A 446,405-nucleotide genomic window follows, 5' to 3' on the forward strand; every position below is an offset into this window, starting at 1 on the left:
ACGTGGCGCCACAGGAAATCGCGCTGATCCCGCGCGGGCTGGTCTACCGTGTCGAGGTGCTGGAAGGTCCGGCGCGCGGGTTTGTCTGCGAAAACTACGGCCAGAAGTTCGAACTGCCGGGCCGGGGCCCGATCGGGGCGAACTGCATGGCAAACCGCCGTGATTTCAAAACGCCCGTTGCGGCCTTCGAAGACCGCGAAGTACCGTCGACCATGACCATCAAATGGTGCGGCCAGTTCCACCGCTGCGAGATCCCGCATTCGCCGCTGGACGTGGTGGCGTGGCACGGCAATTACGCGCCCTGCAAATACGATCTGCGCAACTACTGTCCGGTCGGCTCGATCCTCTTCGACCATCCGGATCCGTCGATCTATACCGTGCTGACCGCGCCGTCGGGCATGGAAGGGACCGCAAACATCGATTTCGTGCTGTTTCGCGATCGCTGGAACGTGGCCGAGGATACCTTCCGCCCGCCATGGTACCACAAGAACGTCATGTCCGAACTCATGGGCAACATCCACGGCCAGTATGACGCCAAGCCGCAGGGCTTTGTTCCGGGTGGCATGAGCCTGCACAACTGCATGCTGCCGCACGGTCCCGACCGCGAGGCCTTCGAGGGCGCGTCGAATGCGGATCTCAAGCCGCAGAAGCTGGAAAATACCATGTCGTTCATGTTCGAGACACGTTTCCCGCAGCACCTGACGGAATTCGCGGCCAAAGAGGCGCCGTTGCAGGACGACTATGTCGATTGCTGGGACGGGCTGGAAAAGAAATTCGACGGCACCCCGGGGGTAAAATGACCGATCTGAAGAAGAGCTGGGTCGCCAGCGCAAACGCCGCCGACACCGATTTCCCGCTCAACAACCTGCCTTACGGTGTGTTTTCGACCGATGCGCTGTCGCCCCGCTGCGGCGTGGCCATCGGCGACAGCATCCTTGATGTGGCGCGCGCCGAAGAGGCGGGGCTGACCGGAACAGATGGGCTGTTGCAGGATGCGAAATGGAACCCGCTGATGGCCGCGGGCCCAGACGTGTGGTCTGCCTTCCGTGCGCGTCTGGCAGCCTTGCTCGCCGAGGGGGCGGAGGATCGTGACGCGGTCGAACCGCTGCTCGTGCCCATGTCCGCCGCCACGCTGCATCTGCCGATCGAAGTCGCCGAATACACCGATTTCTACGCTGGCAAACAGCACGCGCAGAACGTGGGCACGATGTTTCGCGGCCCCGAAAACGCGTTGCCGCCGAACTGGCTCCACATCCCGATCGGCTACAACGGGCGCGCCTCGACGGTGGTTGTGTCGGGCACGGACATCCGGCGCCCCATGGGCCAGACCAAAGCCAAGGACGCAACCGCGCCCAGCTTCGGGCCCTGTCAGCGGCTCGACATCGAGCTGGAGATGGGCGCAATCGTAGGCTCACCCTCTGCGATGGGCGAACCGGTCACTGTGGCCCAGGCGCGCGAGATGATCTTTGGCTATGTGCTGCTCAACGACTGGTCAGCGCGGGATCTGCAGGCGTGGGAATACCAGCCGCTGGGCCCGTTCCAGGCCAAGGCCTTCGCGACCTCTATCAGCCCGTGGATCGTCACCGCCGAGGCGCTCGAACCCTTCGAGGCCGCGACCCCGGACCGCGAGGTGCCACTGCTGCCCTACCTCGTCGAGGAACGCCCCGGCCTTTACGATATCGATCTTTCGGTCGAGATGAATGGCCATACCATCGGCCACACCAACATGCGCGAGCTCTACTATTCCGCCTCGCAGCAACTGGCGCATCACGCGTCCTCGGGCTGTGCCATGCGGACCGGTGACCTGCTTGGTTCGGGCACGATATCGGGGCCGAAACCGGAGAACTACGGCTCGCTGCTCGAGATGACATGGGGCGGGCAGAACCCGATCCAGATCGACGGCGAGAGCCGCAGTTTCATCGAGGACGGCGATACACTGACCCTCAAGGGCCATGCGCAGGGCAATGGCTACCGGGTGGGCTTTGGCGCCTGCACCGGCACGATCCTGCCCGCACCAGACTTTTACAAGGAGACAACATGAGCAAGGCATTCGCATCCGCAGGCGACATGACGGACAAGGAAATCAGCTTCACGGAAGTGGGCGAGGGGCTTTGGGCCTTCACCGCCGAGGGCGATCCCAACTCGGGCGTTATCATCGGCGACGACAGCGTGATGATCGTCGAGGCGCAGGCGACCCCGCGACTGGCTGAAAAGGTGATCGAAAAGGTCCGCTCCGTCACCGACAAGCCGATCAGCCATCTGGTGCTGACCCACTATCACGCCGTGCGTGTGCTGGGTGCCTCGGCCTACGGTGCGCGCGAGGTCATCATGTCCGATACCGCCCGCGCCATGGTCGCCGAGCGCGGCAAGGAAGATTGGGACAGCGAATTCGACCGTTTCCCGCGCCTGTTTCAGGGGCATGAAAGCATCCCCGGCCTGACTTGGCCGACCACGACATTCAACGACACCATGACCGTCTATCTCGGCAACCGCCGCGTCGATCTGATGAAGCTCGGTCGTGCGCATACCGCGGGCGACATTGTCGTGCATGTGCCGGACCAGAACGTGATGTTCACCGGTGACATCGTCGAATATCATTCTGCCTGCTACTGTGGCGACGGCCACTACCGTGACTGGCCCGCGACCCTCGACCGGATCCGCGCCTTCGACCTCGACGCGATTGCGCCGGGCCGTGGCGACGCGCTGGTGGGCCGCGACATGGTCAATGCCGCACTCGACAACACCGCCGACTTCGTCGGCTCGACCTTCGACGCTGTGCGCCGCGTGGCGGCCAAGGGCGGCACCTTGCAAGAGGCGATGGCCCACGTCCGCGAGGTTTGCGATCCGAAGTTCGGTGACTACGCGATCTACGAGCATTGCCTGCCGTTCAACGTGGCCCGTGCCTTCGACGAAGCACAGGGCATCGACACGCCGCGTGTCTGGACTGCCGAACGCGACAAAGAAATGTGGGCCGCCCTGCAGAAGTGATGCGGGCCTCTTGCCCCGCCCACTGGCGGGCGGGGCAGTCCGGTGACGATTTGGAGACAGATGATGTTGGATGACCGCTATTCCCTGGCGCACAAACTCTATCCTTACGAACGCAACGCCGATCAGGACGGCAGTGTCGAGGCGCACCACCCCGTCGTGATCATTGGCGGGGGGCCTGTCGGCATGGCCGCCGCACTGGACCTCGGGCTTCAGGGCATCGCGACGCTGGTGCTGGACGACCACGAAGGCGTGGGCGAAGGCAGCCGTGCGATCTGTTTCGCCAAGCGCACGCTCGAGATCTGCGACCGTCTGGGCTGTGGTGATCCGATGGTCGACAGGGGCGTGGTCTGGAACCTTGGCAAGGTGTTTCACGGCGACGACAAGGTTTTCGATTTCAACCTGCTGGCCGAAGGGGGCCACCGTCGCCCGGCCTTCATCAACCTCCAACAGCCCTATTTCGAGAAAGACCTCGTCGAGCGTATCCGCGCCGCCCAGGCCGACGGTGCCCCGATCGAGATCCGCGGCAAGAACCGGGTCGACCGGCTGGATGCAAGCGACGAAGGCGCACGGCTGGAAGTAACGACCCCCGACGGCGCCTATGCCATCACCGCCGATTGGGTGCTGGCCTGCGACGGCGCCGGATCGCCCACGCGCAAGGCGATGGGCATCGATTTCGAGGGCAAGGTCTTCAAGGACAGCTTCCTCATCGCCGACGTGCGCATGACCGCCGATTTCCCGACCGAACGCTGGTTCTGGTTCGACCCGCCCTTCCGCGACGCCGGTGACAGCGCGCTGTTGCACAAGCAGCCAGATGACGTCTGGCGCATCGATTTCCAGATCGGCTGGGACGTCGACCGCGAGGCCGAGTTGAAAGAGGACCGCATCCGCGCCCGCATCGACGCGATGCTCGGCGAAGGGGTCGAATACGAACTGGTCTGGACCTCGATCTATACCTTCCAGTGCCGCCGGATGGCCTCGTTCCGCCACGGCCGCATCCTCTTTGTGGGCGACAGCGCACATCAGGTGTCGCCCTTCGGCGCACGCGGCTGCAACGGCGGCGTGCAGGACAGCGATAACCTTGCGTGGAAACTGGCGGCGGTGATGAAGGGCGAGGCGCCCGAGACGCTGATCGACAGCTACGACGTCGAACGCGGCGCGGCGGCGGACGAGAACATCCGCAACTCGACCCGCTCCACCGATTTCATCACGCCGAAGTCCGACCAGAGCCGCCTGTTCCGCGATGCGGTTCTGCAACTGGCGCGAAACCACGATTTCGCCCGCCCCTTCGTCAATTCCGGGCGTCTGTCGCACCCCTGCATCTATGACGGATCGGCGCTGAATTCGTCCGACGCGCTGCCCGGCGGACCGGCTGGCGCAAGGCCGGGTGCGCCCGCACCGGATGCACCACTGGGCAAAGCCTTCTTGCTGGACCAGCTGGGCAATGATTTCGCGGTTTTGGCCATTGGCTGCGACGCCCCTGCGGTCGAAGGCCTTCGCACTGTCGAGGTGGCCAACCCCGATCCCGATCTTGCGGCCCGCTACCTTGGCGATGCGGACGCCGCCCTCTACCTGATCCGCCCCGATCAACATGTCGCCGCCCGCTGGGCCGATGCCACGGCTGACCAGATCGTTGCCGCCCGCGACCGCGCGCTTGGAAAGGATGTCGCATGACCGCCCTTGTCACAACACGCAACACCCCACAGCCGGACGATGCCTATGACCTGCTGCTCAGCGCCCATGAAGGGCTGAGCAAGGAGGAAAGCGACGCGCTGAATGCCCGCCTGATCCTGACGCTGATCAACCATATCGGCGATCTCGACGTCCTGCGCGAAGCGCTGGAGGTCGCGAAAGGGTGACCGAGGTGGTGCTCTATGACTACTGGCGCTCGACGGCGAGCTACAGGGTCCGGATCGCGCTGGAGCTTGCACGGATCGAGTGCAAGACCGTTTCAATCGACTTGCTGGCCGGGGCGCAGCGCGATGCGGCGCATCTGGCACGCAACCCCCAAGGCTATGTGCCGGTGCTGGAGATCGACGGGCTGCGGCTGACGCAGTCCCTTGCGATCATCGAATATCTGGACGAGACGCAAGGGCTCTTGCTTCTGCCCGATGATCCCGCCGCGCGGGCGCGGGTGCGGGCACTGTCGCAGGTGATTGCCGCCGATACGCACCCGATCTGCAATCCGGCGGTCGTGGGGCACGTGCTGACGCAGTTCCAGCCAGAAGATGCTGAGGCGGCGCGCATCGACTGGATGCGCCATTTCATCCGGCGCGGTCTTGTGGCGTTCGAGGCGTTGCTGGATGATCCGGCGACCGGCACGTTCTGCCACGGCGAAACACCGTCGCTGGCGGATCTTTGTCTGGTGCCGCAAATCTATAACGCGCGGCGCTGGGGCCCCAAGTTCGACGATCTGGCCCGCGTCACACGGATTTCCGCAGCGGCCGAAGCGCTGCCGGCGTTTCAGCGGGCCGCCCCCGAGGCGGTGAGGCCCGCTGACTGACCATGCCAAGGCCGCAGCTTAGGCCTTGATATGCCCCTCGGCGCGCCATTCATCGAAAATTTCCAGCGCGCGGGCGGCAAAGGCCTCGTCGTTGATATGGCAATCCATCGCGTGCAGGTCGACATTGGCGGGGCAGGTGGCTTCGAACTCTTCGCAGAAGGCAGCGAGCCCGCCGGCATCGTGCAGCGGCCCGCCGGGTCTGTCCCATTCACCGCAGCCCCCGCGCGGCAGAATGAAGGCGGTCTTGCCGGTCGCTTCGGACAGCTGCGCGGAATGGGCCCGCGCGACCTTGCGGCGGCCATCGTCGTCGAGCACGTAGGAGGTGATGAGCCGGTTGTGCGCGTGGCTGGGCAGCCCTTCAAAGCGCGGATCGGCGGGCTGCCAGCCGATGACATCCACCAGGTCATAGCATCCGGGCGCCACGATCTGCGGCACGCCTGCCTTGCCCGCGCCGGTCAGGCGCGACGCACCGGCGCTGACCATCGAGCCGAAAGTATGGTTGCCCAGTTCCTGCGTGCAGAAATCGAACACGCAGGCGAATGCACCCTCCTCGGCGAGGTTCTCGAATGCGCGTCCGCCCATGCCTGTGGCGTGGAACACCGCGACTTCGAAACCGCGTTCTTCCAGCGCCGGCTTCAGCGCCACCATGTAGCGCAGGGCGGTTTTCCCGAGGCTGGTCATGCCGATCAGCGGTTTCTCCTCGGTCGGTGGCATGGCGGCGCGCGCGGCACCCAGAACGGCACCTGCCGCCTGCGCCAGCGAGGCCCGGCAGACCGAGTTCAGCCCGTAAAGGCCACCCGCCCAGAGGATCATCTGCACATCCGCAGGCAGCCGTTCGGGCGGCAGCAAAGGCGAGAAGGCGATCGTGGAGACCACGTATTTCGGCACCCCCAGCGGCACCGCCGCCAGCAGGTCGAGCGCAAGGTCCGTGCCCATGGAGCCGCCCAGCACGATGGCGCCGTCAACGCGGCCCTGTGCGCAAAGCTCGCGGGCCATCGCGGCGGCGCCGCGCCCCATGATCTGCATGGCCTTGTTCTCGTCGCCGCTGTCGATTGCCTCCTGGATGCTGCTGCCCCCGGCCTCGGCGACCTGATGCTTGGAGATATCGACAGGGCCGGGCGGGTCGCCCAGCACGCTCACGTCCATGGTCAGCGCGCGCCCCCCTGTTGCTGAATGCAGGAGACCAGAAAGCCCAGCTCGTCTGATTTCGTGTCGTAGGTTCCGGCGACCAGTATCGTCTTCTCGGTCATGTCGTTCTCCTTAGAGTTTGATCCAGGCGGTCTTGAGGTCGACGTATTTGTCGAAGGCGTGCAGGGATTTGTCGTGGCCGTTGCCCGACTGTTTGACGCCGCCCAGCGGCACGGTGATGTCAGGGCCGCCGTAGGTGTTGACGTGGACGACACCGGCCTGCACCGCGCGGATCATCCGGTGGGCGCGGCCCAGATTGCTAGTCCAGACACCTGCAGCCAGCCCGTAGTCGGTCGCATTGGCAAGGTGGATCGCCTCGGCCTCGTCCTCGAAGGTGGTGACGGCGAGGACGGGGCCAAAGACCTCGTCGCGGAACAGGCGGTGGTCCGGCGCGACATCGGTGACAACCGTGGGGGCCATGTAATAGCCGCCGGTCTCTTCTAGAATGCGTTGCCCGCCGAGCGCCACGCGCGCGCCCTGGTCCACCGCGTCATCGACAAACCCCAGAACCTGATCGAGCTGCGCCTGCGAATTGATCGCCCCGGCCTGTGTGGTCAGGTCGAGCGGATCGCCCACGCGCATCTTCGCCGCAGCCTCCGACAGCGCGGCGACAAATTCGTCCGCCACGCCGCGTTGCACCAGCAGGCGCGATCCCGCGACGCAGACCTGTCCTGAGTTGCGGAAGATGCCCGCGGCCGAAACCTTCGCGGCCTCGGCGATATCACCGACGTCGTCAAAGACGATGTTCGGCGACTTGCCGCCGAGTTCGAGGTAGACCCGTTTGAGGTTGGATTTCGGCGACGCCTCCAGCAGCCGCCGGCCCGTTGCGCCCGACCCGGTAAAGACCAGCGCATCGACATCCATCGACATCGACAGCGCTTGGCCGCTGACGGCACCGCGCCCGGTCACGACGTTGAGCACGCCCGCAGGCAGACCGGCCTCAAGCGCGAGTTCGCAGATCCGCAGCAGCGACAGGGAGGCCGTTTCGGCAGGTTTCAGCACCACCGAATTGCCCGCGGCAAGGGCCGGGGCCAGCTTCCACGTGCCGATCATCAGCGGGAAGTTCCACGGCACGATGGCGCCGATCACCCCCACCGGTTCGCGGTGGATCAGGCCAAGCGCGCCGTCATCCGTTGGGGCGATTTCACCGTAGATCTTGTCGATGGCCTCGGCGTACCAGCGGATCGTGTTCGCCGCCGATCCGACCTCGGCCTTGGCGGCCATCGCGATTTCGGTGCCGTTGTCACGCACCCCCAGCACGGCCAGTTCCAGCGCATTGGCTTCGATCAGTTCGGCCCAGCGAAGCAGGACCTTCTTGCGCGCGGCGGGTGCCTGTCCGGCCCAGCGGCGGTCGGCGAAGGCCGCGCGCGCGGCGGCCACGGCATCTTCCACATCGGCGGCGTCGGCATCGGCGAGGGTGGTCAGAACGCTGCCATCGATGGGGGTCAGCCTGTCGATCGTTGCGCCATCCCGCGCCTCGCGCCAAGCGCCGTCGATCAGCAGGCGGCCCGGCGGTACGGGCGCATCACGCAATGTGTCTATCTGGGATTGGTCAAACATCTGGGTCACCTCTCAAGTGGGTACAGGGCAGTCAGGGGTCGGCGCGGTTTAGCGGGGTGGGTGGCCTTTTCTGAATGGTTCGTATAATGAACCGATGGTTTAAAATATATTGACTTGGCGGAATGCTCCTGTCAACAATGCATGCAGCCCCGGATGAAAAACGTCCGGCTGGCGCGCATGTGCGAAAGGTCTCACCGTGGGAACAACTGCAAAAGCACTCGGACTGTTGGATCAGTTCTCGATCGAGCGCCCGGAGATCGGGCTGAGCGATTTCCACCGCATCGTCGGTCGCGACAAGGCGACTGTGCACCGCTACCTGACGGAGCTGGAGCAGGTCGGTTTCGTAGAGCAGAACCCGGTGACACGCGCCTACCGCCTCGGACCGGCGGTGCTGCGCCTCGCCACGATCCGCGAGACCTGCTTTCCGCTGCAAAGCGCCGTCGCACCCGTGATTCAAGCTGCGGCAGGGGAGCTGGGCGAGTTGATCCATTTCTCCCTGCTTCAGCACGACAACCTTGCGCCGATTGCCCATTCCGACCCGCTGCGCCACGGCACGGCGGTTGTCTTTGATCCCGGTGCAGTGCTGCCGTTGCACGGCACCGCCTCGGGCATCGCCATGCTGGCCTTCGGCCCCGACGATCTGTGGCAGGCGGTGGAGCAGGGGCCGCTGGAGGATTTCACCGGGCAGACGCCAACCGACCGCGACACGTTGCACGGGCTGGCGGACACCGCGCGCGACAAGGGCTTTGCCCTTGCCAATCGCACCTTCGACCCCGATGTCGTCTCTGTCGCGATGCCGGTCTTCGGCGCCAACGGCTCGGCCAGCGGCGCCGTCGCGGTGGCGCTGCCGGCAGGTCGGCTCAGCGATGATCTGCTGGACCGCGCGGTGGCGACGCTGCGCCGGATCGCGCCCGTGCTCAGCCAGTCGCTGGGCGGGCGCATGCCTGCCGGAATGGGGGTGCAGGATGCCTGACGCACTCGTTCTCGATTTCGGCGGGGTGATTTCCCGCACGCTCTTTGAAACCCATGATCTGAGCGAGCGTGCCCTCGGCCTGCCGCCCGGCACGCTGGACTGGCAGGGGCCCTTTGCCCCCGAGAACGACGCCCTGTGGCGCCGGATGCAGAACGACGAGATTTCCGAGCGCGACTACTGGCGCCAGCGCACCAGCGAAGTGGCAGCACTTGTCGGTGCGGATTGGACCGAGATGTCCGATTTCGTGCGCGCCGCGCGCGGTGCCGCGCCCAGCGAGGTGATCCGCCCCGAGGCGCTCGCCGCGATCAAGGCGGCGCAGGACAACGGCATCCGGCTGGCGATCCTTTCCAACGAGCTCGATCTTTTCTATGGCGCGGATTTCCGCGAAAAGCTGCCGTTCCTGTCCCATTTCGACGTGATCGTCGACGCCACCTATTCCGGCATCCTGAAACCCGACGCGCGCGCCTACGCGCAGGTCACCGACGCCCTGGGCGTGCCTGCCAGTGCATGCGTGTTCGTCGACGACCAGATCCGCAACATTCGCGGGGCTGAGGATGCAGGCCTCATTCCCGTCCATTTTGACGTGCGCCAGCCCGGCGCCAGTTTTGCCCGGGCGCTCGACGCCCTTGGGATCACAAGGAGAGCATCATGAAAGACAGCAACTTCCTCAAGGAAAACAACGGTAAGCATTTCTGGCAGCCGATGACGCATCCGGCCGACAGCATGGCCAACCCGCCCGCGATGATTACCGAGGCGCATGGCGTGCGGATCCGCGACGTGAACGGCTACGAGACGGTGGATGCCGTGGGCGGGCTCTGGAACGTCAACCTCGGTTTCTCTTGCCAGCCGGTGAAAGACGCGATCACCGCGCAGCTGGACCGGCTGCCGTTCTATTCGACCTTTCGGGGCACCACCAACGACGCCGCGGTCGAACTGTCGTGGATGCTGCGCGAATTCTTCGAGCCCGATGGCATGTCGCGCTGTTTCTACACCTCCGGCGGGTCGGATTCCGTCGAGGTCGCGCTGCGACTGGCGCGCCAGTACCACAAGCTGCGCGGCGAGGCGGGGCGCACCAAGTTCCTGAGCCTCAAGAAGGGCTACCACGGCACCCACACGCTGGGCGCGTCGGTCAACGGCAATCCGAACTTCCGCACCCAGTACGAGCCGCTGATGCCGGGCTGCTTCCACATTCCGGCCCCCTATACCTACCGCAACCCCTTCAACGAATCCGACCCCGAGAAGCTGGCGCAGCTTTGCCTCGCCGCGCTGGAGGACGAGATCAAGTTCCAGGGTGCCGAAACCATCGCCGCTTTCATCATGGAGCCGATCCTCGGCGCCGGTGGTGTGATCCCGCCGCACAAGTCGTTCATGCCCGGCGTGCGCGCGCTGTGCGACAAATACGGCCTGTTGCTGATCGCCGACGAGGTCGTCTGCGCCTTCGGTCGTACCGGCAGCTGGTCCGGCTCGCGCCATTGGGGCGTCCAGCCCGACATGATGTGCCTCGCCAAGGCGATCACCAACGGCTATTTCCCCTTCGGCGCGGTCATGATCGGCGATCGGTTGGTCGAGGTGTTCGAGGGCGACAAGACGGGGCAGGGCTCCATCGCGTCAGGCTATACCTATTCGGGTCACCCTGTCGGTGCCTCCGCAGCGATTGCCTGTCTGAAAGAAACCCAGCGCCTGTCGGTCAAGGACAACGCCGCCGCCCGCGGCAAGCAGATGCACGAGGGTCTGCTGGCGCTGAAAGACCGCCACGAGGTCATCGGTGACGTGCGCGGTGGCGAGGGGCTGATGTGCGCGGTCGAACTTGTCTCTGACCGCGAAAAGAAAACGCCGCTCGACAAGAAGACCACGGCGACGATGTCGCAGGCGACCTACGAGGATGGGGTGATGATCCGTGTCTCCGGCAACAACATCATCCTGTCGCCGTCACTGATCATCGAAGAGCAGGACATCGCCAAGATCCTGTCCGCGCTCGACACTGGCTTCGCGGCCATCGGCTGACACGCGGACCGATCCGAGACGATAGCGACTGCACCTGCAAATGATGCAATGTGCCGGTCGCTGTCGTCTCCATCACGGCGGATCCCTCCAACGGTGGATCGTCCCTGACCAAGGGGGCCAAAGATTCCACGCGTGGCAGGATAGTTCGCATTCAATCGAAATCGGCACGGGCAGGTTCGTCCGTGACAGCAGAAAACGCCGTCACGACGCTGGCTGCAGCTGCCCCAAGGGGTTCGCCCCTCTTTACGCCCGCGCTACTGCGAACGTGTTGCTGGCCGATGCCGCCCGCGACCGGCCGATTGCAGGCCAGATTTCACATGCGGTGGTCCGGGGCAGGGCCGAGGCTCATCCCTCGTGCCGGACGACCGGATCGATCACGCGCAACGGTCCGCCAACGGATACCTCGACAAGGGCGGCGGCCGCGAGCAGCGCAGCTTCGCCGCGCGGTCTGCCGATCAATTGCAGGCCGACCGGCAGGCCGCCGCTGGTGAGACCCACGGGTATCGACATCGCCGGCAGACCCGCAACCGTGGCGGGGAAGGCGTGGGCGAGCCAATCCATGTAGAAATCGAATTTCTGTCCGCCGGCCTCTGATACCCATTCGACCTCGACGGGTTTGGGCATGTTGCCGACCACCGGGCAGGCCAGAACGTCGTGATGCTCAAGCAGCTGGCGCAGTTCGTGGTAGATTTTGGTCCGGGCTTTCTGGGCGTCGACGATATCGTCCATGGTGAGCGCCATGCCGCGCCTGACATTGTCTTCCAGCGTGGGTTTGAAACCCGCACGGATCGCGGGATCGATGTCGCGCATCAGGCTGGCCCAGAGAATGCCGCGCAGCGTGTAGTAGGTGCGCTTCATCTGCGGCATCTCGATAGGCGGGGTTTCGACCGCGTGACCGTCGCGCGCCAGCAGCGCCATGACACCCTCGAGATGTTCCTCCATGTCCGTGTCAACGGGACACTGGCCGCCAAGGTCCGCGGACCATGCGATCCGCAAGCGGCCTTCGGCCCGGTCCACCGCCGCCTGATAGGGCCCGGAGGTATCCGCGGGGAAAGAGATCGGATGCACGGGGTCGAAGCCCGCCATCGCGTCCAGAAACAGCGCGCAGTCACGCACATTGCGCGCCATCGGCCCTTGCAGGCCCTCGATGATGAAACCCGCATCGTCGGGGCCGCCGCCCACAAGGCCGGGGCTGGTGCGCAGCCCGACAACGCCGCAATAGGCGGCGGGGGTGCGCAGGCTGCCGCCGTGGTCTGACCCGTGGCTGAGCCATGCCTGCCCCGCGATCAGCTGCGCTGCTGCCCCACCGGAGGATCCGGCCGGGTTCAGCCGCGTGTCCCACGGGTTGCGCGTGGTGCCGAGCACGGCATTAAAGGTGTTCGCACCGGCGCCGAACTCGGGCGTATTGGTCTTGCCGATGACGAGGCCACCGCGGGCCTCGATGCGGCGCACAAGAGGGTCGCTTGCGTCGGGGATGTAATCGGCCAGCCCGGGTGTTCCGTAGGTGCAGCGCACGCCCGCGACCGGCGTCAGGTCCTTGATGCCGAGGGGCAGGCCGTGCAGCTCACGCGGGTCGTCTTCCTCCGGTGTCGTCATCGTCTTCGCGGCGTCGCGGGCGCGGTCGAAACAGGCCGTCGGCATGGCGTTGATCGCCGGGTCGGTCTGGGCGTGGCGCTCGGCTGCGGCGTCGATCAGATCGGCAGGCGCGATCTCGCGGCGCTTGAGCAGCTGCACGATGTCGCTGGCGCTGCGGGCGCAGAGTTCGGGGCCGGTATAGGAAGGGTAGCTCATCGGTCTCTCCGGTTGCCGGCGCGCACCGACGCCCGCAGAAAATCGCTAGGGGTGCGGGCCCGGCCAATGGCCGGACCCGTCGCGGTATCAGCCGAAATAGGGCTGGCGTTCCGCCGTGAAGGCAGCGTCGTAGCGCGCCTTGTAGCCCGAGCATTGCTCGGCGTAGGCGTAATAGGCCTCGGTCAGGCGCCCGTGGAAGTCGCTGGTCGCGGCGACATCGTCCATCACCTCTTTCGAGGCCGCGCGCAGGGCGTCCCAGATGTCGGCCGGCAGTTCAGCGATGGTCAGGCTGTCGTCCGCCTTGAAGCGTTCGAACGCCTGCAGGTTGGCGTGCAGCGTGTCGGCGGAGGAGCGGTTCGCCTCGGCTTCGGAGGCGGCCTCGACAATCGTGCGCTGTGCGTCCGACAGGGCTTCCCACGCGGCCAGGTTCACGCCGAATTCGATGCCGCCGTAGACGTCGACAAAGGTAGGCGTGTACATGTATTTCGCCACGTTCTGGAACCCGAAGGCAAGGTCGTTCGCGGGGCCGACCCACTCGGCACCGTCAAGCGTACCCGACTGCAACGCCGAGAAGATGTCCGAGGGCGGGATCGACACGGCGTTCATGCCCAGCTTCGACAGTACCTGCCCGCCAAGGCCGGCGGCGCGGAAGTTCAGCCCCTGAAGGTCGCTGAGGCCTTTGATCTCGTTCTTGAACCAGCCGAAGGTCTGCATCCCCGAGCCGCCGCCGATAAAGATCTGGAGCCCGCGCGGGTTGGTGAACTCGTTGAGCAGCTCCTGACCGCCGCCGTAGTACATCCACGCGTGCATCTCGTCGAAGGTGAGGCCGAAGGGCACGCCGGTAAAGAACGCATGCGCGATGTCGCGCCCCGAGAACCAAGAACCGGAACCGTGATAGGCCTGTGCGGTCCCGCTCTCGACGGCTTCCTGCGTGCCGAACGGCGGCACCAGTTCACCAACACCGTAGAGGGTGACCTTGATCTCGCCGTCGGTCATCTGCGTGATGCGATCCGCCCAGCGTTGCGCCGAGACACCGGGGCCGGGCAGGCCCTTGGGCACGGATGTGACCAGCTTCCAGTCGTGTTGTGCCTGCGCGCGGGCAATCATCGGGGTGCCAATCGCCAAGGACGAAATGGCGGCGCCTTTCAGGATCTGTCTTCTCTTGAGCATTTTAGTAACCTCCTTGTTATCAGTTAGTTATAGATTAGTCTGGGCAACCACGTTGCGAGGCCTGGCACCATCGCGACCATCGCAAGGGCAGCCAGTTGCAGGCAGACGAACGGGATGATTCCGCGGTAGATGTCTGCGGTGCTGATCTCCACCGGCGCGACCCGGCGGAAATAGAAGAGGGCATAGCCGAAGGGGGGCGTCAGAAAGCTCATCTGCAGGTTCATGCTGATCAGGATCGCGAACCACACAGGGTCGACCCCCAGTTCCATCAGCGGCGGACCGGCGATGGGGATGACGATGAAGATGATTTCGACGTATTCGATGATGAAGCCGAGCAGGAAGATCACGACCATGGTAAAGACGATCGCCGTGGTCACTCCGCCGGGCAGATTCTGGAGGAAATCGCGCACCAGCTCTTCGCCGTGAAAGCCACGGAACACCAGCGACAGCATCGTTGCGCCCAGCACGATCAGCACCAGCATCGCCACCAGCGACGCGGTTTCGCGTGCCACCGGCATGACGCGTTCGGCCCGGTGTTCCTGCCAGAGCGCCAGCAGGGTGCCCGAAGACATCACCACAAGCCCGAAGGTGCCGATGATGGCGAGCAAGACGCTTGCCTGCGCGCCGCCCGCGAATTTCACGGCCACCAGCAAAAGCGCGCCCGGCAGCACTGCAAACATCAGCAGTTTGCGCCAGCGCGGCATGTCCTTGTTCTCGAGCGCGGCCATCACCAGCGCTCCGGCTGCACCCAATGCGGCACTTTCGGTGGCGGTCGCCACGCCCATCAGGATCGATCCCAGCACGATCAGGATCAGCACCAGCGGCATCAGCAGCGCTTGCGCCACGAACCCGCGGGTGAGTTTCTGCCGGTCGCCGCTGGAGTCCAGCATCTTGACCGGCGGGCATTTCGCAGGGTTCAGCTTGGCGATCACGAGGATGTAGAGAAGGTAGAAGACCACCAGCATCAGTCCCGGCAGCAGGGCACCGGCAAAGAGATCGCCCACCGTCACCGGTGTCGGGGCCCAGTCGCCCACGGCGCGGCGCCCGGCCTGATAGGCCGCCGAAATCTGGTCGGTCAGCAGGATCAACAGGATCGAGGGCGGGATGATCTGCCCCAGCGACCCCGAGGCGCAGATCACGCCCGCGATCAGGCTCTTGGAATAGCCGGCCTGCAGCATTGCGGGCACGGCAATCATCCCGAGCATGAAGATCGTCGCCCCGATCACCCCGGTCGAGGCCGCCAGCAGCGCGCCGACCAGCACGATCGCGATGGCCATGCCACCGTTGCGATCCCCGAAGAGCGCGCCCGCGGTCCAGATCATGCGGCGCGCGATGTCCGATTTCTCGAGGAACCCGCCCATAAGAACGAACAGCGGTACGGACAGGAAAATCGGGTTTGTCAGCAGCCCGAAAGCCTTGGACGGAAAGGCCGCGAGGATGCCGAGGTCAAACGCGCCGACGAGCGAGCCGATCATGGCCAGCACCGCAGGCACCCCAATCAGGATGAAAGCGACAGGCACGCCCGACAGGATCCCCAGCAGCAGGCAGACACCGAGTGCGATCAGAAACTGCTCATGCATCGTGACTGTCCTCGTAGACGCGCGGCCGCAGACCGATCCAGAGGGCCGCAATCGCAAGCCCGGCAAAGATCGCCGACAGAAGCGTTTTCAGCAGGAAATACCCCGGAAGACCGCCGACATTGGGCGATGCCTCGTAGAGCGACCATGAATTCATCGTCAAAGGCCACGAGGTCCACGCGGCCCATAGCATCGCGGGCAGGAACAGCCCCAGCAACGCAATGCGATCAAACAGGGTTTGAAGCCGCCGGGACATGAACGCCCTGAGAACGTCGACCCGCACACCGGTGTTGTAGACGACGACCCCGATCAGCGGCAGCGATACGATCACGAAGTTCAGGTACGTCAGCAGGTCGGTCGCCCAGGGCCAGCCGAGCGCAAAGACATAGCGCAGGGCCACAACGAGGATTTGCGACAGCAACAGCAGCAGGACGGCAATACCGGCTATGGTGGTAAGCGCGTCGAGCAGGCGGCTTCCGGGGGTATGATCGGGTTCGGCCACGGTCAGTACCCCAAGGCCACGCCGTCTTTGCGCGGGTCCGATCCGCCGAACAGCAGTCCGGAGGCATGGTCGATGCGGATCGCCTGCGCGCCGCCGATGCCGACAGGCACGCGCGCCACATCGTGGCCCATCTCCGCAAGCTGCGCTGCGGCGGCGTCACTCACCCGGCTCTCGATTTCGAGCTTGCCGGAGGAGATGTCGTGGAAGCTGCGCACGCCGTCGATGGCGCCCTGCGGGTCCATGCCGTAATCCACGAGGTTGGAGACGAAATGCGCGTGACCGGCGGCCTGGTAGGGGCCGCCCATGACGCCGAAGGGCATCACGTAGCTGCCTTTCTGCGCAAGAAAGCCCGGGATCAACGTGTGCAGCGGACGGCGTCCGGGGCGCAGTTCGTTCGGGTGGCCTTCTTCCAGCGAGAAACCGCAGCCACGGTTTTGCAGGCTGATCCCGAATTTTTCGGAGGCAAGGCCCGAGCCGAAGGGCCAGAAGGTCGAGTAGATCAGCGAAATCGCCATCCGGTCCTTGTCGACCACGGTGATATAGACCGTGTCGCGGTGCAGCGCCTCGGCGGGCTGCGCCTTGGGGGCGCCTGCCTTGCGGCGGTCGATCTGCGCGGCAAGACGGTCTGCCAGATCATCCGACAGCAGGGCATCGTAATCGGGCGCGGCGGCCTCGGAATCGCCAAGGAAACGGTTGCGCACCTCGTAGGACAGGCGCGTCGCCTCTGCCTCGATATGGATCCGCTCCGCGCTGTCCGGCGCAAGGCTGGCGATGTCGAAACGCTCGAGGATCGCGGCGATCAGCAGGGCGGTCACACCCTGTGCGTTCGGCGGAAGCTCGATCAGGTCGTGCCCGCGATAGGCGCGGCGGACCGGTTCAACCGCAGTCGCGGCGGTGCGGGCGAAATCCTCTGCCGTGTGCAGCCCGCCCTGGGCGCGCAGGGTGGCGACGATATCTTCCATGATCTCGCCCTTGTAGAAGGCGTCGGCACCCTCTGCCGCGATCAGCCGAAGCGCATCGGCCTGCGGCTTGGAGGCAAAGCGCGTTCCGGCGGCGTAGGGCTTGCCACCGTCGAGGAAATGCTTGCGGCCCGGTCCGATCAGCCGCTCTCCGAAGGCCGCCCAGTCCAGCGCGGTCCGGTGGTGTACGGGAACGCCGCTTTCGGCATAGCGGATCGCGGGGGCGAGCACATCGGCAAGCGCCATCTTTCCGCGTGTCGACACCAGTGTCTCGAAGGCGTTGACCGCCCCCGGCACTGTCACCGCATGGGCGGAATCGAGCGGTATGCGCGCGTGGCCGTCGGCGCGCAGCACGCTGGCGTCAAGTGCGGCGGGCGCGCGGCCCGATCCGTTCAGCGCGGTGAAGGCATCGGTCCCGGGCTCGTGGATAATGGCGAAGACATCACCGCCGAGACCGGTCATCGCCGGTTCGCAGAACCCCAGCACCACGGCACCCGCCACGGCCGCGTCCACCGCGTTGCCGCCGGCACGCAGCACATCCAGCGCGGTGAGCGCCGCAAAGGGGTGCGATGTCGCGCACATGCCGTTCTCGGCGTAGGCTGTGGACCGTCCGGGCCCTTGATAGTCATGCATTTCAGTCTTCCTTGTCTGCGAACAGGGGGGCGCCGCCGCGCTCTTCTGCGACGGGCAGAAGCTTTTGCAACGTCAGGTAATTCTGGCCGACGTGTTCGATCATCAGGCTGCGTGCCGCCGTCGCGTCCCCGTCGAGGATCGCCTCGGCGATGCGGCTGTGCTGCTCGTGGGGGATGCGCAGATCGATGATCTCGCTGTCGAAAATAAAGCCGATGGCGCTGTAGGGGCTGACCTTCATCCGCGTCTCGCGCGCGATGGAGGTGATCATCCAGTTGCGCGCGGCACCGTGGATGATGTCGTGGAATTCGTTGTCGATCTCCTGCGCCTCGGGCCCGTTTCCTTCATCGCAGGCCTGCTTGGAAATCTTCATCAGCGCCTTGAGCCGAAGCCGTCCGGCCTCGTTCAGCCGCTGTGCTGCGTAAGAGGCGCACAGCCCCTCGATGTCGCCCATGGCCTCGAAGGCTTCGCTCAGCTCGGCCTCGCTCATCCGGCGGACGATGGCAGAGCGGCGTGGCCGCAGCTGCACAAGGCCGGAGCTGGAAAGCTGCTGGATCGCTTCACGGATCGGCGTGCGCGACACCTGGAAGCGCTCGGCGAGCGCCTGTTCCTCCAGCCGGTCTCCCGGCTTCATCTCTCCGCAAAGGATGAGCTCGGAAATTCTGTTGCGAATGGATTTCTGCATCGGGACACCTTCTCAGTTACCCGATCCGAGCATGAGATCGCACACCAGTCAACATTTTTGTATACAAAAAATGATAATTGTACGCGCAGAGCATGTTTGATGCGCAATATCTGCCCGCAGGCGGGGGTGTCATGCTCTTTCGCGGGGAAGCGGAGGGTGATCCGCAGCGGATCAGTGACGGCAGCCGCGGCAGCGCCGCGACGGTCGGTCAGCCCTGCGCGAAGGCGATCGTTGGCACATCGACAACAGTGGCGCCGCCATCGACGGTCAGCACCGCGCCCGAGATCATCGCGGCCTGATCCGAGCACAGGAATGCCGCCGCCTCGGCCACGTCCTCGGGGCGGGCGGGCTTGCCAAGGGGGACGTCGCGGGTCACCAGATCATAGGCCTCCTCGATCGAGGCGAGCCCCTTGCGCGCCATCAGTTCGGCCATTTCGCTGTCGGCCATTTCGGTCCGGACCCATCCTGGACAGATCGTATTGCAGCGCACGCCACGGGGGCCGTAATCGCGGGTGATGGATTTCGCCAGCCCGATCAGCGCGTGTTTCATCGTGACGTATCCGCAGGCCTCGGGCCCTGCGGCAAGACCGGCGATGGAGGACATCATCAGGACGTTGCCCCGGCGCGCGACAAGGTCGGGCAGGGCGGCACGCGCTGTGACCATGGCGGTGTTGAGGTTGGCCTGAACCGACTTCTGCAAGTCGTCGTCGGAGTTTTCGGTCAACGTCCCGAATCCGAAACCCCCGGCGTTGCAGACCAGAACGTCCAAGGGGCCGAAGCTGTCGTGGATCTTGTCCATCGCGGTGGCGACCTCGGCGGAGGATGCCGCATCCGCCTGCACGACCAGCCCGCCGATGGCTGTCGCGACGGCCTCCAACGGCGCGGGGCGTCGGCCCATCAGCGCCACGCGGGCGCCTTCCTCGGCAAATTGCCGGGCCATGGCAGCGCCGATGCCCGTGCCTGCCCCGGTGATCAGAACCGTCTTGCCGGAATATCGTGCCATGTCGTGCCTCGCTTGCGGTGGGTGGCGTCAGCCCTGCTGGGTGTCGTGCCTGTCGTGATCGTGAGAGCTTTCGGGTGATGTGTTGCGCCTTTCGCGGATCACGCCCCAGATGTGGAACCCGATGAGCAGCACGATCGCCAGCGCCAGCCCTGCCGCAATCGGACGGTCGACGAAATCAAGCGGCGTCTGCACCCGTGCCATGGCCGAGCGTAGCTTGACCTCCATGATCCCGCCCAGAACCATCCCGAGGATGATCGGCACCACCGGCAGGTTCTGACGCTTCAGCACCAGCCCCAGCAGGCCGAAGCCAGCGGCGATCAGGCAGTCCGACACCGAATTGCGCAGGGAATAGACGCCCACGAAGGACAAGGTCAGGATCGCCATGCCCAGAAACCGCGTGGGGATCCGGATCGCCCGCATCAGCAGGTTGGACGAAAACCCGACGAAGACCACGACGATCACGTTCAGCAGCAGCATGGCAGCGAAGAGCGCGTAAATGAAATCGAGCGAATCGCGAAAGAGCGCGGGGCCGGGGACGACATTGTGGACGTAGAACACCGACAACATCATCGCCGTCAGCGCCTCTCCGGGGATGCCGAGCGCCAAAAGTGGGATCATCGCCGCCGCCGGAACCGCGTTATTGGCCGATTCCGAGGCGACCAGTCCTTCCTCGCTGCCCTTGCCGAAGGCTTCGGGCGTGCGCGAGGTCTTCTGCGCGTAGGTATAGCTGAGAAACTGCGCGGTGAATTCGCCCACACCGGGGATCATGCCCATGATCACGCCGGTGCCGGCCCCCGCCGAGGCGATGCGCTTGTGCCGGAAGACGCGCAGCATGGCCGCGAACATGTTGCCCTCGATGCGCTGGCCGTCGGGCGCATGGTCGGGTTGCGACAGCAGCAGGAACGCTTGGCTGAGCGCGAAAAGCCCGAGCACCACGACAATCAGATCGAAGCCCGAGCTGAGAAAATCCAGACCGAAGGTGAAGCGCTGGGTATAGCGCACGGGCTCCAGCCCGACGGTGCCGATGAAGATGCCGAAGGCCGCGAGTGCGCCGGCGGCAAAGGTCTGCCCGCGATGCGCAAGCACGACCAGCACGATACCCAGAAGTGCCGCAAGAAAGATTTCGCGCGAGCCGAAGAGGGGCGCGATCTTGGCCAGAAGCGGCGACAGCAGGATCAGCGCAAGGATCGACAATGCGCCGCTGACGAAGGACGCGCCATACGCCAGCCCGAGCGCGCGCAGCGCTTCGCCCCGCTGGGTCATCGGGTAGCCGTCGTAGGTGGTCAGCGCGTTCACCGCCGTGCCCGGCGTGTTGATCAAGATCGCCGGTAGCGACCCGCCGTACATCGACGATCCGTAGATGCCCAGCAGCATGGTCAGCCCGACGATGGGCTCGAAGGAGAATGTGGCAGGCAACAGGATCGCGATCGCGACGGCGGGGCCGACGCCGGGGATGGCGCCGATGATGACCCCGCCGATCGATCCGATCAGCAGTGCGACCAGTACCTCCCATGTGGACAGGATCGCGAGGCCGGACAGAAAGGTTTCCATGCAGCGCTCCTCAGAGGTAGGTCATGACGAAGGTGCGCAGCGGCCCCGTGGGCAAAAGCTCGTAAAGCGCGCCGGAGGGGATCCGGACCTGAAGCCCGGACTTGAACACCACCACGACACCGACAGCCAGCGCGAGTGCCGCGAGCGACCAGCGCATCCCGCGGTAGCCCAGCCGGTAGGTCAGCAGCAGCGTGAAGGCGATGGTCGAGGGAAGATAGCCCAACCACGGCACCAGCAACACGTAGACCATGAACCAGACGACGTATTCCACCGCCTTGAGGCATTCGCCAACCTCCGCCCAGCGGCCGGGAATCCGTTCCGATACCAGCGCGCCGATCAGGTGCAGGGCGGAAAATAGCACCATCGCGGCCACCGCGACGGTGGGCCAGAATGCGGGCTGCGCGAAAAGCTGCACCCGCGCGACCCATGTGGTCTGGCCCGGCAGGTTGACCGCAAGGAACAGCGCAAAGGCGAGCGACAGCGCCGCCACCAGCAAATCGCCGGGCCGCCGGTAGCGTTTGAAGAGATCCTGAAGGGTCTGGGTGCGCACCATGGGCATCTTCCTGCGGGGCAGGCGGGGCCTTGCGACCAATGCGGCCAGAGGCCCCGCCTGCCGGGAGCTTACTGTTCGAGGATCGCGGTGATCCGTCCGAGCGTCGCGGCATCGTCCTCGATCCGCTCCGCGGCTGCCTCGGCGCCGGTCCAGTACAGCAGCGCGCCGGTATCGGCCGCGATCTGCGCCACCCGGTCAGAGCTCATCACACGCTCCGCAACTTCGGCAATCTTGGCGCGCACGTCATCGGGCGTGTCCTTGTGTACGAAAAGGCCGTTCCAGAGGCTTGCGCCCAGCTCGGGGACCAGCTCGCCGACGGTGGGCACGTCCGGGGTCAGCGGGATGCGCCGTTCGCCGATCGTTGCCAGCACGTTGACGTCATCGATGCACGGCAGGATCGATTGCAGGTTGGTGTTGATCACATCCGCGTCGCCGGAGGCGAGCGTGTTGCAGTCCAGCGCATCGAAAGGCGTATCGGCGGCATAGGCCATGCCCTGCACGTTCGCCATTGCCAGCGTGACCTGCGTGGGCACGAGAAACGATCCGAAATGGCCCAGCACGACCGGGTTGTCCTGCGCGTATTCCACCAGCCCCGCGATGTCGGAATAGGGCTGGGATTTCGATGTCGCGATCACGAAGGGATAGGTCAGGAAGATCCCGACAGGCTCGAACGGGTTCGGGTCAAGCGCGGGGATGCCGACCATCGGGCCGACCAGCGGCACATCGATCACGAAAGAGCCGATGGTATAGCCATCCGCCGGTGCGCTCGCCACTTCGGCAGCACCGGGGAAGGGGCCGCCGCCGCCGCCGGGCTTGTTCACCACCGCGGCGGGCACCCCGTAGGTGGCCTGGAATTCGTCTGCGATCAGACGGGTGACGATATCTTCGAGATCGCCGGGCGGGAAGGGAACGACAAAGCTGACAGGCTTTTCGGGGTATTCGGCCAGTGCGGCGACCGGGCTCAGGGCGGTGGCAAGGGCGGCTACGGCCAGTGTTCTGATCTTGGGGGCCATTGGTGAGTCCTCTGTTGGTGTTTTTTGCTTGAGTGTCATTATTTGACACCTTAGTATCAAAAAATAATGCATCGTGACCGCTGCCCTGTCAACAATGGGTTTGCGCGGCGCGGTGCGTATCGGCAAACGAGGGGGCGAATATGGGCACAATCACGAAGGCGCTCGACCTTCTTTCGCATTTCAACTCCGAGCGGGGCGAAATCGGGCTGGCGAGTTTCGTGCGCCTCAGCGGCGGCGACAAGGCCACGGTCCGCCGCCATCTGGTCGAGTTGGAAAAGAACGGCTTTATCGACAAGAACCCGCAGACACGCGGCTACCACCTCGGTCCTGCGGTGCTGCGCCTCGCGTCGGTGCGCGAGAAGCATTTCCCGGTCCGCACCGCGGTGATGCCGGTCGTTGATGCCATGGCCGCCGATCTGGAGGAACTGGTGCACGCGTCCTTGCTGCAGGGCCATGTGATGTCGCCGGTCTATCACGCGGATACGCTGCGCCACGGGCTGCGCGTGATCTTTGACGAGGCCGAGATGCTGCCGCTGCATGCCACGTCGTCGGGGCTGGCCATGATGGCTTTCGGACCTGAAAGCGTTCTCGACCGCGCAATCGCGGGGGGCTTGTCCTCCTACGCGCCCAACACGGTGATCGCGCAGTCCGACATCCTGCATCTCATCAGCCGCTTCCGGACGCGCGGCTACAGCTTTTCGGACGGTTATTTCACCAAGGATGTCATTTCCTTCGGGATGCCCTTCTTCGGCCCCGGTGGCGATGCCATCGGCACGCTTGCGGTTCCGTTCCCGCGCTCGCGCTATACCGCCGATCTTGCCGCCCGCGTGCTGGTCGCCCTGCGCGACGGATGCCGCCGCATCACCCAGTCCTGCGGCGGAACCGTCCCCGAGGCGCTGGACGCGATGTGGGACAGGTTGCCGGACACAGTCACAGAAATCGATATCGAAGGACCCGTTTCATGAACCGAACTACCGAAGAACTGCTGGCCGACCGGGCACGGCTGCTGGGCCCGAACGTATCGACGTTCTATGACGAACCGGTTCATTTCGTGAAAGGCGAGGGCGTCTGGCTGTGGGACGCGGAGGGGCGCAAGTACCTCGACTGCTATAACAACGTGCCGCACGTCGGCCACTGCAATCCCCGCGTGGTCGAAGCGATCCACCGCCAGGCCGCGACGCTGAACACCCACACGCGGTACCTGCACGACGGCATCCTCGACTACGTCGAACGGTTGACCGCGACGATGGATGCATCGCTCAGCACCGCCGTGCTGACCTGCACGGGATCCGAAGCCAACGATATCGCGCTGCGCATGGCCGAGGGCATGACCGGCAAACGCGGGATCATCGCCACCGACGCGACCTACCACGGCAACACGGCGCTGGTCAGCCAGCTCAGCCGGTCGAACGTGCCGGCGGTGGGCTTCGACCTCGACCAATACTTCCGGTTCGTCGCGGCCCCCGACAGCTATCGCGCCCCCGACCGGGACGGCACGCTCTTTGCCGCGGCAGTCGCCGAGCAGATCGAAGCGCACGAGGCGTCGGGCACAGGCTTTGCCGCGCTGGTCGTCTGCCCCTATTTCGTGAACGAAGGCTTCCCCGACCTTCCCGACGGGTTCCTGAAACCCGCCGCCGAGGTCGTGCGCCGCGCGGGCGGGCTGCTGATCTGCGACGAGGTCCAGTCAGGCTTCGGGCGCACCGGCTCCCACCTCTGGGCGCACGAGAAGATGGGCGTGGTCCCCGACATCGTGACGCTGGGCAAACCGATGGCCAACGGCCACCCGGTAGGCGGCCTCGTGACCCGGCCCGAGATTCTGGCCACCTTCCGCAAGGGCTACCGGTATTTCAACACCTTCGGCGGCAACCCCGTGTCCTGCGCCGCCGCGCTGGCCGTGCTGGACGAGATCGCGGACAAGGATCTTGTCGGCAATGCGCAGACCGTCGGCACCCATGCCCGCAAGCGGCTGGAACAGCTGCAGGCGAAATACGAGGTGATCGGCAATATCCGCGGATCGGGCCTGATCTTCGGCGCCGAAATGGTGACCGACCGCGACACGAAAGAGCCCGCCAGCGCCTTTACCGACCGGGTCATCAACGCCATGCGCCACCGGGGCATCATCCATTCCAAGCTCGGGCGCCACAAGAACACGCTGAAGATCCGCCCGCCGATGCCGTTCTCCATCGAGAACGCCGACCTTCTCTTTGACACGCTGGACGAGGTTTTGGCCGAAACCCCGGTCGAAGCGTGACGGAGGCCGTTCAGAAGGCGTTGGCCCTCTGGGGCTTGGAGGGTGCCTCGGTCCATCTGGTGGCGGCGCGGGAAAACCGGGTCTACCGGGTCAGCACGGACAGCCGGACTGTCGCGCTGCGTCTGCACCGCAGGGATCATCGCACGGACGCGGAACTGTGGTCCGAGCTTGCGTGGATGCACGCCGTGTCCGAGGGCGGATTGCGGGTGCCGACGCCGGTCCGCGCGACCGGTGGTGAATTGCTGCATGTGGTCGACGGGATCCAGATCGATGTGTTGAGCTGGCTGTCAGGAACACCGGTGGGCAAGACAGGCACGCCGCTGCCCGAGGGCGACCAGCCGGGCCTGTTCCGCGCGATCGGCAGGGATATGGCGCGCCTGCACGACATTTCGGATCGCTGGATGCCGCCCGACGGGTTCGTCCGGTGCAGATGGGATCGGGAGGGGCTACTGGGGCAGGACCCGCTCTGGGGGCGGTTCTGGGAAAACCCGTCGCTGTCCGGTGAAGACCTCGATCTGTTCAAGGCGGTGCGGGAACGTGCCGACCGCATGTTGGGGCAGGCGGAAGATGACCTCGATTTCGGTCTTATCCATGCCGATCTCGTGCGGGAAAACGTGCTTGTGGATGATGGGCTGCTCTACCTGATCGATTTCGACGATGGCGGCTTCGGCTTTCGGCTGTTCGATCTTGCCACCACACTTCTCAAGAACCGGTCAGAGCCGGACTATCCCGCGTTGCGCGACGCGCTGATCTGCGGATACCGCGAGGTCCGCGCCATCGACACCGGATTGCTCGATTTGTTCGTGCTGCTCAGATCGCTCACCTATGTCGGCTGGGTGATACCGCGCATGTCCGAGGAGGGATCGAAGGAGCGCAATGAACGCTTCGTAAGGGACGCGCGCGATCTGGCGCGGCGCTTTCTTGAGTGAAACTAGGCCCTGTGTGCGAGGGCAGGGGCGGGCTTCGCTTGTCTTCCGATCATGGTAATCGGCGTATCGGGACTCCCCTTGCGGAAAGCGTCTGCTGTGGATGTGTGACGTGCTTGCCCGAGGTTGCGTGAGGCCGCGACCCTATCCCAGCCGCCAAGAATTCCGAGATGAAAGTTGTTCGAGTGTCGGGCCGCCTCGGGCGTCAGCCTGGCTGGAAAGCCATGCCGATCGCGCCCGAATTCAGCAATTCTCTGGTCTGGCGCACGGTCTGGCAGGCGCGTGCCGGTGGACCATTCAGCGGGAAGCTATCGGCGCATGGAAACAGGGCCCGCAGCGCTTTCCTGTCGCGCCTCGGCAAGCCTTTTACCACCATCGGCCCCAGCAGCAGGCTCTCTGTCCAGGCGCCGTTGACCCGCACGATCTGGTGGCTGGCCAGAGCGAAATGATGCCAGACCATCTTCTTGCACCCCTTCATCTGTCGGACCCCGCGCATCCCGAGAAGAGCCTTGGCCGGCACCAGAACTTCGGTGCCCTGATTTCCTTCACCCCGCGCCAGCAGCAGGCGGTGCTGGGGGGAAACGATAAGGTCAGCGCTGGCACCGAAATGGCCCGCGCTGATCGCAATGGGTCTGTCCGAGAAATCTTCGTGCGTGAAAAACTGTTCGCGCCGGTTGGTCCAGACCACCGGCTGCATGCCGTGATCACGGGTCAGCACCCGCTCGCCCGGCACCAGAGCCTCGACAGGCCGCGCGCCGCCTGGACAATCGACCATCATTCCCGGAGCGAAACAGGGGATGGTGCCTTCGTTCGGCGTGGACTGGGTATAATAGCTTGCCCCGCCATCGTCGGATTGTATCGATTGGCCGCTTGCCGACGAGACACCGGCGTATGTCGGTGTCTGGCCCACGAGGGGGCCATTCGTCGCCGCGACCGGCGGATCGTAGAACGAGAGATATTGAAGCGCCGTGCCAGTCTCGTCCACGATGCCGATCGAGGCGTTTACCGATACCGTATTCGTGAAGAGATACACGTCCTTGCCGGCGATTGTCGTCGTCGGTGCAGGAAAGGGCGCGGCATAGAGAAAGTCGCCCAGCTGGTTGTAATACGCAAGGGTCCAGCTGCTGACATCGGTGCCGGCGGCGACGGCCACCTCGATGAAATCGGTGGGTGGCGAGCCGGCATAGCTGGCTTCGGAAATATAGGCCGTGGGCACCGTATGCGACTCCCGGTTTCCTGCCCTCCCGCGCAGGGGGGCTGATTCCCGACACCATCGCAAATAGGTCTTCACATGGCGTTTATGCCGCGTGGCCCTGCGGCCCCGTGCTTTCGCGGGCCTCCCAGGAAGCGGCTGAAAGGGCGCGTGCGTGACCTGCGGGGCCGGTGGCCATCAATTCCGCTCAGCGGCAATCGGGGATGCGGTGGGCTCTACAAGGGCCGGAGATCCCCAGCCGCGTTCGGAAATTGCGTAACGCCTGACAGGCGGTCAGGGGTTTGCCTATTAATCAGGCAGCACGATTTCAGCGGAGGGCTTTCCTCGCGATTGGCGTTGGAAACCGTGAGTGTTGGCTTCACTAACTTGCAAATGACTTCCCAGCTTTCAATCGTTGTCGTCGAACAGGATGCTGACCGCGCCTATGAGATTGTCGCTGCCCTGAAAAATATCGGGATGGTCACGATCAACGTCGTGTCGGAGCGTTCCGGACTGGCCGCCAAGATCAAGGATTTCAATCCCGACGTCGTGCTGATCGACGTCAGTGATCCGTCGCGTGATATGTTGGAGGAGTTGACCATCGCCTCTGACCCGATGAGCCGCCCGGTCGCGATGTTCGTTGATAACGACAGCCGGGGCCTCGCGAAGGCCGCCATCGAAGCGGGCGTGTCGGCCTATGTTGTCGACGGGCTGAGCCCCAAGAGGTTGCAACCCGTGCTGGATGCCGCGATTGCCCGTTTCAACATGTTCGGCAGGTTGCGCAAGGAACTGGAGCAATCCAAACGCGCCCTCGAAGAGCGCAAGGTGATTGATCGCGCCAAGGGCCTGTTGATGAAAGCGCGCAGCATTGACGAAGAGGCCGCCTACAGCCTGCTGCGCCGCAAGGCCATGGATGAGGGGCGCAAGGTGGCGGAGGTCGCGCAGGCGCTGGTGACGGCGGCGGACCTGCTGTCATGACGCGCCTTGCGATTGGGTATGTCCCGCTGCTGGATGCGGCCCCGCTGATCATTGCACAGGAAATGGGGTTCGCCGAGGAGGAAGGCCTCGCGCTGTCGCTGCATCCCGCGCCGTCGTGGTCATCCGTGCGCGACATGCTCAGCTTCGGGACGGTTGATGCCGCGCATATGTTGTCGCCGGTGCCGATTGCCTCGGCGGTCGGGCTGGGCGGCAGTACGGTGCCTTTGTCCGTGGTGTCGGTCCTGTCGATCAACGGCACCGTGGTTGGCGTGTCCAACGCATTCGCCGACAAGATGCGCGCGGCGGGCCATGATTTCGGGTTCAACGATGCGACCGCCGCAGGCAACGCTCTGATCGCGGCAGCGCAGGGAAGGCTTCGCATCGGTGTGCCGTTTCCGTTTTCGATGCACTCGGAGCTTCTGATCTATTGGCTTTCGGCCCTCGGTCTGCCCGCGCCGCAGAATGTGGATATCCGCACTGTTCCGCCGTCCTCCATGGCGGACGCCCTGCGCAGCGGCGAAATCGATGCCTTTTGCGTGGGCGAACCCTGGGGCTCTCTGACCGTCGAGGAGGGCGTGGGCACGCTGCTGCTGCCGGGCAGCGCGATCTGGTCCTGTTCACCCGAAAAGGTGCTGGCGATGCGCACCGGCTGGGCCGAGGAGAACCCGATCATCAGTGGCAAGCTGATCCGGGCGCTGGTCAGGGCAGGACGCTGGATGGTCGAGCCCTCGTCGCACACGGTCACGTCCGAGGTGCTGGCGCGGCCCCAGTTCCTGAACCTGCCGGGCGAATTGCTGGACCGTGGCCTCACCGGGCGTTTGATGATTTCCGCGCAGGGGGATCAACGCAGCGTGCCGTCGTTTATCGAGTTCCACGATGGCGCTGCCACCTTCCCATGGCGGTCGCAGGCGGAATGGATCGGGCTGCAACTGGCGCGGCGCACGGGCCTCGACCGCGCGCAGGCCGTTCGCTTGGCGAGGCCGGTGTTTCGGTCCGATATCTACCGCAATGCGCTGGCCGAATCGGGCATGGATGTCCCCGGAGCTTCCAGCCGTGTCGAAGGAGCCTTGTCCGTTCCGACACCGGTTGCTTCGGCTCTGGGGCGGCTCACACTTCAGCCAAACCAGTTTTTCGATCGCCGTATTTTTGATCCCGATCTGCCGGACTGATTATTTTCGCGGCAGAAATCCCGGCGACTTTCTGCATTGCAGAATAAATTTCCCCCTCCCGCGACAAGATCCTTGCCTGCAACCTCAGAGTGAGTCTTCCTAGGGTTCAAGACAAACAACGACGTTTGTTGTGGAACACCCCCAAAGACTGGGACCCGTGAGCAAAGCCGCTCGAACCTGTGCATTCGCACGGGATCGAAGCGGCTTTTTTGTTTTTCCGGGTCACGCCCGGACACTCTGAGAGGATGACCAAATGCACAAACTTCTTCTGTCACTTGCGGCGACAACCGCGCTGTGGGCCCCCGCCTGGGCGCAGAACCTTGAAACCGACGAACTGACCTTCGGCTTTATCAAGCTCACCGACATGGCCCCGCTGGCCGTGGCCTATGAGCAGGGGTATTTCCTCGACGAAGGCTTGTTTGTAACGCTCGAAGCGCAGGCAAACTGGAAAGTGCTGCTGGACGGTGTGATCGACGGCACGCTGGAGGGCGCGCATATGTTGGCCGGTCAGCCGATTGCCGCGACCATCGGTTACGGCACGCAGGCGAACATCGTCACGCCGTTTTCGATGGACCTGAACGGCAACGGCATCACCGTATCCAACGAAGTCTGGGACATGATGCGCCCGCATATTTCCAGCCGCGAAGACGGCCTGCCAGAGCATCCGATCAGCGCCGCCGCCCTCAAGCCCGTGATCGCGGATTTCGCATCCCGCGGCGAACCCTTCAACATGGGCATGGTGTTCCCGGTTTCGACACACAACTATGAGCTGCGCTACTGGCTGGCCTCGGGTGGCATTCACCCCGGTTTCTACAGCCCCGAAAACACCTCCGGCCAAATCGCGGCCGAAGCGTTCCTCTCCGTGACCCCGCCACCGCAAATGCCCGCCACGCTCGAGGCCGGGACCATCCACGGCTACTGCGTCGGAGAGCCATGGAACCAGCAGGCGGTGTTCATGGGGATCGGTGTGCCAGTGATCACGGATTACGAGATCTGGAAGAACAACCCCGAGAAAGTCTTTGGCATGACCGAAGAGTTCGTCGAGGCAAACCCGAACACCACCAAGGCGGTCGTGCGCGCCCTGATCCGTGCCGCCATGTGGCTGGACGAGAATGACAACGCCAACCGTCTTGAGGCCGTCGATATCCTGAGCCGCCCGGAATATGTGGGTGCGGACGCCGAAGTGATCGCCGCCTCGATGACCGGCACCTTCGAGTACGAAAAGGGGGATGTCCGCGAAGTCCCCGATTTCAACGTCTTCTTCCGCTACAACGCCACCTATCCCTACTACTCGGACGCGGTCTGGTACCTGACGCAGATGCGCCGCTGGGGCCAGATCGCAGAGCCGCAGACCGATGCGTGGTTCGATGAGGTCGCCAAGAGCGTCTACCGCCCCGACATCTATCTGGCCGCAGCGCGCAGCCTTGTGGACGAAGGGCTCGCGAACGAGGCCGACTTTCCCTGGGATACGGACGGCTACCGCCCTGCGACCCCCGAAGGCGATATCATCGACGGCGTTGTCTACGATGGCCGCACCCCCAACGCCTACATCGACAGCCTGACCATCGGTCTCAAGAGCGGCCAGACGGTCGTGGGTGACCAGGTCGTCAACTAAGCGCGTGCGGCCGCGCATCCGTTGCGCGGCCCCGCCACCCTCATGCCATGCCCAGACTGGAGCCAGACAGACATGACCACCATTGATCCCCATTTCGAAGACGCCCAGGCCAAGGAGGCCCGCAAGGCGCGGCTGTTCTCGCGCATCAATACGGCCGACAAATGGTTCAGCGTGATTGGCCTGGCCTGGGTCACGCCGATCCTGCGCGCTGCCGCAGGTGACAATCCCAAGGCGCAGGTCAAGGAAATCTGGCGGCTGTTCTGCGTGCCGCTGCTGTCGATCCTCGTATTCCTGATGCTCTGGGCGACCCTTGCGCCAAAGGTGCAAACCTCGCTCGGTGCGATCCCCGGGCCGGGTGCCGTCTGGACCGAAGCGGTCAACCTGCACGAAGACGCCGTGCGCAAGGCCGAGCGTGAGGCCGTGTTCATGGAGCGTGTCGCGGAACGCAACGAACGCCTGATCGCAGCGGGCCGCGCCGATGAAGTCAAGGAAATCGGTTTTACCGGCGCGCCCTCCTATTACGACCAGATCGGGACCTCGATCTTTACCGTGTTCTTCGGCTTCCTTATCGCCTCGGCGGTCGCGATCCCGCTGGGCATTCTGGCGGGCCTGTCGCCCATCGCAAACGCGGCTTTGAACCCGCTGATCCAGATTTTCAAACCGGTGTCGCCGCTGGCGTGGCTGCCCATCGTCACCATGGTCGTCTCGGCGGTTTATGTGACCAATGACGGTCTGTTCGCCAAATCCTTTCTGGTCTCTGCCATCACCGTGACGCTGTGTTCGCTCTGGCCGACCTTGATCAACACGGCGCTGGGCGTGGCCAGCATCGACAAGGACCTCGTCAGCGTCAGCCGCGTGCTCAAGATGAACACCTACACCAAGATCACCAAGCTGGTGCTGCCATCGGCCCTGCCGCTGATCTTCACCGGTCTGCGCCTGTCGCTGGGTGTGGGCTGGATGGTGCTGATCGCGGCGGAAATGCTGGCGCAGAACCCCGGCCTTGGCAAATTCGTCTGGGATGAATTCCAGAACGGCTCGTCGCAATCGCTGGCCAAGATCATCGTCGCGGTGCTGACCATCGGGATCATCGGCTTCATGCTCGACCGGGTGATGTACGCGCTGCAATCCCTCTTCACCTTCTCGAACAACCGGTGAGCGGTATGAGCATTCTGACATTCGAAAACGTCTGCAAAGGCTATGGCCAGGGCACCGACCGCACCGAGATCCTGCGCGAAATCTCGATGGAGGTAACGCAGGGGGAATTCGTCGCGATCCTCGGGTTCTCGGGCACCGGCAAAACCACGCTGATCAACATGATCGCCGGGCTTGATGTGCCCGATACCGGATCGGTCACCTTCAAGGGTGCGCCCATCGACGGGCCGGGGCCGGAACGCGGGCTGGTGTTTCAAAGCTATTCGCTGATGCCGTGGCTGACCGTGAAGGGCAATGTCCTGCTGGCCGTGGATGCCGCCTTTCCCAAGATGTCCACTGCGGAGAAATCCGCCAAGGCGGACCATTACATCCAGATGGTCGGGCTGTCCCACGCCGCTACGCGCCGCCCGGCGGAACTGTCCGGTGGCATGCGCCAGCGCGTGTCGGTGGCTCGCGCCCTCGCACTCGACCCCGAAGTCTTGCTGCTGGACGAGCCGCTTTCGGCGCTCGACGCGCTCACCCGCGCCAATCTGGCCGATGAGATCCTCGATATCTGGGAACAGGACAAGAAGACCTGCCTTTTGATCACCAACGACGTGGACGAGGCGATCCTGATGGCCGACCGTGTCATCGTCCTGAACCCGGACGGCACCTTGGCCGAACCGTTCAAGATCAACATTCCGCGCCCGCGCGACCGGATGGCGATGAACACCCACGACGGGTTCAAGGCCCTGCGCGCGACGATCACCAAGTACCTGATGGATGTCGGGATCGAGGCGCGTGTCGAAGGCACCCGCAACCTGCCCAACGTCACGCCGATCCACTCGTTGCCAGCCGTGGTGAAACAGGCGCAGGCCAGCCCGATCGAAGAGCGCTTTCTGACCTTCTCGCAACTGCACAAGGTCTATCCCACCCCCAAGGGGCCGCTGACCGTTGTCGAAGACTTCGATCTGAAGGTCAACAAGGGCGAGTTCATCTCGCTGATCGGGCATTCGGGCTGCGGCAAATCCACGGTGCTGACCATGGCCGCGGGTCTGAACCCGATCTCGAAAGGGGCGATCCGTCTGGATGGCTGGAACGTCGAAGGGGCCGATCCGGAACGCGCCGTCGTGTTCCAATCGCCCAACCTCTTCCCGTGGCTGACCGCGAAAGAGAATGTCGCGATCGGTGTGGACAAGGTCTATCCCCGCGCCAGTCAGGCCGAGCGGCAGGATGTCGTTGAATACTACCTCGAACGGGTAGGGCTGGCCGACAGCATGGATCAGCAGGCCGACAGCATGTCCAACGGCATGAAGCAGCGGGTCGGGATCGCGCGGGCCTTTGCGCTGTCGCCCAAACTGCTGCTGCTCGATGAACCCTTCGGCATGCTCGACAGCCTCACGCGGTGGGAGCTGCAAGAGGTGCTGATGGAAGTCTGGTCGCGCACCAAGGTCACCGCCATCTGCGTGACCCATGACGTGGATGAGGCGATCCTTCTGGCCGACCGCGTGGTGATGATGACCAACGGACCGCAGGCCACGATTGGCCGCATCGTGGACGTGGACCTGCCGCGCCCGCGCACCCGCAAGGCGCTGTTGGAGCATCCCGATTACTACCGCTACCGCCAGCAGGTTCTGGATTTCCTTGAGGAATATGAACACGGGGCCAAGCCCAAACCGAAACCTGCCGCCGAAGCCGTGGCTGCGGAATGATCTGTGATGCCGAAACCCGCACAGGCTGCGCGGATGAGCAAGGAAGAACCTGAGATGAATGTTCTCACAAAATCGGCGGTCGAACCCTTCATTCAGGTCGCAGAGGTCTGGGTGCCCGAGGGTGACACGCTGATCTATGCCGCAGGTGACTACAACGGGCTGGACAGTTTTGAGGCCGCATCGCGCCAGACCAGTTTCGCCAGGGGAGAGGGCCTGCCGGGCAAGGCCTGGGCCGAGGCGCGGCCTGTGGTGCTCAAAGCTTTTGACGGATCGTATTTCCAGCGGACCGAAGCCGCGAAAGAAGCGGGGCTGACCGCCGCCGTCGCCATTCCCGTTTTCGATGGCGCAACGCTGTTGGCGGTCCTCGTCGTGCTGTGCGGGGATGATGCGGTCCGCACCGGCGCGATCGAGGTCTGGACCGACGATGCCGATGGGATGCTCACGCTGGATGACGGCTATTACGGCGCGGCGGACGAGTTCGAATTCGTGTCCCGGCACACGCATTTCCCGCGCGGGCAGGGCCTGCCCGGTGGCGTCTGGGCCTCTGATACGCCGATTTTGATGCGCGACCTCGGGGCGGGCTACAAGTTCATCCGCGCCTCCGCTGCGGGCAAGGCAGGTCTGACAACGGGCATTGGTTTTCCGGTGCCCGTGCCCGGAAGCAAACCTTACGTGCTGACGCTGCTGTCGGCCTTGGGCACACCCATCGCCCGCCGGTTCGAGATCTGGGATGCCCGCCCGGCCCGCGTGGGCAAATCAGGCAATGCCGTTCTGATCGACGGGATCTGCGAACGGGCGGGCGCCCTGTGGAAAGACGACGGTGACGGGCTGAACACGCAGGCCCCGACCGCCAGCCCCTGGAAAGGCGTGATCGGTCAGGTGCTGGGCTCCGGCCTGCCGGTCGTTGCACGCAAGTCCGCCGGGCTGCCGGAAGGCTACAGCGCCTTTGTCGGTCTGCCCCTTCATCGCGGTGGCGGACTGTCCCACATCGTCGCCTGGTACATCTGAGAGGATCGACACAATGACAAAACAGAAACTCGTGGTGATCGGGGCAGGGATGGCGTCCGGCCGGATGCTCGAAAACCTCACCGAAGGCGCGCCCGATGCCTGGGACGTGACCCTGTTCAACGCCGAACCGCGCGGCAACTACAACCGCATCATGCTGTCGCCCGTCCTGTCGGGCGAGAAATCATACGCCGAGATCGTCACCCACGATGCCGCCTGGTACGAAGACAAGGGCGTGACCTGCCGCTTTGGCGAACGGGTCATCGCGATTGACCGCGCGGCGAAAACAGTGACGGGTGAACAGGGCACAGTCGCCTACGACAAGCTGGTGATCGCCAGCGGATCGAACCCTTTCATGATCCCTCTGCCCGGCCACGATCTGGACGGCGTCATCGCCTACCGCGATCTGGAAGACACCAACCGCATGATCGACATCGCGGGCAACCCGGAGGCCAAGGTTGTCGTCATCGGCGGCGGATTGTTGGGGCTGGAGGCCGCGGCGGGTCTGCGGCTGCGCGGGGTGGATGTAACGGTCGTGCATATCGCTGGCCACCTGATGGAGCGGCAGCTGGACGAGGCGGCGGGGTATCTTCTGCGCCGCGCCCTGGTCGACAAGGGCATCACCATCAAATGCGGTGCGAATTCCAAGGAAATCCTGGGTGAAAACGGCAAGGTAAAGGCGCTCTTGCTGGATGATGGCACCGAACTGCCCTGCGATCTTCTGGTCATGGCCGTGGGCATCCGCCCCAATACGGCTTTGGCCAAGGAGAGCGGGCTGGCCGTCGGGCGCGGCATTCATGTGGACGACCAGATGGTGACTTCGGACGCGGATATTCTTGCCGTTGGCGAGTGTGTTGAACATGACGGAGCGATCTTTGGGCTTGTTGCGCCGCTTTACGATCAGGCAACGGTCGCGGCGAAAACCCTGATGGGCCAAGGGGCGTCCTTCGTGCAAAAGGAGCTGTCGACCAAGCTCAAGGTCACAGGCTGCGATCTGTTCAGCGCGGGCGATTTTGTCGATGGCGAAGGGCGCGAGGACATCGTGTTTCGCGATCCCGCACGCGGTGTCTACAAGCGGCTGGTCATCGAAAGCAACCGGGTCATCGGGGCCGTGTTCTATGGCGATACCACCGACAGCAGCTGGTTCTTCGGCCTGATCCGCGACAAGACCGATATCTCGGAGATGCGCGAGACGCTGATCTTCGGGCCGAACATGCAGGGGGCCTCCGTGGACCCCATGCAAGCCGTTGCAGCCTTGCCGGCTGACACAGAGATCTGTGGTTGCAACGGCGTGTGCAAAGGCCGGATCGTGGAGGCCATCGAAGCTGGCGCCACAACACTTGCCGAAGTGCGGGCGCAGACCAAGGCCAGCGGATCCTGCGGGACCTGCACCGGGCTGGTGGAGCAGGTCATGGCGGTCACGCTTGGCGATGCGTTCCAGATGCCTGCCGCCGCTTCGATTTGCGGCTGCACCGATCTGACCCACGAAGACGTGCGCCGGCTGATCAAAAGCCAGGAGCTGAAATCACAAGACGCGGTCTGGCAGCAGTTGAGTTGGAAAACACCCAATGGCTGCCACGTCTGCCGCCCGGCGATCAACTACTACCTGCTGGCCGATTGGCCGCTGGAGTATCGCGACGACCCGCAAAGCCGGTTTGTGAATGAACGCAACCACGCCAACATCCAGAAGGACGGCACCTATTCCGTCGTGCCGCGCATGTGGGGCGGGATCACCACCGCCAATGAACTGCGGGCGATTGCGGATGCCGCCGACAAATACAACGTGCCCACGGTCAAGGTGACAGGCGGCCAGCGGATCGACCTTTTGGGCGTGCGCAAGGAAGACCTGCCCGCGATCTGGTACGATCTGAACCAGGCGGGCATGGTGTCCGGTCACGCCTATTCCAAGGGCCTGCGCACCGTCAAAACCTGCGTCGGCAAGGACCACTGCCGGTTCGGGACCCAAGATAGCACGGGGCTTGGCATCAAGCTGGAAAAACTGCTGTGGGGGTCATGGACGCCGCATAAGGTCAAGCTCGGCGTGTCGGGCTGTCCGCGCAACTGCGCGGAGGCCACCTGCAAGGACGTCGGCATCGTATGCGTCGACTCGGGCTATGAGGTGTCGGTTGCCGGTGCTGCGGGCATGGACGTGCGCGAAACCGAATTGCTGGGCAAGGTCGCGACGGAAGCCGAGGCGATCGAACTGACCACCGCCTTTATCCAGCTTTACCGCGAGAATGCCAAATATCTGGACCGTGGCTACAAGTGGGTCGCGAAAGTCGGCCTTGATTGGGTCAAGGAGCAGGTCGTCGATGATCTGGAAAACCGCGCCGCTCTGATCGCGCGTTTCGAGCTGTCACAATCCATCTACCGCAAGGATCCATGGGCCGAACATGCCGTTCAGGCGGACAAATACCAGCCCCTTGCCGATCTGACACTGGAGGCCGCAGAATGAGCTGGATCGACGTAGGACATATCGACGATATTCCGTTGCGCGGAGCGCGCCTGGTCAAGACCGTGCAGGGCTGTGTGGCGTTGTTCCGGACCGGGCCGGAGGAGGTTTTTGCCGCCTCAGACACCTGTCCGCACAAGGGCGGGCCGCTCAGCGAAGGGATCATCCACGGCAAGCAGGTCACATGCCCGCTGCACAACTGGGTCTTTTCGCTGGAAACCGGCGACGCGCAGGGCGCGGATCAGGGGCACATCCAGACCTACCCATTGCGGCTGGAGGCCGGGCGGCTGATGCTCGATGGTGCGGCGCTGGCCAAAAGAAGTGCCGCCTGATGGACGGGTCCGGCGTGCCAGAAACCCGCTCGACCTGCCCCTATTGCGGGGTCGGCTGCGGTGTCTTGCTGCGGGCGACGAAAGACGGCGGGCTGGACGTGCGGGGCGATCCGGATCATCCGGCAAACTTCGGGCGGCTGTGCTCCAAGGGGCTGGCCCTGGGCGAGACCGTGGGGCTGGACGGGCGGCTGACGGCCCCGTTGGTGAATGGCGCTGAGGCAGAGTGGGACGATGCGCTGCAATTGGTGGCGGACCGGTTTTCCCGGACCATCGCCGAACACGGGCCTGACAGCGTGGCGCTTTATGTCTCGGGTCAGATGCTGACCGAGGATTATTACATCGCCAACAAGCTGGCCAAAGGGTTTATGGGCACGGCGAATATCGACACGAATTCAAGGCTTTGCATGGCCTCCACCGTGGCGGGGCACAAACGGGCCTTCGGCACCGACACGGTGCCGGGCACCTACGAAGACCTTGAACTGGCCGATCTGATCGTGCTGACCGGATCGAACCTCGCGTGGTGTCATCCGGTCCTTTATCAACGGATCTTGGCGGCCAAAGCCAAGCGTCCGCAGATGAAGATCGTCGTGATTGACCCCCGCCGCACGGCAAGCTGTGACGGGGCCGACCTGCATCTGGCCCTCCAGCCCGGCAGCGACGTGGCGCTGTTCAACCATTTGCTGACACAGATCGAGGCGCAGGGTGCCTTGGATGCCGACTATGTCGCGGCGCATGTTGACGGGTTCCCCGAAGCCATCCGCGCCGCGCGCGCCAGCGATGTGTCACAGACGGGGCTGTCTGACGCCGATCTTGCGGCCTTCGTCTCGCTGTGGCTCTCCACCGAAAAGGTCGTGACCGTCTTCAGCCAAGGGGTGAACCAGTCCACCTCCGGCAGTGACAAGGTCAACGCGATCCTCAACTGCCACCTTGCGACCGGACGGATCGGCAAGCCCGGCGCGGGCCCGTTTTCGGTGACCGGGCAGCCCAATGCGATGGGCGGGCGCGAAGTGGGCGGTTTGGCCAATATGCTGGCCTGCCACCTTGATCTGGAAAACCCGGCCCACCGCCATGCGGTCCGCCTGTTCTGGGACGCGCCGCAGATGCCGGAGGCCGCGGGCCTCAAGGCGGTCGAGATGTTCCGCGCCGTCGCGCGCGGCGATATCAAGGCGCTGTGGATCATCCACACCAACCCCGCCGTGTCGATGCCTGACGTGAATGCCGTCGCGGCGGCGATAGCGGGATGCGATTTTACCGTGGTGTCGGACATCACCGGCCAGACCGATACCGCGCGGCTGGCCGACGTGCTGCTGCCCGCGACGGCCTGGGCCGAAAAGGACGGAACCGTAACCAATTCGGATCGCACGATCAGCCGCCAACGTGCCGTTCTGCCGCCGCCCGCACAGGCGCGGCCCGACTGGGCGATCCTTGCCGAAGTGGGCCGTCGCATGGGGTGGCACAAGGCCTTTGACTATGACGGCCCCGCGCAGATTTTCCGCGAACATGCGGCTTTGTCCGGCATCGCGGGTGGTTTTGGGCGCGATTTCGATATCTCGGGCATGGCGGAACTGTCGGACGCGGATTACGCGCGCCTTGCCCCTTTTCGTTGGCCGTTCGCGGCCAGAAAGGGCGGGCGTTTTTTCGCGGATGGCGGGTTCTTCACCCCCAACGGCAAGGCGCGGATGCTGCCGCTGCACCCCCGCGCGATGGCGGCCCCCGTCACGCCCGACTTTCCCTATCGCCTGAACACAGGCCGGACACGCGACCAGTGGCACACGATGACGCGCACGGGAAAATCCGTCCGGCTTGCGGCGCATCTCTCGGAGCCGTTTCTTGAAATTCACCCCAGCGACGCCAGCGCGATTGGCATCGATCCGGCGGGGCTGGTGCGCGTGCATAACGCGACCGGCAGCGCCATTCTGCGGGCCCTGATCACGGATCGCGTGAAGCCCGGTCAGCTCTTTGCGCCGATCCACTGGACCGGCGAAACCGCGCCAAGCGGGCGGATCGATATGCTGGTGCCGGGTGCTTTCGATCCGGTCTCGGGACAGCCCGAAAGCAAGGCCGCCGCCGTGGCGGTGGAGGCGTTCAGGGCGCAATGGTACGGCTTTGCGGTGTCGCGGGGGCCGATCCTGGCGGACAGCGCCTATTGGGCGAAAACACCGACAGCCAAGGGCTGGCGGTGCGAGTTGGCCGGGCTGGACAGGCCCGCCGATTGGGAACAGGCCGCGCGGCGGATGTTCGGGCAGACCGGCGGCACCCTGCAAACGCTCGAAGACAAACAAGGCGGCAGCTTTCGTGCAGTTCTGACCGGGGAAAACGGCCTTGAGGCGGCATTGTTCGTGTCCGCCAAGCCTGTGGCCGTCATGCGCGACTACCTTGCCGGGCTGCCCGACGCCGCGATCACGGGCCGCGCGCCCGTGGATCAGCCTGACCCCGGGCCGATCCTGTGCTCATGCTTTGGCGTCGGCGTGAATACGATCCTGGCCGCGATAGAGGAGCGGCAGTTGGCAACGGTCGACGCGATCGGCGCGGCACTACAGGCGGGCACGAACTGCGGCTCTTGCAGGCCGGAACTGGCGGTGCTTCTGCGCGCCAGCCAAACGCAGGAGGCCGCGGAATGACCCTTGCCCCCTTCGTGCAGATCCTCGGGCGTGGGCCGGGGCGGTCGCGGTCGCTGACGATGGATGAAGCGTCAGAGGCGATGCAGGTGATCCTGTCAGGGCAGGCGGCCCCTGAAGCGGTGGGCGCGATGCTGATGCTGCTGCGGATGAAGGGCGAAACCGCCGCGGAACTGGCGGGCTTCGTCAGCGCAGCGCGGGCCGAAATCGGTTGGGCCGCAGTCACACCGGCGCTTGATTGGCCAAGCTATGCCGCCGGTCGGACACGCGGCCTGCCGTGGTTTCTGCTGAGCGCGAAGCTGGTGGCAAGGGCGGGCTATCCCGTTGTCCTGCACGGCTGGAATTCGCATCAGGGCAGCAATGCCGATGTCCGCCGGGGCTGTGCCGAATTGGGCATCGCGATGACGTCTGACGCGAAGAGGACGCAGGCAGCCCTTTCAGCGGATGGGATCGCCTATGTCCCGCTGGAGGCGCTGTCACCCCGGCTGTTCGACCTTCTCCGCCTGCGTGAGGTTCTGGGGCTAAGATCCTGTATCAACACCGTTTTGCGCCTGCTCAATCCGTTCGATGCATCAAGCTCGGTGCAGGGTGTCTTCCACCCCTCCTACCGCGAAGTGCAGGCCGATGCCTGTGCCTTGCTGGGCCAGACAAACCTGAGCGTGATCAAGGGCGGCGGTGGCGAATTCGAGCGGCACCCGAGCAAGAACCTGCAGGCCTTTGGTCTGCGCGCAGGGCGCGCTTGGCAAGAGGGTTTTGGCGCGACGCATCAGGAGGTCCGTCGCCTGGCCGACACAGATGAAGACCTCTCTGACCTTGCCGCGATGTGGGCCGGCCGGATCGACACTGATTTCGCGCGCGCTGTGATCCTTGGGACCACCTCGCTTGCCCTGCATACCCTTGGGGCAGATGCGCCCGACCATTTGGCTGAAACGCTTTGGGCCACCCGTCACCGGGCGCGGGCCGCATGAAGGACAGCGTATGAAAAGTTTCCCGATGTTCATCAAAACGACCGGCCGCCGCGTTGTCATCGCGGGCGGGGGCGAACAGGCGGCGCAAAAGGCGCGGCTGATGCTCAAGACCGATGCGCAGATCGTGCTTCTGGCGGAGACGCTGGATGATGAGTTGCAGGGTCTCGTGTCCGAGGGGCGCGCGGCGCATGTGACCGGACCGATCAGCGCCGACAGCTTGGCGGGGGCCGCGATGGTGTTCATCGGCAGCGGTTGCCCCGGCATCGACGCGAGCCTGCACGCCATTGCCAAGGCCGCTCGCGTGCCGGTGAATGTGGTCGATCAGCCGGACCTGTGCGATATCACCACCCCGTCCCTGGTGGATCGCGACCCGGTCGTGGTGGCGATCGGCACCGAAGGTACGGCCCCCGTACTGGCCCGCACCATCAAGACACAGGTCGAACAGATGCTGGACCCGAGCCTTGGCGCCTTTGCGGCCCTCGCAGGGCGCATGCGCGGTGCCGTCGCGCAGCATGTGCCACGCGCGGCGCGGCGGGCGTTCTGGGGCTGGGCGTTCAAAGGCGCCCCGTGGGAGGCGCACAAGCGCGGCGCGCAGCGCGGTGCGGCGAAGATGCTCAAGGAGGCGATCCGGGCAGGGGGCGCGCCGTCAGGCAAGACGCAGGGTGCCATCGCATTGGTGGGCGCGGGGCCCGGTGCCCGCGACCTGCTGACCCTCCGCGCGGTCGAGCGCCTGCAGGAGGCCGATATCATCTTCTACGACCGGCTGGTCGATGCCGATGTGCTGGAACTGGCACGAAGGGATGCAGAGCGGGTCTTTGTCGGCAAGGTCGTGGGCGCCAGCACATGGCCGCAAGACCGCATCTGCGAGGTCATCGTCGCGGCAGCCAAACAGGGCAAGCGCGTGGTGCGCCTGAAGTCGGGCGACCCGATGCTGTTCGGGCGCGCGGCGGAAGAGCTAGAAGCGGCAAACGGTGCGGGCATTCCCATCGAAGTCGTCCCCGGCGTGACCGCAGCCAGCGCCGCGTCCGCCATGCTCCAGCGGCCCCTGACGGTGCGGGGGCAGACGGACAAGGTGGTCTTTTGCACCGGGCAGACCCGCCCGGGTGACGCGCTGCCGGAGTGGCGCAGCCATGCGCAGGCCGGAACGACGCTGGTGTTCTACATGGCCATGGGGCGCGCGGGCGAGATTTCGCGGAATTTACAGGACGGGGGGATTTCGCCAGCCACACCAGTCACCGTCGCTGCAAACGTCTCCAAACCCACGCAAACCATGGTTGAGACGAACCTAGGCGATCTGGCCCGCGATATTGCGGCGGCGCAGATCAGGGGCTGTGGGCTGCTTCTGATCAGCCTTCCGAAAGACCGGCATGCTGCAAAGGCTGCTGCGTCTGTCCTGCCAGTACTTGATGCGGTCAGCGCGTGAGGTAGGCGAACAAGCGTGCTGTCTCATCGTCTGCGAAGGACCGTCAGGTCCATAACGAGGCGGTCGGAAAGGTGCTTGAGCCACTCTTCCTCTTCACCCGATGATGTATGGAGGGTGGCAATGATTTCAGTCGCTTGGCCGCAGCCCTGTGCAGCGTGTCTTCCTGTGTCGATCGCGTGATTTCGCAAAGCCTCCACGCATTGCGGTGTGCCGGACGATATCGGATTCCTCAAAGGGATGTGCCACTTGTCCCCGTAGATGTCGTAGTAGCGATAAGGGGAGAGCTGCGTGTAAACCTTGTCCTCGCCAATCCGGTCGAGCACCTTTGTCGGGACGGACACGCCCATCCCAGCTCGCATCCTGCACGATGAATTCTAAGCCTCGGAAGAAGGTTACACCGTCACAGCCGGGCGCTTCGGCGGTCAAAAGTCTCTCGACAGTATCGTCCAGCTCTTGCCCGCGAACCTCAAAGTAGACCTCGATGCGGCTGATTTCTTTCGGCAGATTGAGTTTGCCCTACACCACTCGCGGACGGGTGAACGGTGCTGCGAGTTCGACCGCACTACGCGTCGTAAGATCATGATTGTGAACGAGGGTGCAGCTGTCACTCTTACCGATTTCAGGAATAAACAATTGAACCTCCGTGCCTGAGACCATTTACGGCCCGCAGTTTCGTTTGCAACGGGCTCGCGGCTCCACGCGAGGATGGGCACCTAGGGCCGATGGCCTGTCGCTTTTCACACGGTGAGGCCTTGGCCCGCGACGCGGCGGTTTCCCTGCCTCGCTTATATTGGCTATAGGAGGGGCGATGAGGTCGCCAAAGCCCCGGTGGCGGGAAACGGACGTGCTTGCAGGCGCCAGCCCCTGATTGACCCGGCTTCGGGCCGTCTCGCGCGCGTGAGCCACCCGTTCGCCTGATCCGGCCCCGGTGCGCACCGGAAGGATGCTCGGGGATGGTGGCCATTTTTGTCTGCGGCTCATATGTGCAATGAGTGGTCGCAGAGGGGCAAATTCGGGGATATCAGCGCGTATTCCAGCGGTGCAAAGCCCGAAGCCAACAGTTTGAAGATACAAAAGATGCAACTGAACCAACACGCCAGATTGTCCGTCGCGCCGATGATGGACTGGACCGACCGCCATTGCCGGTATCTGCACCGGCTCATGAGCGGGCATGCCTTGCTCTACACCGAGATGGTCACCGCGCCCGCGCTGGTGCGCGGCGGCGCGCTGCATCTGCTTGACCATGACCCCTCGGAGCATCCCGTGGCCCTGCAACTCGGCGGTTCGGACCCTGCCGAACTGGCCGAGGCCGCGCGTCTGGGGGCGGCCGCCGGGTATGACGAGATCAACCTCAACGTCGGCTGCCCGTCCGACCGCGTGCAATCGGGCGCCTTCGGGGCGGTTCTGATGAAGGATCCGGCACTTGTCGCGCGCTGTGTCACCGCGATGCGCCGCGCGGTCGAGGTGGATGTGACCGTCAAATGCCGCATCGGCGTGGACGACCAGACGCCCGAAGACGTGCTGCCCGAATTCCTCTCGCGGATGGTCGGCGCGGGGGTCGAGCGGATGACGATCCACGCGCGCAAGGCATGGCTCGACGGGCTGAGCCCGAAGGAAAACCGCGATATTCCGCCGCTCGACTACCCACTCGTGCAGCGGATGAAGGAACTGTTTCCCAACCTGCATCTCTCGATCAATGGCGGCATCACATCGCTCGATCAGGTCGAGGCGCTGCTGGACAGCGGTCTGGACGGCGTGATGGTCGGGCGCGCCGCCTATCACCAGCCCGCCGATATCCTGTGCACGGCGGACCGCCGGATCTTCGGCGCAGGGCCGGAGGCCGACACCACGCCCGAAGCCACGGTCGAACGGATGCTGCCCTATATCGAAGCGCATCTGTCGCAGGGCGGCAAACTGGGGCAGGTCACGCGCCACATGCTGGGCCTTTTCGCGGGGCGTCCGGGTGCGCGGGCGTGGCGGCGGGTCCTGTCCGAAGGCGCCCACCGCGACGGTGCGGGCACCGATCTGGTCCGCGAAGCTTTGGCAGCGGTAACATCGCTGAGCGCTATGGCGGATCCAATGCAGGCCGTGTAGGAACGCGGCCAACATTGTCCACGCAGGAGACCCGCGATGCCCGAAACCGTTTTGTTGATCCAGATGGGGGCGCTTCTCCTGCTGATCGGAGCCTTTGCGGGCGTTCTGGCAGGGCTGCTGGGCGTGGGGGGCGGTATCGTGCTGGTGCCCGCGTTCTTCTATGCCTTCCAGACCATGGGATACGACAGCCCCGAGTTGATGCAGATCTGCCTCGCCACGTCGCTGGCGACGATTATCGTGACCTCCCTGCGGTCGGTCCATTCGCACAACAAGAAGGGTGCTGTCGATTGGCAGATCCTGCGCGGCTGGGCCCCGGGAATCGTGATCGGTGCGGTGATCGGGATGCTGGTGGTGGCCGGTCTGCGCTCGACCGTGTTGCAGGCGATCTTCGGGGGGCTGGCGCTGGTTGTCGGGCTTTACATGGGGTTCGGACGCAGTCACTGGCGGCTGGGTCAGGAAATGCCGCGCGGCGTGGCCCGCGCAGCGCTGTCGCCGGGTGTCGGGTTCCTCTCGGTGCTGATGGGCATCGGCGGTGGCAGCTTCGGCGTCCCGCTGATGAGCCTCTACAACACCCCGATCCACCGTGCCGTGGCAACGGCCGCAGGCTTCGGCGTGCTGATCGCCGTACCGTCGGTGATCGGTTTCCTGCTGGTCGAGATCGATCCCGCAAACAGACCGCCCTTCACCATCGGTGCGGTCAACCTCGTGGCCTTCGTACTTGTCATCGCCATGACGCTGGTGACCGCGCCGCTGGGCGCGCGGCTTGCCCATGCGATGGACCCCACGCCGCTCAAGCGCGTGTTCGCGGTCTTCCTGATTCTCGTGGCGCTGAACATGCTGCGCAAGGCCGTGATGGGATGACACCCGAGGCGGGATTTCGCGTCTACGGATACGACCCCGCCTGTGACCGCTGGGCCAGGGCCGCCCATGATGTCGCCGTCGGCATCGCGGCGGACCCGCGCTGGCGCGGACCCGACAACCTGCGCCACGGAGGCACGTGGTTCGTGGGCGTGGATGCGCTGCCCAACGATGCGCAGGGCGCAGTCGCGGGCGTCCCGCTCGCCGGGCCGTGGCAGGCGGATGTGCCAGCGCTGCCCCTGCACCGCGCACAGCTTTCCATCGTCTATCCCGGCTACCCGCGCCGCGATCCGTCCGAAACGGAGGCCGCGCACCGCTTCCGCCGCAACCGTGCGGCGGCCCATGTGGACGGCTTGCTGCCGGTGGGGCCGGAAAAGCGCCGCTTCGCGCTGGAATACCACGCCTATATCCTCGCGCTGCCGCTGACGCAGGTGGCTGCCGCGCCGACGGTCGTCTGGCCGGGCAGCCACCGGATCATGCAGGAGGCGTTGCGCCAGCGAATCGGGCAGGGGCCGGTCGCCAGCTGCGACCTGACAGAGGCCTATCAGGCCGCCCGCCGCACGGTTCTTGCCGCAGCCGATCCCGTGCCGCTGAAGCTTGAACGCGGGCAGAGCGCGCTGTTGCATCCGTTTTTGTTGCACGGCACGGCCCCTTGGGATCCGTCTTGCGCGGATCCTGCGGGTCACGGGCGGATCACGGCCTTCTTTCGCCCCGAATGCGCAGGTGGCGCAAACGCCTGGCTGGCGCTGCCGTAAATTCGGGCAGTCGGCTCACCGTTTCACGGTGACGCACAATAAACTTCACGCTGCCATATTGTTGCCCGATCGCGAAGGCATCACTCTCCCATCACGTCCCCGGCAAAGAGGGGCATTGCGAAGTGAAGGGTCAGGCTATGCTACAGATCATGACAGGACCGATGGGATGCCTTGCGTATCTCGATGCCCGTTCAATGGCGGGGGCCGCCTATCCCGCGCTGAATGTGCCGTCTTGTGATTTCGCCAGCGGCGAGGGCGTTGTCGCCGCGAATGATATCGCCGCCCCCGGCGTGGTGTCGCTGCCGCGCCATACCCGCAAGGGTGCCGCGCGTGCCATGTTCGGCGAACCGGTCAAACGCGAAAGCTGAGCGCGCGTCGCGCCCTAATCCGTCGCGCGCCCCCGGGCCAGCCGCGCCGCACGGCCCCCGCGCCGCTTCGAGAACGCCTCCGCCCGTCCGGGCAATTCCGCCATCACCGCGCGCCGCGCATCCGGCGTCATCCGCGACCATGCACCGATCTCGTCGATCGACCGCAGGCAGCCGGTACACAGGCGCGCTTCGGGATGCACCACGCAGATCTTGATGCAGGGGCTTTCGATCTCGTCACGTTTCCAGACAGTATCGCTCATGTGATGTTCCGTTGCGGATTGGTGTGCTTCGGGGCGTTTCGCGTTTGTTGCAGAGGATCAGACCCCGCGCAAGACGCGCAACCGGTCCAGCACACCTTGCAGGATATAGCTTGCGGCAACGTGGTCGATGACCTCGGCGCGACGCCTGCGCGACGTATCCGCCTCCAGCAACGCCCGTTCGGCTGCCACGGTGGACAGGCGTTCGTCCCAGAACCCGATGGGCAGGTCGGGGTGCAGGCGCTCGAAATTGCGCGCAAAGGCGCGTGTGGACTGGCAGCGCGGCCCTTCGCTGCCGTCCATGTTCAGCGGCAGCCCCAGAACCACGCCGGCGATCTTTCGGTCGTCGAAAATCTCGGCCAGCCGCGCCGCGTCCTGACCGAACTTGCGCCGCCGCACGGTCTCGAGCGGGGTGGCAACCGACAACATGCCGTCGCTGACCGCAACGCCGATTGTCTTTTCCCCCAGATCGAGGCCCGCAACCGCGCGGAAAGGGGGCAGGGCGGCGGCGAAATCGGTGATATCGGCGAGGATCATTCGACGACACCCGCGCGCTGGCCCGCAGCGTTGATGACGTCCAGCGCGGCTTGCTCGCCCGCGAAAACCTCGACCGCATTGGCGTGGATCGCGATGGCCTCGCTCTGGCGGCCCAGAACGCCCAGCGACGTGATCAGCCGGGCCCAGTCCTCCGCGCTGCCGCCCTCGGTGGCCAGTCGGTCCGACAGGCCCTGCACCATGGCACCGATCATCTCCATCCGCTCGGCGGGCGACATGTCCTGCGCGGCCTCCATATCTTCGGTCGAGGGGCCGGGGGCGGCGGAGCCTACGGCGGGCACGGTATAGCGCACCCCCGCCACCTGCGCGAGCTCTTCGATCTGCGCGAGAATCGGCGGGACCCACGGCGCCCCCTCGGGCCCCTCGCGCAGCAGGCGATCCCAGATGCGGAAGGCCTGATCGGGGCGGCCCGTTTGCAGCAGCATCAGCCCGTAGTAATAGCGCGCAACGCCGTTGCGCGGATCCTGCGACAGCGCCGCGCGCAGGCTCAGTTCCGCCTGCGGAGACACGTAACCGCCCGCCGCCATCACCTGCAATTCGCCCAGATCGGCAAGCTCGCCTGCGGTTACATCCTCTGCGCGGATCTCGACAACGCGGCGCTGCGCCTCCTTGGCCGCGCTGAAATTACCGATCCGCCGTTCCTGCTGGGCCAGCAGGATGTGCCCCTGCAAATCGTTCGGGCGCTTGGCCACCGTCTCGCGCAGCTGCGTCAGCAGGCGGCGGTAATCATCGCCAAGGTCGGCGGGCGGCAAGAAGGGCGGCAAGGATGCCTCGGCGACCTGCTGGTCGGGACGGGTGCTGCGCACTTCCTCGGCAAAGGCGATCCGGTCCTGAAGCGCCATGTCGCCGTAGCCGGGCGCGCCCAGCCACAGGTAGGTGCCCACGCTGCCCGCCAGTCCCAGACCGATCAGCCCCAGCGCGACCGAGGCCGGCGCGCGCGTCGAACGGGTCTGCGCGGCGTGGGCCGCGCGGTCCGCCGCAATCAGACGCCGCGCGATTTCGGCGTGGACCCGGTCGGCATCGGCGGCGTCGATCACGCCGCGTGCGACATCGCGGTCCACCTCGGCAAGCTGTGCGCGGTAAACGGCTGCATCCGACGAGGCGCGTGCGGAGGGTGTGCGCGCGGCGCCACGGATCACCGCCTGTGCCAGAACACCCCCGACGATCAGCGTCATCGCCACGACTATTGCCCAGAAAATCGCCATGTCCACTCCCGAAAAATTTCTTTTGTACCTAATACGCGCGGCCCCCCGGCAAAAGGCCCATTCACCCCTGCCGCGACGAATGGCCCACAGGCCCAGCGCGCGCCTTGCCAGCCATGTCGCAAAATTGATAAGTCATGTCGCGGCGGGCAGCCCGTTTTTTGCCCAACACCCCATGAAGGGGCCTTGAAGGGGCCACGCGTCCCGAATCCGTTTTCCAGCCATCCCCGGGGACTTCAGATGAAGAAATATTCCGCCTTTGCCGTTGCCCGCGAAGCGATGCGCCACCACACCGGCTGGACACGGGCGTGGCGCGATGCGGCGCCCAAGAAACGCTACGATGCCATCATCATCGGCGCGGGCGGCCACGGTCTGGCGACCGCCTACTATCTGGGCAAGAATTTCGGCATCACCAATGTCGCGATCCTTGAAAAGGGCTGGCTCGGCGGCGGCAACACGGGCCGGAACACCACGATCATCCGTTCGAACTATCTGCAGGATCCCTCCGCCGCGATCTACGAGAAATCCCGTAGCCTCTACGAGACGATGAGCCAGGATCTGAACTACAACGTCATGTTCAGCCCGCGCGGCGTGATCATGCTGGCGCAGACCGAACACGAGGTGCGCGGCTACAAGCGCACCGCCCACGCCAACGCCCTGCAGGGTGTGAAGACCGAATTCATCTCGCCCCGGCGGGTCAAGGAACTGGTGCCGATCATCAACCTCGACGGGCCGCGCTATCCGGTGCTGGGCGGTCTGTGGCAGGCCCGCGGCGGCACGGCACGCCACGACGCCGTCGCATGGGGCTACGCGCGGGCCTGCTCAGACATGGGCATGGACGTGATCCAGAAATGCGAAGTGACCGGCATCCGGCAGGAGGGTGGCAAGGTCACCGGCGTCAGCACCACGCGCGGCGACATCGGCTGCGACAAGCTCGGCATCGTGGTCGCAGGCCACTCGGGCCATCTGGCCGATATGGCGGGCTTCCGTCTGCCGATCGAATCCGTCGCCCTTCAGGCGCTGGTCTCCGAGCCGATCAAACCCTGCATGGACGTGGTCGTCATGGCCAACACGGTCCACGGCTACATGAGCCAGTCCGACAAGGGCGAGATGGTCATCGGCGGCGGCACCGACGGCTACAACAACTATACCCAGCGCGGGTCATTCCACCATATCGAGGAAACCGTGCGCGCCCTGATCGAAACCTTCCCGATGGTGTCGCGCCTCAAGATGCTGCGCCAGTGGGGGGGCATCGTGGATGTCACCGGCGACCGCTCCCCGATCCTGTCGAAAACACCTGTGGACGGCATCTTCATCAACTGCGGCTGGGGCACGGGCGGCTTCAAGGCGATCCCCGGCTCCGGCTGGGCCATGGCCGAGCTGATGGCCAAGGGCCGCTCCCCGCTCACCGACGCCTTCGGCCTCAACCGCTTCACCGAAGGCCGCTTCATCGACGAATCCGTGGCGGCGGGGGTGGCGCACTGATGGCGGATCTTCGCGCAGCCATCGGCGACAGGGCGCCGATGCCGCTGGGGCCGGGGCAGGGCACGCGGAACCGTGCCCTGCGCCCGTTGGTTTCTGTTGCAACACACCTTTGCAACGGAGCAAACCAATGGCACAGCCAGACAACACCAACAAAACCGACTCCACGACCGAACGCTACGTTCACACCGAAACCACCCGCGAGAAATCGGGCGGCGGCATGGCCGTCATTGTCGCAGCAATCATTCTCGTGCTCGCGGCCCTGTCGTATTTCGTCTTCCTCGGTGACGACGCTACCCCGACCAGCGGCGACGCAGGCGGCGGCGACGTCAACATCTCCGTTGAAGGATCCGGCGCGGCAGCCGAAGGCGGCGATGCGCCCGCAGCCGACGCTCCTGCCTCGGACGACAGCGCACCGGCCGCTGACAGCGACACCACGGCACCCGCTGCCTCCGAATAAAACGCGCCCCGAGCACGCGCCCTCAGGGCAGCAGGCTGGCGTCGGTCCCGACGCCGGCCTTTCTGCGTTCGCCTTCCCGCTGCCGCGCGTGCAGCGTTCTTCCAGACCCACCCCCAGCGGAGCGTTGACATGCTGATCGTATCCTGCCCCTGTTGCGGCATCACCGCCGAGGAAACCGAATTCCACGCCCACGGCGAGGCGCATATCACCCGCCACAGCGTCGGCGCGTCGGACGATCTGGTCGAGGAATATCTTTTCATGCGCGCCAACCCAAAGGGGGTGCATTTCGAACGCTGGCGCCACCAGTACGGTTGCGGAAAATGGTTCCACATGGCCCGCGACACCACCACGCTCGAGGTCTTCGGCACCTACAGCGCCCGGACGACCGAACCGCCGCAGGACATCCTCGACCGGATCGAGGCCCGCCGCCCCGGATGGAGCGCCAAGGCCTGATGCGCTTCTCCATTTTGCCAATAAACTCAATCCCGTCCCCCCGTCACGCACCGGAGCCCCGCACATGAGCACCCGTCTCGCCACAGGTGGCCGCCTGATCGACAAGAGCAGGCCGGTCAAGTTCCGCTTCAACGGCAAACACATGTCCGGATACGCGGGCGACACGCTCGCCTCGGCGCTGCTGGCCAATGACCAGATGCTGGTGGGCCGGTCGTTCAAATACCACCGCCCCCGCGGCATCGTGGCCGCCGGCCCCGAAGAGCCGAACGCGCTGATGAACCTCGGACGCGAAGGCCGCTTCGAACCCAACGCCCGCGCCACGACCACCGAACTCTTCGACGGGCTGCGCGCCGAAAGCCAGAACCACTGGCCCAGCCTCGAATTCGACGTGGGTGCGATCAACAAGCATCTCAGCCGCTTCCTGCCCGCGGGCTTCTATTACAAGATGTTCATCCATCCGCGGCCCTTCTGGAAATACATCTACGAACCGATCATCCGCCACTCGGCGGGTCTGGGCCGTGCGCCCAAGGCGCGCGACGAGGACACCTACGAGCATTTCTACGCCTTCTGCGACGTGATGGTGGTGGGCGGCGGTGTGGCCGGGCTCGAAGCGGCCCGCGCGGCGGCGCTGACCGGCGCGCGGGTGATGCTGGTCGAACAGACCGCCCATTGGGGCGGCCGTGCACCCGTCGACGGTGGAGAGATCGACGGAAAGCCGGTGCAGGAGTGGATCGACGCGACCCTCGCGCAGCTTGCCGCACTCGACAACGTGACCCTGCGCACCCGCACCATGGCCTCCGGGGTCTACGATCACGGCTATGTGCTGGGCTACGAGCGGCTGACCGACCATGCGCCCGACACCGACGGGCCGCGCCACCGGCTCTGGCGCATCCGCGCCGGCCATGTGATCACGGCGACAGGGGCGATCGAACGCCCGCTCAGCTTTGCGGGCAACGACATCCCCGGGGTGATGCTGGCCGCTGCGGTGCGCGACTACGTGGTGAACTTCGGCGTGTCCGTCGGCGACCGCACCGTGGTGGTGACCAACAACGACGACGCCTACCTCACCGCCATCGCGCTGAAACACGCGGGCCTCGACGTGCCTGCCGTGCTCGACGCGCGCGTTCTGGCCGAGGACAGCCCCTTGATGACCCAGGCAAGGGCGCTGGGGATCCGCGTTCTGATGGGCCACGGGATTTCCTCGGTCAAGGGAACGAAACGGGTCACCGGCGTGGCCGTCTGCAGCCAGGCGGGCGAGGGCGGCGTTCTCGAGGAGATCGCCTGCGATGCGGTGGCGATGTCGGGCGGCTGGTCGCCGGTGGTCCACCTGTGGTCCCATTGCGGCGGCAAGCTCACATGGGACGTCGATCATGCGTGCTTCAGCCCGCATCCCGACCACGCGCCCACCGGTGCCGACGGCATGCAGTTCGTCACCACCGCCGGCTGTGCCTCCGGTCTGTTCCAGCTGACCGATGTGCTCAACGATGCCTTTGCCGCCGCCGACGGCGTGGTGCGGTCCATGGGGATGAAACTGCCCCGCGACGCCAAACCACCCAAGTCCGATGTCACCGGCGAGGCGCTGATGGCACCGGTCTGGCTGATGCCGCAGGGCGCCAGTGCCAAGCTGCGCGAGAAAGCGTGGCTCGACTACCAGAACGACGTGAAAGTCTCGGACGTGCGGCTGGCCGCGCAGGAAGGCTTCGTCTCCGTCGAACACGCCAAGCGCTACACCACGCTGGGCATGGCGACAGATCAGGGAAAACTCAGCAACATCAACGGGCTCGCGGTGCTTGCTGGTGCACTGGATGAAGACATCCCCGCCGTGGGCACCACCACCTTCCGGCCGCCCTATCACCCCATCAGCATGGGCGCGATCGGCGGCGAGGCGCGTGACGAGGTGTTCCAGCCCCTGCGCCGCACGCCGATGCACGACTGGCACGATGCCAACGGGGCAGAGTGGGAACCGGTTGGCCACTGGCGCCGCCCCTACGCCTACAGGCGCGGTGGCGAATCCACCCATGACGCCGTGATGCGCGAGACCAAGAACGTGCGCGACAACCTCGGCCTGCTCGACGCTTCCACGCTGGGCAAGCTGATCGTCAAAGGGCCTGACGCGGGCAAGTTCCTCGACATGCTCTACACCAACATGATGAGCACGCTGAAGCCGGGCAAATGCCGCTACGGGCTGATGTGCAACGACAACGGCTTCCTGATCGACGATGGCGTGGTCGCGCGGATCGACGACGACACATGGCTGTGCCACACCACCACCGGCGGCGCGGACCGCATCCACGCCCATATGGAGGAATGGCTCCAGACCGAATGGTGGGACTGGAAGGTCTATGTGGCCAATGTGACCGAGCAATACGCGCAGGTCGCCGTGGTCGGGCCGAACGCGCGTACCGCGCTGGAGCGGCTGGGCGGCATGGATGTCTCCGCCGAGGCTCTGGGCTTCATGGAGTGGGCCGATGGCACGCTGGGCGGCTTCAAGGTCCGGGTCTACCGGATTTCCTTCTCGGGCGAACTCAGCTTCGAGATCGCGGTCGATGCGGGGCAGGGACAGGCGTTCTGGGATGCGCTGATGACGGTCGGCAACGATCTGGGTGTCATGCCCTACGGCACCGAGGCGCTGCATATCCTGCGCGCCGAGAAGGGGTTCATCATGATCGGCGACGAGACCGACGGCACCGTGATCCCGCAGGATCTGGGCCTCGACTGGGCGCTGTCGAAAAAGAAAGACGACTACCTCGGCAAGCGCGCCCAGCAGCGCAGCCACATGGCCGATCCGGACCGCTGGAAGCTGGTGGGGCTGGAGACGACCGACGGCTCGACCCTGCCGGACGGCGCCTATGCCGTGGGCGAGGGCACGAACGAAAACGGCCAGCGCACCATGATCGGGCGGGTGACCTCCAGCTACCATTCGCCGAACCTCGAAAAGGGGATTGCGATGGGGCTGGTGCTGCACGGCCCCGACCGCATGGGCGAGGTGCTGGAATTCCCCGGCACCGACGGCAAGACCTACAAGGCGCGGATCGTCGATCCGGTATTCTACGACAAGGAAGGCGCAAAGCAGAATGTCTGATCCGGTTGCCCCCATGAACAACGCCCGCTTCGATACTGGAATCGCTACGGTTTCCGAAGTTATCCCCACGGGGATGATCACCCTGCGTGGCGATATTTCCGCGCGCAAGATCCAGAAGATCGCCACCCATGCCGCCGGCGTCGCCATGCCCGGCACCCGCCAGATCACCACCGACGGCGATGCCGCGCTGGCGTGGATGTCACCGGACGAGCTCTTGGTGATGTGCCCCTACGCCGAAGCCGGCCAGCGCGTTGCGGACATGCAAAAGGCGCTGGGGGGCGAACATGCATTGGTCGTCAACGTGTCTGACGCGCGGGCGATCTTTGACGTCTCGGGCCCCCGTGCGCGCGAAGTCATCGCGAAACTCGCGCCTGTCGATCTTGCCCCTGCGCAATTCGGCCCCGGTGAGATCCGCCGCACGCGTCTTGCGCAGGTGCCGGCGGCCTTCTGGATGGTCTCGCAGGACAGCTTCCGCGTGGTTTGCTTCCGGTCCGTCGCGCAATATGTGTTCAACCTGCTGAAGACAGCGGCACAGACCGGATCCGAGGTCGACGCGTTCTGAACCGGCATCAAGGGGCCGCGGTCGGCACGCGCATCTGCGAAGTTTGCGCCGCGACCCCTTGACGCGGCCCTCATCCGCGCTCCATCTGAGGCAGAACAGCAATACAAAGAAGGAGACCCAGCAATGGCTTTCGAACTTCCCGATCTTCCCTATGCACACGACGCCCTTGCCCCCAAAGGCATGAGCGCCGAAACTCTGGAATACCACCACGACAAGCACCACAACGCCTATGTCACCAATGGCAACAAGGCCGTCGCGGGCACCGAGTGGGAGGGCAAATCCCTCGAAGAGATCATCAAGGGCACATACGATCCGAACGCCGTTGCCCAGAGCGGCATCTTCAACAACATCAGCCAGCTGTGGAATCACAACCAGTTCTGGGAAATGATGTGCCCCGACGTATGCCCGATGCCCAGCGAGCTTGAAAAAGCGCTGAACGAAAACTTCGGGTCGGTCGACAAGTTCAAGGACGCCTTCAAGGCGGCCGGTGGCGGCCAGTTCGGTTCGGGCTGGGCATGGCTGGTCAAGGACACCGACGGCAGCCTCAAGGTTACCAGCACCGAAAACGGTGTGAACCCCGTCTGCTTCGGCCAGACCGCGCTGCTGGGCTGTGACGTGTGGGAGCATTCCTACTACATCGACTTCCGCAACGCGCGTCCCGACTATCTGACCAACTTCCTCGACAATCTTGTGAACTGGGAGAACGTCGCCTCGCGCATGTAAGCGCGGCGAAAGCCCCGAAACAGTCGAAGAAAGCGCCCCGCAGGACAACCCTGCGGGGCGTTTGCGTTGGAACCCCTACCGGCGGCGATGCGTTTGTTCCCTAAGAAAAGCAATTCGAAAGGAAGAGCACATGGCCGAGCGTCACAGATCGAAAGACGGCAGTCGCGACAGCGACAAGTTCGTCGATGAAGATGCCGACATCTCCCAACAGGGCCGCGCCGGGGGCGATATCCAGCGCGATGTCGCAACTCAGGACGAAGAAAAGCGCGGTGTCGAAAAGCCCCACGGCACCACCCGCGTCACCGGTGAAGACAAACGCAACCACGGAGAAGACGGATGAGCACGCTGACCAAAGACACATGGGTTCTGGTCGCCGACGGCGAAAAGGCCCTTTTCCTCGTAAACCAGACAGATGCGGAAAACCCGTTCCTCAACGTCGTGAAGACCGAAGAGCAGGACAATCCGCCCACCCGCGAACAGGCGGCCAACCGTCCGGGGCGTTTCAATGACGGCCCCAGCACGCACCGCTCTGCCGTGGACGATACGGACTGGCACCAGCTGGCCAAGGACCGCTTCGCCGCCGATCTGGCGGATATCCTTTACAAGAAAGCGCATGCAGGCGAATTCAAGCGGATCATCCTCGTCGCCGACCCCGGCACATTGGGCGAGCTGCGCGACGAGCTGCATCAGGAAGTCACCGACAAGGTCGTGGGCGAAATTCCCAAGACCCTGACCAATCACCCGGTGGAGGAAATCGAAAAGATCGTCCACGCCGAGCTTGAAGCAGCCTGAAGGCCGCCGGAAGGTTCAGCCAAGACGCCCGGTTTCGACCGGGCGTTTTGCGTTTCTAGTCCAGAGTGTCGCGCAACAACGCCATCGCCCCGTCGGCGTCGGGCACCCAGTGGATGAAATCCAGCAGGCTCGCATCCGCAAACCCGCGTGTCACGACATGTTCGAGCAAGGTCTTCAGAGGATCCCAGTAGCCTTCGGAATTGACCACGACAATGGGTTTTGCGTGCAGGCGCAGCTGCCGCCATGTCAGAACCTCGAACACCTCGTCGAGCGAACCCGCACCGCCGGGCAGCACCACGACAGCATCGCAGTTCATGAACATCACCTTTTTGCGCTCGTGCATGGTTTCCGTCACGATATAGCGGGTCAGATCGGTCTTGCCGACTTCCCAATCCACCAGATGCTGGGGGATCACGCCGAAGGTATCGCCGCCAGCCAGCTGCGCGGCCCGCGCCACGGTGCCCATCAGCCCGACATCACCGGCCCCGTACACCAGCCGCCAGTTCTGCGCGGCAATCGCGTCCCCCAGCGCCTGCGCGTCACGCTCGAACGCAGGCACATCGCCCATGCGCGAGCCGCAGAAAACGCAAATGGATTTTGCAAACATGTGACACCTTTTCACTGAAATCGCCAAGACAGCCACCGATGCGGGACCAGAGGCGTGATAGCTTTGACCCGTGATAGCCTCTCCGCTACAAAGGCTCAACGCGCGATCGCGCATGGTACGGGATGGAAGGCTATGGGCAAAGACGCGGGCGGACTGGGCGGAAACGCGGGCGCAGGGGTCGCTGCGGGACTTGTCGTCGTCGCATTGGTCGTCGGCGCCTATATCGCCTTCGGCGCAGATCCGTCACCGGATGCGCCCGAGATCGCGGAAACACCGCAGGCGCCCGCCTCCGGGGACGCGACGGAAACGGCGCTCGCACCCGCGCCACAGGCCGAGCGCGACGGTGACAAAGACACTGCCGCCACCACCGCGACAGACACGGACCAAGCGGTTGCCGACAGCCCATCAGCGCAAGACCCGACCGACACACCACAGGCCGCGGCAGAGCCACCGGCGGTCATGCCGCAGGCTCCATCGTTTGACGAATTGCGCCGCGAACCCGACGGATCGACCGTTATCGCGGGACGCGCCGTGCCCTTCAGCCGCGTGCGCATTCTGGTCGACGGTCGTGAGATCGCCACCGCCGAGGCAGACAGCAGCGGCGGCTTCGCAGCCTTTGCAACCCTGCCGGGGCAACCGGTGCCGCAGGTCGTGACGCTCGATGCGGAATTGTCGGGCACGGCGGTCGCCTCCGAAGAGCAGATCATCCTCGCTCCCTCCGCACCGCAGGCCGATACGGATGCACCGGATCCGGTGGCGGAAACCACCGAGATCGCGGCCCTGTCCGAACCCCTGACCGAGGCCAGCAGCCCTGCGCAACCTTCCGAAGCGCAGCAGGGCACCGCAGGGCAGGAGGACGCGCAGCGCAAGGCCGGTGAAACCGGGGCCGCCGACACGACGGCAGAGCCCGCCGGTGATACCGTCGCAAGCGCGCAACCCGCGCCCGCGGATCCGCCCGCGCCGGCACCGGTCGCAGTGCTGAAATCGGATGCCGCCGGTGTCGCACTGCTGCAGCCCGCGCAACCCGATGTGATGGACCGCGTGGCGCTTGATACCATCGGCTACAGCGCGATCGGCGATGTGCAACTTTCGGGACGCGCGCAGGCCGAAGCCGACAAGGTGCGGATATACCTCGACAACCGCGCGGTGATCAGCCTGCCGGTCGGGGCCGATGGCCGCTGGCGCGGTGATCTGCCGGACGTGGACGAAGGCGTCTATACCCTGCGGGTGGACGAGGTGAACGCCGAAGGCGACGTCAGCAGCCGCGTGGAGACCCCGTTCAAACGCGAATCCTCCGCCGTGCTCGAGGCGGCGACCCAGGCCACCGGCGGGCCGGTCTCGGCGGTGACCGTGCAAAAGGGCGCGACGCTCTGGGCGATTGCGCGTGACCGCTACGGGGACGGTCTGCTCTATGTGCGGGTGTTCGAGGCGAATGCCGACAGCATCCGTGACCCCGATCTGATCTATCCCGGTCAGGTCTTCGATCTGCCCGACTAGCGATCGCCGCGCGAATGCGCGGCTGCGGGTGGCGGTCGGCGCGACGGCGGACTATGTACAGGCCGAGAGCAGACAGGATTGAGCATGGCCACCGATACCGCCGCAGGGCAGGACCCTTCCCAGAAGGACAATACCAACGTGCCGGGTGCGCAGAGCGCACAGACGGACGAGGCGGCGGCAGTCGCCGCCGAACGGCAATCGGCCATGCGCGTGCTGCGCAAGGTCGCGCCCTACCTGTGGCCTGCGGACAAACCTTGGATCCGCCGCCGAGTGGTCTGGGCCATGGTTGCGCTCTTCGTCTCGAAACTCGTCTCGGTCGTCACGCCGATCTTCTACCGCGACGCCACCGACGCGCTGGCGGGCGAGGGCGTCCCGATGATCGCGCTCGGGGCCATCGGTCTGACCGTGGCCTACGGTCTGGCGCGGTTGATGAACGTGGGCTTCCAGCAATTGCGCGACGCGATCTTTGCCCGCGTGGGCCAGCGCGCGCTGCGCACCCTTGCGCTCGAGACCTTTACCCACATCCACCGCCTGTCGATGCGCTATCATATCACGCGCAAGACAGGGGGCCTCAGCCGGATCATCGAACGCGGGGTGAAGGGGGTCGAGTTCCTGCTGCGGTTCTTGTTGTTCAACATCGGCCCGCTGATCCTCGAATTGCTGATGATCGGGGTGATCCTGACGATCCTCTTTGACTGGACCTACCTTCTGGTCGTGGCCGTCACCATCGGCCTCTACATCTGGTTCACCTTCGCCGTCAGCGAATGGCGCGTGAAGCTGCGCCGCCAGATGAACGATCAGGACACCGATGCCAACCAGAAGGCCATCGACAGCCTGCTCAATTACGAGACCGTGAAATACTTCGGTGCCGAAACCCGCGAGGCCGAGCGCTATGACCGCGCCATGGCGGGCTACGAGGAAGCGGCGATCAAGACCAACTACTCGCTGGCGTTTCTGAACTTCGGCCAGTCGCTGATCATCACGGCGGGTCTGGTTGCAGTGATGGTGATGGCGGCAATCGGGGTGCAGAACGGCGATCTGACCGTGGGCGATTTCGTCATGGTAAACGCCTATATGATCCAGATCACCGTGCCGCTGAATTTCCTCGGGACGGTTTACCGCGAAATCCGGCAGGCGCTGGTGGACATGGGCGAGATGTTCAATCTGCTCGAACAACCCGCCGAGATCACGGACAAGCCGCAGGCCCACGCCCTCAAGGTCGAGGGCGGGCGCGTGGCGCTCGAGAATGTGCATTTCGGCTACAACCCCGACCGCGAGATCCTCAAAGGGGTGAGCCTCGTCGCCGAACCCGGCCAGACCGTGGCGATCGTAGGCTCCACCGGGTCGGGCAAATCGACCATCGGGCGGCTGCTGTTTCGGTTTTACGACGTGCAGTCAGGCAGTCTGAAGATCGACGGTCAGGACGTGCGCGACGTGACCCAGGACAGCCTGCACCGCAACATCGGCGTCGTGCCGCAGGACACGGTGCTGTTCAACGACACCATCGGCTACAACATCGCCTACGGGCGCGACAACGCCACCCGGCAGGACGTGGAAGCCGCCGCGCGGGCCGCGCAGATCCACGATTTCATCGTCGCCTTGCCCGACGGTTACGAGACGACCGTGGGCGAACGGGGCCTGAAGCTCTCGGGCGGCGAGAAGCAGCGCGTGGGCATCGCCCGCACGCTGCTCAAGGACCCGCCGATCCTGCTGCTGGACGAGGCGACCAGCGCGCTCGACAGCGAAACCGAGCACGAGATCCAGGACGCGCTGCGCCGCGCGGGGCAGGGACGCACCGTGCTGACCATCGCGCACCGCCTGTCCACCGTGGCCGAGGCCGACACGATTGTCGTGCTCGAGAAGGGCGAAGTCGTCGAACAGGGCACCCATGATGCGCTGCTGGCGGCGAACGGCCGCTACGCGCAGCTGTGGCATCGCCAGCAGTCGGAATAATGGCCCGCAAGGCCTATCCGACGACACCCGACGGCCGCTATTTCGTCTCCAAGGGGCGGCTGTGGCGCTGCACCGATCCGGGCCTGGATGACAGCACCCGGCGCGCGGCGGTCAAGGCGCTGATGCAGGCCCGCAGGGCCGTGGCACAGGCGGGCGATGCGCAGGCCGAACGGTCTGCGCGTGACGCCGTCGATGCGGCCAAGCGCAAGCTGGGCGAACGCGGACCTGTCTGGTGGGACGATGGTGCCCCGGACGAGGGCGGCAAACACCCTGCGAATTCAGGCTACGCGGAGTGGTGGCGGGGGCTGGATGCGGCCGCGCGCGCGGCAGGCGATCCGACATCCGCAGACCAAGCGTGATCCCCTGGACGGGGCCGCGCAGCGGCCCCGACGACATTCTGGCATCCGGTCGAAGCGGCGGGGATCATCCCCTGGCCAAGGCGCGGGCGGTCGCGGTGGCATGCGCAGGATGCTTTGGCGATCTGCCTTCTCTAACGCTCTGAAACTGTCGCGCCGCGCCCGAAGGCGCGGCGCAAGCCTGTCACCGTGCCATGAGGCGCGTTATTCCGCCGGTTTCAGCCCCGGCGCGGGGCCTGACGCGTCCAGAGCGTCCTCGTCCCAGATCAGCTCTTGCGGTGCCATCCGGCGTGCCTCGCGTTGCAGGGCCCAGTCGCGGGCGGCCTTGCTGGCGCGGCCCATGGACATGCGCGCCAGCAGCCGCGCGATCCAGCGCACGTAGGTCGTGGCCCAGACCCGGATCGCCAGCATCGAGGGTGTGACCATCAGCGTCAGAACCGTCGCGATCCCCAGTCCGAAAACCACCGCCGTCGCCAGCTGTTTCCACCACAGCGCCGTCGGGCTGTCGATGCTGTAGCCGCCTTCGGCGAAATCCAGCGACAGACCGAACATCATCGGCGCAAGCCCCGCCATCGTGGTGATCGTGGTCAGCAGAACCGGACGGATCCGCGCCTGCGCGGTGCGGATGATCGCCTCGATCCGCGGCATGTACTGGCTGAACTCCTGATAGGTATCGATGAGGATGATATTGTTGTTCACCACGATGCCCGCCAGCGCCACGATCCCCGTGCCCGTCATGATGATCGAGAACGTCTGGTCCATCACCAGCATCCCGATCAGCACACCCGTGGTCGACAGCACCACTGCCAGCAGAACCAGCACCGCGTTGTAGAAGCTGTTGAATTGCGCCAGCAGGATGATGAACATCAGCCCCAGTGCCGCGGTGAAGGCGGAACTCAGGAACGCCTGGCTCTCGGCCTGGTCCTCCTGATCGCCGGTCCATTCAAAGCTTATCCCCTCGGGCAGGTCGGCGGTATCGAGCCATTTGGTGATCTCCGCGATCCGCTCGTTGGCGTTCACCGGCACCAGCCGCACCTCCTGCGCGTCATAGGCGTCCTGCAGGTCTATCCCGTCGGCGGCATCGGTACGGTCCGTGATCTTGAAACGCCCGCCTTCGAGATCGGTGAAATCCGCGTCCTGTCCGGCAGGCCGCAGGGTCGCCAGTGTTCTGGTCTCGGACGGGGGGGCACCGGGGGCGGTCACGTTGACCATCTTCACAAGACCCGGCGTCACATCCGCCTTCACATCCATGTAGCGTTTCTGGTCGATGCGGTTGATCTCGGCCAGTTTCGGGACCGGTTCGCGGGTGATGAAATTTGACAGCGGCACCAGCCCGTCGCGCGTACGCACCTTCAGCGTATCGAGGGTGGAGAGGACGCGGTCCTGTTCGGGCAGGCGCACGCGGATCTCGATTTCCTCGTCCGAACTGTCCACGCGCATGGTGTCGAGCAGGATGCCGCGCGTGACCAGTTGCACCATCGCGCCCACGGCGACCACATCGGCCCCGAAGCGCCCCGCTTTCTCGACGTCCACGTTGATCTGCCAGTCGATGCCGGGCAGCGGGCGGGTATCCTCGATCAGCGTCAGGCCCGGCACGGTCTCGTAATGCGCGCGGGCCATGCCGGTGGCGGCGATCAGATCGTCGAAATTCGATCCGGTAAAGCGCAGATGCACCGGTTTTCCCGATGCCGGACCGCGGTCCAGCGGCAGCACCTCGATCTGGATGCCGGGCAGCGCCGAGAGCTGCTCTGTCAGCTCCGCGATCACGATGTCGCCGTCCAGATCGGGCCGGTCGGCGCGGTCCTCCCACGGGATCGTCTCGAACTGGACCTGACCGATCAGATCCTTGGGCGCCTGGCTGCCGCCGGTGTTGCTGTCCAGCCCTCCCTCACCGGCAAAGGCAAAGGCGGTGGCGATCCCGGGATGCGTCAGCACGATGTCCTCGGCCTCGCGCAGCAGCGCGTCCTTTTCCTCAAGCGACAGGTTGCCCCGCGCCAGAACATAGACGATGGCCTGTTCGGGTTCGGATTCGACGAAGAATTCCACACCTTTCGAATTGTTGCCGAAATAGATCAGCACCGTGCCCACGAACACGAAGACCGTTCCGGCCATTACCAGCGGCATGACCGGATTGCCGGTGATCGCCTCGATCAGATAGCCGAAGGCGTTGCGCCGGTAGCCGGATTTGACGCCCTGTCGGCTCTTTGGGGTAATCTTGGCCAGCACCCAATGGCCGAAACGGCCCAGCCGCGTGAACAGCGCCAGCGCGGCAATGGCGCAGACCACAGCCAGCGTCAGCAGAAGACCCAGCACCGCCGTGGTGGCGGCCAGCACGGCAAATACCTTGGCAAACGTGGGCACCACCGATTCAATCAGCTTGGTGCTGTCCATCTCGGCGAAGAGCGTTCCGATATAGCTGAACGGGAAGGGCGGGGGCCCCGAAGGCGCCGCGACCGCCTGCGCCGCATCCGCGGCTTCGGGCGGCGCGCCGCCGATCAGCACCGACAGCAGCACCGTGAACAGACCGCCGATCAGCCCCGCCCAGATCGCGATGCCGGGGATCGCAAGCGGCAGGTGCAGATACCATTTGAGGTTGGCAAACCGCTCCATCATCGAGGAAATCATGTTCTCCAGCCGACCGGTCACGCCGCCCATCACCGGCAGGTAGATCAGCGCCACCACCAGCGAGGCCGACAGCACGAAGATCAGCGTCACCGGCAGCATCCCCATGAACTCGCCCGGAACACCGGGCCAGAACAGCATCGGCAGGAAGGCGCAGAGCGTCGTCGCCGTCGAGGATACGACCGGCCAGAACATCCGCTTGGCCGCCTCGGTATAGGCTTTCATCGGGCGTTCGCCCTGTTGCTGGCGCGCGTCGGCGTATTCGACCACCACGATGGCCCCGTCCACCAGCATCCCCACGGCAAGGATCAGGCCGAACATCACGATGTTGGAAATCGAAATACCCATCAGCGCGAGGAAGGCAAAGCACAGCAGGAACGACGTGGGGATCGCGAAACCCACCAGCAGCGCCGCACGGATGCCTAGGGCGGCAAGCACGACGATCATCACCAGCGCCACCGCCGTCAGCACCGACCCCAGAAGCTGCGATACCATGCTTTCGACAACGCGGCTCTGGTCGTTGGAGGTGCCCACCTCGACGGCGGTCTTCAGCTCTTCGGGCCAGTCCGCGCTGCGCTCCGCGACCACCTGTTTGACCAGCGTCGACGTGTCGATCAGGTTGAAGCCCTTGCGCTTGACCACCTGCAACGCCACCGTCGGATTGCCGTCAAACCGCGCGGTTCCGGTGCGGTCCTCGAAGGTAAAGTTGATCTCGGCCAGATCGCCCAGCGTGACCACGCGGTCGCCGTTGGTCTTGACCGGCAGGTTGTAGACATCGCGCGGCTCGTCGAAGGAGGAGGGGATCTTGACCGCGAACGTGCCGCTGGCGCTTTCGACCTCACCCGCCGCGATCAGCTGGTTGTTGTTCTGCACCACGTTGATCAGCTCGGTGGCGGTGACGTTGTAGGCTTCCAGCTTCAGCGGATCGATCAGCACTTCGAGCATCTCGTCGCGGCTGCCCGCGATGGCGGCCTCCAGCACCGCGTCCAGCCCTTCGAGGTCTTCCTGCAACTGCTTGGCGTAGCGCGCCATCGTCCGTTCCGGCACCGGGCCGGTCAGGTTGACGATGATGATCGGAAACTCGGAAAAGTTGATCTCGTTGATCGAATAGGTCTCGTACCCCACCGGGAACTTCGACTCCGCGGTGCCCATCGCGTCGCGCACATCGGCGATGATCTTGGTCTTGTCCCAGCCGAATTCGAATTCCATCGCCACACCGGCATAGCCCTCGGCGGCGGTGCCGGTCATCTGCTTGAGACCGTCGAGATCGCTCAACTCGGTTTCCATCGGCTTCAGAAGCAGCGTCTCGGAATCGGCAGCCGAAATGCCGGGGAAGGGAACCGACACGAAGAGCGCCGGGATCTCGATGTCCGGCTCGCCCTCTTTCGGCAGGGTCGTGTAGGAATACCCGCCCACCACGAGGCTCAGCAGGATGAAGGCCAGCACCATCCGGGCGCGCGAGGCGGCCCAGTCGACCATGCCGGTCATTGCGTCACCTCACGATAGGTCGGGGCCACTTCGACGCCCTCGATCACGTATTCCTGCCCGACGACGATCACATCTGCCGTGGCGGGCAGGCCGCTGACCCATGATCCGTCCGGCGTGTCACGCATCAGCCGCACCGGGACGAACTGCACGATGTTGGCTTCGTCGATGGTCCGCACGCCCAGCGTGCCCTCGTCGTTGAGCGTCAGCGCGCTTTGCGGCAGCAGATGCGCGTCGCTGCCCGCAGCAGCGATCAGGATTTCGGCGGTCTGCCCGTCGCGAATCGCCAGATCGGTGTTCGGCACGTCGATCTCCACGCGGAAGGTACGCGTCTGCGGATCGGCGGAGCGTGACAGGAACGTCACCTTGCCGGTCACACGGTCGCCCCCCGCCGCCAGCCGCGCACCGGCCCGCGCGCCGACCTCGACGCGGTTGACCTCGGTCTCGGGGACGAACCCCACCAGCTTCATCGGATCGAGCTGGATGACCGTCGCGCAGAGCGCACCGGGCTGCAACAGGCTGCCCAGCTCGGCGGTATCGCTCTCCAGAAGGCCGCTGAACGGCGCCTTGATGACCAGACGCTCCAGCTCCGCCTCGGCACTGGCGACGGCGGCCTCGGCGGCCTCGATCCCCGACTGGGCGGCGTTCAGGCCGGACTTGGCGCTGCTCACCGCGGCCTCGGCTGTGGCCACGGCGGCATCCGCACCGGCCAGCCGCGTGGTCGAGGCGAACCCGTCGGCGTTCAGCCGCGACGAGGCATTCTGGTTGATCTTCGCTTCCTCCAGCTGCGCCTTGGCCTGCTCGACCCGCGCCTGCGCTTCGGGCACGCGCGACTGCGCTTCGGTCAGCTGCGCCTGCGCCTGACGCAAGGCGGCCTGCCGCGTGCCTTCGTCCAGCCGGCACATTACCTGACCCGCGTCGATCTGGGCCCCCTTGCGCAGCGGCTCGGACACCACGACCGCCGAGGTTTCGGCGCGCACGTCCACCTGCCGCGCGGCGGCTGTTTCACCGCGCAAGACCACCGCGCTGTCGATCGCTTGCGCCTCGGACCGTGCGACGACCACCTTGACCAGCTGCGGCGCCGCACCCGCAAGCGGCGCCTGCTCGGCGAGGATCTCTTCTTCGGGCTGCGCGGCGAGGGCCGGATCGACCCCGAAAAATTCCAGCAGTGCCTGCCGTTCGATGATCACCATATACATCAGGAAAGCCATTGCGGCGGCGGCTATGATCGGAAAGATACGCATTACGGGCCTCGCTTGCGTGCAGGAGCGTCTTTTGCGGTCCCCGCGCGGGGGGCCGATCTGGGGCAGTATGTACTGCAAGAAAACTAAACTGCATAGTTCAGATTCAAGTTTTTTACCTTGGCAAAGCCCTCTGTGCGGCGGGGCGCGGCGCACAGGGTCTTGGCTTGGCACCTGTGCTTCGATAAGAGGCGAAAAGCAAACAAGGGCAGGGGCCGCAAGCGGATGAGCGATACCGACGGATTTATCGACGAAGTCAACGACGAGCTGCGGCGCGACCGGATGTTGGGCACGCTGAAACGCTACGGCTGGATTGCCGTGCTGGTCGTGCTGGCGATCGTCGGCGGCGCAGCCTACAGCGAGTACCGCAAGGCGCAGGCCCGCGCGCAGGCCGAAAGCTTTGGCGACAGCATCACCGCAGCGCTGGAAGCGCAGGATCCCGCCGCGCGCGCCGACGCGCTGGCGGCGTTGTCGCCGCAGACCCCGACCGCCCGCGCGACGCTCGATCTGCTCACCGCCTCCGAACGGGTGGCGTCGGGCGACCGCGCCGCAGCCATCGACGCGCTGGATGCCGTGGCGCTCAACGGCGAGGTGCCGCAGATCTACCGCCAGATCGCGCAGTTCAAGGCACTGACCCTCTCGGTCGATACCATGCCCGCCGCCGAACGGCGTCAGGGGTTCGAGGCGCTGACCGGCGCAGGTGGCACGCTGCGCCTGCTGGCCGAGGAACAGCTGGCCCTCATCGCGATCGAACAGGGCGAGATCGCGGATGCCGTCGCGCGCTATCAGGCGCTGCTGACGGACGCCGAGGTGACACCGGACTTGCAACAACGCGCGTTGCAGGTGATTGTGGCGCTAGGTGCGGAACCGGACCTCGATGGCACGCAAGCGCCAGATGGGGGCATCGTGGCACCCGTGGGCGAGACAAACGACTAAGGACACAAGACGCTCGGGCGACAGACGGGGCCGCAGACCCCGACCCGACCGGCAGAGCAGAGTGATCAGGCCATGACAAAATCGCACAGTTTCTTCCGCCCCGAAGGCCCGCGCCGCTGGATGCTGGGCCTCGGCGCGCTGGCGTTTCTGGCGGCCTGCTCCGAACCCGACGTGATCCTTCCCGGCAAACGCGAAGACGTCCGCTCGGTCCTGCAAGACACCGGCGGTGTCGAAGAAGGCGCAGCCGAGGAGTTCACCGGCAACCGGTCCTTGCCGATCTCGCTGCCCGCGCAGCAGGTCAACGCCAACTGGACACATACCACCGGCACCCCCGCGACCCGCGTGGCGCACGCGGCCCTGGACGGCGGGTTGCAACTGGCCTGGACCGCGCGCATCGGCGAGGGCGACAGCCGCAAGCACCGCATCACCGCCGATCCGGTCGTTGCGGACGGTCGTGTCTTCACCCTCGACGCGCAGTCCACCGTGACGGCGACCTCCACCTCCGGCGCACCGCTCTGGCAGGTCGATCTGCGCCCCGCGCGTGACAGCGCGGGCGACGCCAGCGGCGGCGGCCTCGTGGTGGCGGGCGGCGATGTCTATGTTTCCATCGGGTTCGGAGAGCTTCTGGCCCTCGACGCCTCGAACGGGGCGCTGCGCTGGCGCCAGCAACTCGACGCAAGCGGGTCGGGCACCCCCACCGTTTCCGGCGATCTGGTCTATGTCACGGCGGGCGACAACACCGGCTGGGCCGTGCGGCGCGACAACGGGCGCGTGGCGTGGCAGATCGGCGCGACGGGCGATACAAACAACGTCCTCGGCGCACCGGCCCCCGCGCTGACCGAGGATCTGGCGATCTTCGCCTTTGGCTCGGGCGAGGTGCAGGCCGTCTTCCGCCGCGGCGGGCTGAACCGCTGGGATGCCTCCGTTCTGGGCAAGCGTCCGGGCCGCGCGCTCAGCAATGTTTCCGACGTGACGGCAGCACCGGTGGTGTCCGGCGACCGTGTGTTCGTCGGCAACCAGTCGGGCCGGATCGCGGCCCTCTCGCTGGGATCGGGGATGCGCCTTTGGTCGGCGCGCGACGGGGCAATCGGACCGGTCTGGCCCGCGGGCGGCAGCGTCTTCGCGATCAGCGACCTGAACGAACTCCTGCGGCTCGACGCCGAAACCGGCGCCAAGATTTGGGGGGTGCCGCTGCCGAATTTCACCGCCCGCAAGCCGCGCCGGCAAAGTGCGGTCGTCCCGCACCACGGTCCCATCCTTGCCGGCGGGCGGATCATCATCGCCTCGGGTGACGGCCTGCTGCGCAGCTTCGATCCGCGCGATGGCTCTCTGCTCGCCACGGTCGAGATCCCCGGCGGCGCCACCTCCGCACCGGTGGTGGCAGGGCGCACGCTCTATGTCGTGACCAGCAACGGGCTGCTCGCCGCCTACCGCTGAGCCTGCTGGCGCCGCGCCTGCGCGCGGGGGCTTTCGCCGCGCCCGCCTTTGCGGTATGGCGCAGGTTCACAGCCTGACGGAGCGCCGTAGCACCATGTCTTTCACCCTCGCCCTCGTGGGCCGTCCCAATGTCGGCAAATCCACGCTGTTCAACCGCCTCGTGGGCAAACGGCTCGCGCTGGTCGATGACCAGCCCGGCGTCACGCGCGACCTGCGCGAAGGTGCCGCACGCCTTGCGGACCTGCGCTTTACCGTCATCGATACGGCGGGCCTTGAGGATGTGACCGACGACAGCCTCCAGGGCCGGATGCGCCGCCTGACCGAACGCGCGGTGGATATGGCCGATGTCTGCCTGTTCATGATCGACGCGCGCACCGGGGTCACCTCGACCGATCTGGTCTTTGCCGACATCCTGCGCAAACGCGCCAAGCATGTCATCCTCGCGGCCAACAAATCCGAAGGCTCCGCCGGTGAGGCGGGCGCGCTCGAAGCCTACTCGCTGGGCCTCGGCGAACCCGTGCGCCTTTCCGCCGAACACGGCGAGGGCCTGCCCGATCTCTACACGCAACTGATGCCGCTGGCCGACAGTTTCGCCGAGCGGGCCGAGGAAGAAGCCCCCGCCGTCGATGTCGACCTGACCGAGGAAGAGGCCGAAGAGGGCCTCGACGAGGTGCCGCTGCCGACCCGCGCGAAACCTTTGCAGGTGGCCGTGGTTGGGCGGCCCAACGCGGGCAAATCCACGCTGATCAACCAGATCCTCAAGGAAGACCGCCTTTTGACCGGTCCCGAGGCCGGCATCACCCGCGACGCGATCTCGCTGACCACGGATTGGGTCGGACCCGAAGGCGATGTCGTGCCGATGCGCATTTTCGACACCGCCGGCATGCGCAAGAAGGCCAAAATCCAGGAAAAGCTGGAAAAGCTGAGCGTCTCGGACGGTTTGCGCGCGGTGAAATTCGCCGAAGTTGTCGTGGTGCTGCTGGATGCGGAAATCCCCTTTGAGCAGCAGGATCTGCGCATCGCCGATCTTGCCGAACGCGAGGGCCGCGCGGTCGTCGTGGCGGTGAACAAATGGGATATCGAAGAGAACCGGCAGGAAAAGCTCAAGGAGCTGAAGGAAAGCTTCGAACGGCTCCTGCCGCAGCTGCGCGGCGCGCCGCTGATCACCGTATCGGCCAAGACCGGCCGCGGGCTGGACCGGCTGCATACCGCGATCATGCGCGCCTACGAGGTCTGGAACCGCCGCGTGACCACCGCGCAGCTGAACCGCTGGCTGTCGGGCATGATGGAGGCGCATCCGCCCCCCGCGCCGCAGGGCAAGCGGATCAAGCTGCGCTACATGACGCAGGCCAAGACGCGCCCGCCGGGCTTTGTGGTGATGTGCAGCCATCCCGACAAAGTGCCGGAAAGCTATAACCGCTATCTCGTCAACGGGTTGCGGGTCGATTTCGACATGCCCGGCACGCCGATCCGCCTGTGGATGCGCGGCCAGAACGCGGCCAACCCCTACAAGGGCCGCAAGAAGGCACCGCCGTCGAAACTGCGCAAACATACCGAAGGCCGCCGCAAGGATTGATCCTGATACGGGCACGGGCGCGGTCGCGGTGCGATCCGCCGCCCCGGCGACCGGTCGCCCCAGCGGGGTCCGCGCGGCCTCAGGCCGCGGGGGCGCGCGCCGCCTTGTAGACCGGCACCAGCAGCGCCACTGCGCCGCCTGCTGCCAGCGCGGCCACGGTCGTGTTGGTGTTGAGGTTCTGCACCACCACGGCGACCAGCGCCCAGATCACGGCGATGCCGTAGCTCGGCGCACGACCGAGCTGGCTTTGCACGCCTGCGGCAATCACCAGCGCCAGAAATATCGCCCCCAGTGCGGCGGTCCCTTCGGAGGCGTATCCGTATCCCGCCGCCAGCAGCCCCAGCGACACGCAGGACGCGGCACTGAGCCATCCGGCATAGAGGCCGAGGGGCAGGGCGGCGAACCACCGGTCCCCGACCGGGCTGCGAAACAGCGCCACCAGCGCCGTCAGCAGCATCACCCAGATCAGCACGCTGGCCCAGACCGGGCTCGCCACCGCCACCGACAGCCACGCGGTGCCCACGGCCAGCGACACCGCCAGCGGCTTGCGCATCTCGTGCCATCCCGCGTCGTCCTTGCGTTTCAGCGCGCCGAATCCCAGGCCCACGATCAGCCAGAGATAGATCACCCCCCAGATGCCAAAGGCATAGCCTGCGGGTTGCACGGGCGGATCTTCCTGCGGCACCGGGAACTGGTCGGCGTCGAACCCTCCGAAATCCGGCACGAGCAGGGGCGACAGCGCGAAGAGAAGCGCGAGTATGAAGGTGGCGTAGGCGCTGGCGGGTCGTGACATCGGTCTCTCTTTGGTCAAATATGGCGGCAAGGCGCATCGCCCCCTGAATACCCGACTAACCTGCGAAGGACCAACGCCAATGGCACGGATCGCGATTTTCTGCGACGGCACATGGAACAGCCCGACCATGAAGCAGACCACCCATGTGCGCTGCCTGTACGAGAAGACGGCCAAGACGAACGCCCAGCACACGGCCTATTTCGAAGGGGTCGGCACCGGCAAGGACGCGCCGAATATCTTCTCCCGCGCGATCATGAAACTGGGCGGCGGGGCCTTCGGCTGGGGCCTGAACGAGAACATCAAGCGCGCCTATGCCTATCTGTGCGACACCTATGAGCCGGGCGACGAGATCTATATCTTCGGCTTCTCGCGGGGCGCCTATACCGCGCGTTCGCTGGCGGGCATGGTGCGCAAATGCGGCATTCTCGAAGATGTCACCGATGACGCGCTCGACACCGCCTTCAGGCTCTACCGCAAGCCGGGGATCGAGAATCACCCCGACGCGCTGCGCATCCTCAAGGAACGCCGCCGCCTGTCGCCGCGCGTGGCCACGTCACGCGCCGATATGGACTGGCGCGCGGTCACCCCCTGGGACGGCGATCCGGCGGAATTCACCAAGATCGAGATCACCTATCTGGGCATCTGGGACACCGTGGGGTCTCTGGGGATCCCGGCACCCGTTCTCGGGCCGGTGGCGAACCTGTGGAACGCCAAGTATAAATTCCACGACACCATGCTCAGCTCGATGGTCAAGGCCGCCCGCCATGCGGTGGCGCTGGACGAGCGGCGGGTGTTCTACAAACCCGCGCTCTGGGACAACCTTGAGGCCAGCCGCGACCATCCCGGGCTCAACCGCGGCGACCGCACGCCCGACCGGCCCTACCAGCAAGTCTGGTTCACCGGCACCCATTCCATCGTCGGCGGCTCCGCCGAAAAGGCGCGCAAGCTGACCGGCCAGTCGCTGGCGTGGGTCGCCGAAGGGGCGCAGCAGGCAGGGCTGGAGATCGACCGCGACACGCTCGTCGATCCGCTGCCCGATCCGCTGGCCGATAGCCACACGCTCAGCCAGCCGCCGTTTCTGTATCAGGTCGCGGGCAATTTCCTGCGCTGGCGCAGCGGGCCCGGTCATCCCATCGACCTGCATCCGGGCGCGGACCAGCGGGTGAAGGCCCGGCGCGACTACCGGCCGCGGTCGCTGAAGAACCTGATGCCCGACCTCTTCGGCGATGCCCCGATCGGCGAACCGCGGCGCCCGCAAGAAGAACCCGGGCGCTAGGCGGCGCGTCGATCAGACCAGCGTGCCGTCCGCCGAAAGCGTGGTCTTGCCACCCAGATAGGGGGCAAGCACCGGCGGCAGCACGACCGACCCGTCGGCGCGCTGGCCGTTCTCCAGCACCGCGATCAGGCAGCGGCCCACGGCCAGACCGGACCCGTTCAGGGTATGGACGAACTGCGGCTTGCCGCCCCCTTCGGGCTTGAACCGGGCGTTCATGCGCCGGGCCTGGAAATCGCCGGTTGTCGAGACCGAAGAGATTTCGCGATAGGCATTCTGCCCGGGCAGCCAGGCCTCGATGTCGTAGGTGCGGCGTGCGCCGAATCCCATATCGCCGGTGCACAGGATCACCGTGCGGTAGGGAATGCCCAGCCGCTCCAGAATGCCTTCGGCACAGCCCAGCATCCGCTTTTGTTCGTCGTCCGACGCGTCGGGCAGGGTGATCGACACCATCTCGACCTTCTCGAACTGGTGCTGGCGCAGCATCCCGGCCGTATCGCGCCCCGCGCTGCCCGCCTCGGACCGGAAGCACAGCGTGTGCGCGGTCATCCGGCGCGGCAGATCGGCGGCGTCGAGCGTCTGCTCGGCGACGGTGTAGGTCAGCGGGACTTCGGAGGTGGGTACCAGCCACATGCCGTCTTCGGTGCGATAGCTGTCCTCGCCGAATTTCGGCAGCTTGTCGGTGCCATACATCGCCTCGTCGCGCACCAGCACGGGGCAGTTCACCTCGGTCAGACCGTTCTCGTCGACGTGGGTGTCGACCATGAACTGCGCCAGCGCGCGGTGAATGCGCGCCACCCCGCGTTTGAGCATCACGAAACGCGCGCCCGATGTCTTGGTGGCCGTCTCGAAATCCATCGCGCGGGCGACGCCCTCGATCTCGTAGTGTTCCTTGGGGGTGAAATCGAAGCTTGGCTGCGCGCCCCAGCGTTTCACTTCGACATTGTCGGCCTCGTCCGCACCGTCCGGCACGTCCTCGGCAGGGCTGTTGGGCAGCCGCGCCAGCATGTCGGTCAGCTGCGCGTCCAGCGCCTTGGCCTCGGCCTGCATCGCGGCGACCTCGGCCTTTTTCTCGCCCACGAGCGCGCGCAGGCGTTCGAATTCGGCCTCGTCGCCCTTGGCCTTGGCCGCGCCCACCTGTTTCGACGCGGCGTTCTGGTCGGCCTGCGCCGTTTCGGCGGCCTGTATCTTCGCCCGCCGCGCCGCGTCGAGTTCAAGAATGGCGGAGGACATCGCAGCATCCCCGCGCCGCGCAAGTGCGGCGTCGAAAGCATCCGGGTTTTCGCGGATCGCGCGGATATCGTGCATGTCTTCGTCTCCTTGAGGGTCGTTGAATCGCGTGGCCCGCTTATGGCCGATAATCCGCCGCGAGGGTAGGGGCCTCATGCGCCCCGCGCCCCTGCGACGAGACGCGCAACCGGCCCCCGCGATATTGTCGGCCACGGGCGCTTGCAAACACCGGTGCCCGGGCATAGGTTCTGCCGAAATCGCAACGGTTGGCGTGTGCCGCGCCCTTCCCCTCTTCACCGAAAGGACCGCGCCATGGGTGGTATCGAGCAATTCATTCCCCTGATCCTGATCTTCGGGATCATGTATTTCCTTCTCATCAGACCGCAGCAGAAGAAGCTGAAGGACCATCAGGCGATGGTCGCGGCGCTGCGCCGCGGCGATCAGGTGGTCACGCAGGGGGGCATTGTCGGCAAGGTCGTCAAGGTCAAGGACGACGGCGAGGTCGAAGTCGAGATCGCCGACGGCGTGAAGGTCCGCGTGATCCAGAACACCATCGCCACCGTGGTCAACAAGACCGAACCGGCGAAGTAATCCAAGCACCTGACAGATAACAAAAGGCGGGCGGTATGCTCCAGATCAGCCTGTGGAAACGTCTCGCGATTGTGCTGACCTGTCTGGTCGGCCTGTGGCTTGCCCTGCCTAACGCCTTTTACACGGTGGTCGAGCAGCACAACGATGCGGTGAAATCCATCGAGCAGCAGGGCGAAACCGCCGAGCTGCGCGCGCAGGCGGACCTGTGGCCCGATTTCATGCCCAACGGGCTGGTCAACCTCGGGCTCGACCTGCGCGGCGGCGCGCATCTGCTGGCCGAGGTCCGCACCTCGGACGTCTATGCCGCGCGGCTTGAAGCGATGTGGCCCGAAGTGCGCGATGCGCTGCGCGGCCTCACGCCCGTGCGCCGTCAGGAAGCCGCGCCCGATCTTCTGCGCGTGCGTCTGAGCGATCCGTCGAAAATGGCCGAAGCGCTTGAAATCGTTCGCGGTCTGGCCCGTCCGGTTCCGACGCTGACAGGCGCGGGCGCCAGCGACATCGACGTGTCGGGCACCGACGGCGTGTTGTCGATTACCCTGTCCGACGCCGAACGCGCCGCCACCGACGAGCGCACCATGCAGCAGTCGCTGGAAATCATCCGCCGCCGCATCGACGAGGTCGGCACCCGCGAGCCGACGATCCAGCGTCAGGGCAGCGACCGGATCCTCATTCAGGTGCCCGGCATCGGCTCTGCCGCCGAGCTGAAGGAAATCATCGGCACAACCGCGCAGCTGACCTTCAACCCGGTCGTGCGTCGCACCACGGACGGCACCGAAAACGCCGGTATCGGCAACAAGACCGTGCCGTCGCTGGACGAAGAGGGCGTCTTCTACATCATCGAAAGCGCCCCCGTGGTCACCGGCGAGGAACTGGTGGATGCGCAGCCCGCCTTCGACCAGAACGGCGGGCCTGCCGTCAATTTCCGCTTCAACACCTCCGGCGCGCGCAAATTCGGTGACTACACCGCCGAAAACATCGGCGCACCCTTCGCCATCGTCCTCGACGACGAGGTCGTATCGGCCCCCACCATCCAGAGCCATATTCCCGGCGGATCGGGCATCATCACCGGCCGCTTCACGGTCGAGGAATCAACCCGCCTTGCCGTGCTGCTGCGCGCCGGTGCGCTGCCCGCCGGGCTCGATTTCCTCGAAGAACGCACCATCGGGCCGGAACTGGGGCAGGACAGCATCGACGCGGGCAAGGTCGCCACCATCGTGGCCTTCGTTGCGGTGCTCTTCTTCATGTTCGCGGCCTACGGTCTCTTCGGGATTTTCGCCAATATCGCGCTGATCATCAACGTCGGTCTGCTCTTCGGTCTGCTCAGCCTGATCGGCGCCACGCTGACCCTGCCGGGCATCGCCGGTATCGTCCTGACGGTCGGCATGGCGGTGGACGCCAACGTGCTGATCTTCGAGCGGATCCGCGAGGAACTGCTGACCGCCAAAGGCCCCGCGCGCGCCATCGCACTGGGCTACGAGAAAGCGCTCAGCGCGATTCTCGACGCCAACATCACCACTTTCATCACGGCGGTGATTCTCTTTGCCATGGGCTCGGGTCCGGTGCGCGGCTTTGCGATCACGCTTGGGCTTGGCATCCTCACATCCGTCTTTACGGCCATCTTCGTAACGCGGCTGATGGTGGTATTCTGGTACGAACGCCGCCGCCCAAAAACGATCGAGGTCTGATATGCGTCTGCGACTGGTCAAACAGAATACGTCCTTCGATTTCTTCACCCGCTGGAAGATGTGGCTCGGCATTTCCGCCGTCATGATGGTCGTGGCCTTCGGGTCCTTCCTGCTGCAGGGTCTGAACTTCGGTATCGATTTCCGGGGCGGCACCACGATCCGCACCGAAAGCCCCCTGCCGGTCGAGATCGGCGTCTACCGCGACGCGATCGCGCCGCTGGAACTTGGCGATATCACCATTACCGAAGTCTTCGATCCGCAGTTCCGCGACGATCAGAATGTCGCCATGATCCGCATTCAGGCGCAGGACGGACAGGAGGCGGTAACCACCGAAACGATCGAGGCGGTCCAGAACGCGCTGAGCCAGGTCAGGCCGGACATCAAGTTCATCTCGGTCGAATCCGTCGGCCCGAAAGTCTCGGGCGAGTTGATCAATACGGCCATCATCGCGGTCGCACTCGCCATCGGGGCGGTGCTGATCTACATCTGGCTGCGGTTCGAATGGCAATTCGCTGCGGGGGCCGTGCTGGCACTGGTGCATGACGTGGTCCTGACCATCGGCGTCTTCTCGGAACTCCAGATCCGCTTCGATCTTGCGATCATCGCGGCGCTTCTGACCATCGTCGGGTATTCGTTGAACGACACCGTGGTCGTCTTCGACCGTGTCCGCGAGAACCTGCGCAAGTACAAACAGCGCCCGCTGAAGGAAGTGCTGAATATGAGCATCAACGAAACCCTCAGCCGGACCTTCATGACATCGGTCACCACGCTGCTGGCGCTGATCGCGCTTTTCGTGCTGGGCGGTGACGTGATCCGCGGTTTCGTCTTCGCGATGATCTGGGGTGTCGTTGTCGGAACGTATTCGTCGATCTTCGTGGCCACGGCCATCCTGCTTTATTTCGGAGTAAAGCGTGACTGGACGAAACCCGACGCCAATGCCGGAAACCAGTTCGCCAACATAGATGCCTGACGCGCTGGCCTCGGCCCTCGGTACACCGGGGCTGGGCTGGCTTGTTTTCGTCTCGCTCGTCGCGGGGCTGGTGCGCGGCTTCGCGGGCTTCGGGTCGGGCCTTGTGCTGCTGCCCGCGGCGGCGGCCCTGCTGGGGCCGGTCGCGGGCATCACCGCCATGACCATCGCGGATCTTGCCGGGCCCGTTCCGATCCTGCGGCGCGCGCTGCGCGACGCGCATCTGCGCGATCTGGGGCGGCTTTTGCTTGCCACCGCCGTGGCGCTGCCGCTGGGCGTGGCACTCTTGCTGCTCGTCGATCCGGCGGTGTTCCGTTACGCGCTCAGCACGGTGGCGCTGCTGACGCTGGGGCTTCTGATCGGGGGGCTGCGCTACACCGGTGCGCTGACGCCGCCGCTTGTCTACGGCACCGGCGGGATGGCCGGGCTGCTGGGCGGGGCGGTCGGCGTGCCCGGACCGCCGATCATCACGCTCTACCTTGCCAGCGTGCAGCCCGCGCGCGTCACGCGGGCAACCATCCTGCTCTATCTGTTCGCCTACGACCTGATGCTTCTGGGGGTCTACGCGGCCAACGGGCGGCTCCTGGCCGAGGCGCTGGTCATCGGCGCGCTGCTGGCCGTGCCGAACATCACCGGCAACCTGATCGGCGCGGCGCTCTTCCGGCAGTCGCTTGAGCGGCTCTACCGGATCGCCGCCTACGCGATTATCGCCGTTTCTGCCCTTTCCGCGCTGCCCTTGTGGGACTAGGTTAGCCGTATGAGACTGAATGAAATCGTATTCAATGACGCCAAGCCGGTCGACGGCTACGGCCCCGGTTTTTTCCGCATCGGCGGCACGGTGATCGAAGGGCCGGTCATCACGTCCCCCTCCGGCACGCGCACATGGGGCGGGCTGGACGATGTGGACGCGCTGGCCGACCTGGTGGCCGAGGCCGATGTGATCTTTATCGGCATGGGCGCCGAAATCGCCCATCTGCCCGAGGCGCTGCGCGACCGGATCGAAGCGGCCGGTGCGGGCGTCGAAAGCATGTCCTCGCCCGCCGCCGCACGCACCTACAACATCCTGCTGAGCGAGGGCCGCCGCGTCGCCCTTGCCCTTCTCCCGATCTGATCCTTGGGCCTGCGCCTGACAGATGTGGCCGTCGCCCGTGGCGGCGTGCCGGTTCTGGGCGGCGTGTCCTTCGGGCTCGATGCGGGGCAGGCGCTGATCCTGCGCGGGCCGAACGGGGCGGGCAAGACGACGCTGCTGCGCGCCATCGCGGGGCTGCAACCGCCGCTCGCGGGCAGCATCGAGGGGGCAGAGGAATCCGTGGCCTACGCCGGTCACGCCGACGGTCTGAAATCGGCGCTGACCGTGGCCGAGAACCTGCGCTTCTGGGCGCGGGTCTACGGCCAGCACGACATCGCCCCCGCATTGGCCGCCTACGCGCTGACGCCGCTTGCCGACCGGCCTGCCGGCACGCTCTCGGCGGGGCAGAAACGCCGCGCGGGTCTGGCGCGGCTTCTGGTGACGGGGCGAAGCCTGTGGATACTGGACGAACCGACCGTGTCTCTCGATGCCGGTGCGGTGAGCCTCTTTGCCGATGCGGTGCGCGCGCATCTGGGGCAGGGTGGCAGCGCGCTCATCGCCACCCATATCGACCTCGGGCTTGAGGCGCGGGTTTTCGACGTGACGGCCCTGCGCGCCGCGGCTGACGACCGCCTCGGCGCCAGTGACGAGGCCTTTCTGTGATCGCGCTGCTGGTGCGCGACCTCCGCCTCGCCCTGCGGGCGGGAGGGGGATTCGGCCTCGGACTCGCGTTCTTTTTGATCCTCACGGTTCTGGTGCCCTTCAGCGTCGGCCCGCAGTCGGCGCTGCTGGCCTCCATCGCGCCGGGCGTCCTGTGGCTGGGGGCGCTTCTGGCCTGCCTTCTGTCGCTGGACCGGCTGCTGGCGCTGGATTTCGAGGATGGCACATTGGACGTGCTCGTCACGGCACCCCTGCCGCTGGAAGCGGCGCTCGCGATCAAGGGGCTGGCACATTGGATCACGACGGGCCTGCCGCTGGTGGTGGCCGCCCCCGCGCTGGGGGTGCTGCTCAGCCTGCCGCCTGAGGGATACCTGTGGCTCGTGGTGTCGCTGGCGCTCGGCACGCCTGCGCTGTCGATGATCGGCACCTTCGGGGCGGCGCTGACGGTGGGCATCAAGCGCGGCGGCCTGCTGCTGTCGCTTCTGGTGCTGCCTCTCTACGTGCCCACGCTGATTTTCGGGGCCGAGGCCGCGCGGCGCGGCGCACAGGGCATGGCGGTCGAAACGCCGCTCCTGCTGCTCGCGGGCATCAGCCTCGGCACCATCGCGCTGCTGCCCTTCGCCGCAGCAGCGGCCTTGCGGATGACAATCCGGTGAAGCGCGCGTATGGCATTGAGCCACGGCAAACGGAGACTTAGATACCCCTCATGTCAGTCTGGGAATACGCAAATCCGGTCAGGTTTCTGGCCCTCAGCGCCAAGGTGCAACCCTATGCATGGGGCCTTGCGGCGCTCGGCATCGCCACGGGCCTCATCTGGGGGTTCTTCGGCACGCCCGATGACTTCCGCCAGGGCTCGACGGTCAAGATCATCTATCTGCACGTGCCCGCCGCGTGGATCGCGATCAACGCCTGGATCATGATGCTTCTGGCCTCGCTGGTCTGGCTGGTGCGCCGCCACCATGTCAGCGCGCTGGCGGCCAAGGCGGCAGCGCCCGTCGGTCTGGTGATGACGGTCATCGGGCTGCTGACCGGGGCGATCTGGGGCCAGCCGATGTGGGGCACCTGGTGGGCATGGGACCCGCGCCTGACCTCCTTCCTCATCCTGTTCCTGTTCTACCTCGGCTATATCGCGCTCTGGGCCGCCATCGAGGACCCCGACACCGCCGCCGATCTCACCTCGATCCTCTGTCTCGTGGGGTCGGTCTTCGCGCTGATGTCGCGCTACGCGGTCTTCTTCTGGAGCCAGGGCCTCCACCAGGGGGCGTCGCTGTCGCTCGACAAGGAAGAGAATATATCAAACGTGTTCTGGCTGCCGCTGGTGATCTCCATCGCGGGCTTCACGCTGCTGTTTCTGGCGCTCGTGCTCTACCGCACGGGAACCGAGATTTCGCTGCGCCGCGCCCGCGCGCTTTCAACCCGTATGGACAGGAGGGCCTGATGCCCGATCTCGGAAAATACGCCGCCGAAGTGCTCAGCGCATACGGTCTGTCGCTGCTGCTGCTGGCGGGGCTTCTTGTGGTGACGCTGCGCAGCGGACGCCGCGCGCGCGCCGAACTGGCACGCACCGAAGCGGAGGCGCGGCACAATGGCTAAAATCAGCCCCCTCATGCTGGCGCCGCCGATCATTTTCGCCGCTTTCGTGGGCCTTGCCGCCGTGGGTATGTACCGCGACGACCCCGAGGGCCTGCCCTCGACGCTGGTGGGACAGCCCGCACCGGGTGTGCCCGACCGCGCGCTGGCCGATTTCCCGCCCGCTACGGCGGATATGCTGGCAACGGGCGATGTGACGCTGGTGAATTTCTGGGCCAGCTGGTGCCCGCCCTGCCGCGCCGAGCATCCCAAGCTGTTGCAGATGCAGGCCGAGGGCATGAACATCATCGGCATCAACTTCAAGGACACAGAAGGGGCGGCCACCAAATATCTGCGTGACGACGACAACCCCTTCGCCGGTGTCGGTTTCGACCCGCAGGGCCGCACGGCCATCGACTGGGGCGTCACCGCCCCGCCCGAAACCTTCATTCTGGGCGGTGACGGGACAGTCCTGTTTCGCTTCGCGGGTCCGCTGGTCGGCAGCGACTACGAACAGCGCTTCCTGCCCGCCCTGCGCGAGGCAGAGGCTGCGGCAGAGGCAGCGGGGGGCTGACCCCCCGCCACCCGCTCCTTCAGATGAACGTCAGGCCAAGGCTGATGATCACGCCCGTGATCGCAAGGTGGATGACGCAAAAGCCCATGATGTCCTTGGCGCGCAGGCCCGCAATGCCCAAGATCGGCAGCGCCCAGAACGGCTGGACCATATTGGTCCAGGCATCACCCCATGCCACGGCCATCGAGGCCCGCGCCAGATCCACACCCAGCGCTTCGGCTGCGGGCAGGATCACCGGTGCCTGCACGGCCCACTGACCGCCGCCCGACGGGACGAAGAAGTTCACGATCCCGGCCGAGATAAAGGCAAAGAACGGCAGCGTCGTCTCGGACGCCAGATTGACGAATCCGGTCGACACGGTGGCCGCGAGACCTGTCTGCACCATGATTGCCATGATGCCCGCGTAGAAGGGGAACTGGATCACGATGCCCGCGCCGCCCTTTACCGCATCGGTCAGCGCGTCCAGCAGGTTGCGCGGCGTGCCGTGCAAGATGATCGCCGCCGTCAGGAAGGCAAAGTTGATCACGTTCAGCGACAGCCCGTTGCCGGCCATGAAATACTGGATCAGCCATGCAACTCCACCCGCACCGATCAGCATCGACAGCGCCGGCGTGGTCTCCAGATATTCCGCTGGCGTGCGGTCTTCGGGAATTTCGCGGCGTTCTTCCTCCAGCAGGGCAGGATCGATAAAGACGCTCTCCTCCTCTTTCGGCATCATGCCGCGGTTCACCAGCGGCACCACGACAAACAGCGCGACCACGATGGCGAGGTTGAAGGGCGAAAAGATCGTCTCGGACGTGGGGATGATGCCGGTGATATCGGCAAAGGGATGCCCCTCGGTCGCGATCGACAGCGGGACAGACCCCGCCAGACCGCCGTGCCAGACGATGAACCCCGAATAGGCCGATGCGACCAGCAGCCGGTAATCGACCCGCACAAGACGCGCGAGCTCCTTGGCAAACAAGGCCCCGACCACAAGGCCGAACCCCCAGTTGATCCAGCTGGCCGCCAGCGACACGAAGCTGACCAGCAGGATCGCACCACCGGGGCTGCGGGCCATGCCGGCCAGCGCCGCCAGACCGCGCCGCACCAGCGGGGTCGAGGCCATCATATAGCCGGTCACCAGTACCAGCAGCATCTGCATGGAAAACGACAGAAGCGCCCAGAAGCCGTCGCCCCAGTAGGTGACCACCTCCATCGGCGTGCTGCCCTGCACGGCCATGGCCGCCACGGCGGCGATCAGCGTCAGGGCGGTGACAAAGACAAACGGGTCCGGCAGATACCGGTCGACGAGACGCACCATCGGGCGCGAAATGGCGTTTAGCATGGAAAAAGGTCCTCCGCTTTCATTCCAAGAGCTTCAAGCTTGAAGCATTGGCGCGGTGATATGCGGATCTTTATCGATAATTACAACCGGATTTTCCACTCACCTCCGTTATAGCCTGTAGCCCCCCGATACCGTGATGACCTCGCCGGTGATCCAGCGCGCCGCGTCCGATATCAGGAAGCGCACCACCGGTGCGATGTCATCGGGCACACCGACCCGTCCCAGCGCGGTCAGCTCCGCGAATTTCTCGACCAGCGCCTTCGGACGCGGGCTTCCGCTGCGCTCGATCGCGCCGGGGGCGACGGCATTCACCCGGATGCCACGCGGCCCCAGCTCCCGCGCCATGCCGCGCGTCCATGTGTTGAGCGCGGCCTTGCTTGCCGAATAGCTGGTCGCGCCGAGGGCGGGCAGCACCGCGTTCACCGACGAAATGCTGACGATCCGCGCCCCCGCCGCCAGATGCGGCAGGGCGGCCCCCAGCAGCGCGGCGGGCGCGGCGACGTTCACGGCCATGTTGCGCCCGTCGTCTTCGTCATCGGGCAGCAGGGCGCCCGCGTTGTTCACGATCACGTCGATCCGTCCGAACTTGTCCATGACCCGCTTGACGATGGTGTCCGCCGCCGCCGGATCGGTCAGATCCGCCGCGATGGCGTGGATGTCCGGATGCGCGCCCAGAAGCGCGTCGGGCGCCGTGCTGTGATAGGTCACCGCGACCCGGTGATCCCGCGCCAGATCCGATGCAATCGCCCGCCCGATCCCGCGGGCGGCCCCGGTGACAAGAACAACTTCCGACATTCCGACACGCCTTTCGCTGTTGCACACCAGAGGAGGGGGTGCGAAAATTAATCATTCATTTACAATATGTTACCCGTGGGTAACCGGTTGGAGGCCGAGATCAGAATGGCCTGTTGCCCGCGCCCGTGCAACAGGCGCACGAAAAAACCCGCCACGCGATGCGCGGCGGGTCGGTGTTTGCGGTCGTGGCAGGCGGGGCTTATTCCGCCGCGACATCCTCGTTGGCGAGGTTGCGCAGCACGTAGTGCAGCACGCCGCCGTGCTCGATGTACTCGATCTCGATCGCGGTATCGATCCGGCACTTCAGCGTGATCTCCTTGACCGTACCGTCCGCCATCGTGATCTCGCAGGGCACTTCGGCAAGCGGTGTGATCGTGTCGAGACCCTTGATGCTGACCGTTTCATCGCCGGTCAGACCCAGTGACTTGCGTGTGTCGCCGTTGGTGAATTCGAACGGGATGACACCCATGCCGACAAGGTTCGAGCGGTGGATACGCTCGAAATTCTCGGCGATCACGGCTTTCACACCCAGAAGGGCGGTGCCCTTCGCGGCCCAGTCGCGCGAGGATCCCGCGCCATACTGCTCACCACCGAAGATCACCAGCGGCGTGCCGTTTTCCTGATGCTTCATCGCCGCATCGAAGATCGACATCTGTTCGCCGTCGGGGCCCTTGGTATAGCCGCCCTCGACATCGTCCAGCATCTCGTTGCGGATGCGGATGTTGGCGAAGGTGCCGCGCATCATCACCTCGTGGTTGCCGCGGCGCGATCCGTAGGAGTTGAACTCCCGCACCGGCACCTGACGCTCGACCAGATACTGGCCGGCGGGTGTGCTTTCCTTGAACGAACCGGCGGGGCTGATGTGGTCGGTCGTGATCATGTCGCCCAGAACCGCGAGCACCTTGGCATTCTCGATGTTGGTGATCGTACCGGGGGTGGGGGACATATCCTGGAAGTAGGGCGGGTTCTGCACGTAGGTGGACTGCGGTGGCCAGTCATAGGTCTTGGCGTCGGTGGTTTCCACGTCCTGCCATTTCTCGTCGCCCTTGAAGACGTCGGCGTATTTCTCCTGGAAACTGTCGCGGGTGACGGTCTGCTCGACCAGCTCCGCGATTTCCTTTGTCGAGGGCCAGATGTCTTTCAGGTAGACGTCGTTGCCGTCCTTGTCCTGACCCAGCACGCCGTTCGCCAGATCGACGTTCATGTCGCCCACCAGCGCATAGGCCACGACCAGCGGTGGCGAGGCGAGGTAGTTCGCCCGCACATCGGGGCTGATCCGGCCCTCGAAGTTGCGGTTGCCCGACAGGATCGACGTGCCGATCAGGTCGTATTCGTTGATCGCCTTGCTGATCGGCGGGTCCAGCGGGCCGGAGTTGCCGATGCAGGTGGTGCAGCCGTAGCCCACGAGGTTGAAGCCGATAGCGTCCAGATCTTCCTGAAGGCCCGCCGCTTCGAGATAGGCGGAAACGACCTGCGATCCCGGCGCCAGCGATGTCTTGACCCATGGCTTGCGCGTCAGGCCCAGCTCACGCGCCTTGCGCGCCACAAGGCCCGCACCGATCATCACGTAGGGGTTCGAGGTGTTTGTGCAGGAGGTGATCGACGCGATCACGATCGAGCCGTCGTGCAGCTGGTAGTTGCCATCTTCGGTCATGACGTAGCCGCGCTTGTGATGGCCTTCGTCGCCGGGGATGTCGCGTGGCTCGGGCTGGCCGCCTTCACCTTCCCAACGGATCTCGGCGTTGGCGGAGCCGTCCTTGCCTTCGCGCACGCCCTTGACGTAGTCGGCAAAGGCGGTGTGCGCCTCGGTCAGCGCGATGAAGTCCTGCGGCCGCTTCGGACCGGAAATCGCGGGCACGATTGTCCCCATGTCGAGGCTCAGCGTGTCGGTATAGACGGGCGCATAGCTTGCGTCGCGCCACATGCCGTTTTCCTTGGCGTAGGCTTCGACCAGCGCGATGCGGTCTTCGTCGCGGCCTGTGGTGCGCATGTAGCGCAGCGTCTCGCCGTCGATCGGGAAGAAGCCGCAGGTGGCGCCGTATTCGGGAGCCATGTTGGCAATGGTCGCACGGTCCGCCAACGGCAGGTTGTCGAGGCCGTCACCGTAGAATTCCACGAACTTGTTGACCACGCCCTTTTCGCGCAGCATCTCGACGACCTTCAGCACCAGATCGGTACCGGTGGTGCCTTCCATCATCTGGCCGGTCAGCTCGAAGCCCACGACCTCCGGGATCAGCATCGAGATCGGCTGGCCGAGCATCGCTGCCTCCGCCTCGATCCCGCCGACGCCCCAGCCCAGTACGGCCATGCCGTTGACCATGGTGGTGTGGCTGTCGGTGCCGACCAGCGTGTCGGGATACGCGACTTCATCGCCGTGCTGGTCCTTGTCGGTCCAGACGGTCTGGGCCAGATATTCAAGGTTCACCTGATGGCAGATGCCGGTGCCGGGCGGTACGACGCGGAAGTTGTTGAACGCCTTCTGGCCCCACTTGAGGAAGGTATAGCGTTCGATGTTGCGCTCGTACTCGCGGTCCACGTTCATCTGGAACGCGCGCGGGTTGCCGAATTCGTCGATCATCACCGAGTGGTCGATGACCAGATCGACAGGGTTCAGCGGGTTGATCTTGTCGGCATTGCCACCCAGCGCCACCAGACCGTCGCGCATCGCGGCAAGGTCGACCACGGCGGGCACGCCGGTGAAGTCCTGCATCAGAACGCGGGCGGGGCGATAGGCGATCTCGCGGGGGTTCTTGCCGCCCTTGGTCGCCCATTCGGCGAATGCCTTGATGTCGTCGACGGTGACGGTCTTGCCGTCCTCGAAGCGCAGCATGTTTTCCAGAACGACCTTCAGCGCCGCGGGCAGCTTGGAAAAATCGCCAAGCCCTGCGGCCTCGGCGGCGGGGATCGAATAATAGGCGACCGACTGGTCGCCGGCGGTAAGCGTCTTGCGCGTCTTGGCAGTATCCTGACCGACGATGATAGGCATATGTGGCTCCGTTCCGGGGGTTGGCTACAAGCGATTAATTCAAGATGTAGATGCCGCATCGCGCGCGGCAATTCAACTGCAAAGGCGGTCATTGTATACCATAGTACACAAAAGAAAGCGCAAATCCGCAACGATCGCTTTGTAACGGTGCTCTCTCGAAACGTTGATTGGTAGTTTCGGGTCTGTGCCGTTATCTGTCGTACACCCTGACGCCGGAGTTGGAATCATGATGATCCGTGCCCTCAAGCCCCTAGGCTGTGCCCTGACCGGGGCCATGCTGTCGCTTGCGAAGCCCCTCTGGGCCGAGCAGCGCCCGGTGGTTGTCGAGCTTTTCACCTCGCAGGGCTGCTCAAGCTGCCCGCCCGCGGACGAGATGTTTCTGGCGCTGAGCGAGCGCGAGGATGTCATCGCCATCGCGCTGCACGTGGATTATTGGGACTACATCGGTTGGGCCGACGAATATGCGGTGCCCGGCCATGCGGACCGCCAGCGGGCCTATGCGCAGACCGCCGGCAGGCGTTCGATCTATACGCCCGAGATCATCGTCAACGGCGAGACCGACATCGTCGGCGCGAAGCCTATGGCGTTGTCCAAGGCGATTGCCGAGCACAAGGAGGCGCCGCGCAGCATCGATCTGGAGCTCACGCGCGACGGCGACACGCTGTCGGTGCGCGCCGAAGCACTGGCCGATCTGGCAGGCCCGATGGAGGTGCATCTGGTGCGGTTGATGCCCACGCAGACCAGCGAGATCACGCGGGGCGAAAACAGCGGCAAAACCATCGAGTACAGCAATATCGCCTATAACTGGCGGGCCATCGGCACGTGGGACGGTGCCTCCGAGCTGGCGGTGACGGCGTCGGTGGAGGGCACCGATCCGGTGGTCGTGCTGGTGCAGGACGCCGGTGCGGGCGCTATTCGCGCGGCGGCGATCCTCGACTAGGGTTTCTTTTCCGGACGCCAGCGGCGGTGGACCCAGAACCATTGTTCGGGGTGCGCGCGCACACGTGCGGCCAGGCTGTCGGTGATGGCCTGCGTCATGGTCTCGGGGTCGGTCGGGGGCACCGGCGCTTCGAGCGTGGTTTCAAATGACAATCCGTCGGGCTGGCGCACGGCGTAGAAGGGGATCAGCGGCGCATCGTAGCGCAGCGCGAGTTCCGCCGCCGACATCGCCGTGTTCGCGGGCTGACCGAGGAAATCGAAAGTCGGCGCGCCGAACACATGCTGGTCGAACAGCAGCACCAGCTGCCCGCCGTCCTTGAGATGGCGCACGAAGCCCGCCGTGCCGCGCCGCCCTTGCGGGAAGACCGGGCCACCGAAGGCCTCCATCGTCTTGACGTAATGTGCGTTGAAATAGGGGTTCTTCATATCACGGTAGAGCCCGCCGATATCGAACCCCCGCGCAACGAGCGCGGCGCGCGTCGCCTCGTAATTGCCGAAGTGGCCGGTCACCAGCACCACGGGCCGCCCGTCTTTGGCGGCCTCTTCGAGGGCCGCGACACCGGGGCCCGTCAGCGGGTTGCCGGCCATCCGCTCGGGGAAGTCATCGGAGGAATAATTCTCGATGAAGGTGCGCCCGACGTTGTTGAGGCAGGCGGCGGCGATGCGTTCGCGGTCGGCGCGCGGGGTGTCGGGCCAGACCAGTTCAAGATTGTCGAGCGCGCTGCGGCGGTAACCGGCGAGCGGGCCGATCACACGTTCCACCATCCAGCCCATGAACCGCACGCGCCGCGCGTAGGGCAGGGTCAGCGCCAGCCGGATCAGGCCCACGATCAGCAGGTTGCTGACATAGTGGCCGGACTTGCGGGCAAAGGAGGGATCCTTGGACGAACGGGCGGTGGACATGAAACCTCTGTCTCGGGGACGGATTTCCAGACATAGCTTTCCCGCCGCGCCACAACAAGGCTTGGTCAGGCAGTCTCGTCCTCGGTGTCGTCGGGATCGATCAGGGCCAGTTCGCCGCCTTCTTCCATATCGCGGATCACGGCGATGACCGATTGCATGGCCTCGTCGGCGTCCGCCGGTTTGACCTTGCCGAGCTCCTGCATCTCTTCGCGCAGCTGTTCGGCCATGCGGCTGGACATATTTTCGAGGATGAAATCGCGGGCCTCGGCAAATCCCTGCGCCTCGGCCCCGGCCATGGCGATGCGCAGCTGTACCGGATCGGCAAGGCGCAGGATGCGGGGGATATCGCGCGGATCGACGCGCGCGGGGATGTTGCCGAAGGTAAAGATCGCGCGCCGCACGGCATCGGCGAGCGCCAGATCGGTTTCCTGCAAGCCGTTCAGCACATCGTCGCGGATGGGGGTGGAGGAGGAGTTCAGTATCGCCCCCAGACGTTCGGCGGCGGCAGTGCCAAAGGCGGTCTCGGGCCGCTCGTCGATCTGGGCGGCAAGCGATAGGCCAATGCGGTCGACGGCGGCGGGCGTCACCTCGGCGGTGAGGGAAACCGCGTAGGTGATGCGCCGTGCCAGCGGGCCGGGCAGGCGGCCCAGCAGGGCGGCGGCGGGCTTCACGTCGAGTTTGGACAAAAGGACCGCGGCGACCTCGATGCTTTCGCCGCGCACGATCTCCTCCAGCACTTCGGGCTCCAGCGCGCGCAGGCGTTTCCACGGATCGCCCGCGGCGCGCACGCCCGCTTCCTTGCGCAGGCGTTTGGCGGTCTCGCGGCTGATCCGCCCCTCCAGCGCGTCAAGCGCACCGGCGATGCCACCCGGGAACGAAAGCCCCACCGCGTCGAGCGCGTCGGTGAATTCCTCGACGACGGCTGCCAGCGTGGCGCGGTCGATCATGCGCATCGCGCCCATCTGGTGCGTCAGCTCGGCCTGAAGATCGGCGGGCAGGTCCTCCAGCGGGATATCGGCGCCTTCGTTGATCAGCAGGCGCACGACGATGGCCGCCTTCGCGCGCTGGCTGAGGCTGGTATCGGGAACCAGACGCGGACGGTCGGCGCCGGCAAGGTCGGGGGCGGTGTTCTGCGCGACGAAGGCAACGGGGGCGAGCGATGACATGGAGAGACCTCGGGGCTGCGGATACCGGCCCCCGTGATCGCGCAAAAAGATGAACAAGCACTGAAGCGCGGCACCCGCAATAGCGCCCGCGCCACGAAAAACGGCGCCGCCCGCGAAGGCCGCGCCGGTGGGGGGCGGACGCGCGGTGCGGCCGGTGCTACCAGTTGAAGGTCTGCCCCGTGGCGATGGCCGTGCGCAGGGATGCCTCGGCCCAAGTGCCGGTGCCGCCATGGGCGCGGATCGCGCGCAATTCGTCCAGTGCTGCGGCGATATTTCCCGCCTCGACAAAGCCCTGGCCCATGTAGGACCGTGCCAGCACGTTGGCTGGATTGCGGTCGAGCGCGCGGGCGTAATATGCCATCGCCACATCGGTCTGGCCCATCTTGCGGTGGGTGAACCCCATGTAGGTCAGCGTGCGGTCATCCTCGGCCGGCATTGCGGCAAGCACGGCCTGCGCGTCGGCATACCGCCCTTCGTAAGACAGCGCGCGCACCGCCTGATAGAGCGTGTCGACATCAAGCCGGTGGTTTGTGGCGCTGACGCATTTCTTGGTCTTTTCGTCGTAGACGAAGCCGGAGTCGCATTTCACGGCAGGTTTCGGCGGGGCGGTTTCGTCGCCGCCGGCAAAGCCCGCGACGGGCAGGGCGACGAAGAGGGCGAGGCTGAGGGCAAGGCGCATCCGGATACACTCCATAAAATCGAGACCACGGGACGTGGACCGCTGCCCCGAAACATTAAACCGAAAAAGCCCGCCGGAAAGCGATGCGCGATCGACGGGCAGTCACATTATCGTGCAAGGGGCGCTGGCGCGCCCCTGTGCAAAACTCAGGTTGTGGTGGCCACGCAGCTGTTGCTGGCGCTGTCGTAGACCGTGCCTTCGGCGCAGGACATCGCCTGCTTGTCGTAGTTGCATCCGGCGGCGAGCGTGAGTGTCGGAGCCAGAAGGAGGGCGGCGGTGGTCAGGGCAATCTTCAGTTTCATTCAGTATTACTCCTTTGTTGCGTGAACCAAGGTTAGCGCGGCCAGCGTTTCGCACAAAGAAAAATCCCGCAGGGCGCGTTTTGTCGCAGCCTGCGGGATCAGGAGCGCCCGCGAAACGGGCAGTCATGCGGTCGCGCGATCAGTCGCCGAAGACGCGGGCGAAGATCGTGTCGACGTGTTTGGTGTGGTAGTCGAGGTTGAATTTCTCGTTGATCGCATCCACCCCGAGGGCGTTGACGACATCCGCATCCGCCAGAAGCTCCTCGCGGAAATCGGTGCGTTCCTCCCAGACCTTCAGGGCGTTGCGCTGGACCATGGCATAGGCGTCCTCGCGGCTGACGCCCGCTTGCGTCAGGGCCAGCAGCACCCGCTGGGACATGACGAGGCCGGGGAATTTGTTCATGTTGTCGAGCATGTTGTCGGGGAAGATCAGCATCTTGTCGATCACGCCTGTCAGACGGTTCAGCGCGAAATCGAGGGTGACCGTGGCGTCGGGGCCGATCCCGCGCTCGACCGAGGAATGCGAAATGTCACGCTCGTGCCAGAGCGCGACGTTCTCCATCGCGGGGATCACCGTCATCCGCACAAGCCGCGCCAGACCGGTGAGGTTTTCCGTCAGCACGGGGTTTTTCTTGTGCGGCATCGCGCTGGAGCCTTTCTGGCCCATGGAGAAGAATTCCGCGCCTTCCAGCACTTCGGTGCGCTGCATATGGCGGATTTCGATCGCGACGTTCTCGATCGAGGAGGCGACGACGCCGAGCGTCGCAAAGAACGCGGCGTGGCGGTCGCGGGGGATCACCTGCGTGCTGATCGGCTCCGGTGTGAGGCCCATCTTGGCGCAGACGTGTTCCTCGACCGCGGGGTCGATGTTGGCGAAGGTGCCGACGGCACCGGAAATCGCGCCGGTGGCGACTTCGTCGCGCGCGGTGCGCAGGCGGCGCAGGTTGCGGTCCATCTCGGCGTAAAAGCGCGCGAAGGTCAGGCCCATGGTGGTGGGTTCTGCGTGGATGCCGTGGCTGCGGCCGACGCGCACCGTCATCTTGTGTTCCATGGCACGGCGTTTCAGCGCCGCCAGCAGCGCCTCGACGTCCGCGATCAGGATATCGGCGGCGCGTGTAAGCTGCACGTTGAAGCAGGTGTCGAGCACGTCGGACGATGTCATGCCCTGATGGACAAAGCGCGCCTCGTCGGCGCCCACGTGTTCGGCCAGATGCGTCAGGAAGGCGATGACGTCGTGTTTTGTCACGGCCTCGATCTCGTCGATGCGGGCCACGTCGAATTCCACATCCTTGGCTTTCCAGACGGCCTCGGCGTTTTCGCGGGGGATCACGCCCAGATCGGCCATGGCATCGCAGGCGTGGGCCTCGATCTCGTACCAGATGCGGAATTTCTGTTCGGGGGACCAGATGGCGACCATATCGGGGCGGGCGTAACGGGGGATCATGCGAGGAGATTCCTTGTGGAGAAAGGGCAGCGGGGTTCCCGCGCGGCATAGACCGACCGGCGTCCAAGGACAAGCCTGCCGCGTTCCGCGGCGTCATCTGCGGGACGTGGGACATGGGGCGCGGGGGATGGCAGGCCGAGGGGTTCGCTATTCAGCGGGGTCGGGTGACGCGCGTTCGGTCGCGATGGTCGACGACCGCTCCAGCGTGCGGTGCACGGGGCATCGGTCGGCGATCTGCATGAGCCGGTCGCGCTGGTCGTCGGTCAGGTCGGGCCCGGTCAGGCGAATGCGGCGCAGGAAGCGGTCGATGCGTTCGTCCGTTCCCACACCCGCGTCCTGTGCGTGCACCTTCTCGTGGCTGACATCGACGGCGACATGCTCAAGCGGCCAGTCCTTGCGGCGCGCGTACATACGGATCGTCATCGACGTACAGGCCCCGAGGCTGGCCGACAGGAACCCGTAGGGCGACATGCCGCGATTGGTGCCGCCGTAGGCAAGTGGTTCGTCCGCGCGCAGGTGCAGCTGGCTACCGGCGGTGATGTCCTGCAAGAACCCGTCGGGGTCCGCTTCCGAGACCCGCACGACGCCTTCTGGGGTGCCCACCGGCGGCGCGGGCGCGCGGCGCGATATATAGCGCGCGGACCACGCGGCGATGACCTCGGCGGTGTAATCGGCATCGGCGGGGCGGGTGACGAGGTGGTCGGCGTCATCCAGCGTGACAAAGCTTTTGGGATGTCTGGCCGCGACGAAAATTCGGGTGGCGTTGTCGATGCCCACCACGGTGTCACGCGGCGAATGGAGCACCAGAAGCGCTGCGTCGAGGTTTGACAGCGCCTCCTCGAGGCGGGCGGCGGAGGTATCCTCGACAAAGGCGCGCCCGATGGTGAAGGACCGGCCCGCGAGGGTGACCTCGGCGCTGCCGTCGCGTTCGATGGCGGGCAGGGCATCGGCGAAATGGCGGGTGACATGGGCGGGATCGAAGGGCGCGCCGATGGTTGCCACGGCGCGCACGCTGTCGATGCGCGCCCGCGCGGCAATGACCGCCGCACCGCCGAGGCTGTGACCGACCAGAAGATCGGGGGCCATCCCTTCGCCCTTCAGCCACGCGGCGGCGGCGACCAGATCGTCCACGTTGGATGTAAACGTCGTATTCCCGAATTCTCCCTGTGAATGCCCGAGGCCGGTGAAATCGAATCGCAGCACCGCGATGCCCGTGGCCGCCAGCCGGTCGGCAATGCGGCGCGCGGCGGGGATATCCTTGCCGCAGGTGAAACAATGGGCAAAGAGCGCGGTGCCCAGATGCGGCCCTGCGGGCATATCGAGACGCGCCGCGAGCGGGCTGCCGTCGTGGCCGGGAAAGGAGATGCGTTTGCCGGGCATGGGGGCTCCTGTTCAGTCGCGGGCAGCGTGATGCAGCGCGGCGGTACTGGCAAGGGGGCCGCCCGCAAGATCACGCAGAGATGACAGAGTGTTTGCAAGGCGCGGGGGCTGGGCGTAAGCCTGCGGCGACCCTTCACGCATACCCGGAGCGCCCATGTCCGTCGACCTGCCTGCCAGCCTGCACCCTGCCACCCTATCCGCCCAGGCCGGCGGAATTGTCGACGATGCGACCGCGGGGGTCGCTCCCGCGATCCATCCCGCGACGACGTTCCAGCGCGGGCCGGATTACGTGCCCAGCGTCGATGGCAACGTCTATTCGCGCTCGCACGCGCCCAACGGGCGCATGGTCGAGCAGCTTCTGGCCAAGCTCGAAGGCGCAGCCGGGGCGCTGGTGTTTCCCTCCGGCATGGCGGCGACTGCGGCGGTGTTCCGCACGTTGCCCTCGGGCTCCACGGTGCTGGTCCAGAACCAGATCTACTGGGGCACAACCGGATGGATCCGCGCCTTTTGCGACCGCCGGGGTGTGACGCTGGTCGAGGTGGATGCCTCGGACAAGGACGCCTTCGCGGCGGCCTGTGCGGCGCATCGCCCCGCCATCGCCTGGGTCGAGACACCGTCGAACCCGTGGCTGCGGATCACCGACCTGCGCGCCGCTGCGGATGCGGTCCACGCTGTCGGCGGGCTTCTGGTTGCGGATATGACGACGGCGACGCCGGTTCTGACCCGCGCGATCGACTTCGGCGCGGATCTGGTGATGCATTCGGCCACCAAGGGGCTGAACGGGCATTCCGACGTGCTGGCGGGGGCGCTGGCCTGTGCCGATGCGGACACGCCGATCTGGGCCGCGATCCACGCGGACCGCGATACGGCCGGGGCGGTGCTGGGCCCCTTCGAGGCATGGCTTCTGCTGCGCGGGATGCGCACCCTGCCGCTGCGCGTCGAACGGATGAGCCGCAACGCGCAGGAGCTTGCCCTGTTCCTGAGCGATCATCCTAAGGTCGAAACGGTGCTTTATCCCGGCCTCGACGATCACCCGGGGCATGCCTTGGCTGAGGCGCAGATGCAGGGGGGCTTCGGGCCGCTTTTGTCCTTCGTGGTGAAAGGCGGGGGCGAGGCGGCGCTGGCCGCCGCCGCGCGGATGCGCCTGTTTCACCGGGCGACATCGCTGGGCGGGGTCGAAAGCCTTGTCGAGCACCGCTACACGATCGAGCCGCACACCGGCATCCCCGAAGGCCTGCTGCGCCTGTCTGTCGGGATCGAGGACGCGGGCGATCTGCGCGAGGATCTGGCGCAGGCGTTGGGGCAGTGACGGGTCGCGCGACCGCTGCCGTGGCATCGTCCGTGGTTCCGGGCAATCTCGGGCAAAGCCTTTGCCCCGATGGCGTCCGCGCAGGCGGCTAGAATACGCGAGGGCACCGGAATGACCGAAATCCTTCAGGACAGGCTACCGCCCGAGATGGAACAGCCCGCGCGGCTGCCCGGTATGGCCCCGCTGGGCGACGCGCCGTGGCTGCGCGTGGACGAAGCCTATGGCGCGCAGATGCGCCACCGGCAGGCGTTGCTGGCCACGCGGCGCGACGATGTGCTGTGGCTGGAGGAGGGCGCGGCAGAGAGCGCCCGCGAAGTGCTGGCAGAAGTGCGCGGCCTGCTGCCGGATCTGGGGTTTCGCGACGAGGGCGACAGGATCGTCTGCCCGGACGGGCGCGTGGTCGTGCCGGACGGGAACGATCCGCTGGGCACACTCGGCCTGCTGGTTCAGGAAGACATCTGCCTGCTGCAAAAGCGCGGCGACGAGCATGTGCTGATCGGCGCGGTCCTGTGTTTTCCCGCAAGCTGGACGCTGGCCGAAAAGGCGGGCAAGCCGCTGATCGGCATTCACCGGCCGGTTGCCGAATATGACGACGACCTTGCCAAACGGGTGCAGCGTCTGTTCGACGGGGTGCGCGTAGGGCGCCCGATGTGGCGGTTCAACCGCGTTGCTTACGTCGATCCGGAATTGCACCAGCCTAGGCTGGAAGCCGTGGCGCACAGGCGCATCGAGACTCTGCCGCCCGTGACGCCCTACATCCGCTCGGAGCGCCAATGTGTCGTCCGGATGCCGGTCAGCGGCGTGGTGGTGTTCTCAATCCATACCTACGTTGTCGCCGCCGGCGGCGATAAGTCGCCGGAGGCGTGAGGGCCGCACCGCGCGATGTGCCCTCTGCGGTGCGCCGGTCGTGATGGAGTGCGCCGTGCCGCGGCAGAGCGACGGCACGGCCTTCGGGATCAGCCGTCGATCTGCGCACCCATCAGCGCAATCGCCTGCTGGTACACGGTTGCCGCGTTCCACTGTTTGATGACGGCAAAGTTGGGCTGGCCCTCCTGATAGCCCGCGCCGGGGCGCCAGCCTTTCTTGCGCAGGAAATTCGCGGTCGAGGCGAGCGCGTCGGTCTGGTTATAAAGATCGACACGCCCGTCGCCATTACCGTCGACACCGTAGCGCAGGGCATTGCCCGGCAGGAACTGGGTATGGCCAAGCTCGCCGTGCTTGGCGCCCTTGGTGTTTCCGGTGATCGACCCGCGATCAACCAGCATCAGCGCGCCGATGGCATGTGGGGTGAAGAAATCCGAGCGGCGGCAATCGTAGGCCAGCGTCGTGATGGCCGACACCACCCGGCTGTCGCCCATGAAACCGCCAAAGCCGGTTTCCATGCCGTGGATCGCCAACAATACGCCCGCAGGCACGCCGTACTGACGCTCAAGCGCCTCATAGAAGCTGGGGTTGCCCGCCTTGCGCTTGCGGCCCTGGCTGACGATGGTGTTGGCACCGCGCACCTGCAGGAACTTGTCGAGCGTGTAGCGGAAGGATTTCTGGTTTCGGTCCGCCTGAATCGTTGCGGTGGCGTATTGCGCCTGCGCCAGTGCATCGAGGCCGCGCTGCTGGACGCCCGCGCGCTGTGCTTCGGCGGCAAAGGCCGCTTTCCACGCGTTGAAGCCACCGGCGTTATTGCCGCACTGCGCTGCAACCGCGGGGAGCGCCACTGTCGTGGCAAGCGCCACGGTGGCTGCGAAAGTCTTTAAAAATTGCATCAATCACTCTTCCCTAACTGTAACTTCGCAAGAGACAGTAACGGGTGCGGTCGACGATGCAATCCCCGATTGCCGCGCGCGCTGCGCGGTCCGCTGCCGGGGCGTGTTCAGGCGGGCAGCCGCCGATTGCACAGGGGATCGGGGCGGGGCGGCAGGTCCAGATTGGCTGGCGGCGGGATCGGAATTGGCCCCGATCTGGTGGGAACCACGAGCCGGTCCTTGGTAAAGAGCGGATAGGTGAGTGTATGTATCATCTCGGTCTCCTTTCGTCGTTCGCCTTGCGGTAAAAAGCCAGCCGGATGCGGCAAAATCGTGTCACCCGCGCGACCGGAACGTGCGGTTCGGCAGATTGTACAGACGATCCTGCATAAAAACGAAAAAGGGCGCCCGATGACGGGCGCCCCTGGAGTGTTTGCTGTGCCTGCCGATCAGCAGGAGTAGTACATCTGGAACTCGATCGGATGCGGCGTGTGCTCGTAGGCTTCGACCTCTTCCATCTTGAGATCGATATAGCCTTCGATCTGGTCCTTGGTGAAGACGTCACCGGCCAGCAGATAGTCCATATCGGCCTGCAGTTCTTCCAGTGCCTCGCGCAGCGAGCCGCAGACGGTCGGGATGCCGGCGAGCTCTTCGGCGGGCAGATCGTAGAGGTTCTTGTCCATCGCCTCGCCGGGATCGATCTTGTTCTTGATGCCGTCAAGGCCGGCCATCAGCAGCGCCGCGAAGGCGAGGTAGGGGTTTGCCGACGGATCGGGGAAACGGGCCTCGACGCGCTTGGCCTTGGGGCTTTCGGTCCATGGGATCCGGACGCAACCCGAACGGTTACGCGCGGAATAGGCGCGCAGAACGGGAGCTTCGAAGCCGGGGATCAGACGCTTGTAGCTGTTTGTCGACGGGTTGGTGAAGGCGTTCAGCGACTTGGCGTGGGTCAGGATGCCGCCGATGAAATACAGCGCTTCCTGGCTGAGGTCGGCGTATTTGTCGCCCGCGAACAGCGGCTTGCCGTCTTTCCAGATCGACATGTTCACGTGCATGCCGGTGCCGTTGTCGCCCGCGATGGGCTTGGGCATGAATGTCGCGGATTTGCCGTAGGCGTGGGCCACGTTGTGGATCACGTATTTGTATTTCTGCAGCTCGTCGGCCTGTTTGGTCAGGCTGTCGAAGATCAGGCCCAGTTCGTGCTGGCACGACGCCACCTCGTGGTGGTGCTTGTCGACCTTCATGCCCAGACGCTTCATGGTCGAGAGCATTTCGGAGCGCAGGTCCTGTGCCTCGTCCGTGGGGTTCACGGGGAAGTAGCCGCCCTTGACGCCCGGACGGTGGCCCATGTTGCCCATCTCGTAATCCGTATCGGAGTTCCACGATGCATCCGATGCATCAACTTCGTAGGATACCTTGTTGATGGTGTTGGAGTATTTGACATTGTCGAACAGGAAGAATTCGGCTTCCGGACCCATGTATGCCGCATCGCCGATGCCGGAGGACTTGAGGTATGCCTCGGCCTTCTGGGCGGTGCCGCGGGGGTCACGCTCGTAGGATTCGCCGGTGTCGGGCTCGACCACCGAGCAATGCACGCAGATCGTTTTCTCGGCGTAGAAGGGATCGATATAGGCGCTGTCGGCGTCTGGCATCAGCTTCATGTCTGAAGCTTCGATGGATTTCCAGCCCGCGATGGACGAGCCGTCGAACATGAACCCTTCTTCGAGGAAATCCTCGTCGACCTGATCGCTCATCACCGTGACGTGCTGCAGCTTGCCGCGCGGGTCGGTGAAGCGGATATCGACGTATTCGATGTCCTCGTCCTTGATCTTTTTCAGCAAGTCTTTGTTGCTCATGGTGATGTCCTTTTAGTTTGGAGTTCGTTCGCGGATGGGTTGGTTAAAGCGCGTCCGAGCCGGTTTCGCCGGTACGGATGCGGATGGTCTGTTCGACGGGAGACACGAAGATCTTGCCGTCACCGATCTTTTCGGTTTTCGCGGCGTTCACGATGGCCTCGATCGCGGCATCGACCTGATCGTCGTCGAGAACGATCTCGACTTTGACCTTGGGGAGGAAATCGACGACGTATTCGGCACCACGGTAAAGCTCGGTGTGGCCTTTCTGGCGGCCGAAGCCCTTTACCTCGATGACGGAAAGACCCTGAACGCCCACATCCTGAAGTGCCTCTTTCACCTCATCCAGCTTGAAGGGTTTGATGATCGCTTCGATCTTTTTCATGGCGGCCTCCCGGAGTGTTTCGCACGAGTGATTTCATTGGGGGTTGGGGGAATCCAGACAGGACCATAGACTGTGACCGGCAGGGCGTGTTGTTTTCGCGTGTGTGATTAAATTTTAGGCGAAGAGCCACTTAATGTGGCAGAAGTGAATCGAACGGAGCGGCAATGACAGAACTGCTGACCGCAGCGCAGATGCGCGATCTGGAAAAACGCGCCATGGACAGTGGTGCGGTGACCGGACGGGAGCTGATGGAAAGGGCCGGCGCCGGTGCGGTGGCGTGCCTGATTGCGCAGTGGCCCGAGTGGCGCGATGCGCCCGGTCGCGCGATGGTGCTCTGTGGGGCGGGCAACAACGGCGGCGACGGTTTCGTCGTGGCGCGCCTGCTGGCCGCGCGGGGCTGGGAGGTCGATGTTTTCCTGCTGGGAGATACGGCGCGGATGCCCCCCGATGCGCGGCACAATCACGATCTGTGGGCGGCGGATCATCCCGTCACGCTGATGGAGCCTTACAATATCGCGCGCGCCGCGCGGCCCGATCTGATCGTGGATGCGGTTTTCGGCACCGGACTTACCCGGCCGGTGTCGGAAAAGATTTTCGCGATGCTGGCGGCGGGGGACTGGCCGCGCGCCGATGGGATCCGGCGGGTGGCGCTGGACGCGCCAAGCGGTCTGGACCTCGACACCGGATGGATGCTGCGCGACGAATCCGCCCCGACCGGGCAGGGCAATCCCGTTGATCTGACAGTAACTTTTCACAGCCCAAAGCCCGGTCACTACCTCAACACAGGCCCCACGATCTGCGGCAGCATCGCGGTGGTCGATATCGGTCTGCCCCGGACCGGCGCACCGGTGACCTTGCCACCGGATCCCGATGTGGCACGGCTGGTCACGCCGCAGGGGGCGGGCGATCCAGCCGGTGAGCCGGCCTGGCCGATGAGCATGATCGGCAAGATGCGCGGCGGCGGGCACAAGTTCGATCACGGGCACGTCGCGGTGTTCGCTGGTGGCGCGGGGCGCGGGGGGGCTGCGCGCATGTCGGCGCGCGCGGCGCTGCGTGCGGGGGCGGGGCTGGTGACGCTGGTCTGCCCGCCCGCTGCGTTGCAGGAAAATGCCGCGCAGCTCGATGCGGTGATGACGCGCAGCCTGCGCGACCCCGAGGATCTGGACGCGGTGGCCGACGAGCGGACCACCGGGTTCTGCATCGGTCCGGGCCTCGGCACCGGATCGCGTACCCGCGCACTGGTCACCCGCGCACTGGCGCGGCGCGGGGGCGCACGCGATCCGGTTGTCGTGCTGGATGCGGATGCGCTATCGGCCTATTCGGAGGACCCGCAGACCTTGTTCGGCCAGCTGCATCCGCGCTGTGTGCTGACACCGCACGAGGGCGAATTTGCGCGGCTTTTCCCGGACCTGTCGCAATCCGCACGCGGGCGACGATCCAAGATCGAGGTGGTGCGGGAGGCTGCGGCGCGGGCGGGCTGTATCGTGCTGCTCAAGGGGGCGGATACGGTCATCGCCGCCCCGGACGGGGGCGCGAGTGTTCACGCGGCAGTCTACGACCGCAGCACGCCGTGGCTGGCGACTGCCGGGGCAGGGGATGTGCTGGCGGGGATGATCGCGGGGCTGGCGGCGCCGTCACCATCGGCGGATCTGTTCAACATGGTCGAGATCGCCGCATGGCTGCACGTGGAATGCGCGCTGAGCTTTGGCCCCGGATTGATCGCGGAGGATTTGCCTGAGGAATTGCCAAGAGTGTTCCGTCGCCTGATGGCGGCAGGCTGAAAGCCCCGGCGACAGCGGCCGGGGCAAGGAATTAGGGCAGGGCAGTCGCGTCAGGCGGCGTGCAGAACCTCGCCACGGGCGCGCGCACCGTCTGCGGTGCTGAGTTCGAGCCCGTCCGCATAAAGGATATGCGGACCGTCGCAGAAAATCTGGATGATCGTCTGTTCCTGCATCCCCAGATCGCGGATGAATTCCCCGTCGCACAGGGTGCGGGCGGCCACCAGCGCGCGGTCCGAGCCGAACATCGCCTGCGCGCGCCAGTCGCGGATCAGGCACATCTGGTCCCCGGCCAGCAGCGCATCGCGTTCGGGACGCGTATGGCCCAGCGAACCCGCTGCCAATGCGATGGTGTGGACTGTACGGGAGTAGCGTTGAATATGCTCCACACGGGCAATGCCGCTGTCGCGGGTGATCAACTTGTCCCCGATGTTCACATATTCGACGGGCATTTCGCCATCGAGTGTCAGAATCGTGGTGCCTTGCAGCAGCCCGGTATCGCGGGATGCATAAGGCGCATAACGGCCCGTTTGTGGATCTGGTCCACCAACGCGCCCGACCGTATTCGGTTTCATGGGCGTCTCTTTCTTGTCTACCTGCCTCAGGTTCTTTCAAGAATAAGACAAGATGATGTTAATGTCGCGTGTTTTTTGGCGCGCAAACGGATTATGCGGTGCAAAAGGTGAATTCCGGCGGTGTTTCGGCCCTTGGCGCGGCTGCGCGGGTGCGCGCCTGTGTGTTCTTGACAAGGCTTGCGGACATGGCCACTACACGGGTCGATGCGGGTGTGGCGGAATTGGTAGACGCACCAGATTTAGGTTCTGGCGCCTTTGGCGTGGGGGTTCGAGTCCCTTCACCCGCACCACTTTTTCAACCTTCGGCTTTTTGTGATTTCAGGACGGTCTGGGCCGTAGTGCATCCTCTGCCCTTAGACGTGCCGATGCCTGCCTGCGCCGGTTGACGACATAAGACTGAAGCGTCGCCAGACGGGGGCAACCTGCCAAGGTTTGCCCGCTCAGCCCAGAACGGCCAGCCAGAGCCAGACCGTGAGGATCGACAGCCCCGTGGCCACCAGAGCCGACGACGCGGCGACGCGTTTGCCGCGCCCGTAGATATTGGCGAAGATATAGGCGTTGAACCCCGGTGCCATCGCTGCGGTCAGCACGCCCGAGCGGAAGAGGTCGGGCGGCACCGACAGCGAGGTGCCGATGATCCAGACCAGCGCGGGATGCACCATCAGCGCGATGCAGCAGACCATCGCGATGGCCTTGAAGTCGCCCTCGGGCTTGTACTGGATCAGCACACCGCCGAGCGCGAAAAGCGCGGCGGGCAGCGCCGCGCGCACGATCAGCGACAGCGCATCGTCGACCACGCCGGGGATCGGAAAATTGGTGAGGTTCACGGCAAATCCCGCAAGAATGCCGATGACCAGCGGATTGTGGAACATCGCGTTCCCGATGGAGCCGACCAGCGCCAGCCCGGACTGGCCCCGGCTGCGCACCACTTCCATCACCGTGATGCCAAGCCCGTAGCAAAACGGCGAGTGCAGCGCGATGATCATGTAGTTGCCGGTCAGGCCCTCGGGGCCGTAGGCACGCTCGGAAATCGGCAGGCCCAGCAGGACCGAGTTTGAGAACAGGCAGCAAAAGCCGATGGCGACGCAGTCTTCCCATTCGCGTTTGAACAGCACCCGCGCGCCGATCATGCCCAGCGTGAAACAGATCGCGGCACCGGTGTAGAAGCTGATCAGCAGCCCCGCGTTGAACGACGCCGACAGGTCCAGATTAGCGATGGCCTGAAACAGCAGGCAGGGGACGGCAAAGCTCTGTGCGAAGCGCAACACGCCATCGACACCGGCGACCGGAAACAGGCCGCGCCAGACCGAGACATATCCAAAGCCGATAACCAGAAAGACCGGCAGGATAACGTCGAGCAGGGTTTGCATGAAAAGGCCTCGGGTCGCGGATGTCGCCTCTGCCTACACCCCGCCTCACGCGGGGGAAAGAGCCTAGCCGAGATCGAAGCGCAATTGCATGCCGTCAAAGGCGGGATCGATATGGGCTGCGGTTTCGTCGACCAGCGTCGCGTAGTCGAGATCGTTGTGCATATTGGTCAGCACAGCGCGCTCGGGGGCTGCGCGTTCGATCCAGTCCAGCGTTTGGGCCAGATGGCTGTGGGTGGGGTGGGGATCGCGGCGCAGCGCGTCGACGATCCAGCAGCGCAAGCCCTCCAGCTGTGGCCAGACCGCATCGGGGATCGTGGCGACATCGGGCAGATAGGCCACATCGTTCACCCGAAATCCCAGCGCATCCATGCCGCCGTGCGGTACCAGGAAATGCGAGAAGGTCAGCGCCCCGCCGGGGCCGTCGATGGTGACGTCGCCGTCGATCTCGTTCATTTCGAGGATCGGGGGATAGGACGATCCCTCGGGCTGGATGAAGACATAGCCGAACCGGTCGAGCAGCGCCTCGCGCGTCGGCGTGTCGGCCCAGACGGGCACGCGCTTGCGCATGTTGATCACGATCATCCGCAGGTCATCCACCCCGTGGACGTGATCCGCATGCGCGTGGGTATAGAGCACCGCATCCAGCCGCCCGACACCCGCATCGAGCAGCTGCGCGCGCATATCGGGGGAGGTGTCGATCAGCACGGTCGTCGTGCCGGCGTCGGTGATACGTTCGACCAGCGCCGAGCAGCGGCGGCGCGCGTTCTTTGGTTCCTGCGGGTCGCAGGCGCCCCAGTTGCCGCCCAGACGCGGCACGCCGCCGGAACTGCCGCAGCCGAGGATGGTGATGCGCATTTCGGCCATCAGGCTGCCGCCTTGTAGATGGCGGCCTTGGGGAAGAGCCGTTCGAAGTTCCGCTCGGTCGCGGCGGCGAATTCGGCGTAGTCCAGTCCGAAGGTTTCCGCCGCGCGGCGCGCGGTATGGGCGGTGAAGGCAGGTTCGTTGCGCTTGCCCCGGTGGGGCGGCGGCGCGAGGTAGGGGCTGTCGGTCTCGACCAGAACCCGGCTCAGCGGGGCGGCGGCGAAGATATCGCGCAGTGCGCCGCTTTTGGGGAAGGCGGTGATGCCCGACATGCTGAGGTAGAAATCCAGATCCAGCGCGGTGCGCGCCAGTTCGGCGGAGGAAGAGAAACAGTGCATCACGCAGGTAAAGGCGCCTTGGGCGTGTTCCTCGCGCAGGATGCGCGCCATATCGTCGTCCGCGTCGCGGCTGTGGATGATCAGCGGCAGGCGGCTTTGGCGCGCGGCGTCGATATGGATGCGCAGCGACGCCTGCTGGGCGTCGGCGCTTTCGGCAGTGTAATGGTAATCGAGCCCGGTTTCCCCGATGCCGACCATCTTGGGATGCTGGGCGATGCGCAGCAGTTCGTCCACTGTCGCCATCGGTTCGGCGGCAACGCTCATCGGGTGGGTTCCGGCGGCGTAGAATACCGGCGCGTGCGCCTCGGCAATGGCGCGGACCTGCGGTTCCGACCGCAGCTTGGTGCAGATCGTGACCATGCGCGCCACGCCGGCGTCCTGCGCCCGCGCCACCACCTCGGGCAGTTCTGCGACAAGTTCGGGGAAATCCAGATGGCAGTGGCTGTCGGTGATCTGTGGCGTGTCGGTCATGAAGCTCCTTTGGGGGCGGCCTGCGCGATTTTCAGGAAGGTATCTAGAACCAGTGCGGCAGGGTCAAGGTTGACCGCGATGCCGTGGCGGGCGCGTGCGCGTGTCTCGGCGGAAAGGTCCGCCCAGACGCGGGCCTGATGCGGGTCAGGCGACAACCGCTGCAGGATCGCGGCCTCGCCGCGGCTGGCCTCGGGCGTGGGTGCCGAGCCGAGCGCGCCGGTGCGCGCCAGACGGTTGAGCAGCAGTTCGATCAGCACGAACAGCAGGTCGCGCTTGTCCTCGGCCCCGCGCGCGGCGGCGGCTTCGGCCAGTTTCAGCGCGCGGGTCCGGTCCATGCGGGGCAGGGTGTCGGCCAGCGCCAGAAGATCCCCGTAGAGGGCCGCACCGTCCATCAGCGACAGGCGCATCGCGCCGCCCACGGAGCCGCCCGAGAGCGCGGTCAGGGCCTGCGGATCGCCCGCCGTCACCTCGGCGGCCTGCATCGCCTGCGCGACTTCGCCGGCATCGAGGCTGCGCAGGGGCAGGGTGCGGCAGCGCGAGCGGATCGTGGGCAAAAGGCCGGAAGGCTGGTGCGAGACCAGCAAAAGCACCGCGCGCGCGGGCGGCTCTTCGAGCATTTTCAGCAGCGCGTTGGCGGCGGTGGTGTTCATCTGGTCGGCATCGTCGATGATGACCACGCGGTAGCCACCGTCGGGCGCGGACATGCGAAAGAAGCTGTTGAGGCTGCGGATATCCTCGGCGGTTATCTCCTGACGCAGCTTCTTGGTGGTGGGATTGATGCTGCGGGTGACGTTGCGCACGCGCCCCTCGCCGCCCGACGCGATCCGCCGCGCGACCGGGTGGTCCGCCGGGACATCGAGGCTGGTGGGAAGCTCGGGCGCGAACATGCCGCCGTCCTCGCGGTCGGGCGTGGCCAGCAGGAACCGCGCGATGCGCCACGCCAGCGTGGCCTTGCCCACGCCGCGCGGACCGGTCAGCATCCACGCATGGTGCAGCCGTCCGCCGTTGAAGGCATCGACAAAGGCCTTTTCGGCGGCGTCCTGACCGATCAGGCGTGCGGTTTCACGCGGGTGCGGCGCACCGGCAAGGCGTTCTGGTTGGGGAAGGGCATCGTCGCTCATATCGGGGGTGTAGCGGGGATCGCGGGCAAGGGAAACGGCTATCAGGCGGGTGCGAGGGCCGCGTCGATGACCCGCGCCACATCCGCCGCGACAGCGTCGATGTCCTGCGCCCCGTTGACGACCCGGAACCTCGGGGCGAATTCCTCGGCCAGCGCCAGAAACCCTGCGCGCATGGAGGTTTGCAGATCGGTGCCGAAGTCCTCGAACCGTTCCTCGGCACCGTTGCGGCCCTTGGCGCGGGCGAGCCCTTCGGCCGGGTCCATGTCGATCAGGATCGTCAGGTCAGGCTCGATCCCGATCATCAGGTCGTGCAGGGCATCGACCGTCTGGCGCAGATCGCCCCGGCTGAGGCCCTGGTACATGCGCGTGCTGTCGGCGAACCGGTCGCACAGCACGATCTGTCCCGCCGCGAGGGCAGGCCGGATCAGCCGTTCGATATGATCGCGACGGGCGGCGGTGAACAGCAGGATCTCGGTTTCCGCCGACCAGCGGTCGGGATCGCCTTGCAGCACCAGCGCGCGGATTTCCTCGGCGCCGGGGCTTCCGCCGGGTTCGCGGGTCACCACAACGTCGCGCCCGGCCGCGCGCAGATGTTCGGCCAGCCGCGCGATCTGCGTGGATTTGCCCGACCCGTCGATCCCTTCGAAGCTGATGAACAGCCCTGTGCCGCTCACGAAGCGTCCTGTTTCGGGCCGTTGTTGATCTGCTGGATCAGGTGCTGGGCCGCCGCCATGACGCGGTCGACAAATCCGTAGGGCGCGATGGCACGGTCCGCTACCAGGGGCACGCGCTTTTCGGGCAGGCCCTCGGGGCGCAGGATCAGCTCGCCGATCTCCTGACCCGCGGCGATGGGCGCACGCACCGGTCCGTTATAGACGACTTCGGTCTGCAGGGGCTCGATCGGGTTGGTCGGCAGCAGCATCGTGAGATCCTCGGCCAGTTCCAGCCCCACGGTGCGTTCCGCGCCGATCGCGACTTCGGCATCGGCGATCTTCTGACCGGCGGTGCCAAGTTCGGTCTGTGCGAACTGGCGGAAGGCCCAGTTCGCGACGGCTTCGGATTCCTGCGCCCGCGCCTGTGCGGTTTCCATGCCCGACAGAACGAAGATGATCCGTCGGTCGCCCTGTTTGGCCGATCCGACAAGGCCGTAGCCCGCTTCCTGCGTGTGGCCGGTTTTCAGCCCGTCCGCGCCGATGCCGAGATCCAGCAGCGGGTTCCGGTTATAGCGGTTCTGTGCCTCCTTGGCGTCGAAGAGAAACTCGCGTTCGGCGAACATCGGATAGAACTGCGGGAAATCGTTGATCAGCTTCGACGCCAGCAGCCCCAGATCACGCATCGACATGCGGTGGCCGGGTTTCGGCCAGCCGTTGGAATTGGTGAAGGTCGAATTCGTCATTCCCATCTGCTGGGCGCGCATGGTCATCTGGTGGGCGAATTTCGCCTCCGTGCCCGCGAGGGCCTCGGCCAGAACCACGCAGGCATCGTTGCCCGACAGCACGATGATTCCGCGCAGCAGGTCCTCGACCGATACCCGTTCGCCGGCCTGAAGGAACATGGTCGACCCGCCGTATTGCTGCGCCTCTGCCGACACCGGAAGCTCCTGATCGAGGTTCAGGATGCCCGCCTCGATCGCTTCGAATGTCATGTAGAGCGTCATCAGCTTGGACATCGACGCAGGCGGCAGCGGCTCGTCGGCGTTCTTGGCCATCAACACAGTGCCCGTGGTGTGATCGACGACATAGGCCGCAGAGGCCTGTGTTTCGAAGGCATGAAGGCTGACGGTAGAGGCGAGAAGTGCAAGGGCACTGAGGGCGAGTTTGACAGGGCGCACGGGAGGACGGCTCCTTTCGGGGCTAGCTGGAAACGGCGTAGGCGTCGGTGAAGCCTTCGCTCTTGATCGTCGACAGGATCTTGGCGCGTTCGGTTGCGGTTGCGGCGGGGCCGACCACGACACGCCAGAAGGTTTTGCCGTTGATCTGGCTGCGTTTGATGGAAGGGATAAGACCGGCACCGCGCATCTGCTTGGCGGCACGATCGGCGTTCGCCTCGACGCTGAAGATACCGATCTGGATAAACGGCTTGTCAAGCGTCGACGCCTGTACCGGCGCGGCAGGGCGCGGGGCGGGCGGTGTGGCGGGGGCGGCTTCGATGGCGGCTGTGGCCGTGGTCTGAACCGGATCGAGAGGGGCCGCCGAGACCTCGGGGGCCGCTTCGACAGTCGCGCCCTCGGCGGGGGTGGCAGGATCGGCGGCAACGGTGCCTGCGGGTTCCTCGACCTTGCGCAGCGCGGTCACGTTCAGTTTGGTCGGCGCACCGGCCAGAATGCCGAGCGCCTCTGCCGCATCCGAGGAAATCTGCAGGCTGGGGCCGGGGATGTCGCGTTCGCGCCGGAACAGCGCGCCGACGACGAACTTGCCGTTGCTCTGGTTGCGGATGATCACCCGCTCGGGGTCCGTCACATCGGGGTGGGCGACCCAGACACCGCCGAGGCTGGGCCGGCCGTCCCAGAGCCCGTCATCGGTGACCGAGAACACATCGGGCGCTTCCACGTCGCGTTCGATCACCGGCCCGTCCGCGACGGCGGCCGCGCCGTCGGTTCCGGCGCCCATGCCGGTGGTTGGAAAGGCGAACTGGCCGTTTTCATCGCAACCGGCAAGAATGCCGAAAGCGATCAGGGCCGTGGCGGCCGTGGAAAACCGCTTGGTCCCGCGTGTGAAAGGCTTGTGAATGGTCTTGCTGCTCATGGTCCCTCGTCCTTGCCTGTCGGGCCGTGCCTGTCACCGCACCGCCACCACGCCCGTCATTGCGGCACGCCGATACGCCCCTTTGCGGGGCCTTTGGACGAAGTTTTACGTGCCCAAACGCGTTCCGGCAAGAGATCGCGCACCCGATAGGCGATTTTCCCCGTGGCGTGACGGATGTTTGCACGATTGCCGAATCGTTCCGCCCGCTCTAGGAGACCTGCTCAACGGAGGTTTGGCAGAGTGGTCGATTGCACCGGTCTTGAAAACCGGCGGGCGTGAGAGCGTCCCCAGGGTTCGAATCCCTGAGCCTCCGCCACCTATGCCGACGGCCCATAAGTTTCTGAATTTCCAAGAAATTGAGTGACGTCGATTATTCCAGCCACACACGCGCACCACACACGTTGACCACACCTTTCTCTGACGGGGGCAGGGTGAGCGGGGAATACGGTAGGTTAGAGCTTTTCAGCAGCTTCCTAGTGACATCCGAGTGGTGTCACACGTTGCGGTTTGCGCTGTGGAGGTTTGGGCGGATACCGGTCATTCGCTGCAAGCGCGAGCCAACCATGCCGCAACATTAGAAGCCGACATTCAGGCAACCCTCAAACGGAGCATCACTCTGCATCGCCGCATGACCGCAACGAGCCCAAACCTACATTCTCTCCATAGCGTTCTACTGCCAATCAAGAGACCGAAATCGCCTCTGATAGAAGCGTGTTTTGCGCCTCTGTCTGATTTTGTCATGACGTGAAAGACCTAGCAGTTCTCTGAGGCGCTGCTGGGGCAGTTCCAAAAAACCAACGGTCTTTGAAAGTTGAAATCTATTAACAACAATTTCTGCCTGACCTTCTGCGATACAGCGAGCTATCTGCAGGACAACTTCGCAGCTCATCGTTGTACCTTCAAAACCCCATGCATACACGGTTTCACTGTGTCCTTGATGCTTTATGCCCATTCCCCAATAGCCGTCATCAGATACGATGATATCCAATTCAAAGCAGCCAGCTCGCTTAGGGCGAAATTGGAAAACGCGGTAGCAGGGCACATCTGCGTAGTCAGCTTCAAGTTGTTCTACACGCAAATCGGTCTCCGCGAGGCCCAAGCTATTGAACCAATCTGAGATCAGTGTTGCGGCATCAGGTCCGCTACTTTGAGCCATCTTCATGCGGTAACCACTAACGGATCATCAATGGCAAGTTATTTAAGAACAGGCCAATAAAGGCAACGACGGCTTTGTCCGCACACCGACGGTAAAGCCGCAAAAATGCTGCAAGATGCAAGAATGGCTGCTCTGACCGGCCGCGCCGCAGCATCCTGAGGTGGACGTGAACGGCAGTAATGGGCCGTTTGTGACCTTGGCTATTCTGTAGACACGAGGGGCGGGAAGCGGAAGTCCGCTGCGCTCAGGTCAGAGGTCAGCTCTGCGGACGAATACGCTGTTCGCTGCAGGGCGGCACTCGTAGGCCCTTTGAATGAACGCTTCGCGGACAAACTTGCCATTTGCGTACCATAGCGAGATACCTTTCGGGAACTTGATATGCGGAGAGACACAGTGAATCAGGCAATAAACCTGGCGGAAAAACTCGCAACATTCGATGAGAGGTGGTCCCCTCGGACGGTCGCATCCTTCAATGGTCACGACGTCATGGTGGTAAAGGTGGAGGGGGAATTCAAATGGCACTCTCATGCAGACACAGATGATTTTTTCCTTGTTCTCTCAGGTGAAATTGACATCCGTCTCAGAGACGGCACCGTCACTTTAAAAGCGGGAGAGATGTTTGTGGTCCCTAAAGGAGTTGAACATTGCCCATTTGCCCGAAAGGAAGCGCACCTTTTGCTCGTCGAGCCGACTGGAACCCCTAACACTGGAAGCGCGGAGACTGCCGCAGAGCGTAAAGTCATCTGAACAGCCGGCGTCTTAGGGCTCGAAACTGCCGTTCGCTGCTGGCTGAAAGGTCCGCTAAGGCCCGGAATCGTCGGCTTTCTGCCCTTGTACTTCCCTTCGGCCTTCACCTTGGCAATTCCCTTTCCGGGTCCAGCTGAGCTTGCCCGCTCCACCCCCGGGCTGACTATTCTGAGAGTGCCTTGGCACGGCAAGAGGCCCCGACTAGCGTGTCAAACCCCCGAAAGAGGGGAAGCAGCCATTGTCTGTGAGATTGACAACTGGCAGCATGGGGCCACGTCGTACCGTTCATGACACAACGAACAATCGAGCAGGCCAGCACAGCCCTTTGCGCATTGGTCCTGACACACCGTTCGACTGCTGACTGTAAAGGAGCGCCACCATGGAAGCTCAAACGATCGCGATCCTTCTTCTGACCCCCTTCGCTTTGGCCTTCGTATATGCCGGGGTCCACGAATACCTGCGCTACAAGTCCGACGGCAGCGCGAGTTACGGGCTGGTCTATGACGAGGAGACAGGGACCAGTCATGTCACCGCCGTTGCCGAAGAGGATGAAGCATTTGACCCGGATACCTACGATCCGAACGACTATAACGTGCAGGGCGGCCAGAAAGACGCGGCCGACGATGACGACAGGTCGCGAGACAAGGATTGACGGTACGAGGGGCAAAAGCCGGATTATCGCCGCAACCGGAGCCAAATTCTGTTATACGGATAACACCGCCTTTGGCGGCGAGGGGATCGGCGCACTTTGGGATCCTGAGCAAAGGTATACACTGTCCAAGTGAGTTGCGGCGGGGCTGCGCGACCGCCGGGCGGCAACCCTTTCGGCAGAAGGGATACGAGCTTGGCAGCGCTCGGGACCTTGGTCTGCACAGGCCACCTGGTGATTTGGTGCTGTACTCTGGCAAAGCGGACCATCCACGGAGGAGAGCGATTTGAGCGATGAAGAGAAGCGCGACGCGAAACAGGCAGCCATTCGTGGTTTCATGCTCAAATGCCCGTCCTGCGGCATCGGAAAAACGCTGCACAAATATCTCAAGGTACGCGACAAATGCAGCCACTGCGGGATCGAACTGCATCACGCGAGCGTCGATGATGGCCCTGCGTATTTCACGCTGATGGTGGTGGTCGCAGTCATCTTTCCGTTGTTCGCGATACTCTACACTCAATTCGACCCGAACCCTTTCCTCGTCGCCCTGTCATTGATGGGGGTCGCCACGGGTCTGGCGCTTTGGCTTTTGCCGCGCGTGAAGGGTGTGTTCCTCGGCTTGCAATGGGCCGCGCGGCTACACGGGTTCTGATCGCCGCAGGTATCGCGGCAGATCCATCTTTCTGACTGCGGGCCTTCGGCATGAGCGGTCTCAAAGCACCGTACAGCGGGATTGGTCGGGCGCGACCGCCCCACATTCCACCATGGACAGCGTCGGATACATTTGCCTTACTCTGGCCCACGCGCCCGTGGCCGTCGGGCGGATCAGACACAGAGGGAGGAGCACCATGCTCGGACAGATGATGACACAGCCGCTGACCATCGGCAGCCTGATCGACCACGCCGCGCGCTGGCACGCGGGCGGAGAGATCGTATCGGTCGAGACCACCGGCGGCACCGAGCGCACCACATGGGGGCAGGTGGGCGCCAATGCCCGCGCGCTGGCCTCGGCCTTGCGCAAGCGCGGACTGGGCGAGGGCGCGCGCTGCGGCACCATCGCGTGGAACAACCGGCGGCATCTGGAAATCTACTTTGGCGTCGCTGGCGGTGGATTTGTCTGCCACACGATCAACCCGCGCATGGGGCCCGAGCAGATGGTCTATGTCATCAACCACGCCGCCGACGAGGTCCTGTTCATCGACGCCACCTTCGTGCCCGCCGCGGGCAAGCTGGCCCCGGCGCTGAAACACATGAAACACATCGTCCTGATGGGCCCGCGTGACGACAAGGCCGCCGAGGCGGTGCCGGGGATCTTGTTCTACGACGAGCTGATCGCCGAGGGCGACGCATCGGAGCCGTGGCCCGATCTGGACGAGAACGCGGCGTCGAGCCTGTGCTACACCTCGGGCACGACGGGCGATCCGAAGGGCGTGCTCTATTCGCACCGGTCGACGGTGCTGCACTCGATCGCGGGCAACCAGCCCGACGGGATCAATATCTCCGCCAAGGATACGGTGCTGCCGGTGGTGCCGATGTTCCACGTCAATGCGTGGGGTGTGCCCTATATCTCGGCGGCGACGGGGTGCAAGCTGGTGCTGCCGGGGCCGAACCTGGACGGCAAGAGCCTGGTGAGCCTGATCGACGAGGCGGAAGTGACGCTGGCGCTGGGGGTGCCGACGATCTGGATGGGGCTTCTGGGCGCGCTGAAGGAAACCGGCAGCAAGATCCCGTCGATGACGCGCACGGTCGTCGGGGGGTCGGCGCTGCCGCCGTCGATGATCCCGAAATTCGCCGAATACGGGGTCGAGCTGATCCACGCCTGGGGGATGACCGAAACATCGCCGCTGGGCACGATGAACCAGCTGTTGCAGCACCATGCGGCGCTGTCGGACGAAGAGCGCGCGAGGATCCGGCTGGGGCAGGGGCGTCCGCCCTTCGGCGTCGACCTGCGGATCGTGGACGAGGCGGGCCATACGCTGCCCCACGACGGCAAGGCGCAGGGCGATCTGCAAATCCGCGGCCACTGGATCGTGAATCGCTACTTTGGCAAGGACACCTCGGCGCTGACCGAGGACGGCTGGTTCGACACCGGCGATGTGGCGACCATCGACGCCGAAGGCTTCATGGTGATCCGTGACCGGTCCAAGGACATCATCAAATCCGGCGGCGAGTGGATTTCGACGGTCACGCTCGAAAACATCGCCATCGCCCATCCCGCCGTGGCGAACGCCGCCGCAATCGCCGCCGCGCATCCCAAGTGGGACGAACGTCCGGTGCTGGTGGTGGTCAAATCCGGCGAGGTTACCGAAGAGGAACTGCTGGCCAGCTACAAGGGCGAGGTCGAGAGCTGGCAAATCCCCGACAAGGTGATCTTTGTCGACGAGCTGCCCATCGGTTCGACCGGCAAGGTGCAGAAGAACAAGCTGCGCGAGGAATACGGCCAGACGCTGGTGGGCTGAGAGGCACAAAGGGGCGCGGCACAGACCGGCTGCCGCGCCCCGCCGTTTCGTTCAGGCAGGCTGATGCGGGTCAAAGCCGGTCTTCGAGAAATCCCAGAAAGGCGGTCCAGCTCTGCTGGTCTGCGGCAAGGTCATAGTCGTTCGAGCCCCAGACGGTGAAGGAATGCCGTGCGCCGCCGAAAAGCTGTGCGTCATGCTCCACGCCCGCGTCGAGCATCTCACCCACGACCTGTGCCAGATCTGCGGTGCCGGACACCGGATCGGCGGTGCCGTGCAGCAAGAGAACCGGCGCCTGCGTCATCGAATAATCTTGCCCCTCGGGGGTCGACAGACCGCCGTGGAAGGACACGAAACCATCGAGCGCGAGGCCCGAGCGTGCCGCTTCGAGCGTCGCGGCCCCGCCAAAGCAGTAGCCCGCCAGCACGATGCCATCGCCGACACCCTCAAGCGCCTGTGCCGCTGTGACAGAGCCTTCAAGCCGGCTGCGGAACAGCGCGCGGTCGGCGTAGAGCGCACCGGAGCGCGCGCGGTTTTCATCCATCGTGGAGGGGCGGTTCTCCTTGCCGTAGACATCGATGGCGACAGCCGTATAGCCGAGCGCGGCCAGCATATCCGCGCGTTTCTGTTCGTATGCCGTCAGCCCGTCCCAATCGTGGACGATAAGGACCGTGCCCTTGGTTTCGGGAAGGTCGGTGTTGCGTGCGACGTAGCCTTCGAAGGTGGTGCCGCCGACATCGTATTCAAAAGCCTCTCCGATCAATTCGGCGGCGGCGGGGGCGGCGAGGGCACAGGCCACCACCAGACTGCTTGCGAAACTGCGTATCATGGTGAACTCCAATCATTCAGGATGCGTGTGACGTGACGTAGCGTGGCGTGCGCAAGGTCAATCGGTGGATGATCGCGGATCACTCTGTCGGGGCGGTGAATGCCTCATGCGCCGCCGCCGCGTCGCGCACGAGACCTGCGATTCCCTCCAGTTGGCCCGACAGGGCCGATGACTTGCGCCAGACCATGCCGACCGTGCGCCGGGGCGCGGGATTGCCGCCCAGCCGCGCGATGGACACATCGGCCGAGCGTGTCTCGACCGGGACGGCCATTTCGGGGATCAGCGTCACCCCGATGCCCGCGCCCACCATCTGTACCAGCGTGGTCAGCGACGAGCCGTCCAGCCCCTCACGCGGCAGGGTGTTGCGGCGCGCGCAGAACGACAGGGCCTGATCGCGGAAACAGTGGCCTTCCTCGAGCAGCAGCAGTTTCATCTGCGCCAGCGCATCCATGTCCGGCACCGGGCGCCGGGCGTCCTGCGCGGGCCGGACCAGTACCATCGCCTCGTCGAAGAGCGCGACTTCGGTCAGGGAGGGTTCGGACACCGGCAGCGCCACGATCGCGCAATCAAGGCTTCCGGCGGCCAGCTCCTCGATCAGCTTGTGGGTCATCGTTTCGCGCACCATCAGGTCGATATCGGGATGGCTGGCCGTGATGTGCCCGATCACCCCCGGCAGCAGGTAGGGCGCGATTGTCGGGATCACCCCGAGGCGCAGCCGCCCGATCAGCTGGTTGCGCGCCGAGCGCGCCATATCCGCAAGCTCCTCGGCCCCGCGCAGGATGTCGCGGGCGCGCTGGGCGAACATATCGCCAAAGGCGGTCAGGCGCACCTGACGGGGCCCGCGTTCGAACAGCTGCAAGCCCAAAGCGGCCTCGAGTGCCGCGATCTGCGCGGACAGGGCGGGCTGCGAGATCGCGCAGGCCTCTGCCGCGCGACCGAAATGACCGTGGCGCGCGACCGCCTCGAAGTAGCGTAGCTGTTTCAACGTGAAGTTTGTCATAAGCGAAACCTATCACTCTTTTCGGAAAAACAAACTTAAACATATTGCTCTGGCTTGTTAGAACAATTCCAAACGGGGCGAATCCCCGTCATTCCCAACCAACGAACGGAGAACGGACATGGACGGATCAGACAACGGTCAATCGGGCGGCTGCCCCATGGGTTTCGGCGCCAACAAAGGGGCGCGCAACGATGCACGGTCTAACCGGGACTGGTGGCCCAACCAGCTGAACCTCAAGATGCTGCACCAGAACCAGCCCGCATCCGACCCGATGCGCGGCACGTTCAACTACGCAGATGCCTTCCAGAAGCTCGACCTCGACGCGGTCAAGCAGGACATCTACGCGCTGATGAAAGACAGCAAGGACTGGTGGCCTGCGGACTACGGCCACTACGGGCCGTTCTTTATCCGCATGGCCTGGCACTCTGCCGGCACATACCGCACCGCGGACGGTCGCGGTGGTTCATCCTCGGGCACACAGCGGTTTGCGCCGCTGAACTCCTGGCCGGACAACGGCAACCTCGACAAGGCCCGTCGCCTGCTGTGGCCGGTCAAGCAGAAGTACGGCAACAAGATTTCCTGGGCCGATCTGATGATCCTCGCGGGCAACTGCGCGCTTGAGGACATGGGCTTCAAGACATTCGGTTTCGCCGGTGGCCGCGAGGACATCTGGGAGCCCGAGGAGGACATCTACTGGGGGTCCGAGACCGAGTGGCTGGAAGTCTCCGGCGGGCCGAACAGCCGCTACAGCGGTGACCGCGCGCTGGAAAACCCGCTGGCTGCCGTGCAGATGGGCCTGATCTACGTCAACCCCGAAGGTCCGGACGGCAACCCCGATCCGCTGGCCTCGGCCCGCGACATCCGCGACACCTTTGCCCGCATGGCGATGAACGACGAGGAAACCGTAGCCCTGACCGCCGGTGGCCACACCTTCGGCAAGTCGCACGGGGCAGGGGATGCCGCGCACGTCGGGTCCGAGCCCGAGGCCGCACCGATCGAGGCACAGGGCTTTGGCTGGCTGTCGACCTACGAGAGCGGCAAGGGCGAGCACGCGATCACCTCGGGCATCGAGGGCGCATGGACCCCGACGCCGACCAAGTGGGACATGTCCTATCTCGAAACCCTGCTGGGCAACGAGTGGGAGCTGACCAAATCCCCTGCCGGCGCGCACCAGTGGAAACCCAAGGGCGACGCCATGGCGGGCACCGTGCCGGACGCGCACAACCCGTCGAAATCGCACCAGCCGATGATGACCACCGCCGATATGGCGATGCGCGAAGACCCCGCGTACCGCAAGATCTCGGAGCGGTTCCTGGCCAACCCCGACCAGTTCGCCGATGCCTTCGCCCGCGCGTGGTTCAAGCTGACGCACCGCGACATGGGCCCAAGCATTCGCTATCTGGGCAAGGAAGTGCCCAGCGAAGAGCTGATCTGGCAGGATCCGGTGCCTGCGCCCGATCACGCGCTGGTGGACGATGCCGACATCGCGGCGCTGAAGGAAAAGATCCTCGCTTCGGGTCTGTCCACAGCTGAGCTGGTCTCGACCGCTTGGGCCTCCGCCTCGACCTTCCGCGGGTCGGACAAGCGTGGCGGCGCCAATGGTGCGCGCATCCGTCTGGCGCCGATGAAGGATTGGGAAGTCAACCAGCCCAAACAGCTGGCCAAAGTGCTGGACACGCTGGAAGGCATCCGCTCCGACTTCAACAAGGGCGCCGGTGACAAGGCGATCTCGGTCGCCGACATGATCGTGCTGGCAGGCTCTGCCGCTGTCGAAGCCGCGGCAAAGGCCGGCGGGTATGACATCGAAGTGCCGTTTACACCCGGTCGTGGCGATGCAACCCAGGAGCAGACGGATGTGGAATCCATCGACGTTCTGAAACCAGCGGTGGACGGGTTCCGCAACTACCAGCCCAAGGAGTACCGCCTGTCGGCGGAGGAGCTGCTGGTGGACCGCGCGCAACTGCTGACGCTGACCGCGCCCGAGATGACCGTTCTGGTCGGCGGCCTGCGGGTTCTGGGTGCCAACCACGAAGGCACGCAGCACGGTGTCTGGACCGACAAGCCCGGTACGCTGAGCAACGACTTCTTCCGCGCCCTGATGGACATGGACGTGACGTGGAAAGCGGCGACCGAGACAGAGGACGTGTTCGAGGCGCGCAGCACCACTTCGGGCGATGTTGTCCGCACCGGCACACGCGTCGACCTTGTGTTCGGCTCGAACAGCCAGCTGCGGGCGCTTGCCGAAGTCTATGCTGCCGATGACGGGGCCGAGCTCTTCGCGAAGGAATTCGTGGACGCCTGGGTCAAGGTCATGGAGCTTGACCGGTTCGACCTGCACCGCTCTGCCCTGCGCTAAGCAGCGGGACGGCGGACGCCAGTCAAAAAGAAAGCGGCCCCTGCGAGGGGGCCGCTTTTTTCGTGTGGCCTGACTGCCGGAAAACGGCAGCTGGCAATGGCTTACGGCCGTTGCTGGCCGTCGCCGAACACCAGATACTTGAAGCTGGTCAGCTGCTCGGCGCCGACCGGGCCGCGGGCGTGCATCTTGCCGGTGGCGATGCCGATTTCCGCGCCCATGCCGAATTCGCCGCCGTCGGAAAACTGCGTCGAGGTGTTGTGCATCACGACCGCTGAATCGATGGCCGTCATGAAGCGTTTCGCGGCGTCCTTGTCCTCGGCGACGATGGCGTCGGTGTGGCCTGACGAATGGGCCTGAACGAATTCGATGGCCTCGCCAATGCCGTCCAGAACCTTGATCGAAACGATATTGCTGAGGTATTCGGTATCCCAATCCTCGTCCGTGGCGGGCGTGATGTCGGGCAGGATGTCGCGCGCCGCCTCGTCACCGCGCAATTCGCAATCGTGAAGCTCTTGGGCCAGGCGCGGAAGGACCGTCGCTGCGATCTTGGTGTCGACAACGATGCATTCGGTCGCACCGCAGATGCCCGTGCGGCGCATCTTGGCGTTGCGCACGATGCCCACCGCTTTTTCGATATCGGCGCTCTCGTGGATGTAGCTGTGGTTGTTGCCGTCCAGATGCAGCAGCGTCGGCACGCGGGCCTCGCGCTGAACCAGCGACACCAGACCGCGTCCGCCGCGCGGGATCACCAGATCGACGTTTTCGGTGCTGTGCAGCAGCAGTTTCACGGCCTCGCGGTCGCGTGTGTCGACCAGCTGCACCGCGTCCTCGGGCAGGCCTGCGTCCTTCAGCCCCTGCGCAAGGCAGGCGACGATGATCCGCGAGGAATGCAAGCTCTCCGAGCCGCCGCGCAGGATCACCGCGTTGCCGGACTTGATGCACAGCGCACCGGCGTCCGAGCCGACGTTGGGGCGGGATTCGTAGATCATCGCGATGACGCCGATGGGCACGCTGACCCGTTCGATCCGCAGCCCGTTGGGCCGGTCGAAGGTGGCAAGCGTGCGGCCCAGCGGGTCGGATTGCGCGGCGATCGCGTCCACCGCATCGGCCATGTCGCTGACGCGCTGCGCGGTCAGGGTGAGGCGGTCGATGAATGCGTCATCCTTGCCGCTGACACTGTCGAGATCGGCGGCATTCGCCTTGAGGATCTCTTCAGTACGCGCGCGCAGCGCCTTGGCGGCACCTGTGAGCGCAAGGTTGCGTTGTTCGGCGGTGGCCAGCGACAGGTCGCGTGCAGCGGCCCGTGCGCGCGCGCCAAGGTTGGCTACTGCGGCTTCGACGGGGGTCGTCTGGGGGTCTGTGCTCATGTCGTTCATTGGGGTCTCCTGTGTCTTCAGGTCCGGATAGGCCGGAGTTAGCGCAATTCGGTCGCGCGGCGATAGGCGGCCTGCACCGTGTTGGCGAAGAGGCTTTCAAGCTGGCCGTCGCGGCGCAGCTCGTTCAGCCCTGCCTCGGTGGTTCCGTTCTTGCTGGTCACCGAATTGCGCAGCTCTTCGAGCGAGGCATCGGACTGGCGGGCCGCCTCGACCGTGCCGGTGATCGTGTCGAACACCAGCGCACGCGCGGTGTCGTGGTCAAAGCCGAGCTCCTTGGCCGCATCGACATAGGTGCGCATGACCTCGAAGATATACCCCGGCCCGCTGCCGCTGACGGCGGTGAGGCGGTCGATCTCGTCCTCGCTGTCCAGCCGCACGCAACGCCCGGTTTCCGCGATGAAGGCCGTCACGTCCTTGGTCTGCTGGTCGCTGCAGGCATCGTTGGCATAGAGGCCGGACACACCCAGCCCCACCATCGCCGCGAGGTTGGGCATGACGCGGATCACCGGCAGGTGGCCGACGATCTCTTCGAGCTTGCCGATGCTGAACCCGGCCGCGATCGACACAAAACAACCGCCGGGCTTCAGCGCGTGGATATAGTCGGGCAACAGGTCGGCGATCATCTGCGGCTTGATCGCGATGACGATCACGTCGAACGCGGCCTCGGGTAAATCTGTCGCTTTTGACACATGGCTCACCCCCTCGGGGAGGTCCGGTTTGACCGGATCGGCCACGGTGAAGCTGTTGCCGCCACCCGCTGCCCACTGTCGCAGCATCGCGCCGCCCATCTTGCCGCATCCTATCAGAAGAATGTTCATCTGTGTCTTCCTTTCTCGTCTTTCTGTGCTGCCCGCGGATGGTGCTGAACGGTAGGTGAACCGTGCGGTCATCCGGCCCCGGCGTGAAGTTGCCGTAGGGGCAGCAATTGCTGCTGCATCGCAGCATTGTGTTTGCATTCATGTATGGGTTGCGTGTTATACGCGACCCAACAGTGATTGGTGTGTAGCTACCGTGGTGCGTCCGAATACGCAAACGATCAGCGAAACGCCCAGTCAATATATTGAAAACAGGAGACATATCGTGTCGAAGAAGAAAAAAATCGTCGTCAAGATCGGTTCCAGCCTGCTGGCGAACAGCGAAAAGCTGACGCTGCGCTACGCGTTTATGTACGGACTGATGAGCGATCTCGCCGACCTTCAGCGCGAAGGCCATGACATTATTCTGACCTCTTCGGGGTCGGTCGCACTGGGCCTGAACATGGTCGACAAGCGCCCCGAGGATGCGGGTATTCTGGACAAGCAGGCCGCCGCCGCCTGTGGCCAGCCGCTGCTGATGAACGCCTACCGACAGGTCGCGTCCGAGTTCGACCTCGAAGTCGCGCAGATGCTTGTGACCGTCGAGGATATGGAAGATCGCCGACGCTTTCTGAACATCAAGAACACCATGCTGAGGTTGTTCGAAAACGACATCCTGCCGATCATCAACGAGAACGACTCCGTGGCGACGCGCGACCTGCGGGTGGGCGACAACGACCGGCTGTCGGCCAAGGTTGCCCAGATGATCGAGGCGGATGCGCTGATCATCCTGACCAGTGTCGAAGGGCTGTACGACCGTGATCCCTCCGAACCGGGCGCGAAGTTCATCACCGAGATCGAAGACGTCAGCGAGCATCTGGAATCGACCACCGGCATCAGCGCCCTCGGCAGCGGCGGTATGCTGACCAAGATGCACGCCGCGAACATGGCGCAGAACGCAGGGGTCGAGACGATCATCGCGGAAGGCATCACCGAACGGCCCGTATCCTCGGTTCTGAAGAACGAGCGCCGCTTTACCCGCTGCCTCGTGACCGGTGAGACCGCGTCGCCGCTCAAGGTCTGGCTGAGCAACCGTTTGCAGGTCTCCGGCACGCTTGTCGTGCCCGATGCGGTGGCTGCGGATCTGGAGAAGAAGGGCCGCGGCATCGGACGCGGCGATATCCTCTCGATCCAGGGCGATTTCATCAAGGGCGACGTTCTGCACGTCTATAACGAGACCGGCGAGGAGATCGCGCGCGGGCTGACCAACTTCTCGTCGGAAGAGACGCTGCTGATGGCACGGAACCTCGACATGCCGGTCGAGGACGTGATCGGCTACAAGACCAAGACCGATGTGATCGGGGCAGAGAATATCCTGATCCTCAAGGACAATCACCTGCCGCTCGATGCGCCCGAGCAGGACCAGAAGATCGTCGTGCCGACCTGAGGGCAACAGTCGCCGCGCGGATGCCTCGGCGGCGCCCCCGGAAGATATGATCGAGCGCCCCTCCAACGGGCGCTTGATAAACCGCCCCCTTAGGGCGCATAGCTGGCGGTGACACCGGATACGCCCGCTCTCTGACACCTGATCCTGCCGTGCGGTTGCCCCAGGGCGCCAACGGCAGAGCGGGTACGGTGACACGCGGGCTGTCCCTTTCCAGCGGTTCAAGGACATCCCATGGCGCAGAATGCCACCATCTATAAGGTCGAATTGACGGTCTCCGACATGGACCGGCACTATTACGAGACACACAAGCTGACCGTTGCCAAACACCCTTCTGAGACCGACGAGCGGATGATGGTGCGTCTGGTCGCCTTCGCGCTGAATGCCCATGAACATCTCGAGATGACCAAGGGGATTTCAACGGATGACGAGCCCGACATCTGGCAGAAAAGCCTCAGCGGCGACCTCGACGTCTGGGTAGCACTGGGCCTGCCCAGCGAAAAGGTGGTGCGCCAGTCGTGCAACAAGGCCGCGAAGGTGATCGTCTATCCCTACGGGGGCAGGACCGCCGAGGCGTGGTGGGACAAAATCAGGAACAGCACCAGCCGCTTCGACAATCTGCGGGTCGTCAACTTTTCCGAAGCCGACAGTGGCGCGCTGGCGAAGCTGGCAAGCCGCGCGATGAAGTTGCAGGTCAACATCCAGGACGGCGAGGTGATGGTCAGCGTCGATGAAAGCGTGGTCTACGTGACACCTGTCGAGTGGAAAGCCAGCGCGTAGCACTTGCAATCGGCTGTGATGGGGCGCGGTGGCGCTAGCTCAGGATACTGTCGAGATTGTACAGGATCGCGGCGAGCAGCATTACCCCGCAGGCGAGGATCGCCAGCCAGAACGCGTATTGAAGAACGAAGGCCGACAGCCCGATTCCCATCGCCATCAGGGCCAGTTGGCGCGGCTCATGCCGGTAGAGCCCGATCGCGCCCAAAACCGCAGCAATGGCCGCGAGCGCCAGCGCCGCGATCAGGAGTTCCTGGGTGTAGTCAGACGGCGCGGGCGGGGCAGGCGGTGCCGGTTCTCCCGAAAGCTTGCGCAGGGCGGACATTTTGATTTCGGCGGCGATCTCGCCCACCGAGGTGCCGGCGCTTTTCTCGGAGGACCCGAAAAACGCGGACATCTGGACCATGAGAATGAAAATGCTGACCATGCCCAGCAGAACGCCGAAGAGCCCGAATTTGGCCGTGGGGCGGTGGTGTGTCTGTTCCATGCAATCGCTCGTCTTTTGCCTGATAGGATCACTTTAGAGGAAAAAGTGGACCGTTTTGTGGCAGGCCGCGTGGGGGCGTCCTGCACCGAGTCCCGTCCGCAGGCGCCAAAGGACCGGCTCGGGGATCCTTACCAGCAGTCGGGAAAGGTGGGAGCGCGTCATCCGCGCTTTGACGAACGATACCCGAACCCGCTTGCCCGACCGGTACGCACAGCGGCGCGGAGCCTTGTGCGCCCAAACTTTGCCCTACAACAGCTTGCGGCCACGCATACGCGGGATGCCTTGTTTTTACTGGAAAGATGGTGCCCCCACACGGACTCGAACCGCGGACCTACTGATTACAAATCAGTTGCTCTACCAGCTGAGCTATAGGGGCACTGGGCGGTCGTTTAATGCGATCCACCGCGGCGTGCAAGAGGATTTTTGCGCCCCGATTGCAGGTTTATTTCATCCCCGAAGCCGCTATACACGCACCATGGAAAAAGACGGGATTGCGGGATGAAACTGGTCCTACACGCGGGGGTTCATTTTACCGAAGAAGAACGGCTGACAAAGTGCCTGTTGCGCAATGCGGACGATTTTGCCGCGCACGGGATATCGGTTCCCGGCCCCAGCAAGTACCGTGGTCTTTTGCGCGATACGCTGAATGCGATGGTCAGCGCGCCCCCCACCGAAGGTGCGCGCGATGTCCTCGTCGACGCGATTCTCGACGACGGCGAGGCAGAGCGCGTGATCCTGTCGGACCCCAACTTCTTTCGCACCCCGAAGACCGCGATGCAGGAGGGAATGCTCTATCCTGCGGCGCCGGTGCGGATGATGCGCCTGATGCATCTTTTCGCGCAGGACGAGGTCGAGATCTTTATCGGAATCCGCAATCCGGCCACGCTGGTGCCGATCCTGCACGGCAAATCCGACACCCCCGAGCCGGAGAAATTCTGGGGCGGGCGGGGGCCGCGTGACGTGCGCTGGTCCGAGACGATCGCCCTGCTGCGCGAAGCGGTGCCCGAAGCGCCGATCACCATCTGGTGCAACGAGGACACGCCGCTGTTGTGGGCGCATATCATCCGCCAGATGGCGGGGCTGCCCGACGACCGCAAGATCATCGGCGGGTTCGACCTGCTCAGCTCGATCATGTCTGCGGAGGGGATGAAACGCTTCCGCGCCTATCTCAAGGATCATCCGGTGATGACCGAGCATCAGAAGCGCCGTGCAATCGCCGCGTTTCTGGACAAATACGCGCTCGAAGGCGAGGTCGAGGAAGAACTCGACATGGCCGGCTGGGACGACGCGCTGGTTGACGAGTTGACGGAAATCTACGACGCCGACGTTGAAACGATTGCCGCAATTCCGGGCGTGCGCGTGTTGATGGCCTGAGGGCAGGGCGGGTGTGTCGGTGCGGCAGGCCGCGCCGCCTGCCGCCCCAAGGGAACCCGAAAAGGAGAGGGAGCCGATGAGTGAATTCGAATCCGCGTCGCAGGGCGCAAAGATGGATTTTTCAAAGGACATGTCCTACGGCGACTACCTGGGGCTCGGCCCGATCCTCGACGCCCAGCACCCGTTGTCACAGGCGCACGACGAGATGCTGTTCATCATCCAGCACCAGACATCGGAGCTGTGGATGCGTCTGGCGATCCATGAGCTCGAGGCCGCGCGCCAGTCGCTCCGCGACGGGCATTTGCGGCCTGCGTTCAAGATGCTGACCCGAGTCGCACGGATTTTCGAACAGTTGAATGCGGCGTGGGATGTGCTGCGCACGATGACCCCCAGCGAATACACCGCGTTCCGGCCCTCGCTCGGGAATTCGTCGGGCTTTCAGTCGCACCAGTACCGGCTGGTCGAATACATCCTCGGCAATCGCATCGGCGCGTTGATGAAGCTGCACAAGCACACGAAGACCGCATACGACCGCCTGAGCCACGAGCTGGAGCAGCCGAGTCTTTATCAGGTGGCGATTGCCATCCTGTGCGAGCGGCTGGAGGTCCCGTCACTGGCCGGTGCGCCGCAGTCGCAGGACTGGCAGGCCAACCCCGAGGTGCAGGCGCTTTGGCAGCTGGTGTATCAGGACCCGCAGAACCACTGGGAACTCTACGAGCTTGCGGAAAAGCTGGTCGATCTCGAAGATTACTTCCGCCGTTGGCGGTTCAACCACGTCACCACCGTCGAGCGGATCATCGGTTTCAAGCGCGGCACGGGCGGTACGGCCGGTGTGGCCTATCTGCGCAAGATGCTTGAAGTCGAGCTTTTCCCCGAGTTGTGGCATGTTAGAGGAGCCTTGTAAGTGGCCGGAATACTTAGAAAAGAAGCCTTCAAAATACCCGATGGCGTGATCTATCTGGACGGGAATTCGCTCGGCCCCTTGCCGAAGGCCGTGGGCGCGCGGGTGCAGGAAATGCTCGCGGACGAATGGGGCGAGATGCTGATCCGTGGCTGGAACGGCGCGGGATGGATGGACCAGCCCGCCCGCGTGGGCGATATGGTCGGGCGCATCATCGGCGCGCCCGAAGGGTCCGTGGTGATGGGCGATACCCTGTCGATCAAGGTGTTCCAGGCGCTGGCCTCGGCGGTCAAGCTGGTGCCCGAGCGCCGCGTGATCCTGAGCGACAGCGGCAACTTCCCGTCCGACCTCTACATGGCCGAGGGCCTCGTGGGTTTGCTGGAACAAGGCTATGAGCTGCGCACGGTGGCCCCCGAAGAGGTGGCCGACGCCATCGATGAAACCGTCGCCACGGTGATGCTGACCGAAGTGGATTACCGCACCGGTCGCAAGCATGACATGAAGGCGATGACCGCGCGCGCCCACGCCAAAGGGGCGGTGATGATCTGGGATCTGGCCCATTCGGCAGGGGCCCTGCCGGTTGATCTGGCCGGATCGAACTGCGAGATGGCGATTGGCTGCACCTACAAATACCTCAACGGTGGTCCCGGCGCGCCCGCATTCATCTACGTCCGGCCCGATCTGGCGGATCGTGTCCAGCCCGCTCTGGCCGGGTGGCTGGGCCACCGCAAGCCCTTCGATTTCGATCTGAACTATGCGCCCGGGCAGGGGATCGAACGCATGCGCGTCGGCACGCCGCCGGTCATCCAGCTGACAGCGCTCGAAGTCGCGATGGAGCTTTGGGCCGATGTCGACATGGACGAATTGCGCGCCGCGTCAGTGACACTGCAAGAGCAGTTCATCGAAGAGGTCGAACGCGACATCCCGCAGTTGACCCTTGCCAGCCCGCGGGATGCAGATATCCGCGGCTCGCAGGTTTCATTCCGGTTCGAGCATGGCTATGCCGCCATGCAGGCGCTGATCGATCGCGGGGTCATCGGGGACTTCCGTGCGCCCGACATCATGCGCTTTGGCTTTACGCCCATGTACCTCGATGCCTCCGATGTGACCGCTGCGGTCAGGATCATCGCGGATGTCATGCATAATGACCTGTGGGATGTGGACAAGTACAAGGTCCGCGCCAAGGTGACGTGAAGTTTATTGATGTATATCAGTCGGTAACGCTACCAAGATGATGCGATGCATGAAGCCTGTCACTCCGGCCTGAGGGCTGGAGAAACTGCCGTGCTGAGACCGAAGAGGAGCGCGGCCACCGTCACGATGCTGGGGCCGGCTGGCGTGTCCAGAACGAACGCGCCGGCGAGGCCGCCAATGGCCGACAGCGTCCCGATGGCGATCGCCCAGCCCACCATCGCCTCGGGGGTGCGCGACAGGGACCGCGCGGCGGCGGCAGGAATGATCAGCATCGCGGCGATCAGCAGGGCCCCCACCACCTTGATCGCCACCGCCACCACGACGGCCAGCGCAAGCGTCAGGATTAGTTGCTCGCGCCGCGCCGAGATGCCGCTCGCGCTGGCCAGATCCGGCGAGAGTGTCGCAGTCAGCAGGGCCCGCCAGCGCCAGGCCAGCAACGCCAGCACCAGCCCCGCGCCGGTCCAGATGACCGCCAGATCGGCGGCGGTGACGGCCAGAATCTCCCCGAAAAGATAGCTTTCCAGATCAACGCGCATCCCGTCGATCAGCGATACCGCGACCAACCCCGCGGCCAGCGCGCCGTGGGCCAGAACCCCCAGCAGCGCGTCCGAGCCGACCTGCCGTTCGGACAGGCGCGTCAGGATCAGGGCCATGGCAAGAGCCACCACCAGAACGCCCACCGTGACGGGCAGATCGGTGGCCAGTGCCAGTGCCACGCCAAGGATCGCGGCATGGCTGGTCGCGTCCCCGAAATAGGCCATGCGCCGCCAGACGACAAAACAGCCCAGGGGGGCGGCGGCAACAGCCACGCCAAGCCCGGCAAGGGCCGCGCGGATGATAAACGCGTCGATCATTCTGCCGCGCTCCCTCGTGGTGCATGGTCTTTTTCGTGGTCGTGATGCCCGTGGCCGTGATGGTGGTGATGGTCGTGATCGTGATCATGCCGGTAAAGCGCCAGCGCGCCCTGTGTGCCGGTGCCGAACAGCGCGCGATACTCAGGCGCGTCTGCCACCACTTGCGGCGTGCCCTCGCAGCACACATGCCCGTTGAGGCACAACACCCTGTCGGACGATGCCATGACAACGTGCAGATCGTGGCTTACCATCAGCACCGCGCAGCCGCGCTCGGCCCGGACCGCTTCGATCCGGCGGTAGAAACTGGCCGCGCCGGGCTGGTCCAGCCCCTGGGTGGGCTCGTCGAGTATCAGCAGATCGGGTTCCTGCAGCAGCGCGCGCGCCAGCATGACACGCTGGAACTGGCCGCCCGACAGGCCGCGGATCTGGCGCGCGGCCAGATCGGCCACACCGGCGTCCGCAAGGGCCGCGCGCCAGCGGGCCTCGCTGGTCCGGTTGGGCAGGTTCAGAAACCGCGCCACGGTCAGCGGCAGCGTGGCGTCGATATCGAGCTTCTGGGGCACATAGCCGATCCGCAGCGAAGCCGCGCGGCGCACATGCCCGCTTGCCGGGCGCAGCGCCCCGATCAGCCCGCGCAAGAGCGAGGATTTGCCCGAACCGTTGGGCCCGACGATGGTCACGATCTCGCCCCGGTCAATGCAAATGCTGACATCGCGCAGCACGGTCTTGCCTCCGTAGGCGAGGGTCAGCCCGTCGGTTTCGATCAGCGGCATCAGGCGTGATCCGGCTGGCAATCGGGGCAGAGGCCCTCGGCCTCGACCACGGTGCGTTCGATCGTGAAACCCGCCGCACGGGCGGCATCGCCCAGACGCCCCTTGGCGGGGGCTGTGTCGGCTTCGGCGACCGCGTGGCAGCCGCGACAGATCAGGAAGGCCGGCGCGTGATCGGCACCGGGATGGGCGCAGGCGATATAGGCATTCAGCGCCTCGATCTTGTGGGCGAAGCCTGCTTTGACCAGAAAATCCAGTGCGCGGTAGGCGACAGGGGGCTGGTGGCCCAGCCCGTCGCGCGCCAGATGCGCAAGAAGATCATAGGCACCAAGCGCACGGTGTTCTTTCAACAGGATTTCCAGCGCCCGGCGACGCACCGGCGTCAGGCGCAACCCTTCGTCGGCGCAACGTGCCTCGGCACCGGCGAGCGTGTCGGTGACGCAGGCACCGTGGTTCTTGCATTGAAAGCCGATCGGCTGGGGCATGGCATCCTCGTCTTCTTTACGGATTGATATGTTATAACATACTTGATAGCAAGTAACAGATTTCATTCAAAGGACCTGTCCATGAAACGCTGCCTTTTGCCTGTCGCGCTTGCTGTTTTGCCAATGTCCCTGTGGGCCGATCCGCCCCGGGTCGTAACGGATATCGCACCGGTGGGGGCGATTGTGGCGCGGGTTATGGCGGGGGCGGGCACGCCCGATGTGCTGATCCCGCCGGGTGCATCGCCGCATGACTACGCGATGAAACCCTCGCAGGCGCGCGGGCTTGCGCAGGCCGATCTGGTGGTCTGGGTCGGTCCCGGCCTGACCGGGTTTATGGAAGGCCCGCTGGACGCGCTGGCCGGCGGTGCGCGGGTGCTGACGCTGGCCAGCGACGCGCCGCTGACCCTGTTGCCTTTCCGCGAAGGGACCGCCTTCGAGGCCCACGATCACGGCCATGGACATAGTGGGGAGCCCGCGCACAGCGAAGGCCACGGCGCGCACGGGGATCATGAGGCGCACAAGGACCATGAGGCGCACGAGGGCCACGCAGATCACGAAGACCATGGCGCTCACGGCGGCCATATGGCGCAGGGGCATGGCGGCGACCACGGGGACCACATGGCGCAGGGGCATGGCGAGGCTCACGAAGAGGCGCACGGGCACGGCGATGGTCACGAAGCGGAACATGCTGACAATCACGATGAAGGCCACGGGCATGACCACGGCGCGGAGGGTGCAATAGACCCGCACCTGTGGCTCGACCCGCAGAACGCGGCGCGGATCGCCGGTTCGGTCGCCGAGGCCCTCGGGCAGCTCGATCAGGAAAACGCCGATCTCTATGCCCGCAACGCCCTGTCCTTCGGGGAAGAGATCGCAGCCCTGAACATAGAAGTGCGCGGCATCCTCGACCCGATCGAGGACCGCAGTTTCATCGTCCTGCACGATGCGTTCCATTACTTCGAGGCCTCCTTCGGGATTGAGGCCGCGGGCGCCGTGATGGCGGGCGACGGTGCGTCACCGGGGCCTGCGCGCCTGTCGCACCTGCGCGAACGGCTGGCCGAGAACCCGGTCAAATGTGCCTTCGCCGAGCCGCAGATGAATACCGCCCTGATCGAAACAGCGGTCGAGGGGCAGGGCGTGCGTGTCGCGGTGCTGGATCCGATGGGGCCGGTCGATGTGCCGCTCGCGGACCGCTACCCGGCGATGATCCGCAACATCGCGCAGTCGATGGCCGATTGTCTCTCCGCGCCCTGAGGACCGGCTGCGCCGGGCCGGCCCTGCGCGGAGCCTGCCAAGAAAATTGCCCTGCCTTCCGTGAGAAGGCAGGGCAGAGAAATCTGAAAATGAATTTTTGATATGTCGGGTCAGACGGCGATCCTGCCGCCCCCTTGTTTTGTCACCACCACGACGGACGGACGCGGGGGCATCGAGGGGTCGAAATCCGGCCAGCGGGTCGCGGGATCCTCGAATGTCGATTCCCGCCCGAAGCCCGCGAGGCTCTTGGTGCCGTCGGTTCCAGGATGCTGCACGGCCAGAAACAGCGTTTCAAGATCGTCGGTGAAGTAGGGGCCGCACATCTCGGCGCCCACGGGACAGCGGAAGAACAGCTTCGAGGTGCCGCGCTGCGCGCCTTCGGTCTCGACCGCGTAAAGCCCGTCGGATTTGCTGGTCTTGTCCCAGTTGCCCCCCTGATCCGTCGACACCCACAGCCGCCCTTCGGCGTCGATGGCCGCGTTGTCGGGCGACCCGAACCAGCCGTCCTGCGAGGTATCGGGGTTCCACAGCGCGCCCACATCCGCGACATCGGGATCGCCGCAGCGCACGAGGATCGACCAGGTGCCGCCGGTGGCGGCATGGTCGCCGTTATGTTCCTTGATCTCGATGATATGGCCAAAGGCGGAGTCGGCGCGCGGATTGGCGGCATCGACCTGACCGGCAGTGCGGCGCGAATTGTTGGTCAGCATCAGGTAGACCGTGCCGTCGCCGCGTGGCTGCGCGTCTTCGGGCCGGTCCATCGGCGTCGCCCCCAGCAGGTCGGCGGCAAGGCGCGTGTCGATCAGCACATCCCCCTGATCGTGAAACCCGTTCTCGGCGGTCAGCGGCCCCTCGCCGTGGACCAGTGGAAGCCAGACCAGTGTTCCGTCCGCGTCAAAGCGCGCGACATAGAGCGTGCCTTCGGACAGGAGTTTGGAATTCGCGGCACGGTCGTCGCCCACGCGGCCATCCGAGACGTATTTATACTGGTAATCAAAGCGGTTATCGTCGCCCGAATAGACGACGAGCCTGCCGTCGGTGCTGACTGTTGTCTCGCATCCCTCGTGGCGGAACCGGCCCAGAGCGGTATGTTTGACGGGCATCGCATCGGGCGCCATCGGGTCGACTTCGACAACCCAGCCGAAGCGGTTGGGCTCGTTCGGCTCCACGTCGATGTTGAACCGGTCGTGGGTGGTGCCCCATGCATACCACCGCCCCGGCACGCCGTAGCGCCGCATCTGCCGCGCTTCGGGCTGCTCCGTAAGGTCGGGCTGGCCGTCGGCATCCAGCTTGTCGGTCCAGAAATAGCCGTGGAAGTTCTCTTCGGCCATCAGCCATGTGCCCCAGGGGGTCATCCCGCCCGCGCAGTTGTTGAGCGTGCCGATCACGGTGCGGCCTTCGGGATCCTTCCGCGTGCGCATCCGTGGATGGCCTGCGGCGGGGCCGTCGATGCGCATCTCTGTGTTCAGCGGCGTGATACGGCGGTTGAACCTGCCGTCGCGTACGACCTGCCACTGGCCTGTCGTTTCGCGTTCGATCTCGACCACGGTGCCGCCGTGCGCTGCCATCTCGATATCGATGAGCGTAGGCGTCATGCCGGCGAAACCCGCGCGGTCCTGACGGCCGAGGCCGGGGAACATGACCTCTTCGTTGGTGTATTCGTGGTTCACGCAGAGCAGGCCGCGCGTGCCCGCCGCGTTCAGCGGTGCGAAGCCCACGTAATCGTTGTTATAGCCGAACTGTTGCAGCTGCGCCTGCGGGGTCTGGTTCATCACGTCGAAATCGGGGGCATCCGCGGTAACCGGATCGCCCCAGCGCAGCAGCACCCGGGCGTCGTAGCCCTCCGCGATGTGGTGGGTTTCGTCGTTTCCCCACGCCAGTTCGGTGAAATCGTAGCGCGACGCCGCCGAGGCGCGCGCGGACCGTGGTGCCACCAGCGCAGAGGTGCCGAAAAGGGTGGTCGTCGCGGTGACCGCCAGTGCTCCGCGAAACATCTCGCGGCGGGTGAAGCGGTGGGCCACGACCTCGCCAATGGTGCGCGACAGGTTGGGGTTCGTCGGGATGTCGTCGAAGGCCTCGTAGGCCTCTGCCTTGTTGCCGATGGTGGGGTCGGCGATGATGTCACGGCGGTTCATTGCACGGGTTCCTTGCAAGAGGCGTCTGGGGCGCTGTGTGACGCGATTCCGATACAGAATTGTGACACGCGCGCCAAATTCAGGGCAGCGGAAAAAACCGGCATTCCCGCGCGCCGTTCGTTCGGCGCCCGATGATCCCGCGCACAGGGCGGCGGGCCGTTCAGCGCGCGAACTGGTCCAGCAGGTCGGGGATGTGTTCCTTGAACTTGAAGAACCCCTTGGTCGCCAGAGGCCAGGCGGTGCTGTCGACCGCGCGGCGGACCTCGTCTATCGCAGGGATGCCGTCGGTTTTGCGCAGGCGGCGCAGCAGGGCGCGGGTGGGCCCGACGGGCGCGTGGGGGGTGACGATCCGGTCCAGCCGTGCCTCGCCCGCCCATTTCACCACCGCCTGCGCGTCCTCGAGCCCGGTAATGCCGGGCCACATGTCGGCGGCCAGACGGCTGCGGAATTCGGTTACATGGGGGGCGGTCTGCCACGGGCTTTGTGTCGCTGTGGCGTCGATATAGGCGATGCTTTGGGGCGCGATGCCCAGATCGTCCAGAAACGGCGCGCCCAGATCGTCGCCATGGACCAGCAGCCCCACACGGTCGCCCGGCGCACCGGCATAGTCGGGCATCTCCGGGATCGGCTGCCGGTCGGGCGGGGGCGGTGCGTCGACCGCGGGCGCCTCCGTGGCGAGGCCTGTGACATTGGCAAACCGGCCATCGGTGAATTTCTCGATGTTTTCGGGGCGGGCAAGGTACGTCTTGCCGCGGGTCTGGATGCCCGCGACCCAGCGCCAGCTCAGGGTGTTGACCGCCGCATCCCCGTCCAGAAGGTGGCGCAGGAAGAAATCAGCGCCCAGTTGCCACGGCAGGCCCAGCGTGAAAATCCAGATCGACGCGAACCACATCCGCGCGTGGTTGTGCAGATAGCCGGTGGTCGCCAGTTCCTGCGCCCAGTGGTCGAAGGGGGCGATGCCGGTCTCTCCCAGACAGGCGGCCTCCCACCGCTGGCGCAGGCCGGACTGTGTCTGGATCTCGTTCGACAGCCGCTCGAGGGCCTCGCGGTAGTCCGACCAGACGCCGGGCCGCTGTTCCAGCCAGCCCTTCCAGTAGGTGCGCCACCACAGCTCCATGAGAAATTTCTCGGCTTCCTGCGCGCTGGTCTGCGACAGAACCGCACGGGACACGGCGGATTCGTCGAGAACTTTCATGCGCAGATAGGGCGACAGGGTGGATACAGCCTGCTGCCGCTCGGGCCCGAAATCTGTATTGCGACGCCGCGCATAGGGCAGGCCCGCCTGCGGTGCAAAGCTGTCCAGCCGTGAATGGGCTGCATCGCGCGACGGCGGGAAGAGGTCGAGTGCGTGTTTCATGCGCCCGCAGGTAGAGCGGCGAGCGGTGCGATCAACTGCATGCGGCACCGCGCGCATGTCCGTGGGTCAGGCCCCCTTGAAGCTCCCCTATGGCGCGACTAATCTCCCCTAAACCTCTCTGCGGGTATTGTCCCGTCGAGACAGACAAGAGGCGAGAGCAATGCGAGATCCGATTGACAACTTTACCAACAACCTCGTGCCGATGGTGGTCGAACAGACCAGCCGGGGCGAGCGTGCTTACGACATTTTCTCGCGCCTGCTGAAAGAGCGGATCATTTTCATCAACGGACCGATCCATTCGGGCATGAGCCATCTGGTGGTGGCCCAGCTGCTGCACCTTGAAGCGGAAAACCCGAGCAAGGAAATCAGCATGTACATCAACTCCCCCGGCGGGGAGGTGACGGCCGGTCTGTCGATCTACGACACGATGCAATACATCCGTCCGAAGGTGTCCACGCTCGTGTGCGGCATGGCGGCCTCCATGGGGTCGGTCATCGCGATCGGCGGCGAAAAGGGGATGCGCTTTGCGCTGCCCAACGCCGAAGTGATGATCCACCAGCCGTCCGGCGGGTCGCAGGGCGTGGCCGAGGATATCCTGATCTCCGCGCGCCACATCGAGCGCACGCGCGAGCGGATGTACCAGCTTTATGTCAAACATTCCGGTCAGGATTACGAGACGGTGCAGAAGGCATTGGACCGCGATCTGTGGATGACGCCCGAAGAGGCCAAGGACTGGGGCCATATCGACGAGATCGTCGAAAGCCGCGGCAAATCCGACGACGACGACAAGAAGAAGAAAAAAGACAAGTAAGACACAGGTGCGCGATCCCGGGTTTTGCCGATTGCAGGACCGGGATCGCTGACTTAGACTTGAAGCGACACGCAAGGCAGGCGGCCCGCGCCTGTTCCCAAGATTCAGATTTGGAAGGGCTCACATGGCCAATTCATCCGGCGGCGACAGCAAGAATACCCTCTACTGCTCCTTCTGCGGCAAAAGCCAGCACGAGGTGCGCAAGCTTATCGCCGGTCCGACCGTGTTCATCTGCGACGAATGCGTCGAACTGTGCATGGATATCATCCGCGAAGAAACGAAAGCCTCGGGGCTGAAAGCCACCGATGGCGTGCCGACCCCCAAGGACATCTGCGATGTTCTGGACGATTACGTGATCGGGCAGGCGATGGCGAAGCGGGTGCTGTCGGTCGCGGTGCACAACCACTACAAGCGCCTCAACCATGCCCAGAAGGGCGGCGATATCGAACTGGCGAAATCCAACATCCTGCTGATCGGCCCCACCGGCTGCGGCAAGACGCTGCTGGCGCAGACGCTGGCGCGGATTCTGGATGTGCCCTTCACCATGGCGGATGCGACCACGCTGACCGAAGCCGGTTATGTGGGTGAGGATGTGGAGAACATCATCCTCAAGCTGCTGCAATCGTCCGAATACAACGTCGAGCGCGCGCAGCGCGGCATCGTCTACATCGACGAGGTCGACAAGATCACCCGCAAGTCGGAAAATCCCTCGATCACCCGCGACGTGTCGGGCGAGGGCGTGCAGCAGGCGCTGCTGAAGCTGATGGAAGGCACCGTTGCCTCCGTGCCGCCGCAGGGCGGGCGCAAGCATCCGCAGCAGGAGTTCCTGCAGGTGGACACCACGAACATCCTGTTCATCTGCGGTGGCGCCTTTGCGGGCCTCGACAAGATCATCGCGGCACGCGGCAAGGGGTCGGCCATGGGCTTTGGGGCCGATGTCCGTGACAACGACGACCGCGGCGTCGGAGAGATCTTTACCGATCTGGAACCCGAGGATCTGCTGAAGTTCGGCCTGATCCCGGAATTCGTCGGCCGTCTGCCGGTTCTGGCAACGCTCGAAGACCTCGACGAGGATGCGCTGGTCACGATCCTGACCCAGCCAAAGAACGCGCTGGTCAAGCAATACCAGCGTCTGTTCGAGCTGGAGGATACGCAGCTGACCTTCACCGACGATGCGCTGACCGCCATCGCCAAGCGCGCGATCGAACGCAAGACAGGTGCACGCGGCCTGCGGTCCATTCTGGAAGACATCCTGCTGGACACGATGTTCGAACTGCCCGGTCTGGACAGCGTCAACGAGGTGGTCGTCAACGAGGAGGCGGTCACATCCGACGCCAAGCCGCTGATGATCCACGCCGAAGCGGAAAAAGAATCGGCATCGGCCAGCTGAGCTGCCGGTGACGCGACAATCTATCAGGGCAGGCCGCGTTGGCCTGCCTTTTTCAATTCAGGGAAAGCACTATGAAACGCATATCCTCAGGCGGTGAGTTCGAGAAGAAGATCGGCTATTGCCGCGCGGTTGTTGCCGGTGGCATGGTCCATGTGGCCGGGACCGTGGGGCAGGGCGATGACGTGGTCTCGCAATGCCGCTCTGCGCTTGGCATCATCGAGGCGGCGCTGAAAGACGCGGGCAGCGATTTCGCCCATGTGGTCCGCGTGACCTATATGCTGCCGGATCGCAACGACTTCGAAGCGTGCTGGCCCGTCCTTGCCGAAGCCTTTGGCGATAACCCTCCCGCCGGGACGATGATCGAATGCGGTCTGATCGACCCGAAATACCGGATCGAGCTGGAGGTGACAGCGGTGCTTCGCGGCTGATCCCCCTAGACCTTCGCGGCGCAATCCGTCATATCAGGCCCAACGCTTATCGGAGGCATCCATGGGATTTTTCAACACCCTCGCGCGGTCGGTGACCTGGTGGAACGGTCAGACGCTCAACACGCAGCTTTTCACCTGGCGCAAAGGTGAGAAAGTGGGTGAAGACGATCAGGGCAACATCTATTACCGCAACGCCGATGACAGCAAACGCTGGGTCATCTTCAACGGTGAAGCTGAGGCAAGCCGCGTGTCGCCGGACTGGCATGGCTGGCTGCACCGGACGTGGAACGAACCGCCGTCGGACAAGCCGCTGAAGCACCGCGAATGGGAAAAGCCGCATCAGGAAAACCTGACGGGCACCATGCTGGCCTATGCGCCTGCCGGGTCGATCCGCCGCGAACAGCCCAAGGACCAGACCGACTACGAGGCGTGGAGCCCCGAGTGATGCTGCTGCGCGGGCTGGCCATAACCGCTGCCCTGGCGCTCGCCACCGTGGCGTCCGGCCAGCAGACAACGAACGCGAGCGGGGCAATCCTGCGCGCGCTCGACAAGACATCGGGCAATACGGTCGATGTCACGGTTCCATCCGGCAAGGGCGCGCGGCTGGGCAACCTGCAAATCATCCTCAACGAATGCCGCTATCCGGCAGGCAACCCTTCGGGCGATGCCTATGCGTCGCTCGAAGTGTCAGAGGTCGGCAGGCTGGGGACGGTATTCTCGGGCTGGATGATCGCCTCTGCGCCGGCGCTGAACCCGATGGAGCACCAGCGCTATGACATCTGGGTCATGCGCTGCACCACCTCCTGAGGGGTGGCATCGGGCACCGCGTTGAAATCCGCCCTGAGGCGCCTCGCGTGGGCGAGTTTGGCGTGATATTCCGCGCGGGAAATCTCGACGCCGCCCAGACTGGCCAGATGCGGCGTGATGAATTGCGTGTCAAAGAGCGTAAAGCCGCAGCGGTTCAGCCTGTCGACCAGACAGGCCAGTGCGATTTTTGACGCGTTCGTGCGCCGCGAGAACATCGATTCACCGAAGAAACCCGATCCCAGCACCACACCGTACACGCCGCCGACCAGCGCCCCGTCGTCCCAGACTTCGAGCGAATGGGCGTGTCCGGCGCGAAATAGATCAATGTAGAGCACGCGGATCTCGGCGTTGATCCACGTATCATCGCGGTCCGCGCAGCCATCGACCACGCCGGCAAAGTCGCGGTCCGTGGTGATCTGCCACGAGCTGCGCCGCATGGCGCGGCGCAGGCTGCGCGAAAGGTGGAACCCGTCCAGCGGGATGATCCCGCGAAACCGCGGATCGACCCAGAAAATCTCAGGGTCGTCGCGGTGTTCGGCCATGGGGAAGATGCCGACACTATAGCCGTGCAGCAAAAGCTCTGGCGTGATCTCCCCCATAGGGCTCAGCCGTCCCCGAGGTTGGTTTCCAGCCAATGCTCCAGCCAGTGGATGTTGTAGTCACCGGTCTGGATGTCATGTTCGTCCAGCAGCGCGTGGAACAGCGGCACGGTGGTATCGACACCGTCAACGATCAGCTCACCCAGCGCACGTCCCAGACGGGCCAGCGCTTCGGGGCGATCACGTCCGTGGACGATCAGCTTGCCGATCAGGCTGTCGTAGTAGGGCGGGATGCGGTAGCCATCGTAAAGCGCGCTGTCCATCCGCACGCCAAGGCCACCGGGTGTGTGGTATTGCGTGATCTTGCCGGGGCAGGGCCGGAAATCCGGCAGCTTTTCCGCGTTGATGCGCACTTCGATCGCGTGGCCGTTGATGGTCAGGTCTTCTTGCGTGAAAGACATCGGCAGCCCTTCGGCCACGCGGATCTGTTCGCGCACAAGATCGACGCCAAAGATGGCCTCGGTCACCGGATGCTCCACCTGAAGGCGGGTGTTCATCTCGATGAAGTAGAACTCGCCGTTCTCGTAGAGAAACTCGATCGTTCCGGCACCGATATAGTTGATGTTGGCCACGGCATCCGCGCAGATCTTGCCGATACGCGCCCGTTCTTCGGGCGTGATCGACGGGCCGGGCGCTTCTTCGAACACCTTCTGGTGGCGGCGTTGCAGCGAACAATCGCGCTCGCCCAGATGGACCGCGCGTCCCTTGCCGTCGCCGAAGACCTGGATCTCGATATGGCGGGGCGTGGTCAGGTATTTCTCGATATAGACTTCGTCGTTGCCGAAGTTCGATTTACCCTCGGCGCGTGCGGTGCGGTAGGCGCGCTCCATCTCCTTGGCGTTCTGGGCGACTTTCATGCCCTTGCCGCCGCCACCGGCGGTCGCCTTGATGATGACGGGGTATCCGATCTCCTCGCCGATGCGCTGCGCGTCTTCGAGCGACGCCACGCCGCCCTCCGATCCGGGAACGCAAGGCACGCCGAGCGCCTTCATAGTATCCTTGGCGGTGATCTTGTCGCCCATGATGCGGATGTGTTCGGCAGTGGGGCCGATGAAGGTCAGCCCGTGGTCTTCGACCACCTGAACGAAGCCCGCGTTTTCGGACAGAAAGCCGTAGCCGGGGTGGATCGCCTCGGCGCCGGTGATCTCGCAGGCGGCGATGATCGACGGGATCGACAGGTACGATTGCGAAGAGGCAGGCGGACCGATGCAGACGGATTCGTCCGCCATCCGAACGTGCATGGCATCGCTGTCGGCGGTGGAGTGGACGGCAACGCTGCCGATCCCCATTTCGCGGGCGGCACGGATGACCCGCAGGGCGATCTCGCCGCGGTTGGCAACCAGAATTTTCTTGAACATCGTGCGCCCCTTATTCGAGGATGACGAGCGGTGCGCCAAATTCCACGGCGGCCCCGTCTTCGACGAGGATCCGTTTCACCGTACCCGAACGGGGGGCAGGGATGTGGTTCATTGTTTTCATCGCCTCGACGATGAGCAGCGTATCGCCTTCGGCGACGCTGGCCCCGACGCTGATGAAGGACGGAGAGCCCGGTTCGGGCTGCATATAGACCGTGCCGACCATGGGCGATGTCACCGCGTTGGGATCGGTCGACGGATCAGAGTTGCTGGCAGAGCTGGTGTCCGCGGCCATGGGCGCCGGTGCGGGCGAGGTCATCTGCGGCGGTGCGGCGGCCTGCATCTGCTGGGGCGCTGCCATTACCTGTTGCGGCGGCTTGCGAGACACGCGCACGTTCAGGCTGTCGTCTTCTGCGTAGTCACGCTTGACCTGAAGTTCGGTAAGATCGTTCTCGTTCAGCAGTTCGGCCAAGGCGCGAATAAATGCGACATCGGCGTCATGTGTGTTCTTTGTCATACGTGTCCTCGACCGTTGCGAAGGGGGTGCACCTTTCCGCGGTGCTCTAAGCTCTGATAGGGGCTTATATGGCATGGACAGGAGCATGGAAAGCCGCGACTTTGGCGGCGCCTCTATGCACTCGGGAGGGGGGAGCGTATGAATATCGCCCATTGGCTGGCGCGCCGCGCGGCGCTGGAGCCCCGACGGGAGGCCTTGTTTCTGGGCACGGCACCGGTGGCCGACTACGGCACATTCGACGCCCGCGCGCGGCGCGTGGCCGAAGCGCTGCACGCGCGCGGCGTCGCTGCCGGTGACAGGGTCGCGCTGTTCATGGACAACCATCCCGACTGGCTCGTCGGGTTTTACGGCATTCTCTATGCGGGCGCGGCGGCGGTGCCGGTCAATGCCAAGCTGCATGGCCGCGAAGCACGCTTCATCCTCGACGATAGCGAGGCGCGGCTGTGTCTGAGCGATCCGGCGCATGCAGAGGCCCTGCACGACGCGGGCGTCGGGGTGCCGGTGGAGCAGGTCGGCACGCTGGAAGCGCAGGGGAGCGGGGCCGGGGTGGCTTTGCCGCGGGACCGGTCGGGCGGTGATCTGGCGTGGCTTTTCTATACCTCGGGCACCACGGGCACGCCAAAGGGGGTGCAGATCACCCATGGCATGCTGGGCGCGATGGCGCTGAGCTATCTTGCGGATGTGGACACTGTCCTGCCCGAGGATGCGGCGATCTATGCCGCCCCGCTGAGCCACGGTGCGGGGCTCTACAACTTCATGCATGTGCGAGCGGGGGCCCGGCACGTCTGCCCCGCTTCGGGTGGTTTCGACAGTGCCGAGATACTGACGCTGGCGGCCCATCACGGATCGGCCCATATGTTTGCGGCGCCCACCATGGTCAAGCGGCTGACCGATCACGCGGTGCGGGCGGGCGCATCCGGCGCGGGGCTGCGCACCATCGTCTATGCGGGGGCGCCGATGTATGTCGCGGACATCATTTCGGCAGTGGATCATTTCGGGCCGAAGTTCGTCCAGATCTACGGGCAGGGGGAATGCCCGATGGCGATCACCGCGCTGTCACGTGAGGATATCGCGGACCGCAGCCAGCCCGGCTGGAAAGAGCGTCTGGGCTCGGTCGGGCGGGCACAGTCCTGCGTCGAGGTTCGCGTGGCCGATGCCGACGGAAGGCCGCTGGCGTTGGGTGAAAGCGGTGAAGTGATGGTGCGCGGCGCGCCCGTGATGCCGGGATACTGGCGCAACCCGCAAGCGACCACAAAGACCCTGCGCGACGGCTGGTTGCTTTCGGGCGATATCGGGCGGCTGGATGCGGCGGGGTATCTGACGCTTCAGGACCGCTCCAAGGACGTGATCATCACCGGCGGATCAAACGTCTATCCGCGCGAGGTGGAGGAAGTACTGCTTCAGCATCCCGACGTCGCGGAGGCCGCCGTGCTGGGCGCTCCTCACCCCGACTGGGGAGAGGAGGTCGTGGCCTGTATCGTAGGCGGAGCGCGGCCAGAAGAGCTGGACGCGCTTTGTCTTGCGCAGATCGCACGGTTCAAGCGGCCGAAGCGCTATGTGCACCTCGCCGAATTGCCCAAGAACAACTACGGCAAGGTGCTGAAAACCGCGCTGCGCGATCGCCCCGACGTCAGTGGCGCGGATCAGGAGGTGGGCTGAAAGGCACCGCAGGCCAGACGCGCGCCGGTCGTACCACCGGGCTGCGTGAAGTGATCGTCACCGCTGGCGTGGATCATCAGCGAGGCACCGTCGCTGTCGAGCATCCCGTCGGGTGTTTCGGACAGCGCGACACGGGCGGTGAACGCCTGCATTTCGCCCTTTCCGTCAGCGCCGACGTAGAGGTTTGGCAAATCCCCCGCGTGCGGTCCCTCGGGATGCAGCAGGCCATGGGTGCTGTCGCTGTCGCCGATATGCCCGCCGGCGGATTTGAATTCGGTCGCGGGATCACACTCGGCAACAGCGTGCAGATGCACACCCTTGGCACCCGGCTCCAGCCCTTCGACGGAGAGATGGACAACGACACCGTCGGTGCCCGGCGTCAGGGTTGCGGTGCCGACAATCGTGCCATCCAGCGTGCGCATTTCGGCGGTGGCGGCGGGCGTCGGCGCGCTTACGTGGCTATCGGCATGGGCCATTCCGGCGCCGAGGGCGGCGGAGGCGAGAAGGGCGGCGATGGTGCGTGTCATGTCATTCTCCTTGAATTGCCGCGCTGTGCGCGCGGGATCAAGGGACCAACGCCTGCCGGGCAGGATCGATCGGCGGCTGCGACATTCTGTCCGGTAGGGGCGCGAAGATGGCACGCCGAAGGCGCCGCCGCGAGCGGCAGCGCCCGTGCAGTGCGGCTGGCGCCGCCCTGTCAGATCGCGAGGTATTCCGCGCGCAGCTTCTCGTTGTTGAGCACTTCCTCGGCGGAGCCGTCGTAGACCACGCCGCCGGTGTCCAAAATCACCGCGCGGTCGGCCAGTTTCAGCGCCCGCACCGCGTTCTGTTCGACAAGGATCGTGGTGATCCCCTGCGCCTTGATCACGCCGAGCGTCTTTTCGATCTCATCCACGATCACCGGGGCCAGACCTTCGTAGGGTTCATCCAGCAGCAACACCTTGATGTCGCGACACAGGGCGCGCGCGATGGCAAGCATCTGCTGTTCGCCGCCCGAGAGGGTCACGCCCTCCTGGTTCTTGCGTTCGCCGAGGCGCGGGAAGAGCTCATAGACACGCTCGATCGACCAGCCGATCGGTGGTGCGATCTGGGCCAGCTTGAGGTTTTCCTCGACCGTGAGGCCCGCGATGATGCGCCGGTCCTCGGGCACCAGCGCAAGGCCCGCAGCGGCGGCTTCGTGGCTGGCCATCTTGTGCAGCGGCTGGTGGTCAAGCCAGACTTCGCCCTTGCGCAATTCGGGATTGCCGATCTGCGCGATGGTGCGCAGCGTCGATGTCTTGCCCGCGCCGTTGCGGCCCAGAAGGGCAAGGATCTCGCCCTCGTGGACGTTGAAGCTGACGCCCTGCACGATATAGCTTTCGCCGTAGTAGGCGTGGATGTCCCAGACCGACAGGAAGGCGGGGGCGGAAGACGCGTGATTGGCGCTGTTTGGTTTGGTTTCGGTGGTCATCTTCGTGTCCCTCTTACGCGGCCTGTGTTTCGCCCAGATAGGCTTCTTTCACCTTCGGATGGCCCTTGATCTTGTCGGGGGTATCCTCGACCAGCGGGGTGCCTTGCGCCAGAACGGTGATCCGCTCCGCCAGCGAAAACACCACGTGCATGTCGTGTTCGATGATGGCGATGGTGATGTCGCGGTCCTGCTTGATCTGCTTGAGCAGGTCGATGGTGTTGTTGGTATCGGCGCGCGCCATGCCGGCGGTCGGTTCATCCAGCAGCAACAGGCGCGGGTCCTGCGCCAGACACATGGCGATCTCCAGCCGGCGCTTGTCGCCGCGTGACAGGGAGGCGGCGTGCATGTGGCGCTTGTCGACCATCTTCATCTCGAGCAGCATTTTCTCGGCTGTCTCGATGATGCCGGTCTCGCGGCCCACACTCTCGTAGGCGTGCATCCGGAACGCCCCGTCGCGCTTGGCGAAACACGGGATCATCATGTTTTCCATCACCGTCAGATCCCCGAAAATCTCGGGGGTCTGGAACACACGCGAAATGCCCATCTGGTTGATTTCGTAGGGTTTGCGCCCCAGCACCGACTGGCCGTCGAACATCACCGATCCGGTGTCTGGGATCAGCTTGCCCACGAGGCAGTTGAGCAGGGTGGATTTACCGGCCCCGTTGGGCCCGATGATCGCGTGAACCGAGTTTTCCGCGATCGACAGGTTCACGTTCCCCAGCGCCTGAAGGCCTCCGAACCGCTTGCCTACGTTTTTTACTTCGAGAATTGCCATGATCTGGTCCTCACTCGGCTGGGGTGTTGCGTTGTTCGGCGGCGTCCGCTTCCACCGAAGAGGCGTTGCGGTCGCGGCGTCGGAAGATACGGCCGATGCGCTGTCCGCCCTCGACCAGACCGCCGGGCAGGAAGATCACGACCAGCATGAACAGAAGGCCCAGTGTCAGGTGCCAGCCCTTGCCCACGAAGGGGTAGACCAGCGTGACAAGCAGATCGTCGATGCCGTCCGGCAGGAAGGCGAACCATTGCTCCAGGATGCCCTTGTTGATCTTGGAGACGATGTTTTCCATGTACTTGATGAAACCCGCGCCCAGAACCGGCCCGATCAGCGTGCCCGCACCGCCAAGGATCGTCATCAGCACGACCTCGCCGGAGGCGGTCCAGAACATCCGTTCGGCGCCGACCTGCGTATCCATCGCCACCAGAAGCCCGCCTGCGAGCCCCGCGTACATGCCCGAGATCACGAAGGCCGCCAGGGTGTAGGGGCGTGAGTTGAGACCGGTGTAGTTCATCCGCTGCTGGTTGGATTTCACCGCCCGCAGCATCATGCCGAAAGGCGACCGGAAAATGCGGATCGACAGGTAGAACGCCACCAGCATCACGACTGCGGCCACATAGTAGCCCGCGTTGAAGGTGAACACCCAGCCGCCCACCGACAGATCGAACCCGGAGCCCATATCCAGACCGAAGAGGTTGGCGCGCGGCCCTTCGCCGGCGGCCAGTTCGGGGTCCAGTATGCGCGGGTCGGAATACTTTGGCTGCAACCCGGTTTCGCCGCCGGTGATCGGGGTCAGAACCGAATAGGCCAGCGCATAGGACATCTGTGCGAAGGCCAGCGTCAGGATCGAGAAATAGATCCCCGAACGGCGCAGCGAGATCCAGCCCACCAGCAGCGAGAACAGGCCGGCAACAACGATCGACACGATGATTGCCGGGATCACGTTCATGGTCAGCAGTTTCATCATCCAGATCGCCGCGTAGGAGCCGACCCCGAGGAAGGCCGCGTGACCGAAGGACAGATAGCCCGTCAGACCGAAGAGGATGTTGAACCCGATGGCGAAGATGCCGAAGATCACCAGACGCTGCATCAGGTCGGGATAGCCCGCATTGAACTGCGCCATGCCGGACCCTGTCGGGAAGGGGTTGAGGATAAAGGGCGCCGCCAGCGCGAGGATCGCGACGATGATCAGCAGCATGAAGTCTTTGGAGTTGAGTCCGAGCATTGCTTATTCCTCCATCACGCCTTTGCGACCCATGAGGCCACGGGGCCGGGTCAGCAGAATGACGATGGCGACAAGGTAGATGATGATCTGGTTGATGCCGGGCAGGGTCTCGAGCACGATCGCCATGGAGGCGAAGCTTTCGAGGATGCCCAGCAGGAAGCCCGCGAGCACCGCTCCGGGCAGGGAGCCCATGCCCCCGACGACGACCACCACGAAGCTGAGCACGAGGAAGTCCATGCCCATGTTGTAGTTGGGTGAGTTGATCGGTGCATACATCGCACCGGCCATGCCCGCCACGGCGGCGGCAATGCCGAACATGATGGTGAAGCGGCGGTCGATGTTGATGCCCAGCAGGCCAACGGTTTCACGGTCGGCCATACCGGCGCGGACCACCATCCCGAAGGTTGTGAACTGAAGAAAGGCAAAGACCAGGCCGATGATCAATGCGGCAAACGCGAAATAGACGAGCCGCCAGTAGGGGTAGATGATGACGTTCGGGTCCATCCCAAGGGCCGCGCCGAAATCGAACGATCCGGCGAATGCCGCCGGCGCGGGCGTCGGGATCGGGTTCGCGCCGTAGTAATACTTGATGATCTCGGCCAGAACGATGGCAAGGCCGAAGGTCACGAGGATCTGGTCAGCGTGGGGGCGTTTGTAGAAATGCTTGATCAGACCGCGCTCCATGATGAAGCCGATCGCGACCATCACCGGGATCGTGAACAACAGCGACAGGGGAACCGCCCAGTCGATGATCGTCTCGCCCGTGCTCTGGCCGAACCAGTCATAGATATAAGGCACCTCGACCTTGAGCGGATTTCCAAGAAAATCCTTTTGCGTCTCGTCGATGACGATATGGCTGAGCGTCAGCAGCTTGCTGAAGGTCACGGCGCAGAACGCACCGATCATGAACAGCGCGCCGTGGGCGAAGTTGACCACCCCGAGCGTGCCGAAGATCAACGTCAGGCCAAGTGCGATCAAGGCATAGGCCGATCCCTTGTCCAGTCCGTTGAGAATTTGCAGGATGATTGCGTCCATGGATATGCCCCTTCCAATACGCTGTAACGCGGCCGCGTGAGACACGGGCCGGGAGGGACGAAGGGCGACGCGCGTCGCCCTCCGCCTTGTTCAGATGTGAAGCGCCTCAGGCGCCGGCGTTGCAAGACCCGAGGCTGCCACCGGAGAACTGCGGGTGGTCTGGTGCGTAGGTCACCTGCTCGGCGGGTGTGACTTCGACGATTTCGACGAGGTCGAATTCGTTCTCAGGGTTCTCTTTACCCTTCACCACGACAACGTCCTTGAAGCACTGGTGGTCTTCGGCACGGTAGAGTGTCGGGCCGTTGCCCAGACCGTCGAACTCGAAGCCTTCGAGCGCCTCGACCACGGCGCAGGGGTTGAACGATCCCGCACGTGTGACCGCATCGGCATAAAGCATCGTCTGCACGTAGCAGGTGTGCGCCGCCTGGCTTGGCGGGAAGCCGTACTTCTCGCCGAAGGATTGAACGAAGGCGTTGGTGCCGGTGTAGCGCGCGCCCAGTTCGTTCTCGAGTTTCCAGTCCCAGTTCTGCGAACCGAAGATGCCCTTGATGTTCTGGCCCGCACCGCGTGCCATCAGCTCGGAGTAGAGCGGCACGACGATTTCGAACTTCTTGCCGTTCACTTCCTTGTCGCGCAGGCCGAACTGGACAGCGTTGGTCAGCGAGTTTACCATGTTGCCGCCGTAGTGGTTCAGCACCAGCACATCCGCGCCCGACTGGATCACCGGCGCGATATAGGCCGAGAAATCGGTCTGTGTCAGCGGTGTCAGCACGGAGTTGACGGTTTCCCAGCCCATGGCCTCGGTCGAGGAGCGCACGGCCTCTTCGGTTGTGTAGCCCCAGTTGTAATCCGCCGTCAGGTGATACGCCTTGCGGTCGGTACCGTAGGCATTGGCCAGAACGGGCGCCAGCGCGGCACCGGACATGTAGGAGTTGAAGAAGTGGCGGAAGCCGTTGGCCCGCTTGTCCTTGCCGGTTGTGTCGTTGGAGTGGGTCAGACCCGCCATGAAGATCACGCCGGCCTCCTGGCAGAGAGCCTGAACGGCCACGGCCACGCCCGAAGACGAGCCGCCGGAAATCATCACGGCGCCGTCTTTTTCGATCATCGACTTGGCCGATGCGCGTGCGGCGTCGGATTTGGTCTGGGTGTCACCGGTAACGAACTGGACCTTCTTGCCCATGATACCGTTGCCCTCGAGGGCCTTGGAGCTGAACGTCTGCAACATGCCGCCGTCGCCGCCACCGTTCAGGTGCTCGACCGCGAGTTCGAATGCGCGCAGCTCGTCCGCGCCCTCATCCGCGTAGGCACCCGATTGTGGCACGTTGAAGCCCAGCGTGACCGTGTCGCCCTGCGGCGCGTTGGTAAAGCCGGTATGCGCATCGGCGCGCAGATACGTGGGCAGGGCGAGGCTGGCACCGGCAATCGCGCCGGTTCTGAGCAGTCCGCGCCGTGTCGGATTGTAAATTGACATGGAAGTCCTCCCGAAATTTGTCAAACACGCGTCCCGACGTTCTTAGCGGTCGTTGACGCAGGCACATCTTGTGCAGGGGCAGTATTGCGAGGGTCTGGTGTATTCGCAATAAGTCACTTGACCGAAACGATTTGTTTGTAAATAAATCCACATGGAAAATGCGGGATTTGTAAATTTCATGTTGTTGCACCGCAGAAAGCGTCTGTTTTCGGACAACAATACCGTCAGGGTTGCGCATGTCGGCTGAGGCGCAGACCGGCAGCCGCATCCGCGAGCGGCGGGTGATGCTGTCGCTCAAGCAGGCGGAGCTTGCCCGCCGCATCGGAATTTCTGCGAGTTACCTCAACCTGATCGAACACAATCGGCGCAAGATCGGCGGCAAGCTGTTGTTGTCGCTGGCCGATGCGCTGGATGTCGAACCGCAGGCGTTGACCGAAGGGGCGGAGGCCGCGTTGCTGGGCACGCTGCGCGAGGCGGCACTCGCCGCGCATCTGCCGGATGCCGACATCAACCGCGCCGAGGCTTTCGCGGGCCGCTTTCCGGGCTGGGCCGAAGCGCTCGCCGCATCGCAGCGCCGGATCGCTGCGCTGGAGCGCACGGTCGAAACCATGAGCGACCGGATGTCCCACGACCCGCATCTGGCCGCGTCGATGCACGAATTGCTCTCCACGGCCGCCGCCGTCCGGTCCACGGCGGAGATTCTCGCCGGTGAAGAGACGCTGGAGCGGGAATGGCTCGACCGGTTCCACGCCAATATCGGCGCGGACAGCAGCAGGCTTGCCGCAAGCGCGCAGTCGCTGGTGCATTACCTCGAACAGGATCCGCAGGCCGCCGAAGAAACGGTCACCCCGCAAGACGAGGTCGAGAGGTTTCTGGAGGCGCATGCCTTTCATTTCCCGACGCTTGAGGCAGGCACCGCGGGCGATGCCGTCGCAAGCCTGATCGAGGGCGCGGACATACCGCTGAGCGAGGCCGCGGCCTTTACCCTGCGCGGCGTGCTAGGGCAGATCCGCAGTGATGCCGCACTTGTGCCGCTCGCGGCGCTTACGGATGCCATCGGGGATCTCGGGCCCGATCCGGTCGCACTTGCGCGCACCTTGGGGGTGCCGGTGGTTGTCGTGCTGCGGCGCATGGCGTCGGTGGCGTCGCTGTCGGCGGGTCTGGTTGTCTGCGACCGGTCGGGCACCGTGATATTCCGCAAGTCCATCGACGGCTTTTCGGTCCCCCAGTTCGACAGCTGCTGCCCGCTCTGGCCGCTGTTCGGCGCGCTGTCGGCCCCCGGAACCGTGCTGCGCGAACGAATCGGCCAGTTGGGGCGCGGGCAGGTCGAATTCGATGCCTTTGCGGTCACGGACGTACAGGCCGCGCCCGATTACAACACACCGGCGCTGACCCGCGGTGTGATGCTGCTGCTGCCCGCGGCAGCGGGCGGACGCGAGCGGCCGGTACGGGCGATGGGGGCAAGCTGCCGGATCTGCCCGCGCGAAGGCTGTACCGCGCGCCGCGAGCCGTCGATCCTGTCTGGCTGACAGGCAAGGCCCGCTTGTTTTGACAGGACCTCAAAACGGGTGCATCGTGGCCGCGAAGATCCGGACGCATGGGGCAGCAGACCGCAGCGGCCGGTCGTATAACCGGGGGGAGGACACGCGCATGACCAAGCATGTGGTGTTGGTGGAGGACGAGACGAACATCGCCGAGGCGATCCGTTTCCTGCTGGGGCGCGAGGGCTGGCGTGTTCAGACGCTTGCAAACGGCACCAACGCGGCCGAGACGATCCGCGCGACACGGCCCGATCTGGTGATGCTGGATGTGATGCTGCCGGGCCGGACGGGGTTCGAGATTCTGGCCGATTTGCGCGCGGACGCCGATCTGGCGGACCTGCCGGTGCTGATGCTGACCGCGCGCGGGCAGGCGAGGGATCGTGAAATGGCCATGCAGGCGGGGGTGAACCGGTTCATGGCGAAACCCTTCTCGAACGCCGAAATGCTCTCGGCCGTCCACGAGCTGACATCGGGGCAGCCCAGCTGATGGGCGAGCGGCCGCTGTTTCTGGAAAGGCGCAGCTACAGGCAGCGGCGGATCATGGACATCGTGCGCTTCCTGCCGCTGCTCTGTGCGGTCCTGTGGGTTCTTGTCCCGATGCTGTGGCCGCAGGATGAGGAGGGCCGCACGGCGATGTCCTCGGCGCTGCGCTATGTCTTTGCCGTGTGGATCCTGGCGATCACGGCCACATTCGCCCTCTGGCGCCGCATTCGCGGACCGGAGGGAGGGGTCGACTGATGGTCTCGCTGAACCAGCTGGTCGCGGTCTGCCTTGTCTATGTGGCAGGGCTGTTCGTGGTGGCCTTTCTGGCCGAAAGGGCTGCGGTCCGGGGGCGCGGCAACTGGCTGCTGCGCTCGCCTTTGGTCTATACGCTGTCGCTGTCGATCTACTGCACCGGCTGGACCTTTTACGGCGCGGTCGGATACGCGGCGCGGTCGGGGCTGGAGTATGTCACGATCTACCTCGGGCCGAGCCTGGTGATGATCGGCTGGTGGTGGCTGTTGCGGCGGCTGGTGCGGATCGGCCGCAGCCAGCGGGTGACATCGGTCGCGGATCTGATCTCGGCGCGCTACGGTAAATCGAATGTGCTGGCGATCATGGTGACGGTCATGGCGGTGATCGGCGTCACGCCCTACATCGCCTTGCAGCTTCAATCGGTGGTCCTGTCGCTGTCGATCTTCGCGGCCCCGTCGGAACAGGGCGGCGCGCCGGTGCTGAACAACGCGCAGGCCGCGTTCTGGCTTGCCGGAGGTCTGGTTCTCTTTACCGTGCTGTTCGGCACCCGGAACCTCAACGCGAATGAGCGCCACCACGGCGTGGTGATCGCTGTCGCGGTCGAGGCGGTGGTCAAGCTGGTGGCCTTGCTGGCGGTGGGGATCTTTGTCGTCTGGGGCGTGGCGGGCGGCCTGTCGGAGACCTTCGCGCGGATCGACGCATCGCCCATCGGGACATGGCAGACCAGTGGCAGCCGCTGGTCGGCGCTGATCATGCTGTCGGCTGCGGCCTTCCTGTGTCTGCCGCGGATGTTTCAGGTGATGGTGGTCGAAAACGATGATGAGCGGCATTTGCAGACCGCCAGCTGGGCGTTTCCGCTCTATCTGATGTCGATCAGCCTATTCGTCGTGCCCATCGCGGTGATCGGTCTGGGCCTGATGCCCGAGGGCGCGAACCCCGATCTCTATGTTCTGACCGTCCCGCTGAGCGAGGGGCAGAACGGCCTTGCCACGCTGGCGTTTCTGGGCGGCTTTTCCTCGGCCACGTCGATGGTGATCGTGGCCACGCTGGCGCTGTCGACGATGATGTCGAACCATATCGTCATGCCGGTCTGGCTTTATCTGCGCGAGGGCGGGGCGCAGCAATCGGGCGATGTGCGCAAGGTCGTCATCAACGCGCGGCGCCTGTCGATCCTGCTGATCATCTCCTTGGGGTATTTCTACTACCGCGCGTCCGGCGGGTCGGGGGCACTGGCGGCCATCGGCCTGATCTCTTTCGGCGGGGTCGCGCAGTTTCTGCCCGCCATGCTGGGCGGTATCTTCTGGCGCGGGGCCACACGGCTGGGCGCGATATGCGCGCTGTGCACCGGCTTTGCGCTGTGGATGTTCACGATGCTGCTGCCCAGTTTCGGCACCGACGCCGTTCTGAGCACGGGCGTGTTCGAGAACGGCCTGCTGGGGCTTGGGCTGTTGCGTCCGCAGGCGCTGTTCGGGATCGAGGGGCTGGACCCCACCGTGCACGCGGTCTGGTGGAGCCTGTCGCTGAACACGCTGGTCTTTGTCGCGGTGTCCTGTTTCAGTTTTCCGCACCCGTTGGAGCGGTTGCAGGGGGCGCAATTCGTGAACGTGATGCAGCAGGGCGCCGAATACGCACGGCCCCCCCGTGCGACCGCGGGGCAGGTCGAGGACCTGATGATCATGTCGCAGCGTATCCTTGGGGCGCCCGATGCGCAGGCCTTCTTCGCCAGCGAGGCCGCGCGTCAGGGGATGTCGGGGCAGCTCCCGCGCCCCTCGGCGGATTTCGTTGTCCGGCTCGAACGCGAGCTGGCCGCGTCCGTCGGGGCGGCGACAGCCCATGCGATGATCAGCCAGATCAGCGGCGGGCAGTCGGTATCGGTCGAGGATCTTCTGGCGGTGGCGGACGAATCCGCCCAGATCCTCGAATATTCAAGCCAGCTGGAGCAGAAATCGCAGGAGCTGACCGAAACCGCCCGCCAGCTCGGCCGCGCAAACGAAAAGCTGACACAGCTTTCGCTGCAAAAGGACAGTTTTCTCAGCCAGATCAGCCACGAGCTGCGCACGCCGATGACCTCGATTCGCGCGTTTTCGGAAATCCTGCGCGATACCGGTGGCCTGAGCGACGAGGAAAAGACGCGCTATGCGTCGATCATCCACTCCGAAACCATCCGTTTGACGCGGCTGCTGGACGATCTGCTGGATCTGTCGGTGCTGGAGAACGGGCAGGTCACGCTGAACCTGCGCCAGACCAGCCTTGCCGAAGTGCTCGACCATGCGATTACCACCGCCACCGCCGGCGACAACAGCCGGATCGTGCTGCACCGCGACCCTGCGCGCGAGCGGGTCGACCTGCTGACCGATCCCGACCGGCTGGCGCAGGTGTTCATCAACCTGATCACCAACGCCGTGAAATACTGCGCCGCCGACACGCCCGCGCTGTCGATATCGGTGGGCGGGCAGGGCGATGTCGTCACCATCCGCTTTACCGACAACGGCCAGGGCATCCCAGACGAGGCGCAGTCGCTGGTGTTCGAGAAATTCGCGCGCCTTGCCGAAGGCAGCGGGGCGGGCGATGGCGCGGGGCTTGGTCTGGCGATCTGCCGCGAGATCGTGACACGGCTGGGCGGGGGCATCCGCTATGTGCCCGGTGCGGGCGGCGCGTCTTTCGAGGTCAGCCTGCCGCGCGCGGCGGCGACGACAGTGGCAGACGCGGGTTTGTTGCGCGCTTAAATCGGCCATTAACCATTGCCTTGCTAGACCGGTGTGCGGCAGGTCTTCGGATCGCGCGTTGAACGGTGCAGGCAGCAAGGGGGCGGGTGGCGACACAGATGAGTGCAAAAAAGATCACCTCCCTCGTCCGCCGCAAGGCCGAAGCGGGGCGCGAAAGCTATGCCGCGCGGGCAATGACGCTTGGCCGCGCGCTGCGGCTGACTGCTGCCCGAACGGCGGATGCGCATCTGGACCTCGCGCTGAGCGTGATCGGCCTGACGCAGTCGCTGCGCGACGGGGCGAGTCTGGAAAAATCGCTGCAGCAAACCTCGCTCTTGTTGCTGATGGAGGGGTCGGGGGGCCGTGCCGCACTTGCCGTGCTCTCGCCCGAACTGGTCACCGCGCTGATCCAGCAGCAAACCATGGGTCGCATCACGGCGCCCCCCGAGGGGCAGGAGCCACGCCCGCACACCGCGACCGATGCGGCGCTTTGCGCACCATTCGTAGAGGCGCTGCTGCGGCAATCCGCCGAGATGCCCGAGAAGGCCGACGACCGTGCGCTGGTTGCGGGATACCGCTTTGGCCTGTGGGCCGGTTCCCCGCGCGAGGCGTGCCTGTCGCTGGATGCACCGGAATACCAATCCTACACGCTGACGCTGGACCTTGCCGGTGGAACGGTCAGTGGCACGCTCGACCTGGTTTTGCCGCCACCGCCACCGGCGCAGCCGGCCCCGCCGGAGGACGACGCGCTGCCCGATGCAGGCGCTGTGCCGACGTTCTCTCAGAACGTGCTGGGGCTGAATGCCGAACTGACAGTCGCGTTGACGCAGCTCACGCTGCCCTTGAACCGCATATCGGGCTGGCAGGTCGGGGATTTCGTCGCGCTGGATGTGACGTCGCTGGGCCAGAGCCTCGTGCTCGATGCGAATGGACGGATGATCAGCCGCGGCACGCTGGGCCAGCTGGACGGGTGCCGCGCGGTCCAGCTGGAGCAAAGGCAGCAGCCGCACATCCATCCGCGCCGCCGCGCGTCCGATCGCGACGGGCTGGATCTGCCCGATGTGACTGCGGGCGATGCAGCGGGGCGGCCGGAGCCGCCGGCGAAACGCGGTGCCGATCCGTTCGGCGATCTGGATGCAATGCCTGACATGTCGGATCTGGAAATGCCGCAGGACGACGCCGGTGTGCCTGCCGGACGCAAGGGGCCCGCGCACGCGGGCGGGGTCGAACGGCGCAGGCAGGCGTCAGCCTGACCGGTCCCCATGCCTGCGCTCTTCGATACAGCAGCTTGCGGCGACCGGATTTTCCCGATCACAATCGCTGCACAGTATCACGTCCGGTCGCGGGCGCGCGGCGCGCGCTGGCCTAGCCTTCGGCCTTGGTCAGGTGATCGCGCATCGGTTCGAGGTCATAGCCCGCCTCGCGCCCTGCTTTTATGATGTCGTCGGCCTTCATCTTGCCGGCCTGTCCAAGCGCCCAGGCGATGCACGACCGCGTTCCCGACGCACAATAGGCGAAGGTCACCCCGTCCTTGTCCGCGCCGATGTCGCGGTTATGGGCGATCACCTCTTCGGTCATGGTCTGGTGCGTCAGCGGTTGAACCGCAAACTCCAGCCCCGCATCCTCGGCCGCCGTGCGCATCGCGGCGGCACCGAGCGGGGCGGGCACTTCGGCGTCAGGGCGGTTGCACAGGATACGCGTGATCCCTTGGGCCTTGAGCGCATCCATCATCGCGGGTTCGATCTGGGGGCCAACGAAATATGTCGGGGAAAGCTGTCTGATATCCATGGGTTTTCCTTTGCGGTGGGGCGCCGCGCTATGGTGCGGCACGGTCGTGACGGTCGAAAGATCCTAACCCAGAAAAATGCCGACGATGACGATCATCAGCCCGATGACCGACAGAAACAGCGCGCCGAGGTTGATCGGCACGACGCGGCGCAGCTCGGCGCGCATCTCTTCGTCGGGCAGGCTGGCGCGTTTCGCGCGGCTGACGCGCAGAATGCAGTAGACCAGACCGACCAACCCGAGCAGGGATATGCCGGTGCCGACCCAGATCAGCGTCTCGAAAAGGGGGGAGGGTACGGTTTCCATGGCGCTTGAGTATGATAATCCCGACCCACCGGCAAGTGCCGCTTGCGAGGGCGGCAAGCGGCATGTAGTCAGACGCCCTGACCCTATACCGACAGGAGCCGCGCGATGAGCGATTTCAGCACCAACCCCACCCCGACCGAGGATGCGGGCGACGCGAATTACCGCGTGACCGCCAATGAACTGCGCCAGTTCGTAGAGCGGATCGAACGTCTGGACGCCGAGAAGAAAGACCTTGCCGAGCAGCAGAAGGAAGTCATGGCCGAAGCGAAATCGCGTGGCTACGACACGAAGGTTCTGCGCAAGGTGATCGCGCTGCGCAAGCGCGAGCCCGACGACATCGCCGAGGAAGAGGCGGTGCTGGAAATGTACAAGGAAGCGCTGGGAATGTGAGGCTGCGGGCAAGGCGCGCGAAACGCCCTTGCACGTAAGGTCCACGGCCAATAGAAGACCACAAATTTATGACCCGCGCGGAATGCGCGCGGCCGAACGCGATGGAGCACACATGCAGGTCAAAGAGACGCTGAACGACGGTTTGAAACGCGGCTATCACATCACGCTGACGGCGGATGAGCTGGACGCCAAGGTAAACGAAAAGCTTGCCGAGGCGCAGCCGGACGTTGAAATGAAGGGCTTTCGCAAGGGCAAGGTGCCGATGGCACTGCTGAAAAAGCAGTTCGGCCAGCGCGTCATGGGCGAAGCGATGCAGGAAAGCATCGACGGCGCCATGTCCAAGCACTTCGAAGACAGCGGCGACCGCCCCGCGATGCAGCCCGAGGTCAAGATGACCAACGAGGACTGGAAAGAGGGCGACGATGTCGAGGTCGAAATGACCTACGAGGCGCTGCCAGAGATCCCAGAATTGGATCTGAGCGGTATCAAGCTCGAGAAAATGGTGGTGAAGGCCGACGACGCGTCGATCGACGAAGCGCTCGAAAACCTCGCCGAGACCGCGCAGGATTTCAAATCCCGCAAGAAAGGCTCGAAGGCGAAAGACGGCGATCAGGTCGTGATGGATTTCGTCGGCAAGGTTGACGGCGAAGCCTTCGAAGGCGGCTCTGCCGAGGATTATCCGCTGGTGCTGGGGTCGAACTCCTTCATCCCCGGTTTCGAAGAGCAGCTGGTTGGCGTGAAGGCCGAGGAAGAAAAAGACGTGACCGTCAACTTCCCCGACGATTATCAGGCCGAGCACCTTGCCGGTAAGGAAGCCGTGTTTTCCTGCACCATCAAGGACGTGAAAGAACCCGTCGCCGCCGAGATCAACGACGAGCTGGCCACGAAGTTCGGGGCCGAGGATCTGGCCGCGCTGAAGACACAGATCGGCGAACGTCTGGAAGCCGAATATCTGGGCGCGTCGCGCGCCGTGATGAAGCGTGCGCTGCTCGACGAGCTGGACAAGATGGTCAGCTTCGATCTGCCGCCGTCGCTGCTGGACGCCGAAGCGAGCCAGATTGCCCACCAGCTGTGGCACGAGGAAAACCCCGACGTCGAGGGCCACGACCACCCCGAGATCGAGCCCACGGACGAGCACAAGGAGCTTGCCGCGCGCCGTGTACGTCTGGGCCTGCTGCTGGCCGAGCTTGGCCAGAAGGCAGAAATCCAGGTGACCGACGCCGAGATGACACAGGCGATCATGAACCAGGCGCGCCAGTACCCCGGTCAGGAGCGCCAGTTCTTTGAATTCGTTCAGCAAAACCAGCAGATGCAGCAGCAGATGCGCGCGCCGATCTTCGAAGACAAGGTCGTCGATCACGTGGTCGAGCAGGCGCAGGTGACCGAGAAGGAAGTCTCGAAAGAAGAGCTTCAGAAAGCGGTCGAAGAGCTGGAAAACGAAGAATAAGTCACGCGGTTACGCGATGATGAAGGGGCCTCGCCGGATCGGCGGGGCCTTTTTCGTTTGCGGTGGGGTTGTGGACGATCTGACGGCCGTGGCCGCCCGCGCCGGATCAGGACTTGCGCAGGCCGGTCTCGACAAGCATCCCGCGCCGTTTGGCCTCGTAGTAATAGCCGCGGGCGTACCACTTGATGGCGGTGCCGTGATCCCCGTCCGACAGCAGCCACGCGCCGCGCAGGTATTTCAGGGCGTATTTGAGATTGGTGTCCGCATCGAGCAGATCCGTCGGCGCGCCCTGAAAGCCCATGGATCGGGCAGTGGCGGGCAGGATCTGGAGCAGGCCGTAATAGGGGCCGTTGCGGGCTTTGGGGTTGTGGGTGCTTTCGCGGATGGCAAGGCGGTGCACCAGCGGACGCGGCAGGTCGTAGAAATCCGACCAGTAGTTGATCTTCGAGCGAAGCTCGGGCGTTTCATTGGGGTGCAAGGGCAGCGCGCTTCTGGGGGTGGGCGGTGTGGCTGTCGGCGCGGCGCTGCAGGCGGACAGGGGCAGGGCGGACAGGCCCAGGACGAAATGGCGACGGGAAAGGGCAGGCATCGGGGACGCTCCGGGACGTTTATGCTGCCGCGGAGACTATGCAGCGCCAAAATCGCGGGCAAGCCGCGCATTTTGGCAGTGGCGGGAAGATGCCAAGGGCTCGGCGCCACTTTGCCCATGGAAACGCAAAACGCCGCGCGGTATCCCGCGCGGCGTCTGTTTTCCGGCTTGTGACCGGAATTATTTGTCTTCGTCGTCCAGTTTCGCGTCGAGTTCCGCTTTTTCCTGAACGGCAGGCTCGCCCGATTCCTGTTCCACTTCGGTTTCCAGCTCGTCGAGCTGTGCCGAACCGATATCGTCGAACAGTTCCTGGATTTCGAATTCCGCGGCTGCTTCTTCTTCGGCGGCCAGTTCCTGAATGGACTTGCCGGATGCCTGAAGCTCGGCCTCTTCGGGCGAACGTGCAACGTTCAGCTCGATTGTGGCTTCGACTTCGGGGTGCAGCACGACTTTGACTTCGTGAACGCCCAAGTATTTGATCGGCGCGCCGAGGACGACCTGCTTGCGGTCGACGGTAAAGCCGTTTTCGGTCGCGGCATCGGCGGCGTCACGGGTGGTGACGGAGCCGTAGAGCGCGCCCGCGTCGGAAGCGGAGCGAATCACGATGAACTGCTGCCCGTCGAGCTTCGTGGCCATCGCGTCGGCCTCTTTCTTGCTCTCAAGGTTCTGCGCTTCAAGCTGGGCTTTCTGCTGTTCGAAGGCTTCGATGTTCGCCTTGGAGGCGGACAGGGCCTTTTGCTGGGGCAGCAGATAGTTGCGTGCGTAGCCGGGTTTGACGTCGACGACATCGCCCATCTGGCCCAGTTTCGCCACACGCTGGAGAAGAATGACTTGCATGTGCTTTACTCCTTACTTGACGGCGTAGGGCAGCAGGGCAAGGAAGCGGGCGCGTTTGATGGCACGGGCCAGTTCACGCTGCTTTTTCGCCGAGACTGCGGTGATACGGGATGGGACGATCTTGCCACGCTCAGAGATGTAGCGTTGCAGCAGACGTGTGTCCTTGTAGTCGATCGCCGGTGCGTTGTCGCCCGAGAACGGGCAGACCTTGCGGCGGCGGAAAAATGGTTTTGCGGCCATGGTTTATGTCCTTTTCTTCAAGCTATGGATCAACGGCGCTCGCGACGGCCTTCACGCTCGTCACGCTTTTGCATCTGTACCGATGGCAGTTCTTTGTGCTCATCGACCTTGATGGTCAGAACCCGCATCACGTCGTCGTGCAGACGCATCAGGCGTTCCATCTCCTGCACGGCGGGTGCCGGTGCATCGGAGCGCAGGAAGGCATAGTGGCCCTTGCGGTTCTTGTTGATCTTGTAGGCCATCGTCTTGACGCCCCAGTACTCGTGATCCACGAGTTTCCCGCCGTTGTCGGACAGGACGGTGCCAAAGTGTTCGATCAGCCCTTCGGCTTGCGTGTTGGACAAATCCTGACGCGCGATCATGACATGCTCATATAGCGGCATGTGTGCTCCATTTGTTTCAAGGCGCATTTCAAAGGTGGGGTTCTATCCTCTTGCGGCCCCACCACGAGAGACTGCGCGGTTCAAAAGTAAGTGCAAGAGAGCGCCCGTATACACGGATACGCGCGTGGCGCAAGCGGTGTCGCGCCAAGCCAATTCCGCACCCGCGCCATCAAGCCGCCGCAGTCGGCGGGCAATCTGATCCCGCCCAGTGAGCGGAAGACCGAGATGAGCCTGACCCTAGACTATGATTTCCTGCCCCCCGCGTTGCCGTGCACGGTGTGCAAGCTTGACGGTGCGCGGATGGTCGCCCGCGCGGCCAGACGGCTGTGCGCGGCTGCATTATGGATCAGTGCGCTGGCCATCTGGATTGCCCCCGGTGCCACCTGGGAAAGCGATATCATGCTGCTGAAACTGCTGCTGTCGCTCAGCGCGATGCTGGGCGCGGCGAGCCTGTGGCTGGCGGGCACGACGCCCGAATTACCAACGGTCGAGATTGATCTGCATACCAAGGAGTTGCGGATGCTGCGCGGGCAGGGGAGACAGCCCAGAAAACTGATCGAGCGGTGCGCGTTCCGCGATCTCGACCGGGCCGAGCTGGAAAATGGCCAGATCGCCTTCTGGGCAAGGGACGGCCGTTTGCTGGTCGGGGTCAGCCTGACCAACGCGACGGCCCACGCCGCATTGCTGGCGGCGCTGCGCGCCGAGGGCAAGCTTGCCAAGCCTGCGGGCTGAGTGTTCGCCTGCGCGCACAGGGTGTTTGGTTGTGCGCGGTTGAGTTTTTGTCGCACGGATCCAGTTTAGGCTTACCTTTTCAAGTCATGGAGACACCGATGAAAAAGCTTCTTCTCGCCACCGCGCTGACAACACTGTCGACGTTCACCGCCGCACAGGCCGAAACATGGTATCCCGATCCGACCCACACGGATGTGGTGATCACCTGGAACCACGCCGGTTTCTCGATGCAGACCGCGAAATTCCACGAAGTCGAGGGGACGCTTGATTTCTCCGAAGGCGATATCGCCAACGCCAAGGCCGATTTCTCGGTCATCGTTGACAGCGTCGACACCGGCGTCGAAGCGCTCGACACCGAACTGGTCGGCGAGAACTTCTTCAACGCGGCAGAGTACCCTGCCATCCGCTTCGTCTCGACTTCGGTCGAGCAGACAGGCGACATGACCGTCAAGGCGACCGGCGAACTGACGATCAAGGATGTCACCGGACCCGCGACTTTCGACATCACCGTGCACAACATGGGCGCGCACCCGCTGGGCGATATGTTCGACTATAACAAGGGCGAATGGCTGGGCATGACTGCGACAACCACCATCATGCGTTCCGAATTCGGCATCGACACGTTTATCCCTGTCGGCTCCGACGAGATCACGATCGACATCAACACAGAGCTGCGCGCGGGTGGCTGGGAATAATCCCACCCCACTTCCGACACCCTGAACGAGAAAAGGCTGCTCCGACCGGAGCAGCCTTTTTTGTGCCCGCCGCCCCGCGTCTAGCGGGTGGCGGTCAGGTCGATCTTTACCACCACCGGGTACTTGAGAGAGCTTTCGCCGCTGAGGTTGTCGCCGATGCCGAAATTGCGACGGTCGAGGGTGACTTCGCCCTGCGCGGTGGCGGTGTCATCGTTGATCAACAGCGAGAAGGGCAATGTCACCGGCACGGTCTGGTCCTTGATGCGCAGCGTACCTTCGGCGGTAAACCCGTCGACACCCACGATCAGATCGGCGGTAAAGGTGGCGGTCGGATAGTCGTCGACGTTGAAGAAATCCGCACCCATGGCCTGATCCGTCACGGAGCCGAGCGTCAAGGATCCGATGGAGACTGTCGTCTCGACCTCGCCCGCCTTGCCCTGTGGCACGGTGGGGTCATAGGAGATCGCCGCGGTCCAGTCGGCAAAGCTGCCGGTAACATCGGAATTGAACTGGGTCACCGTGATTTCGATGGTGCCGTCGGTCACCGTCCAGTCCGAAGCGACCTCTTCAAGGGTTGCCGCCGCCGCGCGGTCACCGCCGTGGGGGGCGTAGACGCCCTGTCCCGCGCCAATGGCAAGGACGATCGCCCAGACCCCCAGCGCCGCCGCAATGGGCTGTCGGCCGCGGCTTTCGGGGGCGGGGGCCACCATACCGTCGGCGCGCCCCAGCATCCGGCGCAGGGTATTGTCCTTGTCAATCAGGTGATGCTTCAGCGCGCCCGCGATATGCGCGAGGATCGTAAAGATCATGACATTGGTAAAGACCCAGTGCAGGCCCCCGAAAAAGGCGGAGACGCTTTCGGATTTCGGCACAAGCGGCAGGCTTTGGCCCAGCGGCCACCAGATCGGCGCGAACCCTTCGCTGGCCGCGTGATGGATCCATCCCGACAGCGGCGCCAGCACCAGCGATCCGTACAAGAGCCAGTGCGCGGCTTCGGCGACGAAGGTCTCGACCCGGCGTTCGGGATGCAGCGGGTCCGGTTTCGGCTGCGCCAGCGCCCAGAGGATGCGCAGCAGCGAGATGAAGAACACGCTGACACCGAGCGTTTTGTGAAGCGAGAACATCCACGCCTTTCGCGCCAGTTGCTCGGAGGTCTCGTAGGGCAATTCATCTGCGATCAGCGCGACGGCGATCAGCGTGAGGACCAAGAGGGCGGTCAGCCAGTGGAAGGCGCGGGTGACGCTGCCATAGAGGCTTTCTGTATTGGAAAGGGACAAGGCGGGGCTCCTGAATAAAGGCCGGTTACCGCAAAACTACGCCGTGCACGCCGCGTGGCAATGGGCGCGGGCGCAGATGTCATGTGCACCAGCTGCGTGTGGCACCCGTCGTGCCGTGCCACTTGTGACGGCGGGTGTGCTTCGCTACACCCGATGTCGCAACAGATAGGCTGAAGGTCAAAAGATGAGCATCGCATTCGTATTTCCCGGTCAAGGCGCGCAGACAATCGGCATGGGCCGCGATCTGGCAGACAGTTATCCCGCCGCACGCGCCGTTTTCGAGGAAGTCGATGATGCGCTGGGTGAAAAGCTGAGCGCGCTCATCTGGGACGGCGATCTGGACACATTGACCCTGACCGAGAACGCGCAGCCCGCGCTGATGGCAACCTCGATCGCCGCGATGCGGGCGCTGGAGGCCGAAGGCGTCGAGGTGACGCGGGCGTCTTTCGTGGCGGGCCACAGTCTGGGTGAATATTCCGCGCTCTGTGCGGCGGGGGTTTTCGGCGTTGCCGATACCGCGCGTCTGCTGCGCACGCGTGGGCGGGCCATGCAGTCGGCGGTGCCCGTGGGCGAGGGGGCGATGGCCGCGATTCTGGGTCTGTCGGCGTCAGATGCCGCGGCATTGGCCGAGCGTGCCGCCGAAGGTGACGTGTGCCAGCTGGCCAACGAGAACGACCCCACGCAGAACGTGATTTCCGGCAGCAAGGCCGCAGTGGAGCGCGCGATTGCCATGGCCAAGGACGCCGGTGCGAAGCGCGCGCTGCCGCTGCCGGTGTCGGCGCCGTTCCACTGCGCGCTGATGGCGCCCGCGGCAGAGGCGATGGACAAGGCATTGGCCGAGGTATCGATGCGCGATCCCAAGGTGCCGGTGGTCGCGAATGTCACGGCGCAGGCGGTGGATACCGCAGCGCCCATCCGCCAGCTTCTTGTCGATCAGGTGACGGGACGCGTGCGCTGGATGACGTCCGTAGAATGGATGGTGGCGCAGGGCGTGAGCGAGTTCTGGGAAATCGGCGCAGGCAAAGCGCTTTCGGGCATGATCCGCCGCATTCACAAGGATGCGGTGCTGCGCAACGTGGGCGTCGCGGCGGATGTGAAGGACGCGGCAGCGAGCTGATCCGCGCTGCACCAAGGAAAAACAATCGAGAGGAAGCGGACATGTTTGATCTGACAGGGAAATCGGCGCTTATTACGGGCGCGTCGGGGGGGATTGGCGCGGATATCGCGCGGGCGCTGCACGGGCGCGGCGCGACGGTCGGCCTGTCGGGCACTCGCACCGAGCCGCTGGAGGCTCTGGCCGCGGAACTGGGCGATCGCGCGCATGTGCTGCCCTGCAACCTCAGCGATATGGAGGCCGTGGACGCGCTGCCGAAACAGGCGATCGAGGCGATGGGCGCGGTCGATATCCTTGTGAACAATGCGGGCATCACCCGTGACAACCTGTTCATGCGGATGTCGGACGACGAATGGCAATCGGTCCTGAACGTGAACCTCACCGCGACGTTCAAGCTGTGCAAGGGTGTGATGCGCGGCATGATGAAGGCGCGATGGGGCCGGATCGTCAATATCTCGTCCATTGTCGGCGCCACGGGCAACGCGGGGCAGGCGAATTACGCGGCTTCGAAGGCCGGTCTGGTGGGCATGTCCAAAAGCCTTGCCTACGAGGTGGCGTCGCGCGGGATCACGGTGAATGCCATCGCTCCCGGCTTTATCGAAACTGCGATGACCGACAAGCTGACCGATGACCAGAAGTCCGGAATCATGGGCCAAATCCCGGCAGGCCGCATGGGCACGCCCGAAGAGATCGCGGCGGCGGTGGTGTACCTTTCCAGCGCCGAAGCCGCCTATGTGACCGGTGCGACCTTGCATGTGAATGGCGGTATGGCCATGTTGTAGAAGCGCTTGCGAAAGCGTTTGCGTCCCGCGTGGCTTGTGCTAAATGGGGCGCAGATTCATCCGCGCGGGCCTGCTTGCAGGTGCGCATCCCCGCATCGCCGGGAAAACGAGCCGCCCCTTTTGGGGCACATGACGTCCCATCCCGAATCTGGCGTGGGCGGCAACCAAAAGGGGCCAACGGTCCAACGAATGAGGAACATTTTATGAGCGACGTCGCAGAACGCGTAAAAAAGATCGTGGTTGAGCACCTTGGTGTGGAAGAGGACAAGGTTGTCGAGAACGCCTCGTTCATTGACGATCTGGGCGCAGACAGCCTCGACACCGTCGAACTTGTCATGGCGTTCGAAGAAGAATTCGGGATCGAGATTCCTGATGACGCCGCCGAGAACATCCAGACGGTTGGCGACGCAGTGAAGTTCATCAAGGAAGCTTCCTGATCCGACTTTCGCAGGCGCGTGGCGCCAGCATGAAATGACCCAGAACGGCGCAGTCCCTTGCGGATTGGCGCCGTTTTTCTTTTTCGGGCGAATTGGTCCTTGCCGGAATCGCCGCGCTGCGGCAATTCTGCGGGTCCAATGCACAATCCAGAGTGAAGGTCATTCACCGCATGTCGCGCAGCATACCAACGATCAATACCCAACGCCTGACCCTCAGGGCGATGCGAGCCGAAGACTTCCCGCGCTTCGCGCAGATCTGGGCCAAGCCCGAAGTCACCGCGCATATCAGCGGCAAGCCCTGGCCGAAAACCCGAAGTTGGGATGCCTTTCTGCGCAATGCGGGCCACTGGCAGATCGCAGGCTTCGGACAGTGGGCGATCCAGTTGCACGGACAGCCTGAAATGGCGGGGCAGACGGGATTTTTCTTCGGGTCGCGCGGATTGGGAGAAGACTTCGATCCGTTTCCGGAAACCGGTTGGGTGCTCGATCCCGTTGCGCAGGGGCAGGGCATGGGCATCGAGGCGGCCGCCGCCGCTCACGACTGGTTTGACCGTGTCGTGGCGGGCCGGACGGTGTGCATGATTACGCCCGAGAACGAAAATTCGCTGAGTATCGCGAAAAGCCTCGGCTATGTCGCGTTGCGCGAGGCCGAGATCGACGGGGATGCCGTTCTGTTGATGACGCGCAAGGGACCGCCGGTCTGATCTAGCGGAGCACGCCCTGCATCACCTCGTCGCTGGGCGGGCTGTCGTCCTTGGTGCCGTGCAGGACGCTGACATCGCCGGTGCTTTCGACAACGACGGCGAAGACATTGCTGATCTGGTATGCGTTGGCCTCGCGCAGTTTTGCCCAGAGATCCGAGCGTGTCATGCCCGCCTTGAGAAGATTGCCCTCCAGAACGGTGCCTTTTTCCATGACCAGCAAAGGCCCGTTGTCGAGCGCGCATTCGACGGTGCCGCTGCGCGCGCGCAGGTTCGCGGTGACAAACTGGACGATGAAAAGAGCGACAAGAGCCACCACAAAGTGCCACACCGGTGTCGAAAGCGTCGTGACAGCCCCCGCGAGCACCGATCCGATGGAGACGGTGATCGCAAAGTCGAAGCCCGACATCTTGGAAAAGCTGCGCAATCCGTGGATGCGGGTCAGCGCGATAATGACCGCGATGGTGAGTGCGGCGCGCAGAGTAATCTGCAAGGCGATATCCATGGGCATCCTCCGGCTGTCGATAGCCAACGCATCCGGATCGAGGTGGTTCCGCATCGGCGGGGGCCTGAGCATCGCGGTCGTAACACTTGAACTTGCAAGTTCCCGCACTGTATAGGCTTCGGAGCATTCATTCTCCGAGAGGCAAAATTATTATGCGCAGAGTGGTCGTGACAGGTCTTGGATTGGTGACGCCTTTGGCCGACGGGGTCGAGGAAAGCTGGAAGCGCATTCTGGATTGCCAGTCGGGCGCGGGCCCGATTACGGGGTTCGATCCCAGCCAGCTGGTGACGCAATACGCCTGCGAAGTGCCTTTGGGCGACGGATCCGATGGTACGTTCAACGCCGATGCCTATATGGCGCCGAAGGACCAGCGCAAGGTGGATACATTCATCCTTTTCGGGATGGCCGCAGCACAGCAGGCGATCGAGGATTCGGGCTGGACGCCGGAAGACCGCGAAAGCCAGGAGCGCACGGGCGTTCTGATCGGGTCGGGTATCGGTGGTCTGAATTCGATCGCCAACACCGCCGTGATGATGGCCGAGAAGGGCCCCAAGCGGGTCAGCCCGTTCTTCGTGCCCGGTGCGCTGATCAACCTGATCTCGGGTCAGGTTTCCATTCGCTACGGGTTTCGCGGGCCGAACCATTCGGTCGTGACCGCCTGTTCGACGGGCGCCCATGCGATCGGGGATGCAAGCCGCCTGATCCAGCACGGGGACGCGGACGTGATGGTCGCCGGTGGCGCCGAAGCGGCGATCTGCGAAATCGGTATCGCCGGTTTCAACGCCTGCAAGGCCCTCAGCACCAAGCGCGGCGATGATCCCAAAAAGGCCAGCCGCCCCTATGACGCCGACCGGGACGGTTTCGTGATGGGCGAGGGCGCGGGGATCGTCGTGCTGGAAGAATACGAGCACGCCAAGGCGCGCGGCGCGAAGATCTATGCCGAGGTGATCGGCTACGGTCTGTCGGGCGATGCCTACCACATCACCGCCCCCTCCGAGGACGGCGAGGGCGGCGAGCGGTCGATGCGCGCGGCCCTGCGCAACGCAGGTCTTGAGCCCAAGGACATCGATTACATCAACGCCCACGGCACCTCGACGATGGCCGACACCATCGAACTGGGCGCGGTCGAGCGGATGATGGGCGAGCACGCCGGCAAGGTGACGATGTCGTCCACCAAATCCGCGACCGGTCACCTTCTGGGGGCTGCGGGCGCGATCGAGGCGATCTTCTCGATCCTCGCGATCCGCGACCAGGTGGCACCGCCGACGATCAATCTGGATAACCCAGCGGTCGAGACCAAGGTGGATCTGGCCCCGAATGCGCCCGTCAAGCGCGAGATCAAGGTCGCACTGAGCAACAGTTTCGGTTTCGGCGGTACAAACGCGAGCGTTCTGTTCGGAAAGGTCGACTAAATGTGGCGACACATCGCGGCAAATGCGATCACCTTCCTCATGGTGGGTCTGTTCCTGCTGGGCGGAATCATCCTGTGGGGTCGGGGGCAGTATGACGCGCCCGGGCCACTGACGCAGGCGGTCTGCGTACAGGTGGACCGCGGCAGTTCCATGCGCCGTGTCAGCGATCAGCTCGTCGAGCAGGGGGCGATCACATCGGCCCCGATTTTCCGGATCGGTGCGGATTACGAGGAAAAGGCCAGCCAGTTGAAGGCGGGCAGTTTCCTCGTGGAACCCGAAGCGTCGATGCAGGAGATCGTGGACGTCATCACCCGTGGCGGTGCCAGCACCTGCGGCACAGAGATCGTGTACCGGATCGGGGTGAACCGCGTCAGCGTGCAGGTGCGCGAACTGGATCCGACGACCAACCGTTTCGTCGAACTGGCCGAATTCGCACCCGAGGCCGAAGAGACACCGGCAGAATACACCGAGACGCTTGAGCAGGCCGACACGCGGCTGCGTATCGCTGTGGCCGAGGGTGTTACAAGCTGGCAGATCGTCAATGCGCTGAACGGGATGGATGTTCTGGACGGCGAAGTTGCGGAAACCCCCGAGGAGGGCACACTGGCCCCCGACAGCTATGAGGTGCGGCGCGGCGACGACCGTGGTGCGCTGCTGGCACGGATGGAGGCGGCGCAGGTTGCCAACCTTGCCGCCGCGTGGGAAGCGCGCGATGACGACCTGCCGATCGAAAGCCCCGAAGAGCTGCTGATCCTCGCGTCGATCATCGAAAAGGAAACCGGTGTCGCGGAAGAACGCGAGCAGGTGGCGAGCGTCTTTGTGAACCGTCTGAATCAGGGCATGAGGTTGCAGACCGACCCCACGGTGATCTACGGGATCACGCGCGGCGAAGGCGTGTTGGGCCGTGGTTTGCGGCGCAGCGAATTGCGTCAGGAAACGCCGTGGAACACTTACGTGATCCCCGGCCTGCCGCCCACGCCGATTGCCAATCCGGGCCGCGCGAGCCTGATGGCCGCGGCCCAGCCGGGCGATACCCCCTATATCTTCTTCGTTGCGGATGGGACCGGCGGGCACGCATTTGCCGAAACGCTGGACGAGCATAACCGCAACGTGGCCCGCTGGCGCGAGATCGAGGCGGAGCGCGGCTCGGCAGCGGCGGGAAATGCCTCTACCGGTGGCAACTGAGCCGGTTCCGGCACGGTTACGCAGCCGTTAATCACCCGCGCTGTCGCTTAGGCGGGTCTTAGCGGCCTCTGTATAGTCTCTGCAGATGCTAGGAGATTTGGGCAAGCGGCTCTGACACCTGGTCAGGGCCGCTTTTCCACGTCTTTCGGTTGGAGTGATCCAAGCGAAAGGACAGTCAAGAGATGAAACTAGTTACCCCGGGCTGCTCGGCTGATGAAGTTGCGGAAGCACAGGCGCTTTATGCTTCGGTGCGTCGCAGGTTGATCGAGCTGAGAGACGAGTTGGAAGATCTGAAGGAACGGATCGCCGCCGGGGGGGAAGTCGATGGAACAGCGGCGATCAAGACCCTCGCACAGATGAACGAGGTCATCGGTCGCTGCCAGAAAGCGGAGTTGTTGGTACATGAATGCATCCATAGGCAAACGGGTGTTGCAAGGGGCGGAGAGGCTTTCGACCTTGAAAGGGCAAGGACTGATATCGGGTGCAAGCTGGATCGCCTCCGCTGCAGCGTCGGTTCAGGAGGGTTTCCTGAATGAACTCGACGAGGGAGAGCTTCGCGCTCTCCCTTTTTTGTTCGAGTTCTGGGCGATGCCGCATCAGCTGCCGCCGGAGGGCGACTGGCGGTCGTGGGTCATCATGGGCGGGCGCGGTGCGGGCAAGACCCGCGCGGGCGCCGAATGGGTGCGCAGCATCGTCGAAGGCGCCGGGCCGCTTGATCCCGGGCAATGCCGGCGCATCGCGCTGGTGGGCGAGACGATCGAGCAGGTGCGCGAGGTGATGATCTTTGGCGACAGCGGAATTCTGGCCTGTTCGCCGCAGGACCGGCGCCCCGACTGGGAGGCAGGGCGCAAACGGCTGGTCTGGCCCAACGGTGCGGTGGCGTCAGTGCATACGGCCCATGACCCCGAAGGCCTGCGCGGGCCCCAGTTCGACGCAGCCTGGGTGGATGAGCTGGCGAAATGGAAGAAGGCCCGCGAGACGTGGGACATGTTGCAATTCGCCCTGCGGCTGGGTCAGCAGCCGCGCGTCTGTGTGACCACCACGCCGCGCAATGTCGGAGTTCTGAAGGATTTGCTGGCCGCGCCCTCGACGGTCACGACCCATGCGCCGACGGACGCGAACAGGGCCAACCTTGCGCAGTCTTTCCTCGACGAAGTGCGCAGCCGGTATCGCGGGACGCGTCTGGGGCGGCAGGAGCTGGACGGGGTGTTGCTGTCGGATGCCGAAGGGGCGCTGTGGACGTCGGAAATGATCGAACGGGCCCGTGTGCGCGAGGTGCCGGCGCTGGACCGCATCGTGGTCGCAGTCGATCCTTCCGTCAGCGGGGGCAACAACGCGGATGCCTGCGGTATCGTCGTGGTCGGGGTCGAGGGCAGTGGTCCGCCGCAGCATTGGCGGGCCTACGTTCTTGCCGACCGGACGGTGCAGGGGATGGGGCCAAGTGGCTGGGCGCGGGCCGCGATCGCCGCGATGGAGGAATTTGGGGCCGACCGGCTGGTGGCGGAGGTCAATCAGGGCGGGCAGCTGGTGCAGGAGGTGATCCGCCAGATCGACCCGCTGGTGCCCTACAAGGGCGTTCACGCATCCCGTGGCAAGGTCGCGCGGGCCGAGCCGGTGGCCGCGCTCTACGAGCAGGGGCGCGTGCGCCATGTGACCGATCTGGATGCGCTGGAGGACCAGATGACGCGCATGACACCGCGCGGCTACGAGGGGCAGGGATCCCCCGACCGCGTCGATGCGCTGGTCTGGGGCTTGCACGAGTTGATGATCGCACCGGCCGCGAAATGGCGACAACCCGGCGTGCGCAGTCTGTAAGGGGACAAGGGGGCCGCGGCCCCCTTTTTCGTGGGTGCTGCGTGGCGGGTGGTGTTGCGCGCAGGTGCGTACGGTCTGGTGTCCGGGTCTTAAACCTTTGGGTGGCAGATTGGTTCTCGACGCAAAGAGGCGGCCCGGAAGGGACGCGCGGCGCAACCAGATGAGAGGCGGTGGGCATGTTTGATTTTCTGCGACGGGGTACGGATGAGGTGGTTGAGACCAAGGCCTCTGCCTCGGGGCGTGTGGTGGCGGTGCAGGGCGCGGGGCGCGCGGCGTGGAGCCCGCGCGATACGGTCTCGCTGACGCGCACGGGTTTTGCCGGAAACCCCGTCGGGTTCCGCTGTGTGAAGCTGATCGCCGAAGCGGCGGCGGCGCTGCCGCTGGTCTTGCAGGATGCCGAGCGGCGGTTCGACAGCCACCCTGTGCTGTCGCTGGTTGCCCGGCCTAACGGTGCCCAGGGCCGTGCCGAGCTGATGGAGGCGCTTTATGCGCAGCTTCTGCTGTCGGGCGACGGATATCTGGAGGCTGTCGGCGGCGAGGGCGGTGTGCCGCTGGAACTGCACGTCCTGCGGTCCGACAGGATGTCGGTTGTGCCGGGTGCGGATGGCTGGCCGGTGGCCTATGAATACGCGGTCGGCGCGCGCCGGCACCGCTTTGACGTGGGCGCTGTTCCCGTGATCTGCCACATCCGCAATTTCCATCCGCAAGACGATCATTACGGCTTTTCGCCGATGCAGGCGGCGGCAACGGCGCTGGATGTCCACAATGCGGCCTCGCGCTGGTCGAAGGCGCTGCTGGACAATGCCGCGCGCCCTTCCGGTGCGATCATCTACAAAAGCGCCGACGGGCAGGGCAGCCTGAGCACTGACCAGTACGAGCGGCTGGTGAGCGAAATGGAAAGCCATCATCAGGGCGCGCGCAACGCGGGACGACCGATGCTGCTGGAAGGCGGGCTGGACTGGAAGCCGATGGGGTTCTCGCCTTCGGATATGGAGTTCCAGAAAACCAAGGAGGCCGCGGCGCGCGAGATTGCGCTGGCCTTCGGAGTGCCGCCGATGCTGCTGGGGATTCAGGGTGATGCGACCTACGCCAACTATCAGGAGGCGAACCGCGCCTTCTATCGCCTGACGGTGCTGCCGCTTGCGGCGCGGGTAACGGCGACGCTCGGCCACTGGTTGGCGGGGTTCAGCGGTGACGCGGTCGAATTGCGCCCCGACCTCGACCAGGTTCCGGCATTGGCTGCCGAACGTGACGCGCAATGGGCGCGGGTCGCCGGTGCGAGTTTTCTGACCGATGCGGAGAAGCGCAGCCTCCTGGGGCTGCCTGCGGTGGCCGCAGATGAGTGAGTTGCCGGTAGAGCGCTTTCAATGCGCGCCGGGGATGCGATTGCAGGCGCACGAGCGGGTGAGCGCGATCCATTTCGGGCATCTCGACAAGCGTCTCGAGCGGATCGAGGTGATGATGGAAAGGCTTGAGCGCAGGCTGTGGTTGACCGTCTACGGGGTTGTCGCCGTGATCCTGGCGCAGGCGGTGCATCCGGTGCTGGTGGTCACACCATGACGCGAATTTAGCGGGAGAATCCAGATGGATATGAGTGGAATGAGCTTCGGGCAACGCCCGGAGAACGGCGGCGGCTTGCCCGGTCTTGAGCGCAAGTTCGTGAAGTTCGACGCGGTCGAGGGCATTGCCGAAGGGGTCGAGATCCGCGGCTATGCGTCCTTTTTCGGGGACGTGGATCAGGGGAATGACGTGGTCCAGAAGGGCGCCTATGCCGCCAGCCTGAAGGTGCTGAAAGACGGCGGGCGCGGCGTGAAGATGCTGTGGCAGCACGACCCCGCCCAGCCCATCGGCGTCTGGGACGTGGTGCGCGAGGACGCGCGGGGCCTGTTCGTGAAGGGCCGGATCCTGAAATCCGTCGCAAAGGGCCGCGAAGCGATCGCGCTGATCGAGGCGGGTGCGATCGACGGGTTGTCGATCGGGTACCGGACCGTGAAAGCGACCAAGAACACCAAGGGCCAGCGGCTCTTGCAGGAACTGGAGCTTTGGGAGGTGTCGCTGGTGACCTTTCCGATGCTGCCCAGTGCGCGGGTGGGGGCGAAGGCGGACAGCTGGCGCAGCCTCTACGATGTCCTGCGTGACATGGCGGCGGTTTTCGATGCGGCGCGCGCCGAGATCGACCCGCGGCAGACTGAAACCAGAAGCAAAGGGGAATGCAGATGAGCAGGACCGAAGACATGCCCGGGAATGATCTATCCCCGGCGGAGGACGTGCGGCGGGCCGTGACCGGCTTTGTCAGTGAGTTCAAAGGCGTACAGGCCAAAATCGAAATGAAACTTCAACAAACGGAAGAGCGAATGAACATGCTGGATCGAAAGACTATGACAGCGCAGCGCCCGCCACTGGCCGGTGCGACGGATAGCGGTGCACCGCACAAGAAGGCTTTTCACGCCTATGTGCGCAACGGCGATGACGACGGGCTGCGCGGCCTCGAGCTGGAGGGCAAGGCGCTGTCCACGGCGGTGAATTCCGACGGCGGATACCTCGTTGATCCGCAGACGTCCGACATCGTGAAATCGGTGCTGAACTCGACCGCGTCGATCCGTGCGATTGCGCAGGTGGTGAACGTCGAGGCGACGTCTTACGACGTGCTGGTCGACCATTCGGATGTGGGTGCCGGCTGGGCCACCGAATCCGCGACGGTCGGGGAAAGTGACACGCCGCAGATCGACCGGATCACGATCCAGCTGCACGAGCTGAGCGCGCTGCCCAAGGCGTCGCAGCGTCTTCTGGATGATGCCGCGTTCGATATCGAAGGTTGGCTGGCGGGCCGGATCGCGGACAAGTTCGCACGCGCCGAGGCCGGTGCCTTCATCAACGGTGACGGGATCGACAAGCCCAAGGGCTTCCTCGCACACGCCGCCGTCGACAACGATGTCTGGGCCTGGGGCAATCTGGGCTATGTGCCGACAGGCACTGCCGCAGAGGTCGATGCGGATGCCATCGTCGACCTGGTCTATGCGCTGGGTGCGCAGTACCGCGCCAACGCCAGCTTTGTGATGAATTCCAAGGTTGCGGGCATCGTGCGCAAGCTCAAGGATCTGGACGGCCGTTTCCTGTGGTCCGACGGTCTGTCTGCGGGCGAACCCGCGCGGCTGATGGGCTATCCCGTGCTGATCGCCGAGGATATGCCCGATGCAGGCACCGGATCGATGTCGATCGCGTTCGGTGATTTCGCGGCCGGATACACCATCGCGGAGCGCCCCGATCTGCGCATTCTGCGCGATCCCTTCAGTGCCAAGCCACACGTCCTGTTCTACGCAACCAAGCGCGTGGGCGGTGATGTCAGCGACTTCGCGGCCATCAAACTGCTGAAATTCGGAACGTCCTGAACGGGCGTGACGGATGCCGGGGTGGCCATTGAGCCGCCCCGGTGCCCGGGCACATGCCCTTAACTGATGCCTTTGTGTTGTCTAGCTGCTCCCCTCCGACCGAGCAATGCAAAGGCGGGGGTGTGTGTCCGGACGAAGGGGGGAAGCGGCCTGCCGGCCGGGATGTGACAAGGTTTGAGAAAGGCTTTGCGATGTTGATCGAAGAGACGAATGTGCCCGATGCGGCCCTGCCGGTAGATGCTTTCAAGGCGCATTTGCGTGTCGGAAGCGGATTTGCCGAAAGCGGCCTGCAGGACGAGGTTTTGAGCAGTTTCCTGCGGGCCGCGATGGCCGCGGTCGAGGCGCGCACCGGGAAGGTGCTGATGGCGCGTGAATTTACGCAAGTGGTCAGCGGGCTTTCGGTGCCGGACGCGGTGCTTTTGACTGCCGCACCGGTTACCGTGATCGCCGCGGTCTCCTTGGTATCGCGGGCGGGGGACGAACAGGTGCTGGACCCTGGTCTCTACTGGCTGGAACGCGACAGCCACGCGCCGCGCCTGCGTGCCACCGGGGCCTGTCTGACGGGGCCCGAGACAGGGGGCGAACTGCGGGTGCGGTTCCTGGCCGGTTACGGTGCGGAATGGGACGAGGTCCCCGCGGACCTGCGCCAGGCCGTGATGATGCTGGCGGCCCATTATTACGAGTACCGCCACGATACTGCCCTCGGCGACGGGTGCATGCCCTTTGGCGTCACCTCCCTGATCGAGCGGTTCCGGGTCTTCCGGATGGGCCCGGGCGGGGTGCGGGCATGAGCGCGCCGCGGCTGAACCGCAAGCTGGTGCTGGAGGCGCCGGACCGTCTGGGTGACGGGGCCGGTGGCTACGTCAGCGGCTGGGTGCCCTTGGGGGTCCTCTGGGCCGAGATCGTGCCGCGCACCGGCGGAGAAACCGCGCGCACCGGAGCGCCCGTCAGCCGGATGCGATACCGCGTGACCGTGCGCGGCGCGGATTTCGCAAGTGACGCGCGGCCCGCAGCGCAGCAGCGCTTTCGCGAGGGCGAGCGGATTTTCACGATCGAGGCGGTGACAGAGCGCGACCCGGAGGGCCGCTATCTGACCTGCTATGTCGAAGAGGAGCAGGTGGTATGACCTATGCCGTTTCGCAGGCCCTTCAGGCGGCCGTTTTCGACGTGCTGTCCACCGATCCGGCGGTTGCTGCCGAGGTTGGCAGCGCAATCTATGACGCGGTCCCCGCTGGCGCGGTTCCCGATATCTATCTGCGACTGGGGTCGGAGACCGTGCGCGATGCCTCGGACGGCAGCGGCGCGGGGTCGGAGCATATGCTCACCGTGTCGGTGATTACCGTGAGCCCGGGATTTTCCAGTGCAAAGGCGGCGGCGGCGGCAGTCAGCGATGCGCTGCACGGCGCCGATCTGGCGCTGGCGCGGGGCCGGCTGGTGTTCATGCGATTCGACCGGGCCAGCGCCCGCCGCATCGACAGCGCAAGTGCGCGCCAAATCGACCTGCGCTTTCGCGCGCGGGTTCAGGACGACTGAGTTCAACGCCAACAGGCTTTTTAAAGGAGAGATCACGATGGCTGTTCAGGCAGGCAAGGACCTTTTGGTCAAGGTGGACATGTCCACGGACGGTAATTTCGAAACCCTCGCAGGGCTTCGTGCCACGCGCATCAGCTTCAACGCAGAGGCCGTGGATGTGACCGCGCTCGACAGTGCGGGAGGCTGGCGCGAGCTGCTTGCAGGGGCGGGCGTGCGATCTGCGGCGATCAGCGGATCGGGTGTGTTTCGCGATGCCGCGACGGACGAACGCGCACGGGAGTTGCTGTTCGACGGTCTGACACCGGATTTCCAGATCGTGATCCCCGATTTCGGCATCGTGCAGGGACCGTTTCAGGTCACGGCACTGGAATACGCGGGCCAGTTGAACGGGGAGGCCACCTATGAGCTGAGCCTCGCGTCGGCGGGCGAGATGCAATTTGTCCCAGACGTAGATCCGGTGGTCTGACATGACCAACCGGTGGAGGGGGGAAGTGGCGCTGACCATTGATGGCAAGCTGCACCAGATGCGCCTGACGCTGGGCGCGCTGGCGGAGCTGGAGGAGGATCTGGACGCCTCGACACTGCTGGAACTGGTCGAGCGGTTCGAGAGTGGCCGGTTCAGTGCCCGCGATATTCTGGCGCTTCTTCATGCCGGATTGCGCGGCGGCGGATACCAGACGGACCCCGATGCGCTGGCACAGGCGCATATCGAAGGCGGTCCGGTGGCGGCGTCGCGTGCGGCAGCCGAGCTGCTGGCGCGGGCCTTTGCGGTGCCACAGTGAGTGCCGCCTTCGACTGGCCCGCGCTGATGCGCGCGGGGCTGCATGTTCTGCGGCTGACACCGCGCGAGTTCTGGGCGCTCACGCCCGGAGAGCTTCAGACCATGCTGGGCGCGGGAACGGGAACCAAGCCGCTGTTGCGCGGCGGTCTGGAGGCGCTGATGGCGGCCTATCCGGACAAGCGAAAGGACAAAGACGATGCAGGACGATGACAGCTTCGATGACTTGCAGACGGATGCGCAGGCGCTGAACCAGACGCTGGGGCAGACGGCGACCCTGGTGTCGGGTTTTGACAGCGAATTACGGCGCATGCGCACGTCGCTCACCGCGACGGGCAAGGACATGGCAACACTGGAAAAAGGGCTGAGCCGTGGATTGCGCCGCGCGTTCGACGGGGTGGTCTTTGACGGCATGAAGCTGAGCGATGCGCTGTCGACGGTCGCGCAGTCTCTGTCGCGCACCGCCTATAACGCCGCGATGAAGCCGGTGACCGACCATTTCGGCGGGCTTATCACCCAAGGGATCGGCGGGTTGGTGCAGGGCATACTGCCCTTTGCCAACGGTGCGCCCTTCAGTCAGGGGCGTGTCATGCCTTTCGCCGATGGCGGCGTCGTGACCCAGGCCACGCATTTCGGGATGCGCGGGGGGATCGGCGTGATGGGCGAGGCCGGACCCGAGGCGATCATGCCGCTGTCGCGCGGCCCCGATGGCAAGCTGGGCGTCAGGATGGCGGGCAGCGGGGGCGCGCCGACGGTGGTGATGAATATCACAACGCCCGATGTGGCCGGGTTCCAGCGGTCCCGCAGCCAGATCGCGGCCCAGATGAGCCGCGCGCTGAGCGCCGCACAGAAGAACCGTTAGGGAGAAAGAGCGATGAACTTTCACGAGGTGCAATTTCCGCCCGATCTGAGCTTTGGTGCCGTGGGCGGGCCGCAGCGGCGCGTTGACGTGGTCACGCTGGCCAACGGCTACGAGGAGCGCAACACGCCATGGGCGCATTCGCGCCGCGTCTACGATGCGGGTCTGGGGCTGCGGTCGCTGGACGATATCGAACGGGTCATCGGTTTCTACGAGGCCCGGCTGGGACAGATGTTCGGCTTTCGCTGGAAGGACTGGTCGGATTTCAAATCGTCCATTCCGTCCGCCAAGGTCGATTACGCGGACCAGCTGATCGCGACCGGCGATGGGGAAACGCTGGCGTTCCAGCTGCGTAAGACCTACCGGTCCGGCGCGCATGAATACGCGCGACCCATTTCAAAGCCGGTGAAAGGGTCGGTTCTGATCATGGTCGAGCAGGATGAACAGCGCGAGACCATCGATTATACCGTCGATGAGACCACGGGCATCGTGACCTTCTTCGATGCCCCCGATCCGGATACGCGGGTCTTCGCGGGGTTCGAATTCGATGTACCCGTGCGGTTCGACAGCGACCGGCTGCTGACGAATATCGCAAGCTTTCAGGCCGGTCAGGTCCCCGACATCCCCGTGCGCGAGGTGCGGGTATGAGCGCGGGATTCAACGCAGGCCTTGCCGCGCATCTGGCGGGCGGGCTGACCACGGTGTGCCACGCCTGGGCGATTACCCGCTCTGACGGCAAGGTATTCGCATTTACCGATCACGACAGGCCGCTGTCCTTCGCGGGCATCCGCTTTCGCGCCGATACGGGCCTCAGCGCGCTGGCGTTGCAGCAAAGCACCGGATTGTCCGTGGACAACACCGAAGCACTGGGGGCCCTGTCGGATGCATCGCTGCGCGAGGACGAGATCGAGCAGGGGCGGTTCGACGGCGCGGACGTCCGCGCGTGGCTGGTCAACTGGGCGGATCCCGCGCAGCACTGGCTGAATTTTCGCGGCACCATAGGAGAGCTGACCCGTGCAGGCGGCGGTTTCCGCGCCGAATTGCGCGGATTGACCGAGGCGCTGAACCGCCCGCAGGGGCGGGTCTACCAGAAACCGTGCACAGCCGTTCTGGGGGATCGCATGTGCCGCTTCAACCTTGGCAGTGAAGGTTTCGTTCACGATATTCCGCTTCAGGGTCACAGCGATTACCGCCGGTTTACGTGGGATTTCACCCTGCCGTTCGCGCCCGAATGGTTCGCCCGCGGGCGACTTGAAGTCACCGCCGGACCGGCGGCCGGGCTTTGGGGTGCGATCAAATCCGACAGCATCGAGGAGGACGGGCGCGTGATCGAGCTTTGGGAGCCCATACGCGCAGGGATCGCGGCGGGTACCGTGCTGAGGCTGACGGCAGGGTGCGACAAGCGCACGGACACCTGTAGTGGCAAGTTCGACAATCTGAAAAACTATCAGGGCTTTCCCGATTTGCCGGGCGAGGACTGGGTCGTCTCGGTGCCCTCTGGGGCGAAGGCCAACACCGGCGGGTCGCGCAGATGAGCGCGGCGCAGATTGTGCGCGCGGCGCAAGCCTGGATCGGCACGCCTTATGTGCATCAGGCGTCCTTGCGGGGGGCAGGGTGCGATTGTCTGGGCCTCGTGCGCGGTGTGTGGCGCGATGTGTTCGGCACCGAGCCCGAAGCTGTCCCTGCCTATTCGATGGACTGGTCCGAACCTTCCGGAGAGGAACGCCTCTGGGCGGCGGCGTTGCGGCATCTGGTGCCGGTTGCAGCGCCGCAGGCAGGGTCGGTCGTTCTGTTCCGGATGCGCCATGGCGCGGTAGCAAAACACCTCGGCATCGTCTCGCGGGCGGGGGACGATCCCGCCTTTGTGCACGCCTATTCGGGGCATGGCGTTGTCGAAAGCGCGCTGACAGCCCCGTGGCGCAGGCGCGTGGTGGCGACATTTGATTTTCCACAGGAGGCCGACTGATGGCGACGATACTTTTCTCTGCGGCGGGCGCCGCGATTGGCGGCTCGGTTGGCGGTACTCTGGCGGGATTGTCTTCTGTCGCGATTGGCCGCGCGGTCGGTGCGACCCTGGGGCGCGTGGTGGATCAGAAGATCCTCGGTTCGGGGGCGCAGGCGGTCGAGACCGGCAAGATCGACCGCTTTCGGCTCACCAGTGCCGGCGAGGGCGATCCCGTTACCCGTCTGCACGGGCGGATGCGCGTCGGCGGGCAGGTGATCTGGGCCTCCCAATTCGAGGAGGTGACGACCACGAGCGGGGGTGGCAAGGGCGGCGGATCGCGGCCAAGGACGACCGAGTACAGCTATTCGGTCAGCCTCGCCATTGCGCTCTGCGAAGGCGAGATCAGCCGCGTCGGGCGGATCTGGGCGGACGGCGAAGAGATCGCGCCGGATGACCTGAACCTGACCGTCTACACGGGCAGCGCCGATCAACAGCCCGATCCGCTGATGGAGGCCATCGAAGGGCTGGGCACCGTGCCCGCCTATCGCGGCACAGCTTATGTCGTGATCGAGGCGCTGGCGCTTCAGGCCTACGGAAACCGGGTGCCACAGTTCTCTTTCGAGGTGCTGCGGCCCGAGCAGCTGGAATTCGATGCATCGACCCATGCGCTGACCTACGGGATCAACGGTGTGGCATTGATCCCCGGCACCGGAGAATATTCGCTGGCGACAACGGCTGTCAGCTATGAAGGAGAGAACAAGGCGCGGTGGAGCGCGAACATCAACTCCCCCTCGGGCAAGCCCGATTTCACGACATCGCTGGAGGAACTGGTCGAGGAATTGCCGAACCTCGCCGCAGCATCGCTCGTGGTGTCGTGGTTCGGATCGGACCTGCGGATGGCGCAGTGCGCGCTGCGCCCTAAGGTCGAGGACCCCACCATCGACGGAGAGGAAATGCCTTGGGTGGTGTCCGGTCTGTCGCGCGAGGACGCAGAGGTGATTGCGACAGGAACGGACGACCGGCCGATTTACGGCGGCACGCCCGCCGACGCGGCGGTGATCGAGGCGATCAGGGCGTTGCGCGCCGAGGGCAAGGAGGTGATGTTCTATCCCTTCATCCTTATGGATCAGGGGGACGGCAACACGCTGATCAACCCCTACACCGGCGAGGAGGGCCAACCGGCCCTGCCGTGGCGCGGGCGGATCACCCTCGAGCGTGCGCCCGGTGTCGACGGCACGTCGGACGGAACGCCTGTGGCGGCAACAGAGGTGCAGGCGTTCTTCGGCACCGCACGGGCGGCGCATTTCACCGTCACAGACGGGCAGGTCACCTATGACGGTCCCGACGAATGGTCGCTCACGCGGTTCATTCTGCATTACGCCGCGCTCTGTGCTGCCGCGGGCGGTGTGGAGGCCTTTTGCATCAGTTCCGAGATGCGCGGGCTGACGCAGGTGCGCTCTGGCAGGAATGTCTTTCCCGCCGTCGAGGCGCTGCGCGATCTTGCCGCCGAGGCCCGCAGCCTTTTGGGACCCGATACCAAAATCAGCTATGCCGCCGACTGGAGCGAGTATTTCGGATACCACCCGCAGGACGGATCACAGGATCACCTGTTTCACCTCGATCCGCTGTGGGCCGATCCGCAGATCGATTTCATCGGTGTCGACAATTACATGCCGCTGTCCGACTGGCGCGAAGGCGTGGCGCATCTGGATGCGCAGACGTGGGATGCGATCTACCAGATGGGCTATTTGCAAGCCAACATCGAAGGGGGTGAAGGCTTTGACTGGTACTACGGATCGCAAGAGGAGCGGGACGCGCAGATCCGGACGCCGATCACCGACGGGGCCTATGGCGAGCCCTGGGTCTTTCGCTACAAGGACTTCCGGGGCTGGTGGGAGAACCGCCATTACAACCGCATCGGAGGGGTCCGTGCGGCTGATCCGACCGGATGGGTGCCGGGATCGAAACCGATCTGGTTCACGGAATACGGCTGTGCTGCGATCGACAAGGGGACGAACCAACCCAACAAGTTTCTCGATCCCAAGTCGTCGGAAAGCCGCCTGCCCAGATATTCCGACGGGGCGCGCGATGACTTCATGCAAATGCAGTATTTGCGGTCGATGACAGACTATTGGGCCCGCCCCGAAAACAATCCCGAAGGACTGGAATACACCGGTCCGATGATCGACATGCGCCATGCGTTTGTATGGGCGTGGGATGTGCGGCCCTATCCTTTCTTTCCGGGCAATCGTGATCTGTGGAGCGACGGGCGCAACTACGCGCGGGGGCACTGGCTGAACGGGCGCACCACCTCGTGCAGCCTTGCCGCGGTGGTCGACGAGATTTGCGCGCGCGCCGGCGTCGGGGCGCGGGATACTAGCGGGCTTTACGGCGTGGTGCGCGGCTACGCCATGACCGACGTCAGCGATGCCCGCAGCGCGTTGCAGCCGCTTATGGTGCGCTACGGATTCGATGCGATCGAACGCGACGGGACGCTGTTGTTCCGGATGCGCACCGGTTTGCGGCCCACCGTGCTGGCGCGCGATACATTCGCCGTCAGCGACGATCTGGACGGGACATTGGTGCAGGTGCGTGAACCCGACGCGAGCCTGTCCGGGCGCATCCGGGTGCGCTTCGTACAGGCGGACGGTAATTTCGACGTGATCAGCGAGGAAGCCGTGTTGCCCGACGAACGCACCCATGCGGTCGCGGCTTCTGAATTCACCATGCTGATGACCCGTGCCGAGGGGCGGCAGGTGGCCGAGCGCTGGCTGAACGAGGCGCGCATCGCCCGCGAGACGGTGCGGTTTGCCCTGCCGCCCTCGCAGCTTGGCGTGCGGGCGGGGGATGTCATCTCGGTGCCGGCAGATCAGCGGGAGGGCGCGTCGCTCTACCGTGTGGACAGTGTCGAGCAGGCGGAGTTCCAGCACCTCGAAGCGGTGCGGATCGACCCGCAGCTCTACGACCCTGCGCCGCTGGATGACGAAGGGGCGCCGCTGCGGCGGTTCGTGGCGCCTCTGCCGGTGCTGCCGGTTTTTCTGGATCTGCCGCTTCTGCGCGGCGACGAAGTTCCTTTCGCGCCCTATATCGCGGCGACAGCATCGCCGTGGCCCGGAAGCGTGGCGCTCTACAGCAGCCAGGCGGGCGAGGATTACGCCGAGAACACGGTGCTGCCGGCGCGGGCGATCGTCGGGACCACGCGCACGCCCCTGTCCGCCACATGTCCCGGCCTGATCGACCGTGGCGAGGGGCTGGAAGTCCGTCTGATCAGCGGCAGGCTCGAATCGGTCAGCCGCGCGGCGCTGCTGGGCGGTGCGAACCTTGCCGCGATCGGGGACGGGGGCAAGGATAACTGGGAGGTTTTCCAGTTCCAGACCGCTACCTTGGCGGGCCCCGGCACCTATATCCTGTCGAATCGTCTGAGGGGGCAGGCGGGATCGGACGGCCTGATGCCCGATATCTGGCCTGCGGGATCGCAGTTTGTCCTGCTCAGCGGTGCCGTGCGCCAGATCGCGCTGGAGCGTAACCTGCGCGGCGTGGCGCAAACCTACCGGATCGGTCCGGCGCACAGACCGATCGACGACGGATCCTACCGTGAACTGACCCTCGCGTTCGACGGTAACGGCCTGCGCCCCTACGCTCCGGCGCATCTGCGCGCGTCGCAACGGCAGGACGGCGCGGTTGCGCTGGACTGGATCAGGCGGACGCGGCTCGACGGTGACCCGTGGGAGGGACCGGACGTGCCACTGGGAGAAGAAAGCGAGATGTACCTGGTCCGTATCGAGAAGAATGGCACGCTCCTGCGCGAGGAACTGACATCGCAGCCGCAATATCTTTATAGCGCAGCGGCGCAGAGCGCGGACGGCGCAAGCATTCCCTTCACCGCGCGGGTCGCGCAGATTTCGGCGACCTATGGTGCGGGTCTGTTCGCCCAGAGGATCGTGGGGATCTGATGCAGCGGTTGGGTGTGATGGACCTTCACCACGCGGCACGCGCTGTCGCGGCAGCCCCGCAAGCCCAGCGGGCAGGGCTTGCGGCGACCCTGTGTTCGGGTGCCCATGTCGCCCATAAATACGTCAAGCGCCTTGGCAGGTGGCATCCTGTCTGGGGCGACGGCAGTCTGCGCGCGGCGACCCATAGCTTTGCAAAGGTCGAAGGCCGGGTGATGGACACAAGGATGCTGGACGCTTATATTACGGTTTTACAGTGTCTTGAACGCAGGCTGCGCGAGAATTGCCGCCCATCCGGGGTGTGATGGGTTTGCGTCTGGCTCTGGTATGCTAAGTAACGGTGCAGACCTGCCGAAAAGGAGCCTTCCCATGGCCAGACCGCAAACCAGTATTTCAGCCGTAGATCCGGTATGGGACAGGATCACCACAGAGGCGCAGCGCGCGGTATCCGACGAACCCCTGATCGGGGGATTCGTACACGCCACCATTCTGCATCACCCGTCGATCGACAAGGCGTTGTCATACCGCGTCGCGGCAAAGCTGGCGTCGAACGAGATGTCGATGATGGTGGTACGCGAAGTCGTGGATCAGGCCTATGCCGACGATCCGACGCTTGTCGAAGCGGCGCGCGCGGATCTTGTCGCGATCTTCGAACGCGATCCGGCCTGCCACCGGCTGTTGCAGCCGATCCTCTATTTCAAGGGGTTTCAGGCCGTCCAGGCCTACCGCATCGGCCACTACCTGTGGAGCAAGGGAAAGCGCGACCTCGCGTATTTCTTCCAGATGCGTGTGTCCGAGATTTTCGGCGTCGATATCCACCCCGCCGCGCGGATCGGCAAAGGGATCATGATCGACCACGCCCATTCCGTGGTCATCGGCGAGACCGCCGTTGTGGGCGACAATGTCTCGATGCTGCATTCGGTCACGCTCGGCGGTACGGGCAAGGAAGAGGAGGACCGTCACCCCAAGATCGGAGACGGTGTGCTGATCGGGGCCGGAGCAAAGGTGCTGGGCAACATCAGCGTGGGCCACTGCAGCCGCATCGCCGCAGGTTCGGTGGTGCTGGAGGATGTGCCCCCCTGCAAGACGGTGGCGGGCATCCCCGCGCGTATCGTGGGCGAGGCGGGATGCGAGCAGCCCGCGATTTCCATGAACCATATGCTGGGCCCGTGGGAGGGCTGACCGCGCTGCCGCGACCCTGAGTAAACCGAAAAAGGCCGAAGCAATGCTTCGGCCTTTGTCTTGATAGGTTGCGCGCGCCCGGTGTCAGCCCCGGCGGCCTGAAGAGAACGTCAGGCGAGCATCGTCATCGGCGCTTCGAGATTGTCCTTGATCGCGGAAAGCAATTGCGCGCCCAGTGCGCCATCGATCACCCGGTGATCTACCGACAGCGTGACGGACATGACGGTGGCGACGGTCAGATCGCCGTCTTTGCCGACCACGGGTTTCTTCACCCCGGCACCCACCGCAAGGATCGCGCCGTGGGGCGGATTGATGACCGCATCGAAGTTGTCGATCCCGAACATCCCGAGGTTGGAGATGGCAAAACTGCCGCCCTGATACTCCTGCGGGCTCAGCTTGCGGTCGCGGGCGCGGGTGGCGAGGTCTTTCATCTCGGCGCTCAGGCTGGAGAGGGATTTCATCTCGGCGTCCTTGAGGACCGGTGTGAAAAGCCCGCCTTCGATCGCCACCGCAACCGCGACATCGGACGCGGTCATCTTGAGGATACGGTCCCCCGCCCAGACGGCGTTGGCTTCCGGCACCTGTTGCAGTGCCAGCGCGCAGGCCTTGATGATGAAGTCGTTGACCGACAGCTTCACGCCGCGCGGCTCGAGCTGCTTGTTGAGATCGGCGCGGAATTTCATCAGCGCGTCCAGATGGATGTCGCGACGCAGGTAGAAATGCGGCACTGTCTGCTTGGCTTCGGTGAGCCGCGCGGCAATCGTCTTGCGCATCCCGTCAAGTTTGACTTCTGCGTACTCGCGGCCCTCGTACATCTTCGCCACGGTATCGGCAGAGGGGCCTGCGGGCAGCGAAGCAGCGGCCTGCTTGGGCGCGTCCGTTTTCGCAGTATCCTGTTTCGCGTCGGCCGCTTTTTCGCTGGTCTTGGGCGCGTCCGATTTCTCGAGCGCCTCGACATCCGCCTTCACGATACGGCCGTGCGGGCCGGACCCGTCGATCGACGCAAGGTCGAGCCCCTTTTGCGCCGCGATCCGCCGTGCAAGGGGCGAGGCGAAAATGCGCGTCCCGTCCTTGCCGGTGGGGGCGGCGGGCGCCTCGGCGACCGATCCGCTTTCGGGACCGCCACGACCGTGCCCCTGTGCGGGCGCAGTCTGCTCGGACGGCTCTGCGGGCGCCACGTTCGACGAGGCCTCGGCCTCGGGCGCGGAGACCTCGCCGATGTCGTCAGCGCTTTCGCCTTCTTCCAGAAGCACGGCGATAGGCGCATTGACCTTGACGCCTTCGGTGCCTTCCTCGACGAGGATCTTGCCGATGGTGCCTTCGTCCACGGCCTCGAATTCCATCGTGGCCTTGTCGGTTTCGATTTCGCACATCACGTCGCCGGACGACACGGTATCGCCCTCCTTGACGAGCCATTTGGCGAGCGTGCCTTCTTCCATGGTGGGCGAGAGGGCGGGCATCAGGATCTCTGTTGGCATCTTGTCCGCTCCTTACCGGTAGGTGACTTTATGCACGGCCTCGATCACCTCTTTGGTGGTGACCAGCGCGTGTTTTTCGAGGTTGGCGGCATAGGGCATCGGAACGTCCTTGCCGGTGCAGTTGATGACCGGCGCATCGAGATAGTCGAACGCCTCCTGCATGATCACCGAGCTGATGTAGTTCCCGACCGATCCTTGCGGCCAGCCTTCCTCGACGGTAACAAGGCGGTTGGTTTTCTGCACCGACCGGATGATCGCGCCGGTGTCCATGGGGCGCAGGGTCCGCAGGTCGATGACCTCGGCCTTGATGCCGTCCTCGGCCAGCTTGTCGGCCGCTTCGAGCGCGTAGGTCATGCCGATACCGAAGCTGACGATGGTCACATCCTCGCCCTCGCGCCAGATCCGCGCCTTGCCGAAAGGAACAGTGTAGTCGTCAAGGTCCGGCACATCGAAGCTGCGCCCGTAGAGGATCTCGTTCTCGAGGAAAATCACCGGGTTCGGATCGCGGATCGCCGTCTTCATCAACCCTTTGTAGTCGGAGGCGGAGTAGGGCATCGCCACCTTCAGGCCGGGGACCTGCATGTACCATGCGGCATAATCCTGGCTGTGCTGGGCGCCCACGCGCGCGGCGGCGCCGTTCGGGCCGCGGAACACCATCGGTGCGCCCATCTGGCCGCCCGACATATAGAGCGTCTTGGCCGCCGAGTTGATGATCTGGTCGATCGCCTGCATGCCGAAGTTCCAGGTCATGAACTCGACAATCGGCTTCAGCCCGCCGAAGGCAGCCCCGACACCGATACCGGCAAAGCCGTGTTCGGTGATCGGCGTGTCGATCACGCGCTTGGAGCCGAATTCGTCCAGCATCCCTTGGGTGATCTTGTAGGCGCCCTGATATTCGGCAACCTCTTCGCCCATGATGAACACGGTCTCGTCGCGGCGCATTTCCTCGGCCATGCCGTCGCGCAACGCTTCGCGGACCGTCTGCTGTTTCAGCTTGGTGCCCTCGGGCCAGTCGGGGGTCACATCGGCCTGTGGTTCGGGGTGCGCCTTGCTTTCGGCGGGCGCGGTTTCCGAGGATTGTTCCTTGTCCGCCGGAACCGGGGCCGATGCGGATTCGGATTTGGCGGTGTCGATATCGGAGGCATCTTCGCCTTCCTCGAGAAGCACGGCGATGGGCGTGTTCACCTTCACGCCTTCGGTGCCTTCCTCGATCAGGATCTTGCCGATGGTGCCTTCGTCCACGGCCTCGAATTCCATCGTGGCCTTGTCGGTCTCGATCTCGGCCATGATGTCGCCGGAGGAAACGGTATCGCCTTCCTTGACCAGCCATTTGGCCAAGGTGCCCTCTTCCATGGTGGGCGAGAGGGCTGGCATGAGGATTTCAGTCGCCATTACACGGCCTCCTGCGGAATTTCGTCTGCGTAGATGTCTGTCCAGAGCTCGTCGAGATGCGGCTCGGGGCTCTCCTTCGCGAACTCGGCGCTCTCGTTCACGATGCCCTTGATTTCCTTGTCGATGGCCTTGAGGTCGTCCTCGCTGGCGTGATCGCCGGTCAGCAGCATCTTGCGCACCGCCTCAATCGGGTCGCGTTCGTCGCGCATCTTCTGGACCTCTTCGCGGGTTCGGTATTTCGCGGGGTCCGACATCGAATGGCCACGGTAGCGGTAGGTCTTGATTTCGAGGATGTAGGGGCCCTTGCCCGCGCGGCAGTGTGCGACAGCCGTCTCTCCGGCTGCCTTGACCGCCAGCACGTCCATGCCGTCGACCGCTTCGCCGGGGATGCCGAATGCCTTGCCGCGTTCCCAGATCTCGGCAGAGGAGGTGGAGCGCTGCTGCGCCGTACCCATGGCATACTGGTTGTTCTCGATCACGAAGATCACCGGCAGCGTCCAGAGCGCGGCCATGTTGAATGTCTCGTAGACCTGACCCTGATTCGCGGCGCCGTCGCCAAAGTAGGTGAAGGTGACGTTGTCGTTGCCCTTGTACTTGTCGGCAAAGGCCAAACCCGCACCCAGTGGCACGTTGGCGCCCACGATGCCGTGGCCGCCGTAAAACTTCTTCTCTTTCGAGAACATGTGCATCGAGCCGCCCTTGCCCTTGGAATAGCCGCCCTCGCGGCCGGTCAGCTCGGCCATGACGCCGTTGGGCTCCATCCCGCAGGCCAGCATGTGGCCGTGGTCGCGGTAGGTGGTGATGCGGCTGTCGCCGTCCTTGGCCGTGGCTTCGAGACCGACAACAACGGCCTCCTGACCGATATAGAGGTGGCAGAACCCCCCGATCAGCCCCATGCCATAAAGCTGGCCTGCTTTCTCCTCGAACCGCCGGATCAGCAGCATGTCACGGTAGTAGGCTTTCAGCTCATCCGCCGAAACATTGGGTGTCTCGGTCTTCGCAGTCGATTTGCGCGCCGCCATAGGTATCCTCCCTCTGCGTCCCGCTCCCCGCGGCACGAAAGTAGTTTAACGTTAAACTATACTCTAGAAGATTATGGGAGCGATGGCGAGGGCCGTCAACACAATGCAGCCATGCAGCAGGCGGATGCCTCAGCGAATGACGATTTCGTCGGCACGCACCATGCCCAGAACGGTTCGTGCGCGTTCGTCCAGCAGATCGAGGTCGAGATAATCGTCCGACAGGCGGCGGGTCAGGTTTTCCATCTGCGTCACTTCGGCGTTCACTGCGTCGAGCTGGCTCCGCAGGCTCTGCGCCTCGCCCAGAATTTCCGCACGGCGGAACAGGCCGAAATCACCCTGCACGGCGGCGAAGGTGAAATAGAGGCTCAGCGCGAAAGCGATCGCGAAGAACAACAAGGGACCGAAGGACGGTTTGCTCATGGTGTGCCTGTGTCTGCCGTTTGAAGCCACCTCTTCGCGGGTGGTCCCGTGACTATGACACAGGTGATTCGCCTTGTGAATCCCCCGACGCGCCCACAATGCATTATTTTGACGATTTGCGGTGTGAATGACCGGTGAGGTGCAGGGCAGGGGGTGGCTCCTCAGCCGCCCAGTGCCGCCACCCCCGGAAGGGTCTTGCCTTCCATCCACTCCAGAAACGCGCCGCCGGCGGTCGAGATATAGGTGAAATCCTCTGCGACGCCGGCCTTGTTCAGCGCCGCGACCGTATCGCCGCCGCCCGCGACAGAGATCAGCGCGCCCGCGCGGGTGCGTTCAGCGGCGGCCTGTGCGGCGGCGACCGTGGCGGTATCGAAAGGGGCGATCTCGAACGCGCCGAGCGGGCCGTTCCAGATCAGCGTCTTCAGCCCGTCAAAGGCCGCACGTATCGCCGCGATGCTTTCGGGGCCCGCGTCCAGCACCATCTGGTTGTCCTCAAGCGTCGTCTCGGCGCCCAAGGCCACGACATCATGGGCGGCTCCTTCCTCGAACGCACGCGCCACAAGGCCGTCGACGGGCAGCAGCACCCGACAGCCTGCGCGGTCGGCCTGCGCAAGGATGTCGCGCGCCGTGTCCAGATAGTCAGGCTCCAGCAGCGACGCGCCCAGCTGCGCGCCCTGTGCGGCGAGGAATGTGTTGGCCATGCCGCCCCCGATCACCAGAAGATCCAGCCGGTTCACGAGGTTTTCCAGCAGCGCGATCTTGGTCGATACCTTGGCCCCGCCCACAACGGCGCCCACCGGGCGCTCGGGCTTGGACAGGGCCGCTTCGAGCGCCGAAAGCTCGGCCTGCATGAGGCGCCCCGCGCAGGACGGCAGATGCCGCGCGATGCCCTCGGTCGAGGCATGGGCACGGTGTGCGGCGGAAAAGGCATCGTTGCAGAAGACATCGCCCAGGCCCGCGAGGCGGGCGGCGAAATCGGGGTCGTTCGTTTCCTCGCCGGGGTAGAAGCGGATGTTTTCCAGTAGGATCACGTCCGCGCCGCGGGCTTCCTCGGTCATGTCTTCGGCGGCGTCGAGTGTTTCGATCAGGCGCACGCTGCGTCCCAGCGCGTCGCGCAGGGCAGGCACGATCTGGCGCAGGCTGAGGTCAAGCGCGACCTTCCCCTTGGGGCGTCCGAAATGCGCCAGCAGCATCGGGTGGCCACCGCGGTCGAGGATATCCTTCACGGTCGGCACGATCCGGTCGATGCGGGTGGTATCCGTGACCTGACCGTCCTCCACGGGAACGTTGATATCGACCCGCGTCAGAACGCGTTTGCCGGATAGATCCATGTCGTCGAGTGATTTCCAGCCCATGAGAAGAATTCCGTCCTGTTCGTGCATATGTGTCCGCGTTGTTTTGCCGGTATCGCGCCGAGGGTCAATGGACCGGCTTGGCAATTCTGGTCGCGGGCCTTAGGTATCTCGTCAATACACGTCACAAGGAGCGCGGCATGGCCGAGATCAAAGACCCCGAAAACACGATCCTGATGGAACTCAGCGGCGGCACCGTCACTATCGAGCTTCTGCCCGATATCGCCCCCAAGCACGTCGAGCGGATGAAAGAGCTTGCCCGTGCGGGTGCCTACGACAACGTGGCCTTTCACCGCGTCATCGACGGCTTCATGGCCCAGACCGGCGATGTGCAGCACGCCAACATGGAAAAAGACTACAACCCGCGCATGGCCGGCACCGGAAGCTCCGACATGCCCGATCTGCCCGCAGAATTTTCCAAGATCCCGCACGCGCGCGGCAGCCTTGGCGCGGCACGCTCGGCCAACCCGAATTCGGCCAACAGCCAGTTCTTCATCAACTTCAAGGACAACGATTTCCTGAACGGACAGTACACTGTCTACGGTCAGGTCGTGTCCGGCATGGAGCATGTGGATGCGCTGACCCGTGGCGAGCCACCGGCGAATCCCGACCGCATGATCAGCGTGAAAGTCGCAGCCGATGCGTAATGTCTTGACCAGCGCTCTGCTTGCCACGGTTCTCGCGGGGCCCACATGGGCGACCGGTCTGGAAATCCAGATCGCGGGCGAGGCCGAAGGCACCGTCACCATCGACCTGCTCGAGGACGTGGCACCGGGCCATGTGGAGCGGATCACCACGCTGGCGCGTGAGGGCAAATACGACGGTGTCGTATTCCACCGTGTCATCGACGGCTTCATGGCGCAAACGGGCGATGTCGAACACGGTCGCATGGGCGGCGACATGCGTCGCGCGGGCACCGGCGGATCCGACATGCCCGATCTCGCGGCGGAGTTCTCGGACATTGCCTACGAAAAAGGTGTGGTCGGCATGGCGCGGGCGCAGAACCCCGATTCCGCCAACAGCCAGTTCTTCATCATGTTCGACGAGGCACCGTTCCTGAATGGCCAGTACACGGTCGTTGGGCGTGTGACCGACGGACAGGATGTGGTCGACGCGATCAAGCGCGGCACAGGCCCCAACGGCGCTGTCGTGGGAGAGCCGGACCGCATGGAAACGGTAACAGTGATCGAGTGATCCTGTGACCGTCACCAGAACACCCAAAGGCGCGTTTTCGGACGCGCCTTTTCTTTTGCGCGGGTGCTGCTGATGTGGAGCCTTCGACCCGCCACCGCCTCTGACGCGCGCGAAATCGCCCGGATTCACCGAAGCGCGCGCGACGCTGCGATGCCATGGCTTCCGCGGATCCATTCGGCGGGGGAGGATCTGTGGTATTTCCAGAATCGCGTCATCCCCTCCCAACGTGTCGATGTGGCGGTGCGCGATGGCCGCATCGCGGGGTTCAGCGCGCTCGATAAGGGCTGGATCACCCATCTTTACGCGGCACCCGATGCATGGGGGCGCGGTGCCGGCCGCACGTTGCTGCGCCGTGCCCAGGCTGGGCACAAACAATTGGACCTGTGGAGCTTTCAGCGCAATGCGGGCGCGCTGGCGTTCTACGCGCGCGCGGGCTTTGCCGAGGTCGCGCGCACCGACGGGGCGGAGAACGAGGAACAGATGCCCGATGTGCATCTGCGCTGGCGGGCAGGGGGATGAACGCAAAACGCCGCGGGCTCGTTGCCGCGGCGTTCAGAAGTTGGATTGGCTGTCCGGCCTCAGGAAGCGGGGTTCGCTTTCTGCGCCGGTGCGGATTTCGCGCCGGGGTTCAGCGGATCGTCCTGACGCTGCACGGAACCTTCGAAATGCGCGCCGCTCTCGATCGCGATCGTCTTGTGGATGATATCGCCCTCGACCCGTGCGGTAGAGGTCAGGCGCACTTTCAGGCCGCGCACGCGGCCCACGATGCGCCCGTTGATCACGACATCATCGGCGGTCACTTCACCCTTGATGGTCGCGGTCTCGCCGATGGTCAGAAGATGCGCGCGGATATCGCCCTCGACCGTACCTTCGACCTGGATGTCACCGGTGGTTTTCATGTTGCCGGTCACGTGCAGGTCCGAAGACAGAACCGAGGCGGGCGGCTTTGCCTTGGGGGCAGAGGCCTTGAATTCGCTCGATTTTGATTGCGGCGCGGGAGAAGACTGCGCCGGCGATGGCGGTGTTGCAGGCTTGGACTGGTCCGAGCCCGCGGGCGCTGGATCGTTGATTTTGCTCTTAGAAAACATCGTTGGCTGCCTTGATATAGATCATTGGATTGACAGGTTTTCCGCCGACGCGGACCTCGTAATGAAGGTGAACGCCGGTGACCCGTCCTGATGCACCCATATCACCGATCCGCTGCCCGCGCGACACTCTTTGTCCAACCTTGACGCGCATTTTCGACATATGCGCGTAGCGGGTTTCGATGCCGAACTCGTGCTGGATCTTCACCAGCCGGCCATATCCGGAACCCCAGCCCGCATGGGTGACCACGCCATCGGCAGTCGCATAGAGCGGTGTGCCAAGGCCTGCGGCGAAATCGACACCCTGGTGCATCCGGCGTCCGCCGGTCTTGGGATCGCGGCGGTATCCGAATTGCGAGGTGAAGCGGAACGAATCTTTCACCGGATTCGCGAAGGGCGCCTTCGACGCGGCGATACGGTAGAGGTTCAGACGGTCCAGCTGGTTCAGAAGGCGGTTGGCGCGCAGCGTATCGACGCTCAGCTCCTCGCCACGGGTGGTAAAGCTCAGCGGCGTCAGAGGGCCGCCCTGACCGGAATAGCCCTTGCGCACGGTGCGCAGGATCTGGTCGGTCGGCATCCCCGCCGAGCGGAACATCTTGTCCAGAGGCGCAACCGATACGGTCATCGCTTCTTCAAGCTGTCGGAAGATCGCATCGTTCTGCTCTTCCATCAGCGCGATCTTCTGGGTCAGCTCGTCCGCAGCCAGCAGCGCGTCCTGCGCGTCCGCGATCACCTGATCGCGTTCCTCGGCGGTACGGGCCAGCGCGTCGGCCAGAAAATCCATCGGCGCGGTGTTGCTCGCGACCTGAAGATCGGCGCCATCCTCGCTTTGCAATGCGGCAAGGCGCGTGCGGACTTCTTCACGTTGCTGCATCGTATCGCGAAGGGTGCTCTGGATCACGTCGATGCCGGTCTCCAGCTCGCGGCGGCGTGTCTCGGACGACAAGAGCTCGGATTGCATCACGGAAATCTGGGTGAGGGCGGCGTTGAAACGCTCCTGCGCGGCGAGCGCTTCTTCGGCGCGCGCGTCGCGCTGGCCCGACAGATCGTTGAGCCGCGCCTGATAGGTGCGCTGGTCGCGTTTCGCCTGCTCGCGGAAGTTTCCGGCACCGATGCTGTCCATCAGGATCACTGCTGTCGCGACGATCGACCACGCCACCAGAAGCGCGCACCCTGTAAACGCGATCAGCTGAGTGCCGGGGCGCAGACGGATGAACCGCGTGTCGTTATCTGATTTCAGGAATACGCGTCGCTCCGGGAAATACTTCTCCAAAACAGCGTGAGTCTTAATCGCGAGCTTTGTTCGCACGTCTTACCGTCCCCTTCATTCGTTCGGCAAAGCCGTGTGTCCCTCACAGCTTTGTTAACGGTACTGCAATATCCACCGGTTCCCCGTCGGGCAACCCTTGGGCGGAAACGGGGGCGAGGACCGCCTATTTGTGTGATTTTTAGGCAGAAATCCGCCGACCTTGGCGGGTGCCGCCCCGCAACGTCACATTTTTTCAGCAAGTGGCCAGTAAAAATCGGGGGGAATGCCGGCCTCGGCGCGCTTTTCCTCGTTGAAGGGGGGCTTCAACTGTCCGTGGAAATAGGTCCGCACGAGGGCGTGGAATTTCTCGGTCGGGTCCAGTTCGTGGCGACCGCAGAGGAAATGAAACCACTTCGATCCATAGGCGACGTGATGCACCTCTTCGGCATAGATCACCTCCAGCGCGGCAACGGCTTGGTCGGCCTTGGCGCGTTTGAAGATCTCGATCATGCCCGGGGTCACATCCAGACCGCGCGCCTCCAGCACCATCGGCACCACGGCCAGACGGCCCATGAAGTCGTCAACGGTATCTTCGGCCGCGCGCCACATGCCCGCGTGCGCCGGAAGCGCGCCGTAGTGGCTGCCCAATGCTTCAAGGCAGTCAGACATCAAGTTGAAATGCTTCGATTCCTCATCCGCGGCCTTGACCCAGTCGTCGTAGAAACCGATCGGCATCTTGGTATCCGTAAAGCGCGCGATGATATCCCAGTGCAGATCGACGGCATTGAGCTCGATATGCGCGACCGCGTGCAGCAGGGCGATGCGCCCCTCGGGGCTGCCGGGGCGGCGGCGCGGCACCTCGCGCGGGCTCAGCAGTTCCGGCGCGTCGGGGCGCGCGGGATGCAGCGGCGGCGTGGCGTGGCCGATCTCGGGGTGGGTGCCGTCCGCGCGCGCGGCGCGCCACTGCTCGGCGAACCCCCGCGACAGGGCGGTCTTTTCCCGCCCGTCGGCGGTGCGCAGCACCGCCTCGGCCATTTGCGCCAGTGACATCACTGGCCTTGTACCGCTTCGAGCACTTCTTCCACGTGACCCGGCACTTTGACCTTGCGCCAGATCCGCGCCACGGTCCCCTGTGCGTCGATCAGAAAGGTGGATCTTTCGATCCCCATGGATTTCTTGCCGTACATGTTCTTTTCGACCCAGACGCCGTAGGCCTCGGTCACTGTGCCTTCCTCGTCCGACAGCAGCGGCACACTCAGGTCGTGCTTGGCGGCGAAACGGTCGTGTTTGGCCAGCGTATCGCGGGAGATGCCGAAGACCTTGACGTTACGGTCCTCGAATGCCGCCAGATGCTCGGAAAAGGCGATGCTTTCCTTGGTGCAGCCCGGCGTGTCGTCGCGCGGATAGAAATACAGCACCACGGGCTGGCCGCGCAGGTCGGACAGGGTGACGGTGCCGCCGCCGGTGACGGGCAGGGTGAAATCGGGGGCGGGTTGGGAAATCTCAGGCATGATTTGGCTCCTTTGCGGGGTGGCCCGCTCTTTCGGGGCGCGCGGGCCTCTGTCATAGTAGGGCGGCGCTTGCAAAGTCCAGACCGGCCCGCGCAGTCGCTGTTCACGAGGTCCACTTCCGTCCATGGCCGAGAATAAAACCCCGCCAGATCCCGCGCCTGAGCCCGAGCGGGCCAAGCGCGCGCCGAGGAAACGCGCGCGGTTCCTGCTGCTGCGCGGCATCCTGCTGGCGGTGTGGTCGCAGGTGGTTCTGGTGGCGGTGCTGGCGGTGCTGGGGCTCTATTTTCTCTATGACAGGCCCATTGTCGCGCCCGATTGGGTCGAGGACCGGATCGAGGCGCGGCTTGCCAGCGAACTGCCGAACGCGCGCGTCAGCTTCGGGGAATTGCGCCTGATCGTCGAGGAAGGCTGGCGCCCGCGGGTGCGCCTGCGCGATGTGCATGTCGCGACGCTGGGCGGGCAGGAATTCCTGCGTCTGTCCGAGATCAATGCCCAATTGTCCATGCGGGCGCTGAGCCAGGGGCGGCTGGAACCCAAGCAGATCAACCTGCGCGGCGTATTCGCCACGCTGATCCGCGAGGAATCGGGTGCATTTGCGTTGCAGGCGGAACTCGGCGTCGACATGCCCGCCCGCCGCGCCGAAAATCTCGGCGAGCTGGTGCGCGATCTGGATGACGTGCTGGGCCGGCCCGCGCTGTCGAACCTTGTCCGCGCTGAGGTGCGCGGCCTGACCCTGCAATATGTGGACCGGCGTGCGGGCAAGGCGTTTACGCTCGACGGCGGGCGGGTGATCGCGCGGCGCGAGGAGGGCGCGCTGCTGCTCAATGCCGATCTGGCGCTGCTTGGCGACGGGGGCGGTGTGACAACGCTGTCGGCCAATTACGTCAGCGACATCGGATCGGAAGAAGCGCAATTCGGCCTTCAGCTCGACGGAGTCCGGGCCGTGGACATCGCGACGCAAAGCCCGGCATTCGCGTGGATGGGGGCGCTGCGCGCGCCGATCTCGGGTGCGGTACGCTCGGGCGTGCGCGCCGATGGCACGCTGGCACCGCTGAACGCCACGTTGCAGATCGGTCGCGGCGTGGTGCAACCGACCGACGGGGCAACGCCGGTGCCCTTCGACACGGCGCGCAGCTATTTCTCCTACAACGCCGCGACCGGCGCGCTCGTTTTCGACGAGCTGTCGGTGCAGAGCGCCTGGGGCAGCGCCCGCGCCGAAGGCACCGCCGTGCTGAGCGGTTTGCGCGAAGGCGCGCTGCAACGGCTGACGGGACAGTTCGAGATTTCCCAGATCAGTGCCAGTCCGGGGGATCTCTTTCCCGAACCGGTCAGCTTCGAGGGCGCGCGGGTCGATTTCGCGCTTGAACCCGACCCGTTCCGCCTGACCATCGGGGAGCTGTCGATCCGCGACAAGGGCCGCACGACCCGCGCCTTCGGAGAGCTTGAGGCGCAGCAGGACGGCTGGCATCTGGCGCTCGACGCGCGGGCGCCGCAAATCTCGACGGATCGGGTGCTGTCGCTCTGGCCCGAGGCGTTGAAAACCAAGACCCGCAGGTGGGTGGCCGAGAACCTGCAAAAGGCTCTGGTCCGCAACGCCGAATTCGCGCTGCGCCTCGCCCCGCAAAGACCGCCGCGCAGTTTCCTGTCCTTCGATTTCAAGGAGGCGCAGGTGCGGGTGATGCGGACGCTGCCGCCGATCTCGCGGGCCAGCGGCCATGTCACGCTTGAGGCATCCCGCTTCGTCGTCGCCCTGGACAGCGGCAGGATGGTCGCCGGAGAGGGCGGGGCGCTTGACATTTCGCAGTCGTCTTTCGTCATTCCCGACACGCGGATCGTGCCGAACACGCCCGCCGAGGTTACGCTTAACGCGCGCTCGTCTCTGACGGCGGCGCTCTGGACGCTGGACCGCGAACCCATGTCCGTGATGTCGCGCGCCGGTCTGCCGGTCGATCTGGGCACGGGCGACGCGGTGCTGTCGGGCACCTTGGCTTTTCCGCTGCGCAAGGGGGGCGATCCATCCGATGTGAAGTTCGATTTCACCGGCAGCCTGCTGGATGTGGATGCGGACGGGCTGATCCCCGGTCGCACATTGGCCGCCGAGCGTCTTGAGGTGGCCGCGACGAATGCGGGCGTCTCTGTCGGGGGGACCGGCGCCCTTGACGGGTTGGGGTTTGACGGGACGTGGCAACAGCCCATCGGCCCCGGATCGGACCGCAGTACATGGTCGGGCACCGCACGGCTGACGCCGCAGACGCTCGACCGGTTCAACGTGGCGCTGCCGCCCGGCACCCTCGACGGGGCGAGCGTGGCCAGCATCGATGTGACGCTCCAGAAAGGGCAGAGCCCGCGCATGTCGCTGCGCTCCGATCTGCGCGGCATGGCCGTCAGCCTGCCGCCGCTGGGATGGCGCAAGCCGGGCGGCGCGGCAGGGCGCCTTCTTGTCGATGTGACGCTCGGACCCCGACCCGAGGTGACGCGGCTCGAGCTTTCGGGCGCGGGACTGGACGCGCGCGGCAGCCTGACCCTTGCGGCGGGCGGCGGGCTGGAGCGGTTGCGCCTCGATACCTTGCGCCGCGGTGACTGGCTGGATGTGCAGGCCGATGTGATCGGGCAGGGGCCGGGCCGTGCGCCGCGGGTTGCGATCCGTGGCGGCACGCTGGACCTGCGCCGCGCCGAATTCGGCGGTGGCGGCGGCGGCGGGAACGGCAGCGCAAGCTCTGCGCCGCTCGAGGTCGCACTCGACCGGTTGCAGGTGTCGGATACGATCTGGCTGGGCGATATGCGCGGAACGTTCCAGACCAGCGCGGGGTTGGAGGGCGCGTTTCAGGGGCGTCTGAACGGCGGTGCCGCCGTCAGCGGACGCGCCGAGCCGCGCGAGGGGCGCACCGCCGTGCGCCTTCAGGCCGAAGACGCGGGCGCGGTGCTGCGCTCGGTCGGGTTGATCCGGCAGGCCGTCGGTGGGGCGCTGGACCTGATGCTGGTGCCCGTGGGCGCGGCAGGGGCGTTCGATGGCACGTTGAACGTCAGCGACATCTCGATCCGCGACGCGCCCGCGATGGCCGCATTGGTCAACGCGATCTCGGTTGTCGGGCTGATCAACGAGATGAACGGTGACGGCATCTATTTCGACGATGTGGATGCCAAGTTCCGTCTGACCCCGAACCGGCTGACGATCAGCGATGCTTCCGCGGTGGGGGCGTCATTGGGTCTGTCGATGGACGGCGTCTTTGCCACCGACACGGGGCAGATCGCGATGCAGGGGGTGATCACGCCGGTCTATCTTTTCAACGGGATCGGATCACTTCTGACCCGGCCGGGCGAGGGGCTGATCGGGTTCAACTACAGCCTCGGCGGTCAGGCAAAGGATCCCGAGGTGTCGATCAATCCACTGTCGGCGCTGGCGCCGGGCGGGCTGCGCGATATCTTCCGCGCGCCCAAGACGACCTTGCCGCCGGTCGAGGGCGAGCCGCCCGCGCCGCGCAGCGCTCCGCCCGCACCGTCGCGCAGAGCGATTGAACAGAACGGCGGTAACCGCTAAGTCGCGCCCATGAAGCTGAGTGATTTCGATTTCCATCTGCCCGAAGAGCGCATCGCGGTCCGTCCGGCAGAGCCGCGTTCTTCCGCGCGCCTGCTGGTCGCCAACGGGGCCGAGACCGTGGACGCGCGGGTCACCGATCTGCCGGACTGGCTGCGCCCCGGCGACCGTCTGGTGCTGAACGACACCCGCGTCATCCCCGCACGGCTGTCGGGCCTGCGCCACCGAGACAGCGCGCAGGGGGCTGTCGCCGCACGGATAGAGGCGACGCTGCTGGAGCCACAGGCCTATGCCGGTGTCTGGTCGGCGCTGGTCAAGCCGCTGAAAAAGCTCAAGACCGGCGAGACGGTCGTCTTTTCCGACGACCTGAGCGCCACGCTGGAGGCTGTTTCCGACGGGCAGGCGCTGCTGCGGTTCAACCTGACCGGAGATGACTTCGATACAGCGCTGAACGCCGCCGGTGCCATGCCGCTGCCGCCCTATATCGCGGCAAAACGGCCCGCCGATGCCCGCGACCGCGTGGACTACCAGACTGTCTGGGCGCGCAACAAAGGGGCCGTGGCCGCGCCGACCGCGTCGCTGCACTTCGACGCTGCGCTGCTGGCGCGGCTCGAAGAGATGGGCGTGGGCTTTACCTACGTCACGCTGCACGTGGGCGCGGGCACCTTCCTGCCGGTCAAGGTGGACGATATCGCGACCCACCGGATGCACAGCGAGTGGGGCCGCGTCGATGATACCGCCGCCGGCGAGATCGCGGCGACCAAAGCGGCGGGCGGGCGGGTTATCCCGGTGGGCACGACCGCGCTGCGCCTGATCGAGACGGCAGCGCGCGACACGGGCCGGATCGCCCCGTGGGAGGGCGACACCGACATCTTCATCACGCCCGGTTTCCGGTTCAACGTCGCCGATGCGCTGATGACGAATTTCCATCTGCCACGCTCGACCCTGATGATGCTGGTCTCCGCGCTGATGGGCCACGGGCGCATCATGGAAATCTACGACCACGCTGTTACAAATAATTATCGTTTTTTCTCTTACGGAGACGCATCGCTCCTGATACCGCCGCGCTGAAACGACAGATTGAGTCGTATTTGAAACCGACTCATTCGCCAGGCCCCCTGTAGGGGTGGCGCAATTGGCAAGGAAACACAGTATGATCCAGGTCCTCTCCAGCGCGTGGGCGCTCTTGTTCGGTATGTGCCTTCTCATGGTCGGCAACGGCATGCAGGGCACGCTTCTGGGTATCCGTGGCCAGATCGAAGGCTTCGACACATTGATGATGTCGATCGTCATGTCGGCCTATTTCGTGGGCTTTCTGGGCGGTTCGCGGCTTGCGCCGGTCATGATTCAAAGGGTCGGCCACGTGCGTGTCTTCGCGGCGCTGGCATCGCTGATCTCGGCGGTGATGATCCTTTATCCGACGTTTCCCAATATCATCCTGTGGACCATCGGCAGGGTGCTGATCGGCTTTTGCTTCTCGGCGGTCTATGTGACAGCGGAAAGCTGGCTCAACAACGCCGCCGACAACTCCAACCGTGGCAAGGCGCTGTCGCTCTACATGATCGTCCAGACGCTCGGGATCGTGATCGCACAGGCGCTGCTGCTGACCGCCGATCCGTCGGGCTTCGTCCTCTTTGTCATCCCGTCGATACTGGTCAGTGTCGCGATCACGCCTATCCTACTGTCGATCAGCCCGACACCCGCCTTCGGCACCACCAAACCGATGAGCCTGCGTCAGCTGGTCGGGTTCTCACCGCTGGGGGCCGTGGGGATGTTCATCCTTGGCGGTATCTTTTCGGCGCAATTCGGCATGTCCTCGGTCTATGGCGCCGAGGCCGGTCTGAGCGTGGCGCAGATTTCGACGTTCGTCGCCACCTTCTTCGTGGGATCGGTGGTGCTGCAATATCCCATCGGCTGGCTCTCCGACCGGATGGACCGGCGCTTCCTCATCATCATTGTGTCGCTGATCGGGGCTGCGGGATCGATCATGGGGATGCTGCTGGGCCATGTGTTCGTGCTGCTTCTGATCGCGGCCTTCGTGATCGGTGGCATGGCCAACCCGCTCTATTCGCTACTGATCGCCCACACCAACGACTTTCTGGAGCATGACGACATGGCCGCGGCCTCCGGTGGTCTGCTGTTCCTGAACGGTCTGGGCGCGATCCTCGGTCCGGTCATCACGGGCTGGATGATGGGTACATCGCTCGGGCCCGGTGGGTTCTACCTGTTCACGGCGATCCTGTTCGTGCTGATGGTGCTCTACGCGGCCTACCGCGCGACCCGCCGCGAGGGCGTATCGGTGGACGAGACCGGATCCTACGTGCCGATCGCGCCGACGGCGACCAGCGTGGCGATCGGTTTCGCGCAGGAATATATCATCGAATCAGAAAACGAAGCGGCGGAAGAGGAAGAAAAAGCCGCGGAAAATGTCTGATACCGGCGACAATGCTGCCTAAAGGAAACGCATTGGTGCCGTATATCCGCCGAAGGGCCCGTTTATGACAGGAATGTTGCAAATGTTGAGTGTCAATGGGCCCGAAGGTGTCGTTAGTCATGTTTTTAACCTGCACGCAGTGAACCGGAGGAAGTGCGAAATGGTTGGTCCCGAAGAGGTCCTGGCTTTCTGGCTTGATAAAGTCGGCCCAAAAGGGTGGTACGCCACCGATGATGCGCTCGATGCCGAGATTACCGAAAGGTTCGGCGAGACATGGCAGGCTGCCCGCGACGGCAGCCTCGGTCTGTGGCTCACCTATCCGTCCGGCACGCTGGCCTATCTGATCCTGACCGATCAGTTTTCGCGCAACATGTTCCGCGGCGACGCGCGGTCGTTCGAGATGGACCCGCTGGCTTTGGCCGTGGCCAAGCGCGCGATCTATCAGGGCTGGGACATGAAGATCGACGTCCCCGCGCGGCAGTTCTTCTACCTGCCGCTGATGCACTCGGAAAGCCTGTCGGATCAGGACCGCTGCGTGCGGCTGATGTGCGAACGCCTGCCGGACAGCGACAGCAACCTGCTGCACGCGCGTGCGCACCGTGAGGTCATCCGCCAGTTCGGCCGTTTTCCGTACCGTAACGACGCGCTGTCGCGCAGCACCACCCGTGGCGAGCGGGACTACGCCGCCAAGGGGGGCTACGGCCACACCCTGCGCCAGTTGCAAGAAGACGTGGCCGCCTGACCGGCTCCACATATCCCTTTCTAACCGGAACGCCGCCTCTTGGGGCGGCGTTCTGCGTTGTGGCGCTGGCCTCTGTGGCGTCCGGCAACTGCGGCATAGCAGCCATGCCGCGCGCACCATTGCCGCAACGACCGAGATGGTTTAACGGTAAACCATTATTCTGATGCAAGGCGAGGTGCCAAGAATGGCTGAGACTTCCTATGATCTGATCGTGGTCGGTGCGGGGCCGGGCGGCTATGTGGCGGCGATCCGTGCGGCGCAGTTGGGCATGAAGGTTTGCATCGTCGAACGCGAGCACCTCGGCGGCATCTGTCTGAACTGGGGCTGCATCCCGACAAAGGCGATGCTGCGGTCGTCCGAGGTATTCCACCTGATGCACCGTGCCAAGGAATTCGGCCTGAAGGCGGATGGCATAGGCTACGATCTCGACGCCGTTGTGAAGCGGTCGCGCAAGGTCGCCGGGCAGCTTTCGGGCGGCATCGGCCACCTGATGAAAAAGAACAAGGTCACCGTCGTGATGGGCGAGGCGACGCTGCCCGCCAAGGGCCGCGTGAAGGTCAAGACCGACAAGGGCGAAGAAAACCTGACGGCCAAGAACATCGTGCTGGCCACCGGCGCACGGGCGCGTGAACTGCCCGGTCTCGAAGCGGACGGCAAGCTGGTATGGACCTACAAGCACGCCCTGCAGCCTGCCCATATGCCCAAGAAACTGCTGGTCATCGGATCTGGTGCCATCGGGATCGAATTCGCCAGCTTCTACAACACCCTCGGTGCCGATACGACCGTGGTCGAGGTGATGGACCGCGTTCTGCCCGTCGAGGACGCCGAAATCAGCGCCTTCGCGAAGAAATCCTTCGAAAAGCAGGGCATGAAGATCATGCAAAAGAGCATCGTCAAGAAGCTCGACCGTGCCAAGGACACCGTGACCGCCCATATCGAAGTGGGCGGCAAGATCGAGAAGCACGAGTACGACACCGTCATTTCCGCCGTGGGGATCGTCGGCAACGTCGAAGGGCTGGGGCTCGAGGAACTGGGCGTCGAACTGGACCGCACCCATGTGGTGACCGACCAGTACTGCCGCACCGGTGTGGACGGGCTCTATGCCATCGGCGACATCGCGGGCGCGCCGTGGCTTGCGCACAAGGCCAGCCACGAGGGCGTCATGGTGGCCGAGCATATGGCGGGCATGGATGTGCACCCCGTCAAGCCCGAGACCATCGCGGGCTGCACCTATTGCCATCCGCAGGTTGCATCGGTGGGCTATACCGAAGCCAAGGCAAAAGAGCTCGGCTACGAGATCAAGGTGGGGCGTTTCCCCTTTATCGGCAACGGCAAGGCGATCGCACTGGGCGAGGAAAACGGCATGGTCAAGACGATCTTCGATGCCAAGACAGGCGAGCTTCTGGGCGCGCATATGATCGGGGCGGAAGTGACCGAACTGATCCAGGGCTACGTGGTGGGCCGCCAGCTGGAGACCACCGAAGAGGACCTCATGCACACGGTTTTCCCGCATCCGACGCTGAGCGAGATGATGCACGAAAGCGTGCTCGACGCCTACGGTCGCGTCATCCACATGTGATCCGCATCCGCGCGGGCAGGGGCGGACCGCCCCCCGCCCGCGCGGCGATCCCCTGCGCCGGTGCCAAACCCGATTGCGCCCCTGCGGGCGGCTGTGCATAGTCGCGCCATGGTAAGTCTCAATCGCGTTGTTATGGGGCCGGCATCGCGCCGGATGATTCAGGAGCTGAAGCCCCCGCGGCTGAAGGTCGCTGAAATCTCGGGCGATTACGGGAAACAGTTCGATTTCCAGTCCTACGAGATCTTCCGCTATCCCGAATACGATATCTGCGCGGGACCTTACCTGGACCCCGACACCGGCAAGCCGCGCAAGTTCGACCTGATCCTCGCCAATCAGGTGTGGGAGCATCTGGACCAGCCCTATCAGGCCACGCGCAACGTGCGCCGCATGCTCAAGAAGGGTGGCAAGTTCTGGGTCGCGGTGCCGTTTTTCGTACCCTTCCACGCGGCACCGATGGACAACACCCGCTGGTCCGCGCGCGGGTTGAAGAATTTCCTGATCGAATGCGGCTTCGAAGAGCCGTTGATCCAGTCCTACCAGTGGGGCAATCGCCACGTCGCGCGGCGCAATCTGGAAGAGCCGTGGCCGCCCGAATATGACGAGGCCACCGACGACATCAGCGATGATCCGGACATGCCGATCTGCGCCTGGGCCATGGCAGAACGCAGCTGATGCGCGGATCGTGGCCGTTGATCCTCGCGCTGTGGGGCGCGGGATTGGGCGCGGCAGGACAATACGCCAAGTTTTCGGTCATCTACGACCTGCTGTCCGATGCCTATCCCGATGGGGGCGTGGTTCTGGGCTGGCTGGTGTCGGTCGTGGGCGGCGTGGGGATCGTGCTGGGCGTGGTCGCGGCGATGCTGGTGGCGCGGGTGCGCTACCGGCGTGCGCTGCTTCTGTCGCTCTGGCTGGGGGCGGCGATCTCCGCCCTGCAGGCGTTGCTGCCGCCGCTTCCGCTGATGCTGGCCCTGCGCGCGGTCGAGGGGCTGTCGCATCTGGGGCTGGTTGTGGCCGCGCCGACGCTGATCGCGCAGATCGCGACCGACCGCCAGCGTGGACTGGCGCTGACGCTGTGGGGCACGTTTTTCGGCGTCGCTTTTGCGGTGATGGCCTGGGCGGGGCGGCCGCTGGCGATCTCTGCGGGTCTGCCCGCGCTCTTTGCTGTCCACGCGGCCTATCTGGCGGGGTTTGCGATCTATCTCGCCCCGCGCCTGCGCAGGTTGCCCGACGAGGGCGATGTCGCGCTCATGTCTGTCCGCTCGGTGCTGGCGACACATGCCGCGATCTACCGGTCGCCCGCTGTCGTGGCGCCGGCGGCGGGGTGGTTTTTCTATACGTTCTGTTTCGTGTCGATCCTGACCGTGCTGCCGCCCTATCTGGACCCTGCGCTGCGGGGCGCGGTGATGGGGGCGATACCGCTGGTCAGCATCGCCGTGTCGATGACGCTGGGGGTGATGCTGCTCCGGATCATGAATGCGATCGGCGTCGTGATGCTGGGCTTCGGATTTTCGGCGCTGGCGATGGTCTGGCTGTATCTCGCGCCCGCCGATCCGCTGGCCTGTCTGGCGCTGGCAGGGGCGATGGGGCTGATACAGGGGGCCAGTTTCGCAGCGGTGCCGCAACTGAACGCAACCGCGATGACGCAGGCGCGCGCGAACGGTGCCATGGCGCAGATGGGCAACCTCGGCAATACGCTGGGCACGCCCGTCATGGCGCTGGCGCTGGCCGCCTACGGCTACCTCAGCCTGCCGATGCTGGCGGGGGCGGCCTTTGCCATGGGGCTGGTCATGCACCTTATCCTGACCCGTCTGCGGCGAAATCTCTGACGTTCACCAATTGTTCACACTTCGGCATTGGAGAATCCCGCCGCCGCGCCTATATCCCCATTCAAGACAAGGGGTGATGCATGGCTGAGCTGAAGAACATCGAAGTGCGCGGCGCGCGCGAGCACAATCTGAAAAACATCGACGTCGATATTCCGCGCGATCAGCTGGTGGTCATTACCGGGCTGTCGGGGTCGGGGAAATCGTCGCTGGCGTTTGATACGATCTACGCCGAAGGGCAGCGCCGCTATGTGGAATCGCTCAGCGCCTACGCGCGGCAATTCCTTGATATGATGCAGAAACCCGATGTGGATCACATCTCGGGCCTGTCTCCTGCGATTTCGATCGAACAGAAGACGACGTCGAAAAACCCGCGGTCGACCGTGGGCACCGTGACCGAGATCTACGACTACATGCGTCTGCTGTTTGCCCGTGTCGGCACGCCCTACAGCCCGGCCACCGGCAAGCCCATCGAGGCGCAGCAGGTGCAGGACATGGTCGACCGGGTCATGACGATGGAGGAGGGGACGCGCGGCTACCTGCTGGCCCCGATCATCCGCGACCGCAAGGGCGAGTACCGCAAGGAGTTTCTGGAACTGCGCAAGCAGGGGTTCCAGCGGGTCAAGGTGAACGGAGAATTCTACGAGCTGGACGAACCGCCGACGCTGGACAAGAAATTCCGCCACGACATCGACGTGGTCGTGGACCGTCTTGTGGTCCGCGAAGGGATGGAAACGCGTCTGGCCGACAGCTTCCGCACCGCGCTGGATCTGGCGGACGGTATCGCGATTCTCGAAACCGCGCCGAAAGAAGGGGAGCCGGAGCGGTTCACCTTCTCCGAGAAATTCGCCTGTCCGGTCAGCGGCTTCACCATCCCCGAAATCGAACCGCGCCTGTTCTCGTTCAACGCACCCTTCGGGGCATGCCCGGCCTGTGACGGTCTGGGCAAAGAGCTGTTCTTTGACGAACGCCTTGTCGTGCCCGACCAGAACCTGAAAATCTACGATGGCGCACTGGCGCCGTGGCGCAAGGGCAAGAGCCCCTATTTCAAGCAGACGATCGAAGCGATCGCAAAGCATTACGGCTTCAACCAGAATACCAAATGGAAGGATCTGGACCCGAAGATCCAGCAGGTTTTCCTCTATGGATCGGGCAAGGAAGAGATCAAGTTCCGCTACGACGAGGGCGGGCGCGTCTACGAGGTTGCGCGCGTGTTCGAAGGGGTGATCCCCAACATGGAACGCCGCTACCGCGAGACGGACAGCAACTGGATCCGTGAAGAGTTCGAGCGCTACCAGAACAACCGGCCCTGCGGGACCTGCGGCGGCTATCGTCTGCGTCCCGAAGCGCTGGCCGTCAAGATCGGGCCGTCGGGCGACACCGAGCACCTGTTGCACGTCGGTCAGGTGGTCGAGATGTCGATCCGCGAGGCCTTCGACTGGTGCAACACCGTGCCGGACAACCTCAGCCAGCAGAATAACGAGATCGCCCGCGCCATTCTCAAGGAAATCCGCGAGCGGCTTGGGTTCCTGAATAACGTTGGTTTGGAGTATCTTACGCTATCACGTTCAAGTGGTACGTTAAGTGGTGGCGAAAGCCAGCGCATCCGTCTGGCCAGCCAGATCGGCTCTGGCCTGACCGGCGTTCTTTACGTTCTCGACGAGCCTTCCATCGGCTTGCACCAGCGCGACAACGACCGGCTGTTGCAGACGCTCAAGAACCTGCGCGATCAGGGCAACACCGTGATCGTGGTCGAACATGACGAAGAGGCGATCCGCGAGGCCGATTATGTCTTCGACATCGGCCCCGGTGCCGGTGTCCACGGCGGAGAGGTCGTGGCCCACGGCACACCTGCGGAAATCGCCGCGAACGAGAAATCCGTGACGGGCCAATACCTGACCGGCGCGCGCGAGATCGCGGTGCCCGCACAGCGCCGCAAGGGCAAGAAGAAATCGGTCAAGGTGGTGAAGGCGTCGGGCAACAACCTGCACGACGTCACCGTGGATTTCCCCCTGGGCAAATTCGTCTGCGTGACCGGCGTGTCGGGTGGGGGCAAATCGACGCTCACCATCGAAACGTTGTTCAAGACCGCGTCGATGAACCTCAACGGTGCGCGCCAGACACCCGCCCCCTGCGAGACGATCAAAGGGCTCGAACACCTCGACAAGGTGATCGACATCGACCAGCGCCCCATCGGGCGTACCCCGCGGTCCAACCCCGCGACCTACACCGGTGCTTTCACCCCGATCCGGGACTGGTTCGCCGGGCTGCCGGAGGCCAAGGCGCGCGGCTACAAGCCCGGGCGTTTCAGCTTCAACGTCAAGGGCGGGCGCTGCGAGGCCTGTCAGGGCGACGGGGTCATCAAGATCGAGATGCACTTTCTGCCCGATGTCTACGTGGAATGCGAAACCTGCAAAGGAAAGCGCTACAACCGCGAAACGCTGGAGATCAAGTTCAAGGGCAAGAGCATTGCCGATGTGCTGGACATGACAGTCGAGGATGCGCAGGAATTCTTCGCCGCCGTCCCCTCGATCCGCGAGAAGATGGACGCGCTGATGCGTGTAGGGCTGGGATATATCAAGGTCGGCCAGCAGGCGACCACCCTGTCGGGCGGCGAGGCGCAGCGCGTGAAGCTCAGCAAGGAGCTGAGCAAACGGTCCACGGGCCGCACGCTCTATATCCTAGACGAGCCGACGACCGGCCTGCATTTCGAGGACGTGCGCAAGCTTTTGGAAGTGCTGCATGAACTGGTCGATCAGGGCAATTCGGTCGTGGTGATCGAACACAACCTCGACGTGGTCAAGACCGCCGATCACATCATCGATATCGGTCCCGAAGGGGGCGATGGCGGTGGTTACGTGGTGGCCACCGGTACCCCCGAAGAGGTCGCCGAAGTCGAGGAAAGCTATACCGGACGCTACCTCAAACCGATGCTGGCGCCCCGCAAGGTGGCCGCCGAATAAAAAAGGCCGGGGAAATTCCCCGGCCTTTTTCGTGTCTGCCGTGGCGCTTCAGAATATGGCGCGGGCGACGCGGATCAGTTGCAGCAACTCGTAGGCGTCACTGTCCAGCTGCACCACCTGGCCGTTCACGACCGCGTAGTTGTTGCCGTCCTGCAGTGGCGGCAGGCCGTAGCGGTTGACCAACTGTGGCTGTGTCAGCGCCAGCGTCGGGGAAATGCTGGATCCGTTGGCGATATTCGGAACACCGGCAAGCGAATTGATAAGCTGAAGCCCTGCGTAATCCTCATCGCTCAGCAGCACCGGCAGCCCGTCGATCAGGCCGTAGCGCTGGCCGCTCGGGGCAGGGTCCAGACCGTAGAGCCCGGCGATATAGTCTGAGCCCAGACGCCAGTCGGCATCGGGATAGCTGTCGTAGCGACGCAGGATATCGTCGCGCCGCTCGCGGTAGACGCGGTCGTAATAGGCGTCATCACCCGAGACCCATTCGTCATATCCGACGCCCTTTTTCGCAAGGCCCGGAGGCACGCAAGGCGGCGATTTCTTGGCCAGTCCGGGCGGGCAGTTGCGATAGGCAACCAGCTCGTCCTCGCGCAGATCGTTCAGATCGACGGAAGATCCCAGCAGCAAAAGCGGTGCGGCGGTGGAGACGATGCGGCGCAGGTCACGCTCTTCGCCGTCCCACGCCAGCCCGTCGTAGCGGCGGCGTTCGTCGCTGTAGCGGTAGCGCCCGTCATCGCCGCGCAGGACTTCGAAATCTCCGCGCTTTCCGGGGCGGTCAACGGGGGCCAGATCGCGGGCGATTTTCTGTTTACCCTGACCGTTGCCGTTGTTGCCGTTGCCGTTTGCCTTGGCGGCTTTCTGCGGTTTTCCGGCGTTGCCGTTATTCGCGGTCTTTGCCTTCGGGCCCTTGTCGCCGGAGTTGCCCGGCGCTTTGGCCTTGCCGCCGCCGTTGCCCTTGTCCGGCTTGCCCTGCGGCCGCTTGTTGTTACCGTTGCCATTCCCTTTTCCGCTGTTGCCCTGCACCAGATAGATGCCGGTGTCCGCCTGCGGTGCTGTCAGCGCCTGAGGGGAAACCACAGAAGGGGCCGCGATACCGTTGGTGGCGGCAAAGGATGGGGTGACGAAAAATGCGGCGCAGGCTGCGCCGACGAAAAGTGATCTTCGCATGTCAGATCTCCATTTGCGAACGCCACGCGAAATACGCGGCGTGATTGGCCGTCGCGACATTTGGGGAAGGTGCGCGCCGCTAGGCTGCGTACCAATGTCGGTTCTCTGACAAACGTTTAGGGAGGATCGGCGGTTCCGCTTGCGTTGCGCGGGGCACGCAGGAAACCGCCGAAGCCCGGTTGCTCAGCTCTCGCGGCCACGCGCCGCAAGCCGCGGCAGCATGGCCGAGAAGTCCTTGCCGCGGCCATCCTCGTTCTCGACGAATTGCGCGTAGAGCGCGCGGGCCAGCGCGCCCATCGGCGTGTCCACATCCGCCGCTTCCGCCGCCTGCTGGCTGAGACCCAGATCCTTCAGCATCAGTTCTGCGGCGAAACCGGGTTTGTACTCGTTGTCGGCGGGCGATTGCGGCCCGACACCGGGGGCAGGGCAATAGGCATTCATCGACCACGAATAGCCCGACGAGGTGCTGACCACATCGAACATCTTCTGACGGTCCAGACCCAGTTTGTCGGCCAGCGCGAAAGCCTCGCATGTTCCGATCATCGTGATGCCAAGGATCATGTTGTTGCAGATTTTCGCCGCCTGTCCGGCCCCGGCATCGCCACAGTGGACAGATTTCTGACCCATGATCTCGAACAGGGGGGCGGCACGGGCGAATGCCTCTGCGCTGCCGCCCGCCATGAAGGTCAGCGTGCCGGCGGCGGCTCCGCCGATCCCGCCCGAAACGGGCGCATCGACAAATCCGACGTCGCGTGCGGCTGCATCTTCGGCCACCGCGCGCGCGCTTTCGACATCGACAGTCGAACAGTCCACCAGCGTTGCACCCTTGGCCATTTCCGGCAGGACCTCGGCGGCGACGCTGCGCAGGATCGCGCCGTTCGGCAGCATGGTGATCACGAAATCCATACCGCGCGCCGCGTCCTGGGCGGTGGCGGCCACGCCGACGCCTTCTGCGCCGGTGCCGGCGGTGTCAAATCCCGTCACCTCGTGCCCTGCGGCGGCAAGGTTGCGTGCCATGGGCGCGCCCATGTTTCCCAGCCCGATAAATCCGATCTTCGCCATTTCAGTCTCCTCCCATCAAAGTTTCAGCGCATCCGCGCCAAGGGGTTGCAGCATTCGCGATACCGCCACCGCCGGTACATCCTTGCCCGCGTGTTGCCACTGCGGATTGCGGTCCTTTTCGATGATCGCGGCGCGGATTCCTTCCAGAAAATCGCCATGCTCCATCGCGCGGTAGGTGAACCGGTATTCGAGGTCGAGGGCCTTTTCCATGCTCAGCGACGGGCCGCGCAGGCGGTGCAGGATCTCGACGGTGCAGGCCATCGACAGGGGCGAATTGCGCCCCATCGCCTTGAGCGTGTCGAGCGCGAAATCGCTGTCGTCGTTGCGCAGCGTGCGCAGGATATCCTCCAGCGCCTCACCGGCGAAGGCATCGTCGATCTGCGGTTGCAGGGCCTCCAGCGTGCCGCCTGCGGGTGCGGTGGCGCGCGCGGTGATCGCGTCGGCATCGCCCGACGCCTCCAGCGAAGCGATCAGATCCGGCCAGGCCTCTTCGGGGATGTAGTGATCGGCAAAACCCGCGAAAATCGCGTCCGCCGCGTTCATCCGCGCGGCGGTCGTGCCCAGATATTCACCCAGCCGTCCCGGCGCGAGCGCCAGCATCAGCGTGCCGCCCACATCCGGAACCAGCCCGATGCCGCATTCGGGCATGGCGATCTGGCTGGTATCGCCGACCACCCGGTGCGATCCGTGACAGCCGATGCCCACGCCACCGCCCATGGTAAAACCCTGAAGGAAACTGGCGACCGGCTTGGGGTAGGCGAAGATCTTGTTGTTGAGCCTGTATTCATCCGCCCAGAACCGCTGCCCGTAGGCGAAATCGCCCTTGGTGCCGGTGTCATACAATTCGGCGATATCGCCGCCCGCGCAAAAGGCGCGATCGCCCGCCGCGTCGATGACCACGACCGCCACGGCATCGTCGGTGCGCCAGTCATCCAGCGCCGCCTCGATGGCAAGGCACATCTCGTAGCTCATGGCATTCAGCGCCTTGGGCCGGTTCAGCGTGATCCGGCCCGCGCGCCCGGTGATGCGGATGTCGATATCGCTCATCTGAGCCTCTCAGCGGTTTTTCAGCATGTCGCGCGCGACGATGACGCGCATGATCTCGTTGGTGCCTTCAAGGATCTGGTGGACCCGCAGGTCGCGCACCAGCTTCTCGATGCCGTAGTCGGCCAGATAGCCGTAACCGCCGTGCAATTGCAGGCATTGATCGACGATCCGCGATCCGGCCTCGGTGACGAATTTCTTGGCCATGGCGCAGAATTTGGTCGCATCCGGCGCCCCGGTATCAAGCTTCCACGCCGCCTGCCGCAGGAAGGTCCGCGCCGCCTGAAGCTCGATCTCCATATCCGCCAGCCGGAACTGCAAGCCCTGGAACTGGTCGATGGGCTGGCCGAAGGCCTTGCGTTCGCCCATGTAGTCCAGCGTGTTGTTCAGCGCGATCTGCGCCGCCCCGAGCGAGCATGCCGCGATGTTCAGACGCCCCCCGTCGAGGCCCATCATCGCGTATTTGAAACCCTTGCCCTCTTCCCCGACAAGATTTTCGGCAGGCACTTTGCATTTGTCGAATTGCACCTGCGCGGTCGGCTGGCTGCGCCAGCCCATCTTGTCTTCGAGCCCGCCGAAGGACAGCCCCGCGCTCCCGTCCTCCACATAGACGGTGGAGACACCGGCGGCGCCGTCGTCGGAAGTGCGCACCATGCAGACATAGGCGTCCGAATATCCGCCCCCCGAAATGAACGCCTTGGTCCCGGTCAGCTCATAGCCTTCGTTGGTCCGCTCCGCGCGCGTCTTCAGCGCGGCGGCATCCGATCCCGACCCCGGTTCGGTCAGGCAATAGCTCAGCACCGTGTTCATGCTCAGCACATCGTCCATGATCCGCGCCTTCAGATCGTCGCCCGCGAAACTGTCGAGCATCTTTGCGCACATGTTGTGGATCGACAGGAAGGCCGCGACCGACGGGCAGGCCATGGACAGCGCCTCGAAGACCAGCGTGGCGTCCATCCGGCTCAGCCCCGAACCACCGGCCTCTTCTGAGACGTAGAGCCCGCCGAAACCGAGCTCCGCAATTCTCGGCCACAGCTCTTTCGGGATCGTGCCATCCTTTTCCCACGCCTGCGCGTGGGGGGCGATATGGTCCTGCCCGAAGGCGTAGGCCATGTCGAAAATGGCGGTCTGTTCCTCGCTCAGTGCGAAATCCATGGTATCCTCCCGGTGGATTATTGAACGTACGTTAAATTCCAATCTTTGCCGACGTATTGCAAGGCCGGATTGGCTCACCCGGTCAAAGCCCGTCGTGGAACTCCTCGATCAGGTGGCGCACCACGGCCTCGCCGCCGGCCCCTTCGGGGGCTGCGCTGAACACCGCGCGCTGGCGGGTGGCGCTGGTGCCCTCCCGTGCAAGATCGCGCAGCCGTGCAACATCATCGAGCGCCCCCAGCGCCTCGGCGTCCTCGGCCAGCAGGCTGATCAGCTCGTCCAGCAACTCCTCCACCGGACGGATGCGCCTCTCGCCGAAATCGATCAGCCCCTCGGCTACGCCGTAGCGCTGCGCGCGCCAGCGGTTCTCGGCGATCAGGAAGCGGTCGTATTCGCGCCAGCGCAGGTTGCTGCCGTGCAGCCGCAAGAGCATCCGCACGAGCGATTGCACCAGCCCGGCCAGCGCGACACTGTCCTCCAGCCTCGGCTGTACGTCGCAGATGCGCGTCTCGAGCGTCGGATACTGGTCCGAGGGCCGCAGATCCCACCAGATTTTCGACGTATCCTCAATCACGCCAAGGTCGATCAGCGTGCCGGCGGTGCGCTGGTACTGGTCCCAGCTGTCAAAGGCCGGCGGAAGGCCGGTGCGCGGCATATTGTCGAAAACCGACAGCCGGTAGGAGGCAAGGCCCGTGTCCCGCCCGCTCCAGAACGGCGAGGAGGTCGACAAGGCCAACAGATGCGGCAGGAAATAGCTCAACTGGGGCATCAGATCGATGCGCATCGCTTCGGCATCGACACCGGCGTGCACATGCATGCCGCAAATCAGCATCCGGCGCGCCACGCTTTCCAATTCCCGCTCCAGCGTATCGTAGCGGTCCTTTTCGGTGAACGCCTGATCGCGCCAGTCCGAAAACGGATGGCAGGACACGGCGATCGGGGCAAGGTTATGCGCCGCCGAATGCCGGCTGATCGCCGCCCGCAGCCTTTTCAGCTCCTCGCGGGCGTCCGCCGTGGTCGTGCAGACCTTGGTGCCGATCTCGATCTGGCATTGCAGGAATTCCGGCGCGACCTGATCTTGCAGCTCGGCCCGGCAGGCTTGCATGAAGGCGTCGGGCGCGGGCGCCAGCGCAAGACTGTCACGATCGACGAGCAGGTATTCTTCCTCGATCCCGATGGTAAAGTCCTGCTGCATCTCACCCCATTTCCCACACTGCCTGCATCACCCGCGCCTCCGGTGGCCGGTCGCAAAAGAACCGCAACACCGCTTCTCCATTTTGCCCTTAAACTCAATCCCGCGGGCGCAACAGGGCGCTGCGCCCGCGGGGGGTATGCCTGCTCAGCGCAGGATCATTCCATCGGCTTGAAGTTGAACTCCCCGCCTTCCTTGATGCCCGACGGCCAGCGAGCGGTCACGGTCTTGGTGCGCGTGTAGAACTTGAACGCATCCGGTCCGTGCTGGTTCAGGTCGCCGAAGACGGATTTCTTCCAGCCGCCGAAGGTGTGGTAGGCCAGCGGCACCGGGATCGGCACGTTCACACCGATCATGCCCACATTCACGCGGTTGGCGAAATCACGCGCGGCATCCCCGTCGCGGGTAAAGATCGCGGTGCCGTTGCCGTATTCGTGATCCATCGCCAGACCCAGCGCTTCCTCGTAGGATTGCGCGCGCACGCAGGTCAGCACGGGGCCGAAGATCTCGTGCTTGTAGATGTCCATGTCCTTGGTCGCGCGGTCGAACAGATGCGGCCCGACGAAAAAGCCGTCCTCGTAGCCCTGCAATTTGAAATCGCGCCCGTCTACAACCAGCTCCGCACCCTGATCGATACCGGTTTGCACCAGCCGTTCGATATTTGCCTTGGCCGCGGCGGTGACCACGGGGCCGTAATCGACGTCATTGCCGCCGGTATAGGGGCCGACCTTCAGCTTCTCGATGCGCGGCACCAGCTTTTCGATCAGCCGGTCGGCGGTTTCGTCGCCCACGGGAACGGCCACGGAAATCGCCATGCAGCGTTCGCCCGCCGCACCGTAGCCCGCGCCGACCAGCGCGTCGGCGGCCTGATCCATATCCGCGTCAGGCATGATGATCATGTGGTTCTTGGCCCCGCCGAAGCACTGGACACGTTTGCCCTGCGCACAGCCGGTGCCGTAGATATATTCCGCGATCGGGGTCGAGCCGACAAAGCCCACGGACTGGATCACATCGTTGTAGAGTATAGCGTCGACCGCTTCCTTGTCGCCGTTGACGACCTGAAGGATGCCCTTCGGCAGGCCCGCTTCTTCGGCCAGTTCCGCCAGCATCAGCGGCACGGAGGGGTCCCGCTCGGACGGCTTGAGGATGAAGGCGTTGCCGCAGGCAATGGCGGGGGCGAACATCCACATGGGGATCATCGCGGGGAAGTTGAACGGTGTGATGCCCGCCGTCACGCCGAGCGGCTGGCGCATCGAATACATGTCGATGCCGGGGCCGGCGTTATCGGTGAATTCGCCTTTCAGCAGCTGTGGCGCGCCGATGCAGTATTCGACCACCTCCAGCCCGCGCTGCACGTCGCCCGCGGCATCGGGCAGGGTCTTGCCGTGTTCGCGGCTCAGCGCCTCGGCCAGCTTGTCCATGTCGCGGTTCAGCAGATCGACCAGCTTCATCAGGACCCGCGCGCGGCGCTGCGGGTTGGTCGCGGCCCATGCGGGCTGCGCGGCCTCGGCATAGGCCACGGCCTGCTCCAGCTCTTCCTTCGACGCCAGCGGCACCTTTGCCTGCACTTCGCCGGTGGCGGGGTTCATCACGTCGGCAAAGCGGCCGGATGTGCCTTTGACATGGGCGCCGTTGAGGTAGTGGGTCAGCTCTTGCATAGAATCCTCCATTTGAGTTTGGCGCAGTGTAGTCTTGCAAAAAAGCGGCGAACAGGGGCAGATAAGCAAAACGGCTTTGCGAAAATGCAAAGCATCCGGGCGCGCCAATGCCCCCGTACAATGCGAAGGGAGACAGGATGCAGAACTGGGATGATTTGCGGCTGTTCCTTGCGGTCGCCCGATCCGAAAGCCTGTCGGGCGCGGGCAAGCTCTTGCGGCTTGATCCGGCGACACTGGGCCGACGGATGGCCCGGCTGGAGCAGGACATGGAAACCGCGCTGTTTCTGAAATCACCGCAGGGATACGCGCTGACCGCCGCCGGTGTTGCGCTGCTTGAGCGGGCAGGGGCGGCAGAGCAGGCGATGCTGGGGCTCGACGCCGGCGCAGGGGATGCGACCGAAGGGTTGAGCGGTCAGGTGCGTGTCGGCGCGCCCGACGGGTGTGCGAATTTCCTTTTGCCGCAGGTCTGCGCCGCGATGGCGCGCGAGCACCCCAACCTCGACATCCAGATCGTTGCGCTGCCGCGGGTGTTCAACCTGTCGCGCCGTGAGGCGGATATGGCCATCGGCGTCAGCGCACCGACCGCGGGCAGGCTGGTGGTGCGCCACATCACCGGCTACCGGCTGCACCTCGCGGCGAGCGAGGCGTTTCTGGCCCGCGTGGGGCCGATCCAGACGCTTGACGATCTCAAGGCCCATCCGCTGGTGGGCTATATTCCCGACATGATCTTTGACCGCGAACTCGATTATCTTGCCGATCTCGGGGCCGGGCGCGTTGCCATTGCGTCGAATTCGGTCGCGGTGCAGGCCAACATGATCCGGCAGGGGGCCGGTATAGGGGTCGTCCACGACTTCTGCCTGCCGTTCCTGCCGGGTGTGCGGCGCTTGCTGACCCGCGAGGTGCAGCTTGACCGCGCCTTCTACCTGATCCGCCACGCGGACGATGCGCGCAACACGCGGCTGGCGCGTTTCGCCGATCTGCTGGCGCAGGGCCTGAAGGCCGAGGTGGCAAGGCTGGAGGCCGAGGCGGAACGCGATGCTTGACAGGGCGGCGCTCAACGGATGACGATGAAGAGACCTCAGCATCGCTACCGGGAGGACGACTTATGTTGGTGTCACAAATTCTCAGCTCGAAAGCCGTGGACGATATCGTCACTGCGCTGCCATCGATCACCATCGAAGAAGCGGCCGGCATGCTGGCCGAGCGGCGGATCGGGACGGTCCTGATCTCGCGCGATGGCAAGACAGCGGATGGGATCGTGTCGGAACGCGATATCGTGCGTCAGGTCGGCCAGCGCGGTGCGGGGTGCCTTTCCGATCCCGTCAGCGACATCATGACCAGAGAGGTTATCACCTGCACCCGCGGAATGCGGGCCGATCAGGTGCTTGAAAAGATGACCGAGGGGCGTTTTCGCCACATGCCCGTGCTGCACGAGGGATCGCTGATCGGGCTGATCTCGCTCGGGGATGTGGTCAAGGCTCGGCTCATGGAGCTGGCGATGGAGAACGACGCCCTCGAAGGCATGATCCGCGGGAACTGACCGCGCTTGCATCTGGGGCGACGGCGTGTTTGCTTGGCGCCCATTACATTGCCTCAGCAAGGAGTGAGCGCATGCGCGTCGGCCTGTATCCCGGAACTTTCGACCCCATCACTCTGGGACATATCGACATCATTCGCCGCGCCACGCGCCTTGTGGACAAGCTGGTGATCGGCGTTGCGATCAACCGCGACAAGGGCCCCTTGTTCTCGCTCGAAGAGCGGGTGGAACTGATCGAGGCGGAATGCTCGGCCCTGACCGAAGAAACCGGTGTCGAGATCGTCGCCCATCCCTTCGAGAATCTGCTGATCCACTGCGCGCAGGATGTCGGCGCCAGTGTGATCGTGCGCGGTCTGCGCGCGGTTGCCGACTTTGAATACGAATACCAGATGGTCGGCATGAACCGGCAGCTGAACAAGCAGATCGAGACGGTCTTCCTTATGGCCGAAGCGCAGCATCAGGCCATCGCCAGCAAGCTGGTGAAGGAAATCGCGCGCCTGGACGGCGATATCACCACCTTCGTGACACCGCGCGTGAAAACCGCCCTGCGCGCCAAGCTGGGCAAATCCTGATCGCGGCTTAAGGCGCGGCGGCCATGGCGGCGGCCGTGTCCAGCATCCGGTTCGAAAACGCCCATTCATTATCGTACCACGCAAGGACGCGGGCCTGTGTGCCGTTTTGCACATGGGTCTGGTCACTGGCGATGATCGCGCTGCGCGCGTCGCCCGCAAAATCGCGCGACACCAGCTTGCGTGTGGTCAGGCCCAGTATCCGCGGCTGAGCCTCTGCCGCGGCGCGCAGGGCGTCGTTGACTTCGGCCGTGCTGGTCGCACGGTCGAGTTCGACGACAAGGTCGATGCAAGAGACATTCGGCGCGGGCACACGGATCGCCGTGCCGGTGATCCGCCCCGCGAGGTCGGGCAGCACCAGTGCCATGGTATCCGCGGCACCGGTGCTGGTGGGGATCATCGACATCCCGGCGGCGCGCGCGCGGTAGAGATCCGCATGGGCGCGGTCGTGCACCGGTTGGTTGCCGGTATAGCTGTGTACGGTGGTCATGTGACCGTGGCGGATGCCAAAAGCCGCGTGCAGCGCCTGCGCCACCGGCACGAGGCAGTTCGTCGTGCATGACGCGTTCGAGACGATCCTGTCGTCGCCGCGCAGACTGTCGTGATTGATCCCGAACACGACCGTGGGCGCGCCCGCCCCCTCGGCGGGGGCCGAGATCAGAACCTTCCCTGCGCCCCCGTCCAGATGGCGCAGCGCCAGTGCCGGATCGCGAAAGGCGCCCGTGCATTCCAGCACGATGTCGACACCGGTCCAGTCGACCTTTTCCGGCGCCATTTCGTGGCTCACGCGGATGGGCCCTGTGCCCGCGTCGATGGTGGTGCCACGCACCACGACCTCTCGGCCCAGCCGCCCGTGCACGCTGTCGAATTCAAGTAGATGCGCGCAGGTGTCTATGGGGGCCGGATCGTTGATCGCCACCACCTTCAGATCGTCGCGCCCCGACGCGATAAGGGCCCGCAGCACCGTGCGACCGATGCGGCCAAACCCGTTAACTCCAAGTGCAACAGGCACGTGACACCTCTTTTGATCAAATCATGGCCAACAGATGTAGGAGCGCGCAGATCTGTCAACCGCCGCAGGGTTGATCGGTACAATTTCGGGTGTTTTTAGTGCCAGTTTGAATGGGGTTCTAGCGCCAGAAGGCGATCCATTCGATCAGTTCGGTGAACTTCTTTGCCAGAAAGACAAGGTGCTCGGTGCCGAAGTAGATCGCGTCGACTGCAACAGCGCCGACAATAAGAAGACCCAGCACAAGGGCGATGCTGTTCGTCATGTGGGCGTCCTCTGCCGTTGCCTGCACTCTTCGATAGGGCAGGCAACGGCGGCTGGCAAGTTCAGCGCAGCTGGCCCATGGCCACGGCCACATCGGCCATCCGCACCGAGAACGCCCATTCGTTGTCGTACCAGGCCAGCACCCGCACGGTGCGGCCCGCCACGACGATCGTCTGGTCCGGCGCAAAGATCGAGCTATGCTCGGTGTGGTTGAAGTCGATCGACACCTTCTGCGCCGGATCATAGGCCATCACACGGCTCATGTGACCCTCGGCTGCGGCCTTGGCGGCGGCGTTGATTTCCTCCACCGTCACATCGCGACCGGCAGTAAAGGTCAGGTCCACCGCCGAGACATTCGGCGTCGGCACGCGCATCGCGGTCCCGTCCAGCTTACCCTTGAGCGCGGGCAATACCTCGCCAAGGGCCTTGGCGGCACCGGTCGAAGTGGGGATGATCGCCATCGCCGCCGCGCGGGCGCGGTAGAGATCCTTGTGACGGCGGTCCAGCGTCGGCTGGTCGCCCGTGTAGCTGTGGATCGTGGTCATCAGGCCGCTTTCGATGCCCACGGCCTCGTGCATGACCTTCGCCAGCGGAGCAAGGCAGTTCGTGGTGCACGACCCGTTCGAGATCATCGTGTCCGAGGCCTGCAGCGTGTCGTCATTGACGCCGAACACGATGGTGCGGTCGACGTTCTTGCCCGGTGCGGACAGCAGGACCTTCTTTGCGCCCTGTTCGATATGGGCGCGGGCCTTGTTGCCATCGTTGAATTTGCCCGTGCATTCCAGCACCACGTCACAGCCGGACCAGTCCAGCTCTTCGAGGTTGTAAGTGGACATGACCTCGATATCGTTCTGCCCGAGGTTCAGATAGCCGTCGTCGACCGTGATATCGCCCGGGAAACGCCCGTGGACACTGTCGTAACGCAGAAGATGCGCTGCCGTTTCGATGGGGCCCGTCGCGTTGAGCTTGATGACTTCGATATCGTCACGCCCGCTGGCCGCGATATGCGACAGGGTGCAACGCCCGATACGGCCGAAACCGTTGATGCCGACTTTGATGGTCATGGGGGAGGCTCCGTCAGATTGGAATTCCTGCCTCCTATAGACCCGCGCCGTGACCGGGGGCCAGTGCGAAAGGCCCTTTGTGATCGGCATGTTAGCGTTAAAATCCGGGGTTAGCGGTAACGGCGGCGCGTAACGGGGGCTTGGCAATCCGGCGCAGGCGCTCTAGCTGACGATGAGGCTAGTGAAAAGGATACGGGCGCGTGAGTGGATTGATTGCATTACTGGACGATGTCGCCGCGATCGCGAAAGTGGCGGCGTCTTCGGTGGATGACGTGATCGGGCAGGCGACCAAGGCTTCGGCCAAGGCCGCGGGCGCGGTCATCGACGACGCGGCGGTTACGCCGAAATACGTTCACGGCTTCGAAGCCAAGCGCGAACTGCCGATCATCTGGCGCATCACCAAGGGATCGCTGCGAAACAAGCTTCTTATCCTTCTGCCCGTGGGTCTGGCGCTGTCGGCCTTCGCGCCCTGGGCGATTCCACCGCTTCTGATGCTGGGCGGTGCCTATCTATGTTTCGAGGGCGCGGAAAAGATCGCCCACGCGTTGGGGATCAGCGAGGGCCACACGGACCATCCCGCCAAGGGCAAGGTGATCGAGGATCCCGCGCACCTCGAAGAGGAAAAGGCGCAAGGCGCGATCAAGACCGATTTCATCCTGTCCGCCGAGATCATGACCATCGCGCTGTCGAATATCCCCAACCTCGGGTTCTGGATGGAGGCGGCGACGCTGGCCATGGTGGCGATCATCATCACGGTCGCGGTCTACGGCTCCGTGGCGCTGATCGTGAAGATGGACGATATCGGGCTGAGCATGGCCAATGCCGGACGGCTTGGCGTGACGCGCGCGATCGGGCGCGGTCTGGTCAAGGGCATGCCGGGGTTCCTGAAGGCGCTGACGATCGTAGGCACGGCGGCGATGCTGTGGGTCGGTGGATCCATCATTGTCCACGGGCTTGAAGTAATGGGGTTCGCCGCACCGGCCCAGATCATCCACGATGCCGCCTATGCGGTCGCACATGCGGTGGACCGCTGGCAGGGGGCCGTGGAATGGACCGTGACCGCGGCGCTCGACGGTGTGCTTGGCCTTGCCCTCGGGGTCGTGCTGATCCCCATCGGCGAAAAGATCATCACCCCGATCTGGCGGGCCGTCACCGCCAAGATGCCTTGACAGCGCGCAAGCCGTGCGGCGCAGGGCGGAACCCTGCGGCGCACGCAGCTGTCTATTGTACAAATGAAGATGGTTTCGGCGGTGCTTTACGCTTCGCCAACGGAACCGGAGAAGCAGGACCGCTGCGCGGGATCAGGATTCCAGCGTGCGGTTGCGCAGTTGGTTGCAAATCACGGCACAGGCCAGCGCCGCCATGCCGAGGTGTCCGAAAAGGACGTAGTTCCAAAGGGTCTCGCCAAAGCTGCCGCCGGTCAAAAGCGAAATCACGGCAGCAACGCCTCCGGTCATGATCGCAGTCAGCAAATAGGCCATGGTGCCTCCTTCGGGGGTGTAACCTTACCGTGTGCCCTAATCGTTAAAGTAGTATAAATTCCAATCAAGGCTTCTTCACACTAGGCGGCACTTGTGGCCGAACATCGCCCCAATTGTGGCAAGACTGGCACGAACTGGCCTATCTGGCGAGAACAAACTGTTGCCATTCCGGAAACAATAAGGGCGGCCCTTCGTCCGAAGCACCGCCCTTGTTGTTGATTTCGGGATGCGGATCAGAGCAGGGCTTTGGCCCGTGTCGCGACATTCTCGGCGGTGATGCCGTATTTCTGGAACAATTCGTCGGCTGGTGCGGATGCGCCAAAGCTGTCCATGCCCACGAAATCGGCCTTGCCCCATTTGCCACGTTCGCCCAGAAGCCAGCGGTCCCAGCCTTGCCGCACGCCTGCTTCCACGCCCACACGTACGGCACCTCCGGGCAGAACCCGCTTGCGGTATGCCTCGTCCTGCTGGGCAAAAAGCTCCATGCAGGGCAGGGACACCACGCGGGTGCCGATCCCTTCGGCCTGAAGCAGATCGCGCGCGGCCAGCGCCACGGATACTTCCGATCCGGTCGCGATCAGGATCACCTGCCGCTTGCCTTCGGCATCCTTCAGAACGTAGCCGCCCTGCGCGGTGAGGTTCTTGTTCTTATGCTCCAACCGGACGGTCGGCACACCCTGACGGGTCAGCGACAGAACCGAGGGGGTGGATTTTTCCGTCAGCGCGATTTCCCACGCCTCGGCGGTCTCGACCGTGTCGGCAGGGCGGAAGACCAGCGTGTTCGGTGTGGCGCGGCTGATGGCCAGATGCTCGACCGGCTGGTGAGTCGGCCCGTCTTCGCCCAGACCGATGCTGTCGTGGGTCATCACATAGACCACGGGCTGTTTCATCAGCGCGGACAGGCGCATCGCGGGGCGCGCGTAGTCGGTGAAACACATGAAGGTGCCCGAATAGGGGCGCACGCCGCCGTGCAAGGCCATGCCGTTCATGGCGCTCGCCATTCCGTGCTCGCGGATGCCCCAGTAGACATAGCGACCCTCGCGCGACATGACGTCGAAAACACCCAGATCGGCGGTTTTGGTGTTGTTCGATCCGGTCAGGTCCGCAGAGCCGCCAACGGTTTCGGGCATGATCGGGTTGATCACTTCCAGCACCTTTTCCGACGAGGCCCGTGTGGCCAGTTTCGGCGCGGTTTCCGAGGTTTGCTTCTTGAACGCCTTGATCGTCGCGCTCAGCTTCTTTGGCGCGTCAAGCGCGAGTGCGCGGTTGAAAGTCTCGCGCTTGGCGCGTGGCATCTTGTCAAAGCGTTCCTCCCAGGCGCGGCGCACATCGGCACCGCGTGCGCCGATCGCTTCCCAGGCCTGCTTGATGTCCTTGGGCACGTCGAAGGGCGCCGCGGTCCAGCCCCAGGCCTCTTTCGCCGCCGTTGCGGCGGCGTCATCGGTCAGCGCGCCGTGGCCCTTGGAGGTGTCCTGTGCAGCGTGTCCCAGCGCGATGTGGGTCTTGCAGGCGATCATGCTGGGGGTCGCGGTCTTTTTGGCAGCCGTCAGTGCCGCGTCGATCTCGTCGGGGTTGTGGCCGTCGATTTCCTGCACGTCCCATCCGGCGGCGCGGAAGCGCGCGACCTGATCGGTGCGGTCCGACAGGCTGACGGGACCGTCGATGGTGATGTCGTTGTTGTCCCACATCACGATCAGCTTGCTCAGCTGATGACGCCCGGCGATGGCGATCGCTTCCTGGCTCACGCCTTCCATCAGGCAGCCGTCACCGGCGATCACATATGTGTGGTGGTCGACCACTTTCGCGCCATAGGTGGCCCGCTGGATCTCTTCTGCCATGGCAAAGCCCACGGAATTGGCGATCCCTTGCCCCAGCGGCCCGGTGGTGGTTTCGATCGCATCGGCAAGGAAATTCTCGGGATGGCCCGCGGTGCGCGCGCCCATCTGGCGGAAATTCTTGATCTCCTCGATCGGGAACTGGGCATCGCCGACCAGATGCAGCAGTGCGTAGATCAGCATGGAGCCGTGTCCGGCGGACAGGATGAAACGGTCCCGGTCGGGCCATGTCGGCTGCGCGGCGTCGAACTTCAGGTGCCGTTCGAACAGCACCGTGGCCACATCGGCCATGCCGATGGGCATGCCGGAATGGCCGGAATTCGCTGCTATTACCGCGTCGAGCGTGAGCGCGCGGATCGCGCCCGCCTTTGACCAATGTTCGGGGTGGGCGGATGCGAGGGCTTTGAGATCCACGGGGGGTGCTCCGTTCTGGGGGATGTGGCGTGTGAATAGCAGCACCGGGCGAAAGATCAAGCAGGCCGGGCACGCGCATGAAGGACGCGGGCCAAAGCACTGTTCTCAAAGGGGGGCAGCATTTCAGTCCGGATATGGGTAGGATCGTGAACGAAGCGACGGGTGACTGATTCGCAAAAGGGTGCAACCGACGCGGCGGCGTATCGACCGTCCACCGATTTGAGCGAGGAGCGGATGAGCGACATCGAAGAATTGCAGCGGCGGATTACGGCCGCGATGGATCAGGTGGCCTACGGGATCGAACGCCTGTCGGTGGCCGCGCCGCAGGGCCCGGACGAAGAAACCACGCGGCTGCTCGAGGAAGAGCGCACCGCCAACGCCCAGTTGCAGGAACGGGTGCGCAGCCTGCGCTCCAAATCCGAAGCCGAACTGGCCGAGCTGCGCGCGCGGGTCGAAGAGGGCGAGGCGCGGATGGCGCAGCTCGATATCGAACTGCAACGGGTACGCCGTGCGAATGCGCAGCTGGCGGATGCCTGTGCGGCGCTGCGCGAGGCCAATACCGAAGGGGTGGGCGAGCCGCATCTCATCAACAAGGCGATGCTGGCCGAACTCGAAGGGCTGCGCGCGGCGCGCGCGGCGGATGTCGCCGAGGCGTCGGTGATCCTTGCCAGCCTGCAACCGCTCGTCGACAAAGCCACTGCCGCAGAGGAGGAAGCCTGATGCCGGAGGTCAAGATTTCGATCGGTGGACGCCATTTCGATGTCGCCTGCCAGGAGGGCGAGGAAAGCTACCTGCACGCGGCGGCCAAGATGCTGGATGACGAAGCGCAGGTGCTCAACGACCAGGTCGGGCGGATGCCCGAGGCGCGGATGCTGCTGATGGCAGGGCTGATGCTGGCCGACAAGACGGCGAGCGTCGAGGACAAGATCGTCGAGATCCGCGCCGAACTGGCCGAGCGCGAGGCGGAACTGCACGGCCTGCGCAACCGCGTCGTGGAGCCCGAGCGCATCGAAGTGCCGGTGGTCCCGCAGTCGGTTACGGACACGCTCGCCGAAATCGCCGCGCGTGCCGAGGCACTGGCGGCGGAGGTCGACGAGAAAGCGGGCGGCTGACGCCACTGCCCATCGTTGCCCGCAGCGACAAACGCAAAACGCCCCCTCCGCGAGGAGAGGGCGCATCCGTCAGGAGGAGCCCCCGAGGAGCCCTGCCGGTAAATCTGTCAGCCGTTCGCTTCGCGGATCTTCTCCGCCGCGTCCTTGTCGAAGGTCACACCGTTCTCGGCGAATAGCGTGTCCAGCTCGCCCGACAGCGTCATCTCTGTGATGATGTCGCAGCCGCCGACGAACTCGCCCTTGACGTAAAGCTGCGGAATGGTCGGCCAGTCGGAATAGTCCTTGATCCCCTGACGGATATTCTCGTCGGCCAGAACGTTCACATCGGCATATTCCACACCCATGTAGTTCAGCACACCGGCTACGCGGCTGGAAAAACCGCATTGCGGCATCGATTTCGTGCCCTTCATGAACAGAACCACGTCGTTTTCTGTCACGGTTTGCTTGATCTGTGTCTGTGCGTCGCTCATTTGTCGTCTGTCCTTACCGGCACCACTGCGCCGTTTTCTTGCCGAAGCGGGGTGAAGGCGCGCAGGCTGATCCCTGCCAGCGCCAGTACGAGGGCCGCCGTGATCGTCATCATCATCATTCCGGTACCTTTGTTGTGAGGGCAAGCGCGTGCAGATCCCCTTGCGGGCCATCCATCTTGCCTTTGAGGGCGGCATAGACCGCGCGCTGTTGCTGCACGCGGTTCTTGCCGCGGAAACTCTCGTCGACGACCATGGCCGCCATATGCACGCCATCGCTGCCCTCGACCACGATCTGTGCGTCGGGGAACTCTGCGCGCAAAAGCTCTTCGATCTCGTGGGCTTGCATGGGCATGTCGGTCTCCGCGTTTTGTCTTCCACCGAAGATGTAGTCGCCCCGCCGACGCTTCGCAAGGGAGCGCGCGGCCCCTTGCATCGCGGCGCTACATAATCGACCATCGCGCAGGCCCCTTGCGGGGGCATTCGAAGAAAGGACCGACCATGACACATCCGATCGCAGGTGCGCCCGAACAGGCGCTGGAATGGATCCGCGCGGGCAAGGGCGCGGCCCTCGCCACGGTGGTCGAAACATGGGGCTCGGCGCCGCGCCGCGTGGGCGCGCAGATGGTGGTCTCGTCGGATGCGGAAATGGAAGGCTCCGTTTCGGGTGGCTGCGTCGAGGGCGCGGTGGTCGTCGAGGCGCTGGAAGCGCTGGAAGAGGGCGAAAGCAGGCTTCTGGAATACGGTGTCAGCGACGGCGATGCCTTCGCGGTCGGGCTCGCCTGCGGCGGCACGATCCGTGTGCTTGTCGAACCCGTTGGCGAGGGCGGGATCCCGGTCGCGGTGCTCGAAACCCTCGTCGCGCACCGCGCGGACCGCCGCCCCGTGGCCTACGAAGTCGGGCTCGATGGCAGCCGGCGTTCGCTGGTCACCGACGGGTACGAAAACCGCTTCCGCACCGACCGCTCCGGTGTCGAGGAGGACGGCGAGACCTTCGTCGCGGTCCATAATCCACCCTTGCGGCTGGTCGTGGTCGGTGCGGTGCATATCGCGCAGGCGCTGGTCCCGATGGCGCGTATCGCGGGGTTCGATCCGGTCGTCATCGACCCGCGCGAAGCGTTCGGCGCGCCCGCGCGTTTTCCCGATGCCCGCGTGGTCAACGACTGGCCCGATGCGGCGCTAGCCGAGATCGGTCTCGATGCCCGCTGCGCGCTGGTGCTGCTGACCCACGATCCCAAACTCGACGATCCCGCCCTGCTGCTGGCGCTGAAGTCGCAGGTCTTCTACATCGGCGCGCTGGGATCGACCCGCACCCACGCCAAGCGGGTCGAGCGGATGCAGGAGGCAGGTTTCGATGACGACGCGATCGCGCGCATCCACGGCCCCGTGGGTCTGAACATCGGGGCGGCCAGCCCCGCCGAAATCGCCGTGTCGATCCTTGCCCAGATGATCGACCGGTTGCGCCGCCCGTGATCTTCGGCGACGTCCCGCTGGATCAGGCCGAGGGCGCGATTCTCGCCCACAGTGTCAGCCTGCCCGACGGGCGCCTGCGCAAGGGTCAGGTGCTCGGCCCGGACGACATCGCCGCCCTGCGCGCCGCTGGCCTGGCCGAGGTTGTCGCCGCACAGCTCGGTCCGCAGGACGTGGATGAAAACACCGCCGCGGGCGAGCTGGCGGATGCGCTGATGCTGGGCCACGGGCAGCTGCGGCGCAGCGCGGCCTTTACGGGCCGGGTCAACCTGCTGGCCGATGGCCCCGGCGTGGCAATGCTCGATGTCGCAGCGATCGAGGCGGTCAATGCGATCGATCCGATGATAACCGTGGCCACGGTGCCGCCGTTCCAGCAGATGGCCGACGGCGGCATGATCGCCACGATCAAGATCATCTCCTACGCTGTGCCGCGCGCGGCGCTGGATGCGGCCACCGCCGCCGCGCGCGGCGCCATCGGTATGGCCGCCCCGGTGATCGACAGTGCCGACCTGATCATCACCGAAATCCCCGGTGGCGCGGGCGAAAAGGGCAGGCGCGCGATCGAGGACCGGCTCGCCGCGCTCGGCGTGACGCTGGCCGAAGTCGTGACCGTGCCACACCGGCGCGATGCGCTGGAAACGGCACTGGGCGGCCTGCGTAGTCCGCTCACGCTGATCCTGACCGGATCCGCGACGTCGGACAGCGCCGATGTCGCACCGCAGGCGCTGATCGGGGCGGGGGGCCAGCTGACGCGCTTCGGCATGCCCGTCGATCCAGGGAATCTTCTGTTTCTGGGGCATCTGCGCGACCGTCAGGTGATCGGTCTGCCGGGCTGCGCGCGGTCTCCGGCGCTCAACGGGGCCGATTGGGTCCTGTCGCGGATCGTCTGCGGCGTCGCGGTGAGTGCGGCGGATATCGCGGGTATGGGGGTGGGCGGTTTGCTGAAGGAAATACCGACCCGACCGCAGCCGCGCCGGGGGCGAAAGGGCTGATCCGTGTGCCGCGCCCTGCGGTGGTGCGGTGTTTCGGATCACGTTTTGAAAAAAGGGTTCTCAAGTCGTCGGGTGCGTGTTTAACTCATCCGCAATGAACCAAAAATTCGAAAGTCTGGGAGGACATGAATGACACAGGTTAAGATGACCGTGAACGGCAAGGCCGCGTCGGGCGAAGTCGAAGGCCGAACCCTTCTGGTGCAGTTTCTGCGCGAGAATCTGGGCCTGACCGGCACGCACGTGGGCTGCGATACCAGCCAATGTGGCGCCTGCGTGGTGCATGTGAACGGCGAAGCGGTCAAATCCTGCTCGATGCTGGCAGTGGAGGCCGATGGCGCCGAGGTCGCCACTATCGAGGGGCAGGCGGCGCCCGACGGCACGCTCAACACGATCCAGCAGGCGTTTCAGGATCACCACGGCCTTCAGTGCGGATTCTGCACACCGGGCATGGTGATGTCCGCCGCCGCCCTGCTGAAGGAAAACCCCAAACCGACCGAGGCCGAGGTACGTCACTACCTTGACGGCAACATCTGCCGCTGCACCGGCTATCACAACATCGTCAAGGCGATCATGGCCGCATCCGGTCAGGACGTCGGCGCGATCGCGGCGGAATAGGCGTGGCCGCGCCCGACTTCATCGAGATCGGATCCGACGATCCCAAGGCCACCACAGCCTTCTTCACTGCGGTGATGGACTGGACGTGGGAGGACGGCGAAGGCGGCGGTGGCTATTTTACCGACGGCACGCGCAAGGTCGGCATGCATCAGGAGGGGACGCCGTGCATGGTGCCCTATCTGGCGGTCGACAACATCGAAGTGGCCGTCGCGCGGGTGAAATCCGCCGGTGGCGCGCTGATGGGTGAAATCGCGGAGGCACCGGGCTTTGGCCGGTTCGCGACCTGCACCGATCCGCGCGGTGTCCGTTTCGGCCTGCACGAGAAATAACCGCATCCGCCCCGGGGAGGGGGCGGTGGCGGCCAAGGACATTTGAAAAATCAGGGTGCGCCCAGATGCGCCCCGACCCCAGGGAGGACTGAAAACATGCCAAAGGACAGTGGTATCGGCGCCAGCACGAAGCGGCGCGAGGACATCCGGTTTCTGACCGGTGATGGCAATTACACCGACGACATCAATCTGCGCGGACAGGCTCACGTGGTCTTCCTGCGCTCCGACGTGGCGCACGGGCGGATCAACAACATCGGCACCGAGGCGGCTGCCGCGATGCCCGGCGTTCTGAAAATCTTTACCGCCGCCGATTTCGAAGCGGCGGGCGGCATTCCGTGCGGCTGGCAGGTGACCGACCGCCACGGCGAGCCGATGCAGGAACCCAAGCACCCGATTCTTGCCGAGGGCAAGGTGCGGCATGTGGGCGATCCCATCGCGGCCGTCGTCGCCGAAACCGCCGATCAGGCCCGCGACGCCGCCGAGGCGATCGAGCTCGATATCGAGGAGCTGCCTGCGGTCATCGACATGAAAAAAGCGGTCGAGGACGGCGCGACCAAGGTCCACGACGACCTGACCTCGAACCTGTGCTACGATTGGAGCCTTGTCGAAGAGAACAAGGAAGCGGTCGAACAGGCGTTCAAGGACGCCGCGCATGTCACCACGCTCGAGCTGGTCAACAACCGTCTCGTGCCCAACGCGATGGAGCCACGCGTTGCTGTCGGCGATTACAACCGCGCCAGCGGAGATCATACGCTCTATACCACATCGCAGAACCCGCATGTGATCCGCCTGCTGATGGGCGCGTTCGTTCTGGGCATCCCCGAGCACAAGCTGCGCGTCGTGGCACCTGACGTGGGCGGCGGCTTCGGCTCCAAGATCTACCACTACGCCGAGGAAGCCTTCTGCACCTTCGCGGCCAAGGCGTTGAACCGTCCGGTGAAATGGACCTGTACCCGCTCGGAAGCCTTCTTGTCGGATGCACACGCGCGCGACCACCAGACCAAGATCGAACTGGCGCTGGATGCGGATAACAACTTCACCGCCGTGCGCACGATGACCTATGCGAACATGGGGGCCTATCTGTCGACCTTCGCGCCGTCGATCCCGACATGGCTGCACGGCACGCTGATGGCGGGCAACTACAAAACGCCGCTGGTCTATGTGAACGTCAAGGCGGTGTTCACCAACACCGTGCCGGTCGACGCCTACCGCGGTGCCGGACGCCCCGAGGCGACGTACCAGCTGGAGCGTGTGATCGACAAGGCCGCGCGCGAGCTGGGGCTCGACCCGATTGCCCTGCGCCGCCAGAACTTCATCACCGAATTCCCCTACCAGACACCGGTGGCCGTTGAATATGACAGCGGCGATTTCCACCGCCTGATGGACAAGCTGGAGGCCAGCGCCGATCTGGGCGGTTTTGCCGCCCGCCGTGCCGAAAGCGAGAAGAAGGGCAAATTGCGTGGTCTTGGCATCAACTGCTTCATCGAGGCCTGCGGCATCGCGCCGTCGAACCTCGTCGGGCAGCTGGGGGCGCGTGCCGGTCTCTACGAATCCGCCACCGTGCGGGTGAATGCCACCGGCGGTCTGGTGGTGATGACCGGCAGCCACAGCCACGGGCAGGGGCACGAGACCGTGTTCCCGCAGGTCATCGCGGAGATGACCGGTCTGAGCGAGGATATGATCGAGATCGTGCACGGTGACACCGCCAACACCCCGATGGGCATGGGCACCTACGGGTCACGCTCGATCGCCGTGGGCGGGCCCGCCATGGTGCGCGCCGCCGAAAAGATCATCGCCAAGATGAAGAAGATCGCGGGCCACCTGCTGGAAGCGTCGGACGACGACATCGACCTCAAGGACGGGGCGTTCTCGGTCGCGGGCACGGACAAGAGCGTGGCCTGGGGCGATGTAACGCTCGCTGCCTATGTGCCGCACAACTACCCGCTGGAGGATATCGAACCGGGGCTCGAGGAGACCGCATTCTACGATCCGGCGAATTTCACCTATCCCGCCGGGGCCTACGCCTGCGAGGTCGAAGTCGACCCCGATACCGGCGAGGTGACGATCGCGAAATTCACCACGGCGGATGATTTCGGCAATGTCATCAACCCGATGATCGTCGAAGGCCAGGTGCACGGCGGTCTGACGCAGGGCATCGGACAGGCAATGCTGGAGAACGCGGCCTACGACGAAGACGGCCAGTTGCGCAGCGCGTCCTACATGGATTACGCGATGCCACGTGCCAAGGACGTGCCGATGTTCACTGTCGACCATACCAACGGCACACCCTGCACCCACAACCCGCTTGGCGTGAAGGGCTGCGGCGAAGCCGGTGCCATCGGCTCCACCCCGACGGTTGTCAACGCGGTGGTCGATGCGCTGCAATCGGGGGGACACAAGGTGGATCACGTCGATATGCCGGTGACCCCGTCACGGGTCTGGGAGGCGATGAACCGCTGAGAGGCGCGCGGGGCGTCCTCGCGCGCCCCGCACCGGCCCTTCTCGGGGGTGAGGTTGTAAGGGCGCAAGCGCCCATGAGTTTAAAGGCAAAATGGAGCCACGGGTTGCGTTAGAGACACGGGGCCCCGCGCTGCCGGAAAGGAAGAGAAAATGTATAATTTCGATGTAGAGCGCCCAAGCACCATCGCGGATGCGGTCAAGGCGCTGAAGGCCGAAGAGGCGCAGCCGATCAGCGGCGGACAGACCCTGATCCCGACGCTGAAAGCCCGGCTGGCGATGCCGTCGGTTCTGGTATCGCTGCACGGGATCGACGAAATGAAAGGCGTCTGCAAGGACGACGCGGGCCGTATCTGTATCGGTGGCGGCACCACCCACGCCACCGTGGCGCGCGAAACGGCGACGGATTATCCCGGGCTGTCGAGCCTGGCCGCGCGGATCGGTGATCCGGCGGTGCGCAACCGTGGGACCATCGGCGGTTCCGTCGCCAACAACGACCCTTCGGCGTGCTATCCGGCGGCGGTGCTGGGATCGGGCGCGACCGTGGTCACCGACCGCCGCGAAATTGCCGCGGACGACTTTTTCCAGGGGATGTTCGCGACAGCCCTCGAAGAAGGCGAGATCGTGACCGAGGTGAAGTTTCCCGTGCCGGAGGCCGCGCATTACGAAAAGCACATCCAGCCCGCGTCGCGCTTTCCGCTGGTTGCGGTGTTCGTCGCGAAATTCGCGGACGGTGTGCGCGTCGCCGTGACGGGAGCGTCCAACAACGGCGTGTTCCGCTGGACCGACGCCGAGAAGGCGCTGTCCGAGACTTTCTCGGCGGATGCGGTGGCGGGCCTGAAGGCCGACCCCGAGGACATGATCAGCGATCTTCACGGCTCTGCCGCGTATCGTGCGCATCTGATCGGTGTCATGACCAAGCGCGCGGTCGCCGCGCTGTCCTGATCGCGATACAACCGACCGCAGGGGGTACGATCCCCCTGCGGTTATCCGCTTGCAGGCCCGTTGTTATTGCCTATCAGTGGAACAAAGCCCTTATCCTCGATGTTGAACTGTCGAAGATGTAGCCTGCGATACGGCTGCACGACGCATACGAGGAAATACCATGAAAACCATTCTGAAATCGTCCACCAGCCTTGGCCTGGCACTGATGATGAGCCTGCCGGCCCCCGCTTTTGCGCAACAGGCCTGCGCGCCGCGTATCAATGACCATACGTACCCTTGCACGCTGCCCAGCGGGCTGGTCGTTGAATCCCGTGTCGAAGTGCTTGAAGACCGCGTGGAGCGCGAGACGGCACGTGTTGAGGAGCTGCGGCTGAAGGTGACGCAGTCTGACCGCGATGTGTCCATCAACGTGGCAGCGGTTCTGGCCGATCTCGAGGAGTGGGAACGCCGTCTGGAAAATACCGAAGCCGCCCTTCAGCGTGCCCGCGACGCACAAGCGCAAGCGGATGGCAACGCTGAGGCCCAGCAGCAGGCAGCCGATGCCGAGGCCGCTAAGCAGGCGCAGGCCCAGCAGCAGGCTGCCGACGCCAAGGCTGCGCAACAGGCGCAGGCCCAGCGTGACGCCGAAGCGGCGGCCCGTCTGGAGGCCGAAGCCGCTGATGCCGAACGTCAGGCTGCCGCTGCAGCACAGGCCGAGGCGGACAAGCAAGCCCAGAAACAGCTGAAGCAGGCAGAGAAAGAGGCCCGCAAGCAGGCCAAGGAGGCACAGAAGGCGCAACGTCGCGCCGAAAGCCAGCAGACTGCCGCCGCATCCGCCACTGCGCAGCAGCAGAGTGCTGCCACGACCGAGACAGAAGAGCTGAACGATGACAACGTGCGCTCGTCCAACGAAGAGTTCGAGACGGCCGTTGCCGGATCGGGCGCCGAAAGCAATTCCAAGGACGATGACGGGCTGAGCAAGTTCGAAAAGGCCCTGTTGCTGGGTCTGGGTGCCGTGGCCGTGGGGCAGGTGCTCAAGAACGGCGACGAAGTGGTCAGCCGCTCGGGTGACCGCGTCGTGGTTGAACGGGACGGCGATCTGCGCGTGCTCAAGAACGATGACGCGCTGTTGCGTCAGGCAGGCAACGACCTGACCACCGAAACCTTCGACGACGGATCGACACGGACAACCGTTCTGAAGCCCAACGGCGCGCGTATCGTAACCATCCGCGGCGCCGACGGCACGGTCCTGCGCCGCGTGCGCATCACCCCGAACGGCGAGGAATACACGCTCTTTGACGATACGCGATCCGAAGAAGAGATCATCGTCAGCCAGCTTGCACCACAGACCACTGCCTCACCACAGGCTCCGATCCGGGGCGAGGAAGAGTTGCGCGCGGCGCTGCGGGCAGAAGCGGCGGCTGCGAACGGCCAGCGCTTCTCGCTCCGGCAGGTGCGCGAGGTAGAGCAGGTGCGCGAGCTTGCTCAGGAAATCCAGCTTGATGCCGTGCGCTTTGCCACCGGATCGGCGGCGATCCAGCCCGAACAGGCGCGCAATCTTGCGCGGATCGGCAATACCCTGCGTGAGCTGATCGCGGAGAACCCGCGCACCGTTCTGCTGGTCGAGGGCCATACGGATGCTGTGGGCGACGCGACCTACAATCTGGCGCTGTCCGACAGGCGCGCGGAGACGGTTGCCCTGGCGCTGACCGAATATTTCGAGGTGCCCGCCGAGAACATGATCGTGCAGGGCTACGGCGAAAGCCAGCTGAAGGTCCCGACACTGGAAGCCGAGCAGGCCAACCGCCGTGCGGTGGTGCGCAACATCACGTCGCTGCTGCGCTAACTTGTAGGTAGCCTTGCTGCGCCAAACGAAAAACGCCCCGCTGCATCGTGCAGCGGGGCGTTGTTACTTCGACGGTCACGTTGTCGTCACTTGTTCGGAAGCGGTCCGATCAGCATTACCATCTGGCGGCCTTCCATCTTGGGGAAGTTCTCCACACGGCCCATTTCCTTGGTGTCCTCGGCAACCCGTTCGAGCAATTCACGCCCGAGGTTCTGGTGCGCCATCTCGCGGCCCCGGAAGCGCAGCGTGACTTTCACCTTGTCGCCGTTTTCGAGAAACTTGAACACGTTGCGCATCTTGACGTCATAGTCGTTCGTATCCGTATTCGGACGGAACTTGACCTCTTTGATCTCGATGACCTTCTGCTTTTTCCGGGCCTCGGCTTCGCGCTTTTGCGTCTCGTATTTGAACTTGCCGAAATCCATGATCTTGCACACGGGCGGGTTCGCGTTGGGAGAAATCTCAACCAGGTCGAGCCCGGCCTCTTCGGCCATGTCCATGGCGCGCGCGGGGCTTACGACGCCCACGTTTTCGCCATCTGCACCGATAAGGCGAATTTCGGGGGAGCGTATGTTCTCGTTTACGCGCGGGCCGGTGTCACGGGTGGGCGGCGCGTTATGGGGTCTGCGAGCGATGGTGATCGTCCTTTGTCTGTTTCAATGATCGGTGAGGCAAAATAGACCCCAAGTGCCCCCGCTTCAAGGTGAAAACGCGAAACTTTGGGGTCATTGTCTGCGTTTTCCCCTTGCGTAACGGACTGGTCATGCGCATGTGACGCCTATCACCGACAGGCAGTTCGAAACCCAGCTGCCTTGGGCAAGCAACGAGGGGAAAGCAATGAAAAATCTGGTTTGGATTGTGGTCGCCGCGATCATCGCACTGGGGGGCTATATCCTCTACACCGGTCGCAGCGTCGAAGAAATCGCAGCCGATGTTTCGGCAACGACGTCCACCGCCGCCGAGAATGCTTCGGAAGCGGCAAGTGACGCGGTCGCCGCCGCAGGCGAAGCTGTCGACGAAGCCGTCGAAGCAACCGAGCAGGCCGCCGAAGCCGCCGCTGACGCCGCAGCCGATGCAACGGACGCAACCGCCGAAGCGGCATCCGACGCCGCAGCAGCGGTTTCCGAAACTGCCTCTGAAGCCGCGGACGCCGTGGGCGATGCCGCGACAGACGCCACCGCCGCCGCGCAGGACGCAGTTGAAGGCGCTGTGAACATGGCCGAGGAAGCGGGCGATTCGATTGCCGGCGCGACCGAAGACGCGGTGAACGCAGCCGAAGAGGCGACTGCCGATGCCGCCGACGCCACCGAGGAAGCCGCAGCAGAGACAGAGCAGGCCGCCGAAGCGGCAGCTGACGCCGCAAGCGATACCGCCAGCGATGCAGCAGCCGCCACGGAAGAAGCAGCAACAGAGGCTGCGGAGGCGACCGAGCAGACAGCAGCCGAAGCTGCTGACGCTACCGAGGAAGCAGCCTCCGACGCCGCAGCAGCGGCCGAAGAGACAACGGAGCAGGCCGCTGAAGCCACTGAAGAAGCAGCAAGCGACGCCGCCGCTGCAACCGAGGAAGTCGCAACTGACGCCGCAGAGGCCACCGAGGAAGTAGCAACCGAAGCCGCAGAGGCGACTGAGGAAACAGCGACCGAGGCGGCAGAGGCCACCGAGGAGGCAGCGACGGACGCCGCAGAGGCGACAGAGGCCGCAACTGACGAAGCCGCTCTTTCCGCCGAAGAAGCGCTGACCGTGGAAAACTTCGATCTGGACCGCGTCGTCACCATGATTGAGGAAAGTGATCTGGGCCAGATGCAGAAAACCACGCTTTCCGCAGCCGTGCGCGCCGCGCAGGACAATCCAGAAATGCTGGGCAACGCGCTGGAACGGCTCCGCGACGCGCTGGGGATGGAAAACTGATCTCCTGACCGCAGCGACTTCTGAACGGGCCGCGCTTCTGTCGAAGCGCGGCCTTTTCTTTTGCTCAGCGGGGTCTGTAGGTCCGCACGGTCGACGGCACCGCCAAGGCGTGCCGCAAGGACCACGCAATCACCGCAAGGCTGAGCGCCAGCCAGAGCCCGCCCCAGACCACGGTGGGTCCGCCAAAAGTCTCGGAGAGCACACGCGCGTCTGACGGCAGTGCGGACCGCGCGATGGTATCGTCGAAGATGTCGTAGGGCACATAGATCACGCTGCTCAGCCCGATGATCCGCAGCACCAGATCGCTGGAGCGGTGCCCCGCAAAAACGGCAATCGCCAGCAGGACCAGTCCGCTGGCCCCGCAAAACAGCGCCGCGAAGGGCTCGCGCACGTAAAACAGCGTCACGAAAAGCGTCACCGCGCCGAAGATGCCCAGCACAAGCCGGTCGGCATCGCTGCGCAGTGCGACCACCAGCAGCCCCACACCGATCAGCAGCGACCCCAGATAGCCCGCCGTGAGGATCGCGACGGCATTGCCGCCGCGCGTGACGGTAAAGCCGCCCTCGGCGGGGTTCACGGAAATCTCCAGCACCGATCCGCCCGTCAGCCATGCGGCGATCGCGTGCGACAGCTCGTGCAGGAACACGATCAGCACCTTGACGGGCAGCACCGCCGGGGTCTGCCAGAGGGCAAAGATCACGGCGAGGATGGCAAACAGGGGAAGATGGTATCTGAGCGCGCGCATGGGCGGATGAGGCACAGCCGCCACGCCAATGTCAAAACGAAACAGGCGCAGCCCTGGGCCGCGCCTGTCCGGTTTTTTCGCAATTTGGCCGGCTCAGCCGACGAAGGCCTTTTCGATCACGAAATGCTTTGGATCGGAATTGGCGCCTTCCTCCAGCCCGAACCCTTCGAGAACGGCGCAGATATCCTTGTTGAAGGCAAGGCTGCCGCAGACCATGGCGCGGTCGGTCTCGGGGCTGATCCCCTCGATCCCGAGGTCGCGAAAGACGGTGCCGTCCTGCAAGAGCGTGGTGATCCGTCCCATCTTCGGGCTCTCTTCGCGGGTCGTGGTCGGGTAGTAGCGGATCTTGTCGAGGTTTTCCTTGCCGATCAGCTCGTGCATCAACTCGTCGGCCTTCAACTCTTCGATCAGCTTGGCGCCGTATTCAAGCTCGGCCACGTCGCGGCAGGTATGGGTCACGATGACTTCGTCGAATTTCTCGTAGGTCTCGGGTTCGCGCAGAAGGCTTGCGAAGGGGGCAAAACCGGTGCCCGTGGCAAAGAACCAGATGCGGCTGCCCGGCAGCAGGGCATCGTGTACCAGAGTGCCCACGGGCTTGGGCCGCAGGATGATCTGGTCGCCGGGTTCGATGTGTTGCAGCTTCGATGTCAGCGGCCCGTCCTGCACCTTGATCGAGTAGAACTCCAACTCGTCGTCCCACGCGGGCGAGGCGATGGAATAGGCGCGCAGTAGCGGCTTTTGCTTGCCGGTCTTCGGGTCGGGATCGCCCAACAGGCCGATCATCACGAATTCACCCGACCGGAACCGCAGCGTCGCGGGGCGCGTCACGCGGAACGAAAACAGCCGGTCCGTCCAATGGGTGACTTGCGTGACGGTCTGGGCGTCGGGCAGGGTCGGCACGGCTTTGGCGGTCTGTGTGGTCAATGGTTTTTGCTCGGTCATATGAAATCCGCAACGGCGGGGCGCTGCGGTCCTTGTCTATTGGATGGAAACAGGGGGCGCAATGCGCCCATGGTCGCGGGCGGGATCAGCCGCGCAAACGGTTCTGGTAGTCATGGGCGCGCCAGTTCGCCCGGAACCGCCATTCGGCTTCGGGCTGGCGTGCGGCGAGGGCCTCGTCGATCTCGACCTCGTCAAAGCCTGCACGGCGGGCCATGGCGTATTGGTCGGACAGGACATGCCCGCGTGCCCGCAGGCGCCCGGTGTATCCGCGCAGGCGCAGCGCCCGCGCGATGGTAAAGCCGCGCCCGTCCGCGGAAGACGGGAAATCGACGCGGATCATCTTGACCGCGGGCGTCAGGGAGACCGTCTCGGGGTCGGTGTCGGATGCGAGATCCAGCGCCGCGCAATCGTTGGCCGCGCCCGCGCCGCAGAACGCGGTGCTCCAGTCGTCGGCGCCAAAGCCGCTGTCGGTTACAATCACACTCATGTCGTGCCTCCAGTCCTTACCATCTTGCCATCCACGAAATGGATGCCGCATTCGTCCTTGTCCTGCCCGCGCCAGCGTCCGGCGCGGGGGTCCTCGCCTTCGGCGACGGGTGACGTGCAGGGCGCGCAGCCGATGGAGGGATAGCCCTGCGCCACCAGCGGGTGCCGGGGCAGGTTGTTTTCTTCCATGTAGGTCTGCACGTCGTCGCGCGTCCAGTGGGCCAGCGGATTGACCTTGATCCGGCCGGTCGCATCCTCGACCTCGAAGGCGGGCAGATCCGCCCGCTTGCCGGACTGGTAGCGCTTGCGCCCCGTGATCCAGCCGTCAAAGTCCTTCAGCGCCTCGTTCAGCACCTGTGTCTTGCGCAGGTTGCAGCAGGCGTCGGGGTCGCGCTGGTGCAGCGTGTCGTCGGGATCGGCGACGGAAGTATCCGCGCGCAGGATCTGCACCTTCTTCAGGCCCAGCTTCATCGCAACATCGCGCTGGTAGGCCAGCGTTTCGGGAAACAGCAGCATGGTGTCGATGAACAGCACCTGAACGTCGGGTTTCACCTTCGACGCCAGATGCAGCAACGCAACCGATTCCGCGCCGAAGCTGCTGACCAGCGCCAGATTGGGCGTGGCGCGAAACGCCCGCCGCAGCACATCGGCGGCGGCGTGGTGTTTCAGTTCGGTGTTGAGCGTATCGACCCGCGCTGCAAGCGAAGCAGCATGATCAAGCGGCATCGGCTTTTGCCTCCGGGTAAAGCGCCGATTTGAACGGGGCAAGGCCCAGCCGGCGGTAGGTTTGCAGGAAGGTCTCTTCGCGGTCCTCGCGCAGATCCAGATAGGCCATCACGATCCGCTCGATCGCGGGTACGATCTCGTCGGCCGAGAATCCGGGCCCCGCGCGTTCGCCGATGGCCGCATCCTCGGTGCCGTCGCCGCCCAGCGTGATCTGGTAGTTCTCCACGCCCGCGCGGTCCAGACCGAGGATCCCGATGTGGCCCACGTGGTGGTGCCCGCAGGCGTTGATGCACCCCGAAATCTTGATCTTCAGAGGGCCGACATCGTGCTCGAGCTTCAGTTCGTCGAAACGCGTCGCGATCTCCTGCGCGACAGGGATCGAGCGTGCGGTCGCCAGCGCGCAGTAATCCATGCCGGGGCAGGCGATGATATCCGAGATCAGACCGATATTTGCCGTGCCCAGCCCTTCGGCGCGGAGCGCATTGTAGACCGACGGCAGATCGCCGCGGTGCACATGGGGCAGGATCACGTTCTGCTCGTGGCTGATGCGCAGCTCGTCGTGGCCGTAGCGGCGGGCCAGCTGTGCCATCAGGCGCATCTGCCGGGCCGAGGCATCACCGGGCGTCTTGCCGTGCGCCTTGAGGCTGATCGACACGATCGCATACTCCGGGTTGCGGTGCGCGGTCAGATTGGTGTCCGCCCAGCTCTGGAACGCGGGATCGTAGCGGTAGGCGCGGTCGAAGGCGGCCGTGTCGGCGGATTTGAAGGTAGGGGCGGCGAAATCCGCCTCGATGCGGCTCAGCATCTGCTGGTCGACGCCGGTGAACTGGTCGCGGATCAGCTTGTAGCGCGCGTCGACACGGGCGCGGATATCCTCGATCCCGTTCTCGTGCACGGTGATCTTGATGCGCGCCTTGTACTTGTTGTCGCGCCGTCCCAGCAGGTTGTAGACGCTGACGATCGCTTCGAGCGTCGGCAGCAGATCCTCGGAACGCACGAAATCATAGAGCACCTTGCCGATCATCGGCGTGCGGCCAAGGCCACCGCCGACGACGACTTCAAAGCCTTGCTCACCGTCACGTTCGACGATGCGAAGGCCAATGTCATGCGCCTTGATCACCGCACGGTCGTGGGGCGATCCGGTGACCGCCACCTTGAACTTGCGTGGCAGGAACTGGAATTCGGGGTGGTCGGTCGACCATTGGCGGATCAACTCGGCCACGGGGCGCGGATCGGCGATCTCGTCGGCGGCAGCACCGGCGAAATGGTCGGCCGTGACGTTGCGGATCGTGTTGCCGGAGGTCTGGATCGCGTGCAGGTTCACCTCGGCCAGCGCGTCGAGCATGTCAGGCACATCACGCAGCTCGGGCCAGTTGTACTGGATGTTCTGGCGCGTGGTGAAGTGGCCATAGCCCTTGTCCCAGCGCTCGGCGATATCGGCCAGCTTTTCCATCTGGGCGGATTTCAGCGTCCCGTAGGGGATCGCCACCCGCAGCATGTAGGCGTGCAGCTGCAGGTAAAGACCGTTCATCAGGCGCAGCGGCTTGAATTCGTCCTCGGTCAGGTGACCGGCAATGCGCCGCTCGACCTGCGCGCGGAACTGGGCATTACGCTCGGCCAGAAAGGCGGCGTCGAAATCGGTATAGCTGTACATCAGGCTGTCTCCTGCTTGCCGTGGGCGTAGTTCGACGGGCCTTTGGCCCGGAACGCTTCGCGGAAATGGGTGGGTTCGGGTGTGCCGCTGCTGTTGTCGACCTCGGCGAGGTAGACGCCGACGACCGTGTCGGCCTGCGCACCCGCTTCGAGCAGGCGGATATCGGCATCCGCTTCGTCGGTGATCACTTCGGCATCCGCAAGGTCACGGACCCAACCGTCGGGTCCGAGATAGACGACATCGCCCTCAAGAAGGGCGTTGGCGGTGATGACGGAGGGTTTGAAGGCTTTCGGCATTATGCGAACTCCTGTGTTTTCAGTGTCGGGGCAAGGGCCAGTGCCGCGCGGGGCGCAAGGCCGAGAAAGGTCAGCGCGGGGCCGGACATCTGCGCGGCCTCCAGCGTGGCGGGCAGCGCGTCGAGCGTGGTTTCGATGACCCGCTGGTTCGGACGCGAGGCGTTTTCGATCAGGGTGACGGGGGTCTGCCGGTCGCAGCCGTGCATGATCAGGCGGCCCTGAATGAAACGGGCGGATTTCTTGCCCATATAGATCGCGGCGACTTCGCCGGGGCGGGCCAGCGTGGCCCAGTCGTGATCGGCAAATCCCTTGGTGTCATGACCCGTCAGGAACCGCACGGACGCGTTGCGGCCACGCCGTGTCAGGCTTTGACCGATGGCCGCCACCGCAGCGGAGGCCGAGGTGATGCCCGGCACGATGTGCCAGCCGATACCGGCCTCCTCGACCGCCTCGATCTCTTCGTCGAGCCGTCCGAAGACGGTCGCATCGCCGGATTTCAGCCGCACCACCTGCGAGCCGTCTGCGGCATGTTCCACCAACAGCGCGTTGATCCGCTCCTGCGGTGTGGAGGGGCCGAAGCCTTCCTTGCCCACGTCGATCATCACCGCCTCGCGGCGCGCCAGCTCGAGGATCTCGGGGGTGATGAGCCTGTCGTAGATCACCACGTCGGCTTCATCCAGCGCCCGGCGTGCCTTGAGCGTCAGCAGTTCCGGATCACCGGGGCCGCCGCCCACAAAGGCAACGTGGCCCGCACGGGCGGTGCGGCCCATGTGATCGGCCAGCAGCGCGTCCAGCGCGGGGCGCACCGCGTCCTCGCCATCGGCCACGGCCTTGGGGCCTGCGTTGAAGTAGTAGTCGCGCCAGAAATCACGGCGCGCGCGCCCGAAGGGCAGGGCATAGGAGGCGCGGCGGAATGTCTTGCCGATGCGCGCCAGCAGGCCCAGCGACTGCGGCAGCCGCTCTTCGAGATCGGCCTTGATCGCCCGCGCCAGAACCGGTGCGGCGCCTTCGGTGCCGATGGCGATGGTCACCGGGTCACGGTCGACGATGGCGGGGGTGATGAACTGGCTGTCGGCGAGGTTATCGACGATGTTGACCAGCGCGCCGCAGGCCCGTGCCAGGGCGGCTGTGCGCGCGTCCTCTGCCGCGTCCTCGTTCGCACCGTAGAAAAGCCGCGCGCAAACCGCATCGCCGTGATCCATCGCACGGCGCACGAGCGTCAGCTTGCCAGCGGCGGCCCAGTCGGCAATTTCGGGCGCGGGATCCTCGGCAAAGACCGTGATCCGGCCGGTGGTCTTCATCAGCAGCCGCAATTTGGCCAGCGCCGCGTCACCGCCGCCGGAGACGATGATGCGCGCGGATTGGGTGGCGACGAAGATCGGGAAATGGTCCATGGTCTGCATCCTTGCGTTTCTTGACCTCAATATAGGAAATTATTCCCATTTGGCGCCATGGGCTGGTGCAAATAAGGAATTTCGTTCTATAATTCTGTCTAGCTAGAACGCTCAGTTTCAAAATTGAAGGGAAACAGAATGGCTGTTCGGATTGACGAGACGGATCGGAAGATTCTTGCGGTGCTTCAGGAGGACGCGAGCCAGTCTCTCGACGAAATCGCGCGTCAGGTGGGCGCGTCGAAGACACCGGTGTGGAACCGGATTCGGAAATTGCGCGATGCCGGCGTGATCGGGCGCCACACGGTTCTTCTGGATCCGGATGCGCTGGGGTTCGAGGCGTGTTTTTTCGTCCTGATCCGCACGTCGTCCCACGAGGCGGAGTGGCAGGCGCGTTTCCTCAAGGCGCTGAAGGACCGGCCCGAAGTGCAGGAGGCGCACCGGCTGGCCGGTGACATCGACTATATCCTGAAAGTGCGGGTCGAGAACGCGCGCGCCTACGACCGCTTCTATCAGGCGCTGATCTCGGAGGTGCGTGTGCACAACGTGACCGCGTTGCTGTCGATGGAAGAAATCAAATCGACGACAATGCTGCCGCTGACCCCGTGACGGTGGCGCGCCGCGCCTGAGGTCAGGCGCGGACCATCAGGCGGTCCAGCTTGTGGAAGTGATAGCTGTTGGCAAAGCGCGGCGGCTGCGCGAGGCGCAGGTCGGGGCAGGCGTCGAAGAGGGCGGGCAGGGCGATCTGCATCTCCATCCGCGCCAGCGGCGCGCCCACGCAGAAATGCAGCCCCCCGCCAAAGGCCGCGTGTTGCTGGACCGGACGGTCCGGCACGAAACGGTCGGGATCGTCAAAGACCGCCGGATCGCGCCCCGCCGCCGCCAGCACCAGCCCGATCCGGTCGCCGCGTTTCAGCGTGACGCCGTCCAGATCGATATTCTCATAGGCATATCGGTCGAACAGATGCAGCGGCGGCGTATAGCGCAGGAGTTCCTCGCAGGTGGCCGCGATCCGGTCGGGGGCCAGTGCCTCCATCGGGGTGTCATGGTCGATCAGGCATTTCACGGCATTGCCAAGGCTGTGAACCGTCGCCTCGTGGCCCGCGTTCAGCAGCAGGATACAGGTGCCGATCAGCTCATCGGTCGACAGCTTCTCTCCGTCCTGCTCGGCGGCGATCAACTGGGTGATCAGATCGTCGGCGGGGCTGGCACGGCGGGCGTCGATATAGCGCGTCAGAAAGTCGGTGAATTCGGCGGCGGCAGCGTTTGCCGCCTCCTCGACCGCGCGGCTGCGACCGGCCTGATACATCGCGACCATGTCGTTGGACCAGCGTAGCAGATCGGGGGCCATATCCTCCGGCACCCCCAGAAGCCGCGCGATGATCCGCACCGGCAGTTGCGTGCAGAATTGCGGGATCAGGTCAAACGCCTCCCGCGTGGGAAGACCGCCAATCAACTCGGCGGTGACGGCGGCGATGTCAGGCTCCAGCGTCCTGATCCGGCGGGAGGTGAAGGCCCGCAGCACAAGCCCGCGCAGGCGGGTGTGGCGCGGGGGCTCAAGCTCCAGCATCGAGTGTTTCTCGACCCTGTCAAAGTCGGCAAGGTGCTCGGGCATTGCTTGGCGCTGGTCGGCGGGCACTTCGCGGCCCAGCCTGCGGTCGCGCAGCAGCGCGTGAACGGTCGCCGCGTCGAAGGCGCAGAGCATCCCGTAGTCTTCCCAGAACACCACAGGCCCTGCCGCGCGGGCGCGGTGATAGAACGGATAGGGGTCCTGGACAAAGCTTGGATCAAGCGGGGATTGGCTGAGTTTCTGCATGGAGGCTGAATGCGCCGGTCGGCTTCCCAATGCAAGCGGCTCTGCGTAAGATACCGGCATGATGAAAGGCTTTTTGCGGCGCGGACTTCTGGTCACGCTTTACCTGATATGTGTCGCGGCGCTGGCTGCGGGGGTCTGGCGCTATGCCACCTTGCAGGGGCTTGCGCAGCTGTCGTCGCGCGCGGGCGCGGATCTGGCGCTGGCCAGTGACCGGTTGACCGGACAGTTGCAGCGCTACCGCGATCTGGCGGTCAACCTTGCGGATCATCCGCAGGTCACGCGGATGCTGGCCGGTGCGATCCAGCCCGAGGACACCGCATTGCTGCGCGCCATCGCCGACCGGTCCGCCGCGTCGGATGTGATTGTGGTCGACAGGATGGGCCGGGTGATGGGCGCCGCCGAGGACGGCGCGGGGGCGGTGGACGCGCAGCGCTACATCGCGCGGGCGCGCAACGGCGCTTTGGGGCGCGGCTATGGCCCGTCGAGCGGTCGGACACCGCGCAGCTTTTTCTTTGCGGCCCCGGTGTTCGGGCCGCAGGGGCAGGCGCTTGGCGCGGTTGTGGTCTCGACCGATCTCAGTTCTGTCGAATATGCGTGGCGCGGGGATACGCCGCCGGTGTTCTTCACCGACGGGGTCGGGCGCGTTCAGGTGTCGAACCGGTCCGAACTGATAAACTGGGTGCGGGCCGATGATGCGCCGGGTCTGCGCCCGCCGGACGGCGGAGAACCCGATTTCAGCGTGACCTACAGCGGCCCGCACGAAATCTGGCGACTTGGCTGGGGGCGTTACCTGCCGCAGGAGGCGTTGCACCTGTCGCGCGACCTGCCGGTCATCGGCATGACGGGCGAGGTGCTGGTCGATGTGGCGCCGGTGCGCAAGCTTGCCTTCAGCCAGGCCGCTGCGGTGGCGGCCCTGTGCCTGCTGCTGGGGGCGCTGCTGTTTCTGGCCACCGAAAGGCGGCTGACGCTGGCACGGCTCAATGCCCAGCTTGAGGCGCGTGTCACCGCGCGCACCCAGGCGCTGCGCGCCATCAACACGGAACTGCGCCGCGAGGTCGCGGAGCGCCGCGAGGCCGAAACCGCGCTGGAGCAGGCACAGGACGAATTGGTCCGCGCGAGCAAACTCAGCGCGCTGGGGCAGCTCAGCGCCGGGATCAGCCACGAATTGAACCAGCCGCTGATGGCGGTGCAGACCTTCGCCGAAAACGGCATCGCGTTTCTGGAGCGGGGCAAGCCCGAACGCGCCGCAGAGAACCTCGGGCGGATTTCGGAGATGACGCGGCGCATGGGGCGGATCATCGGCAACCTGCGCGCCTTCTCGCGGCAGGAAAGCGTCGAGGTGGTCGCGGTCGAACTGGGCCAGATCCTTGCTTCGGCCATAGAACTGGCGCGCCTGCGCAGCGACGATCTGGGGGTGCGGATCGATTACGCCCCGCCGCTGGTGCCGGTCTGGGTACGCGGCGGCGAGGTCCGGCTGGGGCAGGTGTTCATGAATCTCATCGCGAATGCCCTTGATGCGATGGCCGACACCGACCGCCGCGTGCTGGGCATCGAAATCGAGCTGGGCGCGCGCGTCGTCGTCACCATATCCGATACCGGCGGCGGGATCACCGAACCCGACAAGGTGTTCGATCCGTTCTACACCACCAAGGAAGTGGGCGCCGCAAAGGGCATGGGCCTTGGCCTGTCGATCAGCTATGCCATCGTGCGCAGCATCGGCGGAGAGATCCGGGCGCAGAACGCAGAGCGCGGGGCCTCGTTCAGCGTGGCCCTGCTCCCCGCAGCACAGGAACAGGTGGCATGAGGCAAAAGGTACTTCTGGTCGACGACGATCCGGCAGTGCGCGAGGCGCTTTCGCAGACGCTGGAACTGGCCGATCTCGACTGTATCGCGGCGGGGTCTTTCGTCGTGGCGGCCGATCACATCGCGCGCGATTTCCGCGGTGTCATCATTTCGGACATCCGCATGCCCGGTCGCGACGGGTTCCATCTGCTGAGCCATGCCCGCTCCGTGGACCGCGATCTTCCGGTGATCCTGCTGACCGGCGAGGGCGATATCCCCATGGCCGTCAAAGCGATGGGCGAGGGGGCGTTCGATTTCCTCGAAAAACCCTGCGCGCCCAAGGACCTGCTGGCGGTGGTCGAGCGGGCGCTGAAAACCCGCGCGCTGGTGCTGGAAAACCGCGAACTGCGGCAACTGGTCGAAAGCGGCGATCCCGCGGCGCGGATGATCTTCGGCATCTCGGAACGGTCGGAGCGGCTGCGCGCACATGTGCGCCGCGTGGCGCAGGCGCGCGGCGATGTGCTGATCACCGGCGCACGCGGCACCGGCATATCGAAGGTGGCCGAGGTGATCCACCTCAGCTCCAGCAAGTCGAAACGGCCCTTCGTGAAGCGCGCGGCGCAGGATCTGGATACCGCAGCGCTTGCCGCCGCCTTCGACGAGGCCGAGGCGGGCAGCCTGTTCCTTGACGAAATCGCCATGCTGCCCGCGCAGACCCAGCTTGCCCTCGCCGAAGCGCTGGAGCAGGGCCGCCCCGCACGGTTCATCGCCGGATCCACCAAGCCACTGGATGCGGAGGTGGACGAGGGCCGGTTCAACAGCGATCTCTATTTTCGTCTGACCGTGATGCAGGTGCGTATCCCGTCGCTGTCCGAACGCCCCGAGGATATTCCGGTGCTGTTTCGTCATTACGTGGCACAGGCCGCCGAGCAAAGCGGCCAGCCCGCGCCCGACGTGGGACCGGACATCGAAGCGCAGCTGATGGCGCGCGACTGGCCCGGCAACGCGCGTGCGCTGATGTCCGAGGCGATGCGCTTTGTCATGGGCATGACCGACACACCGCAGATGGCCGACGGGCTGGGATTGCAGGAACACCTCGCACAGGTAGAACAATCGCTGATCGAAAGCGCGCTGCGCAGGGTCGACGGCCACGCGACCGAAGCCGCGCGTGCGCTGAAATTGCCGCGCAAGACCTTTTACGACAAATGCGCCCGGTACGGCATCCGCCCCGAAGAATTCCGCCGTTGATTCGTGCAAACGAGTGTGTGCGGAATTCCGCACACAGACCTGTTCGACGGGGCGAAATCCCGCACGCGCCTGTGCCTGCCCGAAAAATGATCATGTAGATGTGCTGGATAAGTATCTGACGAAAATAGGATTTTAACATCCGCGTCTTTGCGCGCCGTGCTGCTTGCGGGCGGGTGCCAATAAATTCATCCTGTTGTGCATCACCGCGCGATACCGCGCATGAAAACTCTCTGGGAGGAGACCCATAATGAAATTTCTGACCATGGCCGCACTGGCCCTGACCGTATCCGCCGGCGCAGTCGCCGCCGCCTGTGACGACGGCGAAGTCGTCATCAAGTTCAGCCACGTCACCAATACAGACAAGCACCCCAAAGGCATCGCCGCCTCGCTGTTCCAGGAACGTGTGAACGAAGAGATGGACGGCAAGGCCTGCGTCGAGGTTTTCCCGAACTCGACACTCTATAACGATGATCAGGTGCTCGAAGCCCTGCTGCAGGGTGACGTGCAGATGGCAGCACCGTCGCTGTCGAAATTCGAACAGTTCACCAAAGTCTTCCGCATCTTCGATCTGCCCTTCATGTTCCGCGACATCGACGCGGTGGATGCGTTCCAGAACTCCGACGCCGGTCAGGCGATGAAGGAATCGATGACCCGCCGTGGTCTGCTGGGCCTGCAGTTCTGGCATAACGGCGTGACGCAGATCTCGGCCAACAAGCCGCTGATCGCGCCCGAGGATGCGAAAGGTCTGAAATTCCGCGTCCAGCCCTCGGAAGTGCTGAAAGCCAACATGGAACAGCTGGGCGCCAGCCCGCAGCCGATGGCCTTCTCGGAAGTTTACGGCGCCCTGCAGACCGGCGTTGTGGACGGTCAGGAGAACACATGGTCGAACATCTACGGCCAGAAGTTCTTTGAGGTGCAGGACGGTATCACCGAAACCAACCACGGCGTGATCGACTATCTGGTCGTGACCAACGTCGACTGGTGGGAAGGTCTGGACGCCGATGTGCGCGACCAGCTGTCGACGATCCTTCAGGAAGTGACCGAGCAGCGTAACTCCGAATCCTTCAAGGTGAACGAGGAAGCCAAGGAAGCGATCATCGCCGCCGGCGGCACCGTGCGCCAGCTCACCCCCGAGCAGCGCCAGGCATGGGTCGACGCGATGAAACCCGTCTGGGACCAGTTCATCGACGATGTCGGTCAGGACAACATCGACGCGGCGCAGGAAATCAACGCCTCGATGTAAACCGGACCTCTGGCGGCGCCTTCGGGCGCCGCCGCCCCATCCGGACCACGTGCCATGGGGCACCACAGGCCAGCGCACCCTGACGGTTGCTTATCCGACCGAAGAGGGACCGCGCCCTGCCGCCGCGCATCGCGGCACTCCGTCACTTTCAAGGGAGGCACCTATCCGTGCAGCATCAACCGGACTCCGCGCTCGGACGTTTCGTCAATGAGTTGGAGGAGACTTTCATCGCGCTGATCCTCGGTGCCATGACGATCATCACATTCATCAACGTGGTCTTGCGCTACGGCTTCAACACCGGCCTCATCTGGGGTCTGGAGGCGACATCGCTGCTGTTTGCGTGGCTGGTGCTGTTCGGGATGAGCTATGCGGTCAAGGTGACGGCCCATCTGGGGGTCGATGCGCTGCTCAACGTGTTCTCCCACCGCCCGCGCCAGATCCTCGCGATCGTGGCCGGTATCGTCTGCGTGATCTACGCGGCCCTTCTGATGAAAGGCGCGTGGGATTACTGGGCGCCTTTCGCGGGGCTTGATGCCACCAGCGGCCGCTGGTTCCCCACCGGCTTCGAAAACAGCCGCGATCAGGCATGGTACGAAACCGTCGACATCCCGATGTTCGACTGGCTGCGCTTTATCGAGCCGGTCATGAACGAGGGTGAAAGCTACGAAAAGCTGCCACGCTTCATTCCCTACGCGATACTGCCCTTCGGTGCGGCGCTTCTGCTTTTCCGCTTCGTTCAGGCGACCGTGCAGGTCGTGCGGGGCCGTCGCGACGGGCTGATCGTCAGCCACGAGGCCGAAGACGCCGTCGAAGACGTCAAACACATGAACGCGGAGCGCTGATCCATGGAAGTTCTCATTCTTTTCGGGTCCGTTATCGGCCTGATGCTGATCGGTGTGCCGATTGCGGTCTCGCTCGGCATGTCATCGATCCTGTTCCTGCTGGTGCTCAGCGATGCCTCGCTCGGTGCGATTGCGCAGTCCTTCTTTCAGGCGATGGCGGGCCACTACACGCTGCTTGCGATCCCGTTCTTCATCCTTGCGTCCAGTTTCATGTCCACCGGCGGCGTGGCCAAGCGGATCATCCGCTTTTCCATCGCCATCGTGGGCCATCTGCCGGGCGGTCTGGCGATTGCGGGCGTCTTTGCCTGCATGTTGTTCGCCGCCTTGTCCGGCTCTTCGCCCGCCACGGTGGTCGCCATCGGCTCGATCGTGATCGTGGGTATGCGCGAGGTCGGATATACCCGCGACTTCGCCGCCGGTGTGATCGCGGTTGCGGGCACTCTGGGCATCCTGATCCCGCCCTCCATCGTGATGGTGGTCTATGCCTCGTCGGTGGATGTGTCGGTGGGGCGGATGTTCCTTGCCGGTGTCATCCCGGGCCTGCTGGCCGGTCTGATGCTGATGGTCACGATCTATATCATCGCGCGGGTGCGCAATCTGCCCAAGGGCGAATGGCGCGGCTGGGGCGAGGTGCGCGAGAGCGGCGTCGAGGCGGGCTGGGGCCTGTTCCTGATCGTCATCATCCTTGGCGGTATCTACGGCGGTATCTTCACCCCGACCGAAGCGGCAGCGGTGGCGGCGGTCTATGCCTTTTTCATCGCAACCTTCGTCTATCGCGACATGGGGCCGCTTCATGTCGCGGGCGACGGGCGCAACCTGTCGCTTCTCCAGAACCCGAAGGCGCTGGTCACGGTGTTCTTTCACCGCGACACCAAGAACACCCTGTTCGAGGCGGGCAAGCTGACGGTGACGCTGATGTTCATCATCGCCAACGCGCTGATCCTCAAGCATGTGCTGACCGACGAGCAGATCCCGCAGCAGATCTCGGCTGCGATGCTGGATGCCGGTTTCGGGCCGATCATGTTCCTTGTGATCGTCAACGTGATCCTGCTGATCGGTGGCCAGTTCATGGAGCCTTCGGGCCTTCTGGTGATCGTGGCGCCGCTGGTGTTTCCGATCGCGATCGAACTTGGGATCGACCCGATCCATCTGGGGATCATCATGGTGGTGAACATGGAGATCGGAATGATCACGCCGCCGGTGGGTCTGAACCTCTTCGTGACGTCGGGGGTGGCGAACATGCCGATGATCGCGGTCGTGCGCGCCGCACTGCCGTTTCTTGCGGTGCTCTTTGTCTTCCTGATCATGGTCACCTACATCCCGGCAATCTCGACCTGGTTGCCGACGATGATGATGGGACCGGAAATCATCACCCGCTAGCGGGGATCACCGGTGCAGGCCCTCGCAACGAGGGCCTGCATCCTTCGGCCGCGCGGCGCGCCGCGCGATCAGCTTGCGGCGAGCGCGTCGATGATCGGGGCGAAATCCGCGGCCTTCAGCGATGCACCGCCGACCAGCGCACCGTCGACGTTTTCGGCGCGGAAAATCTCTGCCGCGTTCTCCGGTTTCACCGATCCGCCATAGAGCAGGGTAATGCTCTCCGCCGCCTCGGCACCCAGCCTGTGTGATAGCTCTGCGCGGATGAAATCATGCACTTCGACGATCTGTGCGAGGGTCGGCACCTTGCCGGTGCCGATGGCCCAGATCGGCTCATAGGCGATGACGGTTGTATCCGCCGTGGCGTGGTCGGGCAGCGATCCTGCCAGCTGACCCGCGATGATATCGAGGGTATTGTCCGCCTCGCGGTCGTCCAGCGCTTCGCCGATGCAGATGATCGCCGTCAGACCCGCATCCCACGCGCGCTGCGCCTTTGCGCGGACGTCGCGGTTGGATTCCTCATGGGCATCGCGTCGTTCGGAATGACCGACGATCACGAAACGCGCGCCGGTGTCGGCGATCATCGCGGCGGATATATCGCCGGTGAAGGCGCCCGCCTCCTGCATGTGGCAATCCTGCGCACCGATGGCGATGCCGGTGCCCTTGGCCTTTTCCGCCGCACGATAGAGCAGCGGCGCGGGGGGGCAGATGACGACCTGTGGCCCGTCACCGGACAGCGCGGCGGCGAGCGTGTCGAGCTCTGCCAGCGCCGCTGCGGTGCCGTTCATCTTCCAGTTGCCCGCTGCCAGCTTGCGTCTCATGCGCCCTGTCTCCCCGTTTGGATTTTCGGCTTTATCCGTAGCATCGGGGCGGCAGGGCGGCAACGGTGGCTTGGCCTTTCTGCGGTGGCCGGTGTAGGACTAGGCCACCGCACCCCGCAGGAGAGACGCGATGATCCCTTCGATCGACCTTGAGGCGCTGAGCGCGCAGGACAAGACCGCGCTCGACGCGATGGCCGAGGCCGCGACCGGGATCGGCTTTGCGACCGTGCACAATACCGCGCTGGAGGCGGCGGAGGTGCGCGCGGTGATCGAGACCTACAGGGAGTTCTTTCGCCTGCCGGAGCGGGACAAGGCGGGCATAGACATGGCCCGCACGGGTGCGAACCGGGGCTGGGGCGCTTCGGGATCCGAACAGGTCGATCCCGACGCCAACCCCGACTACAAACAGTTCTTCGACAGCGGCGTCACCCTGCCGGAAACCGATCCGCGCCGCGAGATGCCGGTATACGCGCCCAACATCTGGCCCGCAGAGCCGGTGGCCTTCGCAAAGACCATCTCGGGCTACTACACGCAGGCCTGCGGGGTTGCGATGGAGGTGCTGCGCGGGCTGGCGCAGGCGATCAGCGCGCCGCGCGATGCCTTTGATGCCGCGTTCGATCCACCGATGGCGCTGCTGCGCGGCAATTACTATCCCGCCCGGCCCGACTGGGCGGGGGCCAAGGATTTCGGCATCGCGACCCATACCGACTACGGCTGCCTGACGCTTCTGGCCACCGACGGCTCGCCGGGGCTGGAGGTGCGCAAGCGCGGCGGCGGCTGGATCCCGGTGGCGGCAGCACCCGGCACTTTCGTCATCAACTTCGGTGAAATGATGGAGTTCTGGACCGAGGGGCGCGTGCGCGCCACGCCGCACCGTGTCGTGGGCGGCACGAACGAACGGATCTCGGTGCCTCTGTTCTTCAATCCGTCGCACGACACCAATGTCGCCCCGCCGGGCGCGCAGGGCGTGATCCGCGCGGGCGATCATCTGGCCCGCCGGTTCAAGGAAACCTACCTGCACCTCAAGAAAAGCTAGGGGTCGCGCAGATGCGCGATGGCCTCGCGGGCAAGGGCGGCAAGCGCCTGCGGATCGTCGAGGCACTCGTCCGGCACGGTCCAGTAGGGCATGACGCTTTGCGCGCCGGTCTTGCGGGTGTAGGTCCAGGGCTGCCCGCCGAGAGCGGCCATGCGCTCCGCAAAGGGGCCTTCGGGGGCTTTCAGCATCAGCCGCCCGTCCGACAGCGCCAAGGCAAAGATCGTCCCGCCACAATAGAGGCCAAGGCCGCCGAACATGCGGCGGGTGGTCAGATCGGGGATTTCGCTGAACAGATCGGTGACATGGGCAATGTCACCGGCCGACAGGCTCACTTGGCGAAAAGCGCGTCGTCGAACTTGATGGATTCGCCGCATCCGCAGGCTTCGGAGACGTTCGGGTTATTGAACTTGAACCCCGATTCCAGCAGCGTCGTCTCATAGTCGATCTCGGTGCCGAAAAGGAACATCTGCGCCATCGGCGCGATCATCACCCGCGCACCGTCCTGTTCGACGACTTCGTCGTTGGGATCGGCGTCATCCACATATTCCATGGTGTATTCCATGCCCGCGCAGCCGCCCTTCTTGACGCCGATCCGCAGGCCCGCGTGGCCCTTGGACTGCATCAGCTTGACGATCTGGGTGGTCGCTTTCGGGGTCATGGTGACCGCCTGCTTGCCTGGAATGCCGAACATGTGGTTCTCCTTTGACCACAAGGTAAGGGGACGGCGGAGCAATCTCAAGCCCCGCCGCCCCTCGTTTCGTCGCAGATATGGTCAGAGACCCATGCAGTTGGCGTAATAGGTCACGGTCGCGGGCCAGTCGGAGAAGACACCGGCCACGCGGGCCTCCTGTGCCAGCACATCGAGCGCCACCAGATAGTCGCTGTCGTTGTCAATGATGTCGTTCACCGACTGGAAATACCAGCCACCGCCAGAGGCCAGCGGCCCCGACCGCTCGAGCGTCCAGGCGATCAGCGTGATGCCTGCCGCATTGGCCGCATCCGCATAGGCCGATGCCGCCAGCGTGCCGTCCTTGTTGGTCAGCAGCATGTTCAGCGAGGCACCGATATAGTTGACGCCCTCGGCCTTGAGCGCCGCGAAATCCTGCGTCCATGTGTCGGGGTTCTGTTCGTCAAAGCCGTCGGACCATTCCACCAGATAGACCGCCTGTTGACCGAATTCGGGTTCGTTCGCGATCCAGTAGCGCACGTCTTCGAGGTTGAAGGACTGCGCCCAGACATCTGAGGCGGGGATGCCTGCGGCCTTGTACTCGTCGATCATTTTCTGGGCATAGTCGGCCTGCGAGAACCCGTCGTGCGGCATCTCGACCGACGGTGATTTCAGCTCGGGCGTGAATTTGGCACCCAGCGCGGCGAAAAGCTCGATCGATTCCGCGTGGGTCATCGTGCGGGCGCCGTCGGTGTAGAGGTTGGTGCGCCAATCCGCGATGCCACCCTGATAGGCGTCGGCGGTGGTCGCGGTCTTGTCCGCGCTGTCCATCTTGGGTTTCAGCGTATCGAATTCTGCCAGCGTCAGGTCGGATGTGCGGCATTCGGCGCTGGCGGGGGTGTCGCCTGCGGCCGGGGTGAAGCCGGCCGTGCATTTCTCCGCCAGATCGGTCGTCAGGATGTTTGTGGTGGTGTGCAGGTCGTTCTGCGCGTGGCGGCAGACCAGTTCGTGATCCTTGGTAAAAGTCACATCGCATTCAAGGATACCGGCACCCATGCGCGCCGCCGCGATATTGGATTCGACCGTGTGTTCGGGAAACATCATCGGTGCGCCGCGGTGCCCGATGGAAAACGCGGTGCGGGCGGGCGTCTGCCCGAGGCAGGAAGCCAGCTTGTCCTTGAGCGCGCCATCGTCGAGCTTGGCGACCAGATAGGCCGGACGCGGGCCATAGTCGATGACCGCGGGGTTGGCGTGGCCCTCGGCATGTGCCGCCAGCGGCACCAGCGAGAGGACAAAGAGAGAAGCGGTGAGACGCATGTATTATGCTCCGTTATGAATGTTCACGGGGCAGGTCATGCACGGGGGGCATTGCGGTTTTGCGACCGCTTCATGAGGGTTGCGTAACGGTTCCGTTTCGGTTTCGTGACAATCGCTAGTATCCCAAGGCCGCCATGGTCGCGAGAGTGGCAAAGCTGACCGCCAGCGCCCAGCCGAAAGAGGCAAGCGTGCCGATGATGACGTATTCGCTCATCCTTTGGTCGCGCGACACGGTGTCGAAGCGCAGGATCGATTTGGCCGCGATCAGGAAGCCGATCGCACTCGGCTCTCCGATCATCACCAGCAGGAAAATCAGCGCCCGCTCCATCACCCCGATGATGCGGCCCGCGTATTCCAGCCCGTCGGGCTGCGCATCGGCCTTGTAGCGCACCATCAGATGGCCGACGGCAGGACCGCCCGCGAGGCTGGCAAGGATCATGCCGCTGACCACCAGCGCGATCTGGATCAGATCCGCCGACAGGGGCGGCCAGAGCGGGTGCCAGACCGCTGTGGGCACGAAAAGCGCCGCGCCGAGCAGCACGCAGAAATGTGTCGCCTGATCGCCCAGATAGGTGCGCAGCGTGTCGCGCAGCAGGTGGACCTTTACCGCGTCGATGAGCGTATGGCTGGCCGCGATGGCCAGCGCCGACACCATCGCGCCGCCCGTCAGAAGCGCCGTCAGCGCAAAGACATGCAGGCCGTGCATGATCAGGATATGGGGGCGATGCTTGTTCAGCACCATATGCGTGGTCTGGAAGACGAAATCGGCCAGAAGATGCGCGGTGACCAGCGCAATCAGCAGTTCGATCGTAGAAAGAGAGATCGGCGGCAGGGTCATGGTCCGGCGATCCTTACCCGTCGCGCGGGTGCGGCCGTGCGCAACCAAATTTGGTTGCTATCGTGATTTGCTACCTTTTTTGGTTGCATCTGACCGCTCATGCCGTGCTTTCGAAAGCGATGCAGGCCGCGATCAGCGCGTCCACCCCCGCCGCATCGGCCTGTTTCTGGATCATCTGGCGGCTGCGTCCCAGCGTGCGGCCGACCTCGGCGTGGGTCTGTGGCGCGGTGTCCAGCAGCAGGGCGACCGTTTCGGCCTGTTTGGCCGTCCAGCCCTGCGCGATGCGGTCCGCGAGCGGCAGCGCGATGGACAGCGCGCCATCCGGCGCGGCCATCAGCAGCGGGCGGGCAAGCGCATCGAGGCTGTGGCCCGAGGCAACGAAGGCGGGCCCTTCGCCCGCTGCAAGCTCGTCGCCTGTCAGCCGGGCGCCGCCGATCCCGATCCCGATCCGTGTCTGCGCTCCGAGGGCACGCACACGGGCCTGTAGCACCAGCGCGGCCCGCAGGGCGCGGGCAGGGGGCAGCGCCATCTGCCATCCATCGCCGCGAAACCGCGCGAAAGCCACGTCCGATCCGTCCCACGCGGAAATCTGGCGCGCGCCTGCGCGCAGGGCATCGATCACCGCGTCGAGCGCTGCGGCGTCAAGACTGCCGGATTTCACGATATCGCCGGTAAAGACCGCCAGTTGCCCCATGCCCACCTCTCTTTTCGGCAGTGTGGCACCGTGCCGGAGCAGTGGCAAGAACGCGAAACGGGCCGCCCTGTCAGGACGGCCCGTGTGATCCTAGCGCGCGGGGGCGGGTTTACATGAACCCCAGCTCCAGCCGCGCCTCGTCGGACATCATGTCCATGCCCCATGGCGGTTCCCAGACCAGTGCGACATCCACCTGTTTGACGCCCGCGATGGGTTCGACCGCATCGGCGACCCAGCCGGGCATCTCGCCCGCGACGGGACAGCCGGGCGCTGTCAGCGACATCTTGATGTCGACTTCGTTGGCGTCGTTGATCGCGATGGTGTAAATCAGGCCGAGCTCGTAGATATTCACCGGAATTTCCGGGTCATAGACAGTGCGGCAGGCTTCGACGACCTGCTCGTACAGCGGGTGGTCCGTGCTCGATGGCTCGATCAGCGGTGTGCCTTCAAGGGGCGGCGTGTTCTCGGTCATCTGTGCCTCGTTTGACGTGTTTCCGACTTTTTATATAGGGATTGCGGAACAGGGCGTAAAGGGAGGCTGCGTTGCAACGCCCGCGACGAAACTGTAGGACCGCAAAAATCACAAGCGAGGACGCGGAATGGCGGGATTCTCTTATCGGACAGAGGCGCGGGACGGGCGGGCGCGCACCGGCGCGATCACCACGCCGCGCGGCGAAATCAGAACCCCTGCGTTCATGCCCGTGGGCACGGCGGCCACCGTGAAGGCGATGCTGCCGGGCAGCGTGCGCGAGACCGGCGCCGATATCCTGCTGGGCAATACCTATCATTTGATGCTGCGCCCGACGGCGGAGCGGATTGCGGCTCTGGGCGGGCTGCACAGGTTCATGAACTGGGACCGGCCGATCCTGACGGATTCGGGCGGCTTTCAGGTGATGAGCCTTGCGTCGCTGCGCAAGCTGACCGAGCGCGGCGTGACCTTCAAAAGCCATATCGACGGGTCGAAACACGAGATCACGCCGGAACGGTCGATGGAGATACAGGCGCTGCTGGGATCGGACATCGTGATGTGTTTCGACGAATGTCCCGCATTGCCCGCCGACCGCAGCCGCATCGCCGAAAGCATGGAGCTGTCGATGCGGTGGGCCAGACGCTCGAAGGAGGCATTCGGCGACCGGCCCGGCCACGCGCTCTTTGGCATCCAGCAAGGCGGGCTGGAGCAGGATCTGCGCCAGCAAAGTGCGCAGGCGCTGCGCGAGATCGGGTTCGACGGCTACGCCGTGGGCGGGCTGGCCGTGGGCGAGGGGCAGGAGGCGATGTTCGACTGCCTGGACTACGCGCCCGAGCAGCTGCCCGAAGACAAGCCGCGCTACCTGATGGGCGTGGGCAAGCCCGACGACATCGTCGGCGCCGTGGCGCGCGGCATCGACATGATGGACTGCGTGCTGCCGTCGCGCTCCGGACGTACGGGGCAGGCATTTACCCGCCACGGCGTGGTCAATATCCGCAACGCCCGCCATCAGGACGATCCGCGTCCGCTGGACGAGGCTTGCGGCTGTCCGGCCTGCCGGAATTATTCGCGGGCCTATCTGCACCATGTCACCCGCTCGAAAGAGATCATCGGATCGATGCTGATGACGTGGCACAACCTGCGCTACTATCAGGATCTGATGGCGGAAATGCGCGCGGCGATCGCGGCGGGCACGTTCCGGAGCTGGCAGAACGACTTTCACGCGGGACGGGCGCAGGGCGATATAGACCCTTTGTGATCTTTGCGGGATGACAGCGCCGCGCGTGGCCTTGCCACGACGCCCCGCCCGCCATCCCGCAGAGGCCATGTCAGGCGAACTGCGCGACCTTGCACCGGTAGAGCCCCGCCATGGACCAGTCGCGTTTGCCACGCTGGCGCGCCCGCAGGTAATCCGCACGGTCGCCCAGTTCGTCGTCGAACCAGCGCGCGATCGCGACCCGCGGCAGCGCCTCGGTCATCCGCGCGCACAGGGTCACGCGGCAACCGGGGCGGTCGCCCAGCGGTGTGATCGTGATCTCGTAGGTGCCTTCGACGAGGCTGCGGCTTTTGGGGTTCACCCGACCCACGTGATCGTATTTCGCGTGAAAGGGTGCATTGCGGTCCAGAAACGTGATCGTGCGGTGTTCATAGAGCGATCCGCCGTGGGTATAGGTCGCCTCGAACCTGTCGGGATCCCCGTCGATCGGGGTGATGTCGTGCAACAGCGGATCCCAATGCGCGCTGACGGGGGCCGCGCCTGGCACCAGCGTCTCCCACAGGGACTGCGGATCAAGCGGGCTGACGATGCTGCGGCACGAGCGGTTGTCGAGCGGCAGGCGAAACCGGTCGAGCGCTTCACCGTAGATCAGCGCGACGAGCACCAGCGTCAGGATAAACGGAACGAAGCCGCCGATATAGGGGATCTCGTAAAGCGCGGGCACCAGAACCTGCAGGGCGGCGGTGACGAAAAATGCAAGCGCCCCGAGCTCCAGCAGGCTGCGCCAGCGCGGCAGTACAATCACCACGACCGCGCCCAGCGCCATGACACCCGCCGCGACGATCAGGGTCGTCAGCAGCAGCGACAACGACAAGATGACAGGCGGGAGCGGCCCCAGCGCCGCGATCCCGAAGCGGTCGAGGACCATCATCATCAGCGCCAGACTGGCGAAAAACCCGCCAAAGAGCAGGCACCGCCGCTGGCGCCACAGCAGTCGAAACATGATCCGGTATCCGTGTTAGGCGGCGCCTGAATATCCGCGCGGCGCGGCGAAAATAGGGCGATTTGGCGGAAGGTCCGCCATCACGGACATGGGCGCTGCGCCGCGGGCCTAGCTATAGGCGTTCATCGTCAGGAGTTCGTATTCGGCCACCGGCTCCGCATCCTGGTTCGTCACGCGGACATGCCAGCGCACCTGACCGTAGGTATCCGTGCGCGGTGTCTTTTTCTTCACCGTCAGCTGAACGGAGATCCGGTCGCCCGGAGAGACAGGTTTCATGAAGTTCAGATCGCCCAGACCGGTGTTGGCCAGCACGGGGCCGGGATCGGCCTGAACGAAGAGGCCGGCGGCAAAGCTCAGCAGCAGGTAGCCGTGCGCGACGCGACCGGGGAAGAAGGGGTTCGCCTTCGCCGCCTCCTCGTCCATATGGGCGTAGAAGGTGTCGCCGGTGAAATGGGCAAAGGTCTCGATATCGTCGAGCGTGACATCGCGCGCGTCGGTATGCAGGGTCTCGCCGATCTGCAACTGGGTGAATGTGCGCGTGAAAGGATGCGCGCCGCCGGTGATCTGCGCCGCACCGGGGACCCATTCCTCGCCAACGGCGGTCAGAATATCGGGGCTGCCCTGTACGGCTGTGCGCTGCATGTAGTGCATCACGCCGCGTATCCCGCCCAATTCCTCGCCGCCGCCGGCGCGGCCCGGGCCGCCGTGGACCATATGCGGCATCGGCGCGCCATGGCCGGTGCTTTCGGCCATGCTGTCGGCGTTGTTGAAATAAAGACGCCCGTGCCACGCAGCGGCCCCCAGAACCATCTCGCGCGCCAATGCGCCGTCGCGGGTGATGACCGACGCTACAAGCGAGCCTTGGCCCCGGTTGAGCAAGGCGATGGCATGGTCGGTATCGCGGTAGGGCATCACGGTGGATACGGGGCCGAAGGCTTCGGTATCGTGCAGCCGCTCCGCCGCGTCGGGGTCTTCGCAGTGAAACAGCATCGGCGGGACAAAGGCGCCCTTGTCGCGGTCCGCCCCCGCGACGGTAAAGCTGTCGGGATCGCCGTAGACGCGCCGCGCCTCGGTGCCGATGATCGCGGCCTTGGCCAGCACGTCCTCGCGCTGCGCGCGCGAGACCAGCGCGCCCATGCGCGTCGCCTTGTCACGCGGATCGCCGATCACGGTTTTCGCCAGCCGGTCCGACAGTGCGTCGATCACCGCCTGCACATGGGCGGCGGGGGCCATGATGCGCCGGATCGCCGTGCATTTCTGACCCGCCTTGGTGGTCATCTCGCGGTGCGCTTCGTTGATGAAGAGATCGAATTCGGCGGTGCCGGGTGTGGCGTCGGGGCCGAGGACCGAGGCGTTCAGACTGTCCTGTTCAGCCACGAACCGCACCGAGTTGCGCAAAAGATGCGGCTCAGAGCGCAGTTTCAGCGCGGTATCTGCCGAGCCGGTGAAGCTTACCACGTCCTGCGCATCGAGCTGGCGCAGCAGATCGCCGGTGCCACCCGCGATCATCTGCAGCGCACCGTCGGGCAGAATGCCGCTCTCCAGCATCAGGCGGACGCAGGCGTGGGTGACATAGCTGGTCGCAGTGGCGGGTTTGACAATGGACGGAACCCCGGCGAGGAAGGTCGGCGCGAATTTTTCGAGCATGCCCCAGACCGGAAAGTTGAAGGCATTGATATGCACGCCGACCCCTTGCAGGGGCACGGCCACATGGCGGCCCAGAAAGCTGCCGGTGCGGCCCAGCTGTTCCACATCGCCGTCCAGAAAGATGCGCGCGTCCGGCATCTCGCGCCGGCCTTTCGAGGCATAGACGAAGACCGTCCCGATCCCGCCGTCGATGTCGAATGCGTGGTCGGCCTGTGTCGCACCTGTCTCGAACGACAGATCGTAAAGCACCTGCTTGTGTTCGTTGAGGTAGATCGCCAGCGCCTTGAGCATGCGCGCGCGGTCGTGGAACGTGAGCTTGCGCAGGGCAGGGCCGCCGACCTCGCGGGCATAGGCGCGCATCGCACCGGTGTCCAGCGTGTCATTACCCGCGCGGGCGATCGTATCGCCGGTAATGGCCGAAGCGATGCTGCGCGCGGCACTGTCAGGCGCGATCCACTGTCCGGCAGCAAAAGAGGGGATGTCTTGGACGGTCATGGCAGGCTCCGGAATGGTTGGGAGGGATCAGGCGGGCGCGCTGAGCGTGTATTCGGCGAGGGCCGTGCGCGCGCGGTCCTCCCAGCGGCTGCGCAACTCGCTGTTGCTGGCGCGGCGCAGGCCAAAGCCGCGCAGCCGCGCGTCGCGGCCCGTCTCTTCCGAGCCGAAGCCCGCCGAGACACGCGGCCACCAGTAATCGACAGCGGGTTGCAGCACCGCATCGCCTGCGGCGAGTGCGGCCATGCCTTCGGCGGCAAGCTCGGCGTGGCGTCGTTCCACCGGTTCGATCTCGCGGAAGGTTTCGGCCAGCGGCTGGTAGGACAGGCCACGGTAATCTTCCAGCAGAACGCCGACCGCCAGCCCCATCAGCAGGTTCATGGTGACCGCATCGGCCCAGCCCTCCAGCGGCGCGTTGAACACCGGCAGGCGCATGTCGGGATGCACACGCCGCGCGCCGATGTCAGCATCGCGGGGTAGGCGGTCCTCCCACGGGTGATGCTGAACGTAGCGGGCGGTATCCGCGCCGAATTCGGCCATGATATGCAGCACCTTTTCGGCGTGGTGGTTTTTCTCCAGCACGATCCGCGCGGCGGCGATCCGTTCCTTCACGCCCGGACCGGCGTTGATCATTGTCGCAAACCCCGCAGCCCCCGCAAGCTGGCTGTCCACGAAAATCGCCATCAGACGCATCAGTTCGGCGCGGTAGCGCGGCGGCACGTTGCCCGGTGCCGTAAGCCGCCCGCCCTGAGACAGGTAATCCTCTATCCGCATCGCGTCTTCGCTCATGGGCGTGCTCCTATTGGTCGTAGTCAAACGCCACATTATCCGAAAGAGGGTAGCATTGGCATGTCAGAACATAGCCCTGCGCGACTTCGTAATCTTCCAGCGCGTGGTTGGTGCGCATCTCGACCTCGCCCTCGGTCACCTTGGCACGGCAGGTGGAACAGACGCCGGCCTTGCAGGCAAAAGGCGCGTCGAGCGCATTGTCGAGTGCGGCGTCCAGCAGGCTGCGGTCGCGCGGCATGGTGAAGCTGCGGGTCGATCCGTCCAGCGTGCAGCGCGCCTGCGTTTCGCCGCCCCTGGCCGCGCTGCCCTCGGCCTTGGCGGGGGCCTTGGCCCGCCCGGGTTGCGACGAGGCGAAGAGCTCGAACTTGATCTGCGTGTCGTCGAGGCCGTGATCGCGCAGCGCCTGCGCGATGCCCAGCATCATCGGCTCTGGCCCGCAGATGAACGCCGTATCCACCGACGCGATGTCGATCCAGCTGGAAAACAGGCGCGCGCATTTTTCCTGATCCACGCGGCCGGTGAACAGGTCGATGTCCTGCGCATCCTGTTCCAGCACGTGGATCACGTTGACCCGGCCCATATAGGAATTCTTGATGTCCTCAAGCTCGTCGCGGAACATGATCGAACTGATCCCGCGATTGGCATAGACCAGCGTGAACCGCGACTTGGGCTCGCGCGCCATGACGGTCTTGAGGATCGACAGGACGGGGGTGATCCCCGATCCTCCGGCAAAGCCGAGGTAGTGGCGCGCCGCGTCCGCGTCGAGATCGGTGTAGAACTTACCCATCGGCGGCATCGCTTCGATCGTGTCGCCGGGTCTCAGATCGGTATTCGCCCAGGTCGAGAAGGCGCCGCCCTCGACCCGCTTGATGCCGACCTGCAGAATACCGTCATCGCGGCCCGCGCAGATGGAATAGCTGCGGCGCAGCTCCTGCCCGTCGAAGGCGCGGCGAAAGGTGAGGTACTGACCTTGGATGAAATCGAAATCAGCGCCATTTTCCGGTTTCAGACTGACAACGACCGCGTCGCGGATGGTCTTGCGCACATCCGTGACGGTCAGGGGGTGGAAACGGGCCATGGGATCCTCGTCAGATGCATTTGAAGTAGTCGAAAGGCTCGAGGCACTCGAGACAGCGCCAATGGGCCTTGCAGGGGGTCGATCCGAACTGGCTGACCTTTTGCAGATCGGTCCCGCCGCAATTCGGGCATTTCTCAGGCCCGCCGGCGGGCGAGGGCGGGGCGATCCCGTATTCCTCGAGCTTGCGCGCGCCCTTGTCGCTTAGCCAGTCCGTGGTCCACGGCGGCGACAGCTGCTGGCGGATGCGCAGCTTTTCGATGCCGTGTTCGCGCAGCGCGGTTTCCACGTCCATGGAAATGACCGAGGTCGCAGGGCAGCCCGAATAGGTCGGCGTGATCGCGACCTCCAGCGTGTCGCCGTTCCAGTCCACGCCGCGCACGATGCCCAGATCGACCACGGAAATCACCGGAATTTCCGGATCCGGCACTTCGTCCAGCCAGGCCCAGACAGTCTGGATGTCGGGCTGGGCTACCATTGCGCGCCGGGGTAGGCGCGTTGCAACCACTGCATCTGCGCCAGCATATGTCCCAGGTGTTCGGAATGCATCTTGCCGCTGCGCCCGCCCTTATGGGCGAAATCGTCCTCGGGCCGGGTTAGCGTGGCCTCTGCGAGGGTGGCCGCGACGGTCTGGTCCCAGGCGGGTCGCAGGCTGGCCGGATCGGGCATCAGGCCGCGATCGGCCATCTCGGCATCGATATCGTCGCTGGCGAAAAGCTCTCCGGCGTAGGGCCACAGCAGGTCGAGCGCGCGCTGCATCCGGTCGTGGCTCTCGGCCGTGCCGTCGCCCAGCGCAATCACGGTTTCTGACGATCTTTCAAGGTGATAGGTAACTTCCTTGACGGATTTCGCGGCAATCTCGGCGATGCGCGGATCGCTCGATTGCGTAAGTCCCGTCAGCAGCGCCTTATGCGCGGCGTCGAAGAGGAACTGACGCATCATGGTGACGGCGAAATCATCGTTGGGCCGCTCGACCAGCAACACGTTGCGAAACTCCCACGCGTCGCGCAGGAATGCCAGATCGTCGGCAGACCGGCCCGCGCCTTCGACCTCGGCGGCGTAGCCCAGCCACATCTGCGTCTGGCCGATCAGGTCGAGCGCCACATTGGCCAGCGCGATGTCCTCTTCCAGAACGGGGGCCTTGCCGCACCATTCGGAGACCCGGTGACCCAGCACCAGCGTGTTGTCACCCAGCCGCAGGAGAGCCTGAAACAGCGCGTCGTCTGCCATCACATATGTCCTACTTCGTCGGGTACATCGAAAAACGTCGGATGGCGGTAGACCTTGTCATTGCTCGGATCATAGAGCGCTTCCTTGTCACCGGGGGCGGAGGCGTGGATCTGCTCGGCCTCCACCACCCAGATGCTGACGCCCTCGTTGCGGCGGGTGTAGACGTCGCGCGCGTTCTTGACGGCCATTTCCGCGTCCGGCGCGTGAAGCGATCCGACGTGCCGGTGGTTAAGACCGTGCTGGCCGCGGATGAAGACTTCGAACAAGGGCCATTCCCCGGTGCGCTTGGGCTTTTTTTCGGGGCTTTCCGTCTTGTCATAGGGGGTGGGGGTGAGGCTGCTCATTCTGCGGCCACCTTCGCTGCGCGCCGCTTGCGGGCGTGCGCCAGCATCCCGTCACGGACCCATGCATTGTCTTCCCACGCGGTCTTGCGCGCGTTCAGCCGGTCGTGGTTGCACGGGCCGTTGCCCTTGAGCACCTCGAAGAATTCGTTCCAGTCGGGTTCGGCGAAGTCGTAGCCGCCTTTTTCCTCGTTCCACGCCAGCGTGTCGTCGGGAATCGTCAGCCCGAGGTATTCCGCCTGCGGAACGGTCTGGTCGACGAATTTCTGGCGCAGTTCGTCGTTGGTGTTCATCTTGATCTTCCACGCCATCGACTGCGCGGAGTGAACGCTGTCCTTGTCGGAGGGGCCGAACATCATCAGCGACGGATACCAGAAGCGGTTCAGCGCATCCTGCGCCATCTTCTTCTGCGCGTCCGTGCCTTTGCACATCTTCATCATTATGTCGAAACCCTGCCGCTGGTGAAAGGATTCCTCCTTGCAGATCCGCACCATGGCGCGGGCATAGGGCCCGTAGGAGGTGCGCTGCAACGGCACCTGGTTCATGATCGCAGCCCCGTCGACCAGCCAGCCCACGGCCCCCATGTCGGCCCATGTCAGGGTCGGGTAGTTGAAGATCGAGGAGTATTTCATGCGCCCTTCGTGCAGCGCCTCGAACATCTCGTCGCGGGTGATGCCCAATGTCTCCGCCGCACAATAGAGGTAGAGGCCGTGGCCGGCCTCGTCCTGCACTTTCGCCAGCAGGATCGCCTTGCGCTCCAGCGTTGGTGCGCGGGTGATCCAGTTGCCTTCCGGCAACTGGCCCACGATTTCCGAATGCGCATGCTGGCCGATCTGGCGGATCAGGTTCTTGCGATACCCCTCGGGCATCCAGTCCTTCGGCTCGATCTTGCCACCCGCGTCGATACGCTCCTGAAAGGCGCGCTCCTGCGGGTCCATCTCGTCGAGGGATCGAACGCCCTCACCGGTTGATTTGACCATCTGTGCATACATCGTATCGGTCCTTTCGGGTTGTGGCGCGGGGTTATACCCGCTCCAGAATCAGCGCGACGCCTTGGCCGACGCCGACGCACATCGTGCAAAGCGCGTAGCGGCCCTGCGTCCGCTGGAGTTGATAGGCAGCCGTCAGCGCGAGCCGCGCGCCGGACATGCCGAGCGGATGGCCGATCGCGATCGCGCCGCCCAGCGCGTTGACGTGCGGCGCGTCCTCGGGAATGCCGAGCGCGCGCAGCGTGGCGATGCCCTGGCTTGCGAAAGCTTCGTTCAGCTCGATCACATCCATCTGGTCGGCTGTGAGGCCCGCGCGCTTCAACACTTTCTCGCAGGCGGGGATCGGCCCGATGCCCATGACGCGCGGGGCGACACCGGCGGCGGACATCGCCACCACCCGCGCCATCGGCTTCAGCCCGTGGGCGTTCGCCGCCGCTTCGCTGGCGATCAGCAGTGCCGCCGCGCCGTCATTGACGCCCGAGGCATTGCCCGCTGTCACGGTCTTGTCGGGGCCGTTGATCCCGCGCAGCTTGGCCAGTGCGGCCGCATCGGTCTGCGGGCGCGGGTGCTCGTCGCGGTCCACGATCTTCGGGTCGCCCTTGCGCTGGGGAATGGTGACAGGCACGATTTCGTCGGCGAAAAGGCCCTTTTCGTCGGCGGCGGCCCAGCGCTGCTGGCTGCGCAGGGCAAAGGCATCCTGATCCTCGCGGCTGACGCCGTAATCCTCGGCCACGTTGTCTGCGGTCTGGGGCATGCTGTCGATGCCGTATTCGTCCTTCATCTTGGGGTTCACGAAACGCCAGCCGATGGTGGTGTCATAGACCGCGTTGGCCCGCCCGAAGGCGGTTTCGGCCTTGGGCATGACAAACGGCGCGCGTGTCATGCTTTCCACACCGCCGGCGATGGCCAGATCCATGTCGCCCGCGCGGATCGCCTGCGCGGCAGAGCCCACGGCGTTCAGGCCCGAGGCGCAGAGCCGGTTCAGTGTCACGCCCGGCACATCGACGGGCAGACCGGCCAGCAGGGCGGCCATCCGGGCCACGTTGCGGTTGTCTTCGCCGGCCTGGTTTGCGCAGCCCATGAAGACGTCATCCACCTGCGCCCAGTCGACGTCGGAATTCCGCTCCATCAGGGCGCGAATGGGGGCGGCGGCAAGGTCATCCGCACGCACCTGCGCAAGCGCGCCGCCGTAGCGGCCGATGGGGGTACGGATGGCATCGCAGATGAAAGCGTCGGTCATTAAGTGCTCCAGTCATGTTGTTAGATGAATCATAGCGCAATTTCCGCATCCGTTCAACAATTGCGTTACATATCTGATGATAAATATTCGGCATCGGTAACGCGATGCGCGGCGCCCGATCGGCGGACCTTGGCGCAAATTTCAATAAAGACTGATCAATCCGAGGTTGCCGCTCACGGGGTATCGCGCCATGTTAAGCACAAGCCGCCCAAAGCCCCGGCATCCGTACTATTGAAACAGGTGGACCCGATCCCCAATTATCGAGTCCGAAAGGAAACAGCGCAGTGTTGCCTCTGTGAGGGACCATAGCTGTTTTGCAGATATAAGGAAAAGAGCATGCAAGAGCCTCTGAACGCGAGCTATCCCGTCCTCCCGCTGAGGGATATCGTCGTTTTTCCCCATATGATCGTGCCGCTTTTTGTGGGCCGCGACAAATCCGTGCGCGCGCTCGAAGAAGTCATGTCCGATGACAAGCAGATCCTGCTGTCGAGCCAGATCGATCCCGGTATCGACGACCCCGACAGCGACGGTATCTTCAAGGTCGGCGTTCTGGCCAATGTGTTGCAACTGCTGAAACTGCCTGACGGCACCGTGAAGGTACTGGTCGAGGGGCAGGCGCGGGTGCGCATTACCGAATACCTCGAGAACGAGAACTTCTTCGAAGCCCGTGCGGAATACCTGACCGAAATGGACGGCGACGATGCGACCACGAAGGCGCTGCTGCGCTCGGTCGCGGAGGAATTCGCACGCTACGCCAAGGTCAAGAAGAACGTCCCCGAAGAGGCGCTGAGCGCCGTGGCGGACGCTTCCGATCCCGCGCGTCTGGCGGATCTGGTGGCCGGACACCTCGGCATCGAGGTCGGCCAGAAACAGGATCTGCTGGAAACCCTGACCGTGTCCGAACGGCTTGAGAAGGTCTATGGCCTGATGCAGGGCGAGATGTCGGTTCTTCAGGTCGAGAAGAAGATCAAGACCCGCGTCAAATCGCAGATGGAGAAGACCCAGCGCGAATATTACCTGAATGAGCAGATGAAGGCCATTCAGAACGAGCTGGGCGACGGCGAGGACGGCAAGAACGAGGTTGCCGAGCTGGAAGCGAAAATCGCCGAGACCAAGCTGAGCAAGGAAGCCCGCGAGAAGGCCGAGGCAGAGCTGAAAAAGCTCAAGAACATGTCGCCCATGTCCGCCGAAGCCACCGTCGTGCGCAACTATCTTGACTGGATGCTGTCGATCCCGTGGGGCGTCAAATCCCGCGTGAAGAAGGATCTGAACAAGGCGCAGGATATCCTCGACCGGGATCACTACGGTCTGGAGAAGGTCAAAGAACGGATCGTCGAATACCTCGCGGTGCAGCAGCGCTCGTCCAAGCTGAAAGGCCCGATCATGTGCCTTGTCGGCCCTCCGGGCGTCGGCAAGACCAGCCTGGGTAAATCCGTGGCGAAGGCCACGGGGCGTGAATTCATCCGGATCTCTCTGGGTGGGGTGCGCGACGAGTCCGAAATTCGTGGCCACCGCCGGACCTATATCGGCTCCATGCCCGGCAAGATCATCCAGGCGCTGAAAAAGGCCAAGACGACGAACCCGCTGATCCTGCTCGATGAGATCGACAAGATGGGTCAGGACTTCCGCGGCGATCCGGCGTCGGCGATGCTCGAGGTGCTTGATCCCGAACAGAACTCGACCTTCGTGGACCACTATCTCGAAGTGGAATACGACCTGTCCAACGTGATGTTCCTGACCACGTCGAACAGTTACAATATGCCCGGACCGCTTCTGGACCGGATGGAGATCATCCCGCTTTCGGGCTACACCGAAGACGAGAAGCGCGAGATCGCCAAGCAGCATCTTGTGACCAAACAGGTCAAGAACCACGGTCTGAAGGACAAGGAGTTCAAGATCGAGGACAGCGCGCTGACGGATATGATCCGCTACTACACCCGCGAGGCGGGCGTGCGGAACCTTGAACGCGAGATTGCAAAGGTCGCCCGCAAGGCCCTGACCAAGATCGTGCGCAAGGAAGTCGAAAGCGTCGTCGTGTCGGACGAGAACCTCGACGAGTTCCTGGGCGTGCGCAAGCACCGCTACGGTTTGGCCGAAGAGGAAAACCAGGTCGGTGTCGTGACCGGGCTGGCCTATACCTCCGTAGGCGGCGAGCTGCTGCATATTGAAGCGCTGCGCCTGCCGGGCAAGGGCCGGATGAAGACTACGGGCAAGCTGGGCGATGTGATGAAGGAATCCATCGACGCGGCGAGCTCTTACGTGCGCTCCATCAGCCCGCAGATCGGGATCAAGCCGCCGCAATTCGACACGCTGGACATCCACGTCCACGTGCCGGACGGGGCAACGCCCAAGGATGGCCCGTCGGCGGGTCTGGCGATGGTCACCTCCATCGTTTCGGTCCTGACGAAGATCCCGGTCCGCAAGGACATCGCCATGACCGGCGAGGTGTCGCTGCGCGGCAACGCGATGCCGATCGGCGGATTGAAGGAAAAACTGCTCGCGGCACTGCGGGGCGGCATCACCACGGTGCTGATCCCCAAGGAAAACGAGAAGGATCTGCCCGATATCCCCGACAACGTGAAAGAGGGGCTGACGATCATCCCCGTGACCCACGTGTCCGAAGTGCTGGAGCACGCGCTGGTCCGCAAGCCGGAACCGGTGGAATGGGACGAGGCCGCAGAAGAAGCGGCGGCAGCGGCAACGCTGGCGGCGAAATCCGGATCGGGCGACGCAGCCACGACGCACTGACCCCGAGCACAATGATGATAACGACGCCTCCGCAGCAGCTGCGGGGGCGTTTTTCGTTCAGCCGGTTGCGATCCGGCGGTTGGATGCTGTCGTCACTTGATCATCTGCGCGCGCCGACGCGCCATATCGCAGCCGCCCGCGCGTTTCACTGGATTTTTCCGCGATTCCTGCGTAGCCTTGGCAAAAAACAACATCCCCCGAGGAAAGAGAGCGGAAAAATGACAACGTCATCCAAAAAGACGACCAAGGCGCCCAGCAGCACGAAATCGAAGTCTGCGGCGTCCGGGACCACGACAGCCACGCCGCCAGCAGCCGCGACAGCCGACCCGAAGGTCGTCGATACGCTTTCGCCCGTTGTGGTCGGCAACGAGCTGCGCAAGAAGGAACTGTTCGACCTTGTCGTCGCGCGGTCCGGCATGAAGAAGAAAGACGTCAAACCCGTGGTCGAAGCCATGCTCGCCGTGCTGGGGGATGCGCTGTCGGAACACCGCGAGATGCAGTTGCCGCCGCTGGGCAAGCTCAAGGTGCAGCGCGGCAAGGAAATGAGCGACGGCCGTGCGCTGGTGCTGAAGCTGCGCCAGAAAAACGCGGCCCTGAACGCCAAGCCCAGCGCAAAATCGGACAAACCTGCAAAGCCCGCTACTGCGGCAGAGTAACCCGCGCCCAGGCAGCGGTCTATCGGGACGGGAGGGCGACAGCGCTCCCGCCTGCGTCTTTCTGTCATGCCGGACATATCGCGCGGGCTTTGTGATTTCGCCCTCTTGCACCAAAGGTCGAACTTGGCTATTTCACGCCCCAGCGGGTGATTAGCTCAGTGGTAGAGCGCTTCGTTCACATCGAAGATGTCAGGAGTTCAAATCTCTTATCACCCACCATCTTCCCACGCTGCGCTATGATTGAAAAACAGACTTTACGTCCCGACTGAGCGGCGTACGAGCTTAACAATATTAATCCGGAGTGGTCCCGGAGCGATCCTCCGGCGGGGCGGGAGGCGTGGGGCGCTGTTACAGCCCGAGCTCTGACAGACCGGGGTGATCTGCGGGACGCGGGCCTTGCGGCCAGTGGAATAGGCGATCGGTCTCGGCAATCGCCACGTCGTTGATGGAAGCGTGGCGGGTGGCCATGTATCCTTCGGCGTCGAACGCCCAGTTTTCGTTGCCGTAGGCGCGAAACCATTGGCCCTGCGCATCGTGGAACTCATAGCAGAAGCGCACCGCGATCCTGTTGTCGGAATGGGCCCATATTTCCTTGATCAAGCGGTAGTCGTTCTCGCGCTGCCATTTGCGCACGAGGAAATCGCGCACCGCCTCCCGCCCGGTCAGGAATTCCGAGCGGTTGCGCCATTTCGTGTCCGGGGTATAGGCCAGTGCCACCTTCTCGGGGTCGCGCGTGTTCCACGCGTCCTCGGCCATGCGGACCTTCTGGACCGCCTCGTCATGGCTGAAAGGGGGGACTGGCCTACGGGTCACCGGATTACCAGCTGTTGTAGCCGAGGTATTTGCCCGACATCTCGACCTTGACCCGGTCGCCCTTGGGGTTCTCGACCCGCGTGACGGACATGTCGAAATCGATGGCCGACATGATGCCGTCGCCGAATTTCTCCTGGATCAGCGCCTTGAGGGTCGGGCCATAGACGCCGACGATCTCGTAGAAGCGGTAGATACAGGGGTCTGTCGGCACTGCCTGCTCCCAGATCTTGGTCGGGCTTTCGGCCAGCACGCTTTCGGCTTCCTGCGGCAGGCCCATCACGCTGACCATCTTCTTCGCCTTCTCGGGAGGGAAGGCGTTCATGCCCATGGCCGCAGAGTGGGTCCAGACGGGCGACATCTCGATCTTCTCGGCGATCTGCTCCCACGTCAGGCCCGCCTGTTTCTTGGCGGACAGGATCATGGCGGTTACGTCTTCTTTGGTCATCATTTCTGTCATCATCAGGTCTTTCATGTTGGTCTCCTCGGGTCTTATGTGTTCACCGCGCGCAAGGCGGGTCGTGTGTCCTCGGGGTCGTCGGTGGCGGTCGTTGTCTTGTCGATCCGCACAGTTTCGGGCTTGTTGGTCTGGCCCGGCTCGGTGGGCTGGCCGGACAGCTCTTTCGAGCGCTTGCCGAGGAACTGAACGAGATGGTTGCGGATCGCGTAGTAGTTGGGATGCTCGACGATCTCGGTCCGGCTGCGCGGACGCGGAATGGTAATCTCAACGCTTTCGGCGACACGCGCTTGCGGTCCGTTCGTCATCAGCAGGATGCGGTCGGCCAGCAGGATCGCCTCGTCGATGTCGTGGGTGATCATGAAGACGGTCTGCTCCATCTGGCCCCAGATCTTCAGAAGCTCGTCCTGAATGGTGCCGCGCGTCAGCGCGTCGAGCGCGCCGAAGGGTTCGTCCAGCAGCAAGAGCTTGGGGTGGTTGGCAAAGGCCCGCGCGATGGACACGCGCTGGCGCATGCCGCCCGACAGCTGGCTGGGTTTGCGGTGGATCACGTCGCCCTCGAGCCCCACCATCGACAGGAACTTGGTCGAGTGTTCGGCGACCTGCGCCTTCGTCCACTCCGGGTGGCGCGCGGCCACGCCGAAGCTGACGTTCTTGAGCGTGCTCAGCCACGGCAGGAGCGAATAGTTCTGGAACACCACACCACGGTCGAGGCTGGGCCCCCTGACTTCCTGCCCGTCCATGATCACCGTGCCGCTTGTCGGATCGGCAAGACCGGCGAGGATGTTCATGATCGTGGATTTGCCGCAGCCCGAGTGGCCGAGGATCACGACAAACTCGCCTTTCTCGACACCGAAAGTGGCTTCTTCGAATACGGTCAGCTCACCGCCGGCGCCATCGGGAAAGCGCTGCGTCAGGTTTTCTATGCTCAGATAAGGTTTCATGGATGGTCCTTTATTCGACGTAGGCGACGCGGCGTTGCAGCAGTCCGAACATGGCGTCCAGAAGCATGCCGACGACACCGATCATGAGGATTGAGAAAACGACGGACGTCAGATCAAGGTTGTTCCATTCGTTCCAGACGTAGTAGCCGATGCCGGTTCCCCCCACGAGCATCTCTGCCGCGACGATCACCAGCCACGCGATCCCGATCGAGATCCGCATTCCGGTGACGATGGTGGGGGCAGCGGCAGGCAGGATGACCGTGAAGGCCGTCTTCAGCGCGCCCAGTTCGTGGGTTCGGGCCACGTTGACCCAATCCGCGCGGACCCCGGCGACACCGAAGGCGGTGTTGATCAGCATCGGCCAGATCGAACAGATGAAGATCACGAATATCGCGGATGCTTCGCTGTCACCGATGATGAACAGTGCCAGCGGCATCCATGCCAGTGGTGAAATCGGTCGCAACACCTGGATGAAAGGGTTGAGCGCCTTGTAGGCAATAGGCGACATGCCGATCAGGAAGCCCAGCGGAATGGCGACAAGCGCGGCCAGAAGATAACCGGTCAGGACGCGGTAGATCGAATAGCCGATCTGGATCCCGATGCCCTTGTCGTTGGGACCCGCATCGTAGAACGGGTTGCTCAGCTGTTCCCACGCCTTGGCGATCACATCGCTTGGCGGTGGTACACCGGCTTTCGGCGCGCCGGCGCCGGTCAGACGTTCGTATTCTGTCAGCTCGCCGACGGCCTTTTGGCCGGGAATGGCGGCCTCCCATATCAGGAGGCCGACCACGAGCATGACAACCGACAACAGCGCCGCGCGTTGGTTAAGGGATAACGTGTACATCCCTTACCCTTTCTTGATCGCAAAGCTGTCGACGTAGGCTTCGGGGGTCGCGGGATCAAAGGATTTGCCCATGATCATGTGCGACTTGTAGGTGACGTCCGGCGCTTCGTAGCCCAGATCCTCCATCACCTTGCGGCAGTCGGCGGCCAGATAGACCTGCTCGGCCACACCCTTGTAGTCCACATCCCCTTCGATATAGCCCCAGCGCTTCATTTGGGTGAGGATCCACACACCCATGGAATGCCACGGGAAGGGATCGAAATCGATCCGGTCGGGCACCTGCTTCACCTCGCCCAGACCGTCGGCATAGGTGCCGGTCAGCACCTGTTCGATCACCGTCACAGGCTGGTTGAGGTAGTTCGTCGGTGCAATCGCGGCCGAGATTTCCTTGCGGTTTTCCGGGGCTGAGGCGTATTGCGTGGCGTCGATGATCGACTTCAACAGCGCGCCGTAGGTGTTGGGCAGCTCCTGAGCGAAAGACAACGGTGCGGCGAAGGCGCAGCAGGGGTGACCTTCCCAGATTTCCTTGGTCAGGATGTGGATGAAGCCGATGCCCTCGTAGACCGCGCGCTGGTTGAACGGGTCGGGCGACAGATAGCCGTCGAGGTTGCCTGCCCGCAGGTTGGCGACCATTTCTGGCGGCGGCACCACGCGGATCTGGATATCGACATCGGGGTCCAGCCCGAATTCCGCCACGTAATAGCGCAGCAGGAAGTTGTGCATCGAGTATTCGAAAGGCACGCCGAAGGTGAAGCCCTTCCACTGGCTCGGGTCGCGCTTGTCGAGGTGTTCGTTCGAGAGCACGATCGCCTGGCCGTTGATGTTCTCGACCGCGGGCATGATGTAGGGCTCGGCCACGGATCCCGCGCCCAGCGTCATCGCCAATGGCATCGGTGTCAGCATGTGGCTGGCGTCATATTCGCCATTGAGCGATTTATCGCGGGCAACCGCCCAACCGGCAGTCTTGATGACCTGTGCATTCAGGCCGTAGCGTTCGTAGAATCCCAACGGCTGGGCCATGATGATCGGCGTCGCACAGGTGATCGGGACGAAGCCGATGTTGAGGTCGGTTTTTTCCGGGGGCCCGAGGTTGTCGAGGATCGCGGCCTTGGCTTCGTTGATCGGAAACACCGAAGCGAGTGCCGCGGCAACGGTCGATCCGCCCATCATTCCCATGAACGACCGGCGTCCGATATCGCTCTGGCCAAAGACGGAGCGAACGATGGCGCTTTCGACAGCGCGTTCGAGCATCCCTTCCGACGTGGTCAGATCGACGCTGTCGTCGACTTCGGGTGCGGCAGTGCTACAGCTGTGACAGCTGCAATCCGCCCCGTGCCGCAGATCGGATTTCGCTGAGAAGGGATTGCCGAGTGATTTCATTGTCATGGTGATGCTCCATCGTTGGGTAGGATGAGAGTGCAACTTGAAGCAGACCAGTTGAACGAAATTGCCGAAAATTCAGGTTTTGGTAAAAATGCATAAAAACAGACACCTAGGGCGTTTCGGGGTGAAAGTGCGTTACGAATAATCGTAAATTACGATTTTTCGTATTGCGGTGCGCGGCTGAATCGCACCCGATAGGGCATGACCTTTGCAGAGCCCAGATATGATTCACTGCTCGCCGGTGCCTTCGGCCCGACGCTGCTGATTGACCTTGCGACCGACCGCATTCTTGCTGCCACGGACGAGGCGCTCACGCTCTTCGCCGATGCGGCGCTGGTCGGGTCGCGTTTTGGCCGCCTCGTGGCCGAGGGGATGGCGGATTTCGTCGTCTTCATCTCCGAAGCGGAGCATCGCGGCGCCGCGTGGACGCGGCAGGTGGCGCTTCAATCCGCTGGCGGCGACCGGCTGGATTGTGAACTGTCGGGCCGCATCACGACCAGCGCGGGCCGCCGTGTGCTTTTGTTGAACCTGCTCGATCTCGCGCGGATCGAACGGCACGCGGCAGAGGCGGCGGCGACGAGCTATTACAAGAGCGGCCTGATCGAATGGCAGCGCGCGCAGAATTTTTTCGCCGACCTCGAGCGCGAGAACCAGCTGATCCTGAATGCGGCGGGAGAGGGGATCTATGGCGTCAACGCGGACGGCAAGACCACCTTCGTGAACCGCGCCGCGCAGGAAATGCTGGGCTGGACCACCGAGGACCTGCTGGGCCGCGACATCCACACGATGATTCACCACCACCACCTCAGCGGTGAGAAATACCCGTCGCACGAATGCCCGATCTACCAGTCGTTCCGCTACGAGCAGGTCAACCGCATCGAAGACGAGGTGTTCTGGCGCAAGGACGGCAAACCCATCCGCGTCGAATATGTCTCGACCCCGATCTACGACGGGGTGCAGCTGGTCGGGGCTGTGGTGATCTTCCGCGACATCACCGAACGGTGGGAAAACGAACGCAAGCTACGCGAAGCGATGGACGAGGTCGCGGCGCTGCGCGACCAGCTGGAGGAAGAGAACGCCTATCTGCAGGAGGCGATCAGCATCGAACGCGCCCATCACGATATCATCGGACGCTCGGATGCCATCCGGCGGATCGTGTCGCAGATCGAAATGGTGGCGCCCACGGACACCAGCGTTTTCGTGCGCGGCGAAAGCGGTGTCGGCAAATCGCTGGTGGCCTCGGCGATTCACAGCGACAGCCCCCGCAAACGCCGCCCGATGATCCACTTCAAGGCCGGCGCGATCAGCCCCGAAAAGATCGAGAGCGAACTTTTCGGGCAGGTGAGGGGGGCGTTCGCCGGAGCGCTCAAAGACCGTCCCGGCAAGCTTGAGCTTGCCCACGGCGGCACTTTGTTCATCGACGAGATCTGCGATATCCCGGTCGAGATCCAGGGCCATCTTCTCGACGCGCTGCAAAGCCGCGAGGTGACGCGGCTGGGCGATGACCGCCTGCGCAACCTTGATCTGCGCATCATCGCCTCCAGCAGCCGCGACGTGGAGCGCGAGGTGCAGGCGGGCCGTCTGCGGCAGGACCTGCTGCTGCATCTCAACGTCTTCCCGATCTCTTGCCCGCCGCTGCGCGAGCGCCCCGAAGACATCCCGATCCTGACGGTACATCTGCTGCGCATCGCCTGCCGCAAGCTGGGCCGGAAGGTCCCTGTGGTAACGGGCGGCACGATGCGCAAGCTGCGCCAGTACGACTGGCCCGGCAACGTCCGCGAACTGGCGAATGTCATAGAACGCGCGGCCATCGTGTCCCAGTCCGACAAGCTGCTGGTCGAAATCCAGAAAGAGGCCGCAGCCTCGGTCCGCTCCGCGTCAACGCTGCTGACCGAAGCCGATATCGAACAGATTCGCATCGCCAACACCATTGCCTGCATGAAAGAGGCGGGCGGAAAGGTATCGGGCAAGGAAGGCGCCGCGGCGCTGCTGGGCATCCGTCCGACGACGCTTTATTCGCGGTTGCAAAAGCTTGGTCTGGGGCGCGAGGATTGGTAGAGGAGGGCAGCCGGGCTCGAGGCGCAGGAGATACCGCTGCGGCGCGTCCACACTACAACAGGCGGGGCGATCCTTGTCATTCTCTTCCCATCTCCCGACACGCTAGGCCGACCCGATGACCCGCTATCCCGATCTCTATGTATTGCGCCACGGCGAGACGGCGTGGAACGCCGAGGGGCGTTTGCAGGGCCATCTTGATTCCGCGCTGACCACGGAAGGCCGCGCACAGGCGGCGCGTCAGGCCGGCATTCTGCGCAATATCGACCTGTCGGGGGCCGATCTGCGGTCAAGCCCGCAAGGCCGCGCATGGGAAACCGCGCGGACCGCGCTGGCAGGGCGCGGACCGATCCGGTCCGAGCCGCTGCTGCGTGAAATCGGTGTAGGCGCATGGGCCGGTCGCCGCCGCGACGACATCGCGGCAACGTGGCCCGTCCCGATTGAAGGATTCGAGCTTTACGAACAGGCCCCGGAGGGCGAGGGATTCGCCGCACTCGAAGCGCGGTGCCGGTTGCTGCTGCAGCGTCTGGACCGGCCCACGGTCCTTGTAACACACGGTATGACGTCGCGCATGATCCGCGCCATAGCACTCGGGCTGGGCCGCGCGGGTGTCGCGGATGTGGACGGCGGGCAGGGCGTTGTTTTCCACATTTCCAACGGTGTGCAAAATCGTCTCGAATGAGGCTTGCCATGCGCGCGGGCTTTGTCTAAACCGCACCCCACCGGGTCGTTAGCTCAGTTGGTAGAGCGCTTCGTTTACACCGAAGATGTCGGGAGTTCGAGCCTCTCACGACCCACCATATGCCTTCCTTCGGGGCGGCGAAAACAGATGCGCGGTTGTAGCTCAGTTGGTTAGAGTACCGGCCTGTCACGCCGGGGGTCGCGGGTTCGAGCCCCGTCAACCGCGCCACTGTTTTCCTTTTTCACCACATTGATGCCGTCGCGAAGAAGATTGCGCCCGCGAGGGCCGTGCCCCGCAAGCGCAGACGCGTGGCGCATTCGCCGATTTCGACCCATGGCGCGAAAGCAGGCGCAAAGAAATCCTGCAACCGCCAGATAAGCGCTTGACGCATCCCCGGCCTTGCAATATCCCGCCTCTCACGCGCTGGCGGCCACGGCCAACAGCGATGCAGCGGGCGGTTGTAGCTCAGTTGGTTAGAGTACCGGCCTGTCACGCCGGGGGTCGCGGGTTCGAGCCCCGTCAACCGCGCCACCGCTGCCTGAAAAAGGTCTCCTTCGGGAGGCCTTTTTTCGTTTCAGGACAATAGGCCGATGGGGGCCGGCGCGCGCCTGCGGTCAGGCTTCTGCGTCGTACCCCATGAACCGCTCGATCTGCGGCTCGAGCTGGTCGCGCATGAACATCAGGTCCGCGCGCGCCCATGTCTCCGGCGGGTCCTCGCGCGGGACGGCGGCCTTCCACAGGTTGCCCATCCGGCGCCGCACGGGCACGAACCCTTCTTCGGTCCAGACAAGGCCATACGCCTCTGCCAGCGCGTCGAGAAAGCCGCGAGGGTCGGCGTTGAACACTTCCAGCTGGACAAAGGCCACCGACGTGCCGCGATTGAGGAAACTCAGCAGCCCGCGATGTTTGAGATTGCGCATCTCGAAGATGTTGCGAAACCGCTGGCCGGTCAGCGGGTGGCGATCCCATTGCAGCTCGTGGCCTTCGGGACGCAATTGCCGGTGGACCAGTTCGAAATGATCGCTCTGGTCGATCTGGCCGATCCACTCGCCACGCAGAAATTCCGCGAAGGGTCGCTGCTGAACGATCGGGTCCGCGTGCCACGGTCGTTTGTAAAGCGACTGCGCCCAGGATTTCGCGTTGCGTACCACGCAGATCGTCAGGAAATCGGTGGGGATGCCCACCATGACAGGAAATCCGTGTTTCCATCCCAATGCCTCGGTGCGCGTGATCTCGAGGCTGCGGTTGATGCTTTTGCGCAGGATATTGGTGCCGCAGCCGCGTTCGCCCATCACCTGAAAGCGGTCGAAGGGGCCGTCGGCGTGCTTGTGGAAATGCCACCCGCGTTTGGCCATGTTGCGGGCCATCGCCTCGTAATCAGGGACGGTATTTGTCTCTACCATTGTCATTTTACGTCCTGCACGGCTAAATCCTCGCAAGGCGAAGCATCGCGAATTCGCCGCTGAATGAAAAGAGGAACAGGCATGCAGACGGCAGCGGCGGTTACGATGGTGCGCGACGACGCATTTTTTCTCAAAGCGTGGTTGCGCCACTACGGCGACATGCTGGGCCGTCACAACTGCTATGTCGTCAATCACGGCTACGGCGAGGACGTGGCCGAGCTGGCAAAAGGGTGCAATATCATCGGCATCCCCGGCGATCCGCACAAAAGCTTCGACGTCAAGCGGTGGGGCCTGCTGAACGGGCTCTTGCAGGGCCTGCGTAAGTACTACCGCCACGTGATCGTGGGCGACGTGGACGAACTGGTGGTGGTCGATCCGGACGCGGGCAAGACCCTGCTGGAGTTTCTAGAAACAGCGCCGACCAAGCGGGTTTTTACGCCACTGGGGCTCGAGGTCATCCACCGCATCGACATCGAGGAGGCCCCGATCACGGACCGTATCATCGGGCCGCGCATGCACGTGCGCCCCGCGCCGCATTATTCCAAACCCTGCATCGTCTCCACCGCGTCGAAGCTGGCGCGGGGCGGGCATTTCGCGCAGCACCCCAAGCTGCATACGCCCGACGAGCTTTATCTCTTTCACCTCAAGTTCTGTGATTTCGCCCAATACGCCGATGCGATGAACCGCCGGAACGCGGTTACCGAAGAGATCGGGGGCGGGATCAAGGACACGGCCATCGGACGCCACTGGTTTTCCGAGGCGCGCGGCGAGGACCGCGCGACATTCGAGGCCTTCGCGGACCTCGACATGCAGGACGGCTTCGATTTCTCGATGATGCGCCGCAAGATGCAAAGATCGTTCAAGCCGCGCGGAGAGACCGGGTATTACGAATTCAACCGGCCCAGCCTGAACACCCAGTATCGCCTGCCGGACCGCTTCAGGGGGGTGATCTAGAGCGCCGCAGGCCGCGCCTTCTCCGCTATCCGACACCAGAACCAGATCGAAAGGGCCTTTCGATGACGCTCCCCTCTGCCCAGCTCGGCATCCTGTGCATGATCTGCGCGATGTTCGCCATTTCGCTGAACGACATGCTGATCAAGGCGCTGTCGGGTGGCTATCCGCTGCACCAGATCGTGTTTGTGCGCACCGCCATCGGTCTGGTCTTCACACTCGCGCTGCTGCGGTGGGAAGGTGGCTGGCACTTGCTGAAAACCCGCGCGCCCGGCCTGCATCTTCTGCGGGCGACACTGCTGGTGGGGGCGAATACGATTTTCTACGCCGCTTTCGTGACCATGCCGCTGGCGACCGCCAATGCGCTTTATTTCGTGGCACCGCTTCTGGTGTCTCTGCTGTCCGTGCCGATCCTGGGCGAGCGAATCGGACTGCGCCGGATTTTGGCGATTCTGGCCGGATTCGTCGGGGTTCTGGTGATGCTTGCGCCGCAGATGCGGGGTGCGGACGCGATTGGCTGGCTGGCGTTGCTGCCAGTGATCGCGGCCAGTTGCTACGCGCTTATGGCGGTGCTGACGCGCATGCTGGGCCGCGAGGCGCGCGCGTCGGCACTGGCCTTCTACGCGCAGGCGGCGTTTCTGGTGGTCAGCCTTGCGGTCTTTGCCGTGGCGGGGCAGGGGCAGTTCCTGAAGGAAGGGGCCAACGACAGCCTCGTGTTCCTCCTGCGCCCGTGGGTCTGGCCCGCCGAGGGCGACTGGGCCCCGTTCATCGGATTGGGTCTGACATCGGCTGTGGTTGGATACACGATCTCGCAGGCCTACAGGCTGGCCAATGCCGCCACGGTGGCCCCGTTCGAATATATACTGCTGCTCTTCGCGCTGTTCTGGGGCTGGACGGTCTTTGGCGAATGGCCGCAACCGCTGGTGTTTGTCGGGGCGGCCATCATCGTGGCCGCCGGGATCTATGTATTCCTGCGCGAGCGGCGCGGCGGTTACCCGCGTTTGTCCTCGACGATCAGGCGCATCTGGTCCAGCGGCAGGTAGCCGCGCAGCAGCTCGTCTTCCATCACGAAGGTCGGCGTGCCGGTGATCTGCAAGGCGCTGGCCAGCTCGCGGGTGCGCGCGATCTCGGCGGTGACCTCGTCGCTTTGCATCCGCGCTTCGATCGCGTCCATATCGAGGCCGAAGGTGCTGCCCAGACGGCGCAGCGTGGGCATGGTGATGTCCCCGTTAAAGCTCATCAGCGCGTCATGCACGGCCATGTAGCTCTCGCCGCCCGACACCTGTTTTACCGCCACGGCAAACCGCGAGGCGAGCACGGATGCCTCCCCCAGAATCGGCAGTTCCTTGACGATCCAGCGGATGTTGCCGTCGCTCTCCAGCAACTCGGCCACCTCGGAGTGGGCGCGCTTGCAATAGCCGCAGCGGTAGTCGAGGAATTCGACCAGGGTGATGTCGCCCTCGGGATTGCCGCCGACGAAGGAAAATCCGTCGTTGAAAATCGCGTCGGCATTTTCGGTCACCAGCGATACATCGGCCTGTTCCTGCGCGGCGGCCTCACGTTCGCGCAGGATATCGACGGCCTGCATGATGACTTCGGGGTTCTCGAACAGATAGGCGCGGACCTCGGCGCGGAACAGCGCGCGTTCCTCGTCGGTCATTTCCTTGAGGTCGGCTGCACCGGCGGGCAGGGCAAGGGCGCAGATCAGGGCGGTAGTGGCGGTCAGACGTTTCATGGGCTCACTTTCGTTTTGCGGCGCGTTCGGCTGCAATCAGCACATCCTGTGCCCGCTGCCAAGGGCCCGAGCCCGTGGCCAGCAGGCCTGTTGCGCGTTTGGCGTGGATGCCGGCATCTTTCAGCCGGCCTTGAAGGGCGAAGCGTTCAGCGGTCGTCAGGGCGGCCATGCCCGTCTGGCCGGTCTTGGCGTAGGCGGTGGCCAGATCGCGCAGCATGGAGCTGTCGCGGGTATCGGCGCTGCGTGATTTTTCAAGCGTTTGCAGGGCATTCTTCACCTGTCCGCCGGCCAGTTGCGCACGCCCCAGCCCCGACAGAAGCAGCGGATTGTTCGGTGCGCGCTGCACGGCGCTGGCGTAGGCGTTGATCGCGGCGCCGAAATTGCGCGTCTCGAGCAGGATCTGGCCTTTCTGGTCGCGCAGGAACGGATCATCGGGGCGCGCGGCGATGGCGCGGTCGATCGCTGCCAGCGCCTTCTGGGTCCGTGAATTGCGGTGATGGGCGATCGCCTCGCGCAGCAGACGCACATCGGCGTAACGCTCCGAACCCAGCCGCCGCAGCGTCCAGGACGGCGCACGGGTATAGGCCGTGAGCTTGCCCTTGAGACGCGCGAACCAGTATTCCGCCGTGGCATCGGGCGGCAGCGCGCCATAGCTCGCGACATAGCCCGCCACCGCGCGCACGCGGTCGCGGCTCAGCGGGTGGCTGCGCAGGTAGGGATCCTGTCGTCCGACGCTCAGCGCCTCTTGTCCCTCGAATACCTTCAGCGTTTCCAAAAGCCCCTCGGGCGATGCCCCCGCAGAGCGCATGTAGCGCACGCCGGACTGGTCTGCCGAGGCTTCCTCGGCCCGGGTGTGGCTCAGGAACGACCGCTGCGCCGAACTGGCCGTGCCGAGCGCAATGCCGCCCGCGGCCTCTCCGCTGCCGGATGCCGCCGCGGCCAACGCCAGCGCAAGGCCAAGGCCCGCAATGGTGCGCGTATTGGCAAGGTTGGTCAGACGCCGCGTGATGTGCCCGTTGGCGATATGGGCGGCCTCATGCGCGATCACCCCCTGCAGCATCGCTGCGGTGTCGAGTTTGTTGATCAGCCCGTAGTGGATGAAGATCGCGTCGTTGCTGACCACGAAGGCGTTGAGACTGCTGTCATTGACCACCAGCACCTTGACCCGGCCGGGGCTCAGCCCCGCCGCGCGCAGGATCGGCGCGGCCAGACGGTCCAGCGCGTATTCCAGATCGGCGTCACGCAGCAGCGACGCCGATTGCGCCGGAGCGGCGAACGCCAGCGTCAAGACGATGGCCAGCATTGACGCCAGCCGGTGAATGGGATGAAACCGCATGGTGCGTACTCTAGGAGGCCCGTGATGCGAAATTCAAGCCGATCCCGTGTCGATCCCTTTATTGTGATGGATGTCATGCAAGCCGCCGCCGACGCCGAAGCGGCAGGCCGCCACATCATCCACATGGAGGTCGGGCAGCCCGGCACCGGTGCGCCCAGGGCCGCGACCGAAGCGCTTGCGCGCGCGATGGACGAGGGCCCGCTGGGCTATACCGTGGCGCTGGGTCTGCCCGCCCTGCGCGCACGTGTCGCACGCCTCTACGGCGACTGGTACAATGTCGATCTCGATCCCGCGCGGGTGGTGATCACGCCCGGATCATCGGGGGGGTTCATCCTCGCCTTTACCGCGCTTTTCGACAGTGGCGACAGGGTGGGCATCGGCGCGCCGGGCTATCCGAGCTATCGCCAGATCCTCGGGGCGCTGGGGATGGTGCCTGTCGATCTGCAAACCGCACCGGAAAACCGTCTGCAACCGGTTCCTGACGATTTCGCCGGACTGGATCTGGCGGGGCTGATGGTGGCATCCCCCGCCAATCCCTCGGGTACGATGCTGGACCGTCCCGCGATGAAGGCGCTGATCGACGCCTGTGCGGCAAGCGGCACGTCCTTCATCTCGGACGAGATCTATCACGGGATCGAATACGAGAAGAAAGCCGTGACAGCGCTTGAAATCACCGACGAGGCCTATGTGATCAACTCGTTCTCGAAGTATTTCTCGATGACCGGATGGCGCGTGGGCTGGATGGTAGTCCCCGAGGAACAGGTCCGCGTGGTCGAGCGGATCGCGCAGAACATGTTCATCTGCGCCCCCCACGCCAGTCAGGTCGCGGCCCTTGCCGCGATGGATTGCGACGATGAATTGCAAGCCAATATGGATGTCTACCGCGCCAACCGCGCGCTGATGCTCGACGGGTTGCCGAAGGCCGGATTTACCCGCATCGCGCCGCCCGACGGCGCCTTCTATGTCTATGCGGACGTCAGCGACATCACCGACGACAGCCGCGCACTGGCCGCCGAGATTCTGGAAAAGGCGGGTGTGGCCGTCACACCGGGTCTAGATTTCGATCCCGTTCGCGGGCATCGGACCTTGCGGTTTTCCTACGCCCGCAGCACCGCGGACATCGAGGAAGGTCTGGCACGCCTGAAGCGGTTCATGGACGCGCGCTGAACGCTGGATCGTGCCGCGCGCGGATGTTATGCTGCGCCAAACGGCCCCGTTAAAACCCAGACCGTCAGAGCAGCCATGAAACGCGTTTTCCTCAGCCTTATCTGTGTATTGGGCCTGATACCGCAGGTATCGGCGCAAGAAATGCTGGCGCTGGCGCGCGTCGATCCCGCCGCCAGCACGGTCGAGGACGGCTGGTTCGGGCGCAGCACGCTGAGACTGCATCTCAGCCAGGGGGTGCCGTTCCGGGTCTTCACGCTCGACGATCCCGCGCGGTTGATCGTCGACTTCCGCGAGGCAGATTTCAGCGGCGTAAGCGAATCCGACCTGCTGGCCGAGCCCGGCAGGATCGCGGCGCTGCGTTTCGGCGCGTTCCAGCCCGGCTGGTCACGGCTGGTGGCGCAGCTGTCCGAACCGATGCTGCCGGTCGAGATCGGGATGCCCGTCGGCCGCGACGATGGCCGCGCGGTGCTTGAGATCAGCCTGAAATCGGTGGCGCCCGAAGACTTTGCCGCAGCCGCCGGCGCGCCTGCGGACCCGAACTGGGCGCCCGCCTTCCTGCAACCCGCGCCGCCGCCCGATCCGCAGGACGACCGTTTCGTCGTGGTCATCGACCCCGGCCACGGCGGCATCGACCCCGGCGCCGAGGCCGAGGGCGTGGCCGAAAAGGACCTGATGCTGAGCTTTGCGCGGCTGCTGGCCGATACGCTCCGCCGCGCGGGAGTAGAGGCGATCCTGACCCGCGACGACGATATTTTCGTCGCCCTCGAAAGCCGTGTCGCGATCGCACATCAGGCGCGGGGCGATCTGTTCCTGTCGCTCCATGCCGACAGCCTCAGCGAGGGCGGCGCGAAGGGAGCCACGGTCTATACCCTATCCGAAGAAGCATCCGACGCGGCGACAGAACACCTTGCGGCGCGCCACGACCGGTCGGATATCATCGCCGGTGCCGATCTGACCGGATCGGACGATCAGGTGGCCGGCGTGTTGCTGGATCTGGCCCGCCAGGAGACCGAACCACGCTCCGAAGCGCTGGCGCAAACGCTGGCTGCGGGCATGAAAGAGGCGGGCGGCCCGATGAACCGGCGGCCCCTCAGGCGGGCCGGTTTTTCGGTCCTGAAGTCGGCGGATATTCCTTCGGTGCTGGTCGAGATCGGGTTTCTGAGCTCGAAACGCGATCTGGCGAACCTGCGCGATCCGGTCTGGCGGCAGGGCATGGCCGAAGGCATGGCGCGCGGCATCCTGCGCTGGCGCGACGAAGACGCCGCACGCGCCGCACTGGTCCGCCAGTAGTCGCGCCTGCAAGGCGCACCGCACGCCGGAGCCGGCACATTGTCAACAGATCGTGATCCGGCGGGGGCCAATACGCTCTTTTCATGGGGTTACTGGGCGAAATATCGCGGGTTTCGGCCAAGGCTTGTTTTGACCCTGCCGGTCGCAGCGGCTATAGGTTTTTGACTACAGTCAGCCGTTTCAAGGAGCTGCGCGCGGTGTTTCGTTTTATCCTGTCCTTCTTCGGAGGGATCTTTACCACTCTGACAATGTCTGTCGGCATGGTCGCGCTGACCATCGGTGCCGTCTTCTGGATGTACGGGCGCGACCTGCCCAGTCACGAATCCCTCGCCCAGTACACGCCGCCGACGATCAGCCGGATCTATTCCGGTCAGGGCAAGCTGATTGACGAATTCGCGACCGAACGCCGCCTTTTCGCACCGGCCAACACGATTCCGGATCTGGTGAAACAGGCGTTCATCTCGGCCGAGGACAAGAATTTCTACCAGCACGACGGCTACGATCTGCGCGGCATCGGTGCGGCGGCGGTGGACGCGGTGAAATCGCGCGGCCGCGACGTGCGCGGTGCGTCGACGATCACCCAGCAGGTGATGAAGAACTTCCTTCTGTCCGGTGACCGCCGCGCGGAACGCAAGATCAAGGAAATCATCCTTGCCGCGCGTCTGGAAGAAACCCTCGACAAGGAAAAGATCCTCGAACTCTACCTGAACGAAATCTTTCTGGGTCAGAACTCCTATGGCGTGGCGGCGGCCAGCCAGACCTATTTCAACAAGACGCTGGGCGAACTGGCGCCGCATGAGGCGGCGTTCCTTGCGTCCTTGCCCAAGGCCCCGTCGGATTACCATCCGGTGCGCCGCAAGGACCGTCTGCTGGCGCGGCGGAACTTCGTTCTGCGCGAGATGAAGGAAAACGGGTATCTCACCGAAGCGGTCTACCAGCGCGAGCGCGCCGCGCCGCTGCGGTCGGTCCAGAACGGCGATTTCGAAAGCTTCAAGGCAGAGCTGCCGCCGCGCGACTATTTCACGGATGAAATCCGCCGCCAGCTGTCCGAAGATTTCGGCGAGGGCGAATTCTTTACCGGCGGGCTGACCGTGCGCGCCACGATCGACAACGAGATGCAGCCGATCGCCGCAGAAGCGCTGCGCCGCCAGCTTGAGCAATTCGACCGCGGGCAGGGCGTCTGGCGCGGCACCGGCCTGACGCTGCCCGCTTCCGCGCTGGAAAGCGAACAGGCGTGGCGCGATGCACTGGCCGATACCCGCGTGCCGCGCGACATCTTCCTTGAAACGCAATGGTATCCGGCGGTGGTTCTCGAAGTCGGCGCAAAGGGCGCACGTCTGGGGATCGAGGATACGCCCACCGAAGAGGGCGGCAACTGGGTTCCGCCGAACGACATGGAATGGGCCCGCCCGCGGCTGGAGAACGGCAAGCTGGGCAATCGCGGCGATCTGGTATCGGTGGGCGATGTGGTGCTGGTGCGCCGCATGGTGACCGACGCGGACGGCAGTTTCATCCGCTGGACACTGCGGCAGGTGCCGGAAGTGCAGGGCGCCTTCGCGGCGATGGACGTCAACACCGGCCGCGTCATCGCGATGCAGGGCGGCTTCAGCTATCAGGACAGCGTCTTCAACCGTGCGACACAGGCCAAGCGCCAGCCGGGATCGAGCTTCAAGCCCTTCGTCTATGCCTCGGCGCTCGACAGCGGCTATACCCCGGCGACAATTGTTGTGGACGCGCCCATCGAGATCAACACACCGCAGGGTGTCTGGCGGCCCAAGAACGCGTCGAACCGGTACTACGGGCCGACCCCGCTGCGCACAGGGATCGAACAGTCGCGTAACCTGATGACCATCCGGCTGGCGCAAGAGGTCGGCATGGACGTGGTCGGCGAATACGCCGAACGCTTCGGTGTCTACGAGAACCTGTCACCGGTGCTGGCCAACGCGCTGGGATCCCAGGAAACGACGCTCTACCAGATGGTCGCGGCCTACGCGATGTTCGCCAACGGCGGCGAACGGGTCGAACCGACGCTGGTTGACCGGGTGCAGGACCGCTACGGGCGGACCGTCTACAAACACGACAAGCGCGTGTGCAACGATTGCGCGCTGCCGACGCTGCCTGCGGGCACCGCGCCGCGTGTCGTCTCCAACCGCGAGCGGGTGATGGACCCGGTCACCGCCTACCAGCTGACTTCGATGATGCGCGGCGTGGTCGAGCGTGGCACGGCCCGCAAGGCGGTCGATCTGGGCGTGCCGACCGCGGGCAAGACCGGCACGACCAACGACGCGAAGGACGTGTGGTTCATCGGCTTCACGAACAACATCGTCGCGGGCTGCTACATCGGCTATGACCAGCCGCGCAGCATGGGCAGCGGCGCCTCGGGCGGCGGCATGTGCGGGCCTGTGTTCCAGCGGTTCATGTCCAAGGCCGTGCAGAAATACGGTGGCGGCAAGTTCCAGGTCCCCGACGGGTGCCAGTTCATCAACATCGACCGCTTTTCGGGCGCGCGTCTGAGCGACAATGCCTCAGGTGCCAACGTCGTGTCGGAATGTTTCCGCGAAGGCGAAACGCCGATCTTCGGCATCACCTTCGACGGCGGCTTTGCCATGGGGGCGGATCTGCCGCTGGTGGACGAACTCGGCGGTGGCGGACGTCAGGTCACCACATCCACGGGCCGCAAGGCCGTGGTCGGGCCGAAGGCGGGCTTCGGCACGCTCAGCTCGGGCGGCCTGTACTGACCGGCAGCGGCGGCGCGGCGGTGCCTTCCGCCCTGTCGCGCCGGTGATCCAACCGCTTGCCGCGCCCCGCGCGCTGGTCTATTCGGAGGGGACCGAATGAGAGGCCGAAATGCGCGCAGAAGCACAGAACACCGTCGAGGAAATCCGCAAGTCGCTTGAGCTTTTGGCCCAGCGTCTGAACGTCGAGACCGCCCAGTACCGGCTGGAGGAATTCAACGCCCGTGTCGAGGATCCCAACCTGTGGGACGATCCCGAGGCGGCGCAAAAGCTGATGCGCGAACGTCAGGCGCTGGTCGATGCGATCGACACCTACGAAGGCATCAAGACCGACCTGCAGGACAACATCGACCTGATCGAACTCGGCGAGATGGAAAGCGACGAGGAAGTCATCGCCGAAGCCGAGGCAACGCTGAAGGCACTGGCCAAGAAAGCCGCCCAGAAAGAGCTCGAAGCGCTGCTGAACGGCGAGGCGGACAGCAACGATACCTTCCTCGAGATCAACGCGGGTGCGGGCGGGACCGAGTCCTGCGACTGGGCGTCGATGCTGGCGCGCATGTACGTCCGCTGGGCGGAAAAGAAGGGCTACAAGGTCGAGCTTCAGGCCGAGAGCGCCGGCGAAGAGGCCGGGATCAAATCCGCGACCTACAAGATCGAGGGCCACAACGCCTACGGCTGGCTGAAATCCGAAAGCGGCGTGCACCGGCTGGTGCGGATCAGCCCCTTCGACAGCGCGGCCAAGCGGCACACGTCCTTCACTTCGGTGAAGGTCTATCCGGTCGTCGACGACAATATCGAGATCGAGGTGAACCCCTCCGACATCCGCATCGACACCTACCGCTCCTCGGGCGCGGGCGGCCAGCACGTCAACACCACCGACTCCGCCGTGCGGATCACGCACCATCCCACGGGCATTGTGGTGACCTCCTCCGAGAAGTCGCAGCACCAGAACCGCGATATCGCCATGAAGGCGCTGAAATCGCGGCTCTACCAGATGGAGTTGGACAAACGCTCGGCCCTCGTGAACGAGGCCCACGAAAGCGCGGGTGACGCAGGCTGGGGCAACCAGATCCGCTCCTACGTGCTGCAACCCTACCAGATGGTCAAAGACCTGCGGACGAATTACGAGACTTCCGATACCAAGGGCGTGCTCGATGGCAACCTTGACGGGCTGATGGGCGCCACGCTGGCGCTTGCGGTCTCCGGCAAAAGCCGCGCCGAGGCACAGGGCGAGTAGATCCGCACCCGTCGCATGCGCGACGGGGATTGCGCGGGTAGGGCCACCCGTGGTTTTCTGCAGCCATGGATATATTGAAAATGGATGCGCTGGCGCAATCGGCCGCGCTGGATCAGGGTGACTTCTCGGTTGAGGAGTTGATGGACGCCACACTGGCGCGGATCGAGGCCGTGAACGGCACCGTGAACGCGATCGTCAGCCTGCGCGACGGCGACCGTCTGCGTGCGGAGGCGCGCGAGGCCGACAGCGGCCCGCGGCGCGGCTGGCTGCACGGCATACCGATCGCGATCAAGGACCTGTCGAACGCGGCGGGCCTGCCGACGTCGCGGGGATCGCCGCTCTTCGACGGAGAGATTGCCGAAACCGACGACATCATGGTCGCACGGTTGCGTCAGGCGGGCGCAATCATCATCGGCAAGACGAACACGCCGGAATTCGGTCTCGGATCGCATACGTTCAACCCGGTGCACGGGGCCACGCTCAACCCCTACGATACAACACGCAGCGCGGGCGGATCATCGGGCGGGGCGGCGGTGGCGCTGGCCACAGGAATGCTGAGCGTTGCGGACGGGTCGGACATGATGGGCAGCCTGCGCAACCCGGCGGGCTGGAACAATGTCTACGGCATGCGCCCCACCTGGGGCACCGTCCCGTCCGAGGCCGAGGGCGATCTGTTCCTGCACCAATTGTCCACGAACGGGCCGATGGCGCGCAGCCCCGGCGATCTGGCGGCGCTTCTGGACACGATGATCGGCTCTGACCCACGCCAGCCGCTGACATGGGCGGGGCGCAAGACCCTCACCACCGTCGCCAAGGCCCCGAAAAAGCTGCGCATCGGCTATCTGGGCGACTGGAACGGGGCCCTGCCGCTGGAAGAGGGGATCGAAGAGATTTCGCAGGACGCGATGAACGGGCTGCGCGATCTGGGGCACCGTGTCTCGGCGCTGGAGGCGCCTTTCGACATGGACGCGCTGTGGCAGTCGTGGACCGATTTGCGGTCCTTCGCCGTGGCCGGCGGGCTGGGGCCGATCTATGACGATCCGGCGCGGCGCGGCTATCTCAAACCGGCAGCAGTTTGGGAAATCGAACGCGGACGCGCGATGACCGCGGGCGTGATCCAGCGCGCGAGCGAGATCCGCTCGGACTGGTTCCGCCGGTGCACGCGCCTGTTCGAAAGCTTTGACGTGCTGGCACTGCCGTCCGCCCAGATGTGGCCCTTCGACGTGAACTGGGTCTTTCCCGAGGTGATCGCGGGCCGCCCGATGGACACCTACCACCGCTGGATGCAGGTGGTGATCCCCGCAGGACTGATCGGCCTGCCGGTCGTCAATATTCCCGCGGGCTTCGGGGCGAACGGGCTGCCGGCAGGCATCCAGCTGATTGGGCCACGGATGAGCGACGCCAGACTGCTGCAACTGGCCGGACAATGGCACGCGGCTACCGACTGGCCCGGCGCGCGGCCCCCGCCGGTATGACGTTGCCACGCGCCGCGCGGACCCCGTGGGGCCGGGGTAGCGCGGGCCAGGGGGACGGTAACCTGCCGCGTTGCACAGCTAGGTGAGGGCGGTTTCGCGGCCCTGCACGATCAGCAGTTCGCGCAGCTCGTCGGCCTGCGGATCCCCGGCTTCAAGGGCAAAGACCATGGCATGGGTCAGGTAGAAACACGCGGCATCCAGATCCAGCGCCTGTTCGGCGGCCTGCCGGTAAAGCGTGACCAGTGCCGCCAGATCGCCCGCTTCATGCGCCGCCAGAAGCTGCGCATCGAGGGGGATCATTCCGCCGCCATGCCCGTGCGCCGTCGTTCAAGCTGTGCCGCGACCCAGTCGTGAAACAGATGCGTGGGCCCGTCCATCGCGGGCGAAAAGCGCCCGCCGTCGAACCCCGGGGCGTGACGGCCGCGCTGCATGCCCTCGACCACAAAGATGTCCTCCTTGAAGACCGCCTGCCACTGTTCGGTGTTGCGCGCCCGCAGATCGGGGTCGGATTTCGGCGCGGCATAGTAGATGTGGATATTCTCGACCGTGCGTTCGGTGCTTTCGGGCACGAGGATGATCGCGAAACTGTGGTCGCGGTGGACACCCAGAAGCACGTTGGGAAAGAGTGTCACATATTCTGCCGCAGTATCCCATTTGTCGCTCAGCCCGTCAAAATCCGCGAAAAGGCTGCCGTCCTCGCCGCGGAGTTGGCGGTAGACCAGCGTCCCCTGACCCGAATACTGGCCGGGAACTTCGATGTGATAATGATCCTCCAGCCGCGAATAGCTGTTCAGACCGGGATGAACCCACGGCAGGTGGTAGCTTTCGCAATAGTTCTCGACTGCGAGCTTCCAGTTCGCCGCGAGCGTGAGCTGGAACCGGCTGTCGGCCCCTCCGTGGTAGAGCGGTTTGTCGAACTCGGCCCAGCGGGCCATCAGATCCGCATTCGCCACCTCAAAGGGGGCAGCGGTGCCCGATACGTTCACAAAAACCACATCCATCCAGATATGGCTGCGCACTTCGATCAGACCCAGAAGCGCGCGGTCGATGCCTTCGTGGGTATTGCGCCCCGGGCCCCCCACATGCGGCGTGCTGACCAGCCGCCCGTCCGTGCTGTAGCACCACGAATGGTAGGGGCAGCGGATCGCGCCCTCGATCTTGCGCGGGGCATCGACAAGGACCATGCCCCGGTGGCGGCAGATGTTCTGGAACACCCGAACGTGACCGGCGCGGTCGCGCACCACCAGAAGCGGCATACCCATCAGCGCGACGGGCACCGCATCGCCCACCTCGGGCACATCGGCGGCGACACACAGGCCCATCCAGTTGTCGAAGAGAACCGCATCGCGTTCTTCCGCGAAACAACCGGCATCGGTGTAATGGGCGTTCGGCAGCCCGTGGGCGCGTGCGATCGGCTGCTGGACAGTAGAGATGTCTGTAGGCGCGTATGTCATGGCGGTCTCCTCTGCTTTGAACCTAGCAGAACCGCGCCGTCGGGAGCGGACCATGCGCGACGGAAGTTTCCCAAGGGCGACACGTTTGGGGGTGCCGTGCGGCGTGGGATGGGGAGTGATTCGCGAAAGACACGGCGGGCACAAGCAAAGCGTGTGTCGGAAAAATCGGGCTCAATTCAGCGATGTGCTTCGGGCGCGGAGCGGGCGGGAATGACGACAAATAACGGCGTGATCCCAACATATCTGTTGATTGCGGGTCACATTCTATATCTGTGGAAGGGTGAATGCCGGGCGGGTGCGCCGGCAGGAAAGGCTTTGAAATGCTGGGCGCGGTGCTGTGGAGCGACGAAGACGCGGGCAGGGCGGTGATATGGTGCGCTGATCAAGGGCCGCTCGCCTTTCACGTGGGGCCGCCGCGGCTCCGGACCGGCGATACTGTTTCCTTCGAAATCGAACTGGTGGTCGAACACCGTCTGGCGGTCGACGTGCACCCTGCGCCGCGCAAGGCTGAAATTCCGCTGCCCGATACCCTGATAGCCGAGGCTGCCCGACAGCTGGAACCCCGTCAGGTCAACGCGCTGTTCCAGCGGATCGAGGCAATCGTCGGACAGGCGGTGCCGGACGACCTCGGTGACGACGACGAGGAGGATGAGTTTGGTGACGACGACGATCCGTCCGCCGCCACGACGCAGGAGGCCGGGCCGGTCTGGCCCAGCAACGTCGTCCCGTTCCGCTTTACCGGGTTGCCGCGCAAGAAGCGCGACTGACCCCCATCATTCGCCGCGCGACAGCGCCGCGACGCCGGTGCGGGCGATTTCGGTCAGCCCGAGCGGCCGCATCAGATCGGCAAAGGCGTCGATCTTGTCCGGCGCGCCGGTGATCTCGAAGACGAAGCTTTCCAGCGTGCTGTCCACCACATTGGCGCGGAAGATATCGGCCAGACGCAGCGCCTCGACCCGTTTGTCGCCGCTGCCCGCAACCTTGAGCATCGCGAGCTCGCGTTCGACCGCCTTGCCCTCGACCGTAAGGTCGTGAACATCGCGCACCGAGATGATGCGCCCCAGCTGCGCCTTGATCTGTTCGATGATCTGCGGCGTGCCGGTGGTGACGATGGTGATGCGGCTGAGGTGGCCGGTATGATCCACCTCGGCCACGGTCAGGCTGTCGATGTTATAGCCACGGCCCGAAAACAGGCCGATCACACGGGCCAGCACGCCCGGCTCGTTCTCGACCAACACGGCCAGCGTATGGCGTTCTTCCACGTCCGAGAAATCCGGGCGCAGGTTGTAGGCGGAGTGGCTGTTGGCACCCTTTTTGATTTTTAGCGGGGACATGGGGAAGCTCCTTCGGGGGCGGCGCAGAGGGACGCGGGTTTGAACCTTGGACGAGAACAGTCTGTTTCGCACTGGGGCTGAAACATTACCGTCCTGCCTTTCGTTTCTGCGGCAATGAAAATTGAACGATGGGGTGGCTGTAACGTGTGCGGAATTTTCGGGATGCTTTCGCTTTTCAAGAGATCGCCGCTGTTGCGGTTCGACGACGTGTTCGCCGATGACCCCTGCGACAGTGCCATTCCCGTCAGCACCGCAAGCGCGGGCCGCGAACATCCGCTGACCGACCGCACCCGCTGCGACAGCGACGCGCCCGGCTGACGGCGCCCCCGCCGGTGATGCGGCGAGGGGGCCTTTGCAAAAGGACGGTCCGTGCGGATCACACCAGCACCTTGCCCTCGGCGTCGATGGCGGTCGATGTGTCCACATCGCCCATGATCATCTCGTTGTGGGCCTTGCCCGAGGGGATCATCGGGAAACAGTTCTCGTGCTTTTCGACCAGACAGTCGAAGATCACCGGACCGTCGTGGTTGATCATCTCCATGATCGCATCGTCCAGATCGGCGGGATCCGAACAGATGATCCCCTTGGCACCGAAGGCTTCGGCCAGCTTCACGAAATCGGGCAGGGCCTCGGACCAGGATTGCGAATAACGCTCGCCGTGCAGCAGCTCCTGCCACTGGCGCACCATGCCGAGGCGTTCGTTGTTCAGGATGAACTGTTTGACCGGCAGGTTGTACTGCACGGCTGTGCCCATCTCCTGCATGTTCATCAGCCACGACGCTTCGCCCGCCACGTTGATGACCAGCGCATCGGGATGCGCCATCTGCACACCGATCGACGCGGGAAAGCCGTAGCCCATGGTGCCGAGGCCCCCGGATGTCATCCAGCGGTTCGGTTCCTCAAATCCGAGGTATTGCGCGGCCCACATCTGGTGCTGGCCCACCTCGGTACAGATATACCGGTCGTGGTCCTTGGTCAGCGCCTCAAGCCGCGCGATCGCGTGCTGGGGCTTGATGGTCGAACCGCTCTGCTTGAACTTCAGGCAGTCGACCGCGCGCCATTTCTCGATCTGTGTCCACCACTTGGCCACCGCTTCGCTGTTGGTCTTGCGACCGCGCGACTTCCAGACTTTCAGCAGATCTTCCAGTACGTGACCCACGTCGCCCATGATCGGGATGTCCACGCGGATGACCTTGTTGATCGAGCTTGGGTCGATGTCGATATGCGCCTTGGTCGATCGGGGGCTGAATTTCTCGACCACGCCGGTGATGCGGTCGTCGAACCGCGCGCCGATGTTGATCATCAGGTCGCAGTCGTGCATCGACATATTCGCCTCGTAGGTGCCGTGCATCCCCAGCATCCCCAGCCATTTGTCGCCCGACGCAGGGTAGGAGCCGAGCCCCATCAGCGTCGAGGTGATCGGGAAGCCCGTCGCCTCGACCAGTTCGCGCAGAAGCTGGCTGGCGCCGGGACCGGAGTTGATGACACCGCCGCCGGTGTAGAACACCGGACGCTTGGCTTTTTCGATGGCTTCGACCAGTTCGGTGATCGCCTCCATGTCGCCCTTGAGCTGTGGCTGGTAATGCGACAGCTGCGGCTTTTTGGACTGATACGTCCCCGAGGCGAATTGCACGTCCTTGGGAATATCGACCAACACCGGACCGGGCCGACCGTTGGTGGCGATGTGGAACGCCTCGTGGATCACACCAGAGAGCCGGTCCGTCTCCTTCACCAGCCAGTTGTGTTTGGTGCACGGACGGGTGATGCCAACGGTGTCGGCCTCCTGAAACGCGTCCGAGCCGATCATGAAGGTCGGCACCTGTCCGGTCAGCACCACGATCGGGATACTGTCCATCAACGCATCCGTAAGGCCCGTCACCGCGTTGGTGGCACCGGGACCGGAGGTCACGAGAACCACACCCGGTTTGCCCGTGGCGCGGGCATACCCCTCGGCGGCGTGCACGGCACCCTGTTCGTGGCGCACCAATACGTGCTTGATGTGGTTTTGCTGGAAAATCTCGTCGTAGATCGGCAGGACGGCACCGCCGGGATACCCAAATACGGTATCGACGCCCTGATCTATCAGGGCTTGAACGATCATCTTCGCTCCGGTCATCTGGCGTGTCATGTCTGCGGGTCCTTGTCCTTGGCTTCCGGCAATAGTGCCTCTTCAGGCGGTTTGTGTCGTGGCGGGGCTGTCGTTCCGGGGGAGGGCATAAAAAAACCCCCGATGTTTGATCGGGGGCGCATGGGTTCGATTATGGTCTACCGTCACCGGCCCATGCGCGTGCTTCCTACAATGACGACTAGGTCCAACATGACCCGTTTCTCCTCGCGTTGATGGAGGCGACATTATGGTTGTCGGAAAACGGCGTCAACCGCCAATCTCGCGAAATTAATGTCTCTGGGTCACAAAACTGCGACATATTGTTGCGCCGTTTTGTCGCGCCCCGACATTTTCGGCAAATACACGCCGGATTTGGACCGCGGTCGGACGCGCAGAAACTTCCGCCGGGCAGAGGGCGCATGCGGAGCGGACCACCGGCCGGCCGCGGGAGCCTGAGTGGCAAAAATCGCCGTCCGTGTTCTTGCAGTGCGCGTATCGCGAGCGGCCATCCGGCGCCGCCCGGGCGGATCACGCCGCGTAATTTTCGGAACCCGCATGGGGGAGTTGACGTTCTCTCTGCAACAGCACGGACCGCAGCGCGGGCCGGAAGTAATTGAAAGGACAGAACAATGAAGACAGGATTGACAGTCGCCGGGATCGTCGTCGTCGCACTTGTTGCAGGTGCAGCCATCTACATGGTCGATATCGATCAGACCGAAGAGGCATCGCTGCCAGAAGTCAATGTCTCGGTCGAAGAAGGCAACATGCCCGAATTCGACGCCGAGGTCGGCAGCGTCGGCCTCACCGAAGAGGAAGTCACCGTGGAGACACCCGACGTGGACGTCGATGTTTCGATGGAAGAAAGCACAGTCACCGTGCCGGGCATCGAAGTGACACCGCCGGAAGACGAAAACAACTAAGCGCCACAGCGTTCAGATTGACCGAACAGGCCCGGATGGAAACATCCGGGCCTTTTGCGTTCACAGATCGACGCCCGTACCTTGCAGAACGCCGTGCTCCAGCGCGTAGCGGGTCAGACCGGCGGTAGAGGAAATCCCAAGTTTACGCTTGATGTTCTTGCGGTGCGTTTCGACCGTGCGCACGGAAATATCGAGAACCTGCGCAACCTGCTTGTTCGACTGCCCCTGCGCAAGCTGCAGCAGGATGGTCTGTTCGCGTCCGGTCAGCGCCTCGCGGGAGCTTCGGTCCTTCGGCGTAAGCGATCCCTTGGCCCCGGTGCAAAGGTACTTTTCGCCGCGCATGACCGTATCGATCGCAAGCTTGATCTCGTCCGTGGGCACATCTTTCAGGATATATCCCATGGCCCCGTGGTTGAGCGCCGAGGAGATATATTCGGGGCTGTCGTGCATCGACAGGATCACCACGCGGGTGCCCGGACGACGCTCCAGCACGATCTCTGTTGCAGACAGGCCGCCGATGTCGGGCATGTTCAGATCCATCAGGATCACGTCCGGGTTCAGATTGTCGAGGGAGTCGATGATGGCGCGCCCGTTGGTCAGTGTTCCGACGACTTCGACGTCGTCATAGCTTTCCAGAATGCTCTGGATGCCTTCGGCGACCATGGGGTGGTCGTCGACAATGGCGATGCGCAAACGCTCGGCTGTCATGCGGCTGCCTTTCGGGTGTCGGTGCCGCCGGGATCTGGCGGCAGCATATGGGTAAGGGGGGCCGTGGCCTCGATCCGTAGTCCTTTGCCCAGAACCGGCCGCAGGTGCAAGTTTCCGCCCAGCTGTTCCATGCGCTCCTGCATGTTGCGCAGCCCCAGACCGAGGGTCCGTTCGCGCGGATCGAACCCGCGTCCGTTGTCGCTGATCCGCAGGGTCGCGCCGTTCTTGTGGCCCCGCAGATCGACGCTGACTTCGGTCGCGCCGGAATGGCGTTCGACGTTGGTCAACGCCTCCTGCGCGATGCGGTAAAGCGCGATCTTGGCGTCATTGTCGAGCCGGTTGCGGAAGACCACGGTCGAATAGGACACCGCGATGCCGGTGCGTTGCTCGAATTCCTCGGCCAGTGTCTTCAGCGCGGGCCCCAGACCCAGATCGTCCAGCACACCGGGGCGCAGATCGCGGCTGATGCGGCGGACCTCGGCGATGGCCTGTGCAAGGGACGCGATCCCGTTGGCAAGCGGTTCGTTGGCATTGGCATCGCCCCGGTCGAGCCTGCGGCGCGCGTTGTCCAGCGCGTATCGCACGCCCACAAGGATCTGGCTGATACCGTCGTGCAATTCACGGGCCACGCGGCCGCGTTCTTCTTCCTGCGCATCGAACACCCGCTGGGTCAGCTTTTTCAGCTTGGCGTCCGCCAGACGCCGTTCGCGCAGGTTGATCCCCATGCCTGTGGCGAAGACCACCAGAAGCGCCGACAGGGTGATCGCCCCGATATAGAGGAACGTGCGCTGCACCCGCGCCTCGACGTCCGCGCGGGCAGTCGCGACCGTTGCCAGCACGTCGTCGATGAAGACGCCGGTGCCCACCGCCCACTGCCACGAGGGAAAGGAGGTGACATAGGTGATCTTCTGCGCGAGCTCTCCCGTCGAGGGTTTGGGCCACAGATAGGTGTGATACCCCGCGCCGGAGCGGGCAATCTCGATCAACCGGTCGACCACGGGCGTGCCTTCGGGATCGGTTTCCCCGTTGAAGTTCTGGCCGATGCGCCCGGTCTCGCGCGGGGAGACGATGGCATTGCCGTCGTAGTCATAGACAAAGAACTGCCCGTCCTCGCCATAGATCATCGCCGCGAGGATCTGCGCCACGCGGGCCTTGGCCTCGTCGTCATCCGGCGCGGCGGACCCGTAGATGAAATAGAACCCGTTGCGCGCCTGCGTGACATAGTTGCGCAGTTCGGCCTTCTTGGCCTCCAGCAGCTGCGTCTCGAGCGCCTTGATCTCGCGTTCGGCCAGCGCCCGCGATTGCAACCCCACCAGCACCGCGATCGCGGCGACCGCAGCGATGAGCGGCACCGACGCCAGCAGCATCAGCTTCTGCGCATAGGACATCATGGCGGGACTGCGAAACCTGAACATGAATGATTCGATACGACGAATCCGTGCGTTTGCCCAGATGCGGTCGAGAATCGCACAACTCTGACGGGTGCCGGGGTTGATATGTCATCCTCGGCGGGATGATTTTTCCGGAATTGGTCATATTTTCTATCCACTTGCCCCGAAACAGGGCCAACTGCGCAGAAGTGGGTATTTCAAATTCCACCGCGTTGGTTACCGTAGCAAATCTGGAACCGGCCATATCCCCCGCAAGAGGGGTGCATCGGCCAATCAACATCCCGGGAGGATATCATCTATGGATCGTCGTTCTTTTCTGAAGACATCTGCACTTGGCGGTACAGCAGCCGCCGCCACCACGCTGGCAGCCCCAGCCTATGCACAGGGCAAGCGCACCCTCACAATGGTCACATCCTGGCCCCGTGGTTTCGCCGTTCTCGATGACGCGGCCACCTATTTCAACAACATGGTCAACGAGATGTCTGACGGCAACCTGACCATCGAGAAAAAAGCCCCCGGCGAGCTTGTCGGTGCGTTCGAAGTGTTCGACGCCGTGTCGTCCGGTCAGGCCGACATCTACCACGCAGCCGACTACTACTTCATCGGCCAGCACCCCGGTTTTGCCTATTTTACTGCTGTTCCCTTCGGTGCCACGGCGCAGGAGCTGACAAACTGGTACCTGCACGGTGGCGGTCACGACCTGCACAACCAGCTGGGTGAAATCTTCAACATGAAGATGTTCCTCTGCGGCAACTCCGGTTCGCAGTCCGGTGGCTGGTTCCGCAACGAAATCGGCTCCGCGGCAGACTTCAACGGTCTGAAATTCCGGATGCCGGGCCTTGGCGGCAAGGTGCTGGGCAAGCTTGGCGCATCGGTCCAGAACATTCCCGGCGGCGAACTCTATCAGGCGCTGTCTTCGGGCGCGCTGGACGGTCTGGAGTGGGTCGGCCCCTTCGCCGACGAACGCGCGGGCTTCCAGGAAGTGGCGAAAGTCTACTACACCGCCGGTTTCCACGAGCCAGGTTCGGGTCTGACGGCTTCCGTCAACCTCGATGTGTTCAACGAACTGACACCTGCCCAGCAGAAGATCATCGAATACGCATCGATGGCCACAACCCACACCGGTCTGGCCGAAACGCTGGCCAACAACGGTGCGGCGCTGTCGCGTCTGCAGCAGCAGGGTGTGAAGACCATGCAGTTCCCCGACGACGTTTGGGATGCCTTTGGCGCCGCGTCGAAGGAAGTCATGGACGAAAACATGGACGACACCATGTTCGCCGACATCCGCGCCAGCTTTGAAGCATCGCTTCAGTCTTCGGCCGAGTGGCTGTCGAAGTCCGATGCCTTCTACGTCAACCAGCGTCAGCGGGTTCTGGGCCAGGGCTAAGCCCGCCGGAAACACATCACGAGGGGTCGCGCCGCAGCGCGGCCCCTGCATGCATCCGCACCCGGAAAAAGGGGCGGGCAAGTCGCATAAAAAGCAGCGGTCTGAACGCCGCGCAGCGGGGAGGGGATACCAATGGAAAATGACGTCACATGCGACGGCTTCTTTCGGGCCGCCGAAGGCGCCGATATCAGCTGTCTCGACAAGTTTCAGGACAGCGGATTGGTCCAGTTCGTTTTGGGCAACATCCTCGAATCCTTCTATAATTTCTTTGCCGCCATCCTGAATCCGGGCATGTGGCTGGACTGGTCGAACGGTGAGGCGCTGATGCGGTTCATCTACTACGGCGGCTCGGTCGAGTTTTTCTTCGTGTGTTTCACGGGCCTGTTGATCCTGACGGCGGTCGGCATCTGGAAGCGGCAGGTCATGTGGGCCTGTGTGCGCGGGCTGGAATGGTTCGCCAACGGCACCGGCAGGCTGTTTGCCTGGGCCGGTCTGATCATGGTGATCCAGCAGATCATCATCGTCTTCATGCAGCGGATTTTCACACGTCCCGACATCTCCTTCGGGTTCGGCATCCCGCTGCAGTTCGATATCAGCTGGTACGCCGAAGAGCTGAAGCTTTTCAACGCGTTGGTGGTCTGTCTTTGTGTCAGCTACACCTTCGTTCAGGGCGGGCACGTGCGGGTCGACCTGTTTTACGCCGGTGCCAAGTACCGCACCAAGCGGGTGATCGATATGTTCGGCGCGCTGTTCTTCATGATCCCCTTCGCGATCGTGACATGGCTTTACGGCTGGTTCTTCCTGTGGCGCCATCTGGTCACGCCGAACCCGTCGGCCTCCGACGGGCTGGAGCTTTTGCTGCGCAAGGCGCGCCTGCTGAAATGGAACGTCGAAACCATCGGTTTCTCGCCCAACGGGTTCAACGGGTATTTCCTGTTCAAGATCCTGCTGTGCGCGTTCTGCATCATGGTGATCCTGCAGGCGATTGCCGTCTTCTATCGGGCCTACTGCGAATTCGTGGAAGGGCCGGAATCAGAGAACAAGTACCTCGACCGCGACACGCTCGGCGAAGGTGAAGAAGCATACGAGGGAACACACTGATGTTTTTCGGGTTGGACGGGGTCGAAGTCGGCCTGATCATCGTTTTCGTCTGTCTTTTCGGGGGCATCCTGTCGGGTTTCCCAGTGGCCTTTGCCATCGGCGGGGCCGGTATGATCTCTTTCGGGATCATTGCCGCCATGGACAGCGCCGGGTTGCTGATCCACCAGGCCATCGACACGGGCAGCGCCGCTTACAGGGATCTCATCAATTCGGGCATCCGGGAGGACACGGTATCCGTGTTCCGATACCCGGATTTGCCGCGCATCGGTGAACCCGTGTTCCCGCAAGGCTGGGAAGTGGCGCTGGACCGCAACGTCAGCTTTATCGTGAACCGGATGAATGAACGGGTTCTCGCGGGCCAGTCGATCGAGACCCTGCTGGCGGTTCTGATGTTCGTCCTGATGGGCATCACGCTGGAGCGCTCCAAGATCGCGAACGACCTGCTGACCACCATGGCGCGTGTCTTTGGCCCGCTGCCCGGCGGTCTGGCTGTCTCCATCGTTGTTGTGGGCGCCTTCCTTGCCGCCTCGACAGGTATCGTCGGTGCGACCGTGGTGACCATGGGCCTGCTCGCGCTGCCCACCATGTTGCGACACAACTACTCGCCCGAGATCGCGACGGGCGTCATTGCGGCCTCCGGCACCTTGGGACAGATCATTCCCCCCTCTATCGTGATCGTTCTTCTGGGCACGCTGGCGGGCGATCTCTATTCCGCCGCGCAGGAGGCGCGGGCGACGGCTGCGGGATGTACCGATGCGCTGACCTATCTGGGCGAGCCTGCGGTTGTCTCTGTCGGCACGCTTTTCCAGGCGGCGCTGCTGCCGGGGATCATGCTGGCGCTGCTCTACGCGCTCTATGCCTTCGGCTACGCGCTTCTGAACCCCGACAAGGCACCGGCGGTGCCGATGGGTGCCACCAACGCCGAGCCGATCACGCGCTCGGAGGCGTTCACATGGTTCGTGGGCGCACCGGTTCTGATCATCGTCGGTACCATCGTGCTGGGCAATCTCGGCATGGTCGGCAGTCAGGATACCCGGATCTCGACCTTCTCGGACATCGGTGAAGCAGCAAGCCTGCGCACCAACGTCGGTCCCGAGTGTCAGGCCGCCATGATCGAATTGCACGGTCAGGACGCGTGGGACCGCGCGGTGGCCGAGCAGCAGGTGATCGAAGATGCGGGCGGGCTCGAACAGTCCGAGCGTCTGACCGAAGAGGAATACGCAGCCGCTCAAGCCGCGAAGATCGAGAATGCCGCCCCCATCGGGACCGGTATCGCGGTCCTTCTGATCCTGCTCAGCCTGATCCTGACGACTGCGCGGGGCGTGTCGCCGTCTGCCGACGGGCGTCCGCTCGTCATAGGCGGGATCGGCGTGGTACTGGCCGTACTGGTCGATATCATCCTGATCGGTCCGACCACATCGGCCGGCGTGACGGTTCTTCTGATGGTCATCCCCTTCGTGCTCATCATGTACGGGGTGGTCTATGCCACGAAACTCTGTGCGACGAACGAGCTGATCCGCGTGGTCTTCCCGCCGCTGGTTCTGATCGTGGCGGTCTTGGGCTCTATTCTGGGGGGTATCACCAACCCGACCCCGGCGGCGGCCCTCGGGGCGGGCGGTGCGATCATGCTTGCGGCCTACCGCAAGCTCAAGGATCTGGACCGTTCGCCCAAGGTTATCATCTGGAGCACACTGGCGATCATCGTCAGCATCCTCGTGGGCGTTAACTTTGATCTGCGGATCAACCAGGAAGAAGTCAGCTTCGAAAGCTGGGTCGCCTTCTTCTTTGCCTATGGTGCCTATCTCTACGCGCTGTTCGGGCTGCTGTTCTCCTGCTGGATCCTCTATGCCAACGGCGTTCTGTCGCCGGTGGTACGGGAGACGGCCAAGGTGACCTCGATGGTCTTTACCATCCTGATCGGTTCGCAGCTTCTGAACCTCGTGGTGATCTCCTTCGGGGGCGAGCATTACATCCAGCAGTTCCTGAAAAGCTTCGACAACGAGCTGACGGTCTTCCTGATCGTGATGCTTGTGCTTTTCGTGCTGGGTTTCGTTCTCGACTTCCTCGAGATCATCTACATCGTGGTGCCCATCGTCGGGCCGGTCATCTACGGCGGGTCGTTCGATCCGAAATGGGTGACGATCATGATCGCGGTCAACCTTCAGACCTCGTTCCTGACACCGCCCTTCGGCTTTGCGCTGTTCTACCTGCGCGGGGTGGCCCCACCAACCGTCACCACACGCCACATCTACCGTGGGATCGTGCCCTTCGTGCTGATCCAGGTGGCGGGGCTGGCGATCCTGTGGCTCTTCCCGTCGATCGTGACAATCGTGCCGGATCTGATCCCGAACTGATGTGCGGCAAAGGAAAATAAGAGGGCTCGCCGGAAACGGCGGGCCCTTTGGCTTTTGGGCCGCTGTTGACCGCTGGCAAGCTGAGCGGTGCCGCCCGCCGCGTGCAAAATACTGTTTGGCTCGGCCCTTGTAGCTTGCGGGCAGGCGATTAGGTCAGGTCGGCAAGGCGAGCGGAAAGGCCCTTCAAAATGAGTGCGATACTTCTGGTCGTTTTTGGCCTTCTTGGTCTGGTTTTCGGTGGCGAACTGCTCGTGCGCGGCGCGGTTTCGGCGGCCAAGTCATTCGGCATATCGCCGATGGTGATCGGCCTGACGCTGGTCGGCTTCGGAACCTCGACACCTGAACTGGTCACAAGCCTGCAAGCCGCGCTATCGGGGTCTTCCGGCATCGCGGTCGGGAACGTGGTCGGCAGCAACATCGGCAACGTGCTGTTGATCCTCGGGATTGCCGCGATGATTGCGCCCATCGCGGTTGACGCGAAAGCATTCCGCCGCGACGGCGCCGTGGTCGTGATCGCGACAGTGCTTTGCCTTGGCACGGTGCTTTTCGGAGAAATCGACCGGCTGATCGGTGCGGGATTCCTGCTGGCCCTGGCGGCGTATCTTGGCTTTACGCTCTGGTCCGAAACACGGGCAGGGGGAACACCTGCCGCCGCGGTCTACGAGAACGAGGCCGAGGCCGTGCCCGGCCCGGAAACATCGGTCCCGGTATCAATGCTGATCGCGGTCGCGGGGCTGGTAATCACCATAGTCGGTGCGCGCCTGCTTGTCTCCGGTGCGGTGTCGATTGCCGAGGCGGCGGGGCTTTCCGAAGCCGTTATCGGGCTTACGATCGTGGCGATCGGAACCTCGATGCCGGAACTGGTCACCTCTGTCATTGCGGTCCGCAAGGGCGAGGGCGAGGTCGCCCTTGGCAACGTTCTGGGGAGCAACATCTTCAACATTCTGGGCATCCTCGGCGTCACAGCACTGGTCCAGCCGATGGCGATCCCGGCTGAGATTGCGAACCTCGATGTGTGGGTGCTCTGTGCCACGACAGTGGTTCTGATCGCCTTCGCCCGGACCGGCTGGACGATCAGCAGGCGCGAGGGCGCACTCTTCGTTCTGGCCTATGCGGTCTATCTCGGTGTGCTTCTGACATAACAGAAGACCGGAGACCGAAGGTCTGCAGGGAAGCGCGGAACCGTTCTGCCGCCCGCGGGGGCTGAGTGCGCCTCAGCGGCTGATGTCGGGCAGGGAGATATTCGCGACCTGCTCGGCGATGGGATCGTTGCTGAGTGGGTGGCTGTCGGCGTCGAACTCTTCGGGGTTGCGGACGGGATGCCACGCGCCGCCCATATAGACCTCGAGCCCCGAGAATTTCGCCTTGTACCCCATCTTCTGGCTGCCCGGCACCCAGTAGCCGAGGTAGACATAGGGCAGACCCGCCTGGCGGGCGATCTCGACATGGTCGAGGATGATGTAATTGCCCAGCCCGTCACGGGGCCGGTCGGGGGCGTAGAAACTGTAGACCATGCTGACCCCGTCCGACAGGACATCGGTCAGGCAGACACCGACCAGCTCGTCGGTCTCGGGGTCCAGATATTCGACCACGCGGCTGCGGATCGGGGTTTCCTCGATCATGGCGGCGAATTCGAACACGTCCATATCCGCCATCCCGCCATCGGAATGGCGGCTGTCGAGGTACCGGCGGAAAAGGTCGTACTGGTCTTCGGTGGCCCATGGCGAAGAGGCACGGCGCGTCAGGCCCGCGTTGCGGCGCAGCGTCCGGCGCTGGCTTTTGGTCGGGGCAAAGCGGGACACATCGATGCGTGCGGACAGGCAGGCCGCGCATTCCGTACAGGACGGGCGGTAAAGCACATTCTGGCTGCGGCGGAAGCCCTGTGCCGACAGGCTATCGTTCAGCTTTTCGGCGTTTTCGCCCTGCAACGCGGTGAACAATTTCCGCTCCAGCCGACCCTCGAGGTAAGGGCAGGGTTGTGGCGCAGTTACATAGAACTGCGGCGCAATTGGGAGCGAGTGACGCATGGGTATATCCGTTCGGGTTCAAGGCAGGATAACGGTATAGCCGTTCGGGTTCAAAGCAGGATAACGCGCGAAATCGTCAGGGCAATCCCCATTTTCGGGGCCGACGGTACGTTACCTTCTGCGATTGAGCGCGACCGTGCCCATGACCAGATCGGTCAGCCCCTGACGGCGCTCGGTCGACAGCATCATCACAATGGATGCCAGTTGCGCCAGCGGCATCGCCACCGACAGGCTGTAGCCCAACGTGTGCAGCCCCGCGTGGGCCACGTCAAAGCGGCGGTCGTCGTGGGTGCGCAATTCGATCCCCATCAGCCACATTCCCCACGTGGCCGACCCGCGCGCCAGCGTCACCATGCGGTAGGCAAAACCCAGCAGCAGATAGAGCACCGGCAGGATGAACAATCCGGTCAAGGCCGTCAGCAGCACTGCGATCGCCGTCAGCAGGGCAGTCACGATCACATCGACGACCCACGCCAGCAGCCGCTTGAGCGGGACGCCGTCGTAGAAATCGGGGTGCTGTTCGGGATCGGGTGTCATCTGGTCCTCGCGGATAGGGGAATAAAAAATCGCGCCCCCCCGATATGGGAAGGCGCGCGTGTCGGGACAAGCCGCAATCAGGCTTCGGACGTTGTGGTGTTGCGCTTGGACCGCTCGTCCATGAAGGCGTCGAATTCGGACTGGTCCTTGGCGGCGCGGAGCCGTTCGAGGAAGGCCTCGAAATTCTCCTGCTCTTCTTCCAGACGGCGCAGCGTATCGGACTTGTAGGCGTCGAATGCGGCGTTGCCGGTCGGGCGGCTCATGTGGAAACTGCGGGCGGTGGTGCGCTTGGCGCAGCCGGACGATGAAAACATGCGTTTGCTCCAGATCATATAGGCCAGAAGGGCAAGCCCCACGGGCCAGAAAAAGATGAACCCCAGAACCATGACGGCGATCCACGCGCCTTTGCCGCGCGCGTCCAGCCAGTTCTCGGTCCGTGACAGCCAGCTCGGGCGTCCGGGGTAGGTGGTTGTTTCGTATGTGTTGGCCATATCGGTCCCCTGTCTCTTGCGTGACGGCGGGCGGAAGTGGGCGCGCCGATGAAAGGACGGTATGTTAATGCCTTTCACATCATGCAATTTGGGCATTCGCGCCGCGTTTACAAGAAAAAATGTGAAGGGTGTTTACATTATTTTCAAATGACCATGTATTTCAATGCGTTAAATTCAGAGTCGCAGGCGATAAAAGCCGTTGACCCCGCCGCGGCGGCGGGCCAGCCTGCGCAGACCATGACCGAAAAAACGCTCTCACAGCTGATCACCCGCACACCGCGCATCCCTGACGGGACGGGTAGCGACGTGGCGCTTGATGAATTCGCCGCCGACCTGCGCCCGCTTTTGGGGGCCGCGGCGGCCCTTGCGCCCTATCTAGCGGGGCTTCTGGCGAAAGAGGGCGCGTGGCTGAACGAAGCCGTCGAGGCGCCGCAGGCGGCATTGGCCGCCGAGATTGCGCGCACCGGCAGTCTGGCCCCGGAAGCGCTGGCCGCCGGATTGCGGCAGGGCAAGCGGCGCGTGGCGCTGCTGAGTGCCGTGGCCGATCTGGGCGGGGCGTGGTCGCTCGAACAGGTGACCGGCGCGCTGACCGATTACGCCGATGCCGCCTGTGCTGCGGCGCTGCAATCGGCCATCGCGGCGCTCATCCGGCGGGGCAAGCTGCCGGGCCTTTCCGAGGACGACATCGAAACCGCCGGGGGCATGACGGTTCTTGCCATGGGCAAGATGGGCGCAGGCGAGCTGAACTATTCCTCCGATATCGACCTGATTTGCCTCTTTGACGAAAACCGCTACGACATCAGCGACTTTCAGGAGGCCCGCGCGGGGCTGATAAAAGCGACCCGCCAGATGAGCGCGACGCTAAGCGAGATCACCGGCGAGGGATATGTGTTCCGGACCGATCTGCGGCTGCGCCCCGATCCCGCCGTCACGCCAGTCTGCATGGGCATCGAAGCGGCGGAGCGGTATTACGAAAGCCTTGGCCGCACATGGGAGCGTGCCGCCTACATCAAGGCGCGACCGGCCGCCGGCGACCGGTCCGTAGGCGAGGCTTTCCTCGAAACGCTGCGGCCCTTCGTCTGGCGCAGGCATCTCGATTTCGCGGCGATCCAGGATGCGCACGACATGCGGCTCGCGATTCGCAGCCACAAGGGGCTGGGCGGTCCGATCACCTTGCCGGGGCACAACATGAAATTGGGGCGCGGCGGCATCCGCGAGATCGAATTCTTCACCCAGACCCGCCAGTTGATCGCGGGCGGGCGCGACCCAGAACTGCGGGTGCGCCCCACCAAGCAGGCGCTTGCCACGCTCGCGCGCAAGGGGTGGGTGCCGCAGGCGGACGCTGATGTGCTGAGCGATCACTACACCTTCCACCGCACCGTCGAGCACCGCTTGCAGATGGTTCAGGACGCCCAGACCCACAGCCTGCCGCCGACGGACGAGGGCTTTGCCCGCATTGCCGCGATGATGGACATGGACGTGGCGGATTTCCGGCGCACGCTGACCGACCGGCTGAGCGCCGTTCACCAGCTGACCGAAGGCTTCTTTACCGCAGGGCCGCTGACCCGTCCGGCCCCTGCAATCCCCGACCACGCCTTTGATACCACGATCCTCGATCGCTGGCCGGGGTATCCGGCGCTCCGATCGACCCGCGCGTCCGAGATTTTCGAGCGGCTGAAGCCCGAGCTTTTGTCACGGCTGGCGCGGTCCGACCGCCCCGACGAGGCGCTGCTGGCCTTTGATCGGTTCCTCGCGGGGTTACCGGCAGGGGTGCAGCTGTTCTCGCTGTTGCGGTCCAACCCGCAACTGGCGGATCTGTTGATCCGGATCGTCACCGTATCACCGATGCTGGCGGAATATCTGTCGCGCAACGCGCAGGTCCTCGACGCGGTCATCGGGGGGGATTTCTTCTCGGACTGGCCCGAGGAGGCGGTTCTTGTCGCGGCCCTGCGCGAGCGGCTGGAAGCGCTGGACGATTATGAAAGCCAGCTCGACACCGCACGCGGCTGGTCGCGTGAATGGCACTTCCGCATCGGGGTGCATCTGTTGCAGGGACTGATCGACGCCGCCGAAGCGGGCCGCCAGTACGCCGATCTGGCGCGTGCTGTGCTGGTGGCGCTGAAACCCGTCGTGGAAGAGGAGTTCGCGCGCCGTCACGGGCCGCCACCGGGCGAGGGCGCCGTGATTCTCGGCATGGGGTCTTTGGGCGCGGCGCGTCTGACCGCGCAATCGGATCTGGATATGATCGTGATCTACGATCCGCGCGATGTGGAAACCTCCGACGGGCGCCGCCCGCTTGCCGCGAGGCTCTATTACGCGCGGCTGACGCAGGCGCTGATCACGGCACTGAGCGCGCCCATGGCACAGGGCCGGCTCTATGAGGTCGACCTGCGGCTCAGGCCGTCGGGAAATCAGGGCCCCGTGGCCACCAGCCTTGCGGCATTCGACAGCTACCAGCGCACGCAGGCATGGGTGTGGGAACATCTGGCGCTGAGCCGCGCGCGCGTGGTGGCGGGGCCTGCGCCCCTGAGCGGGCGTGTGGAAGAGCTGCGCACCGACATCCTGTCGGCGACCCGCGACCGCGATGCCATCCTGCGCGAGACCGCCGAAATGCGTGGCCGGATCGCCGCCGCGAAAGCGCCCGAAGGGCTGCTGGACGCCAAGATCGGGGCAGGGCGGTTGCAGGATATCGAGCTCTTCGCGCAGGCCGGCGCGCTTTTGGGCGCCTATTCCGATTGCGATGTCGCCGGCGGGATCACGGCGGCGGCGCGCGCGGGGCTGATCGGCACGCGTGACGCACAGACCCTGATCGGCGCCTATGAGGCGATCTGGGCCTTGCAGGCGGCCTCGCGCCTGATCTCTGCGCAGCCGCTACAGGCCGACACGCTGGGCGATGCCACGCAGGCCTTCCTGCTTCGCGTCATGAACAAGGCGTGCGAAACCGACATCGGATCCGATCTCGAGACGTATATGGGCGCGCTTTATGCCGATGCGGAAAGGATCATCAGCGCAGGTCTGAAAGGAGCGGAAGTGTCGTGAAAAAGGGAGACGCAAACGATCCCAAGGGGCTGATCCTGGAGGCGTTCCGGATCGAGGGCATCACGAAACCCGAATGCCGCTCGATATTCCTCGACTGGGCGCTCAGCCTGGGGTCCGACACCACGACCAAGGCCGCCATCGCGGCCCTTCTGGAGCGCTACGGCAGCGATCCCGACCATCCGATGACGCAGGTCTTGCAGGAGGGCCAGCACACCATCGCAACGCCCCGGCGCCGGGGCGGATGGCGCAGCCGCAAACGCGATTAGAGCGGTTTTCACAGCCCGTAAGGCGTCAATTACCTAAAAAACGTCTCTAGTTTCCCGAGATTTCGTCCAATTTGTGCCCCGATTGCGGAGCATTGAGAGGTTCTGTTTTGTTGATGGGTCACACGACCCCGGGAGAATCTGATGAAATCGATCAAACTCGCAGCGGCCCTCGGTCTTGGCATCGCGCTCAGCGCGTGTGGTGCATCGGATGTCGTGACACGTGACGCCCCGCTGTCCGGCGCGACCACCATTGCACCGGTCGCCTTTGCCGCCACACCGCCTGCCGACGCCGCACAGCAGATCGCGCAGCGCATCAACGTGGCGCAGATCAACATCAACGTGCCGCGCCGCCTGCGCGTCTCCGAGGCCAACATCTACTACCCGCTCAGCGATATCGTCTGGCGCGGGGACGTAATGGGCGACCGCTATAGCCAGATCACCGCGATCTTCGAGGATGCCTTTGCCAGCGGCACCGCGAAATTCGACGGACCCGTCCCCGTGATCGTCGAGGCCGAGATCGAGCGCTTTCACTCGCTGACCGAAAAGGCCCGCTATACCACTGGCGGCGTGCACAACATCATCTTCAAGCTGCAGCTGCGCGATGCCCGCACCGGCGCTCTTCTGTCCGCGCCGCGCCGGATCGAGGCGAGCCTGAAAGGTTTCGGCGGCAGCATGGCCATCGCGGCTGACGCCCGCGGCGAGACGCAGAAAGTGCGCATTACCCAGCACCTTGCAGGGGTTATCGCACAGGAACTCGTGCGGCCCGAAGGCTATACCGACGCTGCGGCGGGTTTCTTCGCGGCATCGGGCAATATCTGACCTTTCCCTTTACCGGGCGAGGGAGTAGGGAAGGGCGCTATGACAGCGCCCTTTTCAACATCTCCGCCCTATCCCGTCGTCCGGCTGATCCCGAAAGCAAATGCCCGTGCGATCCGCTTCGGTGCGCCGTGGGTTTACGCCAACGAACTTGTAACCGACCGGCGCACCCGCGCCCTTCCACCCGGCAGCTTTGCGACGCTCGAAGACAGCGCGCGCCAGCCGATGGGCGTGGTCACGGTGAACCCGAACTCCAAGATCATCGCCCGGATGATGGATCAGGACCCCGCCGCCGAGATCAATCAGGACTGGATCGAAACCCGCCTGCGCCGCGCCCTGGCGCTGCGCGAACGGGTGTTCGACGAACCCTTCTACCGCCTTGTGCACGCCGAAGGCGACGCCTTGCCCGGCGTTGTCATCGACCGCTTCGGTGACATCTGCGTGCTGCAACCCAACGCCGCATGGTCCGACGCCATGGCCGATACCATTGCAGCGGCAATCGTCGCGGTCACGGGCGTGAAGACCGTGCTGAAAAACGCCTCTGGCCGGACACGCTCGCTGGAAGGGCTGGACGCGCAGGACGCCACCCTGATCGGAGAGACCCCCGATGCGCCGGTGCCGGTGCGCATGAACGGTGCGACCTACATGGCCGACCTGACCGGCGGCCAGAAGACCGGTATTTTCTACGACCAGCGCCCCAATCACGCCTTTGCCGCCGGGCTGGCGCGCGGGCAATCCGTGCTGGATGTGTTCTCGCACGTGGGCGGCTTCGGCCTTGCGGCATTGGCACGGGGGGCCGAAAGCCTCGTGTGTGTGGATGGATCCGCCCCCGCGCTGGACCTGGCGCAGCAGGGCGGCAAAGCCATGGGAATGGCCGACCGGATGGAGACCCGCCAGGGCGATGCGTTCGATACGCTGACCGCCATGGCACAGGAGGATCGCCGTTTCGATGTGGTCATCTGCGATCCGCCCGCCTTCGCCCCGGCGAAACCGGCGCTGGAAGCGGGATTGCGCGCCTATGAGCGTATCGCGCGTCTGGCGGCACCCTTGGTGGCAGAGGGCGGAATCTTGGGCCTGTGTTCGTGTTCGCACGCGGCGGATCTGGCCCAGTTCCGCACCGCCTGCGTGCGTGGCATCGGGCGCGGCGGGCGCCGCGCGTCGCTGATCCACACCGGATTCGCCGGCCCGGACCACCCGCAACTGCCGCAGCTGGCGGAAACGGGCTATCTCAAGGCGCTGTTCTTCCAGCTATGAAGCTGCTTCTCGACGCCTGCGTGATCTATCCGACGGTCATGCGCGAGATGCTGTTGGGCGCGGCAAGGCAGGGTTTCTTCGAACCGCTCTGGTCCGAAAGGATCCTTGAGGAATGGGCACGCGCCGCCCGCAAGCTGGGACCGGGCGGAGAAGTGCAGGCGCGCGGCGAGGTGGCCCTTGCCGAGGCTGCGTTCCCCCGCGCACGTGTGCGCGCAGCGCCGGGGCTGGAGGCGCGGCTCTGGCTGCCGGATCCGAACGATATCCACGTGCTGGCCGCGGCCATCGCCGGCCATGCGGACGGCATCGTCACGCTGAACGCCAAGGATTTCCCGCGCGCCATCCTTGCCGAAGAGGGGCTCAGCCGCAGCGATCCCGATGCGCTTCTTCTGGGGTTTTTCGAGGCGCGGCCCGAAGCGATGGAAGCAGTTGCCGAAAGCGTTCTGGCCGAAGCGCGCAGATTGTCCGCAGAGGACTGGACCTTGCGCGCGTTGATGAAAAAGGCGCGGCTGCCCCGGCTGGGCAAGGCGCTGACACACTCCTGAAGCGTCACTTCAAGAGTGCTGCGCAAGCTGCTCAATTACTGATCCCATTTCGATTGAAGGGTCGCAAGCGCGGCAATCCTGTCGTCGGTTTTCGGGTGGCTCATCAACCACGCGGGGGGCTTGCCGCCACCCGATTGTGTCAGCGCATCGAGCTTCTTGAACATGGAAATCTGCGGCGCCACGCCGATCCCCGCCTTGGTCAGCAGCGCCGCCGCATAGGCGTCGGCCTCGTACTCGTCGCTGCGTGACAGCTTCGCCGCCAGCAGGGTCGCCAGCGTATTGGCGATCCAGATGCCCAAACCGGGAATGAAACGGCTCAGCACCATGCCCAGCGCCGCGCGCATGGCGTTCTGGCCGGAGAAATCGATCATACGCCGGCGCGCGTGCCCCAAGGCCACATGGCCAAGCTCATGCGCGATAACCGAGGCAAGCTCTTCCGCCGTCACCTCGCCCGAGCGGAATTTGTTGTAAAACCCGCGCGTGATAAAGATACGCCCGTCCGGCGCGGCAAGTCCGTTCACAGGATCGATTTCGTATATGTGCACCTTGATCCGTGGCAGATCCAGCGCACGGGCCATGCGCTTGCTGACCTCCACGAGCTTCGGATCGGCAAGTTCGGTCGATTTCTCGTTCAGTTCGCGGCCCGTCCGCCAGACCGAAAACCGGTACATGGCCAGACCGTACAGAACGGCAAGAAGGATGGGCAGGACTTTTATCATATGTCCAATATGGGGGTCGCGCGCCCGCCCGCAAGGCAGATTTGACGGTGCGGTTGTCGCACCACGCACGGCAAGCGGGCACGAAAAAAGGGCCGCATGATGCGGCCCTCGTACTCGTTACTGAAAAAAGGGTCAGACCAGCTTGGCGTCCATTGTGATCTCGGCGGTCAGAAGCTTCGAGATCGGGCAGTTTTCCTTGGCGGTCTTGGAGGCCTCGGCGAATTGCTCTTCGGTGGCGTTCGGGATTTTCGCGGTGACATCAAGGTGAACCTTGGTCACGGCGAAACCGCCGTCTTTCTCTTCCAGATGCACGGTTGCCTTGGTGTCGATGTCATCCGCGACCAGATCGTGACCTTCGAGGATCATCGACAGCGCCATGGAGAAACACGACGCATGGGCCGCGCCGATCAGCTCTTCGGGGTTGGTGCCTTTGCCGTCTTCGAAACGTGTGTTGAAGCCGTAGGGCTGTTCGTTCAGCACGCCCGTTTGCGTGGAAACAGTGCCTTTGCCCTTCTTGAGGTTGCCGGTCCAGTGGGCTGTGCCAAAATTCTTGATAGCCATCGTAAAGCTCCTTTGTTCATTCGCGTCAGTAACCAAACGCACGAGAGGGAAGAAGGTTCACTATCGTGCGCGATTAAATCGTGCGATATATAATATTCGGGCGCAGGTCAATCGCTTGCGAAAAGATCGCACGCGATTTATTGCTGCTTGAGCAAGGCGGAGGCCACCGTGAAAGAAGATACACTCAATCCCGAAGCGATGCTGTGTTTCGATGTCTATACGCTTCAGCAGGCGTTCGGGCGGCTTTACAAGCCGCTGCTGGATCCGCTTGGCCTGACCTATCCGCAGTACCTTGTCATGGTGGTCCTGTGGGAAGGTGACGCGCTGCCGGTTACGGCAATCGGCGGACGCATCGGTTTGGATTCGAGCACCCTGACACCGCTGGTCAAGCGGCTGGAGCAGGCGGGGCTTGTCACCCGCACACGCGACAGCGAGGACGAGCGGCGGGTCATCGTCAAGCTGACAGAGGCGGGCAGGGCGCTGCGCCTGAAGGCATCGGATATTCCCGCCTGCGTCGAGGCGGCTACCGGTCTGGATCGCCGTGCGATCGCGGACCTGCGTGCGCAGCTTGCACGGCTGCGCCACGCCATCACTAGCGCGTAAGCGCCTTCATCCCGCGGCTCAGCCCTTCGAGGGTCATGGGCACCATGTGCTCCTTGCCGAAGATTTCCTGCACCATGGTGATGGACTGGGTGTAGGGCCAGTATTTTTCCGGAATCGGGTTGATCCAGAGGTTGGATTTCCACTGCTCGCGCGCGCGGTTGAGCCAGACCGAACCGGCCTCTGGGTTCCAGTGCTCGTTCGCGCCACCCGGGTAGGCGATCTCGTAGGGGGACATGGAGGCGTCCCCGACAAAGATGCAGCGATAATCCGGCCCGTAGGTGCGCAAGACCTCGTGGGTGGGCGTCTGGGCATCCCACCGGCGCCGGTTGTCGCGCCAGACGCCTTCGTAAAGGCAGTTATGGAAGTAGAAATACTCAAGATGCTTGAACTCGGCCCGCGCCGCCGAAAACAGCTCTTCCACGACCTTGATGTGCGGATCCATCGATCCGCCCACGTCGAGAAACAGCAGCACCTTCACGGCATTGCGCCGCTCGGGGCGGGTTTTCACGTCCAGATAGCCTTGTTCGGCCGTGGACCGGATGGTGCCGCCCAGATCCAGCTCTTCGTTGGCGCCGTCACGGGCCCAGCGGCGCAGGCGTTTGAGCGCGACCTTGATGTTGCGCGTGCCCAATTCGACCGTATCGTCGAGGTTGCGGAACTCGCGCTTGTCCCAGACCTTGACCGCCTTTTGGTGGCGGCTTTCGTCCTGTCCGATGCGCACGCCCTCGGGATTGTAGCCGTATGCCCCGAAGGGCGAGGTGCCACCTGTACCGATCCACTTGCTGCCACCCTGGTGGCGTTTCTTCTGCTCCTCGAGCCGCTTTTTCAGCGTCTCCATCAGCTTGTCGAAGCCGCCCATCGCCTCGATCTCGGCTTTCTCTTCCGGCGTCAGATGCTTTTCCGACATCTTTTCCAGCCACTCGCGCGGGATTTCGACCGCTTCGAGGACTTCTTCGGCGGTGATGTTTTCCAGCCCAGAGAAGGTCGCGGCGAAGGCGCGGTCGAACTTGTCGATATTGCGCTCGTCCTTCACCATCGACACGCGGGCGAGGTAATAGAAAGCGTCGACATCGTAGGTGGTCAGGCCCGCGCTCATCCCGTCGAGAAAGGCGAGGAATTCGCGCATCGACACCGGCACCTTGTGGGCGCGTAGCTGTTCGAAGAAGGGCAGGAACATCCTAGAAGACCATCCGGTCGATGATGACAGTGGCGAACATGCCAAGGATCGCGAAGGCGAGTGCGTATCCCGCGGCATATTGCGCGATGTCCTTGCGGTTGCCGCGGCGTTTGCGCGCGGTCAGCCCGCCGATGATGGCCCCCAGTATGGCCAAACCGATTACGATCATGAAAGCGCCCCCAAATTACGGTCGGTGGGCTATCCTTTCAGCGGGTTGAGCGCCGCGATCTCGCGCAGCTTGGCCCGCACAGCCCAGTCGGAACCGAACCCGTACCGCGCCCAACCCAGACTGTCCAGACGGACGGCCTCTGCCTCGGCAGGACGGTTTTCAAGGTCCAGCGCCTCGGCACGTAGCAGCAGAAGCGTCGAAAGCAATGCGGCGTTCTCGTTCTGGCGGGCGGTTTCGATGTGCGGCCCGACAAGCGACAGCGCCTGCGCGCCTTCCCCCTGCGAGATCGCGTGGGCGGCAAGCTGTGTCGCCACATAGGCGCGGTGCAGGCTGGTCCCGGGTGTCGCGGCATAATAGCGGTTCGCGATGGCGTATTGTTCCTGCGCGGCAGCGCGGTCCTCACGTTGCAGAACCCGGCCCATGGCATAATGGGCAAAGGCGCGCCGCTGGTCGGTCCAGCCCATGTCCTGCGCGATCAAGAGCGCCTTTTGCGCGCCGCGCATCCGCTCGGCGCGGGTTGAAGAGGGGCCGAGCGCATCCTCGATCGCCTGTTTCCACGGCTGCGGCGTGCGGGTGGCATAGCGTGCCGGTGCCGTCTCGCCGCGCGGATTGATTTCGCGCAGGATGTGGGGAAGCGTCGCCGCGACCTGTCCGCGCGACATGCCGTTGTGCAGCTTCGGAGAATAGTAGGTGCGCAGCATCAGCATGTCGAAGCCCGTGAGCACCGTGTGGACATTGTCATCGTTGAAGACGGAATCGGGCAGACGGTAGAGATCGTTGAGTGGTCCCAGCGCCTGCGCCAGTTCCTCGTGCAGACAGTCGCGGACCTCCTGCGGGCTCACGTCGTTGGGCAGGAAGATCGCCAGCCGCTTGCGTTCGCGCAGGGACGACCAGTTGGTTTTCTGCTTGCGACGCGCCTTGCGGTATTCGTCCAGCGTGCTGACGTTGGGGGCCACGAAACAGGCGGCCTGTGGCAGCAGGCTGCGGATTTCGCGCTGGCTGACGGCATTGATGGTGATATGGGCCCGCGCGCGGCTTGTCTGGGTAATGTCGATCCGGGCCTCGCGGCGCAAACGGTCCAGCAGCCGGCGCAGATCTGGCTGAAGCGATGCGGGTTGATCCCCACGGACGGCAACGGTGATCGGCCCTTCGAAACGGGTGAACACCGGCAGATCGCGACCGCTTTCAAGTTTGAAGGACAACTCGATGAAATCGAGCGCAAGATCGTTGTTGGCACGCAGCGGTCCCGTCGGAATGCTGGGGGCGAAGACCTTGACCGGCGGAAGGACACTGTCGGTGATGTTCATCTGGCGCGAGACATGGCCTTCGGAGGCCGGCGTACAGGCGTTCAGGGCCATGGCCAGAACCAGCCAGAGACGCGCCTTCACAGAGCACCGCCGGTCTGAGACGCAGCTTGGGAGGCGATCGGAAAACGCACTCGGAATATGCGCACCGGTGATGCGGAATTGATGGTCATTGTCTGCCTGCCTGCCCTTGGTGCGCTTCGATTGAAGGTCTTGTCCCCTCTCAACCTGTTCTCGGTAGGGAGCAATTGAGGCAAAATAGTGGCAAATTCCCGTAATCGGGGCATCGCCCGGGGGCGGGATACTCAAAAGCCACAAATTTGTGCGCTGAAATTGTGTTGATATATCAAAGACTAATGCTGGCGATTCGGCCGGTGCGCGCGCTGCGGCCCGCGCGCACCGGCCCGTGGCCTAGCGACCGGAGCGCGCCATGAAAGCAAGCCGCTCGAACAGGTGCACGTCCTGTTCATTCTTCAAAAGCGCGCCATGCAGTTTCGGCAGGGCGCTCTTGCCGTCCGATTTCAGATCGGCGGCATCCATGTCTTCGGCCAGAAGCAGCTTCAGCCAGTCGATCACTTCGGAGGTCGAGGGTTTCTTCTTCAGACCCTGCTGGTCGCGGATCTCGTAGAACTGGGTCAGGGCGGTGGTCAGCAGGTCCTGCTTGATGCCCGGATGGTGGACTTCGACGATCTGCTTGAGCGTGTCCATTTCCGGAAACTGGATGTAGTGGAAGAAACACCGCCGCAGGAAGGCGTCGGGCAATTCTTTCTCGTTGTTGGAGGTGATGATCACGATGGGGCGCGTCTTGGCCTTGATCGTCTCGCCGGTCTCGTAGACGTAGAACTCCATCTTGTCGAGTTCCTGCAAGAGATCGTTCGGGAACTCGATGTCGGCCTTGTCGATCTCGTCGATCAGCAGAACGACCTTCTCGTCGGCCTCGAATGCCTCCCACAGCTTGCCCTTGCGGATGTAGTTCTTGACGTCGTGCACGCGCTCTTCACCGAGCTGGCTGTCGCGCAGGCGGCTGACGGCGTCGTATTCATAGAGACCCTGTTGCGCGCGGGTGGTGGATTTGATGTTCCACTCGATCATCGGCAGTCCCAGCGCTTCGGATACCTGCTTGGCAAGCTCGGTTTTGCCGGTGCCGGGCTCGCCCTTCACAAGCAGCGGTCGCTCCAGCTGCACTGCGGCATTCACCGCGATCTTGAGGTCCTCTGTCGCGACATAATCCGCGGTTCCCTGGAATTTCATTTCACTCAACCTTTTCACGCAAGTTCCTTTGGGGGCTTGGTTAACCACGATAGCGCATGATTGTGTAGTGACAATTGACGGCACGTCCTATAGACGCTGCCGCAGGGGACAGTGACGAGGGAGCGCGCCACTATGAACATGGTGAAATCCGTTGAGGGGACGACACAAATGAAGCAGGAACAGTTTTTGTCCGACGACTATAGGCCCGCCGAAGACGAGCCTTTCATGAACGATCGCCAGCTGGAATATTTCCGCCGCAAGCTGCTCGACTGGAAGGCCGAACTGCTCGCCGGAAGCCGTGATACCATTGAGACACTGCAGGACGGGACGCGCAACATTCCCGATGTCACCGACCGCGCGTCGGAAGAAACCGATCGCGCGCTCGAACTGCGCACCCGTGACCGCGCCCGCAAGCTGGTGGGCAAGATCGACGCCGCCCTGCGCCGGATCGACGATGGTGAATTCGGTTACTGCTCGGTGACCGGTGATCCGATCTCGCTCAAGCGGCTTGACGCACGGCCCATCGCGACGATGAGCCTTGAGGCGCAGGAACGCCACGAGCGCCGCGAGAAGGTCCACCGCGACGACTGAATCCGGCCCGACCGGAGCAAGATGAACAGGAACGACGCCGTGGCAACCGCTGCGGCGTTTTCGCATCCGAAAGGCTAAGGATGGCTATCAGAAATGCGATCGTGATCGGTGCGGGGATCGGCGGGCTCTGCGTGGCCACGGCCCTGGCCCGGCGCGGTGTTGCGGTGACGGTTCTGGAACGGGCAGACGCCATCCGCGAAGTCGGCGCAGGCCTTCAGATCAGCCCTAACGGGCTGGCCGTTCTGCGGGATCTGGGGCTGGAGCGCCGTCTGCGCGCGCGCGGCGCCGTGCAGGGAGAGGCGGTCGTCCTGAAAGCCCACGATCGCGGCGGCGACGTCGCCCGACTGGATCTGACGCGATTGCCGCAGACGCAAAGCTATCTTTTTGTCCACAGGGCCGATCTGGTCGATACGCTGGCCACGGCGGCGCGGGAGGCGAATGTGACCCTGTCGCTGGGGAGTGCTGTCAGCTCCGTCGAGCCGGGGCAGACACCCGCGCTGACGCTGGGGGACGGCAGCCGTCTGCGGGCCGAAGTGATCATCGGAGCCGATGGCATCCATTCGCGCAGCCGCGTGGCGCTGAATGGCGCCGATGCGCCTTTCTTTACTGGGCAGGTCGCATGGCGGGCCACGGTGCCCAACATCGTGGATCACGGACCGGAGGCCTGCGTGACCATGGGCCCGCGCCGCCATCTGGTCAGCTATCCGCTGCGCGACGGCAAGCTGGTCAACCTCGTTGCCGTCGAAGAACGCGATGACTGGGCGGACGAGGGATGGTCGCTGCCGGATGATCCGGCGCATCTGCGCGCAGCTTTCGACAGCTACGGCGGGCGCGCACGGGCGCTGATCGACGCGGTCGAGGCGCCGACGCTGTGGGGGCTGCACCGGCATCCCGTCGCAAGCTGCTGGCAGCAGGACGGCGTGGCGTTGCTCGGGGATGCGGCGCATCCCACGCTGCCGTTCCTTGCGCAGGGCGCGAACCTCGCGCTCGAGGATGGCTGGGCGCTGGCCGCCGCGCTGGCGGCGCGGGGCACCGACGGGCTTGCCGCCTATGAGGCCGCGCGGCAGCCGCGGGTGCGGCGCGTGATCCGGGCCGCCGAACGTAACGCTTGGCGCTACCATCTGCGGCCCGGCCCGCTGCGCTTTGCCGCGCACCGCGCCCTTGCCCTTGGCAGCCGCGTCGCGCCCGGACGGATGCTGGGCGCGTTCGACTGGCTCTATGGTTATGACGTCACGCGCGAGGGGTGACGGCGAGGGGCGGCTCCTCGCTGGTCTGCGACCGCTCCTCGCCGCTCAGCCCGCGCGCTGCACCATTCCGAACAGGTCACGCGGATCGTCCGGATCGGCCAGCATGTCGAGCGGCTGGAAGAAATCCGTCCCCTTGATCGCGTCGCGCACGTAGACCAGCGCCGAGAAATCCTCGATCGCGAAACCTACGCTGTCGAAGAGCGTGATCTGCTTGGCATCGCGCCGCCCGGCCGCCTCGCCGGTTGCGACCTGCCACAGTTCGGTGACCGGGTGATCCGCGTCGAGCTGCTGGATCTCGCCCTCGATCCGGGTCTGTTCGGGATACTCCACGAAAATCTCCGACCGGTGCAGGATAGCAGGTGCCAGTTCGGTCTTGCCCGGGCAGTCGCCACCGATGGCGTTGATATGCACGCCGCTGCCGACCATGTTGTCGGTCAGGATCGTCGCGTACTGCTTGTCCGCCGTGCAGGTGGTGATGATCTGCGCGCCGAGGATCGCCTCCTCCGCCGTGTCACAGGCCACCACGCGCAGACCGGATCCTTCGAGGTTGGCCTTGCACTTTGCCGTGGCCGCCGGATCGATGTCGTAAAGGCGGACCTCTTCGATCCCCACGATGGCCTTCATCGCGAGGCTCTGGAACTCCGACTGGGCGCCATTCCCGATCATCGCCATGACGCGCGAGCCTTCGGGGGCGAGCATCCTGGCCACGAAGGCCGAAGTCGCGGCCGTGCGCAGCGCCGTCAGGATCGTCATTTCCGAAAACAGCACCGGATAGCCCGTCGCCACATCCGACAGGAGGCCAAAGGCCGTCACGGTCTGCAATCCGCCCTTGGTATTGCCGGGATGGCCGTTGACGTATTTGAAGCCGTAGACATCCCCGTCCGACGTGGGCATCAGTTCGATCACGCCGACATCCGAGTGCGACGCGACGCGCGGGGTCTTGTCGAACAGCGGCCAGCGTTTGAAATCGGTCTCTATCCGCTCGGCAAGGCCGCGCAGCATCTCTTCGATCCCGATATGGTGGATCAGCTGCATCATGTGATCGACGCTGACGAAGGGCACGAGTGCTTTTTGCGATGGTTGTGTCATGGTCACCCTCAATAGGCTTGTGTGGGACGGTCGAAAACGTTGCGGCCCAGCGCGGAGGCGGCGAGATCCACCATCAGCTGCGCGGTGCGGCCGCGTTCGTCGAGGAAAGGGTTCAGCTCGACAAGGTCGAGCGCGGTCATCAGTCCGCTGTCGTGCAGCATCTCCATGACCAGATGCGCCTCGCGCACGGTGGCGCCACCGGGCACCGTGGTGCCGACGGCAGGCGCATAGGCGGGATCGAGAAAATCGACATCGAGCGATACATGAAGATGACCACCCGCATCCGCCACGCGCTTGAGGAAAGCGGCCATGGGCCGGGCGATCCCGTTCTCGTCGATCTCGCGCATGTCGACGCGCTGGATCTGCGTTTCCGACAGCGCCGCCCGTTCCGCCGGATCGACCGAACGCAGGCCGATCATCGCGATCCGGTCACCGGGCAGGGGTGCGGGCAGGGCCGGCCAGCCGGCGAACCCGTCGCGTCCGGTCACATAGCCCACCGGTGTGCCGTGCAGGTTTCCGCTGTCGGTGCTTTCGGTGGTGTGGAAATCGCTATGCGCGTCCAGCCACAGCAGGAACAGCGGTTTTCCCGCCGCCTCGGCATGGCGCATGGAGCCGAGCACGGTGCCCGCGGCCAGCGCGTGATCGCCGCCCAGCGTGATGGGCATGCCGCGGGTCAGGGTCTGCTCGGTGGCATCGGCCAGCGCCTCGGTCCAGGCGATGGTTTCCTCCAGATGCTGAAGCTTGGGGTGTGGCCGCGGGGTGAAGGGACGCGGCGCAAGGTTGCCGATGTCCGACACCTCGTGGCCAAGATCGCGCAGCGCCTCGGCCAGCCCGGCGGTGCGATAGGCATCGGGCCCCATCAGGCAGCCGCGCCGCGCCTTGCCGCAATCGACGGGGGCGCCCTGAAGAATGCAATGTCGTGTCATGGTAAGACCTCTCAATTCCGTTGTGGTGGATATAGGGGAATGAATCGGATAGGAGTAAGCGATCAAATTGTCCGCATTGGATCATCATTGATCGAATTGGAGCATAAAATGGACGAAACGGATGATCGGCTGATCGCGGCGCTGCGGCACGACGCGCGCGCGTCGCTGTCGGATCTGGCCGCGCGGCTGGGACTGGCGCGCACCACCGTGCGCGCGCGCCTCGCGCGGTTGCAGGAACGCGGCGATATCGTGGGCTTTACCGTGGTCACGCGCGCGGATGTGGCGCGTGATCCGGTGCGCGGCCTGATGATGATCGGGATCGAGGGGCGCGGTGCCGAGAGGATCAAACGCCAGCTGGTCAATATGGCAGAGCTGCGCAGCGTTCACTCGACCAACGGGCGCTGGGATCTGATTGTCGAGATCGGCGCGGATACGCTGGTGGCCTTCGACGCCGTGCTGGACCGGATCCGCAAGCTTGACGGTGTCGTGTCGAGCGAGACGAGCCTGCTGCTGAGTACCCGCAAGGCAGGCTAGCGCGCCGGTTTCAGGCGCGTCGTGCCGCGCTTATCCAGACGCACATCAGTGCCAGCGACAGGATCGCGTTCCAGCCCGCCATGCTGATGCCCAGCATCTGCCACGCGATGTCATCGCAGCGCACCAGAGGGGCGGACATGATCTGGTCCAGCAGCTGATCCGCGCTCAGCCCGCCGACACCGGAGGAGGTGCAGGTGGTCGGGCCTTCCCACCAGCCCTGTTCGACGCCCACATGATACGCGCCGATGGCCGAAGTCGTGAGGGCCGCCAGCGCGCCCAGCCACGCCAGTGCAAAGCGGTTGCTGAACAGCACAACCAGACCGATGACGATGGCCACCGCATGCGGCCAGCGCTGCCACAGGCACAGCTTGCAGGGCGCAAGCCCTCCCAGATGCTGAAACCCGAAGGCCCCAAGCAGCAGGGCAGCAGAACCAAGCGTGGCAACAAGGACGAGAGAACGAGCATTCATAGGAACTTGACCGCGTAAAAGCCGCCCAGCAAAAGCAGGACCGCGAGGATGAACATCAAGGGCAAGCGGCGCTCAATAAAGTCGCGCACCGGCGCGCCGTACTTATATAGCAGCGCGGCGACGAGGAAAAACCGGATGCCACGGGCAAGGATCGAGGTTGCGATAAACGTTCCCAGCGGCATGGCTGTCCAGCCCGACATGATGGTGATGACCTTGTAGGGAAATGGGGTGACCCCGGCGGTCAGCACCGCCCAGAAGCCCATGTCGTTGAACCGGGTCGCGAATTCGGCCATCGCATCGGCCTTGCCCAGCGATTGAAGGATCGGCGCACCGAGTGTCTCGAAGGCGAAGGCCCCGATGGCGTAGCCGAAAAGCCCGCCGATGACCGACGCAAAAAGCGCGGTCGCGGCGATCACGAATGCGCGGTTGGGCCGCGCAAGGATCATCGGGATCATGATGACATCCGGCGGGATCGGGAAGAACGAGCTTTCGACAAAGGCGACAAGCGCCAGAACCCACAGGGCGCGCGGATGATCGGCAAGGCCGAGTGTCCAGTCATAAAGGCGTTGGATCATCGCGGTTGTCTTTCCCTCGGCGCACGCCACGGTCTGACCACGACGGCGCGCGACGGTCAAGGCTGCCGTGGCCCCAATTCCCCCTTGCCCAGAAACCGACACCGCGCTAAGCCCCTCTGCGAGAGCCCAAGTGGCGGAATGGTAGACGCAGGGGATTCAAAATCCCCCGCCGCAAGGCGTGCCGGTTCGAGTCCGGCCTTGGGTACCAGGCTCTTCCAGAGAATGCGATGTTGCCGTCGGGGCGGACTGTCGTTTCGGCACCCTACGCCGTGCCGAGCGGGACAGATGCGCCGTTATTGCGATCATCTTCCGCGCCGTCTGGCAGCTTTCCTTCCCGACGCGGTGCAGGAAACGGGCGGACCATAAACCTGATGCGACGCCTGTGTTTCGATTCGTCGAAATGTGGCAACATGCGTTTTCGAGCGGGGGTCAAAATGCGCCTTTCGACATGATTGGTGCACATTCGTGAACGCACCCCCTTGATTGAGGCAAAAACGAGGCCACGGCCCTTCGCGCCATTGGCGCGCTGTGATTGTTGAGGAACGAGCAACAATGAGATGTCGCAGGCGGGCGCGGCATAGCGGAAAAGAGCGCCCTTGCCGTAGTTAACGGAGTTCTGCGAAAATTTACGCGTTTCCGTAAGTGAAACAATAATTTCACCGAAGCGGCTGAAGCGTGGCAAAGCGTTAACCGCTTTTGCATTTTTTCGCCCAGACCGTGACACTTTTCAAACATTTTTCCCTTTGTGCGGCTCCGGACGTTGGATATCACTGGTGTTGCCCAACTGGGGGGCTTCGAAATTTTTGGTCTCGGGGGCGACCGCACTGAAACTGTGTCCTATGGATGCGGGGAACCGTGCCGGTTGCGTATTTGCGACTGCCACATCCGTCTGAACCGGCTTTCCTGCGCGCAGCGCGGAACCCGGCCCAGCGGTCCTCCCTTCAGCTTGCGGCGGTTATCAGTGCGTGTCGTGATGAGACCATTCGTTTCGCTGCTTCGCGGGGTTACGGTTTGAACGGAGACGGTTGTATGACGTCAGATGACACAAGACTTCGATTTGGCGGCGCCGGATGTGCGTGCCTTGGACATTTGTCTGCTGTTTCCCAACCAGACTCCCTCTCATTTTCCAGTCCGGCCGCCGCGCGCGCCGCGCGTAGTGCTGCATAGGAGCGACTTCGATGATCAGAACAATTGATTTCAACGACCTCACCGCGGGTGAAACCGTCACCACCCAATACGACGCGCAGAATGTGCAGATCTCTGCGCTGGCCAACGCGCCCGGTGTCGATCAGGCGATGGTGTTCGACAGCGCCAACCCCACCGGCGGGGACGAGGATCTTCGCACGGACGATCTCGAGAAGGTGTTGATCATTTCCGAAGACGGCGATGCCACGGACCCCGATGACAACAGCACAGGCGGCACGGTCGAGTTCAGCTTTACCTATCTTTCGACCGTCAAATCGCTGACCTTCATCGACCTTGAAGAGCCCGCGCGCATGTATTTCTACGCCGCTGACGGATCGCTGATCGAAGAGCAATACGTGCCGCCAAACGGCGACAACGGCGTCACCCAGGTGTCGATCTTTGTCGAGAACGTCGATCGTCTGGTGGTCGAGATGACCGAATCCGGCGCATTGGACAATCTGGTCTTTGACGACAGCCTGCCCGAAACCCCCGTTGGCGACGGCATCGTGTCGGGTGACGAGGATGGCAACATCATCGATCTGGCCTACACCGGTGACCCCGAGGGCGACCGGATCGACGCGGGCGACGCCCTGCTGCCCGGCGAGGCACCGGATGACGACATCGTCGATGCCCGTGGCGGCGACGACAGCGTGACCGCGCTGGACGGAAACGATGATATCTACGCAGGCAGCGGCGACGACACTGTTCTGGGCGGCGCCGGCGACGATCTGATCTTCGGGGACCGCACTCTCGCGGGCGGCGAGGGCGCGCGCGAAAGCTTCAACTGGAGCGAACTTGGTGCGGCGGACGGCGCGGCGGTCAGCAGCTTTACCCAGGATACCGGCAGCACCAACGTCACGTTCACCAATCTCGGCTCCACGGCCAAGACCTCGACAACCTTCTCTTCGGACCAGCAGAACACCTCTTCGATCGACGGCGGGGCAGAGACTGTCGATGCCAACAGCTCGCTCGAAAGCGAAACCCGCGCCGAGGGCCAGAGCGCTACCTACGAGTTGAGCTTTGACAGTGCGGTGCGTGACGTCGATTTCAACATCAACGACATCGACGGCGACAGCCTGATCACCATTCAGGCCTTCGACGCCGACGGCAACCCGGTCGAGGTGACGCTGACCGGCGGCTCTGGCCTCACGCTGAGCGATACCGACGCGGTGCCCGGCAACGACACGGCCGACAGCGATGGCGGCTATGCCGATGCGTTTGGCGATGTATACTCGCTGAAGGTCGATATTGCGGGGCCTGTTTCGCGGGTCGTCATCTCGCATGTCCAGAACGGCCCCGGCGGGACCAATCCCAACATCACGGATGTCTTCTTTACGACGGCTGGCAGCGGCGTGATCGCGGCTGGCAACGACAGCCTTCTGGGCGAAGAGGGTGACGATACGATCTTCGGCGAAGGCGGCAATGACACGATCATCGGCGGCGCAGGTGCCGACAGCCTGTCGGGCGGCGATGACGCCGACCTCTTCGTGGGCGGAGATGTGGGCGATGTCGTGGACGGCGGCACCGGCGGCGATGACCGTGATACGCTGGATCTTTCCGACTCCGGTCCGCTGCGCGTGGCCGAGGAAACACTGGACGCCGACGGCGACAGCTTCTCGGGGACGATCGAATTCCTGAACGCGGACGGCTCCGTGCGCGGCACGATGACCTTTGCCGAGATCGAGGAAAAGATGCTGCCCGCGAACCTGCCGCCGGTTGCGACGGACGATACGGCCACAACGGACGAAGATACGACCATCACCATTCCCGTGCTGGCGAATGATACCGATCCCGACCTTGATCCGCTGACCGTGACCGCAGCCTCGTCGGATTTCGGCACTGTCGTGATCAACGGCGACGGAACGCTCGATTTCACCCCGAACCCGGACTTTTTCGGCGAGGCGGTCATCAACTACACCATCACCGACGGCAACGGCGGGTTTGACGATGCTGTGGTCACCGTCACCGTCAATGACGTCGTGGACGCCAATGCCCCCGTGGCCGTGGACGACACGGCGGTGACGGACGAAGATACCGCCGTCACGATCCCGGTTCTGGCGAACGACAGCGACCCGGACGGCGATCCGCTGACGGTCATCGCGGCAACCAGCGCGGATGGCGATGTGGTCATCAACGCGGACGGCACGCTGACCTTCACGCCGAACCCCGACTTCAACGGCGACGCGGTGATCGACTACACGATCACGGACGGGCGGGGCGGTTTCGACGACAGCATCGTCACCGTGACGGTAAACCCCGTGCAGGATCCACCCGTGGCGCTGGACGATGTGGCATCGACCGAAGAGGACACCACTGTCACGATCTCCGTCCTGGCGAACGACAGCGATCCCGATGGCGATCCGCTGACGATCACGGATGCGACGAGCGCCGACGGGGCAGTCACGATCAACGGTGACGGCACGATCGATTTCACCCCCGCTGCCGGGTTCAACGGCGATGCGGTCATCAACTACACGATCACCGACGGCAACGGCGGCTTCGATGACGCGGTGGTCAGCGTATCGGTTGGCGAAGTCAACGACGCGCCGGTCGCGGCGGACGACGTGGCCGAAACGCCCGAGGACACGGCGATCACCATCCCGGTCCTGGCGAACGACAGCGATCCGGATGGCGATCCGCTGACAATCACCGCCGCCAGCAGCCCGGACGGCGAGGTCGTCATCAACGATGACGGGACCGTCACCTTCACGCCCAACCCCGACTTCAACGGGCCGACGACAATCAGCTACACCATCTCCGATGGTAACGGCGGCGAAGATACTGCAACAGTCGATCTGACGGTTACACCGGTGAACGATCCGCCCGTCGCCGAAGACGACGTGGCCGAAACCGATCAGGCAACTGCGGTCACCGTGCCGGTCCTGCTGAACGACAGCGACCCCGAGGGCGATCCGCTGGAGATCATCGCAGCCTCCAGCCCCGATGGCGACGTGGTGATCAACGACGACGGCACGCTGACCTTCACGCCGGCACCGGATTTCACCGGCGAGGCGACCGTGAACTACAGCATCGGCGACGGCAACGGCGGCACCGATCCGGCGATCGTCACCGTAACGGTTCTGCCGGTTAACACGGCGCCTGTGGCCGTGGACGATACCGCTACGACCGTCGAGGATACGGCCGTCATCATTCCGGTACTGGCCAACGATACCGACCCCGATCTCGACCCGCTGACCGTCACGGCGGCCACGTCGGATCAGGGCGATGTGGTCATCAACGATGATGGCACCGTGACCTTCACGCCAAACCCGGACTTCACCGGCGAGGCGGTCATCAACTACACGATCTCCGACGGTAACGGCGGCAGCGACGATGCGGTCGTGACCGTGACCGTGACCGTGACCGACGGCATCGTGCAGTTCCCGCCGGTCGCGACGGACGACACCGCCGAAACCGACGAGGAAACCCCCGTCACCATCGACGTTCTTCTCAACGACAGCGATCCCGATGGCGATCCGCTGACCGTGACCGAGGCGCTGTCGGACGACGGCACAGTCGTGATCAACGGCGACGGGACGCTGACGTTCACCCCGAACGAGGATTTCTTCGGCGAGGCCGTGATCGACTACACCATCACGGACGGGCGCGGTGGGTTCGACGACAGCCGCGTCTTCGTGACCGTGAACAACGTCAACGACGCCCCCGTGGCGGCGGATGACTGCGTCAGCACGCCCGAGGACACGCCTGTCACGATCCCGGTTCTGGCGAATGACACCGATGCGGACGGCGATCCGCTGACCGTGACATCGGCCACCAGCCCCGATGGCGACGTGGTGATCAACGCTGACGGCACGCTGACCTTCACACCGGCGACCGATTTCACCGGCGACGCCGAGATCACCTATACCATCGAGGATGGCAACGGCGGCACCGACACCGGGATCGCCAAGGTCTCGGTGGGCGAGGTCTCTGACCCGCCTGTCGCGGTGGACGATGTGGCCGAAACGGATGAAGACACGGCCGTCACCATCGCGGTGCTTGCCAACGACAGCGATCCCGATGGCGATCCGCTGACCGTGACCGAGGCGACGAGCCCCGACGGCGCGGTCGTGATCAACGATGACGGTACGCTCACCTTCACACCCGACCGCGATTTCAACGGGCCGACCACGATCAGCTACACGATCATCGACGGCAACGGCGGCGAAGCGACGGCGACCGTCGATGTGACGGTCAATCCGGTCAACGACGGCCCGCTGGCCGAGGATGACACGGCCGACACCAACCAGGGCACAGCCGTTATCATTGCGGTTCTCGACAACGACAGCGATGTCGAGGGCGATCCGCTGACGGTCATTCAGGCGATCAGCCCGAACGGCGATGTCGTCATCAACCCCGATGGCACGCTGACCTTCACACCGGCCCCTGACTTCACCGGCGAAGCGGTCATCAACTACACCGTGGACGACGGCAACGGCGCCACGGACCCTGCGGTCGTCTTTGTCACGGTCCGTGACGGTATCGTGTCGGGCACCGACGGCGACGACGTGATCGACGTCGACTACACCGGCGATCCCGAAGGCGACATGGTCGACAACATGGACGAGTTCCTGCCCGGCGAGGGCCCGAACGACGACATCATCGAAGCGGGCGACGGCAACGACACGGTTCTGGCTGGCGACGGCAACGACGATGTATCGGGCGGCACCGGCGATGACAGCATCGACGGCGGCGTTGGCGACGACAGCATCGCGGGCGACGAAGGCAACGATGTGCTGGACGGTGGCATGGCCGATGGCACCGTTCCGGGGGGCGACGATACGCTTCTCGGCGGTGTCGGCGACGACACCATCATCGGGCGCGACGGATCCGATGTGGTCGAAGGCGGCGACGGTGCGGACAGCATCGACACCGGCAACGGCGACGTTCTGCCCGATCTGGGCTATCCCGGTCTCTTCCCCGGCGATCCGGACCCCGAAAACGACCGCGACCTTGTCGACGGGGGCGCCGGTAACGACACCATCCGCACAGGCGACGACCGCGACACTATCACCGGCGGTGACGGCGACGATGTCATCAACGCGGGCATCGACGACGACATTGTCGAAGGCAACGATGGCGACGATCGCATCGTCGGCGGCGAAGGCAATGACGATATCCTCGGCGGTGCAGGCAACGATACGATCTATGCCGGCAACGACCCCGACGAGATCCCCGATGGCACAGACATCGAGGATGACGGCTCCAACCCCTTCGGTCCCGACCTGCGGCCCGACAACGGGCGCGATACCGTGGACGGCGGCGACGGCGATGACGTCATCTTCGGCGCGGACGACGACGATGTTCTGCTCGGCGGTTCCGGCAACGACTATATCGACGGCGAGATCGACGACGATATCATCGACGGCGGCACCGGCAACGACACGCTGATCGGCGGTCAGGGCAATGACAGCATCGACGGCGGTCGCGGCACCGATACGATCGAGGGTGGCACCGGCAACGATACGCTGCGCGGCAACCGCGAGGATGACACGATCCACGGTGGCGACGGCGACGATGTGATCGACGGCGGGGCCGACGACGACATCCTCTCCGGTGATGCCGGAAACGACAGCCTGCAAGGCGGCACCGGAAATGACCTGCTCGACGGCGGCACCGGCGACGACAGCCTCGATGCGGGGCAGGGCGACGATACCGTCGAAGGGGGTGCCGGCAACGACACCATCAGCGGCAATGTCGGCGACGACAGCCTCAGCGGCGGTGACGGCGACGATGTGATCACGGGCGGGCAGGGCGATGATCTGTTCGACGGTGGCGCGGGATCGGACACGATGACGGGCGGCGCGGATCGCGACAACTTCATCAACGTCAACGCCGGCGATATCGTGGACGGTTCGGAAACCGGCGATGATTTCGACTGTCTCGACCTGACGGGCTCGGCGCCCGAAGGCGGCAGCCTGAACATCCTGCCTGATCCGGCGGATCCCGATAACCCCGAGAACGGCATCGTCCAGTATCGCAATGCCGACGGGTCCGACGCGGGTCAGCTGGTTTTCTCGAACATCGAGAAGGTCATTCCCTGCTTCACCCCCGGCACGATGATCGCCACCCCGAGGGGCGAGCGCCGCGTCGAGGATTTGGAGGTCGGCGACCGCGTGATCACCCGTGACAACGGCATGCAGGTCATCCGCTGGATCGGCAAGCGTGACATGCCGGGTGAGGAACTGGCCGCGAAAGAGCACCTGCGCCCGGTCCTCATCCGTCAGGGCGCGCTTGGCAACGGATTGCCCGAACGCGACATGATGGTGTCACCGCAGCACCGTGTGCTGATCGCCAACGACAAGACCGCGCTCTATTTCGAAGAGCGTGAGGTGCTCGTCGCGGCAAAGCACCTGACGGACATGGACGGGATCGACGTGGTGGAGGTATCCTCGACGACCTATATCCACATCATGTTCGACCGCCACGAAGTCGTGCTGTCGGACGGCACCTGGACCGAAAGCTTCCAGCCGGGCGATATGTCTCTGGCCGGTGTCGGCGATGCGTCGCGCGAGGAAATTCTGGAACTGTTCCCGGAACTTGCGACCCGCGAAGGGGTGGATGCCTATGCATCGGCGCGCAAGGCGCTGAAAAAGCACGAGGCGAAGCTGATCACCCGCTAGATCTGCCCGAAAATTTCCGCCGGGGGCCATATGCCCGCGGCGGCCCGAAATATGCAGCAACATCCTGGTGTAGTGAGCCGGGGTGAACAGGGGCGGGCCGCGGATGCGTGGCCCGCTTCTTGCAATTTAGGCGGTACTGTCGCCAGAAAACGTGCAATCTGCTGCGGATAACACCTATTGTTCGTAAGATATTGAGAAATATGTTGAAAAAGTGACAATTTATTGTCGCGCGTTAACCTTTGGTGCTATGATGGGTCATACTCAAAATTTACATACATTGGATTCTAGCCATGGCCGATATTTCGGGAACTTCTGGAAATGACAGCATCGTCGGAACCGAAGAGGACGACCGCATCTCCGGTGGCGACGGCATCGACAGCTTGGAAGGACGCGGCGGGGACGACCTGATCGAGGGGGGCGCGGGCGCCAGCCTGATCGTGGGTGGCGCGGGCAACGACACGCTTGTGGGCGGTCCGCAGACCGATGATTTCTTCGGTGGTGACGGCGATGACCTGATCACCGGCAACGGCGGCGGTGATCTGTTCAACGGGGGCGCCGGTGCCGATACGATGACCGGCGGCGAAGGTCGTGACGTTTTCTACAACGTCACTGCGGGCGATGTGATCGACGGCGGCGAGGGCGGCGACGATTTCGACCGCATCAACGCCGAAAACGGTATTCCCGAAGGCGGCAGCATCCGTGTGGACCGTGATCCGGACAACCGCGAAAACGGGACCATCAACTATTTCAATGCCGATGGATCCGAGGCGGGCACCATTGATTTTCGCAATATCGAGAAAGTCGTTCCCTGCTTTACACCCGGCACAAGGATCGCGACGCCCCGTGGTGAGGTCGCCGTTGAAACGCTGTCGGTGGGCGATCGCATCATCACGCGCGACAACGGTCTGCAGGCGATCCGCTGGATCGGGCGCCGCGAGATGTCGCGCGACGAACTCGATGCGGCGCGCCACCTGTGTCCGGTGCGGATCTCCAAAGGCGCGCTTGGCAATGATCTGCCCGAGCGCGATCTGGTGGTCTCTCCCAATCACCGTGTTCTGGTGGCGAACGACAAGACAGCCCTCTATTTCGAGGAAAGCGAAGTTCTGGTCGCCGCGAAACATCTGACCGGATTGCCCGGTGTCGAAATCCTCACGGGGCGCGAGACGACCTATATCCACCTGATGTTCGACCAGCACGAGATTATCCTGTCCGACGGCTGCTGGAGCGAAAGCTTCCAGCCGGGGGTGAATTCGCTTGCCGGTGTTGGAAATGCGCAGCGTATCGAATTGCTGGAGATTTTTCCCGAACTCGCGCGGCGCGAAGGGATCGAAAACTACGTCTCGGCGCGGCGCAGCGTCAAGGCGCACGAGGCGGTTCTGCTGCTCAAGTAGCGTCTTGCCGCGCGCGCCAGCGGTCCCAGTCTTCGGGCGTGTCCAGATCGGTCACCGCATGGGCATCGGGCAGGGGAACAAGACTGGTCTGCGCGCGGTGGCGCGCGACCACTTCACGCCCGCCAAAGTCACCATCGGCGTGCATCAGATCGGGCCAGAGGGATTGCGTGAAAACGATTGGATGGCCGGGTGTGCCGTCGGCCATGCAGCCGCGCCAGATGCGGGTCTTACCATCCGCGCGTCCGGCTGCGGCCAGAAGGCGTTGCATATCCTGCGTCGTAATCTCGGGCATGTCGGCAAGGGCCACCATCACCGCGCGGGCGACGCCGAGGGCCGCAATCCCTGCCCGTAAAGAGGCGGACATGCCGGCAGAGGCATCCGCAACCTCAACCAGCTGCGCCTCCAGACCCCGGACCGCGTCGTAACGCGGATGGGGCGCGGGCGGCAGGGTGACGAAAACATCGGCATCCGTCGCGGCCATGGCGCGCTGCACCTGTCGGCGCAAAAGCGGGATGCCATCGACGCTCTCCAGCAGCTTGTCACGCCCGCGCATCCGGCGCGAGGCGCCGGCGGCAAGCATCAGTATCGGTATGTCACGGGTCATGCGGTCATCCGCGCATCCGCGCGCCGTCGGGGTCGAGCAGCGGCGCGGTTATCAGCCGCGCGCTGCGCATCTGCCCGAGGATTTCGATCTCTACCGCCAGTCCTTCGGCGATCAGCTCCGGTGGCACAAACCCCTGTGCGACGGATTTGCGCGCGTGATGTGAATACCCGCCGGAGGTACAGAACCCCACCACCGCACCGTCGTGCCAGATCGGCTCATACCCCTGCACATCGGCGTCCTCGGCATCTACCTCGAAGGCAGCGAGCCTGCGGCGCGGACCGGTCTCGCGTTCGGCTTCTGCCGCGGTGCGACCGATGAAATCGCTGCTCTTGGTCCAGGCGATGAAACGGTCCAGACCGGTTTCGGCGGCGGTGTAATCCGGTCCGAATTCCAAAAGCCATGCCCCGAAGAACCGGTCAAGCCGGAGCGACATCATCGCGCGCATCCCGAAGGGCGTGATCGCGAAGGGCTGGCCCGCCTGCCACAGCGTATTCCAAAGCGTGCGCTGCGCCATCGCATCGCAGTAGATCTCGAACCCCAGATCGCCGGTATAGCTGACCCTCTGGACGATGCAGGATACCGGCCCGACGGTCAGCCTGCGCACATCGAGGAACGCCATATCGCCGATTTCCTCAAGGGTACATTCCGCGAGGACATCGCGCGCCTGCGGCCCCGCAATCTGGAACCCCGTCACCCGGTCCGAGATATTCTCGACCCGCACACCGTCCTGCGCGTGGCTGTCGAACCACCGCATGTGGTAGGCCTGCGCACCGTAGGACGCGGTCAGCTGGAAGGTCTCGGGCCCGAGGCAGGAGACGGTGAAATCCCCGATCAGCCGCCCCTTGGGCGACAGCATCGGGGTCAGCGCCAGCCGCCCCTGCTGCGGGACCCGCCCGGCCATGATCCGGTCGAGCCAGTCGCGCGCGCCCGGTCCGGTCACGCGGTATTTGCCGAAATTCTGCACCTCGTTGATGCCGACGCCGCCGCGCACTGCGGCCACTTCGCGGGCGGTGGCCGCAAAGGCATCGGAGCGGCGGAAGGAAGGGGTTTCATAGCGGGGTTCATCCCCCGTGGCGAAATAGTTCGCCACCTCCAGCCCGTACTGATGGCCCCAGACCGCCCCCATGCCGGTAAAGATATCGTACATCGGTGTGGTGTGGTGCGGACGGGCGGCGGGCAGTTCTTCGTTGGGGTAGCTGACAGAGAACCGGTGGCGGTAGTTCTCGATCACCTTGGGCAGCGTGTACCCCGGGCCGATCCAGTCGCCGAAACGGGCCACATCCATGGCAAAGACATCGCGCTCGGGCTCTCCCTCGATCATCCATTGCGCCAGTGTCAGGCCCACACCGCCCCCCTGGCTGAAGCCCGCCATGACCCCGCAGGCGGACCAGTAGTTGCGCAGCCCCGGCACCGGCCCGACCAGCGGATTGCCATCGGGCGCGAAGGTAAAGGGGCCGTGGATGACGTTCTTGATGCCCGCGCGTTCCAGATCGGGGAAGCGGCGGTAGGCAAAGGCGATGCTGTCCTCGATCTTGTCGAAATCGTTGTCCAGCAGGTCCTGCCCGAAGCTCCACGGAGTGCCGCCCACCGCCCAGGGGCGGCAGCGCTGTTCGTAAAAGCCGATGCACAGGCCGCGCCCCTCTTGCCGCAGATAGCTTTCGCCGGCGGGGTCCATGACGTGGGGGTGCTCGACCCCGTCGCGCATCATCTCTTCGATAAGCGGAACGGGTTCGGTGACCAGATACTGATGCTCCATCGGGTGCAGCGGCAGATAGATGCCCGCCATCGCCGCGACCTCGCGCGCCCACAGACCGCCCGCGTTGACCAGATGTTCCGCGTGGACCGTGCCCTTGTCCGTCACCACATCCCACGTGCCGTCTGGGCGCTGGTTGGTCTCGCGCACCATGCAGTGGGTTTCTATCGTGGCACCACCCAGCCTGGCCGCGCGGGCGTAGGCGTGGGTCGTCCCCGACGGATCGAGGTGTCCGTCCAGCGGATCGTAAAGACCGCCGATCACGCCTGTGACATCGGTGACAGGCGCGATCCGCGCGATTTCCTCGGGACCGATGATTTCGGTCTCCAGCCCCATGAACCGGTGCTTGGCGCGTTCGGCCAGCAGCATGTCGAACCGGTCGCGGTTGTCGGCAAGCGTCACGCCGCCCACATGGTGCAACCCGCAGGACATGCCGGTGATCTCTTCCAGTTCCTTGTAGAGGCGGATCGTGTACCCCTGCAAAGCGGCCATATTGGTATCGCCGTTGAGCGTATGAAACCCGCCCGCCGCGTGCCATGTGGATCCCGAGGTCAGCTCGGACCGCTCCACCAGCATCACGTCCGACCAGCCGAGCTTTGTCAGATGGTAGAGAACGGAGGCTCCGACGACACCGCCACCGATGACACAGACGCGGGTGGATGTTTGCATGGGGCTCTCCGTGGCGGTGCTTTGGCTATGGCCAACCTTGGCGCGCCGCCGGGGACAGGGCAAGGGGCGTGCGCGACATGTGGAGCGCAGCAGCGGCGCCTCTATGCCAAATAGCGCAACCTTGCCCTTGGCGCTGGCCCGGCACCGCGCTACGTGCATTCCATGGAAAATTCGAAAGACCACGCATCGGAAAAGCTGTCCAAGGCCGGCGACAAGCTGGCGCAACAGCCTATTCTGAAACGTCTGGGCCACCGGTTGCAGGATGTCTGGCCTGCCCATCTGATGCCGCGCACGGTGGTGCGCAAGCTGAGCGAATACGCCCGTAAACTCTGGGTCAGGGTGCTGGCGATGGGGTTGCTGAGCGTTCTCGCACTCGGCCTGACGCAGATCCTTGAACCACTGGTGCCCGACAAGATCGCCGAAAGCCTGACAGGTCAGGCCGCCGACCGGCTGCTGCAAATCATCGCCAACGCGATGCTGGCGGCCACGATCTTTTCCATCACCGTCATGGTCAGCGTCTACCGCGCAACATCCCAGCAATGGACGCCGCGGGTGCACCGGCTGATCATACAGGACAGGACCACGCAGAACACCATCGCGGTTTTCATCGGCGCCTATGTCTATGCGCTGATCGCGATCATCCTGCGCGAGCTCGGCGTCTACACCGACGACCGGTCCTTCGTGCTCTTCGTGACCACGGTTCTGGTGCTGGCGGTGATCGTGATCTACCTGATCCGCTGGGTCCTTCACCTTCAGGGTTTCGGCAGCCTGATCGACACCACCCGCCAGATCGAGGAGGTGACCTCGCAGAACTTTACCGATCGTCTGCACAATCCCTGTCTGGGGGCGAACCCGTTGGTGGGCGATATCCCCGAAGACGCCCGCGTGATCAAAGCGGGGCAAAGCGGCTATATCCAGAAGATCTATCCCGAAACCCTGAATGCAGAAGCCCGCGCCCATGGCGTCGACATCTACCTGTGCGAGAACGTGGGCAGTTTCGTTTTCCTCAACGAACCGCTGGCGATGGTGGTGTCCAAGGACGATCCCAATTCGGACGGTCAGGAATACGAAGAGATCGACGCCGCCATAGAGGCCAATATCGTCATCGGTGACGTGCGTATCTTCGATCAGGATCCCCGCTTTGGGCTGATCGTGATGGGCGAGGTGGCGTCAAAGGCGCTGTCGCCGGGGATCAACGATCCGGGCACCGCGATCGACGTGATCACCCGCATCGGGCGCATTCTGTCGGACTATACCGACGAGACCAAGACCGACCGCGACGATGTGCTGGAGCGGCTCTATGTGAAACCGCTCAGCCCCGCGGACCTGCTGGACGACGGCTTCGGGGCTCTGGCGCGGGACGGCGAAACCCTCGTGGAGGTGCAGATCCGGCTTCAGGATACCCTGAGCGGCCTGCGCCGCCATCCCGATGAGGGTCTGTCGCGCGAGGCGCGCAATCTGGCCGAACTCGGATTGCACCGCGCCCTGGCGGCGATGCAGTTCGAGCGCGACCGCGAGAAACTGCGCGCGGCGTCCGATCCCGACGTTGTCGCGGCGGTGGACGAGAAAATGGGGCAAAGCGCCTGAAGGATCGGCCGCATGGGGCAGGTCGGGCAGCGACGAAAGGTGTCGTGAACGGGCAACCCCCGTGGCGCGGCCTGTCTCAGGGTGGAGGCAGGCGAAACACCTTTGCGAAAGAATGCCATGCGGACCCATGCCCAAGCTGTCGTGATCGGAGGCGGCGTGATCGGCTGTTCGATCCTCTACCACCTGACCAAACTTGGATGGACCGATGTTGTCCTGCTGGAGCGCGATGAGCTGACCAGCGGCTCGACCTGGCACGCGGCGGCCAACATCCACGGTCTGCACGACAACAACAACATCACCCGCATCCAGAACTACACGATGGATCTCTATAATGCGCTGGAGGCGGAAACCGGGCAGAGCTGCGGGGTGTTCCAGCCCGGATCGCTCTATCTGGCCCAGACCGAGGCGCGCGAACACCAGCTGCGACTTCAGGCGGCGAAGGCGAAATACTACGACATGCCCTTTCGCGAAATCGACCGCGCCGAGGCGGAGGCGTTGCACCCGCTGGTGGATTTCGACGGCATCCGCTGCATCATGTTCGAAGAGAACGGCGGCAATGTCGATCCGTCCGGCGTGACCAATGCCTACGCCGCAGGGGCGCGCGCGGCGGGGGCCGAGATCATCCGCTTCTGCCCCGTGACGGGAACCGAACAGCAACGCGACGGCACTTGGATCGTGCGCACGGCCAAGGGCGATATCGCGACGCAATGGGTGGTCAACGCGGCAGGTCTGTGGGGCAGGGAAGTTGCGGCACTTGCGGGGATCACGCTGCCGCTGCAACCCACCGAACACCAGTATTTCGTGACCGAAACGATTGCCGAAATCGCGGGTCTCGATCGCAGGCTTCCCTCCGTGGCCGACCGCGACGGCGAATATTACCTGCGGCAGGAGGGCAAGGGCCTGCTGGTTGGCGCCTACGAGCGCGATGTGCGGCTCTGGGCCGAGGACGGCACGCCGCAGGGGTTCGGGCACGAGCTCTTTGCCGACGATCTGGAGCGGATCGAGGACAACATGATGCGTGCCATCGCGCGGGTGCCCGCCGTGGGAGCGGCAGGCATCAAGCGGGTGATCAACGGGCCGATGATCTGGTCGCCCGACAGCAATGTCCTGTTCGGTCCGGTGCCGGAGCTGCGCAACTATTTCTGCTGCAACGGGATCATCCCCGGCTTCTCGCAATCGGGCGGCATGGGGTTGCTGGCCGCCGACTGGATCGTGACCGGCGAAAGCCGCTATGACATGTTTGCCTGGGATCTGGCCCGGTTCGGCGATTGGGCCGATGCGGCCTTTACCAAGGCGCGGGTCAAGGACCAGTACGCGAACCGCTTCAAGATCCATTTCCCCGGTGAGGAACGCAGCGCCGGACGCCCCGCGCGGATGCGCCCCGCCTACAAGATGCAGCGCGATCTGGGCGCTGTCTTCGGCCTGAACGCAGGCTGGGAGCACCCGCTTTATTACGCCAGCGAGATCGGGACCGAGGACCAGACCCACGGCTTTACCCGCCAGCCGTGGTGGGACACTGTCGGGCGCGAGTGCCGGATGTTGCGCGAGAACGCGGGCATCATCGACATCTCCAATTTCGCGAAATACCGCTGTGCGGGGCAGGGGGCGGAAGCATGGCTGAATGCTGTCTTTGCCAACCGGATGCCGCGGGCGGTGGGGCGGTCCTGCCTGACGCCGCTCATCGGGGTGCGCGGCGGGATCGCGGGGGATTTCACGGTCACGCGACTGGCCGAGGATGAATTCTGGATCATCGGATCGGGGATGGCGGAACGCTACCACGCCCGGTTCTTCGCACAGGTGCCGCTGCCGGAGGGCACATCCTTCGAAAGCCGCACGCAGGCTTTCTGCGGGTTCAACATCGCAGGGCCAAAATCGCGCGATATGCTGCAAAGGCTCACCAATACCTCCCTTGCGAATGCGGATTTTCCGTTCATGCGGTCGGCGTGGATCGACATCGCGGGCATCCGGTGTCTGGCGCTACGGGTGTCCTTTACCGGTGATCTGGGCTGGGAGTTGCACTGCGCCGAAGCCGACCAGCCCGCGCTCCTCGCTGCGCTCCTCGCTGAGGCGGCGCACCACGGGGCGGGGTGCGTGGGCTCACGCGCGCTGATGTCGCTGCGGATCGAGAAAGGCTACGGTTCTTGGGGCCGTGAGTACAGCCCCGAATACTGGCCGCAGGAAGTGGGTCTGGACCGGCTGTGCAGGACCGAGAAGGAGTTCCTCAACAAGGCTGCCGTGACCGACACGCTGGCCCGGCCGGCGCGCGAGAGGCTGGTTTTGCTGGAACTCGATGCAGAGGACGTGGCCGCCTCGGGGGCCGACGCATCGGGAGGCGAGCCGATCTTTCTGGGCGGTCGCGGTGTGGGGCGCGTGACCTCGGGGGCCTACGGATATTCCGTGGGTAAATCGCTGGCGCTGGCGTTCCTGCACGATGTGGCCCAAGGGGAGCGGGTCGAGGTGATGGTGCTGGGCCAACCGCACCGCGCGCGGGTGATGGCCGCGCCGCCGTTCGACGCCGATGGCAGCCGGTTGCGCGGCTAGGCGGAGGCGCGGGGGCCAGCCCCCGATCTGCGCGAGACGCGCAGATCCCCCCCGGAGTTTAGCGGCAAAATGGAGAGCCTGTCAGAGCTTGCGGATCTTCAGCTCGGTGATGCGGTTGCCGACGCGTTCGGCGACTTCGAAACGAAAGCCGTGGAACAGGAACACCTGTCCCCGCGTCGGGATCATCTGCGCCTCGTGGATCACCAGACCGGCGACTGTATTGGCCTCGTCGTCGGGCAGGTTCCAGTCGTTCGCGCGGTTGATGTCGCGGATCGTCATGGCGCCTTCGACAAGGTAGTGGCCGTCTTCGGACTGCTTGATCTCGAGATCGCCATCGGGGTCGAATTCATCGGTGATCTCGCCCACGATCTCTTCGAGGATATCCTCGAGCGTGATCAGGCCCTGAAGCGATCCGTATTCGTCCACGACCAGCGCAAAATGGGTCCGGCGGTGCAGGAACTGGCGCATCTGTTCGTCCAGCGTCGAGGTTTCGGGCACGAAGTAGGGCTCCATCGCGACCTCGCGGATATCGAATTCCTTGAGTTTGGCCGCATCGCCGTCCGGGCCGCCGATCAGCTTGTACATCGCGCGCAGCAGATCCTTGGCGTGGATCACGCCGATGATGTTTTCCTGTTCGTCGCGGAAGACCGGCAGGCGGGTATGGTTCGAGCGCAGGCACTGGTCGAGGATATCCGCCGGATCGTCGTCGCAATTGATCATCTCGATGCCCGAGCGGTGGAGCATGATTTCCTCGACCGTGCGTTCGCGCAGATCCAGCGCGCCGAGGATCCTGTCGCGGTCCTCTTTTTCGACCACGCCTTCGGAGTGCCCCAGTTGCAGCGCACCGGCGATTTCCTCGCGGACGGCGAGGATGTTGCTGTCGGGGTCTACCGCGACGCCGAGCAGGCGCAGGATTCCGCGCACGAAAAAGCGCACGGCGCTCACGACCGGCGCGAAGACCAGCACGACGATGCTGATCGGTGCGGAAACCAGTGCCGCCGCGCGTTCGGCGTTGGTGATCGCGTAGGTTTTCGGCAGCACCTCGGCGAAGACGAGAACCAGAAGCGTCATCACCAGCGTCGCCAGTGCCACGCCGCTTTCCCCGAAGAGGCGCGTGAACAGCGCCGTGGCCAGCGACGCGGCAAGGATGTTCACAAGGTTGTTGCCCAGAAGCACCGAACCGATGAGCCGCTCGTTATCCTCGGTGATCTTTAGCGCCCGTTCCGCCCCCATGGATCCGCGATCGGCCTGCGTGCGCAATTTGCCGCGCGAGGCGGCGGTCAGCGCGGTCTCTGACCCCGAGAAGAAGCCGCTAAGGACGAGAAGCAGAAGAATGATGAGGCTGGAGATCCAGAATGCCGTGTCAGCCGTTGCCTGAGGCATATCCATGTGGGTAACCTTTTGTAGAGATGTGCGGGTAGTTATGGGGTCAACCCATAGGTCATTCAAGGAGCGAGCGCCATGAAACACAGCGATCTTGGGCGCCTGGAGGGCGATCTGCTGATCTTTGGCGGTCCCTATTCGAACCTTCAGGCCCTGACGGCCCTTCTGGCGCAGGCGAAGGAGATGGACATTCCGCCGGAGCGGATGATCTGCACCGGCGATATCGTGGCCTATTGCGGTGCGCCAGCCGAAACCGTCGCGGCGGTGCGCCAGCATGGCTGCACGGTGGTTGCGGGCAATTGCGAGCGCCAGCTTGCCGCGGGCGAGGACGACTGCGGTTGCGGGTTCGAGGAGGGCTCTGCCTGCGACCGGCTGAGCCAGTCCTGGTACGCCTTCGCGCGCGACAGGGTTCCGTCCGCCGACAGGTTGTGGATGGCGGGGCTGCCGGATGTGGTGAGTTTCCAGAGCGGGCAGAAGCGCTATGCGGTGATCCATGGCGGGGTGCCGGACGTGGCGCAGTTTATCTGGGAATGCGACGAGGATGCCGTGTTCGACACCGCGTGGGATGCCATCGAAGAGGCTGTCGGCCCCGTCGACGCGGTGATCGCGGGGCATTCGGGGCTGCCGTTTCTGCGCGTGACGCCGCGTGGATCGTGGATCAACGCCGGTGTGGTCGGCATGCCGCCGCACGACGGCGCGCCGCAAACGCGCTTTGCGGTGCTGGGTAATACCGGCATGCGGATCGAGCGGCTGGAATACGATGTCGACGGCGCTGTCAGCGATATGCGCAACGCGGGATTGCCCAGCGACTACGCCGACGCGCTGCGCAGCGGTTACTGGCCGTCCGAAGACGTGCTGCCCGCGACCTTGCGCGTGCCGGCCTCGGCCAGAGGGTGATGTTCCAGCACCAGTTCGGACAGGCGCGCCTCCAGAACGTGGGTGTAGATTTCCGTCGTGGCGACATCCGCATGGCCCAGCATGGTCTGGATCGCCCGAAGATCGGCGCCGCCCGCCAGCAGGTGGGTCGCAAAGGCATGGCGCAGCGTATGCGGGGTGACCTTGGTCGGCGGGACGCCCGCCGCCAGCGCGATTTCCTTGATCAGCATGTAGAACCGGTGCCGCGTCAGATGCCCGGCCTTGCCGCGCGACGGGAACAGAAACCGCGAGGCGGGCTGTTTGCGCGCCTGCGCGGCGGCGTCCTCGGCGTCGCGCAGCGACAGCCACGCGGCCAGCGCGTCGCGGGCATCCGGTGAGAGCGGCACCATCCGTTCCTTGCCGCCCTTACCGAGAATCAACAGCAGGCGCGGATCGCCCCGCGCGGCACTGACCGGAAGACCGACCAGTTCGCTGACCCGCATGCCGGTCGCGTAGAGAAGCTCCATGAGGCAGGTGTTGCGCACCCTCTCGTGGGTGCCGCGACCGGTCTCGCGCGCGGCGATCAGAAGGCGGTCCACTTCCTCGACCGACAGCACCTTGGGCAACCGCTTGTCCTGTCCCGGTCCGGAAATCTGGATCGCGGGGTTGTCGCTGCGCAGACCCTCCTCGAAGGCGAAACGATAGAGCTGCTTGATCGCCGAAAGCCGCCGTGCGCGGGTCGATTTTGCCAGCCCCTGCGCATCGCAATGCACGAGGTAGCGTTCGACATCTTCACGGGTTGCGGCGATGAAGTCGCGCGCCTGGCCCGCCAGCCAGCTGTCGAAATCCTTCAGATCGCGCCCGTAGGCCAGCAAGGTGTTGTTGGCTGCTCCGAGTTCGGCGGCCTGCGCTTCGAGAAACGCCGAGATCCAGGAGGACGGCGCCCGCACGGTCAGCGCTCCCGCTCGGTCAGCAGGATTTGCAGCGATGCGCGGCGGGCGGTGTCCTCCAGCCCCAGCGCGCGCAGCGTACCCAGCGCCTGCCGCAGCGCAAGGCTGTCGCCGCGCGCACCGGTGTGCAGCTGGTCGATGGCCCGCAGCAGCGCCTCGCCCAGACGTTTCTGGGCGGCCATCTCCATCAGTTCGGGATCGGCTTCGGGGGAGGAAAACGCATCGAAGATCGCGCGGGGCAGGGGATCACGCGGGGCGCTGACGGGCGTTTCGCCACGGGCCACGGCGGCGGCAAGGGTGAAGGGCATGTCGGCGGTATCGCTGATCTGGGGCCGCCGCGCGGCCAGCTCGTACTCCGGCGACAAAAGCCCCATGTGCAGCTGCACCCGCGACGCACGGTCGTCGAGTGCGAGGTCCGCCAGCCGTGGATAGAAGGCGCTGGAAAAGCTTACATCAAGACCCGCCTCGCGCATTGCGTCCCATGCGGGCGGCAGTGCCTCCGACACTTTTTCCGGCAGGCTGTCGTCCAGTGCCGCATCCAGCCGTTGCACCGCGCGCACCCTGTCCCAGATCCCGCCCGAGGCGGCCGGCTTGCGGTCCGTATAAAGGCCCAGCAGGCGGTTGTCGGGCAGGGCGCCGGCGCGGGTCAGACGCTCGGCCGCTTGGATCTGTGATTTCCAGCCTGTGATGTCGCGCAGATCGGCAACGGCAAAGGCACGCGGCAACGGCCCGGTGGGAAGGGATTCGCCGATCGTCTCGTAGAGCCGGAAGGTCAGCGGGTCGGGCTGGCGCGGCGCACGCAGCGGCGGCGCGTCCTCGAAGAGGTCCGGGTTCAGGAACCGGTCCAGCACGTTCAACTCGTCCACCGGCAACAGCGACAGCGCCTTGGCTGACCCGAAGGCGAGGGCGGCGTTGTCCCACGCCCCGTTGCGCGCGTCGCAGAAGATGCGCAGACCGATGTCCTGTGTCATGCGCGGATTGCGCGACAGCTCCCCGCAGGGCGTGTCCTCGGTGCCGACCAGCAGGCTGAGCTGTGCCCAAAGATCGAACAGCGCGGGCGCGCGCGCGGCGCCGCCCTGTTCCAGCAGCGAAAGCGCAGGATCAACGGCCCCGAGCGCCATCAGCTTCTGCGCCCGCGCCAGCGTCAGCGCGTCCTGCGCGTCAGCCTGCCCCTGCGGCGCGCTCGCCTCGGCAAGCAGCAGCGTGAACAGCAGCGCATTCGCGGCGGGCAGGTCGCTTTCGGGCAGATCGCCGATCAACTCGACCACATCAGCGACGTCGCTGCCGGACCACAGATCGGGCTTCATGCCCGTGACAGACGCGGGGACCAGCCCCACGGTCAGCGACGTGCGCGCATCGAGCGGTCGCACGATCACCTGCGGTGCGGTTCCGGTGGCGGCCACTGCGGGTTCGTCGGCGGTGCGGTTGCGGGGGCTGGTTTCGGGGGCGCGGGGAAGCTGCGCCAGCGGTTGCGGAGCATCCAGCCAGTCAATGACCGACAGCGGGCCGTCAATACGGTCCTGCGCGGACACCGCCAATGGCAGCATCGCGCCGAGCGCGCAGGCCAGCCAATGTGACGCGCGCACGGCCCTATTGCCCCTCAAGCGTGACCGGCACGCGGATTTCCGCCGGTGGCTGGGAGAAGCTGACCCCGAAATAGGGTGCGGCATACGCATAGGCCACAAGCGCGATGAATCCCAGAATGGCAAGGATTACCAAGAGCTTGAAGAGTTTTCCTAACATGCCTGCCCGCCTTTTCAGCCTATAATTAAGCAAACTATATATGGCCTTTTCGGCAAGATCACGTCATTCAGAGACCTATGAGCGAAATTGAGCACACTGCCGCACAAACGGGCGCGAAAACAAAGGCATTCCGTCTGAAAAAGACGGTTGCGCTGGTCGGTATGATGGGCGCGGGAAAAACCGCCGTGGGCCGGGCTGTCGCCGCCAAGATCGGTGTGCCGTTCCTCGACAGCGACGCCGAGATCGAGGCCGCGGCCAACCTGACCGTTCCGGAGATTTTCCAGCGTGACGGAGAGGCGTTCTTTCGCAAACGCGAGGCCGAGGTGATCCGGCGTCTGCTGGAGCACCACAGGGGGATCCTGTCGACCGGCGGGGGCGCCTATCTGGCCGAGGTCAACCGCAGCAACATCTCAGACAAGGGGGTCGCCGTCTGGCTGGACGCCGATCTGGATCTGCTCTGGACCCGTGTGCGCCACAAGGACTCGCGCCCGCTGCTGCGCACCGACAATCCCAAGCGTACCCTGTCGGAGATTTTCGCGGCCCGCACGCCCATCTACCGGCTGGCCGAACTGCGCGTGCCCTGCGAGGCAAAGATCAGCATCGAGGCGATGGCCGACCGTGTGATCGACACGCTGCTGATGCGGCCGGACGTTTTGGAGAGAACACATGACTGAGACCGTTTCGGTCGATCTGCCGGGACGCGCCTATGACGTTGTCATCGGCCAGGGGTTGCTGTCGCAGGCCGGAACCCGGATCGCGCCCTTGCTGCGCCGTCCACGTGTGGCGATCATCAGCGACGAAACCGTTGCGGCACTGCACCTCGACGCGCTTCAGGCGGGCCTGAACGCTTCGGGCATCACGTCCGAGTGCCTGACACTGGCCCCCGGCGAAGGGACGAAGAACTGGCAGGCGCTCCAGACCTGTGTCGAATGGCTGCTCGATCAGCGGGTTGAGCGGGGCGACATCGTGATTGCCCTCGGCGGTGGGGTGATCGGCGATCTGGTCGGATTTGCCGCCGCGGTGCTGCGGCGCGGGGTCCGGTTCGTGCAGATACCGACGTCTTTGCTGGCGCAGGTCGACAGTTCGGTCGGGGGCAAGACCGGCATCAACACCCGTCATGGTAAAAATCTGGTGGGGGCGTTCCACCAGCCATCGCTGGTGCTGGCCGATATCGACGTGCTGGCCACGCTGACGCCACGGGACTTTCTGGCGGGCTACGGCGAAGTGGTGAAATACGGCCTGCTGGGGGACGCCGCGTTTTTCGACTGGCTCGAGCAGAACGGCCCCGCGCTGGCTGCGGGCGACGCGCAGGCGCGTGTGGCGGCTGTGCGCCGCTCGGTCGAGATGAAAGCCGAGATCGTGGTGCGGGACGAGACCGAGCAGGGGGATCGCGCCCTGCTGAACCTCGGCCACACGTTCTGTCATGCGTTCGAGGCCGCGACCGGTTACTCGGACCGGTTGCTGCACGGCGAAGGCGTGGCCATCGGCTGCGCGCTGGCCTTTGATCTCTCGGCGCGCCTTGGCCTGTGCGCGCAGGAGGACCCGAGCCGCGTGCGCGCGCACCTGCGCGCGATGGGGATGAAGACGGACCCCACGGACATCGACGGTGATCTGCCGGATGCCGAGGCGCTTCTCGATCTCATGGGGCAGGACAAGAAGGTGGTCGAAGGCCAGCTTCGCTTCATCCTTGCGCGCGGCATCGGGGATGCGTTCGTCACGGCGGATGTCCCGCGTGAGACGGTGCTCGATGTGCTGCGCGATGCGCTGGCCTGACCGGGCCGCGCGTCAGCTGTCGAAATCGACGCCGTAGGCGCGGCAGTACCAGATGAACAGCGGCACTTCGATGACAATGCCGGTGACCAGCGTATAGAGCCACCACGGCAAGGCCAGCCCGAAGAGGGAAAAGCCGATGCCGCTTCCCGCGTAGACCACGCCGATGACGACCAGCAATGCCACCGTCACCGCGCTGTCAACCACCACAAGCCGTTTCAGCGAGGTCAGCGACAGCGCGGGGTAAAGCAGCGTGTAGGCGGCGCAAATCGACGCCCACACCACCAGCAAGACTTTCAATTCAGGGCCCAAGGCGCTGATCAGAAGGGGATTTCGTCGTCAAGGTCGCGTGCCCCGCCGCCGCCCGAACTGCCGCCCGACCCGGAGCCCTGGCCACCGCCGTAACCGCCGCCGTCATATCCGCCGCCGCGATCCTCGTAGCCACCGCCGGAACCACCGGCACCGCCACCGCCGCCCGCAGGGCCGTCGCGCCCGTCGAGCATGGTCAGCGTGCCGCCGTAGCCCTGAAGGACCACTTCGGTCGTATAGCGGTCCGCGCCGGACTGGTCCTGCCATTTGCGTGTCTGCAACTGGCCTTCGATATACACTTTGGATCCTTTGCGCAGATACTGCTCCGCAATGCGCACCAGACCTTCCTGAAAGATCGCGACCGAGTGCCACTCGGTCTTCTCGCGGCGCTCTCCGGTGTTGCGGTCTTTCCACGTCTCGGAGGTGGCGATGCGCAGGTTGCACACCTTGCCGCCGTTCTGGAAACTGCGCACCTCGGGGTCGCGGCCCAGATTGCCGATGAGAATTACTTTGTTGACGGAGCCTGCCATGCTGCTCTCCCTTTGGTCTCGCGTGATCCTGGGGCGGGCGACCGGATCGAATCCGCCCGCCGCCGGTTTCACCCGTTATACCGTGAACCATGGCCAGAACCACCGGCTTTTGTCCCCAAATCGGGGGAGCGCGGCAGGGGCATTCAGGGATGGCATTCGACCATCGCTGCGGTATAGTGCCCCGCAACGACGACCGCGTCAGGGGGCAGAATGCGCAAGGCGATGACAGGTTTTCTGGTTGGGGCGATGGTGCTCGGCGGACCGGCTTCGGCCGACATCTTCTCGTCCAAGAACCGTGCCAAGCTCTTCGCGTCGCAGACCAAGATCCTCGATAGCCGCGCGTCCAAGCAATATAACAACTCCGTTCGTCTGCAACCGCCGAAGGTCGTGACCCCCACGAAATGGGGCGACGGGGCCGGGGTTCAGAAATACCGCGGGCGCTACAAGGGGCCATTCCTGGCCGTTGCGCGCACCGCGGCCCGCAAGCACGGCATTCCCGAGGATCTCTTCTTGCGCCTTGTCCAGCAGGAAAGCGGCTGGAACCCTTCCGCACGGTCGCACAAGGGCGCTTTGGGTCTGGCGCAGCTTATGCCCGAAACCGCGAGAACACTGCGCGTCGATCCCGGTGATCCCGCGCAGAACCTCGAAGGCGGGGCGCGGTACCTGCGCCAGCAGTACAACACCTTTGGAACCTGGCGGCTGGCGCTTGCCGCCTATAACGCGGGGCCCGGTGCGGTGAAGAAATACGGCGGCATTCCCCCGTACCGCGAGACGAAAAACTACGTAAAGATCATCGCAGGACAGTGAATTCGGTCATTTTCGACGCCGCTTCTGCAAGGTGACGCAGCGTTAACCTTACGTAAGCCAATTGTAGGCAAAATCTCTAACGATCTGTTTTACCTGCCTTTATCCTGTGCCGTTGAAAACCCGGTCCGGATCGCCTCATTCACAACCATCAGTCGCCCCAATCTGGCCTTGATCGGGGGCAATATTCGTCCTCGTACCAGTACTGAGGACCGTCAACATGAGTCGCGACGCATTCAACGAACGGATTGCCCGCATCCACAACCGCAGCGGCAACAGCTCTGCGCATATGGCTCAGGGTGACGGAACAGCGACCTCCATGTACAGCTCCCCGGTTCTGGACACGGCGCCAACGGCGCGCCGGTACTACAAGACGGTTCTGATGGGGCTCGTGCTGGGCATGATCATCGGCACGGTTGCCGCGGGTCTGGAAAATGCCGCAATGCCGTGGGGACCGGGCTGGGAATACAACGGCTATGTGACCATCGCGGCTGTCATCGGCCTCTGTGCAGGTCCGGTCATGGCAATTGCGGCCTCCACGATGCGCCGCCGCTTGCCGGGCTTTTTCTTCTTCAGCGCAGCCTATTTCCCCGCTGTTGTCGGCTCCGCACTGATCGATCTGCCGCTCTTCTGATCCCGCCGGACCATCGCGCCACCCGAAAAACAGGGCAGCTTGTTAGAGCTGCCCGTTTTCGTTTTCAAAACCGGCGCAGCGGCTACTCCGCCGCAACCCCTTCCGTCTCGATCACGGGCTCCATCCCGTCGAACTCTTCCTGCGACAGGTGGCATTTCACCTGATGACCGTCGGCCATCTTCCGCATCGGCGGGACCTCGGTCTCGCACAGGTTTCCCGGAACCTTCGATTTCCAGCCACAGCGCGTCTGGAACGGACAGCCGGACGGCGGGTTCATCGCGGAAGGAATCTCGCCCTCCAGCACGATGCTTTTCTTCTTCACCCGCGTGTCCGCGATCGGCACCGCCGACAACAATGCCTCCGTATAAGGGTGGTAGGGCGGAGAGAAGACCTGCTGCGTTGTTCCCAGTTCGACAACATGGCCCAGATACATCACCATGACGCGGTCCGCGAGATAGCGCACGATCGACAGATCGTGGCTGATGAACAGAAGCGTGGTCTTCTGCTCGCGCTGGATCTCCATCAGCAGATCGGTGACCGCCGCCTGCACCGACACGTCCAGCGCCGATGTCGGCTCATCCGCGACAACGATGCGCGCATCGCCCGCAAAGGCGCGGGCAACGCCGACGCGCTGCTTCTGGCCCCCTGACAACTGCCGCGGCATCCGGGTCGCGAATTCGCGGGGCAGTTTCACCAGATCCAGAAGCTCCAGCATCCGCTGCCAGCGCTCCTTCTCGTTCTTGCCGATCTGAAAGATCTCCAGCGCCCGCACGATCTGGCGGCCCACCGACATCGACGGGTTGAGCGTATCGAACGGGTTCTGGAAGATCATCTGCACGTCGGCGACGTTCTGCGTCGTGCGTTTCTCGATGGGCACATCACCGATGCTCTTGTTGTCGAGCAGGATCTGCCCGTCCGTCGCCGTCTCGAGCCCCATCAGCACCTTCGCGAAAGTGGATTTGCCGCAGCCGGATTCGCCGACGATGGCCAGCGTCTCGCTCTCACGGGCCTCGAAACTCAGCGTCTCGTTTGCTTTCACCACCTTGGTCTGGCCGCCGCCGAAGAGGGCGTTCGCCGCGACCTGATAGTATTTCTTGAGATCCTGCATCTTCAGGATCACATCGCCAACCTCGCCCTTCTGCTTGACGATCGCATCCTCGGGGGGCGCGTTCCAGTCGATCTCGTCGAATTTCACACAGCGGGTGGCGTGGCGTTCATTGCCGGGCACGTCGAGCATCGGAATGGTGCCGCGGTCGCAGCGCCCGGCCTCGAAGTAGTTGCAGCGCGGGCCGAAATTGCACCCGTCGGGCCGCTCGTGCGGCAAGGGAAAGTTGCCGGGGATCGCAACCAGCGGCCGGGCGTTCTTGTCCGCGCCGGGCAGGGGGATCGACCGGAACAGGGCCTGCGTATAGGGGTGCTGCATCTCGTCGAAGACATCGGCGATGGAGCCGCGCTCGACCGCCTCGCCGGAATACATCACGCAGATCCGGTCGCAGGTCTCCAGCACCAGCCCCAGGTTATGCGAGATGAACAGCATCGAGGTGCCGTATTTCTTGCCCAGATCCTTGACCAGTTCGACAACCGCCGCCTCGACAGTCACGTCGAGCGCCGTTGTCGGCTCGTCGAGGATCAAAAGCGACGGCTCGCTCATCAGCGCCATGGCAATCACGATGCGCTGCTGCTGGCCGCCGGACAGCTGGTGCGGATAGGCCTGAAGGATCCGCTTGGGATCGGGCAGTTTCACATCCGTCACCACCTGAAGCGCCCGCTCGTAGGCTTCCTTTTCCGACATCCCCGCGTGGATCATCGGCACTTCCATCAGCTGCTTGCCGATCCGCATCGCGGGGTTCAGCGATGCCATCGGCTCCTGATAGATCATCGCGATCTCGCTGCCGCGGATATCGCGCAGCTCCTCGTCGCTCATCTCGGCCAGATCGCGGCCCTTGAACTTGATCGATCCGCCCACGATGCGACCGTTCTTGCCCAGATCCTGCATCACGCCCAGCGCGACGGTGGATTTGCCGCAGCCGGATTCCCCGACGAGACCAACCGCTTCACCCGGCTGCACGGCTACCGAAAAATCCATTACCGCGGGAATTTCCCGCAGCCGCGTGAAGAAAGAAATCGACAGCTTGTCGATCTCCAGAATGGGCCCGTCATAGTCACGTTTCGCCATGGTCTTCTCACTCCTCAGATCGCGCACAGGTCCCGATCTTCTCTATTTTGCCCGAAAACTCCGGGGAGCCCGAGGGGCTGGCCCCTCGGTCCCGTCCTCTCGGTCAGTCCCTCAGGCTTTCTTCACGCAGACCGTCCGCCAGCAGGTTCAGCCCCAGCACCAGCGTCAGAAGCGACACCGCGGGGGCAATCGCCGCATGGGGATAGATCGACAACAGCCGTCGGCCCGCGTTGATCGTTGTCCCCCAGTCGGGGCTTTCCGACGCAAGGCCAAGGCCGAAGAAGCCCAGTGTTCCCAGCAGGATGGTCGTATAGCCGATGCGCAGACAGAAATCGACGATCAGCGGCCCGCGCGCGTTGGGCAGGATTTCCCACAGCATGATGTACCACGGACCCTCACCGCGGGTCTGCGCCGCGGCGACGTAGTCGCGGGTCTTGATGTCCATGGCAAGGCCCCGCACGATCCGGAAAACCGTGGGCGCGTTCACGAAAACGACGGAGACGAAAACCACCAGCAGGTTGGGGTCTATGTCAAACCCGTCGAGCCAGCGCGGCAAGCCCGGAATGACGTAGGTCGGCGTCGCCACGACCGCGCCATCGGTGCTCACCAGCGACAGGTACAGCCACGCGCCCACCCCCAGCACGACAATCAGCAGCGGTGTGCGGAAGGTCGGCTGCGTGTAGTAGCGCGAATTCAGCAGGATCGCGAGAAAGATCAGCGGAAAGACGAAGAGGAACAGCGCCATGTAGTTGGGGATGCCGGTCAGCACGATCTCCGGTGTCACCAGCAGGTAGAACAGCAAGATCACCGGAAAGGCGAGGATCAGGTTCGCCAGAAACGACAGGAACGTGTCGAGCTTGCCACCGTAATAGCCCGCAGGCAGCCCCAGTGTGATCCCCACCATGAAGGCAAAGAGCGTGGCGAATGGCGCGATCTTGACCACCACCCAGGCACCGTCGAACAGGCGGCTGAACACGTCGCGGGCAAGGTTGTCCCCGCCCAGCAGGAACCACTGGTACGCGCCTTCCTCGGCACCGCGCAGCGGCGTGCCCGGGGCTTCGTTTTTCATGCCCGAATACTGGCTCAGCGTGTCGTGCGTGGTGACCCAGTCCATGACCCCGCCGAAGAAGCCTGCATAGACCCAGAACATCACCAGCCCGAAGCCGATCATCCCCACGGTACTGTCGAAAAGCTTGCCATAAAGTCCCAGCTTGCGCTTGTAGGCGATCGAGGCGCCGAAGGTGACGACCAGCGCGATCCAGACCGACAGCAATTGCCGGCTCATTCCGCCGATGATCCCCGCCGTGGGGCCCATCAGCACACCGCCGACGATATAGACCAACACGATGAGGACGGTGGCGTAGAAGCTCCATTCCACCACCATGCCCACCAGCCCGCTCGCGCCCTTGTCGGCGGACAGTGACCCGTCCGCATAGACCGACCGCCCCCCGGACCTGGTCGCGATGCTGAGAAGTATCTGCACCACGCTTGCGATCACCAGTATGGCGACGGAGAGGGCGAGAAACAGGTTCAGCGGTGTGAGTGCGCCGGTCCATGTCAGTTGTTCCATGATCCTGTTCCTCCCTTACGAAATGCGAATGCGCGGATTGAGGAAAATATAGCCGATATCCGAGATCAGCTGCGTCATGAGCACGACGAACACTGATACGACCGAGACGGCCAGCAGCAGTTCGATATCGTTGTTGCCCGCCGCCTGCACCAATACCCAGCCAAAGCCTTTGTAGTTGAACAGCGTCTCGACGATGACAACACCGTTCAGCAACCACGGGATCTGCAACATGATGACGGTGAAGGGCGCGATCAGCGCGTTGCGCAGCGCGTGTTTGACAACGATATTGCCAAAGCTGACGCCTTTCAGGCGCGCTGTGCGGATATATTGCGCGGTCATCACCTCGGTCATCGAGGCCCGCGTCATCCGCGCGATATAGCCCATTCCGTAGAGCGATATGGTCAGCACCGGCAGGAAGAAGTTCTCGAAGGTGGCGTTTTCCATGGCGGTGGTGGCCGAGCCCTTGAACCATTTCAGCCCGAATGCAGAGGACGCAAATACCGCGATAAAGATCACGCCCGAGACATATTCCGGCGTCGCCGTCGTGGTGATCGACACCGTGGACAACGACCGGTCGAGCTTGGATCCCTCCTTCATGCCGGCAAGAACCCCGATGATCAGCGCCATGGGCACCATCAGCAGCAACACGCAGCCCATCAGCTTGCCGGTCAGCGCAAGACGGGTGGCCACGATTGTTCCGACCTCGTCCTTGAAGACGGTCGAATATCCCCAGTCGCCCTGCAAGACGCCGCAGAAGGTATCACGCTCCTCGGGCGGCGTGCCCTCGGGAAAGCAGCGCCCGAAAACCGCGCCGTCTTCGGTTTCCGTCACCCATCCCGGCGCCACACCCAGCCATTGGGCGAACTTCAGCGGCAGCGGGTCAAGATAGCCGCGATTGCCCAGATAGGATTCGACCGCCTCGTCGCTCATCCGGAAGTTGCCCTGCGTCTTGGCAAGCTTTTCGAGGTTCGGATAGAGGTTCGTCAGCCAGAACACGATGAACGTCAGGCACAGGGCCGTCAGCAACATCACGCCCAGACGTCTGAGAATGAATAGTCCCATGGATATCGGCCCCCGTTGGTGGCGTCCGGTGGGTTGGCCCCCCGGTGTGCGGACAGGCGTCCGCGCTTTTGTTGAAAATCACTGCCGCCGCCCCGTGGCGCGACCGGCGCGAAGATGCCTCCGCGTCTAAGTCTGTTCCCCCTGTGGTCCGGGTGTCCGGATCTTATCGTTTCAAGGATCTCGCCGCTGCCGCGCGGACCCGTTGCCCCAATGAGGCACGATAGGGGCATGGGCGTCAACGTCCTGTTTGCGACATCGAGTGCTAAAAACGACAGGGGTCGTCCAAAACCGGGTGGTCAGGCGGAGCGGACGCGGGCGTGCGGGGCAGCCGCTGCGGCACCGGCACCGGGTCTGAGGTGATCGGGGCTCTTGCCGGTGTGCTGCTGGATGAACCGGGCGAAATAGGCATCGCTTTCAAAGCCGAGATGCGTCGCGATGTTGCGCGCGGATTGGGCCGAGGTCTCAAGCATGACCCTCGCGGCGTGAACCAGCCGTTCCGCCAGAAGGTCGGCGGGGCTGCGGCCTGTTGCGGTCTGCACAGCCTGTGTCAGCTGCGTCGCGCTCACGTTCAGCCGCGCGGCATAGTCGGGCACGCTGGCACCGCTGGCAAAGTCGCGGGCCAGTGCCTGGCAATATCGGGCCGATAGCGCCTCTGCGTCGGTGGGTGTCGAGCGGGCGCTCTGTTCGAGCGCGATCTGGCGGCGCAGCCAGACGGACATTAGCGCCACATGCGCCTCCATTGCATCCTCGAAGAGCGGCCGTTTCATCGCCTGTTCGCGCTGCGCGGTTTCGATGAGGGCGGTCAGTTCCCCCTGTGCATCGCCGTCGCGCACGCGCAGCTGCCACGGATCGGTGGGCAGGCGCAGCGAGCTGCTGGGCGGGATCAGCACCGCCTGACCGAATCCCTGCCGCCCCAGATCGAGCGAAAACAGCGACCGCGCGGGCAGCAAGATCGCGTTGTGAACCCCGACGCCGCGCAGGCGTCCGTTGAGCAAAAGACGCCCCTGGCCGCGGGTGATCCACAAAAGCGTGTGTTGCGGACGGTCGTGGACCATGCGCAATCGCCACTCCTGACCACCGCTGAGACCTGCAAGGCTGAGTATGCGGATACCGTGATCCCCCATGTGCGGAACTCCTGAATCTGCCGGTCGATAGCTACAACCATAAAGGGATCTATGGATTCGGAAAGCGGCGTTTCTAAGGACGCGGAATCATGCCGGAAGGTCGATCTGCCTCCAACTCGCCATTTTGTTGCGCACCCATGTGCGCTGGCGTTTGGCGTAGCGGCGCGTGGCGATCACGGCCTGCGCGCGGGCCTCCTCCAGCGTGATCCGGCCAAGGTGATGCTGCATCAGTTCGGGCACGCCGATGGCGCGGTGCGCGGGAAGTGCGGGGTCGTACTGCGCCGCCTGTGCCGCGATTTCGTCGAGGGCGCCGGCCGCGATCATCGCGTCGAAGCGCCGCTCGATACGGTCGTTCAGCCACGCGCGCTCCACCCGCAAGGCGATCTGCGTGGCCGCCCCCGGCGGCAGCAGCGGCGCGCCCGTGGTGTCCTGCCACGCGGCGAGCCCTTTGCCGGTGGCTGTCTGCACCTCCCACGCGCGCTGCACGCGGGCACGGTTGGCGCAATCGATGCGGTCTTGTGTGTCGGCGTCCAGATCGGCGAGCATCGCCTCGCGGGTCAACCCGTCGCCACGCTCGCGCACGTCTGCGGGTGTCGCGGGGATCTCGGCCAGCCCGTCGGTGAGTGCCGCAAAATAGAGGCCGGTGCCGCCGACGATGATCGGACGCCGATCGCCCTGCAGCAGCGGTGCGACCTCGCGCAGCCAGTGACCGGCGGAATAGGGCGCATCGAAGGGCACATGACCGTAGAGAAGGTGGGGCGCGCGGGCCTCTTCCTCGGCGGAGGGGCGCGCGGTGACCACACGCCAGCACTCATAGACCTGGCTTGCGTCGGCGTTCACGATCACACCGCCCTGCGTTTGCGCGATGGCCAGCGCCAGCGCCGATTTGCCCGATGCCGTGGGCCCCGCGATCAGAACCGGGCGCTTCGGGTCGATATCCGCTAGCAGGGCGTTGAAAACCGCATCCGACATTTCTCGCCGCTCTCCCTCGCGCTGCATTGAACCTCGGCGCTGTTTGCGACATTTTGGGCCACGGCGAAAGCCTCAGAAAATAACGCTCCCCGAAAGGTGCCCCATGTCAGACCAGCCGCAAACGACTTTCCGCCGCGTCATGCTCAAGATTTCCGGTGAGGCACTGATGGGAGATCAGGGGTTCGGTTTGAACCCGCCGACCGTTGAACGCATCGCCGCCGAGGTGAAATCGGTTCACGATATGGGGGTCGAGATCTGCATGGTCATCGGCGGCGGCAACATCTTTCGCGGGTTGCAAGGATCCGCGCAGGGGATGGAACGGACGACCGCAGACTACATGGGGATGCTTGCCACGGTGATGAACGCGCTGGCGATGCAATCCGCGCTGGAAGGGCTGGGCATTCATACGCGGGTCATTTCGGCGATCACGATGAACGAGGTCGCCGAGCCCTACATCCGCCGCCGCGCCGTGCGCCATCTGGAGAAAAAGCGCGTGTGCATCTTCGCGGCGGGCACCGGGAACCCCTATTTCACCACCGACACCGCCGCGACCCTGCGCGCAAATGAAATGTCCTGCGAGGCGATCTTCAAAGGCACCAAGGTCGACGGGGTGTACGACAAGGACCCGGCCAAGTTCGACGATGCGGTCCGCTATGATACGGTCAGTTACGACGATGTTCTGGCCAAGCGGCTGGGGGTGATGGACGCATCCGCCATTGCGCTGGCGCGTGACAACAATCTGCCGATTATTGTCTTCTCGCTGGACGAGCCGGGCGGGTTCCGCGGCATTCTGGCAGGGCAGGGCACCTACACCCGCGTTCAGGGATAGCGGGCCGGATTACTCGGTCTGCGTCAACTCGCGCGGCACGTCGAGCGTGACAATCGTGCCCGACAGGCCGCGCTCGACGGCAATCTCGGCCTTCAGTCCCTTGGTCAGCTGCTGCACGATGCGTCCGCCCAGCGAGCTTTTCTTCGGCCACTCCGTCCCTTCGGGGATCCCCACGCCGTCGTCGCTGACCTGAATGCGCAACACACCTTCGCTGAGCTGTTTGAAACGCACTTCGACCAATCCTGAGTCGCGGTCGACAAAGGCGTGCTGCATGGCGTTTGTCATGACTTCGGAGACGATCAGCCCCAGCTGCGTCGCCGTCTCCATCGGGACACGGTATTCGTCGGCGTCGATGTTCACGCGCACGCCGCTGCGCCCGTCGATATAGGCAATCGCGTTGGACACGCGCGTCAGGTAGGCGCCAAGGTTCACGGAATCCTTGTTCGAATCCCGCGATGTCGCGTTCGCGGCGTTCATTTCCTCGTAGAGCAGTTGCAGCGTCTCGACCCGGCGGGCGAGGGTTTCGAATTCGTTTCCGGCCGTATCGACGGTATCGCGGGCCTGAAGGCGGATCATGCCGATAATCATCGAAAGGTGATTCTTCACCCGGTGCTGGATCTCGGACAAGGCGTCCAGCACCTTGGATTCCGCATCATCCTCGCTTTCCGCGATGGACTGCACACCCAGAAAATAGGGTGTCTCGCCTTCGTCCGTGTTCAAGGGCGTCATCATCAGCCGGTTCAGAAACATCGATCCGTCCGCGCGGTAGTTGCGCAGGACCACGGTCACCGGCTCGCGCGCGGAAATCGCCGCGCGCAGACGCTTGATCCCCTTCTGGTCGGTATCGCCGGCTTGCAGAAACCGGCAATTGCGACCCACGGCCATCTCGTTGCTGTATCCGGTCATCCGCTCGAACGCGCGGTTCACATAGACAATCGGGTTGTCCTTGAGCAGCGGGTTGGTCAGCACAAAGGCATAGGAGGTCCGCTCGAATGCCTCCACAGGGACTGCGGGGCGCGACATTTGGGCGGTAGAGGACGCATCGTTCGACATGATCGGGCCTGTTCTGGTCCGCCGCTTGGGGCGGTCGTGGTGGTTCGGTCGGATTTCGCGGCTGTTGCGCGCATCGTGTAAATTTTCAAGTTGAAGACATAGTATTGAAATTCAGGAATTCTAGAATATCACCAAATTATGTCATCCGACACATCGGACAAGCGCCATAGCGCCGGTTGCGGACCCTGTCGGCGGTCCTTTGCAGGCCACGAGATGAGCATAAACCCGGCTTTCCATGGCCGCACCAATGCTCTACACCCTTCAAGCAACAAAACAGAAGACGAGGCCTATTCATGTCTGACGATTTTATGCTGGACACAGATGATCTTGAGCGGCGGATGAAGGGGGCGATCGCATCGCTGCGGACCGAATTCGCCTCCCTGCGCACCGGGCGCGCATCGGCATCCATGCTTGAGCCGGTGATGGTCGATGCCTACGGGTCGATGACCCCGATCAACCAGGTCGGGACGGTCAACGTGCCGGAGCCGCGGATGGTGACGATCAATGTCTGGGACAAGGGGCTCGTCGGCAAGGTCGAGAAAGCGATCCGTGAAAGCGGTCTGGGCATCAACCCGCAATTGAACGGCACCATCATCATGCTGCCGATCCCCGAGTTGAACGAGGAGCGCCGCACGCAGCTGACGAAAGTCGCCGGATCCTACGCCGAAAATGCGCGGGTCAGCATTCGCAATGTGCGCCGCGACGGCATGGACCAGATCAAGAAAGCCAAGAGCGACGGCCTGTCCGAGGACGACCAGAAATTCTGGGAGACCGAGGTTCAGGATCTCACCAACAAGCAGATCGCCGCAGTGGACGAGCTGCTGGAAACCAAGCAGGCGGAGATCATGCAGGTTTGAAACAGCCCTCCGAAAGCGCTCAGGCGGAGCGTTTTGCTGTTGCACAGGGCGACGCCTCGGAGGCCCCGCTTTCGGGAGCAGCTCTTGCTCCCTCACCGGGCAGATGCCGCAGCGCTCTGCCCCCGTTGCTTCGCCGAGAAAGGTCAGCATGATCGCACAAGTATCCCCGGCCCAGACACCGCCACCGGACGGCCCGCGTCACGTGGCGATCATCATGGACGGAAACGGTCGTTGGGCCACCCAGCGCGGCAGGCCGCGCCTGTTTGGCCACCACGCAGGGGCCAAGCGCGTGCGCGAAGTGGTCGAGGCATGCCCCGATCTGGGGGTCGAATACCTGACGATATTCGCTTTCTCGACCGAGAACTGGAAACGGACACAAGTCGAGGTGGCGGGCCTGATGAGCCTGTTCCGCCGCTACATCACCAAGGAAACGCGTGCGCTGAGCGCCGAAGGCGTGCGTGTCAGGTTCATCGGTGACCGTGTACGGCTGGACGACAAACTGATCAAGCTGATGAACGAGCTTGAGGAAGTGACCGCCCACAACACCCGTGTCCACCTGACGATCGCGCTGAACTACGGGGGCCGCGACGAGGTCGCGCGCGCCACCAAGCGGCTGGCACAGGATGTGGCAAGCGGGCGGCTTGACCCCGAGATGGTAGATGAAGAAACCCTGCCAAAGTACCTTGATACTTACGTTCTTCCCGATCCGGACCTTGTGATCCGCACCAGCGGCGAAGCGCGGATCTCGAACTTTCTGCTGTGGCAGTCGGCCTATGCGGAATATGAATTCATCGATACGCTCTGGCCCGATTTCAGCCGCGAGGAATTCGGGCGCCTGTGCGCATCCTACGGCAACCGCGACCGCCGCTTCGGCGCTGTGAAGACGTGAGGACACGATGACCAACGGGGACGAGACGCAGCAGGACAAATGGTCCGATCTGGCGGCGCGCATGGCGTCCGGGGCGGCCATGGTGCTGATCGGCGCGTTGGGGGTATTTCTGGGCGGGCATGTGTTCCATGTCCTCGTGGCGCTGATCTGCGGGATGATGATCTGGGAACTGGTGGGCATGTTGCGCCCAGACGCCAATCGCGGCCCGCTGTTGCTGGGCGGTTTTTCGGGCGTTGCGGTGCTGGCTTCGGTCTATCTGCCGGTCGGTTTTGCCTTGCCGTTGCTTCTGGCGCCCGCGCTTTTCGGATTTGGACAGCTTGACCGCAACCGCACGATCTTCATGTCGTTCACGGTGATGATCCTGCTGTCGGGTTTCGGCCTGATGCAGGTGCGCGATGACATGGGCGTGGGCTGGATGCTGTGGCTGGTTCTGGTGGTCGTTGTGACCGATGTGGTGGGCTATTTCGCCGGTCGCACCTTCGGCGGCCCGAAATTCTGGCCCCGCGTGAGCCCCAAGAAAACATGGTCCGGAACTGCCGCAGGCTGGGTTGCTGCCGCGATCGTCGGCCTGATCTTTTCGTTCAACACCGGTGTCGGCCTGCAACTCATCGGGATTTCCGTTGCGGTGTCGATGGCCTCGCAGATGGGCGATATGGCGGAATCCGGCATGAAACGGAAGATGGGCGTCAAGGACAGCTCGAACCTCATCCCCGGCCACGGCGGTCTGCTGGACCGTTTCGACGGGATGCTGGGTGCGTCGGTGTTCCTGCTGATCATCGGCCAGTTCATCGGCTTCCCGCCCGGTCTGGGATAAACGATGCGGCGGATCAGTATTTTCGGCGCGACCGGATCAATCGGGCAGAACACAATCGATCTGATCGCCCGGGCTCCGGATGACTACGATGTGGTGGCGCTGACCGGTGCCGGCAACATTGCCCAGCTCGCGCAGGACGCGATCCGCCTGCGCGCGGATATCGCCGTCACCGCGGAGGAGGGGCGTCTGGACGAGCTGCGCGATGCGCTCAACGGCAGCGGCGTGCAGGCCGCCGCAGGGGCCGCCGCCATTACCGAAGCCGCGAGCCGTCCTGCCGACTGGATCATGTCCGCCATCGTCGGTGCGGCGGGCCTTGCCCCCGGTCTGGCGGCGCTGGGGCAGGGCAGCACGCTGGCGCTGGCCAACAAGGAATCGCTGGTCTGTGCCGGCCATCTGGTGAAATCCACAGCCGCGCGCCACGGTGCCGCGATCCTGCCTGTCGACAGCGAACATTCCGCCGTTTTCCAGGCGCTGATCGGCGAGGATATGTCGGCGGTCGAGCGGATCATCATCACCGCCTCGGGCGGCGCGTTCCGCGACTGGCCGATCGAGGATCTGCCGAAAGCGACAGTGGCACAGGCCTCCAGCCATCCCAACTGGGACATGGGCCAGCGGATCACGGTCGATTCAGCGTCGATGTTCAACAAGGCCATGGAAGTCATTGAAACGCGGGAATTCTTCGGGGTCGATCCGGACCGGATCGAGGTGATCGTGCACCCGCAATCGATGATCCACGCGCTGGTGGGCTTCAACGACGGCGCGCTGATGGCCCATGTCGGCCCGCCCGATATGCGCCACGCCATCGGCTTTGCGCTGCACCACCCCGCGCGCCGCCACCTGCCGGTCGAGCGGCTGGACCTTGTCGCCATCGGCACTTTCGAATTCCGCCCGCCGGACGAGGCACGCTGGCCCGCGCTGCGCATCGCGCGCGAGGTCATGGCCCGCGGCGGATTGTCCGGGGCGGTGTTCAATGCCGCCAAGGAAACTGCGCTCGACGGGTTCATCGCGGGCCATATACGCTTTACCCAGATGGCCGATGTGGTGGCCGACACGCTTGACGCACTCGATGCACGCGGGGGTCATATTGATGCCACCATGACCCTTGATAACGTGCTCGAGGCAGACCATCTGGCACGCAAGGCCGCGGAATTGGCCATCAAAAAAAGGGCAGGATAGCACATTGGATTTCGTAACTCTGGTCCCGCAGTTCGGCGGGCTCATCTGGACTATTCTTGCGTTTATCGTCGCGCTGTCGGTGATCGTGGCGATCCACGAATACGGCCATTACATCGTCGGACGCTGGTGCGGGATCAAGGCGGATGTGTTCTCGCTCGGGTTCGGACCGGTGTTGTTCGCGCGCAATGATAAGCACGGCACCCGCTGGCAGATCGCCGCCTTGCCCTTCGGCGGCTATGTGAAGTTCGCAGGCGACGCCAACGCGGCCTCCGGCAAGGACGAAGGCGCGATGCAGGAGGCTGCCGCCGATCCCAAGCGCCTGCGCGCCACGATGCACGGCGCTCCCCTCTGGGCACGGGCGCTGACTGTCGCGGCCGGTCCGGTGTTCAACTTCGCATTGTCGATCATCATCTTCGCGGGCATCGCGATGAGCCTTGGCACCGTCAAGGAACCGCTGACCGTGGACGCGCTGAAACCCATGCCGGATCTGGTCGAGGGGCTGGAGCAGGGCGATGTCATCACCGCCATAGCGGGGCGGCCGATCCCGTCGCAGGACGATCTTGACGCCTATATGGACTACATGGGCAATCTGCCGGTCGAACGCGCGCTGGACTACACGGTGGAGCGGGACGGGACCGAACGCATCGTGCCGGGGCCTTATCCGTTGCCCGCGCTCGTTGGCGGTGTCGGCCCCGAAACAGCGGCTTTCGAGGCGGGGCTGCAAAGCGGCGATGTCATCACGGCAATCGACGGCAATCCGATCTTTGCCTTCCAGCAACTCAAGGACGCTGTTGAAAGCTCGGAAGGGCGCCCGCTGCTGCTGGACGTGTGGCGGGGCGGCGAGACACTGAACTTTACGCTGGTGCCGAAATCCACGGACGAACCGCAGCCCGACGGCAGCTTCGTCAACGTGCTGCGCATCGGTATCTCGAGCGACAGCGCCATCACGGCAGCCACCGAAACACCCAGCCTGACCGAGGCGATCGGCAGCGGGTTCGCAGGCACATGGCGCATCATCAAGGGGTCGATTTCGGGCCTTTGGCACATGGTGACGGGCGCGATCAGCACCTGCAACATGTCCGGGCCCGTCGGAATCGCCAAAGTGTCCGGCGCGATGGCCAGTCAGGGCGCCACCAGCTTCATCAACTTCATTGCCGTGCTCAGCACCGCCGTGGGTCTGCTGAACCTCTTTCCGATCCCGGCTCTCGACGGGGGGCATCTGACCTTCTACGCCTACGAGGCCGTAAGAGGAAAACCGCCCAGCGACGGCGCGCTTCGGATCCTGATGACGGTCGGGCTGACCTTGGTACTGGCCCTGATGCTGTTTGCGCTCGGGAACGATCTTTTCTGCCCCTGAGAACAAACAAATGCGCCGGCAGGGCCAAATGCCACGATTTCGCCACAATTGGCCCAATCGAGTGACACAATCGCCTGTCAGGGATGTGTGCGACCGAAGCAAACAAGCAGGAGCGCTTCAATGCAAACCTTGACCAGAGGCTACCGTGGCTTGAGCGTTCTTATGGACCTCAACTGGGACCGCGCACTCTATTTCTGCACCATCGTCTTTGCGCTCTGCGCAGGAGCGTATCTGGGCAGCCTCTGACCCGCGTCAAATTCGAGTCTTTCATCGCATGGCCCGTGTCCGACGACGCGGGCCATTCGGCGTTTGAAAAAAGGGCCGTGATGGTTTTGACAAGTGGGGGCGCTGCGGGTACTCAGGTTGGCAACGGTGTCTATAAGAGTGGTATAAACCATGAGACTGGGGTCAGCAGCACGCTTCACGCGTGGCATTGAGCGTACGTCATCTACGAACTCGGCCCTTACGGGTCTTGCCTTTTCATTACTGGTCACAACGGCCTGGATCGCTCCGGCGCCACAGGTGTCCGCGCAGCAGTACCAGTTCAACACAGTCCGGATCGAGGGCAACCAGCGGATCGGCGACAGCGCCATCCTTGGGCAGGCCGGAATCGTCCGGGGCCAGCCGCTGAGCGCGGGTGAGCTGAACGACGCCTACCAGCGCCTGAACACTTCGGGCCTGTTCGAAGCGGTCGAGATCACGCCGCAGGGCGGAACGCTGCTTATCACCGTGACCGAACTGCCGACGATCAACCGGATCTCATTCGAGGGCAACGCGCGCATCAAGGATGACGCGCTGGAGCAGGTCATCTCCTCCACATCGCGCCGGGTGTTCAACCCTGCGCAGGCCGAACGCGACGCCAACGCCATTGCCGAGGCCTATGCCAACGATGGCCGGCTGGCCGCACGGGTCCAGCCAAAGGTGATCAAGCGCAACCAGAACCGCGTCGACCTGGTGTTCGAGATTTTCGAGGGCGACAACGTCGAGGTGGAGCGCCTGAGCTTTATCGGCAACCGCGAATATTCCGACCGCCGCCTGCGCCGCGTGCTGGGGACCAAGCAGGCCGGTCTGTTCCGCCGCCTGATCCGCCGCGATACCTTTGTCGAGGATCGTGTGGAATTCGACAAACAGCTGCTGCGCGATTTCTACCTCTCGCGCGGCTACGTCGACATGCGGATCAACTCGGTCAACGCCCAGCTGACCGAAGAGCGCGACGGGTATTTCGTCGGCTTCAACATTCAGGAAGGCCAGCAATTCAAGTTCGGCGACGTTTCGGTCACTTCCGAATTGCCCAACGTGGACGGTGACGCCTATGCCCGTATCGTCAAGGTGCGTCCCGGTGTCGTCTATTCCCCGACACTGGTCGAATCCGATATCGCGCGTCTGGAACGTCAGGCGATCCGCGACGGCGTCGATTTCATGCGGGTCGAACCGCGGATCACCCGCAACGACCGGGATCTGACGCTGGATGTCGAATTCCTGCTCACCCGCGGCGAGCGCATTTTCGTCGAGCGCATCGATATCGAAGGCAACACCGCCACGCTTGACCGCGTGGTCCGCCGTCAGTTCGACAGCGTCGAGGGCGATCCCTTCAATCCGCGCGAAATCCGGCAGGCGGCCGAGCGTATCCGTGCCCTCGGCTATTTCGAGACGGCAGAGGTGAACGCGCGCGAGGGGTCGAGCCCCGAGCAGGTGATCGTGGACGTCGATGTCGAGGAAAAGCCGACAGGCTCGCTCAATTTCGGCGGCTCGTTCTCGTCCAACGACGGTTTCGGTCTCGCGATCAGCTTCGCCGAGGAAAACTTCCTCGGACGCGGGCAGAAGCTTTATCTCAACCTTTCCACCGCCACCGAAGCACGTCGCTACGGGCTGAACTTTGTCGAACCTGCCCTGCTGGGACGCGACGTGTCGTTCGGTCTGCGGCTTGATTACGCGGAAACCAATTCGTCCTTCTCGACCTATGACGCAGAGCGTTTCACATTCGAGCCGAGCCTGACTTTCCCGGTCAGCGAAAACGGCCGTCTGCAACTTCGCTATACAGCGCAGGAGATCGAGGTGAAGGAGCGCGATCCGGTCATCAACGGTCTGGTCGTTCAGGACGATATCGACGCGGGCGCGCTGCTCAGCTCCTCCATCGGGTATGAATACAGCTACGACACCCGCCGCACCGGGCTGGACCCGAACGCCGGTGTGCTGTTCCGCTTCAGCCAGGACCTTGGCGGGCTTGGCGGCGATCAGGAATATATCCGCACCACCGCACAGCTGATCGGCGAACGCCGCATCTTCAACGAGGAAGTTACCCTGCGCGCCTCGCTTTCGGGCGGCGCACTGGCATGGCGGGGCGGGAACAACCGTGCGGTCGACCGCTTCGTGCTGACACCATCGCAGATGCGCGGCTTTGAACCCGGCGGCATCGGCCCGCGCGAGACCAGCGCAGCCGAAGGCGACACGCTGGGCGGCAACATGTACGTTGTCGGGCGTCTTGAGGCGGAATTCCCGCTGGGCCTGCCGGAAGAATACGGCATTCGCGGCGGTGTCTTCTACGATGTGGGCAACCTTTGGGATCTCTCCGACGTCAATCTGGGCGGTGCGACCGTCAGCGGCGAAAGCGGGTCCTTCCGCCATGTGATCGGGTTTTCGATCTTCTGGGATACCCCTGTGGGCCCGCTCCAGTTCAACGTCTCCGATGCGATCCGCAAGGAAGACTTCGACCGCGAGCAGAAGTTCGAAGTGACCCTGCAGACCCAGTTCTGATCCGGTGACGGGCCGGTTTCTATCCTGTGTTCTGGCGGCAGGTCTTTTCCTGTCGCCGCACGCCGCCTTGGCGCAGGACACACCGCCCTCGACCCCCATCCTGACCATCGACAGCGAGCGGCTGTTTCTCAGCAGTGATTTCGGCCAGCGCGTTGCCGCCGAGATCGAGGCGCGCGGCAACGAACTGGCCAGCGAAAACCGCCGGATCGAGGCAGAGCTTGCCGCCGAGGAGCAGGAACTGACCAACCGGCGCGCCGAGATGACCGCAGAAGAATTCCGCCCCCTCGCGGATGATTTTGACGCCCGCGTTCAGCAGACCCGCGCCGCACAGGCCGCCAAGTCCCGCGCGCTCAACAGTCTTCTGGACCGCGAGCGCGAGATTTTTCTGGGCGCGGCTGGTCCGGTGCTTCAGGAATTGATGGAAGACGTCGGGGCCAGCGTGGTTCTGGAGCGCAGGACCGTCTTCATCAGCACCAACAGCAGCGACATCACGGCAGCGGCGATTGCGCGGATCAATGATGTGCTCGGCGCGGGTGAAACCCTTGAACGCGCGCCCGAAAGCGCCCCTGCGAACCCCGACTAGCGGGCCTCGCACGCTTGCCCAAGCGGGGCGAAGTTGCTAGCACCGGACAGGCCGGTTGCCAAAGCGAAGGAAGACACATGACCGACGAGCTCAAGCGCGCGGATATCCACACCATCCAGCGGATCTTGCCCCACCGCTATCCCTTTCTTCTGGTCGACAAGGTCGAAGAGATCGACGGAACCACCTCTGCCGTGGGCTACAAGAACGTCACCATGAACGAGCCGCATTTTCAGGGCCACTTTCCCGGCAGCCCGATCATGCCCGGCGTCACCATTGTCGAGGCGATGGCCCAGACCGCAGGCGTGATGATCGGCGTGGCGCTCGACCAGCTCGACACCGACATGCTGATCTATTTCATGTCCATCGATAACTGCAAATTCCGCCGCAAGGTGATCCCCGGCGACGTGGTGCGCATGGACGTCAAGACCGTGCGCGGCAAACCCGGCGGCAAGATCTGGAAGTTCTCCGGCGTCGCCACCGTCGACGGTGAAATGGCCGCCGAGGCCGAATTCATGGCGATGCTCGACCTGCCCAAAGGGGACGGCTGATGGCCACGCATCCCAGCGCCGTGATTGAACAAGGCGCGCAGGTCGATCCCAGTGCCGAGATCGGGCCGTTCTGCGTGATCGGGCCCGAGGTCACGATCGGCGCGAGGGTCGTGCTGAAATCGCATGTTGTGGTGACCGGCAAGACGACGATCGGCGAGGAAACGACCGTGTTCCCCTTTGCCGTGATCGGCGAGATCCCGCAGGACCTCAAGTTCAAGGGCGAAGCCTCCCGGCTGGAGATCGGTGCGCGCAACCGCATCCGCGAGCATGTGACGATGAACTGCGGCACCGAAGGCGGTGGCGGCATCACGCGGATCGGGGACGACGGGCTGTTCATGGCAGGCTGTCACATCGCCCATGACGCGCAGGTCGGCAACCGCGTGATCGTGGTGAACAATGCCGCCGTGGCGGGCCATTGCGTGATCGAGGACGAAGTCATCATCGGCGGGCTGTCCGGCATCCACCAATGGGTTCGCATCGGGCGCGGCGCGATCATCGGCGCGGTCACGATGGTGACCAACGATGTCATCCCCTACGGTCTGGTGCAGGCGCCCCGCGGGCATCTTGACGGCCTGAACCTTGTCGGGCTGAAACGCCGCGGCGTGGCGCGCAGCGACATCACCGCCCTGCGGGCCGCCTTCCAGATGCTGGCGCAGGGCGAAGGCACGTTTCACGACCGCGCCGACCGGCTGGGCCGCGAAACGGAAAGCACCTATGTCCGCGAGATTGTCGATTTCGTGATGGCCGATACCGGGCGTCACTTCCTGACGCCGAAATGACGCTGGCGCTGATCGCCGGGCGCGGGACCTTGCCCGCCGCCGTCGCGGCCGCCGCCAGCGCACAGCCCGTTGTCTGCGCCTATGAGGGCACCTCTCCCGAGGGCCTCGACATCGATCTGACCTTTCGGCTGGAAACGCTGGGCACGCTGCTTGTGCGCCTTGGTGAACGCGGTGTGACGCAGGTCTGTTTCGCGGGTGGCATCGACCGTCCGCAGCTTGACCCGACCAAGCTTGATTCCGAAACCGCGCCGCTTGTCCCGCTGTTCATGGAAGCCTTGCAAAAGGGGGACGACGGGGCCTTGCGCGTGGTGATGGACCTGTTCGAGCGTACCGGCTTCACCGTTCTCGGCGCGGATGAGGTCGCCCCCGATCTGTTGGCGAAGGGGGGTGTGCACAGTGAACTCTGGCCCGACGCCGCGATGCGCCGCGACGCCGAAATCGCGGCAGAGCATATCCTAGAGCTTTCCGCAAAGGACATCGGTCAGGCCTGCGTCGCGGGCAATGGCACGTTGCGCGCGATGGAAGATGCGGCGGGCACCGATGCCATGCTGGCGGGGCTGGGTGATCGCGGCGCGGGGGCGATCCTGTTCAAGGGGCCGAAGGCCGGGCAGACCCGCAAGATCGATCTGCCGACCGTCGGTCCCGAAACCTTCATCGCCGCCGCCCGCGCCGGTCTGCGCGGCGTGGTCGTGGACGCGGGCGATGTGATCGTGCTCGACGCCCCCCGCTGCACGGCGCTGGCGGATGAACACGGGCTCGTTTTCTGGGCCCGAACCGGCGAATGACCGGGCCGCTGCGCGTCTTCATCCTTGCCGGCGAACCCTCGGGCGACAATCTGGGCGGGGCGCTGATGGCAGGGCTCAGGGCCGAAGGCGGGCAGATCGACTTCCAGGGCATCGGCGGTGCGCGGATGCAGGCGGAGGGGCTGGAGAGCCTGTTCGACATGTCCGAACTCAGCGTCATGGGGCTGGCAGAGATCCTGCCGAAATACCGTCACCTGAAGCGGCGGATTGCTGAGACCGCCGAGGCGGTGATCGCGATGCAGCCCGATGTGCTGATCACCATCGACAGCCCCGATTTCTCGCTCAGGGTAGCGAAGCTGGTGAAAGCGCGCAGCGCCATCCGGACGGTTCACTATGTGGCGCCCACGGTCTGGGCATGGCGGCCGAAACGGGCCGAGAAAATGGCCCGCCATATCGATCAGGTTCTGGCGCTCTTTCCGTTCGAGCCGCCCTATATGGAGCGCGCCGGCATGCGCTGCGACTTTGTCGGGCATCCAGTGGTATCCGAGCCGGTGGCGAGCGATGCGCAGGCACAGGCGTTTCGGGACAGCCATGGCATCGGCGATGCGCCGATGCTGTTGGTGCTGCCGGGGTCGCGCCGGTCGGAAGTGTCGCGCCTCGGGGCGCCGTTCGGCGATGCCGTGGCCCGCGTGGTGGCCCAACGCCCCGACATCCGCGTGGTCGTGCCCGCCGCCGCCCATGTCGCGGTAGAGGTCGCGGCGCTGGTGCGCGACTGGCCGGGATCGCCGGTGGTGATCGACCCGACCGACGGCCACAGCGCAGACGACAAGCGCGCGGCCTTCCGCGCGGCGGATGTGGCGCTTGCCGCGTCAGGAACCGTGTCGCTGGAGCTTGCGGCGGCGCAAACGCCGATGGTCATCGCTTACGACATGAACTGGCTCAGCCGGTTGATTATCGGGCGGATGTTGCTGGTGGATACGGTCACGCTGGTCAATCTTGTGTCTGACACCCGTGCCGTGCCCGAATTCATCGGCGCGGAGTGCGCAGGCCCGTTGATCGCGAAAGGCCTGCAGGCCGTCCTCGATGCACCGGATGCGCAACGCGCGGCCATGGCGACCACGCTGGAGCGTTTGGGGCAGGGCGGCGACCCGCCGGGATTGCGGGCCGCCCGCGCGGTTCTGGACGGGCTTGGCCGCGGCTGATCAGCCGCGGTGGATCCAGCCGCCCCCGAAAATGCGGCTGCTGTCGGTGTCGTAAAAAACGCAGGCCTGACCGGGGCTGACCCCTTCTTCGGGGCTCAGCAATTCGACCTCGGCTGTGGTCGCGCTGAGCGGGCGCAGGATCGCCTCTGCCGGGGGCCGCGTGGAGCGGACGCGCACGGCGACATGCCATTCGTCGCGCGATGTGAATGCCTCGTCGCCGAGCCAGTTGACCTCTTTCACGGGGATCGTCCGCGTGGCGAGCATGAGCTTTGGCCCGACCACGACTTCCTTGCGGTCGGCATCAAGCTTGACCACATAGAGCGGATCGCTGAGCCCGCCGATGCCGAGCCCCCGGCGCTGGCCGATGGTGTAGTTGATGACGCCGTCGTGCTGCGCCAGCACGGTACCGTTCGTGTCGACGATATTTCCCGGATCGGCCGCTTCGGGGCGCAATTTCCGGATCACCGACGCATAGTCGCCATCAGGGACAAAGCAGATGTCCTGACTGTCGGGTTTGTTCGCCACCCGCAGACCGTAGCGTTCTGCAAGGGCGCGTGTCGCGTCCTTGGACGGCAGGTGCCCCAGCGGAAAGCGCAGGTAATCCAGCTGCTCGGGGGTGGTGGAGAACAGGAAATAGGACTGGTCGCGGTTCGCGTCCGCCGCGCAATGCAGTTCGGGGCCGTTCGCCCCCACCATCCGCTGGATATAGTGACCCGTTGCCATGCAATCCGCATCCAGATCCTTGGCGGTTTCCAGCAGATCCTTGAACTTGACCCGCTCGTTGCAGCGGATGCAGGGGACGGGCGTCGCACCGCCCAGATAGCTGTCGGCGAATTCGTCGATCACCGCATCCTTGAACACGTTCTCATAGTCCAGCACGTAGTGGGGGAATCCCATATCCTCGGCCACGCGGCGCGCGTCGTGGATGTCGATCCCCGCGCAACATGCGCCCTTCTTGGCCAGCGCCGCACCGTGATCGTAGAGTTGCAGGGTCACGCCGACGACATCATAGCCTTCCTCGGCCAGCATCGCGGCGACCACCGAACTGTCCACGCCACCCGACATCGCCACGACAACGCGGGTATCCTCGGGGGCTTTGGCAAAGCCGAGCGAATTGAGCGGTGCGGTCTGGTCGAGCGCCATGGGACAACTTTCTGATCGTGTGGGTTTGAAAGGGAATATAGGAAAATGCGATGCAGTCACAAGGGCGGGTTTCACCTGTCCTTAAGCGCCTCCACCGATTGTGATCCCAGCAACAGAGTGGTGAGGTTCAATGTATCTCAAGAAAGTCGAAGGACCGCGGGCGGTCACGCTCGCCGATGGCAGCGTCATGACGCAGGCCGATCTGCCCCCGCCGGATACCACGCGCTGGGTCGCCTCGCGCAAGGCCGCGGTGGTGCGCGGCGTGGTCTACGGGCTGATCAGCCAGGACGCCGCCCTCGAGCGCTACAGTTTAAGTGACGATGAATTCATTTCCTGGGTCCGTGCGGTGTCTACGCACGGTGAGGCCGCGCTAAAAACGACACTCGTCCAAAAATATCGACAACTTTAGGTAGTCGGATTAACCTGAGATGGTAAATTTACGGCTGGTTAACCTTTATTGTTCAGGATGTTTCGAGTGATGACCCCTTTACCGCGGAGCTAATCCAATATGCGTGTGCTGCTTGTCGAAGACGATCCAACAACTTCCAAAAGCATCGAGTTGATGCTGACTCATGCCAATCTGAACGTTTACGCGACGGATCTGGGGGAGGAGGGTATCGATCTCGCCAAGCTTTATGACTACGACATCATCCTGCTCGATCTCGATCTTCCGGATATGAACGGTCACGAGGTGCTGCGGCAACTGCGGCTCAGCCGGATCGAAACGCCGATCCTGATCCTGTCCGGTGCTGACGACACGGAAAACAAGATCCGCGGATTCGGCTTTGGCGCCGACGACTACCTGACCAAACCCTTTCACCGCGAAGAACTGGTGGCGCGCATTCACGCGATCATCCGCCGGTCCAAGGGCCATTCCCAATCGGTCATCGATACCGGCATGGTCTCGGTCAATCTGGACGCAAAGACGGTCAGCGTTTCTGGCAAGTCCGTGCATCTGACGGGCAAGGAATACCAGATGCTCGAACTGCTGAGCCTGCGCAAGGGAACGACCCTGACCAAGGAGATGTTCCTCAACCATCTCTACGGCGGCATGGACGAGCCGGAGCTGAAAATCATCGACGTGTTCATCTGCAAGCTGCGCAAAAAGCTCAGCGTCGCCACGGGGGGCAGCAACTATATCGAAACGGTGTGGGGGCGCGGCTATGTCCTGCGCGATCCGGATCCTGCGGAAATGAATATCGCCGCCAGCGCCTAGCGCTGCCGGTCTGAAAATCGCTAGACCTGTCTCGGGGTGCGGCCTATCTGTGTGGCGACAGGTGGGAATACAGAGACGGGGATCGCGTGGCGGATCAAGTGGACACATCGCAGATTGACGTAGACGCATTGACCCAAGCGCAGGCCGAGGCAGAACTCGCGCGGCTCGCCGAGCGTCTGGGCACCGCGAACACCGCCTATCATGCCGAAGATGCACCGGTGATGCCGGATGCCGAGTATGACGCGCTGAAACGGCGCAACGCGGCGATCGAGGCACGTTTCACCGATCTCAAACGCGCCGACAGCCCCACCGAACAGGTGGGTGCGGCACCGGCCTCGGGCTTTGGCAAGGTGACGCATGCGGTCTCCATGCTGTCGCTGGCGAATGCCTTTACCGACGAAGATGTGCGCGAGTTCGACACCAGCGTGCGGAAATACCTCGGCCTCGGCGCGGATGATCCGCTGGCCTACACCGCCGAGCCCAAAATCGACGGGCTGTCGCTGTCGCTGCGCTACGAAGGCGGGCATCTGGTGCAGGCCGCCACCCGCGGCGACGGCAGCGTCGGCGAGAACGTCACCGCCAACGCCCGCACCATCGAGGACATCCCCGAAGAGATCGCCGGCGCGCCCGAGGTGCTGGAGGTCCGCGGTGAGGTTTACATGAGCCACGCGGATTTCGCCGCCCTCAACACGCGACAGGAAGAACGCGGCGGGAAGACATTCGCCAATCCGCGCAACGCCGCCGCCGGATCGCTGCGCCAGCTAGATCCCGAAATCACCCGCGCGCGACCGCTGAAGTTCTTCGCCTACGCCTGGGGCGATGTGTCGGCGCCGCTGGCGGATACGCAGGCGGGCGCGATCCAGCGGCTGGCCGATTTCGGCTTTTCGGTAAACCCTCTGACCCGGCGCTGCGACGGCCCCGACGAGATGACCGCGCATTACGCAAAGATCGAATCACAACGCGCGACGCTGGGCTACGATATCGACGGCGTGGTCTACAAGGTGGACGATCTGGCGTTGCAAAAGCGGCTCGGCTTCCGCTCGACCACACCACGCTGGGCCACGGCGCATAAATTCCCCGCCGAACTCGCGTGGACCCGGCTTGAGAGTATCGACATTCAGGTGGGCCGCACCGGTGCGCTCAGCCCCGTGGCGCGGCTGACGCCGGTGACGGTGGGCGGCGTGGTCGTGTCCAACGCCACCCTGCACAACGAGGATTACATTCAGGGCCGCGACAGCAAGGGCCAGCAGATCCGCGACGGCAAGGATATCCGCGTCGGTGATTGGGTGCAGGTCTATCGCGCGGGCGACGTGATCCCCAAGATCGCCGATGTCGATCTTTCGAAGCGGCCCGATGACGCAACCGCTTTCGAATTCCCGCACAGCTGTCCGGAATGCGGCAGTGACGCGGTGCGCGAACCCGGCGATGCCGTGCGCCGCTGCACCGGCGGGCTGATCTGTCCCGCGCAGGCGGTCGAAAAGCTCAAGCATCTCGTGTCGCGCGCGGCGTTCGACATCGACGGGCTCGGAGCCAAGCAGGTGGAACAGTTCTACGCCGATGGCTGGATCGCGGAACCTGCGGATATCTTCACCCTTCAGGATCGCTATGGCAGCGGCGTCCAGCAGCTCAAGAACCGCGAAGGCTGGGGGGACAAATCCGCCAAGGCCCTCTTCGCCGCCATCGAGGACAAGCGCAGCATACCGCTGGCGCGGCTGATCTTTGGTCTGGGCATCCGCCACGTGGGCGAAGCCGCCTCTGGCCTGATCGCACGTCACTACGGCAGCTGGGACGCGCTCAGCACCGCGATGGAAGAGGCCAGGGACTGCGAGGGGCCCGCGTGGGACGATCTGGTCGGGATCGACGGCATGGGCAGCGTCATGGCCGGATCGCTGGTCGGCACATTCGCGCAACCGGCCGAACGCGCGTCGATCGACCGGCTGGTCGATCAGCTGACGGTTCAGGAGGCAGTGCAGGCCGATACCTCCACGTCGCCGGTGGCGGGTAAGACCGTGGTTTTCACCGGAACGCTCGAAAAAATGACCCGCGCCGAGGCCAAGGCCCGCGCCGAGCGGCTGGGCGCGAAGGTATCGGGGTCGGTCAGCGCCAAGACCGATCTGCTGGTTGCGGGCCCCGGCGCGGGATCGAAAGCCAAGAAGGCCGCGGAACTGGGCATCGAAACGCTGGACGAGGACGGCTGGCTGGCGCTCATCGGCACCGCATGAGCAGCCGTCCCGAACCGCTTTTCCCGCTGTTTGCGGGGCTGGAAACTCTCGAAGGTGTCGGCCCGAAGACCGCGCAGAACCTTGCCCAGATGGGGGTCGATGCGCCGCGCGATCTGCTGTTCACATTGCCCCACTCGGGCATCGACCGCCGCCTGCGCGACAGCGTGCAGGGCGCGCCGCTGCCCGGAGTGGTGACGGTCGCCGTGACGATCGGCAAACATGCGCCCCCGCGCAACCGCACCGGCGCATACCGCATCTACGTCGAGGACGCGCAAACCTCGTTTCAGCTGGTGTTCTTCCACGCGCGCGGCGACTACTGGCAGCGCCAACTGCCCGAGGGCAGCAGGCGTGTCGTGTCGGGCCGGGTGGAGCTTTTCGACAGCATGGCGCAGATGGTGCACCCCGATTTCATCGTGCCGGAAAGCGACGCGGCGAGCATCCCCGCATTCGAACCCGTCTATCCGCTGACCCACGGGATCACCCAGAAACTGATGTGGAAATCGACCCGTGCTGCGCTTTCACGGGTGCCGAAGATGGGTGAATGGATCGATCCGGGGCAAAAGGCGCTCAAGGGCTGGCCCGATTTTGGCGCGGCGATGACAGCGGCCCACACGCCGCAATCGCTTGGCGATATCGCCGCCACAGCGCCCGCACGCGAGCGGCTGGCCTATGACGAACTTCTAGCCCACCAGATCACCCTCGCACTCGCCCGCCAGAAGGAACGGCGCAGCAAGGGGCGGGTGACGCAGGCGACCGGAACGCTACAGGCGCGGGTGCGCGCAAGCCTGCCCTACAAACCCACTGGCGCGCAGGTCCGCGCCATCGAAGAAATTACCACGGATATGGCCAGCCCGACCCGCATGAACCGCCTGCTTCAGGGCGACGTCGGCGCGGGCAAGACGCTGGTTGCGTTCATGGCGCTTCTCGCGGCGGTCGAGGCGGGCAGGCAGGGCGTTCTGATGGCCCCGACCGAGATCCTCGCCCGGCAGCATCTGGCAGGGTTGCAGCCGATGGCGGAACAGGCGGGCGTCGTGCTGGAAATCCTGACGGGGCGCGACAAGGGGGCCGAGCGCGAGGCAAAGCTGCGCGCGCTCTCCCAAGGCGATATCCAGATCCTTGTCGGCACCCACGCGGTGTTCCAGCACAGCGTCGTCTTTGACGATCTGCGCCTTGCGGTGGTGGACGAACAGCACAGGTTCGGCGTGCGCCAGCGGCTGGAATTGGGCCGCAAGGGGCGGCAGGCGGATGTTCTGGTGATGACCGCCACGCCGATCCCGCGCAGCCTCGCACTTGCGCAATACGGCGATATGGATGTCAGCGTGCTGGACGAAAAACCGCCGGGCCGAAAACCCATCCGCACGGTTCTGGTCAGCACCGACCGGATGGACGAGGTCATAGACCGCCTGCGCGCCGCGATCACCGAGGGGCGGCAATGCTACTGGGTGTGCCCACTGGTCGAGGAAAGCGAGGTCAGCGATCTGACCTCCGCCGAAGAGCGGTTCAAGCGCCTGCGCGCGGCCCTTGGCGAAGGCGTCGTCGGGTTGGTCCACGGGCAGATGCCGCCCGCCGACAAGGACGCGGCGATGGCGGCCTTCCAGCGCGGCGAAACCCAGCTGCTGGTCGCCACGACTGTGATCGAGGTTGGCGTCGATGTGCCCAATGCCTCGATCATGGTGATAGAACGCGCCGAAAGCTTTGGTCTGGCGCAATTGCACCAGCTGCGCGGGCGGGTCGGGCGCGGCACGGCGGCCTCGAGCTGTTTGTTGATGTACCAGCATCCGCTGAGCGATAGCGGCCGACAGCGGCTAGAGGTTCTGCGCGAAAGCGAGGATGGATTCGTGATTGCCGAAACCGACCTGCAGATGCGCGGGACAGGCGATCTGATCGGAACGGCGCAATCCGGCATCCCGCGTTTCCGCGTAGCCGACCTTGAAAAACAGGCCGCACTGATGGCCGTGGCGCAGACCGATGCGCGCAAGCTGCTGGCCGATGATCCCACGCTGGACAGCGACCGTGGCAAGGCGGCGCGCCTGCTTTTGTGGCTGATGCGACAGGACGAAGCGATCCGTTTGATTTCAGTCGGTTAGGGCGTTTGTTCCATTAAGTTCACAAATGTTCTTAAAAAGTTCTTTACGCGACGGCCGGAATATGAGAACAAAGGAGCAACAGGAACAGGGAGATTGAAATGACCTTCTACCGCACACTCAAAGCCATCGCCGCACGTTCGCAGGATACGCTTTTGCAGGACGCAGCCGGTGCTGCCGCTCTGGTCGTGATGCTGGTCGTCGGTTTGCATCTTCCCGGTCTTGTCTGAGTTTTCTGCCTGCGCTCCCGTGCCGGGGGCCGTTCCGCCCGCATCTGTCCCAAACGTGATGCTTCGGTTCTGACGTTCCTGCCTGTCCGTCAGCCTACGGGGTTTGCCGCCCCCGGAACGTGCCTTCGGGTCCCACATGGGAAACGCTTTCTTCACGCCGCCATCCCTTACCGGATGTGCGGCGTTTTTTTTTGCGCGGCCGTCAGGGTCGCGGTTTCAACGCTCAGGAAGAGGTTTCGCGCGCATCGGCCATCGCCTGCGCCATGGCTTCGATGCTCAGCAGGATGGAGGCGTGGCGATTCTTGTACTCGACCGCGGGTTTCAGCACTTCGAACCCGTCAAAAGGCGCATCCGGCACGCCGCCCTTGCCCTTCAGCATGGCTTTCAGCTGGTCGCGCCCGCGCTCGATCGTCTCCAGCGTCTGGCCCTTGGCCGCAGCCGCGGTGACAGCCGCCGCCGCCTGACCCAAAGCACAGGCTTTCACATCCTGACCGATTTCGGACAGTTTTCCGTCGGTGACGCGCACGTCGACCGTCACGGTCGATCCGCACAGGGGCGAGCGGCGTTTCACCGTGGCATCCGGCGCATCAAGACGGCGCAGATCCGGTATATCCGCCGCGAGGGCAAGGATTCGCGCGGAATAAAGCTTTATCAGGTCGCTGTCTGCCATGGGTTTCCCTTCGTCGTCTCAGCCCTTACATAGGCGCGCGCGACCCGGATGCAAAACAATTTGAAAGGCACCGCTGCCATGTCATTCGATCTTTCGACGCTGAAGTTCAACGACGCGGGGCTGATCCCGGCCATCGCGCAGGATTATGCCACCGGCGAGGTGCTGATGATGGCCTGGATGAACCTTGAAAGCCTCAAGCGCACGCTTGAAACCGGACAGGTCACCTACTGGAGCCGGTCGCGGCAGGAATTCTGGGCCAAGGGTGCGACATCGGGGCACGTGCAGACCCTGAAGGAAATGCGCGTGGACTGTGACGCCGATACGATCCTGATGCAGGTCGATCAGGTGGGCGCAGCCTGCCACACCGGCAGGCGCAGCTGTTTCTTCACGGCGATCGACAGCTAAAGCCCGACCATCGCGCGCAGATCGGCAGGGCTGGCCCCGTCCTGACGGAACAGCCGGATCGCGCGGGCATCGTCGCGTTTTGCCAGCCTCTTGCCCTCCGCATCACGGATCAGGCGGTGGTGATGGTAGCGCGGCACCGGCAGGTCCATCAGTTTTTGCAGCAGAACATGGATCGCGGTTGCGTCGAACAGATCGCGACCGCGCACCACGTCGCTGATCCCCTGCGCCGCATCGTCGAGAACGACAGACAGGTGGTAGGACGTGCCCATATCGCGCCGCGACAGGACGATATCACCCACGTCGCGCTCGAGATGTGTGGCGGTGATACAGACATCGCGCGCGTCGCCGTCGCCCTCTTCGCGGAAACCCAGCGGGAAACCGTCGCCCAGCGTGGAGCAGGCCCGCCCGATGTCCAGCCGCAACGGCACGTCGGACGGACGCGGGCCGGAGGGCGGCACCGCGGGACGACAGGTGCCGGGATAGATCACCCCGTCGGGCCCGTGCAGCGGGGCCCCTTCCTGCGGGGCGGATGCGGCGGCGGCGATGTCGGCACGGCTGCAGGTGCAGGGATAGAGCAGACCGCGCGACCAGAGCGCGTCCAGCGCCGCCTCATAGCGGTGTTGCTGGTCGGATTGCCGCATCACGGGCTTGGGCCACGACAGTCCGAGCCACGCCAGATCCTCGTATATCAGGTCTTCCCATTCGCGGCGGGCGCGGGATCGGTCGATATCTTCGATCCGCAGCAGGAACTGCCCCTTCGCGCGCCTGGCCATGTCGAAGGCAAGCATCGCGGAGTAGGCATGTCCAAGGTGAAGCGGCCCCGTCGGCGAGGGGGCAAACCGCGTGGTAAAGGTCACGCGCGTTGGATGACGAACACGGTGGCCCCCATGTCCTGCGCAGGCAGGTGGGGCCCGTGTTCCCGAAACAGCAGGTGCGCGGCACCACAGTCGAGCCATTCGTTCAGATGCGCCATGCTGGCCCGGTCGGCCAGCGTGTGGTCGTTGAACGACAGCACGATCAGCCCCTTTTGCGGCAGCGCATGCATCAGCGTGCCAAAGGTCGACAGCGGCGCCGCACCGGCACCGATCACACCGATGGCCGCAATCGTGGCGTAGCCCTCTGGAACGGGTGCGTCGGGGGCGGTGGCGTTCAGGCTGCGGTAGACTGATTTCGCCTCGGCCTCGGCGATCATTTCGGGGGACATGTCGATCCCGTCGATCGTTTTGAAACCCGCAGCTTTCAACGCCTCTCCGGAAAGGCCCGTGCCGCATCCGAAGTCGAGAACGGGGGCAGACGGGTCCTCCACGAACTTCGCGAGTGCCGCAGCACAGCGCGCGGGCGTGGCATACCCACTGGCCAGAACCTCATCGTCGTAGGATCCGGACCAGTCAGCGTAGAGGTCTTTCAGATCGGCGGTGCCACTGACAGCGTAGGCTTTGTCGAGGAAACTTTCACTCATTTCCCCAGTTTAACGGCACTATTGCTCTTGTCCAGCCTCCAGCCACGCGGTCCAGTCGGCCTTGGCGCGGTCGGTGTAGGCCTTGTAGCGGTCCTTGCGGCCCCTGCGTCCGGCCTTCAGCCCCTCGACGGGGGGGAACAATCCGAAGTTCACGTTCATCGGCTGGAATGTCTTGGCCTCGGCCCCACCCGAGATATGGGTGATCAGCGCGCCGGTGGCGGTGGTGTCGGGGGGCGTGTCCAGCGTCTCTCCGCGGATCTCGGCAGCGGCCAGACGCCCGGCAAGCAATCCCATGGCGGCGGATTCGACATATCCCTCGACGCCGGTGATCTGTCCGGCAAAGCGGATGTTCGGGCGCGAGCGCAGACGCATCTGCCCGTCCAGCAGCGTGGGCGAGTTCAGGAAGGTGTTGCGGTGGATCCCGCCCAGCCGCGCGAACCGCGCCTCCTCAAGCCCCGGAATGCGTTTAAATACATCCGCTTGCGCGCCATACTTCATCTTCGTCTGGAAGCCGACGATGTTATAGAGCGTGCCCAGCTTGTTGTCGCGGCGCAGCTGCACGACCGCATGGGCCTTGTCCTCGGGCTGGTGGGGATTGGTCAGGCCCACGGGCTTCATCGGGCCGTGGCGCAGGGTTTCGCGCCCCCGCTCGGCCATCACTTCGATGGGCAGGCAGCCGTCGAAATACTTGGCCGTCTCGCCCTCGTGGAATTCCGTCTTGTCAGCGGCCAGCAGCGCGTCGATGAAATCTTCGTATTGCTGCTTGTCCATCGGACAGTTGAGATAGGCGGTCCGCTCGTCCTCCGTCTCGCCCTTGTCATAGCGCGACTGCATCCACGCCTTGCTCATGTCGATGCTGTCAAAATAGACGATCGGGGCGATGGCGTCGAAAAACGCCAGTGCTTCGGCGCCGGTTTCGGCGGCAATCGCTTCTCCCAGTGCCGAGGAGGTCAGGGGGCCTGTCGCGATAATCCAGTGGCCATCGTCGGGCAGGGCGGTGATTTCGCCGTATTCGACGGTGATGTTCTCATGCGCCATCAATGCGTCTGTCACCGATTGCGCAAAGGGATCGCGGTCAACCGCCAGCGCGCCGCCTGCGGGCAGGCGATGCTTTGCAGCCGTCTGCATGATCAACCCGCCTGCCTGACGCATTTCCCAATGCAAAAGCCCAACGGCGTTCTGCTCGTGGTCGTCAGACCTGAAGGAATTCGAGCAGACCATTTCGCCCAGAAGGCCGGTCTGGTGCGCGAATGTGCCCACCTTGGGCCGCATCTCGTGAAGGACGACCCTGATCCCGAGGTTTGCCGCCTGCCAGGCCGCTTCCGATCCGGCCATACCGCCGCCGATGATGTGCAATGCTTTATCCATGCCGCTCAGATAGGCGAGCCGCGCAAGGCTGGCAATGCCCATCCGCCGACGAGATGTCGCAGAAAGCGTCCCGGCCGGCGGTTGCCGTCACGGTGCGGCAGGAATTTGGGGGATGGGAACACTCGGCGCCGCCGCTGCGGGAAAGATCGATCAACTGAGAGCGCTGATCTGGAGGGACCTTCCGCCTGCGGCGACCCGAAAGTATTTTCAGGCCTCGGCCCGATGACGTATTTTTGCCTCAATCGTGCCAGAATTGGAAGGGCTAGTTTGGCAACAATAGCCGATCATTCCCGAAACAATACCGCACGGTTTGGCGGATTCGTTTCGCAACACGCTCAGGACGGGGGCGAGACGACGTCCAGCGGCAGGCCCGACGGCACGGAGGCAGGAACGCCGAGGCCGGTCTTGCCGATCTGCGGGTCCGTCAGGCTGCCCAGAAAATCGAGGATCCGGGCGATCTCGGCCTCTTCGAGGGCGACATCGCTGATCTCGATCGCTTCGGCAATGCGCATCACCTCGTCGAAATCCTCCATCGCCTGCCAGTCGTCTGCGGACACACCCGCAGCAAGGCGCACGTTGTCGCGACTGTAGGCGGCCAGCGATTCCACGGGCTTGAGGTGGTGACGCACCATCGCTTCGAGGTCGGCGTAGGCGCCGTTGTGGCCGTAGGGGCCTGTCTGCGTGACATTGCGCAGGCTGGGCGTGCGGAAGCGGTAGGAATCCTCGTCATTGCCGCTGATCAGGCCCAGTCCGGTATCGGCATAGGCGGCGTGGGCATTCTTGCCCGGTCCCAACTGGGGCAGGCCGATGGCATAGAACATATGCCCGGTCTGGAACGGCCCGCTGTGGCAGGTGGCGCAGCGCGCCTTGCCGTAAAACAGGTCCATCCCTTCCAGCTGCGCGTCGCTCATGCTGTCCTCGCCCGCAAGGTAGCGGTCAAAGGGGCTGTCGGTGGCACGGAATTCAGCACCGATAAAGGCGGCCAGCGCGGTGCCGATGTCTGTAATGTGAAGATCCCCCATCCCGATGTCCGCAAAACGGGTGCGGTATTCGGGAATGCCTGCAACCCGCCCGGTGAGGATCGCCCAGGCCCCGTCGGGGCCGTGGATGCGATCGGCGGCAACGGCGTCCGCGACCTCGTTCTCGCCCGGATGGCCGGACATCTCGTCGGGCGACAGGATCGGCAGGGTCGCCTGCGCGGCGAGGGGGCTGACAACGGGCCGCTCCAGCGTGCGGCCTTCGGGCATCCGAATGCCGAACATGGCGTGACGGTCCCGCGCCACGCGACCGTCGTGAAAGAGCACGTTGAACTCCTTGGCACCGAGGTTGAACAGCGCGGGCGCGTTGCGCGGGATGCGGGCCTTCGGCGCGTTTTCAGCCTCCGGGTGCCGCGCGGTGCCGAGGCCGGTGCCGCCTTCGCCGATCGACAGCGACACACCGTCGGAAGTGCCCAGCGTCGGGTGATGGCAGGTGGCGCAGGCGATGTTCTTGTTGCCCGACAGGATCGGATCGAAGAACAGATCACGCCCAAGCTCGACCAGCGCCGGCGGGAACTGGTGGAAATCTTCGTCATCCACAACAGATGGCATCGGACCGGCAAAAGCCGAGCCACCGAGCACATAGGCCCCGGCAACCGCGGCATGGACAAAACGCATCATCGGGGAACCCTCACAAATCCGTGATAAAGCTACCGCAATTTTGACACATTTCACAGCGCCGCGCAGGAAAAACACCGTAGCGTTTGCGGAAACAGTCAGTTCTGCCAGTCGGGAGGGCGTTTTTCGATGAAGGCCTGCATGCCCTCGTCGGTGTCGCGCAGGGCCAGATTTTCGACCATGACCTGACCGGTGTAGGCATAGGCCGCCGCCCGGTCGAGAGAGAGCTGTTCGTAGAACGCGCGCTTGCCGATCCGGACAGCCGTCCCCAGCTTGCCCGCGATCTGGTCGGCTAGAGCGGCGGTTTCCGCCTCCAGCGTGTCGGGGGCCACCACGCGGTTGACCAGCCCCAGTGCCTCGGCCCGTTCGGCGTCGATGAAATCACCGGTGGTCAGCATCTCGAAGGCTTTCTTGGGCGCGATATTTCGGCTCAGGGCGACCATTGGCGTCGAGCAGAACAGCCCGATGTTCACCCCGTTCACGCCAAAGCGGGTCCCGGCCCCGGCGACAGCCATATCGCAGGTCGCGACCAGCTGGCACCCTGCCGCCGTGGCAATCCCGTGGACCTGCGCGATCACCGGCTGGGGCATCGACTGGATCCGCAGCATCACATCGCTGCAGCGCCGGAACAGATCGGCAAAGGCGGCAGCACCCGCGTCCTCGTTCTGGCGCATCGCCTGCATCTGCCGCAGGTCATGTCCCGCGCAGAACGCCTTGCCCGCACCGGACAGCGTGATCACCCGGCAGGTTTCATCCTCGGCCAGCCTGTCCAGAGTGTCCTGAAGCGCCGCGAGCATCTCGTCGCTCAGCGCGTTCAGCCGTTCGGGACTGTTCATCGTCAGATGCGTCACCGCATCCCGCTGCGTCATTTCCAGAATTGCCATCTTGCGTGCCTCCCCACTTGCAGCGAGTCTAGGCACGAAAGACCAATGAGGACAAGAATGAGTGATCCCCGACAGCCGCTGATGGACCCCGCAGCCCTTAACGCGTTCCTGCGCGAAGCATTCCAGCAGGTCGCCGACGATTTCGTGGTGGAAGACGTCAAACCCTTCGAGGTCACCGTTCGCACGCCGATCCGCACCCGCCACCTGCGCCCCGGTGGCACGGTCTCGGGCCCCACGATGTTCGCGCTGGCGGATGTATCGGCCTATGTGGCGACGCTCGCGATGATCGGGCCCAAGGCGCTGGCCGTGACCACGAACTGCTCAATGGATTTCATGCGCAAGCCCGCCGATGGCGTCGATCTTGTGGCGACGGCAAAACTGCTCAAGCTGGGGCGGCAACTGTCGGTGAGCCATGTGCTGATCCATTCCGTCGGCCTACTCGCGCCCGTGGCGCAGGCCACGATGACCTACGCGATCCCGCCCGAGCCCCGCTAGGGAAGTCATTGTACCGCGCGCGTCGCGCGAAAAAGGGTACAATGCCGGGATACAAAAAAGGGCAGGGGATCAACCCTGCCCAAGTAGAAGAGGTCTGGCGCAAGCGCCACGGGGATGTCACGCCCGCCAGAACACCTTCTGCGCCTCGCGTTGCGCGGCGGAAGGTGTCAGCCCCACGTCCCGCAACTGCCAGTCCTCGAGGTGATCGAGCGCAAGGCGCGTGCGGCGACGGGTTACCCATTCGGTCACGCAAGCCGCGAATTTGACACTCGCCACCGCAACCAGCGGCAATGTGCGCGCGGTCGTCAGGACAGTCAGGGCGTCGGTCGGGCGGATCTGTGCGTGTGCCATGGGAAAACTCCTTCGTAAATTGTATTGACACAAAATGGCGGTATGCCGTACAAAATGGATACAATCACATTTCAGTTTCCGCTAGGATTATATTGTAATGGATACAATTTGGATGCCGGAGGTCGATACTCGCATCAAGCCCAAGTACCGGGGCGTGGTGCAGGCGATCCGCGAAGCCATCGGCACGGGGCAGTTGCGACCGGGTGACCGGTTGCCGCCGGTGCGCGATCTCGGGTGGAAGCTGGGCATGACACCGGGCACCGTGGCGCGCGCCTATACCTTGCTGACGGACGAGGGCGTGCTGATCGCCGAGGTCGGGCGCGGCACTTTTGTCGCCGGTCGGGACAAGCCGCAGATGCCACTGAACCTGCTCGAAATCGATTCGACCCCGCATAATACCGGGGGCGATACCGACACCGTAAATCTGTTTTCGCCGGCCCTCCCGGACGGCGGGCAGGCGCGGCTGATCCGCAGCCTGCTGGCCGAAATCGCCAGTGATCCGCCATCGGGCGTCATGCATTATCCGTCCCGTGCCAGTGCCGCGCCCGCGCGCGCCGCCATGCTGCACTGGTTGCGCAGCACCCCGCTGGGGCCGCTGGACCAGAACGACATCGTGCTGTCGCACGGTGGGCAGAACGGCATCATGCTGGTCTACCAGACCGTGCTGAAAGGCCGCCGCCCCTTGATCCTGGTCGAAGAGCTGTCCTATCCCGGTTTCCGCCGCGCGGCAGAGGTGATGCGCGCCGATGTGGTGCCGGTCAAGATGGACGCCCACGGGCTGTGCCCCGACAGTCTGGCCGCCGCCGCCGAACGCCATCCCGAGGCGCAGTTGATCTGCACGTCGCCCGAGGTCCACAGCCCCACCTGCGGCTTCACTCCGCAGGCCCGCCGCGAAGAGATCGTCGAGGTTGCCCGCCGTTATGACCTCCAGATCATGGAGGACGACTGTTACCGGATGGGGCTGGCGCAGGCGCCCAGCTATCGCCAGCTTGCCCCCGAACGCAGCTGGTATGTCACGTCCTTGTCAAAGACGATCACGCCCGCGCTGCGCATCGGCTGCGCCATCGGCCCGCGCGATCAGGCGAGCGCGCTGCACCGCTCGGCGGAACACGGGTTTTTCGGGTTGGCAACGCCGCTTACCGATCTGGCGGCCAAGTTGCTGGCGCATCCCGAACTCGACGCCATCACCGCGCGCTGCCGCAAGGGGGTCGAGGTCTACGTCAAATCGGCTGTGAACATTCTGGGCGGCTATGACCTGCACTGGCGGGCCGATGTACCCTTCATCTGGATGCATCTGCCCGGTGGCTGGCGCGCCAGCGCCTTTTGCCGCGCCGCACAGATGCGTGGCGTGCGGGTGCGCGCAGCCGAGGAATTCGCGGTGCGCGACGCCCAGAGCCCCCACGCCGTGCGCATGGCGATCAACGCCTGCGTCAGCCTGCGCAGCTTTGAGGCGGGGATGGAGCGTCTGCGCGATCTGCTCGACAATCCCTCCGATGAAATCGGGGTCTAGGGCACAGGCCCGGATGAATGGTTCATCCGCAATGGGGTAAAATGATACCGTAATTTCAACACACTGATTTTGCAAAATTTTATCGGACTTGCGCCGCTTGACCTGCCCAAACGCTTCTATATAACCCGCCCATCACATCGGGGTTCGCCCCGTCCAATCGTTACCGGGATAACCTGCAATGAAAACCTTTTCTGCAACACCGGCAGACATCGACAAGAAATGGATCATCATTGACGCCGAAGGCGTCGTGCTGGGCCGTCTTGCCTCGATCGTTGCCACGCGTCTGCGGGGCAAGCACAAGCCCTCTTTCACCCCTCACATGGATTGCGGCGACAACGTCATCGTGATCAACGCCGACAAGGTCCAGATGACCGGCAAGAAGCGCGAAGAGCACTTCTACTGGCACACCGGCCACCCCGGCGGGATCAAATCGCGCACCAAGGGCGAGATCCTTGAAGGCAAGCACCCCGAGCGCGTCGTGACCCTCGCGGTCAAGCGCATGCTGCCCGGCAACCGCCTGAGCCGCCAGATCATGACCAACCTGCGCGTCTACGCAGGCGGCGATCACCCACACGAGGCGCAGAGCCCCGAAGTTCTGGATGTGAAATCCATGAACAAGAAAAACACGCGGAGTGCATGAGCATGGCTGACGAAATCAAGACACTCGACGATCTGAAGGATGTCGTGACCGAAGATATCGGTGGCGTTCAGGGCGCGGCAGCAGACGAGACGCTGAACCGCGAACCGGTACGTGACGAGCTTGGCCGTTCCTACGCGACAGGCAAGCGCAAGGACGCGGTTGCCCGCGTCTGGATCAAGCCCGGCTCGGGCAAGGTTGTCGTCAACGGCAAGCCGCAGAACGAATACTTCGCGCGCCCCGTGCTTCAGATGATCCTGGCACAGCCGTTCAGCATCACAGGCACCGAAGGCCAGTTCGACGTCTACGCAACCGTCAAGGGCGGTGGCCTGTCCGGTCAGGCCGGCGCGGTCAAGCACGGCGTGTCCAAGGCGCTCCAGCTTTACGATCCCTCGATGCGCGCAGCGCTGAAAGCGGCAGGCTTCCTGACCCGCGACAGCCGCGTCGTCGAGCGTAAGAAATACGGCAAGGCCAAAGCGCGTAAGAGCTTCCAGTTCTCCAAGCGTTAAGCCTGTCTGCCAGAGCTTTCGGAAAAGGCCGCACCGCAGGGTGTGGCCTTTTTCCTTTTGCGTCACTGGAACTCGCCGGTTTGTCTGATTACCTTGAGGCAAACGAGAGAAAGCAGGTGCCAGATGAAATTTTCCGTTCTAGATCTTTGCCCCGTTCCCGAAGGATCGGACGCGGCGCAGGCGATGCGCAACACCGTCGATCTGGCCCGCCACGCCGAATCCCTTGGCTATCACCGCTACTGGATGGCCGAGCATCACAACATGCCCGGCATCGCCTCGGCGGCCACATCGGTTCTGCTGGGCCATGTCGCCAGCCAGACCAGCACCATCCGCGTCGGCGCGGGCGGGATCATGCTGCCCAACCACGCGCCGCTGACCATTGCCGAACAGTTCGGCACGCTTGCCACGCTCTACGGGGACCGGATCGATCTGGGGCTGGGCCGCGCTCCGGGCGGGGACGGCAATGTCTGGCACGCCCTGCGGCGCGGTCGCGAAGGGCAGGACAGCTTCCCGCAGGACGTGATGGAGCTGCAAAGCTATCTGGCGGATGCCGATCCGCGCGCGCCGGTACAAGCGCATCCGGGGCAGGGCACCCATGTGCCGATCTGGATCCTCGGCTCCTCGCTCTACGGCGCGCAACTGGCCGCGCATCTGGGGCTTCCCTATGCCTTTGCCTCGCATTTCGCGCCCGACGCGCTGGAGGAAGCAAGCTATCTCTACCGTCGCGATTTCAAACCCTCCGCGCAGCTTGACGCGCCGCATTTCATGCTGGCGGTGAACGTCCTCGCCGCCGATACGGACGCCGAGGCCGCGTATCTGCGCACCTCGGTTCAGCAGGCCTTCGCGCGGCTGCGCACCGGCAAACCCGGCAAGCTACCGCGCCCGGTCGAGGATATCGACGCTGAAATCGGCGCGGGTCTGCGGCAAGGCGTCGATCACGCGCTGCGGATTTCGGCCGTTGGCTCCGAAGATAGCGTGCGCCGCCAGCTTGCGGATCTGATCGACCGGTACAGCCCGGACGAGCTGATCCTGACCGGCCAGATCCACGATCAGGCCGCGCGCAAGAAATCCTTCGGGATCGCGGCAAAAGTGCTGAACGACATGCCGCAACAGGCCGACCGGCCACTGGAAAGCGCCTGACGCGCCGTCACTTGTCGGGCGGGATCAGGCCAAGGCCGCGCAGGTAGATGCCGATCCCGCTTTCCAGCAGGTCCTCCGGCGGGAAAGGTGACGCGCGCCCGGGCGAGTTGCGCGCGAAAAGCTCCACAACCCCGTGGCTCAGCGCCCAGATATGCGCCGAGAACATCGACGCCGGCGGGCGCTTGTCCTCGGGAATGTGCTGGCTGAGGTCCTTGGCGGCGCGTTCCAGCACGGCATTGGCGCGGTTGGCCACTGTCGCCAGCGCCGCCGAGTGATTGATCGAGATCCCGCTTTCGAACATCGCGATGTAGTGGCCGGGATGACGCCGCGCAAAGGCAAGATAGGCCCGGCCCGTAGCCTCGAAGGCCTCAAGCGCCGATGGCTGGCCTTTCTTGTAGGCGAATTCCATCAACTCGCCGAAAATCTCGTAGCCCTGCAAGGCCGCCTCGGCGATCAGATCCTCGCGCCCGTCGAAATGGCGGTAGACAGCGGCGGGTGTCACGCCCGCCTGTTTCGCCGCCTCGGACAGGGTAAACCCCGTGGGGCCCTTTTCCTCGATCAGCTCAAGTGCGGCATCGACCAGCGCCTGTCGCAGGTTGCCGTGATGGTATCCGCGTTTAGGCATCCCAGATTTCGGGACCCGCACAGACCGTGCTGTCGATCTCGCCGATGGCGCCCGTATCCTTCCGGTCATAGTCGAATTGATGCAGCACCGTTCGGATCGCGTTCAGCCGCGCGCGGCGTTTGTCGTCGGACCGCACCACCGTCCACGGCGCTTTGGCGGTGTGCGACCGGGCCAGCGTGTCCTGAATGGCGGCGGAATATTCGTTCCACAGGCGCAGGCCCTTCACGTCGATGGCGCTGAGCTTCCACTGCTTGAGCGGATCGCTTTCGCGCTTGAGCATCCGGCGCAGTTGCTCGGCGCGCCCGACGTTGAGCCAGAACTTGAACAGATGGATCCCGTCCTCGACCAGCATCTGCTCGAACGGCTGGACCTGATTGAAGAAACGGGCGTTTTCGTCAGGGGTGCAAAACCCGAACACCGGCTCGACCACGCCGCGGTTGTACCAGCTGCGGTCGAAGAAAACCAATTCACCCGCAGTCGGCATATGGCTGATATACCTCTGGAAATACCATTGCTCGCGTTCTGTGTCGCTGGGTTTGGGCAGCGCCACCAGCCGTGCGCTGCGCGGGTTCAGGTTCATCCGGAAACGTTCGATCGTGCCGCCCTTGCCAGCGGCATCGCGCCCTTCGAAGACAATCACGATGCGGGTGCCACTTTCGTGAGCCCAGGCCTGCAGCTTGACCAGCTCGATCTGCAGCGCGTCCATTTCACGGTCGTACTGCTTGCGCGACATGCGGGTGTCATGGGGATAGGATTCGGTCAGGATCTTGTCCTTGCCGTCGTTTTGAAGCGCCGCGCGTATATCCTGCGGGGCCTCGTTTTCGGCGAAGGCGCTGATCGCACCGTCAAAGGGCAGCTCCATGCCGGTCCTCCTGAATTTCCGTTCTGAACTATGCGATGTTAATCGCCTTTACGCAAACCCGCACGACGTGCGGCGCGGTCGATGGCGGCGGCGCTTTGCTCGGGGGCGGCATGGTGCGGCATGTGGCCGATCCCTTCCAGCACCGTCAGCACGGCACCCGGAACCTGCTGCGACAGGGGTCTTGCATGGATATCGAGCGGCACGATGGTATCGGCATCCCCGTGGACGATCTCGACCGGGAGCGTCAGATCGGGATAGCGCGCGGACATCTTCACCACATGCGGGCGCAGGTAATTCACCTGCTGGGCATTGGCGCGCAGGCTTTCGCGGCGCAGCACCAGCGGCGCACCGACGTGTTGAGCGTATCCGTCGGGGGCGGGCTGCGGCGCAAAGATACTCTCGATCGAGCTGTCGACATAGCCGCCCGGCACGAAGGCAGACGCCACCGGCACCAGCAGCCCGCCACCGGGGCCGGACCCCACCACCGTATAGTTCCAGCCCAGCGATCCCGGCCACGGATTGGCCACACCGGCCAGCATCACCACCGCACCGGTGGTCTCAGGACGGTTCAGCGCCCAGGCCATCGCGACGATCCCGCCAAAGGAATGGCCCACCACAACGGGGCGGTCCACACCGACGATATCGGCGGCCTTTTGCAGCAACGCCGCCTGTTCGCCGGGGGATTCGTAGCGCGTGTTCCACGGCCCGCTCTTGCCGGGCAGCCGGTCCGTCCAGCCCAGACCGGGACGGTCGAACATCACGACCCGGTAATCCCGCGCCAGCCGCTCGGCAAAGGAAAACGTCCAGTCGCGGACATTCCCGCTGGCCCCGTGCAGCAGAACGACGTCAGGCCCGCTGCCCATGGTCAGCACGTGTACCCGCGTGCCATCCACATCCACAACACGCCCCTGTGGCGGGTATTCGCGCTGCGCCTGCGCCTCGCGCTGGAACGCACGCCATTGCACCACCAGCACAAAGGCCAGCCCAAGGGAGACGACGACGATCAAACTAGCTACCGATTTTCTCAATGTCATAGGGGGTCGACTGGTAAATTTCCTGAATCCAGTTCCCGTAAAGCAGATGCGCGTGGCTGCGCCAGCGGTTCACCGGGGGGAGGGCCGGATCGTCATTCGTGTAATAATTCGCGGGCACATTGATCGGCGTGCCCGCGGCGATGTCGCGGTCATACTCTTGTTTTAGCGTGTCGCGGTCGTATTCAAAGTGGTTGAAGATATAAAGCGCGCGATGCGCGGGGTCCTCGATCAGGCAGGGGCCGACCTCGTCACTGCCCAGCAGGGTCTTCAGCCCCGGTACGGCGTCGACTTCGGACTGGCGCATTTCCGTCCAGCGCGACACAGGGATCACGCAATCGTCGGAAAACCCGTTCAGATAGGGCGAGGTCGGCGCCATGTTGCGGTGGCGGAAACATCCGAAGGCTTTCGTCTCCAGCATGTGTTTCTGCACGCCGTGGAAATGGTTGATCATCGCCATGCCGCCCCAGCACACCCCGAATGTCGATTGCACGTTGGTCTGGGTCCAGTCCATCACCCGCCGCAATTCGTCAAAGTAGTCGACATCCTCGAAATCCAGATGCTCGATCGGCGCGCCGGTAATGATCAGCCCGTCGAATTTCTCGTCCCAGACCTCAGAGACCGGGCGGTAGAAGCTCTCCATATGCTCGGCGGCGGTGTTGCGCGTCTTGTGGTCCGACATGCGCAGCAGCGACAGTTCGATCTGCAACGGCGTGGCCCCGATCAGCCGCGCGAACTGGTTTTCGGTCTGGATCTTCTTCGGCATCAGGTTCAGCAGCGCAATGCGCAGCGGCCGGATGTCCTGCCGTGCGGCCTGGTCCTCGTCCATGACGCTGACACCTTCACGGGTCAGAACCTCGTAGGCGGGCAGGGCGGAGGGGATCTTGATAGGCATCGACAGCGTTTCCGTTCTGGTTGGGAGGCCTGAGATAGAGCGTTGGACCGCAACGCTCAAGAGCGGGCGCATCACGCCCGCGTGTCAGAGTTTCGAGGCGACAAGCTCCTCGAAGTCCTGACCGCCGCGCAGCCCGGCGATCTCTTCGGCGGTGACGGTGATACCGTGGCGGGCCATCGCGGCATAGCGGGGCTGGCGATGCGCCAGCGCCTGCGCGTAGGTCCAGCGGATGAAAGCATCGGGGTCGACCTCGGTCTCCGTACAGGATTCCCGTTCAAGATAGGCGGCCCAGACCCGTTCGAGAAACGCGGGCTGGTAGGCCATCGGCTTGGGCGCGCGGTCGAAGCGGCGGATCAGTTCGGCGGTATGATCCTCGCTTCCCTTGATCCAGATCAGCAGGCAATGCTGCGCAAGCTCGTGCAGCAGCGGATCCTGTGCGGCGCCGGTGTCGATCCATTCGCATATCGACCCGCCGGTGTCGCAGATGAAGTTGGGATAGCCATAGAGGCGCTCGGCGCGCTCCTTGAAGGCGGCGGTGTCGTTCAGCGCCGCGATCTCGGCGTCGCGGAACTGGCTCTGGCGGCGCTGGTATTCCTCCATGCTCAGCCCGCCGCGCACCGGATTGCCCGGCTTGCCCAGATAGGTGCTGACCGCATGCAGATCGTGATCGTGGACGTTGGGTTCAAGATACATCGCGTCCGCACGCAGCATCTGCGCCAGAAACGGCTCGCGCATTGCGTGGGCGATCAGGTTGTCCTTGATATGCTGGTACATGCCATTGGTCCCGATCCGGTAGTCGATCGAGTAGTGAAACCACCCCCCGTCGCCCACAAGCATCTTCGACACATGGGTCTTGCCAAGGCCGGACATGCCGAAAAACAGCACGGACTTACGGGGAGCAGCGCGCCAGCTGCTGGCATCGGGGTAGAGCATGGATGTCTCCGGAAAAACGGGTTGCCCCTGCCTAGCGTGACCTCCGCAGCCGGTCAATCACACGTCCCGAGGTTGGCATCGCCGCTGTCCGCATCGCCACGCCATCGCGCGGGGCCGCGATCCATCAGGCGATCCACGCCGTCTTGCGGGTCTCGTTCCAGATATTGAGGTAATTGGCGACGAAAATCACACCGGCCCCCACAAAGACCCAGACGTCCAGCGGTTCGGCATATAGCAGCATTGCCACGATCGCGATCACCGGAAGCCGCGCGAAATCGAGCGGCACAACAACCGTCGCCGGAGCGATCGCCAGCGCATTGGTCAGACAGAAATGCGCCATCAGCCCCGCGCAGCCCACAAGGATCAGATAGGGCGCGGCGGCCATTGTCGGCAGCGCGAAATCGCCGTCATAGCCCGCCGCGCCCAGACCGAAGAAGAACTGCGTCACGGTCAGGAAAAACAGGATCGACGCGATGGAATTGTCGCGCGTCAGCCGCTTTGTCAGCATGTTCGTCAGCGCAAAGAACAGGGCCGCACCGGCAGCGGCCAGCAGCCCGAACTCGAAGGTATCGACGCTGGGGCGGGCAACGACGAGGATGCCAAGAAACCCCAGCACGGCGGCAAAGGCGCGCATCCGTGTCATCCGTTCGCCGAGGATCAGCGGCGCCAAGACGGCCACCCAGAGCGGTGACGTGAATTCCAGCGCGAAGACTTGCGCCAGCGGGATGAAGGCCACGGCGAAGAACCACAGGTTCTGGCCGGTGAAATGGAACACGTTGCGCAACAGGTGGCGGCCGAAATGGTCAAACCGGATCTCGCGCCAGCGGTTTTGCAGCGCGATGATGCCGATCACCACGATCACGCCTACGCTGGATCGGTAGAACATGATCTCGAATGTGTCGTAATCGCCCGCCAGCTCGCGCCCTGCAATCGCCATGAAGGAAAACGACGCGATAGCGCCCGTCATCCACAGGGCTGCCCGCAGCAACACGTCCATTCAGAGGCCGTCAACGACGTAGTCGCGCTTGATCCCCGCGGTTTCGCGGGCCCAGTCGGACGCGGAGGCACGGACCTGATGCGCCTCGAAGGCGGCCTTGCCGGTGAACCGTTCCGACACGTTCCAGACCAGCGGGTCGTCCGTTTCGGTGACCTCGAATGAAATACATCCCGCCTCGGCACGGGTCAGAACGATATGCGCGGGCAGGGCCGCGCGTACGCGCAGCGCCTCGTCGGCGGTCGCGCAGATCAGCCGGCCGGAGAGGGTGACCTCGGTCATTCCCATTCGATGGTTCCGGGCGGTTTGCTGGTGATGTCGTAGGTCACGCGGTTGATGCCCGCCACTTCGTTGATGATGCGCGTTGCCGTTTCGCCCAGAAACTCGTGGGTGAAAGGATAATAATCCGCGGTCATCCCGTCGACGGAGGTGACGGCACGCAGGGCACAGGCAAAATCATAGGTCCGCCCGTCGCCCATCACGCCGACCGTGCGCACCGGCAGAATGGCGACGAAAGCCTGCCAGATCTCGTCGTAAAGCCCGTGCTTGCGAATCTGGTCGATATAGACGGCATCCGCCTTGCGCAGGATCTCGAGCTTTTCGCGCGTGATCTCGCCGGGGCAGCGGATCGCAAGGCCCGGACCGGGGAAGGGGTGCCGCCCGATGAAGCTGGCGGGCAGGCCCAGCTCGTGGCCCAGGGCGCGCACCTCGTCCTTGAAGAGTTCGCGCAGCGGCTCGACCAGTTTCAGGCCCATCTTTTCCGGCAGACCGCCCACGTTGTGGTGGCTCTTGATCGTGACGCTCGGCCCGCCGCTGAACGAGACCGACTCGATCACATCTGGATACAGCGTGCCTTGCGCGAGGAATTCCGCACCCTCGATCTCGTTGGCGTATTTCTGGAAGACGTCGATGAAGAGCCCGCCGATGATCTTGCGCTTGGTCTCGGGGTCGCTGACGCCGTCGAGCTTGCCGAGGAACAGTTCGGATTCGTCCGCGTGGATCAGCGGCAGATTGTAATGCTCGCGGAACATGGTGACGACTTCGGTCGCCTCGTTCAGCCGCATCAGGCCATGATCGACGAAAACGCAAGTCAGCTGATCGCCGATGGCCTCGTGGATCAGCACGGCAGCAACCGAGGAATCGACGCCGCCCGACAGCGCACAGATCACCTTCTTGTCGCCCACCTGCTCGCGGATCTTGCGCACCGCCTCTTCGCGGTAGGCATCCATCGTCCAGTCGCCGGTGAACCCTGCGTCCTTGACGAAATTCTCGTAGAGCGTCTTGCCGTTCGGGGTGTGGTGCACCTCGGGGTGGAACTGCACCGCATAGAAACGCCGGTCGAGGTCGGCGGTGACCGCAAAGGGCGCGTTGGGCGAGGTGCCGTAGACCGCAAAGCCCGGCGCGATCTTGCTGACATGATCGCCGTGGCTCATCCAGACCTGTTCGCGCTCTTCGAGGAACCAGCCCTTGAGCAGATCGATCCGGTCTTCGGTGGGCTTGACATAGGCGCGGCCGAATTCGGCGGTGCCGTGGCCGCGTTCGACCTTGCCGCCCAGCATCTCCATCATCACCTGCTGGCCGTAGCAAATCCCCAAAATCGGCACATCCAGCTCGAACACCCGCGCCGGCGGGCGGGGCGATTCCGCGTCGATCACGGAGGCGGGCCCACCGGACAGAATCACGGCCTTGGGGGCGAATTCAGCGAGGAAAGCCTCGTCGACCGTGTTGAACGGATGGATTTCGCAATAGACGTTCAACTCGCGCAGGCGCCGCGCGATCAGCTGCGTCACCTGGCTGCCGAAATCGATGATGAGAAGACGGTCGTGCGCCGCCGCGAGGGGAGTGGATTTTGTCATGCGCTCTGATTAGGGGCGGGCGCGCAGCCTGGCAAGCCGGATTTGGTCCGATGACAGCGCGCGATGGTCCGTTCCGCCCTGCGAAGGCGCGAAAAGATAGGACCGAAGATGTCGTTTTCTGCTCTGGCAGGACGCAAATTGCGCGGGCGCAGGATGTCCGAGCCTGTATCGGTGGCGGCAAGACTGAAGCGTGAAGGGAATAACAATGGTGCAGGCAACACGACGGGCACGGGGCGGCGGCGGGGCCGCGCGGCGCGCGGAGCGCAGCGCGGTATCGTTCGAGACGGCAAAGTTTATCGAGCGCAACATCCCCAATTTCGAGATCCTCAACGAAGAGGCGCTGGTCATCATCGAAACCAACGCCGAAACCGTTCTCGAAGAGATCGGCGTGAACTTTCCCGACAACCCGCGCGCGCTGCAACGCTGGCGCGATGCCGGCGCCGACGTGCAGGGCGACCGTGTCCGCATCCCGCGCGGCCTTGCGCGCGAACTGATCAAGACCGCGCCGTCCAGCTATACCCAGCACGCGCGAAACCCCGACCGGAACGTGGTCGTGGGCGGCAACAGCCTCGTTCTGGCGCCGGTCTACGGGCCGCCCTTCGTGCGCGATGCCGCCGGGGGCCGCCGCTATGCGACGATGGAGGATTTCCGCAAGTTCGTGAAGCTCGGCTATATGTCGAAATGGCTTCACCACTCGGGCGGGACAGTGTGCGAACCGACGGATATCGCCGTCAACAAGCGCCACCTCGACATGCTGCACGCGCATATGACCCTCTCGGACAAGCCCTTCATGGGGTCGGTCACCGAACCCAGCCGCGCGCAGGACAGCGTGGACATGTGCGGCGTGCTCTTCGGCGAGGATTTCGTTCAGCAGAACACCGTGATGACCTCGCTGATCAACATCAACTCGCCGATGACCTTCGACGACGTGATGATGGGCTCATTGGAAGTCTACGCCCAGAACAATCAGGCCTGCATCATTTCCCCCTTCATCGTCGGCGGGGCCATGGCCCCTGTCAGCGTGGCGGGTACGTTGACGCAGGTTCTGGCCGAATCGCTGGCGGGCATTGCCTACAGCCAGCTGTGCCGCGCGGGCGCGCCGGTGATCCTCGGTGCCTTCGTCACCTCCATCGACATGAACTCGGGCGCACCGACATTCGGCACCCCCGAAGCGGCCCATATCACCTACGGTGCCGGACAGCTGGCACGGCGGCTGGGGCTGCCTTACCGGTCGGCGGGATCCTTCTGCGGCTCGAAGCTGCCCGATGCGCAGGCCGCCTACGAGACGTCGAACAGCCTCAACATGGGGCTTCTGTCTGGCGTGAACTTCATGCTGCACGCCTGCGGCTGGCTCGAAGGCGGGCTGGTGTCGTCCTTCGAGAAATTCGTGATGGATGCCGACCAGTTGGGCACGTTGCACCATCTGGCGCAGGGCATATCGGTGGACGAGAACGCGCAGGCCATGGACGCCATCCGCGAAGTCGGCCCCGGCGGCCACTACCTTGGCTGTGCGCACACGCAGGCGAATTTCAAATCCGCCTTCTGGAAATCGGACTTGCTGGATTACAAACCCTTCGAGACATGGGAGGACGAGGGCGCGCGCGATACCCAGGCCCTGGCCAGCCTCCGTGTCGAGAAACTGCTCAACACCTACCAGCAGCCCCCGATGGAGGCCGCGACGGCAGAGGCGCTCGAGGCGTTCGTCGCCGAGCGAAAGGCGCGCGAGCCCGACAGCTTCATGTAATCAGATCCGCTGCGGGCCATCATGGGCGGCCCGCAGCAGACGCGCCTCGGCGACGATGGCGATCAGCACATCGATGTGGCGCAGCATCGCGTAGGCACCGTCGCTGCCGGTGCGCTGGCGCTCCAGCTCGCTTTCCATATCCACCAGCCGCATCAGCGCCTGCGCGTGGCGCGGCAGCATACCGTACCCCAGCAGACGCGACAGATGGCTCTCGCGCTTGTAGGTTTCCGCCCCGATCCGCGCCGCCCGCATCATCAGGCGGGGGCGGTGCAGGGTGGCGAGAAGGCTGTGGATATCTTGCATGTCAAAGCTCCGGTAACGTCGGCCGATTGGCCATTCAGGATGAAAGGAGCCCCATAATCCGCTGATTTCTCAGGTGTTGCCCGAAAACGCCGAGCACCGTTCGCCGGCTTCAAGATTGTTTATGAATTGTCAACAATACTGGACAGTGTTGTGGATATTAACCATTGAGTAAGAAATTCGCTCTTAGGTTGAATTCACGAAAAATTAAGACTGCTGAGAGGGGACACTCAGTTTGGGATACCAAGATAACGGGCTTCGGCCTTTGCAAAACGCTGGCGCGGGTTTTTCGGAAGCGATGCCGGCATGGGTACCGAAATCGGTCAGGAACTATCTGGGCCATACGGAAATGGGCATTCCGATCCGCGTTCTGGCACGGGATCAGGATTGCCACGCCTCTACCATCCTGCGGCAGATCAGGCGGGTAGAGACGCTGCGCGACGATCCGCTGGTGGACGGGATGCTCAGATCGCTTGGCCGCGCAGCCGAAGCGCCCGAGACGAAATCGGCTTTCGCGCCAGCACCCGCTGCCGGGCAGGATCTGCCGGATGCGGGAACGCTCAGCGGTGAAGCTCTGCGTGTTTTGCGCCGCTTGTGCGAACGCGGTGCCGTGCTCGCCGTCGCCGCCGAGATGGAAAAGGCAGTGATCGTGCGCGACGATCAGGACGGGCAGAGCACCCGCACCGCCGTGGTCGACCGCACCATCGCGGAGGCGCTGGCGCTCAAGGGCTGGATCGCAGCCGACCGCCCCGCGCGGATCACGCGCTATGCGATCACGGCGGCGGGCCGCGCGGCCCTGTCGGATCTGGTGGCGCAAGCCGGCCAGCCCCAGCCCCCCGGCGAAGACGACACCACGCCCGGTCCGGGCCGGGTCCGCTATTCGCTCGCCGAAAGCCCGCTGGCCGCGCTGGCGCGCCGCCGCGACCGGGGTGGCGAGCCGTTCCTTGCCGCGTCTTTGGTGCGCGCCGGTGAGCGTCTGCGAGAGGATTTCGAGCTTGCGGGCCTCGGGCCACGGCTGGCGCAGGTCTGGGACCTATTCATCGAAAACCCCAGCGCCGACATCCTGCCGGAACCGCCCGCCAAGGGCACGGCTGCCGCCCGTGCGCAGACCGCGGTGATGGCGGCGCTTGCCGATCTCGGGCCGGGTCTGTCGGACGTGACCTTGCGGTGCTGCTGCTATCTCGAAGGTCTCGAGACGGCGGAAAAACGTCTCGGCTGGTCGGCGCGGTCGGGCAAGATCGTCTTGCGCATCGCGCTCATGCGTTTGCAGCGCCACTACGACGAAAGGCGTGCGGAGGGCAGCGCCATGATCGGCTGAGCCTTTCGCCCCGCGCGGGGCGGCATTGCGTCTCGCCGGGGTTTCACACGCGCGCCAACATGCTAGATAAGGAACAGGAATTCTAGCGAGGCCCGCCATGCGCGATCTTAAGATACCCGAGCAACGCCATCCCGAAAAAGCGCGTCGCCCGGACAATCCGCAGCCCAAGAAACCCGACTGGATCCGCGTCAAGGCGCCCGGCGGCAAGGGCTATACGGAAACCGCCAAGATCATGCGTGACAACAAGCTGGTCACCGTCTGCGAGGAAGCGGGTTGCCCCAACGTCGGCGAATGCTGGAGCCAGGGACACGCCACGATGATGATCATGGGCGAGGTCTGTACCCGCGCCTGCACCTTCTGCAACATCGCCACCGGCAAGCCGCCCGAGGCGCTGGATGTGTTCGAACCCGGGCGCGTCGCCGACGCCGTGGCCAAGCTGGGGTTGAACCATGTGGTCATCACCAGCGTGGACCGCGACGACGTCGAAGATGGCGGGGCCGAGCATTTTGCCCAGACCATTCGCGCCGTGCGCCACCGCAGCCCCGACACCACCATCGAGATCCTGACACCCGATTTCATCCGCTGCGGCCCCGAGGCGCTGGAAAAAGTGGTCGAGGCCCGCCCGGACGTGTTCAACCACAACCTCGAAACCGTGCCGGGCCTCTATCCCGAAGTGCGCCCCGGTGCGCGCTACTTCCACTCCCTGCGCCTGTTGCAGCGGGTGAAGGAGCTCGATCCGTCGATGTTCACCAAGTCGGGCATCATGGTGGGATTGGGCGAAGACCGGCAGGCCGTCATTCAGGTGATGGAAGACATGCGCGCCGCCGACATCGATTTCCTGACCATCGGCCAATACCTGCAACCGACGCCGAAACACCACCGCGTCGACCGTTTCGTGCATCCCGACGAATTCAAGGCCTACGAAAAAGCCGCCTATGGCAAGGGGTTCCTGATGGTCTCGGCGACACCGCTCACGCGGTCGAGCTATCACGCGGGCGACGATTTCGCGCAACTGCGGGCTGCGCGGAATGCCCGCCTCGGCATCGCCTAAGCGGGCCTCAGGGCAGGGCCTTTACATAGGCGGCAATGGCGGCGCGATCGTCTTCGGGCAATTGGGCCAGATTGTCGACGACCGCCGCCATCGTCCCGCCCACCGAATCGTAATCCGGCGTGAAGCCGGAGGTGAAATAGGCAACCAGATCGGCCTCTGACCAGTCCAGCCCTTCGGACGTGAGATCGGGAATCTCGCCCTTGCCGGAGGGGTTCGGCGCGCCCGACAGCCATGCCTCGCGGTCAAGCCCTCCGAGCGCGTCGCGCGGCGTGTGGCATTCGGCGCAGTGGCCCAGGGCCTCGACCAGATAGCGGCCGCGCTCCACTTCGGCAGACGTTGTCTGCGCGACCACGAAATCGGTCTTCAGATAGAGCGCTTTCCAAAGCCCCAGACCACGGGTCACATTGAAGGGAAACGATACCTCATGGGCGCGGCTGGGGGTCTCCGACACGGGCAGGGTGTTCATATAGGCCCAGAGATCGGCAACATCCCCGTCGGTCATATGGACGTAGCTGGTGTAGGGAAAGGCGGGATAGTAATGCCGCCCCTCCGGTGACACCCCTTGTCGCAGGGCACGGGCAAAATCGGGCAGGGTCCATCCGCCGATCCCGTCCGGGCCGGGCGAGATATTGGGCGCGTAGAACGTCCCGAAGTCCGTCGCAAAGCTGTGGCCGCCTGCCAGCAGCGTCTTGTCCTCGCCCTCTGGTGCGGCATGGCAGGACGAACAGCCCGCCGCGGCAAAGACCAGCGCACCGTTTTCCGAATCGGCCACGTGCCCCTCGGCCACAGCGGCCATCACCGGTGCGGGCCTTGTCACCCACCAGAAAACGCCCGCGCCGATCAGGGCGCAGGCGATAACGATCCCGAAAAATCGTTTCATTCTATCAGTTCTTGGGGCCGCGATAGGTTTCGTGACAGCCTTTGCACGACCCGCCGAGCGCGCCCATGGCCGCCCCTACGGCTGCTGCGTCAGCGGCACCCTCGAAGGCCAGTGCGGCTTTCTCCAGATCGCCGAACTTGGCGGCAAAACCGTCCGGATCGCTCCAGATCTCGGCCTTGGCGCGGGATCCTTCCACAGCACCCTGTTCGCTGCCCTCGATCCAGAGGGTCGCACGCTCCATCGTGGCCAGCGCGGCAAGGTTGGCCGCCGCCGCAGAGACGATCTGCGCGTCGAATTCCGCTTCGCCCTTGGCGATCGCGCCCAGCATGCCCGTGTGATAGCCCACCATCTGCATCTGCGCATGGCGCGCCTTTACCGCATCTTCCAGACCTTTCTGGCTATGGCTGGCGGCCATTGCGACGGTTGCTGTCGCGGCAAGCCCGACCAGCGAAAGGGTGAAGGCCTTGTTCGTGAAAAGTCTCATCAGTGTCATCTCCCGTTGACATGAATCAGCCTAACACGGAATTTTTTTCCCGCTACGCACCGCAAGATCACGAACGCGTGATGCGCGGAATCCCGTCACAACCCGCGGGGCAGGCGGTCTGCCTTGGCCCATTCGGGCCAGAGGCCGAAATAATCCAGACCCACGATCCCGAGCGCCACGAGAATCGCGGCGAACACCAGCATCACCCGCTTCCACGAAGGCGGATTGCGCGCCCACATGGCCATCCGCATGAAATTGCGCGGGTTCAGCACGGCGTCACTCCCCCTCGTCGGTGAATCGGACCTTGCCGATATAGGGCAGGTTGCGATTGCGCTGCGCGAAGTCGATGCCGTAGCCGACGACGAATTCATCGGGAATTTCGAAACCGGTGTGATCGGCGCGCAGATCCACCTCGCGGCGCGAGGGTTTGTCGAGCAGGGCCACGGTTTTCAGCCGCTTGGGCTTGCGCGCGCGCAGCATGCCGGTGACGTGGTGCAGCGTGTGGCCGGTATCGACGATATCCTCGACCAGCAGCACATCGCGCCCCTCGATTCCGCCGCGCAGGTCCTTGAGGATACGCACCTCGCGGCTCGATTCCATGGCGTTGCCATAGCTCGACGCCTCCAGGAAATCGACCTCGATGGGCAGGTCCAGCTCGCGCACCAGATCGGCGATAAACACGAAGGATCCGCGCAAAAGGCCCACAACCACCAGCTTGTCGGTATCCGCGAATTCCGCCTGTATCTCGCGGCACATCTCTTCGGTCCGCGCCGCGATGGACTTGGCCGAGATCATCTCGTCTATGACATAAGGACGCGTGGGCATGGCCACCTCTTGATTGTGCGCAGCAGCACGCTTTGATACCGAGGGCTACAGACCAGACCACAGGAAATCAATGCCCACACATTCCGAGACCAGGCGGCTGCCCTATACCGCAGACCAGATGTACGCTCTTGTGGCCGACGTTCGCAAATATCCCGAATTCCTGCCGTGGACCGCGGCCGCACGGGTGATCCGCGACGAAGACCGCGGCGACCACCGCGTCATGGACGCCGATCTGGTGATTTCCTTCAAGGTATTCCGCGAACGCTTTACCAGCCGCGTGAAACTGTGGCCCGAGACCATGCACATCGACACCGAATACCTCGACGGTCCGTTCAAGAAAATGATCTCGACCTGGGATTTCAAGGATGTCGAAGGCGGCTGCGAGGTGAAGTTTTTCGTGGATTTCGAATTTCGCAACGCGATCCTGCAACGCATCATCGGCGTGGTTTTCAACGAAGCGATGCAGCGGGTCGTCAAAGCATTTGAGAAGCGCGCGCAGGCGCTTTATGGCTAGTCCCAAAACAGGGGACAGGCCATGGGCATTACATCGCAACTGATCAAATTCACCACCACCGACGTCCCCGAGGAGGCGGCGGCGATGATGCGGCTGTCGCTGTTCGACTGGGCCGCCTGCGGCATCGCGGGGGCGTCCGAGGCCGAGTTCGCGCCGTTCAAACGCGCGCAGATGGTCGAGGACGGACCGGCGCAGGTCTTTGGCGGCGGGCAGGCGGGGGCGGCTGTGGCGGCGCTTGTGAACGGCACGCTCAGCCACGCGCTGGATTACGATGACACCCATTTCGCCCATATCGGCCACCCCTCGGTCGCGGTCCTGCCCGCCACGCTGGCGCTGGCCGAAACCCTGGGCACCGCGCTGACCGATGCCGTGGACGCCGCCACGGTAGGGGTCGAGGCGTCGATTCTCGTCGGTCAGTGGCTGGGCCGTGACCATTACCAGATCGGGTACCACCAGACCGCCACGGCCGGTGCCTTCGGTGCCACATTGGCCGCGGCGCGTCTGCTCGGGCTCGACAAATCGCAGATCCGCCATGCGCTTGGTCTGTGCGCCAGCATGGCGTCAGGGCTGAAATCGCAGTTCGGCACCATGGGCAAACCGCTCAACGCAGGGCTGGCGGCCCGCACCGGGGTCGAAGCCGCGCTCTGGGCGCAGGCGGGCATGACCGCCGCCGAGGACGGCCTCGCAGGCCCGCTGGGCTTTGGCGAAACCCACCACGGCAGGGCCGAGCCCGTAAAGATGCCGCGCAAGGAATGGGCCATCAGCACCATCAGCCACAAGTACCACGCCTGCTGCCACGGCTTGCACGCCACACTTGAAGCCCTCGCCGAAGTCGACGCGGAAACCGACCGGATCGAGGCGATCCGCATCCGCACCCATCCGCGCTGGATGAGCGTGTGCAACATCGCCGCCCCAAAAACCGGGCTGGAAGCGAAATTCAGCTACACGCAGGTGACCGCGATGGCGCTGAGCGGCCACGCCACTGCCAGCATCGGCAACTTCAACGATACGCTCGCCCGTGATCCCGCGCTGAAGGCGCTGCGCGAGCGGGTCGAAGTGGTCGAGGACGACACCCTGACCGAGACCCAGTCGCAGGTCACCCTGACGCTGACCTCGGGCGAAGTCCGCCGCCACCGGCACGATCTGCTTGCCCCCATGAGCCTCGAAACCCGCAGCGTGAAACTGCGCGACAAGGTCATGGCCCTTCTGGGAGAGACGCGCGGCGCGCAACTCTGGGAAGCCGCGATCGGACAGGATCTCGAATCGCTGACGGGGTGTTTCGCGGGCGCCTAAAGCGCGCGCAACGCCGCAAGGATCAGCGACAGCGCGTGATCGCGGGACGCCGCGCGCACCCTGTCGCGACCCAGCGCGCCGAATTCCACGGTCTCGCTCTGCGTTCCGCCCGGACCGGCCAGTGCAAAACAGACGCGCCCTTCGGGCTTGTGCTCCGACCCGCCGGGCCCGGCGATCCCGCTGAGCGAAACGGCGATGGCCGCGTCCGACCGCGCCAGCGCGCCTTGGGCCATTTCGACGGCGACCGCTTCGGACACTGCGCCATGGGCGTCCAGCGTGCTCTGCTCCACACCCAGCATCTCGCGCTTGGCGGCATTGGTATAGGTGACAAATCCACGGTCGAAGATCGCGGAGGATCCCGGCAGATCGGTCAGCGCCGCCGCCACCATCCCCGCGGTGCAGCTTTCTGCCGTGGCGATCATCACGCCACGCTCGACCGCGAGCCGGAGGATCTCAGAACGCATGGTAGGCTCCGGCCAGAACCACGACACCGATGGCGGCGACAATGCCCGCGATCACATCGTCCAGCATCACCCCGAGCGGGTCGCCGCGCCGGTCCGCCCAGCCGATGGGGCCGGGTTTCCAGATATCGAACAGCCGGAACAGCACAAAGGCCGCGATCCAGCCCGGCCACATCACCGTGATATCAATGCCCATGCGCCAACTGGCGACGGAGAGCGGCAAAAGTGCGATCCACTGGCCCACCAACTCGTCCACGACGATCTCGGACGGGTCGTGATCGTCGCTGCCCGCCGTCATCCGGGCTGTGGCCCACCAGCCCGCCGCGAAAGCCACGGCAATGCCCACCACCAGCAGCGGCAGGCCGCCCACCACGTGCAAGAGCCACGCCCACGGCAGCGCGACCAGCGACCCCCATGTGCCCGAGGCGGGTTTGACATAGCCAACCCCCAGCACCGTGCCGATCAGCTCAGCGCCCCTCATGATCGCACCAGCGTTGCGGTGGCCAGACAGGCGATGCCCTCGCCGCGACCGGTAAAGCCCAGCCGCTCGGACGTGGTGGCCTTCACCGAAACCCGCTCGACCTCGATGCCCGTGATCGCGGCGACCTCGGCGCGCATGGCGGCGGCGTGGGGGCCAACCTTGGGGTGTTCGCAGATCAGCGTGCAATCGATATGGGTCAGATCAAATCCTTTCTCCCGGGCCATCCCGGCGGCGTGACGCAGGAAGATATGGCTCTCGGCGCCTTTCCATTGCGGATCGGACGGCGGAAAATGGGTGCCGATATCGCCCGCCGCCAGCGCGCCATAGATGGCGTCGGTGATCGTGTGCAGGCCGACGTCCGCGTCGGAATGGCCCACCAGCCCGTGGTCATGCGGGATGCGCACACCGCAGAGCATCACATGATCGCCCGGCCCGAAGGCGTGCACGTCAAAACCGTTTCCAGTGCGTATGTCCAAACCGCTCTCCACTATTCGGGCCGCGCGGGCGAAATCGTCCGGCGTCGTGATTTTCAGGTTATCCGCGCTGCCGGGCGTGATTTCAACGTGCATTCCGGCCGCCAGCGCCACCGCCACGTCATCCGCCGCCGGCCCGTCGTAGACCGCATGCGCCGCGAGGATCGCATCGAGGTGAAAGCCCTGCGGCGTCTGCGCCGCAAACAGCCCCTCGCGCGGATGCGTGCCCGTCACCCGGCCCGCGGTCCCGGTCCAGAGCGCATCCGTCACCGCAACCCCCGGCGCCGCCCCGTCAGCCCGGTCGAGCGCGTCGAGCACACCGTCGATGATATCGCTGCCCACGCAGGGGCGCGCGGCGTCGTGGATCAGCACCAGATCGGCCCCGTCGCACAGCGCCAGCCCCGCGCGCACCGATGCCGCGCGTTCGGCGCCGCCGGTTGCCGCGCGGATGCCGCGCCGCTCGAACCCCGGGGCCTCGTCCATGTCGTCGGGGTGCAGGACCACGACCACCCCGTCGACCCTCGGATGATCGGCAAAGGCCGCACAGCTGCGGTCGATGATCCTCTGGCCCGCGAGGTTCTGCCACTGCTTGGGCCGCGGCCCTCCGGCACGGGTGCCGCGGCCTGCGGCCACGATCACGGCGATGGTGCGCATCTGGCAGTTGTCCTTATCCTGTTGCAGCGGTGATACGAAATCGCGCGCCCGTCCGCAACGCGCGCCATCGGCGGTGCCGCCCGCTAAACTGCCCAATTTTCAGGCAAACCGTAACGTCGTAATGCCGCATCCGACCCGTAATGATTGTGCAATCCGGCCCCCTCCGTTAGTCACGACTGTACCGCACAAGGATTAAGCACACCTCACATGACGCTGCCGCTGGATCTGTCGCCCCCCGTTCTTCTGGCCCCGATGGCCGGGATCACCGATCTGCCTTTCCGCAATCTGGTGAGCCGCTTTGGCGCGGGTCTGGTGGTGTCCGAGATGATCGCCTCGGGCGAATTCCTCACAGCGCGCCCCGGCACCCGTGAAAAGGCCGAGCTCGGCCTCGACCAGGCCGCCACTGCGGTGCAGATCGCGGGCAGGGAGGCCGTGCCAATGGCCGAAACGGCAAAGATGCTGGCCGGGCAGGGCGCGCGGATCATCGACATCAACATGGGCTGCCCCGCCAAGAAGGTGACGCAGGGCGCCTCCGGCTCGGCGCTGATGAAAACCCCCGATCACGCGCTGCGCCTGATCGAGGCGGTCGTCGGCGCGGTGGATGTGCCCGTGACCCTGAAAACCCGTCTGGGGTGGGACGACGGCATGATGAACGCCCCCGACATCGCCCGCCGCGCCGAAGCCGCCGGTGTGCAAATGATAACGATCCACGGGCGGACCCGCTGCCAGTTCTATCGCGGCAGCGCCGACTGGTCCGCGATCCGCGCCGTGGTCGATGCCGTAACGGTGCCGGTGATCGCCAATGGCGACATCACCGATGCGGCGACCGCGCGCCGCGCGCTGGCGCAATCGGGCGCGGCAGGGGTGATGATCGGGCGCGGTGTACAGGGTCGGCCTTGGCTTCTGGCCGCTGTGGCGCACGCATTGCACGGCACCCCGGCACCCGACGTGCCGGACGGCCCCGCGCTCACGGCGCTGGTGCGCGACCACCACGCGGCGATGCTGGATTTCTACGGGGACACGCTTGGCCTGCGCGTGGCGCGCAAACATCTGGGCTGGTACATGGATCATGCGGCGACTCCGGCCGATCTGCGCCGCGCCGTGCTGACCGCGCGCGATGCCGCGACCGTGCACAGCCTGCTGGCGGACGCGCTGGAACATGACGCGGTGGAGCAGGCGGCATGAACAGCACCCGCGCCATTTCCGAACGCCAGCTTTGGGCCTCTCTGCCGGTGCCGGCGCTGCTGGTGGCCTCGGACGACAGTATCGCCGACATCAACGCCGCCGCCGAAGGGTTCCTGAATGCCTCGGCGAAATCGGTCGTGGGCACGCCCGTCTGGGACCTGCTGGCCGTCGATGCCCCCATTGAAGAGGCCTTCGCCCGCGCGCGCGAGAACGGCACCACGCTGTTCGTGAACGATGTGGACGTGGGATCGGGACAGCGCCCGCCGCTGGTGTCGCAGCTTCAGATCGCGCCGCTGTCGGGCACGCGCGGCACGATGATCCTGATGATCTCGCCGCGCGAACTGGCCGGTCGCATGACCCAGAGCCAGTCTGTCAAATCCGCCGCGAAATCGGCCATCGGCATGGCCGAGATGCTGGCCCACGAGATCAAGAACCCGCTTGCGGGGATCACCGGCGCCGCACAGCTTCTCAGCATGAATCTCGCCAGTGAAGACCTTGAATTAACGGATCTTATCGTCGCTGAAAGCCGCCGGATCGTGAAGCTGCTCGAACAGGTCGAGCAATTCGGGAACCTCACAACGCCCGACATGGCGGCGGTCAACCTGCACGATGTGCTGGACCGTGCGCGCCGCTCGGCGCTACTGGGCTTCGGCGCGCGCATGAAGATCGTCGAGGATTACGACCCCTCGCTGCCGCCCGCACTTGGCGACAAGGACCAGCTTCTACAGGTCATCCTCAACCTGCTCAAGAACGCCTCCGAAGCGGCGGGCAATGCGGGCGGTACGATCCGGCTGCACAGCTTTTACGAACACTCTTTCCGCCTGCGCCGCGCCGACGGATCCGGTCGCGCGCTGCCGCTCCAGATCGAGATCATCGATGACGGTCCGGGCCTTCCCGACAACATCCGCGGCGATGTCTTCGACCCTTTCGTGTCGGGGCGCGAGAACGGCACCGGCCTTGGCCTCGCACTGGTGAGCAAGATCATCTCGGAACACCAGGGCTGGATTTCGGTCACCTCCGTCCCCGGCCGCACCGTTTTCCGCATCTCGCTGCCGCGTGCGGATGACACCCTCACCCAGCGCGCGGAGACGCCCGCACCACAGACGCGGACACCCACGTCCGACAACAAGGAGTAGCCCATGGATGGCACGGTTCTGGTCGCCGATGACGACCGCACGATCCGCACGGTTCTGACGCAGGCCCTCACACGCGCGGGATGCAAGGTCCACGCGACCTCCAGCCTGACCACGCTGATGCGCTGGGTCGGCGAGGGCAAGGGCGACGTCGTGATCTCGGACGTGGCCATGCCGGACGGTAACGGGTTGGAAATGCTGCCGAAGATCGCCGCCGACCGGCCCGATCTGCCGGTGATCGTCATCTCGGCCCAGAACACCATCATGACAGCGATCAAGGCCGCCGAAGCGCAGGCCTATGACTATCTGCCCAAACCCTTCGACCTGCCGGACCTGATGAAACGGACCGCGCGGGCGCTGGAGCGTTCGGGCGCGCCCAGACGCAGCACCGACAGCACCCCCGAAAAGGACGAAGACGACCTGCCGATGGTCGGCAAGACCGCTGTGATGCAATCGCTCTACCGCGTCATCGCGCGGGTCATGAACACCGATCTGCCGGTGCTCATCTGGGGCGAGAGCGGGACCGGAAAATCGCTGATCGCGCGCGCGCTGCACGATCTGTCGGACCGCCGCAGCCTGCCGTTCGTCACCGTCACCGAATCCGACCTGCGCGAGCTTGAAGGCCCGGCGCAGGTCATGGCGCGGGTGCGCGGCGGCACCCTGCTGATCGACGAAATCGGTGACATCAGTGCCGAAGTGCAGGCACGGATCGCGCGGATGATGGATATGGAAGGCGACAACAAGCCGCGTTTCATCGCCACCTCGCAAGTCGACCTCAGCGACGAGTCTGGCAACAGCACGCTGCGCCGTGACCTGTATTACCGCCTGTCCGGGGCCACGCTGCATGTGCCGGGCCTGCGCGACCGGGTCGAGGATATTCCACTGCTCGCCGCGCATTTTCTGGAACGCGCCGAGGCCGGGCCAACGGGCCCGCGCGTGCTCTCGGACGGGGCGGCGAAAGTGCTGGCGAAATACCCCTGGCCCGGCAACGTGCGCCAGCTTGAACACGCGATGCGCCAGCTGACCCTCACCAGCCGCGCGCCCGAAATCACCCGCGCCGAGGCAGAGCAGATCGTCGGCGGCCAGCCCGGCCCGGAACCCGCGCGCGCGGCGGGCAATACCGAACGGCTCGGGGCCAGTGTCGAACGCCACATCCGGCGGTATTTCGAACTTCACGGCAACGCCCTGCCGCCTCCGGGCCTCTACCAGCGCATCCTGCGCGAGGTCGAAACGCCGCTGATCGAGGTCGCCCTTGCCGCGACCTCGGGGAATCAGGCCAAATGCGCGGAACTGCTGGGCATCAACCGGAATACTTTGCGAAAGAAGATCACCGATCTCGGAATTGAGGTGACACGCGGTCGAAAAATGATGTAAAACCGCCACACAAACGTGGCCATCCGGGGACAATCCGGATCAGGACCACAAAATATGGCGGTACGGTGCCTTTGGCACCACATCAGGTAAGGGCACAGCAGTGGCGCCCCAAACACGTACATCTTGGCTCATGCGGCTGTCGCAGCTTCGGCGGCAACGGCGCACGCGTACGGTCACGACCTTCGGTCTGGTCGTGCTCGGGCCGACTTTGGCGCTGGCGACCTATCTGGCGCTGGGGCCGCTCGATCAGGGCAGTACCGATATCCTGCGGCTGATCCTGCTGCTGGATCTAATCTATATTCTGGTGGTCGCGGCGCTGGTTCTGGCGCAGGTCGCGCGGCTGATCAGTGCGCGGCGCGCCAAATCCGCCGGCTCGCGCCTGCACCTGCGGCTCTCGGGCGTCTTCGCGCTGATGGCGCTGATCCCGACCGTATCGGTCGCCGTTTTCGCGGTGCTGACCATCAACATCGGGATCGAGGGGTGGTTTTCCGAACGGGTGCGCGCCGTGGTCGGCAACTCGCTCCTCGCCGCCGAAGCCTACGCGCAGGAAGAACGCCTCGGCCTGCGCGACGACGCGATCAGCCTCGCGCGCAGCATCGACCGCGCGCGCCAGTCCGGGATCGACCTCAGCGACAGCGAACTGCTAGGCGAAGGCCAGCGCCAGATCCAGCGCGGCCTGCGCGAGGCCTATATGATCGACGGCACCGGCGAAATCCGCGCGCGGGGCGACCGGTCCTATCTGTTCGACTACGAGGAACCCCCGAGAGAGGTTCTGGCGAACGTCACCACCGACGACGTGACCCTGATCGAGGACAAGCAGAACAACGAATTCCGCGCGCTCGTGCGTCTCGACAGTTTCGTCGACCGCATTCTCTATATCACCCGCGAGGTGGATGGCGAATTGCTCAGCCTGCTGGACGAGACGCAGGAAACCATCCGCCTCTACCAGCAGCTTGAAAACGAGCGCGGGCGCACCCTGTTCGAATTCGGGCTTCTCTATCTCGCGTTCGCGGTCATCATCATTCTGGCCGCCGTCTGGCTGGGCCTTTGGTTCGCCGAACGCCTGTCGGGGCCCGTGGGCCGCCTGACCGGCGCCGCGCAGCAGGTCGGGGCAGGGGATCTGGACGTGCAGGTCCGCGAGGACGACGGCGACGACGAAATCGCCATGCTGGGGCGCTACTTCAACCAGATGACCAAACAGCTCAAGGGCCAGCGCAACACGCTTCTGGACAACACCCGCCAGATCGAACGCCGCCGCAGGCTTTTCGATTCCGTGCTCAGCTCTGTCACCTCCGGCGTTGTGGGCCTCGACCCCGAGGGCCGCGTCACCTTCGTCAACCGCTCGGCGATGCGGCTCCTGGACTGGGAAGAGACCCAGCAATCGCTGGCGCTGACGGTCGCGGTGCCGGAATTCGGCCCGCTGTTCGACGCGATCACCACCGGTCCCGCCGAAGCCGCGCAGGAAGAGATCAAGGTTTCCCGGCAAGGGCGTATGGAAAACCTGCTGGTGCGTATGGCGACGCGCCGCGCCGACGATGGCCGGCTAGAAGGCTACGTTGTGTCCTTCGACGATGTGACCGATCTGGTCTCCGCGCAGCGGATGGCCGCATGGGGGGACGTCGCGCGCCGCATCGCCCACGAGATCAAGAACCCGCTCACCCCGATCCAGCTTTCCGCCGAGCGCATCCGCCGCAAATTCTCGGCCGAGGTGAGCGATGCCGAAAAGCTCGAACAGATGACCGGCGTGATCATCCGCCAGACAGGTGATCTGCGCCGCATCGTCGACGAGTTTTCCAAATTCGCGCGCATGCCCGAGCCGGAGCGCAAACCCCACGATCTGGTGGAACTGGTGCGCGACGCGGTGCTGTTGCAGCGCAGCGGACGACCGGACCTGAAGATCCACAGCGACCTGCCCAAGGATCCGATCCCTGCTTTCATCGACGCCACGATGATCAGTCAGGCCTTCACCAACTTGATCAAGAACGCGGGCGAAGCCATTGATACATTGATCGAAAAAGGCGCGCCCGACGATCTGGCACCGCAGGTGCATGTGACGCTGGGCACCGCCGAAGGCGCGGCGCTGATCACCGTGGCCGATAACGGGGTGGGCCTGCCCGAAGACCGCGCGCGGCTCTTCGAGCCTTACGTGACCACCCGCAGCGAGGGCACCGGCCTTGGCCTGCCCATCGTCAAGAAAATCATCGAGGAACATGGCGGCAGCCTGATCCTCACCGACGCTCCCGTGTTCGAGGGGCAGACACATCATGGCGCAATGGCAGAAATCCGGCTGCCCCTAGACGCCGACATCATTGCCGACCTTCAGGAGGAAAAACAGCATGGGTGACATACTGATCGTGGATGACGAACGCGATATTCGCGAGTTGATCTCCGACATTCTCGAGGACGAAGGCTATGCCACGCGGCTGGCGGGCAATTCGGACGATGCGATGCAGGCGGTCAACACAGAGCCACCGGCGCTGATGATCCTCGATATCTGGCTCAAGGACAGCAAGATGGACGGGATCGACATCCTCAAGACCGTCAAGCGCGACAATCCCGATGTGCCGGTGGTCATCATCTCGGGCCACGGCAATGTCGAGATCGCGGTCGCGGCGATCAAGCAGGGCGCCTATGACTTCATCGAGAAGCCCTTCAACATCGACCAGCTTCTGGTGGTGATCCGCCGCGCCATGGAAACCTCGCGCCTGCGCCGCGAGAACCTGTCGCTGAAGCGTCAGGACGGCAAGGGCACGCAGATGATCGGCAGCTCCGCCGCCTTCCGCACGCTGGTGGGCCAGCTCGACAAGGTGACCAAATCGAACGGTCGCGTCATGCTGACCGGCCCCGCCGGCTCGGGCAAGGAAGTCGCCGCGCGCTATATCCACGGCAATTCGAATCGCGCCTCGGCCCCTTTCATCACCGTCAACTGCGCCGGTGTCGCCCCCGAGCGGATGGAAGAAGTGCTGTTCGGTCGCGAAACCCCGGACCGCGGGGTCGAGCCGGGGCTTCTCGAACAGGCCCACGGCGGTGTGGTCTATTTCGACGAGGTGGCGGATATGCCGCTCGGCACCCAGTCGAAGATCCTGCGCGTTCTGGTGGACCAGCAGTTCACCCGCGTGGGCGGCAACGACAAGGTGCGCGTCGATCTGCGGGTCATCTCCTCGACCAACCGTGACCTCGCCGCCGAGATCGAGGCAGAGCGCTTCCGGCAGGAGCTTTATCACCGGCTGAACGTGGTGCCGATCGCGGTGCCGTCGCTTGCTGACCGGCGCGAGGATATCCCCGAACTCGCCGCCCATTTCATCACCGATTTCAACGCCACACAGGGTCTGCCCCTGCGCGAGATCAGCGATGATGCGCTGGCGCTGATGCAGACGATGGTCTGGCCCGGCAACGTGCGACAGCTCAAGAACCTGGTCGAACGGGTGCTGATCCTGGGCGAGGGCACGGCCCCGATCGAGGCCCGCGAACTGCCCGGCGAAGAGGAACCCGGCGCCGACGAGGGCCGCGTGGTCCTGTCGGGTGCCATGGCCAGCCTGCCGCTGCGCGAGGCGCGCGAGGCGTTCGAACGTGAATACCTGCTGACCCAGATCAACCGGTTCGGTGGCAATATCTCGCGGACGGCGAATTTCGTCGGCATGGAACGCTCGGCGCTGCACCGCAAACTCAAGAGCCTCGGTGTGGTCACTTCGGCCAAATCCGGCGCCCGCGTGGCCCATGTGGACGACGTCTGACCAAAGCGGTTAGGCGCGCCCGGCACGCCATGACGGCCCACTGCCTGCGGGGGCGTCCTACGCTTCGGCGGGGGCTGCCCGCCCCCTTGCTCAGCCCGCGGTGCGCACGATCTGGATGCTGCCGTCGCGGTTGCGGATCACGCATGAATTTTCCGTCAGCGGCGGCAATTGCACGGTCGCGGCCTGTGGTGCGGCCTGTGCCACTTCCGCCGGGCAGGCGGGGATCGACACCCTTGCGTAGCCCTTGTCGGCCATACACTGCTGGGCCGCGCGCGCGCGCAGCGGCGCATTGGCGTCATAGCTGCGGATTTCACCGGGCAGGTAATATCCCTGCGTGGTGATGCATTTGCCATCCTTGCTGCATTCGCGGCGCGGCGGCACGTATTGGGGCGGCAAACGGCGCACCTGTGTGGCGACAGGCACGTCGCGCAGCGCTGCCACATCGCATTGCGTCTGGTCGCGGTTGAGCGTCGTAACGCTCACCCCGGGTTTATAGTTGGTTTCGAGCGGCGCGCAGGCGGCAAGTCCGAGAAGCAGTGCGGCAATTTTTTTCATGGCACCAGAATGGCAGAGCCGCAACGCGCTGACAATTGAATTGACCGCACCGGGCCACCGTGCGAGTTCTTGACTTTCCACGCCAACAGCAAAGCGCCGCGCGCGCGGGGGATCCGCTTTTCCATGAAAGTCATCATCTGCGGCGCGGGCCAGGTCGGCTGGCAGATCGCGCGGCATCTCTCTGGCGAAAGAAACGATGTCACCGTCGTCGATAGCAATGCCGATCTGGTGCGTCGCGCGACCGATACGCTCGATGTGCAGGGGGTCGCGGGGTTTGCCAGCTATCCGGATGTGCTGGAGCGGGCAGGGGCGCAAGACGCCGATATGATCATCGCCGCCACCCACTCCGACGAGGTCAACATGGTGACCTGTCAGGTCGCCCATTCGGTATTCGGCATCAGCCGCAAGATCGCGCGTCTGCGCGCGCAATCCTATCTCACGGCGATCTATTCCGATCTCTACCGGCGCGATCACCTGCCCATCGACGTGGTCATCAGCCCCGAGCGCGAGGTTGCGCAGGCCGCGTTGCAGCGCCTGTCCGCGCCCGCCGCCTTCGACACCGAGGTTTTCATGGACGGGCATGCGCAGCTTATGGGCATCACGCTCGATCCCGGTTGCCCCGTGCTCAACACGCCGCTGCGCCAGCTGACCGATCTGTTCTCGACCCTGCGCGCCGTGGTCGTGGGTGTGCGCCGCGAAGGGCGGCTGTTCGCCCCCGAACCCAAGGACCAGCTGTTCGAGGGCGACGACTGCTACATCTTCGTCCATCGCGACGACATCTCGCGCACCATGGAGATTTTCGGCAAATCCTCTTCCACGCAGGACCGCGTGGTGCTGGTGGGCGGCGGCAACGTCGGTCTCAGCGTGGCGCTGGCGCTGGAAAAACGCGCCAAACGCGTCCGCGCCAAGGTGATCGAGAAGAGCCGCGCCGCCGCCGAACGCGCCGCCGAAGCGCTGGAGCGCACGATCGTGCTCAACGGGGACGGTCTGGATGCGGCACTGCTGGCCGAGGCGGGGATCAGCCGCGCCGACGCGATGCTCGCCATCACCGATGACGACAAGACCAACATGCTGGCCTGCGTGCGCGCCAAGGCCGAAGGCTGCAACTACGTGATCGCGCTGATCAACGATCCGACGCTGATCCCGCTGATGCAGCCGCTGGGCATCGACGCCTACATCAACCCGCGCGCCACGACCGTCAGCTCGATCCTGCGCCACATCCGCCACGGGCGCGTGCGCTCGGTCTATTCCATCGGCGATGCCGAGGCCGAGGTGATCGAGGCCGAAGTCCTGTCCACCTCGCCCATCGCGGGCAAGCTGATCAACGAGATCGACTTTCCCGAAGGGGTGCTGGTGGGGGCGGTGCGCAAGGGCGGCAAGGTGATCCGCCCGCTCGGCAAGACCCGGATCGACGAAGGCGATGTGATCGCCGTCTTCGCGCTGACCAAGGATGTCGCACAGCTGGAACAGCTGATGCAGGTGTCGATAGATTTCTTCTGATATGGCGTCCGCGGGCCGACAGAGTTTCCTGCGCCGCGAGATCTCGCAGCTGCCGCTGTTCCTGCTGGTGTTCGGCGTGCTCTGCGCGTCGATGATGGTGCCGGCCATGCATGCGCTGGTGGTCAACGACCACAGCACGAGCCAGGCGTTCTTCTACGCCGGTGCGCTCGGCTGCGTGATCTTTGCGATGATCGGCATCGCCCACGCGGGCCGCGCGCCCCGCCACGGCGCGCTGGGGCCCTTGATGTCGCTGCTGTCGGCCTTCGTGATCATGCCCGCCGTGCTTGCCATTCCCTTTGTCGAAGCGCTGCCCACCACGCGCTTCGTCAATGCCTATTTCGAGATGTTCAGCGCCTTCACCACCACCGGTGCGACGCTTTTCGACGATCCCGCACGGCTGAGCGGCACCTTGCACCTGTGGCGCGCGCAGGTGGGATGGCTGGGCGGTCTGCTGATGTGGACGGCGGCGGTGGCGATCCTTGCGCCGCTCAACCTCGGCGGTTTCGAGGTCACGACACAGGCCGAGCCTGGCCGCAGCGAAACCGCGCCGCATGCCTCGCGCGCGCTGACCCCGCGCCAGCGGGTCGGCCGCGCTGTCACGACGCTTGCACCGCTCTACGCGGCGCTGACGCTGGCGCTATGGATGCTGTTGATCTTTTCGGGGCAGGTGCCGCTGGATGCGCTGATCCATGCAATGTCTGTGATGGCGACGTCGGGCATCACCGGCACCGATCCTGCCGTTCCCAGTGCCGCGGGCATCCCGGGCGAGATGATCATGGCGCTCTTCATGTGTTTCGCCCTGTCGCGCCTGACATTTTCTTCCGACACGGTCACCGCCACGCAGGGCGGGCTTACCACCGATCCTGAATTCCGCATCGGTCTGGGCATCGTGATTCTCGTGCCGCTGGCGCTTTTCGCGCGCCACTGGTTCGCGTCGCTCGACGCCGAGAACCCCGAACCGCTGGTAACCGCGCTCAAGGCGCTCTGGGGCGGGATGTTCACCGTCCTGTCCTTCCTGTCGACCACCGGTTTCGTGTCCGGACACTGGACCGAGGCGCAAAGCTGGTCGGGGCTGGGCACACCCGGCCTGATCCTGATGGGGCTGTCGCTGATCGGCGGCGGTGTGGCGACGACCGCGGGCGGGGTGAAGCTGCTGCGCGTTTTCGCGCTATACCGCAATGCGGTGCGCGAGATGGAGCAGCTGGTGCATCCCCATTCCGTGTCGGGCGCGGGTGTTGCGGGGCGGCGCCTGCAATCTGGCGGGGCGTTCATCGCGTGGATCTTCTTCATGCTGTTCGCGCTGTCCTTCACCGCCGTGGTGCTGGCGCTGGCGCTGATCGGCGTCAGCTTCGAGGACGCGATGGTCATGGCCATTGCCATGCTCTCGACAACCGGCCCGCTGACGCAGGTCGCCTCCGAAGCGCCCATCGACCTGATCGCGCTCAGCGACACGGCCAAGGCGGTCCTGTGCACCGCCATGGTGCTGGGGCGGCTGGAAACATTGGCCATTATCGCCCTGTTGACACCCGATTTGTGGCGCGCGTGACACGCGTTGCACCTTCTTTGGGCGACACTGCGGAATTTGGGGGTGGAAACTTCCACGGCGGCCCTTCATAGTTTGCATTCGGGGGGCCGTTTGCGGCTAAAGACAAGAAAAAACGGAAGAACAAACTATGGCGTCTGACAGACAGAACCTTCAGGATGCGTTCCTGAACCACGTTCGTAAAACCAAAGTACCAGTGACGATTTTCCTGATCAACGGCGTCAAGCTGCAAGGCGTGATCACGTGGTTCGACAACTTCTGTGTGCTGCTGCGCCGCGACGGGCAGTCGCAGCTTGTGTACAAGCACGCGATCTCGACCATCATGCCAAGCCAGCCAATCAGCCTTTACGAGGGCGAAGAGGCTTCTTGAGCCGTCCACAATTCCAGATTGACGACAGTGACGGTCCGCGCCTGACGCGGGCTTTCGTGTTGCACCCCGACATCCGCACGGATGCCGACCGCCGCGACCCCGGTCCGGCGCTCGAAGAAGCATTGGCGCTGGCCGACGCGCTGCCGGGGCTGGAAGTCGTCGGCGGATCGGTGATCCAGCTGCGCAAGGTCAGTGCCGGACAGCTGTTCGGCAAGGGCAAGATCGAAGAACTGCGCGAGATGATCGAGGCGGAGGAGATCGAGCTGGTGCTGATCGACGGGCCCGTCACACCCGTGCAGCAGCGCAATCTCGAAAAGCTCTGGAAGGTCAAACTGCTGGACCGGACCGGGCTGATCCTCGAAATCTTCTCCGACCGCGCGGCGACCCGTGAAGGGGTGCTTCAGGTCGAGATGGCCGCGCTCAACTACCAGCGCACGCGGCTGGTGCGGGCCTGGACCCACCTCGAACGGCAGCGCGGCGGCCTCGGCTTTGTCGGCGGCCCCGGCGAAACCCAGATCGAGGCGGACCGCCGCGCCATCGACGAACAGCTCGTGCGCCTGCGCCGGCAGCTCGACAAGGTGGTCAAGACCCGCGCGCTGCACCGTGCCGCACGGGCCAAGGTGCCCTATCCGATCGTGGCGCTCGTGGGCTATACCAACGCCGGCAAGTCGACCCTTTTCAACCGCTTGACGGGCGCGGACGTGATGGTCAAGGACATGCTCTTTGCCACGCTCGACCCCACGATGCGCAGCCTGACGCTCGAAGACGGGCCGGAGATCATCCTCAGCGATACGGTGGGCTTCATCTCGGATCTGCCGACCGAACTGGTGGCGGCCTTCCGTGCCACCCTCGAAGAAGTGCTGGCCGCTGACATCGTTCTGCACGTGCGCGACATTTCCCACGCCGAGACCGAGAATCAGGCCCACGACGTGCGCGAGATCCTCACCTCGCTCGGGGTGCCCAAGGAAACCCGCACCTTCGAGGTCTGGAACAAGCTGGACCTGATGCCGCCGGACCGCGCCGATGCGATGCGCGAACGCGCGGCGCGCGACGACAGCGTTCTGGCGATCTCCGCGATCACCGGCGAGGGGCTGGACAAGCTTCAGGCCACGGTCGCCGAAGCCCTGCAAGGCGCGCTGCGCACCTCGCAGATCGAACTGGCCTTCAGCGAGGGGCGCAAGCGCGCGTGGCTCTTTGACCACGACATCGTCATCGAGGAAGAACAGACCGACGCGGGTTTCCTCCTGACCGTGCGCTGGTCCGCAGAGCAGGAAGCCGCTTTCCAGCGTCTTTGAGTGGCAAATGGCGCAGAGCGCGCCATATCTTCCGGTAGCCACCTTGCGGAGCATCCCATGACCCTGCCGATCCTGTTCCTCGCCACATTCGCCGTCTTTCTTGCGGTGGACTTCGTGGCGCTAAGCTATTTCATCAAACCGATCTTCGCGCGCGATATCGGCCCGCTGATGCTCGACAGTCCGCGGCTTCTGCCCGCGTTCCTGTTCTATGCCTTCATGGTCGCCGTGGTGCTGTGGTTCGTCTCGTGGCCGGCGCTGGCCGACAGCAAATCCCTGTGGTGGGTGTTCGGCAACGCGGCATTGATCGGCATGGTCGGCTACGGCACCTACGAGTTCACCAATTACGCGATCCTCAAGGACTGGACAGCGACGCTGGTGGCGACGGATTTCATCTGGGGCACGGTTCTGACGGGCGGCTCGGCGGTGGCCGGGGCGGCCATCACCCGCGCATTCGCGACCTGACGCAGCAGCAGAAGAGAAGCCGCAGAATGGGGCGCGAGGGAGCCGGATCGGATGAAAGCCGCGTCAGGCCCCTGTGGCCGATGCGTAGCGCCACGCGCCGGGGGCAAGGCGGTTCAGATGCCAGTCCCCCACGGACACGCGCACCAGCCGCAGGCAGGGCAGGCCCACATGGGCGGTCATGCGCCGCACCTGCCGGTTGCGCCCTTCGGATATCGTGACGCTCAGCCAGCAGTCCGGCACGCTCTTGCGGAACCGCACCGGCGGGTCGCGCGGCCACAGGTCGGGCGGATCGATCGCCTCTACCCGCGCGGGGCGGGTCGGCCCGTCCTTCAGCGTCACCCCCGCGCGCAGCGCCGAGAGCGCGGCATCGTCGGCGGTGCCTTCGACCTGGACCAGATAGGTTTTCGACAGCTTGTACTTGGGGTTGCTGATCCGCGCCTGAAGCGGGCCGTGATCGGTCAGCACCATCAGCCCCTCGCTGTCACGGTCGAGCCTGCCTGCCGGATAGAACCCCGGCACGTCGATGAACCCCGACAGGGTCGGGCGGGGGCTGCCTTCGGTGCCGCGGTCGGTGAATTGCGATAGCACCCCGTAGGGTTTGTTGAACAGGATGACGCGGCCCGTCACGGGGCGGGGACCAGTTTCGTCACCCCCACGGCCGCGGCGCGCGCGAGGTCTTCGTCGAGCGACATGGGAATGTATTCGCCGCGCCGCCACAGCTGCGCCAGATCGTCGTAATGGCGCGACAGGAAGTGCCCAGACTGGCCCGTCGAGTTGATGAAGACCGAACTGTCGGGATCGGCGAAATCATAGACCCCGCGATAACCCGCCCCGTGCACGTTCAGGAAGGGGTCCGGATCGGTCCCCTTGGTGCGGCCGCGCATCAGCGTGTGATCGCCGCCTGAGGTGCTTTGCCGGATGTTCACAAAATAGCGCAGCACCGGCACTTCGCCCAGCACCGGATGGTCGTGGGTGGCCTGATGCACATCGCCCCAGCGCAAAGATTCCAGCGCGGTGCCGTATTGTTCGTCGATATCGACCAGCGCATCGTCCAGAGCCAGCCGCGCCATGTCGGCGCAGGTCTCCACCGGGGCGGACTGGAACACGTCGCACCACGCCGAGGCCCCCTCGAGATCGCGGAACACCCGTTCGATGAACAAAGGCTCGACGTGGTCGAATTCATCGGCCAGCGGGCCCAGTTCGTCGCGGATCAGGCGGTCCTGCAGCTTGCGAAGCCATGTGGCGTAGATCAGCGGCTCGGGCAGATGTTCGTTCATTTCGCCCGACCATTCGGCCAGCAGGCTCAGCGCGCGCTGGCGCAGGCGCTCGGGCGTACCGTCCGGTGCGGCCTCGCCGGTGAACCACAGCTCGGCCCCGATCAGCGGCAGCAGCGACCGCGCGGTAAAGCTGACGGTGTCGAGCTGGGCTTCGATGAAACTGTCGCGCGTGTGGACCTGCCGGCCCTGCATCAGCCGCTGCCAGCGCTGCACGCGCTGGGTGTCGCCCCACAGAAAGCTGATGTGGCTGGGAAAGGGGCGGTCGATCATCTTGTTGTTGGTATTCCCCAGAATACCGCCCTGGGGGGAGACGAAACCGGGGTTCGACGTATAGGGCAGAATGCCCTGCCAGCGGTTCGTCGCGATCCAGCCGGGGCTGGGCAGGCGGCCCTTGCTCTGGTGCGCGGGGTCGCGCTTGGGCGCCGCGCCGATGGTTTTCATCGCGATGGTCTCGCGGTCCACCAGCGTCAGGTTCTGGGAGGGGGCCACGTAGAGGCGGGCGGCGTCAATGCCATCGGCGACGGTCTTGGCGCGCATGATCTCCATCGCGGCCTGCAGGGTCGTGTCGCGCTGGCTGAGCACGGTCCAAGACACCGCCGCCACATGGCCCGGCGGGGTGATCGAGGCGAGGTTGAAGTGGCTGCCCGGCAGCACCGGTCCGTTGTCGGTCCAGCGCAGGGTCAGGGTGACTGGATCACGGTCCTTGATGTTGATGATCGACGCGCGGGTCCGGAATTTCTTGAACCCGTCCGGGGTGCGGTATTCCTCGCGGTCGGCGGGGTTCAACTCCTCGATGAACACGTCCTGATCGTCGAGGTAGGACGACGTGACGCCCCAGCCCAGATCGGCGGAACGACCGGTCAGGATCACGGGAATGCCCGGTATCGTGCCCCCGATGACACCGCCCGATTGCAGTTCGAGCCGCGCCAGATACCAGATCGCCGGGGCGGTAAAGCCGAGGTGCGGATCGTTGGCCAGAAGCGTGCCGCCCGATGCCGAGCGCGAGGGGGCCGCGGCCCAGGCGTTCGACGCGCCCGCCAGCGCCGTGCGCCGGAACGGCGACAGGGGATGCGGATCGAAGGGAATGTTCGCCGCGAACCGTGGCACTGTCGGGAAAAGGCTCGCGTATTCGGGCAGGGCGGCCACCCCGTCGCCCGGCGCATCGGGCAGGATATCGCGGATGCGCTGCTCGTCGGGCAGGGCGAGAGACACACGCGCGCGCATCACTTCGGCGTCCAGATGGCCCGACAGTTGCAGCCCCATCAGCTTCACGATGGCAAGGCTGTCGGCAGGGCGCCACGGCGCCAGCGGCGTGTTGAAGAGGAATATCTCGGGCGCGCCGCGCCCCAGCGCCTGTCCGTTGATCTGGTCGAGCCGCGCGTTCACGCCCGCGGAATAGGCCCGCAGGGCGGCCTGTGTGCGCTCGTCCAGCGCCTCGACCGACGCCACGGACAGCGCGTAGAGGTCGAAGCGGCGCAGCAGCTTGTCGACCTCCAGCGTGGCGGCGCCGAACACCTCTGACAGGCGCCCCTGTGCCGTGCGCCGCAGGGTGGTCATCTGCCACAGGCGGTCCTGGGCATGGGCGAAGCCGAGACCGAAGAAGACCTCTTCGTCGGACTGGCCGAAGATATGCGGCACGTTGGCGTTGTCGCGCACGATCTCGACGGGGGCGGTCAGGTTCGGGACCTCGACGGTCGCGTCGTAGTCGGGCAGGGACCGCGAGGCCAGCCAGTAGACCAGCCCGATGGCCAGCACGCTGAGCACGAGAAGTGTCGCGGCGATGCGGAAAAGCCAGCGAAAGACCAATGCCATCAGGGAAACCTCCGAAAGAGCCGCGAGGCGTCAATTGACCCTGTGGGCCACGGTGTTACGTTTTGTCAGCAATAGCGCAACATCGAAGCAAGGAAAAGCACATGGCAAAGCTCGCGTTTTTAGGTCTGGGCGTAATGGGCGGGCCGATGGCCGGCCACCTGCAAAAGGCCAGTCACGAGGTGACGGTCTATAACCGGACCGCAGCCAAGGCCGCCGATTGGGTCGAGACCTACGGCGGGGCATCGGCAGCCACCCCGCGCGAAGCGGCGCAGGGCGCTGATTTCGTCATGGCCTGCGTGGGCAACGACGACGACCTGCGGTCGGTCTGTCTGGGCGATGACGGGGCCTTTGCCGGAATGGGTGCGGGCAGCGTATTCGTCGATCACACGACCGTCTCTGCCGCCGTCACGCGCGAGCTCTACGAGGCCGCCGATCACAAGCAGATCAGCTTCGTCGATGCGCCGATTTCCGGTGGGCAGGCGGGGGCCGAGAACGCGCAGCTGTCGATCATGTGCGGCGGCGATCAGGGCGCCTTCGACCGCGCGCTGCCTGTGATGGAGGTCTATTCCAAGATCTGCCGCCGCATCGGCGACAGCGGCGCGGGCCAGATGACCAAGATGTGCAACCAGATCGCCATCGCGGGCGTGGTGCAGGGCCTGTCCGAAGCGCTGCATTTCGCCGAGAAGGCCGGGCTCGATGGCCGCGCGGTGGTCGAGGTGATCAGCCAGGGCGCGGCTGGCAGCTGGCAGATGGCCAACCGCTACGAGACGATGCTGGACGACAAATTCGACCACGGCTTTGCCGTCGACTGGATGCGCAAGGATCTGGGGATCTGCCTGTCCACGGGGGACGAGATCGCGGCGAGCCTGCCGCTGACCGCGCTGGTCGACCAGTTCTACAAGGATGTGCAGAAGCTGGGCGGCGGACGTTGGGACACATCCAGCCTGATCCAGCGGTTGCGCAAGATGGAATGACGGTTACCCACGGGTAACCGTTTATCGTTTATTAACAGAAGGTTATCGAAGCATTAACGCGGATCAGGGAATGATCCGCGTGTACTTCGTCCCTTCCAGTGTCGCGCCCAGTCGCAGACCCGCACGGCCGAACACGACCGCAAGGACCGGTGACAGCAGTTTGGTGGTGTCGGCGTTCACGCTGTCGCCACGGTCGGAAATCACGTATTCGATATTCGCACCGGCCGCCCAGCCGGGCGAGCGGCGGAAGTCCTGAAGCGCCTCCTGGGTCATGAAGAACAGCACATGGGCGTATTGCTGTGCGCCGATCTGCAACCCGCCCGTCGCCTTCGTGACCGAATAATAGTCCACCGAAATATCGTTGACCCGCAGCGCGCCGCGCCCGTAGGCACCGCCAAGGCCGAGCCCTGCTTCGGTCACCAGCGGCATCACCAGCATGCCGTTGGATTTATCCGCCAGCGTGCGGGTGTTGGGATAGAGCCGGTACATTTCGCCAAGCGTTGCATCGACGCGCGCGTCGATGGTGCCCGCCCCGGTCGAGCCTACGCCGTTGCCGCAGGCCGCCAATGCGCCCGTACCCGCCAGAGCGCCGAGCGCGAAGGCGCGGCGCGAAAGGATGTTCTGTGTCATGTGATCTGCCTGTAATGTCTGTTGCACTGCTTGGGTGCCGGTATGGTCCGGCTTGGGCGAAACTATAGGCGGAAAATCGCAGGGTGTCATCGCCCTAACGCCCCGATGCGCGGAATCGCGCTATTTCCGCGCAGGGAATCGACCCGACGGCGCGGGGTTCAGATCTCTTCGAGGTCCGCGCGGTCGATGAAACGATCCCGACGAAATCGCGGCCATTCAGACGAGATGCCAAACCCACGGCAAAGGCGTGATCCGCCGCGCGGGTGGGTCAGCGCGCCAGCAGGCGGGCGGCGGCGGGGGCGAAATAGGTCAGGATCCCGTTGCAGCCCGCGCGTTTGAAGGCCATCAGGCTTTCCATCATCACGCGCTCTTCGTCGATCATGCCGGCGGCGGCGGCGGCCTTGATCATGCTGTATTCGCCCGAGACCTGATAGGCGAAGGTGGGCGCGCCGAAGGTGTCTTTCACACGCCGGCAGATATCGAGATAGGGCAGGCCGGGTTTGACCATGACCATATCCGCCCCTTCGGCCAGATCGCGCGCCACCAGCCGCAGCGCCTCGTCCGAATTGGCCGGATCCATCTGGTAGGTTTTCTTGTCGCCGGTCAGCGCGCCGGACGCGCCCACCGCATCGCGGAACGGCCCGTAGAAGGCAGAGGCGTATTTGGCCGCGTAGCTGAGGATCATTACCTTGTCGAAACCGTTGTCTTCGAGGCTTTTGCGGATCGCGGCGATGCGCCCGTCCATCATGTCGGACGGGCCGATGATGTCGGCCCCCGCGCGGGCCTGTTCGAGCGCCATCTTCGCCAGCGCGTCGACCGTGCGGTCGTTGATGATTTCGCCGTCCACGACAAATCCGTCGTGGCCGTTGATGTTATAGGTATCGAGCGCGACATCCGTCATGATGACCAGATCGGGCAGTTCCGCCTTGATCGCGCGGATCGCGCGGTTGACATGGTTGTCGGGATCCCACGCGCCGGCGCAATCCTCGGTCCGTTCCTCCAGACCGGTGTAGGGAAACAGGCACAGCGCGCCCAGCCCCAGATCCCACGCTTCCTGCGCGGCCTCGACGATGCGGTCCACGGACCGGCGCATGACACCGGGCATGGAGGGAATTTCCTCGACCACGTTTTCACCGCCGCGCACGAAAACGGGCCAGATGAAATCGCCCGCGGAGAGCGCGTTTTCGCGCACCAGCCCGCGGATGCCTTCGGTCTGGCGGGTGCGGCGCAGCCGAAGCTGGGGAAAAGAGGCTTGGATCGGCTGCATCGGAAGTTCCTTGGGCTGATGTTGTCAGGTGAAATTGACACGTATTTTTGCCTCCCTCAAGGGGTGGTCTAGACCGGATTTCAAGGATATGAAGCTGAAAATACTAGGTAAGAGCATTTCGTTGGACTGGTACCAGACCCTCTTTGAACTGATCGACATGCGTTCGTTCTCGAACCTGTGGTTCTGGATCGTGCTTGCGGTCGTCTGGTCGACGACCAGCCACTACTGCCTTGGCGTCCCTTTCGACATGGTGCTGCGGGCCAAGCGCCACGGGGGCCAGTACGAAAGCGATCTGGAAGACATGGTGCGGATCAACACCAACCGGCTTTTGTTCATCGCGCAGATGTCGGGGCTCTGGATCCTCGGCTTTGCCTGTTTTTTCATGACGATTCTTGTGCTTTTGGGATTTATCTACGGCAACGAATTTGCGCAGGCCCTCGTTTTGCTGGGATTTCCGCTGTGTCTGGTCGGCGCGCTGAGCCTGTCGACGGCGCGCCTGATCCAGCAGGAGGATTCGCGCGGGGAGCGTCTGCGCCGCCGGTTGATGCGCCACCGGCTCTATACCCAGATCATCGGCATGATCTCGATCTTCGTGACGGCGCTGTGGGGCATGTACCAGAACATGAACATCGGCCCCTTTGGCAGTTGACACCCGCGCCCCGCGGCCCACATGAGCGGCAGATGACCGAACCCTCCCATATCACCGTCTCGGGTGTTCCCGAAGGATACGACGCCCGCATCGTGCTGCGCGAGGTCGCGCGCGCCGAGGGGCCTGTCATTCACGTTGCGATGGACGACAAGCGCATGGCCGCGATCGAGGCCGCGCTGCGGTTCTTTGCACCCGACATGCCGATTGTGCGTTTTCCGGGCTGGGATTGCCTGCCCTACGACCGCGTGTCGCCGAACGCCGACATCTCGGCGCAGCGGATGGCGACGCTGGCGGGGCTGGTTCACGGAATGCCGGACCGTTTCGTGCTGCTGACCACGATGAGCGCGGCAACCCAGCGCGTGCCCGCGCGCGAGATCCTGCAGGACGCCGCGTTTCGCGCCCGCGTGGGCGACCGCATCAACGAAAAGGGGCTGCGCGAGTTTCTCGTCCGCATGGGGTTCGTCCAAAGCCCCACGGTGATGGAGCCGGGGGATTATGCCGTGCGCGGCGGCATCATCGACATCTACCCGCCCGGCGATCTGGGGCCCGTGCGGCTGGATATGTTCGGGGACGTTCTGGACGGGGCACGGCGGTTCGATCCCGCGACCCAGCGGACCACCGAAAAACTGGACACGATCGAACTCGCGCCGGTCAGCGAAGTGATTCTCGATGAGGCCGCGGTGACGCGCTTTCGCCAGAACTACCGCATCGAATTCGGCGCGGCGGGCACGGATGATCCGCTTTACGAGGCGATCAGCGCGGGGCGTAAGCATCAGGGTGCGGAGCATTGGCTGGCGTTCTTCTACGAGCGGCTGGAGACGCTGTTCGATTACCTGCCCGGCGCGCCGGTGACCCATGACGACCAGTTGACACCCTCGCGTCTGGCGCGGTGGGACACGGTCGAGGACCAGTACGAGACGCGGCGCATCGCCATGTCCAACCGGTCGAAAATGGACAGTGTCTACAAGCCGGCACCCGCCAGCGGCCTCTATCTGGATGATGCCGCGTGGGAGGCGGCGGTCGCCAGCCGGCGCGTGCTGCGGCTGGCACCGCTGCCGCAGAGCACCGGACCCGGCGTCACCGATGCAGGCGGACGGCTGGGGCGGAATTTCGCACCCGAACGCCAGCGCGAGGACGTGCGCCTGTTCGGGGCGCTGGCCGACCATCTGCGCGACAAGCTGGAGGCGGGTCCGGTCGTCATGGCCAGCTTTTCCGAAGGCGCGCGGGAACGCCTGACAGGCCTGATCGAGGACGAGGGACTGGCCGAGACGATCCCGGTGCGCGACGCCACGCGGATCGGCAAGCGGGGCCTCTACCTGACGGTCTGGGGTCTGGATCGCGGGTTCGAGGCCCCCTGGGAGCAGGCGGGCAAGGACGGGCGCATCACCGTCATCTCGGAACAGGATGTTCTGGGCGACCGGTTGATCCGCGGCCCCAAGCGAAAGCGGCGTGCGGAGAATTTCCTCAGCGAGCTCAACAGCCTGAGCCCCGACGATCTGGTGGTCCATGTCGATCACGGCATCGGGCGCTACAAGGGGCTGGAGGTGATCACCGCCGCCGGTGCCGCGCACGAATGTCTGGTGCTGGAATACGCCGAGGGCGCGAAGCTCTACCTGCCGGTCGAGAATATCGAGTTGCTGAGCAAGTACGGCCACGAGGAAGGGCTGCTCGACAAGCTGGGCGGCGGCGCGTGGCAATCCAAGAAGGCCAAGCTGAAAGAGCGCATCCGCGAGATGGCGGACAAGCTGATCCGTATCGCCGCCGAACGGGCCCTGCGCAAGGCGCCGATCATGGATCCGCCGCAGGGCATGTGGGAGGATTTCGCCGCGCGCTTCCCCTACGAGGAAACCGACGACCAGCTGTCGGCGATCGGCGATGTCATCGACGACATGACCAGTGGCAGCCCGATGGACCGGCTGATCGTGGGCGATGTGGGCTTTGGCAAGACCGAGGTGGCGATGCGCGCGGCCTTTGTCGCGGCCATGTCGGGCGTTCAGGTGGCGGTGATCGCGCCGACCACGCTGTTGGCGCGCCAGCACTACAAAAGCTTTGCCGAGCGGTTTCGCGGATTTCCGATCAACGTGCGCCAGCTGAGCCGCTTTGTCGGTACCAAGGAAGCAAGCCTGACGCGGGACGGGATCACCAAGGGCAGCGTCGATATCGTGATCGGCACCCACGCGCTCTTGGCCAAATCGGTGAAGTTCAAGAACCTCGGCCTGCTGGTGATCGACGAGGAGCAGCATTTCGGTGTCGGCCACAAAGAGCGGCTGAAGTCGCTGCGCACCGATGTGCATGTGCTGACCCTGACCGCCACGCCGATCCCGCGGACCCTGCAACTGAGCCTGACAGGCGTGCGCGATCTGTCGATCATCGGCACACCGCCCGTCGACCGACTGGCGATCCGCACCTATGTCAGCGAATTTGACGCGATCACCATCCGCGAGGCGCTGCTGCGCGAACACTATCGCGGCGGGCAGTCTTTCTACGTCGTGCCACGCATCAGCGACCTGCCGGAGATCGAGGCCTTTCTGAAGGACCAGCTGCCCGAGCTGTCCTACATCGTCGCCAACGGGCAGATGGCGGCGGGTGAGCTCGATGACCGGATGAATGCCTTTTACGACGGCAAGTTCGACATCCTGCTGGCGACGACGATCGTTGAATCGGGTCTGGATATCCCCACGGCGAACACGATGATCGTGCACCGCGCGGATATGTTCGGGCTTGCGCAGCTCTACCAGATCCGGGGCCGGGTGGGGCGTTCGAAAACCCGCGCCTATGCCTATCTGACGACCAAGCCGCGCGCGCCCCTGACCGCCACGGCCGAGAAACGCCTGCGCGTGCTGTCGGGGCTCGACACGCTTGGCGCCGGCTTCACGCTGGCCAGTCAGGACCTCGATATTCGCGGCGCGGGCAACCTTCTGGGCGAGGAACAGTCCGGCCAGATGCGCGACGTGGGGTTCGAGCTCTACCAGTCGATGCTGGAAGAGGCGATTTCCAAGATCCGCTCGGGCGAGATGGAAGGGGTGCTGGACGACGACGGCCAGTGGGCGCCGCAGATCAATCTGGGCGTGCCCGTGCTGATCCCCGAGGATTACGTGCCCGATCTGGACGTGCGTCTGGGCCTCTACCGGCGTCTGAGCGAGCTGACCACCAAGGTCGAGCTGGAAGGCTTTGCCGCCGAATTGATCGACCGCTTCGGCAAGCTGCCGCGCGAGGTCAACACGCTGATGCTGGTGGTGCGGATCAAGGCGATGTGCAAACGCGCTGGCATCTCGAAGCTGGACGGCGGGCCGAAGGGGGCCACGATCCAGTTCCACAACGATAAATTCGCCTCGCCCGAAGGGCTGGTGAAGTTCATTCAGGACCAGAAGGGTCTGGCGAAGGTCAAGGACAACAAGATCGTCGTGCGGCGCGACTGGAAGAACGACGCCGACAAGATCAAGGGTGCCTTTGCCATCGCGCGCGATCTGGCAGAGCATGTCGTCGCGCGTGAAAAGGCCACGAAGAAGCGCAAGGCGGAGAAGGCCAAAGCCTCCTGACGCGGATCAGATGGCGGGCTGGCGCATCGCGCGGCCCATCATCAGCGTCACGGAAAAGCCGCCGATCGCCAGTCCGAGGCCGGCCAGGAACAGCCCCGATTCCACGGGTCCGATCAGCAGCGCGATCAGTGCCGAGATCATCGACGCGCCCACGGTCGACACGGCCCCGATCACCGAGGCCGCCATGCCCGCGATATGGCCCATCGGCTCCATCGCCAGCGCGTTGAGGTTGCCCAGCGTCAGACCGGCCTGAAAGAACGCGCAGGTCTGCCAGAACACGAAGAAATAGAACCCCTGCGGCCCGTTGCCCAGATCGAGGGCAAAGAAGCTGGCCGAGATCAGCACCTGCGCGCCAAGCGCGATGGTCACGAGCCGGACCATGCCGAAGCGCACGACCAGCAGCGCGTTCAGCAGGCTGGCGCTGCCCGCGATCAGGGCGACGATAAAGAACCAGAAGGGGAACTCGGACGCGCGGCCGTATTCCAGATCATAGATCGGCTGGACCAGCATGAGCGTGAGAAACAGGAACGACATCGTCAGCGTCTGCACGAGGATCGACAGGCGCACGCCACGGTTGGCGAACATCTCGCGCACGGCGTCGAGCATCAGCGCCAGACGGATCGGGCGGCGCTGCGACACGGGAAGGGTTTCGGGCAGGCGGATCATCATCCACGACGAAAACACGCAGGCGAAGACGATGAACGCGATGAAGATGCCGCGCCATCCGGCCGCGTCGATGATGAAACTGCCCAGCAGGGGCGCCACCGCAGGCACAAGCACGAAGATCATCATCACAACGGATGTAATCTGGGCCATCTGGCGACCGGCGTAGCGGTCGCGCACCACCGCGATGGACACCACGCGCGGTGCAGCGGCGCCAAATCCCTGAACGGCGCGGGCCAGCAGCACCAGTTCAAGCGACTGGCTGCGCCACGCGATGGCCGCGCAGACGATATAGACAGCGGCTCCGGCGAGGATCACGGGCTTGCGCCCGAAGGCATCGGCCAGCGGCCCGGCCACGAAGGTGCCCAGACCGATTCCCAGAAGGAAACTGCTGAGGATGAGGGCCGCATTTTCGGGTGCGCCCGGTGACAGGTCTGCCGCGATCTGCGGCAGCGCGGGCAGCATGGCGTCGATGGAAAAGGCGATGGTCGCCGTCATCATGGCGACAAGCGCAACGAATTCGCTGCGGCCCATCGGGAAATTATCTTTTGCGAAAGTCACCTTAGCTCCCGGAAGTAAACGCAAGAGAGCGCGTCACACGTTGAATAACCCAAGGTTGCACAGGGTACAAATTCTAAATTTGTGAATTAGTTCACAGAAAGGTGTTCGGTCACCGACCGGCGGCGACCCGAAGCTGCGGTTGCGGCACCTCGTGGAACGGCTGGCGGGTGCCGATAATCTCGGCGCGGGGCACGTAGACCACGCGCGCGACATCTTCGAGGTGGTCGAACTGGCCCTCCCATTCGGACCCCATGGCGAAGATCGACACGTTGTAGTTCACGATATCGGTGTATTTCTGGTCCCAGTCCTGCTCGGAGATCACGCGGTCCACGAAACGGCAGCTTTCCAGCAGCAGGCGGCGCTGTGCGTAGGACATCACCGCGGGCACGCCCATGCGTTCGTTATAGGCATCGGTCGAGCAGCCGACGATCAGTTCGCTGCCAAGGCCAGCCAGTTGCCTGAGAAGTTTTACGTGTCCTTGATGAAAGAGATCGAAGGATCCGTAGGTCAAAACCACGCGCGAGGTCATGGGCAGTAGCATCGAAGTCCCCTTTCGACTGTCACATGAACCGGGAACGGAGGACAGCACCGGGCCGCGGCATCAGCCGCACCCGCGCAATCGCGCAAATATAGAAAAAGGGAGGCCCCTGAGGACGCTGACCTGTACACTGCCTGAAAACCCGCTCGAAGGTTCTTTTTGATGAGGCTTTTTCGCCCCTTAGGGGAAACAATAGGACAGCTTGCGGCCGCCGCCTAGCGGAATCGACAGACGCGCGGGGGCCGCGCGCCAATAATGCAACACTCAGGCGGAAGTTTGCGCGGTGATCTCCTTGATGACCTTCGCCCAGAGTTCGGGGGGCTGCGCGCCGGGGACCGCGTGCCGCTGGCCCACGATGAACGTGGGCACCGATGAAATGCCCATCTCGCGGCTGTGGGCATCGCGGGTGCGGATATCCTCGAGATCGGCGTCCGATTGCAGCAACCGCGTCACGACCGAGGCATCCATTTCGATCCCGTCGGCGATGTCGGCCAGCACCTCGATATCGCCAATGTCGCGGGCGTCGACGAAATAGGCCTTGAACAGCGCCGATACGGCGGCGGTCTGGCGGCCCTCGATCCCGGCCCAGTGGATCAGCCGGTGCGCGTCGAGCGTGTTGGGCGTGCGCTTCATGCCTTCGAAATCGATCTTGAGACCGGCAGCTTCGGCGTGCTGGACGACGGGCGCATAGGCTTTGACCGCGCCTTCCTTGCCGCCGAATTTCGCCTCCAGATAGGTGCGCCGGTCCATGCCTTCGCGCGGCATGTCGGGATTGAGCTGGAAGGGGTGCCATTCGATCTGGAAGGGGTGATCGGGATGCGCTTCGAGGGCGCGGTCCAGATGGGCCTTGCCGATATAGCACCACGGGCAGATCGGATCGGACATGATGTCGAGTTTTACAGGGTCGGTCATTGGTTTTCCTCATACTGCTGGCGCAGGCGGCGGCGCATCAGTTTGCCGTTGGCGCCGGTGGGCAGCGCATCGAGATGGATGAAAAGGCGCGGCTGTTTGTACCGCGCGAGGTTTTCCGACGCAAAGGCGCGCAGGGCGTCTTCGTCCAGCGGCGCGGGCGCGGTGTAGAAGGCGGCGATCACGGTGGTGTCGGCCTTGACCGCCACTTCGGCCGCGCCGACGGCGGTGATGCCGGGGAAACGGGCGAGCGATTGTTCCACCTCGATCGGCGAGACGCGAAAGCCGCCCGCGTTCATCATGTCGTCCGCGCGCCCCAGATAGGTGATCTGGTCGTCATCGTCCATCGCGCCCTGATCGCCGGTGAGAAACCAGTCGCCGCGAAACTTCTGTGCCGTCTCCTCGGGGGCGCCTAGGTATTCGAGCATCAGGCCGGGATCGCTGCGGTGCACGGCGATGGTGCCTTCGGCGCCGCGCGGCACGGGGCCGTCGGGGCCGAGGATCGCGATGCGCCGCCCCGTCTGCGGACGGCCCAGCGTTGCGGGATCGGCGGGCCGGTCGGGGCAGGCGGAGATGAAGGTCGAACATTCCGACATGCCGTAGGCCTCGTAGATCGGCGTGGCTGTGGCCGCTTCCCAGGCGGCGCGGGTGGCGTTGGGCAGCTTCTCTCCGGCGCTGAGACCGTGGCGCAGATGCGGCATCGCGGGATGGTCGGCGGATTTCAGGATCTGGCGGTAGACGCCCGGTGCCGCCGCGAAAATCGTGGCCTGCTGGTCGGCGATCAGACCGGGCAGCGCGCCCGGGGCTGTGCCCGCCGCGGGGATCAGCGCGGTGGCACCGGCGGTCCACGGGTCCATCAGGCCGGTGCCCAGCGTGTAGGTCCAGTTGAATGCGCCCGCGTGCATCAGCCGGTCTGACCCGTCCAGACCGTACCAGCCGTCGATCATCATCTGCCGCGCCCAGATGGCGCGATGCGCGTGGACCACCGCGCGCGGCACACCGGAGGTGCCGGAGGTGTAGATGATATAGGCAGGACGCTCGGGATCGCCCATGTGGAACGCGGCGGGCGGCAGCGCGCGCATGGCGCGCAGATCCGCGAGCGGCACGATGCGGTCATCCGCGGGGCAGTCGACGCTGTCGTCGCGCAAAATCAGCCGCGGCGAGAGCGTGTCCAGCATCGGCGCGACCTCGCGCGCCGTCAGGGCCGCAGCGGTCGGCACCGGCAGGCATCCCGCCGCGATGGCCCCAAGGTAGGCAAGCGGGAAATCGACCGTATTGCCCAGCCGCATCAGGATCCGGTCACCGGGTTCGGCGCCCGCGCGCAAAAGCCCCGTAGCAGTGCCCAGAACGGCGGATTTGAGCGCGGCATAGCGCCACGTCTCGGGGGCGGGGCCCAGCACTTCGAGCGCTGTCTTGGAGGCCAGCGTATCGGCATGGCGCAGCACATGCGCCGCCATATTGAAGGGCGCGGGGCAGGGCGCGAAGGGCCCGTGATCGAAAACCGAAGACATGAGTGAAAGCGCTACCGCGCGCGCACGCGCGTTGCAAGCCCGCGAGGACAGCCCTATAGCTTTTCAAATGACCGAAGACACACAGAAATCCATGATCCAGATTGCCCGCGAGGACGGCGAGTCGCAGACTGTGCCGCCCGTCGATCTGGGGGCGAGGGTGCGCGAGCTGCGCAAGGCACGCGGCTGGACGCTGGAGCAGGCCGCGACGCAGGCGGGGCTTGCCCGCTCGACCCTGTCGAAGATCGAGAACGCGCAGATGTCGCCCACCTACGACGCGCTGAAGAAGCTTGCCGTGGGGCTGGAGATCACGATTCCGCAGCTGTTCACGCCGCCTGCGGCAGAGCAGATCAACGGGCGCATGGCGATCACCAAGATGGGCGAGGGCAAGGCCAAGGCCACCACCACCTACGAACACGAGCTTCTGGCCGACACCCTGCGCAAGAAGCAGATGCTGCCCTATCGCGCACGGGTACGGGCAAGGTCGATGGAGGAATTCGACGGCTGGGTGCGCCACGACGGCGAGGAATTCCTCTATGTGCTGACCGGGGTCATCACGCTCTATACCGAGTTCTACGAGCCGATCGAGATGCGGCGCGGCGACAGCGCCTATTATGACGCGGCGATGGGGCATAACGTGATTTCGACCAGTGCCGAGGATGCGCTGATCCTGTGGATCACATCACTCGTCTAGCAGCGCTTTCAGCGCGCGGTGGCCGACCAGCGTCGCCGCGATCTGGACCACAACGAACATCGCGATATGCCCCGGATAGATGCCCGCGAAGGTATCCGAGAACCCCCGCGCCAGGGTGACCGCAGGGTTGGCAAAGCTGGTGGAGGCGGTGAACCAGTAGGCGCCGGTGATATAGAGCGCCACCAGAACCGGCGCCGCATCGGGGCGCGACCGCAGTCCGCCGAAGATCACGAAGAGCAGCCCCAGCATCGCCAGCGCCTCGGAAAACCACTGCGCCGCACCGGTGCGGTGCATGGTGGCGCTGACCTGAAGCACGGGCAGATCGAACATCAGATGCGCGGCCCAGACCCCCACGATCCCCCCCGCGCATTGCGCGGCCACGTAGATCGCGAAAGCCCCGCCCGTGATCTCGCCGCGCAGAAAGAAGGCGAGGCTGACCGCAGGGTTGAAATGCGCCCCAGATATTGGCCCCAGAACGGTGATGATCGCGTAGAGCATGCAGCCCGTGGCGATGGCATTGGCCAGAAGCGTTATCGCGTCATTGCCCTGCGCCAGTTCCACCCCCATGATTCCGGACCCGATGACCGAGATCAGCAGCATCGCGGTCCCGACGGCTTCGGCCCAGTATTTGCGCATCATGGCAGGCGTCCGCAGGCGTCGAGGTGCTGTTTCAGGGCGGCGCTGTCCATCTCCTCGACCGGCGCGGCCAGAAATGCCTCGGCCCGGCGGCGCAGAAGGTCAAAGGCGTCGCGGAAGGCAGCCGGGGCCGCATCGCCTGTCACCGCAGCGGGGTCTTCGACGCCCCAATGGGCGCGCACCGGCACGCCGGGCCAGATCGGGCAGGTTTCTTCCGCCGCAGAGCCGCAGACGGTGATGACCGCATCCATCGCGGGCGCCTCCGGCGCGGCAAAGACATCCCAGCTTTTGGAGGCGAGGGGGGCGGTGTCGAAGCCTTCGGCGTCGAGCAGGCGGATCGACTGCGGGTGAACCTGCCCCGCGGGCTGGCTGCCCGCCGAGAAAGAGGAGATGCGTCCTTCGCCCAGACGGCGCAGGAGACATTCAAGAAGGATGGAGCGGGCCGAGTTACCGGTGCAGAGGACAAGTATATTCATGGCCCGGCCTTAGCGGCGGGACGTTACGGTTTTGTGACAGATCAGCTACCTTCGTCCCACCACCAGACTTCGGGCATCCATTCCGGACCGTCCCCGTAGATCGGGAAGGTGTCGGGGTATTTCATCTGCCGCACATGGGCGATGCGCCCTTCGGTATAGGACCAGAAGGGAATCACGTAGCGTCCCGCCGTCAGCACGCGGTCCAGCGCGCGGGTCGCCGCGATGAAGTCGGTGCTGTTGCGCGCATCGAGCATCGCGTCGATCATCCCGTCGATGGCCGGATTGCGCGCGCCCATCAGGTTGCGCGAGCCCGGCTGGTCTGCGGCCTCGGATCCCCAGTAGAATTTCTGTTCGTTGCCGGGGCTGAGCGACAGGGCACGGCGGAAGGTCGTGATGTCGAAGTCGAAACTGGCCGTGCGAGAGAAATACTGCGCATCGTCGACCGATTCGATCGTGGCCGTGATCCCGAGACGTTCGAGCGCGCGGGAATAGAGTTCGGCGATCGCGATATCCTCGGTGCTGCCTTTCTGGATCAGGATGGTGAATTCCAGCGCGGTGCCGTCGCCGCGCCGCATCACGCCGTCAGCGGCGGTGTAGCCGGCTTCGGTAAGCCGCTGCATCGCGGCCCTGATGCCCGCCCGGTTGCGCGCCGATCCGTCCGCGACGGGCAGGGCGTAGCCTTCGATCGTGGAGGGCGGCAGACTGTCCTGATAGGGCAGCAGGAATTCGGCCACGCGTCCCGAGGCCGGTCCGGGCTCGTAGCCCAGAACGGAGTTCGAGAAATACGAGGTGATGCGCGGCTGCGCGCCGCCGGTCAGCGTGTCGTTGATATATTCGAAATTGAACGCCTGGATCAGCGCATCGCGCACGCGCCAGTCGTCGAAGGGGGCGCGGCGGGTGTTCATCACGAAACCGGTCATGCCGGAGGGTTTTTCGTGGGGCACAACCGTCTTGACGATCTCGCCGCGGTCGATGGCCGGAAAATTATACTGGCTGTCCCATGTTTCGGCGTTGAATTCGCGCACGGCAGAGACCTGGCCTGCCTTGAATGCCTCGAACAGGACCGAGGCATCGCCGTAGAAATCGAGCGTGATCGCGTCGAAGTTATGGGTACCGGTGCGAAAAGGGATGTCCGCGCCCCAGTAGTCGGGGTTGCGCGCAAGCTTTACGAAACGGCCCGGCTCATAGTCGGTGATCGTATAGGGGCCGGAGCCGAGCGGGATGTCCTGCACCGGCGCATTGGCGAAATCGCGCCCCTCCCATTGGGCGCGGCTGAGGATCGGGCGCAGGCCCGCCAGCAGCGCCAGTTCACGGTTTTCGGCATTGAAGGTGATGCGCAGGCTGCGCTCGCCGGTTTGCTCGATGCTCTCGATCTGTTCCCAAAGGCCGAAATAGCGCGGGTGGCCTTCGGTCCCCAGAAGCTCGAAAGAGAAGATCACATCGTCCACGGTCAGCGGGCTGCCGTCGGAGAAGGCCGCGTTCTCGCGCAGGGTGAATTCGACCCATGTGCGGGCCTCGTCGGTTTCGACCGATTCGGCCAGCAGACCGTAGAGGGTAAAGGGTTCGTCCCACGACCGGCCTAGAAGGGTTTCATGTGTAAAGAAGCGCAACTGCCAGGGCGCGGTGCCCTTGCGCACGAAGGGATTGAGGCTGTCGAAGCCGCCGGTATTGCCCAGCGTGATCGCCCCGCCACGCGGCGCGGCGGCGTTTACATAGGGAAGTTGGGTGTAATCGGGCGGCAGCGCGGGTGCGCCATACATGGCGATAGCGTGCTGCGGTTCGGCCAGCGCCGGCATTGTCGAGAGAATCAGTGAAGAAACCGCAGCAAACCTCCGCGCCTTCTGGAAAAAAACAGAAGTCATTTTTGAAACAATCCCGAGCTGCCCTTATTTTTATTACTGAAAGGTGTAGCTGGCCTTGGGGGTGTGCGCAAACTTTAAGCTTGGACTCGAGCGCAACTTTCCTTATAAAGAACTTACTGCTCGATAGGTTTCTTGCCTGTATGAAACCTGCCTCAATAACTTGACGCCCGCCTCGCGCGGGCGTTTTTTTTTGGCCCGGCAGACAGTCTGACACGAAAGAATGATCAAATCCGGAACAGACGCCGGCCGTGCGGCATTTGCTTTCTAGCTGCACTGCGGCATATTTTGCACAAACGCAATCAAGGAGAGCGTCGCCATGGCCATCACTTACGATCTGAGCGGGAAAACCGCCATCATCACCGGCTCCAATTCGGGCATCGGTTTGGGAATTGCGCGGGAACTCGCGCAGGCGGGGGCGGACATCGTGCTCAACTCCTTCACCGACAGCGACGAGGATCACGCGCTGGCCGAGGAGATCGCGCGCGTGGCGGGCGTGAAGGCGCGCTATATCAAGGCGGATATGTCGAAGGGCGACGAATGCCGCAAGCTGATCGAGGAGGCTGGCGCCTGCGATATCCTGATCAACAACGCGGGCATCCAGCATGTGGCCCCGATCCCAGATTTCCCGACTGAGAAATGGGACGCGATCATCGCGATCAACCTCAGCTCGGCGTTTCACACCACGGCGGCGGCGCTTCCCATGATGCGGCGTGCCGGTTGGGGACGGATCATCAACATCGCGTCCGCGCACGGGCTGACCGCGTCGCCCTACAAGGCGGCCTATATCGCGGCCAAGCACGGCATCGTCGGGCTGACAAAGACAACCGCGCTTGAGACCGCAGAGCAGCCGATCACGGCGAACGCGATCTGCCCCGGCTATGTCCTGACGCCGCTGGTCGAAAGCCAGATCCCCGACACCATGAAGGAATACAACATGGACCGCGAGGATGTGATCAAGAATGTCATGCTGAAACGTCAGCCGTCCAAGGAATTCGCGACGGTCGAACAGATGGGCGGCACCGCTGCCTTCCTGTGCAGCCCTGCGGCGGACCAGATCACCGGCACGACGATCAGTGTGGACGGCGGCTGGACCGCTTTGTGAAAAATCGCAAGCAGATCAATCTGGGCCTTCAGGGCGGCGGCGCGCACGGTGCGTTCACATGGGGTGTTCTGGATCGTCTTCTGCAAGAGGACGATCTGGAGATCTGCGGCATGTCCGGCACCTCTGCGGGGGCGTTGAACGGGGCCGCGCTGAAGGCGGGGATGGTCACCGGCGGCCGTGCGGGCGCGCGCGAGAACCTCGAATGGCTCTGGCACGAAGTGGCGGGTGTCACCGATCTGCGCATGGCGGACTGGATGGCGCCCTTCGGGCTGAACGTCCTGAGCAGCCAGATCGAGTTCAGCTGGCCCTACCAGTTCAGCGAACAGCTGACGCGGGTGCTGTCGCCCTACGGCTATGGTCCGTTCTACCGCAATCCGCTGGAAGACATCGTGGCCAAGCTGAACTACGACAAGGTCTGCGCGCTTGAGCCGCCGCTGTTCTTTGTGGGGGCCACGCGGGTGCGCAACGGCAAGATCCGCATTTTCGAGGGCGCGGAGATCGGCCCGAAGGCGCTGATGGCCTCGGCCTGCCTGCCCACGGTATTTCGGGCAATCGAGATGTACGACGAGACCACGGGCCGCAACGAGGCGTTCTGGGATGGGGGCTATACCGGAAATCCGGCGCTGTTTCCCTTATATGACAGCGGCCTGCCGGACGACGTGGTCATCATCAACATCAACCCGCTGGAGCGCGACGAGATCCCGACAACGCCGCAGGCGATCGCCAACAGGATCAACGAGATCAGCTTCAACTCGAGCCTGCTGCGGGAGTTGCGCGCCATCGAGTTCGTGCAGCGTCTGCTGGACGAGGGCACGCTCGAAACCGGCAGCAAGAGCCGCGTGCGGATGCATATGATCGCCGATGACAACCTGATGGCGCAGCTTTCGGCGGCGACCAAAATGGTCCCGAATGCGACGGTCATCAAGCGGCTCAAGGATGCGGGCACCGAAGCGGCGGAGCTTTTCCTGCGCACCGACATCGACAATATCGGCAAACGCAGCAGCATCGACCTGAAAGAGATGTTCAGCTGAGCACGCCCTAGGAGGCGCGGTTGCGCAGATCCGCGACGGGCGGGTCGCCACGGTCCAGCGCTTTCTGGTTCGGATAGACCAGGCCCGCCGAGATCACCAGTTTCGCGGCGTCCTCGACCGTCATGTCGAGTTCGATCACATCGCTGGTCGGCACGAAAAGCAGGAACCCCGACGTGGGGTTCGGCGTGGTCGGCAGGAAGATCGACGTCATGTTGCCGTCGCCACCGGATTTCGTTGCGATCTCGCCCTTGGCATTGGTCGAGATAAAGCCGATGGCCCAAATCCCCTTGCGCGGATATTCGACCAGACAGGCAGTCTCGAAGCTGCGTTCGGACTGGGCAAAGATGGTTTCGGAAATCTGCTTGATCCCCGAATAGATCGACCGCACGACCGGCGTCCGCTCCACGAGGCTTTCGGCTGCGCGGATGAAGGACCGGCCGATGATGCCCTTTGCCATCCAGCCGATCAGACAGGTGAACAGCAGGAAGATCACCACGCCGATGCCGCGCACGTTGATCTGCAACGACGGGTCGAGCCCCAGCAGATCCTGGATCAGCCGGTCGGGGTGGTAGGCGACGGGCACCAGCGGCAGAACAAATCCGTCGATCCAGCCCACAACGCTCCAGATCAGCCAGACGGTCAGGCCCACGGGGGCGATCACGATCAGACCGGTCAGGAAATTGGCGCGAAAGCCGCCGAATATCCCGCGCTTTGGCGGGGTTATGGGATCGGGATCAAAAGGTGTGTTCATGTGGAGGCAGGTTCCGGGGTCAAAGTGATCTGTTATTAGCTATGTGCTGCTGAATAAAGCCACAATGGCCCCGAGCCCGCAAAGTTCCCGTCAGTCGCGTAATTCGAGGGCAATTCGCGCGGCAAGCTGTGCATTGTTGCGCACCAGTGCGATATTGGCGTCCAGCGACCGGCCCTGCGTCAGCTCGAAGATGCGTTGCAGCAGGTAGGGGGTGACCGCCTTGCCGCTGATGCCCGCGCGGTTGGCGTCGGATTGGGCCTGCGCGATGATCGGCAAGAGATCCTCGGACGGGATTTCCGCGTCCTGCGGGATCGGATTCGCAACCAGCTGCCCCCCCGGCAGGCCAAGAGCGGCGCGGGTGCGGTGGGCGGCGGCGATCTGGGCGGGGTCGTCCATGCGCAAGGGCGCTTTCAGCCGCGATCCGCGCGACCAGAACGCGGGAAACGCATCCTGACCCACCGCGATGACCGGCACCCCTTGGGTTTCGAGCACCTCAAGGGTCTTGGCCACGTCGAGAATCGCCTTGGCCCCCGCCGCGACGACGGTCACCGGTGTCTGCGCGAGCTCCATCAGGTCCGCCGAAATATCGAAACTGTCCTCGGCGCCCTTGTGGACGCCGCCGATGCCGCCCGTGGCAAAGACGTGGATGCCCGCAAGGCGCGCCGCGATCATCGTGGCGGCTACCGTGGTGGCGCCGGTGCCGCCCGTGGCGATGCATGCGGCCATATCGGCGCGGCTGAGTTTCGCGACACCTTTCGCCTGTGCCAGCGCCTCGAGCTGGTCCGCGTCCATCCCCACGTGCAGCGTGCCGTCGATGACGGCGATGGTCGCGGGCACGGCCCCCATGGCGCGCACGTCCGCTTCGACCTGACGGGCGACCTCGAGGTTCTGGGGGTAGGGCATGCCGTGGGTGATGATGGTGCTTTCCAGCGCCACGAGGGCGGCGCCCTCGGCGCGCGCGACGGTGACTTCGTCGGAATACTGGATCGGGATCATATCTTGGTTTCTCCGGAGACGTAGAGGGCCGCCGCATCGAGCGCGGAGGCGAGCGCCGCGTCGGGGTCGAGGCCGCGCAGTTCGGCCGCGATATGCGCGGCCATGAAAGTATCGCCAGCGCCGGTGACACGGGCGACCGCCACGGGCGGCGGCGTTTGGGTGGCAATCCCCGAAGGCCCCGCAACCGTGGCGGGGTTGCCGCCGTCGGTCACCACCGCGCGGGCAGCGCCCCGGTGCAGCAATTCGGCCGCGGCATCGGCGGAGGTGTCGAAGTGCGCCTGGCACAACAGCCCCGCCTCTTCGAGGTTCACATAAAGCGTGCCGCGCCCTGTCTCGACGAACGGGCTGAGGCGCAGCGCCTTGCCGGGCGATGCGGGGGCGACGCGCAGATCGGCCCTGGCCAGTTCGGGGCTGCGGGCCATGGCCGACAACAGATCGAGGGTGAGGTTCCCGTCAAGCGCGACAGGGCCGGTATAGGGCTGTGCGATCGTGCCGCCGCCGAGCGGGCGCAGGATCTTGTCGCCCGCAGCCTCGAGCGAGTGCGCATCGGCAATCGCCGCGATCAGCCCGTTGCTGGCTTCGACGGCCATGTATTGATCGGTCGGCAGATCGTCGGAGCGGTAGATCAGATCGGTCATCAGGCCGCGCGCCTGACAGGCCGCGATAAGCTCGTCCCCCGGCACATCACGCCCCACGGCGCTGAGCAGGGCCGGATGCAGGCCGAAACGTTTCAACGCCATGGCGATATTGAGGGCAACGCCGCCGGGCAGACGGGTGATACGCCCCGGCATGTCCGCGCCCTGGCGCATCGGCGTGTCGCACCGGCCGATCACGTCCCACAGGACGGAGCCGATGCACAGGATATCTGGTGCAGTCGTCATGCACGCCTTGTGACGCCGCGCGCACCGCTGCGCAAGTGGCGCTGTGTGCTCAGCGTGCGGGAACCGCGAAGGTCAGCGCCGCCCAGAGCGTTTCCCAGATCGGGCCGTCGGCAACGGTGGTCGCGCCCTCGACAGGCCGCAGCACCACGGCATCGAGAAGATAGCTCAGCCCCGGCTCGACCGGGATGGAGGCGCGGCCCTGCGCATCGGTGCGGGTGACTGTCAGCTCGACCTCGCCCGCCGCATCCTTGGCGTAGACCTCGATCTGGGCGTCCGCGCGCGGCGCATCCCCGTAGAGCAATTCGACATCCAGCGTGCCATCGAAATCAGGCGCGTAGGGGTTTTCGAGGGCGACGAATTCGGTCGCGAGCCCGAAGGCGCGGTCCGATCCTTCACCGCTGCCCACGGCAATCAGCGCCTTGGAATGGCGGGTATAGACCTCCTCGAAATCTTCCTTGGCCCAGCCGCGGTCCTCGTGCGTTTCGACCGCGGTGGTGAAATCCTTGTGCTCGACGAAGGCCACGAACTTCTCCCACTCCTTGTAGGTCAGCGAGGAGGCGGCGGCTTCGTGCAGCAGGATCAGCAGCCCGTCGTCCCCGAGCGGCGGTATCCGGATCGCGGGGCGATCGCCCAGACGGCCCTCGATCGCGGAGGTTTCGTCACCGAGCGACCGGTCAAGCCGGGTGTTGCGCGCGGGATAGAAGGCCTGCGCGGTGCCGACGAACAACTGGCCGTTGCGCAAATCTGCGATCACGTTATCTTGCGGCGAAACTTGATATTTTTCCGGCTCGATCCAGAATTCATGGGCATAGGCGGCGCCCGGCAGGGCCAGCGCTGCAACAACTGACAATAGGTAAGAAATCTTCATGGTACGCGGTTCCCTGTTACTCCTCAGCAAGCTGATCCTATTGCTGCTCATGTCAACCCTTCCGGCGCGCGCTCACGAAGTCGTGCCTACCATCGCGGATCTGACGGCAGAGGACGGGGGCGTGGCCCTTTCGTTGCAGATCAACATCGAGGCCTTTCTGGCCGGTGTCGATCTGGATGCGGTGGAGGACACGGATAATGCCCCGCAGGCGCAAGACTACGACGCGCTGCGCGCCTTGCCCGCCGACGAGATCGCGCGCCGCGCGCCGGGCCTGTTGGACGACTGGAACGCGCTGCCGCTGGTGGCCATAGACGGCACGCCCGTGCCGCTGGAGAGCATTTCCATCGACATCCCCTCTGACGTGCCCGAAGAGCTGCCGCGCATTGCCGCGTGGCAGCTTCTGGGGCAGGCGCCGCAGGGCAGCACGCTGAGCGTGACCTGGCCCGACGGCGGCGGTGCGCTGGTGCTGCGCCAGCAGGGCGTGGAAGAGCCTTTCACCGGCCTGATCGGCGGCGGGGAGACCAGTGCCGGTATCGCCCTCGCGGGCGGCAATGCCCAGACCGGCTGGCAGGCCTTCGCCAGCTATATTCCGGTGGGCTTCGACCATATCCTGCCACAGGGCCTTGACCATATCCTGTTCGTGCTGGGGCTGTTTTTCCTGTCCACGCACCTGCGTCCGCTGGTCTGGCAGGTGTCCGCGTTCACGCTGGCCCATACCGTCACGCTGGCGCTCGGGGCGCTGGGGCTGGTGAATGTGCCCGCGTCCATCGTCGAGCCGCTGATCGCCGCCTCGATCGTCTATGTCGCGATCGAGAATATCTTCTTTCACAGGCTCAACACATGGCGGCCGATCATCGTCTTCGGCTTCGGCCTGCTGCACGGGCTCGGATTTGCGTCGGTGCTGGGTGAATTCGGCCTGCCCGAAGACCAGTTCATTCCGGCCCTTCTGGGCTTCAACGTCGGCGTCGAAGTGGGCCAGTTGACGGTCATCGCCATGGCCTTTGTGCTGATCTGGCTGGCTGTCGCCGGTGCGCGCCGCGCGCGTCTGGAAGGCCCCGAAGAGATGGTGACGGAATACCCGGTTATGTTCCGGGGCGTGTCGATGACCGGATCTGTCCTGATCGCGATCATCGCCGCCTATTGGGTCGTCGAACGCACGCTGCTCTGAGCGGTCAGCCCACCGCGGCCCAGAGTGTATTGAGCGCGGCGACGGGATCTTCCTTTGACCAGATCTCGTCGCCGATGCCGAAGAAGTCGGTGATCGGCGCAAGCGTGCGGATCATGTCCACATCAAGCTGGCCCTCGGCGACGCAGGGGATCTCGATCACCTCGGACCACCACTGGAACATGTCGGTTTCGGCAAAACGGCCATCGTCGAGCGCCGTGGCCTGCACGGGGCCGAAGGCGATGTAATCCGCACCGGCTTCGCCCGCGCTCATCCCGTCGTGGCGCGAGGTGCCGCAGAAGCTGCCGACGATCGCGTCCTCGCCCAATGTCTTGCGGGCGTGGCGCACGGATCTTGCGGCGTCCGACAGATGGACGCCGTCAAGGCCCAGCCGTTCGGCCAGAAGTGTGTGGTCCGAGATCACCAGCGCCACATCGCGCGCATCGGTCACCGCGCGCAGCGTGTCGGCGGCGCGCGCCAGCCGGTCCTCGTCGCGGGTTGCAAGCGCGAGGCGCACACAGGCGACCGGCTGGGCATCCAGCACCCGCGCAAGCCGGTCGGGAAAGGTGGAGAGTTCGACCTCGGCAGGGGTGATCAGGTAGAGTTGCGGCTGTTCGGGGGCGTCTTGCATGGGACCTCCATCGGATTGCTGTCGTTCCCTATCGCAGTTTACGCGGCGTTGGAAAGAGGGGCCGCGCATATTGGCAAGGGCGGGCAGGGCGGATAGAGAGCGGGCCATGACAAATGACATCGTTGCCCCGCCGACCAAGCCCGCGTTTGTGCTGGTGCGCCCCCAGATGGGCGAGAACATCGGCGCCGCCGCGCGCGCGATGCTGAACTTCGGTCTCGATCACATGCGTATTGTCGCCCCGCGTGACGGCTGGCCCAATCCCGCCGCCGTGGCCATGGCTTCGGGCGCGGGGCGGGTTCTGGACGCCGCCACGCTCAGCGACACGCTGCCCGACGCACTTGGCGATTGCAGCTTTGTCTTTGCCACCACGGCGCGGCAGCGCGATCTGACCAAACCCGTCTACACCCCCGAGGCCGCCATGGCCGAGGCCGCGCGCCGGATCGCCGCAGGCCAGCGGGTGGGCGTGCTGTTCGGCCCCGAACGCGCGGGTCTGGAAAACGACGACATCGCACAGGCCAATGCCATCATCTCGGTCCCGGTGAACCCCGAGTTCCCGTCGCTGAACCTCGCGCAATGCGTGCTGCTGGTGGGATACGAGTGGATGCGCCAGAGCACGCAAGCCCCTGACGTGACAGAAGAACTGGCCGGCACCCAATGGGCCGAACAAGCCGAGATCGAGCATCTGGCGCGCCATTTCGAGGAGCGGCTGGAGACGGCGGGCTTCTTCTTTCCCGAACACAAGGCGCAGTCGATGAAAACCAACCTGCGCAACATGTGGAGCCGCCTGCCGCTGACACGGGCGGATGTGCAGATGCTGCACGGCACCTTGCGGCAGATGGTCCGCTGGAAGGAACGCGGCTAGACGGGCGGGGCGCAAAGGCATACCTCTGCCACGGAATATGACGGAGAACGATATGGCGAAGACACGCAAATTGTTTGAAGAAGTGGGCGAGACGGCCACCACGCGGCCCGTTGCGACCAAGGGCGTCATCGACGCCGGAAAGCGCGGCGCGCGCGGCGCGATCCGCGTCTGGCTGATGATCCTCTTCGCGCTGGTGTTCCTGATGATCCTCGTGGGCGGCGCCACCCGCCTGACGGATTCGGGTCTGTCGATCACCGAATGGCGCCCCGTCACCGGCGCGCTGCCACCGCTGAACGCCGAGGACTGGGCGTCGGAATTCGACAAATACCGCCAGATCGACGAATACCAGTTGCAGAACAAGGGCATGACCCTGTCGGAGTTCAAGTTCATCTACTGGTGGGAGTGGGGCCATCGCCAGCTGGGCCGGGTGATCGGGCTGGTGTGGTTTCTGGGCTTCATGTGGTTCCTGCTGCGCCGCCAGATTCCGGCGGGCTGGACGCCACGGCTGCTGCTTCTGGGCGGTCTCGGCGGGCTTCAGGGCGCGATCGGCTGGTGGATGGTCGCCTCTGGCGTGACCACGGGCGAGGGCATGCTGGATGTGGCAAGCTACCGCCTGGCCACGCATCTGGGGCTGGCCTTCGTGATCCTCGGCCTGATCACCTGGTACGCATTGCTGCTGGGCCGCACGGAACGCGACCTGATACAGGTCCGTCGCGCCCGCGAGCCGGGCCTGAGCAAGCGCGCGACGGGGCTGATGCATGTCACTTTCCTGCAGATTATTCTGGGCGCGCTGGTGGCGGGGATCGACGCGGGCCGCACCTATAACGACTGGCCGATGATGGCGGGCGCGTTCCTGCCGCCCTATCCGTTCGAGCTGGAGCCGGTCTGGCGCAACTTCTTCGAAAACGCGGGGCTGGTGCAGTTCATCCACCGGATCACCGCCTATGTGCTCTTCGCCTACGGCGCGTTCGTCTGGCTGCAGGGGCGCAAATCCACCCACGCGGCCACGCGGTTCGCCTTCAACGCGGTCATGGCCGTGCTGAGCCTTCAGGTGGTCTGGGGCATCGTGACCGTCCTCTATGCGGCACCCGTCCAGATTGCCCTTGTTCACCAAGGACTTGCCGTGGTCCTTTGGGTTCTTATCCTGCGCGCGCGCCATTTGGCCATGTATCCGCAGATCGCATCCCTGAGAGGAAAATCCGCATGACTGCCTACGACGATCTGATGAGCTTTACCCGTGACACCATGGCATTGGGTCAGGTGGCGGGGCGTCTGGGCTGGGACCAGGAAACCGTGATGCCGCGCGGGGCCGCCCCGCAGCGGGCCGAGGAAATGGCCGCGATGGAAAGCGTGCTGCACGCGCGCCGGACCGATCCGCGCGTGGGCGACTGGCTGGCGGCGGTAGACGAAAAGACGCTCGATAACGTGGGGCGCGCCAACATCCGCGAAATCCGCCGCAGTTTCGACCGCGCCTCCAAGGTGCCCGCCACGCTGGCGGCGCGGATCGCGCGCGTCACCTCCGAGGCGCAGGGCATCTGGGCCGAGGCGCGCGCCGCCAATGATGTGTCCGCCTTCCTGCCGACGCTGTCGGATGTCATCATGCTCAAGCGCGAAGAGGGGCAGGCGCTGGCCGCGGGCGGCAACGTCTATGACGCCATGTTGCAGGACTATGAGCCCGGCGCCACGGGGGCCGATATCGAAGCGATGTTCGCCGCCATGCGCCCCGTGCTGAGCGATCTGCGCGCCGCCGTGCGCGACAGCGCCGCCGCGCCGAAGCGGCTGGAAGGTCAATTCGACGAAAGCACCCAGATGAAGCTGACGCGGCTTCTGGCCAGAACCTTCGGCTATGACATGAGCCACGGGCGCGTCGACAAGGCCGTGCATCCGTTTTCTTCGGGCTCGGGCCTTGATGTGCGGATCACCACGCGCACCAACCCCGCCGATCCGTTCAACTGCTTCTATTCCACCATCCACGAGGTCGGTCACGCCAGCTACGAGCAGAACATCGACCGCGCGCATCTGCTGACACCGCTGGGCAGCGGCGCGTCCATGGGGGTGCACGAAAGCCAGAGCCGCATCTACGAAAACCAGATCGGCCGCAGCCGGGCCTTTACCGGCTGGCTCTTCGGGCAGATGAAGGACGCCTTCGGCGATTTCGGCATCGCGGACGAGCATGCGTTCTATGGCGCGGTCAACCGCGTCAACGATGGCTATATCCGGACCGAGGCGGACGAATTGCAGTACAACCTGCATGTCCTTCTGCGCTTCGATCTGGAGCGCGCGCTGATGCAGGGCGATCTTCTGGTGAGCGAGCTTGAGGCCGCGTGGAACGACCGGTTCGAGGCCGATTTCGGCTATCCGGTCGACAAGCCGTCGAACGGTGTCTTGCAGGACGTGCACTGGTCCGTGGGTCTGTTCGGGTATTTTCCGACCTACAGCCTTGGCAATGTCTATGCGGGCTGCCTGAACGAGGCGATGCGCACGGCGCTGCCGGATCTCGACGCCGATCTGGCGCAGGGCGATACCTCGGCGGCTACGGGATGGTTGCGCGAGAATGTGCAGCGCCACGGCGGGCTGATGCTGCCGCGCGACGTGATCGAGACCGCAAGTGCCCAAAAAGTCAGCGAAGCGCCGCTTCTTGATTACCTGAACACGAAATTCTCGGTGCTTTACCGCATTTGATACGCAAGTTCCTGCTGATTCAGCGAAGGATGGCAAATACTGTGGAAACAACATCGCTTTGCGGTGTTGTTCTAGGGAAGAGAGTGGTCATGCGCGGCCGCGTTAACGAACGCTTAATCGTTCTCTCCTAGCAGTGGACAAGAAGATAGAAGGGATTCCCATGAAGAAATTTGTCACAGTTCTGAGCCTGTTGAGCCTGACTGCCGCCAGCGGCGCCTATGCACAGAGCACCACGCAACAAGCGGTTCTCGGCGCCTCCGCCGATCCGGTCTATTCCGTGCGCGTGCAGGGTGCGAATGACGTGATCTACAATTGCAAGCCCGACACGACACGCGACGCGGCGGGCACGCTGATCCGCGAATGCGTCCGCGCGGACGAGGATACCGCAGGCGTTTTCACCGCCGGTGAAGGTATTGGCAACGCCGGTCCCGCCATCGCGGGCGCCATCGTCGCGGTTGCGGTGATCGCCGGCGGCAGTGACAGCGACGCCGACAGCGACAGCGATTCCGGCCCGGCGGAGTAATCTGGTGTCCGCGCCTTGGCTGCGCGAATGCGTCCCGGATCACACCGGAGGACCGAAACAGAAAAGGCCGCCCCTGACGGGCGGCCTTAACTTTTTCACGTAAACACTTGGTCTGCGTGATTATTATTCATTGCCAGAGGTGTCTTCGGCGCTGTCATCGGCAACATCCTCTTCACCCTGATCGGCAATCCAGGCGACGCTGACGACCTGCTCGCCCTTGCCGGTATCGAAGACCTTCACGCCACCTGCGCTGCGCGACCGGAAGGAAATGCCGTCCACGGGAACGCGGATCGACTGGCCCTTGGACGTGGCCAGCATGATCTGGTCCGACATCTCGACCGGGAAGCAGGCGATGATCGGGCCGGTGGACATGCCCTTGGACCAGGCGGTCACCCCCATGCCGCCGCGCCCGCGCACCGGATAGTCATGGGCCGATGAAATCTTGCCCGCGCCGCCGGACGTGATCGTCAGGATCAGATCCTCGGAGGCCGACATTTCCGCATAACGCTCGGTCGAAAGCTGGCCGCCCGCGACAACCTCTTCCTCGTCATCGCTGGCGTCATCGTCGGTCAGGCCCGCCATCAGACGGCGCTGTTTGAGATAGGCCACCCGTTCTTCGGAACTCGCCTCGAAATGGCGGATCACGGACATTGAAACCACGGTGTCGCCATCGCCCAGCCTGATCCCGCGCACACCGACGGAATTGCGGCTGTTGAACACCCGCACATCGGTGGCCGGGAAGCGGATCGCGCGGCCCGCGTCGGTGACCAGCATCACGTCGTCATCGTTCGATGCGATGCGCGCATTTATCAGGGTGGTGCCCTCGTGCTCGCCCTCGAACTTCATCGCGATCTTGCCGTTGCGCATGACGTTGGTGAAATCGCTGAGCTTGTTGCGGCGCACGGTTCCGGCGGACGTGGCGAAGACCACCTGCAGATCGTCCCATTCCGCCTCGTCGCGGTCCACGGGCATGATTGCCGCGATGGAGACACCTGTGGGGATCGGCAGGATGTTCACGATCGCCTTGCCCTTCGACGTGCGCGCGCCCTGCGGCAGGCGCCATGTCTTGAGCTTGTAGACCATGCCGTCGGTGGTGAAGAACAGCAGCTGGGTATGAGTGTTGGCGACGAAGAGGGTGGTGACCACATCGTCTTCCTTCAGCGCGCCACCGGACAGGCCCTTGCCGCCCCGGCGCTGCGCGCGGAAATCGGCCAGCGGGGTCCGCTTGATATAGCCGCCCGATGTGACGGTCACGACCATGTCCTCGCGCGCGATGAGGTCCTCGTCCTCCATATCGCCCGACCAGTCGACGATCTCGGTCCGGCGGGGCACGGCAAAGAGCTCTTTGACCTCGGCCAGCTCGTCCGCGATGATCTGCATGATCCGCTCGCGGCTGCCCAGAATTTCAAGGTATTCCTTGATCTTGCGCGCCAGTTCTTCCAGCTCGTCGGTGACTTCCTTCACGCCGATCTGGGTCAGGCGTTGCAGGCGCAGTTCCAGAATGGCGCGCGCCTGCGTCTCGGAGAGGTTGTAGGTGCCGTCGTCGTTGGCGGTATGGGTCGGATCGTCGATCAGCGCGATGTACTGAAGGATCGATTCCGCGGGCCAGCGGCGGGTCATCAGCTTTTCGCGCGCCTCGGCGGCATCGGCAGACGCGCGGATGGTCGCGACGATTTCGTCGATATTGGTGACGGCCACGGCCAGACCGCACAGGATGTGGCTGCGGTCGCGGGCCTTGCGCAAAAGATACGCCGTGCGCCGCGCAACGACATCCTCGCGGAAGTCGATGAAGGCGGTCAGGAACCGGCGCAGCGTCAGCGTTTCGGGACGACCGCCGTTCAGCGCCAGCATGTTGCAGCCGAAATAGGTTTGCAGCGGCGTAAAGCGGAACAGCTGGTTCAGCACCACATCGGCGGTCGCGTCGCGCTTGAGTTCGACCACGACACGCACGCCGTTGCGGTCGGATTCGTCCTGAACGTGCGCAATGCCCTCGATCTTTTTCTCGCGCGCCTGTTCGGCGATGCGTTCGATCATCGTGGCCTTGTTCACCTGATAGGGGATCTCGTCGATGACGATGGCCCAGCGGTCGCGGCGGATCTCCTCGACCCGCGTCTTGGCGCGGATCACGACGCTGCCGCGCCCTTCGAGGTAGGCTTTGCGCGCGCCGGACCGTCCCAGCATGATGCCACCCGTAGGGAAATCGGGGCCGGGGACATATTCGATCAGCTCTTCCGAGCTCAGATCGGGGTTCTCGATCAGCGCCTGACAGGCGTCGATGACCTCACCCAGATTGTGCGGCGGGATGTTCGTGGCCATGCCCACGGCAATGCCGCCCGCACCGTTGACGAGCATGTTGGGAAAGCGTGCGGGCAGGACGGACGGCTCTTTCTGCTTGCCGTCGTAGTTGTCCTGAAAATCCACGGTTTCCTTGTCGATATCGGCCAGCAGGTAATCGGCGGGCTTGTCCATGCGCACTTCGGTATAGCGCATGGCGGCGGCGTTATCGCCGTCCATCGAGCCGAAGTTGCCCTGACCGTCGAGAAGCGGCAGCGACATCGAGAAATCCTGCGCCATGCGCACCAGCGCGTCGTAGATCGCGCTGTCGCCATGCGGGTGGTACTGGCCCATCACATCGCCCACGGGACGCGCGGACTTGCGATAGGGTTTGTCGGCGGTGTTGCCGGTTTCGTGCATCGCGTAGAGGATGCGCCGGTGCACCGGTTTCAGCCCGTCGCGCAGGTCGGGAATCGCGCGGCTGACGATGACGCTCATCGCGTAATCGAGATAGCTTGTGCGCATCTCGTGTTCGATCGTCACCGACGGCCCGTCGAACGTTGGGCGCTCGGGCGGCAATTCGCCTTCGTTTTCAGGTGTTTGAGGTGTGTCGCTCACGGCCTGTCCCAGCTTGGCTGATGTCTTCTATATCTTGCGTATTTGTATAGCCCGAAGGGCATATAAGGTGCAATCACATTGCCCGCCGCGCGCTGGCAGCCACCGCGGACAAGTGCCAACACACTGTTTTTATTGAAAAGTTAGTTTTTCGTGGCAAGCTGAAAGAACCGAGCCAGAAAAAGAGGTGCAAAATGCGCGAAACAGAGACCGAGTTGATGCTGAAGGGATACGGGCTGACCACGGCAGAATTTTTCTATCGGATGCCCGACTATACCCATGTTCTCAATAGCTATATCTGGCAGGACTACGACATCGCGCCGGACCATCCGCGCCTGTTCAAGTTCGTGGAGTTCTGGCAGAGCGAGATCGAAGGCCCCCTGCATTCCGTGCGCTTTTCGCACCGCAAGCTTCTGGCAAGCGGCGAATGGCGCCATGTGACGGGCGAATTCACCCTGCACTGATTACGCGTCCCCCCCAACTTTCCGGCTGCATCCTCGCGCGGACACCCTAGAGTGGCTGCGGCGACAGTCTGAGGGGAGAGAAGAGCATGCAGCGGATTTTGGTGAACCAGCGCGAGATCGCGCAAACGCGGATCGAAACCGTCCCGCCCGCGGCGTGCGGGCCGGGCGAGGCGCGGTTGCGGCTGCAAAGCTTTGCGTTGACTGCCAACAACGTGACCTACGCCGCGTCGGGATTTGCCATCGGGTACTGGAAATTCTTTCCCACGGGCGTAGACGGTCAGGGGCTGGTGCCTGTCTGGGGCACGGCGGAAGTGGTGGAAAGCAACGCCGACGCGCTGGCTGTCGGCACAAGGCTCTACGGCTTCTACCCGATGGCCGAAGAGCTGGTCATCACCCCGCAAGCGGGCGGGCAAGGCGGCTTTGTCGACGTGGCAGAGCACCGTGCGGAGCTTCCGGCGGTCTATAACCGCTACACCCCCGTCGAGAGCGATACCCAGAGCGACCACATGCGCGCGCTGC

General features: G+C 64.3%; 429 protein-coding genes, 8 tRNA genes and 1 pseudogene (2 of these 438 running past the window's edge). 234 read left to right on the forward strand and 204 right to left on the reverse strand.

Annotation, left to right across the window (positions count from 1 at the left end):
* The 6 genes from hmgA to maiA all read left to right on the forward strand — a co-directional run.
* Window positions 1-800, forward strand: partial view of a homogentisate 1,2-dioxygenase gene (gene hmgA, locus ABMC89_RS01635; RefSeq protein WP_349564525.1) — the 3' portion only. It extends 562 nt beyond the left edge of the window; 800 of the gene's 1,362 nt are visible here — the last part of the coding sequence; its start codon lies beyond the left edge, outside the window; the stop codon is at window positions 798-800.
* A complete protein-coding gene (fahA, locus tag ABMC89_RS01640; RefSeq protein ID WP_349564527.1) occupies window positions 797-2,041 on the forward strand; it encodes a fumarylacetoacetase in 1,245 nt (414 codons plus the stop codon). Before hmgA ends, fahA begins: the two co-directional genes overlap by 4 nt.
* The gene (locus ABMC89_RS01645) at window positions 2,038-2,988 is read left to right on the forward strand and encodes an MBL fold metallo-hydrolase (RefSeq protein WP_349564529.1); all 951 of its coding nucleotides are present in this window, start codon (window positions 2,038-2,040) and stop codon (window positions 2,986-2,988) included. The genes fahA and ABMC89_RS01645 overlap by 4 nt, the downstream gene beginning before the upstream one ends.
* Before the next feature lie 63 nt (window positions 2,989-3,051).
* On the forward strand, window positions 3,052-4,659 hold the full coding sequence (locus ABMC89_RS01650; RefSeq protein ID WP_349568494.1) for an FAD-dependent oxidoreductase: 1,608 nt from the start codon (window positions 3,052-3,054) through the stop codon (window positions 4,657-4,659).
* Complete coding sequence (locus tag ABMC89_RS01655) at window positions 4,656-4,844, forward strand: DUF2783 domain-containing protein (protein WP_349564531.1); 189 nt, start codon at window positions 4,656-4,658, stop codon at window positions 4,842-4,844. The genes ABMC89_RS01650 and ABMC89_RS01655 overlap by 4 nt, the downstream gene beginning before the upstream one ends.
* Window positions 4,841-5,488 carry a maleylacetoacetate isomerase gene (gene maiA, locus ABMC89_RS01660; RefSeq protein ID WP_349564533.1) on the forward strand — a complete coding sequence of 216 codons (648 nt, stop codon included), beginning with the start codon at window positions 4,841-4,843 and terminating at the stop codon, window positions 5,486-5,488. The genes ABMC89_RS01655 and maiA overlap by 4 nt, the downstream gene beginning before the upstream one ends.
* Before the next feature lie 18 nt (window positions 5,489-5,506).
* Here the strand turns inward: maiA and ABMC89_RS01665 are convergent.
* Window positions 5,507-6,738, reverse strand: a pseudogene (locus ABMC89_RS01665) (Tm-1-like ATP-binding domain-containing protein).
* A gap of 10 nt (window positions 6,739-6,748) precedes the next feature.
* Window positions 6,749-8,236 (reverse strand): aldehyde dehydrogenase family protein, encoded by a 1,488-nt coding sequence (locus ABMC89_RS01670; RefSeq protein ID WP_349564535.1) that lies wholly within the window; start codon window positions 8,234-8,236, stop codon window positions 6,749-6,751.
* Window positions 8,237-8,432: 196 nt separating this feature from the next.
* Here ABMC89_RS01670 and ABMC89_RS01675 point away from each other — a divergent pair, with 196 nt between their 5' ends.
* Genes ABMC89_RS01675 through ABMC89_RS01685 form a run of 3 tightly spaced genes read left to right on the forward strand, consistent with a single transcriptional unit; the run spans window position 8,433 to window position 11,213 of the window.
* Window positions 8,433-9,209, forward strand: coding sequence for an IclR family transcriptional regulator (locus ABMC89_RS01675; protein WP_349564537.1), 777 nt, complete (start codon window positions 8,433-8,435; stop codon window positions 9,207-9,209).
* Complete coding sequence (locus tag ABMC89_RS01680; RefSeq protein WP_349564539.1) at window positions 9,202-9,861, forward strand: HAD family hydrolase; 660 nt, start codon at window positions 9,202-9,204, stop codon at window positions 9,859-9,861. The genes ABMC89_RS01675 and ABMC89_RS01680 overlap by 8 nt, the downstream gene beginning before the upstream one ends.
* Entirely contained in the window at window positions 9,858-11,213 is a 1,356-nt protein-coding gene (locus tag ABMC89_RS01685) for an aspartate aminotransferase family protein (protein WP_349564541.1), read from the forward strand. The genes ABMC89_RS01680 and ABMC89_RS01685 overlap by 4 nt, the downstream gene beginning before the upstream one ends.
* A gap of 345 nt (window positions 11,214-11,558) precedes the next feature.
* On the opposite strand, the gene ABMC89_RS01690 is transcribed toward ABMC89_RS01685, so the two are convergent.
* The 10 genes from ABMC89_RS01690 to ABMC89_RS01735 form a co-directional block, all read right to left on the reverse strand.
* Entirely contained in the window at window positions 11,559-13,004 is a 1,446-nt protein-coding gene (locus ABMC89_RS01690) for an amidase (RefSeq protein WP_349564543.1), read from the reverse strand.
* Window positions 13,005-13,091: 87 nt separating this feature from the next.
* Complete coding sequence (locus ABMC89_RS01695; protein WP_349564545.1) at window positions 13,092-14,174, reverse strand: TRAP transporter substrate-binding protein; 1,083 nt, start codon at window positions 14,172-14,174, stop codon at window positions 13,092-13,094.
* A gap of 23 nt (window positions 14,175-14,197) precedes the next feature.
* On the reverse strand, window positions 14,198-15,754 hold the full coding sequence (locus ABMC89_RS01700; RefSeq protein ID WP_349564547.1) for a TRAP transporter large permease: 1,557 nt from the start codon (window positions 15,752-15,754) through the stop codon (window positions 14,198-14,200).
* On the reverse strand, window positions 15,747-16,253 hold the full coding sequence (locus ABMC89_RS01705; protein WP_349564549.1) for a TRAP transporter small permease subunit: 507 nt from the start codon (window positions 16,251-16,253) through the stop codon (window positions 15,747-15,749). The genes ABMC89_RS01700 and ABMC89_RS01705 overlap by 8 nt, the downstream gene beginning before the upstream one ends.
* A gap of 2 nt (window positions 16,254-16,255) precedes the next feature.
* On the reverse strand, window positions 16,256-17,845 hold the full coding sequence (locus ABMC89_RS01710) for a gamma-glutamyltransferase family protein (protein ID WP_349564551.1): 1,590 nt from the start codon (window positions 17,843-17,845) through the stop codon (window positions 16,256-16,258).
* Between the two features lies 1 nt (window position 17,846).
* The gene (locus ABMC89_RS01715; RefSeq protein WP_349564553.1) at window positions 17,847-18,527 is read right to left on the reverse strand and encodes a GntR family transcriptional regulator; all 681 of its coding nucleotides are present in this window, start codon (window positions 18,525-18,527) and stop codon (window positions 17,847-17,849) included.
* 208 nt (window positions 18,528-18,735) lie between these two features.
* Window positions 18,736-19,530 (reverse strand): SDR family NAD(P)-dependent oxidoreductase, encoded by a 795-nt coding sequence (locus ABMC89_RS01720; protein WP_349564555.1) that lies wholly within the window; start codon window positions 19,528-19,530, stop codon window positions 18,736-18,738.
* A gap of 27 nt (window positions 19,531-19,557) precedes the next feature.
* Window positions 19,558-21,081 (reverse strand): tripartite tricarboxylate transporter permease, encoded by a 1,524-nt coding sequence (locus ABMC89_RS01725; protein ID WP_349564557.1) that lies wholly within the window; start codon window positions 21,079-21,081, stop codon window positions 19,558-19,560.
* Window positions 21,082-21,091: 10 nt separating this feature from the next.
* On the reverse strand, window positions 21,092-21,634 hold the full coding sequence (locus tag ABMC89_RS01730) for a tripartite tricarboxylate transporter TctB family protein (RefSeq protein ID WP_349564559.1): 543 nt from the start codon (window positions 21,632-21,634) through the stop codon (window positions 21,092-21,094).
* A gap of 68 nt (window positions 21,635-21,702) precedes the next feature.
* Window positions 21,703-22,647 (reverse strand): tripartite tricarboxylate transporter substrate binding protein, encoded by a 945-nt coding sequence (locus tag ABMC89_RS01735; RefSeq protein ID WP_349564561.1) that lies wholly within the window; start codon window positions 22,645-22,647, stop codon window positions 21,703-21,705.
* Window positions 22,648-22,787: 140 nt separating this feature from the next.
* Between ABMC89_RS01735 and ABMC89_RS01740 the strand changes: the two genes are divergently transcribed.
* The 3 genes from ABMC89_RS01740 to ABMC89_RS01750 are packed head-to-tail and all read left to right on the forward strand — an operon-like array spanning window position 22,788 to window position 25,827.
* A complete protein-coding gene (locus tag ABMC89_RS01740; RefSeq protein WP_349564563.1) occupies window positions 22,788-23,612 on the forward strand; it encodes an IclR family transcriptional regulator in 825 nt (274 codons plus the stop codon).
* Window positions 23,609-24,898: an aspartate aminotransferase family protein gene (locus ABMC89_RS01745; RefSeq protein ID WP_349564565.1), complete on the forward strand. Its 1,290-nt coding sequence runs from the start codon at window positions 23,609-23,611 to the stop codon at window positions 24,896-24,898. Before ABMC89_RS01740 ends, ABMC89_RS01745 begins: the two co-directional genes overlap by 4 nt.
* Window positions 24,895-25,827, forward strand: a complete 933-nt coding sequence (locus tag ABMC89_RS01750; protein WP_349564567.1) for a phosphotransferase enzyme family protein — start codon at window positions 24,895-24,897, stop codon at window positions 25,825-25,827. Before ABMC89_RS01745 ends, ABMC89_RS01750 begins: the two co-directional genes overlap by 4 nt.
* A 202-nt stretch (window positions 25,828-26,029) precedes the next feature.
* Here ABMC89_RS01750 and ABMC89_RS01755 read toward each other — a convergent pair whose 3' ends face one another.
* Window positions 26,030-27,040 carry a Hint domain-containing protein gene (locus ABMC89_RS01755; RefSeq protein WP_349564569.1) on the reverse strand — a complete coding sequence of 337 codons (1,011 nt, stop codon included), beginning with the start codon at window positions 27,038-27,040 and terminating at the stop codon, window positions 26,030-26,032.
* 369 nt (window positions 27,041-27,409) lie between these two features.
* Here ABMC89_RS01755 and ABMC89_RS01760 point away from each other — a divergent pair, with 369 nt between their 5' ends.
* From ABMC89_RS01760 to cysG (ABMC89_RS01810), 11 genes are all read left to right on the forward strand, one after another.
* Entirely contained in the window at window positions 27,410-27,994 is a 585-nt protein-coding gene (locus ABMC89_RS01760; RefSeq protein ID WP_349564571.1) for an ANTAR domain-containing response regulator, read from the forward strand.
* Window positions 27,991-29,163, forward strand: a complete 1,173-nt coding sequence (locus tag ABMC89_RS01765) for an ABC transporter substrate-binding protein (protein WP_349564573.1) — start codon at window positions 27,991-27,993, stop codon at window positions 29,161-29,163. The genes ABMC89_RS01760 and ABMC89_RS01765 overlap by 4 nt, the downstream gene beginning before the upstream one ends.
* A 253-nt stretch (window positions 29,164-29,416) precedes the next feature.
* Complete coding sequence (locus tag ABMC89_RS01770; protein ID WP_349564575.1) at window positions 29,417-30,778, forward strand: CmpA/NrtA family ABC transporter substrate-binding protein; 1,362 nt, start codon at window positions 29,417-29,419, stop codon at window positions 30,776-30,778.
* A gap of 72 nt (window positions 30,779-30,850) precedes the next feature.
* A complete protein-coding gene (locus ABMC89_RS01775) occupies window positions 30,851-31,933 on the forward strand; it encodes an ABC transporter permease (protein ID WP_349564577.1) in 1,083 nt (360 codons plus the stop codon).
* A 5-nt stretch (window positions 31,934-31,938) separates the two neighbouring features.
* Entirely contained in the window at window positions 31,939-33,621 is a 1,683-nt protein-coding gene (locus ABMC89_RS01780; RefSeq protein WP_349564579.1) for an ABC transporter ATP-binding protein, read from the forward strand.
* A 54-nt stretch (window positions 33,622-33,675) separates the two neighbouring features.
* A complete protein-coding gene (locus ABMC89_RS01785; RefSeq protein ID WP_349564582.1) occupies window positions 33,676-34,629 on the forward strand; it encodes a GAF domain-containing protein in 954 nt (317 codons plus the stop codon).
* A 13-nt stretch (window positions 34,630-34,642) separates the two neighbouring features.
* Entirely contained in the window at window positions 34,643-37,081 is a 2,439-nt protein-coding gene (gene nirB / locus ABMC89_RS01790) for a nitrite reductase large subunit NirB (RefSeq protein WP_349564584.1), read from the forward strand.
* The gene (nirD, locus tag ABMC89_RS01795) at window positions 37,078-37,410 is read left to right on the forward strand and encodes a nitrite reductase small subunit NirD (RefSeq protein ID WP_349564586.1); all 333 of its coding nucleotides are present in this window, start codon (window positions 37,078-37,080) and stop codon (window positions 37,408-37,410) included. Before nirB ends, nirD begins: the two co-directional genes overlap by 4 nt.
* On the forward strand, window positions 37,410-40,031 hold the full coding sequence (locus ABMC89_RS01800; RefSeq protein WP_349564588.1) for a molybdopterin-dependent oxidoreductase: 2,622 nt from the start codon (window positions 37,410-37,412) through the stop codon (window positions 40,029-40,031). Before nirD ends, ABMC89_RS01800 begins: the two co-directional genes overlap by 1 nt.
* Window positions 40,028-40,996: a glycosyl transferase family protein gene (locus ABMC89_RS01805; RefSeq protein WP_349564590.1), complete on the forward strand. Its 969-nt coding sequence runs from the start codon at window positions 40,028-40,030 to the stop codon at window positions 40,994-40,996. The genes ABMC89_RS01800 and ABMC89_RS01805 overlap by 4 nt, the downstream gene beginning before the upstream one ends.
* 10 nt (window positions 40,997-41,006) lie before the next feature.
* On the forward strand, window positions 41,007-42,419 hold the full coding sequence (gene cysG / locus ABMC89_RS01810; RefSeq protein ID WP_349564592.1) for a siroheme synthase CysG: 1,413 nt from the start codon (window positions 41,007-41,009) through the stop codon (window positions 42,417-42,419).
* Between the two features lie 23 nt (window positions 42,420-42,442).
* Here the strand turns inward: cysG (ABMC89_RS01810) and ABMC89_RS01815 are convergent, their stop codons facing one another.
* Window positions 42,443-42,766, reverse strand: coding sequence for a hypothetical protein (locus ABMC89_RS01815; RefSeq protein WP_349564594.1), 324 nt, complete (start codon window positions 42,764-42,766; stop codon window positions 42,443-42,445).
* Between the two features lie 730 nt (window positions 42,767-43,496).
* On the opposite strand from ABMC89_RS01815, the gene dusA reads away from it, so the two are divergent.
* The 4 genes from dusA (at window position 43,497) to ABMC89_RS01835 (ending at window position 46,494) form a co-directional block, all read left to right on the forward strand.
* On the forward strand, window positions 43,497-44,513 hold the full coding sequence (gene dusA, locus ABMC89_RS01820) for a tRNA dihydrouridine(20/20a) synthase DusA (RefSeq protein ID WP_349564596.1): 1,017 nt from the start codon (window positions 43,497-43,499) through the stop codon (window positions 44,511-44,513).
* Window positions 44,514-44,549: 36 nt separating this feature from the next.
* A complete protein-coding gene (locus ABMC89_RS01825) occupies window positions 44,550-45,374 on the forward strand; it encodes a sulfite exporter TauE/SafE family protein (protein WP_349564598.1) in 825 nt (274 codons plus the stop codon).
* Window positions 45,371-46,126 (forward strand): hypothetical protein, encoded by a 756-nt coding sequence (locus ABMC89_RS01830; RefSeq protein WP_349564600.1) that lies wholly within the window; start codon window positions 45,371-45,373, stop codon window positions 46,124-46,126. Before ABMC89_RS01825 ends, ABMC89_RS01830 begins: the two co-directional genes overlap by 4 nt.
* A 137-nt stretch (window positions 46,127-46,263) precedes the next feature.
* Window positions 46,264-46,494 (forward strand): hypothetical protein, encoded by a 231-nt coding sequence (locus ABMC89_RS01835; RefSeq protein ID WP_349564602.1) that lies wholly within the window; start codon window positions 46,264-46,266, stop codon window positions 46,492-46,494.
* A gap of 14 nt (window positions 46,495-46,508) precedes the next feature.
* Here ABMC89_RS01835 and ABMC89_RS01840 read toward each other — a convergent pair whose 3' ends face one another.
* The 3 genes from ABMC89_RS01840 to ccmI are packed head-to-tail and all read right to left on the reverse strand — an operon-like array spanning window position 46,509 to window position 48,511.
* Complete coding sequence (locus ABMC89_RS01840; RefSeq protein ID WP_349564604.1) at window positions 46,509-46,754, reverse strand: DUF1289 domain-containing protein; 246 nt, start codon at window positions 46,752-46,754, stop codon at window positions 46,509-46,511.
* Between the two features lie 57 nt (window positions 46,755-46,811).
* Window positions 46,812-47,288: a Holliday junction resolvase RuvX gene (ruvX, locus tag ABMC89_RS01845; RefSeq protein WP_349564606.1), complete on the reverse strand. Its 477-nt coding sequence runs from the start codon at window positions 47,286-47,288 to the stop codon at window positions 46,812-46,814.
* Window positions 47,285-48,511 carry a c-type cytochrome biogenesis protein CcmI gene (ccmI, locus tag ABMC89_RS01850; protein WP_349564608.1) on the reverse strand — a complete coding sequence of 409 codons (1,227 nt, stop codon included), beginning with the start codon at window positions 48,509-48,511 and terminating at the stop codon, window positions 47,285-47,287. The genes ruvX and ccmI overlap by 4 nt, the downstream gene beginning before the upstream one ends.
* A gap of 237 nt (window positions 48,512-48,748) precedes the next feature.
* Here ccmI and ABMC89_RS01855 point away from each other — a divergent pair, with 237 nt between their 5' ends.
* From ABMC89_RS01855 to ABMC89_RS01890, 8 genes are all read left to right on the forward strand, one after another.
* Window positions 48,749-49,993 (forward strand): sarcosine oxidase subunit beta family protein, encoded by a 1,245-nt coding sequence (locus tag ABMC89_RS01855; protein ID WP_349564610.1) that lies wholly within the window; start codon window positions 48,749-48,751, stop codon window positions 49,991-49,993.
* Window positions 49,994-50,120: 127 nt separating this feature from the next.
* Window positions 50,121-50,450, forward strand: a complete 330-nt coding sequence (locus tag ABMC89_RS01860; RefSeq protein WP_349564612.1) for a hypothetical protein — start codon at window positions 50,121-50,123, stop codon at window positions 50,448-50,450.
* A gap of 129 nt (window positions 50,451-50,579) precedes the next feature.
* Window positions 50,580-50,903 (forward strand): sarcosine oxidase subunit delta, encoded by a 324-nt coding sequence (locus tag ABMC89_RS01865; protein WP_349564614.1) that lies wholly within the window; start codon window positions 50,580-50,582, stop codon window positions 50,901-50,903.
* Window positions 50,904-50,967: 64 nt separating this feature from the next.
* Entirely contained in the window at window positions 50,968-53,985 is a 3,018-nt protein-coding gene (locus ABMC89_RS01870; RefSeq protein WP_349564616.1) for a sarcosine oxidase subunit alpha family protein, read from the forward strand.
* Window positions 53,978-54,547 carry a sarcosine oxidase subunit gamma gene (locus ABMC89_RS01875; RefSeq protein WP_349564618.1) on the forward strand — a complete coding sequence of 190 codons (570 nt, stop codon included), beginning with the start codon at window positions 53,978-53,980 and terminating at the stop codon, window positions 54,545-54,547. Before ABMC89_RS01870 ends, ABMC89_RS01875 begins: the two co-directional genes overlap by 8 nt.
* Window positions 54,548-54,670: 123 nt before the next feature.
* The gene (locus ABMC89_RS01880; protein WP_349564620.1) at window positions 54,671-55,270 is read left to right on the forward strand and encodes a superoxide dismutase; all 600 of its coding nucleotides are present in this window, start codon (window positions 54,671-54,673) and stop codon (window positions 55,268-55,270) included.
* 130 nt (window positions 55,271-55,400) lie between these two features.
* Window positions 55,401-55,610: a hypothetical protein gene (locus ABMC89_RS01885; RefSeq protein ID WP_349564622.1), complete on the forward strand. Its 210-nt coding sequence runs from the start codon at window positions 55,401-55,403 to the stop codon at window positions 55,608-55,610.
* Window positions 55,607-56,062: a host attachment family protein gene (locus ABMC89_RS01890; protein ID WP_349564624.1), complete on the forward strand. Its 456-nt coding sequence runs from the start codon at window positions 55,607-55,609 to the stop codon at window positions 56,060-56,062. Before ABMC89_RS01885 ends, ABMC89_RS01890 begins: the two co-directional genes overlap by 4 nt.
* A gap of 55 nt (window positions 56,063-56,117) precedes the next feature.
* Here the strand turns inward: ABMC89_RS01890 and ABMC89_RS01895 are convergent, their stop codons facing one another.
* Window positions 56,118-56,669, reverse strand: a complete 552-nt coding sequence (locus ABMC89_RS01895; protein WP_349564626.1) for an LOG family protein — start codon at window positions 56,667-56,669, stop codon at window positions 56,118-56,120.
* A gap of 132 nt (window positions 56,670-56,801) precedes the next feature.
* Between ABMC89_RS01895 and ABMC89_RS01900 the strand changes: the two genes are divergently transcribed.
* The 3 genes from ABMC89_RS01900 to ABMC89_RS01910 all read left to right on the forward strand — a co-directional run bounded on the left by ABMC89_RS01900 (window position 56,802) and on the right by ABMC89_RS01910 (window position 60,478).
* Window positions 56,802-58,166 (forward strand): LysM peptidoglycan-binding domain-containing protein, encoded by a 1,365-nt coding sequence (locus tag ABMC89_RS01900; RefSeq protein ID WP_349564627.1) that lies wholly within the window; start codon window positions 56,802-56,804, stop codon window positions 58,164-58,166.
* Between the two features lie 204 nt (window positions 58,167-58,370).
* On the forward strand, window positions 58,371-60,119 hold the full coding sequence (locus ABMC89_RS01905) for an ABCB family ABC transporter ATP-binding protein/permease (protein ID WP_349568496.1): 1,749 nt from the start codon (window positions 58,371-58,373) through the stop codon (window positions 60,117-60,119).
* Entirely contained in the window at window positions 60,119-60,478 is a 360-nt protein-coding gene (locus tag ABMC89_RS01910) for a hypothetical protein (RefSeq protein WP_349564628.1), read from the forward strand. The genes ABMC89_RS01905 and ABMC89_RS01910 overlap by 1 nt, the downstream gene beginning before the upstream one ends.
* Before the next feature lie 201 nt (window positions 60,479-60,679).
* Here ABMC89_RS01910 and ABMC89_RS01915 read toward each other — a convergent pair whose 3' ends face one another.
* Together ABMC89_RS01915 and ABMC89_RS01920 are read right to left on the reverse strand one after the other, a co-directional pair.
* The gene (locus ABMC89_RS01915; protein ID WP_349564630.1) at window positions 60,680-64,585 is read right to left on the reverse strand and encodes an efflux RND transporter permease subunit; all 3,906 of its coding nucleotides are present in this window, start codon (window positions 64,583-64,585) and stop codon (window positions 60,680-60,682) included.
* On the reverse strand, window positions 64,582-65,826 hold the full coding sequence (locus ABMC89_RS01920) for an efflux RND transporter periplasmic adaptor subunit (RefSeq protein ID WP_349564632.1): 1,245 nt from the start codon (window positions 65,824-65,826) through the stop codon (window positions 64,582-64,584). The genes ABMC89_RS01915 and ABMC89_RS01920 overlap by 4 nt, the downstream gene beginning before the upstream one ends.
* A 222-nt stretch (window positions 65,827-66,048) precedes the next feature.
* Here ABMC89_RS01920 and ABMC89_RS01925 point away from each other — a divergent pair, with 222 nt between their 5' ends.
* The 3 genes from ABMC89_RS01925 (at window position 66,049) to der (ending at window position 69,772) form a co-directional block, all read left to right on the forward strand.
* Window positions 66,049-66,759: a tetratricopeptide repeat protein gene (locus ABMC89_RS01925; RefSeq protein WP_349564634.1), complete on the forward strand. Its 711-nt coding sequence runs from the start codon at window positions 66,049-66,051 to the stop codon at window positions 66,757-66,759.
* Between the two features lie 72 nt (window positions 66,760-66,831).
* Window positions 66,832-68,196 (forward strand): PQQ-like beta-propeller repeat protein, encoded by a 1,365-nt coding sequence (locus ABMC89_RS01930; protein WP_349564636.1) that lies wholly within the window; start codon window positions 66,832-66,834, stop codon window positions 68,194-68,196.
* Window positions 68,197-68,290: 94 nt separating this feature from the next.
* Entirely contained in the window at window positions 68,291-69,772 is a 1,482-nt protein-coding gene (gene der / locus ABMC89_RS01935) for a ribosome biogenesis GTPase Der (RefSeq protein ID WP_349564638.1), read from the forward strand.
* A 79-nt stretch (window positions 69,773-69,851) separates the two neighbouring features.
* On the opposite strand, the gene ABMC89_RS01940 is transcribed toward der, so the two are convergent.
* Window positions 69,852-70,565 carry a TspO-related membrane protein gene (locus ABMC89_RS01940; RefSeq protein WP_349564640.1) on the reverse strand — a complete coding sequence of 238 codons (714 nt, stop codon included), beginning with the start codon at window positions 70,563-70,565 and terminating at the stop codon, window positions 69,852-69,854.
* A gap of 79 nt (window positions 70,566-70,644) precedes the next feature.
* Here ABMC89_RS01940 and ABMC89_RS01945 point away from each other — a divergent pair, with 79 nt between their 5' ends.
* Window positions 70,645-71,841: a T6SS phospholipase effector Tle1-like catalytic domain-containing protein gene (locus ABMC89_RS01945; RefSeq protein WP_349564642.1), complete on the forward strand. Its 1,197-nt coding sequence runs from the start codon at window positions 70,645-70,647 to the stop codon at window positions 71,839-71,841.
* 12 nt (window positions 71,842-71,853) lie between these two features.
* On the opposite strand, the gene serS is transcribed toward ABMC89_RS01945, so the two are convergent.
* Window positions 71,854-73,146: a serine--tRNA ligase gene (gene serS / locus ABMC89_RS01950; protein WP_349564644.1), complete on the reverse strand. Its 1,293-nt coding sequence runs from the start codon at window positions 73,144-73,146 to the stop codon at window positions 71,854-71,856.
* A 234-nt stretch (window positions 73,147-73,380) separates the two neighbouring features.
* Here serS and yajC point away from each other — a divergent pair, with 234 nt between their 5' ends.
* The 10 genes from yajC to ABMC89_RS02000 are packed head-to-tail and all read left to right on the forward strand — an operon-like array spanning window position 73,381 to window position 80,183.
* Window positions 73,381-73,659: a preprotein translocase subunit YajC gene (gene yajC, locus ABMC89_RS01955; protein WP_349564646.1), complete on the forward strand. Its 279-nt coding sequence runs from the start codon at window positions 73,381-73,383 to the stop codon at window positions 73,657-73,659.
* Window positions 73,660-73,694: 35 nt separating this feature from the next.
* The gene (gene secD / locus ABMC89_RS01960) at window positions 73,695-75,344 is read left to right on the forward strand and encodes a protein translocase subunit SecD (protein WP_349564648.1); all 1,650 of its coding nucleotides are present in this window, start codon (window positions 73,695-73,697) and stop codon (window positions 75,342-75,344) included.
* 1 nt (window position 75,345) lies between these two features.
* A complete protein-coding gene (gene secF / locus ABMC89_RS01965) occupies window positions 75,346-76,314 on the forward strand; it encodes a protein translocase subunit SecF (protein WP_349564650.1) in 969 nt (322 codons plus the stop codon).
* On the forward strand, window positions 76,307-77,059 hold the full coding sequence (locus ABMC89_RS01970; protein ID WP_349564651.1) for a TSUP family transporter: 753 nt from the start codon (window positions 76,307-76,309) through the stop codon (window positions 77,057-77,059). The genes secF and ABMC89_RS01970 overlap by 8 nt, the downstream gene beginning before the upstream one ends.
* 9 nt (window positions 77,060-77,068) lie before the next feature.
* Entirely contained in the window at window positions 77,069-77,422 is a 354-nt protein-coding gene (locus ABMC89_RS01975; protein WP_349564653.1) for an Mth938-like domain-containing protein, read from the forward strand.
* Window positions 77,423-77,425: 3 nt separating this feature from the next.
* Entirely contained in the window at window positions 77,426-78,043 is a 618-nt protein-coding gene (gene ccmA, locus ABMC89_RS01980; RefSeq protein ID WP_349564655.1) for a heme ABC exporter ATP-binding protein CcmA, read from the forward strand.
* Window positions 78,040-78,696, forward strand: coding sequence for a heme exporter protein CcmB (ccmB, locus tag ABMC89_RS01985; RefSeq protein ID WP_349564657.1), 657 nt, complete (start codon window positions 78,040-78,042; stop codon window positions 78,694-78,696). Before ccmA ends, ccmB begins: the two co-directional genes overlap by 4 nt.
* A gap of 50 nt (window positions 78,697-78,746) precedes the next feature.
* A complete protein-coding gene (locus ABMC89_RS01990; protein WP_349564659.1) occupies window positions 78,747-79,478 on the forward strand; it encodes a heme ABC transporter permease in 732 nt (243 codons plus the stop codon).
* Window positions 79,478-79,633 (forward strand): heme exporter protein CcmD, encoded by a 156-nt coding sequence (gene ccmD, locus ABMC89_RS01995; RefSeq protein ID WP_349564661.1) that lies wholly within the window; start codon window positions 79,478-79,480, stop codon window positions 79,631-79,633. Before ABMC89_RS01990 ends, ccmD begins: the two co-directional genes overlap by 1 nt.
* A complete protein-coding gene (locus tag ABMC89_RS02000) occupies window positions 79,626-80,183 on the forward strand; it encodes a DsbE family thiol:disulfide interchange protein (RefSeq protein WP_349564663.1) in 558 nt (185 codons plus the stop codon). The genes ccmD and ABMC89_RS02000 overlap by 8 nt, the downstream gene beginning before the upstream one ends.
* 19 nt (window positions 80,184-80,202) lie before the next feature.
* Here the strand turns inward: ABMC89_RS02000 and ABMC89_RS02005 are convergent, their stop codons facing one another.
* The 3 genes from ABMC89_RS02005 to acnA form a co-directional block, all read right to left on the reverse strand.
* Window positions 80,203-81,510 carry a short-chain fatty acid transporter gene (locus ABMC89_RS02005; protein WP_349564665.1) on the reverse strand — a complete coding sequence of 436 codons (1,308 nt, stop codon included), beginning with the start codon at window positions 81,508-81,510 and terminating at the stop codon, window positions 80,203-80,205.
* A 108-nt stretch (window positions 81,511-81,618) separates the two neighbouring features.
* Window positions 81,619-82,305: an SDR family NAD(P)-dependent oxidoreductase gene (locus ABMC89_RS02010; RefSeq protein WP_349564667.1), complete on the reverse strand. Its 687-nt coding sequence runs from the start codon at window positions 82,303-82,305 to the stop codon at window positions 81,619-81,621.
* Window positions 82,306-82,504: 199 nt separating this feature from the next.
* Complete coding sequence (gene acnA, locus ABMC89_RS02015) at window positions 82,505-85,291, reverse strand: aconitate hydratase AcnA (protein WP_349564669.1); 2,787 nt, start codon at window positions 85,289-85,291, stop codon at window positions 82,505-82,507.
* Window positions 85,292-85,517: 226 nt separating this feature from the next.
* Between acnA and ABMC89_RS02020 the strand changes: the two genes are divergently transcribed.
* The gene (locus ABMC89_RS02020; protein ID WP_349564671.1) at window positions 85,518-86,231 is read left to right on the forward strand and encodes a DUF1223 domain-containing protein; all 714 of its coding nucleotides are present in this window, start codon (window positions 85,518-85,520) and stop codon (window positions 86,229-86,231) included.
* Here ABMC89_RS02020 and ABMC89_RS02025 read toward each other — a convergent pair.
* The 6 genes from ABMC89_RS02025 to ABMC89_RS02050 form a co-directional block, all read right to left on the reverse strand.
* Window positions 86,228-87,133 carry a lysophospholipid acyltransferase family protein gene (locus ABMC89_RS02025; protein ID WP_349564673.1) on the reverse strand — a complete coding sequence of 302 codons (906 nt, stop codon included), beginning with the start codon at window positions 87,131-87,133 and terminating at the stop codon, window positions 86,228-86,230. The two genes, ABMC89_RS02020 and ABMC89_RS02025, sit on opposite strands and share 4 nt — an antisense overlap.
* Before the next feature lie 65 nt (window positions 87,134-87,198).
* Window positions 87,199-88,299 (reverse strand): flagellar motor switch protein FliG, encoded by a 1,101-nt coding sequence (locus tag ABMC89_RS02030; protein WP_349564675.1) that lies wholly within the window; start codon window positions 88,297-88,299, stop codon window positions 87,199-87,201.
* Between the two features lie 157 nt (window positions 88,300-88,456).
* The gene (locus ABMC89_RS02035) at window positions 88,457-88,978 is read right to left on the reverse strand and encodes a tetratricopeptide repeat protein (RefSeq protein WP_349564677.1); all 522 of its coding nucleotides are present in this window, start codon (window positions 88,976-88,978) and stop codon (window positions 88,457-88,459) included.
* 146 nt (window positions 88,979-89,124) lie between these two features.
* On the reverse strand, window positions 89,125-89,280 hold the full coding sequence (locus tag ABMC89_RS02040) for a hypothetical protein (RefSeq protein ID WP_349564679.1): 156 nt from the start codon (window positions 89,278-89,280) through the stop codon (window positions 89,125-89,127).
* Between the two features lie 139 nt (window positions 89,281-89,419).
* The gene (gene purB, locus ABMC89_RS02045; protein WP_349564681.1) at window positions 89,420-90,724 is read right to left on the reverse strand and encodes an adenylosuccinate lyase; all 1,305 of its coding nucleotides are present in this window, start codon (window positions 90,722-90,724) and stop codon (window positions 89,420-89,422) included.
* 147 nt (window positions 90,725-90,871) lie between these two features.
* Window positions 90,872-92,104, reverse strand: a complete 1,233-nt coding sequence (locus ABMC89_RS02050) for a bifunctional alpha/beta hydrolase/OsmC family protein (RefSeq protein WP_349564683.1) — start codon at window positions 92,102-92,104, stop codon at window positions 90,872-90,874.
* A 154-nt stretch (window positions 92,105-92,258) separates the two neighbouring features.
* Here ABMC89_RS02050 and ABMC89_RS02055 point away from each other — a divergent pair, with 154 nt between their 5' ends.
* Entirely contained in the window at window positions 92,259-93,413 is a 1,155-nt protein-coding gene (locus tag ABMC89_RS02055; protein WP_349564685.1) for a trans-sulfuration enzyme family protein, read from the forward strand.
* A 111-nt stretch (window positions 93,414-93,524) separates the two neighbouring features.
* Window positions 93,525-94,280 (forward strand): heme-dependent oxidative N-demethylase family protein, encoded by a 756-nt coding sequence (locus tag ABMC89_RS02060; RefSeq protein WP_349564687.1) that lies wholly within the window; start codon window positions 93,525-93,527, stop codon window positions 94,278-94,280.
* Between the two features lie 89 nt (window positions 94,281-94,369).
* On the opposite strand, the gene ABMC89_RS02065 is transcribed toward ABMC89_RS02060, so the two are convergent.
* The 4 genes from ABMC89_RS02065 to ABMC89_RS02080 all read right to left on the reverse strand — a co-directional run bounded on the left by ABMC89_RS02065 (window position 94,370) and on the right by ABMC89_RS02080 (window position 97,390).
* Complete coding sequence (locus tag ABMC89_RS02065) at window positions 94,370-95,173, reverse strand: lytic murein transglycosylase (RefSeq protein ID WP_349564689.1); 804 nt, start codon at window positions 95,171-95,173, stop codon at window positions 94,370-94,372.
* Window positions 95,174-95,280: 107 nt separating this feature from the next.
* On the reverse strand, window positions 95,281-95,427 hold the full coding sequence (locus tag ABMC89_RS02070) for a hypothetical protein (protein WP_349564691.1): 147 nt from the start codon (window positions 95,425-95,427) through the stop codon (window positions 95,281-95,283).
* A 174-nt stretch (window positions 95,428-95,601) separates the two neighbouring features.
* Window positions 95,602-97,008, reverse strand: coding sequence for a type I glutamate--ammonia ligase (glnA, locus tag ABMC89_RS02075; protein ID WP_349564693.1), 1,407 nt, complete (start codon window positions 97,006-97,008; stop codon window positions 95,602-95,604).
* Between the two features lie 43 nt (window positions 97,009-97,051).
* Entirely contained in the window at window positions 97,052-97,390 is a 339-nt protein-coding gene (locus ABMC89_RS02080) for a P-II family nitrogen regulator (protein ID WP_259995692.1), read from the reverse strand.
* 164 nt (window positions 97,391-97,554) lie between these two features.
* Here ABMC89_RS02080 and ABMC89_RS02085 point away from each other — a divergent pair, with 164 nt between their 5' ends.
* Window positions 97,555-99,171 carry an NAD(P)H-hydrate dehydratase gene (locus ABMC89_RS02085; RefSeq protein ID WP_349564695.1) on the forward strand — a complete coding sequence of 539 codons (1,617 nt, stop codon included), beginning with the start codon at window positions 97,555-97,557 and terminating at the stop codon, window positions 99,169-99,171.
* 50 nt (window positions 99,172-99,221) lie between these two features.
* On the opposite strand, the gene ABMC89_RS02090 is transcribed toward ABMC89_RS02085, so the two are convergent.
* Entirely contained in the window at window positions 99,222-99,743 is a 522-nt protein-coding gene (locus tag ABMC89_RS02090; protein ID WP_349564697.1) for a Hint domain-containing protein, read from the reverse strand.
* Window positions 99,744-99,949: 206 nt separating this feature from the next.
* Between ABMC89_RS02090 and ABMC89_RS02095 the strand changes: the two genes are divergently transcribed.
* Window positions 99,950-100,033: transfer RNA gene (locus ABMC89_RS02095), tRNA-Leu, on the forward strand.
* A gap of 150 nt (window positions 100,034-100,183) precedes the next feature.
* On the opposite strand, the gene ABMC89_RS02100 is transcribed toward ABMC89_RS02095, so the two are convergent.
* The 7 genes from ABMC89_RS02100 to ABMC89_RS02130 all read right to left on the reverse strand — a co-directional run bounded on the left by ABMC89_RS02100 (window position 100,184) and on the right by ABMC89_RS02130 (window position 106,648).
* A complete protein-coding gene (locus ABMC89_RS02100; protein ID WP_349564699.1) occupies window positions 100,184-101,113 on the reverse strand; it encodes an AEC family transporter in 930 nt (309 codons plus the stop codon).
* A 63-nt stretch (window positions 101,114-101,176) separates the two neighbouring features.
* A complete protein-coding gene (locus ABMC89_RS02105) occupies window positions 101,177-101,977 on the reverse strand; it encodes an MBL fold metallo-hydrolase (RefSeq protein ID WP_349564701.1) in 801 nt (266 codons plus the stop codon).
* Window positions 101,977-102,783 (reverse strand): TatD family hydrolase, encoded by an 807-nt coding sequence (locus ABMC89_RS02110; protein WP_349564703.1) that lies wholly within the window; start codon window positions 102,781-102,783, stop codon window positions 101,977-101,979. Before ABMC89_RS02110 ends, ABMC89_RS02105 begins: the two co-directional genes overlap by 1 nt.
* Window positions 102,780-103,904, reverse strand: coding sequence for a DNA polymerase III subunit delta' (locus ABMC89_RS02115; RefSeq protein WP_349564705.1), 1,125 nt, complete (start codon window positions 103,902-103,904; stop codon window positions 102,780-102,782). The genes ABMC89_RS02110 and ABMC89_RS02115 overlap by 4 nt, the downstream gene beginning before the upstream one ends.
* A gap of 41 nt (window positions 103,905-103,945) precedes the next feature.
* A complete protein-coding gene (tmk, locus tag ABMC89_RS02120) occupies window positions 103,946-104,578 on the reverse strand; it encodes a dTMP kinase (RefSeq protein ID WP_349564707.1) in 633 nt (210 codons plus the stop codon).
* Window positions 104,575-105,735 carry a D-alanyl-D-alanine carboxypeptidase family protein gene (locus ABMC89_RS02125; RefSeq protein ID WP_349564709.1) on the reverse strand — a complete coding sequence of 387 codons (1,161 nt, stop codon included), beginning with the start codon at window positions 105,733-105,735 and terminating at the stop codon, window positions 104,575-104,577. Before ABMC89_RS02125 ends, tmk begins: the two co-directional genes overlap by 4 nt.
* Window positions 105,736-105,757: 22 nt before the next feature.
* Complete coding sequence (locus tag ABMC89_RS02130) at window positions 105,758-106,648, reverse strand: SPOR domain-containing protein (protein WP_349564711.1); 891 nt, start codon at window positions 106,646-106,648, stop codon at window positions 105,758-105,760.
* A gap of 226 nt (window positions 106,649-106,874) precedes the next feature.
* On the opposite strand from ABMC89_RS02130, the gene ABMC89_RS02135 reads away from it, so the two are divergent.
* Window positions 106,875-106,964 (forward strand) — tRNA-Ser (locus ABMC89_RS02135).
* A gap of 354 nt (window positions 106,965-107,318) precedes the next feature.
* Here ABMC89_RS02135 and ABMC89_RS02140 read toward each other — a convergent pair.
* Entirely contained in the window at window positions 107,319-107,804 is a 486-nt protein-coding gene (locus tag ABMC89_RS02140) for a hypothetical protein (RefSeq protein ID WP_349564713.1), read from the reverse strand.
* 378 nt (window positions 107,805-108,182) lie between these two features.
* Here ABMC89_RS02140 and ABMC89_RS02145 point away from each other — a divergent pair, with 378 nt between their 5' ends.
* From ABMC89_RS02145 to ABMC89_RS02160, 4 genes are all read left to right on the forward strand, one after another.
* A complete protein-coding gene (locus ABMC89_RS02145) occupies window positions 108,183-108,551 on the forward strand; it encodes a cupin domain-containing protein (protein ID WP_349564715.1) in 369 nt (122 codons plus the stop codon).
* A 379-nt stretch (window positions 108,552-108,930) separates the two neighbouring features.
* The gene (locus tag ABMC89_RS02150; protein ID WP_349564717.1) at window positions 108,931-109,203 is read left to right on the forward strand and encodes a hypothetical protein; all 273 of its coding nucleotides are present in this window, start codon (window positions 108,931-108,933) and stop codon (window positions 109,201-109,203) included.
* A gap of 283 nt (window positions 109,204-109,486) precedes the next feature.
* On the forward strand, window positions 109,487-109,852 hold the full coding sequence (locus ABMC89_RS02155; protein ID WP_349564719.1) for a DUF983 domain-containing protein: 366 nt from the start codon (window positions 109,487-109,489) through the stop codon (window positions 109,850-109,852).
* A 196-nt stretch (window positions 109,853-110,048) separates the two neighbouring features.
* Window positions 110,049-111,659, forward strand: a complete 1,611-nt coding sequence (locus ABMC89_RS02160; protein ID WP_349564721.1) for a long-chain-fatty-acid--CoA ligase — start codon at window positions 110,049-110,051, stop codon at window positions 111,657-111,659.
* A gap of 70 nt (window positions 111,660-111,729) precedes the next feature.
* Here ABMC89_RS02160 and ABMC89_RS02165 read toward each other — a convergent pair whose 3' ends face one another.
* On the reverse strand, window positions 111,730-112,485 hold the full coding sequence (locus ABMC89_RS02165; RefSeq protein ID WP_349564723.1) for a dienelactone hydrolase family protein: 756 nt from the start codon (window positions 112,483-112,485) through the stop codon (window positions 111,730-111,732).
* A 79-nt stretch (window positions 112,486-112,564) separates the two neighbouring features.
* The gene (locus tag ABMC89_RS02170; protein ID WP_349564725.1) at window positions 112,565-113,485 is read right to left on the reverse strand and encodes a hydrogen peroxide-inducible genes activator; all 921 of its coding nucleotides are present in this window, start codon (window positions 113,483-113,485) and stop codon (window positions 112,565-112,567) included.
* A gap of 118 nt (window positions 113,486-113,603) precedes the next feature.
* Here ABMC89_RS02170 and katG point away from each other — a divergent pair, with 118 nt between their 5' ends.
* Window positions 113,604-115,841, forward strand: a complete 2,238-nt coding sequence (gene katG / locus ABMC89_RS02175) for a catalase/peroxidase HPI (protein WP_349564727.1) — start codon at window positions 113,604-113,606, stop codon at window positions 115,839-115,841.
* Window positions 115,842-115,942: 101 nt separating this feature from the next.
* Here katG and ABMC89_RS02180 read toward each other — a convergent pair whose 3' ends face one another.
* Both ABMC89_RS02180 and proC read right to left on the reverse strand, forming a co-directional pair.
* On the reverse strand, window positions 115,943-117,217 hold the full coding sequence (locus tag ABMC89_RS02180; RefSeq protein ID WP_349564729.1) for a glutamate-5-semialdehyde dehydrogenase: 1,275 nt from the start codon (window positions 117,215-117,217) through the stop codon (window positions 115,943-115,945).
* Window positions 117,218-117,255: 38 nt separating this feature from the next.
* Complete coding sequence (gene proC / locus ABMC89_RS02185; RefSeq protein WP_349564731.1) at window positions 117,256-118,035, reverse strand: pyrroline-5-carboxylate reductase; 780 nt, start codon at window positions 118,033-118,035, stop codon at window positions 117,256-117,258.
* 262 nt (window positions 118,036-118,297) lie between these two features.
* Here proC and proB point away from each other — a divergent pair, with 262 nt between their 5' ends.
* On the forward strand, window positions 118,298-119,458 hold the full coding sequence (gene proB, locus ABMC89_RS02190) for a glutamate 5-kinase (RefSeq protein ID WP_349564733.1): 1,161 nt from the start codon (window positions 118,298-118,300) through the stop codon (window positions 119,456-119,458).
* A gap of 231 nt (window positions 119,459-119,689) precedes the next feature.
* Window positions 119,690-120,235 carry a YaeQ family protein gene (locus tag ABMC89_RS02195; protein ID WP_349564735.1) on the forward strand — a complete coding sequence of 182 codons (546 nt, stop codon included), beginning with the start codon at window positions 119,690-119,692 and terminating at the stop codon, window positions 120,233-120,235.
* 34 nt (window positions 120,236-120,269) lie between these two features.
* Here the strand turns inward: ABMC89_RS02195 and ABMC89_RS02200 are convergent, their stop codons facing one another.
* Together ABMC89_RS02200 and ABMC89_RS02205 are read right to left on the reverse strand one after the other, a co-directional pair.
* On the reverse strand, window positions 120,270-120,719 hold the full coding sequence (locus ABMC89_RS02200; RefSeq protein WP_349564737.1) for a hypothetical protein: 450 nt from the start codon (window positions 120,717-120,719) through the stop codon (window positions 120,270-120,272).
* Between the two features lie 300 nt (window positions 120,720-121,019).
* Window positions 121,020-121,095, reverse strand: a tRNA-Thr gene (locus tag ABMC89_RS02205).
* Window positions 121,096-121,217: 122 nt separating this feature from the next.
* Between ABMC89_RS02205 and ABMC89_RS02210 the strand changes: the two genes are divergently transcribed.
* The 3 genes from ABMC89_RS02210 (at window position 121,218) to kynU (ending at window position 124,188) form a co-directional block, all read left to right on the forward strand.
* A complete protein-coding gene (locus ABMC89_RS02210; protein WP_349564739.1) occupies window positions 121,218-122,093 on the forward strand; it encodes a hypothetical protein in 876 nt (291 codons plus the stop codon).
* Window positions 122,094-122,169: 76 nt separating this feature from the next.
* A complete protein-coding gene (locus tag ABMC89_RS02215; protein ID WP_349564741.1) occupies window positions 122,170-122,997 on the forward strand; it encodes a tryptophan 2,3-dioxygenase in 828 nt (275 codons plus the stop codon).
* Window positions 122,998-124,188, forward strand: a complete 1,191-nt coding sequence (gene kynU / locus ABMC89_RS02220) for a kynureninase (protein WP_349564743.1) — start codon at window positions 122,998-123,000, stop codon at window positions 124,186-124,188.
* A 59-nt stretch (window positions 124,189-124,247) separates the two neighbouring features.
* On the opposite strand, the gene ABMC89_RS02225 is transcribed toward kynU, so the two are convergent.
* The 3 genes from ABMC89_RS02225 to ABMC89_RS02235 are packed head-to-tail and all read right to left on the reverse strand — an operon-like array spanning window position 124,248 to window position 126,297.
* Window positions 124,248-125,042 carry a metal ABC transporter permease gene (locus ABMC89_RS02225; RefSeq protein ID WP_349564745.1) on the reverse strand — a complete coding sequence of 265 codons (795 nt, stop codon included), beginning with the start codon at window positions 125,040-125,042 and terminating at the stop codon, window positions 124,248-124,250.
* On the reverse strand, window positions 125,039-125,815 hold the full coding sequence (locus ABMC89_RS02230; protein WP_349564747.1) for a metal ABC transporter ATP-binding protein: 777 nt from the start codon (window positions 125,813-125,815) through the stop codon (window positions 125,039-125,041). Before ABMC89_RS02230 ends, ABMC89_RS02225 begins: the two co-directional genes overlap by 4 nt.
* Complete coding sequence (locus tag ABMC89_RS02235) at window positions 125,815-126,297, reverse strand: Fur family transcriptional regulator (protein ID WP_349564749.1); 483 nt, start codon at window positions 126,295-126,297, stop codon at window positions 125,815-125,817. The genes ABMC89_RS02230 and ABMC89_RS02235 overlap by 1 nt, the downstream gene beginning before the upstream one ends.
* Window positions 126,298-126,378: 81 nt before the next feature.
* On the opposite strand from ABMC89_RS02235, the gene ABMC89_RS02240 reads away from it, so the two are divergent.
* Window positions 126,379-127,551, forward strand: coding sequence for a zinc ABC transporter substrate-binding protein (locus tag ABMC89_RS02240; RefSeq protein ID WP_349564751.1), 1,173 nt, complete (start codon window positions 126,379-126,381; stop codon window positions 127,549-127,551).
* A gap of 110 nt (window positions 127,552-127,661) precedes the next feature.
* Here the strand turns inward: ABMC89_RS02240 and ABMC89_RS02245 are convergent, their stop codons facing one another.
* Together ABMC89_RS02245 and ABMC89_RS02250 are read right to left on the reverse strand one after the other, a co-directional pair.
* Complete coding sequence (locus tag ABMC89_RS02245; RefSeq protein WP_349564753.1) at window positions 127,662-129,686, reverse strand: PhoX family protein; 2,025 nt, start codon at window positions 129,684-129,686, stop codon at window positions 127,662-127,664.
* 160 nt (window positions 129,687-129,846) lie between these two features.
* Window positions 129,847-131,043, reverse strand: coding sequence for an FAD-binding domain-containing protein (locus ABMC89_RS02250; RefSeq protein ID WP_349564755.1), 1,197 nt, complete (start codon window positions 131,041-131,043; stop codon window positions 129,847-129,849).
* A 160-nt stretch (window positions 131,044-131,203) separates the two neighbouring features.
* Between ABMC89_RS02250 and ABMC89_RS02255 the strand changes: the two genes are divergently transcribed.
* The 5 genes from ABMC89_RS02255 (at window position 131,204) to ABMC89_RS02275 (ending at window position 134,479) form a co-directional block, all read left to right on the forward strand.
* Window positions 131,204-131,854, forward strand: coding sequence for an ATP-dependent Clp protease proteolytic subunit (locus ABMC89_RS02255; RefSeq protein WP_349564757.1), 651 nt, complete (start codon window positions 131,204-131,206; stop codon window positions 131,852-131,854).
* A gap of 124 nt (window positions 131,855-131,978) precedes the next feature.
* Complete coding sequence (gene clpX / locus ABMC89_RS02260; RefSeq protein ID WP_349564759.1) at window positions 131,979-133,244, forward strand: ATP-dependent Clp protease ATP-binding subunit ClpX; 1,266 nt, start codon at window positions 131,979-131,981, stop codon at window positions 133,242-133,244.
* Between the two features lie 71 nt (window positions 133,245-133,315).
* Window positions 133,316-133,672: a RidA family protein gene (locus ABMC89_RS02265; RefSeq protein ID WP_349564761.1), complete on the forward strand. Its 357-nt coding sequence runs from the start codon at window positions 133,316-133,318 to the stop codon at window positions 133,670-133,672.
* A 61-nt stretch (window positions 133,673-133,733) separates the two neighbouring features.
* On the forward strand, window positions 133,734-134,117 hold the full coding sequence (locus ABMC89_RS02270) for an NADH:ubiquinone oxidoreductase subunit NDUFA12 (protein WP_349564763.1): 384 nt from the start codon (window positions 133,734-133,736) through the stop codon (window positions 134,115-134,117).
* Complete coding sequence (locus ABMC89_RS02275) at window positions 134,117-134,479, forward strand: DUF2155 domain-containing protein (protein WP_349568498.1); 363 nt, start codon at window positions 134,117-134,119, stop codon at window positions 134,477-134,479. Before ABMC89_RS02270 ends, ABMC89_RS02275 begins: the two co-directional genes overlap by 1 nt.
* On the opposite strand, the gene aat is transcribed toward ABMC89_RS02275, so the two are convergent.
* The 3 genes from aat to accB are packed head-to-tail and all read right to left on the reverse strand — an operon-like array spanning window position 134,443 to window position 136,950.
* On the reverse strand, window positions 134,443-135,078 hold the full coding sequence (gene aat, locus ABMC89_RS02280; RefSeq protein ID WP_349564765.1) for a leucyl/phenylalanyl-tRNA--protein transferase: 636 nt from the start codon (window positions 135,076-135,078) through the stop codon (window positions 134,443-134,445). The genes ABMC89_RS02275 and aat overlap by 37 nt on opposite strands.
* 5 nt (window positions 135,079-135,083) lie before the next feature.
* Window positions 135,084-136,436 (reverse strand): acetyl-CoA carboxylase biotin carboxylase subunit, encoded by a 1,353-nt coding sequence (gene accC / locus ABMC89_RS02285; protein ID WP_349564767.1) that lies wholly within the window; start codon window positions 136,434-136,436, stop codon window positions 135,084-135,086.
* 10 nt (window positions 136,437-136,446) lie between these two features.
* Window positions 136,447-136,950 carry an acetyl-CoA carboxylase biotin carboxyl carrier protein gene (gene accB / locus ABMC89_RS02290; protein ID WP_349564769.1) on the reverse strand — a complete coding sequence of 168 codons (504 nt, stop codon included), beginning with the start codon at window positions 136,948-136,950 and terminating at the stop codon, window positions 136,447-136,449.
* 138 nt (window positions 136,951-137,088) lie between these two features.
* Between accB and ABMC89_RS02295 the strand changes: the two genes are divergently transcribed.
* Window positions 137,089-138,609: a class I adenylate-forming enzyme family protein gene (locus tag ABMC89_RS02295; protein ID WP_349564771.1), complete on the forward strand. Its 1,521-nt coding sequence runs from the start codon at window positions 137,089-137,091 to the stop codon at window positions 138,607-138,609.
* Here ABMC89_RS02295 and ABMC89_RS02300 read toward each other — a convergent pair.
* The 6 genes from ABMC89_RS02300 to ABMC89_RS02325 all read right to left on the reverse strand — a co-directional run bounded on the left by ABMC89_RS02300 (window position 138,594) and on the right by ABMC89_RS02325 (window position 144,565).
* Window positions 138,594-139,136: a superoxide dismutase family protein gene (locus ABMC89_RS02300; RefSeq protein WP_349564773.1), complete on the reverse strand. Its 543-nt coding sequence runs from the start codon at window positions 139,134-139,136 to the stop codon at window positions 138,594-138,596. The two genes, ABMC89_RS02295 and ABMC89_RS02300, sit on opposite strands and share 16 nt — an antisense overlap.
* A 170-nt stretch (window positions 139,137-139,306) precedes the next feature.
* The gene (locus tag ABMC89_RS02305) at window positions 139,307-140,059 is read right to left on the reverse strand and encodes an ABC transporter ATP-binding protein (protein ID WP_349564775.1); all 753 of its coding nucleotides are present in this window, start codon (window positions 140,057-140,059) and stop codon (window positions 139,307-139,309) included.
* Window positions 140,060-140,072: 13 nt separating this feature from the next.
* Complete coding sequence (locus ABMC89_RS02310; RefSeq protein WP_349564777.1) at window positions 140,073-140,834, reverse strand: ABC transporter ATP-binding protein; 762 nt, start codon at window positions 140,832-140,834, stop codon at window positions 140,073-140,075.
* Between the two features lie 10 nt (window positions 140,835-140,844).
* Window positions 140,845-142,059 (reverse strand): branched-chain amino acid ABC transporter permease, encoded by a 1,215-nt coding sequence (locus ABMC89_RS02315; RefSeq protein ID WP_349564779.1) that lies wholly within the window; start codon window positions 142,057-142,059, stop codon window positions 140,845-140,847.
* Window positions 142,060-142,062: 3 nt separating this feature from the next.
* A complete protein-coding gene (locus ABMC89_RS02320; RefSeq protein ID WP_349564781.1) occupies window positions 142,063-143,094 on the reverse strand; it encodes a branched-chain amino acid ABC transporter permease in 1,032 nt (343 codons plus the stop codon).
* A gap of 106 nt (window positions 143,095-143,200) precedes the next feature.
* Window positions 143,201-144,565, reverse strand: a complete 1,365-nt coding sequence (locus ABMC89_RS02325) for a substrate-binding protein (protein ID WP_349564783.1) — start codon at window positions 144,563-144,565, stop codon at window positions 143,201-143,203.
* 236 nt (window positions 144,566-144,801) lie between these two features.
* Between ABMC89_RS02325 and ABMC89_RS02330 the strand changes: the two genes are divergently transcribed.
* The 5 genes from ABMC89_RS02330 (at window position 144,802) to ABMC89_RS02350 (ending at window position 150,799) form a co-directional block, all read left to right on the forward strand.
* A complete protein-coding gene (locus ABMC89_RS02330) occupies window positions 144,802-146,094 on the forward strand; it encodes a helix-turn-helix domain-containing protein (protein WP_349564785.1) in 1,293 nt (430 codons plus the stop codon).
* 121 nt (window positions 146,095-146,215) lie between these two features.
* A complete protein-coding gene (locus ABMC89_RS02335; protein WP_349564787.1) occupies window positions 146,216-146,593 on the forward strand; it encodes a response regulator transcription factor in 378 nt (125 codons plus the stop codon).
* Window positions 146,593-146,844, forward strand: a complete 252-nt coding sequence (locus tag ABMC89_RS02340) for a hypothetical protein (RefSeq protein WP_349564789.1) — start codon at window positions 146,593-146,595, stop codon at window positions 146,842-146,844. The genes ABMC89_RS02335 and ABMC89_RS02340 overlap by 1 nt, the downstream gene beginning before the upstream one ends.
* The gene (locus ABMC89_RS02345) at window positions 146,844-149,567 is read left to right on the forward strand and encodes an ATP-binding protein (protein WP_349564791.1); all 2,724 of its coding nucleotides are present in this window, start codon (window positions 146,844-146,846) and stop codon (window positions 149,565-149,567) included. The genes ABMC89_RS02340 and ABMC89_RS02345 overlap by 1 nt, the downstream gene beginning before the upstream one ends.
* 98 nt (window positions 149,568-149,665) lie before the next feature.
* The gene (locus ABMC89_RS02350; protein ID WP_349564793.1) at window positions 149,666-150,799 is read left to right on the forward strand and encodes a FliM/FliN family flagellar motor C-terminal domain-containing protein; all 1,134 of its coding nucleotides are present in this window, start codon (window positions 149,666-149,668) and stop codon (window positions 150,797-150,799) included.
* A 112-nt stretch (window positions 150,800-150,911) separates the two neighbouring features.
* On the opposite strand, the gene ABMC89_RS02355 is transcribed toward ABMC89_RS02350, so the two are convergent.
* Together ABMC89_RS02355 and ABMC89_RS02360 are read right to left on the reverse strand one after the other, a co-directional pair.
* Window positions 150,912-151,334 carry a protein tyrosine phosphatase family protein gene (locus tag ABMC89_RS02355; protein ID WP_349564795.1) on the reverse strand — a complete coding sequence of 141 codons (423 nt, stop codon included), beginning with the start codon at window positions 151,332-151,334 and terminating at the stop codon, window positions 150,912-150,914.
* A 63-nt stretch (window positions 151,335-151,397) separates the two neighbouring features.
* On the reverse strand, window positions 151,398-151,637 hold the full coding sequence (locus ABMC89_RS02360; RefSeq protein WP_349564797.1) for a hypothetical protein: 240 nt from the start codon (window positions 151,635-151,637) through the stop codon (window positions 151,398-151,400).
* Window positions 151,638-151,742: 105 nt separating this feature from the next.
* Here ABMC89_RS02360 and ABMC89_RS02365 point away from each other — a divergent pair, with 105 nt between their 5' ends.
* Window positions 151,743-152,027, forward strand: coding sequence for a DUF2312 domain-containing protein (locus ABMC89_RS02365; RefSeq protein WP_349564799.1), 285 nt, complete (start codon window positions 151,743-151,745; stop codon window positions 152,025-152,027).
* 112 nt (window positions 152,028-152,139) lie between these two features.
* Window positions 152,140-153,474, forward strand: coding sequence for a trigger factor (gene tig, locus ABMC89_RS02370; RefSeq protein ID WP_349564801.1), 1,335 nt, complete (start codon window positions 152,140-152,142; stop codon window positions 153,472-153,474).
* Between the two features lie 106 nt (window positions 153,475-153,580).
* On the opposite strand, the gene ABMC89_RS02375 is transcribed toward tig, so the two are convergent.
* The 4 genes from ABMC89_RS02375 to rpsF all read right to left on the reverse strand — a co-directional run bounded on the left by ABMC89_RS02375 (window position 153,581) and on the right by rpsF (window position 155,523).
* Window positions 153,581-154,063: a transglycosylase SLT domain-containing protein gene (locus tag ABMC89_RS02375; RefSeq protein ID WP_349564803.1), complete on the reverse strand. Its 483-nt coding sequence runs from the start codon at window positions 154,061-154,063 to the stop codon at window positions 153,581-153,583.
* 180 nt (window positions 154,064-154,243) lie between these two features.
* A complete protein-coding gene (rplI, locus tag ABMC89_RS02380) occupies window positions 154,244-154,900 on the reverse strand; it encodes a 50S ribosomal protein L9 (RefSeq protein ID WP_349564805.1) in 657 nt (218 codons plus the stop codon).
* Window positions 154,901-154,912: 12 nt separating this feature from the next.
* Window positions 154,913-155,140, reverse strand: coding sequence for a 30S ribosomal protein S18 (gene rpsR / locus ABMC89_RS02385; RefSeq protein WP_005852865.1), 228 nt, complete (start codon window positions 155,138-155,140; stop codon window positions 154,913-154,915).
* A gap of 29 nt (window positions 155,141-155,169) precedes the next feature.
* Window positions 155,170-155,523 (reverse strand): 30S ribosomal protein S6, encoded by a 354-nt coding sequence (gene rpsF, locus ABMC89_RS02390; RefSeq protein ID WP_349564807.1) that lies wholly within the window; start codon window positions 155,521-155,523, stop codon window positions 155,170-155,172.
* A 225-nt stretch (window positions 155,524-155,748) separates the two neighbouring features.
* Between rpsF and ABMC89_RS02395 the strand changes: the two genes are divergently transcribed.
* Together ABMC89_RS02395 and ABMC89_RS02400 are read left to right on the forward strand one after the other, a co-directional pair.
* Window positions 155,749-156,255 carry a hypothetical protein gene (locus tag ABMC89_RS02395; RefSeq protein WP_349564809.1) on the forward strand — a complete coding sequence of 169 codons (507 nt, stop codon included), beginning with the start codon at window positions 155,749-155,751 and terminating at the stop codon, window positions 156,253-156,255.
* 98 nt (window positions 156,256-156,353) lie between these two features.
* Entirely contained in the window at window positions 156,354-156,950 is a 597-nt protein-coding gene (locus ABMC89_RS02400; RefSeq protein ID WP_349564811.1) for a YceI family protein, read from the forward strand.
* Between the two features lie 80 nt (window positions 156,951-157,030).
* Here the strand turns inward: ABMC89_RS02400 and ABMC89_RS02405 are convergent, their stop codons facing one another.
* Complete coding sequence (locus ABMC89_RS02405) at window positions 157,031-158,227, reverse strand: cytochrome b/b6 domain-containing protein (RefSeq protein ID WP_349564813.1); 1,197 nt, start codon at window positions 158,225-158,227, stop codon at window positions 157,031-157,033.
* Window positions 158,228-158,411: 184 nt separating this feature from the next.
* Between ABMC89_RS02405 and fabD the strand changes: the two genes are divergently transcribed.
* From fabD to ABMC89_RS02425, 4 genes are all read left to right on the forward strand, one after another.
* Window positions 158,412-159,344 carry an ACP S-malonyltransferase gene (gene fabD, locus ABMC89_RS02410; protein ID WP_349564815.1) on the forward strand — a complete coding sequence of 311 codons (933 nt, stop codon included), beginning with the start codon at window positions 158,412-158,414 and terminating at the stop codon, window positions 159,342-159,344.
* A gap of 41 nt (window positions 159,345-159,385) precedes the next feature.
* The gene (fabG, locus tag ABMC89_RS02415) at window positions 159,386-160,123 is read left to right on the forward strand and encodes a 3-oxoacyl-[acyl-carrier-protein] reductase (protein ID WP_349564817.1); all 738 of its coding nucleotides are present in this window, start codon (window positions 159,386-159,388) and stop codon (window positions 160,121-160,123) included.
* A 203-nt stretch (window positions 160,124-160,326) separates the two neighbouring features.
* On the forward strand, window positions 160,327-160,560 hold the full coding sequence (locus ABMC89_RS02420; protein WP_349564819.1) for an acyl carrier protein: 234 nt from the start codon (window positions 160,327-160,329) through the stop codon (window positions 160,558-160,560).
* A 170-nt stretch (window positions 160,561-160,730) separates the two neighbouring features.
* Window positions 160,731-161,264 carry a GNAT family N-acetyltransferase gene (locus ABMC89_RS02425; protein ID WP_349564821.1) on the forward strand — a complete coding sequence of 178 codons (534 nt, stop codon included), beginning with the start codon at window positions 160,731-160,733 and terminating at the stop codon, window positions 161,262-161,264.
* Between the two features lies 1 nt (window position 161,265).
* Here the strand turns inward: ABMC89_RS02425 and ABMC89_RS02430 are convergent, their stop codons facing one another.
* Entirely contained in the window at window positions 161,266-161,766 is a 501-nt protein-coding gene (locus ABMC89_RS02430) for a DUF421 domain-containing protein (protein ID WP_349564823.1), read from the reverse strand.
* Between the two features lie 152 nt (window positions 161,767-161,918).
* Between ABMC89_RS02430 and fabF the strand changes: the two genes are divergently transcribed.
* From fabF to cysE, 21 genes are all read left to right on the forward strand, one after another.
* Window positions 161,919-163,178, forward strand: a complete 1,260-nt coding sequence (gene fabF / locus ABMC89_RS02435) for a beta-ketoacyl-ACP synthase II (protein ID WP_349564825.1) — start codon at window positions 161,919-161,921, stop codon at window positions 163,176-163,178.
* Window positions 163,179-164,363, forward strand: a complete 1,185-nt coding sequence (gene mltG, locus ABMC89_RS02440; RefSeq protein WP_349564827.1) for an endolytic transglycosylase MltG — start codon at window positions 163,179-163,181, stop codon at window positions 164,361-164,363. It abuts the gene before it with no gap.
* A gap of 182 nt (window positions 164,364-164,545) precedes the next feature.
* On the forward strand, window positions 164,546-164,899 hold the full coding sequence (locus ABMC89_RS02445; protein ID WP_349564829.1) for a hypothetical protein: 354 nt from the start codon (window positions 164,546-164,548) through the stop codon (window positions 164,897-164,899).
* On the forward strand, window positions 164,835-166,178 hold the full coding sequence (locus tag ABMC89_RS02450; protein ID WP_500812332.1) for a DNA-packaging protein: 1,344 nt from the start codon (window positions 164,835-164,837) through the stop codon (window positions 166,176-166,178). The genes ABMC89_RS02445 and ABMC89_RS02450 overlap by 65 nt, the downstream gene beginning before the upstream one ends.
* A gap of 176 nt (window positions 166,179-166,354) precedes the next feature.
* Complete coding sequence (locus ABMC89_RS02455) at window positions 166,355-167,524, forward strand: phage portal protein (RefSeq protein ID WP_349564831.1); 1,170 nt, start codon at window positions 166,355-166,357, stop codon at window positions 167,522-167,524.
* The gene (locus ABMC89_RS02460; RefSeq protein WP_349564833.1) at window positions 167,517-167,738 is read left to right on the forward strand and encodes a GTA head formation protein, RCAP_rcc01685 family; all 222 of its coding nucleotides are present in this window, start codon (window positions 167,517-167,519) and stop codon (window positions 167,736-167,738) included. Before ABMC89_RS02455 ends, ABMC89_RS02460 begins: the two co-directional genes overlap by 8 nt.
* 24 nt (window positions 167,739-167,762) lie before the next feature.
* Window positions 167,763-168,398 carry an HK97 family phage prohead protease gene (locus ABMC89_RS02465; protein WP_349564835.1) on the forward strand — a complete coding sequence of 212 codons (636 nt, stop codon included), beginning with the start codon at window positions 167,763-167,765 and terminating at the stop codon, window positions 168,396-168,398.
* The gene (locus ABMC89_RS02470) at window positions 168,395-169,567 is read left to right on the forward strand and encodes a phage major capsid protein (protein ID WP_349564837.1); all 1,173 of its coding nucleotides are present in this window, start codon (window positions 168,395-168,397) and stop codon (window positions 169,565-169,567) included. The genes ABMC89_RS02465 and ABMC89_RS02470 overlap by 4 nt, the downstream gene beginning before the upstream one ends.
* Before the next feature lie 191 nt (window positions 169,568-169,758).
* Window positions 169,759-170,358 carry a head-tail connector protein gene (locus ABMC89_RS02475; RefSeq protein WP_349564839.1) on the forward strand — a complete coding sequence of 200 codons (600 nt, stop codon included), beginning with the start codon at window positions 169,759-169,761 and terminating at the stop codon, window positions 170,356-170,358.
* Window positions 170,355-170,693: a head-tail adaptor protein gene (locus ABMC89_RS02480; RefSeq protein ID WP_349564841.1), complete on the forward strand. Its 339-nt coding sequence runs from the start codon at window positions 170,355-170,357 to the stop codon at window positions 170,691-170,693. The genes ABMC89_RS02475 and ABMC89_RS02480 overlap by 4 nt, the downstream gene beginning before the upstream one ends.
* Window positions 170,690-171,100, forward strand: a complete 411-nt coding sequence (locus ABMC89_RS02485) for a DUF3168 domain-containing protein (protein WP_349564843.1) — start codon at window positions 170,690-170,692, stop codon at window positions 171,098-171,100. Before ABMC89_RS02480 ends, ABMC89_RS02485 begins: the two co-directional genes overlap by 4 nt.
* A gap of 37 nt (window positions 171,101-171,137) precedes the next feature.
* Entirely contained in the window at window positions 171,138-171,566 is a 429-nt protein-coding gene (locus ABMC89_RS02490) for a phage major tail protein, TP901-1 family (RefSeq protein WP_349564845.1), read from the forward strand.
* Between the two features lies 1 nt (window position 171,567).
* A complete protein-coding gene (locus ABMC89_RS02495; RefSeq protein ID WP_349564847.1) occupies window positions 171,568-171,882 on the forward strand; it encodes a gene transfer agent family protein in 315 nt (104 codons plus the stop codon).
* Window positions 171,879-172,091 (forward strand): rcc01693 family protein, encoded by a 213-nt coding sequence (locus ABMC89_RS02500; RefSeq protein WP_349564849.1) that lies wholly within the window; start codon window positions 171,879-171,881, stop codon window positions 172,089-172,091. The genes ABMC89_RS02495 and ABMC89_RS02500 overlap by 4 nt, the downstream gene beginning before the upstream one ends.
* Window positions 172,078-172,740, forward strand: coding sequence for an RcGTA-type gene transfer agent tail tape measure protein (locus tag ABMC89_RS02505; protein ID WP_349564851.1), 663 nt, complete (start codon window positions 172,078-172,080; stop codon window positions 172,738-172,740). The genes ABMC89_RS02500 and ABMC89_RS02505 overlap by 14 nt, the downstream gene beginning before the upstream one ends.
* Before the next feature lie 12 nt (window positions 172,741-172,752).
* Entirely contained in the window at window positions 172,753-173,385 is a 633-nt protein-coding gene (locus ABMC89_RS02510) for a phage distal tail protein, Rcc01695 family (protein WP_349564853.1), read from the forward strand.
* Window positions 173,382-174,272 carry a phage/gene transfer agent baseplate hub protein gene (locus tag ABMC89_RS02515; protein WP_349564855.1) on the forward strand — a complete coding sequence of 297 codons (891 nt, stop codon included), beginning with the start codon at window positions 173,382-173,384 and terminating at the stop codon, window positions 174,270-174,272. The genes ABMC89_RS02510 and ABMC89_RS02515 overlap by 4 nt, the downstream gene beginning before the upstream one ends.
* Window positions 174,269-174,703, forward strand: coding sequence for an NlpC/P60 family protein (locus tag ABMC89_RS02520; RefSeq protein ID WP_349564857.1), 435 nt, complete (start codon window positions 174,269-174,271; stop codon window positions 174,701-174,703). Before ABMC89_RS02515 ends, ABMC89_RS02520 begins: the two co-directional genes overlap by 4 nt.
* On the forward strand, window positions 174,703-178,635 hold the full coding sequence (locus ABMC89_RS02525) for a baseplate multidomain protein megatron (RefSeq protein WP_349564859.1): 3,933 nt from the start codon (window positions 174,703-174,705) through the stop codon (window positions 178,633-178,635). The genes ABMC89_RS02520 and ABMC89_RS02525 overlap by 1 nt, the downstream gene beginning before the upstream one ends.
* Window positions 178,635-178,937, forward strand: coding sequence for a DUF7742 family protein (locus ABMC89_RS02530; RefSeq protein ID WP_349564861.1), 303 nt, complete (start codon window positions 178,635-178,637; stop codon window positions 178,935-178,937). The genes ABMC89_RS02525 and ABMC89_RS02530 overlap by 1 nt, the downstream gene beginning before the upstream one ends.
* A gap of 64 nt (window positions 178,938-179,001) precedes the next feature.
* The gene (gene cysE / locus ABMC89_RS02535) at window positions 179,002-179,814 is read left to right on the forward strand and encodes a serine O-acetyltransferase (protein ID WP_349564863.1); all 813 of its coding nucleotides are present in this window, start codon (window positions 179,002-179,004) and stop codon (window positions 179,812-179,814) included.
* A gap of 110 nt (window positions 179,815-179,924) precedes the next feature.
* On the opposite strand, the gene ABMC89_RS02540 is transcribed toward cysE, so the two are convergent.
* From ABMC89_RS02540 to ABMC89_RS02560, 5 genes are all read right to left on the reverse strand, one after another.
* Window positions 179,925-181,292, reverse strand: a complete 1,368-nt coding sequence (locus tag ABMC89_RS02540; RefSeq protein ID WP_349564865.1) for a pyruvate dehydrogenase complex dihydrolipoamide acetyltransferase — start codon at window positions 181,290-181,292, stop codon at window positions 179,925-179,927.
* Window positions 181,293-181,304: 12 nt separating this feature from the next.
* Window positions 181,305-182,684, reverse strand: coding sequence for a pyruvate dehydrogenase complex E1 component subunit beta (locus tag ABMC89_RS02545; RefSeq protein ID WP_349564867.1), 1,380 nt, complete (start codon window positions 182,682-182,684; stop codon window positions 181,305-181,307).
* Window positions 182,684-183,706, reverse strand: a complete 1,023-nt coding sequence (gene pdhA / locus ABMC89_RS02550) for a pyruvate dehydrogenase (acetyl-transferring) E1 component subunit alpha (protein ID WP_349564869.1) — start codon at window positions 183,704-183,706, stop codon at window positions 182,684-182,686. The genes ABMC89_RS02545 and pdhA overlap by 1 nt, the downstream gene beginning before the upstream one ends.
* 129 nt (window positions 183,707-183,835) lie before the next feature.
* Window positions 183,836-184,126 (reverse strand): FtsB family cell division protein, encoded by a 291-nt coding sequence (locus ABMC89_RS02555; protein WP_349564871.1) that lies wholly within the window; start codon window positions 184,124-184,126, stop codon window positions 183,836-183,838.
* 161 nt (window positions 184,127-184,287) lie between these two features.
* Complete coding sequence (locus ABMC89_RS02560) at window positions 184,288-185,481, reverse strand: phosphoglycerate kinase (RefSeq protein ID WP_349564873.1); 1,194 nt, start codon at window positions 185,479-185,481, stop codon at window positions 184,288-184,290.
* A 137-nt stretch (window positions 185,482-185,618) separates the two neighbouring features.
* Between ABMC89_RS02560 and ABMC89_RS02565 the strand changes: the two genes are divergently transcribed.
* The 3 genes from ABMC89_RS02565 (at window position 185,619) to ABMC89_RS02575 (ending at window position 187,191) form a co-directional block, all read left to right on the forward strand.
* The gene (locus ABMC89_RS02565; protein WP_349564875.1) at window positions 185,619-186,125 is read left to right on the forward strand and encodes a peptidylprolyl isomerase; all 507 of its coding nucleotides are present in this window, start codon (window positions 185,619-185,621) and stop codon (window positions 186,123-186,125) included.
* On the forward strand, window positions 186,118-186,672 hold the full coding sequence (locus tag ABMC89_RS02570) for a peptidylprolyl isomerase (protein ID WP_349564877.1): 555 nt from the start codon (window positions 186,118-186,120) through the stop codon (window positions 186,670-186,672). Before ABMC89_RS02565 ends, ABMC89_RS02570 begins: the two co-directional genes overlap by 8 nt.
* A 150-nt stretch (window positions 186,673-186,822) precedes the next feature.
* Complete coding sequence (locus ABMC89_RS02575; protein ID WP_349564879.1) at window positions 186,823-187,191, forward strand: GNAT family N-acetyltransferase; 369 nt, start codon at window positions 186,823-186,825, stop codon at window positions 187,189-187,191.
* A 59-nt stretch (window positions 187,192-187,250) separates the two neighbouring features.
* Here ABMC89_RS02575 and ABMC89_RS02580 read toward each other — a convergent pair whose 3' ends face one another.
* The 4 genes from ABMC89_RS02580 to ABMC89_RS02595 all read right to left on the reverse strand — a co-directional run bounded on the left by ABMC89_RS02580 (window position 187,251) and on the right by ABMC89_RS02595 (window position 190,517).
* On the reverse strand, window positions 187,251-187,760 hold the full coding sequence (locus ABMC89_RS02580; RefSeq protein ID WP_349564882.1) for a bactofilin family protein: 510 nt from the start codon (window positions 187,758-187,760) through the stop codon (window positions 187,251-187,253).
* On the reverse strand, window positions 187,750-189,066 hold the full coding sequence (locus ABMC89_RS02585; protein WP_349564884.1) for a DUF5930 domain-containing protein: 1,317 nt from the start codon (window positions 189,064-189,066) through the stop codon (window positions 187,750-187,752). The genes ABMC89_RS02580 and ABMC89_RS02585 overlap by 11 nt, the downstream gene beginning before the upstream one ends.
* Before the next feature lie 183 nt (window positions 189,067-189,249).
* On the reverse strand, window positions 189,250-190,059 hold the full coding sequence (locus tag ABMC89_RS02590; RefSeq protein ID WP_349564886.1) for a ferritin-like domain-containing protein: 810 nt from the start codon (window positions 190,057-190,059) through the stop codon (window positions 189,250-189,252).
* The gene (locus ABMC89_RS02595) at window positions 190,056-190,517 is read right to left on the reverse strand and encodes a peroxiredoxin (RefSeq protein WP_349564888.1); all 462 of its coding nucleotides are present in this window, start codon (window positions 190,515-190,517) and stop codon (window positions 190,056-190,058) included. The genes ABMC89_RS02590 and ABMC89_RS02595 overlap by 4 nt, the downstream gene beginning before the upstream one ends.
* 124 nt (window positions 190,518-190,641) lie before the next feature.
* On the opposite strand from ABMC89_RS02595, the gene ABMC89_RS02600 reads away from it, so the two are divergent.
* The 8 genes from ABMC89_RS02600 to uvrA all read left to right on the forward strand — a co-directional run bounded on the left by ABMC89_RS02600 (window position 190,642) and on the right by uvrA (window position 203,593).
* The gene (locus ABMC89_RS02600; RefSeq protein ID WP_349564890.1) at window positions 190,642-194,055 is read left to right on the forward strand and encodes a YhdP family protein; all 3,414 of its coding nucleotides are present in this window, start codon (window positions 190,642-190,644) and stop codon (window positions 194,053-194,055) included.
* Window positions 194,056-194,064: 9 nt separating this feature from the next.
* Complete coding sequence (queA, locus tag ABMC89_RS02605; protein WP_349564892.1) at window positions 194,065-195,123, forward strand: tRNA preQ1(34) S-adenosylmethionine ribosyltransferase-isomerase QueA; 1,059 nt, start codon at window positions 194,065-194,067, stop codon at window positions 195,121-195,123.
* An 82-nt stretch (window positions 195,124-195,205) separates the two neighbouring features.
* Window positions 195,206-196,486: an MFS transporter gene (locus tag ABMC89_RS02610; RefSeq protein ID WP_349564894.1), complete on the forward strand. Its 1,281-nt coding sequence runs from the start codon at window positions 195,206-195,208 to the stop codon at window positions 196,484-196,486.
* A gap of 160 nt (window positions 196,487-196,646) precedes the next feature.
* Window positions 196,647-197,228: a DUF924 family protein gene (locus tag ABMC89_RS02615; RefSeq protein ID WP_349564896.1), complete on the forward strand. Its 582-nt coding sequence runs from the start codon at window positions 196,647-196,649 to the stop codon at window positions 197,226-197,228.
* A gap of 184 nt (window positions 197,229-197,412) precedes the next feature.
* A complete protein-coding gene (lpdA, locus tag ABMC89_RS02620; RefSeq protein ID WP_349564898.1) occupies window positions 197,413-198,807 on the forward strand; it encodes a dihydrolipoyl dehydrogenase in 1,395 nt (464 codons plus the stop codon).
* Window positions 198,808-198,915: 108 nt separating this feature from the next.
* Window positions 198,916-199,479 (forward strand): class I SAM-dependent methyltransferase, encoded by a 564-nt coding sequence (locus ABMC89_RS02625; RefSeq protein WP_349564900.1) that lies wholly within the window; start codon window positions 198,916-198,918, stop codon window positions 199,477-199,479.
* Window positions 199,479-200,633, forward strand: coding sequence for an MFS transporter (locus ABMC89_RS02630; RefSeq protein WP_349564902.1), 1,155 nt, complete (start codon window positions 199,479-199,481; stop codon window positions 200,631-200,633). The genes ABMC89_RS02625 and ABMC89_RS02630 overlap by 1 nt, the downstream gene beginning before the upstream one ends.
* An 80-nt stretch (window positions 200,634-200,713) precedes the next feature.
* Window positions 200,714-203,593 (forward strand): excinuclease ABC subunit UvrA, encoded by a 2,880-nt coding sequence (uvrA, locus tag ABMC89_RS02635; protein ID WP_349564904.1) that lies wholly within the window; start codon window positions 200,714-200,716, stop codon window positions 203,591-203,593.
* 48 nt (window positions 203,594-203,641) lie between these two features.
* On the opposite strand, the gene ABMC89_RS02640 is transcribed toward uvrA, so the two are convergent.
* From ABMC89_RS02640 to ABMC89_RS02665, 6 genes are all read right to left on the reverse strand, one after another.
* Window positions 203,642-204,760, reverse strand: a complete 1,119-nt coding sequence (locus ABMC89_RS02640) for a hypothetical protein (protein WP_349564906.1) — start codon at window positions 204,758-204,760, stop codon at window positions 203,642-203,644.
* Window positions 204,761-204,943: 183 nt separating this feature from the next.
* On the reverse strand, window positions 204,944-205,822 hold the full coding sequence (mmsB, locus tag ABMC89_RS02645; RefSeq protein WP_349564908.1) for a 3-hydroxyisobutyrate dehydrogenase: 879 nt from the start codon (window positions 205,820-205,822) through the stop codon (window positions 204,944-204,946).
* A 15-nt stretch (window positions 205,823-205,837) separates the two neighbouring features.
* Window positions 205,838-206,869, reverse strand: a complete 1,032-nt coding sequence (locus ABMC89_RS02650) for an enoyl-CoA hydratase/isomerase family protein (protein WP_349564910.1) — start codon at window positions 206,867-206,869, stop codon at window positions 205,838-205,840.
* Window positions 206,870-206,878: 9 nt separating this feature from the next.
* Window positions 206,879-208,021 carry an acyl-CoA dehydrogenase family protein gene (locus ABMC89_RS02655; RefSeq protein ID WP_349564912.1) on the reverse strand — a complete coding sequence of 381 codons (1,143 nt, stop codon included), beginning with the start codon at window positions 208,019-208,021 and terminating at the stop codon, window positions 206,879-206,881.
* 82 nt (window positions 208,022-208,103) lie between these two features.
* Window positions 208,104-209,213, reverse strand: coding sequence for a carboxylate-amine ligase (locus ABMC89_RS02660; protein WP_349564914.1), 1,110 nt, complete (start codon window positions 209,211-209,213; stop codon window positions 208,104-208,106).
* Window positions 209,214-209,368: 155 nt separating this feature from the next.
* The gene (locus ABMC89_RS02665; protein WP_349564916.1) at window positions 209,369-210,868 is read right to left on the reverse strand and encodes a CoA-acylating methylmalonate-semialdehyde dehydrogenase; all 1,500 of its coding nucleotides are present in this window, start codon (window positions 210,866-210,868) and stop codon (window positions 209,369-209,371) included.
* A gap of 137 nt (window positions 210,869-211,005) precedes the next feature.
* Between ABMC89_RS02665 and ABMC89_RS02670 the strand changes: the two genes are divergently transcribed.
* The 3 genes from ABMC89_RS02670 to coaD all read left to right on the forward strand — a co-directional run bounded on the left by ABMC89_RS02670 (window position 211,006) and on the right by coaD (window position 212,977).
* Window positions 211,006-211,911 (forward strand): LysR family transcriptional regulator, encoded by a 906-nt coding sequence (locus ABMC89_RS02670; protein ID WP_349564918.1) that lies wholly within the window; start codon window positions 211,006-211,008, stop codon window positions 211,909-211,911.
* A 62-nt stretch (window positions 211,912-211,973) separates the two neighbouring features.
* Window positions 211,974-212,408: a CBS domain-containing protein gene (locus ABMC89_RS02675; protein WP_349564920.1), complete on the forward strand. Its 435-nt coding sequence runs from the start codon at window positions 211,974-211,976 to the stop codon at window positions 212,406-212,408.
* A gap of 71 nt (window positions 212,409-212,479) precedes the next feature.
* Window positions 212,480-212,977: a pantetheine-phosphate adenylyltransferase gene (gene coaD / locus ABMC89_RS02680; protein ID WP_349564922.1), complete on the forward strand. Its 498-nt coding sequence runs from the start codon at window positions 212,480-212,482 to the stop codon at window positions 212,975-212,977.
* A 7-nt stretch (window positions 212,978-212,984) separates the two neighbouring features.
* On the opposite strand, the gene gap (ABMC89_RS02685) is transcribed toward coaD, so the two are convergent.
* The 3 genes from gap (ABMC89_RS02685) to gap (ABMC89_RS02695) form a co-directional block, all read right to left on the reverse strand.
* Entirely contained in the window at window positions 212,985-213,986 is a 1,002-nt protein-coding gene (gene gap / locus ABMC89_RS02685; protein ID WP_349564924.1) for a type I glyceraldehyde-3-phosphate dehydrogenase, read from the reverse strand.
* 118 nt (window positions 213,987-214,104) lie between these two features.
* Window positions 214,105-214,248, reverse strand: a complete 144-nt coding sequence (locus ABMC89_RS02690; protein WP_349564926.1) for a hypothetical protein — start codon at window positions 214,246-214,248, stop codon at window positions 214,105-214,107.
* A gap of 61 nt (window positions 214,249-214,309) precedes the next feature.
* Window positions 214,310-215,311, reverse strand: a complete 1,002-nt coding sequence (gene gap, locus ABMC89_RS02695; RefSeq protein WP_349564928.1) for a type I glyceraldehyde-3-phosphate dehydrogenase — start codon at window positions 215,309-215,311, stop codon at window positions 214,310-214,312.
* Window positions 215,312-215,511: 200 nt separating this feature from the next.
* Here gap (ABMC89_RS02695) and ABMC89_RS02700 point away from each other — a divergent pair, with 200 nt between their 5' ends.
* Window positions 215,512-216,480, forward strand: a complete 969-nt coding sequence (locus tag ABMC89_RS02700) for a DUF808 domain-containing protein (protein WP_349564930.1) — start codon at window positions 215,512-215,514, stop codon at window positions 216,478-216,480.
* A gap of 132 nt (window positions 216,481-216,612) precedes the next feature.
* Here ABMC89_RS02700 and ABMC89_RS02705 read toward each other — a convergent pair whose 3' ends face one another.
* Both ABMC89_RS02705 and tkt read right to left on the reverse strand, forming a co-directional pair.
* Window positions 216,613-216,792, reverse strand: coding sequence for a hypothetical protein (locus tag ABMC89_RS02705; RefSeq protein WP_349564932.1), 180 nt, complete (start codon window positions 216,790-216,792; stop codon window positions 216,613-216,615).
* 233 nt (window positions 216,793-217,025) lie between these two features.
* Complete coding sequence (gene tkt, locus ABMC89_RS02710; RefSeq protein WP_349564934.1) at window positions 217,026-219,041, reverse strand: transketolase; 2,016 nt, start codon at window positions 219,039-219,041, stop codon at window positions 217,026-217,028.
* Window positions 219,042-219,275: 234 nt separating this feature from the next.
* On the opposite strand from tkt, the gene ABMC89_RS02715 reads away from it, so the two are divergent.
* Both ABMC89_RS02715 and ABMC89_RS02720 read left to right on the forward strand, forming a co-directional pair.
* A complete protein-coding gene (locus ABMC89_RS02715) occupies window positions 219,276-219,761 on the forward strand; it encodes a hypothetical protein (protein WP_349564936.1) in 486 nt (161 codons plus the stop codon).
* Complete coding sequence (locus tag ABMC89_RS02720) at window positions 219,761-220,153, forward strand: cell division protein ZapA (RefSeq protein WP_349564938.1); 393 nt, start codon at window positions 219,761-219,763, stop codon at window positions 220,151-220,153. Before ABMC89_RS02715 ends, ABMC89_RS02720 begins: the two co-directional genes overlap by 1 nt.
* Before the next feature lie 107 nt (window positions 220,154-220,260).
* Here the strand turns inward: ABMC89_RS02720 and grxD are convergent, their stop codons facing one another.
* Window positions 220,261-220,623: a Grx4 family monothiol glutaredoxin gene (gene grxD, locus ABMC89_RS02725; protein WP_349564940.1), complete on the reverse strand. Its 363-nt coding sequence runs from the start codon at window positions 220,621-220,623 to the stop codon at window positions 220,261-220,263.
* Between the two features lie 115 nt (window positions 220,624-220,738).
* Window positions 220,739-220,975, reverse strand: coding sequence for a BolA/IbaG family iron-sulfur metabolism protein (locus tag ABMC89_RS02730; RefSeq protein WP_349564942.1), 237 nt, complete (start codon window positions 220,973-220,975; stop codon window positions 220,739-220,741).
* Between the two features lie 146 nt (window positions 220,976-221,121).
* Here ABMC89_RS02730 and ABMC89_RS02735 point away from each other — a divergent pair, with 146 nt between their 5' ends.
* From ABMC89_RS02735 to ABMC89_RS02765, 7 genes are all read left to right on the forward strand, one after another.
* Window positions 221,122-222,093 (forward strand): XdhC family protein, encoded by a 972-nt coding sequence (locus ABMC89_RS02735; protein WP_349564944.1) that lies wholly within the window; start codon window positions 221,122-221,124, stop codon window positions 222,091-222,093.
* Window positions 222,090-223,082 carry a molybdopterin-binding protein gene (locus ABMC89_RS02740; RefSeq protein WP_349564946.1) on the forward strand — a complete coding sequence of 331 codons (993 nt, stop codon included), beginning with the start codon at window positions 222,090-222,092 and terminating at the stop codon, window positions 223,080-223,082. Before ABMC89_RS02735 ends, ABMC89_RS02740 begins: the two co-directional genes overlap by 4 nt.
* Window positions 223,083-223,211: 129 nt before the next feature.
* Window positions 223,212-223,697 carry a (2Fe-2S)-binding protein gene (locus ABMC89_RS02745; RefSeq protein ID WP_349564948.1) on the forward strand — a complete coding sequence of 162 codons (486 nt, stop codon included), beginning with the start codon at window positions 223,212-223,214 and terminating at the stop codon, window positions 223,695-223,697.
* Between the two features lie 2 nt (window positions 223,698-223,699).
* Window positions 223,700-224,026 carry a VOC family protein gene (locus ABMC89_RS02750; protein ID WP_349564950.1) on the forward strand — a complete coding sequence of 109 codons (327 nt, stop codon included), beginning with the start codon at window positions 223,700-223,702 and terminating at the stop codon, window positions 224,024-224,026.
* A gap of 96 nt (window positions 224,027-224,122) precedes the next feature.
* Window positions 224,123-226,486 (forward strand): xanthine dehydrogenase family protein molybdopterin-binding subunit, encoded by a 2,364-nt coding sequence (locus tag ABMC89_RS02755; protein ID WP_349564952.1) that lies wholly within the window; start codon window positions 224,123-224,125, stop codon window positions 226,484-226,486.
* A gap of 150 nt (window positions 226,487-226,636) precedes the next feature.
* Window positions 226,637-227,428: an FAD binding domain-containing protein gene (locus tag ABMC89_RS02760; RefSeq protein WP_349564954.1), complete on the forward strand. Its 792-nt coding sequence runs from the start codon at window positions 226,637-226,639 to the stop codon at window positions 227,426-227,428.
* Window positions 227,429-227,588: 160 nt separating this feature from the next.
* Window positions 227,589-229,253, forward strand: coding sequence for an OmpA family protein (locus ABMC89_RS02765; RefSeq protein ID WP_349564956.1), 1,665 nt, complete (start codon window positions 227,589-227,591; stop codon window positions 229,251-229,253).
* An 86-nt stretch (window positions 229,254-229,339) separates the two neighbouring features.
* On the opposite strand, the gene infC is transcribed toward ABMC89_RS02765, so the two are convergent.
* Window positions 229,340-229,894 (reverse strand): translation initiation factor IF-3, encoded by a 555-nt coding sequence (gene infC / locus ABMC89_RS02770; protein ID WP_439655652.1) that lies wholly within the window; start codon window positions 229,892-229,894, stop codon window positions 229,340-229,342.
* 196 nt (window positions 229,895-230,090) lie between these two features.
* On the opposite strand from infC, the gene ABMC89_RS02775 reads away from it, so the two are divergent.
* Complete coding sequence (locus tag ABMC89_RS02775; RefSeq protein ID WP_349564958.1) at window positions 230,091-231,161, forward strand: hypothetical protein; 1,071 nt, start codon at window positions 230,091-230,093, stop codon at window positions 231,159-231,161.
* Between the two features lie 64 nt (window positions 231,162-231,225).
* Here ABMC89_RS02775 and ABMC89_RS02780 read toward each other — a convergent pair whose 3' ends face one another.
* From ABMC89_RS02780 to cysG (ABMC89_RS02810), 7 genes are all read right to left on the reverse strand, one after another.
* The gene (locus ABMC89_RS02780; protein ID WP_349564960.1) at window positions 231,226-231,906 is read right to left on the reverse strand and encodes a M50 family metallopeptidase; all 681 of its coding nucleotides are present in this window, start codon (window positions 231,904-231,906) and stop codon (window positions 231,226-231,228) included.
* A 93-nt stretch (window positions 231,907-231,999) separates the two neighbouring features.
* The gene (locus tag ABMC89_RS02785; RefSeq protein ID WP_349564962.1) at window positions 232,000-232,848 is read right to left on the reverse strand and encodes a ferredoxin--NADP reductase; all 849 of its coding nucleotides are present in this window, start codon (window positions 232,846-232,848) and stop codon (window positions 232,000-232,002) included.
* Window positions 232,849-232,933: 85 nt separating this feature from the next.
* Window positions 232,934-233,335: a DUF934 domain-containing protein gene (locus tag ABMC89_RS02790; protein WP_349564964.1), complete on the reverse strand. Its 402-nt coding sequence runs from the start codon at window positions 233,333-233,335 to the stop codon at window positions 232,934-232,936.
* Window positions 233,332-234,060, reverse strand: coding sequence for a phosphoadenylyl-sulfate reductase (locus tag ABMC89_RS02795; protein ID WP_349564966.1), 729 nt, complete (start codon window positions 234,058-234,060; stop codon window positions 233,332-233,334). Before ABMC89_RS02795 ends, ABMC89_RS02790 begins: the two co-directional genes overlap by 4 nt.
* Window positions 234,050-235,714, reverse strand: coding sequence for a nitrite/sulfite reductase (locus tag ABMC89_RS02800; protein ID WP_349564968.1), 1,665 nt, complete (start codon window positions 235,712-235,714; stop codon window positions 234,050-234,052). Before ABMC89_RS02800 ends, ABMC89_RS02795 begins: the two co-directional genes overlap by 11 nt.
* Window positions 235,714-236,010 carry a DUF2849 domain-containing protein gene (locus ABMC89_RS02805; RefSeq protein WP_349564970.1) on the reverse strand — a complete coding sequence of 99 codons (297 nt, stop codon included), beginning with the start codon at window positions 236,008-236,010 and terminating at the stop codon, window positions 235,714-235,716. The genes ABMC89_RS02800 and ABMC89_RS02805 overlap by 1 nt, the downstream gene beginning before the upstream one ends.
* A complete protein-coding gene (gene cysG, locus ABMC89_RS02810; RefSeq protein ID WP_349564972.1) occupies window positions 236,010-237,404 on the reverse strand; it encodes a siroheme synthase CysG in 1,395 nt (464 codons plus the stop codon). Before cysG (ABMC89_RS02810) ends, ABMC89_RS02805 begins: the two co-directional genes overlap by 1 nt.
* Before the next feature lie 138 nt (window positions 237,405-237,542).
* Here cysG (ABMC89_RS02810) and ABMC89_RS02815 point away from each other — a divergent pair, with 138 nt between their 5' ends.
* Window positions 237,543-238,010 carry an Lrp/AsnC family transcriptional regulator gene (locus tag ABMC89_RS02815; RefSeq protein ID WP_349564974.1) on the forward strand — a complete coding sequence of 156 codons (468 nt, stop codon included), beginning with the start codon at window positions 237,543-237,545 and terminating at the stop codon, window positions 238,008-238,010.
* A 22-nt stretch (window positions 238,011-238,032) separates the two neighbouring features.
* On the opposite strand, the gene ABMC89_RS02820 is transcribed toward ABMC89_RS02815, so the two are convergent.
* On the reverse strand, window positions 238,033-239,217 hold the full coding sequence (locus tag ABMC89_RS02820) for a cytochrome P450 (RefSeq protein ID WP_349564976.1): 1,185 nt from the start codon (window positions 239,215-239,217) through the stop codon (window positions 238,033-238,035).
* 58 nt (window positions 239,218-239,275) lie between these two features.
* Between ABMC89_RS02820 and ABMC89_RS02825 the strand changes: the two genes are divergently transcribed.
* The 5 genes from ABMC89_RS02825 to ABMC89_RS02845 all read left to right on the forward strand — a co-directional run bounded on the left by ABMC89_RS02825 (window position 239,276) and on the right by ABMC89_RS02845 (window position 245,712).
* A complete protein-coding gene (locus ABMC89_RS02825; protein ID WP_349564978.1) occupies window positions 239,276-241,021 on the forward strand; it encodes a sensor histidine kinase in 1,746 nt (581 codons plus the stop codon).
* Window positions 241,018-242,247 (forward strand): sigma-54-dependent transcriptional regulator, encoded by a 1,230-nt coding sequence (locus tag ABMC89_RS02830; RefSeq protein ID WP_349564980.1) that lies wholly within the window; start codon window positions 241,018-241,020, stop codon window positions 242,245-242,247. Before ABMC89_RS02825 ends, ABMC89_RS02830 begins: the two co-directional genes overlap by 4 nt.
* Window positions 242,248-242,494: 247 nt before the next feature.
* A complete protein-coding gene (locus ABMC89_RS02835; protein ID WP_349564982.1) occupies window positions 242,495-243,490 on the forward strand; it encodes a DctP family TRAP transporter solute-binding subunit in 996 nt (331 codons plus the stop codon).
* A 167-nt stretch (window positions 243,491-243,657) separates the two neighbouring features.
* Window positions 243,658-244,332, forward strand: a complete 675-nt coding sequence (locus tag ABMC89_RS02840) for a TRAP transporter small permease (protein WP_349564984.1) — start codon at window positions 243,658-243,660, stop codon at window positions 244,330-244,332.
* Window positions 244,333-244,335: 3 nt separating this feature from the next.
* Window positions 244,336-245,712: a TRAP transporter large permease gene (locus ABMC89_RS02845; RefSeq protein ID WP_349564986.1), complete on the forward strand. Its 1,377-nt coding sequence runs from the start codon at window positions 244,336-244,338 to the stop codon at window positions 245,710-245,712.
* Window positions 245,713-245,780: 68 nt separating this feature from the next.
* Here ABMC89_RS02845 and tpiA read toward each other — a convergent pair whose 3' ends face one another.
* Window positions 245,781-246,530 (reverse strand): triose-phosphate isomerase, encoded by a 750-nt coding sequence (gene tpiA, locus ABMC89_RS02850; RefSeq protein WP_349564988.1) that lies wholly within the window; start codon window positions 246,528-246,530, stop codon window positions 245,781-245,783.
* A 130-nt stretch (window positions 246,531-246,660) separates the two neighbouring features.
* Here tpiA and ABMC89_RS02855 point away from each other — a divergent pair, with 130 nt between their 5' ends.
* Window positions 246,661-247,566: an isopenicillin N synthase family dioxygenase gene (locus ABMC89_RS02855; protein ID WP_349564990.1), complete on the forward strand. Its 906-nt coding sequence runs from the start codon at window positions 246,661-246,663 to the stop codon at window positions 247,564-247,566.
* On the opposite strand, the gene ABMC89_RS02860 is transcribed toward ABMC89_RS02855, so the two are convergent.
* The 6 genes from ABMC89_RS02860 to ABMC89_RS02885 form a co-directional block, all read right to left on the reverse strand.
* Complete coding sequence (locus ABMC89_RS02860; RefSeq protein WP_349564992.1) at window positions 247,563-247,898, reverse strand: TfoX/Sxy family protein; 336 nt, start codon at window positions 247,896-247,898, stop codon at window positions 247,563-247,565. The two genes, ABMC89_RS02855 and ABMC89_RS02860, sit on opposite strands and share 4 nt — an antisense overlap.
* Window positions 247,895-248,257 carry a HesB/IscA family protein gene (locus tag ABMC89_RS02865; RefSeq protein ID WP_349564994.1) on the reverse strand — a complete coding sequence of 121 codons (363 nt, stop codon included), beginning with the start codon at window positions 248,255-248,257 and terminating at the stop codon, window positions 247,895-247,897. The genes ABMC89_RS02860 and ABMC89_RS02865 overlap by 4 nt, the downstream gene beginning before the upstream one ends.
* A gap of 81 nt (window positions 248,258-248,338) precedes the next feature.
* Entirely contained in the window at window positions 248,339-249,550 is a 1,212-nt protein-coding gene (locus ABMC89_RS02870; RefSeq protein ID WP_349564996.1) for a glycerophosphodiester phosphodiesterase family protein, read from the reverse strand.
* 115 nt (window positions 249,551-249,665) lie between these two features.
* Entirely contained in the window at window positions 249,666-250,388 is a 723-nt protein-coding gene (locus ABMC89_RS02875) for a DUF3307 domain-containing protein (RefSeq protein WP_349564998.1), read from the reverse strand.
* Between the two features lie 97 nt (window positions 250,389-250,485).
* Window positions 250,486-251,082: a hypothetical protein gene (locus ABMC89_RS02880; RefSeq protein ID WP_349565000.1), complete on the reverse strand. Its 597-nt coding sequence runs from the start codon at window positions 251,080-251,082 to the stop codon at window positions 250,486-250,488.
* Between the two features lie 109 nt (window positions 251,083-251,191).
* The gene (locus ABMC89_RS02885) at window positions 251,192-251,554 is read right to left on the reverse strand and encodes an SUF system Fe-S cluster assembly protein (RefSeq protein ID WP_349565002.1); all 363 of its coding nucleotides are present in this window, start codon (window positions 251,552-251,554) and stop codon (window positions 251,192-251,194) included.
* A 127-nt stretch (window positions 251,555-251,681) separates the two neighbouring features.
* Between ABMC89_RS02885 and tgt the strand changes: the two genes are divergently transcribed.
* Complete coding sequence (gene tgt / locus ABMC89_RS02890; RefSeq protein WP_349565004.1) at window positions 251,682-252,809, forward strand: tRNA guanosine(34) transglycosylase Tgt; 1,128 nt, start codon at window positions 251,682-251,684, stop codon at window positions 252,807-252,809.
* A 70-nt stretch (window positions 252,810-252,879) separates the two neighbouring features.
* On the opposite strand, the gene ABMC89_RS02895 is transcribed toward tgt, so the two are convergent.
* The 9 genes from ABMC89_RS02895 to pcaF form a co-directional block, all read right to left on the reverse strand.
* On the reverse strand, window positions 252,880-253,770 hold the full coding sequence (locus ABMC89_RS02895; protein ID WP_349565006.1) for a hypothetical protein: 891 nt from the start codon (window positions 253,768-253,770) through the stop codon (window positions 252,880-252,882).
* 108 nt (window positions 253,771-253,878) lie between these two features.
* Window positions 253,879-255,912 carry a phenylacetic acid degradation bifunctional protein PaaZ gene (gene paaZ / locus ABMC89_RS02900; protein ID WP_349565008.1) on the reverse strand — a complete coding sequence of 678 codons (2,034 nt, stop codon included), beginning with the start codon at window positions 255,910-255,912 and terminating at the stop codon, window positions 253,879-253,881.
* Between the two features lie 27 nt (window positions 255,913-255,939).
* Window positions 255,940-256,698 (reverse strand): Phenylacetic acid catabolic protein, encoded by a 759-nt coding sequence (locus ABMC89_RS02905; RefSeq protein ID WP_349565010.1) that lies wholly within the window; start codon window positions 256,696-256,698, stop codon window positions 255,940-255,942.
* 10 nt (window positions 256,699-256,708) lie between these two features.
* The gene (locus ABMC89_RS02910) at window positions 256,709-257,776 is read right to left on the reverse strand and encodes a 2Fe-2S iron-sulfur cluster-binding protein (protein ID WP_349565012.1); all 1,068 of its coding nucleotides are present in this window, start codon (window positions 257,774-257,776) and stop codon (window positions 256,709-256,711) included.
* Window positions 257,777-257,786: 10 nt separating this feature from the next.
* Window positions 257,787-258,251, reverse strand: a complete 465-nt coding sequence (gene paaD, locus ABMC89_RS02915) for a 1,2-phenylacetyl-CoA epoxidase subunit PaaD (RefSeq protein ID WP_349565014.1) — start codon at window positions 258,249-258,251, stop codon at window positions 257,787-257,789.
* Complete coding sequence (gene paaC / locus ABMC89_RS02920; protein WP_439655631.1) at window positions 258,245-259,003, reverse strand: 1,2-phenylacetyl-CoA epoxidase subunit PaaC; 759 nt, start codon at window positions 259,001-259,003, stop codon at window positions 258,245-258,247. The genes paaD and paaC overlap by 7 nt, the downstream gene beginning before the upstream one ends.
* Window positions 259,003-259,347, reverse strand: a complete 345-nt coding sequence (paaB, locus tag ABMC89_RS02925; protein ID WP_349565018.1) for a 1,2-phenylacetyl-CoA epoxidase subunit PaaB — start codon at window positions 259,345-259,347, stop codon at window positions 259,003-259,005. The genes paaC and paaB overlap by 1 nt, the downstream gene beginning before the upstream one ends.
* Window positions 259,344-260,336 carry a 1,2-phenylacetyl-CoA epoxidase subunit PaaA gene (gene paaA, locus ABMC89_RS02930; RefSeq protein ID WP_349565020.1) on the reverse strand — a complete coding sequence of 331 codons (993 nt, stop codon included), beginning with the start codon at window positions 260,334-260,336 and terminating at the stop codon, window positions 259,344-259,346. The genes paaB and paaA overlap by 4 nt, the downstream gene beginning before the upstream one ends.
* A gap of 31 nt (window positions 260,337-260,367) precedes the next feature.
* Complete coding sequence (pcaF, locus tag ABMC89_RS02935; RefSeq protein ID WP_349565022.1) at window positions 260,368-261,573, reverse strand: 3-oxoadipyl-CoA thiolase; 1,206 nt, start codon at window positions 261,571-261,573, stop codon at window positions 260,368-260,370.
* 336 nt (window positions 261,574-261,909) lie between these two features.
* Here pcaF and lon point away from each other — a divergent pair, with 336 nt between their 5' ends.
* The 3 genes from lon (at window position 261,910) to ABMC89_RS02950 (ending at window position 265,196) form a co-directional block, all read left to right on the forward strand.
* Entirely contained in the window at window positions 261,910-264,321 is a 2,412-nt protein-coding gene (gene lon / locus ABMC89_RS02940; RefSeq protein WP_349565024.1) for an endopeptidase La, read from the forward strand.
* A 218-nt stretch (window positions 264,322-264,539) separates the two neighbouring features.
* Complete coding sequence (locus ABMC89_RS02945; RefSeq protein ID WP_349565026.1) at window positions 264,540-264,977, forward strand: HU family DNA-binding protein; 438 nt, start codon at window positions 264,540-264,542, stop codon at window positions 264,975-264,977.
* A 144-nt stretch (window positions 264,978-265,121) separates the two neighbouring features.
* Window positions 265,122-265,196: transfer RNA gene (locus ABMC89_RS02950), tRNA-Val, on the forward strand.
* A gap of 129 nt (window positions 265,197-265,325) precedes the next feature.
* Here ABMC89_RS02950 and ABMC89_RS02955 read toward each other — a convergent pair.
* The 5 genes from ABMC89_RS02955 to ABMC89_RS02975 are packed head-to-tail and all read right to left on the reverse strand — an operon-like array spanning window position 265,326 to window position 269,418.
* Window positions 265,326-265,790: a nuclear transport factor 2 family protein gene (locus ABMC89_RS02955; RefSeq protein ID WP_349565028.1), complete on the reverse strand. Its 465-nt coding sequence runs from the start codon at window positions 265,788-265,790 to the stop codon at window positions 265,326-265,328.
* A gap of 4 nt (window positions 265,791-265,794) precedes the next feature.
* Window positions 265,795-266,262 (reverse strand): cyanase, encoded by a 468-nt coding sequence (cynS, locus tag ABMC89_RS02960; RefSeq protein WP_349565030.1) that lies wholly within the window; start codon window positions 266,260-266,262, stop codon window positions 265,795-265,797.
* A 17-nt stretch (window positions 266,263-266,279) separates the two neighbouring features.
* Window positions 266,280-267,188 (reverse strand): ABC transporter ATP-binding protein, encoded by a 909-nt coding sequence (locus ABMC89_RS02965; protein ID WP_349565032.1) that lies wholly within the window; start codon window positions 267,186-267,188, stop codon window positions 266,280-266,282.
* 10 nt (window positions 267,189-267,198) lie between these two features.
* The gene (gene ntrB, locus ABMC89_RS02970; RefSeq protein WP_349565034.1) at window positions 267,199-268,032 is read right to left on the reverse strand and encodes a nitrate ABC transporter permease; all 834 of its coding nucleotides are present in this window, start codon (window positions 268,030-268,032) and stop codon (window positions 267,199-267,201) included.
* A gap of 3 nt (window positions 268,033-268,035) precedes the next feature.
* Entirely contained in the window at window positions 268,036-269,418 is a 1,383-nt protein-coding gene (locus ABMC89_RS02975) for a CmpA/NrtA family ABC transporter substrate-binding protein (RefSeq protein WP_349565036.1), read from the reverse strand.
* 198 nt (window positions 269,419-269,616) lie between these two features.
* On the opposite strand from ABMC89_RS02975, the gene ABMC89_RS02980 reads away from it, so the two are divergent.
* The 4 genes from ABMC89_RS02980 to ABMC89_RS02995 all read left to right on the forward strand — a co-directional run bounded on the left by ABMC89_RS02980 (window position 269,617) and on the right by ABMC89_RS02995 (window position 272,380).
* Window positions 269,617-271,473, forward strand: a complete 1,857-nt coding sequence (locus tag ABMC89_RS02980; RefSeq protein ID WP_349565038.1) for a sigma-54 interaction domain-containing protein — start codon at window positions 269,617-269,619, stop codon at window positions 271,471-271,473.
* Window positions 271,474-271,588: 115 nt separating this feature from the next.
* Window positions 271,589-272,152 (forward strand): histidine phosphatase family protein, encoded by a 564-nt coding sequence (locus ABMC89_RS02985; protein WP_349565040.1) that lies wholly within the window; start codon window positions 271,589-271,591, stop codon window positions 272,150-272,152.
* Between the two features lie 42 nt (window positions 272,153-272,194).
* Window positions 272,195-272,270: transfer RNA gene (locus tag ABMC89_RS02990), tRNA-Val, on the forward strand.
* 33 nt (window positions 272,271-272,303) lie between these two features.
* Window positions 272,304-272,380, forward strand: a tRNA-Asp gene (locus tag ABMC89_RS02995).
* A 13-nt stretch (window positions 272,381-272,393) separates the two neighbouring features.
* Here ABMC89_RS02995 and ABMC89_RS03000 read toward each other — a convergent pair.
* A complete protein-coding gene (locus ABMC89_RS03000) occupies window positions 272,394-272,543 on the reverse strand; it encodes a hypothetical protein (RefSeq protein ID WP_349565042.1) in 150 nt (49 codons plus the stop codon).
* 63 nt (window positions 272,544-272,606) lie between these two features.
* Between ABMC89_RS03000 and ABMC89_RS03005 the strand changes: the two genes are divergently transcribed.
* Window positions 272,607-272,683, forward strand: a tRNA-Asp gene (locus ABMC89_RS03005).
* A gap of 83 nt (window positions 272,684-272,766) precedes the next feature.
* On the opposite strand, the gene ABMC89_RS03010 is transcribed toward ABMC89_RS03005, so the two are convergent.
* Window positions 272,767-273,555 (reverse strand): hypothetical protein, encoded by a 789-nt coding sequence (locus tag ABMC89_RS03010; protein WP_349565044.1) that lies wholly within the window; start codon window positions 273,553-273,555, stop codon window positions 272,767-272,769.
* Window positions 273,556-273,636: 81 nt separating this feature from the next.
* On the opposite strand from ABMC89_RS03010, the gene ABMC89_RS03015 reads away from it, so the two are divergent.
* Window positions 273,637-274,509: a glycosyltransferase family protein gene (locus tag ABMC89_RS03015; protein WP_349565046.1), complete on the forward strand. Its 873-nt coding sequence runs from the start codon at window positions 273,637-273,639 to the stop codon at window positions 274,507-274,509.
* Between the two features lie 62 nt (window positions 274,510-274,571).
* The gene (locus ABMC89_RS03020; RefSeq protein ID WP_349565048.1) at window positions 274,572-275,549 is read left to right on the forward strand and encodes a DMT family transporter; all 978 of its coding nucleotides are present in this window, start codon (window positions 274,572-274,574) and stop codon (window positions 275,547-275,549) included.
* Here ABMC89_RS03020 and ABMC89_RS03025 read toward each other — a convergent pair.
* Window positions 275,498-276,241: a DsbA family protein gene (locus ABMC89_RS03025; RefSeq protein WP_349565050.1), complete on the reverse strand. Its 744-nt coding sequence runs from the start codon at window positions 276,239-276,241 to the stop codon at window positions 275,498-275,500. The two genes, ABMC89_RS03020 and ABMC89_RS03025, sit on opposite strands and share 52 nt — an antisense overlap.
* A gap of 4 nt (window positions 276,242-276,245) precedes the next feature.
* Window positions 276,246-277,577, reverse strand: coding sequence for a M48 family metalloprotease (locus tag ABMC89_RS03030; RefSeq protein ID WP_349565052.1), 1,332 nt, complete (start codon window positions 277,575-277,577; stop codon window positions 276,246-276,248).
* Window positions 277,578-277,601: 24 nt separating this feature from the next.
* Here ABMC89_RS03030 and ABMC89_RS03035 point away from each other — a divergent pair, with 24 nt between their 5' ends.
* From ABMC89_RS03035 to ABMC89_RS03055, 5 genes are all read left to right on the forward strand, one after another.
* On the forward strand, window positions 277,602-278,744 hold the full coding sequence (locus ABMC89_RS03035; RefSeq protein WP_349565054.1) for a pyridoxal phosphate-dependent aminotransferase: 1,143 nt from the start codon (window positions 277,602-277,604) through the stop codon (window positions 278,742-278,744).
* 75 nt (window positions 278,745-278,819) lie between these two features.
* Window positions 278,820-280,034, forward strand: coding sequence for an N-acetylmuramoyl-L-alanine amidase (locus tag ABMC89_RS03040; protein WP_349565056.1), 1,215 nt, complete (start codon window positions 278,820-278,822; stop codon window positions 280,032-280,034).
* A 197-nt stretch (window positions 280,035-280,231) separates the two neighbouring features.
* Complete coding sequence (locus ABMC89_RS03045) at window positions 280,232-282,772, forward strand: penicillin-binding protein 1A (RefSeq protein WP_349565058.1); 2,541 nt, start codon at window positions 280,232-280,234, stop codon at window positions 282,770-282,772.
* A 109-nt stretch (window positions 282,773-282,881) separates the two neighbouring features.
* Window positions 282,882-284,006: a peptide chain release factor 2 gene (gene prfB / locus ABMC89_RS03050; protein WP_349565060.1), complete on the forward strand. Its 1,125-nt coding sequence runs from the start codon at window positions 282,882-282,884 to the stop codon at window positions 284,004-284,006.
* A gap of 65 nt (window positions 284,007-284,071) precedes the next feature.
* On the forward strand, window positions 284,072-285,481 hold the full coding sequence (locus ABMC89_RS03055; protein ID WP_349565062.1) for an amidase: 1,410 nt from the start codon (window positions 284,072-284,074) through the stop codon (window positions 285,479-285,481).
* 78 nt (window positions 285,482-285,559) lie between these two features.
* On the opposite strand, the gene ABMC89_RS03060 is transcribed toward ABMC89_RS03055, so the two are convergent.
* Window positions 285,560-285,781 carry a hypothetical protein gene (locus ABMC89_RS03060; RefSeq protein ID WP_349565064.1) on the reverse strand — a complete coding sequence of 74 codons (222 nt, stop codon included), beginning with the start codon at window positions 285,779-285,781 and terminating at the stop codon, window positions 285,560-285,562.
* A complete protein-coding gene (locus tag ABMC89_RS03065) occupies window positions 285,778-286,935 on the reverse strand; it encodes an aromatic ring-hydroxylating oxygenase subunit alpha (protein ID WP_349565066.1) in 1,158 nt (385 codons plus the stop codon). The genes ABMC89_RS03060 and ABMC89_RS03065 overlap by 4 nt, the downstream gene beginning before the upstream one ends.
* A 284-nt stretch (window positions 286,936-287,219) precedes the next feature.
* Here ABMC89_RS03065 and ABMC89_RS03070 point away from each other — a divergent pair, with 284 nt between their 5' ends.
* Entirely contained in the window at window positions 287,220-287,702 is a 483-nt protein-coding gene (locus ABMC89_RS03070) for a hypothetical protein (protein ID WP_349565068.1), read from the forward strand.
* Between the two features lie 6 nt (window positions 287,703-287,708).
* On the opposite strand, the gene ilvN is transcribed toward ABMC89_RS03070, so the two are convergent.
* Entirely contained in the window at window positions 287,709-288,269 is a 561-nt protein-coding gene (ilvN, locus tag ABMC89_RS03075; protein WP_349565070.1) for an acetolactate synthase small subunit, read from the reverse strand.
* A gap of 162 nt (window positions 288,270-288,431) precedes the next feature.
* Between ilvN and ABMC89_RS03080 the strand changes: the two genes are divergently transcribed.
* Entirely contained in the window at window positions 288,432-288,587 is a 156-nt protein-coding gene (locus tag ABMC89_RS03080) for a hypothetical protein (RefSeq protein WP_349565072.1), read from the forward strand.
* A gap of 58 nt (window positions 288,588-288,645) precedes the next feature.
* Here ABMC89_RS03080 and ABMC89_RS03085 read toward each other — a convergent pair whose 3' ends face one another.
* On the reverse strand, window positions 288,646-290,397 hold the full coding sequence (locus ABMC89_RS03085) for an acetolactate synthase 3 large subunit (protein ID WP_349565074.1): 1,752 nt from the start codon (window positions 290,395-290,397) through the stop codon (window positions 288,646-288,648).
* A gap of 608 nt (window positions 290,398-291,005) precedes the next feature.
* Between ABMC89_RS03085 and ABMC89_RS03090 the strand changes: the two genes are divergently transcribed.
* Window positions 291,006-291,296, forward strand: a complete 291-nt coding sequence (locus tag ABMC89_RS03090) for a hypothetical protein (RefSeq protein WP_349565076.1) — start codon at window positions 291,006-291,008, stop codon at window positions 291,294-291,296.
* A 60-nt stretch (window positions 291,297-291,356) separates the two neighbouring features.
* Here the strand turns inward: ABMC89_RS03090 and ABMC89_RS03095 are convergent, their stop codons facing one another.
* Window positions 291,357-292,004 (reverse strand): response regulator transcription factor, encoded by a 648-nt coding sequence (locus ABMC89_RS03095; RefSeq protein ID WP_349565078.1) that lies wholly within the window; start codon window positions 292,002-292,004, stop codon window positions 291,357-291,359.
* Window positions 292,001-293,419 carry a cache domain-containing protein gene (locus ABMC89_RS03100; RefSeq protein WP_439655632.1) on the reverse strand — a complete coding sequence of 473 codons (1,419 nt, stop codon included), beginning with the start codon at window positions 293,417-293,419 and terminating at the stop codon, window positions 292,001-292,003. The genes ABMC89_RS03095 and ABMC89_RS03100 overlap by 4 nt, the downstream gene beginning before the upstream one ends.
* A 274-nt stretch (window positions 293,420-293,693) precedes the next feature.
* Here ABMC89_RS03100 and ABMC89_RS03105 point away from each other — a divergent pair, with 274 nt between their 5' ends.
* From ABMC89_RS03105 to ABMC89_RS03120, 4 genes are all read left to right on the forward strand, one after another.
* On the forward strand, window positions 293,694-294,782 hold the full coding sequence (locus ABMC89_RS03105) for a TRAP transporter substrate-binding protein (protein WP_349565082.1): 1,089 nt from the start codon (window positions 293,694-293,696) through the stop codon (window positions 294,780-294,782).
* Window positions 294,783-294,914: 132 nt separating this feature from the next.
* A complete protein-coding gene (locus ABMC89_RS03110) occupies window positions 294,915-295,883 on the forward strand; it encodes a TRAP transporter small permease subunit (RefSeq protein ID WP_349565084.1) in 969 nt (322 codons plus the stop codon).
* Window positions 295,883-298,237 (forward strand): TRAP transporter large permease, encoded by a 2,355-nt coding sequence (locus tag ABMC89_RS03115; RefSeq protein ID WP_349565086.1) that lies wholly within the window; start codon window positions 295,883-295,885, stop codon window positions 298,235-298,237. The genes ABMC89_RS03110 and ABMC89_RS03115 overlap by 1 nt, the downstream gene beginning before the upstream one ends.
* Before the next feature lie 188 nt (window positions 298,238-298,425).
* Complete coding sequence (locus ABMC89_RS03120; protein ID WP_349565088.1) at window positions 298,426-299,379, forward strand: calcium/sodium antiporter; 954 nt, start codon at window positions 298,426-298,428, stop codon at window positions 299,377-299,379.
* 72 nt (window positions 299,380-299,451) lie between these two features.
* Here ABMC89_RS03120 and ABMC89_RS03125 read toward each other — a convergent pair whose 3' ends face one another.
* The 3 genes from ABMC89_RS03125 to ABMC89_RS03135 all read right to left on the reverse strand — a co-directional run bounded on the left by ABMC89_RS03125 (window position 299,452) and on the right by ABMC89_RS03135 (window position 301,292).
* Window positions 299,452-300,264: an arginyltransferase gene (locus ABMC89_RS03125; RefSeq protein WP_349565090.1), complete on the reverse strand. Its 813-nt coding sequence runs from the start codon at window positions 300,262-300,264 to the stop codon at window positions 299,452-299,454.
* 111 nt (window positions 300,265-300,375) lie between these two features.
* The gene (locus tag ABMC89_RS03130; RefSeq protein WP_349565092.1) at window positions 300,376-300,801 is read right to left on the reverse strand and encodes an RDD family protein; all 426 of its coding nucleotides are present in this window, start codon (window positions 300,799-300,801) and stop codon (window positions 300,376-300,378) included.
* A 77-nt stretch (window positions 300,802-300,878) separates the two neighbouring features.
* Window positions 300,879-301,292 (reverse strand): DUF2852 domain-containing protein, encoded by a 414-nt coding sequence (locus ABMC89_RS03135; RefSeq protein ID WP_349565094.1) that lies wholly within the window; start codon window positions 301,290-301,292, stop codon window positions 300,879-300,881.
* Between the two features lie 237 nt (window positions 301,293-301,529).
* On the opposite strand from ABMC89_RS03135, the gene ABMC89_RS03140 reads away from it, so the two are divergent.
* From ABMC89_RS03140 to ABMC89_RS03160, 5 genes are all read left to right on the forward strand, one after another.
* Window positions 301,530-304,331: a [protein-PII] uridylyltransferase family protein gene (locus ABMC89_RS03140; protein WP_349565096.1), complete on the forward strand. Its 2,802-nt coding sequence runs from the start codon at window positions 301,530-301,532 to the stop codon at window positions 304,329-304,331.
* Window positions 304,328-304,597, forward strand: coding sequence for a hypothetical protein (locus tag ABMC89_RS03145; RefSeq protein ID WP_349565098.1), 270 nt, complete (start codon window positions 304,328-304,330; stop codon window positions 304,595-304,597). Before ABMC89_RS03140 ends, ABMC89_RS03145 begins: the two co-directional genes overlap by 4 nt.
* 141 nt (window positions 304,598-304,738) lie before the next feature.
* Window positions 304,739-305,416: a DUF6778 family protein gene (locus ABMC89_RS03150; protein WP_349565100.1), complete on the forward strand. Its 678-nt coding sequence runs from the start codon at window positions 304,739-304,741 to the stop codon at window positions 305,414-305,416.
* Window positions 305,417-305,455: 39 nt separating this feature from the next.
* Window positions 305,456-306,667: an RSP_2647 family RNA methyltransferase gene (locus ABMC89_RS03155; protein WP_349565102.1), complete on the forward strand. Its 1,212-nt coding sequence runs from the start codon at window positions 305,456-305,458 to the stop codon at window positions 306,665-306,667.
* The gene (locus ABMC89_RS03160; RefSeq protein WP_349565104.1) at window positions 306,664-307,209 is read left to right on the forward strand and encodes an RSP_2648 family PIN domain-containing protein; all 546 of its coding nucleotides are present in this window, start codon (window positions 306,664-306,666) and stop codon (window positions 307,207-307,209) included. Before ABMC89_RS03155 ends, ABMC89_RS03160 begins: the two co-directional genes overlap by 4 nt.
* Window positions 307,210-307,244: 35 nt before the next feature.
* Here ABMC89_RS03160 and ABMC89_RS03165 read toward each other — a convergent pair whose 3' ends face one another.
* A complete protein-coding gene (locus tag ABMC89_RS03165; RefSeq protein WP_349565106.1) occupies window positions 307,245-307,928 on the reverse strand; it encodes a M48 family metalloprotease in 684 nt (227 codons plus the stop codon).
* Between the two features lie 132 nt (window positions 307,929-308,060).
* A complete protein-coding gene (locus tag ABMC89_RS03170) occupies window positions 308,061-308,489 on the reverse strand; it encodes an OsmC family protein (protein WP_349565108.1) in 429 nt (142 codons plus the stop codon).
* Between the two features lie 168 nt (window positions 308,490-308,657).
* Between ABMC89_RS03170 and ABMC89_RS03175 the strand changes: the two genes are divergently transcribed.
* Window positions 308,658-309,092 carry a MarR family winged helix-turn-helix transcriptional regulator gene (locus ABMC89_RS03175; RefSeq protein ID WP_349565110.1) on the forward strand — a complete coding sequence of 145 codons (435 nt, stop codon included), beginning with the start codon at window positions 308,658-308,660 and terminating at the stop codon, window positions 309,090-309,092.
* On the opposite strand, the gene ABMC89_RS03180 is transcribed toward ABMC89_RS03175, so the two are convergent.
* The 4 genes from ABMC89_RS03180 to ABMC89_RS03195 form a co-directional block, all read right to left on the reverse strand.
* Window positions 309,082-310,269, reverse strand: a complete 1,188-nt coding sequence (locus ABMC89_RS03180) for a vWA domain-containing protein (protein WP_349565112.1) — start codon at window positions 310,267-310,269, stop codon at window positions 309,082-309,084. The genes ABMC89_RS03175 and ABMC89_RS03180 overlap by 11 nt on opposite strands.
* Window position 310,270: 1 nt before the next feature.
* On the reverse strand, window positions 310,271-310,438 hold the full coding sequence (locus ABMC89_RS03185) for an apolipoprotein acyltransferase (RefSeq protein WP_349565114.1): 168 nt from the start codon (window positions 310,436-310,438) through the stop codon (window positions 310,271-310,273).
* A 29-nt stretch (window positions 310,439-310,467) separates the two neighbouring features.
* A complete protein-coding gene (locus ABMC89_RS03190) occupies window positions 310,468-311,826 on the reverse strand; it encodes a DUF2927 domain-containing protein (RefSeq protein WP_349565116.1) in 1,359 nt (452 codons plus the stop codon).
* Window positions 311,827-312,153: 327 nt separating this feature from the next.
* Window positions 312,154-312,993, reverse strand: a complete 840-nt coding sequence (locus tag ABMC89_RS03195; RefSeq protein ID WP_349565118.1) for an AAA family ATPase — start codon at window positions 312,991-312,993, stop codon at window positions 312,154-312,156.
* A gap of 168 nt (window positions 312,994-313,161) precedes the next feature.
* Between ABMC89_RS03195 and dksA the strand changes: the two genes are divergently transcribed.
* On the forward strand, window positions 313,162-313,584 hold the full coding sequence (gene dksA / locus ABMC89_RS03200) for an RNA polymerase-binding protein DksA (RefSeq protein ID WP_349565120.1): 423 nt from the start codon (window positions 313,162-313,164) through the stop codon (window positions 313,582-313,584).
* A gap of 80 nt (window positions 313,585-313,664) precedes the next feature.
* A complete protein-coding gene (locus ABMC89_RS03205; RefSeq protein ID WP_349565122.1) occupies window positions 313,665-314,831 on the forward strand; it encodes an FAD-dependent monooxygenase in 1,167 nt (388 codons plus the stop codon).
* A gap of 45 nt (window positions 314,832-314,876) precedes the next feature.
* Here the strand turns inward: ABMC89_RS03205 and ocd are convergent, their stop codons facing one another.
* Complete coding sequence (ocd, locus tag ABMC89_RS03210) at window positions 314,877-315,920, reverse strand: ornithine cyclodeaminase (RefSeq protein WP_349565124.1); 1,044 nt, start codon at window positions 315,918-315,920, stop codon at window positions 314,877-314,879.
* 8 nt (window positions 315,921-315,928) lie between these two features.
* Window positions 315,929-316,846, reverse strand: a complete 918-nt coding sequence (gene rocF, locus ABMC89_RS03215) for an arginase (protein WP_349565126.1) — start codon at window positions 316,844-316,846, stop codon at window positions 315,929-315,931.
* Window positions 316,847-316,954: 108 nt separating this feature from the next.
* Here rocF and ABMC89_RS03220 point away from each other — a divergent pair, with 108 nt between their 5' ends.
* Entirely contained in the window at window positions 316,955-317,380 is a 426-nt protein-coding gene (locus ABMC89_RS03220) for an Lrp/AsnC family transcriptional regulator (protein ID WP_349565128.1), read from the forward strand.
* Window positions 317,381-317,390: 10 nt separating this feature from the next.
* Here the strand turns inward: ABMC89_RS03220 and ABMC89_RS03225 are convergent, their stop codons facing one another.
* Both ABMC89_RS03225 and ABMC89_RS03230 read right to left on the reverse strand, forming a co-directional pair.
* A complete protein-coding gene (locus ABMC89_RS03225; protein WP_349565130.1) occupies window positions 317,391-317,849 on the reverse strand; it encodes a disulfide bond formation protein B in 459 nt (152 codons plus the stop codon).
* Entirely contained in the window at window positions 317,846-318,424 is a 579-nt protein-coding gene (locus ABMC89_RS03230; RefSeq protein WP_349565132.1) for a YqaA family protein, read from the reverse strand. Before ABMC89_RS03230 ends, ABMC89_RS03225 begins: the two co-directional genes overlap by 4 nt.
* A 124-nt stretch (window positions 318,425-318,548) precedes the next feature.
* On the opposite strand from ABMC89_RS03230, the gene ABMC89_RS03235 reads away from it, so the two are divergent.
* Window positions 318,549-318,632 (forward strand) — tRNA-Leu (locus tag ABMC89_RS03235).
* 54 nt (window positions 318,633-318,686) lie between these two features.
* Here the strand turns inward: ABMC89_RS03235 and ABMC89_RS03240 are convergent.
* Window positions 318,687-319,106 carry a hypothetical protein gene (locus tag ABMC89_RS03240; RefSeq protein ID WP_349565134.1) on the reverse strand — a complete coding sequence of 140 codons (420 nt, stop codon included), beginning with the start codon at window positions 319,104-319,106 and terminating at the stop codon, window positions 318,687-318,689.
* Window positions 319,107-319,602: 496 nt separating this feature from the next.
* Between ABMC89_RS03240 and ABMC89_RS03245 the strand changes: the two genes are divergently transcribed.
* Both ABMC89_RS03245 and ABMC89_RS03250 read left to right on the forward strand, forming a co-directional pair.
* Window positions 319,603-326,232: an Ig-like domain-containing protein gene (locus ABMC89_RS03245; RefSeq protein ID WP_349565136.1), complete on the forward strand. Its 6,630-nt coding sequence runs from the start codon at window positions 319,603-319,605 to the stop codon at window positions 326,230-326,232.
* A gap of 290 nt (window positions 326,233-326,522) precedes the next feature.
* On the forward strand, window positions 326,523-327,623 hold the full coding sequence (locus ABMC89_RS03250) for a Hint domain-containing protein (protein ID WP_349565138.1): 1,101 nt from the start codon (window positions 326,523-326,525) through the stop codon (window positions 327,621-327,623).
* Here ABMC89_RS03250 and ABMC89_RS03255 read toward each other — a convergent pair.
* Both ABMC89_RS03255 and ABMC89_RS03260 read right to left on the reverse strand, forming a co-directional pair.
* Complete coding sequence (locus tag ABMC89_RS03255; RefSeq protein ID WP_349565140.1) at window positions 327,616-328,227, reverse strand: nucleotidyltransferase family protein; 612 nt, start codon at window positions 328,225-328,227, stop codon at window positions 327,616-327,618. The genes ABMC89_RS03250 and ABMC89_RS03255 overlap by 8 nt on opposite strands.
* A 4-nt stretch (window positions 328,228-328,231) precedes the next feature.
* Window positions 328,232-330,649 carry a GcvT family protein gene (locus ABMC89_RS03260; protein WP_349565142.1) on the reverse strand — a complete coding sequence of 806 codons (2,418 nt, stop codon included), beginning with the start codon at window positions 330,647-330,649 and terminating at the stop codon, window positions 328,232-328,234.
* Window positions 330,650-330,811: 162 nt separating this feature from the next.
* Here ABMC89_RS03260 and ABMC89_RS03265 point away from each other — a divergent pair, with 162 nt between their 5' ends.
* Complete coding sequence (locus tag ABMC89_RS03265) at window positions 330,812-332,236, forward strand: DUF2254 domain-containing protein (protein WP_349565144.1); 1,425 nt, start codon at window positions 330,812-330,814, stop codon at window positions 332,234-332,236.
* Window positions 332,237-332,353: 117 nt separating this feature from the next.
* Window positions 332,354-334,777, forward strand: coding sequence for a GcvT family protein (locus ABMC89_RS03270; RefSeq protein ID WP_349565146.1), 2,424 nt, complete (start codon window positions 332,354-332,356; stop codon window positions 334,775-334,777).
* Between the two features lie 81 nt (window positions 334,778-334,858).
* Here the strand turns inward: ABMC89_RS03270 and ABMC89_RS03275 are convergent, their stop codons facing one another.
* Window positions 334,859-336,166 carry an HlyC/CorC family transporter gene (locus ABMC89_RS03275; protein WP_349565148.1) on the reverse strand — a complete coding sequence of 436 codons (1,308 nt, stop codon included), beginning with the start codon at window positions 336,164-336,166 and terminating at the stop codon, window positions 334,859-334,861.
* Between the two features lie 72 nt (window positions 336,167-336,238).
* Between ABMC89_RS03275 and ABMC89_RS03280 the strand changes: the two genes are divergently transcribed.
* A complete protein-coding gene (locus tag ABMC89_RS03280; protein WP_349565150.1) occupies window positions 336,239-337,057 on the forward strand; it encodes a metallophosphoesterase family protein in 819 nt (272 codons plus the stop codon).
* Here ABMC89_RS03280 and ABMC89_RS03285 read toward each other — a convergent pair.
* Genes ABMC89_RS03285 through ABMC89_RS03295 form a run of 3 tightly spaced genes read right to left on the reverse strand, consistent with a single transcriptional unit; the run spans window position 336,994 to window position 339,708 of the window.
* Complete coding sequence (locus ABMC89_RS03285; RefSeq protein ID WP_349565152.1) at window positions 336,994-337,965, reverse strand: site-specific tyrosine recombinase XerD; 972 nt, start codon at window positions 337,963-337,965, stop codon at window positions 336,994-336,996. The two genes, ABMC89_RS03280 and ABMC89_RS03285, sit on opposite strands and share 64 nt — an antisense overlap.
* 2 nt (window positions 337,966-337,967) lie before the next feature.
* The gene (locus ABMC89_RS03290) at window positions 337,968-339,551 is read right to left on the reverse strand and encodes a hypothetical protein (protein WP_349565154.1); all 1,584 of its coding nucleotides are present in this window, start codon (window positions 339,549-339,551) and stop codon (window positions 337,968-337,970) included.
* 4 nt (window positions 339,552-339,555) lie between these two features.
* Complete coding sequence (locus ABMC89_RS03295) at window positions 339,556-339,708, reverse strand: hypothetical protein (protein WP_349565156.1); 153 nt, start codon at window positions 339,706-339,708, stop codon at window positions 339,556-339,558.
* Between the two features lie 77 nt (window positions 339,709-339,785).
* Between ABMC89_RS03295 and ABMC89_RS03300 the strand changes: the two genes are divergently transcribed.
* Window positions 339,786-340,382, forward strand: a complete 597-nt coding sequence (locus ABMC89_RS03300) for a shikimate kinase (RefSeq protein WP_349565158.1) — start codon at window positions 339,786-339,788, stop codon at window positions 340,380-340,382.
* Complete coding sequence (gene aroB, locus ABMC89_RS03305) at window positions 340,375-341,481, forward strand: 3-dehydroquinate synthase (protein ID WP_349565160.1); 1,107 nt, start codon at window positions 340,375-340,377, stop codon at window positions 341,479-341,481. Before ABMC89_RS03300 ends, aroB begins: the two co-directional genes overlap by 8 nt.
* 12 nt (window positions 341,482-341,493) lie before the next feature.
* Here the strand turns inward: aroB and ABMC89_RS03310 are convergent, their stop codons facing one another.
* A complete protein-coding gene (locus ABMC89_RS03310) occupies window positions 341,494-341,760 on the reverse strand; it encodes a hypothetical protein (RefSeq protein ID WP_349565162.1) in 267 nt (88 codons plus the stop codon).
* A 38-nt stretch (window positions 341,761-341,798) separates the two neighbouring features.
* Window positions 341,799-342,317: a single-stranded DNA-binding protein gene (ssb, locus tag ABMC89_RS03315; protein WP_349565164.1), complete on the reverse strand. Its 519-nt coding sequence runs from the start codon at window positions 342,315-342,317 to the stop codon at window positions 341,799-341,801.
* A 210-nt stretch (window positions 342,318-342,527) separates the two neighbouring features.
* Here ssb and ABMC89_RS03320 point away from each other — a divergent pair, with 210 nt between their 5' ends.
* Window positions 342,528-343,124: a lytic transglycosylase domain-containing protein gene (locus ABMC89_RS03320; protein ID WP_349565166.1), complete on the forward strand. Its 597-nt coding sequence runs from the start codon at window positions 342,528-342,530 to the stop codon at window positions 343,122-343,124.
* A 217-nt stretch (window positions 343,125-343,341) separates the two neighbouring features.
* Window positions 343,342-343,755 carry a hypothetical protein gene (locus tag ABMC89_RS03325; RefSeq protein ID WP_349565168.1) on the forward strand — a complete coding sequence of 138 codons (414 nt, stop codon included), beginning with the start codon at window positions 343,342-343,344 and terminating at the stop codon, window positions 343,753-343,755.
* 82 nt (window positions 343,756-343,837) lie between these two features.
* Here ABMC89_RS03325 and ABMC89_RS03330 read toward each other — a convergent pair whose 3' ends face one another.
* The 5 genes from ABMC89_RS03330 to miaA form a co-directional block, all read right to left on the reverse strand.
* Window positions 343,838-345,931 (reverse strand): dipeptide ABC transporter ATP-binding protein, encoded by a 2,094-nt coding sequence (locus ABMC89_RS03330; RefSeq protein ID WP_349565170.1) that lies wholly within the window; start codon window positions 345,929-345,931, stop codon window positions 343,838-343,840.
* A 103-nt stretch (window positions 345,932-346,034) separates the two neighbouring features.
* Complete coding sequence (locus tag ABMC89_RS03335; RefSeq protein WP_349565172.1) at window positions 346,035-347,501, reverse strand: ABC transporter permease; 1,467 nt, start codon at window positions 347,499-347,501, stop codon at window positions 346,035-346,037.
* A 15-nt stretch (window positions 347,502-347,516) separates the two neighbouring features.
* Window positions 347,517-348,563, reverse strand: a complete 1,047-nt coding sequence (locus ABMC89_RS03340) for an ABC transporter permease (RefSeq protein WP_349565174.1) — start codon at window positions 348,561-348,563, stop codon at window positions 347,517-347,519.
* Between the two features lie 296 nt (window positions 348,564-348,859).
* Window positions 348,860-349,687, reverse strand: coding sequence for an AraC family transcriptional regulator (locus tag ABMC89_RS03345; protein WP_349565176.1), 828 nt, complete (start codon window positions 349,685-349,687; stop codon window positions 348,860-348,862).
* A gap of 87 nt (window positions 349,688-349,774) precedes the next feature.
* Entirely contained in the window at window positions 349,775-350,659 is an 885-nt protein-coding gene (gene miaA / locus ABMC89_RS03350) for a tRNA (adenosine(37)-N6)-dimethylallyltransferase MiaA (protein ID WP_349565178.1), read from the reverse strand.
* 103 nt (window positions 350,660-350,762) lie between these two features.
* Here miaA and pyrH point away from each other — a divergent pair, with 103 nt between their 5' ends.
* A complete protein-coding gene (gene pyrH, locus ABMC89_RS03355; RefSeq protein ID WP_349565180.1) occupies window positions 350,763-351,488 on the forward strand; it encodes a UMP kinase in 726 nt (241 codons plus the stop codon).
* Window positions 351,489-351,497: 9 nt separating this feature from the next.
* Here the strand turns inward: pyrH and ABMC89_RS03360 are convergent, their stop codons facing one another.
* Window positions 351,498-352,541, reverse strand: coding sequence for a sensor histidine kinase (locus ABMC89_RS03360; RefSeq protein WP_349565182.1), 1,044 nt, complete (start codon window positions 352,539-352,541; stop codon window positions 351,498-351,500).
* A 293-nt stretch (window positions 352,542-352,834) separates the two neighbouring features.
* Between ABMC89_RS03360 and frr the strand changes: the two genes are divergently transcribed.
* From frr to lpxB, 11 genes are all read left to right on the forward strand, one after another.
* A complete protein-coding gene (gene frr, locus ABMC89_RS03365) occupies window positions 352,835-353,398 on the forward strand; it encodes a ribosome recycling factor (RefSeq protein WP_349565184.1) in 564 nt (187 codons plus the stop codon).
* Between the two features lie 148 nt (window positions 353,399-353,546).
* Window positions 353,547-354,287, forward strand: coding sequence for an undecaprenyl pyrophosphate synthase (gene uppS, locus ABMC89_RS03370; RefSeq protein ID WP_349565186.1), 741 nt, complete (start codon window positions 353,547-353,549; stop codon window positions 354,285-354,287).
* Window positions 354,288-354,294: 7 nt separating this feature from the next.
* Window positions 354,295-355,101, forward strand: a complete 807-nt coding sequence (locus tag ABMC89_RS03375; protein WP_349565188.1) for a phosphatidate cytidylyltransferase — start codon at window positions 354,295-354,297, stop codon at window positions 355,099-355,101.
* A gap of 3 nt (window positions 355,102-355,104) precedes the next feature.
* Window positions 355,105-356,277 (forward strand): 1-deoxy-D-xylulose-5-phosphate reductoisomerase, encoded by a 1,173-nt coding sequence (dxr, locus tag ABMC89_RS03380; protein WP_349565190.1) that lies wholly within the window; start codon window positions 355,105-355,107, stop codon window positions 356,275-356,277.
* 4 nt (window positions 356,278-356,281) lie between these two features.
* Window positions 356,282-357,634 carry an RIP metalloprotease RseP gene (gene rseP / locus ABMC89_RS03385; protein WP_349565192.1) on the forward strand — a complete coding sequence of 451 codons (1,353 nt, stop codon included), beginning with the start codon at window positions 356,282-356,284 and terminating at the stop codon, window positions 357,632-357,634.
* Window positions 357,635-358,030: 396 nt separating this feature from the next.
* Window positions 358,031-360,388: an outer membrane protein assembly factor BamA gene (gene bamA / locus ABMC89_RS03390; RefSeq protein WP_439655633.1), complete on the forward strand. Its 2,358-nt coding sequence runs from the start codon at window positions 358,031-358,033 to the stop codon at window positions 360,386-360,388.
* 67 nt (window positions 360,389-360,455) lie between these two features.
* A complete protein-coding gene (locus tag ABMC89_RS03395; protein WP_349565196.1) occupies window positions 360,456-360,971 on the forward strand; it encodes an OmpH/Skp family outer membrane protein in 516 nt (171 codons plus the stop codon).
* 77 nt (window positions 360,972-361,048) lie between these two features.
* The gene (fabZ, locus tag ABMC89_RS03400; RefSeq protein ID WP_349565198.1) at window positions 361,049-361,519 is read left to right on the forward strand and encodes a 3-hydroxyacyl-ACP dehydratase FabZ; all 471 of its coding nucleotides are present in this window, start codon (window positions 361,049-361,051) and stop codon (window positions 361,517-361,519) included.
* Window positions 361,519-362,298 (forward strand): acyl-ACP--UDP-N-acetylglucosamine O-acyltransferase, encoded by a 780-nt coding sequence (gene lpxA, locus ABMC89_RS03405; protein ID WP_439655634.1) that lies wholly within the window; start codon window positions 361,519-361,521, stop codon window positions 362,296-362,298. The genes fabZ and lpxA overlap by 1 nt, the downstream gene beginning before the upstream one ends.
* Window positions 362,295-363,083 (forward strand): LpxI family protein, encoded by a 789-nt coding sequence (locus ABMC89_RS03410; protein WP_349565200.1) that lies wholly within the window; start codon window positions 362,295-362,297, stop codon window positions 363,081-363,083. Before lpxA ends, ABMC89_RS03410 begins: the two co-directional genes overlap by 4 nt.
* Window positions 363,080-364,243 (forward strand): lipid-A-disaccharide synthase, encoded by a 1,164-nt coding sequence (gene lpxB, locus ABMC89_RS03415; RefSeq protein ID WP_349565202.1) that lies wholly within the window; start codon window positions 363,080-363,082, stop codon window positions 364,241-364,243. The genes ABMC89_RS03410 and lpxB overlap by 4 nt, the downstream gene beginning before the upstream one ends.
* On the opposite strand, the gene mnmA is transcribed toward lpxB, so the two are convergent.
* Window positions 364,244-365,386 carry a tRNA 2-thiouridine(34) synthase MnmA gene (gene mnmA / locus ABMC89_RS03420; RefSeq protein ID WP_349565204.1) on the reverse strand — a complete coding sequence of 381 codons (1,143 nt, stop codon included), beginning with the start codon at window positions 365,384-365,386 and terminating at the stop codon, window positions 364,244-364,246.
* Window positions 365,387-365,516: 130 nt separating this feature from the next.
* Between mnmA and sciP the strand changes: the two genes are divergently transcribed.
* The 5 genes from sciP (at window position 365,517) to ABMC89_RS03445 (ending at window position 371,138) form a co-directional block, all read left to right on the forward strand.
* The gene (sciP, locus tag ABMC89_RS03425) at window positions 365,517-365,795 is read left to right on the forward strand and encodes a CtrA inhibitor SciP (protein WP_349565206.1); all 279 of its coding nucleotides are present in this window, start codon (window positions 365,517-365,519) and stop codon (window positions 365,793-365,795) included.
* 99 nt (window positions 365,796-365,894) lie between these two features.
* Window positions 365,895-366,602 carry a response regulator transcription factor CtrA gene (gene ctrA / locus ABMC89_RS03430; RefSeq protein WP_349565208.1) on the forward strand — a complete coding sequence of 236 codons (708 nt, stop codon included), beginning with the start codon at window positions 365,895-365,897 and terminating at the stop codon, window positions 366,600-366,602.
* Between the two features lie 86 nt (window positions 366,603-366,688).
* Window positions 366,689-368,824: an NAD-dependent DNA ligase LigA gene (gene ligA, locus ABMC89_RS03435; protein WP_349565210.1), complete on the forward strand. Its 2,136-nt coding sequence runs from the start codon at window positions 366,689-366,691 to the stop codon at window positions 368,822-368,824.
* Window positions 368,821-370,911 (forward strand): ATP-dependent DNA helicase RecG, encoded by a 2,091-nt coding sequence (gene recG / locus ABMC89_RS03440; protein WP_349565212.1) that lies wholly within the window; start codon window positions 368,821-368,823, stop codon window positions 370,909-370,911. Before ligA ends, recG begins: the two co-directional genes overlap by 4 nt.
* A gap of 98 nt (window positions 370,912-371,009) precedes the next feature.
* Window positions 371,010-371,138, forward strand: a complete 129-nt coding sequence (locus ABMC89_RS03445) for a hypothetical protein (protein WP_349565214.1) — start codon at window positions 371,010-371,012, stop codon at window positions 371,136-371,138.
* Window positions 371,139-371,361: 223 nt separating this feature from the next.
* On the opposite strand, the gene ABMC89_RS03450 is transcribed toward ABMC89_RS03445, so the two are convergent.
* A complete protein-coding gene (locus tag ABMC89_RS03450; RefSeq protein WP_349565216.1) occupies window positions 371,362-371,808 on the reverse strand; it encodes an iron-sulfur cluster assembly scaffold protein in 447 nt (148 codons plus the stop codon).
* A gap of 78 nt (window positions 371,809-371,886) precedes the next feature.
* Between ABMC89_RS03450 and hisI the strand changes: the two genes are divergently transcribed.
* On the forward strand, window positions 371,887-372,213 hold the full coding sequence (hisI, locus tag ABMC89_RS03455) for a phosphoribosyl-AMP cyclohydrolase (protein ID WP_349565218.1): 327 nt from the start codon (window positions 371,887-371,889) through the stop codon (window positions 372,211-372,213).
* On the opposite strand, the gene gluQRS is transcribed toward hisI, so the two are convergent.
* The 5 genes from gluQRS to ABMC89_RS03480 form a co-directional block, all read right to left on the reverse strand.
* A complete protein-coding gene (gluQRS, locus tag ABMC89_RS03460; protein ID WP_349565220.1) occupies window positions 372,210-373,070 on the reverse strand; it encodes a tRNA glutamyl-Q(34) synthetase GluQRS in 861 nt (286 codons plus the stop codon). The two genes, hisI and gluQRS, sit on opposite strands and share 4 nt — an antisense overlap.
* Complete coding sequence (locus ABMC89_RS03465; protein ID WP_349565222.1) at window positions 373,067-373,672, reverse strand: class I SAM-dependent DNA methyltransferase; 606 nt, start codon at window positions 373,670-373,672, stop codon at window positions 373,067-373,069. The genes gluQRS and ABMC89_RS03465 overlap by 4 nt, the downstream gene beginning before the upstream one ends.
* A gap of 18 nt (window positions 373,673-373,690) precedes the next feature.
* On the reverse strand, window positions 373,691-375,040 hold the full coding sequence (trmFO, locus tag ABMC89_RS03470) for a methylenetetrahydrofolate--tRNA-(uracil(54)-C(5))-methyltransferase (FADH(2)-oxidizing) TrmFO (RefSeq protein WP_349565224.1): 1,350 nt from the start codon (window positions 375,038-375,040) through the stop codon (window positions 373,691-373,693).
* A gap of 335 nt (window positions 375,041-375,375) precedes the next feature.
* On the reverse strand, window positions 375,376-376,698 hold the full coding sequence (locus ABMC89_RS03475; RefSeq protein WP_349565226.1) for a cytochrome-c peroxidase: 1,323 nt from the start codon (window positions 376,696-376,698) through the stop codon (window positions 375,376-375,378).
* A gap of 95 nt (window positions 376,699-376,793) precedes the next feature.
* Complete coding sequence (locus tag ABMC89_RS03480) at window positions 376,794-377,579, reverse strand: enoyl-CoA hydratase (protein WP_349565228.1); 786 nt, start codon at window positions 377,577-377,579, stop codon at window positions 376,794-376,796.
* Window positions 377,580-377,636: 57 nt separating this feature from the next.
* On the opposite strand from ABMC89_RS03480, the gene ABMC89_RS03485 reads away from it, so the two are divergent.
* Window positions 377,637-378,074 carry a PaaI family thioesterase gene (locus ABMC89_RS03485; RefSeq protein ID WP_349565230.1) on the forward strand — a complete coding sequence of 146 codons (438 nt, stop codon included), beginning with the start codon at window positions 377,637-377,639 and terminating at the stop codon, window positions 378,072-378,074.
* 117 nt (window positions 378,075-378,191) lie between these two features.
* On the opposite strand, the gene ABMC89_RS03490 is transcribed toward ABMC89_RS03485, so the two are convergent.
* Window positions 378,192-378,425 (reverse strand): DUF1127 domain-containing protein, encoded by a 234-nt coding sequence (locus ABMC89_RS03490; RefSeq protein ID WP_349565232.1) that lies wholly within the window; start codon window positions 378,423-378,425, stop codon window positions 378,192-378,194.
* Between the two features lie 97 nt (window positions 378,426-378,522).
* On the opposite strand from ABMC89_RS03490, the gene ABMC89_RS03495 reads away from it, so the two are divergent.
* The 4 genes from ABMC89_RS03495 (at window position 378,523) to ABMC89_RS03510 (ending at window position 382,221) form a co-directional block, all read left to right on the forward strand.
* Window positions 378,523-379,935 carry an aminotransferase-like domain-containing protein gene (locus ABMC89_RS03495; RefSeq protein ID WP_349565234.1) on the forward strand — a complete coding sequence of 471 codons (1,413 nt, stop codon included), beginning with the start codon at window positions 378,523-378,525 and terminating at the stop codon, window positions 379,933-379,935.
* Between the two features lie 178 nt (window positions 379,936-380,113).
* Window positions 380,114-380,575: a 50S ribosomal protein L13 gene (rplM, locus tag ABMC89_RS03500; RefSeq protein ID WP_349565236.1), complete on the forward strand. Its 462-nt coding sequence runs from the start codon at window positions 380,114-380,116 to the stop codon at window positions 380,573-380,575.
* Window positions 380,576-380,577: 2 nt separating this feature from the next.
* The gene (rpsI, locus tag ABMC89_RS03505; RefSeq protein WP_349565238.1) at window positions 380,578-381,081 is read left to right on the forward strand and encodes a 30S ribosomal protein S9; all 504 of its coding nucleotides are present in this window, start codon (window positions 380,578-380,580) and stop codon (window positions 381,079-381,081) included.
* Between the two features lie 123 nt (window positions 381,082-381,204).
* Complete coding sequence (locus ABMC89_RS03510) at window positions 381,205-382,221, forward strand: LLM class flavin-dependent oxidoreductase (protein ID WP_349565240.1); 1,017 nt, start codon at window positions 381,205-381,207, stop codon at window positions 382,219-382,221.
* A 7-nt stretch (window positions 382,222-382,228) separates the two neighbouring features.
* Here ABMC89_RS03510 and ABMC89_RS03515 read toward each other — a convergent pair whose 3' ends face one another.
* The 8 genes from ABMC89_RS03515 to guaA form a co-directional block, all read right to left on the reverse strand.
* A complete protein-coding gene (locus ABMC89_RS03515; RefSeq protein WP_349565242.1) occupies window positions 382,229-382,846 on the reverse strand; it encodes a TetR/AcrR family transcriptional regulator in 618 nt (205 codons plus the stop codon).
* Entirely contained in the window at window positions 382,839-383,708 is an 870-nt protein-coding gene (gene ppk2 / locus ABMC89_RS03520; protein ID WP_349565244.1) for a polyphosphate kinase 2, read from the reverse strand. Before ppk2 ends, ABMC89_RS03515 begins: the two co-directional genes overlap by 8 nt.
* Before the next feature lie 38 nt (window positions 383,709-383,746).
* Entirely contained in the window at window positions 383,747-384,715 is a 969-nt protein-coding gene (locus tag ABMC89_RS03525) for an alpha/beta fold hydrolase (protein WP_349565246.1), read from the reverse strand.
* A gap of 1 nt (window position 384,716) precedes the next feature.
* Window positions 384,717-385,634, reverse strand: coding sequence for a homoserine O-acetyltransferase MetA (metA, locus tag ABMC89_RS03530; RefSeq protein ID WP_349565248.1), 918 nt, complete (start codon window positions 385,632-385,634; stop codon window positions 384,717-384,719).
* 84 nt (window positions 385,635-385,718) lie between these two features.
* The gene (locus ABMC89_RS03535; protein ID WP_349565250.1) at window positions 385,719-386,567 is read right to left on the reverse strand and encodes an ATPase; all 849 of its coding nucleotides are present in this window, start codon (window positions 386,565-386,567) and stop codon (window positions 385,719-385,721) included.
* A 124-nt stretch (window positions 386,568-386,691) separates the two neighbouring features.
* Window positions 386,692-387,564, reverse strand: a complete 873-nt coding sequence (locus tag ABMC89_RS03540) for a DMT family transporter (RefSeq protein WP_349565252.1) — start codon at window positions 387,562-387,564, stop codon at window positions 386,692-386,694.
* Entirely contained in the window at window positions 387,565-387,843 is a 279-nt protein-coding gene (locus ABMC89_RS03545) for a putative quinol monooxygenase (protein WP_349565254.1), read from the reverse strand.
* Window positions 387,840-389,417 carry a glutamine-hydrolyzing GMP synthase gene (gene guaA, locus ABMC89_RS03550; RefSeq protein WP_349565256.1) on the reverse strand — a complete coding sequence of 526 codons (1,578 nt, stop codon included), beginning with the start codon at window positions 389,415-389,417 and terminating at the stop codon, window positions 387,840-387,842. The genes ABMC89_RS03545 and guaA overlap by 4 nt, the downstream gene beginning before the upstream one ends.
* 205 nt (window positions 389,418-389,622) lie before the next feature.
* Between guaA and ABMC89_RS03555 the strand changes: the two genes are divergently transcribed.
* Window positions 389,623-391,161, forward strand: coding sequence for a trimethylamine methyltransferase family protein (locus ABMC89_RS03555; protein WP_349565258.1), 1,539 nt, complete (start codon window positions 389,623-389,625; stop codon window positions 391,159-391,161).
* Here ABMC89_RS03555 and ABMC89_RS03560 read toward each other — a convergent pair whose 3' ends face one another.
* Window positions 391,162-391,464, reverse strand: coding sequence for a DUF6477 family protein (locus ABMC89_RS03560; RefSeq protein WP_349565260.1), 303 nt, complete (start codon window positions 391,462-391,464; stop codon window positions 391,162-391,164).
* Window positions 391,465-391,759: 295 nt separating this feature from the next.
* On the opposite strand from ABMC89_RS03560, the gene ABMC89_RS03565 reads away from it, so the two are divergent.
* Window positions 391,760-392,779 carry a DUF6456 domain-containing protein gene (locus ABMC89_RS03565; protein ID WP_349565262.1) on the forward strand — a complete coding sequence of 340 codons (1,020 nt, stop codon included), beginning with the start codon at window positions 391,760-391,762 and terminating at the stop codon, window positions 392,777-392,779.
* A gap of 97 nt (window positions 392,780-392,876) precedes the next feature.
* On the forward strand, window positions 392,877-393,830 hold the full coding sequence (gene lipA, locus ABMC89_RS03570; protein ID WP_349565264.1) for a lipoyl synthase: 954 nt from the start codon (window positions 392,877-392,879) through the stop codon (window positions 393,828-393,830).
* Window positions 393,831-393,837: 7 nt separating this feature from the next.
* Here the strand turns inward: lipA and ABMC89_RS03575 are convergent, their stop codons facing one another.
* From ABMC89_RS03575 to hpt, 4 genes are all read right to left on the reverse strand, one after another.
* Window positions 393,838-394,710, reverse strand: a complete 873-nt coding sequence (locus ABMC89_RS03575) for a c-type cytochrome (protein ID WP_349565266.1) — start codon at window positions 394,708-394,710, stop codon at window positions 393,838-393,840.
* A 4-nt stretch (window positions 394,711-394,714) separates the two neighbouring features.
* Window positions 394,715-395,194: a c-type cytochrome gene (locus ABMC89_RS03580; protein WP_349565268.1), complete on the reverse strand. Its 480-nt coding sequence runs from the start codon at window positions 395,192-395,194 to the stop codon at window positions 394,715-394,717.
* Between the two features lie 95 nt (window positions 395,195-395,289).
* Entirely contained in the window at window positions 395,290-395,466 is a 177-nt protein-coding gene (locus ABMC89_RS03585; protein WP_349565270.1) for a hypothetical protein, read from the reverse strand.
* Window positions 395,467-395,470: 4 nt separating this feature from the next.
* Window positions 395,471-396,019, reverse strand: coding sequence for a hypoxanthine phosphoribosyltransferase (gene hpt / locus ABMC89_RS03590; RefSeq protein ID WP_349565272.1), 549 nt, complete (start codon window positions 396,017-396,019; stop codon window positions 395,471-395,473).
* Window positions 396,020-396,089: 70 nt separating this feature from the next.
* On the opposite strand from hpt, the gene ABMC89_RS03595 reads away from it, so the two are divergent.
* Entirely contained in the window at window positions 396,090-396,533 is a 444-nt protein-coding gene (locus ABMC89_RS03595) for a type II toxin-antitoxin system RatA family toxin (RefSeq protein ID WP_349565274.1), read from the forward strand.
* A gap of 21 nt (window positions 396,534-396,554) precedes the next feature.
* Complete coding sequence (locus ABMC89_RS03600) at window positions 396,555-397,826, forward strand: MmgE/PrpD family protein (protein WP_349565276.1); 1,272 nt, start codon at window positions 396,555-396,557, stop codon at window positions 397,824-397,826.
* Here the strand turns inward: ABMC89_RS03600 and ABMC89_RS03605 are convergent.
* Genes ABMC89_RS03605 through ABMC89_RS03615 form a run of 3 tightly spaced genes read right to left on the reverse strand, consistent with a single transcriptional unit; the run spans window position 397,823 to window position 399,895 of the window.
* Window positions 397,823-398,290, reverse strand: a complete 468-nt coding sequence (locus ABMC89_RS03605; RefSeq protein ID WP_349565278.1) for a CinA family protein — start codon at window positions 398,288-398,290, stop codon at window positions 397,823-397,825. The genes ABMC89_RS03600 and ABMC89_RS03605 overlap by 4 nt on opposite strands.
* A complete protein-coding gene (locus tag ABMC89_RS03610) occupies window positions 398,280-398,768 on the reverse strand; it encodes a phosphatidylglycerophosphatase A family protein (RefSeq protein WP_349565280.1) in 489 nt (162 codons plus the stop codon). The genes ABMC89_RS03605 and ABMC89_RS03610 overlap by 11 nt, the downstream gene beginning before the upstream one ends.
* Window positions 398,765-399,895 carry a bifunctional 2-C-methyl-D-erythritol 4-phosphate cytidylyltransferase/2-C-methyl-D-erythritol 2,4-cyclodiphosphate synthase gene (locus ABMC89_RS03615; protein ID WP_349565282.1) on the reverse strand — a complete coding sequence of 377 codons (1,131 nt, stop codon included), beginning with the start codon at window positions 399,893-399,895 and terminating at the stop codon, window positions 398,765-398,767. The genes ABMC89_RS03610 and ABMC89_RS03615 overlap by 4 nt, the downstream gene beginning before the upstream one ends.
* A gap of 207 nt (window positions 399,896-400,102) precedes the next feature.
* On the opposite strand from ABMC89_RS03615, the gene dusB reads away from it, so the two are divergent.
* The 5 genes from dusB (at window position 400,103) to ntrX (ending at window position 407,321) form a co-directional block, all read left to right on the forward strand.
* On the forward strand, window positions 400,103-401,080 hold the full coding sequence (dusB, locus tag ABMC89_RS03620) for a tRNA dihydrouridine synthase DusB (RefSeq protein WP_349565284.1): 978 nt from the start codon (window positions 400,103-400,105) through the stop codon (window positions 401,078-401,080).
* Window positions 401,077-402,216 (forward strand): two-component system sensor histidine kinase NtrB, encoded by a 1,140-nt coding sequence (locus ABMC89_RS03625; RefSeq protein WP_349565286.1) that lies wholly within the window; start codon window positions 401,077-401,079, stop codon window positions 402,214-402,216. Before dusB ends, ABMC89_RS03625 begins: the two co-directional genes overlap by 4 nt.
* Before the next feature lie 3 nt (window positions 402,217-402,219).
* A complete protein-coding gene (locus tag ABMC89_RS03630) occupies window positions 402,220-403,587 on the forward strand; it encodes a response regulator (RefSeq protein ID WP_349565288.1) in 1,368 nt (455 codons plus the stop codon).
* A gap of 130 nt (window positions 403,588-403,717) precedes the next feature.
* On the forward strand, window positions 403,718-405,931 hold the full coding sequence (locus ABMC89_RS03635) for a sensor histidine kinase NtrY-like (protein ID WP_349565290.1): 2,214 nt from the start codon (window positions 403,718-403,720) through the stop codon (window positions 405,929-405,931).
* Window positions 405,924-407,321, forward strand: a complete 1,398-nt coding sequence (gene ntrX / locus ABMC89_RS03640; protein ID WP_349565292.1) for a nitrogen assimilation response regulator NtrX — start codon at window positions 405,924-405,926, stop codon at window positions 407,319-407,321. Before ABMC89_RS03635 ends, ntrX begins: the two co-directional genes overlap by 8 nt.
* A 90-nt stretch (window positions 407,322-407,411) precedes the next feature.
* On the opposite strand, the gene ABMC89_RS03645 is transcribed toward ntrX, so the two are convergent.
* Window positions 407,412-407,876 (reverse strand): hypothetical protein, encoded by a 465-nt coding sequence (locus ABMC89_RS03645; protein WP_349565294.1) that lies wholly within the window; start codon window positions 407,874-407,876, stop codon window positions 407,412-407,414.
* Between the two features lie 123 nt (window positions 407,877-407,999).
* Between ABMC89_RS03645 and trkA the strand changes: the two genes are divergently transcribed.
* The 5 genes from trkA (at window position 408,000) to ABMC89_RS03670 (ending at window position 413,046) form a co-directional block, all read left to right on the forward strand.
* Window positions 408,000-409,376 carry a Trk system potassium transporter TrkA gene (gene trkA, locus ABMC89_RS03650; protein WP_349565296.1) on the forward strand — a complete coding sequence of 459 codons (1,377 nt, stop codon included), beginning with the start codon at window positions 408,000-408,002 and terminating at the stop codon, window positions 409,374-409,376.
* A gap of 1 nt (window position 409,377) precedes the next feature.
* A complete protein-coding gene (locus ABMC89_RS03655) occupies window positions 409,378-410,922 on the forward strand; it encodes a TrkH family potassium uptake protein (protein WP_349565298.1) in 1,545 nt (514 codons plus the stop codon).
* A gap of 127 nt (window positions 410,923-411,049) precedes the next feature.
* Window positions 411,050-411,289, forward strand: a complete 240-nt coding sequence (gene hfq, locus ABMC89_RS03660; RefSeq protein ID WP_114886916.1) for an RNA chaperone Hfq — start codon at window positions 411,050-411,052, stop codon at window positions 411,287-411,289.
* Complete coding sequence (hflX, locus tag ABMC89_RS03665) at window positions 411,286-412,584, forward strand: GTPase HflX (RefSeq protein ID WP_349565300.1); 1,299 nt, start codon at window positions 411,286-411,288, stop codon at window positions 412,582-412,584. The genes hfq and hflX overlap by 4 nt, the downstream gene beginning before the upstream one ends.
* A 57-nt stretch (window positions 412,585-412,641) precedes the next feature.
* A complete protein-coding gene (locus ABMC89_RS03670; RefSeq protein WP_349565302.1) occupies window positions 412,642-413,046 on the forward strand; it encodes a DUF2177 family protein in 405 nt (134 codons plus the stop codon).
* Window positions 413,047-413,109: 63 nt separating this feature from the next.
* Here the strand turns inward: ABMC89_RS03670 and ABMC89_RS03675 are convergent, their stop codons facing one another.
* Together ABMC89_RS03675 and ABMC89_RS03680 are read right to left on the reverse strand one after the other, a co-directional pair.
* Window positions 413,110-413,673, reverse strand: a complete 564-nt coding sequence (locus tag ABMC89_RS03675) for a pseudouridine synthase (RefSeq protein WP_349565304.1) — start codon at window positions 413,671-413,673, stop codon at window positions 413,110-413,112.
* On the reverse strand, window positions 413,670-416,135 hold the full coding sequence (locus ABMC89_RS03680; protein ID WP_349565306.1) for a penicillin acylase family protein: 2,466 nt from the start codon (window positions 416,133-416,135) through the stop codon (window positions 413,670-413,672). The genes ABMC89_RS03675 and ABMC89_RS03680 overlap by 4 nt, the downstream gene beginning before the upstream one ends.
* 71 nt (window positions 416,136-416,206) lie before the next feature.
* On the opposite strand from ABMC89_RS03680, the gene ABMC89_RS03685 reads away from it, so the two are divergent.
* The gene (locus tag ABMC89_RS03685; protein WP_349568506.1) at window positions 416,207-417,109 is read left to right on the forward strand and encodes an NAD(P)-dependent oxidoreductase; all 903 of its coding nucleotides are present in this window, start codon (window positions 416,207-416,209) and stop codon (window positions 417,107-417,109) included.
* A 63-nt stretch (window positions 417,110-417,172) separates the two neighbouring features.
* On the opposite strand, the gene ABMC89_RS03690 is transcribed toward ABMC89_RS03685, so the two are convergent.
* The gene (locus tag ABMC89_RS03690) at window positions 417,173-417,739 is read right to left on the reverse strand and encodes a lipid-binding SYLF domain-containing protein (protein ID WP_349565308.1); all 567 of its coding nucleotides are present in this window, start codon (window positions 417,737-417,739) and stop codon (window positions 417,173-417,175) included.
* Window positions 417,740-418,007: 268 nt separating this feature from the next.
* The gene (hemB, locus tag ABMC89_RS03695) at window positions 418,008-419,006 is read right to left on the reverse strand and encodes a porphobilinogen synthase (protein ID WP_349565310.1); all 999 of its coding nucleotides are present in this window, start codon (window positions 419,004-419,006) and stop codon (window positions 418,008-418,010) included.
* A gap of 88 nt (window positions 419,007-419,094) precedes the next feature.
* Here hemB and ABMC89_RS03700 point away from each other — a divergent pair, with 88 nt between their 5' ends.
* Together ABMC89_RS03700 and mfd are read left to right on the forward strand one after the other, a co-directional pair.
* Entirely contained in the window at window positions 419,095-419,655 is a 561-nt protein-coding gene (locus tag ABMC89_RS03700; RefSeq protein WP_439655635.1) for a component of SufBCD complex, read from the forward strand.
* A 32-nt stretch (window positions 419,656-419,687) separates the two neighbouring features.
* A complete protein-coding gene (gene mfd / locus ABMC89_RS03705) occupies window positions 419,688-423,194 on the forward strand; it encodes a transcription-repair coupling factor (protein ID WP_349565312.1) in 3,507 nt (1,168 codons plus the stop codon).
* A 6-nt stretch (window positions 423,195-423,200) separates the two neighbouring features.
* Here mfd and ABMC89_RS03710 read toward each other — a convergent pair whose 3' ends face one another.
* The 4 genes from ABMC89_RS03710 to ABMC89_RS03725 form a co-directional block, all read right to left on the reverse strand.
* A complete protein-coding gene (locus ABMC89_RS03710) occupies window positions 423,201-424,391 on the reverse strand; it encodes an MFS transporter (RefSeq protein ID WP_349568510.1) in 1,191 nt (396 codons plus the stop codon).
* 136 nt (window positions 424,392-424,527) lie between these two features.
* Window positions 424,528-424,959, reverse strand: a complete 432-nt coding sequence (locus tag ABMC89_RS03715) for an adenylyltransferase/cytidyltransferase family protein (RefSeq protein WP_349565314.1) — start codon at window positions 424,957-424,959, stop codon at window positions 424,528-424,530.
* A 261-nt stretch (window positions 424,960-425,220) separates the two neighbouring features.
* Complete coding sequence (locus ABMC89_RS03720) at window positions 425,221-425,868, reverse strand: DsbA family oxidoreductase (protein WP_349565316.1); 648 nt, start codon at window positions 425,866-425,868, stop codon at window positions 425,221-425,223.
* The gene (locus ABMC89_RS03725) at window positions 425,865-427,376 is read right to left on the reverse strand and encodes a class I adenylate-forming enzyme family protein (protein WP_349565318.1); all 1,512 of its coding nucleotides are present in this window, start codon (window positions 427,374-427,376) and stop codon (window positions 425,865-425,867) included. The genes ABMC89_RS03720 and ABMC89_RS03725 overlap by 4 nt, the downstream gene beginning before the upstream one ends.
* Before the next feature lie 67 nt (window positions 427,377-427,443).
* On the opposite strand from ABMC89_RS03725, the gene ABMC89_RS03730 reads away from it, so the two are divergent.
* A complete protein-coding gene (locus tag ABMC89_RS03730) occupies window positions 427,444-428,067 on the forward strand; it encodes a helix-turn-helix domain-containing protein (RefSeq protein WP_349565320.1) in 624 nt (207 codons plus the stop codon).
* Here ABMC89_RS03730 and ABMC89_RS03735 read toward each other — a convergent pair.
* From ABMC89_RS03735 to ABMC89_RS03745, 3 genes are read right to left on the reverse strand one after another with little or no spacing between them, the layout of a single operon-like run.
* Window positions 428,056-428,706, reverse strand: coding sequence for an aquaporin (locus ABMC89_RS03735; protein ID WP_349565322.1), 651 nt, complete (start codon window positions 428,704-428,706; stop codon window positions 428,056-428,058). The genes ABMC89_RS03730 and ABMC89_RS03735 overlap by 12 nt on opposite strands.
* Window positions 428,703-429,179 carry an arsenate reductase ArsC gene (locus ABMC89_RS03740; protein ID WP_349565324.1) on the reverse strand — a complete coding sequence of 159 codons (477 nt, stop codon included), beginning with the start codon at window positions 429,177-429,179 and terminating at the stop codon, window positions 428,703-428,705. Before ABMC89_RS03740 ends, ABMC89_RS03735 begins: the two co-directional genes overlap by 4 nt.
* A 41-nt stretch (window positions 429,180-429,220) precedes the next feature.
* The gene (locus ABMC89_RS03745) at window positions 429,221-430,939 is read right to left on the reverse strand and encodes an extracellular solute-binding protein (RefSeq protein WP_349565326.1); all 1,719 of its coding nucleotides are present in this window, start codon (window positions 430,937-430,939) and stop codon (window positions 429,221-429,223) included.
* A 418-nt stretch (window positions 430,940-431,357) separates the two neighbouring features.
* On the opposite strand from ABMC89_RS03745, the gene ABMC89_RS03750 reads away from it, so the two are divergent.
* The gene (locus tag ABMC89_RS03750; protein WP_349565328.1) at window positions 431,358-432,143 is read left to right on the forward strand and encodes a 3-hydroxybutyrate dehydrogenase; all 786 of its coding nucleotides are present in this window, start codon (window positions 431,358-431,360) and stop codon (window positions 432,141-432,143) included.
* Window positions 432,140-433,174 carry a patatin-like phospholipase family protein gene (locus tag ABMC89_RS03755; protein ID WP_349565330.1) on the forward strand — a complete coding sequence of 345 codons (1,035 nt, stop codon included), beginning with the start codon at window positions 432,140-432,142 and terminating at the stop codon, window positions 433,172-433,174. Before ABMC89_RS03750 ends, ABMC89_RS03755 begins: the two co-directional genes overlap by 4 nt.
* A gap of 7 nt (window positions 433,175-433,181) precedes the next feature.
* Here the strand turns inward: ABMC89_RS03755 and ABMC89_RS03760 are convergent, their stop codons facing one another.
* From ABMC89_RS03760 to ABMC89_RS03775, 4 genes are all read right to left on the reverse strand, one after another.
* A complete protein-coding gene (locus ABMC89_RS03760; RefSeq protein ID WP_349565332.1) occupies window positions 433,182-433,925 on the reverse strand; it encodes a DUF502 domain-containing protein in 744 nt (247 codons plus the stop codon).
* A 90-nt stretch (window positions 433,926-434,015) separates the two neighbouring features.
* Window positions 434,016-434,921: a pseudouridine-5'-phosphate glycosidase gene (locus tag ABMC89_RS03765; RefSeq protein ID WP_349565334.1), complete on the reverse strand. Its 906-nt coding sequence runs from the start codon at window positions 434,919-434,921 to the stop codon at window positions 434,016-434,018.
* A complete protein-coding gene (locus ABMC89_RS03770) occupies window positions 434,918-435,802 on the reverse strand; it encodes a PfkB family carbohydrate kinase (protein WP_349565336.1) in 885 nt (294 codons plus the stop codon). Before ABMC89_RS03770 ends, ABMC89_RS03765 begins: the two co-directional genes overlap by 4 nt.
* Before the next feature lie 49 nt (window positions 435,803-435,851).
* The gene (locus ABMC89_RS03775) at window positions 435,852-436,670 is read right to left on the reverse strand and encodes a DUF4198 domain-containing protein (protein ID WP_349565338.1); all 819 of its coding nucleotides are present in this window, start codon (window positions 436,668-436,670) and stop codon (window positions 435,852-435,854) included.
* Here ABMC89_RS03775 and ABMC89_RS03780 point away from each other — a divergent pair.
* Window positions 436,669-437,838, forward strand: coding sequence for a HupE/UreJ family protein (locus ABMC89_RS03780; RefSeq protein WP_439655636.1), 1,170 nt, complete (start codon window positions 436,669-436,671; stop codon window positions 437,836-437,838). The genes ABMC89_RS03775 and ABMC89_RS03780 overlap by 2 nt on opposite strands.
* 4 nt (window positions 437,839-437,842) lie before the next feature.
* Here ABMC89_RS03780 and ABMC89_RS03785 read toward each other — a convergent pair whose 3' ends face one another.
* Complete coding sequence (locus ABMC89_RS03785; protein WP_349565342.1) at window positions 437,843-438,466, reverse strand: thiamine phosphate synthase; 624 nt, start codon at window positions 438,464-438,466, stop codon at window positions 437,843-437,845.
* Window positions 438,467-438,572: 106 nt separating this feature from the next.
* Between ABMC89_RS03785 and ABMC89_RS03790 the strand changes: the two genes are divergently transcribed.
* From ABMC89_RS03790 to ABMC89_RS03805, 4 genes are all read left to right on the forward strand, one after another.
* Entirely contained in the window at window positions 438,573-439,328 is a 756-nt protein-coding gene (locus ABMC89_RS03790) for an RNA methyltransferase (protein ID WP_349565344.1), read from the forward strand.
* Window positions 439,329-439,380: 52 nt separating this feature from the next.
* Window positions 439,381-440,535: a heme A synthase gene (gene ctaA / locus ABMC89_RS03795; protein ID WP_349565346.1), complete on the forward strand. Its 1,155-nt coding sequence runs from the start codon at window positions 439,381-439,383 to the stop codon at window positions 440,533-440,535.
* Complete coding sequence (locus ABMC89_RS03800) at window positions 440,532-442,010, forward strand: carboxypeptidase M32 (RefSeq protein WP_349565348.1); 1,479 nt, start codon at window positions 440,532-440,534, stop codon at window positions 442,008-442,010. The genes ctaA and ABMC89_RS03800 overlap by 4 nt, the downstream gene beginning before the upstream one ends.
* 160 nt (window positions 442,011-442,170) lie before the next feature.
* The gene (locus tag ABMC89_RS03805; RefSeq protein WP_349565350.1) at window positions 442,171-442,533 is read left to right on the forward strand and encodes a hypothetical protein; all 363 of its coding nucleotides are present in this window, start codon (window positions 442,171-442,173) and stop codon (window positions 442,531-442,533) included.
* A 123-nt stretch (window positions 442,534-442,656) separates the two neighbouring features.
* Here the strand turns inward: ABMC89_RS03805 and gyrA are convergent, their stop codons facing one another.
* Window positions 442,657-445,425: a DNA gyrase subunit A gene (gene gyrA / locus ABMC89_RS03810; protein WP_349565352.1), complete on the reverse strand. Its 2,769-nt coding sequence runs from the start codon at window positions 445,423-445,425 to the stop codon at window positions 442,657-442,659.
* A gap of 191 nt (window positions 445,426-445,616) precedes the next feature.
* Between gyrA and ABMC89_RS03815 the strand changes: the two genes are divergently transcribed.
* Both ABMC89_RS03815 and ABMC89_RS03820 read left to right on the forward strand, forming a co-directional pair.
* Window positions 445,617-445,886 (forward strand): usg protein, encoded by a 270-nt coding sequence (locus ABMC89_RS03815; protein ID WP_349565354.1) that lies wholly within the window; start codon window positions 445,617-445,619, stop codon window positions 445,884-445,886.
* 86 nt (window positions 445,887-445,972) lie between these two features.
* Window positions 445,973-446,405 carry the 5' portion of a DUF2855 family protein gene (locus ABMC89_RS03820; RefSeq protein WP_349565356.1) on the forward strand. 629 nt of this gene lie beyond the right edge of the window, so 433 of the gene's 1,062 nt are visible here — the first part of the coding sequence; it begins with the start codon at window positions 445,973-445,975; the stop codon falls past the right edge of the window.

The organism is Sulfitobacter sp. HNIBRBA3233 (assembly GCF_040149665.1).
Taxonomy (GTDB): Bacteria; Pseudomonadota; Alphaproteobacteria; order Rhodobacterales; family Rhodobacteraceae; genus Sulfitobacter; species Sulfitobacter marinivivus.

What these genes read in the sequence shown, in the direction of transcription:
- fahA (WP_349564527.1), top strand. Translation starts at nt 797, where the DNA reads ATGACCGATCTGAAGAAGAGCTGGGTCGCCAGCGCAAACGCCGCCGAC.
- ABMC89_RS01645 (WP_349564529.1), top strand. Translation starts at nt 2,038, where the DNA reads ATGAGCAAGGCATTCGCATCCGCAGGCGACATGACGGACAAGGAAATC.
- ABMC89_RS01650 (WP_349568494.1), top strand. Translation starts at nt 3,052, where the DNA reads ATGTTGGATGACCGCTATTCCCTGGCGCACAAACTCTATCCTTACGAA.
- ABMC89_RS01655 (WP_349564531.1), top strand. Translation starts at nt 4,656, where the DNA reads ATGACCGCCCTTGTCACAACACGCAACACCCCACAGCCGGACGATGCC.
- ABMC89_RS01670 (WP_349564535.1), bottom strand. Translation starts at nt 8,236, where the DNA reads ATGTTTGACCAATCCCAGATAGACACATTGCGTGATGCGCCCGTACCG.
- ABMC89_RS01680 (WP_349564539.1), top strand. Translation starts at nt 9,202, where the DNA reads ATGCCTGACGCACTCGTTCTCGATTTCGGCGGGGTGATTTCCCGCACG.
- ABMC89_RS01685 (WP_349564541.1), top strand. Translation starts at nt 9,858, where the DNA reads ATGAAAGACAGCAACTTCCTCAAGGAAAACAACGGTAAGCATTTCTGG.
- ABMC89_RS01690 (WP_349564543.1), bottom strand. Translation starts at nt 13,004, where the DNA reads ATGAGCTACCCTTCCTATACCGGCCCCGAACTCTGCGCCCGCAGCGCC.
- ABMC89_RS01695 (WP_349564545.1), bottom strand. Translation starts at nt 14,174, where the DNA reads ATGCTCAAGAGAAGACAGATCCTGAAAGGCGCCGCCATTTCGTCCTTG.
- ABMC89_RS01700 (WP_349564547.1), bottom strand. Translation starts at nt 15,754, where the DNA reads ATGCATGAGCAGTTTCTGATCGCACTCGGTGTCTGCCTGCTGCTGGGG.
- ABMC89_RS01710 (WP_349564551.1), bottom strand. Translation starts at nt 17,845, where the DNA reads ATGCATGACTATCAAGGGCCCGGACGGTCCACAGCCTACGCCGAGAAC.
- ABMC89_RS01715 (WP_349564553.1), bottom strand. Translation starts at nt 18,527, where the DNA reads ATGCAGAAATCCATTCGCAACAGAATTTCCGAGCTCATCCTTTGCGGA.
- ABMC89_RS01720 (WP_349564555.1), bottom strand. Translation starts at nt 19,530, where the DNA reads ATGGCACGATATTCCGGCAAGACGGTTCTGATCACCGGGGCAGGCACG.
- ABMC89_RS01725 (WP_349564557.1), bottom strand. Translation starts at nt 21,081, where the DNA reads ATGGAAACCTTTCTGTCCGGCCTCGCGATCCTGTCCACATGGGAGGTA.
- ABMC89_RS01730 (WP_349564559.1), bottom strand. Translation starts at nt 21,634, where the DNA reads ATGGTGCGCACCCAGACCCTTCAGGATCTCTTCAAACGCTACCGGCGG.
- ABMC89_RS01735 (WP_349564561.1), bottom strand. Translation starts at nt 22,647, where the DNA reads ATGGCCCCCAAGATCAGAACACTGGCCGTAGCCGCCCTTGCCACCGCC.
- ABMC89_RS01740 (WP_349564563.1), top strand. Translation starts at nt 22,788, where the DNA reads ATGGGCACAATCACGAAGGCGCTCGACCTTCTTTCGCATTTCAACTCC.
- ABMC89_RS01745 (WP_349564565.1), top strand. Translation starts at nt 23,609, where the DNA reads ATGAACCGAACTACCGAAGAACTGCTGGCCGACCGGGCACGGCTGCTG.
- ABMC89_RS01760 (WP_349564571.1), top strand. Translation starts at nt 27,410, where the DNA reads ATGACTTCCCAGCTTTCAATCGTTGTCGTCGAACAGGATGCTGACCGC.
- ABMC89_RS01765 (WP_349564573.1), top strand. Translation starts at nt 27,991, where the DNA reads ATGACGCGCCTTGCGATTGGGTATGTCCCGCTGCTGGATGCGGCCCCG.
- ABMC89_RS01770 (WP_349564575.1), top strand. Translation starts at nt 29,417, where the DNA reads ATGCACAAACTTCTTCTGTCACTTGCGGCGACAACCGCGCTGTGGGCC.
- ABMC89_RS01775 (WP_349564577.1), top strand. Translation starts at nt 30,851, where the DNA reads ATGACCACCATTGATCCCCATTTCGAAGACGCCCAGGCCAAGGAGGCC.
- ABMC89_RS01780 (WP_349564579.1), top strand. Translation starts at nt 31,939, where the DNA reads ATGAGCATTCTGACATTCGAAAACGTCTGCAAAGGCTATGGCCAGGGC.
- ABMC89_RS01785 (WP_349564582.1), top strand. Translation starts at nt 33,676, where the DNA reads ATGAATGTTCTCACAAAATCGGCGGTCGAACCCTTCATTCAGGTCGCA.
- nirB (WP_349564584.1), top strand. Translation starts at nt 34,643, where the DNA reads ATGACAAAACAGAAACTCGTGGTGATCGGGGCAGGGATGGCGTCCGGC.
- nirD (WP_349564586.1), top strand. Translation starts at nt 37,078, where the DNA reads ATGAGCTGGATCGACGTAGGACATATCGACGATATTCCGTTGCGCGGA.
- ABMC89_RS01800 (WP_349564588.1), top strand. Translation starts at nt 37,410, where the DNA reads ATGGACGGGTCCGGCGTGCCAGAAACCCGCTCGACCTGCCCCTATTGC.
- ABMC89_RS01805 (WP_349564590.1), top strand. Translation starts at nt 40,028, where the DNA reads ATGACCCTTGCCCCCTTCGTGCAGATCCTCGGGCGTGGGCCGGGGCGG.
- cysG (WP_349564592.1), top strand. Translation starts at nt 41,007, where the DNA reads ATGAAAAGTTTCCCGATGTTCATCAAAACGACCGGCCGCCGCGTTGTC.
- ABMC89_RS01815 (WP_349564594.1), bottom strand. Translation starts at nt 42,766, where the DNA reads ATGGGCGTGTCCGTCCCGACAAAGGTGCTCGACCGGATTGGCGAGGAC.
- dusA (WP_349564596.1), top strand. Translation starts at nt 43,497, where the DNA reads ATGCAACTGAACCAACACGCCAGATTGTCCGTCGCGCCGATGATGGAC.
- ABMC89_RS01825 (WP_349564598.1), top strand. Translation starts at nt 44,550, where the DNA reads ATGCCCGAAACCGTTTTGTTGATCCAGATGGGGGCGCTTCTCCTGCTG.
- ABMC89_RS01830 (WP_349564600.1), top strand. Translation starts at nt 45,371, where the DNA reads ATGACACCCGAGGCGGGATTTCGCGTCTACGGATACGACCCCGCCTGT.
- ABMC89_RS01835 (WP_349564602.1), top strand. Translation starts at nt 46,264, where the DNA reads ATGCTACAGATCATGACAGGACCGATGGGATGCCTTGCGTATCTCGAT.
- ABMC89_RS01840 (WP_349564604.1), bottom strand. Translation starts at nt 46,754, where the DNA reads ATGAGCGATACTGTCTGGAAACGTGACGAGATCGAAAGCCCCTGCATC.
- ruvX (WP_349564606.1), bottom strand. Translation starts at nt 47,288, where the DNA reads ATGATCCTCGCCGATATCACCGATTTCGCCGCCGCCCTGCCCCCTTTC.
- ccmI (WP_349564608.1), bottom strand. Translation starts at nt 48,511, where the DNA reads ATGGCGATTTTCTGGGCAATAGTCGTGGCGATGACGCTGATCGTCGGG.
- ABMC89_RS01855 (WP_349564610.1), top strand. Translation starts at nt 48,749, where the DNA reads ATGAAGAAATATTCCGCCTTTGCCGTTGCCCGCGAAGCGATGCGCCAC.
- ABMC89_RS01860 (WP_349564612.1), top strand. Translation starts at nt 50,121, where the DNA reads ATGGCACAGCCAGACAACACCAACAAAACCGACTCCACGACCGAACGC.
- ABMC89_RS01865 (WP_349564614.1), top strand. Translation starts at nt 50,580, where the DNA reads ATGCTGATCGTATCCTGCCCCTGTTGCGGCATCACCGCCGAGGAAACC.
- ABMC89_RS01870 (WP_349564616.1), top strand. Translation starts at nt 50,968, where the DNA reads ATGAGCACCCGTCTCGCCACAGGTGGCCGCCTGATCGACAAGAGCAGG.
- ABMC89_RS01875 (WP_349564618.1), top strand. Translation starts at nt 53,978, where the DNA reads ATGTCTGATCCGGTTGCCCCCATGAACAACGCCCGCTTCGATACTGGA.
- ABMC89_RS01880 (WP_349564620.1), top strand. Translation starts at nt 54,671, where the DNA reads ATGGCTTTCGAACTTCCCGATCTTCCCTATGCACACGACGCCCTTGCC.
- ABMC89_RS01885 (WP_349564622.1), top strand. Translation starts at nt 55,401, where the DNA reads ATGGCCGAGCGTCACAGATCGAAAGACGGCAGTCGCGACAGCGACAAG.
- ABMC89_RS01890 (WP_349564624.1), top strand. Translation starts at nt 55,607, where the DNA reads ATGAGCACGCTGACCAAAGACACATGGGTTCTGGTCGCCGACGGCGAA.
- ABMC89_RS01895 (WP_349564626.1), bottom strand. Translation starts at nt 56,669, where the DNA reads ATGTTTGCAAAATCCATTTGCGTTTTCTGCGGCTCGCGCATGGGCGAT.
- ABMC89_RS01900 (WP_349564627.1), top strand. Translation starts at nt 56,802, where the DNA reads ATGGGCAAAGACGCGGGCGGACTGGGCGGAAACGCGGGCGCAGGGGTC.
- ABMC89_RS01905 (WP_349568496.1), top strand. Translation starts at nt 58,371, where the DNA reads ATGCGCGTGCTGCGCAAGGTCGCGCCCTACCTGTGGCCTGCGGACAAA.
- ABMC89_RS01910 (WP_349564628.1), top strand. Translation starts at nt 60,119, where the DNA reads ATGGCCCGCAAGGCCTATCCGACGACACCCGACGGCCGCTATTTCGTC.
- ABMC89_RS01915 (WP_349564630.1), bottom strand. Translation starts at nt 64,585, where the DNA reads ATGACCGGCATGGTCGACTGGGCCGCCTCGCGCGCCCGGATGGTGCTG.
- ABMC89_RS01920 (WP_349564632.1), bottom strand. Translation starts at nt 65,826, where the DNA reads ATGCGTATCTTTCCGATCATAGCCGCCGCCGCAATGGCTTTCCTGATG.
- ABMC89_RS01925 (WP_349564634.1), top strand. Translation starts at nt 66,049, where the DNA reads ATGAGCGATACCGACGGATTTATCGACGAAGTCAACGACGAGCTGCGG.
- ABMC89_RS01930 (WP_349564636.1), top strand. Translation starts at nt 66,832, where the DNA reads ATGACAAAATCGCACAGTTTCTTCCGCCCCGAAGGCCCGCGCCGCTGG.
- der (WP_349564638.1), top strand. Translation starts at nt 68,291, where the DNA reads ATGTCTTTCACCCTCGCCCTCGTGGGCCGTCCCAATGTCGGCAAATCC.
- ABMC89_RS01940 (WP_349564640.1), bottom strand. Translation starts at nt 70,565, where the DNA reads ATGTCACGACCCGCCAGCGCCTACGCCACCTTCATACTCGCGCTTCTC.
- ABMC89_RS01945 (WP_349564642.1), top strand. Translation starts at nt 70,645, where the DNA reads ATGGCACGGATCGCGATTTTCTGCGACGGCACATGGAACAGCCCGACC.
- serS (WP_349564644.1), bottom strand. Translation starts at nt 73,146, where the DNA reads ATGCACGATATCCGCGCGATCCGCGAAAACCCGGATGCTTTCGACGCC.
- yajC (WP_349564646.1), top strand. Translation starts at nt 73,381, where the DNA reads ATGGGTGGTATCGAGCAATTCATTCCCCTGATCCTGATCTTCGGGATC.
- secD (WP_349564648.1), top strand. Translation starts at nt 73,695, where the DNA reads ATGCTCCAGATCAGCCTGTGGAAACGTCTCGCGATTGTGCTGACCTGT.
- secF (WP_349564650.1), top strand. Translation starts at nt 75,346, where the DNA reads ATGCGTCTGCGACTGGTCAAACAGAATACGTCCTTCGATTTCTTCACC.
- ABMC89_RS01970 (WP_349564651.1), top strand. Translation starts at nt 76,307, where the DNA reads ATGCCTGACGCGCTGGCCTCGGCCCTCGGTACACCGGGGCTGGGCTGG.
- ABMC89_RS01975 (WP_349564653.1), top strand. Translation starts at nt 77,069, where the DNA reads ATGAGACTGAATGAAATCGTATTCAATGACGCCAAGCCGGTCGACGGC.
- ABMC89_RS01990 (WP_349564659.1), top strand. Translation starts at nt 78,747, where the DNA reads ATGTCAGTCTGGGAATACGCAAATCCGGTCAGGTTTCTGGCCCTCAGC.
- ccmD (WP_349564661.1), top strand. Translation starts at nt 79,478, where the DNA reads ATGCCCGATCTCGGAAAATACGCCGCCGAAGTGCTCAGCGCATACGGT.
- ABMC89_RS02000 (WP_349564663.1), top strand. Translation starts at nt 79,626, where the DNA reads ATGGCTAAAATCAGCCCCCTCATGCTGGCGCCGCCGATCATTTTCGCC.
- ABMC89_RS02005 (WP_349564665.1), bottom strand. Translation starts at nt 81,510, where the DNA reads ATGCTAAACGCCATTTCGCGCCCGATGGTGCGTCTCGTCGACCGGTAT.
- ABMC89_RS02010 (WP_349564667.1), bottom strand. Translation starts at nt 82,305, where the DNA reads ATGTCGGAAGTTGTTCTTGTCACCGGGGCCGCCCGCGGGATCGGGCGG.
- acnA (WP_349564669.1), bottom strand. Translation starts at nt 85,291, where the DNA reads ATGCCTATCATCGTCGGTCAGGATACTGCCAAGACGCGCAAGACGCTT.
- ABMC89_RS02020 (WP_349564671.1), top strand. Translation starts at nt 85,518, where the DNA reads ATGATGATCCGTGCCCTCAAGCCCCTAGGCTGTGCCCTGACCGGGGCC.
- ABMC89_RS02025 (WP_349564673.1), bottom strand. Translation starts at nt 87,133, where the DNA reads ATGTCCACCGCCCGTTCGTCCAAGGATCCCTCCTTTGCCCGCAAGTCC.
- ABMC89_RS02030 (WP_349564675.1), bottom strand. Translation starts at nt 88,299, where the DNA reads ATGTCATCGCTCGCCCCCGTTGCCTTCGTCGCGCAGAACACCGCCCCC.
- ABMC89_RS02035 (WP_349564677.1), bottom strand. Translation starts at nt 88,978, where the DNA reads ATGCGCCTTGCCCTCAGCCTCGCCCTCTTCGTCGCCCTGCCCGTCGCG.
- ABMC89_RS02040 (WP_349564679.1), bottom strand. Translation starts at nt 89,280, where the DNA reads ATGAAACTGAAGATTGCCCTGACCACCGCCGCCCTCCTTCTGGCTCCG.
- purB (WP_349564681.1), bottom strand. Translation starts at nt 90,724, where the DNA reads ATGATCCCCCGTTACGCCCGCCCCGATATGGTCGCCATCTGGTCCCCC.
- ABMC89_RS02050 (WP_349564683.1), bottom strand. Translation starts at nt 92,104, where the DNA reads ATGCCCGGCAAACGCATCTCCTTTCCCGGCCACGACGGCAGCCCGCTC.
- ABMC89_RS02055 (WP_349564685.1), top strand. Translation starts at nt 92,259, where the DNA reads ATGTCCGTCGACCTGCCTGCCAGCCTGCACCCTGCCACCCTATCCGCC.
- ABMC89_RS02060 (WP_349564687.1), top strand. Translation starts at nt 93,525, where the DNA reads ATGACCGAAATCCTTCAGGACAGGCTACCGCCCGAGATGGAACAGCCC.
- ABMC89_RS02065 (WP_349564689.1), bottom strand. Translation starts at nt 95,173, where the DNA reads ATGCAATTTTTAAAGACTTTCGCAGCCACCGTGGCGCTTGCCACGACA.
- ABMC89_RS02070 (WP_349564691.1), bottom strand. Translation starts at nt 95,427, where the DNA reads ATGATACATACACTCACCTATCCGCTCTTTACCAAGGACCGGCTCGTG.
- glnA (WP_349564693.1), bottom strand. Translation starts at nt 97,008, where the DNA reads ATGAGCAACAAAGACTTGCTGAAAAAGATCAAGGACGAGGACATCGAA.
- ABMC89_RS02080 (WP_259995692.1), bottom strand. Translation starts at nt 97,390, where the DNA reads ATGAAAAAGATCGAAGCGATCATCAAACCCTTCAAGCTGGATGAGGTG.
- ABMC89_RS02085 (WP_349564695.1), top strand. Translation starts at nt 97,555, where the DNA reads ATGACAGAACTGCTGACCGCAGCGCAGATGCGCGATCTGGAAAAACGC.
- ABMC89_RS02090 (WP_349564697.1), bottom strand. Translation starts at nt 99,743, where the DNA reads ATGAAACCGAATACGGTCGGGCGCGTTGGTGGACCAGATCCACAAACG.
- ABMC89_RS02100 (WP_349564699.1), bottom strand. Translation starts at nt 101,113, where the DNA reads ATGCAAACCCTGCTCGACGTTATCCTGCCGGTCTTTCTGGTTATCGGC.
- ABMC89_RS02105 (WP_349564701.1), bottom strand. Translation starts at nt 101,977, where the DNA reads ATGGCCGAAATGCGCATCACCATCCTCGGCTGCGGCAGTTCCGGCGGC.
- ABMC89_RS02110 (WP_349564703.1), bottom strand. Translation starts at nt 102,783, where the DNA reads ATGACCGACACGCCACAGATCACCGACAGCCACTGCCATCTGGATTTC.
- ABMC89_RS02115 (WP_349564705.1), bottom strand. Translation starts at nt 103,904, where the DNA reads ATGAGCGACGATGCCCTTCCCCAACCAGAACGCCTTGCCGGTGCGCCG.
- ABMC89_RS02130 (WP_349564711.1), bottom strand. Translation starts at nt 106,648, where the DNA reads ATGAGCAGCAAGACCATTCACAAGCCTTTCACACGCGGGACCAAGCGG.
- ABMC89_RS02140 (WP_349564713.1), bottom strand. Translation starts at nt 107,804, where the DNA reads ATGGCTCAAAGTAGCGGACCTGATGCCGCAACACTGATCTCAGATTGG.
- ABMC89_RS02145 (WP_349564715.1), top strand. Translation starts at nt 108,183, where the DNA reads ATGCGGAGAGACACAGTGAATCAGGCAATAAACCTGGCGGAAAAACTC.
- ABMC89_RS02150 (WP_349564717.1), top strand. Translation starts at nt 108,931, where the DNA reads ATGGAAGCTCAAACGATCGCGATCCTTCTTCTGACCCCCTTCGCTTTG.
- ABMC89_RS02160 (WP_349564721.1), top strand. Translation starts at nt 110,049, where the DNA reads ATGCTCGGACAGATGATGACACAGCCGCTGACCATCGGCAGCCTGATC.
- ABMC89_RS02165 (WP_349564723.1), bottom strand. Translation starts at nt 112,485, where the DNA reads ATGATACGCAGTTTCGCAAGCAGTCTGGTGGTGGCCTGTGCCCTCGCC.
- ABMC89_RS02170 (WP_349564725.1), bottom strand. Translation starts at nt 113,485, where the DNA reads ATGACAAACTTCACGTTGAAACAGCTACGCTACTTCGAGGCGGTCGCG.
- katG (WP_349564727.1), top strand. Translation starts at nt 113,604, where the DNA reads ATGGACGGATCAGACAACGGTCAATCGGGCGGCTGCCCCATGGGTTTC.
- ABMC89_RS02180 (WP_349564729.1), bottom strand. Translation starts at nt 117,217, where the DNA reads ATGAACGACATGAGCACAGACCCCCAGACGACCCCCGTCGAAGCCGCA.
- proC (WP_349564731.1), bottom strand. Translation starts at nt 118,035, where the DNA reads ATGAACATTCTTCTGATAGGATGCGGCAAGATGGGCGGCGCGATGCTG.
- ABMC89_RS02195 (WP_349564735.1), top strand. Translation starts at nt 119,690, where the DNA reads ATGGCGCAGAATGCCACCATCTATAAGGTCGAATTGACGGTCTCCGAC.
- ABMC89_RS02200 (WP_349564737.1), bottom strand. Translation starts at nt 120,719, where the DNA reads ATGGAACAGACACACCACCGCCCCACGGCCAAATTCGGGCTCTTCGGC.
- ABMC89_RS02210 (WP_349564739.1), top strand. Translation starts at nt 121,218, where the DNA reads ATGAAACTGGTCCTACACGCGGGGGTTCATTTTACCGAAGAAGAACGG.
- ABMC89_RS02215 (WP_349564741.1), top strand. Translation starts at nt 122,170, where the DNA reads ATGAGTGAATTCGAATCCGCGTCGCAGGGCGCAAAGATGGATTTTTCA.
- ABMC89_RS02225 (WP_349564745.1), bottom strand. Translation starts at nt 125,042, where the DNA reads ATGATCGACGCGTTTATCATCCGCGCGGCCCTTGCCGGGCTTGGCGTG.
- ABMC89_RS02230 (WP_349564747.1), bottom strand. Translation starts at nt 125,815, where the DNA reads ATGCCGCTGATCGAAACCGACGGGCTGACCCTCGCCTACGGAGGCAAG.
- ABMC89_RS02235 (WP_349564749.1), bottom strand. Translation starts at nt 126,297, where the DNA reads ATGCCCCAGCCGATCGGCTTTCAATGCAAGAACCACGGTGCCTGCGTC.
- ABMC89_RS02240 (WP_349564751.1), top strand. Translation starts at nt 126,379, where the DNA reads ATGAAACGCTGCCTTTTGCCTGTCGCGCTTGCTGTTTTGCCAATGTCC.
- ABMC89_RS02245 (WP_349564753.1), bottom strand. Translation starts at nt 129,686, where the DNA reads ATGAACCGCCGTGACATCATCGCCGACCCCACCATCGGCAACAAGGCA.
- ABMC89_RS02250 (WP_349564755.1), bottom strand. Translation starts at nt 131,043, where the DNA reads ATGAAACACGCACTCGACCTCTTCCCGCCGTCGCGCGATGCAGCCCAT.
- ABMC89_RS02255 (WP_349564757.1), top strand. Translation starts at nt 131,204, where the DNA reads ATGCGAGATCCGATTGACAACTTTACCAACAACCTCGTGCCGATGGTG.
- clpX (WP_349564759.1), top strand. Translation starts at nt 131,979, where the DNA reads ATGGCCAATTCATCCGGCGGCGACAGCAAGAATACCCTCTACTGCTCC.
- ABMC89_RS02265 (WP_349564761.1), top strand. Translation starts at nt 133,316, where the DNA reads ATGAAACGCATATCCTCAGGCGGTGAGTTCGAGAAGAAGATCGGCTAT.
- ABMC89_RS02270 (WP_349564763.1), top strand. Translation starts at nt 133,734, where the DNA reads ATGGGATTTTTCAACACCCTCGCGCGGTCGGTGACCTGGTGGAACGGT.
- ABMC89_RS02275 (WP_349568498.1), top strand. Translation starts at nt 134,117, where the DNA reads ATGCTGCTGCGCGGGCTGGCCATAACCGCTGCCCTGGCGCTCGCCACC.
- aat (WP_349564765.1), bottom strand. Translation starts at nt 135,078, where the DNA reads ATGGGGGAGATCACGCCAGAGCTTTTGCTGCACGGCTATAGTGTCGGC.
- accC (WP_349564767.1), bottom strand. Translation starts at nt 136,436, where the DNA reads ATGTTCAAGAAAATTCTGGTTGCCAACCGCGGCGAGATCGCCCTGCGG.
- accB (WP_349564769.1), bottom strand. Translation starts at nt 136,950, where the DNA reads ATGACAAAGAACACACATGACGCCGATGTCGCATTTATTCGCGCCTTG.
- ABMC89_RS02295 (WP_349564771.1), top strand. Translation starts at nt 137,089, where the DNA reads ATGAATATCGCCCATTGGCTGGCGCGCCGCGCGGCGCTGGAGCCCCGA.
- ABMC89_RS02300 (WP_349564773.1), bottom strand. Translation starts at nt 139,136, where the DNA reads ATGACACGCACCATCGCCGCCCTTCTCGCCTCCGCCGCCCTCGGCGCC.
- ABMC89_RS02305 (WP_349564775.1), bottom strand. Translation starts at nt 140,059, where the DNA reads ATGACCACCGAAACCAAACCAAACAGCGCCAATCACGCGTCTTCCGCC.
- ABMC89_RS02310 (WP_349564777.1), bottom strand. Translation starts at nt 140,834, where the DNA reads ATGGCAATTCTCGAAGTAAAAAACGTAGGCAAGCGGTTCGGAGGCCTT.
- ABMC89_RS02315 (WP_349564779.1), bottom strand. Translation starts at nt 142,059, where the DNA reads ATGCTCGGACTCAACTCCAAAGACTTCATGCTGCTGATCATCGTCGCG.
- ABMC89_RS02320 (WP_349564781.1), bottom strand. Translation starts at nt 143,094, where the DNA reads ATGGACGCAATCATCCTGCAAATTCTCAACGGACTGGACAAGGGATCG.
- ABMC89_RS02325 (WP_349564783.1), bottom strand. Translation starts at nt 144,565, where the DNA reads ATGTCAATTTACAATCCGACACGGCGCGGACTGCTCAGAACCGGCGCG.
- ABMC89_RS02330 (WP_349564785.1), top strand. Translation starts at nt 144,802, where the DNA reads ATGTCGGCTGAGGCGCAGACCGGCAGCCGCATCCGCGAGCGGCGGGTG.
- ABMC89_RS02335 (WP_349564787.1), top strand. Translation starts at nt 146,216, where the DNA reads ATGACCAAGCATGTGGTGTTGGTGGAGGACGAGACGAACATCGCCGAG.
- ABMC89_RS02340 (WP_349564789.1), top strand. Translation starts at nt 146,593, where the DNA reads ATGGGCGAGCGGCCGCTGTTTCTGGAAAGGCGCAGCTACAGGCAGCGG.
- ABMC89_RS02345 (WP_349564791.1), top strand. Translation starts at nt 146,844, where the DNA reads ATGGTCTCGCTGAACCAGCTGGTCGCGGTCTGCCTTGTCTATGTGGCA.
- ABMC89_RS02350 (WP_349564793.1), top strand. Translation starts at nt 149,666, where the DNA reads ATGAGTGCAAAAAAGATCACCTCCCTCGTCCGCCGCAAGGCCGAAGCG.
- ABMC89_RS02355 (WP_349564795.1), bottom strand. Translation starts at nt 151,334, where the DNA reads ATGGATATCAGACAGCTTTCCCCGACATATTTCGTTGGCCCCCAGATC.
- ABMC89_RS02360 (WP_349564797.1), bottom strand. Translation starts at nt 151,637, where the DNA reads ATGGAAACCGTACCCTCCCCCCTTTTCGAGACGCTGATCTGGGTCGGC.
- ABMC89_RS02365 (WP_349564799.1), top strand. Translation starts at nt 151,743, where the DNA reads ATGAGCGATTTCAGCACCAACCCCACCCCGACCGAGGATGCGGGCGAC.
- tig (WP_349564801.1), top strand. Translation starts at nt 152,140, where the DNA reads ATGCAGGTCAAAGAGACGCTGAACGACGGTTTGAAACGCGGCTATCAC.
- ABMC89_RS02375 (WP_349564803.1), bottom strand. Translation starts at nt 154,063, where the DNA reads ATGCCTGCCCTTTCCCGTCGCCATTTCGTCCTGGGCCTGTCCGCCCTG.
- rplI (WP_349564805.1), bottom strand. Translation starts at nt 154,900, where the DNA reads ATGCAAGTCATTCTTCTCCAGCGTGTGGCGAAACTGGGCCAGATGGGC.
- rpsR (WP_005852865.1), bottom strand. Translation starts at nt 155,140, where the DNA reads ATGGCCGCAAAACCATTTTTCCGCCGCCGCAAGGTCTGCCCGTTCTCG.
- rpsF (WP_349564807.1), bottom strand. Translation starts at nt 155,523, where the DNA reads ATGCCGCTATATGAGCATGTCATGATCGCGCGTCAGGATTTGTCCAAC.
- ABMC89_RS02395 (WP_349564809.1), top strand. Translation starts at nt 155,749, where the DNA reads ATGAGCCTGACCCTAGACTATGATTTCCTGCCCCCCGCGTTGCCGTGC.
- ABMC89_RS02400 (WP_349564811.1), top strand. Translation starts at nt 156,354, where the DNA reads ATGAAAAAGCTTCTTCTCGCCACCGCGCTGACAACACTGTCGACGTTC.
- fabD (WP_349564815.1), top strand. Translation starts at nt 158,412, where the DNA reads ATGAGCATCGCATTCGTATTTCCCGGTCAAGGCGCGCAGACAATCGGC.
- fabG (WP_349564817.1), top strand. Translation starts at nt 159,386, where the DNA reads ATGTTTGATCTGACAGGGAAATCGGCGCTTATTACGGGCGCGTCGGGG.
- ABMC89_RS02420 (WP_349564819.1), top strand. Translation starts at nt 160,327, where the DNA reads ATGAGCGACGTCGCAGAACGCGTAAAAAAGATCGTGGTTGAGCACCTT.
- ABMC89_RS02425 (WP_349564821.1), top strand. Translation starts at nt 160,731, where the DNA reads ATGTCGCGCAGCATACCAACGATCAATACCCAACGCCTGACCCTCAGG.
- ABMC89_RS02430 (WP_349564823.1), bottom strand. Translation starts at nt 161,766, where the DNA reads ATGGATATCGCCTTGCAGATTACTCTGCGCGCCGCACTCACCATCGCG.
- fabF (WP_349564825.1), top strand. Translation starts at nt 161,919, where the DNA reads ATGCGCAGAGTGGTCGTGACAGGTCTTGGATTGGTGACGCCTTTGGCC.
- mltG (WP_349564827.1), top strand. Translation starts at nt 163,179, where the DNA reads ATGTGGCGACACATCGCGGCAAATGCGATCACCTTCCTCATGGTGGGT.
- ABMC89_RS02445 (WP_349564829.1), top strand. Translation starts at nt 164,546, where the DNA reads ATGAAACTAGTTACCCCGGGCTGCTCGGCTGATGAAGTTGCGGAAGCA.
- ABMC89_RS02455 (WP_349564831.1), top strand. Translation starts at nt 166,355, where the DNA reads ATGTTTGATTTTCTGCGACGGGGTACGGATGAGGTGGTTGAGACCAAG.
- ABMC89_RS02460 (WP_349564833.1), top strand. Translation starts at nt 167,517, where the DNA reads ATGAGTGAGTTGCCGGTAGAGCGCTTTCAATGCGCGCCGGGGATGCGA.
- ABMC89_RS02465 (WP_349564835.1), top strand. Translation starts at nt 167,763, where the DNA reads ATGGATATGAGTGGAATGAGCTTCGGGCAACGCCCGGAGAACGGCGGC.
- ABMC89_RS02470 (WP_349564837.1), top strand. Translation starts at nt 168,395, where the DNA reads ATGAGCAGGACCGAAGACATGCCCGGGAATGATCTATCCCCGGCGGAG.
- ABMC89_RS02475 (WP_349564839.1), top strand. Translation starts at nt 169,759, where the DNA reads ATGTTGATCGAAGAGACGAATGTGCCCGATGCGGCCCTGCCGGTAGAT.
- ABMC89_RS02480 (WP_349564841.1), top strand. Translation starts at nt 170,355, where the DNA reads ATGAGCGCGCCGCGGCTGAACCGCAAGCTGGTGCTGGAGGCGCCGGAC.
- ABMC89_RS02485 (WP_349564843.1), top strand. Translation starts at nt 170,690, where the DNA reads ATGACCTATGCCGTTTCGCAGGCCCTTCAGGCGGCCGTTTTCGACGTG.
- ABMC89_RS02490 (WP_349564845.1), top strand. Translation starts at nt 171,138, where the DNA reads ATGGCTGTTCAGGCAGGCAAGGACCTTTTGGTCAAGGTGGACATGTCC.
- ABMC89_RS02495 (WP_349564847.1), top strand. Translation starts at nt 171,568, where the DNA reads ATGACCAACCGGTGGAGGGGGGAAGTGGCGCTGACCATTGATGGCAAG.
- ABMC89_RS02505 (WP_349564851.1), top strand. Translation starts at nt 172,078, where the DNA reads ATGCAGGACGATGACAGCTTCGATGACTTGCAGACGGATGCGCAGGCG.
- ABMC89_RS02510 (WP_349564853.1), top strand. Translation starts at nt 172,753, where the DNA reads ATGAACTTTCACGAGGTGCAATTTCCGCCCGATCTGAGCTTTGGTGCC.
- ABMC89_RS02515 (WP_349564855.1), top strand. Translation starts at nt 173,382, where the DNA reads ATGAGCGCGGGATTCAACGCAGGCCTTGCCGCGCATCTGGCGGGCGGG.
- ABMC89_RS02520 (WP_349564857.1), top strand. Translation starts at nt 174,269, where the DNA reads ATGAGCGCGGCGCAGATTGTGCGCGCGGCGCAAGCCTGGATCGGCACG.
- ABMC89_RS02525 (WP_349564859.1), top strand. Translation starts at nt 174,703, where the DNA reads ATGGCGACGATACTTTTCTCTGCGGCGGGCGCCGCGATTGGCGGCTCG.
- ABMC89_RS02530 (WP_349564861.1), top strand. Translation starts at nt 178,635, where the DNA reads ATGCAGCGGTTGGGTGTGATGGACCTTCACCACGCGGCACGCGCTGTC.
- cysE (WP_349564863.1), top strand. Translation starts at nt 179,002, where the DNA reads ATGGCCAGACCGCAAACCAGTATTTCAGCCGTAGATCCGGTATGGGAC.
- ABMC89_RS02540 (WP_349564865.1), bottom strand. Translation starts at nt 181,292, where the DNA reads ATGCCAACAGAGATCCTGATGCCCGCCCTCTCGCCCACCATGGAAGAA.
- ABMC89_RS02545 (WP_349564867.1), bottom strand. Translation starts at nt 182,684, where the DNA reads ATGGCGACTGAAATCCTCATGCCAGCCCTCTCGCCCACCATGGAAGAG.
- pdhA (WP_349564869.1), bottom strand. Translation starts at nt 183,706, where the DNA reads ATGGCGGCGCGCAAATCGACTGCGAAGACCGAGACACCCAATGTTTCG.
- ABMC89_RS02555 (WP_349564871.1), bottom strand. Translation starts at nt 184,126, where the DNA reads ATGAGCAAACCGTCCTTCGGTCCCTTGTTGTTCTTCGCGATCGCTTTC.
- ABMC89_RS02560 (WP_349564873.1), bottom strand. Translation starts at nt 185,481, where the DNA reads ATGGGCTGGAAATCACTCGACGACATGGATCTATCCGGCAAACGCGTT.
- ABMC89_RS02565 (WP_349564875.1), top strand. Translation starts at nt 185,619, where the DNA reads ATGGCCGAGATCAAAGACCCCGAAAACACGATCCTGATGGAACTCAGC.
- ABMC89_RS02570 (WP_349564877.1), top strand. Translation starts at nt 186,118, where the DNA reads ATGCGTAATGTCTTGACCAGCGCTCTGCTTGCCACGGTTCTCGCGGGG.
- ABMC89_RS02575 (WP_349564879.1), top strand. Translation starts at nt 186,823, where the DNA reads ATGCCATGGCTTCCGCGGATCCATTCGGCGGGGGAGGATCTGTGGTAT.
- ABMC89_RS02580 (WP_349564882.1), bottom strand. Translation starts at nt 187,760, where the DNA reads ATGTTTTCTAAGAGCAAAATCAACGATCCAGCGCCCGCGGGCTCGGAC.
- ABMC89_RS02595 (WP_349564888.1), bottom strand. Translation starts at nt 190,517, where the DNA reads ATGCCTGAGATTTCCCAACCCGCCCCCGATTTCACCCTGCCCGTCACC.
- ABMC89_RS02600 (WP_349564890.1), top strand. Translation starts at nt 190,642, where the DNA reads ATGGCCGAGAATAAAACCCCGCCAGATCCCGCGCCTGAGCCCGAGCGG.
- queA (WP_349564892.1), top strand. Translation starts at nt 194,065, where the DNA reads ATGAAGCTGAGTGATTTCGATTTCCATCTGCCCGAAGAGCGCATCGCG.
- ABMC89_RS02610 (WP_349564894.1), top strand. Translation starts at nt 195,206, where the DNA reads ATGATCCAGGTCCTCTCCAGCGCGTGGGCGCTCTTGTTCGGTATGTGC.
- ABMC89_RS02615 (WP_349564896.1), top strand. Translation starts at nt 196,647, where the DNA reads ATGGTTGGTCCCGAAGAGGTCCTGGCTTTCTGGCTTGATAAAGTCGGC.
- lpdA (WP_349564898.1), top strand. Translation starts at nt 197,413, where the DNA reads ATGGCTGAGACTTCCTATGATCTGATCGTGGTCGGTGCGGGGCCGGGC.
- ABMC89_RS02625 (WP_349564900.1), top strand. Translation starts at nt 198,916, where the DNA reads ATGGTAAGTCTCAATCGCGTTGTTATGGGGCCGGCATCGCGCCGGATG.
- ABMC89_RS02630 (WP_349564902.1), top strand. Translation starts at nt 199,479, where the DNA reads ATGCGCGGATCGTGGCCGTTGATCCTCGCGCTGTGGGGCGCGGGATTG.
- uvrA (WP_349564904.1), top strand. Translation starts at nt 200,714, where the DNA reads ATGGCTGAGCTGAAGAACATCGAAGTGCGCGGCGCGCGCGAGCACAAT.
- ABMC89_RS02640 (WP_349564906.1), bottom strand. Translation starts at nt 204,760, where the DNA reads ATGCGAAGATCACTTTTCGTCGGCGCAGCCTGCGCCGCATTTTTCGTC.
- mmsB (WP_349564908.1), bottom strand. Translation starts at nt 205,822, where the DNA reads ATGGCGAAGATCGGATTTATCGGGCTGGGAAACATGGGCGCGCCCATG.
- ABMC89_RS02650 (WP_349564910.1), bottom strand. Translation starts at nt 206,869, where the DNA reads ATGAGCGATATCGACATCCGCATCACCGGGCGCGCGGGCCGGATCACG.
- ABMC89_RS02655 (WP_349564912.1), bottom strand. Translation starts at nt 208,021, where the DNA reads ATGGATTTCGCACTGAGCGAGGAACAGACCGCCATTTTCGACATGGCC.
- ABMC89_RS02660 (WP_349564914.1), bottom strand. Translation starts at nt 209,213, where the DNA reads ATGCAGCAGGACTTTACCATCGGGATCGAGGAAGAATACCTGCTCGTC.
- ABMC89_RS02665 (WP_349564916.1), bottom strand. Translation starts at nt 210,868, where the DNA reads ATGCAAGAGCTGACCCACTACCTCAACGGCGCCCATGTCAAAGGCACA.
- ABMC89_RS02670 (WP_349564918.1), top strand. Translation starts at nt 211,006, where the DNA reads ATGCAGAACTGGGATGATTTGCGGCTGTTCCTTGCGGTCGCCCGATCC.
- ABMC89_RS02675 (WP_349564920.1), top strand. Translation starts at nt 211,974, where the DNA reads ATGTTGGTGTCACAAATTCTCAGCTCGAAAGCCGTGGACGATATCGTC.
- coaD (WP_349564922.1), top strand. Translation starts at nt 212,480, where the DNA reads ATGCGCGTCGGCCTGTATCCCGGAACTTTCGACCCCATCACTCTGGGA.
- ABMC89_RS02690 (WP_349564926.1), bottom strand. Translation starts at nt 214,248, where the DNA reads ATGACGAACAGCATCGCCCTTGTGCTGGGTCTTCTTATTGTCGGCGCT.
- gap (WP_349564928.1), bottom strand. Translation starts at nt 215,311, where the DNA reads ATGACCATCAAAGTCGGCATCAACGGTTTCGGCCGTATCGGGCGTTGC.
- ABMC89_RS02705 (WP_349564932.1), bottom strand. Translation starts at nt 216,792, where the DNA reads ATGGCCTATTTGCTGACTGCGATCATGACCGGAGGCGTTGCTGCCGTG.
- ABMC89_RS02715 (WP_349564936.1), top strand. Translation starts at nt 219,276, where the DNA reads ATGAGCGACATCGAAGAATTGCAGCGGCGGATTACGGCCGCGATGGAT.
- ABMC89_RS02720 (WP_349564938.1), top strand. Translation starts at nt 219,761, where the DNA reads ATGCCGGAGGTCAAGATTTCGATCGGTGGACGCCATTTCGATGTCGCC.
- grxD (WP_349564940.1), bottom strand. Translation starts at nt 220,623, where the DNA reads ATGAGCGACGCACAGACACAGATCAAGCAAACCGTGACAGAAAACGAC.
- ABMC89_RS02730 (WP_349564942.1), bottom strand. Translation starts at nt 220,975, where the DNA reads ATGCCCATGCAAGCCCACGAGATCGAAGAGCTTTTGCGCGCAGAGTTC.
- ABMC89_RS02735 (WP_349564944.1), top strand. Translation starts at nt 221,122, where the DNA reads ATGACACATCCGATCGCAGGTGCGCCCGAACAGGCGCTGGAATGGATC.
- ABMC89_RS02745 (WP_349564948.1), top strand. Translation starts at nt 223,212, where the DNA reads ATGACACAGGTTAAGATGACCGTGAACGGCAAGGCCGCGTCGGGCGAA.
- ABMC89_RS02755 (WP_349564952.1), top strand. Translation starts at nt 224,123, where the DNA reads ATGCCAAAGGACAGTGGTATCGGCGCCAGCACGAAGCGGCGCGAGGAC.
- ABMC89_RS02760 (WP_349564954.1), top strand. Translation starts at nt 226,637, where the DNA reads ATGTATAATTTCGATGTAGAGCGCCCAAGCACCATCGCGGATGCGGTC.
- ABMC89_RS02765 (WP_349564956.1), top strand. Translation starts at nt 227,589, where the DNA reads ATGAAAACCATTCTGAAATCGTCCACCAGCCTTGGCCTGGCACTGATG.
- ABMC89_RS02775 (WP_349564958.1), top strand. Translation starts at nt 230,091, where the DNA reads ATGAAAAATCTGGTTTGGATTGTGGTCGCCGCGATCATCGCACTGGGG.
- ABMC89_RS02780 (WP_349564960.1), bottom strand. Translation starts at nt 231,906, where the DNA reads ATGCGCGCGCTCAGATACCATCTTCCCCTGTTTGCCATCCTCGCCGTG.
- ABMC89_RS02785 (WP_349564962.1), bottom strand. Translation starts at nt 232,848, where the DNA reads ATGACCGAGCAAAAACCATTGACCACACAGACCGCCAAAGCCGTGCCG.
- ABMC89_RS02790 (WP_349564964.1), bottom strand. Translation starts at nt 233,335, where the DNA reads ATGAGTGTGATTGTAACCGACAGCGGCTTTGGCGCCGACGACTGGAGC.
- ABMC89_RS02795 (WP_349564966.1), bottom strand. Translation starts at nt 234,060, where the DNA reads ATGCCGCTTGATCATGCTGCTTCGCTTGCAGCGCGGGTCGATACGCTC.
- ABMC89_RS02800 (WP_349564968.1), bottom strand. Translation starts at nt 235,714, where the DNA reads ATGTACAGCTATACCGATTTCGACGCCGCCTTTCTGGCCGAGCGTAAT.
- ABMC89_RS02805 (WP_349564970.1), bottom strand. Translation starts at nt 236,010, where the DNA reads ATGCCGAAAGCCTTCAAACCCTCCGTCATCACCGCCAACGCCCTTCTT.
- cysG (WP_349564972.1), bottom strand. Translation starts at nt 237,404, where the DNA reads ATGGACCATTTCCCGATCTTCGTCGCCACCCAATCCGCGCGCATCATC.
- ABMC89_RS02815 (WP_349564974.1), top strand. Translation starts at nt 237,543, where the DNA reads ATGGCTGTTCGGATTGACGAGACGGATCGGAAGATTCTTGCGGTGCTT.
- ABMC89_RS02820 (WP_349564976.1), bottom strand. Translation starts at nt 239,217, where the DNA reads ATGCAGAAACTCAGCCAATCCCCGCTTGATCCAAGCTTTGTCCAGGAC.
- ABMC89_RS02825 (WP_349564978.1), top strand. Translation starts at nt 239,276, where the DNA reads ATGATGAAAGGCTTTTTGCGGCGCGGACTTCTGGTCACGCTTTACCTG.
- ABMC89_RS02830 (WP_349564980.1), top strand. Translation starts at nt 241,018, where the DNA reads ATGAGGCAAAAGGTACTTCTGGTCGACGACGATCCGGCAGTGCGCGAG.
- ABMC89_RS02835 (WP_349564982.1), top strand. Translation starts at nt 242,495, where the DNA reads ATGAAATTTCTGACCATGGCCGCACTGGCCCTGACCGTATCCGCCGGC.
- ABMC89_RS02845 (WP_349564986.1), top strand. Translation starts at nt 244,336, where the DNA reads ATGGAAGTTCTCATTCTTTTCGGGTCCGTTATCGGCCTGATGCTGATC.
- tpiA (WP_349564988.1), bottom strand. Translation starts at nt 246,530, where the DNA reads ATGAGACGCAAGCTGGCAGCGGGCAACTGGAAGATGAACGGCACCGCA.
- ABMC89_RS02855 (WP_349564990.1), top strand. Translation starts at nt 246,661, where the DNA reads ATGATCCCTTCGATCGACCTTGAGGCGCTGAGCGCGCAGGACAAGACC.
- ABMC89_RS02865 (WP_349564994.1), bottom strand. Translation starts at nt 248,257, where the DNA reads ATGTTCGGCATTCCAGGCAAGCAGGCGGTCACCATGACCCCGAAAGCG.
- ABMC89_RS02870 (WP_349564996.1), bottom strand. Translation starts at nt 249,550, where the DNA reads ATGCGTCTCACCGCTTCTCTCTTTGTCCTCTCGCTGGTGCCGCTGGCG.
- ABMC89_RS02875 (WP_349564998.1), bottom strand. Translation starts at nt 250,388, where the DNA reads ATGACCCTGCCGCCGATCTCTCTTTCTACGATCGAACTGCTGATTGCG.
- ABMC89_RS02880 (WP_349565000.1), bottom strand. Translation starts at nt 251,082, where the DNA reads ATGGGGCAACTGGCGGTCTTTACCGGCGATATCGTGAAATCCGGCAGT.
- ABMC89_RS02885 (WP_349565002.1), bottom strand. Translation starts at nt 251,554, where the DNA reads ATGACCGAGAACACGCCGCCCCTTGAAGGCACACCGCTGATCGAGCCA.
- tgt (WP_349565004.1), top strand. Translation starts at nt 251,682, where the DNA reads ATGGCGGGATTCTCTTATCGGACAGAGGCGCGGGACGGGCGGGCGCGC.
- ABMC89_RS02895 (WP_349565006.1), bottom strand. Translation starts at nt 253,770, where the DNA reads ATGTTTCGACTGCTGTGGCGCCAGCGGCGGTGCCTGCTCTTTGGCGGG.
- paaZ (WP_349565008.1), bottom strand. Translation starts at nt 255,912, where the DNA reads ATGACCGTCCAAGACATCCCCTCTTTTGCTGCCGGACAGTGGATCGCG.
- ABMC89_RS02905 (WP_349565010.1), bottom strand. Translation starts at nt 256,698, where the DNA reads ATGAGCGAAGACGCGATGCGGATAGAGGATTACCTGTCTCAGGGCGGG.
- ABMC89_RS02910 (WP_349565012.1), bottom strand. Translation starts at nt 257,776, where the DNA reads ATGGCCCGTTTCCACCCCCTGACCGTCACGGATGTGCGCAAGACCATC.
- paaD (WP_349565014.1), bottom strand. Translation starts at nt 258,251, where the DNA reads ATGGTAGCCCAGCCCGACATCCAGACTGTCTGGGCCTGGCTGGACGAA.
- paaC (WP_439655631.1), bottom strand. Translation starts at nt 259,003, where the DNA reads ATGGCAGACGACGCGCTGTTTCAGGCTCTCCTGCGGCTGGGTGACAAC.
- paaB (WP_349565018.1), bottom strand. Translation starts at nt 259,347, where the DNA reads ATGAGCAGCCTCACCCCCACCCCCTATGACAAGACGGAAAGCCCCGAA.
- paaA (WP_349565020.1), bottom strand. Translation starts at nt 260,336, where the DNA reads ATGTATGCACAGATGGTCAAATCAACCGGTGAGGGCGTTCGATCCCTC.
- pcaF (WP_349565022.1), bottom strand. Translation starts at nt 261,573, where the DNA reads ATGACCGACGCTTTCATCTGCGATGCCATCCGTACCCCCATCGGCCGC.
- lon (WP_349565024.1), top strand. Translation starts at nt 261,910, where the DNA reads ATGCAAGAGCCTCTGAACGCGAGCTATCCCGTCCTCCCGCTGAGGGAT.
- ABMC89_RS02945 (WP_349565026.1), top strand. Translation starts at nt 264,540, where the DNA reads ATGACAACGTCATCCAAAAAGACGACCAAGGCGCCCAGCAGCACGAAA.
- cynS (WP_349565030.1), bottom strand. Translation starts at nt 266,262, where the DNA reads ATGAAAGACCTGATGATGACAGAAATGATGACCAAAGAAGACGTAACC.
- ABMC89_RS02965 (WP_349565032.1), bottom strand. Translation starts at nt 267,188, where the DNA reads ATGAAACCTTATCTGAGCATAGAAAACCTGACGCAGCGCTTTCCCGAT.
- ntrB (WP_349565034.1), bottom strand. Translation starts at nt 268,032, where the DNA reads ATGTACACGTTATCCCTTAACCAACGCGCGGCGCTGTTGTCGGTTGTC.
- ABMC89_RS02975 (WP_349565036.1), bottom strand. Translation starts at nt 269,418, where the DNA reads ATGACAATGAAATCACTCGGCAATCCCTTCTCAGCGAAATCCGATCTG.
- ABMC89_RS02980 (WP_349565038.1), top strand. Translation starts at nt 269,617, where the DNA reads ATGACCTTTGCAGAGCCCAGATATGATTCACTGCTCGCCGGTGCCTTC.
- ABMC89_RS02985 (WP_349565040.1), top strand. Translation starts at nt 271,589, where the DNA reads ATGACCCGCTATCCCGATCTCTATGTATTGCGCCACGGCGAGACGGCG.
- ABMC89_RS03000 (WP_349565042.1), bottom strand. Translation starts at nt 272,543, where the DNA reads ATGCGTCAAGCGCTTATCTGGCGGTTGCAGGATTTCTTTGCGCCTGCT.
- ABMC89_RS03010 (WP_349565044.1), bottom strand. Translation starts at nt 273,555, where the DNA reads ATGGTAGAGACAAATACCGTCCCTGATTACGAGGCGATGGCCCGCAAC.
- ABMC89_RS03015 (WP_349565046.1), top strand. Translation starts at nt 273,637, where the DNA reads ATGCAGACGGCAGCGGCGGTTACGATGGTGCGCGACGACGCATTTTTT.
- ABMC89_RS03020 (WP_349565048.1), top strand. Translation starts at nt 274,572, where the DNA reads ATGACGCTCCCCTCTGCCCAGCTCGGCATCCTGTGCATGATCTGCGCG.
- ABMC89_RS03025 (WP_349565050.1), bottom strand. Translation starts at nt 276,241, where the DNA reads ATGAAACGTCTGACCGCCACTACCGCCCTGATCTGCGCCCTTGCCCTG.
- ABMC89_RS03030 (WP_349565052.1), bottom strand. Translation starts at nt 277,577, where the DNA reads ATGCGGTTTCATCCCATTCACCGGCTGGCGTCAATGCTGGCCATCGTC.
- ABMC89_RS03035 (WP_349565054.1), top strand. Translation starts at nt 277,602, where the DNA reads ATGCGAAATTCAAGCCGATCCCGTGTCGATCCCTTTATTGTGATGGAT.
- ABMC89_RS03040 (WP_349565056.1), top strand. Translation starts at nt 278,820, where the DNA reads ATGAAACGCGTTTTCCTCAGCCTTATCTGTGTATTGGGCCTGATACCG.
- prfB (WP_349565060.1), top strand. Translation starts at nt 282,882, where the DNA reads ATGCGCGCAGAAGCACAGAACACCGTCGAGGAAATCCGCAAGTCGCTT.
- ABMC89_RS03055 (WP_349565062.1), top strand. Translation starts at nt 284,072, where the DNA reads ATGGATATATTGAAAATGGATGCGCTGGCGCAATCGGCCGCGCTGGAT.
- ABMC89_RS03060 (WP_349565064.1), bottom strand. Translation starts at nt 285,781, where the DNA reads ATGATCCCCCTCGATGCGCAGCTTCTGGCGGCGCATGAAGCGGGCGAT.
- ABMC89_RS03065 (WP_349565066.1), bottom strand. Translation starts at nt 286,935, where the DNA reads ATGACATACGCGCCTACAGACATCTCTACTGTCCAGCAGCCGATCGCA.
- ABMC89_RS03070 (WP_349565068.1), top strand. Translation starts at nt 287,220, where the DNA reads ATGCCGGGCGGGTGCGCCGGCAGGAAAGGCTTTGAAATGCTGGGCGCG.
- ilvN (WP_349565070.1), bottom strand. Translation starts at nt 288,269, where the DNA reads ATGTCCCCGCTAAAAATCAAAAAGGGTGCCAACAGCCACTCCGCCTAC.
- ABMC89_RS03080 (WP_349565072.1), top strand. Translation starts at nt 288,432, where the DNA reads ATGCTTTCGCTTTTCAAGAGATCGCCGCTGTTGCGGTTCGACGACGTG.
- ABMC89_RS03085 (WP_349565074.1), bottom strand. Translation starts at nt 290,397, where the DNA reads ATGACACGCCAGATGACCGGAGCGAAGATGATCGTTCAAGCCCTGATA.
- ABMC89_RS03090 (WP_349565076.1), top strand. Translation starts at nt 291,006, where the DNA reads ATGAAGACAGGATTGACAGTCGCCGGGATCGTCGTCGTCGCACTTGTT.
- ABMC89_RS03095 (WP_349565078.1), bottom strand. Translation starts at nt 292,004, where the DNA reads ATGACAGCCGAGCGTTTGCGCATCGCCATTGTCGACGACCACCCCATG.
- ABMC89_RS03100 (WP_439655632.1), bottom strand. Translation starts at nt 293,419, where the DNA reads ATGTTCAGGTTTCGCAGTCCCGCCATGATGTCCTATGCGCAGAAGCTG.
- ABMC89_RS03105 (WP_349565082.1), top strand. Translation starts at nt 293,694, where the DNA reads ATGGATCGTCGTTCTTTTCTGAAGACATCTGCACTTGGCGGTACAGCA.
- ABMC89_RS03110 (WP_349565084.1), top strand. Translation starts at nt 294,915, where the DNA reads ATGGAAAATGACGTCACATGCGACGGCTTCTTTCGGGCCGCCGAAGGC.
- ABMC89_RS03115 (WP_349565086.1), top strand. Translation starts at nt 295,883, where the DNA reads ATGTTTTTCGGGTTGGACGGGGTCGAAGTCGGCCTGATCATCGTTTTC.
- ABMC89_RS03120 (WP_349565088.1), top strand. Translation starts at nt 298,426, where the DNA reads ATGAGTGCGATACTTCTGGTCGTTTTTGGCCTTCTTGGTCTGGTTTTC.
- ABMC89_RS03125 (WP_349565090.1), bottom strand. Translation starts at nt 300,264, where the DNA reads ATGCGTCACTCGCTCCCAATTGCGCCGCAGTTCTATGTAACTGCGCCA.
- ABMC89_RS03130 (WP_349565092.1), bottom strand. Translation starts at nt 300,801, where the DNA reads ATGACACCCGATCCCGAACAGCACCCCGATTTCTACGACGGCGTCCCG.
- ABMC89_RS03135 (WP_349565094.1), bottom strand. Translation starts at nt 301,292, where the DNA reads ATGGCCAACACATACGAAACAACCACCTACCCCGGACGCCCGAGCTGG.
- ABMC89_RS03140 (WP_349565096.1), top strand. Translation starts at nt 301,530, where the DNA reads ATGACCGAAAAAACGCTCTCACAGCTGATCACCCGCACACCGCGCATC.
- ABMC89_RS03150 (WP_349565100.1), top strand. Translation starts at nt 304,739, where the DNA reads ATGAAATCGATCAAACTCGCAGCGGCCCTCGGTCTTGGCATCGCGCTC.
- ABMC89_RS03155 (WP_349565102.1), top strand. Translation starts at nt 305,456, where the DNA reads ATGACAGCGCCCTTTTCAACATCTCCGCCCTATCCCGTCGTCCGGCTG.
- ABMC89_RS03160 (WP_349565104.1), top strand. Translation starts at nt 306,664, where the DNA reads ATGAAGCTGCTTCTCGACGCCTGCGTGATCTATCCGACGGTCATGCGC.
- ABMC89_RS03165 (WP_349565106.1), bottom strand. Translation starts at nt 307,928, where the DNA reads ATGATAAAAGTCCTGCCCATCCTTCTTGCCGTTCTGTACGGTCTGGCC.
- ABMC89_RS03170 (WP_349565108.1), bottom strand. Translation starts at nt 308,489, where the DNA reads ATGGCTATCAAGAATTTTGGCACAGCCCACTGGACCGGCAACCTCAAG.
- ABMC89_RS03180 (WP_349565112.1), bottom strand. Translation starts at nt 310,269, where the DNA reads ATGTTCCTGCCCTTCTTCGAACAGCTACGCGCCCACAAGGTGCCGGTG.
- ABMC89_RS03185 (WP_349565114.1), bottom strand. Translation starts at nt 310,438, where the DNA reads ATGATCGTAATCGGTTTGGCCATACTGGGGGCCATCATCGGCGGGCTG.
- ABMC89_RS03195 (WP_349565118.1), bottom strand. Translation starts at nt 312,993, where the DNA reads ATGAAATTCCAGGGAACCGCGGATTATGTCGCGACAGAGGACCTCAAG.
- dksA (WP_349565120.1), top strand. Translation starts at nt 313,162, where the DNA reads ATGAAGCAGGAACAGTTTTTGTCCGACGACTATAGGCCCGCCGAAGAC.
- ABMC89_RS03205 (WP_349565122.1), top strand. Translation starts at nt 313,665, where the DNA reads ATGGCTATCAGAAATGCGATCGTGATCGGTGCGGGGATCGGCGGGCTC.
- ocd (WP_349565124.1), bottom strand. Translation starts at nt 315,920, where the DNA reads ATGACACAACCATCGCAAAAAGCACTCGTGCCCTTCGTCAGCGTCGAT.
- rocF (WP_349565126.1), bottom strand. Translation starts at nt 316,846, where the DNA reads ATGACACGACATTGCATTCTTCAGGGCGCCCCCGTCGATTGCGGCAAG.
- ABMC89_RS03220 (WP_349565128.1), top strand. Translation starts at nt 316,955, where the DNA reads ATGGACGAAACGGATGATCGGCTGATCGCGGCGCTGCGGCACGACGCG.
- ABMC89_RS03225 (WP_349565130.1), bottom strand. Translation starts at nt 317,849, where the DNA reads ATGAATGCTCGTTCTCTCGTCCTTGTTGCCACGCTTGGTTCTGCTGCC.
- ABMC89_RS03230 (WP_349565132.1), bottom strand. Translation starts at nt 318,424, where the DNA reads ATGATCCAACGCCTTTATGACTGGACACTCGGCCTTGCCGATCATCCG.
- ABMC89_RS03245 (WP_349565136.1), top strand. Translation starts at nt 319,603, where the DNA reads ATGATCAGAACAATTGATTTCAACGACCTCACCGCGGGTGAAACCGTC.
- ABMC89_RS03250 (WP_349565138.1), top strand. Translation starts at nt 326,523, where the DNA reads ATGGCCGATATTTCGGGAACTTCTGGAAATGACAGCATCGTCGGAACC.
- ABMC89_RS03255 (WP_349565140.1), bottom strand. Translation starts at nt 328,227, where the DNA reads ATGACCCGTGACATACCGATACTGATGCTTGCCGCCGGCGCCTCGCGC.
- ABMC89_RS03260 (WP_349565142.1), bottom strand. Translation starts at nt 330,649, where the DNA reads ATGCAAACATCCACCCGCGTCTGTGTCATCGGTGGCGGTGTCGTCGGA.
- ABMC89_RS03265 (WP_349565144.1), top strand. Translation starts at nt 330,812, where the DNA reads ATGGAAAATTCGAAAGACCACGCATCGGAAAAGCTGTCCAAGGCCGGC.
- ABMC89_RS03270 (WP_349565146.1), top strand. Translation starts at nt 332,354, where the DNA reads ATGCGGACCCATGCCCAAGCTGTCGTGATCGGAGGCGGCGTGATCGGC.
- ABMC89_RS03275 (WP_349565148.1), bottom strand. Translation starts at nt 336,166, where the DNA reads ATGGATATGCCTCAGGCAACGGCTGACACGGCATTCTGGATCTCCAGC.
- ABMC89_RS03280 (WP_349565150.1), top strand. Translation starts at nt 336,239, where the DNA reads ATGAAACACAGCGATCTTGGGCGCCTGGAGGGCGATCTGCTGATCTTT.
- ABMC89_RS03295 (WP_349565156.1), bottom strand. Translation starts at nt 339,708, where the DNA reads ATGTTAGGAAAACTCTTCAAGCTCTTGGTAATCCTTGCCATTCTGGGA.
- ABMC89_RS03300 (WP_349565158.1), top strand. Translation starts at nt 339,786, where the DNA reads ATGAGCGAAATTGAGCACACTGCCGCACAAACGGGCGCGAAAACAAAG.
- aroB (WP_349565160.1), top strand. Translation starts at nt 340,375, where the DNA reads ATGACTGAGACCGTTTCGGTCGATCTGCCGGGACGCGCCTATGACGTT.
- ssb (WP_349565164.1), bottom strand. Translation starts at nt 342,317, where the DNA reads ATGGCAGGCTCCGTCAACAAAGTAATTCTCATCGGCAATCTGGGCCGC.
- ABMC89_RS03320 (WP_349565166.1), top strand. Translation starts at nt 342,528, where the DNA reads ATGCGCAAGGCGATGACAGGTTTTCTGGTTGGGGCGATGGTGCTCGGC.
- ABMC89_RS03325 (WP_349565168.1), top strand. Translation starts at nt 343,342, where the DNA reads ATGAGTCGCGACGCATTCAACGAACGGATTGCCCGCATCCACAACCGC.
- ABMC89_RS03330 (WP_349565170.1), bottom strand. Translation starts at nt 345,931, where the DNA reads ATGGCGAAACGTGACTATGACGGGCCCATTCTGGAGATCGACAAGCTG.
- ABMC89_RS03335 (WP_349565172.1), bottom strand. Translation starts at nt 347,501, where the DNA reads ATGGAACAACTGACATGGACCGGCGCACTCACACCGCTGAACCTGTTT.
- ABMC89_RS03340 (WP_349565174.1), bottom strand. Translation starts at nt 348,563, where the DNA reads ATGGGACTATTCATTCTCAGACGTCTGGGCGTGATGTTGCTGACGGCC.
- ABMC89_RS03345 (WP_349565176.1), bottom strand. Translation starts at nt 349,687, where the DNA reads ATGGGGGATCACGGTATCCGCATACTCAGCCTTGCAGGTCTCAGCGGT.
- miaA (WP_349565178.1), bottom strand. Translation starts at nt 350,659, where the DNA reads ATGTCGGATGCGGTTTTCAACGCCCTGCTAGCGGATATCGACCCGAAG.
- pyrH (WP_349565180.1), top strand. Translation starts at nt 350,763, where the DNA reads ATGTCAGACCAGCCGCAAACGACTTTCCGCCGCGTCATGCTCAAGATT.
- ABMC89_RS03360 (WP_349565182.1), bottom strand. Translation starts at nt 352,541, where the DNA reads ATGTCGAACGATGCGTCCTCTACCGCCCAAATGTCGCGCCCCGCAGTC.
- frr (WP_349565184.1), top strand. Translation starts at nt 352,835, where the DNA reads ATGTCTGACGATTTTATGCTGGACACAGATGATCTTGAGCGGCGGATG.
- uppS (WP_349565186.1), top strand. Translation starts at nt 353,547, where the DNA reads ATGATCGCACAAGTATCCCCGGCCCAGACACCGCCACCGGACGGCCCG.
- ABMC89_RS03375 (WP_349565188.1), top strand. Translation starts at nt 354,295, where the DNA reads ATGACCAACGGGGACGAGACGCAGCAGGACAAATGGTCCGATCTGGCG.
- dxr (WP_349565190.1), top strand. Translation starts at nt 355,105, where the DNA reads ATGCGGCGGATCAGTATTTTCGGCGCGACCGGATCAATCGGGCAGAAC.
- bamA (WP_439655633.1), top strand. Translation starts at nt 358,031, where the DNA reads ATGAGACTGGGGTCAGCAGCACGCTTCACGCGTGGCATTGAGCGTACG.
- fabZ (WP_349565198.1), top strand. Translation starts at nt 361,049, where the DNA reads ATGACCGACGAGCTCAAGCGCGCGGATATCCACACCATCCAGCGGATC.
- lpxA (WP_439655634.1), top strand. Translation starts at nt 361,519, where the DNA reads ATGGCCACGCATCCCAGCGCCGTGATTGAACAAGGCGCGCAGGTCGAT.
- ABMC89_RS03410 (WP_349565200.1), top strand. Translation starts at nt 362,295, where the DNA reads ATGACGCTGGCGCTGATCGCCGGGCGCGGGACCTTGCCCGCCGCCGTC.
- lpxB (WP_349565202.1), top strand. Translation starts at nt 363,080, where the DNA reads ATGACCGGGCCGCTGCGCGTCTTCATCCTTGCCGGCGAACCCTCGGGC.
- mnmA (WP_349565204.1), bottom strand. Translation starts at nt 365,386, where the DNA reads ATGGCGCTCGACCAGACCGCACCGCTCAATTCGCTCGGCTTTGCCAAA.
- sciP (WP_349565206.1), top strand. Translation starts at nt 365,517, where the DNA reads ATGTATCTCAAGAAAGTCGAAGGACCGCGGGCGGTCACGCTCGCCGAT.
- ctrA (WP_349565208.1), top strand. Translation starts at nt 365,895, where the DNA reads ATGCGTGTGCTGCTTGTCGAAGACGATCCAACAACTTCCAAAAGCATC.
- recG (WP_349565212.1), top strand. Translation starts at nt 368,821, where the DNA reads ATGAGCAGCCGTCCCGAACCGCTTTTCCCGCTGTTTGCGGGGCTGGAA.
- ABMC89_RS03445 (WP_349565214.1), top strand. Translation starts at nt 371,010, where the DNA reads ATGACCTTCTACCGCACACTCAAAGCCATCGCCGCACGTTCGCAGGAT.
- ABMC89_RS03450 (WP_349565216.1), bottom strand. Translation starts at nt 371,808, where the DNA reads ATGGCAGACAGCGACCTGATAAAGCTTTATTCCGCGCGAATCCTTGCC.
- hisI (WP_349565218.1), top strand. Translation starts at nt 371,887, where the DNA reads ATGTCATTCGATCTTTCGACGCTGAAGTTCAACGACGCGGGGCTGATC.
- ABMC89_RS03465 (WP_349565222.1), bottom strand. Translation starts at nt 373,672, where the DNA reads ATGAGTGAAAGTTTCCTCGACAAAGCCTACGCTGTCAGTGGCACCGCC.
- trmFO (WP_349565224.1), bottom strand. Translation starts at nt 375,040, where the DNA reads ATGGATAAAGCATTGCACATCATCGGCGGCGGTATGGCCGGATCGGAA.
- ABMC89_RS03475 (WP_349565226.1), bottom strand. Translation starts at nt 376,698, where the DNA reads ATGATGCGTTTTGTCCATGCCGCGGTTGCCGGGGCCTATGTGCTCGGT.
- ABMC89_RS03480 (WP_349565228.1), bottom strand. Translation starts at nt 377,579, where the DNA reads ATGGCAATTCTGGAAATGACGCAGCGGGATGCGGTGACGCATCTGACG.
- ABMC89_RS03485 (WP_349565230.1), top strand. Translation starts at nt 377,637, where the DNA reads ATGAGTGATCCCCGACAGCCGCTGATGGACCCCGCAGCCCTTAACGCG.
- ABMC89_RS03490 (WP_349565232.1), bottom strand. Translation starts at nt 378,425, where the DNA reads ATGGCACACGCACAGATCCGCCCGACCGACGCCCTGACTGTCCTGACG.
- ABMC89_RS03495 (WP_349565234.1), top strand. Translation starts at nt 378,523, where the DNA reads ATGGATACAATTTGGATGCCGGAGGTCGATACTCGCATCAAGCCCAAG.
- rplM (WP_349565236.1), top strand. Translation starts at nt 380,114, where the DNA reads ATGAAAACCTTTTCTGCAACACCGGCAGACATCGACAAGAAATGGATC.
- rpsI (WP_349565238.1), top strand. Translation starts at nt 380,578, where the DNA reads ATGGCTGACGAAATCAAGACACTCGACGATCTGAAGGATGTCGTGACC.
- ABMC89_RS03510 (WP_349565240.1), top strand. Translation starts at nt 381,205, where the DNA reads ATGAAATTTTCCGTTCTAGATCTTTGCCCCGTTCCCGAAGGATCGGAC.
- ABMC89_RS03515 (WP_349565242.1), bottom strand. Translation starts at nt 382,846, where the DNA reads ATGCCTAAACGCGGATACCATCACGGCAACCTGCGACAGGCGCTGGTC.
- ppk2 (WP_349565244.1), bottom strand. Translation starts at nt 383,708, where the DNA reads ATGGAGCTGCCCTTTGACGGTGCGATCAGCGCCTTCGCCGAAAACGAG.
- metA (WP_349565248.1), bottom strand. Translation starts at nt 385,634, where the DNA reads ATGCCTATCAAGATCCCCTCCGCCCTGCCCGCCTACGAGGTTCTGACC.
- ABMC89_RS03535 (WP_349565250.1), bottom strand. Translation starts at nt 386,567, where the DNA reads ATGCTCTACCCCGATGCCAGCAGCTGGCGCGCTGCTCCCCGTAAGTCC.
- ABMC89_RS03540 (WP_349565252.1), bottom strand. Translation starts at nt 387,564, where the DNA reads ATGGACGTGTTGCTGCGGGCAGCCCTGTGGATGACGGGCGCTATCGCG.
- ABMC89_RS03545 (WP_349565254.1), bottom strand. Translation starts at nt 387,843, where the DNA reads ATGACCGAGGTCACCCTCTCCGGCCGGCTGATCTGCGCGACCGCCGAC.
- guaA (WP_349565256.1), bottom strand. Translation starts at nt 389,417, where the DNA reads ATGACAAAATCCACTCCCCTCGCGGCGGCGCACGACCGTCTTCTCATC.
- ABMC89_RS03555 (WP_349565258.1), top strand. Translation starts at nt 389,623, where the DNA reads ATGGTGCAGGCAACACGACGGGCACGGGGCGGCGGCGGGGCCGCGCGG.
- ABMC89_RS03560 (WP_349565260.1), bottom strand. Translation starts at nt 391,464, where the DNA reads ATGCAAGATATCCACAGCCTTCTCGCCACCCTGCACCGCCCCCGCCTG.
- ABMC89_RS03565 (WP_349565262.1), top strand. Translation starts at nt 391,760, where the DNA reads ATGCCGGCATGGGTACCGAAATCGGTCAGGAACTATCTGGGCCATACG.
- lipA (WP_349565264.1), top strand. Translation starts at nt 392,877, where the DNA reads ATGCGCGATCTTAAGATACCCGAGCAACGCCATCCCGAAAAAGCGCGT.
- ABMC89_RS03575 (WP_349565266.1), bottom strand. Translation starts at nt 394,710, where the DNA reads ATGAAACGATTTTTCGGGATCGTTATCGCCTGCGCCCTGATCGGCGCG.
- ABMC89_RS03580 (WP_349565268.1), bottom strand. Translation starts at nt 395,194, where the DNA reads ATGAGACTTTTCACGAACAAGGCCTTCACCCTTTCGCTGGTCGGGCTT.
- hpt (WP_349565272.1), bottom strand. Translation starts at nt 396,019, where the DNA reads ATGCCCACGCGTCCTTATGTCATAGACGAGATGATCTCGGCCAAGTCC.
- ABMC89_RS03595 (WP_349565274.1), top strand. Translation starts at nt 396,090, where the DNA reads ATGCCCACACATTCCGAGACCAGGCGGCTGCCCTATACCGCAGACCAG.
- ABMC89_RS03600 (WP_349565276.1), top strand. Translation starts at nt 396,555, where the DNA reads ATGGGCATTACATCGCAACTGATCAAATTCACCACCACCGACGTCCCC.
- ABMC89_RS03605 (WP_349565278.1), bottom strand. Translation starts at nt 398,290, where the DNA reads ATGCGTTCTGAGATCCTCCGGCTCGCGGTCGAGCGTGGCGTGATGATC.
- ABMC89_RS03610 (WP_349565280.1), bottom strand. Translation starts at nt 398,768, where the DNA reads ATGAGGGGCGCTGAGCTGATCGGCACGGTGCTGGGGGTTGGCTATGTC.
- ABMC89_RS03615 (WP_349565282.1), bottom strand. Translation starts at nt 399,895, where the DNA reads ATGCGCACCATCGCCGTGATCGTGGCCGCAGGCCGCGGCACCCGTGCC.
- dusB (WP_349565284.1), top strand. Translation starts at nt 400,103, where the DNA reads ATGACGCTGCCGCTGGATCTGTCGCCCCCCGTTCTTCTGGCCCCGATG.
- ABMC89_RS03625 (WP_349565286.1), top strand. Translation starts at nt 401,077, where the DNA reads ATGAACAGCACCCGCGCCATTTCCGAACGCCAGCTTTGGGCCTCTCTG.
- ABMC89_RS03630 (WP_349565288.1), top strand. Translation starts at nt 402,220, where the DNA reads ATGGATGGCACGGTTCTGGTCGCCGATGACGACCGCACGATCCGCACG.
- ABMC89_RS03635 (WP_349565290.1), top strand. Translation starts at nt 403,718, where the DNA reads ATGCGGCTGTCGCAGCTTCGGCGGCAACGGCGCACGCGTACGGTCACG.
- ntrX (WP_349565292.1), top strand. Translation starts at nt 405,924, where the DNA reads ATGGGTGACATACTGATCGTGGATGACGAACGCGATATTCGCGAGTTG.
- ABMC89_RS03645 (WP_349565294.1), bottom strand. Translation starts at nt 407,876, where the DNA reads ATGAAAAAAATTGCCGCACTGCTTCTCGGACTTGCCGCCTGCGCGCCG.
- trkA (WP_349565296.1), top strand. Translation starts at nt 408,000, where the DNA reads ATGAAAGTCATCATCTGCGGCGCGGGCCAGGTCGGCTGGCAGATCGCG.
- ABMC89_RS03655 (WP_349565298.1), top strand. Translation starts at nt 409,378, where the DNA reads ATGGCGTCCGCGGGCCGACAGAGTTTCCTGCGCCGCGAGATCTCGCAG.
- hfq (WP_114886916.1), top strand. Translation starts at nt 411,050, where the DNA reads ATGGCGTCTGACAGACAGAACCTTCAGGATGCGTTCCTGAACCACGTT.
- ABMC89_RS03670 (WP_349565302.1), top strand. Translation starts at nt 412,642, where the DNA reads ATGACCCTGCCGATCCTGTTCCTCGCCACATTCGCCGTCTTTCTTGCG.
- ABMC89_RS03680 (WP_349565306.1), bottom strand. Translation starts at nt 416,135, where the DNA reads ATGGCATTGGTCTTTCGCTGGCTTTTCCGCATCGCCGCGACACTTCTC.
- ABMC89_RS03690 (WP_349565308.1), bottom strand. Translation starts at nt 417,739, where the DNA reads ATGACACAGAACATCCTTTCGCGCCGCGCCTTCGCGCTCGGCGCTCTG.
- hemB (WP_349565310.1), bottom strand. Translation starts at nt 419,006, where the DNA reads ATGCAGCCGATCCAAGCCTCTTTTCCCCAGCTTCGGCTGCGCCGCACC.
- ABMC89_RS03700 (WP_439655635.1), top strand. Translation starts at nt 419,095, where the DNA reads ATGAAGCTGAAAATACTAGGTAAGAGCATTTCGTTGGACTGGTACCAG.
- mfd (WP_349565312.1), top strand. Translation starts at nt 419,688, where the DNA reads ATGACCGAACCCTCCCATATCACCGTCTCGGGTGTTCCCGAAGGATAC.
- ABMC89_RS03710 (WP_349568510.1), bottom strand. Translation starts at nt 424,391, where the DNA reads ATGGGCCGCAGCGAATTCGTTGCGCTTGTCGCCATGATGACGGCGACC.
- ABMC89_RS03715 (WP_349565314.1), bottom strand. Translation starts at nt 424,959, where the DNA reads ATGCTACTGCCCATGACCTCGCGCGTGGTTTTGACCTACGGATCCTTC.
- ABMC89_RS03720 (WP_349565316.1), bottom strand. Translation starts at nt 425,868, where the DNA reads ATGACCGACCCTGTAAAACTCGACATCATGTCCGATCCGATCTGCCCG.
- ABMC89_RS03725 (WP_349565318.1), bottom strand. Translation starts at nt 427,376, where the DNA reads ATGTCTTCGGTTTTCGATCACGGGCCCTTCGCGCCCTGCCCCGCGCCC.
- ABMC89_RS03730 (WP_349565320.1), top strand. Translation starts at nt 427,444, where the DNA reads ATGACCGAAGACACACAGAAATCCATGATCCAGATTGCCCGCGAGGAC.
- ABMC89_RS03735 (WP_349565322.1), bottom strand. Translation starts at nt 428,706, where the DNA reads ATGATGCGCAAATACTGGGCCGAAGCCGTCGGGACCGCGATGCTGCTG.
- ABMC89_RS03740 (WP_349565324.1), bottom strand. Translation starts at nt 429,179, where the DNA reads ATGAATATACTTGTCCTCTGCACCGGTAACTCGGCCCGCTCCATCCTT.
- ABMC89_RS03745 (WP_349565326.1), bottom strand. Translation starts at nt 430,939, where the DNA reads ATGTATGGCGCACCCGCGCTGCCGCCCGATTACACCCAACTTCCCTAT.
- ABMC89_RS03750 (WP_349565328.1), top strand. Translation starts at nt 431,358, where the DNA reads ATGGCCATCACTTACGATCTGAGCGGGAAAACCGCCATCATCACCGGC.
- ABMC89_RS03760 (WP_349565332.1), bottom strand. Translation starts at nt 433,925, where the DNA reads ATGAACACACCTTTTGATCCCGATCCCATAACCCCGCCAAAGCGCGGG.
- ABMC89_RS03765 (WP_349565334.1), bottom strand. Translation starts at nt 434,921, where the DNA reads ATGATCCCGATCCAGTATTCCGACGAAGTCACCGTCGCGCGCGCCGAG.
- ABMC89_RS03770 (WP_349565336.1), bottom strand. Translation starts at nt 435,802, where the DNA reads ATGACGACTGCACCAGATATCCTGTGCATCGGCTCCGTCCTGTGGGAC.
- ABMC89_RS03780 (WP_439655636.1), top strand. Translation starts at nt 436,669, where the DNA reads ATGGTACGCGGTTCCCTGTTACTCCTCAGCAAGCTGATCCTATTGCTG.
- ABMC89_RS03775 (WP_349565338.1), bottom strand. Translation starts at nt 436,670, where the DNA reads ATGAAGATTTCTTACCTATTGTCAGTTGTTGCAGCGCTGGCCCTGCCG.
- ABMC89_RS03785 (WP_349565342.1), bottom strand. Translation starts at nt 438,466, where the DNA reads ATGCAAGACGCCCCCGAACAGCCGCAACTCTACCTGATCACCCCTGCC.
- ABMC89_RS03790 (WP_349565344.1), top strand. Translation starts at nt 438,573, where the DNA reads ATGACAAATGACATCGTTGCCCCGCCGACCAAGCCCGCGTTTGTGCTG.
- ctaA (WP_349565346.1), top strand. Translation starts at nt 439,381, where the DNA reads ATGGCGAAGACACGCAAATTGTTTGAAGAAGTGGGCGAGACGGCCACC.
- ABMC89_RS03800 (WP_349565348.1), top strand. Translation starts at nt 440,532, where the DNA reads ATGACTGCCTACGACGATCTGATGAGCTTTACCCGTGACACCATGGCA.
- ABMC89_RS03805 (WP_349565350.1), top strand. Translation starts at nt 442,171, where the DNA reads ATGAAGAAATTTGTCACAGTTCTGAGCCTGTTGAGCCTGACTGCCGCC.
- ABMC89_RS03815 (WP_349565354.1), top strand. Translation starts at nt 445,617, where the DNA reads ATGCGCGAAACAGAGACCGAGTTGATGCTGAAGGGATACGGGCTGACC.